Raw genomic sequence first — 461373 nt, forward strand, 5'->3', positions numbered from 1 at the left:
AGTGCTCGCACCTCCCCCCACCCCCGCTAAAAACACCCCTCCACCCCCGAGACGTCCTCACCGGCGGGTCATTCCCGGGGGGGCGGCCCCCCCCCGCCCCCCCCCCACTCCTCGGGCGCCGGCCACGGCAGGTCGTCGATCTCGACCTGTGCCTGCAATGCAGTCAGCTCCAGACACACCGAACCGCCTCGGACCGCGCGCACCACGAACGCGACCGCCAGCGCGACTCGCTCGTCGGGCTCATTGCCCAGCGCGGTCAGCCGTTGGGCGACAAGGACATCGGCGGCCTCGATGGCACCGGCGTCGTTGAAGATCTTCAGCAGCCCGGCGGCTTCGGCACTGCGGCGCCAATCCGCGGCGTCGGTCACATCGACGGTCATGCCGCCACCTGCCGACCATCGAGAAGATCCGAGACCGCCACCACCAGGGCCGCCGGCGGATGCCAGCTGAACACTCCGGCGGGATGACCGTCGGCCGTCGGGGTGTCCGGACCGCACATGCCCCGCACGAACAGATACAACACCCCGCCCAGATGCCGGTCCGGATCGTAGCCGGGCTGACGCCAGCGCAGGAACCGGTGCAGCACAACGCTGTACAGCAGCGCCTGCAGGGGATAGTCCGAATGCAGCATCGCCTCGGCCATCCTGGCCCGCCCGTAATCGGCGGCGGACAGCGGGCGGTCCCCGTCACCGAGCCAGTTGGTCTTGTAGTCGACCACCAGGTAGCGGTGCCCGGCCGTGGATTCTGTGCCATCCGGTACCCGCAACACCACGTCCACCGACCCGGACAGATAACCGCGCAGCGACTGGCCACCCAGCGCGCGACCGGTCAGCCGATCCGCATAGGACGCCAGCGGGTCGTCAGCCGGTAGGAGCGCACGCAGCAGCCGGCCGACGTCGGCCAGCCTGATCTCGGGTCGGCCGGTCGACAGATCACCACCGGCCAGCGGGAACTCGAAATCCATCTCGCACAGTCGGTCCCGCAGTGCGATCTGGCGCAGGGTGAGCCCGTCGGCCAGCGGGCCCAGCGGCGTGTCGTGCATCGGCACCAGCGCGGCCGCCAGCTCCGGCGCGGGAACGTCCACCGGCCACCACACGGCGTGCTGTTCGACCTGGGTCTGTAGTTCCGCGGCGAGGTCACCGGCCATTGGGTCGGCGGTCTCCAGTACCGCGTGCACCAGACTGCCGAACTTCGCTCCGGTCGGCAGATCCGCCATCGGCGACGGCAGGTCGGCACCGGCCGGCGGTGCGGTCACCGCGACGTCGGCAACCTCGTCGTCGAGCTGACCCACCTCGGGCTCACTGCCCACCCCGGTGTTTTCGGCGGCGCGGATCAGTCCCGAGTACGAGGTCCGTCGCCACGTCGTGTCGATGCTGCGGTGGAAGTGCCTGACGCCCAGGCCTTCTCGCGGGTCAGGGCCGGCCAGCTCGGCCGCAGGGGCGATGATCGACTCTTCGAGCACCGGCCCGCCGACGGTCTCCCATTCCCGCAGCAGCGCCATCGCGTCGGCGTCTTCGACCCGTTCGGGGTCGCAGCGATCGGGGACGACGTTCTGCCCCGGCCGGCGGCCGCGCAGCAGCCGCGACAGTCCGCCGTTGGGTTCATCCCACGACGGCGCCCACCACGCCACCACCTGCGATTGGGCCCGCGTCATCGCGACGTAGGTCAGTCGGGTTTCTTCACCGGCTGCTTCGCGCCGGCCCAGGGTCTGCGCGGTCACCAGCTCGGCGCTCTGGTCACCGCCGACATGCAGGCAACGCCGGTCCTCGACGTGAAAGCGGACCAGATCCTCGCTGCGCACATAGCGATTGAACGTAAAGGGCAGATAGACGATCGGGAACTGCAGCCCCTTGCTCACCCATACCGTCATGATCTGCACGGCCGCCGCGTCACTGTCCAGGCGGCGGCTGCGTTCCGGCGCGCCACTGCGTTCGTCGCGCTGGGTGCGCAACCAGTCGCGCAAGGCGGTGAGGCTGAACCGCTCCCGGTGCGTGACGTCGTGCAGAAGTTGGGTGACGTGGGCGAGGTCGGTCATGTTGCGCTCGCCACCCGCCCAGGACAACACCCGCCTGCCCATGCCCGCGAGCTGCGCGGCCTCGAATACCGCCGCCACACCGGCCTCGCGCGCGTGATCAGCCCACTGCCGCAACGTGTCCGCGACCTCGTCGGTCAGCTCGTCGCCACCGTCGGCAAGGTCCGCGGCGGTCTTGCCGAAGAACATCGTGGTGGCCGCGGCGCGCACCAGTCCGGGTCGGTGTAGCTGGTCGAAGGCTTCCAGCAGGCTCAGCCAGTCATCGGCGGCCTGCGACTTGAGCACATCGGTGTCACCGGTGTAGACGGCGGGGACGCCGGCTGCGACCAGCGCATCGAAACAGGCGCGAGCGTCTGCGTGGCTCTCGGTGATGACGGCCACGTGGTGAGCCTGCAGGTCCTCACCGTCGAAGGTGGCCTTACTCGCCAACAGTGCACCGATGTCGGCGGCCAGGTCGGCAGCGATGTGCGGACGCAGCGCGTCCATTCGGATGGTACGAGTCCCGCGCTGCCGGAACGCTTCTCGGCTGACCACTCGCAGCCGGAAGGGGTCGTTGTGCGGTGCGCCCGCCAGCCGGTGGCCGCGGTGATGGGCGTTGACGTCAAGGACCTTGATGTCAGGGTCGCCGAGTTCAGCGCCGCCGAGCACGACCTGCAGGCGGTCGACCAGCGCCGAATCGCTGCGCCAGTTGATGCCAAGGGTGTGCCGCTGCCCCGCGGTCTTGGCGGCATGCAGGTAGGTGAAGATGTCGCCGCCGCGGAATGCGTAGATCGCCTGCTTGGGATCGCCGATGAGGATCAGCGTCGAATTGCCGCTGAAGGCTCGTTCGATGACCTGCCATTGCACGGGGTCGGTGTCCTGGAATTCGTCGACCATCACCACCGACCACCGTTGGTGCATGCGGGTGGCGGCGGGTGAGTCGGGGATTTCCAGTGCATCGGCCAGCCGGCTGAGCAGATCGTCGTAGCTCAGGATTCCCCGCCGTCGTTTGCGCCGATCTAGTTCGGCGAGAACATCATTGGCAAAGCTGACCCGCACTGCCGGGAGCGATCCTGGCTTTGGATTCAGCGGTCGCAATTCGGTGCCCGGGTTGGCGACGACCTCGCGGGCCAGCTTGAGCGCGTCTGCTCGGCTGAGCGGCGGCCGCTCGCGTTCCTGCCCGAAATGACGCAGGTACAGATCATCGACGATCTCGGTGACCAGATCGTCCAGGCTGTCGGCCAGTGTGACGCTGCCATCAGTGTCACCCGCGACACCAAGGGATTTCAGCACCAGGTGGCAGAACTGGTGGGTGGTGGCGATCGTGGCCGCGTCGAAGCCGGCCAGCGCGTCGCGCAGCCGCCTGCGGCGTTCCTCGAGTTCGTCGGCGTCGCCGGCGATCAGAAGGCCCACGACGTCGTTGCCCGTGGCCAGGCTCGGGTCGTCGAACGCTCGCAACGCGCACTGCAACGCTTCGCGCACTCGCTCCCGAAGTTCTTGGGTGGCAGCCCGGCTGAACGTGATCAGCAGCATCTGGTCCAGGCTCGCCCGGCCCTCGGCGACATAGCGGGTCACCAACGCGGCGAGGGTGAACGTCTTGCCGGTCCCGGCACTGGCCTCCAGCACCGTCGTCGAGCGTTCGGCGGGAAGCGGTCCCAGTAGATCGAACTCGTGCATCAGGCGTTGTCCTCCGCCCGCAGCAGCGGCGCCCACAGGCGCACCGCGTAGGCGCCGAGCCGGGTCGTCTCGCCCTCGGCTTCCTCACCGGGGTGCACCGGCGTCAGCAGTGGATCGAGGTCGGGTTCGCGGCCCCAGACCCGTTCGATGGCCCGGTCGTCACGTTCGTAGCGCCACTTCGACCACGCCTCGTTTCTCGGATCCTGGCCACTGACACGCGCGACGGCCCAGGAATGAGATGTCTTGATGGGCAGTGGGATCGGTTCGCGGCGGCCGGCATCGTAGATCGCCACCAGGTCACGCAGCACGCCGACCGGGTCCTCCTGCGGTGCGCCCAGCACCCGTTCAGCCACCCCGGCCCGCCGGCGTTGCCGGCCGATGCACACCGCCGACCATCGCCCGGGAAATGCCGCGGCCAAGGCCAGCATCGGAATCCAGGCGCGCAGCAGATGCTGGGCGTCCAGCTTGGAGAACGTCACCTCCACCAGCCGCGTGCCGAACACTTCGGGGACGGTTCCGGTGAGGCGGCGGCCCCCGCCCAGGTCGACGTCGACGTCGTAGGCCTGCGGCGCGCCGGAGCGGTGGGCCAGCGCCGCCTTGGCCAGTTCGGTTGCCTGGTCCCGTAATTCGCCCGCGGTGCGCCAGCCCAGCCGGCCAGGCGGCAACGATCCCCTGCGCCACTCCGCTTGCCCGGCCCGGTCGGGATCCATTCCCGCGAGCATGTCGGTGAGCAACCGCTGACCGACCGTCCATTGCTCCAGATTGTCGATCTCGACCGGCATGGCGTCCTCGACGCCCTCGACCTCCCACGGCAGCGTCACGTCGAGCGCGGTGAAGAAACCCTTCACCGGGTTGGCGAAGAACTTCAGCAGGTCGGTCAGCGTCACATCGTCGGGGGCGGGTGCAGGCAGTGGCCCGGCGAGCAGGTCGGGCTGTTCGGGGCGCTGGCCGCCGGTGATCGACGCGGCGGCCAAGACACTCGAGTCGAAGGTGAACGGTTCGCCGGGCACGCCGAGCGCGCCCGGGGTGACGTTACGAACATCGAAGGGCTGCAGCGGGTGCCGTACCACGATGTCGCTGCGAACCGGCGCCTCGGTGGTCCGGTCGAGGGCGTCGAGCAGCTCGGCCAGCGGCACCGCGGGTGGGCGAGGATGCCCCGAATACTCGTTGGCGCCGGTGTAGGTGATGACCAACTTGTCGGTGGCCGCGCCGATCGCGTCGAGTAGCAGTTGGCGATCTTCCGAGCGGATGTCACGCTCGCCGGTCATCGGCTCGCGGGCCAGTGCGTCGTCGCCGTCGACCACCCCGATCCTTGGGAACACGGTGTCGTCCAACCCAACCAGGCACACCACCCGGTGCGGCACCGACCGCATGGGAACCATGGTGCACACGGTCAGGGTGCCGGTGCGGAAGTTGGCCCGCGTCGGCCGGCCGGACAGATGCCGGCCCAACAGCGCGGTGATGTCCGGCAACCGCATGCCGACATCGGCACGCGGTCCGGCCGTCGTGAGCACGTCGCCGAATTCGCGCTGCAGCTGGCTGGTCTGCCAGGCGTCGTCACCGGCGGTGAGGGTCAGCAGGTCGACACCATCGGCGAGCGCGCTGAGCCAGTCCACCAACGGCCGAACACCGCTGAGAGATTCGACCGTGCGCTGCAGCCGCGCCACGTATTCGGCGAGCCGGCCCGCCAGCTCGACGCTGTTGCTGCCGACGTCATCGAGGGGCAGCGTGACACCGAGCCAGTCTTTCGAGTCATCGGACATCGCGACCCCGGCCAGCACCCGGTCGATCCCGAAGCGCCAGGTGTTCTGAATGAACGGGATCCCGAACGGGGCGCGGTGTTCTTGATCGAACCCCCACCGGATGTTGGCCTGCTGCACCCAGCGGGTGATGGTCTCGAGATCGTCGTCGCTGAAGGCGAATCGAGCCCGCACGGGCTCGAGGTGTGCGAAGTCGAGCACCTCGGTCGCGGTGACCCTGCTACCGGCCAGCGTCAGCAGTTTGGCGGCAACCCCGAGTAGCGGATTGGTTTGGATCAGCGCACGGTCGGCGAGCCGCACCCGGAGCTGGTGGGCTGGATGGGCACCCGGTACGACATCGCCCAGCCCGAAGTCCGCGACGATCAATGGGGCGTAGGTCTCGATGTCGGGGCACATCACCAGGATGTCGCGGGGCTCCAGGGTGCGGTCCTCGGCCAGCAGACCGAGTAACACCTCGCGGAGCACGTCGACCTGGCGGGCGGGCCCGTGGCAACTGTGCACCTGCACCGAGCGGTCCGCGGGCAGGTGCGAACGCCCCTGTGGCCGGGCGGCATTAGCGGCGATATCGGACTGCAGCCAGCCCAGCAACGTCGTCGGTGGTTGGCCGCCACCGAGGTATTCGTCGGTGGCCGCTGAAGCCGGCAGGCTTCGTTGCAGTTCGCGAATGTCACGTCCGAGCGTGGCCAGCAGCGGGTGGGCGGCCCGCCGATGGCTGGTGTCCTCACGACGGACGATCGCGCCGTGCACGTCGCGCAGCTCGGTCCAGAGTGCGGCGCTGGGGTGTGGCAGCCACAGGTGCACGTCGTGGTGTTCGGCCAATGCGCCGATGAGTTCGATATCGGTGCTCGGCAATCGGGTGTGCCCGAACATCGATATCCTGGCCGGCAGCCCGGTACCCGATTCACGCAGTCGGGCAATGGTTTTGGCGTGTCGGAGATGCGGAGGGTCGACGCCCACCTTGTCGACCAGCGCGCGCCACAGGTACGGCTGCCAGCCCAGGTCGTCGTCCAGGCCGGCAGTCTCGCCGGCCAACCAGTCCGCCAGCAGTTGCGGGCGCTGCCGCGCGTACGACGCGAACAGCCCGGCCAGCCGGCGGGCGACCGAGTAGCGCCGACCTTGGCGCAGTTCCTTTTCCTCGTCATCCACGAAGTGACCGAGGTGGGTGGCCAGTGTGCGGCACCACGGCTCGTCGAGGCTGGCGTCGATGACCTCGAGGAGCGGCCACGCCATCGCATCGGCCGACCAGGGATCGTCCTCGCCGGTTCCGGCGATCTCACTGATCAGCGACGCCGGCGACCGAAACGACACCGCGGCGCAGACCCCGCCGCCTGCTGCCCCGCCGCCGAGAATGTGCGACAGCCGCTGGCTGAGCCAACGTTCGACCCCGCGGGCGGGCACCACGACGAGTTCCTCGGCGAACGGGTCGGCTTGCGGGTCGGCCAGGAGCGCGCCGAGACCGTCGGCGAGCAGATCCGTTCGCTCGGCGCGGTGCAGGTGCAAGGACATCGGCAATAACGGTAGCCGCGCCGACGGACATCCCTGGCGCGCGACCGTAACGCCACGGTGGAGAAACTGGCCGGATCGCGCCCTGACGTTACGGTCGGCGGCCGCCATGTCCAGCTCGTAGACGGCCCGGTCCGCTTTGTCTAGAGATTTGGCACAGCAAATGAATTTTTGCCGAGTGCTTCGACGAAATGCGTGACAACGCATGACTGGTCAGCAAAGCTGTGACAACGCTGGGAGGAAGGGCAGAGCAATGAATGCTTCGACGGTCAACCACGACGATGCCAACGACGGGACGAAGCGAGGGGCGCATCGCCGCCCACGCAGGCAACCCTATTCCTGGCTGGGCATCGGTGCGCTGAGCCTGGGTGTCGGCGCTGCTCTGGCGACCGGCTCGGGATTGGCCCATGCCGACACCCCGTCCGGCAGTTCGTCAACCGGCGGCCATACCGCCCGACAGACAACGAAGTCGGGCGTCGCCGCCGGCCCCTCGGCGCGAAAGCCATCCCCAAGCCCCACCCGTGCGCTAACTCCGACGGCCGCCATCAGGCCGGCGACTGGCAACAAATCATCCGGGACCACCAGTTCCATCCGGGCTGGAGCCGTCTCCCCGGTTAGCAACGACCCATCCGAAGCGACCACGCTTCCCGGCAGTCCGACCGCACCTGCCAAGACACCGGCTGCGGCATTCACGCCGGCAAGCGTGCTGCAGATCCCCGCGTCGCTTCCGTCGCCCGTGCAGGTATTGCGCGCGTTGGGATTCGTGCCGCGCGGCCCGTTGGCGCCGATGGGTAATCCCATCCAGGATCTGCTCTGGGGGTGGTACCGCCAGACGCAGTCGCTGCTGGGCATGCCTCAAACGACCGCGCGGACGACGGCGCTCGTGGCGGCGCCGACCAGTACCACGCCGACCGTCACGTACAGCGTGGCCAGTGACTGGGGCTCAGGTCATACCGGCAGCATGACGGTCACCGCCGGCCAAGCACTCAACGGCTGGACCGTCGAATTCGACTCCCCCGCACAAATCACCAACATCTGGAACGCCCAGATCACCAGCCATATCGGCACCCACTACGTCATCACCAACATGGCCTACAACGGCACCGTCGCCGCCGGCCAAAGCACCACCTTCGGCTACCAAGCCACCCCCGGCGCCCTAGCCGCCACCCCCACCAACCTCAAAGTCAACGGCGTCGCCGTCAGCACCCCACCCACCACACCAACCCTGTCAGTCGCCGACACCACCGTCGCCGAAGGCAACAGCGGCACCACCAACGCCACCTTCACCGTCACCCTGTCCAAACCCTCCACCACACCGGTCACCGTCAACTACTCCACGTCAAACGGAACAGCCACCGCAAGCGATTTCACCGCCACCACCGGCACCCTGACCTTCGCCGCGGGCGTCACCACCCAAACCATCACCGCCAAAGTCACCGGCGACACCACCGTCGAGCCGAACGAAACCTTCACCGTCAGCCTGGCCAGCCCTGCCGGGGCCACCCTCTCCCGCGCGACCGCCACCGCCACCATCACCAACGACGACGTCGTCACCGTTCCGAGTGTCTCGATCGCCGACACCTCAGTGGCCGAGGGCAATAGCGGCAGCAGTAACGCCACCTTCACCGTCACCCTGTCGCAGGCATCCACCACACCGGTCACGGTCAACTACTCGACCTCGAGCGGAACCGCTACCGCACCAGGCGATTTCACTGCCGCCACCGGTACCCTGACCTTCGCCGCGGGCGTGACGTCGCAAACCATCACCGTGAAGGTCACCGGCGACACCACCGTTGAGTCGAGCGAGACTTTCACCGTCAGCCTGGCCAGCCCTGCCGGGGCCACCATCTCCCGGACCACGGCCACCGCGACCATCACCAACGACGACGTCGCGACCCCCGTGCCAGGCAACAATTCGGTCACCTACGCGGTGGTCGATGATTGGGGTTCGGGTCATACCGCGAACATGACGGTGACCGCCGGCCAGGCGCTCAAGAGCTGGACCGTCGAATTCGACTCCGCCGCACAGATCACCGGCATCTGGAACGCTCAGATCGCCAGCCACGTCGGCACTCACTACGTGATCACCAACATGGCCTACAACGGCGCCGTCGCCGCCGGCCAAAGCATGACGTTCGGCTACCAAGCCACCCCGGGCGCCGCCGCGTCTACCCCCACCAATCTCAAAGTCAACGGTGTCGCCGTCAGCACCCCACCGACCACGCCGAGCCTCTCGATCGCCGATACCACTGTCGCCGAGGGTAATTCCGGCACCAGCAACGCCACCTTCACCGTCACCCTGTCCAAACCATCCACCACACCGGTCACCGTTAACTACTCGACATCGAGCGGAACGGCAACCGCAGGAAACGATTTCACTGCCACCACTGGCACGCTGACCTTCGCCGCCGGCGCCACCTCACAAACCATCACCGTCAAAGTCACCGGCGACACCGCGATAGAGCCCAACGAAACTTTCACCGTCGCGCTGGTCAGCCCCGCCGGGGCCACCATCACCCGCGCCACCGCCACCGCCACCATCACCAACGACGACGTCACGACGACGCCGGGGCTGAGCATCTCCGATGCGTCGGTGACAGAGCCCGGTGCGGGCGGCATGGCGCCCGGGTTCCTGCACACCTCGGGCAATCAGATCCTCGACTCGCAGGGCAAGCCGGTACAGATTTCGGGAGTCAACTGGTTCGGGGCGGAAGGCTCCAACGGTGTGCCGGACGGGCTGTGGACCCGAAGCTACAAAGACATGATCGACCAGATGTCGGCCCAGGGCTTCAACACAATTCGCCTTCCGTATTCCAGCGAGATGCTGCACACCACTTCGGCACCGTCGGGCATCAACTACAACCTGAACCCCGACCTGCAGGGCCTGTCGCGCCTGCAGGTGCTGGACCAGATCATCAATTACGCCGGGCAGGACGGGATGCGGGTGATCCTCGACCACCACCGCAGCACCGCCGGCGCGGGGACGAGCGAGAACGGTCTCTGGTACAACAGCCAATACACCGAGGACCAGTGGGTCTCCGACTGGCAGATGCTGGCCAACCGGTACAAGAACAACCCGACGGTGATCGGTCTCGATCTGCACAACGAGCCGTACAACGGAACCTGGGGTGGTGGCGGGGTGAACGACTGGGCCCGTGCGGCGGAGCGCGCCGGAAACGCTGTCCTGCAGTCGAATCCGAACCTACTGATCTTCGTCGAAGGTGTGGGCACCTACCAGGGGCAGAGCTACTGGTGGGGTGGCAATCTGATGGGCGTCAAGGACCGTCCGATCGTGCTCAATGTGCCCAACCACGTCGTCTACTCCCCGCATGACTATCCGAATTCCGTGTACAACCAAACATGGTTCCAGTCAGCCAATTTCGGCGCCAATCTGCCCAACGTCTTCCGTCAGGCCTGGGGCTACATCTACGAGGACGGCATCGCACCGATCTACGTCGGTGAGTTCGGCACCAAGCTTCAGGATCCCAAGGATGCCGTGTGGTTGGAGGCGCTCACGTCCTACCTGTCGGGCGATTTCGACAACAACGGCACCGTCGACATCCCCGCCGGCACCGAGGACATGAGCTGGACATTCTGGTCGTGGAACCCCAATTCCGGTGATACCGGCGGCATTCTGGCCGACGACTGGAGGACCATCAACCAGAACAAGATGGTCTACCTGACCCCGATCGAGTTCACCAGTGGCAGTGGCACATCGCTGGCCTCGTTCGTGGTGACGCTCGCGTCGGCGTCCACCCAAACGGTGACCGTGCAGTACGCCACGTCAAACGGCACCGCGACCGCGGGTCTTGACTACCTCAGCGTCTCGGGCACACTCAACTTTGCCCCGGGCGAAACCCAGAAGATCATCACCGTTCCGGTGAAAGCCGACTCCCTGGCGGAGGCCATCGAGAGCTTCACGCTCCTGCTGTCGAATCCGTCGGGCACGACGATCACGGACGGGTCGGGCGCCGGCACGATCATCAACCGCAGCGTCGCGTAAATGCGATTTCGGCGCGCAAACCGCCGCTGGGCGAACGAAAACGCGCCGAAATCGCTGAATCAGCCGACTAACCGGGCGATCGAGCGCAGCGGAATGTGCAGCCAGCTCGGCCGGAACCGCGCTTCATAGGCGGCCTCGTACACCGCCTTGTCCAGCTCGTACGCCGCGAGCACCGTGGCGCTATCGCGGGGGTCGGTGTCGGATTCGGCGGCATACCCGTCGCAGAACGACGCGCAGTTGCGATCCACCCACTCCTTGGCGCGAGCCGCCAACTGCCGGTCATCGGACTGGTCGATCAACTGTTGATAGGCCGCGTATTCGAACGAGCGCAGCATCCCGGCGATATCGCGCAGCGCCGAGTCCGGCTTGCGCCGCTCGTCGAGCGGCTGACCCGGCTCCCCTTCGAAGTCAATCAACAGCCAGCCTTCCGGGGTGCGCAGCGCCTGGCCGAGATGAAGGTCGCCGTGCACGCGCTGCACGGTGATCGGCTCGTCGTCCAGCTTGGCGTAGCGCTCCTCGATGGCGGGCAGATACTGCTCCAGATCAGGTACCGCCGCAGCGGCGCTCGCCAGCCGCTCACGCATCACGTCGACAGGTAGTACAGCTGTCGAGGTGCCCAACTCCTGGGCCAGGGTGGCATGCACCGACGCCACCGCTTCGCCCAATCGGTATGCCTCCCCGGCGAAGTCGCCGCCGACCTCATAGGCGTACAGGTCACCCTCGGCATACAGGTCGCGGGTGCTCGCGGTGGCCATCTTCCAGCCCTCCGCAGAGTTCGCGGCGTAGGCCGTCACCATGCCCAGCGGACAGGGCTCACCGTTGTCGCTCGCCTCGAACGACCCGAGAAGCCTTGCCACGTGTGGGTTTTCGGCTCGGCCGAGCACCCGGTTGAGTTCGATGTCCGGGTTGATCCCTGGCGAAACCCGACGGAACAGCTTGAAGATCGCCTGGTCATCGAACACCACGCTGGTGTTGCTCTGCTCGGCGCCCGACACCCGCGGCGCGGCATCCAGCGGCAGGATCACGCCGGGTTCCTTGCTGAAGGTGATGTGCCCGACCTTGTCCTCGGAGTCGATCAACGACAGCAGGAACTGCGCGGACGACGGATCGTAGAGACCGTCGTAGGCGGTGTGATCGTCGGCGGAGCCGATCGTGGCGATGGTGTCGTATTCCGATACGGGAGCCGAATCCCATTGGACCACAACCTGATACCGCTCGGCGGAGTCGTCGGTGTAGGTGACGTCGATCAGCATCAGGTCCAGCGCGGACCGTAACGACACCACCTCGGCGACCTGCGCCGAGGACAACGTCCGGCTGCGGCCGGCATACCATCGCTGGGTCGGCAGCCACTCCGTCCATGGCAAGTTCACCGGTGAGCTCATTGCTTCTCCTCCGACGGACTCAACCTGAACCAGTAGAACCCGTGCCCCGGCAGCGTCAGCAGATAGGGCAACTGGCCGATCCGCGGGAACGGCACATGCCCCGTCAGCTCCACCGGCGTGAACGAATTCCAATGCTGCAGATTCAACTCGATCGGCTGCGGGAAACGGGACAGATTGTTCACACACAGCACCGTGTCGCCGTCGTCGATCTCCCGAACATACGTCAGCACCGACGGGTTCGAGCCGCTCAACTCCCGGAAGGTTCCGGTGGCAAACGCGTCGTAGCGGCGCCGCACCGCCAGCATGGTGCGGGTCCAGTTCAGCAGCGACGTCGAACTGTCGCGCTGTGCTTCGACGTTCACCGACTGATAGCCATAGATCGGATCCTGGTTCGGCGGCAGGTACAGCCGACCCGGATTGGCGGTGGAGAATCCGGCGTTGCGGTCCGGGGTCCACTGCATCGGCGTGCGGACGCCATCGCGGTCACCCAGCCAGATGATGTCGCCCATCCCGATCTCGTCGCCGTAGTACAGCACCGGCGAGCCGGGCAGCGACAGCAACAGCGCGGTGAACAGCTGCATCTGGTTGCGGTCGTTCTCGAGCAGCGGGGCAAGGCGGCGGCGGATGCCCACGTTGGCCTTCATCCGCGGGTCCTTGGCGTACTCGGAGTACATGTAGTCGCGCTCTTCGTCGGTGACCATCTCGAGCGTCAGCTCGTCGTGGTTCCGCAAGAAGATGCCCCACTGCGCCATGTCGGGAATCGGCGGGGTGTTGGCCAGGATCTCCGAAATCGGGAACCGCGATTCGCGGCGCACCGCCATGAAGATGCGCGGCATCAGCGGGAAGTGGAACGCCATGTGGCATTCGTCGCCGCCGGTGCTGGCGTCGCCGAAGTAGTCGACAACGTCGGCCGGCCACTGGTTGGCCTCGGCCAGCAGGATGCGACCGGGGAACTCGTCGTCGATCACCTTGCGGCAGTGCTTGAGGAACGCGTGCGTCTCAGGCAGGTTCTCGCAGTTGGTGCCTTCGCGCTCGAACAGGTACGGCACCGCATCGAGGCGGAAGCCGTCGATGCCGAGGTCGAGCCAGAACCGCAGGACGTCGATCATCGCTTCCTGGACGGCCGGGTTGTCGTAGTTCAGGTCGGGCTGGTGGGAGAAGAACCGGTGCCAGTAGAACTGCTTGCGCACCGGGTCGAACGTCCAATTCGACTCCTCGGTGTCGACGAAGATGATCCGCGCATCGGTGTACTTCTGACTGGTGTCACTCCACACGTAGAAATCGCCGTACGGGCCGTCCGGGTTGCGGCGCGACTCCTGGAACCACTCGTGTTGATCCGACGTGTGGTTCATCACGAGGTCGGTGATGACCCGGATGCCACGCCGGTGCGCTTCGTCCAACAGGTCGACGAAATCGTCGACGGTGCCGAACTCGGGCAGCACCTTGTAGAAGTCGCGGATGTCGTAGCCGCCGTCGCGCAGCGGCGAGTCGTAGAACGGCGGCAGCCACAGGCAGTCGACACCGAGCCACTGCAGGTAGTCGAGCTGTTCGATCAGGCCACGCAGGTCGCCCGCGCCGTCGGAGTTCGAGTCGTAGAACGCCCGCACCAGCACCTCGTAGAACACCGCGCTCTTGAACCAGGTGCGATCGGCGGGCAGTGCTCGCGCCTGCCCGAAGTCTTCGGCGCTGGGGTGCTCGACGACGCCATCCTCGACGTGGCTGCCCTCGGCCGGATCGTTGATCAACTCCATCTAGGTCTCACTACCCCACACTGGCCGAGCCGAATCGTCCGCGACGTCGTTGTCGTCGTCCACCGTTGTAGTGGTCGCGCGCCCCGGCGGCAACCGGGCTTCGAAAATGCCTGGAGCAGAAAAGATTTACTCCTCCGGGCGAACGCGGACGACGACTTTGCCCTTGGCGGTGCGATTCTCCAGCGAGGCGACCGCCGCGCCCGCCTCCTCCAGCGGGTACACCTCGGGCTGCGGGGCCGCCAGCTTGCCGGAGATCAGCAGTTCGGCCAACCCGTCCCACTGTTCGGTGAGCGCGCCGGGGTGGCTCATCGTCCAGGCCCCCCAGCCGACGCCGACGACGTCGATGTTGTTCAGCAGCAGCCGGTTGACCTTGACAGTAGGGATCTCCCCGCCGGTGAAACCGACCACCAGCAACCGGCCGGCCGGGGCCAGCGAGCGCAGCGAGTCGGTGAACCGGTCGCCGCCGACCGGGTCCATCACGATGTCGACGCCCTTGCCGCCGGTCAGCTCGGCGACCGCGTCCTTGAATCCGTCGGCCAGCACGACGTCGGTGGCACCGGCCGCCCGCGCGATATCGGCCTTGTCCTCGGTGCTGACCACCGCGATCACCCGGCTGGCGCCCAGCGCCGGGGCGAGTCGCAGCGTCGAAGTGCCGATACCGCCCGCCGCGCCGTGCACCAGCACCGTCTCCCCGGCGGCCAGCCGGGCACGCACGGTCAGCGCGAAGTAGACGGTCAGGTCGTTGAACAGCAGCCCGGCGCCCGCCTCGAAGCTGACATTGTCGGGCAGCGGGAACACCCGCTCGGGCGTGAGCTCCACCGTCTCGGCCATCGCGCCGGTGATCATCGTCAGGCCGGCGACCCGGTCACCGGCCTTGACCGGAGCCCCCTCCGGCGCGGAGCGCACGACACCGGCGATCTCGGCGCCGAGGGTGAAGGGCAACTCCGGTTTGTACTGGTACAGGCCGCGGGTCAGCAGGGCGTCAGGGAAAGCCACGCCCGCGGCGTGGACGTCGACCAGGATCGCACCCTCACCGGACGGCTCGTCGACCTCGACCAGCTGCACCGACTCCGGACCGGCCAGCTCGGTCACCCTTATCGCCCGCATCGCACCTCTATCGCTCGTTCGGAAAATCGATGGCGAGCAGCTCGACCTGCAGTTCGCCGCGCGGCGTCGAGTAGGTGACGGTCTCGCCGGCCCGTCGCCCGAACAACGCTAAGCCCAGCGGACTGTCGGAGGTCAAGGTGGTGTCCTCTTCGCCGGCCGGCGTCTCCTCCAGGAAATTGACGATCCGCATCTGGATCGGATCGTCGCCGGGGAAGCGCAACGTCGCCGTCGTCCCGTTGGGCACCTGGCCCGGGGTGTCGGCATTCCCGCCGGCCAACAGCCAGCTCAGCCGGTTGATCTGCTCGTCGATGCCGGCCAGATCTTCGGAACGCTGCAGTGCGTCGGCGGCGTCCCCGCTGTCCCCGACGGTGTCCGCGTCGCCCTGCAGTTCGGCGCGAAGTTGATCACGACGACTGCGCAGCTCGGCCAGCTCCTCGTCGATCCGATCGCGTTCCTCACCGGTGAAATTCGTGTCCTGACCCATGTTCGCCAACGTACCTGCGCCCGATCTCCAACGAGTCAGAACTGGGAGCGAAGATCTCGCCTGTGACCTCGCTCTGACGTCTGTCTCGATTCCCCGTCGATCTAGGTGGGAAGCACCAGAACGGCGGTCTGGTCGATGGTGACGGCGACCCGAACACCGGGGGAGAGGTCAGCGGCGTGGTGGCTGGAGGCCTGCGAGATCAGCCGCGTCCCGTCGTCACACGTGCAGTGCACCAACGAGATCGGGCCGAGGAACGCTACCGAGACGACGGTGGCCAGTCCACCGGGGTCGGCGGTCACCCGCACCGACTCGGGCCGGACCAGCGCGACGCCACTACCCGTGGCGATCGAGCCGTCCCCGGCGGGCAGCGACGTTCCGAGCAGGTGCGCGTGGCCGTCGGCGACGGTGGCGTCGACTTTGTTGTTGAGGCCGACGAACTCGGCGACGAACGGGGTGGCCGGGTTGGCGTACACATCGGCGGGTGCGGAAATCTGTTCCAGCCGACCCCGATTCATCACACCGACCCGATCGGCGACGGCCAGCGCCTCCTCCTGGTCGTGCGTGACGAACAGCGTTGTCGTGCCGACTTCCAGTTGAACGCGCCGGATCTCGTCGCGCAGCTGTGCGCGCACCTTCGCGTCCAGGGCGCTCAACGGCTCGTCGAGTAGCAGCACGCGTGGCTGGATGGCCAGTGCACGGGCCAGTGCCACCCGCTGTTGCTGGCCGCCGGAGAGCTGACTGGCGTACTTCTGCTTGTGCTCCGACAGCCCGACCAGATCGAGCATGTCGGCGGCCAGCGTGGTCCGTTGAGCCTTGCTCTTGCCCCGCAGCTTGAGTCCGAATGCGACGTTGTCCAGGACGGTCAGGTGCGGGAAGAGGCTGTACGCCTGGAACACCATGCCCATATCGCGTTTGTTGGGGGCCACGTCGGTGATGTCGTTGCCGCCGACCGCGACCCGTCCCGACGTCGGCTCGTCCAACCCGGCCAGAATCCGCAGCGCGGTGGTCTTGCCGCAGCCGGACGGTCCGAGCAGGGCGACCATCTCACCGGGTTGCAGGTGCAGGGTCAGCCCATCGAGTGCGCGTACCGTCCCGGCACCCGCTCTTCCGCCGGCTCCGCCGGCACCCGCTCGTCCGCCGGCTCCGCCGTAAGTCCTTGTCACGTCGGTGAAATCGACGGCGACACCGGTCATGACTCGTTCCTCTGGGTACGCGATCGGCTGGTCACCAGCGAAAGGGTCAGCAGCAGAACGAAACCGAAGACCAGCGTCGCCAGCGATGCCGCCACCGACGTCGGCCCGTCACTCTTCCCGATCGCGACGATGACCACCTGCAGGTTCTGATATCCGCTCAACGAGGCGACGGTGTACTCGCCGAGCACCACCGCGATCGAGATGAACGCCGCCGACAAGATGCCCGACCAGATGTTGGGCACGACCACCCGCAGGATCGTCGTGGTCCAACCCGCCCCGAGGGAACGGGCCGCTTCGGCAAGGGTTTTCAGGTCGATCGAGGACAGCGCGCCGTCGATCGACCGGTAGGCGAACGGCAACACCAACACCACGTAAACGAACGTCAGGGTCAGCGCGGACTCGCCGAGGAAGTACACCACCCACAGGTAGACGTTGCGCAGCCCGACGACGATCACCAGAGCGGGAATGGTCAACGGCAACAGACAGAGGAACTCGATCAAGCGCCTGCCCCACGGCGCCCGCAGCCGGACCCAGATCATTGTTGGCACCAGGATCGCCAGCATCAGCACGACGGTGAACGCCGCGAGCAACAACGAGATGACGATCGCCTGGTACAGCATCTCGTTCTGTACCAGGTTCTTCCACGCCTGCAGCGTGCGTCCGCCGTGGATCAGGTCGCGGGTGCTGAAGTCGGCCATCGCATACAGCGGGAAGAGGAAGAACACTCCGAACGCGGTCAACGCCACGCCGCGTCCGAGACGACCGGTTCTCACTGCAGCCACCGCGACGTCCGGCGTACCAGCAGGTTGTAGGCGACCATCACCACGGCGACCACGACCACCATCTCCAGTGCCAGCGCATAGGCGAAACCGGACTGCCCGAGCACCACCTCGGAGGTCAGCGCGGTGCGGATCAGCAGCGGCACGATCGGGCTGCCCTGGCTGACCAGTGCCGCTGCGGTGGCGTAGGCGGCAAACGCGTTGGCGAACAACAGCAATGCCGAGCCGAGGAACGCCGGCATGAGCAACGGGAAGCCCACCTCGCGCCAATAGGCCCAGCGGGACGCGCCCAGGCTGACCGCGGCTTCGCGCCATTCCGTGCGCAGCCCTTCCAGCGCCGGGGTGAACACGATGACCATCAGCGGGATCTGAAAGTAGGTGTAGACCAGGATCAGGCCGCGCAGCGAGTACAGCCAGCCGTCGCCGGCCAGGTTGAACCCGAACCGCTCGGACACCCAGAGCGTCAGCACCCCGTTGAGACCGATCGTCGCCAGGAACGCGAATGCCAAAGCCACCCCGCCGAATTGGGCCAGCACGCTACACAGGGACAACACGACGCGGCGCAGCGGCGAGGTGGGTGCACTGGTGACGACCAGCCACGCCAGTACCGCCCCCAGTATCGCGCCGATCAAGGCCGTACTCGCCGACAGCAGAACGCTTTTACCCAGGGCGCTCAACGCGGTTTCGGAGAACAGTAACCCGATCCGCTGCAGCGAGAACACCCCGTCGAGATAGAACGCGGACACGATCACCGTCACCGTCGGGACGATCAGGAAGATGGTGACGAACACCCCAAAGGGCAAGAGGGGAAGGGCTTCCCGCACGCGTCGGCCCACGGCGGACACAAGGTCAGCCGATCGCCTTGGCCCAGTTGTCGGCCAGGTATTTGTTGGCGGTGTCGGTCTGCGCTTGGGTCAGGATGACGGGCTTTCCGCTGACCGGGGGCAGCTTCTCGTAGGCGGCGGCGTCGATGGTGCCGGACCTGACCATGTCATCCGCGCGCACCGGTCGCGCCCCGCCGGCCAGGTACAGGTTCTGTCCCTCGTCGCTGAACAGAAACTCCTGCCACAGCCGCGCCGCCGCCGGGTGCGGGGCATCCTTGTTGATCGCTTGGAAGTAGTAGCCGCCCAGCACCGCGTTCTGCGGTACGAACACCTTCCAGCTCGGCAGCTTCTTGGTTTGCGCGGCGTTGAGGTAGTCCCAGTCGATGACGACGGGAGTCTGACCGGACTCGATGGTCGCCGGCGTCGGGTCGACGGGAAGGAAGTTGCCCGCCTGCTTCAACTTGCCGAAGAACCCCACGCCGGGAGCGACGTCGTCGGCCGAGCCACCCTGCGACAGTGCCACCATCGCCACGCCGGAGAAGGCGGCGCCGGCCTGAGTGGGATCGCCGTTGAGAGCCACCTTGCCCTTGTACGCGGGATTCAGCAGGTCGTTGACGGTGCTCAAATCGGGGACCTTGGCCGAGTCGTAGCCGATCGACATGTAGCCGCCGTAGTCGTTGACCCAGGTTCCGCCGCCGTCCTTCATCCCCGCCGGGATGCTGTCGAAGGTCGCCACCTTGTACGGCGCGAACAGGCCGGTGTTCGCCAGTGCCACCGACTGCCCGAGGTCGAACACGTCGGGTGCGGTGCTGCGGCCCTTCTGCTGATTGGCGGCGTTGATCTCCTCCTGGCTGGAGGCGTCGGGCTGCCCGGAATTCACTTTGATGCCGTACTTGTCTTCGAACGCCTTGATGCTGGCGCCGTAGTTGGCCCAGTCCGGTGGCAGAGCGATGACGTTGAGTTCGCCCTCCTTCTTGGCCGCGGCGATCAGCCCGTCCATCCCGCCGAAATCGGCGGCCGACGTTGCTTGGCCGGCCGGCGCTCCGGAGCCCGTTTTCTCCTCGCCACCATTTTTGGCCGGCGGTGCGCAGGCGACGGCGGCGAGCAGGACAGCAGCCGCGACGGCGGAGACCACACGTACGTTCTTCATGACCGAACCTTCTTGTGCCAAGGAAGCGATGCGGTGGCGCCGCGGCGAGCACGGCGTTTCGCGGCGGTGAACGAGATCGCAGCGATGACCCGAGATTACCGAGCGGGGTACGGTGCCGGGGTGGTTACCCGCGATCATGGCGACCCGGGCGATGCGCCCTCGGTTCCGCCGCCGCTGACCGATATCGCCGATGCGACCCGCCCGTCGCCGGCCGAGGAGGCGCGCAGCATCGCCGCGTCGACCAACACCGCGACGCTGGCATCGCTGACCAGCACCGGCGATCCGTGGGCCTCCTTCGTCACCTACGGGCTGCTCGACGGCGCACCGGTCCTCTGCGTGTCCAACATGGCCGAACACGGCCGCAACCTACTCGGTGACCCGCGCGCCAGCCTGGCCATCGTCGCGCCCACCACCGAGTCCGATCCGCTCGCCAGCGGACGGATCACGCTGGCCGGTATCGCCGAACGCCCATCCGGCGACGAATTGCGCGCGGCGCGCGACGCTCACCTGGCGGCCGTCGCGGCGGCGAAGTACTACATCGACTACTCCGACTTCACGCTGTGGGTGCTGCGCGTGCAACGCGTGCGCTGGGTGGGCGGCTACGGGCGGATGGATTCGGCGACCGCAGCCGACTACGACGCCGCCTCGCCGGACCCGGTTCGCCCGAACGCCGCCGGTGCGCTGGCGCACCTCAACGCCGACCACGCCGGCTCCCTGGTGGAGATGGCACAGGCGCTCGGCGGCTACCCGGATGCGACTGTCGCGGTGTGCACCGGCATCGACCGCTACGGGCTCGACCTCCGCGTAGACACTCCCCGCGGTATGGGATACACCCGGGTCGGGTTCGGTGCACCGCTGTCGTCTGCCGACGAATTGCGAACGGCCTCAGTCGATCTGGTCGCGCGCGCCCGGCGCGGGTGAACTAAGCGCCGAGTTCGGCGATGGTCATATCGAGGACGTCGGCCTGCTCGACAAGCTCATGGTCCGACAGCGGCTCGCCGCCGACCCGCTCGATCAATTCGTCGCGGGTGATGACCTGTAGCGCGCCCCGGTACTCGTCGGTGTCCAACGCCGCGGGGTCGACGACATGGATACGGCCTTCGACGAGGATCAGTACCGTGTCGGCGTCGCTGGCGAGTAGTTGGCGAACGTTGTCGGCGGTGATCATTCTGGTGCCTCCTCTTCTGACGTCTGCATCCATCATGCGGGCAGGTTTCGGTTCACCGCCAGACCCAGGAACACCGCGATGGTGGCGACCAGTACCGCCAGGCGCAGCCAGCCGGTACCGGCCGGGGCACTCACGGTCTGATAGCCGACCTGCTGCAGCACCGAGTCGTAGCTTTTGTTGAGTTCGTCGATGTTGGTCGCCTTGTAACTCTGGCCCCCGGACAGTTGGGCGATCTGCTTCATCTGCCGGTCATCGGACGGCACCGGGATCGTGTCGTCTTTGAGGGTGACGACCCCGCCCTGGGTGCCGAAGGTGATCGTGGAGACCGGCACGCCCTGGTCCTTGGCGGCCCGGGCGGCGGTGAAGGCGCCGCGCGGATTGTCGGGGTTGGCCGGTTTGTTCTCGCCGCCGTCCGACAGCAACACGATCCGCGCCGGCGGTGGGGTCGCTTCACCGGCGCTGAGCACCGTCGACACGGTCTGGATGGACTCCAGCGCGGTGAAGATGGCCTCCCCGGTGGCGGTCGAGTTGTCCGGCTGGAGTTTGTCCAGTGCGGTGACGGTGGCGCCGTGATCCGGTGTTGGCGAAACCAGCAGGTTGACGTTGCCGCCGAAGGACACCAGCCCCAGATTCACCCCCGGGGTCAGTTGCTGCGCGAAGGTCTTCGCCGCGTCCTGGGCGGCCCGCAGCCGGGTCGGGGGAACGTCCTTGGCCTGCATGGACTGGGATACATCGATCACGAGCATCACGACGGCCCGGTTGCGGGGGATGCGCGCCTGGTGGGTCGGGCCGGCCAGCGAGAACACCAGAAACAGCAATGCGAGCATGGCCACTGCAATCGGCAAGTGCCGCAAGCGATGTGGCCGCTTCGGTGCGAGGCGGGCCATCGCCGCGGCATCGCCGAACTGGCTCAGGCGGCGGCGCCGTTGAATCTGGGCGGCGGCGTACAGCCCGATCAGCGCGACGGGAACCAGGGCCAGCAACAGCAGGCCTGGATGCGCCAACCCAGCCAGAGTCAATGACCCGATGCCGGGCAACGTCATCTAATCCACTCCTGTCGTCACTCCTGGCTGGTCATCAGGCCCAGCCTGTCCTCAGAATTCGTGGCTAACGTGTCCTTTGTACCGGCGGAAGTTGAGAGGTGGTCGCACCGGCTGTGAGTTCGCTGTCCCTTTCGGGCTTCGAGACCCCGTGGTTGTTCCTGTACCTGCTGATCATCGCCGTGGCCGTGCTGGTCTACGTGCTCATTCAGCGGGTGCGGTCCCGCCGCGTGTTGCGCTTCGCGAACATGGCGCTGTTGGAGCAGGTTGCCGCCGGTCGCAAGCCCCGGCGGTGGCGCCACCTGCCTGCGGCACTGCTGGTGGCGGCACTGGCCTTGCTGACCACCGCCATGGCCGGCCCGACCCACGACGTGCGCATTCCCCGTAACCGCGCGGTCGTCATGCTGGTGATCGATGTCTCGGAGTCGATGAGGGCCACCGACGTGGCACCCAGCCGCATCGAGGCCGCCCGCGACGCGGGCAAGCATTTCGCTGACCTGCTCACCCCCGGCATCAATCTGGGCCTGGTGAAGTTCTCCTCCGGGGCAACGCTGTTGGTCGCCCCCACCATCGATCGCGACCAGGTCAAGCAGGCGATCGACAAGCTGGTGCCCGAGCCGCGTACCGCCACCGGGGAAGGCATTTTCACGGCACTGCAAGCGATTGCCACCACCGGTGCGGTGATGGGCGGCGGTGACGGACCGCCGCCGGCCCGCATTGTGCTGGAGTCCGACGGCAAGGAGACGGTGCCACCCGACCTGGACTCTCCGCGTGGCGCCTTCACCGCCGCGCGTGCGGCCAAGGAACAGGGCGTGCCGATCTCGACGATCTCGTTCGGCACGCCGGACGGGGTGGTCGAAGTCGACGGCCAGCAGATCCCGGTGCCCACCGACGACGAGTCACTGGCCGCGATCGCCGATATCAGTGGCGGCCAAGCCTTCCGAGCGACGAGCCTCGGCGAATTGAATCGGGTGTATTCGACCCTGGACGAGCAGATCGGCTACCAGGTGGTGCGCGGCGATGCCAGCGGAGGCTGGGTGGCTCTCGGCGCGCTGGCGCTGGCGTTGTCCATCGGTGCGGGGATCGTGGTGAATCGCCGGCTCCCGGCCTGACGCGATTCCCAGCAGATTCCCAGTCGTTACCCAGTGGCGGATTGCGTGCTCGCCGAATCGACCAGGCGGGTCATCGTCGAGCGCCGGTGCACCACGGCGAGCCCGCCGTCTCCCGGAGCGTTCGCGATCCCCCGTGAGTGGTAGGCCTCACCCGCCGCACTGGTGGGTTCAAAGGTGAACTCGCGCAGCAATGTTCGTAGCGTGACGCGCATCTCCATGTTGGCGAACGCGGCCCCGATGCACCGGCGGATGCCGCCGCCGAACGGAATCCAGGTGTAGTTGTCCGGCGGGCTGCCGATGAATCGGTCCGGGTCGAAGATCGACGGGTTCTCGAACCGGTCGCGGTTGGCATGCGCTGAGGCGATGCTGACGATCACCACGTGTTTCTCCGGAATCACCCACTCGCCCAGCCTCATTCGCTGCAGCGTCAGCCGGGAGGTCCCGTCGATGACCGGCCGCATCCGCTGGACTTCCCAGATCGTCGCCTGCTGCAGTTCGGAGCCGCCGGCGTCGGCTTCCTCGGTCAGCCGGTCCAACAGCTGCGGGTGCCTGCGGACCCGTTCGACCAGCCAGGCCAGGGTGGTCGCCGTGGTCTCGTGACCGGCGGTCAGCAGGGTCAGCAACTCGTCGGCGACGTGACGGTCGGAGATCGCGGACCCGTCGTCGTAGCGCGCCCGCAGCATCAGCGAGAGCACATCGGCGCGCTCCTCGAATGCCGGGTCGTTGCGCGCGTCGGCGATCAGCGAGTCGACGATCTCGTCGTAGCGGCGGCGGTAGCGCCGCATGGCCCCGCCCGGGCTGCGCGGTCCGAAATCGCGGCGGAAGAACTTCGGCAGAATCGCCAGGCGGGAGCCGACCACCACCGCCTTGGGCAGCGCTTCGCGCAGTTCGTCGAACGCCGCACCCTCGGCACCGAACACCGTGCGCAGGATGGCGTTGAGGGTGATGTGCATCATCGACGGCAGCGTGTCGAACTCGACGCCCTCGGGCCAACCGGCGATCTCGCGCATCACCTCTTCCTCGACGATGGCTTCATACCCCTGCATGCGCTTGCCGTGAAACGGCGGGACCAGCAACTTGCGCCGCTCGCGGTGCTCGTCGCCGTCGAGGCTGAAGGTGGAGCCCGGGCCGAGCACCTCGCCCAGATTGGTCGCCCGGCCCACCAGGTCGCTGCCGGTGGTGAACAGGTCCTTGACCAAGGCCGGCTCGCTGATCAACACCGCCTTGCCGAAGATCGGCAGGTTCAGGGTGACCGCCGACCCGTAACGCCGGGTCAGACCGCCGACCGCCGTCCGCCGCGAGGTGAAGAACTGCAGGCCCTGGATCAACTTGGGCGTGCGCGGACCGGGTGGCAGTCGGACCGGATCGCTCGTCGCCTGCGCCATCGTCCTCATCCCCTCACTTCGGTACGTTGATGTACCGGCCACGGTACGCCGCTGTACCGACCGGCACAACGTGGGTTCGGCGGACCCGCCGCAGTACTCTTGGCCGTCGGGGCGCCATAACGACGCCCAGGAGGAGTGAGCACTGATGTCTGGCACCGACGAGCGGCAGACCCTTTCGGAGGCCGGCGCGGAGAAGGGCTGGCAGCGCCAGGAAAGCGATCGCGTCGATGTCTACCGCCGCGACCGCTACCGGGTCAGGGTGATCTGGCGGGGCTCCGACGCGATCAGCGGCGCGTCGCTGTTCGACCACGACATGTACGAGGGCTACACCCGCGATCTGGCCAAAGTCCGTACCTGGCTGAAGAAGTAACCGCGGGGCTCAACCGCTGCGAGGTGGCCCGAGCAGTGCGCTCGCGGCATCGACCGCCTCGTCGGTGATATCGCTCATCCGGCCACCGCTCTCGACGGTCACCGCCGTCAGTTCCCTCAAGCCACCGATCAGCATGAGCGCCCGCTGGCGGGACACCATCGGAATGCCTGCGACCCGCAATTCCTCGGTGTCGGACAGGGTCCGGACCATCGTGATGAACGACTCCGTCACCTCCCGCTGCAACTCGCGGGCGGCCATGCCGAGCGCGGGCACGTCGCGGATCCAGCTCAACATCACCGCCGGCTGTGACTCGGCATTGGCGACCCACGCCTCGACCGCCTGCCTGATCTGCGCCTCCCATGGCAGCGCCGGGTCCACGGCGGCCGAGATGGTGTCGACGGCACGGCGGTTGGTGTCGGCGAGCAGCGCGACCAGACACGCTTCCCGGTCGGTGAAGTACTCGTAGAACGTGCGCCGGGAGGTTCGCGCGCGGCGGACGATTTCGGCGACCGTGGTCGCGGAATAGCCGATGTCGGTGATCGAGGCGGCCAGGGCGTCGACGAGTCGCTGGCGCGGATTCGGCGGAAGAGGGTCCGAAAGCGGTGCCATGGCTGCCGTGGATGGTGCCGATTCCACCGACTTCACCGTATGTACACCCCGCCTTCCCCTTTGCCAGCCGATCGTACTGCCGTGCCTGGCACTAAAATCCAAGATCGTGTCGGACATCGGTTTCTCCCGGTACGTCGCGATCGGCGACAGCCAGACCGAGGGCCTGTGGGACGGCGATGACACCACCGGTGTGATCGGATTCGCCGACCGGCTTGCGGCCCTCCTTGACGTCCGCTGTCCCGGGTTGAGGTACGCCAACCTCGCCATTCGGGGTAAACGCGTGACCGACGTTCTCAATGACCAACTGCCGCAAGCGCTGGCGATGGAACCGGATCTGGTTACCGTCTGCGTCGGCATGAACGACGTGACCAGACCGGGCCGGACGTTCGCGATCGCGATGGCCGATCTCGATGATGTCTACCAACAGCTCGCCGATTCCGGGGCAACCGTGGTGACGACGCTGTTCCCCGACGTCGCCAGGATGCTGCCGGTGGGCCGGCTGATCGGTTCGCGAATCCAGCAGGTCAACGACGTCATCAGAGGTGCGGCCGATCGGCACGGCTTCGGATTGGTCGACCTCTACAACGCGGAATCGATGAACGAGCCGTCGATCTGGAGCCACGACCGCATGCACGCGTCGACCAGGGGGCACATTCTGTTCGCCGAGGCCGCCGCCGAAGCACTGAAACTTCCCGGCAGCAACCATGATTGGGCGCAACCCAGCGGCGAAGAGATCCAAGACAGCTTTTGGCAACGCCAGTATGCCCAAGCGCAGTGGACCCGCGGCCTCCTGATCCCGTGGGTGTGGCGCCACGCGCGCGGTCGATCGTCCGGAGATGGCCGAGATCCGAAATATGCTGAACTGCAGCGAGTTTCAGAGCGCGTGCGAATGGCCCACCAGAACGCCTGACCGACTGGCTGTGACCCACATCACGTAGGCCTATGGAACCGTGAGTTCATCACTGATACCGATTGGTCTGAAAACCCCGACGCCCCCGACCTGCGTGGGATAGTGGCAACACGAACGAATGGCGATCTGCAGTTGAATTGTCGGTGGGGGGAACCCGTGACGGGTAGGCGCGGACCTGATGAGTGAGCGCAACGGCGCGTCGCCCGGGTGGTTCCAGGCCCGGGCCCGGCATTGGCAGTACTCGCCACCGCTCAAGACCGCCTTCGTGGTGACGATTGTTCTGTTCACCGTCATCGTGGTGGTCGTACTCATGCAATTCCGCGGCGATTTCACGCCCAAGACCCAACTGACGCTGATCTCGCAGCGGTCCGGCCTGGTGATGGATCCCGGGTCGAAAGTCACCTACAACGGGGTGCAGGTCGGTCGGGTCACCGGCGTCGACCCGATCGAACGCGACGGCACCACCCAAGCCAAGCTGTCGCTGGACGTCGACCCGAAATACATCGCGCTGATCCCCGCCAACGCCATCGCGGAGGTTAAGGCCAGCACCGTCTTCGGCAACAAGTACGTGTCTTTCCGCAGTCCGCCGGATCCGACCAAGCAGCGCATTTCCAGCAAGGACGTCATCGACGTATCGCACGTCACGACCGAGTTCAATACGTTGTTCGAGACGTTGACGTCGATCTCGGAGAAGGTCGATCCCGTCAAGCTGAACATGACGCTGTCAGCGGCCGCCGAAGCGCTCAACGGTCTCGGCACCAAGTTCGGGCAGTCGATCGTCAACGGCAATGCCGTCCTCGATGACGTCAATCCGCAGATGCCGCAGATCCGCACCAACATTCAGCAGCTCTCGAAGCTGGCCGATGTCTACACCAAGGCCAGCCCCGACCTGTGGGACTTCCTCGACCACGCGGTCACCACCGCCCGCACGCTCAACGAGCAGCAGAAGGATCTCGATGCCGCGCTGCTGGCCGCCACCGGTTTCGGCAACACCGGCGCCGACATCTTCGAACGCGGCGGCCCGTACTTCGTGCGCGGCCAAGCCGACCTGATTCCCACCGCCAAACTGCTCGACACCTACAGCCCCGAAATCCTGTGCACCATCCGCAACTACGCGACCTCGACTGCGGCGGAGAGTGCGGGCGGCAACGGCTATTCGATCGATTTCCACATCGGCCTGACCGGCGCCCCGAACCCCTACGTGTATCCCGACAACCTGCCGCGGGTGAACGCCAAGGGTGGCCCCGGCGGCGCGCCCGGCTGCTGGCAGCCCGTCACCCACGACTTCTGGCCGGCGCCGTTCCTGGTGGCCGACTACGGCGCTTCCCTGGCGCCGTACAACCACTTCGAGCTCGGCCAGCCTCTGCTCACCGAGTACGTCTGGGGACGTCAGGTCGGCGAGAACACGATCAACCCCTGAGGTTCAGCACCCCGGCCAGTTCACGCAGCGCCGGGCGTGGATCCCAGGCCGGATCTCCGTCGCCGAGCACCTGCACCACCACGTGATCGGCACCCGCGTCGAGGTGGGCGGTCACTGTCGCCGCAGCCTGTTCCACGGAACCCTGCCCGACGATCCGGCCGGCCAACCGGTCCGAACCGCCGCGCACCAGATCTGATTCGTCGAAGCCTTGTCGCAGCCAGGAATTGCGATAGTTCGGCAGGCCCGAATAGACCTCGAGGTGCAGGTGCGCGCGGCGCATCTGCTCCTCGGCGCTCTCCCCGACGACGACGGCCTGCTCGGACACCACCCACTTGTCCGGCCCCAGGATCTCCCGGGTCGTGGCGGTCTGTTCGGGCAGCACCAGATACGGATGCGCCCCGTCGGCATGGGTGCCCGACAGCTCGATCATCTTGGGGCCAAGGGCGGCGAGCAGGCGGGTGGGCCGTCCCGAGCCCGGCTCGACGAACTCCGGTAAGCCGGCCATCCGGTCCAGGTAGCCGCGCATGGTGGCCAGCGGTTTCTCGTAGGTGCCGCCGAGCATGTGCTCCACCAGCGGCCCATGGCTGACACCGAGACCGAGGATGAACCGGCCCGGGTAGGTGGCGGTCAGGCTGCGGCCACCGCCTTCGGCGATCGTGGCCAACCGGGCGTGGATGTTCGCGATGCCCGTGCCCAGCACCAGCCGTTGCGTTCCGGCCAGGAACACCGCCGACTGGACCATGGCGTCCTTGAGGCCCACCTCCGGGATGAACAGCGAACCGTAGCCCAGCGCTTCGATTTCCTGGGCGACCTCGACGGCGGCGGGCATCGGCCAGCTCTCGCTGGCCCACCACACGCCGATGCGGGACGGGAAGTCGATGGTCGGGCGATCAGTCAAGGTCACTCCTGGAGTCAGCTGGTTGGGTTGCCGGCAGGGATTCGATGCGCAATGTGTCGCCCGTCAGCATGGCGATCGAGCTGCGGAGCTCTTCGGCGGGGGTGGGCGGCGGCAGCGGCTCGTGCGGGCCGACCCGGAACGAGTCGACCATCAGTGCGGCGAACCTGCGCCAGGCGTCGGGCGCGTGCAGGCGGGTGGCTTCCAGCACTCCGGTATTGGCCAGCAACATCACCACGATGTCGCCCACACCGATGTCCTGGCGCAGCATCCCGTCCTGCTGCGCGCGGGCGATGACCTGGCCGAGCTTGGCCACCGCTTCGGCGGCCCGCGTTTCGATCACCGAGCTCGCCGGAAACGCGGTGGTGAGCAGGGCCCGCAGCCCGGGGTCGGAGGCCTGCAGCGCGCATACGTCGTAGACGAGGTCGCGAAAGCCGTCCCAGGCCACCGGATTGTTCAGTGCCTTCTCGACCGCGTCCTCGTAGGACGTCATGTTGCGCTCGAACGCCGCGATCGCGAGGTCGGTGCGGGTGGGAAAGCGCCGATACAGGGTGGCCACCCCGACGCCCGCGCTGCGCGCCACATCCTCCAAGGGGACTGACAGGCCCTGTTCAGCAAACAGCCGAGCGGCCGCGGTCACGATTCGTTCCCGGTTGCGTTCAGCGTCGGCCCGCAGTGGCCTGGATCGCTCCACACCCCATTGTGCGTCTGGAATCACCAACTCAGAATACTCCCCGAAGTGGAGGGTTACCACCAGTTGCGGCTAGGGTTGTGCGTAAGAAGTGGTGGGATTCCTCCACTTAATGAAAGGAGTCGGACCGTGGCTATCACCACAGTTCAGCGGCCTACGCATGCGCGCCACGCGCAGCCGAAGATGGGCCTGCGCGGAAATCCGTGGTGGATTCTCGCCGCCGTCTCGGTGGGCGTCATCATGGTTGGGCTCGACGCATCCGTCGTCGCCATCGCCAATCCGCGTATCGCCACCGACCTCAACGCGTCACTGTCAGACCTGCAGTGGATCACCGATGCCTACCTGCTCAGCCTGGCGTCGCTGTTAATTTTTGGCGGCAAACTCGGCGACATGTTCGGCCGGCGCCTGGTCTTCCTGATCGGCGTGATCGGGTTCGCGGTGACCTCCGTGGGGATCGGCCTCATCGGATCCGTCGCCGGGGTGATCGCGATGCGCGCGCTGCAGGGTGTCTTCGGCGCGCTGCTGATGCCCAGCACGCTGGCGATCATTCGCAAGGCGTTCCCGCCGCACAAACTCAACACCGCCATCGGTATCTGGGGCGCCGCGACCGGGGTGTCGGTGGCCGCCGGGCCGGTCCTGGGTGGCGTCCTGGTCGAGCACCTCAACTGGGAATCGGTCTTCTACATCAACGTGCCGATCGCGGTCGTCGCGGTCGTCCTGGGTGCCGCCGCGATCGTCGAGAGCCGCAGCGACGAGCGAGCCCGGCTCGACGTGGCCGGCATCCTGACCCTGTCCGGCAGCCTGTTCCTGCTGGTGTACGGGCTGATCAAGGCCCCGGAGTGGGGCTGGCTGAACCCGCAGACGGTGGCCTTCCTGATCGGCGGCGTCGTCTTGATGGGCGCCTTCGTGATCGTCGAGCGCCACACCGGCGACCCGATGTTGCCGCTGCGCCTGTTCGCCAACTCGTCGCTGTCGATCGGCGCCACGGTGGTCACGATCAACTTCTTCGCGCTCTTCGGTGCCCTGTTCTTCATGACGCTGTACCTGCAGAACGTGCAGGGGTGGAGTCCGGTGGAAACCGGCGTCCGGACGCTGCCGCTCAGCGCGGCGATGATGGTCATGGCCCCGTTGTCCGGGGTCATCACCGAGCGATTCGGCCCGCGACCGGCGATGGTGACCGGCCTGCTCGGTGTCGCTGGCGGCCTGGCACTGCTCAGCCAGCTGCAGGCCGATTCCGGCTACGGCGCGATCTGGCCGGCCTTCGCACTGCTGGGCACCGGCGTCGGCCTGGTGCTGACCGCGAGCTCGGACGCCATCGTCGGCAACGCACCGGTCGACGACGCCGGGGTGGCCGGCGGTATCCAGAGCACCTCGGTGCAGCTGGGCGCCGTGCTGGGCACCACGATCCTGGGCTCGGTGCTGTCCAGCAAGGTCGGCTCGACACTCGTCGACAAGCTGGCCACCGCGGGCACCCCTGCGCCGATCGCCGAGAAGTTGGCTCCGGCAAAGGAATTGGTGTCCAAGGGGTTGGCTCCGTCGATCCCCGGCGCCCCGCCGCAGCTGACCGCCGCGATCACCAGCGGCAGCCACGAGGCATTCATGGCCGGCTTGCAGCTGTCGATGTGGGTTGGGGCCGCCGCCGCGGCGGTCGGCGCGGTGCTCGCGCTGTTCGTCCGGCGCGGCGAGAGCTAGGGCTCGATACATTCGGGAGAGATGAACTCCCAATTGATAACCCACCCCATTGCGGGCGGCCTCTTCCGCGGGCTGGCCGAGTTGGAGCGCACCGAACGCGGCTGGCTGCCGCACCGGTTGCCCCGCCGTGCTCGTGAGCAGTGTGCCGACCCCCAGCTGGCCGCCGTGGAGGCCCAGCCGTCCGGCGTGCGGTTGGCCTTCCGCACCCGCGCGACGGCGATCGAGCTCGATCTACTGCGAACGCGGACGGTGCTGGTGGGTGTGCCCGAACGTCCCGACGGGACGGTTGACCTGCTCATCGACGGCAGCCTCGCCGGTCAGGCGCCGACGAGCGGGGGCGACACCGTGCTGGCCGATCCCGCCTCGGGGCGCACCGACATCGAGCGCGGCCCCGTCGGGACCGTCCGGTTCGCGGGGTTGGCTGCGCGCGATAAGGACGTCGAGATCTGGTTGCCGCACTACGAGCGCACCGAGGTAGTCGCCCTGCGCACCGACGCACCGATCACCGAATCGCCGACGGGACGCCGCCGGGTCTGGCTGCACCACGGCAGCTCGATCAGCCAAGGTTCCAACGCGGCCAGCCCCAGCACTACCTGGCCCGCGGTGGCTGCCCGGCTGGGCGGAGTCGACCTGATCAACCTCGGGCTGGCCGGCAGCGCGATGCTCGACCCGTTCACCGCACGCGCGATGCGGGACACCCCCGCCGACGTCATCAGCGTCAAGATCGGCATCAACTTGGTCAATGCCGACGTCATGCGGCTGCGCGCCTTCGAGCCCGCGGTCCACGGATTCCTGGACACCATCCGTGACGGCCACGCGGGAGTTCCGTTGCTTGTCGTGGGACCGCTGTACTGCCCCATCCACGAACACACACCGGGTCCGGGTGCCTTCGATCCGGCCGCGCTCGCTGCGGGACAGGTCAGATTCCAGGCCACCGGCGACCCCGCCGAGACCAGTCGGGGCAAGTTGACGCTGTCCGTCATCCGCGAACGCCTCACAAAGCTCGTGCAGTCCCGCGCGACTGATGATCCGCACCTGGACTACCTCGACGGTCACGACCTCTACGGTCCGGACGACATCGCCGAACACCCACTGCCGGACAACCTTCACCCCAGCGCGGCCGCCCACGAAATGATCGGCGAGCGCTTCGCTCGCCGTACATTCTTCGCACCGTAATCGCCGTCCCGCTGGGTGACGTTCCGCCACAAGTCGACATTCGGAGCCATGGCAGACTAGAACGCGTTCTAGTCTTGGCACGCAGAGGAGCACCGATGAGCAGCGACGTCAGCTTCGACCTTTCGTCGGTGTTCCGTACCGTCACCGAGACCCTGCCCGATCGTGAGGTGCTGATCTGGCGGGACCATCGCTGGACGTATGCGCAGCTGGACGCCCGCATCGACGGTGTCGCGCACTACCTGACGGCCCAGGGGCTGGGCTGCCACACCGAGCGTGATCAGCTTGCCCCGCACGAGTCCGGCCAGGATCACCTCGGGCTGTACCTGCGCAACGGCAACCAGTACCTGGAGGCCATGATCGCCGGCTACCGGGCCCGCGTCGCGCCGTTCAACGTCAACTACCGCTACGTCGAGGAAGAGCTCCTCTACCTGCTCACCGACTCTCACGCCAAGGCCCTCGTCTACGGCGCCGAGTTCGCCCCGTACGTCGCCTCCATTCGGGACCGGCTGCCCGAACTGCGGGTGCTGATCCAGGTCGCCGACGCTAGCGGGAACGACCTGCTGCCGGGCGCGGTGGACTACGAGTCGATCGTCACCACGCCCGCGCCGGCCGATGGCATGCCCACCCCCACCGGCGATGACCTCTACGTTCTTTACACCGGCGGCACCACCGGCATGCCGAAGGGCGTGCTGTGGCGTCAGCACGACATCTTCATGTCCGCGATGGGCGGTCGGCCGTTCGGCTCCGACACGTCGCTGGCGACCTACGAGGACCTCGCCGAGCAGGCTCGCACCAACGCCGGATTCCGGTCGATCCTGATGATCCCGCCGCTGATGCACGGCGCAGCGCAGTGGGCCGCCTTCAACATGTTCAGCACCGGCGGCTGGATGGTGCTGCCCGACGATGTCGACCGCCTCAACGCTCCGGCGGTGATGCGACTGGCCGAACGTGAACGGGTACTGAGCATTCCGGTCGTCGGCGATGCCATCGCCCGGCCGCTGCTCGACGAGATCGAGACCGGTAAGTACGACCTGTCCGGCCTGCTGACGATCACCAACGGCGGCGCACCGCTGTCGCCGACGGTGCGTGAGCGGCTGCTGGCCACGTTGCCCAACCTGATGGTCCTCGACGCCGTCGGTGCTTCCGAGACCGGTATGCAGATGACCACCATGGCGGCCAAGGGCGTCGAGCAGAAGGCGGCGACCTTCACTCCCCAGCACGACACCGCCATCATCTCAACGGATTTCAGCCAGGTGCTCGAAGCCGGCGACGGCGAGGGCTGGCTGGCCAGGCGGGCCTACGTGCCGCTGGGCTACCTGGGCGACGCCGAGAAGTCAGCGCGCACCTTCCCCATCATCAACGGGGTCCGCTGGTCGGTACCCGGTGACAAGGCCCGCTTCCTGGCCGACGGCCAAATCGAACTGCTGGGCCGCGATTCGGTGACCATCAACTCCGGCGGCGAGAAGATCTTCGCCGAAGAGGTCGAGCGCGCGGTTGCCAGCCATCCGGCGGTGTACGACGTCGTCGTGGCCGGGCGTCCCTCCGAACGGTGGGGCAGCGAGGTGGTGGCCATTGTGCAGTTCGCCGAGGGCCACAGCGCGACCGATGACGAGCTCACTGACGCCTGCCGAGTCCACATCGCGCAGTACAAACTGCCGAAAGCCTTCATCCGGACCGAGAAGGTGCTCCGCTCACCCGCGGGCAAGGCCGACTACCGCTGGGCCAAGGAACTGGCCGTCGAAAGCCTTGGCGCGCAAGGCTAGACCTTCATATAGCCCTTGTCCGCAGGGATCTGGGCGGCGGTCAGCAGCGCCGAGGCGTCGCTGGCCAGGAACAGCACGACCTCACTGACCTGATTCGGCGCGATCAATGACTCGGTGGGCAGTGCACCCGGCGAGAAACTGTAAACGTAATGCGGGTGCTTCTCGAACATCCCGTACATCGACAGGTCGTTACCCAGCGGGGTGTCGACGCCGTAGGTGTGCACCGAGTTGACCCGGATCCCGAATTCGCCCAATTCCAGCGCCAGCGAATTAGCCAGTCCCACAACGCCGAACTTGCTGGCGCAGTAGTGACCGGCACCGGGCACGGATTTGATTCCGGCCGAAGAACTGATCGCGATGATCGATCCGCCGTTACCGGCCTCGATCATCGCAGGCACGGCAGCCTGCACGGTGTTGAAGAACCCGGTGAGGTTGACGTCGATGACCTCCTGCCACTGCTCGACAGGGATCTCCCAGGCCCGGCCCCAGCTCATCACCCCGGCATTGGCGACGACGACGTCGAGGCGGCCGAATTGTTCGATGGCGCGAGCGATTACCCGCTTCTGCCCGTCGTGGTCACGCACGTCGACCCGGTCGGCGCTGATCTTGACGCCCTCGTCCTCGACAAGCCGGACGGTCTCGGCGAGGTCCTCGGGTGTTGCCGGTTCGTATCCGATGTGGTTGCCCACCGGCCCGCAGGCGTCGATGGTGACGATGTCGGCACCGGCCTGCGCCAGTCGGACACAGTGTGCGCGGCCCTGACCCCTCGCCCCGCCCGTGACGTAAGCGACCTTGCCCTCCAGCGGGCGTGCGCCCGCGGCGCTCATGCGATGCTCGCGCTGGTAGCGGTGGCCGGCTGCACCAGTCGGGTCGAGTATATGTAGTCGTCGAGCGGCGAGGTGCGGCTGAATCGCCATGCGGCGAAGATGGTTTCGGGACGGTGGTACACGGTGTCTCCTTGCGAGTTGACGAAGTAGGTGTTCAGTCCTGGGTTGCAGTCTTTGAGGTAAAGCCGGATCGCCTTGCCCTGTCGCCGCAGCTTGTCGTTGCGCCGGGCGAACGCGACCGGGCTCACTTCGGCGACCTGCGCCCCGCGCCTTCGGGTTTCCGCGATGGTCCGCACCACATGGGTGGTCACTGTCTCCAAGTAGTCGAACCAGGCGAACCCCACGAAGCCGAGCGGGCCGACCAGTTCCCACCTGTTGGGCATTCCCGGGTACGCCGAGCCGGCGTAGCTCTGCAGGCCGTTGGCGCGGTACTGCAGCGCCAGGTCGGTGCCGTCACGGCCGAGGATCGTTCCGGGACGGTAGGTTTCGGGATCGGTCCACAGCTCGTAGCCGGTCGCCGCGACGATGAGGTCCACCGGGTGCTCGACGCCGTCCGTGGTCCGCACACCGGTCGCGGTGATCCGTTCGATCGGTGTGGTGATCAACCGGGTGTTGGGCCTGTTGAAGATCTGCAGGAACGAGCTGGAGATCACCGGGCGTTTGGCCACGATGCCATAGCGGGGCACCAGCTTGTCACGAGTGGCCTTGTCTTTCACCACCGCTCGCAGATAGCCGCGGTATAGGGTGCGGCAATAGCCGTCGTACAGCGGTATCGCTTTCATCAGAACGCTCACGGGGAGCCGTGAGAACACATGGCACAACGGGCCCACCATCGCCAGGTCCATCAGCCACCGCCCAGCCCAGTCGATGCCGGCGAGCACGCCGGGTAGCCGCAGGGCACGGCTGATCTTCGGCGTGATATCGAAGTCCACCTTGGGCAGCACCCAGGCGGGGGTCCGCTGATACACCTCGAGGTTGGCCGCAATCGGCGCCAGCGCCCCAGCGACTTGCACGCCGCTGGAACCGGTGCCGATGACAGCCACCCTCTTGCCGTGTACGTCGAATTCGTCGTCCCAATCATTAGGCCGCAGGACGCGTCCCCCGAAATCCTCGATGCCGTCGATGGGGACGTCGGGTTTGGCGTTGACGTACCCGCCGACCGCGCTGATCAAGAACCGTGCGGTGACGACGCGGCCGTCGGCGATGTGCAGCTGCCAGCAGCCGTGGGCGTCGTCCCACTCCTGGCGCACCACCTCGGAGCGGGTCTGCAGGTGTGGGTAGACCCCGACCCGGTCGGCGACGTCACGGATGTACTGGTGGATCTCCGGCCCTGGTGCGAACAGCCGCGACCAGCTCGCATCGCGGGCGAACGGGAATTGGTACCACAGCGACGGGATGTCCACCGCGAGGCCGGGATAGTGGTTGTCGCGCCAGGTCCCGCCCACGTCGTCGGCGCGCTCCAGGATGACGAAGTCGTCGATACCGTTCTGCTGCAGCAGGTGCGCGGCGGTGACGCCACCCGGCCCCGCACCGATGATCGCCACGTCATGCATCACGGCGCTCACCATACGTTCGAGGACTTGGTGGATGGTCAGGAATGCGACAACCTCTCAGATAGCTTCTGGAGCTATGCACATCAACCTCAGCGGAAAAACGGCATTGGTGACCGGCTCCACCCAGGGCATCGGCCTCGCGATCGCCAAGGGTCTGGCGAGCTCAGGAGCGCGGGTCGCGATCAACGGACGCTCCGAGGCATCGGTGGCGCGAGCGATCGACAACCTGACGTCAGCAGTCGAGGGTGCCGACCTTGTCGCGGTGCCCGCCGACGTCACCACCGACGACGGTGTGGCGGCGCTACAAACACAGCTTCCCGCCGTCGACATCCTGGTGAACAATCTCGGCATCTTCGAAGCCGTGCCCGCACTCGAGATCGACGATGCGGAATGGCGCAGGTTCTTCGAAGTGAACGTGTTGTCCGCGGCGCGACTGACACGCATTTACCTGCCGGGCATGATCGAACGGTCCTGGGGGCGAATCCTCAACATTGCCAGCGACTCTGCCGTGGTGACGCCCGTGGAGATGATCCACTACGGCATGTCCAAGACGGCGTTGCTCGCGGTGACCCGCGGATTCGCCAAGGCCGCCGCGGGTTCCGGGGTGACCATCAACTCGGTCATCGCCGGCCCGACTCACACCGAGGGCGTCGAAGAATTCGTCTACCAGCTCGTCGACAAATCGGTTCCGTGGGATGACGCGCAGCGGCAGTTCATGATCGAGCACCGCCCACAGTCGCTGCTGCAACGGCTCATCGAGCCCGAGGAGATCGCGAACATGGTGGTGTATCTGAGCTCTCCGCTGGCGTCGGCCACCACCGGGGGTGCGCTGCGCGTCGACGGCGGCTACGTCGACGCCATCCTGCCCTGATCAGGCAGGCCCGAACCGGGCCCCGCCGTCGGCGTGGTACCAGCCCGAGGCGGCCTGCGTTCCGCCATCGACATGCAGCGTCTGGCCAGTGATGTAGCGCGCCATGTCGGAGGCGAGAAAGACTGCGGCCGAAGCGATTTCATCGACATCGCCGAGACGACCCAGCGGGACAGCCTGGCTGAGCCCGGGGCGGATCCCGTCCGGAGACAGTGCGAGAAGGCCCTCGGTGACGGTGATATCGGGTGCGATCGCGTTGACCCTGATGTTGTGCGGCGCCAGCTCGAAGGCCGCGGTCCTGGTGTAGTTGATCACCCCGGCCTTCGCCGCAGAGTAGGCCGCATAGCCGGGTGCGGCGCGCACGCCCTCGATCGACGTCAGCGAGACGACACTGCCGCCGCGGCCGTCGGCGACCAGCTGCCGGGCGACCCGCTGCGTGCACAGCAGCACGTGGCGAAGGTTGGCCTTGTACAAGGCATCCCAGCCGTTCTCCGTTGTGTCCAGCAGCGGCGACGAGAACACGCCGCCGGCGTTGTTGACCAGGATGTCCACCGGCCCGAGTTCGTCGCGGGTCCGGTCCAGCGCGGCGTCGACCTGCCCCGCGTCACGAACATCGGTGACGATCCCCAGCACCCCCAGCTCGGCCGCGGTCACCGCGCAGGTGTCCGCGTCACGCTCCCAGATCGCGACCTTGGCCCCGAATTGCGCCAGCCCGTCGGCAATCCCGCGCCCGATGCCGGTGCCGCCTCCGGTCACGACCGCGACCCGGTCGGTCAGCAGAATGTCCGACGGCGCGATCGTCACCGCGCTAGCCCGTCCGCGTCGGGATCAGCACGTTGTCGGCGAAGTGGGCGATGCCGTCGAGGGCTTCCCGGGTCCGCCGCCACGGCATGACGATCATCCGGTCGATACCGGCGTCGGCGGCCCGCGCAATGTCCTCGGGCGAATCCGCCGGGGCCGATGTGGTGACCTCGGGCTTGCCGGTCCGGCCGTGTTCGTCCCACAGCGCCGACAGCTTCTGCACCGACCCGGGGATCTGATCCAGGGTGTGGTTCATCGGAATCCAGCCGGACCCGAAACGCACGACCCGCCGCATCGCGGGCAGGCCGTCACCGCCGACGTGGACCGGCGGGCCGCCCGGCTGGATGGGCTTGGGCTCGAACGCGACGGCATCGAAGTCGAAGAAGCGGCCGTGGTGCTCGATCGTCGGCTCGGTCCACAGCCTCCGGCACACGTCCAGCGCCTCGTCGACGCGCGCGCCGCGGGTGCTGAAGTCCAGCCCGGAGGCATCCCACTCCTCACGCAGCCAGCTCGCACCGACACCGAAGTCGAACCGGCCGTTCGAGACGATGTCCAGTGTGGCGGCGGCGCGCGCGCTGACGAACGGATGCCGCAGCCCGATGTTGTAGACGTAGGTGCCCATCCGGATCGTGCTGGTCTGCCCCGCCAGATACGACAGGTAGGCGATCGCGTCGTACATCGGTGTCTTCGAGGGGATCGGCGGATGGCTGTCGCCGTGATGCGGGCTGCCCGACATCTCGGCAGGCAGCACCAGGTGCTCGGGCAACCAGACCGACTCATAACCGAGCTCCTCGGCCCGCACGGTCAGATCACGCCATAAGCCGGGGTGGACGCCACCCAGCGGAATCCCGAACTTCACAGCGCGGATGTTACGCAGCCGGACTCCCCCACGGAAGTACTACTCTCAATTTCGGAGAGCGTGATTCTGCATCGCCGTCCCAGTAGCGTTTGGGCCATGACGGCGAGGTGGTGGAAGGTCCGCTACGCCACCGCACTCGTCTTGGCCCAGATTCTGGCGGCCGTCGAACTCACCGCGCTCGTGCTGCCACTGCGCCACGATCTGGTCGATTCGGTCGACACGCTCTTCCAGACCGACACCCTGATCGCCGCGGGCGCCCTGTCCGTCTTCGGCATCCTCGGCGTCATCGTCTACGCCGTCCTGGTCGTCGACCACAAACTGCGCTGGTTCACCGCCGGCGAGCCGCCCGACGACGAAGACCGGTTGTTCGTCGAGCACCTTCTGCGCAACCAGGCCGCCATGCTGGCCGCAATCTGGGGCATCAGCGCCATCGTGCTGCTCGTCATCAACCTCGACGGCGGGGCGCCTGCGGCCTGGCTGATCGGGATGACGATGCTGTTGGGTCTCACCACGTCGACCGGCGCGGCGCTGCTGTTCATCCAGCGCCCGATGCGCCCCATCATCGCCGCCGCGACCCGGCTCACCGGCCGCGACACCGCACCGGGGGTGCTGTCGCGGCTGCTGCTGATGTGGCTGATGAGCAGCGCGCTGCCGATCGTCGGGCTCGCCGTTGTGGTCATCATGCGATCCAACGGCTGGATCATTCAGAAGTCGGCATCGTTGGAGATCCCGGTGATCACGCTCGCGGTGATCTCGATTTTCGTCGGCCTGCGCGGGATGGCCATCGTCGCGCTGTCCATCTCCGATCCCGTGCACGACGTCGTGGCCGCGATGGCCGAGGTCGAGCGCGGCCAAATGACTACAAGGGTGGGCGTCTACGAACGCTCCGAGATCGGCCGGCTGCAAAGCGGTTTCAACCGGATGGTCGCCGGGTTGGCCGAACGTGACCGGCTGAAAGATCTGTTCGGCCGCCACGTCGGCACGGACGTCGCGCTGCGCGCGGTCCGCGATGCGGACACACTGACCGGCGAGGTGCGCGAGGCCGCCGTCCTGTTCGTCGATCTCGTCGGCTCGACCCAGCTGGCGCAGAGCCGCTCACCGGCCGAAGTGGCCGAGGTGCTCAACCACTTCTTCCAGATCGTCGTTGCCGCGGTCGACGAGCGCCATGGACTGATCAACAAGTTCCAGGGCGACGCGGTCCTGGCGGTCTTCGGTGCGCCGCTGTCCAGCACGCAGCCGGCCGCCGACGCGCTGGCGACGGCTCGCGCGTTGACCGCCGCACTACGCCGGCTCCCGGTGGTGGATTTCGGCATCGGGGTCTCAGCGGGGCCGGTGTTCGCCGGAAACATCGGGGCCGAACACCGCTACGAGTACACCGTGATCGGTGACGCGGTGAACGAGGCTGCGCGACTGGCCGATCGGGCCAAGGACTTCGATGCACGTGCGCTGTGCTCGGACGCGGCACTGCTGAAAGCCGATGCGGCCGAACGTGCGCACTGGACTGAGTGCGCCTCGGAGGTGCTGCGCGGCCGGCTCGAGCCCACTCGGATGTCGGCGCCGACCGCCTGAATTCCCCCTTGTGCGCCTGCCGCGATTGGGTGAATGGTGGATTCACAGCACAGGAGGTCTGTCATGGCTGACAAGACAAACTCTTCAGTGGCCGCCCGATCGGCTCCGGCCGCGGACAGTCCGGCCGCCGTCCGCAACGTCGTGCTCGTCGGCCCGTCCGGCGCAGGCAAGACCACCCTCGTCGAGGCGCTGCTGGTCGCCTCCGGTGTGTTGACGCGACCGGGCTCGATCGTCGACGGCACCACGGTGTGCGACTTCGACGACGCGGCCATCCGCCAACAACGCTCGGTCGGGCTCGCGCTGGCGCCCGTCACGCACGACGGCATCAAGGTCAACCTGATCGACACACCGGGCTACGCCGACTTCGTCGGCGAACTGCGCGCCGGCCTGCGGGCCGCCGAATGCGCGCTGTTCGTCATCGCCGCCAATGAGGGCATCGACGACGCCACCCGGACGCTGTGGCACGAATGCGACGACGTCGGCATGCCCCGGGCGGTGGCGATCACCAAGCTCGACCACGCGCGGGCCGACTACGGCACCGCACTTCGCGTCACCCAGGAAGCGTTCGGGGACAAGGTGTTACCGCTCTACCTGCCGACCGAGAAGGGTTTGGTGGGCCTGCTGTCGGGCAGCCAGTACGACTACCGCGACGGCACTCGCACCGTGCACCCGCCCGACGACAGGTACGCCGAGGCGATCGACCAGCATCGCGGCACTCTCATCGAAGGCATCATCGAGGAGTCCGAGGACGAATCCCTGATGGAGCGCTACCTCGGCGGCGAGGTGATCGACGAGGCCGTCCTGATCGACGATCTTGAGAAGGCCGTCGCCCGCGGCTCGTTCTTTCCGGTCATCCCGGTGTGCAGCGCCAGCGGGGTGGGCACCTACGAACTACTGGAGGTCGCCACCCGCGGCTTCCCGTCGCCGCCCGAACATGTACTGCCCGAGGTCTACAACCCGCATGGGGTGGCGCGAGCGGGGTTGTCCTGCGATCCGGACGGACCACTGCTGGCCGAGGTGGTCAAGACGACGTCGGACCCCTATGTCGGCAGGGTCAGCCTGGTCCGGGTGTTCTCCGGCACCATCAGGCCCGACACGACAGTTCATGTGTCGGGCCATTTTTCGGCCTTCGTCGAGGCGACCACCCACGCCGACCACGACGAGGACGAGCGCATCGGCACTCTGTCGTTCCCGCTGGGCAAGCAGCAACGACCGACCACCGCGGTGGTGGCCGGTGATATCTGCGCCATCGGCAGGCTGAGCCACGCGGAGACCGGAGATACGTTGTCCGACAAGGCTGATCCGCTGTTGCTCAAGCCGTGGACCATGCCTGAGCCGTTGCTTCCGGTGGCGATCGAGGCCCGCGCCAAGACCGACGACGACAAGCTGTCGGTCGGGTTGCAGCGGCTGGCCGCCGAGGACCCGACACTACGCATCGAGCAGAACCCGGAGACGCACCAGATCGTGCTGTGGTGCATGGGCGAGGCGCACTCGAGCGTCGTGCTCGACGCGCTGGCGAATCGCTACGGCGTCAACGTCGACACCATCGACGTGCGAATCCCGTTGCGCGAGACGTTCGCCGGCCCGGCCAAGGGACACGGCCGCCACGTCAAGCAGTCCGGCGGGCATGGCCAGTTCGCGGTGTGCGATATCGAGGTGAAGCCGCTGCCGCAGGGCGCGGGCTTCGAGTTCGTCGACAAGGTCGTCGGCGGCGCGGTGCCTCGGCAGTTCATCCCCAGCGTGGAAAAGGGGGTGCGCGCCCAGATGGCGAAGGGCGTGCATGCCGGCTATCCCGTCGTCGACATCCGGGTCACCCTCGTCGACGGCAAGGCGCACAGCGTCGACTCCTCCGATATGGCGTTCCAGATGGCCGGCGCACTCGCACTCCGGGAGGCCGCCGCCGAGATGCATCTGCTCGAGCCGGTCGACGCAGTCACCCTCGAGGTGCCCGACGAGCTCGTCGGCGCGGTGCTTGGCGACCTGTCCGGCCGCCGCGGCCGGGTGCTCGGCACCGAGCAGGCCCGCGAGAGCCACACCGTGATCCGGGCCGAGGTGCCGCAGGTGGAGCTCACCCGGTACGCCATCGATCTGCGCAGCCTGACCCACGGCACCGCGTCGTTCAGCCGATCTTTCGCCCGCTACGAGGCGATGCCGGAAGCTGCCGCCACGAAGGCGCAGGCCGGATAGTGGGCGCCCGCGCGGTAACGTCATTCTCATGACCGCACCGCGCTCGCTTCGGGAGTTGTTCGACCAGCTCGGCCTGCACACGATTGAGTCGGACGACGGCTCGTTCGTCATGGAGATGCCGGTGGACGAACGCACCACCAACAGTGCCGGCGGCCTGCAGGGCGGCCTGATCGCCACCATGGCGGACGTGGCGGCGGGGCAGCTCGCCTCCCGCGCAACGCCGTTCGGCTTCGGCATCGCCACCACCGACCTGTTCGTCCGCTACCTGCGGCCGATCAAGGTCGGCCCGGCCCGCGCGGTGGCCAAGATCCTGCGCACCGGCAAGCGCTCGGTGGTCGTTCAGGTGGACATCCACCGCGGCGAGGACAACGAACTCGCTGCCACCGCCACGATCAATTTCGCCGCGGTCTGAGTCTCGACTCTGCGCACAGCGCATCGATTCTGCGGTGACGGCGCTTTCTCGCCCCTAAACCCGCACTGTGCGCAGACTCGATGCCCACCCACCCTGGCGTTCGGCGATTATGTATGGTTGCATACATAGGCATGACGGGCCCTCGCGATCGAATGGTCGCTTCAGCCGCGCTGTTGATCCGTGAACGCGGAGCGCAGTCGACGGCGATCGCCGACGTACTGGCGCACAGTGGCGCACCGCGCGGCTCGGCCTATCACCACTTCCCCGGCGGTCGCACCCAGTTGCTCTGCGAGGCAGTCGATTACGTGTCTGACTTCGTCGCGGCACGAATGGCCAAGGCGGGCAATGGCATCGAGGCGCTCGACGGTCTGGTGCGGTTCTACCGCAAGAACCTGATCGAATCCGACTATCGCGCCGGCTGCCCGGTGCTGGCGGTCGCCGTCGAATCCGGCGAACCGGGCACGGACAACCCGGTACTCGACCGGGCCGCCGCGACCTTCGCCCGCTGGAATGACCTGATCGCCCAGCGCCTGATCGCCGACGGTGTCGCCGAGGCCCGCGCCGAGGAACTCGCGGTGACGATGACCGCCGGGCTGGAAGGCGCCATCGTGCTCGCCCGTGCGGCGCGTGACACCAAGCCACTCGACATCGTTCATCGGCAACTGCGCGATCTGCTCGAGGCCGAGTAGCCCCACGAGAGGAAGTCCTCATGTCCGCTGACTGGCAACCCACCGCCTGCATTCTGTGCGAATGCAACTGCGGCATCGTGGTGCAGACCGAGGGCCGCACGCTGGCCCGCATCCGCGGCGACAAGGACAACCCTGCCTCGCAGGGCTACACCTGCAACAAGGCGCTGCGCCTTGACCACTACCAGAACAACCGGGCCCGGCTGACCTCACCGATGCGCCGCAGGGCCGACGGCAGCTACGAGGAAATCGACTGGGACACCGCGATTACCGAGATCGCGGCGGGGTTCCGGCGGATCGCCGAGACCTACGGCGGCGAGAAGATCTTCTACTACGGCGGCGGCGGTCAGGGTAACCACCTCGGCGGCGCGTACAGCAGCTCCTTCCTCAAACTGCTCGGTTCGCGATATCGGTCCAACGCGCTGGCCCAGGAGAAGACCGGCGAGAACTGGGTCGACGTCCAGTTGTACGGCGGGCACACCAGGGGCGAGTTCGAGCACGCCGAGGTTTCGGTGTTCGTCGGCAAGAACCCCTGGATGTCGCAGAGTTTCCCGCGAGCCCGCACGGTGCTTAACGACATCGCCAAGGATCCGGCCCGCTCGATGGTGGTCGTCGACCCGGTCATCACCGACACCGCGAAGATGGCCGACTTCCACCTGCGGGTGAAGCCCGGCGCCGACGCCTGGTGCCTGGCCGCACTGGCCGCGGTGCTGGTGCAGGAAAACCTCTGCAACGAAGCGTTTCTCGCCGAGCACGTGCACGGCGCCGGCGAAGTCCGTGAGGTATTGCAGACGATTCCGATCGGCGACTACGCGCAGCGCAGCGGTGTCGACGAGGAGTTGTTGCGCGCGGCCGCCCGCCGCATCGCCGCTGCCGATTCGGTCGCGGTCTTCGAGGACCTCGGCGTGCAGCAGGCCCCGAACAGCACCCTGTGCTCCTATCTCAACAAGCTGCTGTGGATCCTGACCGGCAGCTTCGCCAAACGCGGTGGGCAGCATCTGCATTCGTCATTTGCACCGCTGTTCAGCCTCAGCGGCGTTGGCCGCTCCCCGGTGACGGGAGCACCGATCATCGCCGGCCTGGTGCCGTCCAACGTTGTGCCCCAAGAGATCTTGACCGACCACCCCGACCGATTCCGGGCCATGCTCGTCGAGAGCGCCAACCCGGCCCACTCCATCGCCGATTCCGGGAACTGCCGCGCGGCGTTCGAGTCCCTCGAGCTGCTGGTGGTCGTCGATGTGGCGATGACCGAGACCGCGCGGCTGGCCCACTACGTGCTGCCCGCGGCCACCCAGTTCGAGAAGCCAGAAGCCACGTTCTTCAATTTCGAGTTCCCCCGCAACGAGTTCCACCTGCGGCACCCGCTGTTCGAGCCGGTACCCGGCACGCTGGCCGAGCCCGAGATCTGGGCGCGGCTGGTGCGCGCGCTCGGGGTGGTCAGCGATGACGACCTGCGTCCGCTGCGCCAGGCCGCCAAGCAGGGGCGGGACGCCTACACGAGTGCGTTCTTCACCGAGCTAGCCGCCAATCCGGCGTTGGGCAAGGTACTGCCGTATGTGCTCTACGAAACGCTGGGCCCGACCCTGCCCGACGGGCTGGCCGGCGCGGCGGCGCTGTGGGGACTGGCCCAGAAGGCCGCCGTCGCCTATCCCGACGCGGTGCGGCGGGCCGGGCACGCCGACGGCAACGCGCTGTTCGACGCGATCCTGACCGGCAAGTCGGGCGTGACCTTCAGCGTGCACGAGTACGCCGACGACTGGGTCCTGATGGCCCACGCCGATCGCAAGATCAAGCTGGTGATTCCGGAGATGCTCGCCGACATTCGCGCGCTCGGCAGCGCCGGCCCCGAGCTGACCAGCGCCGAGTTCCCGATCGTGCTGTCCGCCGGGGAGCGCCGCGCGTTCACCGCCAACGACATCCTCCGGGATCCGTCGTGGCGCAAACGCGACGCCGATGGCGCGCTGCGGGTCAGTGTCGAAGACGCCGAAGCCCTCGGCCTGGTCGACGGCGCCCGCGCGCGGATCACCACCGCCGCGGGCAGCGCCGAGGCCGTCGTCGAGGTCAGCGAGACCATGCTGCCGGGGCATGCCGCCCTGCCCAATGGTTTCGGTCTCGACTTCGTCGACGCCGACGGGCAGACCCGGGTGCCCGGCGTCGCCCCGAACTCGCTGACCTCCACCGACTGGCGCGATCCCTATGCCGGCACGCCGTGGCACAAGCACGTCCCCGCCCGTATCGAGGCGGTGTCGACCAACCTCGTCGCAGCCGGGTAACTCAGCGATTTCGGCGCGCTTTCGTTCGCCCAGCGGCGGTTTGCGCGCCGAAATCGCGATGGGCGGCGCGCCACCGATTCAAATAAATTGATTGATTTACTGCGTCCGGTGTTGTTCACTGAGACCTGTGACTGCGGCTGATACGTCGGATGTGCCCGGGTTCCCGATGAGTCGCGCTGTGGGGTTGCCATTCGCGCCGCCGCCAGAGTCGTTGGGAGTCAACGAATCCGCACAGATGACCCGGGTGCGGATCTGGGATGGCAGCACGCCTTGGTTGATCACCGGGTACGAGGCGATCCGCGCGTTGTTCGCCGACGGCCGGGCCAGCGTCGACGACCGCAAGCCCGGCTATCCGCACTGGAATGAGGGCATGAAGTCGACGGTCGACCGGCGTCCGCGATCGGTGTTCACCTCGGACGCCGAGGAACACACCTTCTATCGCCGCATGCTGTCCAAGCCCTTCACGTTCCGCCGCGTCGAGGCCCTTCGGGCTGCGGTACAGACGATCACCGACGACCATCTCGACGCCATCCTGGCCGGCCCGCAACCCGCCGATCTGGTCACCGCTCTGGCACTGCCGGTGCCGTCACTGGTGATCAGCCGTCTGCTCGGGGTGCCATACGAGGATGCGGACTTCTTCCAGGAGCAGTCCAGCATGGGCATGGCCCGCGATGCCAGCGCCGAAGATGCCGCGAAAGGCGCTGGCGCGCTGGCGCGGTACCTCAAGGCCCTGATCGAGAAGAAGATGGACGACCCCGCCGAAGACCTCGTGTCCGACCTCGCCGAGCGGGTGAAGGACGAGGAAATCTCGCTGAAGGAAGCCGCCCAGCTGGCCACCGGGGTGTTGATCGCCGGGCACGAGACGACCGCCGGCCAGATTGCGGTCAGCATCGCGGCGCTGCTGGACAACCCCGACCAGTTGGCCCTGTTGCGCGACACCGAGGATCCCAAAGTCGTCGCCGTCGCCGTCGAGGAGTTGCTGCGGTACTGCAGCATCATCCAGACCGGGCAGCGCCGCATCGCGACCGAGGACATCGAGGTGGGCGGCGGCGTCATCCGCGCCGGCGAAGGCATCATCCTCGATGTCGCGCCGGCCAACTGGGACCCGCGCCAGTTCCCGAACCCTGACCGGCTGACGCTGAATCGCGAGGACGGACCCAATGTCGCGCTCGGCTACGGCCGGCATTCCTGCGTGGGCGGCCAGCTGGCCCGCATGGAGCTGCAGATCGTGCTGCCCACATTGTTCCGCCGCATTCCCACTCTGCAGCCGGTCGGGCCGGTCGACGAGTTGCCGTTCAAACACGACGCACTGTCCTACGGCATGCACGAGCTGCCGGTGACGTGGTGAACCGCCCTGACCTGACGCTGGCCGTGCCGGATATGTCCGGCAAACACGTCGTGGTCACCGGAGCCAACAGCGGTCTTGGCTTCGGGCTGGCGAAGCGGCTCGCGGCGGCGGGCGCCGATGTCGTGCTGGCCGTGCGCAGCAGCACCAAGGGCGAGGCCGCGGCCGCGCAGATCCGGCGGTCGAACCCGTCGGCCAAGCTGAGCGTCCAGCTGATCGACCTGGCGTCGCTGGCCAGCGTCGAAGCGTTCGCCGACCGGCTGACCAGCGAGGGCCGGCCGGTCGACGTGCTGATCAACAACGCCGGCGTGATGACCCCGCCGACCCGGCAGGAGACCAGTGATGGCTTCGAGTTGCAGTTCGGTGCAAACCATTTGGGTCACTTCGCGCTGACCGGACGGCTGTTGCCGCTGCTGCGCGGCGGCCGCGTGGTGACGGTCAGCAGCATCGCGGCAACGCAACGGAACATCCGGTTCGACGATGTCAACGCCGTCGGCGGGTACAAGGCGATGCGCGCCTACGGCGTCGCGAAGCTGGCCCAACTGATGTTCGCCTTCGAACTCGACCGGCGCAGCCGGGCCGGCCAGTGGGGTGTGACCTCCAACGCCGCGCATCCCGGCCTGAGCAAGACCAATCTGCTCAGCGGGGCGTCCTACGGGCTGGCGGAGCCGACGCTGACCAGTCGACTCACCCAGGCGACCTGGCGGCTGTTGCCGTTCATGTGGCTCGACGTGGACGAGGGGATCAAGCCCACGCTGTACGCCGCGGTGTCATCGGACGCTGCCGGGGCGACCTACTACGGACCCCGCGGCCTCTACGAAACCGCGGGCGGCGGCATCACATTCGCCAAACTGAACCAACTGGCCCTCGATGTGGACGAGTGTGGTCGGCTGTGGCAGCAGTCGGAGACCCTGGCCGGAGTCACCTTCCCGGCCGTCGAGCCAGCTTGTTGACATGATCCCCTCACGACAGGAGCGCAACCACGATGAACCATGACTACGAAGAGATGAAGAAGGAAGCCGAGCCCTTCATCAAATTCGAGAAGGACATCGAGAACCGGATCGCCTACATCACCTTCGACCGGCCCGACGAACTGAATTCGACCACCATGGGGATGCGGCAGAACTTCGCCGACATGATCCACAAATGCAACGTCGACGACGACGTCAAGGTCGTGGTGATCCGGGGCGAAGGCAACGACTTCGGCAGCGGCGGGGACCTGCCCGAGCAGCGTGAGATGTTGGAGAACCCGGGAGTTCCTCTGCTGCATGAGCTTTCGATCAACGACGACAGCGTGAAGTACCCGCCTGGCAATTCCTACCGCTACCTCCACACCCTGACCGACCACTACGCGAAGACCCGGGCCGGCAACCGTTCGCTGCAGGAATGCAAGAAGATCACCATCGTCGAGGCCAAGGGTTACTGCTACGGCTGGCACTTCTACCAGGCCGGTGACGCGGACCTGGTGATCTCCTCCGACGATGCGCTGTTCGGGCACCCGGCCTTCCGGTACGTCGGATGGGGCCCCCGGCTGTGGTGGTGGGCCGAAACCATGGGCCTGCGCAAATTCTCCGAAATGTTGTTCACCGGAAGGCCGTTCACCGCGAAGGAAATGTACGACTGCGGTTTCATCAACAGCGTCGTCCCACGTGAAGAGCTCGAGGCCGAGACCCTCAAGTATGCGATGGCCTGCTCGAAGACCCGTCCCACCGACACCGTCGTGGTGCAGAAGACATTCTTGGAGCTTTACAAGCAGCACAAGGGTGAGTACTTCGGCAGCCTGCTGACCGGTGTGGTCGAGGGCATGCTCCCGATGATGACCAACGACGTGGCGAACACCGTCGACCTGACCGCAGGCACATTCGAAAAGGGCCTCAACAACGTCGTCAAGGACAACGACCTCAACTTCCCGCCGGAGTGGCGACTGAGCCACTCCGGACGTAAGAAGCCCTGACCCCGCAGGCCGGCGTGCTGGTCGGGATCATCGGACCCGGCACCGCCGCCAAGGGCGAGCGCACCGCGGCCGAGCAGACCTGGTAGCCGCCGGTGCCGAATGCGATCACCGGCGACGACACCGCCGTCGAGTTGCCAACGCATCCCGCGGCATTGTCGGCCGCGGGTGCTCGCTTCCTGACAACGGCGTTCCACGCCTACGGAACCCTCTCCCCCGACAACACTGTCACCCGCATCACCGAATGTGCAGAGGTGGGCGGCGGCAGCACCGGCCGCAAGGCGCTGCTGTCCGTCGCCTACCACCGGCCCGAACCATCGCTGCCCACTGAACTTTTCGTCAAATTCTCGCGTGATTTCGACGATCCCCTGCGCGATGTCGGCCGCACCCAAATGCAGCCCGAGGTGCGCTTCGCCGAACTCGCCCGCCACCCCGGGTTCCCCATCACCGTGCCCGCCACCGTGTTCGCCGACTACCACGCCGGCACGGGCACCGGCATCCTGATCACCGAGCGGGTCCCGTTCGGCGTCAATGGCGTGGAGCCGCAGCACCACAAGTGCCTGGACTATGAGATGCCCGACGCGACAGGGCATTACCAAACCCTGGTGCGATCACTGGCCCTGTTGGCCGCTTGGCATCGCGGTGGAGCGGCCGACGTGACCGATCGGTTTCCGGTCGACCTGCAGGCCGCCACCGTCGGTGAGCGGCCGCCGCTGCGCCAAGACAAGCTGGCCCGCCAGCTGAGCCGACTCACCGAGTTCTGCACAACTCATGCCGGACTGCTACCGGCCAATGTTGTTGCGCCAGAATTTCTTTCCGACCTCACCGGCCAGATACCCCTCATCGTCGCCGGCGAGGAGGCAATGTGGCGCACCCTGGCCGCCAGCACCGACCACATCGCGCTGTGCCATTGGAACGCGAACGTGGACAATGCCTGGTTCTGGCGCGACGATCACGGCCGGCTGCAGTGCGGCCTGCTGGACTGGGGCTGTGTCAGCCAGCTGAATGTGGCCATGGCACTGTGGGGTGCACTGTCGGCGGCCGAGACATCGCTGTGGGATGAGCATTTCGACGATTTGGTCGGCCTGTTCGCGCACGAGTACCACGCGGCCGGTGGGCCGTCGATCGACCGCGGCGCGCTGACGGCTCAGGTGCTGCAGTATGCAGCGATCATGGGCGCGACGTGGCTGCTGGATGTTCCCGCCCTGATCCGTGCCCGCCTCGGCGAGCCGGCCCAGACCATGACCCGGTTCGACCCAGCGATCAAGGACGACGAGGCGATTCGCGCACCGCTGCAGATGCTGACCAACGTGCTCAATCTGTGGCAGACCCGCGACGTCGGCGCGCTACTGGCCGCCCTGCACTGAGGTCAGACGGTAATCGAGGAGTCCGCGTCGCGGCCTGGCCGAGTCGAGGCCGCGGTGTCGATCCGGGCCGGGGGCGCCTCCCACAGTCCCACGAGTGCGGTGATCAACTCCTCGGCGACCACCGACCAATTCGAACTCACCGACGGTCGCCCGACCGCCAGCTCGCCCTCGATCTCGGCGCAGGTGTGCATCAACAGATTCGATGCCATCATCCAGCGGCCGAGTCGCACCCGCTTCGGCCGCTCCGGGAGGCATCGGTTGATACCGCGGACCGTCTTCAGCATCAGTTCCGACGTCAGCGCGCCAGCGACCACGAGATCCCGGTACGCGGGGTCGGCCATCGCCTGAGCAGCGAAACGGGCATACGACGTAGGCGCACCGAGTGCCTCGAGATGCTCGGTGAAGGGATAGACCAGGACACCGATCCAGTCCCGCAACTCCTTGGTCTCGGAAATCTCGGCGAGCTTTCGCACCCGGATCTCGTCGATGGCGGTGCGATGCCGGGCCTCGATCGCGCGCAGCAGATCGGCACGGGAACCGAAGTGATAGCAGGCCGCAGCGTTGTTGCCCTGCCCGGCGGCCTCGCTGATCTGGCGATTCGAGACCCCATGCATCCCGTGCTCGGCGAAAAGCCCCTCGGCAGCCACCAACAGCGCGTCCCGCGTGACAGACGAACGGTCAGTGCGCTGGTCTTTGGCTGGGCTCACCGTTGCAAGTGAACACCACGGGCCAAAGTAAATCAAGGAATTTATTTAGATACTGGGCGCTCCAAGCAAAGGCGCCGAGTGAGCGCTCAGGACGAGATTTCCGCCAAAATCTCGGCGTAGCTTCACACTCGAGAGCGCTACACCTGAACCGGGATGTTGTTCCAGCCCCACTGGAAGCTGGAGGGCGGCCGGTGCGCATCCTCGCCGAGAATGCGATAGTCCGGCACGCGCCGTAGCCATTCCTGCAATAACACCGCGATCTCTAGCCGTGCCATGTGATAGCCCAGGCAGAAATGCTGACCGCGGCCGAAGGCCAGTGATCGCTGGATCGGCCGGTTCCAGATGAACGTCTCCGGCTCGGGAAACTCCCGCTCGTCGCGGTTGGCCGACGCCAGCAAGGTGATAATCCGCTGACCCGGCATAAAAGTGGTGTCGTGAATGGTGAAGGGCCGCCGCACCGTTCGGGCAAACCATTGCGCCGGGGCGCAGTAGCGGATGATCTCCTCGCGGGCCACCGGCACGGTGGCCTCGGGGTCGGCGCGTATCGCCGCCAGCTGCTCGGGGTTACGGCTGAGCTCCCACAAGCCGTGCGCGACGATCTTCGGCACCGTCTCGGTGCCACCGATGAACACCCCGAGCATCTGGACCGCCACTTCAGTGTCGGTCAACGCGGTGCCGTCGGGCAGCCGGTAGGCAAGCAGGTTCTCCACGATCGGCAATGGACCGTCGAAGCTGCCGGCCCTGACCTGCTGCACGATTGGGATCAGGTACTCCAGGTAGCCCGGCCTGGCGTTGGCCACCTCGACACCGCTGCCCGGTTGCGCCAGGCTGCCCGCGTTGACGGTGGCCAATACGTCGGCGGCCGAATCGGTTGGCAGGCCGACCAGTTCGCACACCACCGAGGCGGCGACGATACCGCCGTACTCCTGGGTGAGGTCGAACGTGCCGCGGGGCAGCAGTTCGTCGAGACGCTGGTTGGCCAGCTCGCGGATCCGGTCCTGCCACGCCGCGACGGACTTCGGCCGGAACTGGCCGGCCGTGCAGCGACGGACATCGTCATACAGGGGGGCATCGAAGTTGGCATGAAACGGCAAGGGGTGCAACGGTGGATCGGCTACCGGCCCACCGTTGCGCTGCGCCAGCACCGCGGCCGCGGGCAGGGTTCCCTCCGAGGCGACGAAGGTGCCGTCGTTGATCGCGAGCACCTCCCAGACATCACTGAACCGGGACAACGCGAAGGTATCGAGTTCTTCGACGTAGTACACCGGGTGATGGTCGCGAAGGGTCCGGTAAAAGGGTCGCGGATCGGCCATCACCGCCGCGTCGAACGGGCTGTACGAGAAGTCTTGCATCACAACCATTATCGGAGCGGAGACGGCGGCAGAGCCTGAAGGATGGAGTCTTCCCAGCCGTCGCGCAGGGCGGGGGCGACGCTCATCCACGTCACGATCTCGGCCGGCGGGCTGTCCTTCCAGGACGGATAGTGGTTGTCGAAGCAATCCCAGTCACCGTCGAGCGCCCAGTAGTGGATCACCTCGTTGAAGCGGAACGTCGTGATGAACGACCCGAGCCAGCGCTTGCCGGTGCTCTCCGACCACGGGACGTACAGACGCTCGAGCTCACGGATGTAGTCGTCCTGCCGGCCGGGTTTGGTCTGCATGATCTCCTGGATCACCAGTCCGGCACCAAACTTCGCGTCCTGCAGCTCGGCCAGCGTGCGGTTGCTGCGTCCGGCGTACATGATCCGGCCCTCCCCCGACGCGCCGACACTGGCGAGGTAATCCGACCAGGCGGCCGCCGCTTCACGCTGGTTGCCGCCCGGAGCCTGCTCCCGGCCGATACGGGCGTAATCGGCGAATGCGTCGATCTCCCAGATGATCGTCACCTGCGGCCAGTGGCCGTTGTAGGCAGTGGTCTCCCAGATGGAGAACAGCCGTGCCCCAAGCTGTTCCATCATCGGCTGGTAGACACTGGTGAACTGCTCGGTGAAGCGGTCGCTGCGCTCGGAGCCCAGCGCGATCGTCTCGTGCAGATACATCAGGGTGTGGCCGAAGAACTTCTTCACCGATCAGTCCTCAATCAAATTCAACGCCGCGGCGGGGCATTGGGTGACCGCTTTCTGCATCCGCTCCCGGTCCGATTCCGGACGCTGATCGCCGTGGATGCGAACGCTTCCGTCGTCGTCGACCTCGAACACGTCCTCGGCGATCGACTCACAGATGCCGTGTCCCGTGCACTTGCCGAGATCCACCTTGATACGCACGACCTGCCCCATACTCACCGGACGAACGCCGGGAGGTGCTTGATCCCGTGTACAAAACTGCTCAACAGGTAATCGGGCTCGCCCAGCTCGACGTCGACCCGGAACAGCAACTCCCGGAACAGATTCCGTAGGGTCGTCCGAGCGAGCTGGTTACCGAGGCAGAAGTGCGGTCCGCCGCCACCGAAGCCAAGGTGTGGGTTTGGCGAGCGCGCCACGTTGAACGCCTCCGGGCGATCGAAGGCGGCTTCGTCCCGGTTTGCCGAGCAATAGAACAACCCGACCTTGTCACCGGCCTTCAACGTCTGGCCGGCCAGTTCGGTGTCCTCGGTGACGAACCGGGCGAACTGCAACACCGGTGTGGCCCATCGGATGAACTCCTCGACCGCCGGGCCGATCCGGCCGTCGAAGTCTTCCATCAGCCAGGCCCGCTGGTCGGGGTTGGCCGCCAGCGCCAGCATCGCATGCGATGTCGTCTGCTTGGTGGTGTCGTTGCCGGCCGATGCGAGCAGCACCAGGAACGCGCCGATCTCCTCGTCCGTGAGCCGATGCCCGTCGACCTCGGCGTTGACGATGCTGGTCATCAGGTCGTCGCCAGGGTGGCGGCGGCGGAACTTGGCGAGCTCGATGCCGGTGCCGGCGAGCAGGAACATCTCGTTGACGGTCGCTACGGCCCGCTCTTCGATCGTGGAGTACTCGTCGTCGCTCATGCTGAACAGCTTCTCGGCGGCCTTGGCCACGGCCTCGCGCTCGGAGTTGGGCACGCCCAGCATCTCGGAGATCGTCATCATCGGCAGCCGCGCCGAGCAGGCGGAGACGAAGTCCACCTCACCGGCGCCGACCAGTTCGTCGACCACGGCGGCGGCGTTCTTGCGAACCTGTTCGTCGATCTGGGCGACATTGCGCGGGGTGAACGCCGAGCTGATCAGCCGGCGGTAGGTGGTGTGCTGCGGCGGATCCATCATCAGGAAGAACGTCGCGATTCGCTGGATGTCGGCGGGCATCGGGTCCAGCGCGATGCCCTGCGCCGAACTGAACAGCTCCGGATGCAGGCTGGCGTGGGCGATATCGGCCCGGCGGGTCAACGCCCAATAACCCGGCTCCTCCATCGGAAACATCGAGGGGAACGGCTCGTGCCAGGTGAGCCCGTCGGTGGCCCGCAGCGCGGCGAAAGTCTGCTCACGGACGTCGAAGGGCTGGCCCCAGAATCGCCGCGACGTGATGTCGTGATGGCTGTGCTCACGTTGGTCCCCAGACACGTGCCCAGCGTGACACTTTGCCCAGTATTTGTAAAGACAGTGTTTTCGGTCTCGGATGTGTCAACAGGCGTGACACATAGCCCGCGACCTGTAATCCTGTACACGTGAGCCCGGCGCCGGCAGGAACCACCGCGATACCCGACGAGGACGAGTCCTCCTCGCGGCGACGCATCCTCAACGCCACTGCCGAGGTGCTGGGCCGCAGCGGTCAGACCAAGCTCAGCTTGTCCGAGGTCGCCCTGCAGGCCGGTGTCTCCCGGCCCACGCTTTACCGGTGGTTCGCCTCCAAGACCGAGTTACTCGACGCGTTCGGCGTCTACGAGCGGGAGATGTTCGACACCGGCATCAGCCGCGCCACCGCCGGGCTGCGCGGTACCGACAAACTGGACGCCGCGCTGCAGTTCATCGTCGCCTACCAACAGACGTACTCCGGGGTGCGGCTCGTCGATGTCGAGCCCGAGGTGGTGGTCGCCCAGCTTGGGCGAATCCTGCCGGTCATGCGGGCACGGCTGCAGCGGCTGCTGAGCGGACCCAACGCTGGGCTCAAGGCGGCCACCGCAATTCGCATCGCGATCTCGCATTACGTGGTCCGCAGCGACGACGCCGACCAATTCCTGGCCCAGCTGCGCCACGCCGTCGGCATCAAGCAGTGACCGTTCCGCTGGACATCGGGATCTACGTCCCGCAGATGGGCTTCACCTTCGCCGAAGTGCTGCACCGCGCGCACCGCTGCGAGGAGCTCGGCATCGGGTCGTTGTGGCTCTACGACCACATGTACGGCCCCGGTGTCCCCGACATCGATTCGCTGGAAGCGTGGACGCTGGCCACCGCGCTGCTCAGCCGAACTGACCGGCTGCGCGTCGGACACATGGTGCTGTGCAACCAATTTCGTCACCCGGCCGTGCTGGCCAAGATGGCTACCACACTGGACCAGATTTCCGGCGGCCGGCTGGAGCTGGGTATCGGCAGCGGCTCGATCGAGGATGAACACCACCGGCTCGGGCTGGACTGGGGCTCGTTCGCGGAGCGGTCCGGGCGTCTGCGGGAAACGCTGGAGATCCTCACCCAGGCGTTCGCCGAGCAGCGGATCGATTTCACCGGAACGCATTACACGGTTCGCGACATGCCGATCAAACCCGGGCCGGCCCAGTCGCCCCGGCCGCCGATCGTGGTCGGCGGCTCCGGGGAGAAGTACACCCTGCCCTTGGTGGCCCGTTACGCCGACGTCTGGAATGTGCCCACCTACGCGCTGGGCGAGATGGAACACAAGCTGGCCGTGCTGCGTGCGCTGTGCGAGGACATCGGACGTGATCCGGCGACCATCGTGATGTCGGTGGAGGCCGTGCTGGCCATCGCCCCGGATGACGCCGCCCTGGCGGACGTCACGCGACTTGCCGAAAAGCGTTTTGGTGGACCAGGATTCGGGCTGCATGACGGTGGGCTGATCGGTACACCGCACGCCATCGTCGACCGGCTCGGTCAGCTGCGCGAGATGGGCTTTGGCCAGGTGGTGTTGTTCACCCACGACCGGGCATCGGATGCGACGCTTGAGCTGCTCGCCGGCGAGGTGCTCACGCAGGTCTGAGCCTGTCTCGCGCACAATGCTTTTCGAATATTCGACGGTTGACACCCCAGGTCGCGCACCCTAGCGTGACCGTCATGAGCCAGCCCCTGCAAGGACGCCGCGCGGTGGTCACCGGTGCGGCCAGCGGTCTTGGCGCCGCAGCGGTGCGCGCACTATCGGCCGCCGGCGCGCACGTCGTGGCTACCTATCATCGGACCGAGCCGAGCGATGAGGCACAGGCCACCTGGCTGCACTGCGATGCCAGGGACGCCAACTCGGTCGACGCGATGATCGACGCCGCGGTGGCGACGATGGGCGGGCTGGATGTCCTGGTCAACGCGGCAGGGCTCTGGCAGCAGGGCATTCCGGGCAGCATCACGGCCGACGATATCGACTTCCTGCTCGCCACGAACGTGAAGACGACGATCCTGACCAACCAGGCCGCGCACGCGGCGATGCGCAAGTCCGGTGGGCGCATCATCAATTTCGGTTCGGCCGAGGCGGTGATGGGCAGCCCGATCTCCGCGGTGTATGCCGCGACCAAGGGCGCGGTGCAGGCCTGGACCCGCTCGGCGGCCACGGCGTGGGCGTCCGACAATGTGACGGTCAATGCGCTGGCGCCCGCGATGCAGACCCGGGGCGCCGACCGGTTGCGCGACTTCCTCGGACCCGATGCGGCCCCGTTCATCGATCAGCAGATCAAGGCCAGCATCCCGCTGGGCGGGGCGCTCGGCGATCCCGACCGCGACCTCGGCCCGGTGCTGGTCTTCCTGGCCGGTGAGGGTTCACATTTCATCACCGGTCAGCTGCTCGCCGTCGACGGCGGGCTGATCATGCTCGGTGGCTAGTAGCGATTTCGGCGCGATTTCGTTCGCTCAGCGGCGGTTAACGCGCCGAAATCGCTCGGGACGGTAGAACGGGGCCGTCATCCAGCTTGTCGGTGACTCCCAGCTCAGCCAGGCCGAGCTGGGTGAGCAGCGAGATGCCGTGCGCGTTCAGTACGAACCGCTCGTCGTCGCTGGCTCCGCTGTCGTACAGCATCGATCCGATCAGGCAGATCACCGCCATCTTGAAGGCATTCAGCGCCCGGTACCACGGCCGATTGGCCGGGGTGATCCCGCTGGCCGCCTGGTAGTGCGCGAGGAACTCGTCGATGCTCGGCGCGGCGGGATGACTGGTGATCCCGACCGGCTGCATCCACAGCAGTTCCATCCAGCCGAGATCGGTCAGCGGGTCGCCCACGCCGGTCAGCTCCCAGTCGAACACCGCACTGACCTCGGCGCCCACGAAGGCGAAGTTGCCGGGCTTCGCGTCCCCGTGCACCAGAGTCACGCCTGCGTACTGCTCGGGCGTGCTCCCCCGCAACTCCGAGAGCAGCCGTTCCAGCGCGGGCAGCGGACCCTGCTGAACCCGGTGCATCTCGTCGGCCCAGTGCGCGATCTCCCGATCGAGGTGATCGCGCCCGTCGCCGAGCCAGTCAAGTCCGGCCGCCGTCAGGTCGACGCTGTGCACGGCGGCGAGCTGCTCGGCCATGCCTTCGCACATCCGCCGGATCGCGGCCTCGGTCACGTCGGGGCCGTCGGGTGCGTGCATCTCGTAGACGTCGCCAGGTACCCGCTGCATGACGAGGAACGGGCGCCCGAGCACCTCACCGGACTCTTCGAGCCACAACACCTTTGGGGCGCGGACCACGGTGTCGCGCAGTGCGGACAGAATGCTGAACTGCCGCGGCAGGTCGTACGGTTCCAGCAGCGCCGGCGGGCGAGGACGCAGCCGGAGCACCACGTCGGTGCGCTCCTGAGTCACGATCGTGAATGTCAGCATCTCGGCCGAGTGCCCGAAGTCGACCCGGTCGAGTCCTTCGATGCCGATGTCGTTGGCGTCGGGAATCTGCGTTCGCAGCCACGACGTGAGCCGCTCGGCGAGGTCGGGGATGGCGGTCGTCATCAGTTGTAGGAGACCTTGTGATCGGATTCGGCGGTCAGGCCCAGCTCGGGCCATACCCCGCCGATCAGGCTTTCCATGATTCCGTAGCCGATGGCGTCACCGTCGCGAACCCGGATCGGGGTGTCGCGGAATTGGCCTAGGACACGCAGATTCTCGTCGGACCAGCAGTCGGCGATGTATTCCCCGTCGAGGTGCAGCGGCCCCTTCCACGAGCCGTGCTTGTGGTCCTTCCACGGTCCGTATCCCCCGGTCTTGAGGAAGAAGCCCGACTCACCGAGCGCCTCGACCTCGATGATGCGCTCCTCGCCGGACTCCAGGAGCATGCGCAGTTCGCCGCCCTTGACGAACCGAGTCGTGTTGTCGTATTTGATGTTCGGCGTCACCCGCCGCACTCGCGCCTGGGTTCCGTCGGCGTCGTTGAGGTAGGCCGAGCTGTACTCCCACGGCCCTTCGACGATGAAAATGGCCGTCTCGTAATAGGTTCCGTCCGGGCGTTGGAAGAATGCCGGCGACCATTTCATCCCGCCACGCATGCCGGCCGGTGCCTTGGGCGCCGGGATCAGGTCGTCCGGTGGTGACCCGATCGCCTGCCGCACTCCCCATGAGTGATCCCGCATGCCGAACCACTCGTCGGGTCTGATGTCGTGGGTCACGCCATCGATGGTCACGGTGCCGGTGGCCCACCCACCCTGGTGGTAGCGGATGACGTCGACGTCGACGCGCCCGGTGTTCCGGTTGCGCACCAGGTTGCGCTCCTCGAAAAACGGTGGCGTCACGCCGGAGAGCACCACGTCGAAGGAGATCGGTTGCACGTCGTTGGGCTCGAGGCGGAAGCGCATCTGACGCAACGGCTCGACGATCTCGAGGTGAATCGGCCCGACGCTGAGAGCCTCAGGAGCCGAACGTAATTCGCGGCTGCCCCGGACCGTCCATTGCTCCCGACCGCGGGAGATGCCGGCAAAGCCGTCGATGATCCCGCGGTTCTGATACTTACCGAGCCCGAAGTCCAGTTGCAGCGAGCCGTCGGTGCGCGCGATCGACGCCCAGATCTTCTCGGTCCACGCCAGGTCGGCCTGCGACAGCGTGGCGAAGGTGTCCACGATCTGGTGATTGAGTCCTTCGTCGGCGCCCAACAGCGGGCCGATGTCCTTGATTGCCACTGATTTACCTTCCTTGCGCCGGGCCGTACGATCTGCCGGATGGGCACAATGAGTCGTCGTTGGGGCGGTGACCGGGCGCTGCTCGACGATGGTGAGGCACGGCAGCGCTTGCTCGAGTCGGCGAGCCGCTGCATCGTGCGCCGTGGCAACACCCAGATCCGGATGGCCGAGGTTGCTGAAGAGGCCGCCGTTGTCCGCTCCACGGTGTACCGCTACTTCGCGTCGCGCGACGATCTTCTGCTGGCACTGCTGCTGCTGCGGATCGACAACGCATTGGCTGACCATGTGGGAGGGCTGCGCCATCCCGAAGAAGCCGTGGCTTCGATTCAGGAACTGGTGCTGGCGCCCGTGCAATCAGTGATCGGCGATCCCCTGAACGAAGCGCTGATGTCCGGGGAGAGCACGGCACTGACGACCGCGCTCGAGATCGGCTCGGAGCAGATCGTGGATGTGATCCTGCGGCACTACGGTCCGCTGTTCGAGCGGTGGCAGGCCGACGGGCAACTGCACGACGACCTCGATCCGCGCGAGACCGCGCGCTGGCTGCACACGACGTCGTTGTTCCTGGTCGCCCCAGCCTGGCGGCACCGGTCGCCAGACGCCAAACGCCGATTCGTCGAGCAGTATCTGCTCCGCGCGCTCGTGCCACAGATCGGACAATAGTCGGCGATTGTCCGATTTGTGTCCGATGCGCTAACTTTCTCCCGATGAGCACAGACGCCCTGAACATCCCCGCCGGGGTCGACGACCTGACACCGTCCTGGTTCAGTCAGGCCCTGGGCGAATCGGTGACCGCGGTGGAGGTGCTCGATGCCCATTCGGGCACCACCGGCCGTGCCCGGGTGCGTGTGCAGAGCGCGGCGTTGCCGCAGACGCTGTTCGTCAAACTCCAGCCCTTCACTCCCGAGCAACGGACGTTCCTGCGCCAAGTCGGCCTGGGTATTGCCGAGGCACGCCTGTACGCCAACCTCGGAAGCGAACTGCCGGTGCGGATTCCGCGGGTCTGGCACTCCGCGTACGACGCGGCCGACGGCTCGTTCGTCATGGTGCTCGAGGACCTGGTCGCGTCCGGATGCCGGTTCCCCAGTCCGGGCGACGACGGCATCCTCGACGTCGCCCGCTCGGCGATGACCGAGCTGGCTCTTTTGCACGCAACGTATCGCGGTCGCGAAATCCCCTGGCTGGCAACACCGGAAGGCATGCGACGCAAGCCGGACGATCCCAAGACGGCGGCCCGGCGCACGCACTTCATCCGGCTGGCGCTCGACCAGTTCGGCGACGAGATGGGGCCGGCGTTCCGCCGGTTGGCGCAGCTGTACATCGAGCGCTCGGGCGACATCGTCGGGCTATTCGGCGAGGGTGAGCTGACGCTGATCCACGGCGACACCCACAGCGGCAACCTGTTCGTCGACGACGGCCACACCGGCTTCTACGACTGGGCTGTGGTCGGCCGCGGTCCTGGTATGCGTGATGTCGCGTACTTCCTGTGCAATTCGCTGCCGACCGAGGTCCGCCGAGCCGAACAGGACGACCTGCTCGCGCGCTACCGATCCGCGCTGGGGGTGTGCGGTGTTGTGCTCGATGAGCGCACCGCCGCCGACCAGTTCCGCTTGTTCTCGGTGTATTCCTGGATCGCCGCGGTGTCGACCGCGGCGATGGGCTCGCAGTGGCAGCCGATCGAGATCGGCCATGCGGCAATGGTTTTGACCACGACGGCGATTGAGGACCTCGGTGCGGTCGAATTGCTGGAAGACCGTCTTACCTAGCGCCGGGCGCTACGCGCGCTACCGGCCTTGCGGTCGCTGCTCGTGTTGGACGTGCCCGCCTTGGCCGCCGAGCTCGCTGACCGCTTGGCGCCCTGCGGCTTACGCCCGCCGGCGTCTGCTTGAGCAGTAGCGCGGTTCGCGGTCTTCGCCTTGGGCTGCACCTCTGCTGCGGACTTGTCCCCGCTTTCCGCCGTTGGCAACGGGCCGTCGATGTTGCGTGGCGTCACCTTGGCACCCCACGGGGTGAACAGTCCCGGTGGCGCGATCACTGCGCCTTTGCCGTCGAATCCCTCGCCCAGCAAGGGGCCGAGGTCGCCGTACCCACCGTTCAAGAGCCCGTCGATGACGTAGACGGGTGCCTTCAGCACCGCCGCGACAAAACCGGGGATATCCCAGGTGGTCATCGGGCGGAAAATCCCGGCATGCGCCTCCCCAGCCCCGGCGAACGCACTCAGCAGCGGTCCTACGACCCTGATGGCGGCGTACTGGGCGGCCTCGACGAGCTGCCCGATCTCGTCGGAGTACGCCGGGAACTGAGCGGTCAACACGTCGGCCAGCGCATGGGTGAACGGCCCGGACACGAACGGCACTACCGGCAGCAGGAGCAATTCGGCGACCCGCCCGTAGTTGCGCCCGGTCAGCCGCTCGTCGATCCAGTCGTCCTGCACCGTCTTCCACAGCTCGGGGACCTCGGTGCTCAGCGCGTGAGCGCTGGCCCGCAGGGTGTCCACCGCGGCCACGGCCAACGTCTCAACATAGTTGGCGGTGGGCAGGACGTCCGCGGTGACGATCCGCGGCGCGGCGAGCGCGATCTGGTTATCGATCAGGGCCGGCGCCGGCGCCCACCCGAGCACAGCGGCCCCGGCGAGTGCTACCCCAGCGTTGACGGATCGGCGGAATACGTTGTGCCCCATGGGTCGCTGACCGTACTCGAAGGCTGCCGAAAAGGGTGGCGTCCCATTCAGGCGAAGCTTGTGTTACCGCCGGGCGAAGTCCGGCGCGTGTTCGGGCCGCACGCCGACCCCGACGAGGTAGGCCGGGATCACCGACAGCCACGGCAGCCTCTGGATCAATGCCACCGCCGCCGCAGGCGGATTGCCCACTTCCCCGCGCAGGATCGGCGCTACCAGTTGGCGATGCAACACCCGCTGCACCGCCTGGGTGATCGCGGCCGGCGGGAGCCGGCGCCTGCGCACCGCCGCAAGTTCCCGGTCGGTGACGACGCCGCGGCGCAGCGGGTCTGCCAACAGCGTCGCCGCACCGACCGCATCCTGTACGGCCACGTTGATCCCCACCCCGCCGACCGGTGACATGGCGTGCGCGGCGTCGCCGATGCACAGCAGTCCGTCGGTGTGCCAACGCTTGAGCATGCTCATCTGCACATCGAGGAACTTCACGTCGTCCAGTGAGGTCAGGCTGTCGATATCGGCTTCCGGAATCAGTTCGGCGAGTTCGGCTTTGAGCACATCCAGGCCGCGCGCCCGCAACTGCCCGTCAATGCCCTTCGGGATCAGGTAGGCGATCTGGAAATAGCCCTCTCGCGGAATCATGATCAACAACCGGCCCGGCGCGATCCGCGGAATCAGGGTGTATTCCGCGCCGGCCTCCCGCGGTAGCCGGAACCACCACACGTCGAACGGGGCCGGATACTCCCGCCCGGTCAGACCCGCACTCCGCCGCACGATCGACCACCGGCCATCGCAGCCCACCGTCAGGTCGGCGCGCAACTCACCATCCCCGTCCGGCGAGGTGTAGGTGACGCCGGCCGTCCGCCCGCCGCTGCGCAGCAGCCCGGTCACCTCGTGGCACATCCGCAGGGTGTAGGTCGGTTCGGCCTGGCCGGCCTCGGCGAGCAGATTCAGCAGATCCCACTGCGGCACCATCGCGACGTACGGATGCGGTTGGCGCAGCCGGCGGAAGTCCACCATGGTCAGCGATTTGCCGTCGACGGTCAGTTCAGCGTGGTCGACCTTGCTTTGCGGCAGCGCGGCGAATCGCGCGCCAAGACCCAGCTCGTCGAGCAACCGCAGTGTCGTGGGATGCACTGTGTCACCGCGGAAGTCACGCAGGAAGTCGGCATGCTTTTCGAGCACCGTGACCTTGATGCCTGCCCTGGCCAACAGCAATCCGAGGACCATGCCGGCGGGGCCGCCGCCGACGATCGCAACCGTGGTGGTGTCGGTCATGGGCCAACCGTAGCTCGCCAGCGGGTGCTCAAACCTCGATTCGTGATCCGATCAGCACCGTCTGATCACCGGGCAGCCCGAAATAGCTCACCGAGTCCGCGGCCAGGAACGACGTCGCGATGAAGAGCCGCTTGCGCCAGGGCGCCATCGTCGGCTGGTCCCCCAGGACCGGCTCGATCTTGGACAGGAAGTACGACACGCGCGTGCAGTCGATCGGGCCGCCGATCAGCGCCGGGTCCACCATCCGCAACGCGGTGGGGACGTCCACCCGTTCCATGTAGCCGAATTGGGCCTTCACGTACCAGATCCCGTCGTCGGGGTCGCCGAGGTCGTCGACGGTGATGCGCTCGTCGTCGGGCACTCGGGGTACCGGCGGCACCACGATCGACAGGATGATGACCCGCTCATGTAGGACGTGGTTGTAGTCGACGTTGGCCCGCATCGACAGCGGTGCGGTCTCGTCCTCGCGGTTGAGGAACACCGCAGTGCCGGGGACCCGCGGATAGGGCGGCTTGTGGGTGTTGATCTCGTCGATGAACGGCTGCAGCGGACCCTCGGCCTTTTCCCGGGCTGCGGCGACGACCTTGCTGCCCCGCTGCCAGGTGATCAGCACGGTGAAGGTCACCAGCGCGATCAGCAGCGGCAACCACGCCCCATGGACGAGCTTGGTCAGGTTGGCGGCCAGGAACATCAGATCCACGGTCAGCAGGGCGCCACCCCCGACGATCACCATCCACAACGGCCACCGCCAGCGGGTGTGCGCGACATAGAGGAACAGCAGAGTGGTGATGGTGATGGTTCCGGTGACCGCCATCCCGTAGGCGTAACCCAGCGCCGCCGAGCTGCGGAAGGCGAACACCAGGATCAGCACCGCCACCATCAGCATGCCGTTGATCCAGGGAACGTAGATCTGGCCGATCGACGATGCCGAGGTGTGCGCGATCCGCAGCCGCGGCAGGTATCCCAGCTGGGCCGCCTGCGAGGCCACCGAGTACGCCCCGGTGATCACTGCCTGGGAGGCGATCACCGTGGCGGCGGTGGCCAGGATCGCCATCGGCAGCTCCCAGCCGCTGGGCACCAGCAGAAAGAACGGCGCATTGACCACGGTCTGGTCGCCCAGCAGCAGCGCGCCCTGACCGAGGTAGTTGAGGACCAATGCGGGCAGCACCAGGCCGAGCCAGCCCCAGGTGATCGCCTTGCGGCCGAAGTGCCCCATGTCGGCGTAGAGCGCTTCGGCACCGGTCACCGACAGGACGACGGCAGCGAGCGCGAAGAACGCGATGTGGAAGTGGCCGAAGATGAATTCGAGCGCGTACGTCGGGGACAGCGCCTTCAAAATCTGCGGGTGACCGGCGATCCCGCGCAGCCCGCACGCCGCGATCACGATGAACCACACGATCATCACCGGGCCGAAGTACCGGCCCACCGCGGCGGTGCCACGTTTTTGCACGGCGAACAGCCCGACGATGATGACGGCGGTGATCGGCACCACCCAGTCCGACAGCGACGGATCGACGAGCTTCAGGCCTTCAACGGCGGAGAGCACCGAGATTGCCGGTGTGATCATGCTGTCGCCGAAAAATAGTGCCGCACCGAGGATTCCGAGCGCGGACAGGGCGCTGATGACACGCGGACTGGACCGGCTTCCCAGCCTGCGCACCAAGGTGATGAGAGCCATGACGCCGCCCTCACCCTCGTTGTCGGCGCGCATCACCAGCGTCACGTAGGTCAGGGTGACGATGATCATCACCGACCAGAAGATCAGCGACACCACCCCGTAGACGTTGGCGGTGCTGATCGGCACGGGATGCGGATCGCCGGGGTTGAACAGTGTCTGAATGGTGTAGATCGGGCTGGTACCGATGTCGCCGAACACCACTCCGAGCGCACCGACGATCACCCCCGTGCGGGCCTTGTTCGCGACCGAATGCACCGGAACCGCAGCATCTGTGCTCACAGGTCAGTCCTCTTGATCGGTCCGCCCGGCGTCGATCCCCGGCGACGTGGTCGCCAATGGTAGCTGTCAGAACCCGGTGCCGACGTACGGTGGACGAGATGCGCATAGCCCTGTTCGCGACGTGTCTGGCCGACGCGATGTTCCCTGCGGCCGCTATCGCGACTGTCGAATTGCTCGAGCGGTTGGGGCATGAGGTGGTCTTCCCGAACGGGCAGACCTGCTGCGGCCAGATGCACATCAACACCGGCTATCTCGGGCAGGCCACCGCTCTGGTGCGCCACCACGTCGAGGTGTTCGAACGCGAGGATTGCGACGCGGTGGTGGCGCCGTCAGGTTCGTGTGTCGGCTCGGTTCGACACCAGCATGCGATGGTGGCCCGCCGCGCCGGTGACGATGCGCTGGCGCAGCGCGCCGAGACGCTCGCGGCACGCACCTACGAGCTGTCCGAACTGTTGGTTGACGTCCTCGGCGTGACCGACGTGGGCGCCTACTACCCGCACCGGGTCACCTATCACCCCACCTGCCATTCGCTGCGGCTGCTCCGCGTCGGCGACAAGCCCCTACAGCTCCTGCGCCAGGTGCGTGGGCTGACGTTGGTGGAGCTGGTCGAGGCGGAAACCTGCTGCGGGTTCGGCGGTACCTTCGCGATCAAGAACGCCGACACCTCGACGGCGATGTTGGCCGACAAGATGTCGGCGGTCATCGCGTCGAGCGCCGAAGTATGCACCGCCGGTGACAGTTCGTGCCTGATGCACATCGGCGGCGGACTGAGCCGCCTGCGTTCGGCGGTACGCACCGTGCATCTCGCCGAGATCCTCGCCGCGACCGAGGCGCGCTGATGGCCACGTTCCTCGGCGTACCCGGCACCGGCAATCTGCGTGGGACGCAACCGTTTCCGGAGGCGGCACGACGCGAGCTGGCCAACACCCAGATGCGTCGCAACGTCGGGCACGCCACCCACACCATCCGCACCAAACGCCTTGCGGCAGTGGCTGAATGCGCGGACTGGGAAGAGCTGCGTGCGGCGGGCAGTGCGCTCAAAGCCGACGTCATGGCCCGGCTGCCCGAGCTGCTCGAGGAACTGGAAGCCAATGTGGTGGCCCGCGGCGGGGTGGTGCACTGGGCCCGCGACGCTACCGAAGCCAACCAGATCGTGACCGGGTTGATCCGGGACGCCGGTGCCGACGAGGTCGTCAAGGTCAAGTCGATGGCGACGCAGGAGATCGGTCTCAACGAGCACCTGGAGGCCGAGGGCATCGCGGCGATCGAGACCGACCTGGCCGAACTGATCGTCCAACTCGGCCACGATAAACCCAGTCACATTCTGGTTCCGGCGATCCATCGCAACCGCGCCGAGATCCGCGAGATCTTCGCCAGGGAGATGCCGGATGCCGGTGAGTTGACCGACGAACCGCGGGTGCTCGCGATGGCGGCCCGAGCACACCTGCGGCGAAAGTTCCTCTCCGCCAAGGTCGCTGTCAGCGGGGCGAACTTCGGTGTCGCCGAGACCGGCACCCTGGCCGTCGTCGAATCCGAGGGCAACGGCCGGATGTGCCTGACCCTGCCGCAGACCCTGATCACGGTGATGGGCATCGAGAAGGTGGTGCCGCGGTTCACCGATCTCGAGGTGTTCATGCAGCTGCTGCCGCGCTCGTCGACCGCCGAACGGATGAACCCCTACACCTCGATGTGGACCGGCGTGCACCCCGGCGACGGCCCGCAAGAATTCCATCTGGTGCTGCTGGACAACGGCCGCACCGCCGTGCTCGGCGATCCGGTCGGCCGCGCCGCCCTGCACTGCATCCGCTGCAGCGCCTGCCTCAACGTCTGCCCGGTCTACGAACGCACCGGCGGGCACGCCTACGGCTCGGTCTATCCGGGCCCGATCGGTGCGATCCTGAGCCCGCAGCTGACCGGGACGCACGGGCACGACGACCCCAATGCCTCGCTGCCGTACGCCTCGTCACTGTGCGGCGCGTGCTTCGACGCCTGCCCGGTGCGGATCGACATCCCGGCGATCCTGGTGCACCTCCGTGCCGCCCAGGTCGACGGCCACCGGCTGCCGAGGTCCGGACAGGATCTGGCGATGCGGGCCGCCGCGTGGGCGATGGCGTCCCCGACGAGGTTCGCCGCCGCCGAGAAGCTGCTGGCCGCCGGGCGGCTGGTGGCCGGCGCCGACCACCGGATCACCGCACTGCCCTGGCCCGCATCCCGCTGGACCACCAGCCGCGACGTCCCCGCGCCGCCCGCGGAGACCTTTCGGCAATGGTGGGCGCGCACCCGCGGCGAGGCGTCCCGATGACTGAGACTCGCCGCATCGTCCTCGAGCGGATCCGCGGCGCGCTGGCCGCCGCCCCGCCCGAACCCGTGCAGGTGCCTCGCGACTACGAGCGACAACCCGCACACGGGCCCGGTGACCCCGACCGTTTCGCCGAAATGGTGGCCGAATACCGCGCGCAGGTGCTGCGTGTCGACGCCGCCGCGATCGCCGCCACCATCGCCGCACTGACGGGTCCCGACACCCCGGTGGCGATCCCGTCCGGGCTGCCCGCCGAGTGGGTTGAGGGAATCCACGCAGTCGTCGACGATCCCGAAAACCCTTTAGCGGTAACCGAACTCGACCGTGTCGGTGCGGTCGTCACCGGGTGTGCGCTGGGCATCGCGGCCACCGGAACGATCGTCCTCGACGCAGGGCCGACGCAGGGCCGGCGCGCGCTGACCCTGGTCCCCGACCACCACATCTGCGTGGTCTTCACCGACCAGATCGTCGACACCGTGCCCCAGGCGTTCGCCGCCCTCGACCCGCGCCACCCGCTGACGTTCATCTCCGGACCGAGTGCGACCAGTGACATCGAGCTCAGCCGTGTCGAGGGCGTGCACGGCCCGCGAACCCTCGACGTGCTCCTGGTCACCGGAGTGACATTGCAGATTCCGCTCGATTCAGGTGACCAGACCGCTTAGATTTCATGGTCGGACCACCTAAGAAGGGAGCCCGCCCATGCGGATGTTGGCGATAGGCGTTGCGCTCACGGCGGCGGCGGTGACGTTGGCCCCGCCGGCATCCGCGGAACTGTGGCCGGGCAACTACAACTTCATCATCCCGGACCGGCGCGACTTCCATACCTGGGTGTGGGCGGCCAACCCCTGCCCGCAGCAGATTGTGTTCTCGCCGACCTGCGTCCGCGTCTCGGCCAACCCTGCACCGATCGCCAAGGCCTACGCCTGGTACGGCATCGCGACGCTGGCTAACGGGCAGTACACGATGACCGTCGACGTCCCGGACGGAGTGCGCTGCGGCGACATCTATTACGGACCGACGATCCCCACCCACGACGTCTATACGTGGAATGCGACGACGTTGTCCGGGATATTGCAGTCGTCGTTCGACGCCGGTTGCGACGGCGCGCCGGGCGGCACGTTCACCTACCCGTTCTGGCTGACCCGGCTCTAGCCAGTGATGAGCGACCCGTACTGGTCGATCAACTCGGCTGTGCGCCAGTAGATCAGCGCGGCGAACACCACCAGTACGGCCGCGCATGCCCCGCCCTGCACCAGATTGCGGTGGCGTTCACGGGGTGTGTAGACGAAGAGCGCGGCGATCAGCGCCCCGGTGATCAGCCCGCCGACATGGCCCTGCCAGCTGATCGTCGGCACGGTGAACGTCAGCACCAGGTTGGCCACGATGATCGCGATCAACCACTTCATGTCCATATTGAGCCGCTTGGCGAGGACGAACGTGGCCCCGAACAAACCGAAGATCGCACCCGAGGCGCCCGCCGTTGCGGCGCCGATCGGGGCCAGCAGATAGACCAGAACCGACCCACCCAGCAAGCTGAGCCCGTAGAGCGTGCCGAACCGCAACCGGCCCAGCCAGGCCTCCAGCGGCGGGCCGATGACATACAGCGCCCACATGTTGAACAGCAGATGCAGCACGCCGTAGTGCATGAACCCCGAGGTGATCAACCGGTAGTGCTCGCCGCCGGCCACCCCGGGGGCCCACAGCACGAGTTCGCGCTCAAGGTTTTTCGAGGTCATCTGCAGCACGAACATCAGCACGTTGATCGCGATCAGCGCGTAGGTGACGAGCGGCTGCCCGGAGCGCCGGATGCCACCGGCGCCGGTGCGAATCGGGCGCACACTCTGCGCGGCCTGGGCCACGCAGTCGGGGCACTGGTGGCCGACGGCGGCGTCGCGCATGCACTCGGGGCAGACGGGTCGCTGACAGCGCGCGCACGACACGTAGGTCGGGCGGTCGGGATGGCGGTAGCAGGTCGGTGTGCCTGCCGGAGTTTGCGGTGTGTAGGGGATGCTCATGGTCTTGCCACCGAAGATACTGTGCCGCGCAAGCGGCACAGCACTCAGCGCACGCCGCGCAGTACTTTGCCCGGCCGGGCTCCGGTGTCCGCGCCGTTGCGGCGGGTCACGACACCGCTGACGACGGTGGCGTCGTAGCCGCTGGCGCCCTGGATCAGCCGCTTGCCGCCGGCCGGCAGGTCGTAGGCCATCAACGGCACGCCCAGCGACAGCGCATCCATGTCGATGACGTTGACGTCGGCCTTCTTGCCGGCTTTCAGCACTCCCCTGTCGGTGAGGCCGAACAGGGTGGCGGTGTCGAGGGTCTGCTTGCGCACCACGTATTCCAGCGGGAAGCGCGGGCCGCGGCTGCGGTCACGCGCCCAGTGGGTCAGCATGAACGTCGGATACGACGCGTCGCAGATCAGGCCGCAGTGCGCGCCGCCGTCGGACAGCCCGGACACCCCGGCGCGGTGCGACATCATCTCGTGGATGGCGTCGTGGTTGCCCTCGACGTAGTTGAAGAACGGCATCATCAGCATCGCTGTGCCGTTGGACTCCAGCATGAGGTCGTACATCGTGGCCAACGGGTCCTCGCCGCGAGACCGGGCGATCGCGCCGACGGTCTGATCCGGCGTCGGCTCGTAATCCGGGGGGTCGCCGATGGCGTAGATGCTGTCGGGGGCGTGCTGGATCATCGCGTACAGCGCGTCAAACAGCGGAAGCGGTTGCGGTGGCAGATCGGTGTCGGCCAGGATCGCGGCCCGCACCGCAGGATCGGCGAGACGCACACCCAACTCCTGCGGGCTCAGCTCGGCTTTCAACTTCCGGAACGTGGGCCGGTGAGTGAAGGCGTGATACCCGGCGAACCCGAACAACATGCCGAAGGGGCGGGCGGCGAACTGGGGGTGCACACGGATTCCGTCGTCGAGGGCTCGACCGGCGATGTCGAGCTGCTTTTTCCACAGGTCGGGCGCGGACTGTGTCTGCACCATCGCGAAGGACAGCGGCCGGTCGATCTCGGCCGCCAGCCGGACCATCCAGTCCAGCTCTCGCATCGGGCCGTCGAGGTTCTCGCCCGCGGTGCCGGCGGGGGCCACTTCGAAGACGGCCTGCCCGCCGCGGGCCATCGCCCGTCCGAGCGCGAACAGTTCGTCCTCGGCGGCGTACGTGCCGGGCACCGGTTCACCGTCGATGGCGCGGTGGGCTTCGGTCCGGGAGGTGGAAAAGCCCAGTGCGCCGCCCTCGATGGCCTCCTGGACGATGCGCGCCATCACGGCGATGTCGTCTTCGGTCGCCGCTTCGTTGCGGGCACCGCGGTCCCCCATCGCGTAGCCGCGGACGGCGCCGTGAGGGACCTGGGTCCCGAAATCGACTGCAAGCGACTGCTTTTCGACGACGTCGAGGTACTCCGGGAAGCTCTCCCAGCCCCACTTGATGCCTTCGGTCAATGCCGTGCCGGGGATGTCCTCGACACCCTCCATCAGCTCGATGAGCCACTGCTCGCGGCCGGGCCGCACCGGGGCGAAACCCACCCCGCAGTTGCCGCTGACCACGGTGGTGACGCCGTGCTGGCTGCTGGGTTCGAGCAGACCGTCCCAGCTGATCTGGCCGTCGTAGTGGGTGTGGATGTCGACGAAACCGGGCGTGACGAACTTGCCGGTGGCATCGATGCGCTCGGCGGTCTCGCCCTGCAAGCCGCTGTCGTCGCCGTCGCGCCGGCGGACTTCGACGACCCGGCCGTCCTTGATGCCGATATCGGCCCGGAAAGGCTTGTCGCCGGTGCCGTCTACGACAGTGCCACCAGTGATCGTCAGGTCGTACATCTATGCCTCCTCGACGGTGCGCCGACAGCCAGGGTAATCCTCGCCACCTGCGTTGGTAGACACAATTCCAAAACTGTCATTAATGTCGACCGATAGTTAACCTACGGAATCAATTGTTATTTGCGTAAATATTTGCCAAATCTGCATGATCGCGTCCCATTTCCGGGACACGTGAATCGCACCTGAAGTGCAGCTATTGGCATGAGAAACAATTTCTAGCTCCGCAACGAAATCCGTAGTACATTTCCCTCAGGTTGAGTTCACAGCCGCCCGGAGATGCCAATGCGCGAGGGCCAAAGAGCTCTCGCAGCGAAGTCTCGACACGAGCTTCCACCAGGCCAACCCGGCAGCATTGCGGAACACACACATATTTGGAGGCGTGATGTCTGTTGCCACCGCCGCGACACCCCTGGGTATTACCCGCCTGGGCCGTGACCGCGCTGATCACGGGTTATTCCGGGCTCGAGAGCTCAGCGCGACGACCGTTCTCGTCGCCGCAGTCGGCGAGATCGACGCGTCGAACTCCGGTGACCTGCTCAAGTACGTCGAGAAGCTTCTGCCGGACTACGACCAGCTGGTACTGGATCTGTCGCGACTCAGCTTCTTCGCAACCGACGGCTACGCGACCCTGCACAGCATCCATGCGCGCTGCTCAAAGCGCGGAATCGATTGGGTGCTGGTCCCCGGCCCGGAAGTCAGCCGGGTGCTGCACATCTGCGATCCCGACGAGCTTTTCAGCACCGCGGGCAATATCGTCTCGGCGGTCGCCGCACTGGCCCGCGGCCCGCACACCCACCTGCAGCTCGCTCCTGCCAAGTAGTCCCAGGGCCGCTTCCTACACTGGCCGGTGTCGGTCAGTTCAATCGGAAGCGGGCAGCCATGGCGACACACGGTCGCAATCTCAACGACGTTGTGACGCGGTTCTGGACCATCGCCGCGCCGCTCTACGACCACCCAAGCCTCCAGCAGTGGGTCTACCGGCCAGCCCAGGACGAGGTGATCGACGAGTTGCGTGCACACGGCGCCCGCAAGATCGCTGACATCGCTTGTGGCACAGGCATTCTCGCGGCCCGCATCGCAGAAGAGCTGGAGCCCGACGAGATCTACGGCGTCGACATGTCCGACGGCATGCTGCGCCAGGCCCGAGCCCGCTCACCCCAGGTGGACTGGCGCAAAGGCCCGGCCGAACAGCTGCCTTTCGACGACGGAGCACTGGATGCCGTGGTCTCGACATCGGCGTTCCACTTCTTCGACCAGCCGGCGGCGATGCGCGAATTCCACCGGGTGCTGCGACCGGGCGGCCTGGCGGCGGTCGCGACGATCAGCCCGCCCCAACTACCCCTGCTCGGGCGGCTGACCAGCTCGCGGTCCAGCGCCGCACACAATCCCTCGCCGCAGGAGATGCGCACCCTGTTCACCGATGCCGGGTTCACGATCAGCGACCAACGCCGAGTCGACCGGCCGCTGTGGACCAGAGGCGTGTGGGACCTGATCACCATCGGTGAGACCGCCTAACGTTTGCTGTGAAGCGATCGTCGTACTCTTGACCACCATGGCCATCGAGCTGCTCGCCCAAAGTGTCGAAATCGGTGTGGTCACCACCAACCTGGATCCGATGGTCGAGTTCTACGAGAACTTCCTCGGCCTGCCTTTCCAGCTCGACCTCGAGTTCCCCGGCGGCACGATGAAGCGCTACCTGATCGGGGACAACACCCTCAAACTGGTGACCTACGACGACCCGCCTCCCGAGGAGGTGTCGCCCGGCGGCGGGCGCGCTCAGACCGGCGTTCGTTACCTCTCCCTGGTGGTCAAAAACGTGTCCGAGGTCGCCGAGCAGGTGACCGCCGCCGGATACCAGATCGTCGAGCCGCTCACGCCGTTCACCGCTCTTCCCGGCATCGGCTGGCTGTTCGTCGCCGACCCCGACGGCAACTGGGTGGAACTCGCCGGACCGATGTAAATCTCGCGCGGCTATTCTTCCGACGTCAGCCGAACTCAGCGCGGAGGAGCACCATGGCCATCGATCTACTCGCCAAGAACATCGAAGTCGGTTTGGTCACCACCAATCTCGACGCCATGGTCGAGTTCTACGAGAACTTCCTTGGCCTGCCCTACACCGGCGACCTCGATTTCCCCGGCGGCACGATGAAGCGCTACGCACTCGGTGACAACGTGCTCAAGCTGATCACCCTCGACCAGCCGCCTGCCGCACCGGCGACACCGGGTGGTGGGCCGGCCGCCGCAGGCATCCGCTACTACACCGTGGTGGTGGCCAGCACGACGAAAGCCGCCGAGCAGGTGAAGGCCGCCGGATACGAGATCGCGCAGGAACTGGCCGAGTTCACCCCGGTCCCCGGCATGGGCTGGATGTTCGTCGCCGACCCCGACGGCAACTGGGTCGAGCTCGTCGGACCGCTCTGATCCCAGCGGGTCGTACCCTGGGATGGTGCCCGACCTGCATCCCGACCTCGCGGTCCTCGCTCCCCTACTGGGCACCTGGGCAGGGGCCGGCGCCGGTGAGTACCCGACCATCGACTCGTTCGGTTACCGCGAGGAGATCACGTTCGGACATGTCGGCAAGCCCTTCCTGACCTACTCGCAACGCACCCGCGCCACCGACGACGGGCGGCCCCTGCACGCCGAAACCGGCTATCTCCGGCTGCCTGCGCCCGGTCGGATCGAACTGGTCGTGGTGCACCCCACCGGCGTCACCGAGATCGACGAGGGCACGCTGGCCGTCACGGCCGGCGTCGTGACCATCGAGGTGGCCTCGACGACCATCGGTCTCACCGGATCCGCGAAAAGCGTTACCGCCCTGACCCGTTCGATCGACGTCATCAGTGACCAGCTGACCTACCGCCTGTCGATGGCCGCAGTCGGCTTGCCCCTCACCCACCATCTGGCCGCGACGCTGCGCAGGCAGCTCGGGTGAGCTACTCCCCCGCCCGCGAGGGACGGATCCGCGTTCCGACCGACCTCGATGCCGTCACCGCTGTCGGCGCCGAGGACCACAGCGAGTTCGCGGCGGCCACCGCCGACCGGATCTGGCAGTCGGTGCGGCACTGGTATGCCGCGGGCATGCACCCGGCCATCCAGTTGTGCCTGCGCCACAACGGAAAAGTCGTGCTCAACCGCGCGATCGGTCACGGCTGGGGCAACGGGCCCGCCGACCCGCCCGACGCCGAGAAAGTCCCGGTCACCGTCGCGACGCCGTTCTGCGTGTACTCCGCGGCAAAGGCGATCAGCACGACGGTGGTGCACATGCTCGTCGAGCAGGGCCACTTCTCACTCGATGACCGGGTCTGCGACTACCTGCCGAGCTACACCAGCCACGGCAAGCACCGCACGACCATCCGGCACGTGATCACCCACAGCGCCGGGGTGCCGTTCGCGACGGGTCCGCGCCCGAACCTCAAGCGGATGAACGAGAGCGACTACGCCCGCCAAATGCTGGGTGAGCTCAAACCCATCCACCGACCCGGGTTGATGCACATCTACCACGGTCTGACCTGGGGCCCGTTGGTCCGCGAGATCGTCTCGGCGGCCACCGGGCGCAGCATCCGCGACATCCTGGCCGACGAGATCCTGGATCCCTTGGGATTTCGCTGGACGAATTACGGTGTCGCCGAACAGGATGTCCCTCTGGTCGCCCCCAGTCACGTGACCGGCAAGCCACTGCCCGCCCCGCTGGCCGCCGCGTTCCGCACCGCCGTCGGGGGCACGCCACAGCAGATCATCCCGTTCTCCAACACTCCGCTTTTCCTTACCGGAGTCATCCCGTCGTCCAGCACCATCTCGACCGCCGACGAACTGTCCCGGTTTGCCGAAATACTGCGCCGCGGGGGTGAACTCGACGGGATACGGGTCATGCGGGAAGACACGCTACGGGCCGCGGTAGCACCCGCCCGGCGGTTGCGGCCGGACATCGCGACCGGGCTGGCACCGATCCGCTGGGGCACCGGTTACATGCTGGGGTCCACCAGGTTTGGGCCGTTCGGGCGCAACGCGCCTGCCGCGTTCGGCCACACGGGGCTGACCAACATCGCGGTGTGGGCGGATCCGGAGCGGCGGCTGTCGGCCGGTCTGATCAGCAGCGGTAAGCCCGGCAGCCACCGCGAAGCGGGTCGCTACACCGAGGTGCTCGACCGCATCAGCGCGGAGATTCCCCGCGCTTAAGTTGAATTGTGCCCATCCGGCACGGCTGGGTGAATTGTGCCCGCCCGGCGGGGCGGATAACGTACCGGCCATGGGTGACTCGCTGCTGCAGCAGCAACTCGACGAGGTGCGCGCCCTGCTTCAGCGGGCGCGAGAACTGTTCGGCACCAATCCTGTTGCGCCACCGGAGGCCATTGCCCCCGACGCCGATCGGTAGTCGGGTCAGGAATCCGCGGGCCGCAGCCGATGCTGCGCCAGCGCCTCGGTGGCGAGCTTGAGCTCGCGGTTGCCCGCAATGTCATCGGACGGCGTGTGGCCCGCGGCCACGATCTCGGCGCGTACCTGCATCAACGCCTTCAAGTAGGACACCTCAGCGGTCAGCATGATCGCGTCAGCCAAGGTCTGCGCGTCGACATCCATGGCCGGTTCGGCCAGTGTCACGCTGTGCAGGTAACCGCCCCGGCACGACCGGAACAGGACGTGCCCGCTCGGATGGACGGCGTCGAACTCCGGATCCGGTGCGGTCACGGACCGTCCTCCGTGATGCGGCCGAACTCCGCGGCCGCCGCGGTGTCCTGGTGCTCCCACACGTCGGCGGCGTGGCGCAGGTTGGTCGCGAGGTCGGCATGCGCGGCCGCCTGCTGCTCGTAGCAGGCCCGCCGCTGATCCAGCAGCTCGCGGCCGGCATCCCGCAGCTCCCCGAAGATCGGGCCGAGCGAGTCGAGGCTGGCCAGGATCTCCGCGTGCCGCGACGGCGCCGTGCTCAGCTGCTCGGCGGTGTCCTGATGACCGCGAGCCGCGCTGCGCAGTTCGTCGGGCACCACATGGATGCGCTCGGCCATGTCACTCTCCTATCGGCGGGCCGGCCGTTACCGCCGGTCGGGTTGGAGTCGGTGCTTGTTGAGTAGAGCGTGGTGTCGCGGTAGCGCTGCCCGGTTCCGGCGGATGCTCCCACCCTAGGAAGCTCGGCCCGCTGACGCTGGCAATGGGTTGGATCTGGTTGTTGAACACGGCCTTGCCGTTGCCCAGCGCCAGCGCATGTCGATCGGTCAGCATCCCGATATCGCCGGCGATGACGCGCACGGGGTCGATCGGATGCGGCACGGCCGTGCCGGGCGCCGGGATCGTGATGCCCTGCTGGTGAAAGGCCTCCGGGATCGGCGTGCCCGCGACGGCGGCGGTGATCGCGGCGGCCAGCTGGGGACTCGGCGCGGTGATGGATTCGCCGTTGGGCAGCTGCACGACGGTCGCGTCGCCCGAGGCCGGCGTGGTGGGCTCCTCCCCCGCCGCCTCGTCGTCCGCCTCCGCTGCCGGCTCTTCTTCGGCGTCATCGACGGGCTCGTCGAGCGACGGGTCGTCGAGCAGGCTGTCCTCGGTGGGTGACCGAGGCGACGTCAGGTTGTCGAGCGTCGGCGGCATCGGTGCCGGGCCCGCGACCGGGCTGCCACTTCCGCCACCGAACGCGGGGATACCGGCCATCGGCGGGATCATCGGCGCGGACATCGGTTGGCCGGCCGCCCCCGGGTCCGGTGGGAGCGCGGCGAAATCCTCGGGCAGCAGGGCGTCGTCGAGTGGATCGGTCCCGACGGCTGGGATATCGGCGGCCGGCGGCTGAGTCTCGGCGGTCGGCTTCGGGTTCGGTGCGGGTCCGTCGGGGGTGTCGGGCGTTGAACCCACGTAGAGCGATGCCAGCGCGGCGGCCAGCGACGCCTTGGAGGTGTCGTCGAGCCCCGCGGTTTCCACCACCGCCTTGATGTCGCGCACCTTGTCGATGAGATAACGCTGGAAGGCGCGGGCACCCGCCGGGGTGTCGAGATCGGTGCGGGTGGCGACCGCCGTCTCGATATCGTCCTGGAGGCCGTCGAGGGTCTGCCGGCCCACGGCATGGGTGGTGTGCGCGTTGAGTACCGCGGTGATGACCTGGAGGTCGAGCTGTGCGCTCACCGAATGCTGCTGTGCCAGTGAAGTTTCAGCGGTCCGGATGGCTTCCGCCGCGCGACCCTCCCCGATCACTGGGCTCTGCGCTGCGGGCAATGCCGGATCGAACGCTTGGCGGTGCTGGGCGCGAATCTTGGCCACCACGTTGTCGATTGCGTTCGGCGAGACGACGTTCACCGGGCTGGTGACCAGAGCGAGGTCGGTATCCGACAACCCCGTCAGCCACGCTCGGTTGTCGCCGGTGGCGGCGCCCACGCGCGCTATGGCGTCGAGCAAGTCTTGGTAGCTTGCCACCGGTGCCCTCTCATGCCGGCGACTGTATCCAGCCAATCGGCGTCAGACAATTCACCCCGTCACTGCGATGTGGACGACACCCGGTATCGGTCTAGAAGCTGCTGTAGCACAACCACTTTAGCTGCGGCATCGGCGCGCGCGCCGGTCAGGATATCGCTGATCTCGTGCTGCTTGGCGAGCAGGAACCGGGCGAACTCACGTCCTTCGGACGGCGCCGCCACGGCACGCTGCGCGACGGCGGCCTCGATCTCGGCGCTGACGGCATCGAGCTTGCGGATTGCTTCGGTTGCGGCGGCGTGGGCGCTGGCGAGGACCTCGGCCAATTCGGCGTCGGCCTCAGCGAGGTCGCGGTCGCGGGCGGCGAGCAGCGATCGGGCCGCCTCGACCCCCGATGCTCCGCCGTGCTCTGCCATGCGTCGACGGTACTCAGCGCGATTTCGCCGAACAACTCACCTACAGCGGGCGGCGGATCGCGACGTTGGCGCCCATCCTGCTGATCTGCACGTTGGCCCCGGCATGTGGGGCCTCCACGACCATCCCGTTGCCGATCGCCATCTGGACATGCCCGGCGTGCGGGAACACCAGATCACCGGGCCGGACCGCGGATCGGGCTACCGGTAGGCCGTCGTTGATCTGGTCGTACGTGGTGCGATCCAGGTGCAGGCCGGCCTGGGCATACGCCCATTGCACCAGGCCTGAGCAGTCGAAACGATCCGGTCCGGTCGCGCCCCATACGTAGGGACGGCCCAACCGCGACAGCGCGGCGCGTACGGCCAGCGCCGCACGCGAATTCGGCGCCGGCATCCGATGGCGACGGCGGTACCGCAGCGCCCGCATCAGCGCCAGACGGCGCCGGGCCCGCCGGCGGGCGGCAAGGACGTGGGCATGCTGAGCGCGCAACCGGGCGGCCCGGCGCCTCATCAGCTCGCGTTGGGCGACCGGATTGTCGGGAGTCGATCCGGCATCGGCGCGGGCGGCGTCGAGCACGGCGCGGGTCTGCTGGTGTGCCTCGCGCTGGTCGCGCTGCGCGCGGGCCAAGATCGCCGACAGCTCGGTATCGACGCGACGGGCCGCGGCGAGTTCCTCGCCGTGCCGATCGGCGGCCTGGCGGTACGCCGTGGGTAACCCGTCGGTCAGCATCGGCACCGGCCCGGAAGTTGGTCCCAGCAGCGGCATTTCACGCCCACCGGTGAACAGCCCATGTGCGCGGCTGAGGATGTCCAGCTCGGGGGCGGTCACGATTGCTCCCCGACGAATGCTCGTACTCGCGGTAGCGCGCCCGGCGGGATGGCACCGCGGTTGCGGATATCCCACAGTTGTTCGACCCCGACCCCGAGCAGCGTCGCGATCACCGACTCCGGCAGCTCCGAGCGTGCACATGCCTGGTCGAATCGGGCGCTGATGCTGCCCGGCATCCGGGCCAGCAGGCCCGTTCGGATCGTTTCCAGCGACTTGAGGTGGGTCATCAGACGGTCCGCTGATTCGGCGCCGGCGTTGACCGCGACGCGCCACGAGTTGGCGGCCAGCAGTTCCGCCTTCACGCATTGCTCGATCACAGACTGAATATACGTTTCGTATTCGTTTGATGTCTCCGCTGGCAGCCGGGCTATCAACGAGTTGAGCGAATCCAGGTGCGCCTCGGCGTGCGCTTCGAGGACATCGGCGTCGCTGTGGCGGCTGACGACGATACCGCCGGTGGCCCGCGGCTGCGTCGAATCGGACGGCGATGCGGCCAGAATTTGGGCGATTTCAGCGCTCGGATCGTCGGTGACAACCAGCCGCGCATAGGTCCCCGGCGGCAGGCCTAGCCCGTTTTCGATCTTCTGAACTGTGCCTTTGTGTGGTTTACGGACGCCCCGCTCGAGAAAGCTCAGGCCCATGATGCTGACTCCGGTGGCCGCGGCCAGATCGGCCAGTGACCAGTCCCGAGCCTCACGCAATGTCCGGATCGCCGCGCCTGCCGCCTCTCGGCTCACCGCCGGCCTCCAGCCATATACGGATCGTACACAGCATCATCGTTATATACGTTTTCTTCTACGTTCCTCTTGCGGTCGGTCGTCCTGACATATACGCTTTCGTCATTGAATCTCGCCTAGGAGGCTCCGATGAACAACCGCCCATGCTCGCTCGAGCCGGATCTTTGGTTCGGCTACGCCGACGACGACGCCAGTGACGGCGCGGCCAAGGCCCGCGTCTACGAGCAGTCCGCCACCCGCGCCAGGACGATCTGCCTGCGCCGGTGCCCGCTGGCCCAGCAGCGCGCCTGCGCGCGCGCCGCGGTGGAGGGCGGCGAAGAGTACGGGGTGTGGGCCGGGGTGAAGTTGCCCGGCGGTCAGTACCGCAAGCGGACCCAGCTGGCCCATGCCCACGACGTTCTACAGCGCATTGCCGACGGGCAGCTCAATCCGCGTGAATTGCCCGAGAGCGCCGAACTGCTGGTGCGCAGCGAGGCACTGCCGGCCCAGGTGGCAACCGTCATTCACCTTCCGCTGGGCCAGCCGCGCACCGCGGCGTGATCTAGCCCGCGCCAGCCTTCTATCCGGCCGAGCCGGATGTTACTGCGGCAGAACGCTTCTGCATGTTCTCGTCCACCTCGCGCTAGTGCCAACCACGCGCAAATCGCGTCATCGGGATACCGGGGTCGATCTCTCGAATCTCGGTCATGTGGCGCATCCTTTTCACTCTGGCTGAGGGGCACCCAAGCAGTCATTTAAGCACGAGTGCTTAAATGCGCCTAGCATTCCTTTAGACTGCTCGGCGTGGACCGCGGCGCTCGATCACGAGAAGTGTTGCTCGACGCCGCCGAACGGCTGATTGCCGAGCACGGCTTCGAGGTGCCGCTGCGCGAGATCGCCAAGTCCGCGGGGCAGCGCAACAACTCGGCGGTCAACTACTACTTCCGCACCCGCCAGGACCTCATCGATGCGGTGGTGGCCCGTCGGCTGGTGCCGATGGAACTCGAACGGCAAAGTCTGCTGGACTGCATGTCGGATGAGCAGATGGCCGATGCGCACGAGGTGCTGCGGATCCTGGTCGGGCCGTTCTTCCACAGTGAAGGAACCCACTACGCCCGGTTCCTCGAGGTGGTGCGGATCCGGCTGAACAGAGAGCCGCAAAGCCCGGCGGAGTCCGCCTGGCCACGCATCCTGGATGCGCTGGCGAGGCTCGTCCCGCTGAAGGAACGCAGCGCCAGGGAGAGCCGGGTCAGCGCCGTCGCCACCACGATGTTCGCCCTGCTGGCCGACCATGAGCGGCGGGTCGAATCCGGTGACGGTCCCTGGGGGCAGGACAGCATCGAAGAAATCGTCACGATGCTGGCCGCGATGCTGACCGCCGCGCGAGTGACCGCCGTGGCGACTCGCTGACTGCGGCAATTCCCGTCGGGGGAGTGGATATGCGGATAGAACTGTGTCCGTGCGGATTGTTGTGGTGGTGGCCCTGGCGGGTCTAATCACACTGGTGGTGGCGGTCCTGACCGACAACACGTTCGTCGCGTTTGGTGTGATCGCGCTGGCCGTCCTTGGCATTCTGTTGCTGCTGCGGGATTGGCGCGCTGACCGTCGACAGCCCACCGCACCTGTCGAGGGTGCCGAGGATGACGGACCCGAGCCGGAGACGGTCGCCATTGCGATCAGCCCGGAATTGTTCGCGCCGGATATCGCCACCGACGGTCACGGCCCATCGGCGGACGCCCGCGCGGATTAGCGGGGGAGTGGTCCGCGCGCGAGCGTAACGCCAGGGCTGATTTCAGCGCCCAATCCAACCCTGGCGTTACGTTCGCGGGGACGGCGGCGTCTTCTTAGCGAGTTGTCGGACCCCCGTCCTAGCGTGGGCACATGACGTACTGGATTAATACCGTCAGCGCCGACCACGTGCAGCGTGGTGTCGCCGGCGGCTTCACTCAGGCCAATCATGGCAAGCCGTACATGCTGCGCAAGATGGCCCGTGGCGACTGGATCATCTTCTACTCGCCGAAAACCGCACTCGAACAAGGGGAGTCGCTGCAGGCGTTCACCGCGATCGGGCGCGTCACCGACGACGAGCCGTACCAGGCCTCACCCGACCAGCCGTGGCGGCGCACCATGGAGTTCCTGCCATCTACGGCGACGCCCATCCGGCCCTTGCTTGACGAGCTGGAGTTCATCGTCGATCCGCAGCGCTGGGGCTACAAGTTCCGGTTCGGGGTATTTCGCATCGAAGAGCCCGACTTCGTGCTCATCCGCACGGCGATGACCCAGCCGCTCGCCGCCTGAGCCGCACCGCGCGGGAGTAGTCTCGCGGGGGTGGCGTCCGAGCCGGCGGGCAGCGAAGCGCGGTCATGAGCAATCTAGAGACCGCGCCGACGGAATTCGCTTGTGTGTCAACAGATGCCGCCGCCATCGAGGTGCTCTCGCCGCGGGAGGTCCCGCTGGGCGGCCCGCGCGCTCTTCCCGTCCGGCGGACGTTGCCGCAACACCAGCGCTCGCTGATCGGTGCCTGGTGCTTCGCTGACCATTACGGCCCGCACGACCTGCAGCAGTCCGCGGGCATGGATGTGCCGCCCCACCCGCACACCGGCCTGCAAACGGTCAGCTGGCTGTTCCGCGGGCAGATCGAGCATCGCGACAGCGCCGGCGTGCACCAGCTCGTCAACCCCGGCGAGCTCAACCTGATGACAGGCGGAGCCGGCATCTGCCACTCCGAAGTGTCGACACGAGAGGCCACCGTCCTGCACGGTGTGCAACTGTGGGTGGCGCTGCCGGACGCCGACCGCAACACCGCGCGCGATTTCGAACACTATGTGCCCGAGCCGGTTTCGCAATCCGGCGCTGAGATCCGGGTGTTTCTTGGCGAACTGGCCGGCCAGCGTTCACCGGTGCACACGTTCACGCCACTGCTGGGCGCCCAACTCGACCTGGCCGCCGGGCGCACCGTGGAACTCGACGTCGACCCCGGCTTCGAGCACGGCGTGCTGTTGGACCTCGGCCGGGTCGACGTCGCGGGGCGGACGCTGAACTCCGGTGAGTTGGCGTACCTGGGACCTGGGTGCTCCACCGTGCGCGTGCACAACACCGCCGGGATGGCGGCCCGGGTGGTGCTGCTCGGCGGGGCGCCGTTCACCGAGGAGCTGTTGATGTGGTGGAACTTCGTCGGGCGCAGCCACGACGAGATCGTCGCCTACCGCCAGCTGTGGCAAGACGGCGATGACCGGTTCGGTGCCGTGAGTGGGTACACCGGTTCAGTCCCGCGATTGCCCGCACCCGCACTACCCGTCACCCGGCTGCGGCCTCGCCGCCGACCCTGAAGGAGTTCCCATGACCACCGACAAGACCGGCGCACCTACCTCGGTCAGCGCAGGCGCCGACCGGTTCACGATCGCGGTTGACGGCCAGCAGGTCGGCCTCGTTGCCTTCGTCGACCACGACGGCCAGCGGATCTTCCTGCACACCGAGGTCAACGACGAGTTCGAGGGGCGTGGGCTGGCCAGCATCCTCGTGTCCGAAGCGCTGGCGGCCACCCGGGATGCCGGACTGCGGATCGTCGCGGTGTGCCAGATGGTCGCCGCTTACCTCGGCAAGCATCACGACTTCGACGACGTCGTCGATCCGGTCACCGCCGACACCAAGCGTTTCCTGCAGACGGTGCAAAGCGGATAGCTCGACTAACGGCCGCTATCGTGTGAGCTCGTGACACGTCCGGCATATCTCGTCTCCGACAGCGACGTGCTGGTACCCAGCGCGACATGCAAAGGGCCGTGGGGTCAGACGATCAGCGGGCACGTCGTCGGCGGGATCCTCGCCCGCTCGCTCGAGCAGGTGGGCAGCGGTCCCGGGCTGGTACCCGCCCGACTGACCGTCGACCTGTTGCGGCCCACCGCCATCGCACCGCTGGAGGTGCGCACGACCGTGCGACGCGAGGGCCGACGCATGCGGCTCGTCGATGCCGAACTCGTCCAGAACGATGTCGTCGTGTCCCGAGCCAGTGCGATGTTCCTGCGCCGCAGCGAGCACCCGGCCGGCGACATCTGGTCGTCGCCGGTCGCCATGCCGCCCCTGCCGCCGGATCCTGGGCCGTTGCCCGACGACTTGATGATGTTCGTCTGGGGTTACGGGGGAGACGGCGGATCCAGCGGCGCGGCGGCCTTCACCGAATGGGGTGACGCCACGGGCCCCAAATACGCCTGGATTCGGCAGGTCCGTCCGCTGGTCGAAGGCGAGGTCACCAGCCCGTTCGTCACAGTGGCCATGGCCGCGGATGCGGCGAGTGCGACATCCCATTGGGGCACAGACGGTTTGCGCTACATCAATGCCGACTACACGTTGACGCTGGCCCGCGAGCCGGTCGGCGACTACATCGGTCTGGCGGCCACCAGCCATACCAGTCAGGACGGCGTGGCCGCAGGAGCGGCAACGGTGTTCGACGCGCAAGGCCCGATCGGCAACGCGACCACCGTGGGCTTGGTCAACCCGGTGGAGTCGTTCCATCCCAGGGCGTAGAAAGGTCCGATGAGAAGGTTCGTCGACATCTCGGTCTCGCTGCAGGCCGGCATCGCCTCTGATCCACCGGGTCACCTGCCGGAGATCGACTACTACGACCACATACAGACCGCGTCCGAAGTGGTGTCGTTCTTCCCCGGCGCGACGGTGGACGACCTCCCGGACGGGGAGGGGTGGGCCATCGAGCGGGTGCGGATCACCACCCACAACGGAACCCACCTCGACGCGCCGTACCACTATGCGTCGACGATGGACGGCGGGCATCGCGCCATCACCATCGATGAGGTTCCGCTGGAGTGGTGCCTGCAACCCGCGGTCAAACTCGATTTCCGGCACTTCCCGGACGGCTACGTGGTGACCGCCGACGACGTCGAGGCCGAGCTCGGCCGCATCGGACACACCCTGTCACCGTTGGAGATCGTGCTGGTCAACACCAGTGCCGGCACGCGTTACGGGCAGCCCGACTACGTCGGGAAGGGCTGTGGCATGGGCCGCGACGCCACCCTCTACCTGCTCGAGCGGGGCGTTCGGCTCACCGGAACGGACGCCTGGAGCTGGGATGCGCCGTTCTCCTACACCGCCAAGCGGTACGCCGAGGACCACGATGCATCGATCATCTGGGAGGGCCACCGCGCCGGCCGGACCATCGGCTACTCACACATCGAGAAGCTGCACAATCTGGAGTCGTTGCCGGCCAACGGATTTGAGGTGTCCTGCTTCCCGGTAAAGGTGCACGCCGCGTCGGCGGGATGGACCCGCGCGGTGGCAATCTTCACCGACTGACCTCAGGGCCAGGGACCGCCCACCGGAGGGCCGCCGCCCCGCGGCGACTGGTTCTGCAGGATGCCCAGGCAGGTGCCCATCGATTTGCCAGGGATACAAGGGATTCCGCCGACGCTGGGCACGCCACCATTGGCTACGTAGCACTGGCCGGTGATGGGGTCCGACAGATGCCCGATCGGGCAGGCGCTGGCCGGGGCGGCGACAACGACGGGCGCGGCCACGAAGAGCGCACCGCACGCGGCGGCCAACAGCGCCCTGGAGATCCCCGCCCGCACAGCCATCCTGTGAGCCTACTGCGAGACCGATCCGCCTGCGACCACGATTGGCCTGCCGAATCTGGTCCGCACCCCAGGTGAGTAGAGCGCCCGCAGCGGTTCCCCCGCGGTGCGCACACCGCCGGCCGCGACCAGCTCGTCGTCGAGATGCAGGAGTGAAGCGGCCTGCAGCGGCCACGGGTCATGCTCGTTGGGCACCCACCAGGTACGCCCCGCCTTGCGGGTGTGGGCACCCCAGCGCGACGTCAGCCAGGTCTCCAACGCGGTCGGTTCAACCGTCTCGCCGAGTCGGACCGTGACGCGGCTGCGCAATCCGCGCTGTGGCCAGCGCCGAACACTGTCGTAGCTGATCACGCCCGGCGACCGGGTGACCTGCATGCGCGCCCAGGTGTAGGGCACCCCCAGCGTGAGGCGGATGGCCGGCACCACCGCCAGCCGCGCCGACTCCAGCGACCGGAACAGCACGCCGTGCCGGCCCGCGTCGTCGATGGAGTACAGCCGGACGTTGGTCTCGGCGAATGCGCCGAAGTACGGCAGGGCCGGTGCGGCACCCACCTTGGTGTAGCCCATCCGGAACGGCACCAGCCCGACATAGGTCACGCCGTCGAACACATCGGGGCGGGTGCCGGGCGGGTAGAGGGGAGCGACGTCATCGGGGCGTACCGGCCAGTGCACGAACGTCAGATCCCGCCAGCTCTGGTCGAACCAGACCGGGCCGCCCAGCGGTGGGGCGGCGACGGGGAAGCCGGCCAGATCATCGATCACAGGAATGATTATTGGCGTTGGCCGCGCAGGTAGGTCGCCCGGATCGGCAGATCGGGCAGTTCCAGCGCGCCGACGGCACGCGGATCGTAGTGCAGCCAAACGAAGTCGGCGCTGGCGCCCGGAGCGATTCGTCCCCAGTTATTTTCGGCGAATGCCTGGTAGGCGACGGCGTTGGTGTAGGCGGACAGGGCGCGCTCGATCGGCACGATCTCGTGCGGCGTCCAGCCGCCCTCGGGCTGACCTTCGGCGGTGCGGCGCGATGTCGCCACCGCGATACCGTCCAGCGGGGCGCCCGAGGACACCGGCCAGTCCGAGCCGAAGGCCAGCGCCGCACCGGAGCGGTTCAGTGTCTGCATCTGGTACTGGCGGTCGGAGCGTTCAGCGCCGAGACGGGGAGTGGTCAGCACGGTCATCAGTGCGTCCATCTGGGCCCATAACGGTTGCATGTTGGGGATGACGCCGAGCGCGGCGAACCGCCCGATGTCGGATTCATCCACCAATTGCGCATGGGCGATCACCGGCCTGCGATCGCGAATACCGTTGCAAGAAACGACATGTTCGATGGCGTCGAGCGCTTGCCGGACGGCCGCGTCACCGATGGCGTGGATGTGGATCTGCAGTCCGAGCTCGTCGACCCGGCGCGCCGCCTCGGCCAGCGAGTCGCCCTCCCAGTTGCGCATGCCGTGGCTGTGCAGCCCGGAACAATACGGGGCGAGCAGGGCACCAGTTTCGTTCTCGACGACCCCGTCGGCGAAGAACTTCACCGTCTGTGCGGTCAGCAGGGGCGAACCGACCTCCTCGACCAACCGCCGCGATTCCGCGAATTGTTCGATCTGCGTGTCGAAATGACGAGGATCGGCGTACAGCGCCAGGTTGAATCGCATCCGCAGCGCACCCCCGCGGGCGGCCGCGACATAGGTGGCGACATCTGCCGGTTCCACCCATGCGTCCTGCACCCACGTGACCCCGCGGGCCAGGTAGTAGTCCGCGGCCGTCCCGAGCGCGGCGATGCGCTGGCGCTCGTCGCGAGCTGGCATCACATTCATCACCAGATCGGTTGCGCCCCATTCCCGCAGCGTGCCGAGCACGGAGCCGTCGGGCCGGTGCGGGATCTCGCCGAGGACCGGGTCCGGGGTATCCGGGGTGATCCCGGCGCGCTCGATGGCCACGGTGTTGCACCACAGCGTGTGGTAGTCCCAGGCGCGCAGAACCACGGGCCGATCCGGCACCGCGGCATCCAGCCAGCGGGCGTCGAACAGGCCGCCAGGCGCCAGGCTGCCGTCGTAGGAAGCGCCGACGATCCACTCTTCGTCGGGATGCTCCTCGGCGTAAATCTTCACCGCAGAGACGATTTCGTCGACGGTGCCGCAGCCGCGGACCGGAGGCCCGACGGCTTCGAGCCCACCGTAGAGCGGATGGGCATGGCCGTCCCCGAAGGATGGCATCAGGAATCCGCCGTCGAGATCCACGTGCTCGGCGTCAGACCCGGCGGCCAGTTCTCGGGCTTGCGCACCAAACGCGCGCACCACCCCGTCGACGACCAGAACCGCGTCGGCGTCGCTGCCATCGCCGGTCCAGACGACACCACCGGTGAACAAAGTTGAACGCAGCGCGGTCATGCGGCTCCTAGAACGGATCTGTTTCGCTCCAGTGTGGACTGGCGCAGCCTTGTCCGCCCGTTATCCCCACGGCATATCGCTGGGGCATATCCCCGCGGCCTCAGATGAGGTAAATCACCAACACCGACGCGAACAGCACACCCAACCAGGCATCGGTCGCCAGCTTGAGCCAGCCCGGCGCAGTCCGAACCTCCATGAAGTTACGGATGATCAAGCGGGCCTTGATCAGTGCCAGCCCCAGCACCACGCAGGTCACCGCCACGCTGGCCGACGCGACGCCCCGGGAATGCGCCGGCGCCAGCCACCATGACCCGAGGGTGATAGCCACCAGGACGCCCCAGGTCCACGTGATCGTCCGCTCGTTGGTCACCCGTCACCTCATCACATAAAGGAGGGCGAAGATGATCACCCACAGCAGATCGACCATGTGCCAGTACGTTGCGCCGGACTCGACCATCCACGCGCGGCGCCGTCCTGGCGTACGGAGCTCACGCACGAGCACACCCAGCACAATGAGGCCGATCAGAACGTGGACCACGTGCACGCCGGTGATGACGTAGTAGAACGAGTAGAACATGTCTGAATTGGTCTGCCCGCCAGCAATTTCGCGGAGCCATTCGTAGCTCTTCAGCAGGACGAAGGCCACCCCGCTGACGGCCCCGCCCCACAGCAGCCGCACCGCGCGATCGGGATCTCCGCCACGGACGCACAGCACCGCCCGCGCCACGAACCAGGAACTGATCAACAGAATCACGGTGTTGACCACGCCGATGGTGATGTTGAGATGCTGTTGGGCGGCCAAGAACGCGGTGTGGTTCATCGACCGGTAAATCATGAACACGACGAAGTAGCCGCTGAAGATGACGAGGTCGCCGAGGACCATCACCCACATGTGCCCGTCACCGGGCAGATGCGTCTCGCGCTCTCGGCGCGAGGCCTGCTCAGAAACTGTCACACCAACTCCTAGTCGAGGGCCGGCTCGTCGGCGGACTCGGTCGCAGCCGCGGTGCGCAGCAACATGATCAGCGCTACCAGCCACACCGAGAACACCACGACGGCCCACCAGAAGGCGATCGAACCGTTCCACGCGAACGGACCCGAGGGGAAGACGAACATCTGGGTGGCGATCACTTCCGTGACGATCTGCCAGATCGACACGTAGGCAAACCATTTGGGGAAGATGTTGTTGCGGTCGTAGAGGATCGCGATCGCCAGCACCAGATAGGCGGCCGAGAAGCAGCCCAGAGAGCCGTTGTACGACAGCATTCCGACGTCGTAGAGCAGGCTGATCAGCTCGGGATCACGGTCGGGCCGGAACGCTGCGGTCAGAAAGCACACCGTCACCAACAGGAATCCGGGTAGCGCGCCGACGCTCATCCCGCCGAGGTACCCGTAGGCGAACACCGAGCCCACCGACATGCGCTTCATCTGATAGACCACCAGCCCGTTGGTCATCGCCGCGCCGCCGAGCAGGACCAAAAGGACCGTGAAACCGATCTGAATGGTGAGGTGGTGTTGATTGAAGAACGCCACCTTGTCCGCGGCGGTGATGTCCGGTCTCGGTGGTGGGGTGACCCGGGTCAACACACAGATGATGACGCCGAACACCGCGTACCACGCCGGGAAGAACCACGTCATCCACCAGACGTCCCGCTTGCCGCCGCCGGTGGTCGTCGGCGTAAACCGGCCTGGGGTAAGGACACTCACGCGGCCACCACGCCGTCATCGACAGCCTGCCGGTACACCGCCTTACGCAGCACGAAGAACATGACGATGACGAACGCCAGGTATGCGCCGTTGCGCACCCAGAACGACCACAACCCGTCCCACGCCAGTGGCCCGGTCTGGAAGATCGCCGCTCCCGCTGCGGGCACCATCGCCGCGGCGATCGCCAACGAGAAATGGCCGACCCACCTGGGGAAGACCGGATCGTTGCGGTCGTCGAGATACACCGCCAGGGCCAGCAGGACGAACTGTGAGACCACCATGCCAACCGGTGCGATGAACACGATCCAGGCCAGGTCGTTGAGCAGTTGGATGAGTGCTGGATCGCGCTCGGGCCGGAAGGCCGCCGCAAGGAAGAAGACGTTGGAGAGCGCAAAGATGGTGGCGCCGCTGACCACCGCCGTCAGGAAGCAGTAGGCGAAGACGTGGCTTTGGCCCTTCATGCGTTTCATCTGCACGACGATCACCATGAGCAGCGGCACGATCATGATGCCGCACAGATTGAAGACCACCTGGCTCAGGCGAATCCACGCGGTGTGGTCGGCATAGAACGTCGCCACCTGCTCCGGGTTCATCGTGGGCGACATCGGCGGCCAGAATCCCGGGAAGACCAGCGCGGCGGCCAGCAGCACGACGCCGACCGCAGGCCCGGTCCACAGGCTCACCCACTGCGCCTTGATGTTCCCGGCCTTCGGCAGGTCTTGCGCCTGCTCGAGGATCTGCATCGGTTGTCCTCCGAACTGAGTCGACTCAGATTTGCGCACACGGTAACATTTTCTGAGTGGAGTCAGTTTTATGTTGACCGACAAGCCGGCCCGCAAGGGTGTGCAGACCCGCGAACGGCTCCTCGGCGCGGCGACGGCGGAGTTCAAACGCGCGGGCATGGCCGCGGCAGACACCACGGCCATCGCCTCGGCCGCCGGCGTCGCGCACGGCACGTTCTTCTTTCACTTCCCGACCAAGGAACATGTCCTGATCGAGTTGGAGAACCGCGAGGAAGACCGGATGGCCACCGAGCTGACCCGCGCGTTCGGCAAGCCACACACCCTGCGCGACACACTCGCCGAATGTTTCCGCGTCCTGGAGAAACTCGAGCGCCGGCTCGGCAAACGATTGTTCAAAGACTTTCTGGCCCTGCACTTTTCCGCACGGCGACCACCGTCAGACGAATGGCGGCACCACCCGGTGATCGTCACCGTGGTCGAGGAACTCGGGCGCGCGCGCGATCGCGGTGAAATTCCCGCCGACGTCGATGTCGTGCACAATGGCGCGACGTTCCTCGTCGGCCTCTACGCGCTGCTGATGACCATTCCGGCGGAGCCGGAGTTTCGTCGGCCGTTCATCGACGAATACCTGACCACCTACATGTATGGGCTGTGTGCCCTGCGGCCCTCCTAGTCCCGGCTAGGCCTTGCCATTACGCTCCCGGTGCTTGCAACCCGGCCAACAGCAGGGTCGGCGCATGCCTTCCTCCAGTTCCTCCTGGGTGCGGCGGATGCGACGCTCTCGGGTCTTCTCCTGCTTGGCGTCGTCAACCCAGCAGATGAACTCGTTGCGGGCCAGGGGAGTGATGTCGCGCCACGCCGCCAGCGCGGTGTCGTTGCCGAGCAGTGCGGTGCGCAAGTCTGCGGGAAGCTCGTGAACTACCCCGCCTGGAACCGTTTGCGTGCTCATTTAGCCAGGTTAGCGAGTCTCGTGGTCCCTCAGACGGCACGGCGCCTCATTTTCGGTCCGCGCCGATGTTTCCCCTCGCTACGGATTTGCTCGGGCTACCGTAACCAGATGCGCGGAGGGGCACGGTGAACGACGAACGGCCGGCCGGGCAGGCCGGGGGGCCGCTCGTGCGATGGTGGCGCCTACCCGACCAATTCGAATGGCTCTCCGGATATCTGCGGGCCCGCGGATTGGCGTTGCCCACCAGGCTGCTGATGGCGTTCATCTCGGTGGCGATGATTCTCATGGGGGTCGCGACGCCGACGATGCGGAATGTTCCGCCGGTGTGGGCGTGGACGTTCGGCACCGCCGCGGTGCTCATCGGGACCGTCTACACCGCCTTGTGGCTGCGGGGCTGGCTGACCCGCGGCCAATCGCTGAGAATGGCCACCATCGGTGGCACCCTCATCGCGGTGGGCTGCGTCATGCAGACCTACCCGATGGTCGCCTTGATGGGCTGCACCGGCCTGGCGGTCATCGGCGGGTATGTCGCGTTTTTCCACAACTCGAAGGCGATTGCTTTCACCGTCGTGCTCGCAATCGCCGTCGGCACGCTGTGTGCGACACGGGTGGCACCGAACTCCGGCTGGACCGTCGCCATAGCGGGATTGTGGTTGGTCATCGAACTCAACGTCGCCGTTCCGCTGGCGATCCAAGCGGTCGTGCGCACCCTGGGCGCCGATGTCGTGCGGTCCGACCAGGATCCGCTCACCGGCGTTTTGAATCGGCGTGCTTTCCATGAACGCGCGACGACGCTGCTGACCTCGCCCGGCCAGGACTTGCACCTCGTCGTGGTGATGATCGACCTGGACAAATTCAAGAAACTCAACGACGCCTACGGTCATCTCGCGGGCGATCAGGCGCTGACCGCGGTGGGCTGGGTGCTGCGCGAGACCAGTTCCAGTTCGGCCATCATCGGGCGCTTCGGCGGCGAAGAGTTCATCGTCATCGACGCCGTGCCCGCCGAGGTCGCCGAGCGGATGCCGACACAACTGTGTGCCGCCATTGCGGCCTTGCCGCAGCCGGTCACCGCAAGCGTCGGGGCGGCCATCGTGCGCTGGGGTTGCGGTCCGGCGATAGAAGACCTCATCCGGTCGGCCGACGCCGCGATGTACGCGGCCAAACGAGCCGGGGGCAATCAAACCCGGATCTGCCGGCCCGCCAGAGTCGATCGCTGAGTCAGCACGAATGGCCTATCTTCAAGGCTGTGGCTGGTTCGAGTGAGCGGCGGCGGCTCTCCCTCCGGGCACTGATTTTTTGCACCGTCGGCGTCATCACTCTGGTCTTCGTCGCCACGATGGCAGCCTCGATCGTCGGACGGGTTTCCGTCGCACGCGACGTCCACACCCTCGGTGATCGCCTCATCCCGATCAGGTCCCAACTGTCTGAACTGAGCCGCGCCTACGTCGACCAGGAAACGGGACAGCGGGCCTATCTGCTGACCGGCAACGTGGTTGCGCTCGACCTGTTCGAAGTCGGCGCCGCCGCGGCCAATCGCCTGGGACCCGAGTTGCATCGAGAGCTTGCAGGCATGCCCAATGCCGATTCACTCCTCTCGCTCTTCGAGGAAGAAGTGGCGGCAGCGCAGACGTGGAAACGTCAAGCAGCCAACCCGCAGATCGTTGCGTTGCGTGCCGGGCCCATTCCGCGCGCCCAGCTCGATCAGATGGTTCTCGACGGAAAGAACCTGTTCGACAAGCTCCGCGAACGATTCCGCGCGCTCAATGCTCAGATCGACGCCCTCATCACCCAGCAGATCGAGCACATCCAATCGGTACTGAGGACCGCGAACAACAGCCAGTACGTCGCGGTCACGATCTTGGTGGCCGGCATCATCGGCTGCATCATCACCGTGCAGCGCATGCTCACTCAGCCGGTCTCCCGGCTGGTGCGCAGTGTCCGGGCAGTGGCAGACGGCGACTACGACCAGCCCATTGGCCGCGGCGGTCCCCGCGAGATCGCGGAGATTTCCGCGGCGGTGGACGATATGCGCAATCGGCTGAGAGAACTTGCCCGGTTCGACAGCGTCACCGGCCTGGTCAACCGAGCCGAGACAATGAGCCGCCTTGCTGCCGCGCTGGAAGATCCGCGATCGCCCGGGGTGCGATTGGGAGTTCTGTATTGCGATATCGACCATTTCAAACAGATCAACGACACCTGGGGCCACGCGGTCGGTGACGCCGTGTTGTCGACCATGGCCGCTCGGATGCGGGAATGCGTCCATCTCGAGGACACCGTGGGCCGGATCGGCGGTGACGAGATCCTGATCTTGTTGCAGAGCATCGGCAGCACCGAAGAGGCCGCCGAGGTCGGCGAGCGGATCCGTCGGATCGCCGCGGAGCCGATCCATCAATTCGGGTTGACGATCCACACGACGCTGAGCATCGGGGCCACCACGTCTTCGGTAGCCGGCGAGGCCGCCGCCACCGTCACGGCTCGAGCCGACGGGGCTATGTATCAAGCCAAGCAAGCCGGACGAAACACTGTCGTCGCTGTAGACGCGTAGCTTTCCCAACAAAAAACCCCGGCCAGAAGCCGGGGATTTTCTGCACTTGTGGGCGAAGGGGGACTTGAACCCCCACGTCCCGAAGGACACTGGCACCTGAAGCCAGCGCGTCTGCCATTCCGCCACTCGCCCAAAACAACCGAGGGAGCGTATCACGGTCGAGGGGGTGAACCTCAACTCGCGCCCGCGGCTCAGACCAGCCTAGCGACGGCCGTCACAGCCCCGCTGCCGAGCCCTTGACCTGGCGTAACGGGATTCTCAGAATTCTCATGGTGACGTGGCGCCGACCTGGGCCGATACCATCAAGGTGAACAAGCGTCGACGCGATACGCGGCGGACTCGAGGCAGGCGGTGAGATGAGTAACCAGAGAGGTCTGGTTCAACGCATCGAGCGCCGACTCGAGAACACCGTGGGCGACGCCTTTGCCCGAGTGTTCGGCGGATCCATCGCGCCTGCGGAGGTAGAAGCCGCGCTCCAGGGGGAAGCCTCCGCTGGTGTACAGACGCTGCCGGGCCAACGCTTTTTGGCCCCCAATGAATACGTCATTACGCTCAGTGCATCTGACTTCGAGAAAGTCAGCGCAGATCGTGATCTCACCACGGTCACTTTTGCCAGACACTTGGACGGATACATCCGAGATCAGGGGTGGCAAACGTATGGTGATGTGGTTGTCAGGTTCGAGCAGTCGCCGAGTCTGCACACCGGCCAATACCGTGCGCGCGGCGTCGTCAATCCGGACGTCGACCCCCACCCGTCCAAAGCCAGCACCGCCCCAGCACAATCGAACCAGGCGTACACCCCAGAACCAGGAGTACCAGCGATGAGCGAAAACCCCCCCTACCGCGGCGACCAGGGTCAGGGGCGGCCCGGCGACGACTATTACGACGAGCGCTACCCGCGTCCGGAAGAACCGCGGCCCGCCGCGCCCGAGCAGCGCGGCCCATATCCGCCTGACCAGGGTGGCTACGCACCACCCCCCGCCGAGCCGGGCTACAGCCAGCGGCAGGGTGGCTACCCCGAGCAGGGCGGCTACCCCGAGCAGGGTGGCTATCCCGAGCAGGGCGGCTACGGCCAACCCCCCAGTGGCCAGGGTGGTTACCCCGGCGGCCAGGGCTACGAGCAGCGTCCCCCGGCCGGTGGCGGCTACGGCCAACCTCCCGGTGGCCAGGGCGGTTACCCCGGCGACCAGGGCTATCGGCAGAGCCCGCCCCCCGGATACGGCGCACCGTCCTACGGCCCGCCGCAGGGCGGCGGCTATCCCTCGCAGGCCCCTCCGGCCGGACCGCCGGCCGGCGACTACGACTACGGCCGCGGCCCGGCTCGGCACGAGGACGCCGGCTACGGCCGGCCCGAGTCCCGGCCTGCCTACCCGGATCAGGGTGGCTATGAGCAGGGCGGTTACGGCCAACCTGCCGGCGGCTATGGCCGTCCGGAGTACGGCCAGCCCGAGTACGGCCGCTACGAGCAGGGCGGTTACCCCGAGCCCGCCGGCCGCGACTACGACTACGGTCAGCCGCCCGCCGGCGGCGGTTACGCCGGGTACGCCCAGCCGCCCGCCGGTGGCGACTACCCGTCCACCGGACATGCCATCACCCTGCAGCTCGATGACGGCAGCGGTCGCACCTACCAGCTCCGCGAAGGTGCCAACGTCATCGGCCGCGGCCAGGACGCCCAGTTCCGGCTGCCCGACACCGGCGTCTCCCGCCGGCATCTGGAAATCCGGTGGGACGGCCAGGTCGCGCTGCTTTCGGACCTGAATTCCACCAACGGAACCACGGTGAACAACGCGCCCGTGCAGGAGTGGCAGCTGGCCGACGGCGACGTCATCCGGCTCGGCCATTCCGAGATCATCGTCCGCGTCCACTGAGGTAGGCGGGCCGCGGTTTGGTCGATGCGGGAGTGGCTTCACCCGCGCACCCACCGGCGTCCAAGTATCGTGACGGTGCCGAAGTCGGCCCGGTGCCTGCTGGTATCGCGGGAACGGCAAGCGGGGCACGAGGACGGAGAGGACGCCGGATGCAGGGACTAGTACTGCAGCTGACGCGCGCCGGCTTCCTGCTGTTGCTGTGGCTGTTCATCTGGTCGGTGTTGCGCATTCTGCGCAATGACATCTATGCCCCCACCGGCGCGGTAATGGTCCGCCGGGGCCTGGCGCTGCGCGGCACGCTCTTGCCGTCTCGCCAGCAGCGCGGTGCCGCCCGCTACCTGGTGGTGACCGCGGGGACGCTGGCCGGCACCCGAATCACCCTGGGCAGCCAGCCGGTGCTGATCGGCCGCGCCGACGACTCCACGCTGGTACTCACCGACGACTACTCCTCCACCCGCCACGCCCGGCTATCGCAGCGCGGTGCCGACTGGTACGTGGAAGACCTAGGATCGACCAACGGCACATACCTCGACAGGGCGAAGGTGACGACGGCAGTACGCGTTCCGATTGGCACGCCGGTACATATCGGCAAAACGGTGATTGAGTTGCGCCCGTGACCCTTGTCCTTCGCTACGCCGCCCGCAGCGACCGCGGCCTGGTGCGCGGTAACAACGAAGACTCCGTGTATGCCGGCGCGCGGCTGCTGGCACTGGCCGACGGTATGGGCGGGCACGCCGCCGGCGAGGTGGCCTCCCAGCTGGTGATCGCCGCCCTGGCCCACCTCGACGATGACGAACCCGGCGGCGACCTGCTGAGCAAGCTCGACGACGCGGTGCACGAAGGCAATTCGGCCATCGCCGCGCACGTCGATCTGGAGCCCGAGCTCGAGGGCATGGGTACCACGTTGACCGCAATCCTGTTCGCGGGCAACAGACTTGGGCTCGTCCACATCGGCGATTCCCGCGGTTACCTGCTTCGCGACGGGGAACTGGCGCAGATCACCAAAGACGACACCTTTGTGCAGACCCTCGTCGACGAGGGGCGCATCACCGCCGAGGAGGCGCACAGCCACCCCCAGCGCTCGCTGATCATGCGCGCGCTGACCGGCCACGAGGTCGAGCCGACGCTGATCATGCGGGAAGCCAAAGAGGGCGACCGCTATCTGTTGTGTTCCGACGGTCTGTCCGACCCGGTCAGCCAGGAGACCATCCTGGAGGCGCTGCAGATCCCCGACGTCGCCGAAAGCGCCGACCGGCTGATCGAGCTGGCTCTGCGCGGCGGCGGCCCGGACAACGTCACCGTGGTGGTCGCCGATGTCGTCGACCACGATTACGGCGGCCAGACCCAGCCGATCCTGGCCGGAGCGGTCTCGGGCAACGACGACAACGTCGCGCCCCCGAACACCTCCGCCGGTCGCGCGTCCGCCATCACGGCGCGGCCGCCGGCTGCCAAGCGGGTCGTGGCCGAGCCCGAGCCGCCGGCCAAACCACGCTCGCGCAGGCGGATGATCATCGCCGTCGCGGTGATCCTGCTGCTGGCGCTGGCCGGGCTCGCGGTGGGCCGCCAGATCATCCGCAGTAACTATTACGTGAGCGCCCACGACGGCACGGTGGCGATCATGCGCGGTATCGAGGGTTCGATTCTGACCTTCCCGCTGCAGGAGCCCTACCTGTTGGGCTGCCTCAACGACCGCAACGAGCTGTCCCAGATCAGCTACGGCCAGCCCACCGGTTCGCTGGGCTGCCAGCTGATGCGGCTGCAGGACCTGCGTCCTTCCGAGCGCGCGCAGGTGACGGCCGGGCTGCCCGCAGGCAGCCTCGACGACGCGATCGGACAGCTGCGGGAGCTGGCACACAGTTCACTGCTGCCGCCGTGCGCCCCACCGCCAAGCAGTACCCCGACCACCACCCCAGCACCGACGCCCGCCCCGAGCGCACCTCCCGCGCCGGGGCCGTCGCCCACCTCGGCCCCTCCCGCACCGACGTCGGCGCCCGCACCCACGGCCGCACCGGCTCCCACACCGGCACTGAGCGCGACCCCGGTGCCGCCAGCATCACCGACCCCTGGCACCGCCCCGGCACCGACTGAAAGCGGCACCGCCACAACCGGTTCCGCTGTTCCCGCGCCGCCGACCAGTCCCGCGCCGACGGTGACGCAGCTGCCCGCAGCGCCGCAAAAACCGGGCACCGACTGCCGGGCGGCGGCATGAGCACCCAACCGCAGGCGCCCGTCACGCTGGCACCGGCGACGCCGACCCGCCGCAATGCCGAGCTGGCACTGCTGTGCTTCGCCACGCTGATCACCGTGGTGGCGCTGCTGATCGTGGAGGCCAACCAGGAGCAGGGCATCAGCTGGGATCTGGCCAGTTCGACGCTCGCCTTCCTCACCTTGTTCGTCTGCGCGCACCTGGCCATCCGGCGCTTCGCGCCCTACGCCGACCCGGTGCTGCTGCCGGTTGTGGCCCTGCTCAACGGCATTGGGCTGGTGATGATCCACCGTCTCGACCTGATCGGCGGCGCGCTGACATCGGAGCGGGGCCCCAGCGAGGAGCAGCAGATGCTGTGGACCCTCGTCGGCGTCGTCGGCTTCTCGCTGGTGGTGATCTTCCTCAAGGACCACCGCATCCTGGCCCGCTACGGCTACACCTTCGGGCTGCTCGGTCTTGTGCTGCTGGCGATTCCCGCTCTGCTGCCCGCGCACTTCTCCGAGACCAATGGCGCCAAGATCTGGATTCGCCTGCCGGGCTTCAGTATTCAGCCTGCCGAGTTCTCCAAGATTCTGTTGCTGATCTTCTTCGCGGCCGTGCTGGTGGCCAAGCGCGACGTGTTCACCAGCGCCGGCAAGCATTTCCTGGGCGCCGACGTGCCGCGGCCCCGTGATCTCGCCCCGCTGTTGGTGGCGTGGATCGTCTCCGTCGGGGTCATGGTCTTCGAAAAAGATCTCGGCACCTCGCTGCTGCTGTATGCCTCGTTCCTGGTGATGGTCTACATCGCGACCGAGCGGTTCAGCTGGGTGGTGATCGGCCTGACCCTGTTCGCCGCGGGCAGCGTGGTGGCCTACTACTTGTTCGGCCACGTTCGCGTCCGGGTGCAGACGTGGCTGGATCCGTTCGGCGATCCCGAGGGCTCCGGCTACCAAATGGTGCAGTCGCAGTTCAGCTTCGCCACCGGCGGCATTTTCGGCACCGGGCTGGGCAACGGCCAGCCGGGCACCGTGCCCGCCGCCTCGACCGACTTCATCGTCGCCGCGGTCGGCGAGGAGCTGGGCCTGGTCGGTCTGGCCGGGGTGCTGATGCTCTACACCATCGTGATCGTGCGCGGGCTGCGCACAGCGATCGCCGTGCGGGACAGCTTCGGCAAGCTGCTGGCCGCGGGACTGGCCTCGACCCTGGCGATCCAGCTGTTCATCGTGGTCGGCGGGGTTACCGGGCTGATCCCGCTGACCGGTCTGACCACGCCGTGGATGTCCTACGGCGGCTCGTCTCTGGTGGCGAACTATCTGCTGCTGGCGATCCTGGTCAAGATCTCGCATGCCGCCCGCCGGCCGCTCATGGCCAACCCGCAGGCGTCCATCGCGGCGTCCAGCACCGAGGTGATCGAGCGGGTATGAACACTTCACTGCGCCGCATATCGGTGATGATCATGGCGTTGATCGTGCTGCTGCTGCTCAACGCGACGGTCACCCAGGTGTTCAAAGCCGACGGCCTGCGTGCCGATCCGCGCAATCAGCGGGTGCTGCTCGACGAGTACTCCCGCCAGCGTGGCCAGATCACCGCGGGCGGGCAGCTGCTGGCCTATTCGGTGTCCACCAACGGCCACTATCGGTTCCTGCGGGTGTACCCGAATCCCTATGTGTACGCACCGATTACCGGTTTCTACTCGCTGCGCTACTCCAGCACCGGGCTGGAGCGCGCCGAAGACGGCATCCTCAACGGATCGGATCAGCGGCTGTTCGGACGGCGGCTGGCCGACTTCTTCACCGGCCGCGACCCGCGCGGCGGCAACGTCGACACCACGATCGTGCCGCGGATTCAGCAAGCCGCCTGGGAGGCCCTGCAACAGGGCTGCACCGGCGGCTGCCGCGGCTCTGTCGTTGCGCTGGAGCCGTCCACCGGCAAGGTCCTGGCGATGGTGTCCTCGCCGTCGTACGACCCCAATCAACTGGCCACCCACGACACCGAGGAGCAGGGCACGGCCTGGCAGCAGCTGCGCGACGACCCGGCCTCACCACTGACGAACCGGGCCATCTCCGAGACGTTCCCGCCGGGCTCGACGTTCAAGGTGATCACCACCGCAGCGGCGCTGCAGGCCGGTGTGACCGATACCGATCAGCTCACCAGCTCCCCGCAGATTCAGCTGCCGAACAGCACCGCCACCTTGGAGAACTACGGCGGCACGCCGTGCGGCAGCGGCCCGACGGCGTCGCTTCGGGAGGCTTTTACCCGATCCTGCAATACAGCTTTCGTCGAACTGGGTATCCGAGTGGGTGCCGACGCCCTGCGCAGCGCCGCGCAGGCGTTCGGGTTCGACAGCCCACCAGCGCCGATCCCGCTGGAGGTCGCTGAGTCGACCATCGGCCCGATGTCCGACGCCGCCGCGCTGGGTATGTCGAGCATGGGCCAGAAAGACGTGGCGGTGACACCCTTGCAGAACGCGTTGGTGGCGGCGACGATCGCCAATTCCGGTGTGCTGATGCAGCCGTACCTGGTGGACAGCCTCAAAGGACCGGACTTGTCCAACATCAGTACTGCGGCACCTCAGGAGCAGCGGCGCGCCGTTTCGCAGCAGGTCGCGGCTAAACTGACAGATTTGATGATCGGCGCCGAGCAGATGACCCAGCAGAAAGGGGCGATTCCCGGCGTGCAGATCGCATCGAAGACGGGCACCGCAGAGCACGGCACCGACCCGCGCAACACTCCGCCGCATGCTTGGTACATCGCGTTCGCGCCTGCCCAAAACCCCAAGGTGGCGGTGTCTGTGCTGATCGAGAACGGCGGTGACCGGCTCAACGCCACCGGCGGTGCGCTGGCCGCCCCGGTCGGACGGGCGACGATCGCCGCGGCACTGCAGGGGGCCTCGTGACGCCCCGCGTAGGAGTGACGCTGTCGGGCCGCTACCGCCTGCAGCGGCTGATCGCCACCGGAGGTATGGGCCAGGTGTGGGAGGCCGTCGACAGCCGGCTGGGACGCCGGGTCGCGGTCAAGGTGCTCAAGCAGGAGTTCTCCTCTGACCCCGAGTTCATCGAACGGTTCCGCGCCGAGGCACGCACCGTCGCGATGCTCAACCACCCGGGCATCGCCGCCGTGCACGACTACGGCGAGACCGATATGGACGGCGAGGGCCGCACCGCCTATCTGGTGATGGAGCTCATCAACGGTGAACCGCTGAACTCTGTGATCAAGCGGAGCGGCCGGTTGTCGCTCCGGCACGCGCTGGACATGCTGGAACAGACCGGCCGAGCACTGCAGGTGGCCCATTCCGCCGGCCTGGTGCACCGCGACGTCAAGCCCGGCAACATCCTCATCACGCCGACCGGCCAGGTGAAGCTCACCGACTTCGGTATCGCCAAAGCCGTCGACGCGACGCCGGTCACCCAGACCGGAATGGTGATGGGCACCGCCCAGTACATCGCGCCTGAGCAGGCCCTTGGTCACGACGCCACCGCCGCCAGTGACGTGTACGCACTGGGAGTTGTTGGCTACGAGGCGGTTTCGGGCAAGCGTCCGTTCACCGGCGACGGCGCGCTGACCGTCGCGATGAAGCACATCAAGGACACGCCCGCACCGCTGCCTGCCGACCTGCCGCCCAACGTGCGCGAACTGATCGAGATCACCCTGGTGAAGAACCCGGGCATGCGGTACCGCAATGGCGGACAGTTCGCCGACGCGGTGGCCTCGGTGCGAGCCGGCCGTCGCCCGCCGCGACCCAACTCGTCGCCGACGATCCGCGCGACGCCTGCCGCGATCCCCGGCAGCTCGCCCCGGATGCCGGCCGCCGCGCCCGCCACCGGGATGCGGCCCCGCGCCAACACCGGCAGCCACCGCCCGCCGCCACCGCGGCGCACGTTCTCCTCGGGTCAGCGAGCCCTGCTCTGGGCTGCCGGCGTGCTGGGCGCGCTGGCGATCATCAGCGCGATCCTCATCGTGCTCGCCGACCGTAAAGACAGCACGCCCGTGCAGCGGACCGAAACGGAAACGGTCCAACCGACACCCACGGGCCAGGTGGCCCCCAGCGGTTGGACGGAAGACCCGCTCACCGGTAAATCTGGAGGGCAGACCGGGCCAATCCGATTCACCGCGGCCAGTGTGGCTATTCCTGCGCTGACCGACCCCGATCGAAACGACGAGAAACGGCGATGACCACCCCACAGCACCTGTCCGACCGCTACGAGCTGGGAGAGATCCTCGGCTTCGGTGGCATGTCCGAGGTGCACATGGGCCGCGACACCCGGCTGCACCGGGACGTCGCGGTCAAGGTGCTGCGCGCCGACCTGGCCCGTGATCCCAGCTTTTACCTGCGGTTCCGCCGCGAGGCGCAGAACGCCGCCGCGCTGAACCACCCCGCGATCGTGGCGGTCTACGACACCGGCGAAGCCGACACCGGCAACGGCCCGTTGCCCTACATCGTGATGGAGTACGTCGACGGGGTCACCCTGCGCGACATCGTCCACAACGACGGCCCGATGCCGTACCGGCGGGCGATCGAGGTCATCGCCGACGCCTGCCAGGCACTGAACTTCAGCCACCAGCACGGCATCATCCACCGCGACGTCAAGCCTGCGAACATCATGATCTCCAAGACCGGCGCGGTGAAGGTGATGGACTTCGGCATCGCACGGGCGCTCGCCGACGCCAACAACGTCACGCAGACCGCCGCGGTGATCGGCACCGCGCAGTACCTCTCCCCTGAACAGGCACGCGGCGAGAAGGTCGACGCTCGCTCCGACGTCTACTCGTTGGGTTGCGTGCTCTACGAGATGCTGACCGGAGAGCCGCCGTTCGTCGGTGACTCGCCGGTGGCGGTGGCCTATCAGCATGTCCGCGAGGACCCGGTGCCACCGTCGACGAAGCATTCGGGTATCTCCCCGGAGCTGGACGCCGTCGTGCTGAAGGCGCTCGCCAAGAACCCCGACAACCGCTACCAGACGGCCGCCGATATGCGCACAGATCTGGTTCGCGTGCACAACGGGGAAGCCCCCGAAGCGCCCAAGGTGTTCAGCGCCGCCGAGCGGACCTCGATGCTCAACGCACCGGCTGTGCCGCCCTCGCGTCGCGATGACACCGACGAGATCCCGCGTACGGCCCGCTTCGTCGAGAACGACCGCGCCGGCGGGTCGATCGGCCGTTGGCTGATCGTCGTCGCGGTGCTGGCCATCCTGACGGTGGTGGTGACCATCGGAATCAACATGGTCAGCGGTAGCCCGCGCAATCTCCAGGTTCCCGACGTGCGCGGCCAGGGGCAGGCCGACGCGATCGCGGCACTGCAGAACAAGGGTTTCAAGATCCACACCAACCAGAAGCCTGATAACACCGTGGCGCCTGACAAGGTGATCGACACCGATCCGCCGGCCAACTCCATGGCCAGCGCCGGTGACGACATAGCGATCAACGTGTCGGTGGGCCCGAAGCAAGTGGAAGTGCCCGACTGCACTGCGCTGTCCGCCACCGACTGCACCCAGAAACTGAAAGACGCCGGGTTCAGCAAGTTCAAGCAGACCAACTCGGCCTCCAAGCCTGAGGACAAGGACCGGGTGCTGCAGACCGTCCCGCCAGCGAACCAGTTATCGGCGATCACCAACGAGATCACCATCGTCATCGGGTCCGGGCCGCAGAACGCCGAGGTTCCGGTGGTTGCCGGCCAGAACGTCGACGTGGCCGGACAGATCCTCACCGCGTCCGGTTTCCTGAAAACCGTGCAAGTGCCGACCGACAGCACCGAGCCGATCGGTCAGGTGGTCGGCACCGACCCACCGAACGGGTCAACGGTTCCTCAGGACACCGTGATCCAGATCAAGGTGTCCAAGGGCAATCAGTTCGTGATGCCGGACCTGCGGGGCATGTTCTGGACGGACGCCGAGCCGCGGCTGCGCGGGCTCGGCTGGACCGGCGGGCTGGACAAGGGCGGTGACGTCCAGAACAGCGGTCAGCGCTCCAATGCCGTCGTGTCCCAGAGTCCCGCGGCGGGCAGCGCCGTGAACTTCGGGGCGACGGTCACGATCAGCTTTGCGTCCTAGCTAGGGAAGGCTCGCCGCCGCCGTATCGATCCCCCGGGTCGCTGCGCTCCTGCCCACCGAGCGCGTGCTTCACGGTGTCGGCGACCTCCTGCTCGAGGCGATGCACCAGCGTCTCCTCGGGAGCCTTGCCGCAGTAGCCCAGCCAGTTGGCCAGCATCCGGTGCCCACCCTCGGTCAGGATCGACTCGGGGTGGAATTGCACACCGTGAATCGGCAGCTCGACGTGACGCACCGCCATGATGACCCCGCCCTTCGTGCGGGCGGTCACCTCCAGCTCGGCCGGCACCGTCTCGGGCAGGATCGTCAGCGAGTGGTAACGCGTCGCCGTGAAGGGGTTCGGAAGGCCTTGCAGCACACCGCTATTGGTGTGGTAGACCGTGCTGGTCTTGCCGTGCAGCAGCTCGGGCGCGCGGTCGACCGTGCCGCCGAATGCCACACCGATCGCCTGATGACCCAGGCACACACCCAGCAGCGGGGTGGCGGCCGCGGCGCAGGCGCGCACCAACGGGATCGAGGCGCCCGCCCGTTCCGGCGTGCCCGGTCCCGGGCTCAGCAGCACCCCGTCGAATTCGGCGGCGATGGCGGTCTCGTCGGTCAGCCGTGCGTCGTCGTTGCGCCAGACCTGCGCGTCCACACCCAATTGGCCCAAGTACTGGACCAGGTTGAACACGAAGCTGTCGTAATTGTCGACGACCAAGACTTTCACCAGGTCAGATTACCTGGGCAGATCCACTCAATATCCGACTGGACCGATCGGCTGGGCGTAGCGCATCCGCACCGGTCCGGTGTAGCCGGCGACGGTGATGTCGTCGTGGGTCTGCTCGCTGTAGCCCAGCCCGAACCGCACGACGTACTGCTTGTACAACGTGACCAGGGGAGCGGCGGCCAGGGCTGCCCGCATCGCGGTCGCGTCGCCGACCGCGGTGATGGAGTACGGCGGGCTGTAGGTGCGCCCGTTGAGCAGCAGGGTGTTGCCGACGCAGCGCGGTGCCGAGGTTTCGATGATGCGCTGGTCCTGCATCTGGATCGCCTCGGCGCCAGCGCTCCACAGCGCGTTCAGCACGGCCTGGATGTCCTGCTGATGGACCACCAGATCGTCGGGGGAGGCGTCGCGCGGGAAGCGCCCGTTGGCGTCGCGCTCGGCGTCGGACAGCGTGACCACCAGCCCCGCGCCGTGCACCGGATCCAGCCCGGCGTCACCGGCCAGTTCGTCGGCACGGGCCAGCATGGCGGCCAGCGCGGTACCGGCCGAGGCGCCGTGGGTGGAGTCGACCTGGGCGGCCAGCGCGTCGCGCTGGGTGTTGAGCCGGTCCACCGATTTCTGGGTGTCGTGGACCAGGTCGACCAGCCGTGGTGAGTCCGCGCGGCGGATCTCGCTACCACCGGAAACGCCGTGAGTGGCGGCCAGCAGTACGCCGGCGAGCAGACACACCACCGGGACGCCGAACCGCCACGGCGAGCGCGTGGCACCCGTCGTCGCTGGTGCCGGAGTTGTCGGGTCACGGCGCCGCTGCGTTAATCTCATAGTCGATCTGCGCACCATCGTCGCAGAAGATCCCGGCCCGAAGGTACCCATGCCCAAGTCCAAGGTTCGCAAGAAGAACGACTTCACGATCAACACGGTGAGCCGCACTCCGGTCAAGGTGAAGGCCGGGCCGTCGAGCGTGTGGTTCGTGGTGCTGTTCATCAGCCTCATGCTGATCGGGCTGGCCTGGCTGCTGGTGTTCCAGCTGGCCGCCTCCGGCCTGGATGTACCCGCCGCGCTGCAGTGGATGGCCAAGCTGGGTCCGTGGAACTACGCGATCGCCTTTGCGTTCATGATCACCGGGTTGTTGCTGACGATGCGGTGGCGCTGAGCGCGGCGAATACCTTAGAGGATTCGCGCTGTGCGTTCGCCGTTTTGGGGCTGGCAACCTTCTGGTCACCCAATCACACGCGTGTGATTCATCCCCATTGTTGATAGCGCCTGTGGATAACTCCATCACCCGCGGTAGACACCCCCGAGGACGCCGTGCAGCAAACTGAATGGGGCCCCAAAATCGGGGCCGTCGCAGGTCTTGGCATCGCGGGAATCCTGATGGCAATCGGTTGTGTGACCGTTGTCACAGACCCCCCGGGCCGCATCCTCACCGGCATTGCTGCGGCGGGGCTGCTGGCGTTCGCATTCGGATCATGGCGAGCCAGACCCCGGCTGGCTATCACGGGTGACGGGCTGGTCTACCGGGGGTGGTTTCGGTCGCAGACGTTGCGGCGTCCCGACGTCACGCTGATCCGGATCACCGAGTTCCGCCGGATCGGTCGCAAGACGCGGCTGTTGGAGATCGAAACGGCCGCTGACCGGCTGATCGTGCTCAGCCGGTGGGACCTGGGAGCCGATCCACTGAGTGTTTTGGACGCACTGACCGACGCAGGCTACGCGGGGGTCTAGTCACCGTTGATTGAGCACTGAGAGCGCAATTCGGGCGGAATCTTCGCTCTCAGTGCTATCTCAACGTCAGGAGATGGTGACCGACTCGATCACGACGGCTTCGTTGGGCCGGTCATTGCGATCGGTGGCTGTCGTGGCGATCGCGTCGACGACCTTCTGCGACTCGGGATCGACGACCTCACCGAAGATGGTGTGCCGACGATTCAGGTGCGGGGTCTTGCCGATGGTGATGAAAAACTGGGACCCGTTGGTGCCGGGGCCGGCGTTGGCCATCGCCAGCAGGTAGGGCTTGTCGAACTGCAGCTCGGGGTGGAATTCGTCGGCGAACTTGTAGCCCGGGCCGCCACGGCCGGTGCCCGTCGGGTCGCCGCCCTGGATCATGAAGCCGTCGATGACGCGGTGGAAAACCGCGCCGTCATAGAACGGGCCCGAGGTGCTTCCCGATGCGTTCTGCGTCGAGTACTCCTTGGTGCCCTGGGCCAGGCCGACAAAGTTGCCGACGGTCTTGGGGGCGTGATTACCGAACAGGGCGATCTTGATGTCGCCGCGGTTGGTGTGCAGGGTCGCGGTCGCGGTCGCAATGGAGCTAGTCACGGGATCTCAGTCTGCCACTAGCGTCGCGTGGCCCAACTCGCGGCCACCCCTCACGGCGCTGTGGCAGTGTTGACGCCACCACCAACCGCAAGTGTCGGGAGGGCCTCATGGGCCGCAGGACTGAACCCAAACTCACGTCGCGCGAGCGGCTTAACCGCGGACTGCACTACACCGCAGTAGGTCCGGTGGACATCACCCGCGGCGTGGTCGGCGTCAGCGTGCAAGGCGCCGAGTCGGCCGCGAACGCCATCAAGCGTCGCGCCCGCGAGGCCCGCACCGTTCAACACGAAGTTGCCAAGGAGGCCGCCAAAGAGGTCGACGCCGTCAAGCAGGTCGTGGCCGAACTGCCGCAACTCCTGCAGGAGGCCCGCAAGTCGCCGCATCGCCGCCGTCGGCGGCTGTTCGTCTTCGGCTTCTTAGGACTGGGGCTGGCCGGCGGCGCGGTGGCGTTCGCGATCTCGCGGCGGTCGGCTACACCTGAGCCGTCGGCGCTGCCGCCGAGCGTGGACGTCGCCCCGAAGATCTGAAGTGGCTACGGATTTGCCGCACCAGGGGTATTTCAGCAAAGGTCCGTGAGTGTGTGTTATGTCGCTGGACCGGCGTTTCATGAGGCCGAGGGGCCCGGTATGGGGCGACTACCGGCGAATATAGCGAAATTTCACGCCGATCCGCGTTTGCTGACTACTCAACTATCTCTGGGTTCAGCGATGATTCGGCTTCGCTGGAGCTCCCGTAAGGTGCATTATGCTCAGCATGGGTTGGGGGAGCCTGTCTCGCCAGAGAGTTAAGTGCGGGATTTGTCATCACGGGCAGACGATCTTCGTCGGCAGAGAGACCTTTACCTGTCGCCGGTGCAAGAAGACGTTGCCGCGACGCTTGGCGGTCCCGGTTGACCTTGATGTGCGCGTGCCGCCCAGTGGCCCTGCGCACCGGACCTCAGCCTGAACTGCGTCCGATCGTTACGTGGAGCCTAGGAGATTCGAACTCCTGACATCTGCCTTGCAAAGGCAGCGCTCTACCAACTGAGCTAAGGCCCCTTGTCGCCGCATGCGGCCGGCGACAGTGTCTTCAGTGTCTCAGTCGAGGGTGTGCCAGACTTCGCCGCGGCGGCTACGCATGATCGCCGCGCCCACGGCTACCACCGCCAACAGCAGTGCAATCCGCACGGGCGCCCTTCCCGTCGACCAGGACATCGTGGGCCTAGGAGGACTCGAACCTCCGACCTCTTCGTTATCAGCGAAGCGCTCTAACCACCTGAGCTATAGGCCCGTATTTGCATACGACCGAGCGCCGAGATTACCGCACCCGCAGGGCTGCACCCAAACCGCGAGAACCGCCGGGCGCTAGTCCCGGTCGGCCAGCGTGACCTCGATGCCGCCGACGATGTCGGTGCTGAGGTTGTAGACGAATGCCCCGACGGTCGCCATCGCCGTCAGCAGCACGATGTTCACCAGTCCGATCAGTGCGGCGCCGCCGAAGATCGTCCCGCTGGACACCAGCTCACCGCCGCCACCACTGGTGGCCGTCAGCAGATCACCCACGTTGCTGTTGAGCTTGCTCCACACGCCCATGCCGCCGAGCACCAGATAGAGGAACGCCACCGCGATCATCCACACGAAGAACAGCGCCACCGACAGCAGCAGCGACACCTTCAGCGCGCTCCATGGGTCGATGTGCCGAATCTGCATGCTGGCCCGCACCGGGCCACGAGATCGGCTGGCCGCCACCGCAACTCGGGACGCCGCACCGGACGGGCGGGCCGGCGGCTCGGGTGTTGGTTTGCGCTGCTGTGTCACCGGCTTGGGTGGCGTCGCTCCCGACAGGTCCGGCAGCTCGCTGCTGTAGGCCTCCGGCCGGGCGACCTCGGTGCGCTCGGCCTGCGGCTCGGGCCTGGGTTCAGGACGCGGCTCGGGGCGCGGTTCTGGCCGCGGGGCCGGCGGTGGGCCGCCCGGCGCGGACGTATCCGGGGCCGCCGAGCCGGTGATGAACCGGTTCACCCGGGCCTCGATGTTGGAGGGGGGTCCCGACGGCGGCGCCGGCGGACGGGGCGGTTGCCCCTCGCCTGCCGGTCGCTGCGGTGCACCGCCCTGCCGCGCCCGGGCTGCCCCGCGCTGCCAGGGCGGGACCTCGCCGGACCCGCCGTTGGCACCCGGTCCGGGTTGACCCGGCTCGTTCGGTGCACTCACCGCCACTCCTTACCTGTCCCGCCGCGCTACGTCTCGTCGGATGTCTGGTCGGATGTCTCGCCGGATGTCTCGTCCGATTCAACGTCCGGCTCGGCCACTTCGTCCGCGTCGTCCTGATCCTCGACATTGCGGGCAATGGCTAACAGTGTGTCGCCCTCACCCAGGTTCATCAAGCGAACACCCTTTGTCTGGCGTCCTGCCTTGCGGACCTGACGAGCAGCGGTGCGGATGACGCCGCCGCCCGAGGTGATGGCGTACAACTCGCTGTCTTCATCGACCACCAATGCGCCCACCAGACTGCCACGCCTGCGGTCGTATTGAATGGTCAGGATGCCTTTACCGCCGCGGCCCTGAGCGGTGTACTCGTCGATGGCCGTTCGCTTGGCGTAACCACCGGCCGTTGCAACCAGCAGGAATGTGCCTTCAACCACAACGTTGAGCGAAAGCAGGCGGTCGTCCTCGTTGAACCGCATGCCCTGCACACCCGAGGTGGCCCGGCCCATCGGCCGAAGCGCCTCGTCGGTGGCCGAGAACCTGATCGACTGCCCGTTGGCGCTCACCAGCAACAGATCGTCCTCCGCTGAGCACAACACCGCACCGACCAGTTCGTCGCCGTCGCGCAGGTTGATCGCGACGATGCCGCCCGAGCGGTTGGAGTCGAAATCGGTCAGCTTCGTTTTCTTCACCAGGCCGTTGCGGGTGGCCAGGACCAAGTAGGGCGCGTCCTCGTAGCTCTGGATCTGGATGACCTGAGCGATGCGCTCCTCGGGTTGGAACGCCAGCAGGTTGGCCACGTGCTGGCCGCGCGCGGTACGCAACGCCTCCGGCAGCTCGTAGGCCTTGGCCCGGTACACCCGGCCCTGCGTGGTGAAGAACAGGATCCAGTCGTGCGTCGAGCAGACGAAGAAGTGCCGCACGATGTCGTCCTGCTTGAGGCCCGCGCCCTGCACACCCTTGCCGCCGCGCTTCTGGCTGCGATAGAGGTCGGTCTTCGTCCGCTTGGCGTAGCCGGTTTCGGTGATGGTGACGACGACGTCCTCGCGGGCGATCAGGTCCTCATCGGAGACGTCACCGTCGGAGGCGATGATCCGGGTGCGCCGGTCGTCGCCGTACTTCTCGGCGAGTTCGGCGAGCTCATCGCGGACGATGGCACGCTGGCGTTCCGGCTTGGCCAGGATGTCTTCCAGATCGGCGATCTCGGCCTCGATCTTGGCGAGGTCGTCGACGATGCGCTGACGCTCCAGGGCGGCCAGGCGGCGCAGCTGCATGTCGAGGATGGCCTGGGCCTGGATCTCGTCGACGTCGAGCAGCTCGATCAGCCCGGCACGGGCTACGTCGACGTTCGCCGACGCCCGGATCAAGGCGATGACCTCGTCGAGGGCGTCGAGGGCCTTGACCAGACCGCGCAGGATGTGGGCGCGCTCGTTTGCCTTGCGCAGCCGGTAGGTGGTGCGCCGGATGATCACTTCGAGTTGGTGCTCGACGTAGTAGCGGATCATCTGGTCCAGGCGCAGCGTCCTGGGCACGCCATCGACGATCGACAGCATGTTGGCGCCGAAGCTGGTTTGCAGCTGGGTGTGCTTGTAGAGGTTGTTCAGCACCACCTTGGCCACCGCGTCGCGCTTGATCTCGACGACGATGCGCAGACCCACGCGGTCACTGGACTGGTCTTCGATATTGGAGATGCCGCCGAGCTTGGCGTCGCGGACCTGCTCGGCGATCGAGGTGATGAAGTTGTCGTGGTTGACCTGATAGGGCAACTCGGTGATCACGATCGACGTGCGGCCGCGCGCGTCCTCCTCGATCTCCACGACACCGCGCATCCGGACCGAGCCGCGGCCGGTGGTGTACGCGTCGTTGATGCCTTGGGATCCGACGATCAGACCGTAGGTGGGGAAATCGGGGCCCTTGACCCGCTCGCGGCACGCTTCGAGTGTCGCCTCTTCGTCGGCTTCGTGATTGTCCAGGCACCAGTAGACGGCTTCGGCCAGCTCGCGCAGGTTGTGCGGCGGGATGTTGGTGGCCATGCCGACGGCGATACCGCCCGAGCCGTTGGCCAGCAGGTTGGGGAACCGGCTGGGCAGAACCGTCGGCTCCTGCACGCGCCCGTCATAGTTCGGGATGAAATTGACTGTCTCCTCGTCGATTTCACGCAGCATCTCCATGGCCAACGGGGTGAGCCTGGCCTCGGTGTACCGCATCGCGGCCGCCGGATCATTGCCCGGCGAGCCGAAGTTGCCCTGCCCGTCGACCAGCGGGTAGCGCAGCGACCACGGCTGGGCCATCCGCACCAGGGTGTCGTAAATCGACGAATCACCGTGCGGGTGATAGTTACCCATCGTCTCGGCAACCGAACGCGCGGACTTCGCGTGGCCGCGGTCCGGCCTGAACCCGGAGTCGTACATCGCGTAGAGCACGCGCCGGTGCACCGGCTTGAGGCCGTCTCGTACCTCGGGCAATGCCCGCCCGACGATGACGCTCATGGCGTAGTCGATGTAGCTGCGCTGCATCTCCTGCTGGATGTCGACCGGTTCGATCCGGTCGCCCGCTTCTTCGCCAGGCGGCAGAGTGGTGTCAGTCATGTGAGTCCTCTTTTGTCCCTATGACGGGGTGTACTTCGCTAAACATCAAGGAAGCGAACGTCTCTGGCGTTTCGGGTGATGAAGCTGCGACGGGCCTCGACGTCTTCGCCCATCAGGATCGAGAACAGCTCGTCGGCCGCGGCGGCATCGTCCAGCGTGATCTGACGCAGCACCCGGACCGACGGGTCCATGGTGGTTTCCCACAGCTCCTTGGCGTCCATCTCACCAAGTCCCTTGTAGCGCTGGATGCCGTCGTCGACGTTGATCCTCTTGCCGGCCGCCTTACCCGCCTCGAGCAGACCGTCGCGCTCGCGGTCGGAGTAGGCGAACTCCGGCTCGGTGCGCTGCCACTTCAGCTTGTACAGCGGGGGCTGCGCCAAGAAGATGTGGCCGTTCTCCACCAGCGGCTTCATGAACCGGAACAACAGCGTCAGCAGCAGCGTCGAAATGTGTTGTCCGTCAACGTCGGCGTCGGCCATCAGCACGATCTTGTGATAGCGCAGCTTGGTGAGGTCGAACTCGTCGTGGATGCCGGTGCCCAGCGCGGTGATGATCGCCTGGACTTCGGTGTTCTTCAGCACGCGGTCGATGCGGGCCTTCTCGACGTTGATGATCTTGCCGCGCAGCGGCAGGATCGCCTGGAACATGGAGTCGCGGCCGCTCTTTGCCGAGCCCCCGGCCGAATCGCCCTCCACCACATACAGTTCCGACTTGCTGGGGTCGGTCGAGCGGCAGTCGGCGAGCTTGCCGGGCAGGCCGCCGATATCGGTGGCGCTCTTGCGCCGCACCAATTCACGCGCCTTGCGGGCGGCCATCCGCGCCTGCGCCGAGGACACCGCCTTGTTGACGACGGTCTTGGCCTCGGTCGGGTTGGCTTCGAACCAGTGGCTCAACTGTTCGTTGCAGATCTTCTGCACGAACGACTTCACCTCGGTGTTGCCGAGCTTGGTCTTGGTCTGCCCCTCGAACTGCGGCTGCTGGACCTTCACCGAGATCACCGCGGCCAGGCCCTCACGGATGTCGTCACCGGTGAGGTTCGCATCCTTTTCCTTGAGCAGCTTCTTGTCCTTGGCGTACTTGTTGACCACCGTGGTCAGCGCCGCACGGAAACCCTCTTCGTGCGTACCGCCCTCGTGGGTGTTGATCGTGTTGGCGAACGTGTGCACCGACTCGGAGTAACCGGCATTCCACTGCATCGCGATCTCGACCTGGTGACCCTCACCCTTGCCCTCGAAGTCGATGATGCTGGGCTGGATCGAATTCTTCGTGCGATTGATGTGCTTGACGAAATCGACAAGACCGCCGGGGTAATGGAACACCCGATGCTTGACCTTGTGCTGGCCACTGGCGGTTTCGGCGGCCTTTTCTTCCGCGGACTTCGGCGCTTCGGCCGTGTCGCTGACGATTTCGTCGACAACCTGGTCGGGAGTGACGCGCTCGTCGGTCAGGTCGATCGTCAGGCCCTTGTTGAGGAAGGCCATCTCTTGCAGGCGGCGAGCAATGGTTTCGAAGTCGTAGGTCGTCGTCTCGAAGATGTTGGGATCGGCCCAGAACCGGATGGTGGTGCCGGTCGCCTTGGTCTTCTCACCCTGGCGCAGAGTCCCCGGCACCGAATGGTCGTAGGTCTGGAACCATTCGGAACCATCAGTGCGGACGTCCGCCTCGAGGCGACTCGACAACGCGTTCACCACCGAGACACCCACGCCGTGCAGACCACCGGAAACCTGGTAGGCCCCCTCTTCGAACTTGCCGCCGGCGTGCAGCACCGTCATGACAACATCGATGGTGGGGATGCCGGTGGAGTGCATGGCGACCGGGATGCCGCGGCCGTTGTCGATGACTTCAACGCCGCCATCTTCGAGAATGCGGACGGTCACTGTGTCGGCGAAGCCCGCCATCGCCTCATCGACTGCGTTGTCGACGACTTCCCAAACGAGGTGGTGCAGCCCTCGTTCACCAGTGGAGCCGATATACATACCCGGGCGTTTACGGACCGCCTCCAGGCCTTCGAGGACCTTGATCGAGTCGGCACCGTACTGTTCTTTGGCAGCCACTAGCGGCACGCTCTCCTTGGGGTTCGCATGCGCACGATTCATGACCGCGCGCGGGTCTCGAGTAAGTCTACCGGTTGGTGCTCTTCGGACTGATTCTGCGGCGGCGTTTCTACACACCTAGTTGCGCCGTGCACGGAATTTCTCGGATCGGCATACGTCCTGACGCTCGACATGCTCGTCGGGAAGCGTCTCGTGGCTGTCAGCCGACTGTGGTAGCTGGTGCTCAGCCGTAGGTGTCGCGGGGCCCCCGCCCGGAGATGTGCAGCTTGCCTTTGCGCCATGACGGAGCCACCGGCCCGGTGATCTTCAACGCCGTCACCACCCCGTCGCCGACCGCGGCCGCGATCTTGGCCAGCAGTTGCGCCTGAACCATCCGCAGCTGGGTCGCCCAGGCCGTCGACTCGGCCGCCACACTCAGCACGCCATCCCGCAGCACCGTCGGCTCGGCGTGCTCGGCAATCTGTTCGCCGACCACCGTCGGCCACTGTGCGAACACCACACCCTCGGCGACCTTGGGTGTCCAGCCGCGCGACTTCGCGAGATCGTTGGCCACCGTTCCGAACGTCTGCGGGTCACGGCCATCCGGCCCCGGTCCCGACCAGCGGCGCCGGCCGTCCCGCTCGGCACCCCGGCGAGCGCCGGGGGAGCGGCGACCGCGGCCGACTTCCTTACCCTGGCTGCGCGCCGCGCCGCGGGCTTCCTCGAGCGTGCGGCGCACCAGATCCATCCCGGCCAGACCGGCCAGGTGCTCGGGTGGGCCCTTCACCTCTTCTGTCTCGTCGTCAGGTTCGGTCACGAGGTCACCTCCGACATTCGGCCGTCGTCATCGTCGCGCAGGGAAATCCCGATTCGGGTGGCGTCCCAGTCGGGTGGGATGTCTTCACCCACCGCGGCAGTGATCAGCACCTGCTCGGCATTAGCGGCAACACCAGCCAGCGCCCGCCGGCGGGCATTGTCCAATTCGGCGAACACATCGTCGAGGATCAGTACCGGTTCACTGCCCTCGGCGCTCAGCAGTTCATAGGAGGCAAGCCGCAAAGCCAGTGCCATGGACCAGGATTCACCGTGGCTGGCGAAACCCTTCGCCGGCTGATCGCCAAGGCGCAATTCCAAATCGTCACGGTGCGGCCCGACCAGGCACACACCGCGTTCCAGCTCGGCGCCGCGCCGCGCGGCCAAACCGGCCAGGAGAGCGGCTTCCAGGGACTCGACATCCTGGCCGGCGTCATCCAATTCGACGCTGCTGCGGTAGCAGATCGCGGCCGGCCGCGACGCCGGTGCCAGCAGCTGATATGCCTTTTCCACTTCGGGAGCCAGCAGATTGGTCAGCTCGATGCGGGCGGCCATCAACTCCGCGCCATGCGCGGCGAGGTGACCGTCCCATACATCGAGTGTCTCGAGTGCGCCGATGTCGCCCCGAAATCGCCCTCCCGCAGCGGATTTCAGCAATGCGGTGCGTTGCTTGAGCACTTTGTCGTAGTCCGCGCGGATCGCGGCCACCCGCGGTCGGCGTACCGAAGCAAGCTCATCGAGATACCGGCGACGCTCCCCGGGATCACCCCGTACCAGCGCAAGATCCTCCGGGGCAAACAACACGGCGCGCACCGCCCCGACAATCTCGCGGGTACTACGGACCGGAGAACGGTTCAGCCGCGCCTTGTTTGCCCGGCCCGCCGCGATTTCGATATCGATCGCAAGCTCACGGCCCTCGTTGACGACGATCGTCGAGACCACCGCGCGTTCGGCTCCCGCTCGGATCAGCGGCGCATCGGTGGCCACCCGGTGTGACCCGAGAGTCGCGCAATACCAAAGGGCCTCAACGAGATTCGTTTTGCCGAAGCCGTTTGGGCCGACGAAGACGGTCCGGCCTGGCGCCAACTCGAGCTCGACGTGTTGCCACGATCGAAAGTCGCGAAGCGCCAGGTGCCGGACGTACATCGGGCCTCGCTATCCCGACACCGAGACCCGCTTGACGGCGTGTCCACCAAACTGGTTGCGCAGCGCCGAGACGGCCTTCATCGTCGGCGAATCGTCTTGCCGGGAAGCGAACCTCGCGAACAGCGCGGCGGCGATCACCGGCATCGGCACCCGGTGGCGGATCGCCTCTTCGACGGTCCAGCGTCCCTCGCCGGAATCCTCGGTATAGCCCGAGATCGCATCGAAGGACGGATCCTCCTTGAGTGCTTTAGCCAGCAGCTGCTGCAGCCAGGACCGCACGACCGTGCCATTGGTCCAGGCCTGGATCACCGCCTGGGTGTTGGTGATCAGAGGTTCGGCGGCCAGTAGTTCGTAGCCTTCGGCGTAGGCCATCATCAACCCGTATTCGATGCCGTTGTGCACCATCTTGGCGTAGTGACCCGCACCGACCGGGCCGGCGTGGACGAAACCGTCGGCGACATCACCGGGCGGACGCAGGGTGTCGAAGATCGGCATCACCCGGGCGACGTCCTCGTCAGTGCCGCCGACCATCAGGCCGTAGCCTTCTGCCAAACCCCAGATTCCGCCGGAGACACCCGCGTCAACGAATGAAATTCCTTTTTTACCAAGGAGTTCCGCGTGCGGACCGTCCTCGGTGTACTTCGAGTTACCACCGTCGATGACGAGATCACCGGGGCTGAGCACTTCGGCCAGCTCACCGATGGTGTCATCGGTGATCGGACCCGAGGGCACCATGACCCAGACGACGCGGGGAGCGCTGAGCGCCGCGGCCAACCCGGCCAGGGTGGGGACGTCCGTCACCTCTGGTCTTGGGTCATACCCGATGACTTCGTGTCCGCCCTCGCGCAACCGCTGGCGCATGTTGAAGCCCATTTTTCCAAGACCGACCAAACCCAACTGCATGTGTGCCTCTCTAGGTCAGCGGTCCGGTTAACCGGGTAGCCGGACCGGCATCAACAGATATACGTAGTCGGTCTGAACAGCAGGGAACGGGCCGGTGCCTTCTACCAGTTCATCACCATTCGCCGGCCGCAGCACGGCGGGTCGGCTCGGCGTGGTGAAACCGAATGTCACCCGGCCGGAATGCAGCGAGCCGAGACCGTCGGTGAGATAGGTGGGATTGAACGCGATCGTCAGCGGCTCACCGGCGAACTCGACGGGCAGGTCCTCCTCAGCGCGGCCGACATCATCGGCGCCCGCCGACAGGCGCAGCACCCCATCCCCGAATTCCATCCGCACCTGCGCACCGCGATCGGCGACCAGCGCGACACGTTTGATCGCTTCGGTCAGCTCAGCCACGTCGATCGTCGCCACCGCGGTGTGCTCGGCGGGCAACAGCTGGCGGAACTTCGGGAACTCGGCATCGAGCAGGCGAGTGGTGCTGCGCTTCCCACCGCTACGAATTCCCAGCAGGCCTTCTTTTCCAACCGTGGCTCCGGCGCCGAGCGCCAGGTGCACCTCGGCACCGGATGTCCCAGCTTTCGCGGCCTCGGCCAGCGTCTTGGCCGGCACCAGCACCGCGGCTTCGAGGTTGGGCGACGACGTCGCCCAGGTCAGCTCACGCACTGCCAGCCGGAATCGGTCGGTGGCAGCCAAAACCACTGCCTCGCCGGAAATCTCCACCCGGATACCCGTCAGCATCGGCAGCGTGTCATCCCGCCCCGCTGCCACCGCGACCTGACCGATCGCTTCGGCGAACAGATCCGCCGAGATGACACCGGTCTCCTCGGGCAACTCCGGCAGCGCCGGATAGTCCTCGACCGCCATGGTGGGCAGCGAGAAACGGGCGCTACCGCAGGTCAGCGAGACCCGAGTGCCTTCGACGCTGACGTCCACCGGCTTGGCCGGCAACGCCCGAGTGATGTCGGACAACAACCGACCGGAGACCAAAACGCTTCCCGGAGAAGCGATTTCAGCCGGAACACGTACCTCGGCCGAGACTTCGTAGTCGAAGCCGGAGATGATCAAACCCTCATCAGAACCGGTGAGCAACACTCCGGCCAACACCGGCACCGTCGGGCGAGTCGGGAGATTACGGGCAACCCAGGCCACCGCATCGGCGAAGTCCTCCCGCACCAGGCGGAACTTCAAGTCGGAGCCAACCGTCGTTGTTGCCACGTGCACCTTGTCCCTTCATCACCCAATAACCCCCGACCAGCGTCCACCCCTGCCGAAGCAGCGGCGAGCGTGATCTGTGAGCGACAGCCGCAGAACGGCAGTCAGAAGAACAACCGTAGAGCGTCGGACGCCATCTTGAAAGCTAATCGATCGCGGTGACAAGAGCACCGCGAGGCCATGTCGGATGCCCTGTGAAGCGGCTAGTCCCCAAGCCTGTCTTCAAAGAGGAAATTGGAAGATAGATAACAGCAACAGTAATAGGGCCTGTGCAACCTGTGCATTGGACGGTCGATGCCCTGCTCGGGTGCGGTGAGGGCATGTGCATCAGTTGGGGATGACCGCGGGTGAATCACAGGGCGGCTGTGCACGGCTGGGGGTTGTGCCTTGTGATTCCGGTGGTTCACCGGAGTTGGCCGGTGTTGTCCACAGCCGTTTACACAAGCCAAAGATGTGACCACTGGTACGACAGTGGCTAAAGTTTTTTGCGCAGATGACAGAAAAAGTGGGATTTCAGCGCTTGGAACGCTGGCGAATCCGTGTGGTGAGTTCCTTGACATGATCGAAGACCTCACGCCGATGGGCCATTTCGCCGCGAATCTTCTTCTCGGCGTACATGACTGTGGTGTGGTCGCGGCCGAACGCTTGCCCGATCTTGGGCAGCGAGAGATCGGTCAGTTCACGGCACAGATACATGGCGATCTGCCGGGACTGAGCCAGCGCCCTGGTCTTGCCTGGGCCCCGTAATTCCTCGAGCGAGGTGTCGAAGTACTCGGCGGTCGCGGCCATGATGACCGAGGTGCTGATCTGCATCGTGCCGGCGTCGGCGATCAGATCGCGCAACACGATCTCGGCCAGTGCCTTGTCGATCGGGGTCTTGTTCAGCGACGCGAAGGCCGTAACGCGGATGAGGGCGCCCTCGAGCTCGCGGATGTTGCGCTCGATGCTGCTGGCGATGAGCTCCAGAACGTCGTCGGGAACATCGAGCCGATCCATCTGCGCCTTCTTACGCAGGATGGCGATGCGGGTCTCCAACTCCGGCGGCTGAACGTCGGTGATCAGGCCCCACTCGAACCTGGTCCGCAAGCGATCTTCGAGAGTGGCCAGCTGCTTGGGCGGCCGGTCAGACGAGATCACGATCTGCTTGTTCGCGTTGTGCAGCGTGTTGAAGGTATGGAAGAACTCTTCCTGGATACCTTCCTTGCCCTCGATGAACTGGATGTCGTCAACGAGCAGGACGTCGATGTCTCGGTAGCTGCGCTTGAACGCGACCTTGCGGTCATCGCGCAGTGAGTTGATGAAGTCGTTGGTGAACTCTTCGGTCGAGACGTACTTCACCCGCATGCCGGGGAACAGCCGTTGGGCGTAGTTGCCGGCGGCATGCAACAGGTGCGTCTTGCCCAGGCCGGACTCGCCCCAGATGAACAACGGGTTGTACGCCCGAGCCGGCGCTTCCGAGATCGCCAGCGCAGCGGCGTGCGCGAATCGGTTCGAGGATCCGATGACGAACGTGTCGAAGGTGTAGCGCCGGTTGAGGCTTGTGCCGGGCGTCTCCGCGGAGGTGTTGCTGCGCGGGCGCTCGATGAAATAACTGGGCCAGGTTTCGTGGGCGCTGGCCAACGCTTCGCGATCTTCGTCGACCTCGTCGAGTTCGAGGTCGACGGCGGGGACCTCCGGCGCGGCGGTGTCCTCGGTCTCTTCGAGACTGGGCGGGGCGATCCGCACGCCCAGTTCGACCCGTTGGCCGAGCCGGCGGCTGAGCGCGTCGACGATCTGGGTTCGCAGATGTCGTTCGATCTCGTTCTGGACGAAACTGCTCGGCACCGACAGCAACGCGAAGCCTTCGGCGATGGTGAGCGGCTGGACCAGCTTGAGCCAGGCGCGCTGTTGCGGAGTCAACGGTGCATCGCCGCCAGTGCCATTACTGACGCGTGAGTCCGCAGTTCCGTCGCCGTTGAGCTCGGCAACCACCGAGCTCCACACCGTGGCGAACGCTGAACCGGGATCTTCGGTCAACGAGAGATCCCCCTGGTCCGATCGGTAAATTTCATCCAGCACATAAAAATAAATGAGACGACGACAAATCTGTCCACATAGTTATCCACAGGTGTGGACAGGACAGTCGTCCTCGTCTCGCAGCATATCGGCGCAGGAACTCGGGCCGGCAGTTAATCCGAGCAATCGGTGTCGTACAGAACTTCCGCCGGCCTATGCCCCCGCTGGGTTGATTCGCGTGCCGCCTCATGCAGAAGCGGCTTTGGCAGAAGCTAACAGTTTTCGGGGCGAGTGCCAACCGTTCTGCAACATTCGGATCACGTTGGGATAACGACGAACCGGCTGACAGTGGCGGCTGTGACGGTAGTGCCCTGGTCGTCCTGGGCCCTGACGGAATCCTGCAGTGATGGACGGCACGACAAGGCGGTTTGACCAGGGGAAGTGAGGTCAGTACCCTCGAACAGTCGCCCATACGTTGGCGACACGGCTGCGACCGGGTTTCGGGACCGCGCCGGTTACGAGCGAGACCAGAGCTTACCAACGGCTGTCGCGTTCGTTCGGGTACACACGCAAGCGTGTAGCCGGACAGCGACTGCCATACGACGAGGAGATACAGCCGTGGCCAAGGGCAAGCGGACCTTCCAGCCGAACAACCGGCGCCGGGCGCGGGTTCATGGCTTCCGTCTGCGTATGCGCACCCGTGCCGGGCGCGCCATCGTGACGGGCCGGCGCCGCAAGGGTCGTCGTTCACTGACTGCCTGATCCACGAGATCACGCGGCGTGCTCCCGGCTCAGTTCCGGATGACACGGTCTGCGGAGTTCGGCGCCACCATCAAGCACGGGGTGCGAGCGGCGCAGCCGGACATCGTCGTGCACGCACGACGTGAGGCACAGACCGATGGTGGACCACGGATCGGTCTCGTGGTCGCCAAGTCTGTCGGCAATGCAGTGCAACGTCATCAGGTATCCCGCCGGCTCCGGCATGTAGCCAAAGCGGTGCTCGCAGACCTCACACCCGACGAGCGTGTGGTGATCCGGGCGCTGCCTACGAGCCGAGACGCGATCTCGGCTCGGCTCGAGCAGCAGCTGCGAACCGGCCTTCGTCGCACTCACGATCTGATGGAGAAGGCGCGGTGACCCACCTCCCGGTCCGGGCGCTGATCTTCCTCGTCGAGCTCTACCGCCACACCGTCTCGCCGCTGCGACTGCCGACGTGCCGGTTCACGCCGACGTGTAGTCAGTACGCCGTGGACGCGCTCACCGAGTACGGCTTGCTCCGGGGGAGCTGGCTGACCCTGATCCGGCTCGGGAAGTGCGGGCCGTGGCATCGGGGAGGATGGGATCCAATACCCGAGCGGTGCCCGCAGGCACCCGGGGCCGATGTCGAATTCGACAGCAGGAGCATGAATGTTTAATTGGTTCAGCCTCGACGTCATCTATTACCCGGTGTCGGGCATCATGTGGCTCTGGTACAAGCTGTTCGCCTCTTTCCTGGGCCCCACGAACTTCTTCGCCTGGGCGTTGTCGGTGATGTTCCTGGTGTTCAGCCTGCGCGCGCTGCTCTACAAGCCGTTCGTCCGCCAGATCCGCACCACCCGCCAGATGCAAGAGTTGCAGCCGCAGATCAAGGCGCTGCAGAAGAAGTACGGCAAGGACCGCCAGCGGATGGCGCTGGAGATGCAGAAGCTGCAGAAGGAGCACGGGTTCAACCCGATCCTGGGCTGCCTGCCGATGCTGGCTCAGATCCCGGTGTTCCTCGGGCTCTACCACGTACTGCGTTCGTTCAACCGGACCCAGCACGGGTTCGGTCAGCTGGGCCTGTCAGTCGACGAGAACCGCGCCACCGGCAATTACTTTTTCAGTGCGACCGACGTCGGCCACTTCCTCGATGCCAATCTGTTCGGCGCGCCCCTCAGTGCGAGCATGATCCAGACCTCGGGTCTGGAGGCGTTCAAGAACTTCGACTTCAGCCGTCCCGCGGTCATCGCGGTGGGCGTGCCCCTGATGCTGCTGGCCGGTATCGCCACCTACTTCAACAGCCGCGCCTCGGTCGCCCGCCAGAGCGTGGAGGCGGCGGCCAACCCGCAGACCGCGATGATGAACAAGCTCGCGCTGTACGTCTTCCCACTCGGCGTTGTGGTCGGCGGACCCTTCCTGCCGATCGCGATCATCATCTACTGGGTGTCCAACAACATCTGGACCTTCGGTCAGCAGCACTACGTGTTCGGCAAGATCGAAGAAGAAGAAGAGGCGAAGAAGGAAGAGGCGCTGGCTCGCCGTTCGGCGAACGCACCGGCGCCGGGCGTCAAGCCGACCAAGCCGAAGAAGAGCGCGGCGGCAGCCACCAACGGGTCGGCAGTCGAGTCGGCCGAGTCCACGGACAGCACCGAGTCCGCCGAAGACATTGCCGATGCGGTTGGCACCGAGACCGACTCCGGCGCGGAACAACCGACCGATGGCGGTGCGACCAATCACACTCCGCGCCCAGGGGCGCGGCCCAAGAAACGTAGGCGTTGACCGGAGATCGATCCGGCGAAAGAGGGAGAGACACATGGCGGAAGCCGATACCACTGACGTGACCGACACCGACACCGACACCGGTACCGACGTAGCGGTGGACCAAGACGTCGAACAAGGCCCGGAAAAGGGCGAGGAAAAGGGCGAGGACTTAGAAGATCGCCTCGTCGCCGAAGGCGAGATCGCGGGCGACTACTTGGAGGAGCTGCTCGACCTGCTGGACTTCGACGGGGACATCGACCTCGACGTCGAGGGCAACCGCGCAATCGTCAGCATCGACGGCGGCGAGGACCTGTCCAAGTTGGTCGGCCGCAAGGGCGAGATTCTCGATGCGCTGCAGGAGCTGACCCGCTTGGCCGTGCACCAGAAGACGGGGGAGCGCAGCCGGCTGATGCTGGACATCGCGAACTGGCGCCGCGGTCGCCGCGAAGAGCTGAGCGCTCTGGGCGACAAGGTGGCCCGCCGTGTCCTGGACACTGGCGAGCGTGAAGAGTTGGCACCGATGACGCCGTTCGAGCGCAAGATCGTGCACGACGCCGTCGCGGGTGTTGACGGTGTGCACAGCGAGAGCGAGGGCGTGGAGCCCTCGCGTCGCGTTGTCGTTCTGAAGGGCTGAAGTTACATCGATGTAGTTCGATGCCGGAGGCCGAGATGACCGGAGGATGTTTCACGTGAAACATGGCGTTGCGCCCCTACCTCCGACGGCCGCCGGTGTCGTCTTCGGAGACCGGGTGGACCTGGCTCACCGCTACGCAGATCTGCTGGCCGGCCCCGGGGTCGAGCGTGGCCTGATCGGTCCCAGAGAAGTTGAGCGATTGTGGGACCGCCACATCCTGAACAGCGCGGCGGTCGCCGAGCTCATCGAGCCGGGTGCCCGCATCCTCGACATCGGAAGCGGGGCCGGTCTGCCCGGTCTGCCGATTGCCCTCGCCCGTCCGGACATCCACGTCGCGCTGATCGAGCCGATGCTGCGCCGGACCGAGTTCCTCGAGGAAGCGGTCGCGGCGCTGGGCCTGTCGGTGGAGATCATCCATGGCCGGGCCGAAGAACCGGGCGTCCGCGCCCGAGCCGGGGGAGCGGATGTGGTGGTGTCGCGCGCGGTCGCGTCGCTCGACAAGCTCACCCGGTGGAGCCTCCCGTTGTTGCGCCCCGGCGGTCGGATGCTCGCGATGAAAGGCGAGCGGGCCGAGGAGGAAGTGGTCGAGGGACGTCGGGGGATGGCGTCATTAGGCGCAACCGACGTGAGGGTGATGAGATGTGGCGAGAGCTATTCGGATCCGCCCGTGACCGTGGTGATCGCGGTCCGGGGGGAGCGAGCGCGAGGCGGGAAACGGCCCACGCGAACCTCGGAGAGAAGAGGATCATGACTGTCCCACCCAACCCCGATCCAGCGGGGGCGGCGGGCGTCGATGTTTCACGTGAAACATGGAAGACGCCAAATGACTACGAGACCCCGATCGGTGCCGCGGCCGAACGCGCCATGAAGGTTCTGCACACGGTCGCCGGTCAGCTGCCTCGGCCCAATCGCCGCCGGGTTTTCACCGTCGCCAATCAAAAGGGCGGGGTGGGGAAGACGACGACCGCGGTCAACATGGCCGCCGCACTCGCGGTGCAGGGACTCAAAACCCTGGTGATCGATCTCGATCCGCAGGGCAACGCCAGCACCGCGTTGGGGATTGCCGACCGGCACTCGGGCACGCCGTCGTCGTACGAGGTGCTCCTCGGCGAGATCCCACTGCAGGCGGCCATTCGTCAGAGCCCGCACAGCCCACGGCTGTTCTGCGTGCCGGCAACGATCGACCTCGCCGGCGCCGAGATCGAACTCGTCAGCATGGTCGCCCGGGAGAATCGGCTGCGCACCGCGCTCGCTGCGCTCGACGAATCCGACTTCGACTACGTCTTCATCGACTGCCCGCCGTCACTCGGCCTGCTCACCATCAACGCGCTCGTCGCGGCACCTGAAGTGTTGATTCCGATCCAATGCGAGTACTACGCATTGGAGGGCGTCTCGCAGCTGATGAACAACATCGAGATGGTCCGGGCCCACCTCAATCCGGGACTGTTCGTGTCGACCGTTCTCCTCACCATGCACGACGGCCGGACCAAACTGGCCGACCAGGTCGCCTCCGAAGTGCGCCGCTACTTCGGCGACAAGGTCCTGGGAACCGTGATCCCACGCAGCGTCAAGGTCTCCGAGGCGCCCGGCTACAGCATGACGATCATCGATTACGACCCCGGTTCACGCGGTGCGTTGAGCTACCTGGACGCGAGTAAAGAACTCGCGCAACGGGCGACCCCGGCATAGTGGAGGCACAGTTATGACCCAGCCGTCAGCGAAGAAAAAGGGCGGTCTCGGCCGCGGCCTGGCCTCCCTCATCCCGACCGGTCCGGCCGATGGCGGCCCGCGGTTGGGTGACGCCGCGGCCGATGTGGTGATCGGCGGTGGCCTTCAAAATGTGGACAGCGTGGGGGCGGTCTATCGCGAGATCGATCCTTCGGCCATCGAGCCCAACCCGCGCCAGCCGCGCCAGGTCTTCGATGAGGAAGCCCTCGCCGAGTTGGTGCACTCGATCCGCGAGTTCGGACTCATGCAGCCGATTGTGGTGCGGTCGGTCGCGGACGCCACAACGGGAGCGCCGAGCCGCTACCAATTGGTGATGGGGGAGCGGCGCTGGCGCGCCGCCCAGAAGGCCGGAATGGCGACCATCCCGGCGATCGTGCGGGAGACCGCCGACGACAACCTATTGCGTGACGCACTGCTGGAGAACATCCACCGGGCTCAGCTCAACCCGTTGGAAGAGGCGGCGGCCTACCAACAGTTGCTCGAGGAGTTCGAAGTCACCCACGACGAACTGGCTACGCGGATCGGGCGGTCGCGTCCGGTCATCAGCAACATGATCCGGTTGCTCCGGTTGCCGATCCCCGTCCAGCGACGGGTGGCCGCCGGTGTGCTCTCGGCCGGGCACGCCCGGGCGCTGCTCTCCCTGGAAGCCGGCCCGGAGGCTCAGGAAGAACTGGCCGCGCGCATCGTCGCCGAAGGCTTGTCGGTGCGTGCCACCGAGGAGGCGGTCACCCTCGCCAATCGGTCGGACGCCAAGACGCCCGCGGCGCCGCGCCGCAAGCCGATCCAGATGCCCGGACTCCAAGATGTCGCCGAACGGCTGTCGAGCACCTTCGACACCCGGGTCACCGTGAGCCTCGGCAAGCGCAAGGGGAAGATCGTCGTCGAGTTCGGGTCGGTCGACGATTTGCAACGCATTGTGGAGATGATGAACCGCCCCGGAGCCTGAAAATCCAGGTATCACGACACCAGCCAGTTCCGTCACAGTGACACCAGCGTCGGCCAGCGTTCGCTGCCGAACCCCTGGATCGAGGAATCGCACAGTGCACCAACACTTTTCGCCCCCACTGGGCCGGCGATTCAGTTGCCCAGCCACCACTGGCACGTTCGGTGCCGGCTCTCCTATCCTGAAGGGGCCGTTGTGCACATTTGCACCGCTTGAAAGCCGGGGAGGCTAGTGTCCGTTCGCATCATGCCGCTGCGGCTCGAAGCGTTCGAGCAATTACCGAAGCATGCCCGTCGGTGTGTGTTCTGGGAACTCGATCCCGCGACGCTCGACGCCGGTGCCTATCTTCCCGACCCCGAGTTCGAGAAGGAAGCGTGGCTGTCGATGGTCATGCTCGAGTGGGGATCGTGCGGTCAGGTCGCCAGCACGACGCCCGCCGAAGGATCAGAGTCCGACGACGAGGAGCCGTGCCTCGGCTTCGTCCTTTACGCGCCCCCGCGTGCGGTGCCGCGCGCGGCGCGCTTCCCGACCGGACCGGTCAGCGCGGACGCAGTGTTGCTGACGTCGATGGGCATCGAGCCCGGGCAGACCGACGGGCTGACGCACTCCTTGATCAGTCAGGTAGTCAGCGAGCTCGTCCGCCGCGGTGTGCGGGCGCTGGAGGCGTTCGGTCGGACCGCCGACGCCACCGAACTTCTCGTCCCCGGCACCGCCGATCCCGAGCTGGCTCCGGCGATCGAAGCGCTGGGGGACTGCTCCTTCGACCAATGCATGATCGGTGCCGACTTCCTGCTCGACGCGGGATTCACCGTCGTCGCCCCGCATCGGTACTTCCCGCGGCTGCGGTTGGAGCTGAACAAGGGGCTCGGCTGGAAAGCCGAAGTCGAGGAAGCTCTGGAGCGTCTGCTGAAAAGTGCACAACTGCAGCAGCCGGTCGGAGCCGGCGCGGACGTTCGCGGCTAGCGAGTTAGAGCGCGGGCCGGGCCTGCTCGACCGACAGCTCGTGGGCCAGAAGTTCGGCGAATGTGAAGGTGCCGGTCGGCCGGTCGTTCTTGCCCAACAGGTACAGCCGCTTGACGGCGGCCAGGATGCCCTCGGCGACGGAGTCGCGGGCCTGGTTGGTCACCAGCATGGAGCGGTCCCACGGGTTGGAGATGTATCCGACGTCGACCTGGACGGTGGGCATCCTGGTGAGCCGCAGCAGATCCCAGGTCCGGCCGTGTGTCCGGCAGTCACGTAAGCCGGTACGCGCCACAACTTCTCGCTGAATGAAATCAGCCAGGTTGCGGCCGATCGTCGACACCGAGCCGTGCGAACTGCCGAAGTAGAACGAGGCGACGCCATTGGCCGACGGGCTGGGCTGCGTTTCACACCGCAGGCTGATCATCAGGTCGGCACCGACGGTGTTGGCGGTGGCGGCGCGCTCGGCGTCCAGCGGACTGCGGCTGGCCGGCCGGGACAGGAAGGTCTCCATGCCGATCGCTGTCATCCGGCCTTCCAGCCGACATGCCAAGTCCCACAGGATGTCTGCTTCACTGATCGGACCGTCCGGCCCGTTGGTGATCAGGCCGTGGTCGTTGCCCCCGCGGCCCGGATCGATGATGATCCGCTTACCCGACAGCCGGGGACCGGAGCGGCGGACCAGCTCTTCTTCGCGGATGGCGTGCAGCGAGCCGCCGGTGACGCGGGAACCCAGAAAGTACAAGGAGCGCAACGTTTCCGGGCCACAGATCCCGTCGGCGGCCATGCCGTACTCGCGCTGGTAGGACATCAGCGAGTTGTGCGTCTGCAACCCGAAGTAGCCGTCCACCAAAGCGGTGTAGAAACCGAGCTCCTGCAGCTTGGATTGCAGCGTGGCCACATCGTCGCCGTACATCGGGGCGCCGAACTGGTGGACCAGGGTGCGTGCGCCGAGCCGATACGAGGCTTCCTTGAGAGCGCGGTAGGTGGCCTCGCCGACAATCCCGTCGACCAGCAGACCGCGGCGCTGCTGAAACGCGCGCACCGCGTGGTCGAGGTCGTCGTCGAACATGTCGGCCACGACGTGCCGCCCGGTGGTGAGATCCTCGTCGGGGTTGTCCACCAGACCCAGCGCAGCCAACGACGCGCGGATTTCGACGACGGCGCCGCTGCGGTCACCGCGGCGCAAGACATCATCTCGACCGCTCCGGTCCCAGGAGGGATCCCCCCCGGCACCGTGGCGAAGACTCGACATACAGGGCCCTTCGGTCACCGTTGTCAGCGGGCTACTCAAGCCCTGACGATTGCACACAGGCTAGGAAGCATTGTCTCAGAACCCTGCCGCATTCCGGAAAACGGCAGGCGAAGCCGCCTATAACGGAATCGTCTCGGTCAGATCTAGACGAGGTCAGCGATCTCGCGCAGCAGGGCCGCTTTGCCCTTTGCGCCGACGATGCGCTTCACCGGCTGACCATCCTTGAACAGGATCATCGTCGGAATCGAGACGACCTGGAAGTCGCGAGCGGTCGCCGGGTTGGCGTCGACATCGAGCTTGGCCACCGTGAGTGAGCCGGCCTTCTCGGAGGCGATCTCCTCGAGGACCGGGGCAACCATGCGGCACGGGCCGCACCAGGTGGCCCAAAAGTCAACGAGGACAGGGGTATTGCTGGAAAGGACGTCCTGGCTGAAGGAGTCGTCGGAAACCGTTACGGTCGCGCCGCCGTCGCTCATTGATGTGCTCCAATCATTTCGGTGTGTGCAGTGTCGTCGGCATCGGCCAGCCATCTCTCGGCATCGATCGCAGCCGAACAGCCCATCCCCGCGGCGGTGATGGCCTGCCGATAGGTGTGGTCCACCAGGTCGCCGGCGGCGAACACGCCGTCCAGCGACGTTGCGGTGGTGCGGTCACCGACCAGCACGTAGCCCTCGGGATCGAGGTCCACGGCGCCGCGCACCAGCTCAGAGCGGGGATCGTGGCCGATCGCGACGAACACACCCGTCACCGGAAGGATCGACTCCTCGCCGGTCAGCACGTTGTGGACGCGCAGGCCGGACACCGTGGTGTCGCCTTCGACGGCGTCGACCGCGGTGTTGGTGAGGAAGGTGATCTTCTCGTTGTCGCGGGCCCGCTCGAGCATGATCTTGGACGCCCGGAACTCCTCGCGGCGATGCACCAGGGTGACGCTGCGCGCGAAGCGGGTCAGGAACGTGGCCTCTTCCATCGCCGAGTCGCCGCCGCCGATGACGGCGATGTCCTGCTCTTTGAAGAAGAAGCCGTCACAGGTCGCGCAGGCGCTGACGCCGCGGCCGAGCAGTTCTTGTTCGCCGGGTACGCCGAGGTAGCGGGCGGCGGCGCCCATCGCGAGGATGACCGAACGGGCGAGGTAAGTCTCGCCGTCGCCGGTCACCACCTTCTTGACGGGGCCGTCCAGTTCGACCGCCTCGACATCTTCCATCCGCAGGTCGGCGCCGAAGTGCAGGGCCTGCTCGCGCATTTCGTCCATCAACTCCGGACCGGTGATGCCCGAGCGGAAGCCAGGGAAGTTCTCCACCTCGGTGGTGGTCATCAGTGCACCGCCGAAGGAGGTGCCTTCGAAGACCAGGGGCTGCAGCTGTGCGCGCGCGGCGTAGATGGCCGCGGTGTAGCCGGCGGGGCCTGATCCGATGACGATGACGTCATGAACTTGGTTGGCGCTCATTCCAGCCTTTCTGCCCGGTCCCGGGCTGCAGGCGAAAAGCCTGCGCATCGGGTGCCATGTGGGCACCTGGTCAAACAACAGGGTAGGCCGCGCTGTTCCCCGCCGTGCACTATGGGCGGCGCACCGTGGTGTCGGCGATCAGTCCGGTGGCGACCGAGCTGCATGTCGCGGCGACCGTCACCCCGATGATCACGTCGGGTTGATCGCCGGGCAGCACCAGCACGATGGCCGGCCGGCCGTCGACCTGCACGGTCTCGGCGCCGAGCACCTGCACCGAACTGGGGTAACCCAGTGCGCTCAGGCACGCTGCCCGCCGCTTGGGGTCGGTCAGCGGACCGAAGTCGGGACTGCGGGCGATCAGCGCGTTCAGCTCACGACTGGATATCGGCATCGTGGGTGTGACGGTGATCAAGCTGGCGCTGGTGAGAGTGCTGGCAGTGGGGTCGGTGGACTTGAGTAGCGCCGCGGTCCCGAGGCCGACGGCGGCCAGCACGGCCACCACCCCGATACCGGCCGCGATCAGCCGCCCGGTCCGGACGGCGGGACGCCGGGCGTGTGCGGCCCCCTGGGTGGGCCCCGGAGTGACGGTATGCGTGGGCTCCACCTGACCCAGTGTGCCGGGTTAGCGGGGCGGGCAGGAGCGCAGTAGCCCGGTCAGCCGGGTCCGCCCTCGGGCGCAGCGGCTCTTCACTGTGCCCTCGGCGACACCGAGCAGCGCGGCGGCGTCGGCCACCGAATACCCGTGCATATCGACTGCGAGCACGGCCGCGCGTTGCTCGGCGGGCAGCCGCATCAGCGCGCGACGCACCACCAGCACGGTGTCCACCTGAGCGGTGCGATCTCCGATCGCCTCGTTGTCGGTCAGCGCGATCGTCGGCTGCGCGGCGGTGCGGCGCAGCCGGTCCAGGCAGGCGTTGATGACGATGCGGTGCAACCAGCTGCCAACGGCCGCGTCGTGCCGGAAGGCGGCGGCGCCACGGTGGGCGGCCAGCATGGCGTCCTGTATCGCGTCGGCGGCGTCTTCGGGGCTGCGGGTGGTCCGGCGGGCCAGCCGGTACAGCCGGCGGTGGTGGCGGTGAAAGAGTTCTTCGAATGCATAGCGGTCGCCGGCGACATGGGCGGCCAGCAGCTCGGCGTCGCTGCGAACGACGGGCGGGCCGAGAAAGCTGGGCATGGCCGGACAGTAGGAAAACGGGTGCGGCCGGGCACTTCACCCGGGTCCGGGCCTGTTAGCAAACCCGCGAGTCTAGGACGCTGCCTTGACGGTCAGCCCGGAGATCTCGGTCTTGTTCTTGCCGTCGGTGGTGCCCATCGTCGAGATCCACACCACCAGATACGTCGTCGGCGACTTCGCGTCGACCTGAATCGTGTTGGCGCCGGCCTGCAATGTGGTGGGCTGGGTCAGTGCGGTGGTGTCGTCGAGGCTGCCCGGGTTGGCCGAGGAAGCCGACCGGATCTGAACCTGGGTGCCGGTGCTGGGCACCGTCAGCGACACACCGCCGACGGTTGTCGACTGCGGCAGTTGCAACAGCAGACCGACGCCGTTCTTGAAGTTGGGGAACGGATTTGGATCGGTGTAGGTGTCGGTCGTCCAGCCGGTGCCGGGGCCGCCGGTCACGGCCAGGTCAGCCTTATCCGGGTTGTCGGCACCGCCGCCCGGTGAAAAGACCGTCACCTTAACGGGTTTGACCGTACTGCCGCTGGCTGACTCGCTCTGGCTCTGAGATGTCGACGGGTTCAGGCCGAGCTGATCACCCTTGAGGCCGCCACCGACGTCGCCGAAGACGCTGGACAGCACCGAGGCCAACACGATCAGCGCGATCACCAGGATGCCCGCGCCGACCCCCACCCCGATGAGCAGATTGCGCCTGCGGCGGGCCTGCGCCTCGGCCTCGGCTCCGACGGCAGGCTGCGGGGACGGCGGACCAGACGGTTCGACCGGCTCGATCAGATCGGTCCGGTCGGCCAGCGCGGTGGCTTGCTGCAACAGATTCAACAGTGTTGGCGCCGAACGGATCCCGCCACCGACCTGAACCGAGTGAGCCGCTGCCGCCGAGATCTGGAAGGGAATGGCGCCGTCGATCGCGCGGGGTTCCAGTGCCTCACCGGCGGGGTCGGTCTCGGCGGGCTGCAACCCGCTGGGCACGCCCGTCTCCGGCAGCGGCCAGCGATCGACCAGCAGGGCGTACAACGCCGCGCCGATCCCGCGGATGTCGTTCTCCGGGGTCGCTCCCGGCAGCGTCGCGGGAAACGCCAGTGCCACATCGCCTTCGATGCTGACCCGCACCCGACTGGGGTGATCGATCGACAGCGCGACGCCCGACCCGTGGGCGGTATCGGCCGCGGCGGCCAGCGCCTGGACGGCGCGCGCGCCGCCGATGGGGGAGGGGGAGGTGTCGGCCACTTCCTTCAGCGACCCGCCCCGGATCCACTCCGAGACAACCAGACCGCCGGCTCCGGTATTGGCGACGTCGAGCACCCGGGCGATGCCCGGTCGCTCGAGACGGCTGAGTTTGAGTGTGCGGGAAAGGATTTCCTGCACCTGTGCGTCGGTCATGGTCCGGTCGGGGTCGACGAACGTCAGCGCCACTTGCCGGTCCAGTGCGGTGTCCAGCGCCTGCCAGAACTGCAATCCCGGTGGGCCGCCGTGGAACACCAGCAGCCGGTAACGCCCGCCGGCGATGCTGGCGCCGGGGATGAGGTGGGTCTCGTCCTCGTCGGTGGCCGCGGTGGATTCCGTGGCCGGTTCGTGCGGGGGATCGAACGCCGGCACTGTGCCGACCTCAACCTCGTCGGGCACATCGGGCTGGAAATCGTCGGCGGCCTGACGCGGGATCTTCGTGGTCGCGTCGCCGGTGGAATCGGCGGGAAGCATGCCCGAGGGTTGGTCGTTCACCTCCGGTCCTTTCCCCGTAGCGTCCGCCGTTGTCTCGTACCGGAGTGGCCGGTGCCCGGTTCCGGACGAATTGCTGTGCTCAGGGTACGTGACCGGGGTCGGGACCTGCGGCCGGTCGAGTGCAGCCATCGGTGTGACGACCAGCGGCGGGGTCCGGGTGATGCGGCGTTTGATCGCGCCCCAGGCGGCGACGGCGTCGGGCACCCGCGCGGTCAGCATCACCGCGGCGACGATCGGGAGCATGATCAGGCCGAGCACCAGCAGCCGCAGCAGCGAACCGACGCCCCCGGCGTGCTCGGTCAGCGCATGCAAACCCAGCAGCCGGTCGATGACGTAGGCGACCAGTCCGGCCAGCAGTGATGCGGCGGTGGTGACCAGGATGGTTCGGACCACGTCGAGGCTCAGCAGCTTGCCGCGCGGCGGCTTCAGCGTCCGGGTCAGCAGCAGGTAACCCAGGATGGCGCCGGCCAGAAAGCCGATGCCGTTGGCCAGGCCCAGGTAGCCGGCGACGAGCTCGGAGTCCCCGGTCATGTGCGGTGCCAGCAGTGACGTCCCGATCTTGACGCTGGTGATCGCGATGATGATCAGGATCGGCGTCCACGGCTGTTCGCGGGCGTAGAACACCCGCAGCTGCAGCAGCACCAGCGCGTAAGGGATCAGGGTGAACGCCGACAGGCTGATCGCCATGCCGAGGTAGTTCGCGTCGACCTCGCCGAACTTGCCGTAGGCGAACAGTGCGCTGCCCATCGCCGGACCACCGACGGTCATGAACGCCACGATCGGGATCAGTGTCACCATCGTCAGCCGGGTCGCCAGCGACAGGTCGGCCAGCACGGCGCGGCCGTTGTCGGCGGCGGCATTGCGGCTCAGCCGCGGCATCACCACGGTCAGCACGGTGACGCCGATGATGCCGAACGGCAGCATCAGCACCAGCCAGGTGTAGTTGTAGATCGCCGGGCCCGACGCGGCCGCGGTGCTGGCGATCTGGTTGCCGACCACCAGGCCGATCTGACTGATCAGCACGTAGAGCACCATGGCGCCGGCCATGGTGCCGAACCGCTTGAGCCGATCATCGAGCCCCCACAGCGGGCGCAAGCTGATCCGCTCGGCGCGGATCGCGAGCAGCAGAACCGCGGTCTGAGCCACCACGCCCAGCGTCGTTCCGACACCGAGCACCAGCAGCTTGGCATTGCCCATCTGAACGGGATCGATCGAGAGCGGGCCCGGCACAATGAGATACAGGCCCAGGGTGGCGATCGCGACCACATTGTTGACCACCGGCGCCCACGCCGGTGGCCCGAACACGTTGCGGTTGTTCAGGATCGCCATGAACACTGACGACAGCCCGTAGAAGATCACTTGGGGCAGAAGCAGATACGCGAACGCCGTGGTCAGCGGCAGGTTGACCTTCGGGTCGTGGCCGAGCATCAGCCGCACCAGCAGCGGGCCCGCCGCCACCGACAGGATGGTGGCCACCAGCAGCAGCGTGGTGGCCAGGGTGACAAGCCGGCGCACGAAGGCCTCGCCGCCGTCGGCGTCGTCGCGTTCGGCGCGGGCCAGGACCGGGACGAAGATCGCGGTGAACGTCGCCTCCAGCACCAGCGCCGCGATCAGGTTCGGCAGCTGGTTGGCCACCGTGAACGCACTGGACAGCGCGGCGCCGAGGATGGCGGCCAGCAGCACGATCCGGATGAACCCGGTGATGCGGCTGATCAGGGTGGCCAGCGCCATGCCCCAGGAGCGGGACACCACCGCGGCGTCGGAGAGCTCGGCCCGGACCGCGCGGGTGCGGGGGCCGGGCCGCACGTAGGCGACCGGCCGTCCGGGCGGCGGCTTCATCGGCGGCCCTCGGCGCTGGACCGCCGTGGGCGGTCGAGGTCGGCGGGGTCGGGCTCGCCGCGGAAGCGGTGGTAGAGCCGGCGCCCGACGAGCAGCGCCAGCACCGTGCCACCGATCAGCGTGATCGCGAACAGCACCTTGCCGTAGGCGTTGGAGTGCACCGACAGGCGTACCGGCTCACCCAGCTGCAGTCCATCGGGGGTGCGCAGCGTGACGTCGACGGCGACCCGCTGGGTGAAGTGCACCTCGATGGGAACCCGCAGCGGCAGATAACCCGGCGGCACCTCTTGCTCGCCGAGGTCGGTGACGGTCATCCCCGGTGGGGCGTCGACCTGCAGGCGCACCCGGATCGGGACGGCCAGATCGTTGCGCACCGCCAGCGGCAGTGGGCTGTGCTCGGTGGCCAGCGTGTACGAGCCACCCGGATTGACGATCGTCACCGCACCGAACAGGTCGCCGATCGTGGTGCCGACCGCCGCCAGCCGTTGCCGGGCCAGATCGTTGCGCTCCTCGGGGGGCTCGGTCTGACTCAACGCGCGCAGCATGTCCTCGCGCAGCGGCGCGGTGTACTGCGGTCCGGTCAGCCCGGTGCGCGGGTCGGTGGTCAGCGCACCGGTCAGGCCCCACAGCCGGCTGACTTGACCGGCGATCGACGAGACGACGTCGTCGTCGAAGCGGCCCCGGCCGTCACCCGGAAGGTCGGCGCCGGGACTCGCGTCCGCGGCCGCCGCCGTCGACTGCTCGATCACCGCGTCCAGTGGGCGCGGGACGGCCAGCCCCGAGTGGATCGCGGCGGCCAGCGCGCTCAGCATCGACTGCGCATCGGTGGGTTGGGGGCTCCACTTCAACGGTGGCAGCAGGATCTGGGCCCGCGGTTCGGCCGTCGGCTGCAGCGTTCGCCACAGCATCGACGCGACGGCGTCCTGACGGCGGGCGACCGTGGAGTCGTGGTTGAGCGGCACGGTCAGTGACGAGTCCAGGTAGGTCGGCAGGTCGGGGTCGGTCCCGACGGCGGCCAGCGCGGCGCCGACGGCCGGATCGAATGGAGCCATCACGACCTGCGGCGACAGCCGGTGCGGTGTCACGTCCGCGATCATCGGCTCCCCGGTGGCGGAGTCCTGAGCGGTGCAGTCCGCGGCCGCGATCGCCACCGTCGGACCCTGACCGCTCAGCAGGTCGACCGCCGGCGGGGTCAGCGGACCGTCACCCAGGATCGTGGCGCCGCGAACGGACGTGACGCCCAGAATCTGGTCGATGATGTCGCTGGCGGCGCCGGTCGCCGCGGAGTCGAGCCCGGCGTCGCCGACCCGCTGCAGTGCGCCGAGATCGGCCTGCGCATACGGGGTGGAGGCGACGCACATCCGTTTCGCCAGCCCACGCAGCTTGTCCAGCCAGGCCACCGCGGTGGCCTGCCCGGTGCCGGGGTGGGCGGCCGCACCCAGCCCGTCGGGCGCGTCGGCGACCACGTAGCCGGCGGTCATCGCGTTGACGGTCACCAACAGGTCGGGGTCGACGGCCAGGCACACCGAGCGGGTGGTTTCGCCGCCCGGATCCACGGCCGGGCTGGTGGCGAACTCAATCGCCGACAGCAGCGTGTCCAACCGGCCGCCGGCGGCCAGCGACACCGCTAGGTCGTCGTTCATCAGCCGCACCGGTGTGGTGCCGCCCGGAACGCCGGGTGCCAGGCGGGGCTTGTCGGCCAGCGGCCACAGCATCGTCACCGCGACGGGCTTGGTGGTGTCGGGGGGTACGACGTCGGCGACGGTGTCGGCTGCGGGGGCGGCCCCTTCGGGCGGCACGCCTAGAACCGGCAGCAGGAACCGGGCGTCGTCGAGCCGGGCAGCGTCACCGTAATCGGGTGTGCCGTTGACGTTCACCAGCAGCGGGTACACCCCCGGCCGGTCGATGCCCAGTGTCGGCGCGTCGCGCGAGCGGATCGGATAACTGAAGGTGAAGCCGACGGCCTGGCCGCGCTGCATTTCAGCCGAGACTGTGGTGAATTCGCCGACGGGCTGGAATTGGTCGTTGGCGCCGTCGAGGTTGGTGCGCAGACCTGCCGATGAGGTCACCGCGCCGGCGTGTTCGAGGCGGGCGACGACATCGCGCACCGGCCGGTCGCCGACGTTGGTGACGGTGCCGGTGACGGTGACGGTCGGCTCGCTGGTGGTGGTGATCAGATCCGGCGTGACGCTGTCCACCCGAACTTGCAGGAACGGCGCCGATCCGGGTTCGCCGGCAGCGGCCGGCGCGGTCGTTGGCAATGCGAGCAAGGCAAGTACACCGAGGATCACCACGATCCGGGGCAGACTGCCGGCCCGCCTCGGCATGGTCACGTTCCCGGTCCGCAGCCGTTCGTCCGCGGGCCGGATTGACGCGGCCCGGCGTCGTCGGAGCGACGGTTGCGGGTGTGCGAATGCGTCTGGGGGCGCCGCCGCGGGGTGGTGCGAGGCAGCGGGGGCAGCGCGGCGACGCCGTCGGATTGCAGGAGCTGGATCAGTTCCCCGGCGACCTCGGCGAGCCGGCGCTCATCGGCGTAGGCCAGTCGCTTCGGCAGCTCCCCGACGGGCACCCAGGCCACCTCGGTGACTTCGACGTCTTCGTCGCACAGCTCTCCGCCGGAGAACTGCAGGAGGTAGTGGTGCACGGTCTTGTGGACGCGGCGGCCTTCGGTGACGAACCAGTAGTCGATGCTGCCGAGCGCGGCCAGGACCTGACCGCGGATACCGGTTTCCTCGGCGACCTCACGGATGGCGGTCTCTTCTGCGGTCTCGCCTTGTTCGATGTGCCCCTTGGGCAGTGACCACAGCATCCGTCCGCGCCGGTCGACCCGGCCGATCAGTGCGGCCACCTGACCTTCGGGCGGCCCGTCGATGCCGTCGATGACCAATCCGCCCGCGGAGGTCTCGTGAACGGTGCGCAGCCGGGCCGGGGCGCGACGCGCCGATCGGGGCCGGCCGGGTTTGCCCGGACGGGGCTGGCCGTTGCCGTTATTGGCGGCGGGGGAGGGGACTATGGCGTCGGAGGTTTCCGTGGTTGTGGTCTCCGCTGCGGTGGGATTCGCCGGACCTGCCGCGCGACGGCCACGGCGCCGACCCCGGCGCCGTCGTGGTTTGGCCTGTTCGCCGTCCGACACCCAAGCGATAGTAGCTGGCACACGATGCCGTCCCGACCGCACTCGCCGGTAGACCAGTAGGCTCACGCCACGTGTCCGAAGCCACCGATGACGTCGAGCTGCTCGCCCGGGCTCTCGTCGCGCTCAACCAGCAGGGTGAGCTACTGCGCGAAATCGGCGCGCGGTTCGCCGCGGCGGGCCACGAGCTCTACCTGGTCGGCGGCAGTGTCCGCGACGCTGTGCTGGGCCGGCTGACCACGGACCTCGATTTCACCACCGACGCCCGGCCGGAGATCGTGCAGCGCATCGTGCGCCCCTGGGCGGATGCGCTCTGGGACACCGGTATCGATTTCGGCACGATCGGCGTGGGCAAGGGCGACGAGCGGCTGGAGATCACCACCTTCCGCGCCGACAGCTATGACCAGGTGTCGCGCAACCCGCAGGTCAAATACGGCGACCGGCTCGAGGACGATCTGGTGCGGCGCGATTTCACCATCAACGCGATGGCAGTGCGCATCACCGCCGACGGTCCCGGCGACTTTATCGACCCGCTCGGTGGTCTCGCGGCCTTGCGGGAGCGCATCCTCGACACCCCGTCGGCACCCGAGGTGTCCTTCGGTGACGACCCGTTGCGGATGCTGCGCGCGGCGCGCTTCGTCTCGCAGCTGCAATTCGACGTGTCCGAGCGGGTGCGGCGTGCGATCTCGGAGATGGCCCCGCAGCTGGGGCGGATCACCGTAGAACGGGTGGCCGTCGAGCTGGACAAGCTGCTGCTGGGCGTCGACCCCGTCGCCGGCCTCGACCTGATGGTCCAGACCGGCTTGGGTGAGGTGGTGCTCCCCGAGATCGGTGGCATGCAGATGGCCATCGACGAACATCATCAGCACAAGGACGTCTACCAGCATTCGTTGACGGTCTTGCGCCAAGCGATGGAATTAGAAGGTCCCAGGGGGCAGGAGCGCAGCGACTCGGGGGATGAGGGTGGGCCCGATCTCGTCCTGCGGTGGGCGGCGCTGCTTCACGACATCGGCAAGCCGACCACCCGTCGCCACGAGGCCGACGGCGGGGTGAGTTTCCATCACCATGAGGTGGTCGGCGCGAAAATGGTCCGCAAGCGGATGCGGGCGCTGAAGTACTCCAAGCAGATGGTCGACGACGTCTCGCAGCTGGTGTATCTGCATCTGCGGTTCCACGGCTACGGCGACGGCAAGTGGACCGATTCGGCGGTGCGGCGCTATGTCGCCGACGCCGGGCCGCTACTGCCCAAGTTGCACAAGCTGGTTCGCGCCGACTGCACCACCCGCAACAAGCGTCGGGCGGCCCGTCTGCAGGCCAATTACGACCAACTCGAGACGCGGATCTCCGAGCTGGCCGCCCAGGAGGATCTGGCGCGGGTGCGCCCGGATCTGGACGGCAACGAGATCATGCGGCTGCTCGACATCCCGGCCGGCCCGCAGGTCGGACAGGCCTGGAACTTCCTCAAAGAGCTGCGCCTGGACCGCGGGCCGCTGCCCCACGACGAAGCAGTGGCCGAATTGCTGTCGTGGTGGAACGCGAAGGACGATCCCGCCGTCTGAGAAGGGTATGGACTACTGCCTGGGATCTGGCGACGGAACGGCGACGATGTTCAGTGGGCAGCCCGCCGTTGACATCGACGGTGATGGTGATCTCGACGGGGTGCGCCTCGATCTCGACGGTGACGGCGTCTTCGACGACGGGCTGGCAGATTTCGATGACGACGGCCTGGCCGACCACGCCGCACTCAACCTCGACGACGGGGTCGAAAGTCTCTATACCGACGACGGTTCCGGCACCTGGGCGCTGACACCGGCCGGGCCGGGCGGTCCGTTGCGCTGGTTCGGTCTCGACGGGGTCGCGCACACCTCAAGTGGCGCAGTCGATTTCGATGGTGACGGCCGGATCGACCGGCTGATGGACGTGGACCGCGACGGGTTGGCCGACCGCGCGCTGCGCGCCGGTCCCGACGGAGGTTTCGACGTCGGCTACCTCGACACCGACGGGGACGGCCACTGGGATCTCACGCTGGTCGACACCAACGGCGACGGTGCCTCCGACAACGCCAGCGCGATGTAATCGCTGTCTGCGGACACCACGCAGACGCCGCCCGACTCGAGCAGTTCGCGCGCGGCGCCCCACAGCAGCGGCTGGTGGTAGAGGAAACCCTGGCCCGTCCGTGCCCCGAGGTCCAGAAGGGTGTCGCGCTCGGCGATCGTTTCGATGCCCTCCACGACCAGATCCAGCGCCAGCGCGCTGGCCAGTGACACCACCGACTGCACGACGGCGCGCTGCTTGGCGTCGCCCTCATCGAGCGCCGCGGCGAAGGAGCGGTCGAGTTTGATCTGGTCGACTGGCAGGGTCCGCAGCTGGGTCAGGGACGAATAGCCGGTTCCGAAGTCGTCGAGGGAGACGCTCACCCCGGCCTCACGCAGCCGGGCCAGGGTGGGATGGGCCACCCGCAGGTCCACCAGGGCGTGCTCGGTGAGTTCGATGATCAGCGATTCCGGCGGTAGCCCGGCCACATCGAGCAGGTGCAGCACCTCTTCGGCGAACCCGGGCTCGCGGACCTGCCGAGGTGAGACGTTGACCGACATCGTCAGGTCGAGCGCCAAGCCGTCGGCTCGCCATCGGGCCAACGTGCGGATCGTCTCCCGCAGCACCCACCGACCGATCTCGACGATCATGCCGTTGTCTTCGGCCAGCGGAATGAACGCGCCGGGCGAGAGCACCGGCAGCCCGGGGCGGTGCCACTGCAGCAGCACCTCGAAGCCGATGACGGCCCCGGTGTCGAGCATGACGATCGGTTGGGCGCCCACGCGCAGCTCGTCGCGTTCCACCGCGTGCCGCAGCGCGGTGTCGAGGTCAAGGCGCTGGGCGACCTCGGCTTCGAGAAGGGAGTCGAAGACGTTGATGTGACTGCCGTCGGTGAGTTTGGCTCGGTACATGGCGACGTCGGCCTCGCGCATCAGCTCGGCACCCGACACCGTGGATTCGTCGGCGAAGGTAATCCCGATGCTGGCGTCGACGAACGCCTCCTTGCCGTCGATCGTGTACGGCGCACTCAGCGTGGCGCGAATCCGCTCGGCCAGCGCGATGGCCTGGGCCCGATCGGGCAGCTCCGTGCAGAGCACGACGAACTCGTCACCGCCCAGGCGGGCCACGGTGTCGGTGTCACGAGTCGTTCCCGACAGCCGCCGCGCCGCCTCGATGAGCAACTCGTCACCACCGGCGTGCCCGATCGAATCGTTGACCATCTTGAAGCGGTCCAGATCGCAGAACAGCAGCGCCAGTGGGGTACCGCGCCGGCGGGCCAGCAGCAGACTCTGCGACAGCCGGGCCAGCAGCAGGCTGCGGTTGGCCAGTCCGGTCAGCGCGTCATGGCTGGCCTGGTAGGACAGCCGCCGCGCGGAGGCGTCGCGTTCGAGGGCCAGCGTCACCAGATCCCGGCAGCGCACCAGCGCGGTGTGGGCCAGGTCGTCGAGGGCTTGCGCGTCGCCGAACACCTCGAGCATCCCGGCGGCGTCGGCGGTGTCATTGACCGCCCCGGTCCAGGCGGGCGTCGCCGACACGTCCGCGCCGATGGGGTAGACGACGGATCGCGGGCCCATCGCAATGCGCACGGCCGGTGCCCCGGAGACTTCGGCGGCCAGTTGCACGATCTGGCGCAGCACCGACGGCACCGGGTCGGCGGTGGCGATTCGCTCGAGGACGCGAGCCTGCCCGCGTTCCAGGGCCGAGACCCGATCAAGTCGGTCTTCGGTCTTGCGCAGCGCTTCCCGCTCGTCGTCGAAAGCCCTTCGGGCGGAACGGTACTGGCGCACAACGTTGGCGGCGACCCACCAGAGCAGCGCCGCGGCGAGCACGAGCGCGGCGATCAGCATGGTCAGCTGGATGACCCCGCCACGCAACAGACCCTGCTCGGTCAGGCGATCGACTCGGTGCAGTCCGGTCGGGCTGCCGGCGGCCAGCGCATGCGTCGCTTCGGACAGTACTTCGGTTTTGGGCAGGATCGTGCCGGCCCATTCGGCGCGCTCGCCGGCGGGCAGGACACCGGGCGGCGCCTCGGCGATCACACTGTCCAATGCGTCCAGCGCCCAGCGGTATTGGGGGGTAGCCGCCTCGGCGGCGGTCAGCCCGTTCGCAGCGATCACGCCAAGGCGCTGGGCGAGCAGCGCCCGGGCCACCTGAACGTCACGGCGCGGGACAACACCGAGAAGGTACTGCTGGGCTTGTTCGACGTAGGTGAGTGAGTCGCGCACGGTGAAGAACGTGTTGGTGCTGACCGCTTCATTGCGGGCGTCGAGGTGGGACAGCGCACGCTGCTGTGCCGAGGACTGAATGCCGACCACGACCAGTGCGATCAGCAGCAGCACGAGGACACCCGCGACGACCTGTTGGCCGCGGTTGAGGGTCAGTCGCGGGCCGGGCGGAGTAAGCCACTGGTCGCTGATCATGAGCCGGGGCCGCTGGGCGCTTTGACGGTGATCGACGCCAGGCTCCAGTTCCACGCGTCGAGCACCGACGACAGCGGGGTGCCGTCCGGGAACACGATCCGGATGGGTCCACCCTGGTTGTAGGGGATCGGCGCACCGTCTCGGTCGGTGGCGATCAGCGCCTGCGACTCGATCATCGGCTTGGCGGTGCTGATGTAGTGGTAGTCGTCGAGTCCGATGGTGTCGATGGTTGCGCTGTCAGGGATTCCGGCCTTGTCGAGGACCGCGGCCAGAGGCACGCCTGCGTAGGTTTCCCGTCGCTTCACGAAGGGCTCGTCGAGGGTGACGGTCCGGCTGCCCAGGGCGTTGAGCGCGTCGAGGGTCAGTGACAGCGTCGGCGCGCTACCGCCCTTGACGGTCAGGACGGGCTCGGCGGCAGCGGGAGGGTCGATCGTCGCGCCGCCATACGGGTTGGAGCTAGGCAGCGGCAGCGTCGCCGAGGCAGGCGGCGGTGGTTGACCGGAATCCGCGGGAGTGGGGGCGGACGCGCAGCCGGCCGGCCCCAGGAGGCTCACCGTCCCCGCCGCGACGGCGGCAAGGAGGCGGGAGCGCATGAAGGGCGATGATACTGCCCGCGGCAACCATTTACCGCGTTCGTCAAAATGCGCTCAACACGCCCAACGATACGCAAAGCGAACAGACAGCAAATAACAAAGTGAAACTAGGTATCGGCCTTGCAGTGCGTTATCTACCCTTACCCGGAGGTCCGGCGAAAGCTTGAGCGATCTCTAGCCACCTCGCGGCGTCGGCGCCGTCGGCCACGATGTCGAGCTCGGCGCGCGGACGGCGCTGGGTGACCAGACAGCAGAAATCCATCGCGGAGCCGGTGACTCGTTGGCCGGCATCCTCCGGACCCCACGTCCAGTGGGTCCCGTCGGGGGCGGTCAGATCGACGCGGAACGGCTCGGCGGGCGGGGTCAGCCCGTGCACGCTGAACGCGAAATCGCGAGTGCGCACACCCAGATGGGCGATCGATTTCAGCCTGGCTGACGGCGCGACGGTGGCGCCGACGGCGTCGGCCACGTCGAGGCCGTGCGCCCAGGTCTCCATCAATCGTGCGGTCGCCATCGACGCCGCACTCATCGGCGGCCCGAACCAGAGCAGCTTGCGCCCTTCGGTGACCCCGCGCAGCGCCGTGTGCAGCTCGGTTCGGGTCTGTCGCCACTGCGCCAGCAGCTGATCGGGCGGGGTGAGCGCCAATTCCTCGGCGGCTTTGTCGACAAAGCCCAGCGGATCGGCCGACGCCGCGGTCAGCAGTTCGCCGAACGCGGGTTCGTCGGTGATCGACGTGAGCGACGCTCGATCCGTCCACAGCAGATGGGCGATCTGATGGGCGAGCGTCCAGCCGGGTGCCGGGGTGGGCGCCGCCCAGCCGGCCGCGTCCAGCGGGGCGACCAGTGCGTCGAGGGCATCGCTTTCGTCGCGCAGGTCGTCGACGATCGGGTCTGCGGCAGTCACGAATCGAACCTATAGCGATTTCGGCGCGCTTTCGTTCGCTCAGCGGCGGTTTGCGCGCCGAAATCGCGGTGTTTAGGGGCGGCGGCCCACCGTCGCGTGCGCCGCCAAACCGACCAGATAGATCGCCGAGCCGGCAAGCGCCAGCGCAGACGAATGGCCGTCGACGGGGATCACTGATGCCGCCAGCGTGGTCGCGACAATGAAGGACACCCAGAACACCGAGTCCTGCACAGCGAAGACGTGCCCGCGCAGCGCGTCCTCAACGTCGATCTGCATTGCCGTATCGGCGCACAGCTTCACCATCTGGCCGGCCAACCCGAGCAGGAATCCACACGCGATCATCACGGCCAACTGCAGTGTGGCACCGGCCAGTTGGATGATCGCCGCGCACACCAGTGCTGCGTTGGCGGTGGCGTATCGGCCCCACCGTTTGATCGAGAGCGGGGTGAAGAAGTTGGCCAGGAAGGCGCCGCCGCCGGTGGCCGCGACGAACACGACGGCGGTGCCGAGACCGGCGACGGAGTGAGTGTCGGTGTGCCGCACGATGACCAGCACCAGCAGGGTGTTGATGCCGAACACCATGCGGTGGCTGGCCAGGCCGGCCAAGGTGGCCGCGACGGTCGGCGTGGTCAGCACCGTGCGGGCGCCGTACAGCCACCCGGTCGCCACCGCGTAGACCACCGACCCGTGGACGGCGCGCGCGGTGTCGTCGGGCCCCAACTGGTGTCGGGGAAAACGCAGTGACAACGCGAACGCGACCGCGACGGGAATGGCCACCAGCGCCATGGTCGTGGCGGCGCCGGTATCACCGGAACCGAAGAGCCACCGGGGCAGGAGCATGAAATTCGCGCCGAGGAAGGTGGCGGTGGCGCCCGTCGCAGTGGCGACGGAGTTCATCGTGACGACCTGCTCACGCGGGACGACGTGCGGCAGCGCCGCCGACAGCCCGGAGGTGACGAACCGGCTGAACCCGTTGACGATCAGTGCACCGCAGAGCACGGTCGTGTCGCCCGCCCGGACGGCGAGCAGCACCGCGACGCAGATCACCAGCACCAGCCGCGCGAGGTTCGCCGCGACCAGTACCGCGCGGCGATCCCAGCGGTCCAGCAGCGCGCCCGCGAAAGGGCCGACGAGCGAGTACGGCAGGAACAGCACAGCGAAGGCGCCGGCCACCGCCCACGGGCTGGCCGCCCGCTCGGGGTTGAACAGCAGTCCGCCGGCAAGGCCGGCCTGAAACAGGCCGTCGCCGAACTGGCTCGCGGTCCGAAGCTCCAGCAGCCGCCAGAAGTCGGGCAGGCTGCGCACCGACCGCCATAGCGAAGCGGATGCGCGGCTGTCGACCATCGCACCAACAGTACAAATATCCACACGTGCCCGTTACCGCAGCAACACCTCCGTGATGCCATGATGGTGGGGTGTCACAGCACGAGGACCCCGAAGACTTCGTGGCGCCTGCGGCCAACAGGGTGCGGCCCGGGACCCTGCTGCTGGCCAACACCGACCTGCTGGAGCCGACGTTTCGGCGCAGCGTGATCTACGTCGTCGAGCACAATGACGGCGGCACGCTGGGTGTGGTGCTCAACCGTCCCAGCGAGACCGCCGTCTACAACGTGTTGCCGCAGTGGGCGAAACTCGCCGCCAAGCCCAAGACCATGTTCATCGGCGGGCCGGTGAAACGGGACGCCGCGCTGTGCCTTGGCACGCTGCGCGTCGGTACCGATCCGCAGGGCATGCCCGGGCTGCGCCACGTGGCGGGCCGGATGGTGATGGTGGATCTCGACGCCGATCCCGACCTGATCGCCCCGGCCATCGAAGGGGTGCGGGTCTTCGCCGGCTACTCGGGCTGGACCATCGGCCAGTTGGAGGGCGAGATCGAGCGCGACGACTGGATTGTGTTGTCCGCGTTGCCTTCCGATGTACTGGTGGAGCAGCGGGTGGATCTGTGGTCGCGGGTGTTGCGGCGGCAGCCGCTGCCGCTGTCGTTGTTGGCCACCCACCCGATCGACGTCAACCGGAACTGATCTGCGCCGCGCCGCGGCCCAGCCGGCTGGCGATCACTGCGCAGACGAACAGCTGAATCTGGTGAAACAGCATCAGCGGCAACATGATCAGACCCACGGTGGCGGGCGGGAACAGCACCAGCGCCATCGGTAATCCAGAGGCCAGACTCTTCTTCGACCCGCAGAACAGCAGCACGATCGCGTCACCGCGATCGAGCCGGGCCAGCTTGCCGGTGATCCACGTGCACGCCAGCACGATGGCCAGCAACAGCGTGCTGACCGCCGCGACGGCCACCACCCGCCAGGGCTGCACACTGCTCCAGATGTGATCGACCATCCCCACTGAGAACGCGGCGTAGACGATCAACAGGATCGAGCCGCGGTCGACGACCTTGGTCAGCACCGCGTGCCGGGTTACCACCGGAGCCAGCCACGGCCGCAGCAGCTGGCCGACGACGAATGGCGCCAGCAGCTGCAACACGATGTCGAGCACCGCCGACCCGTCGACCCGTGGCGCCCCGCCGATCGGCATCAGCACCAGGACGAGAAGCGGGGTGAGCAGCACCCCGACGATGTTCGACAGCGAGGCACTGACGATTGCCGCAGGCACATGCCCGCGTGCCATCGAGGTGAAGGCGATCGAGGACTGCACCGTCGAGGGCACCAGGCAGAGGAACAGCAGACCGGCGTAGAGATCGTCGGTCAGCACCGACGGGACGAGCGCGCGGGCGGCCAGACCCAGCAGCGGGAACACGACGAACGTGGTCGCCAGCACCAGCAGGTGCAGTTTCCATTGCCGTACGCCGTGCCACGCCTGCTGCGGCGAGAGCCGCGCGCCGTACAGCAGGAACAGCAGGGCGATGACCACTTTGGTGGCCACCGAGAGCACGTCGGCCGCCGACCCGCGGGCGGGCAGCACGGTGGCCAGCGCGACCACGACGACGAGCAGCAGCAGGAACGTGTCGACGGAGAGCCGTGACAGCTGTGCCCGCATCAGGTCGTCGCGGGGCTCACTTGCAGGACAGCGTGCAGCTTGCGCAGCTGCCCGCGCAGCTGGCGGCGGCTTCGCGGCGCGCGGCGTACCGAGCGCCCTGCCAGGAGCCGGCGGCCACCGTTCCCACCGCGCCGAGCACGCAGACGATCACCACTGTCAGGGCCGTGTTCGCCGGCGCCGCCAGAGCGGCTGACCCGCCGGCGACCAGCATCACGGCGGCGGCCAGCTGCGTCGGCGCAACCGAGCGCAGTACCCGCGCGGTGACGTCGGCGGAGGCCGGCCGGGACAGCGTCCACAGGCCCGAGCCACCGATCAGGACGGCCATCAAGAGGCACACCACGCCGACGACGAACATGGGGCCACAATACGAGCCCGGGTTCAGTGTTGCGCGAGTGGATCCGCGGGAGCGGGGGGCGGGAACAGCGCCGCGAGGGGGTTCGCGGGGTCGGGCGGCGGGGGTGCGCCCGGCGCGGGCGGCGGAGGCGGCGGGGCGATCGGGGACGTGACCTTGAAGCCGTTCACGATGGCGTCGGTCGCGTCGGCGGTGGCGACCACCTGGTTGGCGGCGGTGGTCACGTACAGCGAGACCAGATAGCGGTCGGGTCCGGACTGGACGATGACGTGACGGCGCGAGGTGTTCAGCGTCATGTCGTTCTCGCGGTACGTGCCTTCGATGATCGACGACGGGAAGCCGTTGAAGTCGGCCATCGATGCGTCGGTCGCCTGCCAGGTCATCAGCTGCTGGCTGTCCAGGTAGCCGTGGGTGATGGCTTCCTTCGGGTCGAAGTTGCCCACCAGCTTGTAAACCTTCAGCTGGACGTTGGAGGTGTACAGCCCGTCACCGCCGAGGCGGTCGGCCAGCACGGTGAACGCGTCGGGCACATTCGGGTCGGGTACGACGCTCCAGCCGCGTGGCATGGGCAGCACCAGGTTGAGCCCGGTGAAGCCGGCCGCCTTCTGCGGCTCCATCTTCACGCCCTTGTCCTTGAAGTAGTCGGCGAGCGTGCCCGACGCAGCCGGGACCAGGGTTTCCGGCGCGGCGACCGGGACCGGCGCGGCGGCTTGCGGCAACACGGCCACCGGTGCGGCCTGCGGCACGGCGGCCACCTGTCCGGCGGCCGGGACGGCGTTGGCGGCGGCCACCTCGGGGGCGACGGTGACGGTCTGGGTGACGGTGACCGGGGCCGGCGGCATGGGAAGGATCGGATCAGCGGAGGCGCTGGCGCCGGTAAATCCGAGGACGGCGGCCGTACCTGCAGCCACACCACCAATTACCACCCGCCAGTTACGGGCAATCGTCATCATCGCAGCTGTCCTTCTCGACACATTCGGGCCAGGTGAGACCCTTGCCAGGGGCCGACTGTAACCACCTGCCGAGCCACGCGGATAGGGCTGGGACCGAGCTGGAACCAACCGTCGACCGCACTGCAATACAACCGATATCGCGTCGTTGCCTCGCCTGCGATGGGGGTCACAAACCGCTCCGGCGGGCCGCGGCGTCACAGTCCGCCGCAAAGGGGTGCAAAGCCTCGCGAGCGGCCCTTATACCCTGTGTGACGTGACCGAATCGCCGACCGCCGCAGTCTCGGACCCCGACGGCTCCGACAACGATGTGCCGCGGTACCGCTACACCGCCGAGCTGGCGGGGCGGATCGAGCGGGACTGGCAGGAGAACTGGCAATCGTGGGGCACGTTCAACGTGCCCAACCCGGTCGGCTCGCTGGCCCCCGCCGACGGTGCGGCCCTTCCCGACGACAAGATGTTCGTCCAGGACATGTTCCCCTACCCCTCGGGCGAGGGGCTGCATGTCGGACACCCGCTGGGCTACATCGCCACCGACGTCTACGCGCGCTACTTCCGGATGACCGGACGCAATGTGTTGCACGCGTTGGGCTTCGACGCCTTCGGCCTGCCTGCCGAGCAATACGCCATCCAAACCGGCACCCACCCTGCCATCCGCACCGAAGCCAACATCGTCAACTTCCGCCGTCAGCTGGGCCGGCTGGGGCTCGGGCACGATCAGCGCCGCAGCTTCTCGACCACCGACGTCGACTTCTACAAGTGGACGCAGTGGATCTTCCTGCAGATCTACAACGCCTGGTTCGACACCGATCAGAACAAGGCCCGGCCCATCGCTGAGCTGGTGGCCGAGTTCGACAGCGGCGCACGCAATCTCGACGACGGCCGGCAGTGGTCGACGTTGTCGGCGGGGGAGCGGGCCGACGTCATCGACGGCTACCGGCTGGTCTACCTGTCCGATTCGGTGGTGAACTGGTGCCCCGGGCTTGGCACCGTGCTGGCCAACGAGGAGGTCACCTCCGACGGCCGCAGCGAGCGGGGCAACTTTCCGGTGTTCCGGAAGCGGTTGCGGCAGTGGATGATGCGCATCACCGCCTACTCCGACCGGCTACTCGAGGACCTCGAGGTGCTGGACTGGCCGGAGAAGGTCAAGGCCATGCAGCGCAACTGGATCGGCCGCTCCACCGGCGCGTCGGTGCTGTTCGGTGCCGATGGCGCCGACATCGAGGTCTTCACCACCCGGCCGGACACTCTGTTCGGCGCAACCTACCTGGTGCTGGCCCCCGAGCACGAGCTGGTCGACACGTTGGCCGCCGCGCAGTGGCCCGATGGTGTGGATGCCCGGTGGACGTTCGGTGCGGCGACGCCGGCCGAGGCGGTGGCGGCCTATCGCGCGTCGGTCGCCGCGAAATCCGACCTGGAACGTCAGGAGAACAAGGTCAAGACCGGCGCGTTCATCGGCGCCTATGCGACCAATCCGGTGAACGGCCAACAGGTTCCGGTCTTCATCGCCGACTACGTCCTGGCCGGCTACGGCACCGGGGCGATCATGGCGGTGCCGAGTGGGGATCAGCGGGACTGGGAGTTCGCGACCGAGTTCGGGCTGCCGATCATCGAGGTGGTCACTGGTGGCGATGTCGCGGTGGCGGCCTACAACGGTGACGGAACGCTGGTGAACTCGGGCTACCTCGACGGCCTGAACGTGGCGGACGCCAAGAGGGCGATCACCGAGCGGCTGGAGACCGACGGTCGCGGCCGCGCCCGCGTCGAATACAAGCTTCGGGATTGGCTTTTCGCGCGGCAGCGGTACTGGGGTGAGCCGTTCCCGATCGTGTACGACGCGGACGGGCGAGCACATCCGTTGCCCGATGCGGCGCTGCCGGTGGAGCTGCCCGACATCGCCGACTACTCGCCTGTGTCGTTCGACCCCGACGATGCCGGCAGCGAGCCGTCGCCGCCGCTGAACAAGGCCACCGAATGGGTGCACGTCGAGCTGGACCTGGGCGACGGCCTGCAGCCCTACACCCGCGACACCAACGTGATGCCGCAGTGGGCCGGCAGCTCGTGGTACGAGCTGCGCTACACCGATCCGCACAACGCAGAAGAGTTCTGCGCCAAGGAGAACGAGGCCTACTGGATGGGTCCGCGCCCGGCCGAACACGGCCCGGCCGATCCCGGCGGGGTGGACCTGTACGTCGGTGGTGTGGAGCACGCGGTGTTGCACCTGCTGTATTGCCGCTTCTGGCACAAGGTTCTTCACGACCTGGGCTACGTCACGTCGCGGGAGCCGTACCGCCGCTTGATGAATCAGGGCTATATCCAGGCGTTCGCCTACACCGATTCCCGCGGCGCCTACGTCCCGGCCGCGGACGTCGTCGACCGCGACGGCAAGTTCTTCCTGCCCGGCCCCGACGGTGAGATAGAGGTCTTCCAGGAGTTCGGCAAGATCGGCAAGAGCCTGAAGAACTCGATCTCTCCCGACGAGATCTGCGATGGCTACGGCGCCGACACCCTTCGGGTCTACGAGATGTCGATGGGCCCGCTGGAGGCGTCGCGGCCGTGGGCGACCAAGGACGTCGTCGGCGCTTATCGGTTCCTGCAGCGGGTGTGGCGCCTGTTGGTCGACGAATCTACCGGCGAAGCAAGGGTTTCCGAGCATGAAGCGTTGGACGAGGACACTCTGCGGCTGCTGCACCGGACGATCGCGGGAGTGTCGGATGACTACGCGAGCCTGCGCAACAACACCGCTGCGGCCAAACTCATCGAGTACACCAACCACCTCACCAAGGAGGGCATCAGCGCTCGCGCTGCGCTGGAGCCGCTGGTGCTGATGGTGGCGCCGCTTTCGCCGCACCTGGCCGAGGAGCTTTGGCAACGGCTGGGCCACCCGAAGTCGTTGGCGCACGGCCCCTTCCCGCTCGCCGACCCGCAGTATCTGGTGACCGACACCGTCGAATACCCCGTGCAGGTCAACGGCAAGGTCCGCGGCCGCATCACCGTCGGGGCCGACGCCGACAAGGCCAGCCTCGAGGCGGCCGCGCTGGCCGACGAGAAGGTGCAGGCGTTCCTGGCCGGTGCCACCCCGAAGAAGGTCATCGTGGTGCCGGGCCGGCTGGTCAACCTCGTCGTCTAGCGATTTCGGCGCGCTTTCGTTCGCTCAGCGGCGGAAATCGCGCCGAAATCACCCGATCCGGCCGCGCTGCCGGACCACGACCTGATGGGTGTGTGCGTCGGGCGGCGTGGCGATCACGTCGGCAACGATCCGCGCCACGGTCTCGGCCTTGAGATAGTTCGCCGGGTCGTACTGCCCGCCCTCGTAGGCGACCAGATCCTCCTGCATCTCGGTGGCGACCCGGCCGGGGTGCACGCTGGTGACCCGCAGACTGGGCTCGTCGGCGCGCAATGAGTCGGCGAACGCCCGCTGCGCGAACTTGCTCGCCGAATACGCCGCCAGCCCGGGCGAGGCGTTGAGTCCTGCGCCGGAGTTGATGAAGACGACCTGCCCGCGGGCCGCTCGCAGCGCGGGGAGTAGCGCCAGCGTGAGGGCGACCGGACCGGTCACGTTCACCTCGAAGCAGGCCCGCCACTGCTCGGGTATCGACTCGTCGAACCGCCCCGGATGGGCAACGCCCGCGTTGTGGACCAGCACATCCAGCTCGACCAGCGGCTCGGCGGCGGCCTCGATGCCGTCTTGGTCGGTGAGGTCCAACGGCCAGGTGGTGGCCCCGAGACGGGCGGCGACGGCGTCGAGCCGGTCGGACGGCCGGCCCGCCAGTAGCAGCGTGTGGGTGGGCGCCAGCGCCTCGGCGATCGCCGAGCCGATACCGCCGCCGGCACCCGTAATCAACGCTGTTGGCATGCGCGTAACCCTACCGACCTGCGATTCCCAGGCGCGAGACGCAGAATGAACCCGTGGCAGACCCGAGTTTCGGCCCGACGCAGCTGGCGGCCCGCGCCGCCTACCTCCTGCGCGGTAACGACCTGGGCGTGATGACGTCCGCCGCTCCGCTGCTGTACCCGCACATGTGGAGCTGGGATGCCGCGTTCGTCGCCGTCGGCCTGGCCCCGCTGAGCGTCGAACGTGCCGTCGTCGAACTCGACACGCTGCTGTCGGCGCAGTGGACCAACGGGATGATCCCGCACATCGTGTTCGCCAACGGAGTCGACGGATACTTCCCCGGTCCGGCCCGCTGGGCCACCTCGGCGCTGGCGGCCCACGCCCCGCGCACCCGGCACACCTCGGGGATCACTCAGCCGCCGGTGCATGCGATCGCGGTGCAGCGCATCCTCGACCGAGCGCGCACCAGGGGCCGTTCGACAAGGGCTGTTGCCGAGGCGTTCCTGGACCGCCGGTGGGCGGATCTGGTGCGCTGGCATCGTTGGCTGGCCGAAGCTCGCGATCAGGACGAGCATGGCCGCATCACCCTGTACCACGGTTGGGAGTCCGGGATGGACAACTCCCCGCGGTGGGATTCCGCCTACGCCAACGTGATTCCCGGGCCCATCCCGGAGTATCAGCGCGAGGACAACCACATCGTCACCGACGCCAGCCAACGTCCGTCGGACACCGAGTACGACCGCTATCTGTGGTTGCTCGAGGAGATGAAGTCCGTTCGCTACGACGACGATCTGCTGCCCAAGGTGATGAGCTTCGCCGTTGAGGACGTCTTCGTTTCGGCGATCTTCTCGGTGGCGTGTGACGTGCTGGCCAACATCGGCGAGGACTACAAGCGGCCGAATGCCGATGTGCGCGACCTGTATTCGTGGGCCGAGCGGTTCCGCACCGGCGTTGTCGAGACGGCCGATGGAAGGACCGGAGCGGCAAGGGATTTCGACCTCAGAACCGGCAAGTGGATTGCGACGGAGACCGCCGCGCAATTCGCCCCGCTGTTGTGTGGCGGGCTGCCGCACGACCGTGAGCGGGCACTGCTGCGAATGCTGGAGGGCCCGCGGTTCTGCGGCCATCCGGATCTGAAGTACTCGGTGATCCCGTCGACGTCACCGGTTTCCAAGGACTTCCGGCCCCGCGAGTACTGGCGCGGCCCGGTCTGGCCGGTGCTGACGTGGCTCTTCTCGTGGGCGTTCGCCCGCCGGGGATGGTCGGAACGGTCTCTGTTGCTTCGCCAAGAAGGACTGCGACAGGCCAGCGACGGCACCTTCGCCGAATACTACGAACCGTTCACCGGCGAGCCGCTCGGCAGCATGCAACAGTCCTGGACCGCCGCCGCCGTCCTGGATTGGTTGGGCTAATTAAGTTTCGGCCCGCTCGGCCAGCCGCTCCAACGGCCGAAGCGCCTTGGCCAAGGTGTCGCGTTCCTCGTCGGTCAGCTTCGACAGCAGGGCCGCCAGACTCGCCCGCCGCACGGCCAGCGCCTCGCGGTGCTGCACCAGTCCCTGCGGGGTGACCTCGACCAGAACAGCACGCAGGTCAGAAGGATCCCGCGAGCGCTTGACCAGGCCAAGCTTCTCCAGACGACGGATCGCCACGGTGGTGGTCGGGGTGCGCACCCGCTCGTGCGCAGCCAGCTCGGTCATTCGGATCGGACCCTGGTCGAGCAGGGTCAGCAGGATCGACAGCTGGGCAAGCGTGAGGTCCGCGCCGGCGGTACTGGTTTTGTGGTCGGCGCGGCGCAAGACCGAAAACAGCTTGGAGAGGACCCGCTGCAGGTCACCAGACAGGTCGGTGACCTGCGACTCGGCCTCAATCATAGTTCGCTAGTCTAACCTGTGCGTGACCGTCAACCGCGAGTTATGCCGTTTTCGCACGCAATTACAGAACTTGGGACAGGAACCGCTGCAGCCGGTCGGTCTCGGCGGCGGTGAATATCTGGTCCGGTGGGCCGGATTCGACCACCTTGCCGTGGTCCATGAACACCACCGAATCCGCCGTCGAGCGGGCGAATCCCATCTCGTGGGTGACCACCACCATCGTCATCCCGTCCGATCCGAGTTCGGCGATCAGCGCCAGGATTCCCTTGACCAGCTCGGGATCCAGCGCCGAGGTGGCCTCGTCGAAGAACATCACCTGCGGGGCCATCGCCAATGCCCGGGCGATGGCGACCCGCTGCTGCTGCCCGCCGGACAAGGTGGCCGGCCGCACTTCGGCCTTGTGCCGCAACCCGACCCGCTCGAGCTGGGCCAGCGCCAGCTCCCGGGACTCGTCGGCGGACAACCGCTTGAGCTTGCGAGGCCCCAGGGCGACGTTGTCCACCACACTGCGATGCGGGAAGAGGTTGAACTGCTGGAACACCATGCCGATGCGCTGACGGAGCTTGTCGGGATCGTCGCGCAACACCGACTTGCCGTCGAGCAGGATGTCACCGCGATCGGGTTCGTAGAGCCGGTTCAGCGTGCGCAGCAGCGTCGACTTGCCCGACCCCGATGGACCGATGACTGCCGATGTGCTGCCGGCGGGTACCTCGAGGTCAACCCCGCGCAGCACCGAGTTCGCACCAAGCGTCAGGTGAATATCGTTGGCCGCCAACGACACCGGTTCAACTGCCGCGGCCATCACACCATCTCCTGGCTCGTGGTATTCGGATCGAGCGGGTCTTCGTCGGCCGCCGTCCGCCCGCGGCGCAGCCGGGTGTCGATGAAGTTCACCAGGTGGGTCAGCGGAATCGTCAGCAACAGATAGAACAGCCCGGCCGCCACCAACGGCGACAGGTTTCCGGTCTGGGCGTTGAGATCACGGCCCACCTGGAACAGCTCACGCTGGCTGGCCACCAGGCCCAGGAAGTACACCAGCGACGAGGCTTTCAGCAGCGAGATGAATTGATTCACCAACGCGGGCAGGACCCGTCGCACCCCCTGCGGCACGACCACCAACCGCATCGAGGAGGTGTAACTGAACCCGAGCGCGCGGGAGGCTTCCATCTGCCCGGCATCCACACTCTGGATGCCGGAGCGGAAGATCTCGCCGATGTAGGCGGCGGCCATCAGCCCGAGCGCGGCGATGCCCAGCGGGTAGGGGTCATTTCCGGTCAGCTGGCCGACAATCGGCCCGACACCCAGACCGATCAGCAGGATGATCACCACCTCCGGCAGCCCGCGGAAGATGTCGGTGTAGATCCGGGCCGGCCAGCGCAGCCACCGCGAGCGGGAGATCCCGGCCACGGCCAGCCCCATCCCGAGCACCAGCCCGATGACGGCGGCACTGACCGTCAGCAGCAGGGTGTTGGGCAGCCCGGTCGTCAGCAGATCGGGGATGGCTTTCTTGTACAGCTCCCAATCCAGGAAGGACTCGCGCAGCTGGGTAAGCACCGATTTCGGCGCCCGCGCGGTTTCGGCCGGCTTCTGCTGGGCGGCGGCGATCACGGCGAAGTCGGGCAGCTGCGGCACCGGCGCGGCCTTGGAACCCGGTTTCCAGCCCGGCGGCAACGCCCGCGGCACCCAGTCGGAGTACAGCTTCGACCAGGTGCCGTCGGCGATGACGGCATCCAGCCCGGCATTGAGCGCGTCGATGAGCGGCTTGTTCTCCTTTGCCACCGCGTAGGCGACGAAATTGTCCAAGCTGAACGTGTTTTCGACGATCTGTGCGGGATCACCCGGCTGCACGGTGCCCTGCGCCTGCTGGGACGGCGCCACCCACGCGTCGATCTGGCGGGTCTTCAGGCTGGCGTAGACCGTGTTGTAGTCGGGGAACTTCACCGGCTGCAAATGCAGCGTGTCGACGAGGTAGGCCTCCTGCACGGTGCCCTGCACCACCCCGATGCGTTGGCCGGGCCCGAGCTTGTCGAACCCGGTGATCGGCGAACCGGACGGGACGACCAGGGAGAAATAGCCGAAGTCGTAGCCGTTGGTGAAGCCGACGGTGCGCCGGCGCGCGTCGGTGGTGGTGATCGAGGACGACCCGACGTCGAACCGCCGGGCGGCCACCTGGGCGAGCAGGCCGGAGAACTCGGTGCCCACGAAGGTGACCTTCAGACCGAGCTTGTCGGCGATCGCGCGAAGGAGTTCGTTGTCGAACCCGGTGAACTGACCCTTGGAGTCGATGCAGATGCTCGGCGGCGCATCCGACAGCGTGCCGACGGTCAGCGTGCCGGGGGTGGTCAGTCCGAGCGCGTCGCGGTTGACCGCGGTGAGTGGCTCGGTGGTGGCGGTGGTGTATTTGTCCTCGGCGGGCCCCTTGGCCGCGGCCGCCAGGTTGGTGGGCAATGCGCTGGCCGACTCCACACCCGGGGGTGCGCACTGGTCGGCGCCCGCGGGCGCGGCGGCAACCAATCCGAAGATCATCAGCAGGACCGTCAGCATCGCCGCGAACCGACTCGAGTGAAAAGTCATCATTAGAAAGGTACTGCCGGCGGCACTCCGGGCACGGCTTGTGCTCAAACGGAATCCAAGTCGGCGAAGACCCCGCGGCGGCGCAGCTCGACGGTCAGCACGTCGGCCATCAGGTCGGTGCGGTCCAGGCAGGCTTGGCGCGCCGCGGCCGGGTCACGTCGGCTGATGGCGGCGAATTCGGTCTCGTACAGCGGCATCAGCTGCTCCGGGCTGTCGGGGTGGGTGGCCCAGAACTCTTGCGGCATGAAGCTGCGCGACGCGCTGACGGAGGCCTTCAGCCGCGGGCCGGCGTATTCGTCGACGAGGATGTCCCGGAACACGTTGGCGCCGTCGAGGTACTCCCGGGGACCGGGCGCGGCGCGCATGATCGCCATCGCCTGTTCGAGTGCGTCGAGCACCTTCTGCTGCGGGTTGGTCGCGGCTCGGGCGGACACCGCGCCGGTCAGCAGGCCGTGCACCTCGTGGTGTTCGCGCAGGATGTCGGCGTCGAAGCGATGGACGAACGCGCCGCGGTGATAGCGCGACTCCAGGATGCCGTCGTGTTCGAGTTGGACCAGGGCTTCTTGCACCGGGACCCGGCTCAAGCCGAGGGTTGCGGCGATCTCATTGCGGTCCACTCGATCGTCCGACCGCAGCCGGCCGGTGAGAAGCAGGTCGAGGACATGCGCGACGACCAAGTCCTTCTCTTTGATCCCATAGCGTTTGGGCATCGCTCTCTCCGCGCCGTGTCGGACACGTACTTGCGGGCAATCTTCCCGGTTTCCGGCGCGGATCTCGCTGAATCTCCGGTAACGAGACTGTGAGTCTCGTTACGCTCCGGTGATGACGACGACGGAACTGCCCGAGACGTACTACGCGGACACCCCGATGCGCAGCGGTCGCGTCGCGGCCGTGGAACATCTGCAACGGCCGGGGCCGGTTTACCGGGTCGGCGGCATGTGGATGATCACCAGTTATGAGGGCGTCCGCTACGCCCAGACGCATCCAGACCTGTTCTCGTCGGCGAAAGCCTTCGACGGGATCGTGAACATGATTCAGATGATCCCGATCGCGATCGATCCGCCCAAGCACGCCGACTACCGGCGGGTCCTCGACCCGATGTTCGGGCCCAGACGGATGGAGGCGATGGACGGTGATCTGCGTGCGCAGCTGCGGGGGCACATCGATGCGTTCGCCCCACTCGGGCGGTGCGACGTCGTCGCGGACCTGTCCTACAAGTTTCCCACCCAGGCGATCCTGACTCTGTTCGGGTTGCCGCTGGAACACCTCCCCAAATTCCTGGAATGGGTGACCGGCATCATCAAGGGTTCCGATATCGCGTCGTTGGGTCAGAACCAGCCCCAGCACGTGATCGATTGCGCGATGGCACTTTTCGGCTTCCTCGCCGAGCAGCTCGAGATCAAACGCACCCACCGCGGCGACGACATGCTCAGCAACATCCTGGCCCTCGATGGCGACGAAGCCTGGACCGACGCCGAGATCCTGGGCCTGTGCTTCCTGATCATCCTGGCCGGGCTCGACACCGTTACCGGGGCCATCGGGTTCTCCTTGCTCGCCCTGGCCAATGATCCGCGGCTGCGTCACCGGCTGATCGCCGACGCCTCTCTCATCCCGCCGTTCATCGAAGAGATGCTGCGCCTCGACGGCCCGGTGCCCGGGGTACCTCGCGTCACGACCGCCGACGTCGAGGTCGATGGCGTGCACATCCCGGCGAACTCGCACGTCATGCTGATGCTCTTCACCGCCAATCGTGAAGGCCCGCATGCCCACGGGATGGACCTGACCACCAAGCCCACCCACCTCGCCTTCGGCGGCGGCATTCACCGGTGCCTGGGCTCGCACCTGGCCCGCCGCGAGCTGCGGCTGACCATCGAGGAGTTCCACGCGCGCATCCCGGATTACCGGTTGGCCGGCGAGGCCACTGTGTTGTGGCCCGCCGGCACGTTCGGCCTGGAGTCGCTGCCGCTGGAATTCGACCCCTGCTAGCGGCTCTAGCTCAGCGGTTGTCGCGCCAGCGGATCAAGGTCTCGGCCGGGCCGAGGTTGTAGTCGGGCCCGTCGGTGCCGACGGTCAGCAGTGTCACGCCCAGGCCGGCCAGCGCTTCGGCACTGGCGATGATGGCGTCGGGGTCGCGGCCCTCCACTCCCGAGGACCGTTCGATGCTGGCCGCATCGCGGCCCACATCGGAGCAATGCCGATCCAGCACCTCGGCCTTGATCGGGTAGGTCTCGGCGTTGGTGAACCCATGCCAGATGTCGCCGTGCTCGGCGACCAGGCGCAGGGTCTTGCGCTCACCCTGACCGCCGATGAGGATCGGGATCTCCCGCGTCGGGGCCGGGTTCAGCTTGGCCAAGCGGGATTTGATGCGCGGCAGCGCACCGGCCAGATCGTCGAGCCGGCTACCGACGGTGCCGAAGTCGTAGCCGTACTCGTCGTAGTCCTTCTGCTTCCAGCCCGACCCGATGCCCAAGATCAGCCGGCCGCCCGAGATGTGGTCGACGGTGCGGGCCATGTCGGCGAGTAACTCCGGATTGCGGTAGGAGTTACACGAGACGAGGGCGCCGATCTCGACGCGGGAGGTCTGTTCGGCCCAGGCGCCCAGCATGGTCCAGCACTCGTAGTGAGCGCCCTCGGGATCACCGTAAAGCGGGAAGAAATGATCCCAGTTGAAGACGACGTCGACGCCGATGTCCTCACAGCGCCGGACGGCATCGCGGATCTGGTTGTAGTCAGTGGAATGCTGCGGCTGCAGTTGCACGCCGATGCGAATGGGAAAGGTCACGCTTCAACCGTACGTTCGGCTCCGCGCCGATATTCCCATTCCGTGCGAACGGCTCAGCCGCCCAGCACGTCGCGCAGGATCTGAACCAGCGCGCGGGGCTGGTCGCCCTGCACCGAGTGGCCGGAATCGGGCACCACGATCACCCGCTGGAAACCCGGTGCGGTGCGGGCGAATTCGTCGGCGTCCTCGTCGTTGACGAAGAACGAGTTGGCGCCGCGCACCAGCGTGATGGGCATCGCGATCGATGGGACGTCATCCCACAAGCCGGCGAACGACTCGGGCAGCCCGCCGCCTTCGCCCGCGCCTTTGCGGAACGAGTCGTAGCGCCACGTCCAGGTGCCGTCATCCAATTGTTTCGAGTTGTGAAAAACGCCGCGGCGCAGCGACTCTCGGCTTCGGGTGGGCGAGGCTGCGATGGTGACGTCCAACATGGCGGCGAAGCTCGGGAACGTGCGCTCACCTTGGACCAGTGCGACCGCGCCTAGCTGCGCCTTGGTCATCTGTTCGTGCCGTTCTGGCGCGGACGGGGTGACGTCGACCAGCACCAGTTTGCGGACCAGCTCGGGTGCGGCCGTCGCCAGCCGCAGCGCCGTCAGACCGCCCAGCGACATGCCGACCACCAGGTCGGCGTCGGGGGCCAGCTCGCGCACCACCGGCTCGATCACCTCGGCGTTGAGCTTGGGACCGTAGTCGCCGTCCTCGCGCCAGGCCGAGCGGCCGTGGCCGGGAAGGTCCACGGCCAGTGCGGGAGTGCCGAGACCGAGGATGACGGTGTCCCAGGTGTGGGCGTTTTGGCCGCCGCCGTGCAGGAAGACCACGCGGACGGGGTCGGTGCCCCAGCGCACGGCGCTGACGGTTCCGCGGTCGATGCGCTGTACTGGCGGCAGCGCACCGTTCGCCCCCGCCTGCGCGGCGTTCTCGGGCAGCAGCGCGAATTCATCGAGGCCGATCAGTTGGTCATCGGAGATCTCGGTCATGTGACGACTTTAGGACTCGCCGAGCGGGAGTATGAGGGCACGTCGGGTATCTCCGACGCGGGGCCGAGAGGGGTCTTCGGTGAAATCAGTCAAGCGGCGGGTGTTCCTGGCCGGCGGTGCTGGAGCGGTTGCCGCGGTGACGGCGCAGGCGGCAGTCGCGTGCTCATCGCCGACGCCGCCGCCGGGGCCGCCGCCCGACACGGGCACCGCCGGATTACCGGAGGCAGTCGCGAAACTGCGCGCCAAGTACCTGGCCGATTTCGAGCCCGACTACGTCGACAACGCGATTGTGCCGTTCCTGATGAACCGGGTCACCGAGGGAGGTCGGCCGGTATTGCCGATGATCGACGTCGCGCTGACCAAGGAGAACGCGCTACCTCAGGACTTGTGGGGTTTGTTGAGCAAGACCTGGCGCCCCAACCCGGAGGAAGGCGTGACGGTCTTTCTGCAGGGGCTGGAAAAACGGGGGCCCGACAACCGGCGCAAGCGGATCTACATGTCAGCCGTGACGCCAGATCTCTACCGGGCGGTGTACCAGCCGAAGGTTGTCGCGTTCTGGGACCAGTTGTTCTCGCCGGCGAACGCCAACAAGCCGTTGATGCGCGTCTATCTCGATACGTTCTGGGATCTCTACTGGGACCTGCACCTGGGCGTCAGAGGGGCCGACATCCCCCCGCAGGTGAAGGAAATCGGGACGAGTTTTATGGCGGTGCTGGCCTACCGCGACGTCACCGAGCCGATCGTCCACGACAACTACATGACGGTTCGCAAGAATCTCGACTTCCTGAAGTCCTGGATCGACGCCCGCCTCGGCGACATCACATCCGGCAAGACCCCTAACCCCAAAGCGACGTTCGCCTGGTACTGGCTCACCAACGGTGAAGAGAGCGAGTACTTCAACCACAAGGACGTCGTCTTCGAGTGCTTCCACAACTTTGTCGCGTTCAGCCAGTGGGGTAACAGCCTGTTCAACGTCATGACCAGGCTGGGCCGCGACGGCGGCGATCCGCAGGCGAAAGAGTGGTTCACCAAGACCATGGCCGGCGCCCATGACGTGGGTGTGCCGTTCCCGCCGCTGGAACTGCTCGTGATGGAGCTCTTCCGGGTGATCTCACCCAATGGCGGCAGTATTTCGGCGCTGACGGAAACCAGTGCCCCGCCGTTCGAGCGGTACAGCTACATGGTCAGCCCACACGCCGCCACCAGTCACGATCCGGTGCAGTGGGCCAATCCCGACGCGTTCGACCCGGACCGCTACACGAAGGCACCGACCAGTGCGCAAATCGACCAGGCCCGGATCAACCAGATGGGGCTGGCCAACTGCCCGTTCAACCCGGTCGAGTGGCCGGTCCGGGACGGACGCTCGGCAGCGTTGCGCAACAGCGGTTTCGGGACGGTGTTCGGGGTGGTCGACGGCCAGCCGATGCCGGTGTGCGACCACGCGGGTTTCGCGCCGTTCGGTTTCGGCTACCGGCGTTGCCCCGGTGAGCAACTGACGACAATGGCGTTCGAGGATCTGCTGCGGAAGGTGTCGACCGACCGGCTGGACTTCGTCAAAGTTCGCGCCGACGGCGCCGAACAGTTGCCGGTCGGCCCGTCAACGGTGATCGCCGACGACATGGGCTTCGTCCGCGGGGCTTGATGCCACTCCCGATATCGCCACCGCCCGCCCGCTGATTCCTCCCCCATTCGAATCAGCGGGTGTTGCGGTGGCGACATCGGGGGCTCACCGTCACTGCTCCCCCCACGGTGACGGCTCCGGCACGTAGCCACTGATGCCATGGTCCCCGCTTCCAGAGCACCTTTGCCGGACAACAACCACGCTAGGCAACGTGGCCCTCGCGCCGATACAGGGATTTCCCTGGACTTTGCTGGCGGGGGATCTAGTTCGGGCCGTCGGGCTCGGGTTTGGCCGCTAGTCGAGCGAAGAGCTGCGCACGGGAGCGGATCCCGAGCTTGCGGTAGACAGTGCTGAGGCGCATCTCGACGGTCTTGGTCGACAAGAACAGTTCGGCTGCGATCTCGCGGTTGGACAGCCCGGCCGCGGCGTGTTTGGCGACGCTTTGCTCGGCGGCGGTCAGGCTGGTTCCGGCCGACGAGGTGGACGACGAGCGCTTCAGCTGAGTCTCGGCGCGAACGGCCCACAACGGACTGCCCAGCTCTTCGAAGGTACGCAGGGCCGCGGTCAATGAGGTACTGGCGGCCACCCGGCGTCGGCGACGGTGTTGGATCTGCCCGAGGAGAAGTTGGGTTCTGGCCATTTCGAAGGGCATCGGCACCTTCATGTGGTGCTCGACGGCGAGCAGGGCGTGCTCTTCTGCCGCATCCAAATCGCCACGGGCGGCAAGGATCTGCGCTCGCCCGCGCGCGCCTGCGCCAAGCATCCAGGGCCGATCGAGCCGAGTCCCGTTGTCTTCCAACGCCATAACGAGTCGCTGCGCCTCGTCGATCTGCCCAGTGGCGGCCAGTGCCTCGATGGCGTCCGGCAGGTGGGAGCCCACCATGATCTCGGTGCCGTGCTCGGGATCGAAGGTGTCCAGCACCGGTCGCAACGTAGTCAATGCGGCTTCGTGATCACCGAGCGAGATTTCCACGAAGGCCAGAGCGGATGTCGGAGACAGCGTGTAAAACGCGAGGCCGCTGTCGTTCGCCGCGTCGATCGCGGCACGGACGAGGAGACGGGTGTCCTCGGTGCGGCCGGTGTGGGCGGCGACGGTGGCCTGACAGGTCAGGGCCGTGATGGCGGTCAGATGACCACCGATCTGGTCGGCGAGCCCCCGCATGTCGTCGGCCGTGCGCGCGGCGTCGTCGTAACGGCCCAGCCACACGTCGATCATGACGAGCTGTTCACTGGCCCAGACGACGTCGACGTCGCTACCGCGTTGGTCGCACCGGCGTTTGACGGCGATCATCTTGGTGCGAGCATCGTGCAGATCGCCGATCCACGCGCGGTGCAACGCTTCGATTGCGCTGGCTTGCAATGTCGCCGGTGCGCCCCCGGCAGGATCCTCGAGCTCCATCGCGGTGTGCAAGGTTGGCATGTCGGTGCCCAACCCGTAGATGAAACCCACCTGCGTGGTCAGCGTCAGCGCCTGACTGCGCAGGCCCCCGTCGCCGAGTGTCTCGGCGTCGGCCAGGGCGGCGCGGGCGTGGTCGAGCGACGTCTTCAGGTCTCCGGTCAATCCGACGGCCAGCGACAACAGCAGAAGTCCCTGCAGTCGCAACGCCGGGATGTCGCCGGCCTCGACAATCCCGGCGCTGAGCACGTCGATGGCACGGACCAATCCGTCGCGATAGCCGAAAACCGCTCCGCGCAGGAGCAACGCAACGGCGCGCAGAATGCCTGCCGGAAACGCGTCAGCGATCGATCCCAGTCGTTCGTCGGCGGTATCAAGGGCGCCGGCACGAAAATGGAACTCGGCCGCGCGCAGCCTTCGGACGGCTGTGTCACCACCCAAATTGATGGCGAGGTCGATGAGTTCGGCTGCGCCGCTGTGTGATCCGCGGGCGGCGGCGGTGTCCGCGGCCGCATCCAGCGCCTGCAGCGCCTCGTCGTCGGCGCCAACGGCGGCCAACGCCAGATGGCGGGCCCGAAGTTCGGGCTGATCGGTCACCGCCGCCAGGCGCCGGTGCATCGCGCGTCGCTGCGCGCCGCTGGCCTGGGTGTACACCCCGTGTGCGAGCAGTGGATGGACGAACCGCACCAGGTTGCCGTCGAAGGTGACGATGCCGCGGGCCTCGACATCTTCGAGCAGGTCGATCATCTGCTGGACGCTGATCTCGGTGACCAAGGCCAAATGCGCGGCCGTCGGGTCGATCGTGCAGGCGGCGGCCAGCAGCACGTGCGTGTGTTGGGCGTTGAGAGTGCCGAGGTGGTGGGCGACGACCGAGGTCAACGAACCCGGCATCGCCACGTCCCGGTGCGCGGACGGATCGTCGACGGTTCGGGCCAGTTCGAGCGCGAAAAACGGGTTGCCACCGGAAATCCGGTGGATCTGAGTGATCAGCGGCCGAGGCAGCGTGCGGTCCAGGCGTTCCCGGATCATGGCGTGCAGCGCGCCCAGACTCATCGGGGCCAACGACGCCCGGGCGACGACAAGGGGATGGGGTAGTTGCAGCCACGAGCTGTCCGCGCCGTCCGGGTCCCCAGTGCGCACGGTGCCCAGGACCCCGACCGGACCCTTGAGGCGGCGGATCGCGAAAGCGATAACGGTCTGGCTCGGGGCGTCGAGCCATTGCAGATCGTCGAGGGCGACCAATACCGGGGATGTCGATCCCAGATGCTCGAGCAGTGACAGCCATGCCGCCGCGACCACCCGCTGGTCGGTGGGCGGGCCGTCGTCGGCGCGCAGCAGCACCCGGTTCAGCGCCACCTGCTGAAGAGCGGGCAGCGTGGCGAAGTCCGCCGGCTCGACATCTGCCAGCAGGTCGGCCAGTGCCGCGAAGGCAAGCTTGGCCTCGGCGGCCGCACCCCGGGCGGAAAGCACCCGCACCCCGTGCGCCTCGGCGAGGCGGAGCGCGTCGGCCCACGCGGTGGTCTTGCCGATGCCGGCGACACCCTCGAAGACCAACCCGGCCGGACCGCTCACAAGCTGGGTGAGCAGTTGCCCCACCTGCCGCGACACGTTGTCACCGCGGCGGGTTGGTGCAGGCACGACGACAATGATCGCAGCTCAGCGGGGTTACCGGTGGCCGAGTTCGAGTTCCGGACGGACTTCAGGCCAGCGCTGGGCCGAATTGCTCCGGAACCCGGATGTGTTCGCGCACATCACCGGTGATGCGGTCCGGTGGCCAGTCGACCCGCCGACATGCTTCCAGCACCGCCTCGGCGGTGTCGGCGGCGAAGACGCCGTACACCACGTCATCCGCCGGCACCGAAACCGTGACCAGTAGCTGCACCGCAGATCCTTCGGCGCTGGCTGTCGCCGTTGCCGCGTCAAGCCGCGCGGCGACGTCCTCCGGCGTGGCAGTCGTCAACTCGCTTGCGTACCACTCCGCCAAAAAACGCAGGGGCGGCGGGGCGCAGACATCCACGTCCACGACGTTAATGCCGCAGACGGGCCCACCGAATCAGGGATTTCCCTGGACTTCGGGTGAATCCTGACGATTACTCGCCGGCGATGAACTCTTCGAGCTGCGTCCGCGCAATGTCGTCGGGCAGCTGCTTGGGCGGGCTCTTCATCAGGTAGGCCGAAGCCGGGATGATCGGGCCGCCGATACCGCGGTCCTTGGCGATCTTGGCCGCACGCACCGCGTCGATGATGATGCCGGCCGAGTTCGGCGAGTCCCACACCTCGAGCTTGTATTCCAGGTTCAGCGGCACATCGCCAAAGGCGCGGCCCTCGAGCCGCACGTAGGCCCACTTGCGGTCGTCGAGCCAGGCGACGTGGTCCGACGGTCCGATGTGGACGTTCTTGTCTTCGATCTTGTTGGCCAGCGAGCCGGTCAGGTTGGACGTGACGGCCTGGGTCTTGGAGACCTTCTTGGACTCCAGGCGCTCGCGCTCGAGCATGTTCTTGAAGTCCATGTTGCCGCCGACGTTCAGCTGATAGGTGCGGTCCAGCGTGACGCCGCGGTCTTCGAAGAGCTTGGCCATCACACGGTGGGTGATGGTCGCGCCGACCTGGCTCTTGATGTCGTCGCCGACGATCGGGACACCTGCGTCCTCGAACTTCTTGGCCCAGACCGGATCAGAGGCGATGAACACCGGCAGCGCGTTGACGAACGCGACCTTGGCGTCGATGGCGCACTGTGCGTAGAACTTGTCGGCCTCGTCGGAGCCCACCGGCAGGTAGGACACCAACACGTCGACCTTGTTGTCCTTGAGAATCTTGACGACGTCGACGGGCTGGTCGTCGGAGAGTTCGATGGTCTCGGCGTAGTACTTGCCGATGCCGTCCAGGGTCGGGCCGCGCTGCACGACGACGTCGGTCGGCGGCACGTCAGCGATCTTGATGGTGTTGTTCTCCGACGCGTAGATCGCCTCCGACAGGTCGAAGCCGACCTTCTTGGCGTCCACGTCGAACGCGGCGACGAACTTCACATCGCGCACGTGGTACGGACCGAGCTTCACGTGCATCAGGCCGGGGACGGTGGCATTCGGGTCGGCGTCCTTGTAGTACTCCACGCCCTGGACCAGTGAGGATGCGCAGTTACCGACGCCGATGATGGCGACCCGTACATCTGTCGATGCTCCGTTGTGCTCCGTCATGGGACGTTCTCCTAACTCGTACTTCTGCTGGCTGCTGTTCAGGTACTTCGGTGGCCGCGTTCAGGCCTGGTCTGGATGGCTCTGGGCCACCCGCTCAGCGGCGATCAGCTCGTTGAGCCACACGACTTCCCGCTCGCTGGACTCCAGACCCAGCTGATGCAGTTGTCGGGTATAGCGGTCGAGCGAATTGCTCGCTCGGGCGATGGCCTCCCGCAGACCTTCGCGGCGTTCTTCCACCTGGCGCCGGCGGCCTTCAAGGATCCGCATCCGTGCCTCGGCCGGTGTGCGATTGAAGAACGCCAGGTGCACACCGAAGCCGTCGTCGGTGTAGTTCTGCGGACCGGTGTCGGCCACCAGCTCGGCGAACCGCTGGCGTCCGGTATCGGTCAGCTGGTACACCCGGCGGGCGCGGCGCAACACCGTCGCTCCCGCGGGTGCGGTGTCCTCGACGATCAACCCGTCGGTCTGCATCCGGCGCAACGCCGGGTACAGCGAGCCATAGGAAAAAGCGCGGAACGCCCCCAACAAGCCCGTCAGTCGCTTGCGCAGTTCGTAGCCGTGCATGGGGGACTCGAGGAGAAGACCCAAGATGGCAAGCTCCAACATCGGGTCACCTCCTTTGCTAGGCCGTTACGACGCTTCGACACCTCTGGCGATAGTATCGGAGCGATATATTCGGCGCTACTTGGATGCGGTTCAGCGCCGAGCGTCATGCCAGGGTCACGCGAGGTGACTAGGGGTAGTTGATCCGCTTGATCGAACCGTCGGCGTTGAGCTCGATGTAGCCGCTGCCGAAGTCGCTCGAGACGTAGATCGAGATGGAGACCGTGCCGGGAGCGGTTGAGTCGCCGCTCGGCTCGACGATCAGATAGGTGTTCTTCACGTCGGAGGGCTTGATGTTCAGCGTCTCAGGCGCTCCGCGCAGCACGCCGACCACCACCTTGGCGTCGAACTTGGCCAGATCCACCACGACGGCGCCGTTGCCCTTCGAGCCTGTGCTGGGGTCGTCCCAGCCGCCGCGATAGAAGTAGTTGAGCGTGCGGCGGTCATCGGTGGGATCGGGCCGGTCCAGGGAGGCGTAGTCCGAGTAGATGACCAGCCGGTAGCCGTTGGTGTCGCCGAACTTCTTCTTCATCTGCTCGAGCAGTCCGGTCAGGCCGCCGAGCGACTGCAGCTGGCGTGGCGGCGTCAGCACGACGGGCGCCACACCGTCGGCCTTGGCGCCGGGGTCGGAGGTGAAGTTCAGCGGCGACGGGGTGTTGCCGTACAGCCCCCAACCGATCCCCACGCCCAGCAGGACCAGCACTGCGGCGACCGCGGCGCGGATGCCCCAACCGCCGCCGGTACCCCCGACTCGGGCCAGCCGCGGTTTGTTGAGCGTGGGCAGCTGCACCGGCGAATTGCCGGTCTGAAGATCGCCGACCAGCGACTTCAGATCACCGAGGGTGGCGGCGGTGGTGGCCGCCTTGACCCGCTGCTGGTGCTCGCTCATCGACAGCTGGCCTTCGGACAGCGCGGTGTCCAGGATCTGGCAGGTGTCGTTGCGGTCAGCGTCCTTCGCTCGCGTGCTGGCCGTCTGGGAAGTCGCCACGGCGTTGATCGTAAGAGTTCGGCAGGCAAGAGCGCAGACCAGGCGCGAATTCCGGGCCACTCGCGACCCGGTTGCACGCCGGTGCCCAGATCCCCGACGTACTCTGGTCAACGTGCGATTGCAGCGACAGGTGGTGGATTACGCCCTTCGGCGACGCTCCCTGCTGGCCGAGGTCTACTCCGGCCGCACCGGTGTGACCGAGGTCTGCGACGCCAATCCCTATCTGTTGCGCGCCGCCAAGTTTCACGGCAAGCCCAGCTCGGTGATGTGCCCGATCTGCCGCAAGGAGCCGCTCACGCTGGTGTCCTGGGTTTTCGGTGATCACCTGGGCGCGGTAAGCGGGTCGGCGCGCACCGCCGAGGAGCTGGTATTGCTGGCGACCCGGTTCGACGAGTTTTCGGTACACGTGGTGGAGGTATGCCGCACCTGCGAATGGAATCACTTGGTCAAGTCCTATGTGCTCGGAGCGCCACGTCCTACCAACGGGACGCGGGGACGCCGGAGCACCCAGACGGCGCGCTCCGGCGCGCGTACGGCCAGTGAATAGCGAAGGGCGTCGCGACGGGCCTGGCACTGACAACCGAATGGGATCAGGGTCCGATGATGCGTCCGGTAAACACGAGGCGCCGACCAACAAGTTCCCGGTAGCCGGCGCCAGCGATTCACCCGGTCCGGCCCGCACCGCGCCTCGCCGGCAGGTGCCGCCTGACGACCGGCTGACATCGATCATGGAGCCGATCCGCGACGACACGGTGCCGCTGCGCGACCCGATCGACGTCGTCAAGGCGGCCATGGACGGCACGCCCCCGCCGAAGTTCCCGCCGCCACCTCCACCGCCGAGGACCGGGGGACCGGGCGGCCCGCCACCGCCGAAGCCGCCGAGCTTCTCCCAGCAGGTCAACTGGAAGTGGGTGCGCCGCTCGATGTACATCGCGGTCGTGCTGGTGGTCGTGCTGCCGCTGATCACCTTCGGCATGGCCTACATGATCGTCAAGGTGCCCCAGCCAGGTGACCTGCGGACCAATCAGGTGTCGACGATCCTGGCGAGCGACGGCTCAGAGCTGGCGAAAATCGTTCCCCCCGAGGGCAACCGGGTCGACGTCAGCATCGACCAGATACCGGTTTCGATGCGTAACGCGGTGATGGCCGCCGAAGACCGCGACTTCTATACCAACCCGGGCTTTTCGTTCTCGGGCTTCGCCCGGGCGATCAAGAACAACCTCTTCGGCGGTGACCTGCAGGGCGGCTCGACGATCACCCAGCAGTACGTGAAGAACGCGCTCGTCGGCGACGCCCGGTCGGGTATCGGCGGCGTGGTGCGTAAGGCCAAGGAACTCGTCATCTCCACGAAGATGTCGGGCGAGTGGTCCAAAGACCAAGTGCTGCAGGCGTACCTGAACATCATCTATTTCGGCCGCGGCGCCTACGGCATCTCGGCCGCCGCGAAGGCGTACTTCGACAAGCCGGTGGAACAGCTGACGGTCGCCGAGGGCGCACTGCTGGCGGCACTGATCCAGCGGCCGTCGACGCTGGACCCGGCGATCGATCCCGACGGCGCGGCCAGGCGCTGGAACTGGGTGCTCGACGGCATGGTGTCCATGGGTGCGCTGTCCAAAGAGGAACGCGCTCAACAGGTCTTCCCGCCGACGGTGCCGCCGGAGCAGGCCCGCGCGGCCAATGTCACCACCGGACCTAATGGCCTCATCGAACGTCAGGTCAGCAAGGAACTGCTCGATCTGTTCAACATCGATGAGCAGACCCTGAACACCCAGGGCCTGCAGATCACCACGACGATCGACCCGCAGGCGCAGCAGGCCGCCGAGAACGCGGTGACGAAATATCTTGACGGCCAGATGCCGGATATGCGCTCGGCGGTCGCGTCTGTCGATCCGAAAACCGGTGGAGTGAAGGCCTATTACGGTGGCTCGGACGCCCAGGGCTTCGACTTCGCCCAGGCCGGGTTGCCGACGGGCTCGTCGTTCAAGGTGTTCGCGTTGGTGGCCGCGCTCGAACAAGGCATCGGGCTGGGCTACCAGGTGGACAGCTCGCCGGTGAACCTCAACGGCATCACGATCACCAACGTCGAAGGTGAAGGCTGTGGTGTCTGCAACATCGCCGAGGCGCTCAAGCGATCGCTGAACACGTCCTATTACCGGTTGATGCTCAAGCTCAAGAACGGTCCGAGTGACGTCGCCGACGCCGCGCACAGCGCAGGCATTGCCGAGAGCTTCCCTGGCGTGGATCACACGCTGTCCGAGGACGGCAAGGGCGGACCGCCCAACAACGGTGTCGTGCTGGGGCAGTACCAGACCCGGGTGCTCGACATGGCATCGGCGTACGCGACCCTGGCCGCCTCCGGCGTCTACCACAAGCCGCACTTCGTACAGAAGGTCGTCAACTCCCGCGGCGAGGTGCTTTTCGACGCCGGCACCTCGGACAACAGCGGTGAGCAGCGCATCCCGAAAGCGGTCGCCGACAACGTGACTGCGGCCATGCAGCCGATCGCGGGCTGGTCCAACGGGCACAACCTGGCCGGTGGGCGGGCGTCTGCGGCCAAGACCGGAACCAATCAGCTCGGCGACACCGACGCCAACCGCGACGCCTGGATGGTCGGCTACACGCCATCGCTGGCGACGGCGGTGTGGGTGGGCACCACCGACGGCACCCAGCCCTTGGTCACCAAGGGCGGTGGCCAGGTGTACGGCTCCGGCATACCGTCCGACATCTGGAAGTCGACGATGGATGGCGCGCTGAAGGGCACCGACAACGAGACGTTCCCCAAGCCGACCGAGATCGGCGGCTATGCCGGTGTCCCGGCCGCACCCCCGCCGCCGCCTCCGCCGCCGTCGATACAGGTGATCCAGCCCAGTATCGAAGTCGCACCGGGCATCACGATTCCGCTCGGCCCGCCGACGACCATCACCGTGCCCGCCGGCCCGCCCGCGCCGCCCGGCGTGCCGGGGGCTCCGGATGCGCCGCCGCCGGCCGTGCCGGGTGACCCAAACGCTCCGCTCCCGCCTCCGCCGCCGTGATCGACGGCGGTGTTGGTGAGGACCAACCGCAGGACTCTTTGGCCGACCGGCCGGCCGATGCGCCGGCCGGCGGTGTGTTAGTGGGTGCGGGCCGAGCCACGGTGTCACCACAACCGCTGGCCGCCGACCTGCGCAGTGTCAACGACCGTGACAAGCCAAGCCGCACCGATACTTTGGGCGCCGCGCTCTCGGAGGTGGTGGGCGGCCCGGTGGGCCGGCACGCACTGATCGGCCGGACTCGGGTGTTCACCCCGCTGCGGGTGATGTTCATGATGGCGCTGGTGGTGCTGGCACTGGGTTGGTCCACCAAGGCGCCGTGTTTGCAGACCGTCGGTACGGGGCCGCCCGATCAGCGAGTGGCGAACTGGCAGAACCAACGGGCCTACTTCGAGCTCTGCTATTCCGACACCGTGCCGCTCTACGGCGCGGAGTTGTTGAGCCAGGGGCGTTTTCCGTACAAGTCGAGCTGGATCGAGACGGATTCCAGCGGCCGGCCGCAGACCCGGTACGACGGCAAGCCCGCGGTCCGCTACATGGAGTATCCGGTGCTGACCGGGGTGTACCAGTACGTGTCGATGGCGTTGGCCAAGACCTACACCGCGGTCGCCAAGATGGCGTCGCTGCCGGTGATCGCCGAAGTGGTGATGTTCTTCAACTTCGCGGCGTTCGGTCTGGCGCTGGCATGGTTGGCGACGGTGTGGGCGTCGTCGTGGTTGGCGGGCCGACGCGTCTGGGACGCCGCGCTGGTGGCCGCATCGCCGGTGCTGGTGTTCCAGGTGTTCACCAACTTCGACGCGCTGGCAACGGCTTTAGCGATCGGCGGTCTGCTGGCGTGGGCACGGCGGCGGCCGGTGCTGGCCGGCGTCTTGATCGGGCTCGGGGTGGCCGCCAAGTTATATCCGGTGCTGCTGTTGCTGCCGCTGGTGGTGCTGGCGATCCGCAGCGACCGGGTGCCCGAGGCCGCGAAGACGGTGGTGGCCGCGGTCGGTGCCTGGTTCGTGGTCAATCTGCCGGTGATGGTGCTGTTTCCGCGCGGCTGGTCGGAGTTCTTTCGGCTCAACTCTCGGCGCGGTGACGACATGGACTCGCTGTACAACGTGGTGAAGTCGTTCACCGGTTGGGACGGCTTCGATGCGAATCTCGGGTTCTGGCAGCCGCCGGTGATCCTCAACGCCGTCATCGCGGTGGTGTTCCTGTTGTGTTGTGCGGCAATCGCCTACATCGGGCTGACCGCGCCGCAGCGGCCGCGGGTGGCGCAGCTGGCGTTCCTGACCGTGGCAGCGTTCCTGTTGGTCAACAAGGTGTGGAGTCCGCAGTTCTCGCTGTGGCTGGTGCCGCTGGCGGTGCTGGCGCTGCCGCACCGGCGAATCCTGTTGGCGTGGATGACCGTTGACATGCTGGTCTGGGTGCCGCGGATGTACTACCTGTACGGCGAGGGCAACAAGGGCCTGCCCGAGCAGTGGTTCACCGCGACCGTGTTGTTGCGCGACCTCGCGGTGGTCGGGCTGATGGTGTTGGTGGTACGCCAGATCTACCGGCCGGACCTGGATCTGGTGCGCTGGAACGGCCGGGTCGACGATCCGGCCGGGGGAGTGTTCGACCGTGCGGAAGACGCACTCCCGCAAGGGTTCCCACGCTGGCTGCGCCCACGGGCAACGGCCGCCGTTCCGCTCGAACAGCAAGAGGCACCGGATGCAAGTCGCGATAGCGCTGTTCCCGCGTAATACCGCACTGGACGCGATCGGCCCCTACGAGGTGCTGCAGCGGATCCCGTCGATCGATGTCGTCTTCGTCGGGCAGCAGCGCGGTGAGGTCCGCAGCGACAACGGCATGCTCGGGCTGACCTGTGACGCCACCTTCGACGAGGTCAGCCGACCCGACGTGCTGGTGTTCCCCGGCGGGATCGGCACCCGCACCCTGGTCGAGGACACCGGCGTCCTCGACTGGATTCGTGAGGTGCACCGGCACACCGTGTTCACCACGTCGGTGTGTACCGGCAGCCTGATGCTCGCCGCCGCGGGCCTGCTGACCGGACTGACGGCGGCCACGCATTGGCGCGCCACCGAGCTGCTCGAGTCGTTCGGTGCCATCTACACCCCGGACCGCGTCGTCGAGCACCTGCCGCAGCGCCTCATTACTGCAGCGGGCGTCTCGAGCGGTATCGACATGGGGTTGCGGCTGGTCGAGCTGCTGGTCGGTCCGGAGGCCGCCAAGGCCAGCCAGCTGATGATCGAGTACGACCCGCAGCCGCCGTTTGACGCCGGCGCGTTGGGCAAAGCCTCGGATGCGACGGTGCAGCTGGCGTTGGAGTACTACGGCCAGCGGAGCTGATTTCGCAGATCAGGGCCTATGCCTGTAACCTGGCCCAGTTGCCGACGCAGGCGACTCTCCTGCCGCGGATCGACCGCGGCCGTTAACGACCATAGGAGGTGATGAGGTTCCATGCGTCCATACGAAATCATGGTCATCCTTGACCCCACTCTCGACGAGCGCACCGTAGCTCCGTCTCTGGATACGTTCCTGAACGTTGTCCGCACTGACGGCGGCTCGGTCGACAAGGTCGACATCTGGGGTCGGCGCCGCCTGGCGTACGAGATCGCCAAGCACGCCGAGGGCATTTATGCCGTCGTCGATGTGAAGGCCGAACCGGCCACCGTGTCCGAGCTCGACCGTCAGCTCAACCTGAACGAGTCGGTGCTGCGGACCAAGGTGATGCGGACCGATAAGCACTAGTCACTGAGTGGATACCTCGCCGCGCGTCGGAGCTGTTACGTAGGCTCGCGGTGAATTCATCCGCCTATGCCAGGAGGACCTTGTGGCCGGTGACACGACCATTACCGTCGTCGGAAATCTGACCGCCGACCCCGAACTTCGGTTCACCCCGTCCGGTGCAGCTGTCGCCAATTTCACGGTGGCGTCTACACCGCGGATCTTTGACCGCCAAAGCTCGGAGTGGAAGGACGGCGAAGCGCTGTTCTTGCGCTGCAACATCTGGCGTGAGGCGGCCGAGAACGTGGCCGAAAGCCTCACCCGGGGTTCGCGGGTCATCGTGACCGGTCGGCTCAAGCAGCGGTCCTTCGAAACCCGTGAGGGTGAGAAGCGCACCGTCTACGAGGTCGAGGTCGACGAGATCGGCCCGTCGCTGAAGTACGCCACCGCCAAGGTCAACAAGGCCTCGCGCAGTGGTGGCGGAGGCGGCGGCTTCGGCGGCGGCAGTGGTGGCGGCGGCGGTGGCGGGGGTTCCCGTCCGGCGGCAGCGGCCAGCGATGCGCCCGCAGACGATCCGTGGGGCAGCGCCCCGGCGTCGGGCTCGTTCGCCGGTGGCGACGACGAACCGCCTTTCTGATCTAAAAACCTTTGCGCGCCACAAGCGCGCCATCTGAAGAACGAAAGAGATTGACCCATGGCCAAAACCAATAAGCGGCGTCCGGCACCGGAAAAGCCGGTCAAGACCCGCAAGTGCATTTTCTGCTCCAAGAAGGGGCAGGACATCGACTACAAGGACACCCAGTTGCTGCGCACCTACATCAGCGAGCGCGGCAAGATCCGCGCCCGCCGGGTGACTGGTAACTGCGTGCAGCACCAGCGCGACATCGCGATCGCCGTCAAGAACGCACGTGAGGTTGCTCTGCTTCCGTTCACGTCGGCGGCACGGTAGAGAACGGAAGTATCGAGATGAAGCTGATCCTGACCGCTGAGGTCGAACACCTCGGCACTGCCGGTGACACCGTTGAAGTAAAAGACGGGTACGGCCGCAACTACCTGCTGCCGCGCGGCCTGGCCATCGCGGCCTCCCGCGGTGCGCAGAAGCAGGCCGACGAGATCCGCCGGGCCCGCGAGACCAAGACCGTGCGCGACCGTGCGCACGCCGACGAGATCAAGGCTGCCATCGCAGCCCTGGGCCCGATCCAGCTACCGGTGAAGGCCGGCGCAGGGGACTCGGGCAAGCTCTTCGGTTCGGTGACCGCCAACGACATCGTCACGGCGATCAAGAAGGCCGGCGGTCCCAACTTGGACAAGCGCACCGTGCAGCTGCCCAAGGCTCATATCAAGGCGACTGGCACCCACACCGTTGCGGTGCATCTCCACCCTGAGGTGAACGTCGACCTGACCGTCGACGTCGTCGCACAAAGTTAGCCATACGCGTCAATTCCCCGAGTGGCGGCCCTTCGCGGTCGCTCTCGGGGAATTGCTGCATTTCTGGCGAACACATTTTGGCGGGGATTCCCAGCAAATCTAACCGGCCGTTAACCTTGTGCATAACCTCCGGCAACACAACACGCCCGAGATCGCAACCGAGGCCGACACGCCGGGGAACTTGCCATCCACAGCATGTACCAGGGACTACCCTGCTCTCATCTGGGCAGATGGCACAAAATTGGTTAGTAGTCCACAGGTTCTCCCCAACGACTCAACACTAGTTTCCCGAGCTATCCACAAGCCACTAACAGGTTCATCAACAGGCTTGGTTTGCGAGGGCTCCAGCAACGTCTAGCGTGAGCCGTCGGCGGTGCCGGTCATCACCGCCGCGACGAGTACTTGTCGGGGGTGTGGGGTAGACCTCCGATTGTGCATCGAACTGACGTTCGACCGGCTTTAGACGGAGGTGGGGATAACCCGATGGCGGTCGTTGACGATCTCGGACAGTCCGGAATGGGCAGTCCTCCTCCGTCCGAGGATTTCGGTCGCCAGCCCCCTCAGGATCTCGCTGCCGAGCAGTCGGTGTTGGGCGGCATGCTGCTGTCCAAAGACGCGATCGCCGACGTGCTGGAGCGGCTTCGCCCCGGCGACTTCTACCGCCCCGCCCATCAGAACGTCTATGACGCGATTCTGGACCTCTACGGGCGCGGTGAGCCCGCGGACGCGGTCACTGTGGCCGCCGAGCTGGATCGCCGTGGTCTGCTGCGCCGTGTTGGCGGTGCGCCTTATGTGCACACCCTGATCTCGACGGTGCCGACCGCGGCCAACGCCGGGTACTACGCGGGCATCGTGGCCGAGAAGGCGTTGTTGCGGAGGCTGGTGGAGGCCGGCACGCGGGTGGTGCAGTACGGCTACGCCGGTGCCGAGGGCGCCGATGTCAACGAGATCGTGGACCGTGCGCAGGCCGAGATTTACGACGTCACCGAGCGACGGACCGCCGAGGACTTCCTCCCACTGGAAGACCTGCTGCAGCCGACGATGGACGAGATCGACGCCATCGCCTCCAACGGCGGAATTTCCAAGGGTGTGCCGACGGGCTTCACCGAACTCGACGAGCTGACCAACGGGCTGCATCCCGGTCAGATGATCGTGGTGGCGGCCAGGCCCGGTATGGGCAAGGCCCTCGCGCTGGACACGCCCCTGCCGACGCCGACGGGCTGGACCACGATGGGCGAGGTCAAGGTCGGGGATTACCTGATCGATGCCGACGGACGGCCCACGCGGGTGGTGGCGGCAACCGACATCATGGTCGGCCGGCCCTGCTACGAGGTCGAATTCTCCGACGGCACAGTGCTGATCGCGGATGCCGAGCACCAGTGGCTGACGGACACCCGGGCGTCGCGGAAGTCGGCCGTCCGGACGACGCGCGAGATCGCCGAGACGCTGCGTCTGAACCACTTGGTGACCAACACCAACCCGCTACAGGCCGCGGATTGCGAGCTGCCCGTGCCGTCGTACACCCTTGGTGCGGGGCTGGGAGACGCGACCAGCACGGATCCCGAGATTGTCATGCGTGTCGAAGCCGAGGGGATCGAGGGTGCGGCTCTCAAGGCCACGCGCATTCCCGCTGGGCACCGCCGTGCGTCCGAAGCCCAGCGACGGGCGTTGCTCGCTGGACTCTTGGACACAGCCGGATCGGTGGGCAACGATGGGGCCGTCAGGTTTTCGACGACGAACCAGCAGCTCGCCGATGATGTCTTCGAGCTCATCGTCGGCCTTGGTTACGGTTGCCGGCGTGAAGACAGTTCCACACTGAGCTTCTGCACAGACGACGTCGTCTTCCAATTGCCACGGAAAGCGCTGCTGCACAAGGAACGACGAGCCGGCGGCACAGCACTCGTGTCATCGCGCTTCATCACCGACGTTCGGCCGATCGCCAGCGTTCCGGTTCGGTGCGTCGAGGTCGACAACGGCGACCACATGTACCTCGCGGGGAGGGCGATGGTCCCGACCCACAACTCGACGTTGGGACTGGACTTCCTGCGGTCGTGCTCGATCAAGAACCGGCTGCCGAGCATCGTGTTCTCACTGGAAATGAGCAAGTCCGAAATCGTGATGCGGCTGCTGTCGGCGGAGGCCAAGATCAAGCTGGCCGATATGCGGTCGGGCCGGATGACGGACGACGACTGGACGCGCCTGGCGCGCCGGATGAGCGAAATCAGTGAAGCGCCTTTGTATATCGATGATTCACCGAACCTGACGATGATGGAGATCCGCGCGAAGGCCCGCCGGCTGCACCAGAAGGCGGGTTTGCGACTGATCGTGCTCGACTACCTACAGCTGATGACGTCGGGCAAGAAGGTCGAGTCGCGCCAGCAGGAAGTCTCCGAATTCTCAAGGCAGATCAAGCTTTTGGCGAAGGAACTGGAAGTCCCGGTGGTGGCGATGAGCCAGCTGAACCGCGGACCTGAACAGCGTACTGACAAGAAACCGATGTTAGCTGATCTACGTGAGAGCGGTAGCATTGAGCAAGATGCCGACATGGTGATTTTGCTACATCGGCCCGATGCCTTCGAGACTGATGACCCGCGCGGTGGTGAAGCTGACCTGATTGTCGCGAAACATCGTGCAGGACCGACGCGTACGGTCACGGTCGCGCACCAGCTGCATCTTTCGCGGTTTACCAATATGGCAAGGTAACTGCGATTTGGCTGCGATGTCCACGAACTCGCTGGAACACTGGCTGCCCCACTATCGGGGCGCCGCCACGCGGGCTTATCCGCGGTATGTCTCCGACCGGCCTGCTGAAGGTCGCATGCTCGTGTCAGGTATTCACCACCGGGGGGGCCAATCGAGCGGTTGCCGACAGCTCTAAGGATCCCAACATCGAATCCCACGCCACCCTGTGGCGTACGCAATACGTCGATATCGGGCCGATCCATGGGATCAGGTTTGCGCCGGGGCACTCGAACTCCGAGATCACGTTCTACATCATCGAAGCAATCCGGCTCAGCCTTACTATGATTGTTCTCTTCTTGCGCGCCCTGTGGTGGGTTGCTGCCGACGTCACTAACACGTGCAACGTCACGCCCAACACTCGCACACTTCTCCTGGGGCTTCCCGCCCGAACCAAGCGAAACAAACTGTGCTCCTGCAACTCTGGACAAGTGACCCGCGAACGCACGCACCCAGAGCCCGAAGGGCTTTTCAACAAGTCACCGGGTACCCCTGGCATTCGTTGTTCGTGAAGCAACAGGACTTGCGGGGAAGCCGCCATTGCGCTGAAGAACTCTGCTGGTGGCGCTGGCAGACATAGTTGGGCTTTATAGGTGTGTGCATCATCTGTGATAGAGGCGGGTCGTCCAACAGTGGGTGATGACGTTGCAGCAGAGAGGAGTTCGCTGCAATGCCTGGCGTGGTGTCAAGTTCGTACTGGATCTAGGCGACCACCGTTGCCGGGTGAAGAAGGGTGCTGCCGTCCTAGTTCTCGCAACAGGAAACGCCTGTTCGACGACCTCGCAAGAGGATGCCTCCCTCACCGTCGGTCTCGACGATCGCAGGTTTCGTGGTGGCGTCATTGCCCTAACGTGCCGGACGTTCGCCGCTGTCGAAACGACATACACGGCATACAGGTCCCAATATTACGTTCGCAGCGACCGCATCAAATGCCTCCCGCCCATCTCCAATCGAGCCGCACAGTCAACCACCGCAGACGGCCGAGCAGAGCTCACTCAAAAGCCCACGCCGACAGCCCCCAAACCCGGGTGGCTGCGTGCCTAGGACGGCATCCGCCGCGTCGATCAGGAGACTAAGGAGTAACGCCGCCACTGACTAGTGTTGGACAGCTCCGGCGACCAGATTGCTTGGAGCCGCACAACCGACAGACGGCGTTGGCCGGCTCTCAGTACCGGCAGGAAACCGCCTCTCCACCACCACGGATAGGACCCGACTGCGTCCCGTCCCGCAGAATCGAGCCCAACCGAACTCCTCGGCTTTGCCGCCGCCAGCATCGGCGATATGGCGAACTGTGCGTAGCACTCGGAAACCCGGCATCACGAACACTAGGGTTGGCGGGTGTGGCAGAGTCCGAGATATCCGAGACCGCAGACCAACACGTGGCCCGGTTCCAGTTGCCGGGGACGTCTGCATTCCTAATCGGAACCTTCGATAAAGGGATAACAGTTCTAAGCCAGCAGGCGAGGGCACTCAACTTGGCATGGGCGCTTGTGGAGTCTGGAGCGTTGCCAGTTGACCGAGCGTCCAGTTCCTCGGAAGCCGAGGACCTTTCGCGCAAACGCGTCGCGGTGATCGGTGCAGGCTTTGCCGGGCTCTCCTTTGTTGCCGGACTCCTTAAAAAGCGGGTCAATGCAGACATCATGATCTTCGAGCGTCGCGACACAGTACTTCCACTGCAGCACGGCAGCGACTCGAGGTGGCTGCACCCGCACATCTACGACTGGCCGAGCCGGGGCAGCGAGGCCTATAGCGCTGCGTTGCCTGTACTTAACTGGACAGCCAGCAGAGCGTCAGATGTAGTAGTTCAGGTCTTAAAGGAGTGGGCGGATATTGCAGGAAGTGAGCAGCCAGCCCCTGAAGGCACAACTTCACCAGCGCCGACAGTCACCGTCTTTTGCAACACCCGCCATATTCAGGTGTCCAACGACGCCGACGCGTTTGCGATGACTGTGGAGTGGATTGGTGAACAGCGAGATAGCGCCGATCCGTCGATTCCTGCTACAGGAAGGCCTTTTGCGCTCGGCGCTTCCGAACCGTTCGACATAGTGGTTCTTGCGGTTGGATTTGGACTGGAATCGGGTGCTCGTATTGTCTACTGGCGCAACGAAACTCTGGCCCAGCCGCATTTGGGTCAAGCTCGAAGTACCTACATCGTGTCGGGCTCCGGCGATGGAGCGATGATCGACATGTTCAGACTCCGCATCTCGCACTTTCGTCAAGATCGAATTCTTGCGGAACTCTTTTCCCAGCAAGACGCGCTTCTAAGCCGCCTCCGCCGGATCCAGGACGCAGCGCCCGATGGTGCTGGTTTTGACGAACTGCGTGCAGTGTGGTCGGACGGTTCGTTGACCGCAGCTACCACCCAGGTTCAAGAACGGCTTCGAGAGCGCCTTCGGCAGGACACTGTAGTGCTCTTGCGGGTAAGAAACCCAAGCTTCGCGAATCTATTTGTGGATAAACGCGTTTCGTTTCAGAACAGGCTGCTCGCCTACCTGCTGTACAGATGTGGAGCATTCACCCCGGTCATAGCACCGAAGGATGCGGACTTGAGTCGGCTTGCTAAAGAACACGCGGTGCCCGACCACCGGATAATTATCCGCCACGGCACCGAGAAGAAGGCCGGAATCAAGGACGTATTAGCTGACTCGCTTCACGCCCTGGTTGATCGTTGCTTCGACGATCCGGCCAACTTCCATCAAGAGGATATCCCGGTGTGGCCGGGCGGTTACTTTGATATGCCAGGCCTGACAGAGTTCAAACCCGGTGGGCGTCGACGCACAACGAACGTTGTTAAAGGTCATTGGCGCAAAGAGTATTTGCCAAGCCCGACGGAAGCGATTGCAACCGCCTTCTGCTCTGCAGTCAACGGGCTTGTGGCCAGCACGACTGAATCATCGGCGCGACTTCGGGTAACCCTGCACCGCACGCTGTATTTCGGCGACGAGGTAGTTCTCCAGCAGTGCTGCGACTACCCAGGTTTAGTGGTCTCGCCCGAGAGTCGACGGGCCGGCCGAACGTTTCCGGTCCACAACGGCACCATCGGCGCAGCGTTTGTGCTTGACCGCGTGGTGCGCTCAAAGAAGGATGCGACGAAGGCAGCGCTCAGGGCGGATATGAAGGCGATGAGCTTAGACGAGGCTTCGCAGACCATGTCGAGCCGCGTTGCGTCTATTGCTGCGATACCGCTACTAGGGCGTGCGCACCCCCGGTTCGGGCCCGCGGGGAATGTCGTGGGGGTTGTCTATCTTGATAGTTACGACGAGAACGTTTTCGTTGACGACGAGATACTGGGCCAGGTGATTCGTATGTGCAGCAGCTTCCTAGCAGCGCTGCCCACAGTCGCGCAAACAACCTCGGGAAGGATCGCGAACACAGAGTTTTGGCGGCCATCAGACCCGGTTGACGACTCAGCGCACAGTATCGATCCGTCAACCTGGCAAGGCCTCGAATTGGCGACGATAGGCGTCCCTCGTACCGACCGGCTCACACACCTTAACTTTGACTTCTCTGATTTCATCCCGGTCGAGCGAGCATGACTGCCCGCACACATGAACTGAAGAGCTGGTCAGAGTTCTTTCGGCCAATCGTGTCGGGGGAGCGCGCGCACGAGTTGCGGCGCAATGACCGTGACTACCGTGTGGGTGACCGGTTGATACTTCGTGAATATGATCCCGAGGCGGGCACGTATTCAGGTGAGTACTGCGAGGTCGTCGTCACTTCGATTACGTCTCGTGATGTTCCCTGTGCAGTGTCTGACCAGGGGCTTAACCCCGATTTCTGCATACTGTCGGTGCGGGTAGTCCCGTCCCGCGCCGAAATCTGAGTGCTGTCAACGTGGCCAGGGTCAGGGCCAGGGCGGCACGCGTGGTGAAGAGATTTCGACACCCGATGATTCCGCTAGCCGCGGGACCTGGTAGCTCCCGTAGCGAACTCGAGACAAGGCGAAGCCCCCACCGCGATGGTCAAAGTTCGCTGTCCTCGGGACCATGGATCGCTGGTATGCCCTGCCGAAGCTGCCGGTTCTTCTCAGCGTCGAGCAATGCCTGTGAAAAGCCTGGCCTCGCATGAAGCCCGTCCAAGAACACGCGGACGGCAAGATCGACGGTGTCTTGTAACGACTTCGTTCCGGTGAAAAGCGAAGCCATGCCCAACTCGAACCGTACGCGATCCGTCACTCGGTACCCCGAAGGAGTACCAGGGTCCAGCTTGGGCTTTGGCCCGCGGCGGGACTCGCGTTGTGTCGTTCCTGACATCTACTTAACCTTTGGCCTACGGTGTAAACCTAGAAACAATGTTTCTGAGTTTAGCTGCTTGGAGGGGTCGATCTGGCGTGAATGACCAGTTGCTGTACCAAATCGGATCGGGTGGCGCGTCAACGAATCGTGCCGACGGCCTGCGGGACCGCGTCTTGTGAGCAACACTCTTCGGATGGCGTCGGACCCCAACCGTTGGCCTGCGCGGGATGTGCTTCGGAGGCTGCCCGACAACTTGCTGCGTTACTTGTCAGAGGGGTCTGACAACCTTGCTTTCGGGTACACGAACTGAATTACGGAACAACGAGTAGCTAGCGACTCAAGGCACGACTTGAGACGAAACCGTCAATCGAAAGGGCAACATGACTATCGCAAGTTTCTCGGTTCCTGAGAAGCAGGAATCTCCATTGATCGAGAAGTTGCGCCAGCGCCTGAGTGCAGTCGGCGTGGTTTCGTACTCAGTGGAACTGGCGGGGGCAGGCGAACCAACGCTTGATCTCGATGGAAATACGTTCGTGGGGGATGTGGAAATCGAAGATGGAGTCAACTCGTATGTCTCAGAGCATACGCGGTCAGTAAGAGCGTAACCGCCGGGCGATTTCGGACTCCCCAGAGCTCAGGTCTGCAAAATACAATATGCCTATAGTGCTGCTAGTGGGTACGCCGGGTAGTCTCCTTTCAGAGACAGGCGCGCGCATATCGACCGACGACAATTGCACTGTGATCGATATAGAGTCGGAAATGCTAGCCAATCTAAATGACCAAGATCGACGAGCGGTCAATACCCGAAAGAGTGGGTCAAACCGTTCCGATATGGCTGCTTTGACCAGGGCCTTTCCTCGAGCAAAGGTACTATCGCTCTGGAAGAGCGCCCTCGAGGCATCGGTCACCGCGATCGTTCCCGAGCATATTACCGTGCTTGTCTGTCATCTGACGCTTTATCGAAGCGACCGTAGCGAATTCTATTCAACTGCTGCGTTGATCGCTTCGGTACTGGGCGAGCACGGCCTTGAAGTCACCGAGGTCATTCAGTTGATCGATGATGTATTCGACATGTACGAACGTCTCAATGTTTCATCGGGCGCGCTTAATGCCGAGTCAGGAACACTTCGCTGGAGATCGTTCTCGCTAAAGGCCCTACCAGCGGCGCCGGCGCGGTCTAATGCCGAAAATCTATCCTTAGACAAGCAGACCGAGTTGGAAACATGCATACAGACCTTGACTTTGCTCTTGAACTGGCGGCACCAGGAGGCGCTGTCAGCAGAATCCTTAGCGCATGCTCTCGGTGCACGTTTCACCGTACTCGGCGTAAAGCACCCCTACGAGGTGCTTCGTTCTCTGGTGCAAGCTCCTGATAATGGCGGAAACCGGCCGAGAACCGTGTATGTATCGCACCCGATTAGTGCCTATCGACGTGACGTAAACCAAAAGCTTCTTAGCGGCGCCAATGATGGTGATCTTTGGGCCGACGGCGTACGCGAGTGCAACGAAATTCCTGCTCTTGTTGGCGAGGACGGGCAACTTGTAGGCATCATGCCGACTGCAATTGACGAGTTGCGCTTCTATCCCCTGCGGCGAGACGCGAAGTCTCTTGTCGATCGCTCGCCGTACCTGGGCCCTCGGTGGCCCTTGATGCAAAATGGAGTCGGCCTGATTGCTACGGGCAGCGGACAGGCACTATTCGACGATGACGTCGAGCACCGTACTGCGATCTTGGCCGAAGATAGCCCAATCGCGACGGAGGTATTTACAGGCGAACTGACCCGCTTTCTTGAGGGATTTATCTTTAATGAAATTCCTTATCGAGATCATCTAATCGTTGCGAACTCCGACGCATTACTGGTACATCGCCCTTTTGCCGACCGTGCCAGATTGTCATCGGGGGTGGAGCACGAAGTTCGACACTGGCGCGACAGGCAGAGGAATGGTGAAGAGTCGATACGCCTCGTGATTCTCCATTCGTCGCTAGAATTACGACAGCTCAGTCAGCGCTGGCTCGGGGCCGAATGGATCGGGGACGACAACGCCCGAACGAAGGCCAGGAACTCTGCGACGGATGGTATCGGTGCGTACGCAAAGCAGTATCTAGGCGATGACTACGAATTGGAATTGGCTCAGTCGTCGGCGGTACTTGAGGGAACTCCGCTAGATTTCGAGCATCTCGGCGGGCGATTAGAATTCAGCACGCATGAATCCGTATTAAGCCTACGGAAGGAAGCGGTCGTTGAAGGTTTTACGCGGTACTTACTCGAGCGTCTGGCGTTGCTTCCGGGCATGCTTGTCGGAGGTGTGTGCATCTTCCTCCTGCCGATAGGAGTATTGCCTAACAGTGCAACCTTTGCGCGGGTGCGTGAGTTTCTCGCAGCGGATGATGTCGAAGCAGAAGCCAGCGTTGAGGTACTAGGCAGCCCGCACCAATTGGTAGGGATATCACGAATTCTTGCCGCCCAGCCTGTGATGCACGAGTTCTTTGGTTTAGATGTAGATCAGATCGACGCCGCAACTCAGCGTCAACTAGGTAAACAGCAACTTTCGCTCGAAGAGCGTCTTGCGGGACGGATGCCGGCAGCTTGTGCTGGCGCGCTTACATTTTACGAGCGTTGCACCAAAGAAGAGGCAGACACGTAGGGCCCATGCCCTTTTCCCCGGCGGACCGCAGCAATCGTTGTGACCGGCGATCCGGTTGGTGCCGGAATGATCGTCGATGGCGCGCAGGCACTGCAGATGCTCGCAGAGGAAGCTGAGCGGAATCTTGAAATGAGCTGTGTAGTAGGCACTTTCGAACTAACACGACGAACCACTCAAACTTGAGCCTGAGCGCAAGCGAATTGTGACGCAGCCGATATCCGATGTACCCCATTACGGTCGCAAAGAGGTGTTCCTGTTGGGCCTGGCCCCCGGTCGCCAGTTGGAGGTGGGGGCGAACCAGCGGTCCATGACCAGCGACGGCTGGAATCCGTTGAGCAAGTAGTCGATTGGTGATCGCCGGAGAACTCATGATCGGCGCGGTCGAGGCGTTCGAGCGCCTCGGCTATGAACAGGGCCGCGCACTCCTCGAACAGGCGCCGACCCAGGGCATCGACACACTGGAGGATCCGCCACGCGAGCTCGTTGATCTCTTCGAGCATCTGGATCAGCTGCCCGCGCCCAATTCGATTGAAAACGTTGTACTTCACACTGCATGACCTCACGCACCTCGGTGGAAACATTAAGCCCCAGATCATTCCGATCCCGGCTGTAGGAATCGAAGCGGTTCGTGGGAGCGATGCCGGCGCAGATGCTGTGAGACAACCCGCAAAGGCCCCGTTCGCCCCTCTCCAGGAGTGCAGCCAAACGCGAGAACCCACGACATACCGCGGCAGTCGCGGGGCAGCACGCGTGTAGGTGCTGCCACTGGTTAAAAGGAGATCAACGCCGGTCTAATGGTGGGCCGTGACAGGATGCTTCAGCGTGACACGCCCCAACTTCCTGGTCATCGTGGCCGACGACCTCGGCTTCTCCGACATCGGCGCCTTCGGCGGCGAAATCAACACCCCCAACCTGGACCGCCTGGCCCACGCGGGTATCAGGCGGACCGATTTCCATTCGGCCCCGGCCTGCTCGCCGACGCGGGCGATGTTGCTGACCGGAACCGATCCCCATGTCGCCGGAATCGGCACCATGCTCGAGATGGCCGCCCCGGATTTCCGGGGCGCCCCCGGCTACGAGGGGTATCTGAACGACCGGGTCGTGGCGCTGCCGGAACTGCTGCGCGACGCCGGCTACCAGACCCTCATGGCAGGCAAGTGGCATCTAGGCGACACCATCGACAGATCTCCGTGGGCACGGGGATTCGACCGCTCCTTCGCCCTGTTGCCGGCCGGAGCCAGCCATTACGGCACCCGTGAGGGCGGCGGGTTCTCGGCCGTGCCGACGATATTCACCGAAGACGATCAGTTCGTCACGGTAGGGGAGGACTTCTACTCGTCGGATACCTATACCGACAAGCTGCTGCAGTACCTGCGCGAACGTCCCGAGGGCCCGGACGACCAGCCCTTCTTCGCCTACCTGCCCTTCCAGGCGCCCCACTGGCCGCTGCAGGCCCCGCGGGAAACCATCGCCGAATACCACGGCCGCTACGACGCCGGACCGGACGCACTGCGCGAGGAGCGGCTGGCTGCGCTCACACGACTGGGCCTGTGCCCACCCGACATCGAGCCGCACCCGGTGGTGGCCGACGGCGCCCCCGAATGGGCGGAGATGACCGACGAGGAACGCGCCGTGTCCGCCCGCACCATGGAGGTCTACGCCGCCATGGTGGACAGGATGGACTGGAACATCGGCCGGGTGGTCGACTACCTCGACAGCACCGGCGAGCTCGACAACACGGTCGTGATCTTTCTGTCGGACAACGGCGCGGAGGGAACGATCGTCGAAGCTATGCCGCTGCGCGGCGCCGGGATCGCCGCATTCGTCGCGAAACACTGTGACAACAGCCTGGATAACCTCGGCGGTCCCACCTCCTACACCTGGTACGGCCCGCGCTGGGCGCAGGCCGCCACCGCGCCGTCGCGGCTGCACAAAGCCTTCACCAGCGAGGGCGGTATCCGGGTCGTGGGCTTCGTCACCTGGCCGGGCTTTACCCGGCAGGGGGCGATCGGCACGGCATTCACGACCGCCATGGACATCGCCCCGACCGTGCTGGAGCTCGCCGGCGCCGAGCATCCCGGTACCGCGTACCGGGGTAGGGAGGTCGAGCCGATGCGCGGCCGATCGATGGTGCCCTACCTGTCCGGACAGACGGACATGGTGCACGATACCGACACCGGCACCGGGTGGGAGTTGTTCGGCCGCCGCGCTATTCGCCAGGGCGATTGGAAGGCGCTTCACCTGCCCGCGCCCTACGGCCCGGGCACCTGGCAGCTCTATGACCTCTCACGCGATCCCGGCGAGGTTGACGATCAGGCCGCCTCGCGACCCGACAAACTGGCCGACTTGCTGGAGTTGTGGGACCGCTACGTCGAGGAGAACGGGGTGATCATCGGGCCCGTGTCGCTCTTCGAGGTCGACGCGGAGGCGCTGTGACCCGCACGTGCGACACGTCGAGTTGAGGATTCCGCGCGGCGCCTAAACTCTTGTCATGCCAAGAAAACTCACTGATGAAGAAGTTGAGGCGTACCTGGATAGCCGCCCGGGCTGGGCGGTCCTGAGCACCATCGACAAGGATGGATTTCCGCACTCGGTACCCCTTGGATACTTTCGCCTCGGCCGCGACATCATCATGGGTGTGCGAGATGGGACTCGCAAAGTTGCCAACGTCGAAAGCAACTCGCATGTGAGTGTCTTGCTCGAAGACGGCTCTACCATGGCCGATATCCGGGGAGTGCTGCTCCAAGGTCGCGCCCGTATCGTTCGCGAATCAAGCGAAGCACTTGAGCTCTCGAGGGAAGGTGCTCGGGCGCGGGGCGTGCCCGAGGCCGACTGGCCCACCGAACCCAGACCGGGCGCCGCCTACATCCGCATGACTCCTGTGCGAACAGTGTCTTGGGATTACGCGCATCCGACCGCGGACGAGGCTTAGCGCCGGCCACGCCACCGTGGGAGGCATCGTGCTGCGACAGAGCCAGAGCGGGGGCGGTGTCCACGGCACCCTGGTCACCGCGAACTCCTATGCAACCGGAGTTCTGTCTTCATTGCACGAAGGTCGACCAGCCGTGGATGCTCGGCCGCCAGGCTGGCGGTCATCGCCATCTCAGCTTGGGCTAGCAGCATGTCTGCCGCGTCGAAGTCGCCCAGGCCTGCCATCAGCGCCGCCAGGTTGTGCTGTACGAGCGCTACGTCAGGGTGCGTCCCGCTGAGTGCGGACTGCAGGATTCGCAGGCCCCGTTCGTAGCAGTGGCGGGCCGCGGCAGCATCACGGGCTGCGGCGATGGTCACCGCGAGGTTGGCGCAGACCATTCCGACTTCGTAATGGTCTATGCCCAAGGTGTTTTCGAAGATGTGCAATGCCCGCCGATACACCGCTTCGGCGGCTTGTGGGTCGCCGGCATCGTGGAGCAGCGCTCCGATCGCATTCAGGTCACGGGCCACGTCGGGGTGATGTTCGCCGACCACGCCGATGCGCAGTTTAAGGCCGCGATGTGCGTAGGCGAGACCCTCGGCGAACTGCCCTCGCGAATGCGCGAGCCCACCGAGGTTATGCAGCAGCACGGCCAGCCCCTGCTCATCTGCGACAGGCTCGACGTCCAGCACAGCGCGTAGGCGCGCATAGTGGGCCGCGGCATCATCGAAGCGGCCGGTGTGCTTCGCGGTGACACCGCGCATGTCGTGGATCGACAGCACGCTGCTTTCGTCGGGTGCCAACACCCGGCCGGCGACGACCAGTGCATGGGCCAGTCGGGCCTCGGCCTGTTCGAAATCGCCTTGGGTAGAGGAGATTCGAGCTAGCGAGATCTCGATGTCCACCCACAACGCCATCAGCTCGGTGTCGTCTGTAGCGGCCAGGGGTGACGCCACCTTGCAGGCCCGTTCGGCTAGAGCTTGGGCTTCGGTGAAGTCTCCTGCGAGTTCCGCCGCGTCAACGCATGTCAATAGAAGATTGGCCAGATCAGGGGAATCCGGGCCGAACGCCACAGTTGCGGCGTCGACCGCGACTGCTGCCAGCCGACGGGCGTCATCCAGTCGCCCGGCATCCAGCGCGTCCAATGCCGCATTGTGCTGTGCTCGTGCCACCTGCGCCGGCCCGGATTCCACCATCGGGCTGGTCCGTCACACCCGGCCGCGCACTGCGGGGGCGAGGCTGTGTTTGGTCCAGATCACGTGCTTGGGTCGTGCTGCGATCAGGCTGTGGTTGACGCTGATGGCCCGCTTCGGCCGTGCCGTCGTCAGGCTGTGGTTGGGGTTGAGTGCGCGCTTGGGCCGTGCCGTCGTCAGGCTGTGGTTGGGCTGGAGCGCGCGCTGCGGCCGGGTGGTGAGGAGAGTGGTTGCGTTCATGGCCTGCTCCTGGATATGGCGGTGTTGTCGGCGAGGGCGTGAACCAGCATCCGCGGCAGCCTCAAATAGTTCTCAAATGACCGGGCCCTGGGCCGACTCACCGGCGATACCTGAAGGTCAAAGCAGGTGCGGCGCGTGCGGCGTGGGTATCTTGGGTGTCTGACTTAAAGGCAGGTCGTTGGGGCAATGGCGGGTGATCGATTTACGACGCAGCGCGATGAGGGCGACGTGCTGCCGATGCTGTTGGCTGCCGAGGGCTTTGACGAAGCCAGGCAAATCGGGCGCGGTGGGTTCGGGATTGTGTACCGGTGTGTGCAGGTCGAATTGAGTCGCGTTGTTGCCGTCAAAGTGCTGACCGCTGATCTGGAGGACAACCGCCCCAGGTTCATCCGCGAACAGCAGGCGATGGCCCGGCTGACGGGCCACCCCAATATCGTCCCGGTCCTGCAGGTCGGCGAGACTGCGCGAGGGCAGCCCTTTCTGGTGATGCCCTTTTACTTGCGAGGTTCCCTGCATGCGCGGATCGCTGAGGCTGGCGTCGTGGGCCTCGACGAGGTTCTGCACGCCGGGGTGAAGCTCGCCGGGGCACTGGATTCGGCGCACCGTCAGGGCATCGTGCACCGTGATGTCAAGCCGGCCAATATCTTGCTGACCGACTATGGCGAGCCCGCGCTCACCGACTTCGGTATCGCTCATCTGGCCGGTGGGTTCGAGACGGAGACGGGCGTGTTTACCGGGTCGCCGGCATACACCGCGCCGGAGGTGTTGTCTGGGCAGCCAGCGAGTGAGGCGTCCGACGTGTACGGGTTGGGTGCGACGTTGTTCACCGCGCTGACCGGGCATGCGGCGTTTGAGCGGCTCGATGGTGAGCAGGTGGTGGCGCAGTTTGTGCGCGTCACTGCGGGGCCGGTACCTGAGATCGACACGCACGACATGCCCGCGGACGTCGCGGCGGTGGTGGTGTCAGCGATGGCTCGTGATCCGCAGGCGCGGCCTACCGCTCGCGAGTTGGGTCAGCACCTTCAGCAGTTGCAGGCAGCCCGCAACTCAGTTGTTGATGAGATGGCGCTACATGGCGGCGGCGATAGTCATCGGGCCACTCGGCAACGGCAGGTTGAGCATTCGACCGAGGCCGCTGCGCGTGGGCCTGCCGGATCGGGCCGTCGGCGCGCACTCGGTTGGGCAGGTGTCGTGCTGCTGCTGATCGCGGCGGGCATCTTCGGGTTCGTGCACTGGCGCGGTGAGCCGGGCAGCGCTGACGGTGCGGAGCGGAACACCGCATCTTCGCCCGCGGGCGTGGTCCCCGAGATCGCGGCGATGTTGCCTGCAGGCATCAGCACGGCCGGCCGGTTGACCGTCGGCGTCGAAGTGCCCTTCGCGCCCTTTGAGTTCAGGAACTCCACCGGCGACATTGTCGGATTCGATGTCGACCTGATGAATGCGGTCGCACAGACACTCGGGCTGACAGCGGAATACCAAAACCTGGCCAATTTCGAGGACATCGTCCCCGCGGTCCAGCGAGGTGACCTCGAAGTAGGGGCAGCCGGGATCACGGATACCCGCGAACGTGAAAAAGAGGTCGATTTCGTCAACTATTTCCGGGCCGGCACCTTGTGGGTGCAGCGGCCAGGGCCGCCGATCGATCCCACCGCCGCGTGCGGACTCAAAGTCGGGGTCCAATCGGGCAGTCTCCAGGCGACCGACGAGGTTCCGGCGAAAAGCGATGCGTGCGTGGCAACGGGACTGAAGCCGATACAGACGGTGGTCTTCATGCTTCATAACGAACTCACCCAGGCGTTGCTCAACGGTGAACTCGATGCGATGTCGCTCGACTCTCCGGCGGCCGGGTTTGCGATCAAGCTCAGCACGGGCCGATTGGTGGCCGCTGGTGAGGTATTTGACGTTGCGCCGTACGGCTGGGCCGTTGCCAAGGGCTCAGGACTCTCGGAGCCGCTGCGACGGGCACTTGAGCATCTGATGGAGACCGGGGAGTACCGGAACATCGCCGCGAAATGGGGGATTGAGAGCGGCATGGTTGACAAGCCCACAATCAATGGGGCCACCGGGTAAAGGGATGGCGCAGAACGATATCCGGGCCGGCATACTCGGGGCGTGTGAGATGCGAGTCGGCGAGACAGCGGTGCAGCTCGGCTCGCATAAGCAGCGCGCAGTATTTGCGATGCTGGTGATCCACCGCAACCGTACGGTCGGGATCGACGAATTGATCAGCGCCGTCTGGGGGGATGCGCCGCACTCCGGAGCGCGGGCCGCGCTGCAGACGTACGTATCCAATCTGCGTGCTCTGATGGCAGGCAATGGGATTGACACCCGCGCCGTCTTGGCCAGGACACCACCGGGGTACCGATTGTCGGTTCCTGACGACGACTGTGATGTCGGTCGATTCGGAGTCGAACGGACCGATGGCATCGCTGCTCTCGTTGACGGCCGCTTCGGGCAGGCCAGCGAGCATCTGTCAGCCGCATTGTCGCAGTGGCGTGGGCCAGTGCTTGACGACCTGCGTGAGTTCACCTTCTTTGAAGCGTTCGCCACTGCGCTGTGCGAAGAGAAGCTGACGACGCAGATAGCCCGCGCCGAAGCTGAAATCGCTTGTGGCCGAAGCCACATGGTCATCAATGAACTCGAAACCTTGACTGCCGAACATCCCTACCGTGAGCCGCTGTGGCTGCAACTCATGAGGGCGTATTACCTAACTCAGCGCCAAGCCGAAGCGCTCGACGCCTATCACCGATTGAAAACTGCACTGGACGAAGATCTCGGCATCGATCCAGATCCTGTGGCGCAGGCCTTGCATGGACAAATGTTGCGTCAGGAACCACTCGATGCCGCCAAAGGTGCCCAGCTGCGCGCCGATGCCACCATCAAAGTCCTCGGGGAGTCGCTGGCCATCCTCACCGAACATCCAGACGGCCCGGTACTTCGTGGCGCTGACGGGACTGCGCTTCCGTTGCGCGCGTTCAGCACTCGAATTGGACGCAGCCCCGACAACAACATCGTGTTTGACGATGCGAAGATCAGCCGGCATCACGCGGCCATCATCGAGACCGGCAGCGGCTTCGTCATTGCCGACCTGAACTCCACCAATGGTGTGTACGTGTCGAACCGGCGTATCCATCCCAGTGCGACACTCTCAGGCGGAGACCTGATCCGCATCGGCGACCGTGAATTTACCTTCGAACTCAGTGTGCCGAATCTGTTGCACGATGATGACTGATCCCTGGCGCTGTGCGGAGTGCGCTGGGTTTCGTCTCGGCTGATGGCCGAAGGTGGGTAGCGATCACCGAGCCGCGGCCGTCCCACACCAGTGACCCCTCTTCGTCCAAGGGCAGACGCCAAACCGGAAACCGGCGTTCCCAAATAGCCACGTCCGCGATAACGTCGCTTCATGACGGTGACTGGTGAGCGTCCGGAGATCCTCCTCGAGGACGTCGACTTCAACCGGCGTGACCACCCCGACCGGCCGTTGCGGCCCATCCCGCCTGGTCGCGACCAGTTCGCCGACCAGTGGCGTTTTATGCGCGAATTCATCTTCGGCGAGTGGATCGACGTCGCCAAAGAGCTCGAACCCAGCGACCTCACCCGCATCCGTGACGATTATTTCTGGCAACGCGACGAACTCATGATCGGCGCGGTCGAGGCGTTCGAGCGGCTCGGCTACGAGCAGGGCCGCGCACTCTTCGAGCAGGCGTTGACCCAGGGCATCGAGACACTCGTGGATCCTCCACGCGAGCTCGTTGACCTCTTCGAGCATGTGGATCAGCTGCCTGCCCAATTCGATCTCGTCGCCGCCGAACGAGGCCGGATGCTGGCGATGTCGAGCACTGTTGCCGCCACAACGATCATCCGCGGGTGGGCGTTCTACGAGACCGCGATGACCGGGGATATCTCAGCAGCCACCGGCGCCACAGGCCGATTCGCCGACGACGGCCCACGCCGCTTCATCGAAACCGCCCGGGTATTCGCAGAATTCACGCTGCCCGACATCTTCGACCGCCATTCGGACGCATTCCAAGACGTGGTGCGGGTGCGGTTGATGCACGCACTGGCCAGTCGCGGGTTGCGGCGGAAGTGGGGTGACGACGTCTATCTCAAGTTCGGCGAACCGATTCCCGTGACGTCGTTGCTGGGGTTCGGCAGCGGCATGCTGCTCGGACGTCTCGTCGACCATGCCTTCGGGCGCAAGCTGACTCCGCAACAGCTCGAGGATCTCGCCGAATATTCGTCGTTCTCCGGGCGGCTGTGGGGAGCCCCGGAACCGCTGCACTCTCCAAACGGCATCGAGCTGATCAAATCGCTGAATTATGTTCTCGCCAGGGGTGGCAACCCATCCCCGTGGCGGGCCGAGCTCGTCGACGCCATCGCCGGTCCCGTACACCTGAGGACGCTGACGGAAGCGCTGCCCGCGCTTGCCAAGAAGGTGGCCGCCCGCTACGCCAACCAGATCACGGCCAGCATCGCGCTGACGCCGGCAGGCGTCGTGTTCGGATACAAGCAAATCGAGGCCATGGTCGCGGGGACGCTCTTTGAGCCCCTGGGCTACAACTTCGAACGCCGAGTGCGCATCTTCACGCACCTCACCAAAGTCAACGTCGGCATCGCCATGGTGGCCGACAGGCTGCCGTGGTCCAACCCCATCCGTGAGCGCAGGAAGAAGAGCGGCGCGGCTGCGCGCGAGCGGATCGCCGCGCTCAGCAAGATCGCCCGCGGTCGGCACATCCCGCTGACCTTCAGCCACCACGACCAGTCGACAAAGGGTGAGGGCTTCACCGGCTAGTCCGCCCGACGTCACGCCCGCCCTGTCCCACAGAACCGACGCAGCCAGGCCGCGACTACCATCGAGGTTCATGACGGAAGGACCACCCCCACCCGCGTCGGCGCAAGGCCAGGCCGGCGAGGTCCCCCCGCTCGATGTCGATGGCTCTGGAATTCTTCCCCCGGTTGAGGACCAGGTGCGCCGACGGTTTCGGCTGCTCGAACGGCTGGCGCCGTGGTTGGGATCGCGGTGGGCGGTCGAGTTGTGGTGCACTCCACCGATTCTCGAGTCGAGTCTGCGCATGCCACCGGGGGTGTCCCCAGGCAGCCCGGTAGAGGCGTATTGGGATGGGCATCGAGTCGCTGGTGAGGAATGGGGCGAGGGGCCGCCGGTATACCTCGTGCACGGTTGGGGCGGGCAGCGCCCGCATTTGGCCATGTTCGTCAAACCGCTGGTGGAGGCCGGGTATCGGGTCATTGCGTTCGACTTGCCCAGCCATAACGATTCCGAGCCAGGTGCGCTCGCTCCCGGGCGCACCACATCCGCAGAGTGTGCCGCCGCGATCGCGGCCATGATCGAGACCCATGGGCCCGCCCACGCGGTGGTCGCTCACTCACTCGGCGCGAACGCGACGGCATTGGCCGCAGCAGATGGCACACCGGTAGGACGCCTGGTCTTCTTCGCACCCATGGCCGATTTTCCGCTCTATCTAGACCTGTTCGCCGCACGCCACGGCTTCGGCCGACGTATCCGCGCGGGCCTGCACCGTCGTCTGGAAAAGCGAATCGCCATGCCGCTTCGTGAGACGAATATGACCGGCGTCGGTCGACGAGCCAACTACCCTCCGCTGCTTCTCATCCACGACCCCGACGACCCGGACAGCCCGTATGCCGCCAGTGCGCGACTGGCCGCGTCATGGCCGGGCGCCCAATTCCTGACCACAAAGGGGCTCGGCCGCCTGGCCCACTACCGGGTCCTGCGCCACCGCCCTGCCATTACCGCCGGGGTCGAGTTCATCGGCGAGCGAGCGGACGGCACGAGCCAAGATCAGTAGGCGGCCTCAGCCGGAAACGTCGACGCTGAGAGCGAAGTCGAAGTTCCCCACACCGTGTTGGGCGAGACCGATCATGACCAGGCCCGTTCCTTCCAGGTAGTGCGCCATGTTCAAGCCACCGACGTCCAGTGGGCGCAGCTTGAGACTTTCGACGAACTCGGCCACTGCCGCCTTGGCCCGCGCGTCGTCACCGGCGATGAGGACGTCCAGCGTCTGACTCTTGGCCAGGACAGCACCGAAGGTGGTGTTGAATGCCTTCACTACGCTGGCGCTGGCCGGGGCTGCTGCGGCGACTTGCTCTGCGCTCGAGGTGTCCTCGGGCGTGGCAAGCCCGTCGGCAGCGGCATTGACGGGGTTGCTGATATCGATGATGACCTTGCCCGCCAAGGCATTTCCGTACTGGGTGACGACCGGAACGACGTCGGCGTACTTCAGCGCCACGATGACGATGTCTCCGGCCGGGACGGCGCCGAACTCTCCCGTCGTGGCCCCGCCGAGAGCCGTGGCGAGGTCAGCGGCCCTGGACTTATCGCGGCCGATGATCTCGACGGTGTTGCCGCCGGCGACTGCCAGCGTGCCGATGGTGCCGGCCATGTTGCCGGTGCCGATGATGCTGATGCTACTCATGTGATTTCCTAACTTCTCTTTTGAACTAAACGGGTGAGCGTGCCGCCCGCAGGGCGCAGGGCACGGTCGCGGTTGTCACTGCTCGTTGGTGCGTAATTCCCAGGGCGGCATGCCGATTGCCTCCGCGAGGTTGCGTTGTAGCGCAACGCCAGCAGGCAGCGTGCGGTAGAAGATGCTCACCTCGGCGATCTTGGCGTCCTCGTCGAGCAGGACGAAGAAGATTCCGTTGACCGCGGCGTCTCCGACTTGCAGACGGAAGTGTGCGGCGTGGTGGGTCTCGCCGCTGAGGACCTCCATGTAGGTGTCGTCAGACGACAGTGTGTTGACTTTCTTGATGGTCTGCACGGCGGCGTCGCGGCCGGCGACTGGCTCATCGCCGAACGGTCCGTATAGCCGCACGTCCTCGGCGAGCAGCCCGGCGAGTGTGTCCTCGTCGACGCCGCCGTGGATGCAGTCGACGAAGGACTCCAAGGTGGCACGGTGCGGGGCGAACGTGGTCATGGCTACTCCTCGTAGTGTGGGTATTCGGTTGTCGTGCTGAGGTTTTAGCTGCCGGTGAAGTAGTGACCGTTGTCCACGTCGGCCATCAATGTGGGCTCAACGGGTTCCCAGCCGAGGGTCTGGCGGGTGATGACGCTGGTCGCCGGGAAGGTTCCGGTGACCAGATTCATGAACTGGCCGAAGTATCCCGGCAGCATCAGGACATCCATGGGGATGCTCGCGGCGGGCAGGCCCACACGGCTGCCGATGGCCTCGGCGATGTCGCGGAACGCGATGCCCTCATCGTGAACCGCGTGCCAATATCTGCCCGCCGGACCCTTCTCCAACGCCAGGCGGAAGAGGGAGGCGACATCGCGAATATGCACGGCGCACCAAAGATTCGTGCCGTCTCCGGGGTAGCCGGCGACGCCCTTCTCCTTGGCGAGTGCGATCAGCCCCGGCAGGAAGCCGGCGTTATCGGTCGTGCCGTGCGCAATGAGCGGGAGCCGCACGATTGAGGATCGCACCCCCTGCTCGGCGAGGCCGATCACAGCCTGTTCCACAACGTTACGAGCCCGCAGCGTGCCCTTGTCCTCTTCGCGGCTGGGTAGGGCTGGGTCTTCTTCGGTGGCCGGTCGGCCCAGGTTTCCCGGCGAGCCGATGCTGCCTGCTGCGACGAGTGGCTTTCCGGTTCCCGCAAGCGCCTCGCCGTAGGCGAGCATGATTGGGAGCTCGGCGGCGGCCACAGCGTCCATCCCGCCAATCGGAAGCAGGTCTTGCCTGTGCGCGACGTGGATGACGCCATCAGAGTCCGCGGCCGCCTCCTTGAGCCCGTCGAGGTCCTCGAGGTCGCCGCGTCGAACCGTCGCCCCGAGCGCGGACAGGGCCTCTGAGGATGCGTCCGATCGGGCCAGGCCGGTGACCACGTGCCCGGCGGCGAGGAGCTCGGGGATGATGTGCGAGCCGGCGTGACCGGTCCCGCCGGTGATGAAAACGCGCATGTTGCTCTCCTTTTGACGGTTGGCGCCGAGGAAGAATTGGCGTGCGTGACGGAGTGGGCGTGCTCCAGGGCCTGCGCCAGCACGTCCCGTCTAGACTCAGGCGAAAAGGTTGACTCCTCCACCATAGAGGATTTGGTAGATGTGTCAACCAAATGGCGAAGGGGCGGAGGCTGATGGAACCGAACTGGCTGAACGCGGGCGAAGCGCGTGCCTGGCAAACCTTCGTCGATGCGCACTATCGACTTGAGTTCCATCTGACCCGACGTCTGCAGGAAGCGGGCCTGTCCGGGGCCGACTACGAGGTGCTCGCGGTCCTCTCGGCTCTCGACGGGGACCGCATGTCCGCCCGCGAGCTGTGCAACGCACTGGGCTGGGAAAAGAGCCGTCTTTCCCACCAGGTCCGGCGCATGCAGAGCGACGGGCTGATCAGCCGGGAACCCAATCCTGGCGACGCTCGTAGCACCATGGTCTGTCTGCTGCCTGCCGGTCGCGCCGCCATCGAGAATGCGGCGCCTGGGCACGTGCAGGACGTCCGCCGGAACTTCGTCGACCTGTTCACCCCGGCTGAACTGGAAGCGCTCACCGCCCTCAACCAACGGGTCCTGGACCACCTGGCCAAGGACGGCGACGCCCCGCCGATGTGAACGAGCTCGCGGTGCGGCTCAGCCGGAAACGGTGACGCCGAGCGCGAAGTCGAAGTTCCCCACCCCGTGGCGGGCGAGGCCCATCATGATCAGCCCCGCTCCTTCCAGCCAGTGCGCCATGTGCAAGCCACCAACGTCCCGTGGGCGCAGATTGAGACTTGCGACAAACCCGCCCACGCTCGCCTTGGCCCGCGCGTCGTCACCGGCGATGAAGACGTCCAGCGGCCGGCCTTGGGCCAGGACAACACCGAAGACTGTGTTGAATGCCTTCACCACACTGGCGCCGGCCGGTGCCACCTTGGCGACTTCCTGCGCGACCGATGTGTCGTCGGGGATGGCCAGCCCGTCGGCCGCGGAGTTGAAGGGGTTGCTGATGTCGACGATGACTTTGCCCGCCAAGGCATTTCCGTACTCAGCGACGACCGCAACGACGTTGGCGTAGAGCACGGCCACGATGACGATGTCGCCGGCCGGGACAGCGCCGAACTCCGCCGTCGTGGCGCCGCCACCGAGGTCCTTGGCCAGCTCGGCGGCCTTGGTCTGATCGCGGCCGATGACCTCGACGGTGTTGCCGCCCGCTACCGCCAGTGTGCCGATGGTGCGCGCCATGTTCCCTGTACCGATGATGCTGATGTTGCTCATAAGATGTCCCGTTCAAGCTAGTAGTTGAAATGGTTTACGTCGCAGCTCAATCCAGCCCAAGGAGCTGTTGCATCCGCACACCGGACGGCAACGGACGCCACCAGATGGTCACCTCGGCGATCGTGCCGTCCGCGTCGAGGAGGAACCTGTCCATCCCGTCGACCACGGTGTCGTCGATCTGCAGCCGGAAGTACGCGGCATGGTGCGTCTTGCCGCTGAGCACTTCTTTGTAGGTGAGGTCGGTCGCGATCGCGCCGACCGCCCGGATGGCTTCCAGGACTGCCTTGCGGCCGGCGACTGGCCGGTCGCTGAGCGGTCCGTACAGCACCACGTCCTCGGCGAGGATTTCCGAAAGTGCGTCGTTGTCTGCGCCGCCATGCATGGCGTCGACGAACGACTCCACGGTGTCGCGGTGCGGGGCGAATGTGGTCATATCGCTGAAACACCGCCGTCGACAACCAATTCCATGCCGTTGACGTAACTCGAGTCGGCTGAGGCGAGGAACAGCGCGACGGACGCGATCTCCTCGGGGCTGCCCATCTTGCCCCGAGGGATCTGGGATTCGAACTGCGCCTTCATCGCCTCGTCGAACAACTCCTCCTGCTTGGCGGTGGCGACCTGGCCGGGCGTCAGCACGTTCACCCGAATCTTTCTGTCCTTCAACTCGTTCAACCACACCCGCGCGTAGGCGACCAGCACGGCCTTGCTTCCCGCGTACACACTCCACTCCGGATAGCCCTTGAGCGAAGCGTTCGACCCGGTCATGAAGATCGAGCCGCCATCGTTGAACAGTGGCAGCGCCTTTTGCACCGTGAACAGCGTGCCGCGCGCATTCAGCCCGAAGGCGGCATCGAACTGCTCCTCGGTGATCTCGCCGAGCCTGCTCTGCTCGCCGGTCCCGGAACTCGCCCACAACACGTCGATCGAGCCCTTTTCCCGCTTGACCACGTCATACAAACGGTCCAGATCGTCGAGGCTGGCCGAGTCGGCCTGCACGCCGGTCACATTCCGGCCGATCTGCGCGACGGCATCGTCCAGCGCATCCTGTCGTCGCCCCGAGATGAAGACGTGAGCGCCTTCGTCAACGAACAACTTGGCACCGGCCAACGCCAAACCACTTGTCGCGCCGGTGATCACCGCGACCTTGCCATCAAGTTTTCCCACGATAACTCCAATCATCGAATACTGCCGAACCTATGTACACCGATCGGCGTGCTTAACGTATCGAAGGACTACCCGGTATGCAAGCTATGTACACCGATCAGTACCAAACTGGGCTAAACTGCGTGCATGACGGAGCTGGAAAAGGGGCCGCAGGGCCTGCGCCGCGGCAGGGGCGCACGAGAGCGCATCCTCGGCGCGTCACGACAACTGTTCCGCGATCAGGGCATCAACAGCACCGGCCTGGACCAACTCTGCGCGGTGGCTCAGGTGTCCAAACGCACCTTCTACCAGCACTTCAGCAGCAAGGATGAGCTGATCGCCGAACACCTACGCCGATTCGATCCCGACGTCCTGCCCGAGGTGTTCGACCGCACCGATCTCACACCCCGAGAACGGCTCCTCGCCGCGTTCGACCTTCACGGGCCGCTGTGCCCGTTCATCGCGGCGGCCGTCGAGATCAATGACCCTGGCCACCCGGCCCGGGTGCACGCGGCCGACTACAAGAAGGCTTTCGCCGCGCGGCTCACCGAAACCGCGCGCGAGGCCGGCGCCGCCAACCCCGACCAGCTTGGTGAACAACTGGCGCTGCTCTTGGACGGCGCTTCGGCCCGCAACCGAGTTCTCAACACAGAAACGTTCGAAACCGCCGCCGCCATCGCAGCCGTTCTCATCGACAACGCCATCCCCGACCCGTCAGTCCCGAGTCACTAGCCGTTATTGCCGGCAGCGCCGATCCGCTCGACGGCGTATTGCGCTGCCTGAGTGGTCATTCCGTTGAATCCATAGGTGATGTGCGCAAAGCCCGGCTGGCCACCAGGCGTGCCGTCGCATATGGAGTCACCCGGTGCGCACAGCTCCAGGGTCTTCGGGGTATAGCTCGGTCCGATGGTCAGATCGGGTGCGCTGTACTGCGCCAAGAACTCGGGTGACGGCGTGCCGAACAATGTCACCGCGGCGACGTGGTTCGCCACGCTCGCCGGCAGCGGCTGCGGCGCGACTGCCGCAGGCACGCCTGCCGGGACCTGGTTGGCCGTCACGTAGCCGGCGACGATCGCGCCCTGGGAGTAACCGCCGAGCACGATCTTGGTACCGGGGCAGTTCGCGGCGGTGGACTGGACGTGCGACCCGGCGTCGCGGACGCCGTCGATGACGGTACGGGCGAACTCCTCCCGGTTGGCGAAATCGTCGCTGGCGGCATAGTTCACCGGGTAGACGTCGAGCGTCCGCGGCCCGAGCTGTTCACGCAAGGCATCGACGTACGACTGGCCGACGCCGCCGACGCCGGGTGCCTCGCCGGTGCCGCGCGCGAAGATGAGTGCCACATCGGGGCAAGCGTCGGCAAACGCGGGAGCGGCGGATATGGAGCAGAAAATCGCTCCGGCGGAGACGACGGCTGCGCTGAGAAGTCGTGGCAGATGACGTATTGGCATGAGGTTCCTCGCGTTTAGTGAGCGCGAGCCGATCGGTCGCACCGCAAAGTCGGCGTACCCCCGCGTGCGATGGTCCAACCCTGCTGCAACAACTTGGCTAGACGGTACCGCCCGACCCGCCGTCGCCGCCGGGCCCGCCGTGGCCACCGGCAGCGCCGGCGCCACCGGCCCGACCATTCCTAGCGTTACTCGAGCCACCGCTGGTGCCGTACGCACCCACGCCGCCAGCGCCGCCGGACTTGGTCCCGGTAGGTCCGCCGTATCCGCCGCCAAGGCCTCGACCTCCAGGTCCTCCTTGGCCGCCGATGCCGCCGGGTCCCGCGTGGCCGAGCAGTCCACCCGCTCCACCGGTACCACCTCTGCCACCGCTGCCCCCGGTGCCGCCTGTGCCGCCGGGACCGCCCGTCCCGCCGTTGGCGCCGGTCCCGGCCTGGCCGCCCTGACCGCCGAAGCCGCCGAAGCCGCCATTGCCACCGCCGCCGCCGTATGCGCCGGCGCCGCCATTGCCGCTGAGAAATCCGCCGCGACCACCGTTGCCCCCGGTGCCCCCGTTGCCTCCGGTGCCGCCCGGTCCACCGGCACCGCCCGTTCCGCCGGCAACCCCGCTGTCGCCAAACTTGCCGATGCCGCCGGTGCCACCCGCCCCGCCGGTGCCGCCGTGGCCGGCTCCTCCGCCGTCGCCGCCATTGCCGGTGAGCAAGCCGCCGTTGCCGCCGTTGCCGCCGTTTCCGCCGGGGCTGGCGTTGTCACCTGAACCGGCCGGTTGCGTGCTGGTTCCGTCAGTGCCGTCGTCCCCATAGGCGGCCAGGCCGCCATACCCACCCGAACCGCCGTTGCCGAACAAGCCCGCGCTGCCACCGTTTCCGCCATTGCCGGGAGTCGCTGCACCGGAACTGCTTCCGCCAGTGCCACCCGAACCGCCGTCGCCGCCGAACAGTCCGCCGTTACCGCCGCTGCCCCCGAGTTGGTTGGCCGCGCCATGGGCGCCGTTTCCGCCGCTGCCCCACAGGATGCCGCCGTTCTCGCCCGCTTCACCCGGAAGCGCACCGTCCGCGCCGTTGCCGATCCACAGCGTGCCGAAGGGGTCCCTGATCGCGAAGCCCGCCAGCGGGCTCGCCGAGGCGGAGATCACCTTCGCGCTGGGCTGAGAAGTGTCCGGCCCATTGCCATGTCGCCGTGAGCCAGCAAGCGTTGACGTTGGCAGTGGCACGGCGATCAGACCGGTGCGTCGCAGAGGCGCTGCGATATCGGTCTGTATCAGCGTGGCCCGAGGGCTGACGGGTGTGACCGTAGGGGACTGCTGCACAACAGATTGCTTGGCGATCGGCACAGCTCTTGGCGCACCGCCATAGGGTTCCGACGCTACGGTCAGCTCCAGCTTCGGTGCCGCGGGCAACGCCCCGGCGATCAGGTCGACGGGTGCGCCGGACAGCAGAATGGTCACCGCTGCGACGGCCAATCCGGTCGGGACGAGACGAACGCCCGCGCCCCACGGTGAGGCTGGTGCGCAAACGGTTTGTGCCGCTTCAGTCTTCATGCCCGTATTCCCTTCGACGCCATCACAGGGTGAACCCCCGTTGAGAAGTGTGCGTCGGCGCGTGGGCCCGACGGATCGGGAGAATTCCCTACATTTCGCGCGAAGTATCCCCGGCGCCATAGAACAGATATGGGGAGCATTCCCGATTTGTCGCGCCCGCTCTGCGGCGGACACTAACCACCGTGAGTGACTACCGCGCTCGGTCCGGTTGCAGCGAGTGAGCCGCAGCTTGGGTGCGGTTCTCGACGCCCAGTTTGGTCAGGATCGCCGCGACGTGGTGCCCGGCGGTCTTGGGACTGATGGACAGCTTGGTCGCGATCTCGGCGTCACTGTGTCCGGCCGCGATCAGTGTGAGCACCTCACGTTCCCGGCGAGTCAACCCATCGGGATCGGACAACGTGTCGGAGTTGCGACCGCGACTCCTGGTGCCGCGCAGTGCAGTCAGGCGCTGTTGGGCGCGCCGCGCCGCCGCCTTCGCTCCGAGGCGACGGAATGTCGCCAGCGCTGCCTCAACCGCGGTGGCATCACCACCGAGCTGCGCGATGGCCGCGTCGTAGGGGCAGGCGCGCCGTGTCCACTCTTCAGCGGCGGCCTGCCAGTCCCCGTTGATCTCGTGCCGGTAGGGCGTGATGGTGTGGGCCGTCGGAGGAGTATCGAGAGGCTGACCGGCCAGATGTGCCCAGCGCAGCAGGGGATCGACCAGCCAGGGATCCGCCCGGCCACTTGTGGCCGCGACCAGCCCGCTTTGGGCCTCGGCTCGAGCGGCGTCGTCATCACCGGCCAGCCAGGCAGCTTCGGCGCGCGCGGCCCACACGAAGCCGGCGCGGAAAAGGTCGTCGGCTCCCGCGGCCTCGAGAGCCTCGTCGAGCAGCGGCCCGACACGATGAGTACCGCGACGGGCCTGGATCAACGCGACCGTGGTGAGCGGCATCAGGTAAATGAGGGGAGCCAGCGTGGGGCGCGTGAGCACATCATCGGCGCTCGCGAGGGCGCGGTCCCAGTCGCCGCGGTTCAGCTCATTGAGGGCCCGGGAGCCCGTGAGCAGCGCTGCGAAAGTACCCACATCGTGCTCATGACAGAACTCAAGCGCCTCGGCGATGACGCGATCGGCCCGGTCCACATCGTGATGGAGCGCCGCCGTCCAGGAGATCAACCCACCGATGATTCCGACATGCTCGGCCAGCACCGTCGGCCCCATTGCGCCCCGCCACTCAGCCTCGAGCTCGTCCCAGCCGGTGTCGGTCTCCAATACGACGTGCAGCGCCGCGTAACAGCGGGCCCGCGCCACCACCTCGGTATCGCCGATCTCGGTGCCCACGGCAATGCACCGAGAGACGTAATCCGGGCACACGGGGTTGTAGCTGGACACGGACAGCGCGGTCATATTCGCCAGCGACCAGGCCAGTTGTGGGGACGGTCCGAGGTCTTCGAGCATGCGCAGAGACGCCAGGCCGGTCTCGACAGCCTCGGCGGTGCGCCCCATCGCCCACAACATGTGGGATAGCCACCGAAGGTCTTCACCCTCGCCGGCTCGGTCCCCCAACTCATGACGTTGTGCGACAGCGGCGCGGTAAGACTGCACGGACACCAAGCCGAGGCCGCTGAGGTAGCTGGCCAACGCATGTTGTTCGAGCCAAACGACTTTCTGCTCGGCAGGGGTGTCGACGGCGTGGCGCAACACCACCTCGTAGAGCTCAGTGGCCTGCCGGTTGGCGCGTAGTCCCGCGGCCCGCTCCGCGGCGGCTACGCCGTAGCGAATGACGGCCGCCTGGTCGCCGGCCTGGTCAGCGTGAAAGGTCATCGCCGGCAACGTGTTCGGATCCACGGGTGGCGTCGCAAGAGCAGCCAGCGCACGGGTGTGCAGAGCCTTGTGCTGATGGTCGGGGATTTGATCCAGTGTTGCGCGGCGGGCCAGCTCGTGGCGAAACCCGATCGCGTCCCAGTCGGTGACCAGCACCGCGGCGTCGAGGCACTCGGCCAACCCGACGCTCGCTGCGGGACACACACTCTCCAGCAGCGCGGGGTCGACGCGCGGTCCGCACACTGCGACCGCCTGCGCCGTTTCGCGCCCCGCTGCCGACAGCCGACTCATCCGGCCGCGGACCGCATCAGACACGCTGTGCGGCAAAGCATTTTGTCCCAAAACGTCGTCCCCGGCCGCCAACACCTCACTGGCGAAAAACGCGTTTCCGCCGGTGATCTGGTGCAACTCTTCAGCATTGACGCCGCTGCCGGCAGCCAGCACCGCCACGGCGTCGCGACTCAGCGGCTTTAATCCGTAGCGACTGACGGCAGCACAGGTCGCCACGTCGCCCAGCGTGATCGACAACGGATGTTCCCGGTCGAGTTCGTCATCGCGGAAGGTCACGATCAACAGCAGTGGCAGCGAGTCGATCCGGCGGGCCAGGAAGCGGATCAGATCGAGGGTGGCCCCGTCAGCCCAGTGCGCATCCTCGATAACCCACACCCAGCGGTGTCCGTCGCGCAACAGCGCCAGTAGGCGCCGATACAGAGCGCCGGTGTCGCCGGATTCGATCGCTGCGTCCAATGCGGCGGCCGCGGCTGGGCCCACTCCGACGAGCGCGTCCAGCAGTGGGCCCAAGGGTCGCGGCGCAGCCAACGGATCGCACCAGCCCCGCAGCACGCGTAGACCGCTGTCGAGCGTCGCGGTAAAGCGGGTAACGACCGCGGTCTTACCGACCCCGGCCTCGCCGCGCAGCAATACCACCCGGCCCACGCCCCGGTTCGCTGCCCGCGCCAGCCCACCCAGTTCGGTGAGCACCGCGTCGCGTTCCAGCAACCCCCCCACTAGATGCCCGCCTCGTTCCCGCCAGTGTGTACCGGTGCCGTCATGCTCGGCACGGCAAAATAGAAATGCACCCTATCTACCGCACAACACTGTAACTCCGTGGCTTCGGCTGCGCGCCTGATAGACAGCCTGCGATCGCGCTCAGCGCGGGTCGGTTGCGGCCAACCGACCGAGGACTCGAAGGAACGTTCGCCGCTCGTCGGCGGACAGGTCGCGCAGCCAGTGTTCCTCGCCGCGCTGGATCTCCTTCTGGACGGCGTTTTTGACGGCGCGGCCCGCGTCGGTGATCGCGAGTAGCCGCACGCGGCGGTCGTCGGGATCGGGCATGCGCTCGATCAGGCCGCGCTGTTGGAGTTCGTCGAGGTCGCGGATGATGCGGGTCTTATCGGCGCCGATGGCCGCCGCCAGCGCGGTCTGCGTGCGCATCGGAGACGCGTCGAGCGCTGACAGCACGACATAGCCCCACATCGACACGTCGTGGGCCGCGAGCACCGGCTCCTCCGCGGCGATCAACTCACGAAGCAGCGGCGCGACCATGGCCGCGAGATCGGGGCGCCGGGGTTTGTCCGCCACTGCGCCATCATAGGCATTGCGCTATCGTAGACACACGCATACCGTAAGCAGATGCCTACTAATGAACATCGCATTGCCGTGACCAAGTCGATCGAAGTCGTCGACACCGTCCGGCCCGCTGATCTCGACCGCCCGACACCCTGCGCCGGCTGGAATCTCGCTGATCTGCTCGCCCACATGACCGTCCAGCACCGCGGATTCGCCGCCGCAGCCCGGGGTCACGGTGCTGACGTCAACAACTGGCGGGTGGAGACGGTTGTCGATGCGGTCCGGGTGGACCCCGCCCGCGCCTATGCCGAAGCGGCCAATGACGTCCTCGAGGCATTCGGGGCCGACGGGGCCGACGACGCTCCGTTCGCACTGCCCGAATTCGGCGAGAACGCCGTGTTCCCCGGATCGATCGCGATGGGCTTCCACTTCGTCGACTACGTCGTCCATGGGTGGGACGTCGCGGCCACCCTCGGTGTCGACTACGAACTGCCCGCCGACGTCCTCGCGGCCGTCCTGCCGTTGGTGCTTGCGGTGCCCGACGGCGAAGTCCGTGACCTCGACGCAGTCCCGTTCGACGCGGCGATCGAACCCGTCGACGGCGCAAGCGATTTCGACCGCATCCTGCGTCATCTGGGCCGTAGCCCCGACTTCACCAACCGCGAAGCTTCCGGTACAGCGTCCCGATGATCGAGTGTCGCAGCGGCCACAACGCCACTGACTCGATGAGTTTGAATGCGCTCTCCGCGATGGACGGCGGCACGTGGTCGGGATCCATCAGGTCGTTCTCCGCGAAGGGACTGGCGTCCGCCGCCACCATGGTGGCCGTCAGTGCGCGCAGCGAACGGCCGGTACCCCGCAGCGCTTCAATGCTCGACAGGAACCCTCCGCTGCGCTCCATCTCATCGCGGAATTCCTCGACGGACACGCCAAGATGCTCGGATACCAGAGCGTCTCGTATCCGCAGGATTTCGCCCTCGACCGCGGAGCAGTCTTCCCGTCCGGGAAGCGCTTCGATGGCCACATCGCATTCGCTGTCAAAGCCCAGCGACCTGTTGTTGAAATTCGAGGAGCCGATACGAAGCAGCCGGCCATCGATCACCATGACCTTCGAGTGCACGTAGACCGACACGCCCTTGCCTGCGGCCGGCCAGTAGACGCCCAGGCGCCCATGGGAGTCCGCTGCCTTGAGTAACCGGAAGAGCAGTTCCCGGGCGCTGTCCATCGACTCTTGCTCCAAGCGGCTCTCGGAGCTGCGCGGCAGAATGATCACGACGTCGGGACCGTCCGGCTCGCGCAGGCGCTCGGCTATCGCCTCAGCGATACTGCGCGCCGCGAAGTACTGATTCTCGAGGTAGATGACGTCGCGTGCGGCGGCGATCGCCGCGAGATCGAGCGACTCGACCTCTCGGACTTCGTCGCGCTGTGGCAGCGCGGGAAGCGTGCGCGCCACCCCGACCTCGACGTTGCGCAGCCCCGGGTTGAGCCCATCGGGCCAGGCCGGCGGCGAATCATCGAGCGTGGGCAGTACGCGGCCGGTCGCCGCCTCCCACCGGTCCCGCGCCTGCTCGGCGAGCACGCCCGCGGCGGCACCGTCGACCGCGGCGACAACCTCGTGGCGTGGTCCATACGGGTCACCTGGTCCGCGCCTACGGGGATCCACCGGCCGATGCTCGGAGGTATCCCAACGCCCGAGCGTCAAGTCCAGGCCACCGCAGAATGCCACGGTGTCGTCGATGACCACGATCTTCTGATGGTGCACCGCACCGGTCGGGTGCGCGCCGTCGACAGCGAAATGCATACGTGCCGAGGTGAATTGGTTCAACAGACTCACGGGCGCCACCCCGAACCAGAACCCGTCGAAGGCGGGCAGCAGGCGAAGATTGGACTTCAACAGATACACGTTGAGGCCGCGCTGCCGCCACAGCAGCCAGTGCAGCAACAAGCCGAGTTGATTGGGCCCCTCCAGCGTCTGCTCGCCACGTTCGAAGGCGGTGCGGTAATCCAGGTCCCAGCCGATGACGACGATCCGGTGGCGAGCGCCCAACATGGCGGCCTTCACATGCCGCAGGTAGTCGGCGCCGTCGATGATGGCGGCGAAGCGATCTGCCTGTGCCGACTGCCAGCAGGTGTCTCCGGGCACCAGCAAGGCCTTCTCGCCTGCCGGCCCGTCAGTGTCCACGGATACGATCCTTCCCTATCCGAGGCGGGAAGCGCGAGGTCAGCGCTTCACGTGCACGGGGACCCGCGACCAGCCAACGACGTTGGCCATGTGCACGCGCGCACATCCGTCCCAGTCGACCTCATACCGAGGCATCAGCGTCAGCAGCTTCTCGAGCGCGATCCTGCTTTCCATCCGGGCTAGCGCCGCGCCCAGGCAGCTGTGGATCCCGTATCCGAAGCCGAGGTTTTGTGACTCCGTCCGGTCACGGTCGATGTCGAACGTGTCCGCGTTCGCCCAGGCATCGGGGTCGCGGTTTGCGGCCGCCAGCAACAGGAACACCGGCTTGTGCGCCGGGATCGTCACACCCCGGATGGTGACGTCTTTCATCGAGCGCCGAACGTCGTACTGGACGGGGTTGTCGTAGCGCAACAACTCCTCGATGGCAGCAGGGATCCGATCCGGGTCTGCCGCGAGCCGAGCCCACTGGTCTTGCTCGCGCCCGAACACGTGCACCGCGCTCGCCAGCAACTTGGTCACCGTCTCCGAACCGGCCCCGCCCAGTTGCAGTGCGAAACCGATGATTTCGGCGTCGGTCAGCTTGGTCTTCGCACCACCGGCGCGTTCGATATCGGCATCGATCAGCAGGGTGAACAGATCCTCGCGGGGGTGGGCACGATGATCCGCCAGACATTCGACCAGAACCGCCGCCTTCTGCAGGTTCGCCTGGCGCCCTTCTTCGCTCATCTCGACCTGACCGGGTTCGCGGTGCAGCGAGATGTCGGACCACAACCGGAATTTCTGCACGTATTCCTCGGGGACGCCGAGCATCGATGTGATCACTTCGGCGGGAGACGGCGCGGCCAAGCTCTCGACGACATCGAAATCGTCACCGTCGATTGCCGCGATGTACCCGTCGATGATCGCGGCGATCATCGACCGCTGCGTCTCGATCGCCCGGGGGGTGAACATCTTGTTCAGCACACTGCGCATATACCGGTGATCGGGTGGATCCATGAGCTGCAGAATGCTCGTACCTGCCGGCGGCCCACCGGCGCGCACCATTGCCAGATCAACCCCGAACGCCGACGAGAACGTGGCGTGGTCCTTGAACGCCGCGGCCACATCGCGATGTGTGCACAGCGCATAGAAGTCGTACTGCTCGCTGTAGTAGACCGGGGTGTCGTGGCGCATCCGGTCGTAAATCTCGTAGGGGTTGTCGAAGAACTCCTGCGAGAAAGGATCGAATACCAGCGCGGCCGTCGTCACCAGCTGACTGTAAACAGCGAAGCCGGCTAGCGGGCCTGACTTGCGGCACTCCTGTGCGCGTGGCCGGCGGAGCGCTGGCTGGGTGTGGACTTCTTCGCCGCGGGTTTGGCTTTGGCGGCCGGCTTTTCGGAACGAGCGGCGACCACGCTCGCCGGTGAGCGGGTCAACGAGTGGCCGACGGGCACGCGCCCCACCGCGGACGCCGTCGCCGTAACCGGCGAACCCACGATGGATGACCCGATGTCCACTACCGCGTCGAATCCTGTTTTCGCCGTAGCGATTACCGTCTTGATGACCTGGGACCCGAAGTTGAACACGGCAAGGGCCGGCGCGAACGCCAGTCCACGCACCGCTGACACCACCGCCTTGGCGATACCAGAACCCGAGGCGTCACCGAGCTGGGTGAGCAGCTTGCCGAGGCTGCCGAGCGCGTTGTCGAGCTGGAAGGTCAGTTCATCGGTGACGATCCCGCCGATGTCGAATCCCGCGTCGCCCATCGACTTGACCACGCCGAGTCCGTTGCCGATGAGCAGGCCGCCGGTGTCGATCGCCGCCGTAAGCAGCCCGGTGTAGCTCGACGGTGCCAGTGGAGCGTTGGCCGCCGTCGCCCCCGCGATGAGCACGGTGCGCAGCGATCCGGTCAGGGCCGTCGTCAGCAGTCCGCCGACCTGAGTGGTGGTCCCGGTGATGACGGCATTGATCCGCCCCAGATTGTGCGCGAGCATCGCGAACGCGTCGACGCAGAACGGTTTGAGGATCGCCAGCGATCCCAGCTGAGTGGGGTCGCTGGTGGCGTTCATCAACCGGGTGAAGAGCACATCCCACATCGTGACGATGTTGTCGACGACGCCGATGAGCCCCCGTCCCGGGCCGCCGGCTGCCGTGGCGAGTTGGGCGGTTCCGTCGAGCAACTCGGCTTGGACGTCATCGATGGCCGCGTTGATCTCGGCCGGGCTCACGACCAGCCGGATGTCCGCCGTGGCGACGCTGACCGGCTGGTGCGCCGTGATGGGTAACGGGGCAAAGGCGATCGCGCTGGCCGTAAGGAGTGAAACACCAAAGGTGAGGTAGGAGCGGGCTGAGATATCCACGAGCAGAGCCTTTCTGGTGATGTCACGCCGCGAGTTGGTTCACGACGCCGGAGAAAACATGGGGCAGGGTTCGGGCGGCGGGCACGATCCGGGAGCGGATCAACGGCACCGACCCGGCACACAGCAGACCCGCGGTGAGCAACCGGTAGCGCCGGGTCAACCCACGCCACTGCCTGTCGTAGTCAGACGTGCGTTGTGCGACCACACAATTCACCAAGAGTTCGGCGGCACCGAATGCCATGCCGACGCCCTCGCCGGTCAAGGCGTCGATGTAGCCGGCGGCGTCCCCGACGAGTAGCACCCGTCCGGCCGTTCGGCTGCGGGCCTTCTGTCGCAGCGGACCGGCGGCGCGGTCGGGGCCGCGGGCGAGACCAGTGATCCGGTCGATCAAGGCGGGAAATTCGCGAAGGTGGCGGTCAAATCCGCCGCGGGACGAACTCAGGATCGCGATGCCGACACAATCGTCGGCCACCGGCGTCACGTACGCCTCGCTGCAAGGGCCCCAATGCACTTCGACGCGATCGCTCCACGGCGCCGCCTGCACGTGGTGGCGGATTCCCCACCGCCGCGCTCCGCGGCAGGGCTGCGACAGTCCCAGTGCTCGACGGATCGGCGAGTGCAGACCGTCCGCGGCCGCCAGGTATCGGGCTTGCAGACCGGCCGCACGCACCGACGTAGCATCCTGGCTGATCGGTCCAATGTCGTCGTACACGAATTGCACCCCCGCGTCGCGGGCAGCGTCCAGTAGGGCGGCGTGCAACACCGTCCTTCGCACGCCCCGACCGGGGCCGGCCCGGAATGTCGCCTCGATCCGTTGGTCTCCGTCGACATAGGCGATGCCCCGCAGGGGCATCCCGGCCGGGGCCACTCCGAGACGCGCCAGATGCTCAACGGTGTGGGGCATCATGCCTTCACCGCACGCCTTGTCTAGGGTGCCGCGGCGGCGTTCGACAACGACCACGTCGAGCCCTGCCCGAGCGCCGTGGATCGCGGTGGCCAATCCTGCGGGGCCGCCACCGGCGACGAGAAGATCTATCACCGCAACCTCGCCAGTGCCGTGTTCTCGACGTCGAGCCGCGTCTTCAGCAGCGCCGCATTGAGCACCGTGAACACCGCAGCGGTAATCCACGCGCTGTGCACCAGTGGCAAAGCGAAGCCCTCGACGATCACCGCGACGTAATTCGGATGCGGGATCAATCGGTAGGGCCCGCCGGTGATCCGAGCCGCGCCGGGAACCACGATCACCCGGGTGTTCCACTGGCGTCCGAGCGTGGTGACGCACCACCACCGCAAGACCTGGGCCGCCACCACCAGCGCGAGCATGGAGAACCCCAGCGGCGGGAGGAACGGTCGGTGCAGCGCGATGGCCTCGACTAGGCACCCGGCGAGCAGACCGGTGTGCAGGATGACCATCACCGGGTAGTGTCGGGAACCGAACTCGGCGCCACCGCGTTCCGCACTCCAGCGTCGATTCCGTTCGGCGACAACCAGTTCCGCCAGTCGCTCGGCACCGATCGCGGCGACCAGCAGTACATACCAGATCATGATGGTCGCCGCTCAGCGCCAGCGCAGCAGCACGAGTTCGGAGCAGAACCCCGGGCCCATGGCCATCATCAGACCAGGCGCACCGGCCGGCGGCCGCTTGGCGATGGTGTCGCGCAGGACATGCAAAACCGACGCCGACGACAGGTTGCCCACTTCCGCCAATGACCGCCAGGTCAACTCCAAGGCGTCCTCGGGCAATCCGAGGGAGGCGGTGATGGCCTCGATCACCTTGGGGCCGCCGGGGTGGCTCACCCAGGTGTGAATGTCGTCGACCGCCAGATCGTGGCTGGCGAGGAAGCCGGTGACGTCATCGGCGAGGTAGCGTTCGACGACCTTGGGGACGTCGGGGGAGAGCACCAGCCGGAAGCCGCTGGCATCGATGTCCCATCCCATTGTGCGCAGCGAGTCGGGATAGAGATGGCTGCGTGAGTCGATGATCTCGGGACCCGTTCCCTTGGTGGCATATTCGTCACCGACGGCGACCACCGCGGCGGCTCCGTCACCGAACAGGCTGCTGCCCACCACCGTTGCCATCGAGGGTTCGGTCTTGGACACCAGGGAACACAGCTCGACGGCCAGCAGTACCGCGACACCGTCGCGATGGCCACGCAGGTAGTCGTTGAGTCGGGCGATACCGGCGGCGCCCGCCACGCAGCCCAGCCCGAACATCGGGACGCGCCGGACATCGGGCCGCAGGCCGACCCGGGCGGCGATGCGAGCATCGAGCGGCGGTACCGCGATACCGGTGACGGTGGTCGTCATGATCATGTCGACCTCGGACGGATCCACACCGGCGTCCTCGAGGGCGCCGCTCAACGCGGCAGCGCCGAGCTCGACGGCGTGGGCGATGAAAATATCGTTGGCTGTGCCGAAGTCGGTGATCCCGGCATACTCCTCCAACGGCAGGACCATATGACGGGTGTCCACCTTGGCGCTCTTGTGCAGTGCGCGAATGCTGTCCGCATACTGCTGATAGCCCGGCAACGTGAGCAGTGCCTCGGTGACTTCGGCTTGGGTGTAACGGTGCTCAGGCACCTCTCCGCGCACGGCGGCAACAACACTCATGACAATCTTCCTTTCTCGAGGACGCGGCGGGATGTCACGTCGTTCATTGGGGGATCGGGAACAGGGTTATCAGGAAAGGCGGGTTCGGGGATCTCGCCGCCGTCATGCAGTCCGACGCGGCGATGCAAGCGCGCCAGCGATTTCGGGGCCCACCAGTTCCATTCACCGAGCAGGTGCATGAAGGCAGGCATCAGCACCATGCGCACCAGCGTCGCGTCGGCCAGCACCGCCAGGGTCAAGCCGAGTCCGAACATCCGCATGAACGACACCTGCGCAGCGATCAATGCGGCGAACGAGATGGCCATCACGGCAGCGGCGGCGGTTACCACCCGGCCGGTGTGCGCGATCCCCAGTGCGACGCTCGCATCGTTGTCCTCCCGGCCGCGCGGAGACGCGAGCCAGAACTCGCGGATGCGGGAGACGAGGAACACCTCGTAGTCCATCGACAGGCCGAAGGCGATGCAGAACAACAACACTGGGACATTGGCCACCAGCGTTCCGGTCGACGTGGTTCCGAGTCCGCCCAGGTGTCCATCCTGGAAGATCCACACCATCGCGCCGAATGCCGCGGTCAGCGAGAGCAGGTTCAGGACAAGCGCTTTGATCGGGATTGCGACGCTGCCGGTCAACAGGAACAGCAGGACGAACATGATGGCGGCGATCACGCTGAGCACAACAGGCAACCGTGACGTGATCGCGTCGACGCTGTCGCTGTTGGTCTGCGCCGTGCCGGTCAGCAGCACGTCCCGACCACCGGGTGGAGGCACTGCGTGCAGTCGATCAAGCTGTGCCGCCCAGCGATCCGAGAACAGCGGCGCGGTGCTGTACACCGTCAGCAGGGCGTGGTTGTCGACGTCGACGGGCAAGGACACCGCGGAGACATCGGCGACACCGGACAACCGATCCCGGTAGGCCAGGATCTCGGCGGGCGTCAGACCCGAGGTGTCGGGCAGCACGACGGCGACGGCGGTCGCGGAATTGTCGACGAAGTCGTCGCGCAACCGGTCACCGACCTGGTGGGCGGACGAGCTCTGCGGTAACACCCGGTCGTCGGGAAAGCCCCATCGCACACCGGCGAACGGCGCGCCAAGCAGCAACAGCAGCACGACGACCGCCAGTCCGAACGGGATCGCTCGGCGCATGACCAGGCGTGCCCAGCGGTACAGGAACTGCTGCTGGACGGGCTTTTCGGCCCGCCTGCGGTGCTTGGTGATGCGGGGGCCGAGCAGCGCGATCGCGGCGGGTGTGACGAGCAGCGCCGCGAGGGCGGCGAACACCACGGTCGCGACGCCCGCGTAGGCGAACGACTTGAGGAAGTGCATCGGGAACAGCACCATCACCGCCATCGACAAGGCCACGATCGTCGACGAGAACAGCACGGTGCGCCCAGCGGCGGACATCATCGTGGCTAGGGCGGTCTCACGGTCGGCGCCGCCTTGGATTTCGTCGCGGTACCGGTTGACCATCAGAAGCGTGTAGTCGATCGCCAGCGCGAGGCCCAGTGCGGCAGTGAGATTCAGGGCGAATATCGACACGTCCGTGAACAGTGTGACGATCCGGAGCACCGCCAGCGCGCCGACGATGGCCAGCACCCCGACCGCGACGGGAACCGCGGCCGCCAGCAGTCCGCCGAAGACCCACACCAGCACCAGAAAGCTCAGCGGAATCGCCAACGATTCCATCCGAAACAGATCGTGCTGGGACTGCTCGGTGATTCCGGCGTTGACCATGGCACTGCCGCCGGCTTGTACGGTGACGCCGTCGCGATCGTGAACGATGTTGTCCGCCAGCGCCTTGGCGTAGCCCGGGGCATCCGTCTCAGTTCCAGAAATCCCGGCCACGATCAGCGCGGAGCGGCCGTCTTCGCTGACAAGGCCCGCGAGACCGGTCGGCGGCGCCGTCCACGCCGACGTCACCGTGGTGACATGTGGCGACCGGGTCAATGCGTCGACGATCTGTTCGCCGACCTGTCTGGCAGCCTCGCTGCGATACCCCGGCGCCGTCGAGACGACGATGACCATCTGCTGCGCGCTCTGATGGAAATCGTCGGCCAACATCGCCGTGGCTCGTGACGATTCCGAGGAGGGATCTTCCATGCCGCAGGCACACAGTGAATGAGCAACGGGCACAGCCAAAATCGCTGCTGCGACCGCCACCAGCATGGCCGTGACAAGGAATCGCCGCGGCGCGGCGAGGGCCAATGTGGCCACCCTGCGTAGGACGGAGCGGTCGGCCGGCTGAGTCATGATGCCCCCTGGTTGATGATGTCAACAGGTGATGACTTAGCACGCTATGCCCATGCGGGAGCTATGTCAACGGCTGGTGACATAGCGGGTATGCGAGGGCGCTCCGGTGGGTTGTCCCGGTGCGGATTACTCGGAGTAGGAGCCGACCAGGAGCTGACGAATCAGTGGTCGGGTCCAGTGGATCAACTCTTCCCGGCTGAGATTGACCACCGCCGGGTTGGCCAGCACGTACCGCGTGGTCGCCAAGCCGATGACGAGTGCACCCATCAGGCCGGCACGTTGTGCGGGGTGATCGGGGGCGACCGCCGCGAGCACGGGTCCTACCTGCGTGGCGAATACCTTGCGCAACGTGTCCGCCGCCGTCTCGCTGGTCATGGCCGCACGCAGCAGGGCGATGAACGTGGTGTCCTGCTCCCACACGGCGAAGAAGCGCGACAGCAGGGCGTCGGCGATCTCGTCATGGTGCAGCGTGGTCAGGTCGGGCAGGTTGATCGTGAATTCGGCCGCTTCGGCGAAGAGTTCCTGCTTGGTGCCGAAATAACGAATGATCAGCGCCGGATCGATGCCGACGTCTCCGGCGACCGCACGCAACGTGGTGCTCTGGTAGCCGTCAGATCCGAATCGGAGCCGAGCCGCATGCAGAATGTCGGCGCGCGTCTGCGCGGCGTTGCGCGATCGGCCCGTGCTCATCCGGTGAAGGATATGCCGTGGTGTCGGGCGCTGCCCCTGTTTGGCTGACCGGCCGGCCTATCTCACACTGAAGTGGCGACTTTCCGGGTCAGGTAATCGATCTGGATATGGATCGCGTACAACACCAGGGCGGGCAGCACGATGAACGGAATGTTCTCGCCGATGAACTTGAACCACAACCCGAACGCACCCTGCCCGATATCTCTGAAGCCGGCGCCGACCTCGGCGATGAAGTAGACCGCGGTACTGCTCATGAGAACGGCGATGCCGGCGAACGCCAGCCACAGCGAGCGAATCCGCTTCTCGATCGGGAGTGATTGTCGGACAAGCCGAGTCCACATGGTGATCAGCACGATGCCGGTGGTGACCCCGACGACCTCGAGGGCGAAGGTCCACGGATTTCCGCTGGCGTAGCGGGTATCGGCGAGGCCGTATTGCCACCAGAGCCACTTGATGCCGGGGTCGCTGGTCGGGGTCCACCAGCCCAGCGGGTGCCCGATGAGAAAGACCAGCTCGTAGCAGATCTGGCTGAACGCGGTGTAGGGCAGATAGAACAACGTGAGCTCGGCGGCCTTCTCCTCGCGCATGCGGTGCTCGCCCGGTGCATCCCAGAGAAGGACAAGGGGGATCAGAATCGCCGGAATGCCGAACAACAGGTTGGCGATGACATCTGAGGTGAAGTTCGGCTCGATGAGGCCGATGCCCACCCCGATGGTCATGCCGACGAACACCAGCCCAGTGAAGGCACCCGCGGCCAAGTACATCCGCACCCGATGAGGCGCCCATGGGCTGGCGAGATTCGGCTCGCGTGCAACAACATTGGTCATAGCGACACCTCTCCGATATTCGGTCGTGGCGTGATGCGCACGGGAATGTTCCCCTGGCGCGGCAAGCCGGTGATGCGGTCGTATTCGTGACTGGTCGGGATCAACCGGGCCACGCTGCTTCCGCGGTCGCGGACCTCGCCGTCTTCGGCAGGCAGGCCGCCGAAGGCATGGTGCGTGGCGACGACGTCGTGACGGAGACTGTCGTCTGCTTCGAGAACGCTGGGGATGCTGTCGTGCGGCGAGGTAACCGTCACCAGGTCACCGGATGTCAGCCCCAATGCCGCGATGCTGTCCGGATGCATGTAGGTGGGGTTGTAGGCCTTGCCGTGATTCAGCTCCGGCAGAGCGATACCCGAGGAGTTCATGAAGTTGTTGTGCCGCCGCGGCACCAGCCGGTACGGGAAGTTCGCATCAGCCCTGGCTGTCCGGTAGTCCTCGGCTAGATATTCGCCAAGCTCGGTGAGCATGTAGTCATTTCCCACGTCGAGCTTCGCCGTACAGTCCGGGTCTTTTTCGGCAACGATCGCTTCCACGTCGAAGATCGCACCGTGCGGATGACTTCGGACTTCGTCGAGCGGAATGCGCGAGGTCTCGCACATCTTTCCGAACAGCTCTTCGGTGGTGATCTCGGTGTCGCCGTTGAAATTACAGACGATGGGCGGCGACTCCATGAACCTGCCGCCGCCACCACCGAAGAAGTTGATGAACCACAATTCCAGGTCCATCCGCTTGGCGAGGCCGAGGAAGAACTGCCATTCCTCGATGAGGTCGGAACCAGTAGGTGGCTCGACGAGCCGTGGCACATACTGTGCGTAGGGAGCTGGTATCCCTGTCCCGCTGGTGTAGTACTTGATCAGCTCGCTGCCCATCGTCATCGCAGGCGTTTCCATCTGCATCCTCGGCGCGATGACGTAGTCAGCCAGCCGCGATGTCAGCGACATCTCAGTGTCAAGGGTGACGAGCAACTCGAGGCTTTCCAACGCCTGCAGGGTCTTTCGTTGATCGGGCCAGGCAGCCATGGGATTGCCACCGATGCAGATGAGGGCCTTCACCTGCCCGTCCCCGTCCATCAGAATCTCGTCTGCCAAGGCGGCAGTCGGCATACCGCACACCGCATCCGTCAGATCGCGCACCCGCAGCTGCTCGCCGTACCCCCAGCCTTCATAGGGCGGGTGCGCCTGGGCCTTGGCCGTGAATGCAGGCATGAGGGTGTTCGGCCGGAGCACCCGTTCCCCGGCGCGCTGCCACCTCCCGCAGATGGACGTCAGGCACAGACACAGATATTCGACGACGTTGCCGTGCATGGCCATGTTGGCCCCGGTCCCAGCGTTCACCATGCCGCCACGACTACCGTGCGATGCGAATAGCCGTGCGGCGTCGATCAATTGCTGCTCGTCAATGTCTGCCCGTTCGGCGACGTGGGCTGGCGTAAAGGCGGCTACCGCCTCGACCAGTGCGGGGAAGCCGTCGACGTGCTCCTCGATGAACTGCCGGTCACACAACCCCTCGGTAATGATGATTTTGATGATCCCGGCGAGGATCGCCGCGTCTTCGCCGGGGCGGGGTTGGATGTGAATGGCCGCCCGGGCGGCGGTCTGTGACCGGCGCGGGTCGATCACGATCAACTTCATCCCGCGGCTTATCGCCGCTTTCAGGTTTTGCGCGGGATTTTGGCCGGGAATGCCGATCGCCTTGGACACCAGCGGATTGGTGCCGATCAGCAGCCAGCTGTCCGCCTCGCCGAAGTCGACGTCGCCGCCGAGCCAGTGGCCGTGGGCGGCGAGTGCGATCTGCTTGCCCGGCTGATCGATGGTGTTGGCGGTGAAGAACATCGGAGATTCGATGGCTCTGATGAAGGCGTTGGCCATCAGCGCCGACGCGGGGTAAGGCAGGCCGTTCGTGCCGAGATAGAGGGCGACCGAGCGCGACCCGAACTGGTCGATCAGGCTCTGCAATACCGTTGCGATCTCGTCCATCGCCTGTTCGGATTCGATCGGCGCAAACCCGTCGTCGCCACGCTTCTGGCTATGGAGCAGCCGCTCGGGGTTGTTGTGAATCTCGGGTAGGGCACGGCCCTTGGCGCAGCTGTAGCCCTTGAACAAGGGGTTGTCGGGATCGCCGGTGACCTTGACGAGCCGGCCGTCGGTGACCGTCGCCAGCACCCCGCAGTGCGCCGAGCAGATACGGCAGATGCCGGGTTGGGTGGTCGTCGACATGGTCCTGGCTGTCCTCATCGCTGATACTGATGTAGCCGCTTTCGGGGAATTTATCCCGAGCGGGAAAATATCACGCTTTGATGGTGCTCGGAATGGAAAGGCGTGACGTGCAGGACGCAGCGGGAGAGACCGTGAAGCCCCGGCAGCGCGGGCGGCCGCGACAGATAACGCGCGAGCGGATCATGTCGGCAGCCCGCACCGTAGCTCCGGAGCAGCTCACGATGCAGGCCGTCGCCGACGTACTAGGCGTCGACCCCAAAGCCCTCAACTACCACGTGGGGGACCGCGAAACACTTCGTGAGCTGGTCGCCGTCGACGCGTTCACCGTGGAACTGAGCCGAATGGAGATACCGACCGGCGCTGACTGGCGCGACGTTTTGCGCCGTTATGCGGTCGCCCTGCGCGAAGCCCACGTCGCACTGGGCGTCCTGGCGACCTACTTCCGGCTGCCCGCCAGCAGCCTCGGCGCGCTCGAACCTGTCGAGCGTGTTCTTCAGGCATTGGTCGATGCGGGATTCTTCGTGGACGATGCGGGTCACATACTTCGGCTCGTGAGCGAGCTGGGCCACGCTGCGGGTCGTGAAGCGGTCTTTCTCTCCCAGAGTCGAGAGCACCCCTACGTCTCAGAAGTGGCGACGGCGTTGGATACCGCTGCCGCCGACCACTTTCCCGTGCTCCGACAGGTGGTGGCTGCCCGCGATGCCGACGCCGCCGACGAACAGCACCTGGACTTCAGCCTGAATGCCATCTTTGCCGGGCTGCGGCGGGATTTATCGTAATGATCTGCGGCGCAATAGTTCCGAGGCTACCCAGATAGCAAGTCCGCCGAGGGAGAGCGCGATGCCCAAGGATGCGACGCCGGTCCAGCCGGCATGCGCGTACACGATCCCCGACAGCGCTCAGGTAGCAGGGTCGGTCACCACTGCCGGAATTCAGCAGTCGCTCGGCGCCGCAATCGAGGCTCGTCGCGGTATGCAGATGTTGCTCCCAGGCTCCCGGATTTAGGCGGACCCAGACCGCCTAAAACAAGGCGTCGCCGACGTTTCCGATTCAAGGAATCGGCATCTGCCATCGCGATAAGATCGCCGATGGCTGAAGACGGCTCGGCTCCATTTATCGGCATGCCGGCAGATGGCTCGGCGAAGAAGTCGCGCGCAACACCGTGGATTTCCGCACTGGTGCCGCTCACCCTCGTGGTCCTGCTTCTCGCAGCGGGAGCCTTCGCGATCTCGCAAGCCGTGCGCCCGTGGCCAGGACGCGCAGCCGCGCCACCAACACAGCCCTACCTGGATTTCGGCATGTCTTTCGCCGATCGCCTCATGATGATGAGCCCGCAGACAGTTGACGTTGATTCGCGCCGAATAGTCGAGGTTTCCACTGAGCACTTTCACGATTCCTATTTGCAGTGGCGCGGTGATTTCCTCAAATCCGTCCTGCAGGACGGGACCCTTGTAGAGGGCCCGTTGATCGTTGCCGGATCAGCCACAGCTGCGGCATTGAAATCAATCGACGTCTCTAATGGAAAGGCTCAAGTCCTCGTCGCTGCCAAGGGAACGGTTACGGACCACGTTGGTGAAATGACCCCGCAGCACTGGCACCTACTGCTCACAGTCGAGCGAACAGATGGCACGTTGAAGACATCTCAAGTCGAGGTCGTGCGATGACGTTCCCACGAACGGGCTGGTGGGTTGCCAACATCTTTCTTGTAATCGCCACCGCCACCGCAGTTGCCGTGGGGCTTTGGCAGTTTGACCAGAAGAATCGAATCCCCCCGCCCGTCGACGAACAACTAGTCGTTCGGCAGGAACTCATCGCGGCGGCAAGCAGCAACATGGAGACGTTCCAGACCATCCGTGCCGAGACCGCCGAGCAAGACGTCGCTGCGGCGGCGGCGGTGACCACGGGACGGTTCGGGGCCGACTTCAGAGCTGGATCGGCCCAGCTCGCAGCCGATTACAAAATGGGGCACATCAGCGCCACTGCGGTGGTGCAGCAGGCGGGCGTGGTCAGCATCGATGGTGACACGGGCGTGGCGCTTGTTTTCGTCAGCCAAACCACGACGCTCGATGGGCAGCCATCGCCCTTGACTATCAATCAGGCGGTGGAGGTCGGACTGCGGAAAGTCAATGGAGTCTGGCTTATTGAACGGGCTGACGGGAAGTAGCTCAGCGCGCAGGCAGTCCCAGCACCCGCTGCGCGATGATGTTGCGCTGAATCTCTGACGTGCCACCGGCGATCGTTCCCGCGTACGTGGTGACGTACCGCGCGAACCAGCTCGCGCCGAAAAGCTCCGGGGCGTAGGCGTTGTACGGCGCAGTCAAACCCGGATCGCGCAGGCCGTCTTCGCCCGCGGCCTCCAGCGCATATCGCGCCGCATTCTGCTCGGCCTCCGAACCCAGCACCTTGAGCACCGAGACCGCCGGCACATCCCGCTCGCCCCGCGCCGCCTGACTCACCGCAGTCGACCCCAGCAATCGCAGCGCGTAGTAATCCATCACCATGGACCCGTACCGGTCGCGGCTGATCTCGCCAACCGGCTCGAAATCCTCCAGCATCTGTTCGAGCCGATTCGCGAACGCCATCCACATCATCGTCCGCTCATGCCCCAGGGAGCCGTTGGCCACCTTCCAGCCCCCGTGCAACGGCCCGACGAGGTTCTCCGACGGCACCTGCACGTCGGTGAAGAACACCTCGTTGAAATCCAGCACCGACCGGTCATGCACCGACGGGAACGGCCGGCACACCACACCGGGACTCGAGGTGGGAATCATCAGCGCACTGATTCCCTTGTGCCGGGGCGCATCCGGATCGGTCCGCACGAACGTCAGGATCACATCGGCATCGTGGGCGCCCGAGGTCCACACCTTCTGCCCGTTGACCACGAAATGGTCGCCGTCCAGCACCGCCTTGGTCGACAGGCCGGCCAGGTCCGACCCGGCGCCGGGCTCACTCATGCCCAGCGACGCCGTCATCTCGGCCCGCAGGATCGGCACCACCCACCGCTGCTTCTGCTCGTCGGTGCCGAACGACAGCAGCGACGCCGCGATGATCCCAACCCCCTGCGGGTTGAACACGTGATAGATCCGCCGGTGCGCCAACTCCTCGCGGTGCACGAACTGCTGCAGCACGCTCGCGTTGCGTCCACCGAACTCCGGGGGATTGCCCGGCAGCAACCAGCCGCGGTCGAACTGCAGCCGCTGCCAGCGCCGAGCCCATTCCGGCACATGCGATGTCGAGCGGGACCGCTCCGCCGCCTCGGCCTCCGCGGGCAGATGCTCCTCGAGGAACTCGATGAACTCCGCACGAAACGCCTCGACATCGGGGTCGAAGGTCAGCTGCACCGACCAAACATATCAAGTACTTAACATTCCTCGCCCGGTGCGCTATGACTGATGGGATGCTCGACGCAGAGAAGATCCTCATCACCGGCGCCACCGGCAAGATCGCGTTTCCGATCGCCCGCGCCCTCGCCCGCGACAACGAGGTCTGGGGCGCCGCCCGCCTGCGCGACGATAAAGACCGGGACCGTCTCACCGCCGCCAACATCACCCCCGTTGCCCTGGACATGAGCACCGGCGACTTCTCCGCTCTGCCCGACGATTTCACCTATGTTCTTCACGCCGCCGTCGACCCCGGCGCGGATAACTGGCCCGACGCGGTCGACACCAACGCCCAGAAATCGGGCGACCTGCTTTACCACTGCCGCAACGCCAAGGGGTTCGTGTTCTGTTCGACGGGTTCGATCTACGCCTACCAGGGTCAGCGCCCACTGACAGAAGCCGATCCGCCGGGCGTGCCGCTGCGCGCAAACTACAGCTTCTCCAAGATCGCTGCCGAGCAACTCTGCACCTGGATCGCTAAGCAGTACCGCATCCCGCTGACGATCATCCGTATCTGCTCCACGTACGGTCCCGAAGGCGGGGCTCCGGCTGACCGGCTCAATCTGATGTTGGGGGGCAAGCCGATTCGGCTGCATCCCGACAAACCCAACAACTACAATCCGATTTACGAAGACGACTACGTAGAGCTCGGCATCCGCGCCATGGAGGTGGCTGACACCCCGCCGATCGTCGTCAATTGGGCCGGCAGCGAGACTGTCAGCGTCGAGGACTACTGCGCCTACATGGGGGAGCTCGTCGGTGTCGAACCGATCTTCGACTACACCACCGAAGCCCACACCCCGCTGTGGCCCGACGTCACCCATATGCACCGAGTGCTCGGCAGGACGAAAGTTTCCTGGAAGGACGGATTTCGACGCATGATCGAGGCACGCCACCCCGACCTCCTACCAGCGCACCGGATGTAGGGATGCGAATGTCACTGCCCGGCAACCCCTCCGATGAGACACCCGGCGTCCTCAAAACCGGCAACGGCGATATCACCACGCTGTTCGTATCGATGGCCCGCCGCCACCCCGACGGCGCCGACGCCGACTACCTGCGTTGGCACACCCTCGACCACCGCCCCGAACAACACCGGCTCCACGAGGTGCGTGCCTCGCTGCGGCTGGTCTCCACGCCCGAATGCCGCAAGGCCCGCGCCGCCAGCCGAGGACCCTACGACGAGATCGACCACGTGATGACGTACTTCTTCAGTGCGCCAAGCGGACTCGACGGCTTCCTGGAACTCTCGCACGCACTCGGTGACGCCGGCCGAAAGATGCCGCTGTTGCCGCCGGTCGAACGTGGCGTCTACGACGTCGAGCAGCGCACCGCAGCGGCACGCGTCAAGGTGGGCGCCGGCATCCTGCCCTGGTGGCCGGTCACAGGTGTGTACCTCCTGCTCGAAAACGGCGAGGCGCCCACCGAGCACCTGGTCGATGTCGACGGCGTCGCCGGAGTCTGGACCGCAACTTCAGGAGATGTCGACCCGAAGTTGGCCAGCGCCAAGCCCGGTCAGCGCATCACCTACTGCTTCCTCGACGACGACCCGGTCGCGGTCGGCCACCGGCTGCAACCCGTGGTGCACCAGCGCAACACCGAACCGCTGCTGGCCGCCCCCTTTCATCCGATCGTGCCGCATGAATGGGACCGCTATGTGCCCTGAGAGGAACGCCCGATGCGCATCGGATTGATGGTCGGCTCGGATAAGGAACGCGACCGCAAGGATCGCCTCGAAGGCCTGCTCGACGACGGAAGAGCCACCGAGGCACATGGTTTCGCGTCCTTCTGGATTCCACAGGTACCCGGATATCTCGACGCCATGACCGCGGTCGCCCTGCTCGGCCAGGTGACCGAGCGCATCGAGATCGGCACCGCGGTGGTGCCGATCCAAACCCGGCACCCGCTGATCATGGCCCAACAGGCGCTCACCACCCAGGCGGCCTGCGGCGGGCGGTTCGCCCTTGGGCTCGGACCGTCCCACCACTGGATCATCACCGACCAGCTGGGGCTGTCCTACGACAAACCGGCGAAGCAGGTGCGTGACTACCTCGACGTCCTCGCTGCGGCAGTCCAGGGTCCGGGCACCGTCGACGTGGACAACGACACCTACCGGGTGCACAGTCCCGTCGACGTGACCGACGAACACCTACCCGTCCTGTTGGCCGCCCTTGGTCCCACGATGCTGAAGATTGCGGGGGAGCGTGCCGAAGGCACCATCCTGTGGATGGCCGACGAACGCGCCATCGGCGACTACGTCGTCCCGGCGCTGGCGGCCGCCGCAGGGACCAAGGTGTCCCGCGTCGTCGCAGGTGTCCCCATCGCGTTGTGCGCCAAAGACGAGATAGCCGAAGCGCGTACGTACGCCAGCGAGGTCCTCGGGCACGCCGATTTCTCGCCCAACTACGTGCGGCTGCTGGAGCACGGGGACGCCCAGGACGTCGGCGACACCATGGCCGCCGGCGACGAGGGCGCGATCGCAGCCCGCTTGCGCGGTTACCGCGAGGCCGGAGTCACCGATCTCGCCGCCCGGGTCGTGCCGTTGGGCCGCGACGCCCATGAGCGAAGCAAGAGTCGAGAGCGCACCCAGGCGTTCGTCGCCTCGTTGATCGATGAATTCGCCTCCGACGGCGGCTGAAACGGCAAAGTTGGGATTGGTAGCACCTGCGCCAGCGTCAACTCGACACATCGCCAATGCGGCGGTGTGTAGAGGAGTGATGATGATGCGAGTGTCCAGCGTCGGGGCGGCAGTCGTCGCGGCCGGTGCGATAGTCAGTGCCGGCCTCGCGCTCAATGCCGCGACCGCTCAGGCGGATCCATTCGCCGCCCAGCCCCACAGCTGGTGCCCCGGACAAGCACTGCCATTCCAGAACCTTCAGTGGGACATGGGTGCGTGCCATACCTGGTACATCGTGCCCTTCGGGCAGGGCAATGTGCGGATGGTCGACTTGCAGGGACAACCGCTCGACAGCTTTATTTCCGCGGACGGGCCTGCGCCGATCCTCACGCCGCCGCCTCCGCCGCCACCGGCGCCTCCCCATCCGTTCTGCAGCCCGCGTGGTGCCCTCATCATCATTCCGCCGATCTGCGACGAGATCGGTTACTGAACGCCTCTGACCGCGAAACCACAGCAGGTGCACTCAGGGAAGAGCCATACCCTTGTGCACATGGAATTCGGCATCTCGACCTTCGTCAATGACGACACCATCGACACCGTGACCCTCGCCCGCGCAATCGAAGAGCGGGGCCTGCACTCGCTGACGATCGCCGAGCACACCCACATTCCCGCCAGCAGGCAGTCTCCGTACCCCGGGGGTGGTGACCTGCCGTCGTATTACTACAGCACTCTGGACCCGTTCGTTACGCTCGCCGCCGCAGCTGCGGTCACCACCAGCATCGAGTTGATCACCGGGATCGCCCTGCTCATTCAGCGCGACCCGATCATCACGGCCAAGGAAGCGGCCAGCATCGACCTCATCTCCGGCGGCCGGTTCGCGTTGGGTGTCGGCGCAGGCTGGAACATCGAGGAGTTGCGCGATCACGGCACCGACCCCAAGACCCGCGGCGCGCTGATGGACGAGCGCATCGAAGCCATCAAGGTCCTGTGGACCGATGACCCTGCCGAATATCACGGCAAATTCGTCGACTTCGACCAGGCGTATCTGCGCCCGAAGCCGGTCCAGAAACCGCACCCGACGATCTACATCGGCGGCGATTCCGAGGCCACGGTCAGGCGGGTGATCCAGCATGAAGCCGGCTGGATCTCCAACCCTGCTCCGGCCGAGCACCTGGGCATGCGGATCGAGCAGATGCGTGCCGGAGCAACCCACGACATTCCGCTGACGACGTTCGGCACACCGATCGATCCGGAGTACTGGCGCGCCCTCGACGGACTGGGCTACCGCCTGGTGAATCTGGCACTGCCGACGAAAACGCGGGACGAATCGCTGCGACTGCTCGACGAGTACGCCGAGAAGGTTGCCCAGTACCGCGGCTAGGCCTCAGTAGCCCCGTTTCCCAGTGTTGTGGAGTACGGTCCCGTGTCGTACTGTCAACTAGGTTGATTAGCCGCCCTATAGAAGTTTCGTCGCCGTCAGCGCCTGTCGCCGCTCATGAAAGGGTCACGGATGCAGCGGGTTTCGATCGGACGCCGATTGGGCAAGCGCTGGATGCTGTTGGTCGCGGTGGTTGTCGTCGCGGTGGCCGGCTTCGCGGTGTATCGCCTGCATGGCATCTTCGGCTCCCAGGACGTCACATCCACGCCGAGCGGCGCCGGCAACGACATCGTTCCGTTCAACCCCAAGCGCGTGGTCATGGAGGTCTTCGGGCCGCCGGGCACGGTGGCGACGATCACCTATACCGACGTCAACGCCCAACCGCAGCGCGCCGACAACGTCACCCTGCCCTGGGCCTACGACACCACCACCACCCAGCCTGCGGTCTTCGTCAACATCTCCGCCCAGGGCGACAGTGACTCGATCGGCTGCCGGATCAAGATCGACGACGCCGTCAAAGACGAGCGAACCGTGAACACCCTGAACGCCTTCACGTACTGCCTGGACAAGTCCGGATGAGCCACCGGATCCCGGACTTCATCCGGCGGTTCTCGGTGGTCATCGCGCTGTTCTGGCTGGGCCTGGCCGTGGTCACGAACGTCTTCGTGCCGCAGCTGGAGACCGTCGCCGAAAAGCACAATGTGTCACTGAGCCCGCAGGATTCGCCGTCGCTGGTGGCCGCCAAACGGATCGGCAAGGTGTTCGGCGAGTTCGACTCCGACAGCTCAGCGATGATCGTCCTGGAAGGCGACCAGCCGCTCGGCGCCGACGCCCACCACTACTACGACGGCCTGATCAAGAAGCTCGAGCAGGACACCACACACGTCCAGCACATCCAGAACTTCTGGGGAGATCCGCTCACCGCGGCCGGCTCGCAGAGCGCCGACGGCAAGGCTGCGCTGGTGCAGCTGTACCTCGCCGGCAACCAGGGTGAGTCGCTGGCCAACGAGTCCGTCGACTCGGTGCGCGACATCGTCAACAACAGCCCGCCGCCGCCGGGCCTCCGCGCGTACGTCACCGGCGCCGCGCCCCTTGTCACCGATCAGTTCGAGGTCGGCCGCCACGGCACCCTGAAAACCACGCTGATCACCCTCGGGGTGATCGCGGTGATGCTGTTCTGGCTCTATCGCCGCCTCACCACGGTCTTCTTCGTCATCTTCACCGTGATGATCGAGCTGACCGCGTCCCGCGGATCGGTCGCCGTGCTCGCCAACGCCGGCATCATCGAGTTGTCGACGTACTCGACCAATCTGCTCACGCTCTTGGTGATCGCCGCCGGAACCGACTATGCGATATTCCTTCTCGGCCGTTTCCACGAGGCCCGGTACGCCGGGCAGGACCGGCTCTCGGCATACAACTCGATGTATCACGGCACCGCGCACATCATCCTGGGCTCGGGCCTGACGATCGCCGGCGCGGTGTTGTGTCTGATGTTCACCCGGCTGCCCTATTTCAACAGCCTGGGCGTGCCGGCCGGCATCGGTGTGATGATCGCCGTGATTGCGGCACTGACCCTGGCGCCGGCCCTGCTGGTCATCGGTCGCCACTTCGGCCTGTTCGAACCCGCCCGCCCGATGCGCACCCAGGGTTGGCGACGCATCGGCACCGCCATCGTGCGCTGGCCCGGCCCCATCCTCGTGGTGACGGTCGGCATCGCCCTCATCGGTCTGATCGCCCTGCCGAACTACAAGACCAGTTACGACGCCCGCGGATACATGCCGGCAGACGCGCCGGCGAACGTCGGCTACACCGCCGCCGAACGCCACTTCACGCAGGCCCGGCTCAATCCCGAACTGCTGATGATCGAAGCCGACCACGATCTGCGCAATTCCACCGACATGATCCTGCTCGAGCGGGTCGCCAAAGCGGTCTTCCACACCCCGGGCATCGCACAGGTGCAAGCGATCACCCGCCCGCTGGGCACGCCCCTGGACCACACGTCGATACCGTTCCAGGTCAGCGCCGGCAGCCTCGGGCAGATCAACAGCCTGCCGTTCCAGCAGGCCCGCAGCGCTGACTTGCTCAAGCAGGTGGACGTGATCAACAACTCGATCGACATCCTGCGCCAGCAGTACGCATTGCAGCAGCAGTCCGGGGAAGTCACCGACGAGCAGACCAAGGCCTTCCAGGACACCGTCACGACCGCGCAGGACCTGCGCAACAAGATCGCCAACTTCGATGACTTCTTCCGGCCGCTGCGCAGCTACTTCTATTGGGAGCCGCACTGTTACGACATCCCGGTCTGTGCGGCGGTGCGCTCGCTTTTCGATGCACTCGATGGCATTGACGCGCTGACCGACCAGCTCGGCAACGTCGCGGGCAGTATCGCGAAACTCGATGCGCTGCAACCGAAGCTGCTGGCGCTGATCCCGCCGCAGATCGATAGTCAGCAGACCAACCGCGACCTGACCCTGACTAACTACGCCACCAACTCGGGCATCAACGACCAGTCGCAGGCGGCACTGCAGAACTCGACTGCCCTGGGCCAGGCCTATGACGCCTCGAAAACCGACGACACGTTCTATCTCCCGCCGGAGGCGTTCACCAACCCCGAATTCCAGCGTGGCATGCGGCTGTTCATGTCACCGGATGGCAAGGCCGCCAGGATGATCATCACCCACGACGGCGATCCCGCTACACCCGAAGGCATTTCGCATATCGACTCGATCCGCAACGCCGCCCAGGAAGCGGTCAAAGGCACGCCGCTGGCGGGGTCCAAGATCTTCATCGCCGGCACCGCGGCCACCTACAAGGACATCCAGGACGGCGCCAAATACGACCTGATGATCGCCGGGATCGCGGCGCTGAGCCTGATCCTGCTCGTGATGATGTTCATCACCCGAAGCATCGTCGCCGCCTTCGTCATCGTGGGCACCGTGGCGCTGTCGTTGGGTGCGTCGTTCGGCCTGTCCGTGTTGATCTGGCAGGACATCTTTGGGATCCACCTGTTCTGGATCGTGTTGGCACTGGCCATCATCCTGCTGTTGGCGGTGGGGTCGGACTACAACCTGTTGTTGATCTCGCGGTTCAAGGAGGAGATCGACGCTGGGCTGAACACCGGCATCATCCGGTCGATGGCCGGCTCGGGTGCCGTGGTGACGGCGGCCGGCTTGGTGTTCGCCGCGACGATGGCGTCGTTCATCTTCGCCGACTTGCGGATCCTCGGTCAGATCGGCACGACGATCGCGCTCGGTCTGCTGTTCGACACGCTGATCGTCCGGTCGTTCATGACCCCGTCGGTCGCGGCCCTGCTCGGCCGTTGGTTCTGGTGGCCGCTGAAGGTGCGACCCCGCCCCGCCAGCCGGATGCTGCAGCCCTATGGGACACGGCAATCGGTCCGTCAGCTCCTGCTGTGGGACGACGACGACGCGATAGCCAAATCGCGGAAGTGACGAAAGTCAGGCGCTACCAACGGTAATGAGTTCATCGGTCGACTCGGGCTCCAGTACCGGAATGTCCTGCAGCTTGCGCTTCATCCCCGCGACCTTGCGTAGCTGAACCGCCATGTTCATCGAGGTCAGCATCGGGATGCCACCGATGAAGGTCCGAAACGACGGGTGACCGCCGTCGAGATGCAGCATGAACAGGCAGCCGACCACGTAGAAGAACCCCATGGTGAACAGCGCTGCGGGGATCCCGTAGGCCAACGGGGATCGCGCATCGGCGACCAGTTCGGAGGCGTAGTCGAATTCGTCTCGCGTCAACGGCTCACGCTTGCGGACCTTGGCCAGCACCGCCTTGTGGGCGCCCACCTGGTCACCCATCGGGTGGGAGGTCCGTCGCTCCAGTCGGGTGATGTACACGAAGACACAGCTGCCAAAGACGATCGCCATGACAGCGGCGAGGATGGTGAGGTCACCCCACGGGCCGAGATTCACGTGGTCGCTCCTTCGATCGGTGGGCGTTCTCCCCTAAAACGCTACCTGATCTAAGTATTCTTCCCGGACCTCACAGGAACCCGACAGGTTCTGCGATTTCGGCGCGCAAACCGCCGCTGAGCGAACGAAAGCGCGCCGAAATCGCTCAAGAAGTGCTCCGACGCTGGCGCTTCTCGTACACGGCGTGGTCCGCGTGGTCGAGCACGGTGTCGATCGAACGTCCATCGCCAGGGCGGTGGGCTGCGCAGCCGATCGTCAATCCGACTGCGACCTGGGTGCCGTCACCGAGCGTGACCGGTTTGCGGTCCAGATCCTCGGTGATCCGGTCGGCCAGCCGTGCCAACTCCGGCTCGTCGGCGGAATGGGTGATCACCAGGAATTCGTCGCCACCCCAGCGGGCGACCATGTCGTCGTCTCCGACAGCGTCGCGCAGGCGACAGGCCACCTCCACCAACAACCGGTCACCGGCGCGGTGGCCGTGCTGATCGTTGACGGCTTTGAATCGCTCGATGTCGCAGAACAACACCCCGTAACCCGCTTCACTGGCTTCAAGCCGTTCGAGACGGCCCCAGCCGGCCGATCGGTTGGCGATCGCGGTGAGTGGATCGGTGGCGGCTTGGCGAGCCAGATCGGCCTCCCGGATGCGGTCGGCGGTCACATCCACGATTTGAGATACGAAGTAGCGCGGCGAATCTCGTGGGGCATGCACGATCACCACGGTCAGGGCGCCCCATACAATGCGTCCGTCCGCGGCGATGTAGCGCTTGTCGATGCGGTACGAACGCCGGCGTCCCTCCAGACAATCGGTGAGCAGGGACACATCGGCGTCCAGATCGTCTGGGTGGGTGATCTCCTGAAAAGTGAGTTCCGCCAGCTCCCATTTGCTGTACCCGAGCATCGCGCGCAGGGCCCGATTGGTGCGCAGGAACGCGCCGTCCAAACCGACGACAGCCATACCGATCGGCGAATGGGCAAGTGCCAGTTCAAATCGCCGCTCGCCCAGGAGGTCGACTTCGGTGCGAAGCAGATCCGCTGGCGCAGCGGTAGCCTCGGCAGGCTCAAACCCATGACCGACGGGCCGTGGCCGACTGAGGTAAAAACCTTGCACCGCGGTGATGCCGACGGCGGCGACAGTGTCGAGCTCGCCTTGGCTCTCAACACCTTCGGCGATCACCGTCGCGCCCATCTGTCCGGCGAGCTCGGCGATAGCGTGCGCCAGCCGTCGCCGGGCGTCGTCAACGTCGATGTGTCGAGTGATGGACTGGTCGATCTTGACGAACTCGGGGCTCAACTCAAGTACATGCGAGAACGAGGAGAAGCCGGCGCCGACGTCATCGACCGCGATCCGGACGCCCCGTGACCGGCACGGCTCCAGTGCTTCCTCGAGCTCTCCGTAATCCAGCACAGCAGAATGTTCGGTGAGTTCCAGCACAATTCGCGACGGGTCGACGTCGGCGAGTATCTGGACCCACGGCGCCACCAACGCCGCTCCCGGTGAGATATTCACTGCCACGAACACCTCGTTGGGCAACCGCGGCACCATGGACATGACCCGGTCCAGAATGGCGGTCTCCAGTTCGATCCCCAGGCCGAGCAACGCCGCCTGTGCCAGAAAGGCATCGGGGCGGAAGGGGGCGTGGGGAAAGCGTGCCAGCGCCTCCACGCCCATCACCTTGCCGGACGTCACGTCGTGGACAGGTTGGAACACCACCTCGAAGTCGCGTTCGTACACCACCTTTCGGACTACTGCGCGCTGGGCGGCAGTGGCGTCCGGCCCCTTGTCCGGCGATTCGATCAGTGTCCCAATGAGTTCGGCGACTTGCTTGACGACTCGCAGGTCGATATCGGCGAGGTACGGCTTGGCCTCTCGGCTGACCGCGCACACCATCCCGATCGTCGCGCCGTTCGGGCTGAGCACCGGCACGCCGACGTAGGCGCCGAGATTCCATTCGCCGGTGACCGGCATTGCGGCGGTCGTCTGATTGGCCGCCGTGTCCGGGATGATCGCGGGCAGCCGTCCGTCGATAACGCGAACGCAGTACGAATCCGATAGCGAGGCGCGGTCACCCGCCGAAAGATTCACCGGTTCGGTGTCGCCGTCGAGCACCTCCATCGTTTGCATGCCATCGCTGAAGGAGGACAGCCACGCGGTGTCGAGGCCGAGGCGAGTCCGCAGCAGGCTCAAGAGGGTACGGACCAGTTCGACGGGGATCTCTGGCCCGTCGTCTGAGAGAGGCTCGCCGTCCCCCTCGAACCGCATAACCACTAGTAGACCCCACCGCCAGCCAATCTGCACTGGAATGCCAGGGTCGATAGGAGTGTTGCGCGGGTAGCAACTTTCGACGACGGGGAGGCAATGACTGATGGGGCGAGCGCACATCCAGCCGTCGACACCAGCGCGGGCCTTGTTGCCTGCGGTACTGGCGGTGCTGTTCGCAACCGGGTGGGCCGCCAACCACTTCACGGCGCTGCTACCGGTGCTGGCTCGGAGCGAAGGATTGGGCCGCACCGCACTTGACGGCGCGTTCGGTATCTACGCAGTCGGATTGCTGCCCGGTCTGCTGGGTGGCGGAACATTGTCCGATCGGTGGGGTCGCCGGCCGCTGCTGCTGACGGGTGCCGCCGTCGCGGGGGTGGGGAACCTCGCGCTGTTGTGCTGGCACGACGAGATGGGAATCTTCATCGGCCGGCTCATCGTCGGAGCGGGTGTCGGGGTGGCGATGAGCGCAGGCACCGCGTGGAGCGCCGATATCGGTGGCGGGTCGGGATCGGTGCTCGCCGGTGTGTCACTCAGCGCCGGATTTGGTTGTGGCCCGGTTGTTTCCGCGCTCCTCGCACAGTTTTCGGCGGCCCCGGTCGATGCGCCGTTCGCGGTCTCGGTCGGCTTATCGGTCGCTGCCGTACTGGCTGGCGTGGTGCTGGCCCGCCCATCTGGCGGTTCCGGCCGCGCCACGTCGGAGCGGGTGGTTCCCGCCGACGCCGGCAGCGGGCAGGGCGTGGTGGCGGCACTCGGCGCGGCGCTGCCGCTGGCGGTGTGGGTCTTCGCCAGCGCGACGGTGGCCATGGTGACGATGGTCGAGCGGATGCACTATCGCTTCAACGGGCCGCTGCTACCCGGGAGCGCCGCGGCGTTGACGCTGACGTCAGGTGTTCTCATTCAGATGGTTGCGCGGCGGCGGGGATGGGGCCCGCGCTCCGGTGCAGCGGGCGCGCTGGCCGCGGCAATCGGATATGGCACGGTCGCCGCTGCCGGGGCGACACCCCCACTTGCCGCCTTCGTGGCCGTCGCGCTCGTGCTGGGTGTCGCGTACGGCCTGTGCCTACGGCAAGGCCTGGTCGATGTGGAGACCCTGTCGCCGCCCCGGCTGCGCGGAACGCTGACCGGCATTTTCTGGGCCGTCACCTATCTGGGCTTCGGCCTGCCCGTGCTGCTGGTCACGATCGAGCCTGCCGTCGGTATCACCACGCCGATGATCGTGCTCAGCGTTGTAGCAGTCGTTGTCGCGGTGTTGCGCGCGTCATCGGCCAAACGCACTGCAGCACATACTGTTCGGGATGCGACGACCGTGTAGGTGTCAATCCTCTGAATAAAGGCCGGACTTCAGCTAATTTGACCCAGTGAGACTGCTCATTGGTTATCTGGCCACCCCCGGCGGCGCCGACGCTCTGGCGCTGGGTGTCCGTCTGGCCAGAACGTTCGACGCCGAACTGGACATCTGCGCGGTGCTTCCCGTTCCCATTCCGCTCAACATGGAGTACCAGGGTGAGCTCGGCGACCAAGCCGAACAGTGGCTCGACGAAGCGCTGGAGACCGTGCCCGAGGGCATCACCGCGCACACCCATGTGAGCTTCCACGAATCCTTCGCCGAGGGCATCAGCGCCGAAGCCGAGCGGTTGGCCGCGGCGGCGATCGTAGTCGGCGGGGCCGGTGGTGGCCTGGCCGGTGGATTCTCGCTGGGCTCGGTCGTCAACGAACTCTTGCACTCGGCGCCGGTCCCCGTCGTCGTTGCACCGCGCGGCATCCGGCACTCGGACGTCGAACGAATCCGCAGCGTCACCTGTGCGGTCGGGATGCGCCCGGGCGCCGAGCATCTCCTCGACATGGCGGTGCGCGTCAGCACCGCGGCGGGAACACCGTTGCGGCTGGTGTCCCTTGTCCCGCAGGACGAGTACGGGTCGCGCAATCAGGCCGGTCCGGAGACGATTCGGCAACAGGCGCTCGACCACGCCGCCGCAACCCTGGCGACCGCCAAGTCGTCGCTGGCCGAGGGATTTCCGGTCTCCGTGATGGTCGCCGACGGCGCCACGGTGGAGGCCGCGGTGGAGAAACTCGATTGGCGCGACGGGGATCTGATCATGGTTGGCTCCAGCCGACTGGCTCAGCCGAGGCGGCTGTTCCTCGGCTCGACGGCGGCGAAGATGCTCCGGGTCTTGCACGTCCCACTCGTGGTCGTTCCCCGTCAGGAAGGGTAAACCCATGTCTGCGAGCACATCCCCGCCCAAGTCGCACCTGTCGAGGTCCCTGGGTCTGTGGGCCATCGTCGGCCTGGGTCTGGGATATATGACCCCCATGACCGTCTTCGACACCTTCGGGATCGTCTCGGGGGAGACGAATGGTGTGGTGCCACTGGCCTACATCGTCGCCCTGGTCGCGATGGTGTTCACCGCGATCAGTTACGGCCGGATGACCCGCGTCTATCCGTCAGCCGGGTCGGCGTACACCTACGCGTCGGAGACGATCCATCCGAACTTCGGCTTCGTCATCGGATGGTCCTCGCTGCTGGACTATCTGCTCCTGCCGATGGTGAACGCCGTCATTGCGCGCATCTATTTCGAATCCTTCTTTCCTGGCGCGCCGTCGTGGATTTTCGTTGTCGTCTACGTCGGCGGCATCACCGCCCTGAATTACCTGAGCATGAAGGGCACGTCGCGTGTCAACGGCATCCTTGTGGTCTTCCAGGTGGTGCTCATCGGGGCGTTTTTGGTCCTGGCATCGGTGGCGCTGAGCAAGGGCGTCGGCCACGGCACGATCTTCACCCTCGACCCGCTCGTCCATGCGGGCGTCGAGATGCAGGCGGTGATCGCCGGCGCGACGGTTGTGTGCTTCTCGTTCATCGGCTTCGACGCGATCACGATGTACGCCGAGGAGGCCAAATCGCCGGATGTCGTGCCCAGAGCCATCGTGCTGGCGTTGTTCATCGGTGGCGCCATCTTCTTCGCTGCTGCCTGGTTCAGCCAGTCGGTGTTCCCGACCCTCGATGGCTTCGAGACCACCGACGACACGCTGCCCGAGATGGCACTGAAGGTCGGCGGCATGCTGTTCAAGGTTTTCTTCGTCTCGGCGGCCCTGGCCGCGGTCATCGCGTCGAGCCTCGCCTCACATGCCAGCGTGGCGCGGATGATCTATGTGATGGGCCGTAACGGCAAGGGGCGATTCGGCCGGTTCCTGTCGCACATCGACCCGCGGTTCCTCACTCCGACCCACGCCGTGATCATCGTGGGCATCGTGTCGCTGCTCGCGGTCAAGTTCACTCTCGAGTTCGCGTCGTCGATGATCAACTTCGGCGCGCTCATCGCCTTCACCGTGGTGAACCTGACCATCATCGTGTACTTCGCCTTCCGGTTGAAGCGGCGTCGCACACCGAAGGAGATCGTCACCAACATCGTGCTGCCGGCGATCGGGATGTTCCTTACCGGCGTGCTGTGGGTCAACCTGCATTTCGACGCGCTCCTGTACGGCGGGATCTGGCTGGCGATCGGGATCCTGGTGCTCGTCTACCTCACCAAGGGCTTCCGTGAGCAGCTGACGATGCGCATCGAAGAGGAGACACTCGCGGAGGAAGGCACGCCCGTCGTGCACGTCAAACACGGGCAGGAGTGACGTAGGTGCGGCCTTGGTCCGTGGGTTGCCGACTCACTGAACTTCTCCATCGGTGTCGTGCCAGGGGCTGACTGAGCGCACACTGGGGACGATTGTTTAGGGGAAGACGTGGGGGTGGGGAGCCGGTGCTTGTTCCGGACGTTGCGCGGGAGGGGTCATTGGTGCCTCTGCTGACGGATGGCGACATGGCGGCACCGATGGCAACCCAGCACCAACAGACGGTTCTGGTGGTCGACGACGACGCGCGTCTTCGTGACCTGCTGTGCACGGTGCTGACCCCGCTGGACCGCGAGATCCTCCAGGCCGGTTCCGGGGAAGAAGCGCTCACCGCGCTGCTGCAGGGCAAGGTGTCCGTGATCGTCATGGACATCAACATGCCGGGGATGGACGGGTTCGAGACTGCGCAGCTGATCCGAGGCGCGGGCGAGCACACGTCGACGCCGATCATCTTTCTCACCGGTCAGGCGGACGACAAGGACCTGCACCGAGGCTATGACCTGGGCGCGGTCGACTTCTTGCTCAAGCCGGTTTCCCGTCGGGTGCTGTACGCGAAAGTCAAGGCGCTGCTGGAGCTGGACCAGTCTTTTGCCCGCCTGCGCATCGAGGCGGCAAGCCTCCACGAACAACAGCTGCAGGTTGCGCGCTCCGCCGAGATCCGGCAACGGGAGGAGCTGGCCCTCACCCGTCGGCGGGAGAGGCTGGCCAACATCTTCGCCGAGGACAGCCTCGATCTGGCGTCCTTGGAGAAGACGATCGTCACTGAGCTGAGCCAGATGTTCGCGGCTGATTGCTTGCTCCGCCTGCCGGTTACCGACGACGGTTGGCACGATTCGTTCTCACACCCGGAGTCGGGTGGGATTCCGGAACTGCCGCAGACGTGGCTTGTCGGGCAGCTGGTCGACGGGGTCCAAGGGCTGAGGTCACGTGGGCAGGTCATGGTCGGCCAGTTGACGGCCCGAGGTCAGCACGTCGGCTTCCTCTGTGTCGGGCGAACCGATGGCAGGGCCTTCTCGGAGGTTGAATTCGCACTGTTCCGAGGTGTAGCAGTGACAGCTGCGCTGGCGATTTCCAATGCCGTGCTCTACCGGGTCCAGGCTGAATACGCCGCCGTCATGCAGGCCACTGCCGACGCGATCCTCGCTGTCGATGCCTCGGGTGCCATCCGCAGCTGCAACAAGGCCGCCACCGCGCTGTTCAGTGGCCATTCCGACACGTTGATCGGCCGCTCCATCGTGGAGCTTGCCGTCGACACCGACCGAGACCGGTTGCGCGAACACTTGGACGGCACTCTGGCGATGCACCAGGAAGTCTCGCTGGAGATGGCGTTTGCCGCCAACGCCCGCCGCCCCGTTGACGTCCTGATCACCTTGTCGCCGGCCGGCGACGCAGCCGATCGGCACGTCGCGGTCGTCGTCCACGACTTGACCGAGATCAAACAGGCCCAGCTGGTGATCAGCCACCTCGCCAGCCACGACCCCCTTACCGATCTGGCCAATCGGCGACAACTGAACGAGCGCCTCGCCGACCTTTCCCGCCAGAAGGATCGGGGGATCTTGACCGCCCTGCTGTACCTGGACATCAACAGGTTCAAGTCGGTCAATGACACCTATGGTCACGACACCGGGGACGAGCTGCTTGTCGAGGTGGCCGCGCGGCTTCGGTCGGCGGCGCGCAGCGACGACCTGGTCTGTCGCATCGGCGGCGACGAGTTCATCGTTCTGCTCGACGATGTGCCGTCGATGACCGCTGCGGTTTCGGCCGGTAACGAAATCCTGGAGGCGGTTCAGGAACAGCCCGTGCGCTGTAATAACGTGACCCTGACCCCGTCGCTGAGTATGGGTATTGCCGGACTTGGCGCGAGCGCGCACACGCCCGAGGAGCTGCTGTCGCAGGCCGATATGGCCATGTTCGAAGCGAAGAAGAATCGACTGGACGAATGCGTGCTCTACACCGATCTGATCGGGTCACGACATAAGGGGAAGATCGATCTACGAGCGGAGGTGCCCGGTGCGATCGCGCGATCGGAGTTCCGCGTGGCTTACCAGCCGATCGTAAATTCAGCCACTGGAGCGCTTTTCGGTCTTGAAGCACTGGTCCGTTGGCGGGTCGGTGGTGAGGAGATGCCCGCGGAGGAGATCATCACCTTGGCCGAGAGCGCCGGGCAGATCGGTCAGCTGAGCCGCTGGATATTGGCACGTAGCTTCGAAGACTACGCAGCGCTGGGTAGAAGCGACCTGAAACTGCATGTGAACCTCGCGCCGGATCACGTAGCCGAAGGCAGCTTTCTCGATGACCTGATCGGAGTTCAGCGCGCCAATCAGATACTTCCGGAAAGCATCTGTCTGGAACTGGCCGAGCTCACATTCTATGGTGATCCCGCCGCTGCGCGTCTGGCACTGCGCAGGGCTCGGAGCATCGGATTCAACTTGGCGATAGACGATTTCGGCATAGATCACGCGAGCATGACCAATTTGCTGCACATTCCCGTCGACTGGTTGAAGATCGATCGCACATTCGTCGCCCAGGTTCACGACGACCAGCGGGTGCAACGACTGGTGCGCAGCCAGATCGCCCTGGCCGCCTGCATGCAGGTCGATTTAATTGCCGAAGGTGTCGAAAATCAAGAACAGGCCGATTGGCTTCGGGAAGCGGGATGTGTTCTGCAGCAGGGCTTCTGGTATGCGCATCCGGTCGAGGCGGCAGACCTGGCCGCGAATGTAGCCAACTTTAGCGCACGCGAGAATGAGGATGGATGACCGGTACTGAGATGACGGGCACTGAGAAGGCCTCGAGGATGTCGCTTCGACAGCTGGTTTGGGCGTGCGTGGGCACCATCACTCTCGTCTTCGTCGCCTCTATGTCGATCTTTCTCGCCGCACGCTTTTCGGTGGCGGATTCCGTGCATGAACTCAGCGGGAGGGTGCTGCCTGCGCAGGACGACGTTTCGGCGTTGAGTCGGGCGTATGTGGACCAGGAGACTGGCTTGCGGGGTTTCATGCTCACCGGCAACCCATCATTTCTCGATCCTTACAACCAAGGCAGAGCCGAAGCCGATCGGCTGGTCGCCAACTTGCGTACGCATTTAGCCGGCGATGTCGAAGGAAACCAGCTACTGAGCGCGGTGGTCGCTGCCGCCGCGGACTGGGCCGCCCAAGCCGCCGAACCCGAGATCAGGGCCCGTCGCGCTGGTCCCGTCGCGCCGGCTCAGCTCGATTCGATGACGGGGATGGGCAAGGACCTGTTCGACGCGTTGCGGACGCAACTGTCGGCCCTGCAGGCCCGTGCCGGTCAGCTGATCGATGCCCAGCTGGCTCAGGTGAATTCCGCGCAGCTCATCGCAAATTGGGCCCAAGGCATAGCCTCCGCCCTGATGTTTGCTGTCGTGGGTGCCACTATTTGGCTGTCGCGGAGGCTGCTGACCCGGCCGGTCAACAGTGTGCAGAGTGACGTGACCGCGGTCGCCGCGGGCGCCTACGATAGACCGATTCGCAGCCTTGGACCGCGGGAGATCGCCGGGCTCGCCGCCGCGGCGGAAACCATGCGCAGCAATATGAACGTCGCAAACGCGAGCCTCGCCGACCAGGCCATCCTGAGCGAAAAAGCACGCCGTTCCAAGGAGATTCAGGCTCACCTGTTGACCGAGGTGCAGGGAGCCATCGACCCGGCGACGGCCTGCGCGACGATCGTCACGCGTACCGCCGAGGCCGTTGGCGCCCAACACGGGGCACTGTATCTACGGCAGTCCGACGACGACCGGTTCGCCCTGACCGCCTCGTATGCGTTCCACCGTCGCAAAGACATCCCCACTTCCTTCGGGCTCGGAGACGGTCTGGTCGGCCAATGCGCGCTGGAAGGCAACAGGATCGAGGTCACCGGTGCACCTGGTGATTACGTCGAGATCGTGTCCGGATTGGGCAAGACCGAGCCGGTGTCGCTGATTTTGATCCCCATCAAGTTCGAGTCAGAAGTACTCGGCGTCTTGGAACTCGCTGGGCTTCGGCTGTTCTCAGATGACGACATCGAGCTCCTGGAGAGCATCGCCCTCGGCGCCGGGGTGACCATCAGCGCCATCGAGGCGACGCAGAAGACGCGCGAGTTGCTGAAGCTATCGCAGGCGCAGACAGAGGAACTGCAGGCTCAGGAAGAAGAGCTGCGGACCGCCAACGAGCAGCTGATACAACGCGAAGATCAGTTGTCCTCACAGAACGCCGAGCTGGAGGAGACCACCGAGGAACTGCGCTCGCAGCAGGAAGAGCTGCGGGCCACTTCGGAGCGACTCGAGACGCAGGCCCAGACCCTCGAGGGCAAGAACTCCGAACTGCACCGTCTCAGTCAGACTCTCGAAACCAAGGCTGAGGAACTGGCGGTGTCGTCCCGGTACAAGTCGGAGTTCCTGGCGAACATGTCACACGAACTGCGTACCCCGCTGAACAGCATCTTGATCCTGGCCGGCCTCCTGTCTGAATCAGACGAACCGCTCAACGACAAGCAGCAGGAATTCGCGGAAACGATCCAACAATCCGGCAAGGATCTGCTGAATCTCATCGACGAGGTTCTCGATCTCGCCAAGGTCGAATCTGGATCGCTGCACCTCGAGCGGGAGGTGATCGAGGTGGGCGAGCTGGTCGATTTCCTGGAGCGGACGTTCCGCCCGATCGCGGAGCACAAGGGTGTGACGTATCGAGTTGTGGTGGGTGCGGACACGCCAGGGCAACTCACGAGTGATTACACGCGGGTGAAACAGATCGCGAAGAATCTGGTGGCCAACGCGATCAAGTTCACCGACAACGGATCGGTGACCGTGGAGCTGTCCGGAGCCGGCGACACGGAAGGCAAGCCGGGCAACGGGTTTGTGTCGCTGGCGGTCGTCGACACCGGCATCGGTGTCGACCCGAAGGATCACCATCTGATCTTCGAGTCGTTCCAGCAGGCCGCGCGAGGAACGACAAGGCGGTACGGGGGTACCGGTCTCGGGTTGGCGATCAGCCGAGAGCTGGCGCGCAATCTCGGCGGCGAGATCACGCTGCGCAGCGCGCTGGGACAAGGATCGACGTTCACCTGCTATCTGCCGGTCGATGCCATGCCGGCCGGCGACGCTGCGCAATCCGAAATCCCCGCCGCCGCACCGGCGGCCGTCCGGTCCAACGGCGCGCCCTCCGCGGAAGACCGGAGCGCTCTGGGGCGCTTTGAGGATGTGGATGTTTCCGCCGTCAGCTGGCCCGAGGGAACCAAACCCGTTCTGTTGGTGGTCGAGGACGACCCCACCTTTGCGGCGATGTTGGCCGAGCTTGCCAAGGAAGCCGGGTTCGATGCGGTCGTCACCGAAAGCGGCCGAATGGCCCTCGCGCTGGCGAAGAAACGCAAGCCCGCCGCCATCACCTTGGACATCGGCCTACCGGACATGGCCGGCTGGGTTGTTCTCGACGTCCTCAAGCATGACCTCGCCACGCGTCACATCCCGGTCAATCTCATCTCAGGCTCGAACGACGACGGACGCGGGCGCCGGATGGGTGCCATCCACACCCTGAGCAAGCCCGCCGATATCACCGCGCTGCGTTCGATGTTCACGGCCGTCGCCGATTTCCTGAAGCCGGGACCGCGGCACGTGCTGGTTGCCGAAGACGACGCCAGCCAGCGTCAGGTCGTCAAGCACATGATCGAGAGCGACGATATTGCGATCACGTGTGTCGGTACCGGTCAGCAGGTGTTGGCCGAGCTCGCGGGAACAACCTCCTACGACTGTCTGGTTCTCGATCTCGGGTTGCCCGATATCGACGGGATCGATCTCATCGAACAGATCAAGGTTCAGCTCCAGGAGAAGAGCCTCCCCGTGATCGTGCACACCGGACGAGAGTTGACCGCAGCGGAAACGCAGCGCCTCGAGGCCCTGGCGTCCGCGATCGTGTTGAAGAACGCCAAATCGCCCGAGCGACTGCTGGATGAGACCGCCCTGTTTCTTCATCGCGTCGCCAACGACATGCCCGATTCGGCGCGCGAAATCCTCTCCAACCCAAGGCGTATCGACGAATCCCTGGAGGGCAATACAGTTCTGCTCGTCGACGACGACGTCCGGAACGTATTCTCGCTCGGCAGCGCGTTGAAGCGGTACGGCATCAAGGTGATACCTGCCAGCAATGGGCAAGAAGGGCTCGACGCACTCGCCGCCCATCCTGAGATCGGGCTGGTGTTGATGGACATCATGATGCCCGTCATGGACGGCTACGAGGCGATGCGCCGGATCAGGGCCGAGGTCCGCTGGCGCAGCCTTCCCGTCGTCGCGCTCACCGCGAAAGCCATGAAGGGCGACCGCCAGAAGTGCTTGGACGCAGGCGCATCGGACTATGTCACCAAGCCTGTCGACATGGACCAACTCACATCGGTGCTCCGGGTGTGGCTGGCCAGCCGGCCACGGACAGAGCGGAAATCGTCAAGCAACAGTGAGTAATCCCGCGGAAATGCCAGACGCGAATCGATCCCAGGAACTCACTGCGATCGAGGCGGAAGCGTTCTTCTACACAGTGTTCGAGCATCTCGGCTACGACTTTCGCCATTACTCCGACGCTTCGCGAAACAGAAGGCTGACGGCTTTCGTCGGGAAGCATTCACTGGGCACCATCTCCGAAGCGCAAGGCCGGGTCCTTCGCGACCCGGCGTTGCTGTCGTCCTTTCTGGCGACGATGACGGTTAACGTCACCGAGATGTTCCGGGACCCGTTGGTGTTCGCGAAGATTCGAACAGAATTGCTGCCCAGACTGGCCACCTATCCGAGCATCCGGATCTGGATCGCGGGCTGTGCTACCGGCGAGGAAGCGTATTCCATGGCGATCCTGCTGGACGAGGCCGGCCTGCTGGATCGGACGACGATCTACGCCACCGATATCGACAGCGACTCGTTGCGGGCCGCCGCGTCGGCGATCTACCCGGCGGATGCGATGGTCGGCGCCACCCGTAACTACCAGGCCAGCGGCGGGGAAAGACCGTTCTCGGACTGGTACATCGCGAAATACGACCGCTGCATTCTCAGCCCGACGCTGCGATCACGACTGGAGTTCTTTTCGCATAACCTCGCCACCGACAGCGCATTTGGCGAGTTTCACCTGATCATGTGCCGAAACGTCTTTATCTATTTCGAGGAGACACTTCAACACAGAGTTGAGCGGGTCTTCTGGGACAGCCTGGCGCCGTTCGGCAATCTCGTCATCGGTCCACGCGAAGGCCTCACCGGTGACGGCACACGACTGTTCAAGCCACTGGACCGTCGGCTGGGCGTCTACGCCAAGAGCCAAAACCAGCATGCCCGGCCCTGATGTCATCGTCATCGGCGGCAGCGCCGGTGGAATAGGCGCGTTGCGGGGCATCTTCGAGACGCTCAACGACATCGGCAACAGGGTGGCCGTTGTGGTCTTGCACCGCGCGCCCCAATACGGCGGGCTCGCACTAGTGCTGCAGGGATTCACCGGGATTCCGATTCACGAACCGAGCACCAGTCCGTGGGCATGCCCGTCGGGTGCAGTGACGCTGGCCCCGGCCGGCTACCACTTGGTGGTGGGCAATGAGCGCCGCCGGTCGGGGCGGCCGCAGACTCCTATCGAGCAATACGACACCGGTCCCGGTGTGCGCGCGCACCTGACGTTGGATGCACCAGTTCTGTGCTCGCGACCCTCGCTTGACGTGCTGTTCGCAAGCGCAGCCACACTCGCCAATTCGGTGACGGCCGTTTTACTTTCGTGCGCCAGCGAGGACGGTGCCGAGGGCTGCGCGATTGTCAAAGCGGCCGGGGGACGCGTCGTGATTCAGGATCCAGCCACCTGCGATGCTGCGGTGGCGGTCAATGCGGCGATGCGCAGAGTGGATCCCGACCACGTCGCCGATCCGCAGGGGATCGGACGCTGGCTGTCAGCGGAACCGCACGCTCATCGTCGCTAGCCCGAAGATCTTGCGGCCATCGGACTTGGCCCCGACGAGCACGACACCCGAACGGGTTTCCGGGTCAAGCGATTTGATCTTGCCGCTGAACTCGATGTCCGCGCCGTCTTTGGCCGACACGATGGCAGGCTGGGACAGTCGCACCGCGAAGCGGGTAACTGCACCCGGGTCACCCGACCAGGTGGAGTGGAAACCGGCACCCAGACCCATGGTGAGCATTCCGTGGGCGATCACATCCGGCAGCCCGGCCAGCTTGGCGATGCCCTCGTCCCAGTGAATCGGGTTGGCGTCACCGGCGACGCCGGCGTAGTTCACCAAATCGCCTCGGGCCAGGCGGGTGTGGTGCACCGTCAGCTCGTCTCCGGCCTTCACATCGTCGAACGACGGCGTCCCCGGTGTGCGGGTCAACCCGCCCTCGGAGATCCGGATCTCTCCGGCTGGCCGCACCTCTTTCTCGTATGCGCCATCGGCGTCCGGAATGTCGAGGATGTTCATGTCGTGCATCATCGCCTTCTGCACGGCCGCCTTGACCCCGGCGTCGATGTCCTCAGCGGTCACGCCGACCACCGTGGTGTGCAGGGTGTGTACCCGCTCGCCGTCAGCGTCGGTGAAGGTGTTCGTGACGGTGATGAAGTCTCGGCCCGCGGTCCGGCGGACCGCGGTCAGCTCGACGTCGATGGTCAGTTCGTCACCGGCCACGATCGGGCGGTGCTGCTCGAAAACTTCTTCGGTCTGCAGATAGGTGTCGTAGCCGACGACGATCTCTTCGAACATGCGGCGATTGCATTGCATGCCGGGCGCGGAGGTGAACGTCAGCGGCGCGATCACGTCCGAGTAGCCCAGCTCCGCGGCGGCGGCGACGTCCCAGTGCGCGGGGTGGTAATCCTGCACCGCGCGGGCGTACTCGCGCAGCTTTTCGCGGCCGACGAGGTAGGTGCCGTCCATCTGGTAGTAATGGCCGACCCGCGCTTCAAGCGGCGACGTACTTGCTGGTGCGGTCATAAATTGCTCAACTTTTCTGTCGGCGGTTCGCTGACACCGACCAAAGCACACTAACGCGCGTACACCGGGGCGATACACGCCGATACGATTCGGCTGTCCAGCGGAAGCGAGCGTACGGCGGTTGGGGTGAGCCATGACCGGAGCGCCGACGGCCTGCCCCTATTGCGGGGCTGACCTCGACGGCACTGGAACCTGCGCGCGCTGCGGAGGCGTGACAACGCCCATCGCACTGACCGGATGGCGCCCGGACCCGTCCGCCCGCCACGAGGGACGGTATTACGTCGCGGGCCGGCCTACCCAGCGCGTGCGCAACGGAAGGGCCGAATCCAGCGACCCCACCGGTGGTCAGATGCTGCCCGCCTATGTCGAGGTGCCGGCCGCCCGGTCCGGCATTCGCATGACGTGGCTGGCGACCGGGGTGACGACCGCAGTGATCGTCATGGTCGCCGCCGTCATCGGTGTACTGCTGTGGGCCCGGCACCGACCGGCGCCGCCGCCGGAAATCGATTACGTGCAGGCACTCGAAACCGCCGGGCTGATGAACCAATTCAATTCGCAGGCCAATGCCGTGGCCCATGGGCATGACGTATGCGCGCAGCTGGAACATGGCGGGCCGCAACAGGGTCTGCTGGCCGACAAGATCGCGGTCGACGTGTTCTGTCCGCAATTCAACCAAGGTTTCCGCATTCTCGAATCAGCCAAAATCTCCGGGGTTTTCGTCCTCACCGACAGTCTGGGCATGGGTTCGATCGAAGCGGACGGTAAAACGTGCCACGGAACGAACGGGTACGCCGACGTCGGCCGCACAACTCCGGTGACCGTGAAGAACGGCAAGGGTGAGATCCTCACTTCGACATCGTTGGGCCCGGGGACCGGGGATAGCGCAACGTGCACGTTCTCCTTCACCTTCCCCATCACCGAGGGCCAGGACCGCTACGTCGTATCCGTGGGCCACCGAGGCGAATTCAGCTACAGCTTCGAACAACTCCGATCTCACGGACTCCAGATCCGGCTCGGCCGCTAATCCGGCGCGGGGCTGGCCTGGTAGTGGGCGATCCGCCAGCCGTCGCCGACGCGGGTGACGACGACACCGAGGCGCAGCTCGACAGGATCCCGATCCCGGAACGCGAATGTCGCAGCCAGGTAGCCCAGCGCTGCGTCGTCGGCGAGGCGACGGGATTCCAGGATCCGATACTCCACCGTCATGCCCGCAGGCTGGGAGTCGTAGTAGGCGAACACCCCGTGCGGTCCGACGCTGAACGGCCGTAGTCCCTGAAAGATGGCATCGGCGGTGAACACCGCGGCAACCGATTCTGGGTCGTGTGTGTCGATTCCGTGTTTCCACTGATCCAGCACGCCGCGCAGGATCACCGCGGAGTCCTCGGAATCGCTAGTGCCCGGCACTTTGCCCTCCGTCCACATGGAGGATCTCACCGGTGACGAATCCTGCCCGCTCCAGATACAACACCGCGCCGACCACATCGTCGACCTCACCGATCCGGCCCATGGGGTGCAGCTGCGCGAGCGCCTCATAGGTGGACGGGTCGTGCATCGGGGTGCCGATGACACCAAGGGCGACCGTGTTGAACCGGATGCCTCGGCCGGCGTACTCGATGGCCAGGGCTCTGATCGCGGCGTTGAGGCCGCCCTTCGTCAGCGACGCCAGCGCCGAAGGCACCTGGGAATTGGCCTGATCGACCAGGCTCGTGGAGATGTTGACGATGTGTCCGCCGGCATCCATCGCCACCACTGCGGCTCGAGTCATCTCGAAGAAGCCGCGCAGGTTCACTCCCGTGATCGCGTCGTAGTCGGCGTCGGTGTAGTCGGTGAACGGCTTGGAGATGAAGATGCCGGCGTTGTTCACCAGTGTGTCGACGCGACCGAAGCGCTGTAGCGCCGCGTCGATGACGCGCTGTCCGACGCCAGGATCGGCGATATCGCCGGCGACGGTGAGTACCAGTGGGTCATCACTCGCACCGATGGTGCGGGAGTTCGCGACGACCGCATAGCCCAGGTTGCGATAGCCCTGCACCAGGCCCGCGCCGATCCCCTGCGAGGCGCCGGTGATGACGGCTACCTGTGTCGGAGTGTCCATCTTGGAAATCCTTTCCTCGCTGTGTCCCTGGGTCAACATCCCTGGTGGTCCGGCGATGCCGGGCCAGGACGACCGATCATCTCCCTGCTGAGAGGCTGCGCCTATTAGGCTGCAGCGATGGAGTTGCGGCAACTGCGCTACTTCGTCGCGGTGGCCGAAGAGTTGAACTTCGGCCGCGCGGCCCAGCGTCTGCGGATTGCCGGGCCGTCACTGTCCCAACAGATCAAGGTCCTCGAGCGCGATCTCAAGGTAACGCTGTTCGATCGCGACCGGCGCTCAGTGGTGCTCACCGCTGCCGGTGCCGCGCTTCTGCCGGAGGCCAGGGCGCTGATCAGCCAGGCCGACGAATTACGCAGGCGCGCATCGAATTTCGGGGTGTCGCAACCGGTTCGCATCGGCTACGTGAACTGGTGTCCGACCGATTGGTCCGAGCGGGCCGCGGGAATCGCGGAGCTGCGGGTGGACACCTGGGTGATGCCGTCGCATGCTCAGGCCGCCCGCGTCGCCGATGGCAGCCTCGATCTGGCGATCTGCTGGGTCCAGAACACTGATCTGGAAGCGTTGTCACTCGAGGCGCGGCTGCTGGGCGTGGATCCGCTCTACGCGCTCGCTCTCGGCCCAGACGAATCCCCGGTGGAAGCCGCCGACACCGTGGCTCTTGTCGATGCCGATGCCAACAGTTGGTCGTCGTGGAATCGCTATGCCGAGCATTTCGCCGCCGCCACCGGCGCCCGCATCATGCACACCGACGACGGGGGCGTCACCGGCCCGACGTTCTTCGAGCACATCCGTGGCCTGCGACGTCCGGTCCTCAACAACCCCAGAGGCCAGAACGAACCGCTGCCCAAGGATCTGGTGCGGCGTGCGGTGGTCAACCCGTCACCGCTGTGGACGTGGTCGCTGGTGTGGCGCCGCGACGACGACAATCCCGTGGTCCACGCCCTGGTCGACGAATTCACCCGCGGTATCGGCGATTTCGGGGTGCGCGACCCGTCCGTCTGGCTGCCTCCCGACGATCCGCATCAGCCCGGCGACCACGGCTGCGGCTAATACCACCAGCGCGGCGACCACCAGTGCGGGCCGGAACCCGTCCCGCAGCAGCGGGCCCACCACCACCGGTCCCAGGATCTGACCGACCGAGTATCCCGCGGTCAACAATGCGACGGCCCGGGGATAGCGCAACAGCCGGGCAGCCGCCAGCGCGAGCGTGCTGATCCCGATGAAGGTGCCACCGAAGAGCACGGCACCGACCAGCGCGGCCGCGACCCCGCCGAATACACCGGCGGTCGCGATCCCAGCCGCCTGCGCGCACAGTGCATTCACCAGAAGCCACGAATGCGACCACCGAGCGCTGAGCACCGCCCACAGTGCCGCCGAGGGCACGGCGGCCAGACCTACCACCAGCCACGTCGCGCCGCCGAGCCAGTGCGGCGCGTCCTGCGTCACCGCCGCCACCAGGAATGTGCCGGCGATGATGTAGCCCACGCCCTCGAGGGTGTAGCTCACCGCGAGCAGCATGAAGGCTCGGTGTGGCGGTCTGATTCCCGCGTCGGCTGCGGCCGGTGGGGCGATCGGGGCCGGCTGCATCGTCCAGGCGAGGCCAGCCAGCACCGCGGCCAACGCCGCCGAGGCCCACCAGGCCAGCTGCCACTGCCCGCTGGCTAGCACCAGGACCGCTGACAGGGCGATGCCTGCGCCGATTCCGCCGAAGCCCCAGCCGGCCAGATGCGCTGGCCGCCCGTGCAGATGCTCCAGCAAGGTGTTGACGGCGATCACGAACACCAGCGCACTGGCGAATCCGGCCAGCGCGCGCAGGGCAGTCCACTCGAATGCATTGGTGGCCAACGGCATTCCCGCCAGACTGGCAACGAGGACGGCCAGAGATAACCGGCAGGCGACGACCGACCTGGCCAGGCGCGGCCAGAATGAACCGGCCAGCGCACCGGCCAGGTATCCGACGTAGTTGGCGGTGGCCAGGCTGGCGGCGGTGTGTGGTGCGAGGCCCGCCTGTGCCGTCATCAGCGGGAGGATCGGGGTGTACACGAACCGGCCGATGCCCATGGCCGCGGCCAGTGCCGCTGCGCTGCGCACGACATGCGTGTGGTGTTGCATTGGGCCATCGTGGAATCCACCCAGGGCGGTCGGCCACGACTAGCGGGCTCACAGCTGGGAGGAGTTGGCTCCGAGTATCAGGGCAAAGTTAGCTGGGTCTAGCGGGATTAACTCAGCCTCCTCTAGGGTTGTGGCCATCAGGACTTGGGAAAAGGGAGAACTTCGATGACAGAACAGATCACCGCATTGGTAACCGGTGCCAACCGTGGATTGGGACGGCAGCTGGCCGCCGAGCTGGTCTCGCGCGGCGCCAAGGTCTACGCCGCAGCCCGCCGGCCGGAGACCGTCGACCTGCCAGGCGTGGTGCCGATCCAACTGGATATCACCGACCCGGCATCGATAGCCGCCGCGGCAGCTATCGCCGGCGACGTGACTGTGCTGGTGAACAACGCGGGCGTCTCGACAGGGGCAGATCTGCTCACCGGGCCGATGGATGACATCCGCTCGGAGATGGAAACCCACTACTTCGGAACGTTGAACGTCATCCGGGAGTTCGTGCCGGTCATCGAGAAGAACGGCGGCGGGTCCATCCTCGACGTGTTGTCGGTGCTGTCGTGGTACCACGCGCCTGCGTTCGGTGCGTACTCGGCGGCCAAGGCCGCTGGCTGGGCGATGACCGATGCACTACGAACTGAGCTTGCGCCCAGGGGAATTCACGTCGCGGCCCTGCATGTCGGCTTCATGGACACCGATATGGCCAGCGATGTCCCCGACGACCAGAAGATCTCCCCGGCGGTGGTGGCGAAGCAGGCCGTCGACGGACTCCTCGGCGGCCAGGCGGAGATCCTTGCGGACGACCTGTCGCGTCAGGTGAAGTCGGGGCTGGCCACCGCGAACAGCTAGGCCACCGGAGGGTAGTCAGGCAGGCGAAGACCGTCCGCGGCGCCGGTGGTAAATCGGTTGCCAAGCACCTTTGTGGTGGCTTTGCCCGCAGGACTGGCGACGATCCGGGCGGCTGCGTGAAGAGCTCGGATGCCGGCGCCGGTACGTGGGTTGGCGCGCCTGAGCACACTGCGCCGGATGACCGGTGACGCGTCGACGACGTGTGCGCGCATGAACTGCTCGTAGCGTGCGAGGGCGGTGCCGGCGTCGCCGGTGCGAGATAGTTCGCCGGCCAGCACGTAAGCCCCGATCATGGCAAGGCTGGTCCCGCCCCCACCGAAGGTCCCCGGGCAGAAGGCGGCGTCGCCCAGCAGAGCGACACGCCCCTTGCTCCAGACCGGTGCGAGCACTGTGCCGACTGCCGAGAAGTACAGCGAACGGCGCTGGTCCAGGTCGGCAAGGATGCGCGGGGCCAAGCCACCGACATCGGCGAAGGTCTTTCGCAGGATGGCGACCTGGTCGTCCTGATCCAAGTCGTCGAGTCCGCGAACATCCGACATGAAGGTCAACATGGCGCGGGTGGTGCCGAGGTTGTCCGGCCGCACGTGGACCGAACGAGACTCGGGTACGTGCTGCCAACCCCACCATTGGTCATCGGTGCCGCGGCGGGGGAGCGTCGCGTAGGCGACGTACATTCCCAGATCTTCGGCGTCAGCGGTCGTGACATACCGCCGGGAACGCGAATTCAGTCCCTCGGCGATGACGACAAGGTCGGCCTCGATAGACGCGCCGTCCCGCAGGTCGACGGTGACGTTATCGCCGTGGTCGGTGAGATCGGCTATCTGGGAATCGAATCGATAGTCGGTGCGATCGCTGGTGCGCTCGATGAGGATACGGGCGAGCTCTCCGCGCAAGATTTCGAATTCGGCTGTCGGCCCGTCCATTTCCCCGGTGGCACTCACCGGGAACGAGGCGACCGGAGACCCGTCGTCGCGCAGGAATCGCATCCCGACTTCGCCGGTATTGGCCGCGCGGATGGCATCTTCGATCCCCATGCGGCGCGCGATCTCGCGGGCGGCGCCGCGCACGTCGATGTTCTGTCCCTCATCGCGACGCTGAGAGAAGCGCTCAATGACGGTGGTGCGCCATCCGCGTTCGGCTAGGTGGTGGGCCAATGTGGGGCCGGCGATCCCGGCTCCGGAGATGACAGCGTGGCGACTCATGTCCCTCCAACGTAGCCGGGAAGCGGTCTCAGTCGTCTCCTGCCGCGACCAGCGGCCGCAACCGCACGGCGGGGTTGTCCTCCTGGAAGCCCTGCAGGCGCCACTTGGTGGTGAACAACGCCAGCATGACGCCGTCGGTTCGGGTGAGGACTTCCATCGACACCTGCTTCTCGACGAACGCCGCGTCGTCGGGATCGACGGCGCGGGCCACGGTGTAGGGCAGCCCCTCCAACGAGATGGGCGCGTTGAATTCGGCGGCCATCCGGTGGCTGGTGACCTCGAATTGCAGCGGACCGACGGCGGCGAGCACGGGTGCCTGATCACCGCGCCGGTTCGAGCGCAGAACCTGCACCACGCCTTCCTGCTCCAGCTGCTCGATGCCTTTGCGGAATTGCTTGTGCTTACTCGGATCGGTGCCACGGGCGACGGAGAAATGCTCGGGGGAGAAGCTCGGTATCGGCGGGAACTGCACGGGAACATCCCGGAACAGGGTGTCCCCCGGACGGAGGACGTTCGCGTTGGCCAGGCCGATCACGTCGCCTGGCCAGGCGTCGTCCAGTGTCGAGCGCTGCTGCCCGAACACCGACTGCGCGTACTTGGTCACGAAGGGCTTGCCGGTGGCGGCGTGGGTGAGGACGTCGCCGCGCTCGAATGTCCCCGAGCACACCCGGGCGTAGGCGATGCGGTCGCGGTGGGCCGAGTCCATGCCCGCCTGAACCTTGAAGACGAAGGCGCTGAACGGCGCGTCGACCGGCCGCACATTGCCGTCGACATCGACCTGTCCGCTGGGCGCGGGTGCGAGCCGAACCAGGTTGTCCAGGAGCTGGTTCACCCCGAAGTTCAGTGCGGCCGAGGTGAACAGGACGGGGGTCGTCACGCCCTGCAGAAAGAGTTCCTGGTCATGATCGCCGTCGTCGGAGGAGAGCAGGTCACACTCTTCGACCGCGTTGTCCCAGTCGATACCCGCGGCGTCGTGGCCACGGTCCGGTGCGATGTGCTCCTCGGGTGCGGCGGTGGCACCGCCGGCCGTGCGGGTGAACCGAATGAAGTTGCCGGTGCGGCGATCGAGAACACCTTTGAAGTCGCCCGCGATACCGACCGGCCACGTGAGCGGGGTGGGTTTGAGCCCGATGCGCGCCTGGATCTCGTCGAGCAGCTCGAGCGCGTCGCGGCCGGGGCGGTCCCACTTGTTGATCACGGTGAGGATCGGGAGGCCGCGGTGCTTACACACCTGAAACAGCTTGAGGGTCTGCGGTTCCAGGCCCTTGGCGGCGTCGATCAGCATGACGGCGCAATCGACCGCGCTGAGAACCCGGTAGGTGTCTTCGGAGAAGTCGGCGTGGCCCGGGGTGTCGAGCAGGTTGATGACGCAGTCCTGCCCGTCCGGCGAGCGGTAAGGGAACTGCAGTGCCGTCGAGGTGATGGAGATGCCCCTGGCCTGCTCCATCTCCATCCAGTCCGACACCGTCTTGCGTCGTCCGGCTTTGCCGTGGATGGCGCCGGCTTGCGTGATCACCCTGGCGTGCAGGACCAGCGCCTCGGTCAGTGTCGACTTACCGGCGTCGGGATGGCTGATGACGGCGAAGGTCCGCCGACGACCGGCTTCGGCCGCAAGACGCAGTGCCGCGGCCGTCCCGGTTGGAGGGGTGCGGATATCCAGGTCGTGATCGCTCATTACGTCGTCGATCGTATTTGCCGACGAGGGAAAACCTCTAATCGTGCAGTGCTGCTCAGGCTGCGATCGTGGCTTCTGCGGCCGGAGTGAGGTGGGCGGTGATGGTCTGGTAGTTGTTTGCCGCCCAGGCGCTCATGAACACGTTCATCTTGACTGCCATCCCCTGGCCCTTGGTCAGGAACGCACTGTCGTTGACGTACACGATGTTGTTGACCGTGTCGATGCCCAAGACGGTGATGGCGTGATTGGCCGTGACCACCCCGCCCGGCGCGGCGCTGCCCCAGGCGATATCGGCGTTAACCGTCACGATGACCGATTCTCCCGAGGTCAGCGCCGCTTTCATGTGGTCGATGGCGGCCGTGCCCTGACCCTTGGAGAACTGGGTCGACGTCGCCGTAATGCCGTGATTCTCCAGCAGTGCTAGCGCGTCGGCGTACGCGACGTAGGTGTCCGCATCCCGGTCGTAGATCATCTTGCCGGGTGTCACGGTGCTCGGGGTGGTGGTCGCCTCGACGGTGATCTGCTCTGCGGTCGGCATGTTGTCGATGCCCCGAAGTTGCCCGATCACCATGGCCGTGGACATCAGGACGCACCTGTTGGTGTTGCCCTGGGGGACGAAGTAGACCTCTTTGGCGGCCGGATTGCCGATGAGTCCGGGCGTATCGTCCGGCGGGATGTCCGGCTGCTGCGGCTGCCGGTTGGGGCCGATGATGGCCTCAAGGTCGTAGCGCAGGGTGGTCAGGTTGTCCTGGATGCCCTCGATCTGGTGCTTGACGAGCAGCTCGATGTTGCGACGCAGGGTGTCGAGGTCTCGGCGCACGCCGTTCAGACCCGCCACGATGGCCTGCTGCACCTGGGCCGGGCTGGGAATCCGTTGGGCCGGCGCCTGTTTGGCCGGTGTCTGTTTGGCCGATGCCGTGGGCGTGACCGTGGTCTCGCTGGCCGCGGGAGTCACCGCAGTCAAAGTGCTTGCCGCGGGCGGGGTGCGCTTGACGGTGCGCAGTTGCACCACCGGTGCCGGCGAGTCGTTGGAGGAGCTGATCGTTCGGGCCGGTTTGGGCTTGGCTGATGTGCCGGTCGAGTTCGCTGCGGCCGGCCGGTGCGTGCGGCTTGAGGCCGAGGAACTGCTGGTCGACGTGTGTCCCGCGTCATCGGGTGCGGCCGCCGCCACTGCGGCGCCGGCGCCGGAGGCGATCAGCAAACCGGCACCGACCGCGAATCCGAATGTCGTGATTCGCCCAGCCCGCTTTATGGAAGTCACGCCAGGCCCCCGTCCGTATCGTCGCGAATGAGAGTTATCAACGCAGAGTGGCCGGTCATGCAGCGATGGCTTCATCGGTGGCTTGCGCTGTGGCAGGGGCCAATTCGGCGATGATGGCCGTGTAGCGACTGGCCTGCCAGGCATCCAGGAAGTCTTCGATCGACATCGTCAGGTTCTGTCCCGCAGGATTCGCACCGTCGTTGAGGTAGACAAGATTCTTGGTGACGTTGATTCCGAGCAGCACCGCCTGGTGCTCGGTGACCCATGGTTCCAGGCTGGTCGGGTTGCTGGAGATGACCTTGCCGCTGATGCTCACGATGACCGAGTTACCTTGCGACAACGCGGTTTCAACTGTGTTCAGCGCCCGCTGCTGCTGGCTCTTGGTGTAGTAGACGGTCCGCACTTTGAGGCCGTGGGTCTCCATCAGCTGGACCGCGTCGGAGGCCCACACCCAATCGTAGGTATCTGTGCCCAGGTACATCTTCCGATCGGGTTGGGCGACGCTGTCGGTGTTCATGGCTTCGTCGATGATGCTCTGCGCGGTCACGGTCTGGCCCTTGAGCGCGCTGATCACCATCGCCGCGGCCATCAGGCTCGCGGTCTGGGCACCTCCGGCCGCCCAGTACTGGGCGTTGGCCAGGTTGCCGTAGATGATCTGCTTGTTGGGGTTGAAGACGCGCTCCAGGTCGATGCGCAGCACCACCAGGTTGTCCTGGAAGCCGACGATCTGGTTTTGGACGAGCACCTGGATCTTCTCGCGCAGCTCGTCGAGACTGCGGCGTACAGTGCCAAGACCTGCGACGACGGCCTGCTGGAATTCGGCCGGAGTGGGAAGTGCGGCAGCCCGTTTCGGTGCTGTCAGTTTGGCCGGGACGGCGGCGACGTCGTCGGTCGCGGGGACTGCGGGTGCACTGGCCGCCGCCGGCGTGCGCTTGCCGGTGTGCAGCTGCACCACCGGCGCCGAGGTGTCGCCGGCGGTGCTGACGGTCCGGGCCGGCTTGGGTTTGGTCGCCGTTTTGGTCGCGGGTCGCGCCGATCGGGCCGACGGTGATGAACTGCTCGACGCCGACGAGTTGCTTGACGCGTGCCCGGAGTCATCGGGGGCGGCCGCGGCCACCGCGGCACCAGCGCCGGAGGCAATCAGCAAACCGGCGCCGACCGCGAATCCGAACGTCGTGATTCGCCCAGCTCGCTTGATGGATGTCACGCCGGCCCCCGCCCACATCACCGCGAATGAGAATTATCGTTGCTGACAATAGCTGCGCGTCGCGGATCTAGTCCAGCATTATGTCCGGTTGCCGGAAAGTGGCAGACCCTGACAGCAGTTAATAGTTCAGCGATCAATTATCACCGCGGCCTAGGCCGCCAGTGCGGTCAGCGAGCTTGCCGTGGCCACGGCGGTGATGGTGGTGTACGAGTCGGCCGCCCACGCGCTCGTGAACACGTTCATGGAGATGGCCATGCCCATGCCCTTGGTCTGTTCCCAGGCGCTGTCATTGACGTAGACGACGTTCTTGTTCGTATCGATTCCCAGCACGGTGACCAGATGATCACCCTTGTATGCCGTGTCGGGAGCTCCGCTGCCCCAGATGATGTCCGCGTTGACCGATACGGCGACCGCGTCACCCCGAGTCAGTGCCGCCTTGAGATTCGTCAAAGCGAGATCGCGTTGACCCCGGGTGTATTCGGTCGAGTTCGCGGTAACCCCATGCGTCTGCAGCAGCTGGAGCACATCGGTGGTGCTGACGAAGGTGTCCTTGACGCGGTCATAAATCGGCTTGCCGGGAGTCGAGTAACTCGGCGTGGTGGCCGCCTCGTTGACGATCTGTTCCCAGGTCGGCATCGTGTCGCGACCGTACAACTGGCCGATGAGCATCGCCGCCGTCGACAAGGCGCAGGTATTGGTCTGGCCTTGGTAGATGAAGTAGCCCTCCCTGCTGCGCGGCGTGCCGATTACTCCCGGTGTTTCATCCGCCGGGATATCGGGATTGGTCGGGCGACGGGCCGGCGCGATGATCGCGGCGAGGTCGTAGCGAAGAGTGGTCAGATTGTCGCGCAGGTCGTCGATTTGGTGCCGGATCAACAGCTCGATATTGCGGCGCAGGGTGTTGAGATCCTTTGCGATGTCCAGTGCCGCCTGCGGCGCCCGGGGTGGCGTCGGAATCCGTTGGGCCGAGGTCTGTTCGACCGAAGGAGCGGGAATCGAGGCGGGTTCCTCGCCTGCGGGGACGGACGTCGGCGCGGTCACCGCGGAGGCAGCAGACGTGCGCGTGCGGGTGTTCAGGTGCACCACCGATGCCGAGTGGTCGCTGGTGGCGCTGACCTTGCTCGTCGGCTTGGGTTTGGCCGGCTTGCTCGTCGCGGGTCGAGCCGATCGGGCCGATCGGGCCGACGACGATGTGCTGCTCGTTGCCGACGAGGTAGTGGTCGACGTGTGCCCCGACTCGTCGGGCGCGGCACTCGCGACCGCGGTTCCGGCACCGGCGGCGATCAGTAAGCCTGCGCCGACCGCGAACCCGAGAGTCGTGATTCGCCCGGCGCGCTTGATAGGTGTCCCCTTGATGGTTGTCATAGTGGCTCCGCCCGAATCACCGTGAACAAGAACAGCTGAGGCCGCCAGATTGGTGATCATGCGGCGATGGCTTCGGTCGCAGGCGACACAGTCTGCGTCGTGATTGGTGCCAACTCTGCGGTGGTGGTGCTGTAGAACGAGGTGCGCCAGGTGTCGATGAATTTGTCCAGCGGCATCGTCAGCTTCTGACCACCCGCAGGCAATGCACCGTCGTTCAGATAGACCACGTCGTTGGTGATGTCGATCGCGAGCAGCACCACCGGATGCTGTTCGATTGCCTGCGGCCCGGGATCGGCGACTGAGGTGGTCGGGCCTGTGATTGTCACGATGACGGACTTGCCTTGAGCCAACGCGGATTCAAGGGCGTTGAATGCTTGTCGTCCTTGATTGAGGTTGTAGTACGTCGTCGTCATCTTGATCCCGTGGTTTTCGGCCAGCTGGTACGCATCGGGCGCCCAAACATAGTCTGACGTGGTCGGACCGAGGTACATCTTGCGGTCTGGCCGAACCGTGCTGTTGGTGGCCATCGCCTCGGCCACCAAGGAAGCCGCGGTCACTGTCTCACCGGTGAACCGGTTGATCGCCATGGCCACGGCCATCAGGTAGGCGGTCTCGTCTCCCTGCGCCACCCAGTACTGGGAGTTGGCGGGATCGCCGTAGACAAGCGGCTTGTTGCTGAACACGCGCTGGAGATCGATGCGGAGATCCAGCAGGCTGTTACTGAAGCCGGTGATCTGGTTCTGCACGAGTGTTTCGATCTTCTCGCGGAGGTTGTCAAGGCTGCGACGTACGGTGCCGAGGCCATCGGCGATCGCCTGCTGGGCTTCGGCCGGAGTGGGAAGTGCGGGAGCGCGTTTCGGCGCCACCTGCTTGGCCACCACCACCGCCGCGGGGCCGGCGGCGATGTCGTCAGCCGCGGAGACTGCGGGTGCGCTGACAGCAGCCGGCGCGCGTTTGGCGGTGTGCAGCTGCACCACCGGCGCCGAGTGGTCGCTGCGGGCGCTCACCGTGCTGGCCGGCTTGGGCTTGGCTGTCGTGCCGGTCGAGGGGCGGGCCGATCGGGCCGACGATGATGCGCTCGACGCCGTGGAACTACTCGAGCCGTGTCCGGAATCGCCGGGGGCGGCAGTCGCCGCCGCGGCGCCGGCGCCGGAGGCGATAAGCAAACCGGCGCCGACGGCGAACCCGAAGGTCGTGATTCGCCCAGCCCGTTTGATGGAAGTCACGTTGGCCCCCGCCCACATCGCCGCGCATGAGAATTATCGGCGCTGACAATAGCGGCACATCGCGTAGCTAGTCCAGCTTTGTATCGGTTGCTACCCGCTGCGACTACCCGGGCCGCAGTTAACAATTCGTGACGCGCGCACGCCGAGCATGCGTCTACCAGAGATCGCCCACGCGCCAGTCGCAGATCAACGGTGATGATCCCGAGAGCCGCTGAGCACTGGTACCGGTGGTCGGCAAGACGAAGATCCGATCGTCCGGGTGGTAGGTGTCGATCACTCCGTCGGGGGTGTCGGCTTGAGTGTGTCCGGTCCACGGTTGCCAGCCCCGGGCAGCGTAGAACGGTGCCGCGCTCTCGACTGCGTTGAGAGCACCGAGCTGATGCTGCGCGCGGATGAGTGCTTCGGCGTGATCCATCACGAGCCGCCCCACGCCGCGGCCTTGTTGGTCGGCGCGAACAGCGACACTTTCGACGTACCCGGTAGCGAAGGCGTCAGTGCCGTAGCGCAGGGTGCGAGTCACCACCGAGGCGTGCGCAAGTAGGCCTTCGTTCTCGGTGATCAGCACGTGCACGCCGTCGACACCGTGGAGCCAGTCATGGGTACGGAAATTGGCTCCGAATGCCGCTCGGACCAACGCCTCAGCGGCATCCATGTCGCGTTGAAGCAGGTCGCCGCGCTCGGCGATCACGACATCCGTCACCGGGCCAGAATGCCACGCGCTGAGCGTCAGACCCTGGAGGCAGGCTGCGGTACGCGTTTCAGCGGCGTGCGAGGGGGCTTGCTGGGCACGGCCTTGATGGCCGTGCTGCGGGTCTGGCGCGCCAGACGGCGGTCAGCCCGCTGAATCCTGCGGTCTAGTACCCGCAGGTCACGGTCAGTGAGCGCGCGATTCCGGTGGACCAGAAGATCGAGCTGTTGCCAGCTCAGTCCGTCGAGGTCGCCGTCGGCGTCGTGGGTGGCAACGACGATCGCGCCGGGCAGCAGTGGCACCGATTTCGCCGTGAATTTCGTTGTTGCCAAGAATAATTCAGTAGCACGCTCATTCACCCGGCTCTGGCATCCCGGTCGTGACGGGCTGAACCAGAAGTCGAACTGCCGGTCGGTGCTGGTCAGGCAGTGCAGTTGGTGATCTTGGATCAGTAGATCGATATCGGCCTTGGTGTAGGCACGGGTCTCATAAACGGGGCCGTTGGTGCTGAAGTAAAGGACTGTATTCATAGTGGTATTCCATCCGCGTCTTTCTTCGCTGGTCAGGGAGGTGCAGATGCATCAGCACCTGTTACTAAAGTTACCCATGTTGCAACTGGGACAAACATCGGTATCGATGTGGAAACAATGTGTTTTGGCTGACAACGCCCTTTACAGCTTGGCGTCGTCTTCCCAAAGCAGCAGTTGGCGCACGGATTCGCGGGTGCCATAGGGGCGCAACATCGCGCTGGCCGGCCGTGGTCGCACGCGCAGTGGCCACCAGAACCAACGGCCCAGCAGCGCAGCGATCGACGGGGTCATGAACGACCGCACGATCAGCGTGTCGAACAGCAGACCCAGACCGATGGTCGTGCCGATCTGGCCGAGCACCAACAGGTCGCTGAAGATGAATGAGGCCATGGTGAAGGCGAATACCAGGCCGGCGGCGGTGACGACGCCACCGGTGCTGGCCATCGCGCGGATGATGCCGGTGTTGAGCCCGGCGCCGATCTCCTCCTTGAACCGGGATATCAGCAGCAAGTTGTAGTCCGATCCCACCGCCAGCAGCAGGATCACGGCCAGTGCCAATACGACCCAGTACAGCGGCATACCGAACAGGTACTGCCAGACCAGAACTGACAGTCCGAATGAGGCGCCAAGCGACAATGCCACCGTGCCCACGATGACCACCGCGGCGACGATGCTGCGGGTGATGAACATCATGATGAGCAGGATCAGGCTGAGCGCGGCGACCCCGGCGATCACCAGGTCGTACTTGGCCATGTCCGCGATGTCTTTATAGGTCGACGCCGTGCCGCCGATATAGATGCTCGAGCCGGCCAGCGGAGTCCCCTTGATCGCCTCCTGCGCCGAGTGCCGCATCGCATCGATATGCGAAAGCCCCTCGGGCGTAGCGGGATCCACGTCATGGGTGATGATCATCCTGGCGGCCTTGCCGTCGGGGGAGAGGAACAGCTTGAGCCCGCGCTGGAACTCGGGGTTACTGAAGGCTTCCGGCGGGACGTAAAACGAGTCGTCGGTCTTGGCGGCGTCAAACGCCTGACCGAGAGCCGTCGCGTTCTGCAGCGCGGCCGCGGACTGGTCGTAGAGGCCCGACTGGGTGGCGTAGTTCGTCATCGTCAGGTCGCGGTTGGCTTGCTGACTGTCGATGTTCTGCGGGATCAGGGCGAGCAGCTTCGGCTGCAGCGCATCCAGCTTGTCCAAACTCGCTGTGACATTGGCTAATTGGTCCGTCAGCGCGTCGATGCCGTCGAGAGCGTCAAAGACCGATCGCAGCGCGGCGCAGGCCGGAATATCGAAACAGTGTGGCTCCCAATAGAAATAATTACGGAGCGGTCGGAAGAAGTCGTCGAAGTTGGCGATCTTGTTGCGCAGGTCCTGGGCTACCTCGACGGTTTTGTGAAACGCCTCGACCTGCTCGTGCGTGGCCTCGGAACTCTGCTGCTGCAGGGCGTACTGCTGGCGCAGGATATTGATCGACGTGTCGATCTCGCTCACCTGCTTGACCAGGTCGGCGGCCCGGGCCTGCTGGAACGGCAGGTTGTTAATCTGTCCGAGGCTGCCCGCGCTGATCTGAAATGCCAGCGAGGTGTGGTCCAACGGCGTTCCCAGTGGGCGCGTGATGGATTGGACCATCGCGATGCCGGGCGTGTGGAAGACGGCCTTGGCGACTCGCTCCAACAGGATCATGTCGGTGGGATTCCGCAGATCGTGATTGGTCTCGATCATCAGCAGCTCGGGATTGAGCCGGGCCTTGGAGAAGTGCCGCTCGGCAGCCGTGTAGCCGACGTTGGAAGGGGCATCGCCGGGCATGTAGGCGCCGACGTCGTAACTGGTCTTGTAGCCGGGCAGGGCCAGCAGACCGATCAGTGCGATCGCCAGGGAGACAACGAGGATCGGACCGGGCCAGCGCACGATGGCCGTGCCGATGCGCCGCCAGCCGCGGGTCTTCGCACGGCGTTTGGGATCCATCAGCCCGAAGTGGCTGCCGATGGTCAGCACGGCGGGGGCCAAGGTCAGCGCGGCGATCAGCGCGATGAAAACCCCGATCGCGGCCGGGATGCCGAGGCTCTGAAAGTAGGGGTTCCGGGTGAAATTCAAGCAGAAGACCGCGCCGATGATCGTCAGGCCCGAACCCAGAATGACGTGTGAGGTGCCGCGGTAGGTGTCGTAGAACGCGGTCTGCCGGTCGACACCCGCCGACCGCTCTTCGTGATAGCGGCCGACGAGGAAGATCGCGTAGTCCGTGCCGGCGGCGACGACCAATAGCGTGAGGATGTTGGTCGAGTACGTCGAGAGTCCGATGAATCCGGAGTTGGCCAGCCACGCCACTATCCCTCGGGCCGCGGACATTTCGATGAGGACGGTGATCAGCATCAAGAGCATCGTGACCAGCGAGCGGTAGACGATCAGCAACATGAGTGCGATCACCCCGATGGTCAACAGGGTGACCTTCGTGGTGCCCTTGTCGCCCGTCTCGAATTGGTCGGCGACTTGCGGTGCCGCACCGGTGACGTACGCCTTGACGCCGGGCGGTGCCGGGGTGTGGTCGACGATGTCGCGGACGGCGTCGACGGAGGCCAATGACAGCGCTTCGCCTTGATTGCCGGATAGGAATACCTGAACGTAGGCGGCCTTGCCATCGGGGCTTTGCGCTCCCGCCGCTGTCAGCGGATCTCCCCAGAAATCCTGGACGTGCTGGACGTGCTTGTGGTCGGCCTCGATGCGCTGGATCAGGTTGTCGTAGTACAGATGAGCGTCGGCTCCGAGTGGCTGCTGGCCCTCCAGCACGATCATCGCCGCGCTGTCGGAATCGAACTCACCGAAGACCTTGCCGATCCGCTGGAACGCCTGCAGCGACGGCGCGTCGGGTGAGCTCAATGCCACGTTGTGGGCTTCACCGACGACTTCGAGCTGCGGAACGAGCGCATTGGACAGTGCCGCGATGACGAGCCAGACCAACAGGATCGGCGCGGCGAGCGTCCGGCACGCTCGCGCTGCCCGGTGCGTGAACGAGCGGTCGGTGACCTGCTGCTCGCTCATCCGGACTTGTCCAGGCAATAGGTGAAGGCGTTCAACGTGTTGACCGATCTTTCGTCTTTCACTACGTCGTCGATCTTGATACGGCAGCCGAGCGAATCACTGTCGCCCTGGGCGGCGACGTTGACGAAGACCGCCGGCTGGGTGGTGGTGGTGTCGTACGACCAGGGCAGCGACACCGCATCGGCACGCTGTGGTTGGGCGTTGACGTCGGTGTAGGTGATCGTCGCGACGGTGCCCGGCGGGCCGAAGACCTCCATGACCACGCGCTTGGGATTGAACGGGACGATGTCGTTGCCGGCGCCGCTTGGCGTGGACGTGACGTCCTCCGCACCGAAGATCGCGTGCAACCGGTACACGGCGAGCCCCGCCGCGGCCACCACTGCCACCGCGACCAACAACATCCAACCCCGCCGGGCCAGCGATCCGATCGGAAACCTGTGCACCCGTAGGCCTTTCGATAACCGACGACACGAACACTGGGCGGGGGAGCGATCGGTTCCCGGGCGGCCGGGATCGCTTGTTCTAGACGGTACGGTACGGTACTGGTCTCATTGGGGCAAGGGTTCCCTAGGTCAGCGGTCTGGTGAGGCTGGGGATGAGGACGTTGTCGACGAAGGCTTGCACGGTCGTCTGATTCGGCGGGTGGTTGGGCAGGATCGACCGGAAGATCAGGTAGCCGGGCAGCAGGTCCCAGAGTTCCTCGGTGATCGCGGCAGCCTGAATTTCACCCCGGTCGACGGCGTGCTGCAACACCAACGCGATCAACGCCTTGCGCTGGTCGAGGAACTGGTGCTGCATCGCGTCGCGCAGTGCCGGATCGCGGGACACCTCGACCATCACCGCACGCATGGTGGCGGAGTGTTGGGTGGCATGCGCGGTGATCACCTCGCCGAGACGCAGCAGATCGCCTCGCAGCGTCCCCGTGTCGGGGACCACCGCCACCTGGCGGCAGCCCTCGATGAAGGCGGCCAGAACCAGCTCACCCTTCGACGGCCAGCGCCGGTACACGGTCGCTTTGCTCGCTTTGGCTGTCGCCGCGACGGCGTCCACGGTCAGCCGCTCATACCCGTGCTGTTGCAACAGCTGCAGCGTCGCGGCCAGCAGTTCGGCCTCACGCGGCGACCACGGAGAAGACTCCGCTGGGGATTCGGCAATCCGGGTCACAGCGCCCACCATAGAGCGCAAGGGGCGGTACGGTCCAGGACAGTACCGACCCGGCATCCCTCAGGAGGACATCACTGTGGAGTTCCAGGGGAAGGCTGCCGGGTTTCAGGGAAAGATCGCCGAGGACATCCGGGACTCCGTGCCCGACTGGGGACCGTATCGCGGGGCGTCCGCACCCGAGGGCGCACCCAACGTCCTCTACCTGTTGTGGGACGACACCGGAATCGCGACGTGGGACTGCTTCGGCGGTCTGGTCGAGATGCCGAACATGCGGCGCATCGCCGACCGCGGCGTCCGGTTGACGCAATTCCACACCACCGCGTTGTGCTCGCCGACGCGGGCTGCCCTGCTCACGGGACGCAACGCCACCACGGTCGGGGTGTCCTCGGTGGTGAACATGACCGAAGGTTTCCCCGGACAGAACGGGCGCGTTCCGGCCGAGACCGCGTTGGTGTCCGAAGTGCTTGCCGAGCGCGGGTGGTCGACGTACGCGGTGGGCAAATGGCATCTCGCCCCACCGGAGGACTGCCATGCGGCCGGGTCGCGACGGTACTGGCCACTGAGCCGCGGCTTCGACCGCTATTACGGCTTTCTCGACGGCATGACCGACCAGTGGTACCCGAGCCTGGTCAGCGACAGCCGGCCGATCGATCCGCCGGCCACCCCGGAGCAGGGTTACCACCTGTCAAAAGACCTCGCCGACAACGCCATCGGGTTCCTGCGCGACCATCGGTCGTCGGCCCCGGATAAGCCGTGGTTCATGTACCTGTGCCCTGGTGCCGGCCACTCACCGCATCAGGTCGCCGCCGAATGGGCCGACAAGTACCGGGGCCGATTCGACATGGGCTACGAGCGCTATCGCGATATCGCCCTGGCCAACCAGAAGGCTCTCGGACTGTTGCCCGAGGACACCGAAGTGTCCCCGATGAATCCCTACGCCGAATGCACCAGTGTGGACGGGTCGCCCTGGCCCGAACACGACACCGTGACGCCGTGGGATTCGCTGTCCGACGACCAGAAGCGGGTGTCCTGCCGGATGGCCGAGGTGTTCGCCGGATTCCTCAGCTACACCGACGCGCAGATCGGCCGGGTCCTCGATTACCTGGAAGACACCGGACAACTGGACAACACGATCGTCGTCGCGATGTCCGACAACGGTGCCAGCGGTGAAGGCGGACAGTCGGGGACCCTCGATGAGTTCACTCCGATGCGTGGTGGGGTCGATTCGCCGCCCACCCTGGAGAGGTACGCCGAATTCGGCGGCCCCGGCACGAAGATGAACTACTCAAACGGCTGGGCGATGGCCTTCAATACGCCCTACAAGCTGTTCAAGCGTTATGCCTCCCACGAGGGTGGGATCGCCGATCCCTGCGTGCTGTCTTGGCCGAGCGGCTTGAGCTCGCGCGGCGAGGTGCGCGACCACTACGTCCACGTCAGCGATATCACGCCAACGGTCTACGACCTGCTCGGCATCGACGCACCCGAGCTCGTCAAGGGTATTGCCCAGGTGCCATTGGATGGAACGAGCTGTGCTGCCGCACTCCGTAATTCGGAATCACCCCCCGCCAAGCACACCCAGTTCTATTCGATGATGGGTACGCGCGGCATCTGGCATGACGGCTGGTTCGCCAACACCGTGCACCCGCCGACCGTGGCGTCGGGACTTCCGGGCTGGTCGAGGTTCGACCAGGATCGGTGGGAGCTATTCCGCATCGAGGACGATCGCAGTCAGATCCACGACCTGGCCGCCGACCATCCCGACAAGCTCGACGAGCTCAAGGCCTTGTGGCATACCGAGGCGCTGCGCTGCAACGGATATCCACTCAACGATCTGAGCGTGTCGGAACTTGTTGCCCGCGGGGTGGCCACTGCGACAGCGGCACCCCAGCGCGTCCGGTTCTACTCCGGCACACCCGCCGCCCACACCCCGCTGAGCGGGCTGATCCGTGGCCGCAGCTTCGCGCTTCGCGCGCCGGTGTCGATCGACAGCACTGATGCCCAAGGCGTGATCTTCTCGCAAGGCAGCCGGTCGGGCGGCCACGCACTCTACCTCGCCGGTGGCCGCGTGCACTACGTCGCCAACGTCGGTGGTGAGGAGCAGACCGTCACCTCAGATGTTCCGATTCCTCTGGGGCGGTGCGTGTTCGGCGTCTCCTTCACCCGGACGGGTCCAGGGCCGGGCCCACTCGAGGTGGTCGGTGACGTCGTCTTGACCGTGGACGACCGTGCGGTCGCCACCCTTGCCGGAATGCGGATGGCCGGCCTCGATCCCAAGCAGACCATCTCGGTTGGGCGCAGTGTCGCCTACTCGGTCTCGGCCGATTACGCCTCACCCAACCCGGTGCGCTCCTGTGTGGTCGACCACGTGACAATCGACTTCGCCGAGGCCGCTGAGCACCACCCCGATGCCGTCGCCGAATTGGGATATGCGCGGGACTGAGGCCGTTGGCTCACCGATAGGCACGCAGGTTGCGGTTACCATGAACCTGCTTTCAGCCGAGTCGATACCCGAGGTGCCCGTGAAATCGTTGAAGACACTGGCGAGCATCGGTGCGGTGTTGATGAGCGTGCCGCTGGCCGCCCCTGCCGCGGCGGAGCCCGCCGTCGCGACCATGCAGTGGATCGTCGTCGGGGTTCCGACCGCCAGCGCCACCACCGGCACGCTGACCGCCTTCCAGCGGGTGGGCCAGGACTGGAAGGTGGTGCTGGGCCCCACGCCGGCGAAGGTCGGTGAGCTCGGTGTCGGTGCTCCCGCCGATGGTGTCTACCGCACCCCGGCCGGAACCTTCGCGTTCGACCAGGCCTTCGGCCGCGAGTCCAACCCGGGCACCAAGATGCCGTATTTCCAGGCCACCAATCAGGACTGGTGGGACGAGGACGGTAAATCGCCGACGTACAACACCCATGTGCGCAGCTCGGGACAACCATCCGGGATCGCCGAGAACCTCTACGACTCCGGACCGGTCTACGACTACGCGGTGAACATCGCGTCCAATCCCCAACGCATTCCCGGCAAGGTCGCCGGGATCTTCCTGCACGTGACCAACGGCAGCCCCACCTGGGGGTGCGTCGCGATCGGACGCGAGGAGATGAAGTCGATCCTGAATTGGCTTGACCCCTCGGCGAACCCGCAGATCACGATCGGCGTCGGAGACCCGTCGTTGATCCCGGCCCAGTCGTGACACCGGCGGCGTCCCGGCGCGACGTATTCAAATACGCCGCCGCGGCGTTCGCCGGCATCGCCGCCACGGAAGTCCTCGGTGCCCCGAAGGCTTCCGCAGAGGGGTTGCGGCTCATCGATTTTGCGGTCCGACTCGTCTCACCGGAGCAGATCAAAGCCGCGGGCTTTGACGGCGCGTTGGTGTACGTGTCCGAACTGCGTCCCGGCGCGACATTCGATTTCAAGCCGGTCACCCGGGACTACACCGACGGGCTGATCGCGGCGGGTCTGCATGTCGTCAGCTGCTACCAGTTCGGCAAACCCGGCTGGCCAACGCCATCGGACTTCACCCGCGGCTTCGACGGCGGCGTGGCCGACGCGCAGACCGCACTGCGGCTGCACGGCGCGGCAGGGGGACCGGATTCCGCGCCGATCTTCTTCAGCGTCGACGAGGACATCGCCGCCGACGCATGGAAATCCACTGCAAGCCAATGGTTTCGCGGCATCAACTCAGTGCTGGGAGTCGAACGAACCGGAATGTACGGCGGTGCCCGCCAATGCAGCTGGGCCGTCGGCGACGGTGTCGTCGGGCACTCCACCACCCCGGGATATCGCTGGGTGTGGCAGACCAGGGCCTGGTCGGGTGGGGTGCGGGAGCCCGCCGCCGTGTTGTTTCAGCGCGAGGTCGTCACCGCGTCGGACCCGGGCCAGATCATCGACGGGGTCAGTGTCGACGTCGACGACGTCCTGGCCCCCGACTTCGGCCAGTGGGACCTGGCCCGCTGATCAACTGTCCTTGAAGACGAAGTTGTTCTCGAGCGGATTGCGCGGCACATCCAGCTCATTGCAGGCGAACTCGGGATCGGGGTAGCCGATCGAGACGCCACACAGGATGCGCATCTCCTCGCCGATGCCCAGGTGTTCACGCAGGACTTCGGGATAGCCGGCCACCGACACCTGCACGCAGCTGCCCAGCCCGCGTGCGGTGAGGGCGAGCAGGAAGGTCTGCAGGAACATGCCGACACCGATGGCGTCGACGGGGTCGAGATCGCGGTGCATGCACACGATGCCGGCCAGGGGAGCGCGGAAGAACTCCCAGTTACGCAGGACCGCAAGGCGTCTGGCTTCCGCGTCGTGGCGCGCGATTCCCATCGTCCCGTAGACCAGGGCGCCCAGTTCCCGGCGCCGATCGGCGAATGACTCCGGCAGTTCCGGCACATGTGGGGCGGCGATATCGGCTTGTTCGAGCAGGGCCTCGGCCAACCGGTCACGGGCCGGACCCGACGCGAAGACCACGTGCCAGGGCTGGATGTTGGAGTTGGACGGCGCGCGAATCGCCAGCTCCAGCGACTCCACCACCAACTCTTGCGGCACCGGCTTGTCGCGGAGAAACAACCGGATCGACCGACGATCGGTGATCGCCTTCTCGAGGTCGTGCATCGCATCCTGCCTTTGGTCAGTCGCGGACGATCAGGACAGTCTTGCCCGGACTGCGGTGTGGTCGCTGGCCGCTCTCGAATGCGGCGCGGCCATCCTGCAAGGGAAAAGTGCCTGCGATCGCGATGTGCATCGCGGCGGCGTCGACGAGTTCAGCGAGGTGGATCAGCTGCGGGCGGTCGGGGGTGACGATGAAGAACACGGCCTTGACGTCGAACGCCTCGGCCTTGCCGGGCGGTGGCGGTGCCGAGATAGTGACCAATCGCCCGCCGGGTCGCAGAATTTCGAAGGAGCGCTCCAGCGTCTGGCCGCCGACGGTGTCGATGACCACGTCGTATTCCGCGTCCGGACCGTCGAATTGTGCGGTGCGGGTGTCGATTACCGTCGTCGCCCCCAGTTCGGCCATCAGCTCGGCGACATCGCTACGGACGGTCGTGGTCACGTCGGCACCCAGCCGGGCGGCGAGCTGGATGGTCAGCGCGCCGACCCCGCCGGTACCGCCGTGGACCAGCACGCGCTCGCCGGGTTGGACGGCGGCGTGGTCGACCAGCGCTTGCCATGCGGTGAGGCCGGCGAGCGGCAGCGCGGCGGACTGCACGTGCGAGCACGTCGTGGGCCGGGCGGCCAGGCAGTCGACGGGCACGGCCACGTACTCGGCAGCGGCGCCGTCACGGTCGAACGGGATCAGCCCGTAGACCTCATCACCGACGGTGACATCGGTGACGTTCTGGCCGGTGCCCGTCACGACGCCGGACACCTCGTGCGACGGGATCGTCGGGGTGCGGTCGACGCCGGCACGAGTCCAGGTTTCGTCCCAGGTCAGCTCGTCGAACGTGATCGCCGCGGCGTGCACCTCGATGAGGACCTCGCCGGCAGCGGGCACCGGAACCGGTGCCCGCTCCACGACCAAGACCTCGGGTCCGCCGCGGCGGTGGGCCCGCAGCGCGGTCATGTCTGTCATAGTCGGAAGTCCTTCTGTGCAAGCCAATTCAGGTCGGGCCGACTAGATGGCGGCGGTGTCAAGCACGGCTACCCGGGTGACGTACAGCGACGTCAAGAGTGACCAGAAGTTCGGTTGAGTGTTGTCCGCCACGGTGGTGTCGTAGATCTTCGTGCCATCCGGGTTGAGCACCAGGTCGTAGGACTTCCAGCCATCGAGGGCTATCGCCGGGCCGAGGATCGCCGCGGTGACAGCGTCCAGTGCGATCAGCTGCCGCCGTTCGTCGGTGCTGTTGAGCAGGTAAACACGCCCGTCGCCAGGCCCGACGAGCACGTGGCCGATCCCTCCCGGCATATCGGCCGTACCGGTAACGACGCCTTCGCCGTTTATCACGACGAACTTGCTCGTGTTCGGATAATCGCCTGCGATGGTTGGCAGGTACACGCTGGAGCCATCAGCGCTAGCGACGAGCCTGCCGAACCCCGGCACACTCACCGGATCGCCGACCATGATGCCGTTGGATGTGTCGACGACGGTGACGAACGTAGGACCGGTGTAGGCGCCTGCTGCGACGAACAGGCGGTTGCCGCTCGGGTCGGGCACCAATGCGGTTGTCTCCCCGGTGGTGGCGCCGGGCAGAGCGAGGGTCCCGACGACGTCGCCGTTGCTCGTGTCGTAAACCGTCACCCGCGGAGACGAGTTCTCAGCGGTGATCACACTGACCCGAGATCCGTTGTCGCTGAACATCGGCGCGTAGACAGAGTAGATACTGGAGCCGTCGGCCGTTGCCGTCCACGCGACGCTGCCGTCGGTGAGATCGATATAGGTGATCGAGGTCGTCGTACCCAGTGTGACCGCCTGTGCGGCCCCGGTGCTGTCAGGGCTCATCACGACGCCCCCGGCCGCAGCACCCGTGAGAGTCACTCGACTGATGAGCGAGATGTCGGCGGCGTCGACTACCGCGATGTATACGGTTTGCGGCTTACCGTCCGCCAGGTTCGCGGTTTGAGTGGTCAGGCTCAACCGCGATCCGTCTGAGCTCAGGACGAGTCCGCCGACCACACCACCGCCGGACAGGATCAGCGGAGTGCCGGCGACGGTGCCGGTAGCGGTGTCGATCGCCGTGATGGTTTGGGTGAAGCCCACCGCCGAGGTGGCCTGGTAGAGGCGGCTGCCGTCGGGGCTGAGCACCGGGCCGCCGAAAGTCCATCCGGCGAACTTCACCGGTGTGCCGACGACGGTGGCGGTCGAGGTGTCAATAGTCGTTACGTAGGACGCGACGGCCGAGCCGCCACTCCACACCGTTGACGTCATGTACACGCGAGTGCCATCCGGACTGACGACGAGCGGTCCCGCGGGTTCGCCCTGGAAGTTAATCGGATGGCCGACAACGGCATTGGTCTTGGCGTCGATCACGGTGAGTGTCGAGTACGACGGCGAATGCCAGCCGAAAAAACCTGACGCGATGATCGGAACGGTGACTTGGTAGAGCTGCGTGCCGTCAGGGCTGAGCACCGTGCTCGGCGGGGCGTTGCTCAGGGCGAAGCCCGTCGGCACGCCGATCAGGCGTATCCCGGTGGTCTGGGGAAGAGTGATCGGCGGAATCAACTTTTCAAACACGTTGCGGAGCGGCGTGTTGTTCACCAACAGCACCGCTGCGCGCAGGATCGCCAGTTGTATCCCCCGGACCACCGCTACCGGATTGGGCGGCGGCGGCAGCGCCGTCGCGGCAGCGTGCACGCTGGCCGCCGGACTGGCGGCGATTGCCCGCCTGGACGGCAGGGGTGTCGACGAGCCCGTCGTGAGGCTGCTGAGCACCGAAAGACTCACGGGCGCAGAACTTTTAGCGGGCTTTGACACTGCAGCGGCCGAAGGCACGGCCCGCGCCCGCTGGACTGCTGGGGGACGCGCTTGCCGGACGTGCGCCGAGTCCGGGCGCTGGGTGTGTTGCGGTGACGAGCCGGTGGACGATGCAGTCCCGGTATCAGCGTCCGCGACGCCCGAACCCCCGGCGATCGCGACTCCGACACCGACAGCGCCTGCTGCCAGCCATGTGTACGGCTGCCGACGCGCCATTCATGTCTCCCCGGATTGTCGCCACTACTCGCGCGTCGAACGATAGCTCCCGAAGGGGCAGGAGACGGTCGATATGGCCGACGATCGACTGATCGCCGGCCATATCGGCCAACGTCAGAACCCCTTGCGCGCCAGCCAGTCCAGGGCGACATCGGCGACCTCACGCCAGCCGCTGTCGATGGTCAGCGAGTGACCCTTGCCCTCGAACTCGTGGAATTCGGTGTCCGAGCCACCCTTTTCGTACAGGCCGAACACCTCCTTGGTCACCTTGAGCGGAACGGTGTGGTCTTCGGTTCCCGACGTCAGCAGCAGCGGGCCCCGATCGACGAGGTGGGTGTCCACCTTGGCCGGCGAATCCTTGTGGAAGTTGGCGGTGGCGTCCTCGAACAGCGGACGGCCCGGGCCGGGAATCGTCCATTTGTCGTGCAGCTCGTCGGACTCCTGCTCGGTCAGGGTGTTGCCGAAGGCGTAGTGGAATTGCTTGTCGGTCAGGGACACGGTCCGGTGCTTGTTGGACGGGTTGCCGAGCACCGGGAACGCCGACCGCAGCTGCGCCCACGGCAGAGCCTTCACGCCCTTGATGGGCGCGGGGTCGATCGCGACGGCGGCGGCGATGTGGCCGGCAGCGAGGAGCTCCTGCGCGATGAGCCCGCCGAACGAATGCCCGACGACGACCGGCTTCACCTCGTGCTTGCCCCCCGCGTCGATGATCTCCGCGTAGTGGTTGACGATCTCGGTGATACCGATGTCGTTGAGGGCGTCGGCGTTGTCACGGGTGGCGGCGACAGTGTCGGAGTCTCCCGGCCAGCCCGGGGCCGAGACGGCGTAGCCGCGTTCGGCGAACAGCTCCAGCCACGGCTGCCAGGCGCTGGAGTGGATCCACAGGCCGTGGATGAAGATGACGGGATTGGGCTTGGTGCTCAAGTCGATCGGTTCCTTTCAGGGTTTTTCAGATCTACAGGGTGGTCACGTAGCCGCCGTCGATGCGGACGTCGGCGCCAATGATGTTGGCCGAATGCCCGCTGGCCAGGAACAGCGCGAGATCGGCGACTTCTTGGGCGGTGGTGAAGCGGCCGGTGGCCGAACCGGCGACCACGGAGTCCACCACCTGATCCGGGGTGGCTCCGCTGGCCGCGGCGAACTGCGCGGCGATGCCGCCCTCGGCCAGCCACAACGGGGTGGCGACCGGGCCGGGGCTGATCGTGTTGACCCGGATCCCATTGCGGCCGAATTCCTTCGACACACTCTTGGCGAAGTTGGCCAGCGCCGCCTTGGTGGCGCTGTAGTCGACGATGTTCCATTCCGGCAGCGTCGCGTTGACCGAACCGATGAACACGATCGAGCCGCCGCCACGAGCGAGGAGGTGCGGAACGGCCTCTCGGGTGGCCCGCACGGCGGACAGGAAATTCACCGACAACGAGGCCAGCCAGTCCTCGTCGGACACCGAAAGCAGCCCGTCGAAACGCGGCGTGACCGCTCCGGTGTTGTTGACCAGGATGTCGACGCCACCGCGTTGCGCTGCGGCGGCGACCAGAGCCTTCGGTCCCTCCGCGGTGGACAGGTCGGCGGCGATGAAGGTGGCCGAGCCGGCGGTCTCCAGTGCCTCTAGCTCGGGGCTGTTGTGTCGCGCACCAGCGATCACGTGAGCGCCCGCAGCAGCCAAAGTCTGGCTGATTGCCAGACCGATACCCTTGCTTGCGCCGGTGACGACGGCGATTTTGTCGGTGAGGTTGATATCCACGCTGATACTTTGCCTCACGATGCTGTGGCTTAGCGCTCCAATGTGAAGACCACGTCGTAGAGCCCGGGATGTGCCTGGCCGTAATCGGCATTGCGGTCCAAGAATCCCGCTGCGCGTAACCGTTCGATCACCCGCAGCGCCGCCTCGAGGCTGTCGCTTTGCGCGTAGTTCACCACGCGGGTGCCGTCCTGGCTGCGGTGCAGGCTGGCCGAGCGCCAGCCCGGCGTGGTGCTCGCGAATCGTGCTGCCTCTTCGAGTGATTCGATGAGCGGCTGCTGGCCACCCTCGGGCACGGTGAAGGTGTTGATCTGGGTGATGACTCCGGCGCCGGTTCGGATGAACGGCATGGTGACCTCCTGTTGGAGGCGCTGCGAAACCGGAGGTTCGACACGGCCCACCGCAATGCCCGCGCCAAGCCGCCGGCACGTCAGCGCCAGTTGCTTGCCGAGGGTCCGCTGGGCGGTACGGAGCTTCCTTGCGGAAGTGAGCGGGCTTACCGGGTGCCGCTCCTGGTCCTTTTCGACGCTTGCGAGACTACGCCCGCTCAGACGGTATGGCTCGGCGCGACGGACGGTGCGGCCGCAATGGCGTTGACGACGAACTCGGCGGCCTGATCGGTCATGCCGTTGCTCTTGTAGGCACTGTGCGCGGATCGGTCCAAGCCGCCGGGGAAGCACACCGGATCCCCGGAAGCGCACAGTTCGAGGGTCTTGGGCTCGTACAGCGCTCCGATGGTGATCGGCGGGGCACCGTGATCGGCCAGGCCGAGGACCCAGTCCGACGGTGTCCCGAACAACACCACCGCCGTGACGTGAGTCGCGACCGCAGGCGGCATCGGCCCGCTGATGCCCGTGGGTAGGACGAAGCCGGCCGGCACGGTCTCGGTAGTGGTGTAGCCGGCGACCGCCGCACCTTGCGAATAGCCGCCCAGCACAATCTTGGTGTCGGGGCAGCTGGCCGTCAGGGACTCGATCTCATTGCTGGCGTCGGCGACACCCTCGGCCGCTTGCTGGAAGTCCAGCGAGGCCGGGTAGCTGACCGGATAGACACCGATGGTGTCCTTGCCGTTCAGTCGGGCGGTCAGCGCGTCGACGAAGGCTTGGCCGGTGGCGCCGACTCCGGGCGCCTCGAAGGTGCCGCGGGCGAACACGACCTCGACATCGGGGCATGAATTATCCGCGGCGGCAACGGCTGTCGCCTGCGGTCCCATTAGTGCGGCGATCGAAATGCCTGCGGCGGCCAAGCTGTTGAGCTTCATGATCGTTCCTCCCGGGGCGGTGTCTTGCGCTGTTGCCCTAAGAGTCCCGCGAGCCGGTTGGCAGGCACATCGACGCTGGCCGCCAATCGGTGTACCGGCTAGCGGTAAGAGATCAGATGAACTGCTGGCCGCCGTCGATGTCGTAGGTGGCGCCGGTGAGCGCACCGTTGACCATCAGGTGCACCGCCAGCGAGGCGACATCCTCCGGGCCGACCACCCGCCCGATGGGAAGCGTGCTGCGTAGCTCGGCGCGGCGGTCGTCGAGCTGGTCGCCGAGCAGCGCGGCCGACAGCGGGGTGTCGACGAAGCCCGCCGCGATGAGGTTGACGCGGATCGGCGCAAGCTCGAGTGCCAGGGCCGCGGTGAACGGTGGCAGGGCCGCGGTGGCGGCTGGGACGATGCCCAGCCGGTGGTCGATGCGGCGACCGCCGGTTCCCCCCATCAGCACCAGTGAGCCACCCGGTCGCATCTTGGGTTTCGCGCTGCGTGCCACCTCGAGGCCAAGCACGACATGGGAGCTGAGCGCATCGCGGATATCGCTGGCAGACATCTCGAGCATCGGTCGATAGCTGGGCCCGCCAGCGGTGACCAGCACGTGGTCGACGGCGCCGGGTAATCCGTTGAAAAACGCGCGCAGCGCGTGGGAGTCGTTGGCGTCGAACGCCGCGCTCTGTCGGGCGCCGACATCGAGGGCGGCAGCTTGCAGGCGTTCCGGATTGCGTCCGGTCAGCACGACCTCGGCGCCGTGGGCGCGGGCCCGACGGGCGGTTTCGAGTCCGATGCCGGCGCTGCCACCGATCAGGACGACGGTCTGCCCGGCGAGTTCTTCGATCATCGTCCCTAAGTTACGTCGGTCACCGCCCCAGGTCAGTAGGACAGCAGGTTGTCCTTGAACAGGGCGTGGTCGTAGTGGGTGCGCACCAGGCCGCGGCGCTGCAACTCCGGCACCAGGCCGTCGACGACCTCGATGACGTACTTGCGGGTGAGCCGCATCCCCGGCGCGGTGATGAGGAAGCCGTCCCCACCCACTTCGGCCATCAATGCCTCGAGCTTGTCCGCGACCGTGCTGGGCGATCCAACCAGGGCGTCCTCGGTCGACAGATACGCCGCGGTCAGCTCTCGCAACGTCTTGCCGCTCCCGCGCTGAATGAACGCCTCCAGAGAGCCCTTCTCGCCGTTGGTCTCCAGATCATCCGGTAACGGCTTGTCGAAATCGAACTTGGTGAAATCGATCTCGACGATCGCGGCAAGGTGAGCCAGCGTCCGCTCGATGTAGTAGTCGTTGGTGACAATGCGATTGAGCTTCGCGCGGGCTTCCTCATCGGTGTCCGCGAGATGCGGAGTGATCAGGAACAGCACCTTGATCGAATCCGGATCGCGACCGTATTCGACTGCACGGCGGCGGATGTCGTCGCGGTAGTCAATCATCCCTTGCGGGTCGGCGGCCGTTCCGACGACGGTGTCGGCGTACTTGGCCGCGAAGTCCTTGCCCTGCGGCGAACCACCGGCCTGAGCGAGCACCGGGTGATACTGCGGCGACGGCACGGTGTTCAGCGGGCCGCGACTGCTGTAGTACTCACCCTTGAAGTCGATGGTGTGCACCTTGGTGTAGTCGGCGAAGGTGCCCGTCTCCCGATCGCGCACCACCGCGTCCGGCTCCCAGGAACTCCAGAGCTGGCGGACCAGGTCGACGTATTCGTGTGCGCGGGCGTAGCGCTCGTCGTGGCGGGGCAGCTGGTCGAGTCCGAAGTTCTGCGCCGAGCGGTCCTCGGCGGAGGTCACCATGTTCCAGCCGAGGCGCCCGCCGGTCAGGTGGTCCAGGGTGCTACACAGCCGCGCCAGCAGGAACGGCGGATAGAACGTCGAGGACAGCGTCACGACAAGGCCGAGATGCTTGGTGACGTTGCCCAACAACGGAACTAGCGGCGCAGGGTCATGCTTGGGGGAGTGCAGCGCGTGCTTGAGCTCACGCTCGAAGCTTCCGCCGTAGGTATCGGAGACCATCAGCTTGTCTTCGAGGAGAAGGTAATCGAACTTCGCGCGCTCGAGGTGCTGCACGAGTTCGATGTAGAAGTCTCCCGACCAGTCCGCACCGCCGGTGGAACCCCACTGCTCGTTCCATCCGTCGACGCAGAAGTTGGCAAACCAGCCCAGATGAAATTTGTTGGTACTCGTCACGTGATTCCGCCTACTCTCCGTCGAGCAGACCATATTCCTGAGCAGGGCGGTGCGCATCCGCTGCAGGCGCCGATGCCAGCGATTGCAGCTGCGCCTCGCTGCGCTCGATGGCTGCGCGCTCGGCGGTGAGGTCGAGCCCGCGGGTGACGATGAAGTAGCTTCCCGAGGACACCACCAATCCGGCCAGCCAGGAGATGTCGATGCCGCCGAGCCATGCGCCGAGGGGTCCGGTGAAGAACGGCAGCACCGCGAACGGCAGCATCGCTGCGAATCCGAGGAAGTAGGCCGCCAGCCCCCGCCAGGACCACCGGCCGTAAACCCCGTTCGGGCTGAACAATTCGGTGATCGCGTAGTGCCCGCGGCGGACGAAGAAGTAGTCGGTGAGGTTGACCGCTGTCCACGGCACCAGCAGGAACAGCATCAGCGACAATGCATTTGATGCGGCGTTGATCACGTTGTCGCCGAATCCAAGACCCACGACGAGGTAGATGACGATGGCGGCAACCGTCACGCCGATGCGAAGCCCGCGTGACGGCGTCACGCGCCGGACCAGGTCGACGCCGGTCAGGAACTGCAGGGTGACACTGTAGGCGGCGGTGGCGATGCAGACGATCAACGTCGCCGCCGAAGCCAGCGCCAGCACGGCCCCGAAACCGTGGAACACGGTATTACCAGCCTCGTTCAGCGCCACCAGGGCGTCGCTGGCGTTGTAGCGTGCCGACAGCCAAGCCCCGACCGAGATGAGCCAGAGTGCTGAAACACCGGCGCCCACATAGACACTCGCGACGAGCGATCGTGACGGTGTCTTCACCGGCAGATACCGGGTGTAATCCGATACGACCGGGGCCAGTGCGATGTTATAGGCCGCCGACACGGCGAAGACGGTGAAGAATGCCGACGCGACGAAGCCACTGTCCGTCGCGGGAGCGGCCGTGCCGCCTGCCTTGCCGATCAGAATGGCCACCGTGAACACCGAGACCAACGGCACGGTGATGTAGAAAACCCACCGGGATACCCGATGCAGATGGTCATGGCCGGCGACCGCGAACCCACCGCCGACGATATTGATGACCAGACCGATCACCACCGGTGACCAGCCGAAGATCTGGCTCAGGCCCTGCGCGGTCAAGATGGTGTAGACCACGCCGAACGCCAGGTAGCAGGTCAGTGACATGGCGACCACCACTACGACGCCGTAGAACCCGAATTGCGCACGGGATTGGATGATTTGGGGCAATCCCAGCCGCGGCCCCTGGGTCGCGTGGAACGCCATGAAGAAGGTCCCCACGATCAGGCCGAGTGCCGAACTCAGGATCGCCCATCCGATGCTCAGCCCCAGGGCGGGACCGGTGAAGCCCAGCGCGATCGTGAAGAAACTCCAGTTCGCGATGAAGAACAGCGGGCTGACCCGCCACGCGCCGCCGCCCCGCTCGGCCGGCGTAATCCAGTCGATGGACCGGGATTCGATGGCAGAGAAGCGTTGTGGCTCTGTGGGTATGGCCGCGGGGGGTATGGTCGCCGACCCAGTGGGTGGCGCGATCTCAGTTGACACGGAAGTCAATGATCACGCTGCCAACCCGGGTCGGCTAGTTATTGCGTCGAGCTGATTTTTTAACCCGATGGTCAGTGCGCGGCGACGTAGCCGGGTGGCACCGCACACCCACAGCTCTCACCACGGCTGAGACTGACCTCGAACAACTCTGGGGGACTGGTGCTTTCCGGGCGCAGGCCTAAGGCCAGGTCGAGAGCCGCTTCGGTCATCGATTCCAGTGGCTGCTGCACCGTGGTCAAGATGATCTGCCCGTAGGCATTTCGGTTGTCGCCGTCGAAGGCGACCACGGCGACGTCATCGGGCACCTTCAGCCCGGAATCGGCGAGGGCCCGCAGCACAGCTGCCGCCTGCCCGTAGGTACCCACGACCACACCGTCGGGCGCAGATGAACTGGCGAGGTGCTCCCGGACCATCCGATAAGCGCCCTTGAGCGTGAGGTCGGTGGGGATGTGCCGGGTGTCGGCACCCACGACTGACCGGTAGCCGGCGTAGCGCTGGTGCACGGTGTCGCGGTCACCGGAGGTGGTGTCCTGCTCGGTGAACCCGCCGACGAAGGCGATCGCCGTGCGGCCATGATCGATCAAATGCTGGACGGCCAGCCGCCCGGCCTGAACATGGTCAGCCGTCACGACTTTCGACCCGACGATGTCGCGGTTGGTGTGCACCCAGATCACCGGTATTCGCGCGAGGCGGCAGATTCGAGCGCACGCGTTGCCGTCGAGGATGCCGGTGACCAACAGGCTGTCGACACCGACATCGGCGAATCCGCGCACCAGCTCGGCCTCGGTGGCCACGTCGAAGCCGGTGTTGCCGGTGATGACGAGCTGGCGGCGGCCCCGGCCCTGGCGAGTGATAGACCCGGCCAGCGCGGCATAGAGCGGGAACGTCAGATCAGGGACGAGCAGACCGATTTGACCCCAGTGGGACTGCCTGCGCAGACCGCGCGCGTGTCGATCCGGCCGGTAGTCGAGATCGTCCATCGCCTCGGTCACCCGTGCCCGCAGCGCTTCCGACACCGGGCGCGATCCGGGATTGAGCACGTAGCTGACCACCGCTGTCGACGTGCCTGCGCGACGCGCGATATCGGCGATCGTCACACGCTTCGTCTCGTCCTGACCAGTGCGCACAAATCGTTTAGAGTAGGCGGCTCGCGAAGGAACGCAAATCGGTTAGATCATCGCGATCCGAACTATCTGCCTCGGGTGTCAGTGCTGGTAGGACTACTCGCCATGGCGTTTGTTCAGTTCAGTGGCGTGACGTATCACGATCCGGAGTCGGCCCATGCCAGCTACGTGCTCTACACCGGAGCCGACGGCGTCACCCGGCTGATCGACCTCAACGGCATCGTTCGCCATGAGTGGCCGCACGCGGGAGTTCCGGCCCGCATCATCGACCCCGCCCTCAACGGCGGGCGCATCGGCGACATCGGTGTGCAATTGAGCCAGGTTGACGATTCACCCGGTGGTATCTACGCCAACCGCACCGTCGGCCAGCTGTCCTGGGAGGGAGACACGCTGTGGGAATGGGGAACTGAGGCACCCGGCGGTGCCGCGCGACAGAACCACGACTGGCAACTTCTCGACAACGGCAACCGGCTGCTGCTGGTGGCGCTACCTCGCGTCGTCGAGAAACTCGGCCCACAGGTCGTGGGCGATCAAGGAATCTACGAGGTCGCACCGGACGGCAGCATCGTCTGGGAATGGAAGGCCGGCGACCATATCGACGAATTCGGGTTCAGCGTCGAGGGTTTGGACTACCTGCGTCGCAACGTCGCCCGCGAGCCCGACAACATCTGGGGCTACTTGGAAATCAACAGCGCCTCGACCCTCGGCCCCAACCGCTGGCATCGAGCAGACCCCGATACCGTCTTCCAGCCCGACAACATCCTGATCAGCTCCCGCAAGGCCAACATCATCGCCTTGATCGACCGGCGCACCGGAGCGATCGTCTGGCGCCTCGGGCCCTACTTCGACGAACCGGCCGGCGCGCAACACCAGCGCATCAACTCGCACTCGCTGCCGCGGCCGCTGGATCAGATCTCCGGGCAGCACAACCCGCACTTCATCGCCGACGGGCTGCCCGGCGCAGGCAATCTGCTCGTGTTCGACAATCAGGGCGGCGCCGGGTATCCGCCTGCAGCCCTGGGCATCTACGCGGGCTCACGGGTGTTGGAAATCGACCCGCAGACCCGCGAGATCGTGTGGCAGTACACCGCCGAGGATTCCGGCCGACCGGCCTGGACCTTCTTCAGCTCGTTCGTCAGCAACGCCCAGCGCCTGCCCAACGGCAACACCCTGATCACCGAGGGCATGCAGGGCCGCATCTTCCAGGTCACCCCGTCCGGGCAGGTGGTGTGGGAGTACCTCACGCCCTACGAGGACTATGCGGTCGCCGGCGAACCGGAGGTCAAGATCCCCACCGTCGACGGGGTCGATCGCCGAACGCTGACCAGGCTCATCTACCGCTCACAGGCCGTGCCGTTCGAGTGGGTGCCGACAGGCACCGGGCGGTCCCAGGACCCGGTGGACAGGCGCTCCCCGTGACTGCCGCCCTGACCGACGTTGTCCCGGCCCGGCGGCTGGTGCACACGTCGCTTGGCCGTGCGGGCGCGACGGCGCTCGGATTGGGCCTGGCCGTGGCGGTTTGGTCGATCGTCGCGGCCACCGATGTGTTCCCGCGGGCGCTGTTTCCCACCGTGGCCGCCATCGCCCGCGCGGGGTGGTCGTTGTGGGCGTCCGGTGACCTCAGTGCCGATATCCTGCACAGCCTGCAACGCGCGGTCGCCGGATTCGTGCTCGGCACGGTCCTCGGTTTCGGGCTGGCCGTCTTGACGTCGGTCACCAGTGCGGGCCGTCGGCTGTTGCAGCCCGTCCTGCGGCTGTTCGCGCCGATCCCCACCATCGGCCTGGTCCCGCTGGCGATCCTGTGGTTCGGCCTGGGTGAGAGCAGCAAGGTGTCCGTCATTGCGCTCGGTGTGTTCGTGCCGGTGTGGATCAGCAGCCACGCCGGCCTGTCCAGCACACCCGAAGATTTCCTCAAGGCCGCGCGATGCCTTGGCGCGAATCGGTGGTTGACGCTGTACCGCATCGTCATTCCGGAAGCCGTGCCCGACGTCGTTGCGGGCCTGCGGGTCGGTGCGGCGATGGCGTTCGTCGTCATCGTCGTCGCGGAGATGACCGGTACCACCAACGGTCTCGGATTCCGGATCTATCAGGCACAGTTGTTCTCTCAAGCCGACCAGTTGATCTTCTGCCTCGTGGTGCTGGGGGTGCTCGGCGCCGTCAGCGATCAGCTCATCGCCCGCCTCACGGCCCCGCTCATTGCCTGGTCGGTCGAAGAGCGATGACATGACTGTGCAAGCCCGTGACCTGACCGTCCAGTTCCCCGGCGGCGCAGCGCCGGCCTTGCGCGATGTCACCCTCGACATCGCCGCGGGCTCGTTCACCGTTCTGGTCGGGCCGTCGGGCAGCGGCAAGTCGACATTGTTGTATTGCCTGGCCGGTCTGCTCCAGCCCACCGAGGGTCAGGTGATCGACGACGAAGGGCCGGTCACCGGCCCACATCCCCGCCGCGGCATGGCATTTCAGCGCGACATCCTGTTCGCCTGGATGACCGTCGAATCCAATATCCGGTTCGCCCTGCGCGCCAACGGCGTTCCCGCCCGGCATCACCGGGCGCGCGTCCGCGAACTGCTGACCGCGGTGGGTCTTCCGCTGGACGTCGCCGGCCGCCGTCCCAGCCAACTCTCCGGCGGCCAGCGTCAGCGGGTCGGGCTGGCGCGCATGCTGGCCGGTGAGCCCGAGGTCATGCTCATGGACGAGCCGTTCGCCGCGCTCGATGCGCAGACCAGGCTGCGCATGCAAGACCTCGTCGTCGACCTGTGGTCACGGCTGCGCCGCACGGTCCTGTTCGTCACCCATGACGTCGACGAGGCGATCCGGTTGTCCGATCGCATCGTCGTGCTGGCCGACGGCGAAATCCGCAGTGCTATCAACAACCCGCTGCCACGCCCGCGGCCCGCGGACAGCCTCGCCGACCTCGCCGGTTACAGCGATCTGCGGCGTTGGCTGCATCACCAACTCGACACCCCCACCAAAGTCCCTACCAGCAAGGAGCATTGACAGTGACTTCCATCCGACGCACCACAGCCGTGGCAGCGCTCGCCGCACTCGCGATCACCTCGGCGGGGGCCACGGCCTGCTCGTCGAGCACGTCGTCGAGCCCACACCAGCTCACCGTCGCCTACGTCGTCGACCCGTCGTGGTCGCACGTGCCGGTGGCCCAGAAGGCGGGCTACTTCACGTCGCACGGCCTCGATGTCAAAGTGGTGAACTTTTCCACTGGGGTCGAAGCGCTGCAGGCACTCACCGCAGGCCAGGTCGACGTGGCCACGGCCGCGGCGGTTCCCACGTCGGCAGCGCTCACCAAATCACCGCAACTGCGGATCGTCGCGGATGGGTCCCGGTGGAACGGGTTTCGGCTGGTCGCCCGCAAGAGTGCCGGCATCACATCGCTGGCCGACCTGAACGGCAAGACCATCGGCACGCCACTGGGCACCAGCGGCGCGTTCTTCGCCTCCAGCGTGTTGCAACACACCGGCGCCGACGCCAAGTTGGTTCAGGTCGCCCCACCGGCCATCGTCACCGCGGCAACCCAAGGCAACGTCGACGCGGTCTCGATCTTCCAGCCCTACCAGACCCAGGTGATCCAGGCCCTCGGCAATGACGCTGCCGTGCTACAGGATCCCGATTCGTTCGTCGACTACTGCCTGTACCTGTCCACCGAAGAGACCACCAACGGCAAGGCGGCCGACCTGTCCGCGTTCTTCGCAGCGCTTGGTGAGGCAGGCAAGGACCTGACCGCCCAAAAGCCGGACGCGATCACCGCGGTGTCGGAGGCGACCAAACTCGACGCCGCGCTCGTCTCGGCTGTCCTCAAGGAGTACGACTTCACCCTGCAACTCAAGCCGGAGCTGGCCGATGAGCTCACCGCACTGGCGAATTGGGCGAAGTCGAACGGCAAACTGGACGCCAACGTGACGCTGCCCGACTACAAGTCATTCTTCATCGGGAAGTTCATCGGGAGCTAGCACGCTCGGCGTACACCTGCCTAGGTCAGCCAGCGGTCGACGAGGTTGGCCCAGCGCTGCGAGATGGCCTTGTCCATCTCGTCGCGCCGGCGGCGGGTGTTCACGTCCTCGGGCTCGATCTGACCGATCGTCAGGCGCGCCACCTCGTCGACCTGCTCACGTTCCAAACCGAAGGTGAGCAGGACGTCGAGATCGGTATCGGTGTCGAGTTCATCGGGCAGCGTGGAGCGAGCGAGCAGGACGGCGGGGTTCTCCTCGCCGGCCTCCAGCAGCATGGCAACGAGACTTGCCTTGGCGACCTTCACGAGGCGGAGCTACACCGGCCGGCGAACCGACAATTCAATGCCGTTGTCCCGCATGACCTTGCGGCACTGCTCGGGTGTGTAGTCGAAGTTCTGCAGGTCCTTGATGTAGGAGGCCGGTTCGGCGAGGCCCTCGACGTGCGGGTAGTCCGAACCCATGAGGAGGTGCTCGACGCCCAGCAGCTTCTGAAGGCTGGCCAGTTCGTCCTCGTAGAACGGGGACACCCAGACGTGGCGCTTGAAGGTCTCCCGCGGGTCTTCCTGGTAGATGAACGGGATCTGACCCCAGGACTTGGTCAGCTTCTCGAAGAGGTGGAACACCCAGGTCGAACCGCTCTCGATGCAGGCCATCCGCAGATTGGGGAAGCGCAGGAACAGACCATTGTGCAGATGATTGGCGAAGGTGTCCTGGATCGCGTCACCGCTGAACAAGCTCCGGAAGCCCAGTAGCGCCGCAAAGGACATCATGTAGTCCGACTCGCCCCACGCCGGCATGAACTTCGAGTAGTACGTCTCGCCCGAGTGATAGCACACGGTGACACCGGAATCGTTGGCGAGCTGCCAGAATTCGTCGAACATCGGGTCGCCGGGAGGGCGCATGCCGACCTCGGTGGAGATCGGCCCGGGAATCATGACGATGAACCGGGCGTCACGGCTTAGTGCCCACTCGAGTTCGCGTACCGCGGCGTCGGGCCGGCACAGCGTGATGTAGGGCGCGGTGAAAATCCGCTCCTGGTAAGCGAATCCCCAGTCGTCGTCCAGCCAGCGGTTGAACGCCTTGAACGTCGCCACCGTCGCGTCGAAATCGGGTAGCAGTGCCTGCTCCATCCCGACCCCGAGAGTCGGCAGCATGATGCACCCCTGCATGCCCTGCTCGTCCATGGCCGCCAGGCGTGCATCACGGTTCCGGTACTCCGGCCGGATTGGCTCCAGCTCACCGAAGAGCGAATTCAGGTCGGCGCCATGAGGATTGCGGCCGCGGAAGTACTCGTCGAGCGCGCCGGGCTTACCCACCGGGTCGAACGTCGGGTTCGGAATGAACCTGTTGACCCTGCCGCCGACGAGCAGGCGCTGCTTGCCGTCGAGTTCCGCCCACTGGATGGCCCGCTTCTTGAACTTCGGCTCGATGTAGCGGGTGAAGGCGTCTTCGGCCTCGTAGTAGTGGTTGTCGCAGTCGAAGAACTTGAACGGAACTGCAGTGGTCATCGCGCAGGGTCCTTTCCGGCTATTTCCGTGGCAGGCCGAGAATCATCGAGGCGATGATGGTCAGCTGAATCTCTGCCGTGCCGCCGCCGATGAGCTCGGACGGCATGTCGAAGTAGGGCTTGATCACCGCGGGATCCGAACCCTCCAGCATGGCAAGGCGTCCGGTGAGACCCAGTGTCGCGGTCGAGGCGCGTCGCAGCAGCAACACCATCGCGTACTTGGCGATGCTCGACGTCGGGCCGGGGCCCTGACCCTGCACCAGGCGCAGGGTCTCGCGCAGCACCATGGCCTTGATGGCGGTGGTGTGCGCTTCGATTCCGCCGAGTGCCTGCACGGTGGCGTCGTGATCGGGCCCGTCGACCTCGGCCATCCGGCGAAGCGCCGTGGATCTGTCGATGTTGACGTAGTTGCCGATTGCGGTGCGTTCGACGGCCATGGTCGCCACGGCCAGATCCCAACCATGTCCGGGCTCACCGACCAGCATGTCGTCGGGGACGAAGACGTCGGTGAGGAAGACTTCATTGAAATGGGCCTCGCCGCTGGCCTGCTTGATCGGGCTGATCTCGATGCCGGGTGAGGACATATCGACCAGGAAGTAGCTGATGCCACGGTGTTTCGGCGCTTCGGGGTCGGTGCGCGCCAGCAGGGCCCCGAACTGGGCGACATGTGCCGACGAGGTCCAGATTTTGTGACCGTTGACCAGCCAGCCGCCGTCGACTTTCTGGGCCCGAGTGACCAGCGAGGCCAGGTCCGAGCCGGCGCCCGGCTCGCTGAACAGCTGGCACCAGCGTTGGGTGTTGCGCATCATCGGCTCGGCGAATCGTGCGCGCTGCGCGTCGGTTCCGCTGTTGAGGATGGTCGGCAGGATCCACTCGGAGATGCCGAGTGAGGGCCGGACCATGCCGGGTCGCTTGTCGAACTCCTCGGTGATGATCACCTGCTGGACCGGGGAGGCATCCACCCCCCACGGCGCGGGCAGGTGCGGAGCGACCAGGCCCGCGGCAGCCAGCAGGTCGCGCTGAGAGCCGAAGGCCAGTCCGGGTGCCCGAACGTCGTCGGTCGGGGTCTCGTTCTGCAGCTTCGCTGCCTCGTCGAGCGTCGTCACCAGGCTCGCCCGGAACTCCGATTCCACATCGTCACCGAGATGGATGGCGGTGGAACGCTTCAGCGTCCGGGCCAATTCGCCGGCTTCCCGGCTCCAGCGCGTGACCGACCCGAGTGACGCGGCCAGGCTGGTGGCCCGCCGCCAGTACAGATGGGTGTCGTGCTCCCAGGTGTAGCCGATCGCGCCGAACATCAGTAGCGCATCGAGCATCAGGTCAGGACCGGCGCAGACGGCCATCAGTGCGGCCGATGCCGCGGCGAGCCGATGTTGCTCGATGCTTTCGTCGACGGCGCGCACCGCATCCCAGGCCGTCGCGGAGGCCAGCTCGGCGTTGACCAGAAGGACCGCGGCTTTGTGCTGCAGCGCCTGGAAGGACCCGACGGGCTTGCCGAACTGCTCGCGGGTGCGGATGTAGTTCACCGCGGTCTCGACGCCCTTGCGGACCGAGCCTGCCGACGCGCATGCCGTCAGTGCGGTGACAACGCAGCGTGCCCGCGTGGTGTCGATCCCGGTCACCACGGCATCCGCCGGATAGTCAGCCAGGGTGAGCACGCCGATATCAGTGCTCAGGTCGGTGCCCCGCTGCTGCTCGACAACCATGCCAGCACCCGCGGAACTGATGTCAAGCGCAAACCACAGATCTGCGCCGTCCTCATCGCGGGCGGGCAACAGGAGCCGTTGTGCGGCAACAAGACCCAGTGTGCTGCCGATCGAGCCGCTCAACCGCCATCCGGCGCCGTCGCGCACCGCCGTGACGGTGGCGTCCTCCGGCAACACGACCGCCGCCGGCGCCCCGGCGGCGAGGTCGGCAATCAGCGCCGCGGCCGAGCTGTCGGCCAGGCTGGCGACAGCACTGGCGGTCACGGTGCTCAGCAGCGGGCCGGGCAGCAGCGCCGCCGCGGCCGCTTCGATGACGCACGCCATGTCGGCGAGCGTGCCGCCCTGGCCACCGACCGCCTCGGGAAGGTGCACCGCGTGGAAGCCGTTGGCGGTGAGCTCCTCCCACCACGTGGGCAATTCACCGGCCGCGATCGAGTCAAGGGCGGCCCGGGTCTTGTCGATTGGGGCATGCCGGGCCGCGAACTGACTCATAGCTTCGGCCAGCTGCTCCTGCTCGATCGTGATTGCCAGCCTGGATGACAGCGTCATGGGGCCTTAACTCTCCAGTCCTAGAATCCGGGCCGCGTTGCCGTACAGGAACTTCGGCCACACCTCGTCTTTGAACGGCACCTTGGGCATATCGCTGAAGATGCGTTCCAGCGACAACCCCATCGGGAAGTAGCCGGCGTAGATGACCTTGTCCGCGCCGCGGGTGTTCGCGTAGTCGATGATCTCTTTCGGGTAGTACTTCGGCGCGAATGCCGATGTCGAGTAGTACAGGTTCGGCCACTTGAGCATCAGTTTGACGGCCAGGTCCTGCCAGGGTTCACAGCCGTGCCGGGTGACGAACACCAGGTCCGGGAAGTCGAACATGACGATGTCGATCCGCGAAACTTCCTGCGGTGCCATCGGAATGCGCGGTCCGGGGACGCCGGCGCAGCAGAAGATCGGGAGGCCGAGTTCGACGCAGGTGGCGTAGACCGGGTACATCTTCGGATCGTCGATGGGCACCTGCGGGAACGTGCCGGACGGGAAGCACGACACGGCGCGAATGCCGTAGGTCTCGTATTCGCGGCGGATATTGGTGACAGTGCCCATGACGTCGTTCGGGTCGGCGACATTGCCCGACGCGATGAAGCGGTCGGGGAACATCTTGAGCGCCAGCTCTGCCGCGGAGCCCTCGCTCACCCCGATCATCGACTTCTCGATGCCAAACCGGTCCATCTGCTGCAAGAGCAGCGACACGGGGTCGTCGGTGGGCAGGCCCTTGGGGACGTCCTTGAACATGTACTCGACCGGGAAATCGAAGTCCTCTTTGGACTCGCGGTCCTTGGTCTGTTTACGGATGAAGTCGTACTGAGCGGTTCCCTCGTGGGGAAATCCGATCATCGTGTCGATCACCGGCAGACCAACCGGTCCGGCCATCGGGTCCTCCCATCACAGCGCGACGGACACCGCCGCACACTCCATAGTGAAACACGGTTCTACTTGATGTCAAGATTGGGATGGTGTTCTACCTGGTGTAACCGACCTGTCGTGGGGCAAGATGTCGTAGCATCGCAGAAGGCTGTTCTTGAGGAGGTGGCACCATCAACGCATCAGTTCCCGACCTGGTGCCGCCCGCCGGACGCGTCTTCGCACTGTCGGACATGACCAGCGGTCAGCTGGCCCGCCGAGCCAAGATCATCGAAGAAGTGATCGGTTTGATCGCCGAGGTCGGCGCCGACGCGGTTCAGATGCGCGATGTGGCGCAACGCTCGGAGGTTGCGCTGGCCACCCTCTACCGCTACTTCAGTTCGAAGGAAAACCTGTTGGCCGCCGCCCTGGCGGATTGGCAGAAGCGGCTGACCCGACGAATCTTGGCCGGCGGCGGCCCGGCGGGCAGCGACCCGTTGCCCGGGATCTTGGACTATCTGCGACGTGCCCAGCGCGCGTTCAATCGCAGTCCGGAGATGACGACGCTGATGCTGCAGCTCACGACATCGACGGATCCCGAGGTGAAGTCGGCGATCGATCAGATGGAGCGCACCAACGTCGAGCTGTTCAACCGCCTGCTGGTCGGCGTTGCGCCCGAACTCATTCCGAAGGTCAGCTTCGGTCTCAACGCCGCGCTCAGCGCCGCGCTCGCCGGATTTCGCGCCCGACGCCTGACATTGGACGAATCGCTGGATCATGTGGAGTGGGTCGCCCGTGTGCTGCTGTCCGAGGCGCAGCGGTAGTTCCCCGGCTAGGCTCGGGCGATATGACTTTGTCAGCTCAGTTGTGGTCCGACAACGCCGATCTGGCATCCGAGGTACTGACGCATCCATTCGTGCGCGGCATCGCGGATGGCTCTCTGCCGAGGGAACGGTTTGCGACATACGTGGCACAGGACGCGTATTTCCTTGAATCCTTCGCTCGTGCTTACGCGTTGGCGCTGGCGCGCTGCCCAGATACATCGACGTTGCTTGCGCTGGCCGATCTGATCGCCGGAGTTCGGCAGGAGCTGGGACTACACGCGTCCTATGCCGCCTCGTGGGGCATCGATATGGCCGGCGTGCGGCCGCTGACTGCGACGTTGGCCTACACCGAATTCCTTCTCGCGACGGCGGCGACCCAAGAGGTGGGCGTCATCTACGCGGCGATGACACCCTGTATGCGGTTGTACGCATGGCTCGGCCGGTCGCTCGACCCTGACCGGGCCGGGGCCTACGCGCAGTGGGTGCGGACCTACGCCGACCCGGACTTCGAGAACGTCGCGGCCCTCCTGGAAAGCCTGCTCGACAAGCAAGCCGACGACACCCCGGCGGTACACACTGCATACCGCCGAGCCATGCGCCTCGAACTGGGGTTCTTCGAGGCAGCGCTAGTAGCCACCTAGAAGTCGGCGGGATCCGGTCGGACGATCGAACGCGGCGTCAGACCCAAACTCCGGACATGTGACGCAATTTCACGTAGCGGCGCGACCCAGACATCCGAGCAGGACACCACGTGTTCGACGAGCTCCTCGAGTGCGGCTGCGCGGGAGGGTCGACCGGACAGGAACGGATGGTTCGTCAGCACGAAGCAGCCGCCCACCGAGCGCAACCCCTCGAACTCCAGCCGCCAGATCTCCGCGGCCTTGCGGGGGCTTTCGATCAGGCCGCTGCCGGAAATCTCTGGCAGATAGCAGTATTGCTCCCAATCGTCGAGGGCCCACTGCACGGGGATCTCGACGAGTTGGCCAGCCGCGCCGGCGCGAAGTTCGTACGGATGATCGGCGTCCATCAGGCTGGTGTCGTACAGGAATCCTCGTTCGGCCAGCAGCGCGGGGGAGTGCCAGTTGAGCTCCCACATGGGGGCGCGGAAGCCGACCGGCTGTTCGCCGGTGAGGGCGGCCAGCGCCTCGCTGCCGCGGTCGAGAATGGCGGCTTCCTGTTCGGGAGTCTTGCCGGTGAGGACCTCGTGCAGATACCCGTGATGGGCGACCTCATGGCCGGCGTCCGCAATCGCGCGGACCACATCGGGATAACGCACCGCGGTGTACCCGGGTACGAAGAACGTCGACCGGACGTCGTGGCGGGCCAGCATCGTCAGCAGTCTCGGCACTCCGACCAGCGGACCGTATGCCTGATGCGACATCACCGACATCCGATCGCCGTGTGCCGCATCGATATTCAGGATCGCCGATTCGGCGTCGACATCGAAGGTGAAGCAGGCTGCCGCCCGCTTGCCGGAGGGCCAGTCCACGGGTTGCGCCGCCGTCACGCTCATACTCGGCATCGGGTGCTTCCTCCATTGATTTGAATGGTCTGTCCGATCAGGGCTCCAAGCCGCGGTGACGCGAGAAAGGCGACGGTGTCGGCGATTTCGTCCGGCCGGCCGACGCGCCCGACCGGGATGTCCAGGGCGTAGCGCCGGTGCATCTCGCTGAGGGCGACGCCGGCGTCGGTGGCGTCCACCTCGAGTTGTGGGGTGTCGATCACTCCCGGTGCGACGGCGTTGACGATGATGTTCTCGCGAGCCAGCTCACGGCCGAGTGTTTTGGTCAACGCGATCAGGCCTGCCTTCGACGCCGCGTACGCGGTTGCCCGGGGCCATCCGGTGACTCCCCATTCCGAGGCGATGATCACGATACGGCCGCCGCCGAGCCGTCGCATCCCGGGCAGCACCGATTGGATGGTGTGGAACGTCCCACTCAGGTTGGTGTCGACCACTTTCCACCAGTCGGCGTCGTCGTGGTCGACGAGGGCTGCCATCGACATGTAGGCGGCGTTGCAGACAAGCACGGAGATCGGACCGTGCCGTTCTTCGACTTCGGAGACGGCGGCGGTGATTGCCTGGGGATTCGATACGTCCGCCGGCACCGGGAATCCGCCGACCGCCCGCATGGCATCGGTCATCTCCTGGCTCTCCCCGGGGCCGTTGACACCCACGTAATACCCGTCGGCGGCCAGCCGTTCGGCGATCGCCCGGCCGATTCCCTGGGTGGCGCCGGTGACCAGTGCGATCTGGTGGGTGCCCATCAGATCACCGCTCCGCTATTGGGGGACAACACTTCTCCGGTGCAGTAGGCGGGGCCGTCGATCAGGAAGCGCACGGCGTAGGCGATCTCCGCTGGGGTGCACAGCCGGCCTGCGGGCAAGGTGGCCAGGTAAGCCGGGTCGCGCCAGGGAGAGTCCGCGGCGAGCAGCGGGGTGTCGGTGGGGCCGGGGGCCACCGAATTGACCCGCACGCCATGGGCGGCGACCTCGGCGGCAAGGCTGCGAACGAATCCGACGACGGCTCCTTTTGCGGCCGCATAGTGCGCATCACCATCCCCACCGCCGATCGCCAGTTCCGAGGAGATCGCCACGATTGCCCCGCTACGGCGCTCGATCATCTCGGGTAGCACCGCACGCACGGCATTGCGAAACCCGCCCAGATGGACTCGCAGCATGTTGGTCCACGCGGCGGTACTGATCTGCGACACCGGTGTCATCTCGTACTGACCCGCCGCGTTGACCAGCGCCTCGATCGGTCCGAGCTGGTCTCGAATGGCACTGACCGCAGCGTGCACTTGACCAGCGTCCGCAACGTCGACCGCTATCGACGCCGCGAGGCGAGGTGCCTGCCGCAGATCCAGGCCCGCGACAACCCAGCCGTTATCGGCGAGTTCAGTGCTGACGGCCGCGCCGATTCCGGAGGCGGCCCCTGTCACCAGCGCGACGCGAGACATGCGAGAACAGTACGGAAGGGCCGGACTCGGCGCTGGCTGTGAAAATGAAGGCGGGAAACAACTTCCCGCCACTTTCAACATATAGCGCACCAGGGGGCTTGCGGCAAGACCCCGGGTGTACCGCAAAATCGCTGCCCTACGCCAAAACTCACTGCACAGGGGGCATGCGCATGCGTCAATTTGAAGATCACGCCGTCGTGATCGCCGGGGGTGGCCCCACCGGGTTGATGTTGGCCGGAGAGCTGGCGCTGGCCGGGGTGGACGTCGCCGTCGTCGAGCGCCGACTGACTCAGGAGGTGACCGGCCAGCGGGCCGGCGGCCTGCACAGCCGGACCATCGAGGTACTCGATCAGCGGGGGATCGCCGACCGATTCCTGGCGGCGGGGCAGGCACTGCAGGTCGCCGGCTTCGCTCAAATCAGGCTGGATATCAGCGACTTTCCCACCCCGCATCCGTACGGCCTTGCCTTGTGGCAGAACGGCATCGAGCGACTGCTGGCCGACTGGGTGGGGGAGCTGGCAGTGCCGATCCTCCGCGGGCTCGAGGTGTCGGGATTCTCTCAGGACGACACGGGTGTCGACGTCGAGCTCTCCGACGGACGGTCGCTGCGGGCCCGGTATCTGGTTGGCTGCGACGGCGGGCGCAGCAGGGTGCGCAAGGCGGCGGGCATCGACTTCCCTGGCTGGGAGCCCACGGCGAGTTATCTGATCGCCCAGGTCGAAGTGCGCGACGAACCGCAGTTCGGCATCCACCGCGACGCCATCGGCATCCACGGCCTGGACCGGCAGAACGACGGCGAACCCGTTCGGGTCATGGTGACCGAACGGCAGATGGGACCGTCCACCGAACCCACGCTGGCCGAGCTGAGTGCAGGACTCATCGCGGTCTACGGAACCGACTTCGGAATACACAGTCCCACTTCGATTGCCAGGTTCACCGACGTGACGCGCCAGGCGGCGGCCTATCGCGCGGGACGGATCCTGTTGGCCGGCGACGCCGCCCACATCCACCACCCGGCGGGCGGGCAAGGTCTCAATACCGGTGTGCAGGACGCGGTGAATCTGGGCTGGAAACTGGCTCAGGTACTCAACGCAGGTGTGCCCGACACCCTGCTGGATACCTATCACGACGAACGACATCCGGTGGCGGCCCGTGTACTGCAGACCACGATGGCGCAGATCGCGCTGCTGCGTACCGATGACCGCACAACGGCGTTGCACGACAACGTCTCCGAACTGCTCAGCTTGGACGAGCCCCGCAAGCGGTTCGCCGCACGCATGTCCGGCTTGGACATCCACTACGACCTGGGCGATGGGCATCCGCTGCTCGGCAGACGCATGCCCGATCTCGAACTGCTCACGGCCGCCGGACGGGTGAGCGTTTTCACACTCCTGCATGACGCCAGGGCGTTGCTTGTTGACGTCGGCCAGCCCGGCGGCATCGATATCACCGGTTGGTCGGATCGAATTCGCTTGGTACAGGCCGACTACGACGGCAACTGGGAGCTTCCGGTCCTCGGGGCGGTGAGTGCCCCCACCGCGGTGTTGATCCGCCCTGACGGGCATGTGGCGTGGGTGGGCCAGGGTTCCGCGGACGGGCTCACCGACGCGCTCACCAGGTGGTTTGGGCCGGCCGCCGCGTCGGAGTAACAAGACGAGGCGTTGCCGACGATCTAATTGCTGACAAGCGTGGAGGGAAAGTCATTGTGATTGGGCGTGTGGGATCGGTCGTGCTCGCGGCAGGCATCGGGCTGGCCGGGTTGGCCACCGGGACCGCATCGGCGGCGCCGGGATGCGCCGATTTTCACTGGATCGGCGCGGCGGGGTCCGGTCAGCGTGAGGGCGCGGCCCTGACCGCCAACGGCGGCATGGGCTCGGTGGTGTACCAGTCCTACCAGCAGCTCAAAGCACAGCTCGCAGCCGACGACCACACCATTGACGCCGAGGCCGTGCAATACCCCGCGGCGCCGGTGCCGTTGGAAGGCGGAATCAGCGGCTGGCTGGGCTTCCTCGGCAGCGTCGGTGACGGCACCGATGCGACCGCCAAGCAATACAAGGCGTTCACCGACCGCTGCCCCGACAGCAAGGTGGTCCTGGCCGGCTACTCGCAGGGCGCCATGGTCGTCCACCGCAACCTGTACGAACTCGCCGACGACCCGCACCTGGCGGGCGCGCTGCTGATCGCCGACGGCGACCGGCTGCCCATCGACAACACGATCAAACTGGGGTCGACCGCGCTCACGCAGGGCCATGGTGAGGGCGTCGCCCAGGACCACTCATTCCTGGCGTCCACCAATACTTCGACGTTGCCGCCGGCGATCGGCGTGCGCACCATCAGCGTCTGCGATGTCGGCGATCCGGTGTGCGACTACGACCCCGACACCAGCAAGGTGACCGACGCGGCCATCGCCATCCACACCGCGTATGCGCCCGCCCTGAGTGGACCGCACGCGTGGGGTGCACCGCTGTACAGCGTGGTGCGCACCGCCGAGACTGCGCCGTCGCTGGAGCTGACCGCCCACACCGCCTGATCGGCGCCGGGATGAGGCCGGGATGAGTTTGTGAGCACCTAGCCGTTCTGGCCGTCAGGGAGCTGTTCAGCCCCCGCAAGCCAGAAAGGGCTCATCATGAAAATCGTCGTAATCGGTGGTACCGGCCTGGTGGGGTCGAAAGTGGTGCAGGCGCTGTCCAGCCGCGGTCACGACGCCGTCGCCGCTGCTCCCTCCACCGGGGTGAACACGATCACCGGCGAAGGACTGGCCGAGGTGCTCGCGGGTGCCTCTGTCGTCGTCGACGTCTCCAACTCCCCGGCCCTGGACGACTCGGCATTGGAGTTCTTCCGCACGGCCACCACCAATCTGTTGACCGCCGAGCAGAACGCCGGCGTCGTGCACCATGTCGCGCTGTCCGTGGTGGGCACCGCCGAGCTGGCGACCCAGAGCGGCTACTTCGCGGCCAAGCTCCTGCAGGAGAAACTGATCAGCGAAGGGCCCATTCCGTTTTCGATCGTGCATGCCACCCAGTTCTTCGAGTTCCTCAACACCCTGGCCGACTCCGCGACCGTGGACGGCACGGTGGTCATGCCGCCGGCGTACTTCCAGCCGATGGCCGCTGTCGATGTCGCCGAAGGCGTCGCGATCGCTGCGGTCGGTGAACCCGTGAACGGCATCGCCGAGATCGGCGGCCCGGACATGGTTTTGCTTCCCGACCTCATCCGGACCGCACTGGTCGCCCGCGGTGACAGCCGCACAGTCGTCGCTGATCCCGCCGCCCAGTATTGGGGCATCGACATCGGCGAGCGCACCCTGGTGCCCGGGACGGGCGCGACGCTTTTCGACACCCGGTTCGAGGATTGGCTTCTCGAAGCCGCCGCCAAGTCCTAGGGCCCGGCCGCGGTGTGGAACCGATCGCGATACGCCTTCGGGGACAACCCGAAATGGTTACCGAAGACCCGCCGCAGTGTTTCCGGACTGCCGAAGCCGGCCAGGCGTGCGGTCTCGGCGATGCTGTGTCCGGCGTCGAGTGCGGCGCGCGCTACATCGATGCGCACCGCCTCCACGTACTGGGCCGGGGTGGTGCCCAGTTCCGATTGGAAGAGCCGGGTGAGCTGACGGGTGCTCAGAGATGCATGGGCGGCAAGACGTTTCACGCTGAGGTCGCCGGCCGGATCGGCGGCGATGGCATCGGTCACCGGCCGCAGCGGAGAGCTCGGCGCCGGATCCGCCTCGACGAGCACCGAGAACTGGGATTGTCCGCCAGACCGTTTGAGGTACACCACCAGTGAGCGGGCCACTTCGCGGACCAGTTCACTGCCGTAATCCATCTCGACCAGTGCGAGCGCCAGATCGATGCCCGAGGACACCCCCGCCGAGGTGAAGACATTGCCGTCCCGGACGAAGATGGCATCGGGTTCGACGCGGACCTCCGGAAAGGCGCGGGCAAGCAGCCGCGCGTGCCGCCAGTGCGTCGTGGCCCGCCGCCCGTCGAGCAAGCCGGCCTTGGCGAGGATGAACGCCCCGGTGCACACCGAGGCGAGTCGTCGGGTCCGGTCGGGGACCGACTCGAGAGCGGCAACCAGATCCGGGTCGATCGGACGGCCCACCAGGACGTCTCCGCCGGCCACCACCACCGTATCCGCGGCTTCGATCGCCGAAATCGTCTGGGTCACCGCGAATTTGATACCGATCGAGGTGGTGACGTCGCAGCCGTCGGTCGACGCGATGGCCAGCTGGTAGTCGGCACCGAAACGGTTTGCCTCTGCGAAGACCTCCGCCGGGCCGGTCGCGTCGAGGAGCTTGACACCGTCGAAGACGACGATGACCACGAGGCGTGGACCGGACACCCAGCCATTGTGTCGCTTTCTGAGGGAAACGTGGCTGAACAGACACCGCACCGCGGCGGCTCGGCGGCGCACTCTGGCATTACCGACAACCAAGGAGCCTGCCATGACCGCCACGACCGACCACACCATCGCCGGGATCGAGATTCCCGATACCCCACTGGTCCGCGACGTCACCGAGTTCATCCGCGACGCCGAAGACGACCTGCTCTTCCACCACTCGCGTCGGGTTTTTCTGTTCGGGGCGTTGCAGGGTCGCCGGCGCGGGCTGCAGCCGGACCTGGAGCTGCTCTATGTCGGGGCGATGTTCCACGACCTCGGCCTCACCGAGGCGTACCGGAACTCCTCCACGCTGCGCTTCGAGGTCGACGGCGCGAACGCGGCCCGCGATTTCCTGCTGGAACGCGGGGTCGACGAGGCAGCCGCCCGAAAGGTGTGGTTGGGCATCGCGCTGCACACCACCCCGGGGGTGCCCGAGTTCCTGGAGCCCGAGACCGCACTGGTCACTGCGGGCGTCGAGACCGACGTGCTCGGCATCGGCCGTGCCGACCTCGACCCCGAGATGATCGCGAGGGTCGTCGCTGCCCATCCGCGTCCTGATTTCAAGAACCGCATCCTGCACGCCTTCGACGACGGGATGAAAAACCGCCCGGCCAGCACATTCGGCACCATGAACGCCGACGTCCTGCAGCATTTCGACAGCTCGTTCGTCCGCGAGGATTTCGTCGACCTCATCCTCGCCAACAGCTGGCCGGAGTAGCCGCGACCACGGGCAGGGGACTACGGACTACGGGTTTTCAAGGGTTCGCTTCCAGGGTGCGGCCGCGAGGCTGAGTTCATGACCGCCGAACGATTCGCCCAGGACGCACAACCCCTGTTCGACGCCCTGCTGCGCCGAGCCAGGGGACTGACCAAGACCACCGCGGACGCCGAGGACCTGGTGCAGGACACGCTGCTGCACGCCTTCGTGGGCTACCACACGTTCCGCGAGGGCACGGACTTCAAGGCCTGGCTGTTCCGGATTCTCTACAACCGCTGGGTGAGTACCTACCGGGCCAAGCAGCGCCGGCCTATGGAGGTGCCGGTCGACGACGTCACCGAGGGCGACCTGGCCGACAGTGCGGCCCGGTTGTCCACCGCGTCGCGCTCGGCTGAGGCAGAGGCGTTGAACCGGCTGCCCGACCACGAGATCAGGTCGGCGATGGCGACCCTGCCCGCGGACTTCCGCACCGCACTGTTCTACGCCGAGGTACAGGGCCACACCTTCGCCGAGACCGCCACGATCCTGAACGTGCCGCGCGGGACCGTCATGTCGCGGGTGTCCCGGGGTAGGCAGCGGCTGCGCACCGCTCTCGCCGAGTCCACCCACGCACCGGTTGCCCAAATCGCATGACCACCACCGTGATGGAACTGACCGGTCAGACCGCCGTGATCACCGGCGGCACCGCCGGCATCGGGCTGGCATGCGCCCGGCTGCTGGCCGGCGCCGGCGCCTCGGTGATCGTCACCGGCAGAGACCGTCACCGCGGCCAGATCGCACTCGACCGAATTCCGGGCAGCGCCCGGTTCATCGCGGTCGACCTTGCGGACGTCGCCTCGGTGGCGTCGCTGGTGGACCAGGCCGGCGATGTCGACATCCTGGTCAACAATGCCGCGAGCTTTCCCGGGGCGCTGATGGTCGAACAGGACATCACCAGCTTTGAGACGACGTTCGACACCAACGTGCGCGGCACGTACTTCCTGACCGCGGGGTTGGTCCCGGGAATGCTGGCCCGACGGCGGGGCAGCATCGTCAACGTCACGTCAATGGTTGCGTCCAAAGGCGTCGCCGGGGCGTCCACGTACGGCGCCTCGAAGGCTGCGGTGGAATCGCTGACCCGTTCGTGGGCTGCCGAGTTCGGCCCCTACGGGGTCCGCGTCAACAGCGTCGCACCCGGACCCACCAAAACCGAAGGCGTCCAAGCGCAATGGGGCGACACCAATGAGGAACTGGGCCGGGCTTTGCCGCTTGGCCGCACCGCAGACCCCGAGGAGATCGCCCACGCGGTGCTTTTTCTCGCTTCACCACGTTCCAGCTTCATCACCGGTTCGACCCTGCACGCCGATGGCGGCGGAACCGCCGTCTGATCCCGAGGAGAAAACATGTCGAAAACCTATGACGCCCAGTGGGAGAACGCCCTGACCGTCGTGCAAGACGTGCACCCGCCGTTCATTCCGGACGGTGCCGACGTGATGACCGTTGTCATCGAATACCCGCCGGGCAGCGCCGGCGCTCCGCCGCACCGCCATCCGAGCGGACCCGCGTTCGGCTACATGCTGGAAGGCGAGATGCTGTTTGAACTCGAGGGGCAGCCACCTCGTGTCATCCGCGCGGGCGAAGCGTTCTGGGAGCCCGGCGGCGACGTCATTCACTACTCGGACGCCAACAACCGAGACGACGTCAAAAGCCGGTTTGTCGTCACAATGGTGTGCGTCCCTGGGCGGCCGATGCTCGAACTGGTCGACGAGAACGAACTGGCCGCGCGCAGCCATCTGCGGGTGCCCGCTCAGCCAGCCACCGGAAGGGACTGAAATCCGATGTCACGCATCCTGCTCCAGACGACGATCACCGCACACTCCGACGACTGGGACGTCACCCGGTTCTCGCTGCTCGCCGACGAGCTGCGGGCCGCCGGGCACGACGTGGTCGCGCGTAACCGCGCGCGCCGGGGCGACGATCCGGTGCTCGGCCATCTCGACGACTGGGCCTTCGATCAGCTGTGGCTGATGGCAGTCGACACCGGCGACGGCCTGACCGACAACGAAGCCGAGGCAATCGTGAGGTTTCGACTGGGCGGTGGCGGTGTGCTCACCGCCCGCGACCACCAGGACCTCGGCTGCTGCCTGACGCGCCTCGGATCCTTGGGTCAGCTCAACGAGTTTGCCGACCCGGGCGTCGACCAGAGCCACCTCTGCGACGACCAGGACACCCCGACGATCTCGTGGCCCAACTACCACTCCGGCGCCAACGGCGACTACCAGCCGGTGTTGGCTGTTGACCCGGTGCACCCGCTGCTGCGGACCGCGCGCACGGCCAGCGGACGGATCGAATGGTTCCCGGCGCATCCGCATGAGGGCGCGGTGCTGGCGAACGGCCCGTACGCCACGGTCGTGGCTGAGGGCCGCAGCAGCGCGAGTGGCCGTCGCTTCAACCTCGCCGTCGCGCTCGACGGCGAGACGACACTCGACGGCGCTCCGATCGGGCGTGCGGTGGCAGAATCGACCTTCCATCACTTCGCCGACTACAACTGGGATTTGGACTGCGGTGCACCGTCATTCGTCAGTGAGCCGCCCGGCAGCCAGATCCGCGAGGACCCAGCCCGGCTGGCCGTCTTCAAGGACTACGTCCGCAATGTCGCGGATTGGTTGCATCCGACCGTCCGCAGTGGCACCGCGGATGAGCGTTTGGCCCACGCCTCGCTGTCGTAGTCTGACGGTCGTGAGCGACCATGAAGTCAAGATGATCATCCTGTCGACCGACGACCTGGATGAGTCGATCCGGTTCTACCGCGACACCCTGGGCATGGGACTCAAATTCAGCGACGGCACCCATTTCGCCGCGCTCGACGGCGGTCCCGTCACCCTCGCACTGGCGACGGAGGTCGATCACCCGATCCCCGGGCAGGTCGTCGTCGGGATCAAGACCGCCGATGTCGACGCGGCGGCCAAGGCCGTCGAGGCGGCCGGCGGCGGCATCGTCAAGGGCCCGTACGACGACGCGCACGAGCGTCGCGCCGTGGTCTATGACAGCAAGGGCAACGGCCTGGTCTTCTACAGCCCGCTCGCGTCCAAGTAACCCCGAACGGAGACGTCGCATGAGCGAACTTCAAGACCGCCAGGATATTTCGGATCTGCTGATCCGCTATGCCACCGGTATCGACCGGAGGGACTGGGACCTGTTCCGGACGGTCTTCACCCCCGACTGCCAGCTCGACTACGGCCAGATCGGGGTGTGGGACGGGGTCGAGGCGGTCACCGAGTTCATGGATGTCGCGCACGCCGCCGCCGGATATCTCATGCACCGCATCAGCAATATCGTGATCGATCTGCAGGGCGATACCGCCGTCACCCGCTGTTACGTCGACGCGTGGATCATGGCTGCCGACAACAACTCTGGAGTCAATGCCAGAGGCTTTTACGATGACGATATCGTGCGCACCGACGCCGGCTGGCGCATCGCCCGGCGCACGTTCACCACCGTGCAGGTGGTGTTCTGATGAGCGACGACTTCTCGGCCAAGTACGGGCCGTGGGCGCTTGTCGCAGGAGCGTCCGACGGCGTGGGCGCGGCCTTCGCCGACGCGTTGGCCGCCCGCGGCGTCAACGTCGTGCTGCTGGCCCGCAGGCAAGCGGTGCTCGACGAGGTCGCGACCGGCATCCGCGACCGCCACGGCGTCGAAACCAGAACGCTCGCTATCGATCTCGCTGCGTCGGGTGCGACGTCCGCGGTCGCCGAGGCAGTCGCGGACCTCGAGATCGGGTTCCTCGTCTATTGCGCCGGCGCGGATCCGGACTTCCGGCACTTCCTGTCCAACTCGATCGAGGCGGCCGAGGCGATGGTGCAACGCAATTGCGTGGTGCCCATGCAGCTCTGCCATCACTTCGCGGCGCCGATGGTCGAGCGGGGCAGGGGCGGGATCGTGGTGTTCGGTTCCGGCGCAGGCTTCGTCGGTGGCCCCAACATGGTGGCCTACGGGGCGTCCAAGGCCTTCGACATGGTGTTCGCCGAGGCGCTGTGGAGTGAACTGCACGACAAGGGCGTCGATGTGATCGGACTGATCCTCGGCAAGACCGACACGCCCGCGCTACGCAAGCTCGAGCACCAACGCGGCACGCTCGCTTCCGAAGACGACTCCCCGGCCGACGCGGTGCCGGTCAGCGACGTCATCGACGAAGCATTCGCCAACCTGACCAACGGGCCCACCGTGCTGGTCGGTGAACAGATGCGTGGCGTCGGGCAACTGCTGGGCTCGATGAACCGCAACGATGCGGCGCGGCTGATGGCCCAGTCCGTCGCTGCGGCAATGGGATCAGACTGAGTCGAACGTCGGCGCAGCTCAGGGCGCCGGATGTTTATCGATCGCGGATCTGGATAGCTATATCAGTACCAGGCACGTAGTTACCAACGATCGATGCACGATTGGAGCACGAAGCCATGAGGTTGACTCATTTTGCTGCCGGAGCCGCTATCGCTGGTGGATTGGCCGCCAGCGCACTGGGATTGAGCGCCGCGTCCGCGAGCGCCGACCCGGGGTGGACGCCGCCCGGGCCTGTTCAGCCGGCAGTGCCGCCAGCCGGCCCGGAGCCTGCAAGCGCACCAGCCTGGGCGCCGCCCAAGCCCGCTCAGCCGGCTTGGTCCAACGGCCAGGCACAGGTGTGGGACGCCGGGTGGAATCACTGGGGCGTCTGGGTGAACAACGTCTTCGTTCCCACCTTCTGATCTCCGCGTAACGCCGCGGGGTGCCATCCGACCGCCTGGATGGTGGCACCCCGCGGCGTTCGCATGCGCGCAGTGCCTATGGTCGAACGGTGACGATCACTTATGACGAGGCGCTGCGGGAGCAGATCCGCGGTCACCTGGCCGGCCACGCTCGCCGCGCGGTGACCGACCCGACCAAGCGGCATGCTGCCGTCGCCATCGTGCTCGTCGATTCCGAGACTGGCGAGGACCGGGTGGATCCCGCACCCGTCGATGACTGGATCGCTGGCCGCCCCATGGAGCCAGGCCTGGACGGGCGCATGGTCGGTGTCTCCGGCGGTGCGGCATTCCTGTTATGCCGCAGAGCGTCTCGGCTGAGCGCACATGCCGCGCAATGGGCGCTTCCCGGTGGCCGGCTGGATCCGGGGGAGACCGTCGTGGATGCGGCGCTGCGGGAACTCGACGAAGAGGTGGGCGTGCGGCTGCCCGAGTCGTCGGTGCTCGGATTGCTCGACGACTATCCGACCCGGTCGGGCTACATCATCACCCCGGTGGTGATCTGGGGCGGCGGACGGCTGGATCCGCGTCCCGCACCCGACGAGGTCGTCGCGGTCTATCGGGTGGGGTTACACCAGCTGCAGCGGCCGGACTCGCCGCGGTTCATCACGATCCCGGAGAGCCCTCGGCCCGTGGTCCAGATTCCGTTGGGCAACGACCTCATCCATGCGCCGACGGGTGCGGTGCTGCTGCAGCTGCGGTGGCTGTGCCTGGAGGGCCGCCACGACCCGGTCGACGAACTCGAGCAGCCGCTGTTCGCCTGGCAGTAGCTGGAGAAAGCAATACCGCGCGGCCCCAGAGGGACCGCGCGGTACGTGGACAACAGTGATCAGGCAGGCGGGTAAACGCCCATGCCCTTGGCCTTCTCGGTCTGCCAGAAGATGTCGGAGATCTTGTCGATGGTCGCGAGCAGCTTCTCGGCCACCGCGGCGTCGGTCGACTTCTTGACGTCGCCCGCACCGTGCACGCCGTCCCAGAACAGCTGGTGCAGCTCGGGGAACTGCTCGAAGTGCTCCTTGGCGAAGAAGTCGGCCCACAGCACCGTCAGGTGATGCTTGACTTCCTCGGCGCGCTGCTCCTTGATGATGATGGCGCGCGTGCGGAAGTGCTCGTCGTCGGAGTCGTTGTACTTCTGGATCGTCTTGAGGCACGACAGCGCCTCGATCTTGGCCTGGGCGGGGTCGTAGACGCCGCAATACAGGTCGCAATGGGCATGGGCAGGGGTGGCGTTGGCGAAAAGTCTCTGCAGCATTGCCTTAACTTACCCTTTCAACATGGCCGAAAACCATGGGCTGGGGTACTGGCCGCTGCGCCGGTTTCTGGTGGTCGAGGACTCCATGCACCCGACCCTCCGCCCAGGTGACGGGCTGTTGTCGGTTCGCGGCGGCAGACCCCGCTCGGGCCAGCTCCGCGTCTTTCCCGATCCCACGTTGTCGACCCGTTGGCTCGTCAAACGCGTCGGTGAGGTACAGGGCCGCGGCCGCAGCGCGATGTTCGAGGCGTGCTCGGACAATCCTCGGGCGCCCGGCGTCGTCGACTCGCGCGAATTCGGCTGGGTACCGGCGGTCGGCTCCTACCGAGTGGTGTGGACGGTTCGCGGCGGCTGACGGCCAGGTCATGGCCTGTCGGGTTTCGCCGCCGCGCTCCTGAGGTACTCCCACGGAGGTTCACCTCAGAGCCGCGACCACCAGGCCAAACGAAAGAGAGGCCGCATCATGGGCTTATCAGACAAGATCAGCAATAAGGTCGACGACGTCGCAGGCAAGGCCAAAGAAGGACTTGGCAAGGCCACCGACGACAAGAGCACCGAGAACGAAGGCAAGCTCGATCAGGCCAAGTCGAGCCTGAAAGACGCCGGCGAAAAGGTCAAAGACGCCTTCAAGAACTGATTCCGTGTTGGCGATGGTCGGCGTTCGCGCCGGCCATCGCTGGCTTTTCTGACAGTGAAGGCTCGGTATGCCACAGCGTGACCCCCCACCTGTTCCGGCGGACGCCACCAAGGCGACCGAGGACCAGCGTGTGGAACAGCAGCAGCTTGATCACCAAAATGACGACCCTGACGCGCCTGGGCACGATCTCGACAGACACGACATCGCCGACGAGACGTAACCCGTTGCACAGCAGTGACCGCCGACGGCACACTGCGGTGTGCCCATCGGACTGATCTGCGCGATCCCCCAAGAACTCGCCCACCTGCACACGCTGCTGCGCGACGCGGTTCCGGCGCAGGCAGCCCACACCGAATTCGTCACCGGGACGTTGGACGGCTACGACGTCGTGCTGGTGGGCTCCGGTATGGGGAAGGTGAACAGCGCGGTCGTCGCGACCGTGCTGGCCGACCGATTCGGTTGCGGCGCAATAGTTTTCTCGGGTGTTGCCGGCGGCCTTGACCCCGCACTCGCGGTCGGCGACGTGGTGATCGCCGACCGGGTGATCCAGCACGACGCGGGACTGGTCGAAGACGGCGGCCTGCAGACCTACCAGCCCGGGCACGTGCCGTTCATCAACCCGACCGACCGGCTCGGCTACCCGGTTGATGAGGACCTGCTCGCCGCGGCCGTCGACCGGCTCGCAGACTTCACGCTTCCCGCACTGTCCGGAGCAGCCGGCGGTGCCGACCAGCCTGCGGCCATCCGATTCGGCACCGTGTTGTCCGGCGACCAGTATCTGCACAGCGACCTGACCAGGGCGCGCCTGCACCGCGAATTCGGTGGCCTCGCGGTCGAGATGGAGGGTGGTGCCGTGGCTCAGGTAGCCGAATCGTTCGGGGTGCCCTGGCTGGTCATCCGCGCGCTGTCGGATCTGGCCGGGCACGATTCGCGATTCGACTTCCTCACGTTCGTGGACGAAGTGGCCGCATCGTCGGTGGCGATACTGCGCCGGCTGCTACCCGTGCTCAGTCCGTTCGCCCGGCGTCGACCAGCCGGATAACCGCCACGCCTTCCTCATCGGAGGCGTCGAGGTCCACCTCGACGTCGAATCCCCAGTCGTGGTCGCCGGCCGGGTCGTCGAGGATCTGCCGTACCCGCCAGATACCGGGCTGGCGGTCGATGATCAGAAGCGCTGGGCCACGGGCGTTGGCACCGATGCCCACGTCGTCGTGCTCGGCGAAGTACGCGTCGCTGACCTCCGCCCAGCGCTCACCCGTCCAGCCAGAGCCGCTGTCGAGTTCACCGAGGTCGTGCCAGCGGCGCCTGGCGAACAGCTCCACCCTGCGGAACAGCGCATTGCGGACCATCGCGGTGAACGCCCGCTCGTTGCCGGTCAACGGGCGGGGGCGGGTCGGCACCGAGACGGGGGCGTCATGCGGCTGGTCCGGGTTGGTGAGCTCCTCCCATTCGTCGAGCAGACTCGAATCAACCTGGCGGACAAGCTCTCCGAGCCACTCGACGAGGTCGGTGACCTCGTCGGTCCGTGCGGCAGCGGGCACGCCGGACCGCAGTGCCTTGAAGGCGTCGGACAGATAGCGCAGCACCGCTCCTTCGGAGCGGGTCAACCCGTACACGCTGACGAACTCCCGGAAGGTGAACGCGCGCTCCCACATCTCGCGCACGACCGCCTTTGGGGACAGCCTGGCGTCGGCGGCCCACGGGTTGCTCTCCAGGTACACCGCATAGGTGTGCTGCAGTAGTTCGTCGAGCGGTTTGGGGTAGGTGACGTCGTCGAGCAGCTCGATGCGTTCGTCGTACTCGATACCCTCGGCCTTCATCGCGGCGACGGCCTCGCCCCTGGCCTTGTTCAGCTGCGCCGCCAGGATTGCGCGGGGGTCCTCGAGGGTCGCTTCGATTACCGAAACAACTTCTAAGGCAAAGGTTGCAGAGTTTTCAGTCGCCTGGTCGAGCACGTCGACCGCCGCCAGGGCGAATGTCGACAACGGCTGGTTGAGGGCGAAGTCGGCGGGCAGGTCGACGGTCAAGCGGTAACGGCGACCGTCATCCTCTGGCTGGTCGAGCCGTTCGAGCACGCCGGCCTGCAGCAGCGAGCGGGCGATGCCGACCGCCTCGCGGATGTGCTGGAGCTGGCGCTTGCGTGGCTCGTGGTTCTCGGTAAGCAGCCTGCGCATCGCGAGAAACGGATCACCGGGACGGTCGACGACATCGAGAATCATCGCCGTCGACACCCGCATGTTGCTCGTCAGCGGCTCGGGCGTCGCGTCGATGAGCCGGGTCATCGTAGATTCACTCCACGGCACCATGCCCTCGGGTGCTTTGCGGCGTACCAACTTTCGGAGCTTCTTCTTGTCGTCGGCGGCCTTGGCGAACTGCTTGAGGTTCTCCACCTCGTGGTCGGGTGCCTGCACGACGACGGTTCCGGCGGTGTCGTAGCCCGCCCGGCCGGCACGACCGGCGATCTGGTGGAACTCGCGGGCCTGCAGCAGTCGGGTGCGGATGCCGTCGTACTTCGACAACGCCGAGAAGACGACAGTCCGGATCGGCACGTTGATCCCGACGCCAAGGGTGTCGGTGCCGCAGATCACCTTCAGCAGACCGGCCTGCGCCAGCTGTTCGACCAGGCGCCGGTACTTGGGCAGCATGCCCGCGTGGTGGACCCCGATGCCGTGCCGGACCAGTCGCGACAACGTGGAGCCGAACGTCGTGGTGAAACGGAAGCCACCGATCAGCTCGGCGATCGCTGCCTTCTCCTCCTTGGTGCTCACGTTGACGCTCATCAGCGCCTGCGCCCGTTCCAGCGCCGAGGCCTGGGTGAAGTGGACGACGTAGATCGGCGCCTGCTTGGTGTCGAGCAGATCGCCGATCGTCTCGTGCATCGGTGTGGTCGCGTAGCTGTAGAACAGCGGAACGGGACGTTCGGTATTGGCGACGAGTTCCGTCGGGCGGCCGGTGCGGCGGGTCAGGTCCTCACGCAGGAACGTGACGTCGCCGAGCGTGGCCGACATCAGGAGGAACTGGGCGTGCGGCAGCTCCAGGAGCGGCACCTGCCAGGCCCAGCCGCGGTCGGGGTCGCCGTAGAAGTGGAACTCGTCCATCACCACCAGGCCGATGTCAGCATCGGCCCCTTCGCGCAGCGCGATGTTGGCCAGGATCTCAGCGGTGCAGGCAATCACAGGAGCGCCGGCGTTGACCGCGGCGTCGCCGGTCAGCATGCCGACGTTGGCCGCGCCGAAGACGTCGCAAAGCGCAAAGAACTTTTCGCTGACGAGCGCCTTGATGGGGGCGGTGTAGTAACTCTGGCTTCCCGCCGCCAGCCCCGCATAGATCGCGCCGGTGGCCACCAGCGACTTACCTGAGCCGGTCGGCGTCGCCAGCACCACATTCGAGCCGCTGATCAATTCGATCAGCGCTTCCTCCTGCGCCGGGTACAGCGTGGTGCCGCAGTCCTGTGCCCATGCCGCGAACGAGGCGAACACCTCGTCAGGGTCGTCGCGTAGCGCGCGCAGGGCCGACAGATCGCTCGGACTCGTTGGCGTAGGTATGCCCGTCAGGTTACCGGCGTGTCAGCGGCGGATCCCCGCGCACAGCCGATCCCAGTTGCCCGACGCGATGCGGGCCCGGTCGTCGTCGCCGAGGTCGGCTTCCTCGAGGAACCGGCGGGCACCGGAGTCGGCGGCGAACTTATACGGATAGTCGGTGGCGAACATGATCCGTTCGGCACCGATGACCTCGGTGGCCCAGCGCAGGTAGCGCTCGCTGAACACGCCGCCCGGCGTGACGTACACGTTGGTGCGGAAATAGTCCGAAATGGGCCGGCTCAGCTTGGCTGCCGCCGACAGGTTGTCGATCCGGTCCAGGTAGAACAGCACCATCTCGCCCCAATGTCCAAGGATCACTTGCAGATTGGGAAAGCGGTCGAAGACACCCGCCAGGATCAGCCGCACGACCTGAACCCCGGTGTCGAAATGCCAGCCGAGACCGAATCGGGCGAAGGCGTCATCGACGGAGTCGGTGAATCCGCTGTAGTAGGCCGCGCGGACACTGGGCACCGGCTCCTGCGGGTGCAGATACAGCGGGGCATTCAGCGCCGAGGCGGCCTCGAAGATCGGCCAGAACCGCGACTCGTCCAGGCTGTGGTCGCCGGTACGCGGAAACACCATCGCCCCATTGAGCCCAAGCTCGGTGACCGCGCGTTCCAGCTCGCGGGCCGCGCGCGTCGGTGCCGAGGTCGCCAGTGCGGCGAAACCCTGGAACCGGTCGGGATTCTCCCGCACCGCGTTGGCGATGAGGTCGTTGGTGATGCCCTGCAGAAGCGCTGCGGTGGCGGGCGGCAGATCCTGCACGCCAGGCGTCGACAGCGACAACACCTGCACGTCGAGACCGGTTGCGTCCATCGCGGCCAGCCGGTGATCGTCGAGGTCAATGAGGCGTCGCTGCAGGTCCAGCGGCATTGCCGACTGCTGCGGCAGCTGTTTCAGCAGGTCCGTCGTGACGAAGTGTTCTTCTAGGCCGATCGTCTTCATACCGGCGTCCTCTCGGTATCGCGGTCCCCGTATTCGTATCTACGCCTGGTTTCTGGGAGCGCTCTCAGCGACGCCGCACCGGGCTACTGCGGATGGGTCGCCAGATATTCGCCGACCGGGATGGGCGCATCGGCGGCGTAGCCGATCGGCAGGACGACGTCACCGTCGACGGTCACGTAGTAGACGTCCCAGCGGTAGAAGCCCGCGAAGGAGGCGGGGTCGTTGGCCAGCACTGCCGCGTAGTCCTTGACGGCCGCCACGTACTGGTCGGCGTGGTTGTAGCGGTAGATCGCGTGATCGGGGTCGGTGCTGAACCCGTTGGCGGCCAGATAGCGGCCGGCCGCCATGATGCTGTCGCGAGGTGAGCGGATGTCCCCGCCGTCGCCATACCCGGCGAACGTCGACGGCAGGAACTGCATGGGACCGTCCGCGCCTGCGGTGCTCAGGCCGGAGATGCTGCCGAACCGGGTTTCGATGAGGTTGATCGCGGCCAGGTAGTTCCAGCCGACGCCGCTGGCCGCCTCGGCCGCGCGGTAGTAGCCGAGCAGCTCGTCAGCCGGGGCCGGCGCCACGATGTGCCAGGCCGGCAGGGTGTCGTGTGCGTGCGCCATGGAGGCCAGCTGCCGCCGTGCGTCGACATTGCGGTCGTAGGCCTCGCCCAGCGCCGCCGGGATCTTCGGGCGGATGATGCCGTCCCATTCGGGATGGCGCCCGATGGCGCGGTAGGCGACCTGCTGGCGGCGGGCGGAGGCCACCAGCGCGGCCTCGGGTGTCGACGGGTCGCGGATGGTCAACTCGTCGGCGACCAGGTCATCGGCCAACTGCGCCGGATCGGGTGCCAGCCGGGGTTGCGCACCCGCGGGCGTTGCGTCATCGGTCCCGGCGGTCGGCGAATCCAGCGCCGCCGCGGGCACCGACGATGCGGGGGAGTGCGCGGCGGGCGTGGCCGACGGAGGTGCTGGTGAGGGTGCGCATGCGGCGACGGCAAGCAGGACCGCGGCGGGTAGGAGGGTCCTGATTCGGGTGCGCACTGCTGCAGTCTGTCGTACTGCGACGACGAGGACAACGGATTCGGTCTGCGATGATGGGGTACATCATGCGGATGAATTTCAGCTTCGCCGCGGCCGGATTGGTGGGCGTGGCAGTGACAGCGGCGGTGGCACTAGGCGCTGCCGGACTCTCAGCCCCGGCACCGCGAATCACGTTGGCCGACAACACCGTCAGCGTCGATCCGCCGGCAGTTGCGGCCGGTGACGGATCGCTGGCCGACGGTCAGATCCTGACCCCGTTCGATGTGCAGAACCCCGCTGTCGGCCGCCTCGATCCGCAGCTGCTTGGCGCGATCCAGCAGGCCGCCACCGCGGCCTCGGCCGAGGGCATCACCATGACCATCACCTCCGGCTGGCGTTCGCCGGAATTCCAGCAGCGCCTGCTCGATACCGCCGTCGCCCAGTACGGCAGCTTGGCCGCCGCCCGGGAGTACGTGCAGACCCCCGAGGCGTCCAAGCATGTCATCGGCGAGGCGGTCGACGTCGGCGGTGTGGGCGCTGACCAGTGGCTGATCGCCAACGGCGCGCGGTTCGGGCTGTGCCGCATCTATGCCAACGAACTGTGGCATTTCGAGCTGGCCACCGATGCAGCGGGTAACTGCCCGCCGCTGCTGCCGAACGCCGCGGGCTGATTCGGCGGATCAGGTCCGGCCGATCAGGCCCGGCCGTTCGCCGCGCGTAGTTTGATCGGGACCATGAGAAGTCTGGACGAAATCCGCGGTGCGCTCGAGGCCTGTTACACGGCGATCGAAGGCCTCTGCGACGAGTTGAGTGACGCCAATTGGACGGCACAGTCGCTGTGCCCGGACTGGGACATGCGGTCGGTGGTCCAGCACGTCACCAGCATCGAAGCCGTCATGGCCGGGTGGCTGCCACAGGACGACGCCACGCCGCCCAAGTTCGACCAAGCCGCGGAGTTCCTGGCCGGGACCGACGATCCTGCGGTTCTTGTCGAGAAGGTGCGCGCGGTCTTCGACAGCAGGCGCCGCGATCTGAGCGCTCTGAGCGAAGCCGACCTCGACCGGCCGTCGTGGATGCCGACCGGGCGCGGCACCTATGGACGGTTCCTGGAGATCCGGATCTTCGATTTCTGGGTGCACGTCCGCGACATCACGATTCCACTGGGCCGCCTGACCGATGATGGCGGCGTCCCGGCAGAGATCGCGCTGGCCCAGGTGGAGGGCTCGATCGGATACATCGCAGGCAAGAAGGTGGGTGTCGCCGAGGGCAGCAGCATCGCCTTCAAGCTGGCCGGGCCGGTTGTGCGGGAGATCGACGTCGCTGTCAACGGGCGTGCCAAACAGGTTGACCACCTTGATAATCCGGATGCCACGCTCAGCACGGACTCCACGACGTTCATCATGCTCGCCTGCGGGCGCATCGACCCGCAGGCTCAGATCGACTCGGGTGCGGTCAGCTGGACCGGCGACGCCGAACTCGGTGAGCGGGCCGCCCGCAACCTGAGGTTCACGATGTGACCAGCCGGCCGGAGTCCGTCGACTTCCATTTCGACGTCATGTGCCCGTACGCCTACCAGACGTCGCGATGGATCCGCGAAGTGCGGGACCGGACCGGGCTGGTGGTGAACTGGCGGTTCTTCAGCCTCGAAGAGATCAACCGCCAGGAGGGCAAGAAGCACCCGTGGGAGCGGGACTGGTCCTACGGCTGGTCGATGATGCGGATCGGGGCGCTATTGCGGCGCCAGTCGATGGCGGACGTGGAGGCTTGGTACCAACGAGCGGGCCGGGCCCTGCACGTCGACGGGCACAAACCGCACGACCCGGCGGTGGCGCGGCACCTTCTCGACGAGCTCGGGTTCGACCCGGGTTTGGTCGACCAGGCGATCGCCGATCCCACCACCAGCGATGAGGTACTGGCCGACCACCGCAGGGTGGTGGCGGCCGACGGCTACGGCGTGCCGACGTTGTTCTTCCCCGACGGGCAATGCCTGTTCGGCCCGGTGCTCATCGACCCGCCGACGGGAGATGCCGCGGTGCGGTTGTGGGACGCCGTCGTGGCGTGGACGGAATTCCCGCATCTGTACGAGCTTCAGCGGCCCAAGACCTCAGCCGACGAACAGCTGATCACCGAGACGTTCCGGCCGTATCTCGAGGCGCGCGACTGGGTATCGATCAATCGCGGCGAGGTCATCAGCTTCGGGGACTAGCGTGGCTCGAATTCAGTTCTGCACGTTGGCTTTATCCCCAGTCTCGGGTTCATCCACAGGCCTCGTTGGCGAGCCTATTTGTGTCGGCGGCCCGGCGTAATGTTTCGAACATGAGTTCGATAGATGCGGCGCTGGATGCGCTCGACGCCGCGGTCGAATTGGTGGGGGCCGCTGATATCGAGGAATTACCGGCACCGGAACGCTTCGCGCCGATCGAACGCCTCGAAACCGCGGTACGGCGCCTGGTCGCCGTCTCGCACACCCAGATCACTCATCTCGAGCGTTACGAGGGCTGCCCGCCGATCCCGATCGTGCTGGCTGATGTGTTGCGGATCAGCCGGCCCGCGGCCAACCGTCGGGTCCGGGATGCTGAACAGTTGACGGCGCGCACCACGTTGACCGGCGACCCGTTGCCGGCCTTGCTCCCGAACACCGCCTCGGCGTGGGAGGCCGGGGACCTCGACGGTGAGCATGTGCGCGTGATCCAGAAGTTCTTCCGCGACCTGCCCGACCATGTCGGCCCGGTCGACGTCGACAAGGCCGAGAAGTCCCTGGCCGAGTATGCCCAGAACTTGCGGCCCGATCAGCTGGCGAAGGTGGCCGATCGCCTCGCGACTCACCTCAACCCCGACGGGAAATTCTCCGAGGAAGACCGGGCCCGCAAGCGTGGCTTCCTGTGGTGTGGGGGTCAACGCGCCGATGGCATGAGTGTGGGAAAGCTAACCGCTGCACCCGAACTGCGCGCGATGCTGGACGCCTGGCTGGCCAAATTCGCCGCACCACAGCCCGACGATCTACGCAGTCACGCCCAACGCCAACACGATGCACTCTCCGAGTTGGTGGGCGGCCGGCTGGGCGATCCGAAACTCGGCCAGCACAACGGGTTACCAGTCACGGTCATCGTCACCACCACCCTGCAAGACCTTCAAAGGGGTGCCGGCCACGCGGTCACCGCCGGCGGCACGCTGATCCCGATCTCGGACCTGATTCGCATGGCCACTCCGACGAACCCCTATCTGGCGGTCTTCGACGGGGTCACCGGAAAATCCTTGTGGCTGGGCAGATCCAAACGCTTGGCCTCAGCCGATCAACGCATCATGTTGCTCGCCAAATACCGTGGCTGCACCGCACCCGGCTGCACCGTCAACGGCTACAACAGCCAAGTCCACCACGCCACCAAAGACTGGAAACACGGCGGCACCACCGACATCGACCACCTCACCCTCGCCTGCAAATGCGACAACCTGCTGGTCGAAAACGACGACTGGACCACCCAACAACTCCCCAATGGCCAAACCCACTGGAGTCCACCGCCGGGCGTCCCACTGCGCGGCGGCACCAACGACTACCACCACCCCGAACGCTTCCTGCCCAAAGACGATGAAAAGGACTAGGTCCGGCTAGGTCCGGTCGTCGCGGTCGTCATTCGACGGGTCGGACAGAGCGAGCGTGAAGATCAGCGACATCAGCACGAGAATGATCGCCGCCGAGAACATGTCGAACCACGCAACCGGGACAACCCCCGATGTCGTTGCGTGCGGCGCAATTCCACCGCGAGGGTGAGCAGAAGCAGCGGCAGTACCTGGGCCAAGGTGGCCGCGGCTCTGCTATCCACCAACACGACAGTTACCGGGTGCGCCACGCGAGTGTCCTCTCGATCATGGGCAGTGTGCCATCGCGACACCGAGTCGCCCGGCATGATCAACGCATGCGTGTCAACCGGATCATCGCCGACCTTGTGGTCACCGACCTCGACGCGGCGAAAAGCTTCTACACCGACTACCTCGGGCTGGGCGAGGAAGAATTCAACCTGGGCTGGGTCGCCCGCTACACCTGCCGTGAGACCGGCGCGAACGTACAGCTGCTCACCAGCGACGCGACCGCGACCGAGGCGCCGGTCGTCTCGGTGATGACCGATGACGTCGACGCGGCCTACGCCGAAGCCCGTGAGCGTGGCTACGAGATCGTCCACCCGCTGACGACGGAGTCGTGGGGAGTGCGGCGGTTCTTCGTCCGCGATCCGGGTGGCAACGTGCTCAACGTTGTGGGACACCCGCACTGAGCGGCTAGCCCGTGGGTGTCGCGCCCAGGATCCGCTGCAGGTCGCCCTTCATGGCCTGCAGCTGCGCGCCCCAGTAGCCCCAGCTGTGGGTTCCGCTGGGCGGGAAGTTGAATACCGCGTTGTGCCCACCGGCGGCCAGATACTTGCGCTGGAATTCCTTGTTGGTGTTCAGCGTGATGTTCTCGAGGTACCCGGCGGAGAACAAACCGCCGGCGTTGACGTCGTCGCCGTAGTCGAGGTCGGACGGCGCACCCGTCCCGCAGTAGACCCATACCGCGGTGTTGTTGGCCACCAGCCTGGGAATGTTGACCATCGGGTCGTTTCGCTGCCAGGCCGGATCACTACTCGGGCCCCACATGTCCGTGGACCGGTATCCGCCGCCGTCCTTCATGGCCAGACCGATCAGCGTCGGCCACAGACCCAGCGACGGATTGAGGAACCCGGACAGCGAGCCGGCGAAGATGAATTGGGTGGGATGCCAGATCGCCAGCGTCAGGGCTGCGCTGCCCGACATCGAGAGTCCGACGACCGCATTGTTGATCGGGGTGATCGCTTTGTTGGTAGCCAGCCAGGTCGGGAGCTCCTGCGTCAGAAAGGTTTCCCACTTGTAGGTCACCGTCCCGTTGGACCCGGCCGCGGGTTGATACCAATCGCTGTAGAAGCTTGATTGGCCGCCGACGGGCATCACCAGCGACAGGCCGGATTGGTAGAACCACTCGAAGGCCGCGGTGTTGATGTCCCAGCCGCTCGCATCGTCGAGGGCGCGCAGGCCGTCCAACAGGTACACCGCGTGGGCGCCGCCGCCCTGGAATTGGACCCGGATGTTGCGGCCCATCGCCGGGGACGGCACGTCGAGTTGCTCGACCGGCAGGCCCTGCCGCGAGTAGCCCGCGGCCGGCGCCGTCTGTCCGGCCAGGCCCACCACTCCGGGCGCCAGCAGGACTGCCATCGTGACGACCGAGAACCGCTGCACCCAGCGGACCGCAGCGCGCACCGAAGTCATCACGTCAGCACGGTAGCAACGCAACGGGTCCCGGCCTGGCCTGGCACACCTGCCGTAATGGCTTCGTGATCAAAGGAATTCGGCCCGCCGAATCACGCGGCCCTGGCACGCACCCCCAGTACCGGCTGTCGGCTTTCCTGATCGCAGAAGTCCGCCGCCCACGGCCAGCGACCGCGGCCGTCTGCCCACACGAGTTGCAGCGCGCGAATGGGACCGTACAAGGCGACCGCGAAACCCATGTGCGCGTCGGGATGGTCGACCTCGACGACCTCCAGCATGGGACAGCCGCACAGGGTGAACTGTTGGCCCGCGGTGAGGTCCACGCCGCGAAGAATGTGTTCGGCCGACCCGTTGAGCACCCGAAGGGCCCGTTGCGGCGACACATTGGTGATCAGCAACTCGGGGACGTCGTAGTCGCTCAACCCGATCGTGTACGCGAACGGCATCCGCTCGGACTCGACGTATTGCACCGTCCAGCCTTTCCGCAAGATCTTTCCGCGCACTTCGTCGAGGTAGTCGGCGACGGTGCTGCCCGGGTGGTCGCATAACCAGCACATGACGGTGTCCCTTTCGGCGGTGGCTTCAGCGCTTACCGACACCATGCACCCAGGGTCTGACAAAAATCGAACACACGTGCGTCTCCTCAGCGGGGAACCCAGGCACCGCCGTGCAGCACGTCGGTCACCGCGAGATCGGCGTCGAGTGCGACCAGGTCGGCGCGCGCGCCGATGCTCAATTCCGGGGATGGAAGCCCAAGGGCGCGAGCCGGATTCACCGAGGATTGCCGGACCGCGACCAGCAGGGCCTCGTCGCGGGGCAATCCGCTGCGGGCGACCGCAAACCGGAACACCCGGTCCATCGTCGCGGTGCTGCCCGCGATCGTGGAGGTGCCGGCCAGGCTCGCGACTCCGTCGGCGACCTCGACCTCCATCCGCCCGATCTGATAGCGCCCGTCGCTGACCCCGGCGGCGGCCATCGCGTCGGTGATCAACGACAGCCGGTCGGGCCCCGCGTTACGGGTCACGTGCCGGTAGAGGGCAGGGTCGACGTGCACTCCGTCGGCGATCAACTCCACGGTCACCCGCGGGTCTTCCAGGAGTGCGATCACTGGGCCGGGCTCGCGGTGGTGGATCGCGCGCATCGCGTTGAACAGGTGAGTCCCCACCGTGGCGCCCGCGGCGATCGCCGCTCGGGTCTGCTCGTAGGTCGCCTCGGTATGCCCGACCGCAGCCACCGCGCCGGCGGCGACGATCCGTTCGATCGCCGCGACACCGCCGCGTCGCTCGGGTGCGAGGGTGACCATCCGGATGGTCCCGCCACCAGCTTGCAGCACGGTGTCGAGCTCACCGGGATCCGGATCTCGGAGCAGGACGGGATCGTGCGCCCCGCAGCGTTCGACGGCCAGCCACGGCCCCTCCAGATGGATGCCGGCGATCAGCCCGTCGCGCACGTGGTCGGCCAGCACCTCGACCTGATGCAGCAGATCGGCAGGCCCGGCCGAGACCAACGACGCGATCAGGGCGGTGGTGCCGTGCCTGCGATGCAGGTCCACCGCGGCCACCGTGTCAACGCGGGTCGCCACCGAGAAATCCGAACCCCCACCACCGTGCACATGGGTATCGACGAAACCGGGCACCACTGTGTCGAGCGTTCGGTCGGCGGACCCGGGCGGCGCACCCGTTCCGATGGCTCGCACCGTGGTGCCCGAAACCTCGATCCAGCCGGGTCGCAACAACTCTCGGCCGGTCAGCAGGGTTTGGGCGGTGAGTAACACTCAGATGCCCTGCCACTGAGGCTTGGACAGGTAGGTCTCGCGGTAGTAGTCGGCCAGCTGCAGCCGCCGCGCCGCGCTGCCGTCGAGCAGCACGGTGACGTGGCGGTGGTGCTGCAGGATGGTGGCCGGCCACATCGCGCTCACCGGTCCCTCGACGAGTTGGTGCACCGCCTCGGCTTTGGCGCGACCGGTGGCCACCAGGATCAGGTGACGGGCGGCCATGATGGTGCCCAGCCCCTGGGTGAGGCAGTGCGTGGGGACGCGGTCGACGTCGTTGTCGAAGAAGCGGGCATTGTCGATACGAGTCTGGCGCGTCAGCGTTTTGATCCTGGTGCGCGAGGCCAGCGACGAACCGGGCTCGTTGAAACCGATGTGGCCGTCGGTGCCGATGCCCAGGATCTGCAGGTCGATACCACCTGCTGCCTCGATGGCCTGCTCGTAGTCGGCGCAGGCCGCCGGGATATCGGTGGCCAGGCCGTCGGGACCGGCGACCGCGCCCGGGGCGAAGTCGACGCGCGAGACGAACACCGCATCAATCACGGTGCGGTAGCGCTCGGGATGATCGGCGGGCAGCCCGACGTACTCGTCGAGGGTGAAGCCGCGGGCCTGACGGAACGTGAGGCGCCCCGCTTCGTAGCGGTCCGCCAATTCGTCGTAGATCGCCAGCGGCGATGAGCCGGTGGCCAGCCCCAGCACCGCCGTCGGCTTGCGCGTCAGCAGCGCCTCGATCGCGTCGGCGGCGATGGTGCCGATCTGGCCCGCGTCCTCGCAGATGATGACTTCCATGACCGAAGCCTTATTTCGCGGCAGTGAAAAGTGCCGAACCAGAGGTGATTTCGGCACCCGTGGCAACTGCGTCACCAACGACCACGTTACCCGGTTCGCGCTCGTCCATGACCACCACCGGAACAATGGGATTCAGGCCCGCCGCCACCACCGCCGGAACGTCATAGGTGATCACCGTCTGGCCGGCGGTCACGGTGTCGCCCTCGGCGACGTGGGCCCGGAAGCCCGCACCCTTCAGCGTCACCGTGTCGAGCCCGAGATGAACCAGAACGCCGACGTTCTCGCTCGTCATGATGATGTACGCGTGCGGCATGAGTTTGAGGAGCCGCCCGCTGACCGGTGCCACCGCGTCGATCACCTCGTGCGGCGGATCGATCGCGGCGCCGTACCCCACCATGCCCTGGGAGAAAACGGGATCGGGCACATCGCCGAGGGCGACAGCGCGTCCGGATACCGGCGCATGGACGGGTGTGGTGCTCACGAATACTCCTTGCCTCTGTGGTCGTAGACAATAGAGAGTCGGCACATCCGGGCGTGGCGAAACCGCATCTCGCGTGCTTAGGTTTGTCTAGGCTTCGGCTGTGCTGCGACAAACGGAGGTCGTCCCGTCATGAGCGAAACCACCAAAGATTCAGGGGCACAGCAAAAGTCGGGACTGCGCATACCTGGCTTCGCACAGCTGCAGCGCCTCGGCAAGAGTTTGATGCTGCCGATCGCCGTCCTCCCGGCGGCGGGCATCCTGCTGCGGCTGGGCCAAGACGACCTGCTGGGCCGGATCAAGGCACCGGTGATCGGGCCGTTCTTCCAGGCGATGAGCGCCGCGGGCGGGGCGTTGTTCGACAACCTGCCGCTGTTGTTCGCCATCGGCGTGGCGATCGGCTTCGCCCGCAAGGCGGACGGTTCGACCGCGCTGTCAGCCGCGGTGGGATACCTGGTGATGCAGGCGGTGTTCAAGACGATGTCGCCGTTCGTGCTCGCCGGCCAGCTCAACAAGGCCGGTGAACAGGCGCAGATCGACTACAAGGTGTTCGGTGGGATCGTCGTCGGCCTGCTCACCGCGTGGCTCTTCGACCGCTACCACACGATCGTGTTGCCGTCCTATCTCGGTTTCTTCGGTGGCCGGCGGTTCGTGCCGATCGCGGTGTCGGTGGTGTCGCTGTTCCTGGCGTTCGCGCTTAGCTACTTCTATCCGGTCTTCGATGCCGGCCTGACCGGGCTCGGCAAGTTCATCACCGGCGCGGGCGCACTCGGCGCATTCGTCTACGGATTCGCCAACCGCATGCTGATACCGCTTGGTCTGCACCACATTCCGAATTCGTACATCTGGTTCCTCTACGGTGACTATCAGTCGCCGGGCGGCAAGGTCGTCACCGGCGACATTCCGCGCTTCACCGCGGGCGATCCGACCGGCGGCGCGTACACGGCGGGCTTCTACCCGATCCTGATGTTCGGCCTGCCCGCCGCGGCGCTGGCGATGATCCACGTCGCGAACAAGAAGCAGCGCAAGGTCGCGGTCGGGATCTTGGCCGCCGCCGCGCTGACCGCGTTCCTCACCGGTGTCACCGAACCGCTGGAGTTCGCCTTCATGTTCGTGGCGTTCCCGCTCTACGTCGTGCACGCCGTGCTGACCGGACTGTCGCTGGCCATCGCCTACCTACTCGATATCCATCTCGGGTTCTCGTTCTCGGCGGGCCTGATCGACCTTGTGCTCTACGGCAATGCGCCCGCGGCGAAGAACATCCCGCTGTTGATCGCCATGGGCCTGGTGTACTTCGTGGTCTATTACGTCCTGTTCCGGTTTGCCATCACGAAGTGGAACATGCGGACCCCTGGGCGCGAGCCCGACGCGGCGTTCGATGCCGAGGAGCGGGCCAACCTCGGCGAGGGCGCGGAATCGGCCACCGCGGTCGACGCGGGAGGCGCCGTCAAGACCGCTCCCGCCGCCGTCGACAGCAGCAGGGCCGAACAACTCATCGCGGCCTTCGGCGGCCGGGAGAACCTCCGCAACGTCGACGCCTGCATCACCCGCCTGCGGATGGAGGTGGTCGACACCGGCAAAGTGGACCAGGGCCGGCTTCGCCTACTGGGCGCCGCCGGGGTGATCGAAATCGGCAACAGTGTGCAGGCGGTGTTCGGGACCCAGGCCGAGGCGCTCAAGAACGAGATCACCGACGCCCTGTAGAAACTGGCAGCGTAGAACTGGCAGCGAGAACCTGGCAGCTTCGCATCCGGGGTGTCCAGATCGCGCCGAGGAAACGCATAGGCTTCGAAGCTTTATCGATCCGTGTTCCTACTGTGACTCAAGTGGCCCATTGTTACCGAAGTGACATTTGTGGCTCTTGCTCCTGAGCCTCACCCGCCAGAGCGAGGAACTCCATGACTGTTCGAACATTCGGCGCCCAGGTACTTGCCGTGACCGCCGGAGTGTTCGTCGCCGCCACGGTCTGGCCGGCTTCGGCACACGCCGACCCGGCCGACGCCAGCGGTGCTTTGAGCGCGGTCGGCATCGGGAACAACGGCCCGATCACCCAGTTGATCGAGCAAATCGGACAACAGATCTGCCCGCTGATCGTGAAGCCGGGTGGCGACCTGGTTTCCAACGCCACGACCGCGAGCGGCCATGGTGGCCTCGCCTCCCAGGTCACGGGCTTCGTCGCCGAGCAGGCCATCAAGTCGCAATGCCCCGCGGCCATGACTCAACTGGCCAACGGAAACTTCGGGCCGATCATGCAGCTGATGAGCACCGCCAACCAGGCATCGGGGACGCTCAACACGCTGAGCGGGACGGCGGCGCCTGCGATGCCTGCGCTCCCGTCCGTCCCATCGCTCACGTTGCCGACGGCCGGCGTGCTTAGCCCCTGACCAGGGCTGCGGTCCAGCTCATCACTGCTAACGGCGGTAGCCCCGGCGTCGATAACGTGGTTAGGTGGCAGTGACTCCTTAAGGCGGAAAGCACGTGACGGTGAAACGACGACGGATCTTTATCGCAGCAGCTGCGGCGACGTTGGCCTCAGGCTCGGTGGCGTTCGCCGCACCTGCATCCGCGGACTGCCCCAGCGGAACGGTGCAAACCCGATTTCCCGGGGTGTGTGTCGCCGGCCAGTCGGGCGGCCAGGTCCCCCAGTCGATCGGTCCGTCGGACGTGACGTCCAACTATCAGCCGAACCAGATCCCCACGATGAACGGGATCCCGTGCAACTGGTCGCATTCGGTCACCTGCTGGGGAATGGCGCAGAACGGCGGCTAGTTCAGGCGGCGCGTCCGGCGCGCAGCGCGTCGATCCCTTCATCGAGCGCGGCTTCGAGGTACGTCAGATCGCCGGTGGCGAGCATGATTCCGACGCCACCCTGAATCCCGGCGAGTAGCGCGGCAGCGGCCCGCTCGACGTTCACCGAACCGGCGATCTTTCCCTGCTCCTGCATCGATCGGATTCCGGTCGCGATGGCGCCGCGCCATTTAGCGATCAATTCGGCGGTGACGGCCTCGGCTCCTGGGGTGGTGCGGCCGATCTCGGACATCAGCACCGCGATCGGGCAGTTCTGACCCTGCCGTCGATAACGGTCGACCACCGCATCGCGCCACCGCTGCCAGGCCGCCCATGAGGTCAAAGTGCCGAGGTGTGGCTGCTGGTCGTCGAGCACCATCTGTGACTCGAATGCCGCGACGGCCAGCAGCAGCTGCTCCTTGCCGCCAGGAAAGTAATGGAAGAGTTGGCTTTTGGACGTGCCGGTCTGGTTCATGATGTCGTCGAGCGTGGTCAGCGCGACACCGCGGGCGCGGATCGTCGCGGCGGCTCCCTGAATGATCCGCTGCCGGGTGGCGCGGCCCTTCGGCGTCAAATTCTGGACTTGCAGGTCCATTTTTATTGGCGGAGCATGTGGACTCATGAGTCCAAAAGATACCCGGTTCGCCGGGCGCAGAGCACTTGTCACCGGATCCACAGGTGGCCTCGGGGTTGCCATTGCCGGGGCATTGGCGGCCGATGGCGCGTTCGTCGTGGTCAGCGGGCGGGACAAGGCCCGCGGCGACGCCGTCGTCGCCGGCATTCGTTCCGCAGGTGGGGAGGCGGCCTTCGTCGTTGCCGACCTGAGCGCGGGAATCGGTGCGGTCCGAGAGGTCGCGGACGCGGCCGCCGAGGCCGCGGGTGGCGGCATCGACATCCTGGTGAACAACGCCGCCACGCTGCTGATGCCGACGCCGACGGCGGACATCGCCGAACAGGAACTGCGGGATGCGTTCACCGTCAACGTGTTCGCACCGTTCCTGCTCACCGGTGTGCTGGGTCCACGAATGGCGGAGCAAGGTCACGGCGCCATCGTGAACATCGGTTCGATCACCGGACTGCGTGGCTCAAGCGGGTCGGCGATCTACAGCGCGACCAAAGCTGCGATCCATTCGTTCACGAAGTCGTGGGCCGACGAATACGGTCCCGCCGGCGTGCGGGTCAACGCCGTGGCGCCCGGCCCGATCGGCACCGAACGGCAGGCCGAGTTTGTCGACCACATCGCGCCGGTGCTGAGCCGCCTGCCGTCGCGGCGGATGAGCACCCCCGAGGAGGTGGCTGCCGCGGTGGCGTTCCTGGCCAGTGACGACGCCGCCAACATCCACGGCGCGATCCTCAGTGTCGACGGCGGCTGGGCCGCAACCTGATCCCGCGTCAGGACGACGGAATCTGGCTGGCCGCCTCCTCGAGCCGTTCCAGGGCGAGCTGCAGCGCATCGGTGAATTCGTGGATGTCGCCCGCGATTTCGGGCGTCGTCGACACGCCGAAATCCAGTGAGCCGCAATAGCTCAGGCAGGTGATGTTCAAGCCGACGTCGAGCATCAGCGGTCCGATGGGCACCAGCGATTCGACCCGCGCGCCGGCCAGGTAGAGCGGGAAGTCCGGCCCCGGCACGTTGGAGACCACCAGGTTGATGGGCACGACGCGGTCGCCGAGATGGGAGGCCGAGTAGGCCCGCACCGCCAGCCCGAGCAGTCCGGGTGGGGTCGTCTCGGTCAGCCCGACGAGCTGATGATCGGACAGCGTCTTGGCCATCTCCTTGGCGCCGCATGAGCTTTCGTAGATCGCCATGAGTCGTTCAACCGGGTCGGCGATATCGGTGGACAGGCGCACCGTCGTCGAGGTCATCTGGTTTCCCGCGGTGGACGCCTCGGTGTGGGTGGATACCGGAACCTGGGCGACCAGTGGCCGGTCCGGCAGCTCACCGCGGGCCTGCAGGTAGTCCCGTAAGGCACCTGAAATGATCGCCAGGACAACGTCATTGATCTTCACATCGAACGCGTTCTTGACGGCTTTGACCCTGTCGAGCGACAAACTGGTGGAGGCTATCCGACGCTGCATGCCGAGCTTGGCGTTGAATCTGGTCGACGGCGCGTCGAAGAAGTTCGGCGGCTTGTTCTCTACCGAACGGGCGGCCAACTGCTGAGTCACCGTCTGCTGGATCACCCGCGCCACCCGGTAGGGGGTCATCACGGCGATGTTGTACAGCGCACCCAGCGCCCGCCTCTCGATACCGGGCAGGCGCCCATGGGTGTCGGGATCCGCGACGGCGGGCGGCCGCGGTTCGGCGGTGACGTCGAGCAAGATTTCGCTGAGTCCCGCGCCCGACACGCCATCGATGACGCAGTGGTGAATCTTGGTCAGGTAGGCAACGCGTCCGCCTGGCAGACCCTCGATGAACCACATCTCCCACAGCGGGCGGTCACGGTCAAGCTGATACGACATCAACCGTCCGACCAGGGCGTCGAGTTCTCGCTGCCCGCCCGGCGCCGGAAGCGCAACGTGCCTGAGGTGATAGTCGATGTCCAACTCGGCGTCTTCAACGAGCCAAGGCCGGTCCAGACCGTGACGCGCACCGGCGACGCGCTGGCGCATGATCGGCAGCTCGGGCAGCCGGCCCAGCATCAGCTTGCGCACCGTCTCGAAGCTGAAGTCCGGCACACCGCTGGGGTCACAGATGCCCAGTGCACCGATGTGCATCGGGCTGGTCTGGGTGTCCGCCCACCAGAAGGCCGAATCTAGGCCGGAGAGGCGCCGCACGGTGTCAGTGCTCATTCCGGTCGGTGTTACCAGGATCACCATTCGGCAAACGGTCCGCAGGCTGGGCGTCCGGCATCCACACAGTATTGCGAACCGGGCCGGCAGCCGCAGCGCTGATACGCTGCCAACGGTCACCGGTGCCGAAATCCCGGTGTAGCGGGGTCCGGCCCGGCTGACGAGGTGGCGTCGAAGAAGTAAGCGAAGAGTCGGAAATGGGTGTCGTGCGAACCGGAGAAATCAGAGCTCTGACCGGTCTTCGCATCGTCGCCGCCATGTGGGTGGTGCTCTTCCACTTTCGCCCGCTGATCTGGGAAGCCTCCCCGCGCCTCAAGGACGACCTCGCGCCGCTGTTCGACGCCGGGGCGCAAGGCGTGGACCTGTTCTTCATCCTCAGCGGCTTCGTCCTGGCCTGGAACTACCTCGACCGGATGGGGTCGCACTGGTCCGGCCGGGCCACCCTGCACTTCCTATGGTTGCGGCTGTCCCGGGTATGGCCGGTGTACCTGGTGACCATGCACATCGCGGCCGCGTGGATCATCTTCACGCTGCACGTCGGCACCGTGCCGTCCCCGGACGTCGAGAAGCTCAACGCGATCAGCTACGCGCGCCAGCTCTTCATGGTGCAGCTGTGGTACGAACCGTTCTTCGACGGCACCAGCTGGGACGGGCCGGCCTGGTCGATCAGCGCGGAATGGCTGGCCTACCTGCTCTTCGGCGGGATCATCCTGGTGATCTTCCGGATGGCCCGGGTGACCCGGGCGCGCACTTTGCTGTTGCTGGCCTTCGCCGTCGCCCTGCCGCCGACTGTCCTGCTCTTGGCCAGCGGTCACCTCTACACCCCGTGGAGCTGGCTGCCGCGCATCGTGGCGCAGTTCCTGGCCGGCGCGCTGGCCTGCGCGGCGGTGCGCCGCCTGCACCTGGGCACACGCGCGCGGCGCATCGCCGGGTACGCCGCGATACTGCTGATCACCGCGATCGTCGGCATCCTCTACTACTACGACGCGAACCCTGTCGCCGGCATGGTCGACCCCGGCGGGATGGTCGCCCTGTTGTTCATGCCGCTGGTGGTCACGCTGTCGATCGGTACCGGCAGCCTGCCGGCGCTGCTGTCCACCCGGCTGCTGGTCTACGGCGGCAAGATCTCGTTCGGCCTCTACATGGTCCACGAGATCGTGCACACCTCGTGGAACTGGGCGGTGCAGGAATACCAGATCGACCTGCCCAAATCGGTGCAGAAAATCGTCATCGTCGGCCTCATCGCCGCCGCAGTCGCCTTTGCGATGCTGCTGTACCACTCGGTGGAGGAACCTGCCCGGCGCTGGATGCGCAGAATGGTCGATTTCCGCGACGTCAAGCACGATGTGCACACCGGCCCGCCAGCGGCGGAGGGTGGCCGGCTGGCCTCCATCGACCAGGCGCGCGATGCCCGTCCGCCGCAGTCCTCGGCCCGCGCCGGGTAGCACCCCGGACCCAGCCTTGCTGTGCGCCAACGCCTTCCGTGCCTGTAGTCTGCCTGGGTCGGGCGCGAAATTCAGTGAGGTGTCATTGACCCGCATGCAGGGACTTATGCGTGTCACCACGGCGGGTCTGTCAGCCGTCGTGGTGTCAGCCGCGATTCTCGGCTACTCACAGCCGTCTGCGGGCTACGCATTGGCCAGCCGCGGCACGGAGTTCAGCCGTATCGCGGTGATCGGTGACTCGTACACAACCGGTACCGACGAGGGTGGGCAGGGCCCGCAATCGTGGACCTCGCGAGCCTGGCTGCTGCTGGCCAGCCAGGGGGCCAGGATCAACGCCGACGTGGCCGCAGAAGGCGGCGCTGGCTATGGGATCCGCGGTAACCAGGGCAGCCTGTTCGAGGACCTCACCACCCGAGCCGTCGATCGCGACGACGCCCTGGTGGTGTTTTTCGGCTCCCGCAACGACCAGCCCGTCGACATGCACCAATATCCCGGGCTGGTCGGCGACACCTTCCAGATCGCCCGCCGGGCGGCGCCCAAGGCCAAGTTCCTGGTGATCGGACCGCCGTGGCCGACTGCTGACCCGCCGGGCGAAGTATTCGCCCTTCGGGACACCCTGCGCGTAGAGGCCAAGGCCGCGGGCGCGGTCTTCATCGACCCGCTCGCTGAGCATTGGTTCGTCGGACGCCCGGACCTGATCGGTCCCGACGGCGTCCATCCCACCGACGCGGGCCACGCCTATATGGCCGACAAGATCGCGCCGTTGATTCGCAGCCAGCTCGCCATCCCGTTATAGGTGGTCAGTTCAGGGCGCGATCCACGGCTGGCTGTCGCCGATGTTGTTGGAGTCGACCTGGTAGCACTGCTGTGGGGTGTTGAACCCGAACGCACCCCCGGTCTCGCAACGCTGAAAGAAGCCGCTGGGATCGATGGGTCCGTCGCAGCGCTGACCGCCACCCCATGGCGTCCACGTTCCCTGGCACCCCGCGCTGGCCGTGGGTGGGTTGATCAGGCCTATACCGATGACCGTGATCGCGCATGCCACCACTGAACCGAGTTTCGTCACTGTCCACCTCCTCGACCTCGAACCTCAAGTGAAGTTCGGATACCCAATACATCGGGGAGGCAGACAGCGTCGTTAGCGCATGTGCGGTTCAAGCAGGCTGGTCCACCCCTTGACCAGCTGATCCCATTCGCCCTGGCAGCCGTCGGCGCGACCCTCCGGCAGCTGACCGGAGCTGACGATGTCGGCGTTGGCGTCCGGGTTGGATCCGTAGATCCAGCACTCGAAGTTGTAGGCGCGAGCCTGGTCTGGGGTGTGGACGTCGGCGAACGCCTCTTGCTCGAGCGGGCCGCCCTCCTTGCTGAGCACGAAGTACTCGCGGGCGGTGTCCTTGGCGGCCTGGACGAAGTCCGGATCGACATGTCCGTCGTTATACGGCGCCAGCAGTTCGTAAGCGGCCAACTGATCGGCCACGTCTTCCTCGCGCCCGGTGACCGGAAGGTCGTAGATGTCGATCACCATGTGGCCGACCTCGTGGAAGAACGACCCGATCGCGATCCGCCGCGCGCTCTCCTCGGGCTTGGGGTCGGCGGCGAAGATCTTCAGGCTCTGGGCGACGTCTTCGTAGCAGAGCGTCAGCTTCTTGTCGCTGGGACTCCAGAAGTCGTTGGCTTCACCGCATTGCGCTCCGACGACCGGGATGTCGTTCGGCAGGACATACCAGTCGCTGACCGACTTGGCGATGGCGTCCAAAAAGTGGGTTTTCTCCATGAGATCTCGCCCGACGATGGCCTCCGGAGTGGTCGCCTCCTCGTAGGTGACGACCAGTTGACCGTCCTTGCCTCCGGGCGTGGGGTCTCCGGGCGTGGGGTCCCCGGTCTTCCCCTTCGGTGCGGGGTACCCGGCGGATTGCCTGGCCTCAGCCTCTCCAGCCGTGGGGGCGTCGACTGCCGGCGCCGCCGACCTCGTTGGCGCCTCGGCCTTCGCCGGAGCCGGGGCGTCGCTGCCGTGGTTGGCGCCGCATCCCATGGCGAGTAGACCGACGACCACCACCAATGCGCTCGAGCGTGCCATCGCGACCTCCTCTGTGACCCCCGCGAGCGCGGTCGCACCGACCGTGCAGCATCAGTATGGGATCGTTTTCGTGATGCGCAGACGCTTATGGCTACAGCGTCACCGGCTCACACCGCTCGTGGCGACGGCGGCGGTGGTCATGTTGGTGTTCGCCGCGGACCGGCCGACACCGCCGCTGCCGTACGACCTGATCGCAGGTCCGTTTGCCCGCCTACTCGCCCAGGCCGTCGACCTGGGCCCGGCCCGCACCGAACGCGTCCAGCTGACCGCCGAACTGCAAGCGCCCACCGAGCCGATCGCGCTGAGCAAGTGGGCCGGCTCGCACGGCCTGGCAGTGCGGTGGCGCGGCGGTGATCCGTGGGCGATCGTGGAGGGCGCGCCGCAGGCGATGGCCCGCGCGCTGGACGTCGCGGTGCACGACTACCGGCGCACCAGCGGGCGCGTGTTTTATGCCTCTCCGCAACAGCCGGCCGTCCCGCAGCAACTCAGCGGCGAAGTCGCCGAGATGGGGCGGATTCTCGGGTACACGCCGTCTCACGAAGGCACGCCGCCGAGCCTGCCGCTCGACGTCCCCGGCGGGGGGCTGGCGCCGACCGAGCTACTCACCGCCTACAACGCCAACTTGTTGACCGCTGCCGGATACACCGGGAAGGGGCAGACGGTCGTCGTCTTCGCCTTCGACGGCGTCGACCAACACGACCTCGACAAGTTCTCGGATTGGTTCACGCTGCCGAAGTTCAGCCTGGAGGTGATGGGCGGGATGCCGGCCGAACGCCACGGTGAAGCCACCATGGACGTCCAGTTGATCCATGCGATCGCGCCGTCCGCCCGGATCGTTCTGGTCAACGCCCGTCCCACCGCGGAAGGCGATGCGGCGTACGAGAAGCTCGGCAAGCTGATGGAGGACGTGGACGGCAGCTACCCGGGTGCGGTGTGGAGCTTCTCGATCGGTTTCGGCTGCGATCGCCTGCTCGCCCGAGCGGATCTGGCGCCGGTGCGCTCGGCCCTGGCCCGCGCGCACCGCAATGGGACGACGGCCTTCGTCGCCAGTGGCGACCTGGCCGGGCTGGAATGCAAAGGGGGACATGACTGGTCGGATCCGCCGAGCCCCGACGACGTCGGCGTCGACGTGTTGGCGTCGTTGCCGGAAGTGACCGGTGTCGGCGGAACCACGCTGTCCACCGACGCCGAGGGGGCCTGGCTGGCCGAACAAGGCTGGTACGACGTGCCTTTGACGCAGGGCAGCGGCGGCGGTGCGTCGGTGTTGTTCGCCCGCCCGGCGTGGCAGGAAGCCACCGAGCACGCCGGTCCGCGGGACAAGCGGCTGGTTCCCGACATCGCCGCGGTCGCCGATCCGTTCACCGGGGTCAAGTTCGTCTCCGACGGGCAGATCCAGGTCGGCGGCGGCACCTCGCAGGCGGCGCCGATCTGGGCCGGACTGGCGGCGATCATGAACCAGTTCGTGACTGCCCGCGGGTTGCCGCAGCTCGGGGATTTCAATTCGCTGCTCTACGAGATCGCCAACGAGGCCCAGGTGCCGGCCTTCCGCGACATCTACCTCGGCGCCAACGCCGTGACACCCGTCGTGCCCGGCTACGACATGATCACCGGGTTGGGAACGCCGAACGTCGACAACCTGATCAAGGCCATCCTCGTGCTGGAGTCGTTGCACCGATGACCGACACGGCAGCAGACTCCGACGACGACGGCTCGTTCGCGGGCTACGCGGTCCCGGCAGGCAGCTACCGGGCCCGCAACGACCGCGGCCCGGGGTACTTCGTGACCATCGGAATCTGGGTGGCTGTGATCGTCGCGGTGATGATGGCGTTGAGCGTTGTCGCGACCCGAATCACCCCGGCGCCAACCACATACCACTGCCCGCCGGACTGCGGTCGCCCCCCGAACGGCCTTCCGGTGGCGACCAATCCCCGCTTCTTCGCGGCCGATGGGTCCTTCTCGGTGTCCTACCCGGCGTCCGGCACCGCCTACGACGTCACCATGGAACCCAACGGTGTGCGGGCGGAGTTGAACGCCGGCGACGGCGGGACGCTGCGGTTGTTCAGCCAGCCGGCGCAGGGCCGCGATGCCCGCCGGGTGGCTGAGGACGTTCTCGGTCAGATGTTCCCCGACGCGGTGAAGTCCTACGAGCTGCCCAACGCGATCCTGGGCTACGAACCCGGCTACGGCGAAGTCGCCGACGACTGGCCGAAGGGCACCGCGACGGGCGCGCAGCGTCTGCGGATCATCGTCGTCGTCGCGGTGAAGAACGACCTGGCCCTCATCGCCGGCGCGATCGGGCCGTTCCACCAGTTCGGGCCTGAGGACGGACCGGGCCCGCCGTCGCCGGCGAACCTCGACATCGCCAAGGATATGGGCAAGTACGTCAACAGCTTCATGTGGCGCGGCGACCCGCCCCGCTGATGAAAGCGGTTAATCCTGAACGGCTTTGGCGACCGCGATGCAGGTGGTCAGCCAGCCTGGTTCGGTTTGCTCGCCATCCTGCACCGCCCACATGGCATTGATCACCATCCGCACCACCACCCAGGCCCGCGCCCGGTCCTCGTCGAATTCGGCCGCGTCGACCAGCGTGTAGAAGCGCCGGCGGATCCCCTCACGGACGTCGCCGGCCAGCTCGTCGAAGCGGTTCCACAACATCGGCGCGATCTCGTAGTGCGGGTCGCCGTTCACCGGTTTGGGGTCGATGACCAGCCAGGGCTGCCGGTGGCCGACGAGCACGTTCTCGTAGTGCAGATCGCAGTGGATGACCCGTGCGCTTGCCGCGGCATCCGCCGTCAGGTCGGCGCATTGGCTCAGCGCCTGTTCGACCAACCGGCGCGGGATCGGTGCGCTGCGCGGCAGTTCGGCGAGTTCGGTGGTCCAGCGGTCAAGGTAGGACGTGAGCGGCCGCAACTGCGGCAGGGCCGGGACGTGGATGTGCCGGTAGAGGCCGGCCACGACGCGGCAGGCGTCGATGTCGGTGAGACCGGTCAGGTCATTGTCGCCGAGGCGTTCCAGGAGCAGGGCGCGGCGGTGCGGATCAGCGCGCAGGAGGCGGACCGCGCCGTCGCCGCCCCAGCGTCGGAGCGCCAGGTTTTCGTGTTCGGATTCGTCGTCGGGAAATCCGAGCTTGAGCATTGCGGCCGCGCCGTCCGGTGTGCGGACCGGCAGCACCAGCGAGCAGTAACCGTGGGTGGTGGGTCCGTCGGGCCGAAGCTGCCACTCGGCGACGACGTCACGGGCCAGTCTGGGCAGCGACTCGATCCACGTCGCCCACCGCGGCCCGCGGCCGGCCATCGCCCGCACCCCGGCGGGGAGGTCGGTCACGTGTCGGGTTCGTCGGGGTGCTCGCTGGGTGGGGGTGGCTTGTTCAGCCAATCCTTCAGCCGAAATAGCTGGCTGGCCACGATTCCGAGGCCGACCAGCAGCAGTCCGACGACGATCCAAATGGTCATCGCCGTCGAGCCTACGCACTGCGGAAAGCTGAGGCGGTCGCCGCCGCCGCGCGTGGCATCCTGGCGGCGTTGCCGCCTATCCTTGCCCGAGTGTCCGAAATGTCCGTCGACCAGGTGCGCGCACTGCGTGCCCGCCTCGACGGACTGACCATTCGCGACGCGACCCGGCTGGGCCGCAGGCTGAAGTCGCTGCGCGGGGACGTCTCGGCGGCGACTCTGGCGCAGATCTCTGGGCAGTTCACCGCCGCCGAGGCGCTGATCGCCACCCGCACCGCCGCTGTCCCGGCGATCACCTACCCCGACCTACCGGTCAGCGAACGGCGCGGCGAGATCGCCAAGGCCATCTCCGAGAACCAGGTTGTAGTCATCGCCGGCGAAACCGGCTCGGGTAAGACCACCCAGCTGCCCAAGATCTGCCTGGAGCTCGGCCGCGGCGTCCGCGGGACCATCGGCCACACCCAGCCGCGCCGCCTGGCGGCTCGCACGGTGGCCCAGCGCATCGCCGACGAACTCGGTAGCCCGCTGGGCGAGACGATCGGCTACACGGTGCGCTTCACCGACCAGGCCAGCGATCGCACATTGGTGAAGCTGATGACCGACGGCATCCTGCTCGCCGAGATCCAGCGCGACCGGCGTCTGCTCCGCTACGACACGCTGATCCTCGATGAGGCACACGAGCGCAGCCTCAACATCGACTTCCTGCTGGGCTATTTGCGCGAATTGCTGCCCCGCCGGCCGGATCTCAAGGTCATTGTCACCTCCGCGACCATCGAACCGCAGCGGTTCGCCGCGCACTTCAACGGTGCCCCGATCGTCGAAGTGTCCGGGCGCACCTACCCGGTCGAAATTCGATATCGGCCGCTGGAAATGCCCGTGGTGAAAGATAATTCGGATGATCCCGACGACCCCGACCACGAGATCGTGCGCACCGAGATCCGCGATCAGACCGAGGCGATCGTCGATGCCGTCCGCGAGCTGGAGGCCGAGCCGCCCGGTGACGTATTGGTGTTCCTGTCCGGGGAGCGGGAAATCCGGGACACGGCCGAGGCGTTGCGCGATCTAAAGAACACCGAGGTGCTTCCGCTGTACGCGCGGCTGCCAACGGCCGAGCAGCAGAAGGTGTTCCAGCCAGCGCGTACGGGCCGGCGAATCATCTTGGCCACCAACGTGGCCGAGACGTCGCTGACCGTACCCGGTGTCCGCTACGTCGTCGATCCCGGTACCGCGCGCATCTCGCGCTACAGCCGGCGCACCAAGGTGCAGCGGCTTCCGATCGAACCCATCTCGCAGGCTTCCGCCGCACAGCGGGCCGGTCGCTCCGGGCGTACCGCACCCGGGGTGTGCATCCGGCTCTATTCCGAGCAGGATTTCGTGGCGCGTCCGCGGTACACCGATCCGGAGATCCTGCGCACCAACCTGGCCGCGGTGATCCTGCAGATGGCGGCACTGCAACTCGGCGAGATCGAAAGCTTCCCCTTCCTGGATCCGCCCGAGCAGCGCAGTATCCGGGATGGTGTTCAGCTGCTGCAGGAACTGGGCGCGTTCGACTCCGCAGGCGCGATCACCGACATCGGCCGCCGGCTCGCGCAGTTGCCGGTCGATCCCCGGTTGGCCCGGATGATCCTGCAGGCCGACACCGAGGGCTGCGTGCGTGAGGTGCTGGTGTTGGCCGCGGTGCTCTCAATTCCCGACCCCAGGGAGCGACCCGTGGACCGCGAGGAGGCGGCCCGGCAGAAGCACGCCCGGTTCGCCGACGAGCACTCGGACTTCGTGTCGTTTCTCAACCTGTGGCAATACCTTCGCGACGAGCGAAAAGCCCGATCCGGCAGTGCCTTCCGGCGAATGTGCCGCGAGGAGTTCCTGCACTACCTGCGGATCCGGGAATGGCAGGACCTGAACGGTCAACTGCGCAGCATCGCCCGTGACATCGGGATCCGGGAGTCCGACGATCCAGAACCGGCCGACCCGGCACGGGTCCATGCCGCCGTGGTCGCCGGATTGCTGTCGCATATCGGTCTGCGCGAAGGGGATTCACGGGAGTACACCGGAGCCCGCAACTCCAAGTTTGTGCTTGCCCCTGGATCGGTGCTGACCAAACGGCCGCCGCGCTGGATCGTGGTGGCCGATCTGGTGGAGACCAGCAGGCTGTATGGGCGCATCGCCGCTCGCGTCGAGCCCGAGGTGGTCGAGCGCGTGGCGGGACATCTGGTGCAGCGCACCTACAGTGAACCGCACTGGGATGCCAAGCGCGGCGCGGTGATGGCCTTCGAGCGGGTGACGCTCTACGGACTTGCGCTGGTGCCCCGGCGGCGGGTGGGGTACGCCACCGTCGACCCGGTGGTGTCGCGCGAACTGTTCATCCAGCACGCGCTGGTGCTGGGGGAGTGGCAGACACGTCACCACTTCTTCGCTGACAATGCGAGACTGCGGGCCGAGCTGGCCGACCTGGAGGAGCGGGCCCGCCGTCGCGACCTTCTCGTCGGCGAGGACCAGATATATGCGTTATACGACAACAGAATTCCGCAAGAGGTGGTCTCCACCCGGCACTTCGACGGGTGGTGGAAGAAGCAGCGGCACCAGACCCCGGAGCTGTTGACCTTCACTCGTGACGACCTGCTGCGCGTCGACGATGACACCGCCGAGCGGCCGGACAACTGGCGAGCCGGGGACTTGTCGCTGCCGCTGACCTATCGGTTCGAGCCCGGGGCGTCCGATGATGGGGTGACCGTGCACATCCCGGTGGGGGTGCTGGCTCGGCTGGGCGGCGACGAGTTCGGCTGGCAGGTACCGGCATTGCGCGAGGAATTGGTGACCGCGTTGATCCGGTCGCTACCAAAAGACCTGCGGCGCAACTTCGTTCCGGCTCCCGACACTGCGCGGTCGGTGCTCGCCGACATCCAGGCGGGCCACGAACCACTACTGGAAGCCCTGCAACGCGAATTACACCGGCGTACCGGCGTTCTGGTGCCGATCACCGCGTTCGACCTGGACAAGCTGCCACCCCACCTGCGGGTGACGTTCGCCGTCGAAGCGGCCGACGGTGCCGAGGTGGCCCGCGGTAAGGATCTCGAGGTGCTGCAGCGTGAGCTGGCGGGCTCGGCCCGACAGGCGGTGGCCGATGCGGTCGCCAGCGACCTGGAACGAACCGGGCTGCGCGCCTGGCCCGACGACCTCGATCGGCTGCCGGAGGCGGTCGAGCGCACCGTCGGTGGTCACCTCGTGCGGGGCTACCCGGCTCTGGTCGACGCCGGCGCGGGAGTTGACGTGCGGGTGTTCGCCACCGCGCCCGAACGCGACGCCGCGATGAAAGCCGGCATCCGGCGCCTGCTGCGGTTGGCGATGCCCTCACCGGTGAAATCGCTGGAGAAATCGCTGGATCCGCGCACGCGCCTGGTTTTGGGGGCCAACCCGGACGGGTCGCTGGCCGCGCTACTCGAAGACTGCGCCGATGCGGCCGTCGATCTCCTCGCGGCTCAGCCGGTCTGGACCAAAGCAGATTTCGCGGCGCTGCGGGACCGGGTGGCCGCGGCGCTGCCGTCGACCACGAAGGACATTGCGGCCCGCGTGCAAAAGGTGCTGGCCGCCCTGCAGGAGGTGCAGCTCGCGCTGCCGGACAAGCCGGCGGCCGCACAGGCCGACGCGGTCGCCGACATCCGCACGCAGCTGGGAGGTTTGGTCGCCAGTCACTTCGTCACGATGACTGGCGCCGCCCGGCTGGCCGACCTGACTCGCTACCTGACCGCGATCGCTCGCCGCCTCGACCGGCTGGCGCAGGCCCCGCAGGCCGATCGCGAACGGATGCAACGGGTGCACGCCGTCCACGACGCCTACAGCGAGTTGCTTGGCGCGCTGTCGCCCACCCGTGCCGCGGCGGCCGACGTCCGCGATATCGCATGGCAGATCGAAGAATTCCGGGTCAGCCTGTGGGCCCAGCAGTTGGGCACCCCCAGACCGGTCAGCGAACAGCGCATCTACCGCGCTATCGACGCCGTGCTGGCGTGACGGTGAACACATGCAAGAGGGGCACCCGAATCGGGTGCCCCTCTGTTGGATCCGTTGCGGATCAACGGTTATCCATGCACAGACGTGTCAACGTGCGGCGCTGTCGCCGTCGGGCCGATGTTGTTGACCCAGGTGTTGTGACCCAGGTCGGCCTGCGCGGGTGCGGCAAGGCCAAGAACGGCGGCGGTCATGGCGCCTGCGATGGCAGTGGTGATGGCGTACTTCGTCATGTCTATTCCCTCTTCCTCAACGGCCGGAGTCGATTTCCGCGCCGCTGACAGTGCCAACGTCACTGGGGGCCGCAGTAATTCCACTGGCAGCAGATGATCGTCGGTTGGCAGGAATTCGCCTGTGTCCACCGATTGGGGGACACCGGATTCCACCCGGCGATCCACCGGATGCCGGACAGACATCGCTGCCAAGATGCGAGATCGTTTACTCACTGGCGAAACGCGAAGGCCAAGACCACGTCAAAGACGACAAGAGGACACGAACTGTTATGACCACCATGACCTGGATGAAGCGATTCGCCGCCGGTAGCGCATTGGCCGCGGGCTCCGCACTGTTCGCCTTCGGTTCCGCCACCGACGCCCTCGCCGAGAGCGGCTCGTTCAACAACGGCCCCAACATCAACCAGCCGGGCCATCACCAGACTTTCCCCGGCCAGCACAATTTCCCGGTGCCGGGCTCGATCGCGCACCACCACCACCAGTGGAACCGCGCCGGCTGAACACCACCCAATAGACCCCCCAACCTCGGGCGGAGAAGCTTCATGCTTCTCCCCCCGACGGTTTTGTTCAGGCTCGTTTGTCAGGCGCGGCTCCTAGCATGGGGCGATGCCCACACCCGCGACGAAGCCCATCGACCTGGTCCTTGCTGGTGGCGGCGTGAAGGGCATCGGCCTGGCCGGTGCCGTGGTCAAGCTGATGGAGGTCGGCTACCGCGCCCACCGCATCGCCGGCTCGTCGGCAGGCTCGATCGTCGGCTCGATCGTGGCCGCGGCCGCCAAGAACGACCGATTGACCCCGGCCGACGTCCGGGACCTCGCGCTGAGCATCGACTATCGCAAGTTCCTCGACCCCGGCCCGGTCGAACGTGTCCCGCTGCTCGGGCCATCCTGGGCGATCCTGCAGGGCTCCGGGATGTACCAGGGTGACTACGCTCACAATTTCATCGCCGATCAGCTGCGCGACCTAGGCGTCACCACCTTCGGTGACCTCCGGCTCGACGACGACCAACTGCCCGAGGAACGTCGCTATCGGCTCGTGGTGACTGTCGCCGATGTCACAACTGGCCAGTTGGTGAGGCTGCCGTGGGACTATCGCCGGCTGTACGGGCTGGACCCCGACGAGCAGTTGGTCGCCGACGCGGTACGCGCCTCGATGTCGATTCCGTTCTTCTTCCGCCCGGTGAAGCTCACCAGTGCGACGGGCCGCGAGTCGACGCTCGTCGACGGCGGCCTGCTGTCGAACTATCCGATCGACTCGCTGGACCGCCCCGACGGCAAGAAGCCGCGCTGGCCGACCCTCGGGGTGACGCTGCTGCCCGACCTGCCCCAGAACAACGACAAGGTCATCCCCGCGCTGGCCCCGCTGCGGCACCTCGGCGGCCCCAGCCTCCTCGAGGACGTCATCACCACGATCCTGGTCGGCCGCGACCAGGCCTACCTGAACCTGCCGTGGGTGAGCTGCCGGACCATCCGGGTGGACTCGACGAAGGTCGGTGTGCTGGATTTCCACATCAACCAACGCGAGATCGACGCGCTCTACGCCGAGGGCCACGACGCCGCCACAGCGTTCCTGTCGACCTTCGACGAGCGCGAATGCCTCGAACGATTCCGCTGACCGTCCTAAGTGATTGCGGCGGCAGGGATCTGACGGCAGGAATCGAGGAGCGCGCCGAAGCCGTCGTCGTCGGCGTCATCGGCCGGAACGGGCAGGTTGATTCCGGTGCACAGTCCCGAATACCACTGCGTCAACACGGCGGGGATCTCGTCGTAGGTGCCCTGCGGCACCAACTCTCTCATCACCTCGTCGGTGAGAACGGTTGGCAGGGCGTCCCATTCGGATCGTTGGGCCATCGCGCTCAGTGCCGCGCCGACGTCGGCCAAACCGAAATCCTCCAGCTGTCGTCGGTAGGCCGGTGTGCTGTACAGGAAGGCCAGCTCGGAGCGTCGCTGTTCGCGCAACGCATCGACCGCGTCGGGGGTGGCGGCGGTCATGACGTGCGGGTTGGCGACGACGGCCAGCTGCCCGCGGCCGGCACGTGATGCGCCCTCGGCGAGCGCGGGCAGCGTGCGGGATTTCAGGACGACGGGATGGGAGTTGGTCGGATGGCAGACAAAGCCGTCCGCCAACTCCCCGGCCATGGCACACATCCGCGCGTTGACGGCGCCGGTCCAGATCTGCGGGGCGCTATGGTCGAGCGGACCGGGGTTGAAGTAGGGCTGTAACCGCTCGAATCGATAGTGCGGCCCAACGTAATCGAGCTTCGCGCCGGTCTGGAAGGACGCGAAGATCGCGCGTAGTGCCCGAATGTAGTCGGCGAGGCGGGCTACGGGTTCGGACCACTGAGCCGAGAACCGGCCGACGATGTTGCCACGCACCTGCGACGCGATGCCGAGCTGAAACCGGCCACCGGAGTACTTCGCGAGATCCCATGCCGCATAGGCGGTGATCATCGGGCTACGCGGAAAGGCCAACACCATGCTCGTGCGCACGGTCACCCGCTTGGTGTGCTGCAGGGCGAACGCCGCGACGGTGAAGGGGTCATGGATGGTTTCCGAGATGTGGATGACGTCGAAGCCGAGTCGCTCGGCGCGGGTTGCCCACGCACCGATTTCGCCGGGACCCATCGTGGCGGGCGCCGAGGTGACCAACTCCATCTGGCTCATCGCGGCTGAGCGTACCGACCGGCGTCCCCCGATCGGTGGACAACGGATTCATCCCGGCTAGGGGCTGGTCGCCCGACAGACATCAGGGTCCTCGTGCGCGATTCTTAGATCACCCGGCAAACCGGGGGAAGCACGAACAGAACGAGCACGATCATGACGATCACGACAACCACCAAGACCTCGACGGCAATCTGGTTCAAGCGCATCGCCGCAGGCGCAATCCTGGCCACCGGCTCCGCGCTGGTCGCACTGGGAGGCGCGAGCGACTGCTACGCCGACACCGGCGGACCTCACATGAGCCAACCGGCGCCGCACCCGGCGTTCCCGCACCAGCACAACCAGCCGGTCCCCGGCTCCTCGATCCATCACCACCACCAGTGGAATCACCATCGCGGCTGACGAGCCAGGTGTACCACGGAAACCGTTCGGGCGGAGAAGCTCTCAGCACTTCTCCGCCCGAACGTTTCGTTGTGCGTTGTGGTCAGACCGGAAGGCCGTCGGCCACCCGCGATCCGCCCTCGGCGCTCGCATTGTCGAGGATGAAATCCGCGATCCGCGACCGGTGCTGTTCGGCACTGCCCAGCAGTGCGGCATCGGTGGTGGCGCGCTTGAAGTACAAGTGCGCCTGGTGTTCCCAGGTGAAGCCGATACCGCCGTGCACCTGAATGGTGTCGGCAGCGATGTGGCTCAGCGCCGCCGATGAGGTGGCCTGGGCGATGCTGGCGGCAAGGGCCGGGTCGTCGGAACCATCGCTTAGTGCCCACACCGCGTGGTAGGCGGCGGAGCGGGCGTGTTCGAGGTCGACCAGCATGTCGGCGAGCTTGTGCTTGATCGCCTGGAATGAGCCGATCTGCCGGCCGAACTGCAACCGGGACTTGGCGTACTCGACGGCCAGATCCAGCAGATGCTGTGCGGCACCGACCTGTTCGACGGCCAGCAGCGCCGAGCCCACCTGCAGCGCGTGGGTGATCACCCGTTCGGCTTCCTCGGGGCCGGCCAGCAGCCGGGCCGGGGAGTCGGTGAAGGTGATCGTGGCCTGTGGGCGGGTCAGGTCCAGGGTCATCAGCGGTGTGCGCTGGGTGTCCTTGGCGTCCACCGCGTAGAGCCCGATACCGTCGGAACTGGTTGCCGCGACCAGGATTTCGTCGGCCGCCGCACCGTCGACGACGCGCTGGACGGTTCCGGAGACCGTGTCGCCATTGGCTGTTACGGTCACTGCGGCCGGATCGAACGCGCCGGCCGTGTCGGCGACGGCGAACGCCGCGGTACGGGTGCCCTCCACCAGCTGGGCCAGCAGCTCGTCGCGTGCCGGGCCGCCGGGGCTGGCCACCAACGCGGGAATCGCCAGATACACGGTGCCGAACAGCGGACCGCACGCCAGGGTGGCGCCGAACTGCTCCACCGCAACAGCCTGATCGACCAGCGAGCCACCGGCACCGCCGTCGGCCTCGGGCACCGAGAGCCCGAGCACGCCGAGCTCAGCGCCGAGCCGGTTCCACACCTTGGTGTCGAAGGGCACCTCGGCTTCCATCAGCCGGCGCACCGTCGACTCGTCGAAGTTGTCGGCGCAGAACTTGCGCACCGCGGCGCGCAGCTGCTGCTGCTCCTCGGTGAACCTGAACTCAGCGTTGTCATCCACGCGGGATCTCCTTCCACGGCATGCCGGCATCGGCACGCAGGTCACCGGGCAGGCCCAGCACCCGTTCGCCGAGGATGTTGCGCATCACCTCGGTGGTGCCGCCCTCGATGGTATTGGCGCGGCTGCGCAGGAAGCGCTGCTGGATCGGCCCGCGCCAGTCGCCGGCGTCACCGGCCTCGTCGGCCAATGCGTAGCTGTCGTACAGAATCCCTTCGGGCCCAAGCAGATCCATGCACCATTCATAGATGTGTTGGTTGAGCAAGGCACCGACCAGCTTGCCGACCGAGGCCTCCGGTCCGGGGCCGCCTGAGGTGGCCGAGGCGCGGGAGCGCTCCGAGGTCAGCCGCTGGGCTTCCGAGCGCAACCACAACTGCGCCAACCGGTCCCGCAGCACGGGGGTCTGCAGGTCGGGTCGTGAGGCCCACAGCGCCACGGCGTCCTTGATGGTCCCGCTACCGCGGCGGCTGCCGCTGGCACCCAGCGCGCTGCGTTCGTTCATCAGCGTGGTCATCGCCACGCCCCAGCCGTTGCCGACCGCGCCGAGCCGGTGGGTGTCGGGGATGCGGGCGTCGGTCATGTAGACCTCGTTGAACTCGGCCTGCCCGGTCATCTGGCGCAGCGGGCGGGTCTCCACGCCGGGGGCGTGCATGTCGAGCACGAAGTAGGTCAGGCCCTTGTGCTTGGCGATATCGGGGTCGGTACGCGCGAGCAGCAGACCCCAGCGGGCCCGGTGCGCCAGGCTGGTCCACACCTTCTGCCCGTTGAGCACCCACTCGTCGCCGTCGGGCACGGCGGTGGTGGCCAGACCGGCCAGATCAGACCCGGCGCCCGGCTCGGAGAACAGCTGGCACCAGATGTCTTCGGTGGTGGCCAGCGGCCGCAGCAACGCCTTCTTCAGGTCGTCGGACTGGGCGTGCTCACGCACCGTGGGGGCGGCCATGCCGTAGCCCATCGGGTTGAGGCCCAGCGGCACCGGGCCGCCGGCACCCTGCAAGATTCGATCAGCGACAGCCTGCACGCCACGCGACAGGCCGAGGCCACCGAGGCCCTCGGGAAAGTGCACCCAGGACAGGCCGGCGTCATAACAGGCGCCGAGAAATTCCGGAATCGGGACGTTCTTCGGGTCGTGGTCTGCCACGACCCGCCGGGCCAGGTCTTCGACCCGCTCGGCATCAGCGACGGTGCTCATTCCGACACGATAAGGAACCGCATGTCGGCAGTTGTTGGCAGGTGTCAAGTTTTGGTCTGGCGGGCGGCGTCGAGGCTGCGGTGAGAGTGTGGATCCGACCCGGAAACAGGCTCTGAGCGCAGACTCGATGGGATTCGGCGGCCGGGATTCGGGCAACTAGAACGTGTTACAGTTCGGCCGCGGCAGGAGGTTGCATGACAGTAACGCCGAACCGGTCAGGTTCCTTTTATCTGGTGACCGTGGCCTACGTCCTCGCGGTCGGGGTCGGTGCGGCCTGGCTGCTGTGGGGTCCCGCGACCGGCCGGTTGTGGCTAGATGCATTCATTGCCGACGTGCTGGCCACGCTCGTGGTGTTCGTCTTCTCCCGCGCGTATCGCAACTCCAGCTTCTATGACGCCTTCTGGAGCGTGATCCCGCCGCTTCTGCTGATCTTCTGGTGGGCCGCGGGCCCGCTGGGCCTCGACTCGCTGCGCTGCTGGCTGCTCACGATCGTCGTCATGTACTGGGCGGTGCGGCTGACCGGCAACTGGGCCTACAGCTTCCCCGGCCTGCACCACGAGGACTGGCGCTACCCGATCCTGCGCGAGAGCGCCGGCCGCTGGGAGTTCCTCGCCGACTTGTTCGGCATTCACCTAGTGCCCACCGTGCAGGTGTTCCTCGGGATGGTGCCGGTCTACGTCGCCGCCACTACTCCCGGCCCGGGACTGATCTGGCTGAGCTGGGTCGCATTCGCCGTGGGCATCGCGGCGGTGACCCTTGAACTGGTGGCCGACACCCAGATGCACCGCTTCGTGCGCGACAAGCAGCCCGGCGCGGTGATGGACCGCGGAGTGTGGTCCTGGTCGCGGCACCCGAACTACTTCGGCGAGATCAGCTTCTGGTTCGCCCTCGCGCTGTTCGGGGTGGCTGCGGCCCCGGCTTCGGCGTGGTGGCTGTTTATCGGGGTCATCGCGATGCTGGCGATGTTCTTGGGTGCCAGCATCCCGATGATGGAGAAGCGCAGCCTGGCGCGGCGCCCGCAGTATCAAGCCGTGATCGACCGAGTACCGATGCTCATTCCCCGCCCACCCCGAAAGGCCGTCGTATGAGCCAGAAGCCACGCATCGTGATCGCCGGGTTCGGTGACAGCGGGTTGCTCACCGCGATCAAGCTGGGCCGCCACGCCGACATCGTCGGCATCTCGGCGAAGCCCGCGCTGCTCAGCGGTCAGGAGCTGGGATTGCGGCTGGCCCGCCCGAAGGACTGGGCCCGCGACAACTGGGTCTCGTTCGACAAATACCGGGCGCTGGACCGGGTGCGCACCGTGCAGGCCACTCTCACCGGCCTGGATCTGGAACACCGCACTGTGCTCGGCACCGCGCCGGACGGGTCGCCGGTCACCGAAACCTATGACGTGCTGATCATTTCGACCGGGGTACGCAACGGGTTCTGGCGACAGCCCACCCTGCAGACCCCCGACGAGATCGCCGCCGACCTGACCGCCGTCCACGACCGGTTCGGTGCGGCAGGTTCGGTGATCATTGTCGGCGGAGGTGCCGCGGCAGTGAGCGCCGCCGCCAACATCGCCACCGCCTGGCCGGGCAAAAAGGTCGACCTCTACTTCCCTGGCGAGCGGGCCCTGACCGAGCATCATCCGCGAGCATGGGAAAAGTTGCAGGGCAAGCTGATTGGGCTCGGTGTCGGCCTGCATCCCGGGCATCGCGCGGTGCTGCCCGACGGTTTCGACGGTGACGAGATCACCGACGCGCCCGTGCAGTGGAGCACCGGGCAGCCGGCGGCTCCGGCCGACGCGGTGTTGTGGGCGATCGGGCGGGTCAAGCCCAACACCGAATGGCTGCCGCCCGAACTGCTCGACGAGCAGGGCTTCGTCAAGGTCACCCCGGAGCTGCAACTATGCGGCCACCACCATATGTTCGCCATCGGCGACGTGGCCGCGACCGATCCGCTGCGCGCGTCCGCGCGGGCCCGCGCCGACTCCTTGCTGGCCCACAACATCCGCGCCACCCTCGACGACCGCCCGCTCAAGCGGTACCGGGCGCCGAGGAGCCGCTGGGGCTCGATCGTCGGGATCCAGGCCGACGGGCTGGAAGTGTTCGCCCCCAACGGCAAGGCCTTCCGATTCCCGGCCTGGTCGGTCGACAGGTTGGTGATGCCGTTGTTCGTCCGCCGCGGCATGTACAAGGGCGTGCGGAAGAACCAGCCGCTGAGCTGAAAGGGCTGGTGCCGGCGGTTCCCGGCCGAACTGACAGCGACGCGATCGACGGTAGGCTCCCTCCGTGGCGATCTTCGGCCGGAACACGGCGCGGCAGCGTCTGAAGAGGGCGACGCAGCGCGCGCTCTCCGTGCCGACTCCTCACACCCCCACCGATTGCGCACCGTGGGTCATCGGCGGGTTGTGGCCGCCGGAGCTGGAGACGGTCACGCGAGAGACGGCGATCGTCGCCGAACATCTGAAAAACGATCTGCAGCGAATCGCCGACTCGGCCAACGAGCGGCTGCGCGGGTTGCGTCACGCTGATCTTCCCGACTTCGCCCGCCGCGCCGAGGAAGTCCGCATCATCGATGTCGCCAGGTCCTACGCGGTACAGCGTGTCGAGTCGACTATTCGGCAATTACGTTCTGGAGCAGTTGAATTCGACACGGACCCGGCGATTCCCAAAGCCGCACCGCCCGTCGCATCGTTACCTGAGCCTGGCGAGGCCGAGCCGGTGGTGGTCGAACCGATCGAGATCCAGCGGCCCGCTGTGACCGCCGATGCCGTCGAACCCGAACCTGAACCCGAACCGGCATCCGAACCGGGTGGCGAGCATCTCGAGTGGCTGCTGGAATTCGTGGCCCGCCAGGAACCCGGCCTGCGGTGGGCTATCGGGGAGCGCGCCGACGGGACGATTCTGCTGGTGACCGACCTCGCGCAGGGCTGGATCCCACCGGGCGTCGCGTTGCCCGCGGGGGTCGAGTTGCTTGCGCCGGCGCGGCGCGGCGGCCGCGTGAGCGAGCTCCTCGGCGATGTCGTGCGATCGGTGGCCTATCACCCCGGTGATTCGTTCGCCACGGGTCGCGGCGAGCCGACGGCGGCGTCGCCGACCGCGCGGGAGCTGCCCCGCGTCGACGATCTGGGTTGGAAGCTCGTGGAGGCCACCCACTGGCGCGACGGTTTACCGAGGCTGGTGCACACACTGGCCAAGGCAGGCGCGGCGCGCACGGGGGTGCTCGACGCCGAAGTGGACGTCCTGCGCGTGCATTCCGACACCGCGCGCTATCAGCTGACGGCCCAGTATCCCGACGTCGACTCAGCCCTGCTGAGCAACTGCTTATTACTGGCTGCGACCGAGGCGATCGCGCTCGGCGATGAGCTGTCGGCCAACTATCACTTCGCCTGGTTCGAGGCGTTCAATGCGCCGTTACCCACTCAGTGGGGCACCTAAACGTGACGTGTGAGACAGACAGAGGTTGCTGGGGCAAATTTCAGTCCCCGTAAAAAGAATCCCTGCAAAGTGAATTGACGCAGGTAGTGACGCTCGACATACTGGCTGAGTGGCGGGATCCGGCAGCGATCACGAGCTTAGCGACAGGGATCTCGTTGATGCGGTCTTACAGGAGCTGAGCGAAGCTGCCGAGCGTTGGGAGGCGCTCGTCGCGCAGGCCGAGACCATCACGTACAGCGTCGACCTGGGGGATATACACGCGGTGGCAAACTCCGACGGCAAACTTATCGAACTCACGTTGCATCCCGCGGTGGTGACCGACTACAGCCATGGTGAGCTCAGTGATCGGCTGAACCTGGCGTTCGCCGCACTGCGCGAGGAGGCTGAGACCGACAACCAGGCGCGCTACGGCGCCGGGCTGCGGTGACTCGTGCCGCTCAATCTGTCCAACCGGGACCAGAACTCCGGCCACCTCTTCTACAACCGGCGCCTGCGGGCGGCCATCACCCGCTTCTCGGTGCGGATGAAACACGACGACCGCAAACAGCAGGCCGCGGTCGCGCTGTCGGTCGTCTTCGTCGTGATCGGCTGCGGCTGGATGGCCCTGCTGCATTTCATGAAACCCGCTGGGCTGGTGGGCCAGTCGAACATCATCGGTAACCGCGACACGGGTGCGCTGTACGCGAAGATCGACGGCCGGCTGTACCCGGCGCTCAATCTGACGTCGGCGCGGCTGGCGACGGGCAGCGCGTCGGCGCCGACATGGGTCAACGCCGGCGAGATCGCCAAGTATCCGACCGGGCCGATGGTCGGGATTCCCGGTGTCCCGGATGATCTGACTGTCTCGGCGAACCCCGTCTCGGCCTGGTCGGTGTGCGACACCGCCCCGACCCGGGGCGGCGGACAGTTGCCGGTGGTGACGGCGATCGCCGGTCAACTCTCCGCCGCGGGCCGCGCCCAGTCGCTGCGCCCCACCCAGGCAATCCTGGCCACCCACGGCACCGGCACGTACCTGATCTGGAACGGGCAGCGGACGCAGATCGACCCGGCCGACCGCTCGGTCACTTTCAACCTGGGGCTCGATCCGGGTGCCACCCGGCCGATCGACATCTCCAACGCACTGTTTGACGCCATGCCGGCGACCGAACCCCTTGTGGTACCGGTCATCCCGGAAGCGGGCACACCGTCACGCCTGCTCGCGGGCTCGACTGTGGGCAGCGTCCTGGAGACGAAGGATTCCAACGGCACGGTCAGTGGTTTCTACGCGCTGCTGCCCAACGGCGTCCAGAAGATCACCGGCTTCGTCGCCGACCTGCTGCGTACCGCGGACAGCCAGGGTTCGACGACCCCGCAACTGATCTCGCCCGACAAGCTGGTCGACATTCCCGAGGTGACGGCGCTCAGCGTCGACTTCTATCCGACCGGCAAGCTGGATTTCGTTGACACCGATGCCAATCCGGTGACCTGTGTCGGTTGGCAGAAGCAGACCACGGACCGTCAGGCCGCGGTGACGTTCTTCACCGGGCGTGGGCTGCCGACGCCGGAGAGCATGGACTCGCACATCGTGCGGTTGGTCCGCGACAGCCGCGATCCGGACTCCGTCGAGGCCAACCAGACCCTGATGCTGCCGGGCTCAGCGAACTTCGTCGCATCCACCAGCGGGGCCATCACGTCGGACACCCGCGAAACCCTCTACTGGGTCTCGCCGCAAGGTGTCCGGTACGGCATCGAATGGGACCAGAACACACTGCAGGCACTGGGATTGGACCCGCGCCGCGCAGTCCAGGCGCCGTGGCCCATCTTGCGGACCTTCGCGGCAGGCCCGGCCATCAACCGCGCCACCGCGCTGTTGGCCCGCGACACCATCGATCCCGGCGGCGCGGTGGCCCCGGTAGCAGCGCCCGGCCAACAGAACGCGGGAGGTTAGCGGTGTCGAAAAAGGGATTCGTCCGCGCCCGACGTAAGCCGGCGCCGAGTGTTCCGCCGGCGCGGGTGGCGGTCGCACCGCCACTGGCACTGCCCGAGCGGGAGCCGCGCAACATCCTGCTGATGATCGCGCTGCCCGCGTTGCTCGTCGGCATCATCGGCACGCTCGTGGTGATGTACACCTCCGGTGTCCGCTCGCTGCAGTCCGGGTTCTTCCCGATGATCGGCCTGGTCGGGTTCGGCGCGTTGATGTTCAGCGGGCGGATGGGCCGCGGTCGTCGCATCAGCTGGGGCGAGCAGGAGAAGCAGCGGCGAATGTACTTGCGCCAGCTCGACGACGACCGCGACGAGGTACAGCGCGCCGCGCAGGAGCAGCGCCACAGCCAGCTGTTCGTTCACGGCGACCCGCAGGAACTCGACACCGTGATCGGTGGCCCGCGGATGTGGGAACGCCGGCCTGCCGATGCTGACTTCCTCGATGTGCGGCTGGGTATCGGCGTGCAGTCGGCCGCCGACTCCGCGGTGTCGCTGCAATGGCCGGAAGTTCCCGTCGGTGAGGAACTCGAACCGGTGACCGGTCGGGCGCTGCGGGATTTCATCCTGGAACAGAGCAAGATCCGCGGGATCGGCAAGGTGCTGAGCCTGCGTGCACGCCCCGGGTTCAGCTTCGTGGGCGACGATCCCGATGAGCTGCATTCCTTTATGCGGGCGGTGCTGTGCTCGCTGGCTGTCTATCACAGCCCCAACGACATCAAGCTCATGGTGGTCACCCGGCACCCCGAATTGTGGTCGTGGCTGGTGTGGTTGCCGCACAACCAGCACGACGAGATGTTCGATGCCTGCGGTCTGCGGCGGCTGGTTTTCACCTCGCCGACTGAACTCGAGGATGCGCTGGATTCCGAGTTGCACCGTAAGGGTCGGGGGCCGTGGACGCCGCCGAGTGGATCCAGCCCCACGACCATGCTATCGCCCATGGAGGCGGCCTCCGGCAGTGCGCTGGGTCCGCACTGGGTGATCGTCGACGACAACGTCGGCACTCCTGAGCAGTGGGAAGGCATTACCGGCCAGAAGGGAATGGCCGGAATCACGGTGCTGCGCTTAGCGTCTCGGCCAGGTACCGGGGTCGGCTTCGCCGACGAGGAGGAGCGCTTCGCGTTGCGTGAGGGCCGGCTTCGCCACCGCGGAGCCTTCTATGCCGTCGCCGACATGCTCGCAGAGAGCACGGCCGACCGCTATGCCCGCGCGCTGGCCCGGTGGTCGCCGATGTCCGCGGGCGAATTGTCCGAGACCGACAGCCAGGGCGGAGAGCTGTTGCGGGCGTTGGGAATCACCGATCCGCGCCGTCTCGATGTCGATCGGCTGTGGGCGGACAGTCGAGGCAGAGGCGATGCCAAATGGGCGGTGGTGCCGGTCGGGATCAAGCCCGGTGGAGAACTCCAGTACATCGTGCTGCGAGCCAAGGATTTTGGTGGCTTCGGCTTCCACTCGGTGGTGATCGGGACCTCGGGCTCGGGCAAGTCGGAGTACTTCCTGTCGCTGTGCAACGGGATCGCGCTGACCCACTCGCCGGAGACGTTCAACGTCATTTTCGTCGACATGAAGTTCGAGTCGGCCGCCCAGGACCTCGAGGGGTTGCCGCATGTGGCTGGCTCGCTGTCCAACCTCGGCAAGGACGACCGGCATCTTGCCGAGCGGATGCGCAAGGCCGTCGACGGTGAAATCGCCCGGCGATACCGGCTTTTCAAAGACGCCGGCGCTCGTGATGCCAACGAGTACGAAGAGATGCGGCTGGCCGGCCGCGATCTCGAGCCGGTGCCGATCCTGCTCGTCATCATCGACGAATACCTCGAGCTTTTCCATAATCACCCCGAGTGGATCGATCTGGTCATCCACATCGGCCAGGAGGGCCGTGGCTGTAACGTCTTCTTCACCCTCGGCGGCCAGCGGCTGGATCTGTCGTCGCTCAGTAAAGCCAAGAGCAACATCGCCTTTCGGGTCGCTCTGCGCGCGGAGACTGCCGAGGATTCCCGCGATGTCATCGGCAGTGACGCGGCGTTGCACCTGCCTTCCAAAGAAGCCGGCTACGGACTGCTGAAGGTCGGGCCGCGGGAACTCGAACAATTCCGGTGCTTCTATGTCTCCGCGCCTTTCGTGGTGCCGAAGAAGGTGGTGAACACCGACACGACGGTGGACGTCAGCTTCACTCAACCGCGACCGCTGACCTGGGAGTACCAGCCGCTGTCTGCGGAGGACAACGCCGCGCTGGCGGATGCCGACGCACCGGATGAACCCGACGAATTCCTCTACCACTCAGACGGTTTCAAGAAGAAGAAGCTGCTCGACGTCATCCGGGAGTCCTTGGTCTCGCACCCAGTCCGAGCGCCGCACCAAATTTGGCTGCCGCCACTGGAAGTCGGCGAGACCGCCGATGTTCTTGTGGAGCGCTGGCGGGGTAAGCCGTGGTGGGTTGACTACGGCCAGAACCCGGGGCTGGTCATCCCGGTCGGCATCGAAGACTTCCCCGAGGACCACGCCCAGCGCGTGCATGTCATTGATGCCGAGATGGACAACATCATGGTGGTCGCGACCGCGCAGCGCGGTAAGTCCACGACGCTGATGACACTGGTCACCTCGGCCTCGCTGATGTACCGGCCCGAGCGGGTGACGTTCTTCTGCCTGGGTGCCTCGCTCTATCCGGTCGAGGACCTGCCCCATGTGGCCGGCGTCGTCAGCCTCAGCGACACCGAGGGAGTGTCCCGCACTCTGGCCACGATCGAAGGCCTGATCCGGGCGCGGGAGGCGTCGTTCAAGCGCTATCAGATGGACATCGGGGAATTCCGCGAGCGCCGGTTCGGAGCGGCGGGCGGTGGCGGCACCGATCCCGACGACAAGTTCGGCGACATCTTCCTGCTCATCGATAATTTCGGCGACCTGTACGACAAAGACAACGGGATGGGCGATCGCGCCATCTCGATCGCCCGCCAGGGTCTGTCCTACGGCATACACGTCGCCACCAGCGCCAGCGGCTGGCTGGTCGGCCAGAAGCAGGCCCTACTGAATGTGTCCAACGCCCGGATCCAGCTGCGCCTGAGCAACCCGGACGAGACCCAGATGGGCACCGGCATGGAGCACCGCCGGGCCGCACGAAACACCCTGGACCGTCCCGGTTTCGGCGTGACGCGGCTGAGTCAGGAACTGTTGGTCGGCCTACCCGAGATCGTTGGACCCGATGGCGAGCGGATCGCCACCCGCCAGGTCGGCCAGGTGATCGCCGCTCAGACCGGCGCCGGCCGGGTCGAGACGCTGGCCCGGCTGCCCGAACATATCGCCCTGCGGGAGATCGTCGTGGCGTACCCGGGCACCGCCGACAGCCTGGACATCCCGTTCGCACTGGGGGAGAGCGCACTGCAACCGGTGGCACTGCCAAGCCGGCAGGCACCCAACCTGCTGGTGGTCGGCAGGCAGGGGTGCGGAAAGACCAGCAGCCTGGCCGCCTTCGGGCAGGCCATCGCCGCGCGGCTGTCGCCTGAAGAGGCGCAGATCACGATCGTCGACCCGAAGACCAGCCTGATCGGAAAGATTCAAGGGGCGCATGTGCGGGCATACGCATATACCCCCGACGATATCGACCAGGTGCTCGCCGAATTGGCCGAGATCATGCGGGACCGCTTACCGCCGTCCGGTTTGAGCCAGGAGGAGCTGATGACCCGCTCGTCGTGGACCGGTCCGCACCACTTCGTGCTCATCGACGACGAGCAGGAATTGCGGCCCAGTGGGGCCATCGGCAAGGCCGCCGCGACTGCGCCGTTGTGGCCGCTCATCGAGCGGAGCCGGGAGATCGGATTGCACGTCATCGCCACACGGCTACCGGGCAACTGGGCCGGCGTCTCGGCGATGAGTCCGTTCCTGCAGAAGCTCACCGGATCGCGGGCCCCGACGTTGTTCATGGACAACGACCCGCAGACCGTGAAGGTGTTCGGCCGCACCAGTGCTCAGCAACTCCCGCCGGGCCGCGGATTGCTGGTGACTACCGACGGCGCGATGGAGGGGGTATTGGTTGGTACACCCGATTGAGCGACTGTCTGTGGGTTAGCTGCAAACGCAAAAGACATAAGTGGCCTTAGGTCGCCAGCACACTCTAATATGGGGCAAGATCGCAGGTGATCCTGTGATTACCGGAGGGAGAGCAACATGGTTTTGAATGTCAACGCTGCATCGGTGTCAACCTCTGCGGCAACTGAGAACGGCATCAGCGCGGAAATGGGCGCGGCCACGTCGGCTGCCTCGGAAGCACTGATGGGTGTCCTGCCGATGGGCGCGGACCTGGACTCCGCCGAGTTCGCTGCGGCGCTCAACGCCGCCGGCGCCTCGTACGTGGGCACCGCCAGCGAGCACCTGGCCAACCGCGGCATGTTCGCCGGCTCGCAGGAGCTCGCGGCGGCCACCTATACCGCGACCGACATCCTCAATAACACGGCGCTCGGCCTGGGATAGCTCGATGCCTGATCCGGGATGGCCGGCGTTATCGCCTGAAACCAATTACCTTCGGCTGGTGGGGCCGGGGGCTGGTGGCACGGCGACCACGATGGCCAACGGGGCGGCCTGGCAGGTGCTGATGGGCAGCAATGAGGTGGCCTTCTCAATGTCGCAGCTGAACACCGCCGTGACGTCGCTGAACTTCGAAGGCGTCGGCGGGCTCAGCTCGATGACCACCGTCACCGGGCTCAACACCGCACTACAACTGCTGGCCGGTTGGGTTCAGGAAAAGCCGCCCATCGCCGCCAGCGCGGTGTCGGCCTACGAGACCGCGGTGTCGACGATGATCCCGGCGGAAGTCTCTGTCGCCAACCGCATGGAACAGGCCACCGACGTGGGCATCAACCCGTCGGTCCTCGGAGCGCTGACGCCGGCGATCGTGGCGCTGGACACCGAGTATTTCGGCGAGCACTGGCCGCACAACGCCGGCGCCGGAGCTTCCTACGGGGCCGCATTGGCCGCCCTGGTGGCGGCCCTGGCCATACCCCCGCCGTTCGCGCCGCTCGGCGCGTCACCGGCTGCACCCGCCGCGGCGGCGTCAGCTGTCGCGCAGGCGGCCGGAACCACGGGCATGCAAGCCGCTACCCAAGGAACCGGCCAGGTGACTCAGATGGCCGGCCAGACCGCAGCCGCGCCCGCTGCGGCCGGCAGCGAGATGAGCTCGATGATGCAGCCGATGCAGGCGGCGATGGGTGCCATGCAGCCGCTGATGGGCATGTTCCAGGCCCCCATGCAGGCCTTCCAGGGCCTGTCGAGCCTGCCGCAGTCGATGATGGGCTCGCTCGGCGGGATGATGAACGGAATGAAGGGTGCCGACGCGGCCATGCCGGCCGCCGACCTCGTCAAGGCCAGTGCACCCGCGGGCGGTGCCGGTATGGGCGGCGGAGGCATCGGTGGCGGTGGTGGAGGCGGCGGCGGTGTGCCCGGTGCGGGGCTGACCAGCTATACCCGCCCCACGAGCAGCTTTGCTCCGGAGAACTCGGGCCGGCCGACGTCGCTGAAGACCGGTCTGCTCAGCGCCGCCGAGGTGCGTCCGACCGCGGCACCGATGGGCGGCGGCGGTGCCATGCCCATGTCGCCCGCCAGTGCGGGGATGCTCGGCCAGGGGAAGGGCGAGAACAGCAAAGACGACGTGGCGCACGCGCGCATCGTCATGGAAACGGTTCCGCAGCGGGACCCGCGGCTCAGCTAACGGTTTGGTACTAGGGGGTGCGTCCGTCAACGTTTGCCAGAGGGTGAAGTGACAGCTGGTCTGCCTTCGCCCGATACTCGTCAACACAACCTCTGACCGAGATCACCACCAGCAAAAGGAAGAAGCACATGACATTAGTCGTCACACCGGAAGTGCTGCGCAGCACGCAGCAGGCCATCGAGTCCGCACTCGAGCACGCCGCGTCGATCGCCAACGGGTACCTCAGCAGCCATGAAGGCCTGGGCTCGGCGGTCTGGGGTGGGCAGGCTCAGCTCGCGTCGGTCAACACCGCCGCACAGATCAACCACGATCTTCAGCAGACCGTCACCGGCGGCACTCGGCTGGCCCACGGCCTGAGCCAGGCGGCTTCGTTGATGGAGCAGCATGAGGCCGACGCCGCCCACAGCCTGACCAGCTTCGCTGCCAACTCCTGATCCCCAGACCCTCACGGAAGGACTTCACCAATGTCGGACAACATCACTTACAACCATGGCGGCGTCGCCGATTTCGCCTCTGACGTCGGCTCGCGGTCGGCCCAGCTGATGGAGATCCACGACGATATCCTGCAGCGCACCAACGCAATCGCCGATTTCTTCCAGGGCGCGGCGGCGGGCTCGTTCCACGAGGCTCAGATGCAGATGCTGCAGGGCCTGCAAGGCCTCGTCGAGACGATGAACCAGCACGGCTCGACGATCAGCAGCGTGAACGACAGTGCCCATGCGACCGACCTCCAGATGGGCAACCTCTTCTAACCGGACTTCTCAGCCGGTGGGGGCGCACGTCGGTGCGCCCCTGCTGTCTGTCTTGGGGGAACCATGTTGACGACGACTCTGGACGGCCTGTGGGTATTGCAGGTGCTGTCCGGCATCGAAGTGGTGGCACCCGAGCTCGGTCTGCGGCCGCATCTGCCCAGCATCGAGACTCGCCAGATGGCCCTGACGCACCCCGTCGCCGACGAGCTGCGGGCCGCCGGGGTCATCACCGACGCGGGGACGGTTGATGAGGCCGTGCTGGAGTGGCTGACGGTGTTGTCCCGCCGGGACGTCGCCCTGCTGGTCTACGCGCAGACTCCGACGCACGAGATCGAACCGGAGCGGGTGCTGCTCGCCCGCTTCGCCCAGTGGTGGGTCGTGCTGGAACGCAACGGCATCCTGGTGCGCCTGTCGGGGGTCGGCACCGCGACCTCAGAAGAATCGGCTGGCATGCTGATCAACGCGCAGATCGTGCGGCTGTGCGGCGAGATGAAGGCCGCGGCGCTGCGGCCGGTCACCCTCGATGTGCCCGAACTGCTTGCCGCCGTTCATGATCAGGTGAGTCTTCGGTCCTATCTGCTCGACCGGAGGTTCGACGGCGATCAGGTCACGATGCTGACTCTGGCGGCCGACACCGAGCGCTCGGCGCAGGCCTCAGTGGTGGCGATCCAGTCCGGGATGCCGACCGGGCCTGCGCGCTCGCACATCGATCAGGGGGCGGTCACCATCATCGATACGCCGCAGGGCAGATTGGTGTCCGAACACGTCACCCGCGGTGGAAAATCGTGGATGATCGTGTCGCCGGGATCAGCCGCCAACATCGCCACCGCGGTGTTGAAGATGGTCCGCCGACTTCCTGCCGAAGACGAGTGGTTCTCACACAGAAAGGTTGTCTAGGTGACGAATCCCTGGAATGAGCCGGGGCGTTCCGCCGATCCCCGCGACCCCGCCGGCCGAGAAGCCTTTGGGGCCCACCACCGTCCGCAGCAGGACTCGGTGTCGGGCACGTTGCGGATCTCCGACATGGTGGCACCGCGCAAGATCCCACCCGGCTCGGGTTGGCGCAAGTTCATCTACAACATCTCGGGCAAGACCATCAACCTCGGTGAGTCCCCCGCCGAGCGGCACTATCGCGAACTGCGCGAACGGATCCGCAGGCATATTCGCAAGCAGTACGTGATCGGGTTCGTCTCCGGCAAGGGCGGCGTGGGCAAGACGACGATGACGGCGAGCGTCGGCGCGGTCTTCCGGGAATGCCGCCCGGAGAACGTGGTGGCGATCGACGCCGCACCCGGCTTCGGCACACTGGCCGGCCGCATCGACGAGGCGCCCCCGGGCGACTATTCCGCCGTGCTCAATGACACCGACGTGCAGGGTTATGCCGACATCCGAGAACACCTGGGCCAGAACCAGATCGGGCTCGACGTGCTGGCGGGAAACCGAGTCTCCGATCAACCCCGCCCACTGGTCCCGGCGATGTTCAGTGGGGTGCTGTCCCGGCTGCGCCGTACCCACAACGTGATCCTGGTGGACACCGCCGACGATCTGGAACATCCCGTCATGAAGGCGGTCTTCGACGCCTGTGACACCCTGGTGTTCGTGTCGGGTCTGACCGCCGACACCTCGCTGCCGGTCACCCGGTCGATCGATCTGTTGCGCTCGCTGGGCTACCACGAATTGGTGTCACGCAGCATGGTCATCCTCAACGACAGTCGCAACAGCCACGACTCGGATGCCCGGAAGTATCTGACCCAGCGGTTCAGCCAGTCCGGCGCAACCGTCGAATTCATGCCGTACGACCCACATCTGGCCAAGGGCGGCATCATCGACGCCCAGCACGAACTTCAGAAGAAGACGCGGCTGCGCCTGTTCGAGATCACCGCCGCGCTGGCCGACAAGTACACGCCGGACGCCGATAGGCCACGCTGATGGCCAAGGTTTCCTTCCCGGCTCGCTGCGCTGTCGCGGTGATCTGCGGCGAACACCTTGTCTCCCAGGTCTATCCGGCCTCCGTGCCGGTCGAGGTGTTCATCGACAACGTTGTCGAACTGCTCAACGAGGAGCTCAAAAGGCGCGGTGTTCCCGGCTTGGACCCCGGCATCGCCTATGAGCTGAACCGGGCCAACGGAACCAGGCTCGACGTCACGAAGACGCTGGACGAACTCGGCGTAGAAGACGGGTCCACGCTGGTGCTGGTGCCGGCGCAGGAGGGCGAGTCCTTTGAGCCGCAGTACGAATCGCTGTCGACGGGACTGGCGCGGGCCGGTAAGCGACTGTTCGCCCCGGTGACTGCCGACACCGCCGCGCACACCGCGATGGCTGTGCTGGCGATGATCGCGCTGTCTGTTCTGGGACTGGGTGTGCACACTCGCCTGCACACCGACTCCGTGATGCCGGCCGTGGTGACCGGTGCGGCCGGTCTACTTCTCGCCATTGGCGCCGGTTCGATCTGGCGGTGGTGGCCACAGCGCACCGATCTGCTCAGTGGCTTCGGTTTGCTCGCCGTACCACTGTTGGCGGTCGGATTCGCTGCAGCGGCTCCCGGTGACGTCGGAGCGGCGCACGTGTTCATCGCGACGTTGGCCGCCGCTGTGTTGACCGTCGGTGTGGTCACGATGACCGGCCGCCACCTGACGGTGGCCGCGACAGTGGTAACCCTGTGCGGCGCCGGCGGATTGGTCGCCTTAGCCCGGATGTGGGATTCCGTCCCGGCGCAACTGTTGGGCATGTGTTCGCTGATCGGACTTCTGCTGCTTCTGACACTCGCGCCCACGTTCGCCTTGTGGGCGGCGCGAATTCGGCCGCCACACTTCGGATCCATCACCGGCCGAGACCTGTTCCGCCGTAGCGATGGTCTGCCGGTCGACACCGTCACACCCGTTGACGACGAGACCGAGGACGAGCCGAACCCGGACACCACGCCGTCGGGCGCGATCATCACCGCAGCCGCTCAACGCGCCAACAGCGTGCTCACCGGCATCTGTGTGGCCACTGCGATCGCGTTGCCCGCGGCGGTGTGGGCGACACTGATGCCCGGCCGGGCCAAGAGCAACGCCGCGGCGGTATTGGCCGGGCTGTTCGTACTCATCTTCATCAGCCGTGGCCGTGCCTTCGCCGACAAGCGACAGGCCGTCGCGCTGGTGTGCGGCGCGGCCGCGGCGCTGAGCGTCGGCGTGATCCGCTACGTCCTGCACGAGCCTGCGGATTCGGGTGCCGCGCTGCTGTGGGGAACGCTCGCTCTGGCGATCTTCGCCGGCGCCGGTCTTGGTGCGGCGCTGCTGGTGCCGGTGACCCGCTTCACCCCGCTGGTGCGGATGGTCGCCGAATGGCTTGAGCTGGCGGCGATTGTGGCGGCCTTCCCCCTGGCCGCGTGGATCGGCGGCCTGTTCACCTGGGTCAGAATGCGATGACGGCGCCAGTGGGGCAGCGAATCGCTGCGACGGCGATGGTTGTTCTGCTGACCGGAATCATTGCCAATATTCCGGCAGCGCAAGCGATTCCACCACCCAGTGTGGACCCGTCGATGGTTCCGCCGGACGGTCCGCCGCATCCGGATCAGCCCATGCGGCAGAGCAACATCTGTGCGCGCACGATCACCGTGGCCGATCCGAATGTGGCTTTGCCGGCACCGAATCTGGCCATGCTCAATGTCGGCAAGGCCTGGCAGTACTCGACGGGGAACGGCGTACCGGTGGCGGTGATCGATACCGGGGTCAATCCGAATCCACGCCTTCCGGTGGTGCCCGGCGGGGATTACATCATGGGCGGCGACGGTCTGATGGACTGCGATTCCCACGGCACGATCGTCGCCTCGCTGATCGCGGCCGCCCCACACGGCGGACCGCCACCGGCGCCGATGCCGCCCACCCCGGCCTTCCCGCCGCCTGCCGGTCCGCCGCCGGCCATCGCCGCCCCGCCACCGCCGGGCTCGCCCCCTGCGCCGCTGGCCCCGCCCCCTCCGCCGGTGCCGGTGACGGTCACCCAGACCATGCCTGCGCCGCCCCCGCCACCACCGGCCGAACCGCCGCCGCCGCCGGATCAGCCGTCCAACGGCCCGGGCGACCCGGACCCGAACGGGCCTGACGATCCCGAGGTGCCACCACCCCCGCCGGGGGCACCTGACGGGGTCGCCGGGGTGGCGCCGAATGCCGTGGTGATCTCGATTCGCCAGTCCTCGCGGGCCTACGAACCGGAGAACCCGGGACCCGGTGACAACGAGGCACGCAAGAAGGCTGGCACCGTGGCGACGTTGGCCAGTGCGATCGTGCACGCCGCCAACATGGGCGCCAAGGTGATCAACATCAGTGTCACGTCCTGCGTCTCGGCCGCCGACCCGCTTGATCAGCGCGCGCTCGGTGCGGCGGTCTGGTACGCCGCGACGATCAAGGACGCGGTGATCGTCGCGGCCGCCGGCAACGAGGGGGAGGACGGCTGCGCGCAGAATCCGTCGTTCGACCCGCTGGACACCTCAGATCCCCGCGACTGGCATCAGGTCAAGACGGTCTCGTCGCCGTCGTGGTTCTCCGATTACGTGCTGTCGGTAGGTGCTGTCGACAACACCGGCGCGCCGATCAACAAGAGCCTGGCCGGACCGTGGGTTGCCGCGGCCGCACCCGGTGTCGGAGTCATGGGCCTGTCCCCGCAGACGGCGGGGCCGGTCAACGCCTACCCCCCGGTGCGTCCCGGTGAGAAGAACATGCCGTTCTGGGGCACCAGCTTCTCGGCGGCGTATGTGTCCGGGGTCGCGGCGCTGGTGCGGGCCAAGTACCCGGACCTCACTGCCAACCAGGTCATCCATCGCATCCTGCAGACCGCACATAATCCACCGCGCGGGGTGGACAACCAGGTGGGCTACGGCGTCGTCGATCCGGTTGCGGCACTGACCTTCAACGTGCCCCCCGGTGACCGGCTCGCCCCTGGCTCGTTGACCCGTGTGATGGCGCCTCCGGCACCTCCGGCACTGCCCGACCATCGGGCTCGCAACGTCGCCCTGATTTTCGCCGGTGCGGTCGTCGGCGCCGTGCTGCTGGCGAGCATCATCGCCCGCGCGAGGCGGGCGCGATGAAGCGCCACGGCGTCCAGCTGACGGTGATCCTTGCTGTCCTGGCATTCGGGCTGACCGGATGGATTGTCTACGGCTACATCGGCGCCAGTGTGGGCTTGGCGCTTGGGCTGATCCTGTTCGCGATTCCGTGGCGGCGCCAACCACTGTGGTCCTGGATCGGCCTCTATCTGGGTCGCAATCACCCGATCCCGCTGACCGAGCCGGTGACGGTGGCCAACGACCGATCCGGCGGCGGAGTGCGCTATCAGGACGGGGTGGCAATAGTCGCCGTTCAGTTGCTCGGGAGGGCGCGTATCCCAACGGTCTTCACGGGATCGACCGCCACCCGAACCCGTAACACCATCGACGTCAGCGAGCTCATACCGGCGATGCACCAGAGCCTCGGCCTGACCATCGAGTCGCTGTCTGTGGTGACGGCGGGCTCTCGGCGCCGCAGTACCGGCGACTATCCACGGGTCTACGACACCCTCATCGGCACCCCGCCGTACGCCGGCCAGCGGGAGACCTGGCTGGTGATCCGGTTGCGGGCGCTGGCCAACGCCGACGCCCTGCAGCGGCGCACCACGGTGGGCACGGCAGCGCTAGCTGCTGCCCAGCGGATCGCGGCGAGCCTACGTTGCACCGGAATTCGCGCGAAGGTTGCGACCGCAACCGACATGGTGGAACTGGAACGCCGGTTGGGGCGCGCCGCGCTGGAGTCGCACAATCAACGCTGGCGCACCGCACGCAGTGATGCAGGCTGGCTGACCACCTACGCCTACCGGCCGCGCGATATCAACGCCGAGATACTGGCTCAGGCCTGGTCGCTGCGGGCCGACGGGATCATCCAGAACGTCACGCTGTTTCCCGACGGAACCGCCAGCGCGACGATCACCGTGCGCAGCGCCCAACCCCCGACGGCCCCGCCCAGCGTCATGCTGAAGACCCTGCCGGGCGAGCAGGCCAGTGCTGTGGCCGCCAATCTCTGTGGGCCACGGCCGGAATTGCACGGCATCACCCGCGGGCGCGCTCCGGTCACACTGGTGTTGCCGATCGGACCTTCGGGTGTGCTGTTGGGCAAGGTGAACGCCGGCGACCGCATCCTGCTTCCGCTCGGGGATCCCGGCGAGTTCAGTCGTGTCCACATCGCGGCCGACGACGCCGTCGCTAAACGCATCATCATCCGCACCGCAGGGGCGGGCGATCGGATCACGGTGCACACCACGGATCTTCAGCGCTGGGAGAGCGTGCGCATGCCGCACATCGCGGTGTCGGATCTGCCGCGGCCGGCGTCGGGAACCACCGTCAGCGTGGTGGACGGGACGGTGGCTCCGGCCCCGCGGCCGAACACCGTGATCTCGGTCGGACGTCCCGGCGAGACGCAACGCGGGACGGCCGACGTCGTGATCACTCAGATCGGTCCGGCTACTGTCGAGGTGAATGCCGCCGGGCAGGTGTACATGGTGGAGGTAGAGCTGTTCCGCGCCGAGAACCGTTATGTGTCAAGCGAACCGACCAGCATGCGGTCCGAAGAACTGGAATTGGCGGACTAGGCGGTGACCAGTAGCACCGACACCGCAGCGGCCCGCAGGCAGTTCGACCAGGCGATGGCCGCGATGGACTCCGACCTGACCACCGCGCTTCGGCATTTCCGCGACGCCACCGGGATCGACCCGTCGATGGCCGATGCCTGGCTGGGCCGCATCGCCGCGGGCGATGACGCGCTGGACACCCTGCAGCAGCTGTATGCCTACGGGACGCGTCTGCACCGGGAGACCAATCGGCTCGGTGTGCGACTGTCGGCGCCGATGAAGGCCGGTCCGTATCTGTCGGTCAACGTCACCGAGTCATCGCATGCCGGAATGGCACTGGCCAGCGGCCTGATTGACGACGGGCAGTTCGAGAAAGCCCAAGCGGTGCTGGAAGATTCGGCACTGCTGGACACGTGGGAGAACCACCAGTGGCAGCAGTACGTGCGGGCCTACCTCATGTTCGCCACTCAGCGCTGGCCCGACGTGATTGCCGAGGCGGCGCGGGTGCTACCGCCGCAGGCGATCATCATGTCCGCGGTCACGGCGGCCACCAACGCGCTCGCCGCGCATGCTGCAGCACATCTGGGTCAGGCCCGGGTGGCACTGGACTGGGCCGACCGGGTGGAACTGCGGTCTGAGCGCGGCACCGAAGCTCGCAGACACAGCCTGCTGGACACCGCCGTCACTGCCATCGATCCGCTTGAATTCCCGCTCATTGCCGCCGATCTGGCCTACGTGCGGGGTATGGCGCACCGTCAACTCAACGAAGAGGACAAGGCGCAGATCTGGCTGTCCAAGGCCACCATCAACGGTGCGCTGATCGAGCCGGCCAAGCAGGCGCTGGCCGATCAACGGTTGCAGCTGGTCGTCACCGATGAGGACACGATCAACAGCCGGACCAACAAATGGGACGCCACCACCGAGCAGTCGGAGAACGAGCGAGCCGAAGAGGGCAACGCCGAGCGTCGCGTGGAGTTGCTCGCCGAAGGCCGTGCGCTGCTGAACAATCAGGTGGGACTGGCCGACGTGAAGCGGGCGGTCGCCGAGCTCGAAGACCAGATCGAGGTCCGCGCGCTGCGACTGGCGCACGGCTTGCCGGTGACCAACCAGACCAACCACATGCTGCTGGTCGGCCCGCCCGGTACCGGTAAGACGACGACGGCCGAAGCACTTGGCAAGATCTATGCGGGCCTGGGGATCGTCCGGCATCCGGAGATCGTCGAGGTCAAGCGGGCCGACTTCTGCGGGGAGCACATCGGTTCGTCGGGCCCGAAAACCAATGAGCTGATCAGTCGTTCGCTGGGCCGGATCCTCTTCATGGACGAGTTCTACTCACTGGTGGAGCGTCATCACGACGGGCGACCGGACATGATCGGCATGGAAGCGGTGAACCAGCTTCTGGTCGCACTGGAGGTGCACCGCTTCGACTTCTGCTTCATCGGGGCAGGCTACGAGAAGGAAGTCGACGAATTCCTCACCGTGAACCCGGGTTTGGCGGGGCGGTTCAACCGAAAGCTGCGGTTCGAGTCCTACAGCCCCGAGGAACTGGTCCAGATCGCGATCCGCTACGGCGAGCCGCGCGCCACGGTGATCGAGCCGGCCGCGCAGGAGGCCCTCAACGCGGCCTGTCGCAAGCTGCGGGCCTACCTCGCCCCGGACGGCAGCCACGGTGTCGACGTCATGCAGAACGGCCGGTTCGCCCGCAACGTCGTCGAGCGCGCCGAGCGGTTACGGGACTCCAGGGTGGCCGCCCAGAACCGCACCAGCCGCGGATCGGTGACGATCGAGGACCTCGAGACCCTGCGGAGCCAGGATCTTGTCGCGGCGGTGACGGTCGCCTGCGCGGAAAAGCATGTGCCCATCAGCCTCTGAGGTTGGCCGCCGCCGTGGCTAGGGCGCGCGCACTCTGATAGCGCTTGTCCGGATCCTTGGCCATCGCCTTGGCGACCACGTCATCCATCGCCGCAGGCAGCCATGGTGCGAATTGAGTGGGCCGCGGCGGATCACGGTGTAGGTGGCAGTTCACTACCTCGTCTTTGGACACGGCGTCGAAGAACGGCGGCTTGCCTGTCAGTAGCCGAAACAGCGAGCAACCCAAGGAATAGACATCGGCACGCCCGTCGATCGCCTTGCCCCGCAACATCTCCGGCGACGCGTAGGCCGCCGACACCAGCACCTCCCCGTTCTCGACGAACGGGGGCGTACCGAAGTCGGCCAGCAGGGCCCGGTCCTGTTCTGCCAGGAGGAAATTCGATGGCTTGACGTCGCCGTGCAGCACACCGCATGTATGCGCGTAGTCCAGTGCCTCGGCGACGCCGGCGATGATCTGCACCGCGTGATCCGAGGGCATCCGCCCCGCCCGCAGCTCGGTATCGGCGTCACCGCCGGGTACGTATTGCATTGCGATCCAGGGTTTTCCGGAATCCGTCTGGCCACGGTCAAGCACCGCAACGATATGGGGATGGACAAGGGCCGAGGTCGAAGGGTGGCCGGATTCGAAGACCTTCAGCGCGACATGGTCAATCCCGTTCCAGGCGAGGTAGACCGTGCTCGTGCCGCCGGTGCCGAGGACCGACTCGACAGTGAGGCCGCCGACCCTAGCGGGGTTGGGGTCCACGGTTGGGGGTGGTCGCAAAGAATTGGGAAATGACGGCTGCCACTTCGACGAAGGCCCGCCGGGTGGATCCCGACATCTCGCCGCTGTTGTTGATCACTCCGCCGGGGCGCAAACCGGGATCGAACGGCACCTCCACCACCGCCTGGCGCCGGGAGCGGAACTGGTCGGCCAGTACCCCGCGGGTGCGCTTGTCCGCATGGCCGTCGGAATCGTTGAGCACGATCACCGAACGCTGCATCAGCCCGGTCTTGCCATGGGCGGCAAGCCATTCCATCGTCTGTGCGGCCGCCGACGCGCCATCCGGCCATGGTGAGGACACCACGATCAGCGCATCCATGTCGCGCATTGCTTCCTGAGTAACCGGCGCGTCCATGGTCGAACCGCAGTCGACGATGGAGATCGTGAAATGCCGGTCCAGGCGCATGGTGGCCTCGCGGTAGATCGCCGGGTCCAGAATCCCTCGGCGGCTGCCGTTCTCGCCGGCCAGGACAAACAACCCCGACGAATTGCTGCCCATCCGGGTCAGAACCTCGGCGAAGGACTGCAGGTTCTTGTTCTTGGCCAGCTCCCAGTAGGAGCCGCCGGCCCGTGGGTCGATGCGGCTGCCGAGGCGGCCGAACGCGGTGTCGGCGTCGACGGCCACCACCCGATCCCCGCGTCGCAGCTCGGCCAGCACGGACCCGACGCTGGCGGCGACGGTCGTCTTACCGACACCGCCCTTGCCCAGCACCCCGATCTTGTAGTGGCCGCGCAGCGGGGCGGCCACCATGGCCTCCATCGCCGTCTGACGCTGCTCCTGACGCGACGGGCCGGGATTCACCAGCCCGAACGTCGCCGCATGGACACCGCGTCGCCAGCCGTGGGTCGGTTTGGGCTTGGCCGGGCGTGGCGGCGGGGGAGCCTGTAGCGGGGGATAGGGCCGCTGGACGGGCGGGGGCGGTGACGGCGGCAGCACGATGCGGGGGATCCGCTCGGTCGGGGGCCCGGAGCGGTCGCGCAGGTGATCGTCGCGGTCGGTCATCGTGTCCAGTATCGCTGCTCGCTCGAAATCGACGTTTTGGCGGGACTTACTCGCACTTCCGCGGCCAAATGTCGGGTTGGGCGAGGAGGCGGCGGCAACGGTCTCTAAGAATCCGACCAGAGTTTGCGCAAAGTCCCAGGCCGGGCTTTGGCCCAGGTCGCCGTCGCAGTGACAACTGCTGATGTGAGGAATCCCGCACCTGGAGCCGCACCGGCCTACGCCCTCAGCAAACAGCGCAAAATGGCCTCCGCGGGGCACCCCGTCCAAGCCGGGGTGTCGATACGGGCGATCACATCCCCAAAATGGGTCGGTGACAATGGATTCCGCAGCTAAGTCCCCTCGGCGGCCGACGCTTGGCGTCAGACGGGAGGGCAACCAAGTAAGCCTAGACTAAGTTGGCATGTCAGCGGGGGTTTGACATATCGTTTTACAACTTGTTGACACCACAGTGGAGCCCCGTTCAGAGACGCACGGAGGAATCCCTGGCGGGGCGCGGTGACGTCGACGAACCACCGCGCAACAGAAGCTTGTGAAGGGTCAGGTGCGAATGCCCAGGAGTGTCGGGCTGTACAACCCCGCCTATGAGCACGATTCGTGCGGCGTCGCCATGGTCGCGGATATCCACGGCCGTCGCAGCCGCGACATCGTCGACAAGGCCATCACGGCGCTGCTGAACATGGAGCACCGCGGCGCCCAGGGCGCAGAGCCGAACACCGGCGACGGTGCGGGCATCCTGCTGCAGGTTCCCGACGCCTTCCTGCGCGCCGTGGTCGACTTCGATTTGCCCGAGGAGGGCAGCTACGCCACCGGCATCGCCTTCCTGCCGCAGTCGTCGCGCGACGCCGCAACGGCATGCGAGTCCGTCGGCAAGATCATCGAGGCCGAAGGCCTGACGCTGCTCGGCTGGCGCGACGTGCCGACCGACGATTCGTCTCTCGGTGCGCTGGCCCGCGATGCGATGCCGACCTTCCGGCAGGTGTTCATCGGGGGTGCCTCCGGGATCGACCTAGAACGCCGTGCTTACGTGGTGCGCAAGCGTGCCGAGCACGAACTGGGCACCAAGGGCCCGGGCCAGGACGGTCCCGGACGCGAAACCGTGTACTTCCCAAGCCTTTCCGGTCAAACCTTCGCCTACAAGGGCATGCTGACCACCCCGCAGCTCAAGGCTTTCTACCTCGACCTGCAGGACGAGCGGCTTACCAGCGCGCTGGGCATCGTGCACTCGCGCTTCTCGACCAACACGTTCCCGTCCTGGCCGCTGGCGCACCCATTCCGCCGGGTCGCCCACAACGGCGAGATCAACACCGTCACCGGCAACGAGAACTGGATGCGGGCCCGCGAGGCGCTCATCAACAGCGACGTGTTCGGTTCGGTGCAGGACCTCGACAAAATTTTCCCGGTCTGTACGCCGGGCGCATCGGACACCGCGCGCTTCGACGAGGTTCTCGAGTTGCTCCACCTTGGCGGCCGCAGCCTCGCTCACGCGATGCTGATGATGATCCCCGAGGCGTGGGAACGCCACGAGTCGATGGATCCGGCGCGTCGCGCCTTCTACGCGTATCACTCGTCGCTCATGGAGCCGTGGGACGGCCCCGCCGCAGTGTGCTTCACCGATGGCACCGTGATCGGCGCCGTCCTCGACCGCAACGGCCTGCGTCCGTCCCGGATCTGGGTCACCGAGGACGGCCTCGTCGTCCTCGCGTCCGAGGCCGGCGTGCTGAACCTCGACCCGTCGACCGTAGTGCGCAAAATGCGCCTGCAACCCGGCCGAATGTTCCTGGTGGACACGGCGCAGGGCCGCATCGTCTCCGACGAGGAGATCAAGGCCGAGCTCGCCGCGGCCGAGCCGTACCAGGAGTGGCTCGACGCGGGGCAGTTCCACCTCGACGACCTGCCGCCGGGTGACTACGTCCGCATGCCGCACCACCGCGTGGTGCTGCGGCAGCAGGCTTTCGGCTTCACCTACGAGGAGCTCAACCTGCTGGTCGCGCCCATGGCGCGCACCGGAGCGGAGGCGCTCGGCTCGATGGGCACCGACACGCCGGTCGCCGTGCTGTCGGCGCGTCCGCGCATGTTGTTCGACTACTTCCAGCAGTTGTTCGCCCAGGTGACCAACCCGCCGCTGGACGCCATCCGCGAGGAGGTCGTCACCAGCCTGAAGGGGACCGTCGGCCCGGAGGGTGACCTGCTCAACCCCAACGCTGACTCGTGTCGCCAGATCATTCTGCCCAACCCGATCCTGCGCAACGCCGACTTGTCGAAGCTGATGTGCGTCGATCCCGACCACGAGATCCGCGGCCATAAGCATGGCCTGCGTGCCGCCGTCATCCGCTGCCTCTACCCGGTCGCCCGGGGGGGGCAGGGGCTCAAGGAGGCGCTCGACGACGTCCGCGCCAAGGTCTCGCAGGCCATCCGCAACGGCGCGCGCATCATCGTGCTGTCCGACCGCGAGTCCAACGAGTCGCTGGCTCCGATCCCGTCGCTGCTGAGCGTCTCTACGGTGCACCACCATCTGGTGCGCGACCGCACCCGTACGCACGTCGGCCTCGTCGTGGAGGCCGGCGACGCCCGCGAGGTGCACCACATGGCCGCCCTGGTCAGCTTCGGTGCCGCGGCCATCAATCCGTACATGGCGTTCGAGTCCATCGAGGACATGTGCGACCGCGGCGTGATCGCCGATATCAGCAGCGATAAGGCCAAGGCCAATTACGTCAAGGCCGCAGGCAAGGGCGTGCTGAAGGTGATGTCCAAGATGGGCATCTCGACGCTGGCTTCTTACACGGGCGCCCAGCTGTTCCAAGCGATCGGGATCAGCCAGCAGGTGCTCGACGACTACTTCACCGGCCTGTCGTGTCCGATCGGTGGCATCGACCTCGAGGACATCGCCGCCGACGTCGCCGCCCGTCACAACCTGGCTTACCTGGATCGCCCCGACGAGCGCGCGCACCGCGAGCTCGAAGTCGGTGGCGAATACCAGTGGCGCCGTGAAGGCGAATACCACCTGTTCAACCCGGACACGGTGTTCAAGTTGCAGCACGCCACGCGCACCGGCCAGTACTCGATCTTCAAGGAGTACACCAAGCTGGTCGACGACCAGAGCGAGCGGCTCGCCTCGCTGCGCGGATTACTCAAGTTCCGCACAGGTGATGATGCCGTCCGGCCGCCCATTTCCTTGGATGAGGTCGAGCCCGCCACTGAAATCGTGAAGCGATTCTCCACCGGCGCAATGAGTTACGGCTCAATTTCCGCTGAAGCACACGAGACGCTGGCAATCGCGATGAACCGCCTCGGTGGCCGGTCCAACTCGGGCGAGGGCGGCGAGGCCACCAGCCGCTTCGAGCACGACGCCAACGGTGACTGGCGCCGCAGCGCGATCAAGCAGGTGGCTTCCGGCCGCTTCGGAGTCACCAGCCACTACCTGACCAACTGCACCGACATCCAGATCAAGATGGCGCAAGGTGCGAAACCTGGTGAGGGCGGCCAGCTTCCGGGGAACAAGGTCTACCCGTGGGTAGCTGAAGTGCGGCACTCCACGCCTGGCGTCGGCCTGATCTCGCCGCCGCCGCACCACGACATCTATTCGATCGAGGATCTGGCCCAGCTGATCCACGATCTGAAGAACGCCAATCCGCAGGCCCGCGTGCATGTGAAGCTGGTGAGCGAGAACGGTGTCGGCACCGTCGCCGCCGGAGTGTCGAAGGCCCACGCCGACGTCGTGCTGATCTCCGGTCACGATGGCGGCACCGGTGCCACGCCTCTCACGTCGCAGAAGCACGCGGGCGCACCGTGGGAGCTCGGCCTGGCCGAGACCCAACAGACGTTGCTACTCAACGGACTTCGCGACCGCATCGTCGTGCAGGTCGACGGCCAGCTCAAAACCGGCCGCGACGTCGTCGTCGCCGCGCTGCTCGGCGGCGAGGAGTTCGGCTTCGCCACGGCACCGCTGGTGGTTGCGGGCTGCATCATGATGCGGGTGTGTCACCTCGACACCTGCCCGGTTGGCGTCGCCACCCAGAATCCGCTGCTGCGCGAGCGCTTCACCGGCAAGCCCGAGTTCGTCGAGAACTTCTTCCTCTTCATCGCTGAGGAGGTGCGGGAACTGATGGCGCAGTTGGGTTTCCGCACCGTCAACGAGATGGTGGGTCAGGTTGGTGCGCTTGACACCGCGCAGGCGGCGGAACACTGGAAGGCCCACAAGCTGGACCTCTCGCCGGTGCTGCACGAGCCCGACTCGGCGTTCATGAACCAAGACCTGTACTGCAGTTCGCGCCAGGACCACGGCCTCGACAAGGCGCTCGACCAGCAGCTGATCGCACAGAGTCGCGAGGCGATCGATTCCGGCACACCGGTGCGCTTCTCGACCACGATCGCCAACGTCAACCGCACCGTCGGCACCATGCTCGGCCATGAGCTCACTAAAGCGCATGGAGGACAAGGGCTTCCGGACGGCACCATCGACATCACGTTCAACGGGTCGGCGGGCAATAGCTTCGGCGCCTTCGTACCCAAGGGCATCACGCTGCGGGTGTGCGGAGATGCCAACGACTACGTCGGCAAGGGGCTGTCCGGCGGCCGAATCGTGGTGCGGCCGTCCGAGAACGCCCCGAGTGACTTCGTTGCCGAGGACAACATCATCGCGGGCAATGTGATCCTGTTCGGCGCGACCAGCGGGCAGGCGTTCCTGCGCGGTCAGGTCGGCGAGCGGTTCGCGGTGCGCAACTCGGGCGCCCACGCGGTGGTCGAAGGCGTCGGCGACCACGGCTGTGAGTACATGACCGGTGGGAAGGTGGCGATCCTCGGACCTACCGGCCGCAACTTCGCCGCGGGCATGTCCGGCGGCATCGCCTACGTCTACGACCAGCATGGCCATCTCGGCGACAACCTCAACACCGAGATGGTGGAGCTGGAGCGCCTGGACGCAGATGACATCGAGTGGCTGCGCGACATGCTCGTCGCTCACGTCGACGCCACTGATTCGGCCGTGGGACAACGTATTTTGTCGGACTGGGAGTCTCAACTGAAGCACTTCGTGAAGGTGATGCCACGCGATTATCGGTCGGTTCTGACCGCTATCGCCGAGGCCGAGCGCAACGGCGATGACGTCGATAGCGCGATCATGGCGGCGGCGGCGGCGGCCAATGGCTGATCCGCGCGGTTTCATCAAACACACCCACCGCGAGACACCGCAGCGCAGGCCGGTCCCGCTGCGGCTACGCGACTGGAACGAGGTCTACGAAGACTTCTCCCACGACGCGCTGCGGGACCAGGCTTCGCGCTGTATGGACTGCGGTATCCCGTTCTGCCACAACGGCTGCCCGCTGGGGAATCTGATTCCCGAGTGGAACGACCTGGTCTACCGGGACCGGTGGCGCGACTCGATTGAGCGGCTGCACGCGACGAACAACTTCCCCGAGTTCACCGGCAGGCTGTGCCCCGCGCCGTGTGAAGCGTCGTGCGTGCTGGGCATCAACCAGGATCCGGTGACGATCAAGCAGGTCGAGGTCGAGATCATCGACAATGCCTTCGCCGAGGGCTGGGTCGTGCCGATGATGCCGGACAAGTTGACCGGCAAGAAGGTCGCGGTCGTCGGGTCGGGTCCCGCGGGCTTGGCTGCCGCGCAGCAGCTGACCAGGGCCGGGCACCAGGTGACGGTCTTCGAGCGGGCCGACCGCATCGGCGGCCTACTCCGCTACGGCATCCCCGAGTTCAAGATGGAGAAGCGCCACATCGACCGCCGGCTCGAGCAGATGGAGGCCGAGGGCACGCAGTTCCGCACCGGGGTCAACGTCGGCGTCGACCTCACGGTTGCGCAGCTGCGGCTGAACTACGACGCCGTGGTGCTCAGCGGTGGTGCGACCGATTGGCGCGACCTGCCGGTTCCCGGTCGCGAGTTAGACGGCATCCACCAGGCCATGGAGTATCTGCCGTGGGCCAACAAGGTCCAGCAGGGTGATCCGGTGGTCGACGAGGACGGTCAGCCGCCGATCACCGCCAAGGATAAGAAGGTCGTCATCATCGGTGGCGGCGACACCGGCGCTGACTGCCTGGGCACCGCTCACCGGCAGGGTGCGGCCAGCATCCATCAGTTCGAGATCATGCCGCGGCCGCCAGAGACCCGCGCCGACTCGACGCCGTGGCCGACGTACCCGCTGATGTTCCGGGTGGCCTCCGCTCACGAAGAGGGTGGCGAGCGGGTGTTCGCGGTGAACACCGAGAAATTCGTTGGCGGCGAGGGCAAGGTCACCGGCCTGCGTGCCCACGAAGTGGAGATGAAGAACGGCAAGTTCGAGAGGGTGGAAGACACCGACTTCGAACTCGAGGCCGACCTGGTGCTGCTGGCGATGGGCTTCGTCGGGCCGGAACGGCCGGGGCTGCTCACCGACCTGGGCGTGGAAATCAACGACCGTGGCAACGTCACCCGCGACAACGACTTCGCCACCTCGGTGCCGGGTGTCTTCGTCGCCGGTGACATGGGCCGGGGCCAGTCACTGATTGTGTGGGCGATCGCCGAGGGCCGGGCCGCGGCCGCCGGCGTCGACCGCTACCTGATGGGGCAATCCGCGCTGCCGGCACCAATCAAGCCGACGGCCGCCCCGCAACGCTGAGCGACCCACGTCGCTCAGACCCCATTAGTCACTGCTGCCACATGCGAATCATCCGATTATTTACCGGCGCGCCTATTGCAGTTTGCGGTGTGATCTGTATCTAATTGCTGGAGTGGGTGCTGCGGTAAAGTCGCGACCCGATAAGACCGAGATTTGACCACAGGAGTGATCCTTGTGTACCTCAACCCGATATCTCGTACGCGGGTCCGGCGTATAGCCTGGTCCTTCTTCCGCCATCCCGTGAAGTGCCGCGAGTTCCCGGCCAAGCACGAACGCCTGGTCACTCCCGCAGATCTCATGCATTACGGGTTCTAGCAACGGATTTTGCCGGCCCCTGGCGCTGTCTGGGCTTTGCCCGCCGTTATCAAGCCGTTATCTAGAGCCCCGAATCGCGGATAGTCTCGGCGAGCGGTTCCAGCACCGCGGGATCGTGCGGCGTCGGTATGTAGACGATCGCCAGATCGAGCCCTTCGGCACCCAGCGCGGCGGCTTCGTCGACCACCTTCGCGTAGTCGCGGTCCTCGCCGAGCCGGACGTGCGCCGACAGCATGATCTCCGCCGGGTCCCGGCCGATGTCCGCGCAATGGGAAGCCAGCACGTCCCGCTTGTGGGCGAACTCCTCGGGAGTACCGCCGACGAAATTCCAGTGCTGGGCGTACTTGGCGGTGATGCGCAACGTGCGCTTTTCCCCACTGCCGCCGATGCAGATCGGCGGGTGCGGCCGCTGCGGGCCCTTGGGTTCGTTGCGCGCCGCCTTGAGCTGGTAGTACTTACCGTCAAAATCGGTGGTGTCCTGACTGAGCAGGCCGATGAGTACCTGACAGCCTTCTTCGAAGCGGTCGAATCGTTCCTTGATGCTGCCCAGCTCGATGCCGTAGGCCCCGGACTCTTCCTCGTTCCAGCCGGCGCCGATGCCTAGCTCCAGGCGTCCGCCCGAGATGATGTCGACGGCGGCCGCCATATTGGCCAGCACGGCTGGGTGCCGGTAGTGGATTCCGGTGACCAGGGTGCCCAGCCGCAGTCGGGTGGTCGCCTGCGCGAGCGCGGTCAGCGTGGACCAGCCCTCCAGGCACGGTCCTGCCGAGTCGGAGAAGATCGGATAGAAATGGTCGAACGTCCAGCCGGAGTGGTAGACGTCGATCCCGTCAGCGGTCTGCCAGACCGCCAGCATGTCGGCCCACGTGGTGTTTTGCGGTGAGGTTTTGAAAGCGAATCGCACTGTGCCGATCGTAGTCCGATCCGGCGACCGGAGCTTCTAGCCGACGTCGACCGGGCTCCGCGACGTCGACGGCAGCGGGCCGTAGTAAATCGCGTCGCTGGTGCGCTCGGGTTGCGGCCGCATGGTCTTGGCCAGCCCGTGTACGAGCAGCCACTGGAGAGCCCCGACGAGGAGCAGCGGCCACACCGCACCGGCCAGAACCACCGGACCGACAGTGATGTGTCGCGTCGGCGTCTCGCGGCCGCGTGACCAAGCCGCGAATGCGATGGCTGCTGCGCCGACGAGCGCGGCGACACAGAGGTACATGATGACCCACTGGATAGTCGACATGGGAGGTCAAATACCCAGGCCGGTCTACGGGTAAACGACCGGGATGACGTGCGAGCGCGCGTGGGCGATCGCGTCATCGAGGGAATCGATCAGGTGGTTTTCGTGGCGCAGGACATCGAGGATGCCCATGTTGGCCAACAGGGCCATGTGCTCGGGCTGGACACCCTTGATGATGACGGTAATGCCGCGCGACTCAAGATCTTCCGCGATCTCGGCGAGGGTGTGGGCACCGGTGGCGTCCAACATTCCCAACTGTGACATGCGGATGATGACGACCGACACGTCCGGGTAGGCGGTGATCGAACTCGAGAGCCTTTCGGCCGCTCCGAAGAACATCGCGCCGTCCAACCGCAGCAATGCAATCCGCTCGTCTCCGGGCTGATACGGGCCGGGCAGGTCCTCGCGGACCACGCTGCTGCGGTGCGCCACTGTGCGCAGCGCGAAAAACGCCGCGACGACGATGCCGATCTCTACCGCCTCGATCAGGTCGAAGCACACAGTGACGACGGCAGTCAGCACGAATGTCAACGCGTCCGAGCGGGTCGAGCAAACGACCTTGCGTATGGTGCTTGCCGAGATCATCCGAAACGAGGTGACCATGAGTACACCGGCCAAGGCGGACAACGGAATTGCCGCGACAGGTCCGGTGGCCAGATACACCACCGCGAGCAACAGCAGCGAGTGCACGATGGCCGCCACCCTGGTGTGGGCCCCGGCCCGCACATTGACCGCGGTGCGGGCGATTGCGCCGGTGGCCGGCATGCCGCCGAAGAGTCCAGACGCCATCGAGGCCAGGCCCTGCCCGACCAGCTCGCGGTCGGGATCGTAGGGACCGGTCGGCGACATGGTGGCCGCCACGCGCGCCGACAGCAGTGATTCGATCGCGGCCAGCGCGGCGATCGCCACCGCGGCGCTGATCAGTGTGCGCAGCGCGGCGGGGTCGGCATGCGGCATGACCGGCGCCGGCAGATGTGATGGCAAGTTCCCTATCGTGCCCACCGGAAGATGGAAGGCGACCACGATGACCGTGGCCGCGACCACCGCGGCCAAGGATTCGGGAATCCCGCGATGCAGCCGCGGCAGACCCACCATCAGCACGGTGATGAAGCCCACGACGCCCAGGGTGCGCCACGCCGACGACCAGTCGGCGTGGGAGATGACCGTCCAGGCCGCGGGCAGAGTGCGTTGCCCGGCTGGGCCTGTGACGCCGAATGCGGCCGGCACCTGCTGCAGGAAGATGATGACCGCAATGCCGAGGGTGAAGCCCTCGATCACGGGCCACGGAATGAATGTCACCGCGCGACCGAAGCCGATGACGCCGGCAGCCAACACGATCACCCCAGCCAATACCGTGACGAGCGCGATGCTGCCGATGCCATGCTGGGCGACGATCGGGGCAAGCACCACCGCCATCGCGCCGGTCGGTCCAGACACCTGGACGTGTGAACCGCCGAACACTGCGGCAACCAGACCGGCGACCACGGCCGTGATCAACCCCGCGGCCGCCCCGACGCCGGAGCTGATCCCGAACGCAAGCGCCAGCGGCAGGGCCACCACACCGACCGTGACCCCAGCGATGATGTCGCGTCGCCAGGATCGTGGGAGGTCGGCGTAGTCGCTGCGGCGTGGCAGCAGCCGGGAGATCTGGCCGGCTGCCCTCGCGATCACCGCGGATTTCCGACCGGCGGCAGTGCGTCAAAGGCCGCGAGCTGTTGGTGTCGCGCGCGCAGGGTGTCGGCCAGAAAGCTACGGGCGGTGACGAGCAGCTCCCGGATCGAGGGATGAGCGAGCTCGTAATAGACCGCATTGCCAGCACGTTCGGCCGAAACAACGTGGTGGCGTTTGAGGACCGCCAGGTGCTGGGAGAGGAGCGTGGGCTCGATATCGGTGGCGGCGAGGATCTCGCTGACGGCGGTGGGCTGGGAATTCGCCGTCAGAATCTCCAGGACGCGGATCCGGGCGGGGTGGGCGAGGGCCTTGAAGAGGTTCGACTTGATTTCGTAGAGCGGCCGCTCGGTGCCGCCGGGAAAGCTGGTGGGCACGGCGATCCTCGATTTGAGTACTTGATGGATTGAAGAAACTCTCAATAGGTTAGCCGGGGTGGCCGCGTAAAGCCAACTCGTGCGGCCGACCCGGGCACACTGGAGGCATGGACCCGGTGGCCGCGCTGCGCGAGATCGCGTACTACAAAGACCGGGCGCGCGAGGATTCCCGGCGGGTGATGGCCTACCGAAAGGCCGCCGATGTCGTCGAGGCCCTGGACGAACCGAGCCGCGAGCGGCACGGCCGCGCCAACAGCTGGCAGTCGCTGCCCGGTATCGGACCGAAGACCGCGAAGGTGATCGCGCAGGCCTGGGCCGGCCAGGAGCCCGATTCGCTGGTCGAATTGCGAAGCAGCGCAGCCGACCTCGGTGGCGGTGAGATTCGGGCCGCATTGCGCGGTGACCTGCACCTGCATTCGAACTGGTCGGACGGATCGGCCCCGATCCACGAGATGCTTTGCACCGCCGCCGCGTTGGGCCACGAGTACTGCGCGCTCACCGACCACTCACCGCGGCTGACCATCGCCAACGGGCTGTCCGCCGACCGGCTGCGCCAGCAGCTCGACGTCATCGACGAGCTGCGCGAGGAACTGGCGCCGTTTCGGATTCTCACCGGAATCGAGGTCGACATCCTCGACGACGGCGCCCTCGACCAGGAACCTGAACTGCTGGAACGGCTCGACATCGTGGTCGCCAGCGTGCACTCCAAACTGGCGATGGACGAACCGGCGATGACCCGGCGGATGGTGCGCGCGGTGTCCGACGCGCGGGTCAACGTCCTAGGCCACTGCACCGGCCGACTGGTGACGGGCAACCGCGGCACGCGGGCGGAATCGAAATTCGACGCCGAGAAGGTGTTCACCGCGTGCCGAGACAACAACACCGCCGTCGAGATCAACTCGCGCCCCGAGCGCCGTGACCCGCCGACCCGGCTGCTCAAGCTGGCGTTGGAGATCGGCTGCGACTTCTCGATCGACACCGACGCCCACGCGCCGGGCCAGCTGGACTTCCTCGGCTATGGTGCGCAGCGCGCGCTCGACAGCGGTGTTCCGATCGACCGGATCATCACCACCTGGCCCGTCGAGAAGCTGGTGAGCTGGGCAGCAAGTTAATTGCCCACCGGCGACAGGGCGCGATCCCGGCTCGGCCAGGGCTGCGGTACCGGGCGCGGTCGCACCCGTTGCGGCCACCAGAACCAGCGGCCGAGAAGTGCTGCCAGCGAAGGTGTTAGCAGCGAACGCACCACCAGCGTGTCGAACAGCAGGCCGAGGCCGATCGTCGTCCCCACCTGACCGATGACGATCATGTCGCTGATCGCCATCGAGATCATGGTGAAGGCGAACACCAGGCCTGCTGATGTCACCACCGATCCGGTGCCCGCCATCGAGCGGATGATGCCGGTCTTGAGCCCGGCGTGGTATTCCTCCTTCATCCGGGACACCAGCAGCAGGTTGTAATCCGCACCGACCGCGAGCAGCACGATGACAGACATCGGCAGCACCATCCAGTGCAGTGGGATGCCGATCAGGTGCTGCCACAACAACACCGAAAGACCAAAGGCACTACCAAGGCTCAGCACGACCGTGCCGACGATGACCGCCGCGGCAGCGATGGCACGGGTCAGCACCACCATGATCAGGAAGATCAGGATCAACGATGCGACCGCCGCGATGAGCAGGTCGTAGTCGGCGCCCAGCTGCATGTCCTTGTTCATCGCGGCGCTGCCGCCCACGTAGACCGTCGAACCCTCCAGTGGCGTGCCCTTGATGGCGTCGACGGCGGCGATGCGCAGCGGTTCGATATGCGACGTGCCCTGCTCGCTCAGTGGATCACCCTGGTGATTCACCGTGAACCGCACGGCGTGACCGTCGGGTGAGATGAACAGCTTCATCCCGCGCTGGAAGTCGGCCGTTCCGAACGCTTCCGGAGGCAGATAGAACGTGTCGTCGTTGTGCGCCGCGTCGAACGCCTTGCCCATCGCCGTGGCGTTCTCCTGCTGGGCCATGTTCTGATCCTGCTGAGCCTTCTGCGCCTGATACTGGTTGAGCATCATTTGCTTCTGGTTCTTCATCGTCTGAATCTGCGCCGGCAGCACCGCGGCCATCTGGGGCGTCAAGTCGGCCATATGCTCGATGTCGGGCACCAGGTCCTGAAAGTCGTCCGACATTTTGCCGATACCGTCGAGGCTGTCGAAAACCGACCGCAGCGCCCAGCACATCGGGATGTCGAAACAGTGCGGTTCCCAATAGAAGTAGTTGCGGAGCGGGCGGAACTGGTCATCAAAGTCGGCGAGGTGATCCCGAACGTCGGCGATGTCAACGGACGTGCCCTTCATCTTATCCGCCATCCGACGCGTCACGGCGGCCAATTCCAGCGTGATGCTGTACATCTGGCTCATCGAGTCGATGGACACCTGCATGTCATTGGCCTGTTTGAGCGTGTTCTCCAACACCGTCTGCTGATAGTCGTTGTTCAGCAGCTGGCCGGTACCGCTCTGGCTCATCGTGTAGGCGAGCGAGGCATGTTCGATCGGCTTACCGTCGGGCCGGGTAATCGTCGTCACCTGCGCGATGCCGCTCACCCGTGCCATGGCTTTGGCGATCTTGTCGATCACCAGGAAGTCCGCGGGATTGCGCAGATCGTGATCGGCCTCCACCAGCACCAACTCCGGGTTCATCTTGGCCTCGGAGAAGTGCCGGTCTGCGGCCGCCTGACCGACGTTGGCCGGGATGTCGGCGGGCAGGTAGATGCGATCGTTGTAGGTCGTGTGGTACCCGGGCAGCGCAAGCAGGCCCACGAGGCACAGCACGATGGCGAAGACCAACACGGCCCCGGGCCAGCGGACAGTCGCCGCACCGACTCGGCGCCAGCCGCGAGACTTGCTCTTGCCCTTCGGTTCCAGCACTTTGCCGAAGCGGGTGACGATCGAGATGACCGCGGGTCCCAACGTCAGCGCGGCGGCGACCACGACCGTCATGCCGACCGCCAGCGGAATGCCCATGGTCTGGAAGTACGGCAACCGGGTGAAGTGCAGGCAGAGTGTCGCACCGGCGATGGTCATCCCTGATGCCAGCACCACGTGCGCCGTGCCGTGGTACATGTCGTAGTACGCCGACTCGCGGTCCTTGCCGTTGCGCCGCGCCTCTTGATATCGACCGATCAAGAAGATCGCATAGTCGGTGGCCGCCGCGATGGCCAGTGTCACAACCATATTCGTCGCGAACGTGGTCAGCCCGAACACGTTGTGAAAGCCGAGGAAGGCGACGGCACCTGTTGAAGCGGACAGGCCGACGATCACCATGCCCAGCGTGATCAACGTCGTGACGAAAGATCGGTAGATGAGCAGCAACATGATGGTGATGACGCCGAACGTGAGCGCCTCGATCGTCTCCATGCTGGCATCGCCGACCGCGTTCTGATCCGTCGTCGTCGCCGATGGACCCGCCACATAGGCCTTGACCCCGGGCGGCGCGTGGGCATCGGCGACGAGATGTCGTACGGCTTCCACAGATTCGTTGGCTAAGGCCTCACCCTGGTCGCCGCTGATATACACCTGGACGTAAGAGGCCTTGCCGTCGATACTTTGGGCCCCGGCCGCCGTGAGCGTGTCACCCCAGAAGTCCTGGACATGCTGCACGTGCGTGGTGTCGGCGCGCAGGTCGCGAACAATTTCGTCGTAGAACGCGTGCGCGTCGGGACCCAAGGGCTTGTCACCCTCGAGCACGATCATCACTGAGCTGCTGGTCTTGTACTCGCCGAACACCTCACCCACACGTTTGATCGCGATGAGTGAGGGTGCGTCGTTGGGGCTCATCGACACCGCGCGCATCTTGCCCACCTCGGCGAGCTGAGGCACAGTGCCGGTCAGGATTCCGATCAGGGCGATCCACGCCAGCACGATCGGGATCGCGAAGATCCGGATGAATCGTGGCAGCGCGGGGCGTTTGACGGTCCGGGCCGGCGGGGCGGCGTCGCGCGGAGCGTCGTCGAGGAGCGTGCTCATGCGATGCCCTCGCAGGCTCGGGTCTCGCATGCCGGTTCAATTATTCGCTTGCAAGCGGCGCTCATGCCGCCTTCACCAAGCAGTACGTCGCGGCGTTCACTCCCTGGGCCGTCCTTTCGTCCTTGACTTCGTCGTCGACGAGGACGCGACAGCCGATCGATTGACCGTCCCCCTGCACCAACAGATTTGGCATGACCGACGGCACCGTCGTCTCGAGCCGCAGGGACCACGGCAGACTGACTTCACCCGTCCGCTGCGGCAAGCCATTGAGATCGGTGTAGTTGATGACTGCGCTGTCTGCCGAGCCGAAGACTTCGTAGACGACGACTTTCGGATTGAACTTGGCCGCGGTGTCCGAACCCACCGGTGTCACCACCGCGCCGTCGGAGCCGAATACCGACCGAAACTGGCTCACGCTCGCGACGCCGACCACGACGGCCACCACCATCAGAGCGGGCAGCCAGATGCGTTTAAGTACCGCAATCACATTCAGGCCTTTCCACGATGTGACGGCCGCAAGTCGGGCGACGGCGGGGTGACCTAGCTAGGCAATCTAAGGGGATAAGTGGATAGAGTCAATCCGGTTCTTGGTTTTCGTAAGGCAGGTCACTAAACTCGGCGGCGTGGTTGACAAACCGTGCCGCGGGCTGCGCAAGGACGCCGAGCGCAACCGGCAGCGGATCATCGAAGCCGCGCGTGAGCTATTCGCCGTGCGCGGTTTAGAAGCGACGCTCAACGACGTCGCCCACCACGCCAACGTCGGGGTGGGCACGGTGTACCGGCGGTTCGCCACCAAAGAGGAACTGCTCGACGCGATTTTCGAAGACGGTATCGACCAGGTCGTCTGCCTGGCGGAATCAGCTCTGCGGCAGGATAATTCGTGGGACGGTTTCGTCTGGTTCGTCGAGCAACTCTGCGAATTGACGGCACGGGACCGCGGTCTGCGGGAGATGGTCTACAGCTCGGCCTACGGCGGCCATGGCGTCGAGTGCGCGCGGTTGCGCCTCACGCCGCCGATCTCGAAACTCGTCGAACGGGCCCGTGACGACGGCTATCTGCGACCGGATGCCGAGCCCACCGACATGCCGATCCTGGGCATGCTCGCGGGCACCGTCAGCGAATGGGCCGGTCACGTCGACCCCGAACTGTGGCGGCGGTACGTAGCTCTGCTGCTCGACGGCATGCGCCACCACGAGGGGCGGCAGCCGCTGCCCGTCAAGGCGCTGTGCGACGACCGGATGGATGCGGCGATGCGCGGGTGGCACCCTGCCGGCTAATCCGGCAGCTGCGGCATTTCCCATCCGGGATCACGGCCTACCAGCACGCCCCGGATCAGCACCCCATTGCCGTAGCGGCGACGCACCTGATCGACCGCCGCATCCAGGTCCACCATGTCAGCGCGCCCGCCGGCCAATGGCAGCTCCAGCTGCTGAGCCCCGCCGGAGTCGATATTGGACACCGCGAACCCGATCAACGTGATGCCCCGCTCGGCGATCAGCGGCTCGGCAGCGGCGACCAGACCACGCGCGGCGGCCAGGATCGGTTCCGTCGACCCCGTGGCTCTGGCCATGGTGTGCGAGCGGGTGACGCGGGTGAAGTCGTCAAAACGTAAGCGCAACACCACGGTTCGGCCAGTTCGTTGTGCCGAGCGCATCCGGCGGGTGATCCTGTCGACGAGCCCGATCACCACGGCATCCAGCTCGGCGAGCGTCCTGCGCTGACGACCCAGCGCACGCTGGGCGCCCACCGAACGGCGGCGGTGCGCGGTGTTGACCCGGCGGCGGTCGATATTGCGCGACAGGCAATACAGCTGCCGCCCCATCGCCGGTCCGACCATCGAGCCGAGCATCGACTCGGACAGTTCGGCGACCTGGGCGACGGTTTCGATGCCGTGCGATCCCAGCTTGTCGGCCGTCTTGGGGCCCACGCCCCAGAGCCGGCGCACCGGCAGGGGATGCAGGAACGCCAGCTCCGCGTCCGGCCGCACCAGCAGCAGACCGTCCGGCTTGGCTTCCTGGCTGGCGACCTTGGCCAAGAACTTGGTGCGGGCGATGCCCACCGTGATGGGCAACCCCACCCGGTCTCGCACCTGTTCGCGCAGGCGCGCCCCGATCTCGATCGGATCACCCGACAACCGCTGCAGCCCGGCCACGTCGAGGAAGGCCTCGTCCACCGACAGCGGCTCGACCAGGGGTGTGGTGTCCCGGAAGACCTCGAAGACGTCGTCACTGGCTTGGCTGTACGCCGACATCCGCGGTGCGACGACCACCGCGGTGGGGCACAGCCGCCGGGCCTGGTGACCGCCCATCGCGGTGCGCACCCCGTAAGCCTTGGCCTCGTAACTGGCGGCCAGCACCACACCGCCGCCCACGATCACCGGACGACCGCGCAGCGTGGGGTCATCGCGCTGCTCGACCGACGCGTAGAACGAGTCGAGATCAGCGTGCAGGATGGTCGCCTGACCGCCGCCGGACACGAACATATGTTCGCATGCGGGTCCGACAGCTAGGCCGGGGGTGGCAGTGCGTCAGGCCCCGGCGGTGGCGGCTCCGGAGCGGGCGGCGGCGGTGGCGGCGGTGGCGGTTCGGGCGGCGGAGGTGGGGGTGGCGGCGGCGGTGGCCACATCGGCAGCGTGATCGGCGGCAGGCCGGGAATGTTGATCACGTTGACGTCCGGTGGTGGTGCGTCCAGCGGCGGGGGAGGCGGCGGCGGGACCGCATCCGGCGGCGGAGCGGGCGGGATCCCGTTGCTGGTGTTGATCGTGATGATCGATCCCGGAATGGTCTTGCCCGTCGGGGTGGTGCCGACCACCGCACCCCGCGACGAGAAGCTGTTGATCGGGGTTGGCAGGTCGGCGACCTGGAAACCGGCGTCCCGCAGTCGTTTCCGCGCAGCGTCGAAGCTCAGGCCGGTGATGCTGGGTACTGTGCTGCCCGGGCCGCCTTCGACGTAGCGCGGGCTGGTGGGCGGCAGTGCGATCGGGCCGAAGTCTCCTGCAACCGGCTTCATCGCCAGGAACCAGGTTCGCGCCGGCTCGTTGCCGCCGTACAGATTTCCGTAGCCGCACTTGCGCAGCGGGAATGAGCACAGCCCGCCGGGGTTGGTGGAATCGTCGAAAATGTAGTTCGCCGCGGCGTACTGGTTGGTGAAGCCCAGAAACCCTGACGAGCGGTGCGATTCGGTGGTGCCGGTCTTGCCCGACATCGGCAGGCTCCAGCCCACCGAGCCGGCCGAACCCGCCGCGGTGCCGCCGGTGACGTCTTTGGACAGCCCATTGGCGAGCGTGTTGGCCAGCCCGTCCGGCACAACCTGCTCGCAGGACTGGGTCTCGACGGACACTTCGCGGCCGTCGCGGTCGAAGATCTTGTCCACCGGACTGGGCGGGCACCAGATGCCACCTGATGCCAATGTGGCTGCCACATTGGATAATTCGAGTGCATTCAACTCGAACGGGCCGAGGGTGAACGAGCCGAGGTTCTGGCGTTTGATGAAATCGGCCAGGCTCTCGTTGCTGTCCGGGTCGTAGGCACGCGCGGTGCCCGGTTCGGCGTAGGACCGCAATCCCAACTTGACCGCCATGTCCACCGCGCGTTGCACGCCGACCTGCCCGATCAGCCGGGCGAATGCCGTGTTGGGCGACTGAGCCAGCGCATCCGTCACGCTCATCGGGCTGCGGTAGTTACCGGCGTTCTTCACACACCAGGTCTCCTTGGGGCAGCCCGGGGTGTTACTGCTGCCCAACCCTTTGCCCTGGAACTGTGCCGGAACCTCGAGCTGCGCATTGATCCCCATGCCCATGTCGAGGGCGGCCGCGGTGGTGAAGATCTTGAAGATCGACCCGGCACCGTCGCCGGCCAACGAGAAGGGCTGGGGCTGCACGGTTTGGCCGGCGTCGAGCTGCAGGCCGTAGTTGCGGTTGTCACCCATCGCGAGGACTTTGTGGCTGGTCTTGCCGGGCTGGATGACGCTCATCACGCTGGCGACCCCGTCCAGCGTCGGGCTGGCGACGGTGTCGATCGCCTTCTTCACGCTGTTCTGGACGTTCGGGTCCAAGGTGGTCCGGATCAGGTAGCCGTTGCGCGCCACATCATCCTTGGACAGCCCCGCGCGGGCCAGATATTGCAGCACGTAGTCGCAGAAGAAACCGCGGTCGCCGGCCGCGATGCAGCCCTGCGGCAGGCTGTTCGGTTGGGGCAGGATGCCCAGCGGTTCCTGACGGGCGGCGCGCAACGCGTCGGCGAACCTCGGCTCGTTGTCGATCAGCGTGTCCAGCACCAGATTGCGGCGAGCCAGCGCGGCTTCGTGGTTGGTGTAGGGGTTCAGTGCACTGGTCGACTGCACGATCCCGGCCAGCAGTGCGGCCTGCTGCCAGTTGAGGTCGGTGGCATTGACGCCGAAGTACGTTTTGGCGGCGTCCTGCACCCCGTAGGCGCCGTTGCCGAAGTAGACCAGGTTCAGGTACCGGGTGAGGATCTCGGGTTTCGAGAGCGCTCTGTCCAGTGCCAGCGCCATCCGGATCTCACGCAGCTTGCGCGCCGGTGTCGTCTCGATCGCCGCCCGCCGTTCGGCATCAGTCTGGGCGTTGACCAACAGGTTGTAGTTCTTGACGTACTGCTGCTCGATCGTCGACCCGCCACGGGTGTCGAGATCACCCCTGAGGTAACCGGCGAGACCGGTCAGGGTGCCCTGAACATCGACGCCGTTGTGATCGGCGAAGCGCTTGTCCTCGATCGATACGATCGCCAACTTCATGGTGTCGGCGATCCGATCGCTGGGCACCGGCCAACGGCGTTGCGCGTAGATCCAGGCGATCGGGTTTCCCGCGGCGTCGACCATCGTCGAGACCGTGGGCACCTCGCCGGTCATCAGGTCCGCGGAATCCTGCGCCGCTACATCGGAGGCATGGTTGACGACGATCCCCGCACCGCCGGCGAGCGGAAAGAGCATGGCCGCCACCAAGACACCGGCCAGCACGCAGCACAGCGCGAGCTTGGCAACGGTGGCCCCCGCAGAGGGCGTAGTGGGGTGTGGCTCCGGCACCCCGCAAGACTAGGGCCACCCGGACTGGACGCGAATCCAATATGCGAAGCCGGAATCAAACCGAGGCCGCGGAGGCCCCAGAGACCTTAGTCCCGCCGTAGATGCTGGCGATCCAGATGTGGGCAAGGGCTTCCAGGGCGGGGCCCTCCGGCAGCATCGGCTGCTGGCCGCGCTGGGCGGCGACCACCACGCGCTCGTTCATCAGGTTGAGCGCCGCCGCCAGGTCGCGCGCCGGGATGGTGTTGGGCGCCGCCCCCCGCTCCCGCTCCTTGGTGATCAGCCCGGCGGTGTAGTCGATCCAGCCGGTCATGAACGTCGTCCACATATCCCGCAGCTCGGCGTTGGCGGTCATGGCGTCGAGGCCGGCGAGCACAACCGCACGATGGGGACGCAGCGAGTCGAAGAAGGCGTAGATACCGTCGCGCCAGCCTTGCTGGGAGTCCTCGGTGTCGCTGTCGGTCGGTTGCTGTTGCCGGGCGCCGGGGGCGGTGATCGCACGGGCGAACAACCGCACGAGCACCGCGTCCTTGGAGGCGAAATAGAAGTAGAACGTCGGGCGGGACAGGCCTGCACCCTTGGCGAGGTCGTCCACCGAGATCTCGGTGAACGGCCGCTGCTCGAGCATGTCTTCCAGCGTCCGCAAGATGGCCGCCTCGCGATCGTCCCCCGAGGGACGGGTCGCTCGACGGCCGCGAATGCGGGTCGGACTGGCAGCTGGCACGGCCATTACTTTACAGGGTGTTGAATTTTTCAACAGACCGTTGACCTATTCAACACAGTGTTGATAGCGTGACCGGCATGACTGAACACGTCGATGTCGTGATCGTGGGCGCCGGTATCTCCGGGATCAGCGCTGCCTGGCATCTGCAGGACCGCTGCCCGTCGAAGAGCTACCTGATCCTGGAGCGCCGGGAGAATCTCGGCGGCACCTGGGACCTGTTCAAATACCCCGGCATCCGGTCGGACTCGGACATGTACACCCTCGGCTTCCGGTTCAAGCCATGGACGTCGGAGCAGTCGATCGTCGACGGCCCGTCGATCCTGCAGTACCTCAAGGACGCGGCCCACGAGAACGGCATCGACAAGCACATGCGCTTCGGCCACCAGGTGTTGGCTGCCAACTGGTCCGACGCCGAAAGCCACTGGGAGCTGACGGTCAACGCCGGCGGCGAAGAAATCCAGATCACCTGCTCGTTCCTGCTGGCCTGCAGCGGCTACTACAACTACGACGAGGGCTACAGCCCCGAATTCCCCGGCGCGCAGGACTTCGGCGGCACCCTCGTGCACCCGCAACACTGGCCAGAAGATTTGGACTACGCGGGCAAGAAGGTCGTCGTGATCGGTAGCGGTGCGACAGCCGTGACCCTGATCCCCGCGTTGATCGACAGCGGCTCAGGCAAGGTCACGATGCTGCAGCGGACCCCGACTTATATTGCGCCGCAACCCGATAAGGACAAGTTCGCGGGCCGCGTCAACCAATTGCTGCCGCCGAAGGCTGCTTACCCGATCGCGCGCTGGAAGGCCATCGGCCGCAGCACGCTGTACTACCAGCTCGCGCGCCGGTTCCCGAACTTTTTCCGCAAGCAATTGCGGACCCTGGCCGAGCGGCGCCTACCCGAGGGCTACGACTTCGACAAACACTTCAGCCCCTCGTACAAGCCGTGGGATCAGCGGGTGTGCGCAGCGCCCAACGGCGATCTGTTCCGCGCCATTCGCAAGGGCAAAGCGGATGTGGTCACCGACACCATCGTGCGGTTCGACGCGACGGGTATCGAGCTGACCTCCGGGGAGCATCTCGATGCCGACATCATCGTCACCGCGACCGGTCTCAACGTCCAATTCTTCGGTGGCGCAAAGGTTTTACGCAATGGTGCGCCTATCGACATGGCGGGGTCGCTGGCCTACAAGGGCATGATGCTCACCGGGCTGCCGAACGTCGTGTTCACCTTCGGCTACACCAACGCCTCGTGGACCCTCAAGGCCGACCTGACGTCAGAGTTCGTCGCCCGGCTGCTGAACTACATGGATGCCAACGGCTTCGACACCGTCGTGCCGCAGGATCCGGGCGACACGATAGAACGTCGACCGTTCGTCGATCTGGCGTCGGGCTATCTCCGGCGCTCACTGCACGAGCTGCCGAAGTCGGGGTCGGTGGCGCCGTGGCAGGTGCACCAGAACTACTTCCTGGACCTGCGCGCGATCCGTCAGGACAGGATCGACAACGACGCCTTGCACTTCACCAAAAACCGTGTGGTGAAACCGGTTAACGCCTGACGGCTCAGATAACCACGATGCCGTCGTCGTCGCTGTAGGCCAGCTCGCCGGGAGCGAAGCTGACGCCGCCGAAGCTGACGGTGATATCGCGTTCACCGGCACCGGTCTTGGTGCTCTTGCGGGGATTGGTTCCCAGCGCCTTGATGCCGATGTCGAGCGTGCGAAGCGTCGCCGCGTCTCGCACGGCGCCGTGCACGATGAGCCCCGCCCAGCCGTTGGAGCGGGCGAGTTCGGCGATGAGATCACCGACCAGCGCGGTGTGCACCGAGGCATCACCGTCGATCACCAGGACGCGGCCGTCGCCCGGCTCGGACAACACCGATTTCAACAGGGCGTTGTCCTGGAAGCAGCGGACCGTGCTGATCGGTCCGGAGAATTCGGCGCGGCCACCGAACTGACGGAACTGGACATCGCAGCTGCGCACCTCGGGTCCGATGTCGTCGACGAGGTCGGCAGTGGCGCGGAAAGTGACGGTCATGCTCACTCCGCGTGCCGGTGGCGCAGGCGGCGCACCAGCAGGGCGAGCAGCAGGGTCGCCGCAATGGCCACCGCGAACGGCAGCGGAGAGCGCCCGGGCGAGGGGGCGGGCACCGGCACCGGCGGCGACACCGGGTTGGCGGCCTGCTCCACCGATGACTTGGCGTTGGCTGCCGCGGCGCGGGCGCCCACAGCGAGCGTCGGCGAGCCATTGTCGGCGGCGAGCGTCGGCGAGCCATTGTCGGCGGCGAGCGTCGGCGAGCCATTGTCGGCGGCGAGCGTCGGCGAGCCATTGCTCTCGGCCTTCTTCGCCGGCGCAGTTGTGGGCGGAACCTTCTTGGCGGGAGCGGTGGCCCCCGCGGCCTTGGCCGGCGCCTTCTTGGCGGGCGCCTTCTTCACCGCCTTCTTCGCCGCCTTCTTGGCCGGCTGCTTTTTGGCAGCGGCCTTCTCTGGGGGCGGCGGCCCCGGCGGCGTGGCGGCCCGGCTCTCGTCGGGCTGATCCTGCGCATCGGCCATCTGGCTGCTCCTTTGCAATATCTAGTCGCGAACGCCAGCAGTGGCACCCATCATGCCAGGCGGGGGCCGGCTGTCCGGCCCTGCTCACCGGCGTGGGCCAGCGTCACGATCGGCGGAGCCGCGACCACATGACGCCACAGGCGATCACTGCCGCGGCGCCGAGAACGAAGGGCCAGACCGGGAGGGCCCGCTCGGAGGTGTGGGTCGACGCCGCCGCAGGCGGGCCGGGTGTACCACTGCCAGCCGCGGTCAAGGTGAACGACCAGGAGCCGGACACGACGTGGCCGTCGGCAGAGGTGACCCGGTAGTTCACGGTGTAGCTCCCGGCCGGGCCGAGCGGGCGCACGCGTGTGCTGACCACCGCGCCTTGTACCTGCGGGGTGCCATCGGACCAAAGGTTCCCGTCGGGTCCGACGACGGTCATCGCGGCGAAGTCGGTGTGCAGCGCTTCGTTGAAGGTGGCGCTGACTCGCGACGGTGGGCTGGCCAGCGATGCATCGGGCGCTGGGTCGGCGGCAATCCGCACGGCGTGAGCCGAGGCCACCGCCATTCCGGTCATCGCCATGCCGGCGATCAGCAGGGCGGTCGCGAGAACGCGCCGGATGGCCGTCAAGTCCGTCGGCGGGCCACCGCGACGCCGACGCCGATCGCGGCCACCAGCAGGGCACCGCCGGCCAGGGCGCGGGCGGTGTTATCCGCGCCGGCAGTGGGTTCGGCGTGCTCACCCGAAGTCGGCGCGGCACTGACCGACGGGGCTGTGGTGGGTGCGGGGGCCGCGGGCGCCGCGTGCCGCTCCTTGGGAGCAGGCGGAGCGGAAATCAGCGCCAGCACCGGCGCTGGGTAGTCGGGCTCGTCGCCGTTGGGCAGCGGCGGCTGGTTCCAGTGCACGACCGTCCCGTCGGCGTACGTCTGATCCACCGGGAACGTCGCGGAATCGTTGTCCGGCAACTTGATCGAGATCGCGAACAACTCGAACTGGCCCACCCCGATGCCCGCGTTCGGCGCCGCGGTGAAGGTGACGGATCGGTACGTGCCGGTGCCGGCGTCGCGGTCCAGGGCAGCGGTCCAGCCGGCCATCACATCGGTGCTGGCCGACGCGACGTCGGGCAGTGAGATTGTGACTTTCGTAGTGGGAGAGCCCTTTTCGGATTCATTCGGCACCTGGAAAGTGACCAGTGCGTAGTCGCCGCGCACCGGGTGGTCGGCATCGACGTGGACGTGCGCGTCGGCCGTCGCCGCAGTTAACCAAGAACCCAGGATCAGCGCGGCGGTGAGCGCGCCCGCCTTAGCGAGGCGCATCACAGCACGCCGAGGCGCGCCATCAGGTCGGCCTCGATACCGTCGAGCTGCTCGGCGATCGCAGCATGGGCGTCCCTGCGCCGTGGTCCTGGCATGTTCTCCGCGGCGGTGACGGCCGCGGACAACGCGGACAGTCGTTCGGTCAGCGCGGCGACGAACTGTTTGGTCTCACTATCTTTCGGCTTTTTCTCGGCCACCTGCCGCAGCGAGTTTTCGGCGCCGCCGATGCGCGCCGACAACTGCCCGCCGACCCCGGAGAACTGACCGAGCTGGCTCAGTGGCACGCCGAGACGATCGGCACGGCGTTCGTCGATTGCCCCCCGTGCCGCGATGGCGGCGCGGTAGACCACGGGCACGACCACAGGGGCCAGCAGCCGGGACACCGTCAGCGCGCGCCGGATCCGGGTGGGGGACAGAAGTTTGCCTTCGCGGGCTGCCTTCAGTTGCGCTTCGGCAACTTTGACCGCGGTTCGGTCGGCGTCGCGCGCGACCTTCAACTGGGCCCTGATCGCCTTGTTCTCGGAACGCTCGGCGGATTTGATGCGACGCACCTCGTTTTTGGCCGAATGCTTGGCATCGAGCTTGGCGCGGGCCTTGATCGCTCGAGCCTCCGCGCGGCGCGTCGCACGGCTTTTGCGCTTGGTGAACAGGCCCATACCTGATGCCTCCAGAGTAGGTCGTCGGCGATCGGCGAGGCGCGCTCGCGATCGGGTCAGCTAACCCTATCGCCCGGCCCAACGGGCCCTATCACGACCTGCGGATATGCCACAATGATCTGCAAACCATCCGACGCGGCGCCACCTGCGCCGCTAACTCGAGGAACGTCGTGAACCGCTCGCCAATGAGGGCCGCAGCGATTAGCTGGGTGATCGCGTGCGGTTTGCTCTGCGGCGGTACGGGCGTGCTCTGGGCGACACCGGCCGGCGCCGACCCCGGCACGGTTGGTAACAGCCACGACAGGCAAGGCGCCGGTGGTGGTTCCGATAGCAACGATGCGCGCCCCGGGGGCCATCGACCCGGCGGCCCAGGAAAGCCCCGCGGCGACGACGCCACGCCGGGTTCGGGTAGTCGCGGCCATTGGCATCCCGGCCATCACAACTGGCCACATTCCGACGGGTCGCATTCAGACTGGTCGCAGCACGGCTGGCCGCATCGCGGCAGGTGGCTGCGCCTGCTGCCCCCGGGGAAGGCGGAGGTTCCTCCGTTCTCGCTACCACCAGACCCGCAGATGCATCGGCCGCCACCGTCCGTCGGGATGCCTCAAGCGCCGAGCCTGACTGCCCCGGCGCCCGCTGCGGTCGGCGGCGGTGGCGGTGGCGGCGGAGGTGTCATTGACCTCCGGCCGCGGACGATTCCGCCGCCCGGAGAGCCGGGGCTGCCGGGGGAGCCTCCCGTCGCCAGCGCCGAGCACGGGACGGTCGGGCCCATCAGCCTGGAGCCGCCGCCCATCACGATGCCGCCGATGATCGGATTGCCGCCGCCGGCATTCCCGCCGCCGATGCGCCCGGGCGGCCCGAGTACCGAGCCGGGCCCGCGGACCGGTCCCGGTCGGGAATCCGCCACGACCCGCGAACGGCCGCCCGCCACGTCCGCCGGAGCCGGTACAGAAATGCCACCGTCGACTAGGGTTGGCTATCCCAGATACCTCCAAGAGGCCAAGATGGGCGAGGTTGCGGCGGTGGCCCTGCCGGGTTTCGCCGGAATCCTCGCCCTGACCGCACTCGGTGGGGTCGTCGGGTATCGCCAAGCAAGAGCCGGCCACGTCGTGCGGACTGCGGGGACCACCCGATTCATGCAGTGACGCGGACCGCGTGCGATCGCAGCCCAGTCGCCGACGGAGAAGGGGGATGAGGTGTCGGCCAGTCGCCGGGTTACCACGGCAGTCAACGACGTCTTGGATCTCGCGCCCCGCCACGGTGAAATCTCCCTGACCCGGTTGGTTGCCGCCGTCAGCGAGGACCGCGACCGTCTCATCGAAGTCACCATGGCCGACTTGCCGGCCGGGGTCTGCGGTCAGTGGCGTCAATACGCCGATCACGACGTCTTCCTGATTCAGCATGGGCTGCCGACCTGGGACCGCACCTTGGCCCATGAGCTGGGCCACCTCGTGCTCGGCCATTACGGCATCCCGGTCACCGAGGCCGCCCGCGATGTCGCGGAGCTGGCCAGCGACGACCTCATCGGTTACATGCTCAACCAGCGCACCGGATGTATGGGCCCGGGCGGTGAGGACGTCGAGCAGGAAGCCGAGGATTTCGCGGCGCTGCTCTTGTATCGGCTGGGCCGGTCGCCGTCGGACCGGTCCTCGATCGTGCAAGTTCGCCTCGGAGAGGCGTTTGGTTGATCGTCTGGGTGATCGCTGGTCTGCTGGGAATGGCGACCGGCCTGCGCATCGGGTGGGCGCTGGTCAACAAGCAGTCGGTGGTCAGCTCGGCGATGATCGTTGCCCTTGGCAGTCTGGCTCTGGTCGCCGCGTTGAACTGGCCACCGTTGACGCTGCTGATCGACAGCGCGCTGCACTGGTCGAATATCTCGATCGGCCTGAGTCAGGTGGCTTTGGTCTGGTGTGCGGCGGGCAGCTGCGTGATGATCACCAGCGTCGCGTCGACCCGCAGCCCCGCCGTCATCCGCCGGATCGCGGCGGCGCAGTACGCCATGGCCGGTGCGATCAGTGTCGCCACGTTGGTGCTGTTTTTCCTGTCGGGTCAGCAGCCCGAGACATCTCCCGAGGAGTACCTGCGGCGCAATCTCGGGTCGGCCAACACCTCGCTGCCCTGGCTGCTGCCGCTGCTGTACGTGATGCTCGCCTTCACGTTGGCGCTGTGGGCCGGAATGCGGCACTCCAACCGGACCCGCCGTGGCCGCGCGTTGTTCGTCTTCACCGTGGGCATCGCGCTGCTCGTGGCGGCCTGCGCGTTCTTCCTGATCCGGGCCGTCGGCACCTCGCATCTCGTGGGCGTGGGAACCGCGGCGACGCTGCTGGGCGCCGCAATGGCGATCGTCGCAGCGGGGTCGCTGTTGCCTGCCGTGGAGGACTGGTTCGGTGGACGACGTGAATTGCGTCTCATCGACCCTCTGCTGACCGAACTCGAGCGGCGGCAGCCGGATGTCGGGATCGGCGAACGACCGCGCGGCCCACTGGTTTTCCGGGTGGCTGAGCGATTGTCACTGATCTCCGACGCCCTGTACCTGGAAGCCACGATGGCCGCGCATCTGGCGGCCGCCACGCCGGACGGCGCGGGGGTCGAGGTGCTGGCGGATGTCGAGCGGCCGACGGTCAGACCCGACGCACAGGCGATGGCGATCGCCAAGTGGATCCATGCCGGACGGCGTACGCCGCGAGTGGCGCGCCCGGCAGGGCAGGGGCAGTTCCCAGGAATGCGCTGGCTTGGGCAGCCAGAGACCTGCTCGGATCGCGAATGGATCCTCGAGATCGCACGCCAGTACCGCACGTTGGACAGTGAAGCCGCGCGGCGCTGACCGGAATCTAACGTTGCCGAAACTCCTGTGACAGGAGCGACGGGCTAATCGTCGAGGTGTTCCCGACGACGCAGCTCATCCACCTTCGACACGATGTCCTGCTGGGCCTCTGGGGACAGCCCGACGGTCCGTGCGGCAATGCGCCGCACACCCTCGTCGCGCATGTTGGCCAGCCAGGTCAGCTCCTTGTCGAGCTTCTCGTAGTACTCGTCGTCGGTGAAGTACTGCGGCTTGATCCGGAAGAAGTTGGCAAGCGCCGTCATGGTGGTCGACGACGGGTTGGTCCGGTTGCCTGAGCGCAGCTGCGACAGGTACGGAGCGGACATCGTGATGCCTTCAGACTTCAGCGCGGCGATCACTTCCGCAGAGGTATGAGGACCCCGGCCGGGGGGATACACCGTGTCGAACAGGCGATTCAGTCGGGCCGAGAACGTCGTGCTCATCTTTGTTGACCTCCACATGCAGAAGAGCGGTCATTTCCGTTGGCTTATTTGCTGATCATCGTAGCGACACATCCGCTGACAACCAAGTGCAAACTACCGGATAATTGACGCACGCGGACATTTTCGGCGTACTGGCAAACATTCATGCGGGCATTTTCTCAGGTCGCTACCTGCTCAGCGCCCACGCTGAGGCAAAGAAACGCATGGTGGCAGGCCTCTTGGCGTAGCAGCTGACCGATAATCGCTCGCTCAAGAACCTGAGAGTACCCTGAGCAACCGAGGGTATCGAGTGCTGTTGCGGAAATCTACTTTGCTGTAAGTGCGGTTATGCCGACTCGCCACCCGCCGCCCCACCCTTCGACGCTGGTGCGGCGTCGGTGCGGAGCACGGCGGGTCGCAGGCGTGGCGGCAGTGCGCGAGTCGCAGCCGCGGCCAGCGCGACGAGGACCACCGAAATTCCGATGCCGACGATGGCGGGCGCCGTGGGGAATGCCCCGTCGATGAGCATCGACACCCCGAACACCAGGAACAGGGCGGCTGCGCCCAGCTGGATGAGCCGCTCGGGCAGGTGCTTGCCGGCCAGGGCTCCGACCAGGATGGCCAGCGCGTCGGCGGCGACCATGCCGATGGTCGACCCGATCCACACCCCGACCCAGTCGTTGTCGGCGGCCAGGGTGATCGTCGCGAGCATCGTCTTGTCGCCGAGCTCAGCTAGCAGGAAAGCTGACGTCACGGCGAAGAAGGCCGGCGCGGTGGTCCGCTGGGCCCGGGAGGCCTCGTCGTCGGACAGCTTGTCCCCACGCAGCGTCCACAGCCCGAACATAACGAAGGCAACACCGGCGAGGATGCCGAGCACATGGGTGGGCAGTGCGGCGCCGAGGTAGTGGCCGACAGCGACGGAAATCAGGTGCACGGCCGTCGTTGCGACGGTGATACCGCTCAGCACGACCCACCAGCGATGGCGCAGCGCGAACGTCATGGCCATCAGTTGTGACTTGTCGCCCAATTCGGCGACGAAGATGACGGCGAAACTCAGGAATAGCGCGGCGAGCACCCAGCACTCCTCATTCGGGTGGCTGTCGTCAGGGGCGGTACAGATGCCTCCGGCCGACAACCACTAACGGTTTTCACGGCCGAAGGTCTCGCCCACCGGCGCTTACGCCGGCCGAACAACCGGGCCCTGCGGTATGCGCGCCAGGCCAGTATGTCGATTGTCCGATTGGGGGCTACTCCCCTTCGCTGGGGCCAACAATACGGGCACTCGAACGGTGCGCGCAACTCTTACGAGTCGAAAACCCAACAGCAGCAATAAATTTGGGATACCACGCAAGAAAGTTCGGGCACCCTCAAAACCGGCTACGCGGCAAGGAGCATCGCCAGAATCGCAGTGTCGGGGTGGCTGATCGGGTCGACGCCGACCCGGCTCACCATGCTGGTGATGGTTCCGTCCGACTCGGCCTCGACCCACGCCGCACGGTGCTCTAAGCCCAGGTGAGGAATGCCCGGCAACAGAACGCAACCCGATGCTGCTCCAGAGCATTCCGGAAGCGACGGCATGGTCTCGGATGGTGGGTGAAGCATCAACAGCGCGGGTGGCTGCCTGTCAGCGAAATGCCCTGGCGGGACTGCAAACTCGCCCACCACCGGACCTTCGGCGAGGACCAGGCCGACGGTGCCCGGCTGCGGCATGTCGGGCAGCTCCTCCCGAACGCCGAAAATGGTTGTGGTGGAGAGCAATCCGGGCAGCGAGGCAACACGTACCGCGACCATCAGGAGTTGCGCCCACTCCTTCGTCGAGTTCGGCCAGCGGCCGGATACGACGAAGCCCTTCAGGGCACCGCGAGAATGAAAGGGGGCGATTTCGACCGCACGCCCGGAACCATTTTCCATCTCGCCTCCGCGACATTCGGTATGTCAGTGCGACACGACAGCGGGTCGGTTCAACTCAGGATGCGGCACGCAGCGCATGGCGGCAAGGCGACACGGGTGCGAACTAGGTGCGGATTCGGCGCGCGGCCGGCGAAGCCGGGGCCGGCTCAGAACAAGACGATGACGGCGAGGATGCCCAGCAGGACGAGGGCGATGACCCCGGCGCGCAGGGCGGCCAGCATGTACGAGCGGTTACAGGTCGCCGATGAGACGTGCCAGTGCGACGGCTGGGACGCAGACTGCGCCCGGACTGATTGAGATGCCATCACACCGTCCTGACCTGCATGTTCAACTACCGCCCCCAGTGAAGTTAGTCACACGCTCTTCTGTGAGCGCGATCATAACCCCTCCTGTACCCCGAGGAAAATCGTCTCAACCACGGCACCTGAACACCGGTTGAAAAAGTTGGCGGTTTGTTGATCGAGAAAGGGGGTATCCAAGATCACAGTTGGCTTGCGGGTCTCGGCGTGTCGCTCGGCGCGTCGCAGCGTCTCTTTGGACGGTTAGCGAGGCAACAGATTTCGCTCGCCCGTTACCAAGTTGTTGATCAGGGCGCTTCCGGGTTGTCGGGTTATCCACAGATACTGCCTGTCTCCGTGGCGAGATGGTGCGCTCAGTGCCCATTCACCACTGCGGAGGCCTGTGGATAAACCTGTGGAAACTGTGGATAGTCCAGTCATTGCTGCACGTCCCAGATCGCCGAAGATGCACTGCGTGCCACAATCCGCACCCATTGCGGCCCTGCCGCGGCACTCCGGACTCCAGTTGCGCTCGCTAGGCTGGTCCGCGTGATTCAGGTGTGCTCCCAGTGCGGGACACGGTGGAACGTGCGCGATCGCCAGCGCGGCTGGTGCCCGCGCTGCAATGGCGCCCTGATGGCACCGGTCAATCCGCCAGATCCGCGCTGGAGCCCAGGCGCCACGAGCCACCCGCCGGCCAGGCCACCGGGATCCCAGACCGGTGGACCGCGGCTGCCGCAGGGTTTCCGCTGGATCGCCGTTCGGCCAGGTCCGCCGCCCCCGCCGCGTCGTCGTCGTCGTCCGCTCGGGCCGACGCCGCGCTACGCCTACATCCCGCGGTGGGGCCTTGGCGACCATCTCGTGCCGTCGGCGCCGGGCGAGGACGAAGCCGTCAAGCAGGGGCCAGCGCCCGTCACCGTCCGCGCGGCGCTGCTCTCGGCGATCACCATCTTCGGCCTGGCAGCGGCGCTCCACATCGTTCGCTACGTGCTGCTGTTGATCAACCGGACGTCGCTGCTGTCGCCTCTGGTCGCCGGCGCGGCGCTGTGGCTCGGCGTGTTGGCCAGCTTGGCCGCGATCGTGGCAGTGATCCTGACCGCCGTCGTCACGACGTCGTGGTTGATCACCCGCCGCGCTGCGGTCTATCAACACCTCGGGCAGGACGACCCGCGACCGGCCTGGGCCCTCTGGGCCGGATGTCTGGTGCCGGTCGCCAACCTTGTCTGGGCACCGCTCTACGTCATCGAACTCGCCCACGCCGAACAGACGCAGGCCCGGCTGCGCGGACCGATCGCGGCCTGGTGGATCGCCTGGATCCTGTCGACGGCGGTATCGATCTTCGGGATCGCCACGAGTTTCACCAACAAACCGCAGGGGATCGCCGACAACACCGTGACGATGATCGTCGCCTACCTGCTGGGTGCGGGTGTGCTGGTGTTGTTGTGGCAGGTATTCGACGCCTTCGTGCGCAAGCCTGTCGAACGGCCGCTGCACCGGTGGGTGGTGGTGGGCCAGGACCAGCCCCCGGCGCAGCCTGCCGAGGCCGAATCGCCGCCAGCGCCCGAATCGCCGCCAGCGGTTGAGCCGGACCAACAGGAACCGGCAGCATAGGCGTATGCACTCGGCCGCCGAACCGCACGGCGGGCAGCCCTTCGTGGTTGCCCACCGTGGCGCTTCGGCCGAGCGGCCCGAGCACACGCTGGCTGCTTACGAGCTCGCGCTGGCTGAAGGCGCCGACGGAGTCGAGTGCGACGTCCGGCTGACCCGCGACGGCCATCTGGTGTGTGTGCACGACCGGAGGGTAGACCGCACGTCGACAGGTACGGGTCTGGTCAGCGAGATGACGCTGGCTGAACTCAAACGGCTGGATTGGGGGGCGTGGCACAGCAGCGCGCAATCCGACGATCCGCCGATCGGCACGGGTCTGCTCACCCTCGACGACTTGGTCCGCCTGGTGCTGGACTGGAACCGGCCGGTGAAGCTGTTCGTCGAGACCAAGCACCCCGTGCGCTACGGCGGGCTGGTGGAGAGCAAGGTGCTGGCCCTGCTGCATCGCTACGGCATCGCCGCGCCGGCCTCGGCGGATCTATCCCGTGCGGTGGTGATGTCGTTCTCGGCTGCGGCGGTGTGGCGGGTCCGCCGCGCGGCACCCCTGCTGCCGACCGTGCTGCTGGGCGAGACCTCGCGGTATCTGGGCGGCAGCGCCGCCACGACAGTCGGGGCGACGGCCGTTGGGCCGTCGATCGCGACGCTGCGGGAGCATCCCGAGCTCGTCGACCGGGCCGCTGCCCAGGGGCGCGCGATGTACTGCTGGACCGTCGACCACTACGAGGACATCGGCTACTGCCGCGATCTGGGGGTCGGCTGGATCGCCACCAACCATCCGGGACGCACCAAGGCCTGGCTCCAGAACCCGTTGGCCGTCCCCGGCGACTAGGGCTGCGCGTCGAGCACCTGCTGCGGGATCGCCGAATCGGTGCGCAGCGCTGAAAACAACTGATCGGCCGCATCGGAGTCCCACACCACCACCGAGCCGGAGTCGCTCCCGGTGAACTCGCCGATCGGCACCGTGATCGCGGTGGTCGAGCCGTGCAGCGCCCAGCCCAGCAGCGCCAGGTCCCAGACGTGGTCACCGTTGTCGACGGTCAGTGACCCGACGGCGGCGTGCGGCACCGAATACCAGCGCCACGGATTGAGCCACGCCCCGGGGCTGCTGGCCTTGTGCATCACCGCGGCCATGAACTCGCGCTGGTGGACCATCCGGTCCAGATCGGCGCGCGGGGTCGCCCGGGATCGCACATAGCCCAGGGCGTTGCGCCCGTCGAGGGTCTGGCAGCCGGCGGGCAGGTTGATCCCGGCCAGCGCGTCATCGATCGGATCGGCCGGGCACACCTGGATGCCGCCGAGGGCGTCGACCACCACCGAGAACCCGTCGAAACCCACCTCGGCGTAGTGGTCGAGACGCAGGCCCGTCGCCTGCTCTACGGTCTGGGCCATCAGCGGTGCGCCGCCCTCGGCGAAGGCGGCGTTGATCTTGTCCTTGCCGTGGCCGGGGATGTCCACGTAGGAGTCGCGGGGGATCGAGACCATCGTGGTGGGGGCGCTGGAGCCGAGCGCCGGGATGTGCACCACGAGGATCGTGTCGGTCCGGCCGTTACCCAAGTCGCCGCCGGTGGTCAGTTCGGCCTGCTGTTCCGGAGTCAGTCCGGCTCTGCTGTCGGAGCCGACGAGCAGCCAGGTGGTGCCTGCGCCCGCGGCGGGCCGCTCGGCATAGTCGAACACCGCAACCCGGTGCAGGCTGGTGTCGATCCAGACGGCGCCGCCGACGAGGCCGCCGGCCGCGAGCAATAGCACGACGACCAGGGTGACGAAAACCCTTCGGCCCCAACGCCTTTTGCGTTTCGGCTTCGGCGGTGCGGTCGCCGGGGGAGTGGGCGGTCGCGAAGCAGGCGGCCGCGAAGTGGGCGGCGGCGGAGGAGGTCGCCGCGGTGGCGGGGGTGGAGGCGCCTGCCGCGGTGGGGGCGGTGGCTGTCGGGGTGGCGGTGGCGTCGGAGCTCGGGGTGGTGGTGGCGGCGGACGGCGATCCGGGTCGCGCCGGATCACCTGGGACGGCTCATGCGGCGGCCGCTGAGAAGGTGGCGGCGCTTGACGCGGTATCCGCTCGGTCGGCGGATCCGGCGGCCAGTGCTCGCTCACCAGGTCAATTTACGTGTCTGGCTTACTTGAGCCAGCCAAGATGACCGGCGAGTGCGACGTACCCGACGAACGCGACCGTGTCGATGACGCCGTGCGCGATCACCAGCGGCCACAACCGGCCGGTGCGGCACCAGGCGTACCCGAAGACCACACCCATCACGAGATTGCCCAGCCCGGCCCCGAAGCCCTGATAGAGGTGGTACGCCCCGCGCAGCACGCTGGAGGCCAGGATCGCCCGGTTCTGACTCAGGCCCAGCTGTTTGAGCCGGGTGATCAGGTAGCCGACGACCACGACCTCTTCGGCGAAGCCGTTGGCGAACGCCGACAGGATCAGCACCGGGATGCGCCACCAGGTGTCGTGCAGCGCGGCGGGCTCCACGTCGGCCGTCATCCCGAGCCAACGGCCCGCCAGATACAGCAGCAGGCCTGGGATACCGATCAGCGCGGCCAGGCCGAGTCCACCCAGCACGTCGACGCGCCAGCGCAGCCGTCCCAGCCCGAGCCGGGTCGGCGTGATGCCGCTGCGCCACAACAGATACAGGCCGAGGGTGCCCCACGCCACCAGCTGGGCGATCGACGCCAGGTTCAGGCCGAGGTTGATCAGGTCGTAGCGGGACAGGTTGGGGTTCAACCGAACTCGGTGCCCGGCAAGCCCGGAGAGCACCGCATCGAATAGCTGCAGCATCGCGATGACAGCGCTGACGCCGAAGGTGACGGCGAGCATGACGGCGACTTCGATGCGAAGGCCACGCCGGTCGGTGGCGAGGAACTCGTCGCGGGTGGTGCTCACCCCGCCACGGTAATGGCCCTACATCCGCCGTGCGCGCAGCCCGTTGACGAACGGGCAACCCATCAGCAGTCGGATGGCCCGGCCCAGGCCGGGCACGTCCTGCACCGGCTCGCCGAACGGCAGGCGCACGTCATGGTCACCGTCGCTGCCCTCGACGCGCAGCCGGACGCCATAGCGGTCCAGCCCCAGCGGACGGACCCGGCCGCGCCGCAGCGGCGCGGGCAGCTTGCCGGCCAGCCGGGCGAGCACCTCGGGGTGATCGCTGTCCAGATGGCACAGCCAGGCCGACTCGAACTCGCAGAACGGGTCCGGCTGGGCGACCATCAGATCGTGCAGCCCGACGGTCTCGGCGCCGGCGGCGTCGGCGACCACCACGGATTCCACCTCAAGCAGGAGCAGGACCTGCCCCGATCCGATGTCCAGCAGTGCCGGGTTGGGGTGATCGGTGGCGATCATGTCGACCATCGTGCGCACCGCGTGTTCGGGCACGCCTTGCACTCGGCCGCGGATCCACACCAGCGACCGCACGGGTTCGCGCAATGGCAGCGGGGCGAAGTCGGTGAGTTCCAGGACTGCTGCGACGCCATCGGTACCGGCCGCGCGGGCACGGACGGCCAGCGCCGATTCGATCGGCAGGCTGACCGCGAAGGAGCCGCCGGGCAGCAGGTGGTGAATGGGTGTCGTGGCCGGGGCGACATCGTCGGCGACCAGCATCGCGCCGGCAGCACGCGCACAGGCGCTGCGGACGCGTTCGGCGGTGGACGGCGTAGTGAGCGTCGCTGAGGTCATCGCGCACCCTTCCAGTTAGTGAGGTAAGCCTAAGTTAACTATCGCCGCCGGGTCACGCAAGGCTTTCCCTTACGACCGACCCGATAGGGTTGGACCGTGGCCCGCATCGCCTACCTCGGTCCCGAGGGCACGTTCACCGAAGCGGCACTTCTCAAGATGTGCGCTGCCGGTGTGGTTCCGGGCGGCGATCCCGCGCAACCGCAGCCGACGGACAGCACCCCGGCGGCCCTGGCCGCCGTCCGGGACGGCACAGCCGATTTTGCGTGTGTACCGATCGAGAACTCCATCGAGGGCAGCGTGCTGCCCACCCTCGACAGCCTGGCCACGGGCGCGCCGCTGCAGATCTACGCCGAGCTGACGCTGAACGTCGCGTTCAGCATCGTCGTGCGCGACGGCAGCGACCGCGACTCGGTGCGCACTGTCGCGGCGTTTCCGATCGCCGCCGCGCAGGTGCGCCGGTGGCTGGCCGAGCATCTGCCGGAAGCCGGTCTGATTCCGGCCAATTCGAATGCCGCGGCCGCCAAGGAGGTGGCTGCCGGTCGCGCCGATGCCGGTGTGAGCACGGCGCTGGCCGCGCAGCGCTACGGCCTGTCCACCCTGGCCGACGGGGTTGTCGACGAACCCAATGCCAGGACGCGGTTCGTCCTCGTCGGTCGCCCTGGCGCACCGCCCGCCCGCACCGGCGCCGACCGCACCTCGGTGGTGCTGCGGATCGCCAACACGCCTGGTGCGCTGGTGTCGGCGATGACCGAATTCGGCATCCGCGACATCGACCTGACCCGGATCGAATCTCGGCCCACCCGAACCGAACTCGGTACCTACGTCTTCTTCCTGGACTGCGTCGGCCACATCGACGACAGCGCGGTCGCCGAGGCGCTCAAGGCCTTGCATCGGCGCTGTGCCGACGTTCGCTATCTCGGCTCGTGGCCGACGGAATCGGCGGCCGGTGCGACGCCGCCACAACTCGACGAGGCCGGCCGGTGGCTGGCCCGACTTCGTGAGGGCGATCCGACATGAGTGGACGGCTGATCCTTCTGCGCCACGGGCAATCCCACGGCAACGTCGAGCGCCGCCTCGACACCCGCCCGCCCGGGGCCGATCTCACCGACCTCGGCCGGGAACAGGCGCGCGATTTCGCCATGGCCCGCAGCCGTCCGCCCGGCCTGCTGGTGCATTCGGTCGCCCGGCGGGCCGCCCAGACCGCGGCCGAGATCGCCACTCAATTGCGGCTGTCCGCCGAGGAATTCGACGGTATCCACGAGGTGCAGGCGGGCGAACTGGAAAATCGCAACGACGACGACGCGGTCGCGGAGTTCAACGCGATCTACCAGCGGTGGCACCAGGGCGAGCTCGCGGTCCCCATGCCCGGCGGGGAAAGCGCCAGCGATGTTCTGGACCGCTACCTCCCGGTGATCACCGACCTGCGGCTGCGCTATCTGGACAACCACGCGTGGTCCGAGGACATCGTCGTGGTCAGCCACGGCGCGGCGATCCGGTTGGTCGCGGCCACGCTGGCCGGTGTGGAGAGCAGTTTCGTGCTCGACCACCATCTGGCCAACACCGAGGCGGTGGCCTTGTCGCCGATCACCGACGGCCGCTGGAGTTGCGTGCAGTGGGGAGCCCTCAGCCCACCGTTCTACCCCGAGCCCGACGTCCACCCGATTGAGGACGCGCTGGAATCCGTCGACCCCATGGGCTGACAGGAATTACCCAGCCAACCGGCCCATAGTTTGCTGAAAGCAGTCGCAGCCGACCGTGTCGCAATCTATTACCAAAGTATGAAAAACCAGTTCGGGAGTTTCACATCCGTCCTCGGTGCACTCCGCGCGATGCAGCGCGTGGCTTATCAGCGTTCCGTGGCAATGTCCCAGGCCAGCGGCGCATTCTCGACAGCTTCGTACCATGCTTCGTTCCTAACATCGAGGCCCGTCAAAACGTCGTTGCCACGCGGGGTCAGAGCCCGTTGTTTTCGCCCGTAGCAAAAGTTGCTATGCAATTGCTGGTGAGGTGAGATATCTTGAGTGTCCTCCGCCCTTCGGGGGTGGGCGGCTGGTGAACTGCCGGGCCAGCCAGCGACGCAATAACCAACCCGGCATGAAAAGTAAGGACAGATCATGATGTCAGGTCGTTTGACTCGGCAGATTGCGCTTTGTGCTGGCGGGCTCGCGATCGTCGGCATGGGCACACTGACCGCCTGCGGTAAGGACAAGGACAAGGCGCCGGAGAGCACCACGCCGACCACGACGACGAGCGCTCCCGCGCCGTCGCCCACGGAGAAGGCTGTGTCGCCTGGCGGCCCCAACTCCTTCACACCCACTGTCAAGGCTCCGCCGGCACCGACCGCGCTGCCCGGCAACGTCATCACCGGCGGCAACTGAGCCACTCGGTCCGCATCCCTCCGCAGTGACCTGCCGCCGACAGTGATCGGGGTACATCGCCTTCGCGCGCTGTCAGTGGTGGGACTGCTGGGGGTGCTGACCGCAGCCGCAGTACTGGTCGCTGATCTCCATCGGTCCTCGGCACCCGCCGAGTCCGGGGTGATCAGCGGCCCGTACGCGTCTCTGCTCGCCAGCTCGGTCGACCTCGGTCCGGCACACACCGACCATGTCCAGCTGACCGCTGCGCTGCGCGACGATTCACGCCCTGACCTTCTGATGGGATGGGCTGTCCGACAAAACCTTTCGGTGCGCTGGCGGCCGGGAGACAGCTGGGCGATCCTGGAAGGTGCACCCGCCGCGGTGTCTGGCGCCTTCGATGTCGACGTCCATGACTACCGGGGTAAGCGCGGCCAGGTGTTCTACGCCTCGCCCCAGCAGCCGTCCGTTCCGCAATCACTCAACGTGGAGGTGGCCGGGCTCGGCCGCATTCTCGGCTACACGCCGCACCGCGAGTCGAAGGTCTGGATGCTTCCGCTCGAGGTCCCTGACCAAGGTCTGAATCCCAGCGCGCTGCTGCGCACCTACAACGCGATGCCGTTGCACGACAAGGGCTATACCGGCAAGGGCACCACCGTCGTCGTATTCGCCTTCGACGGCTTCGACCAAGCCGACCTCGACACCTTCGCGACCAGTTTCAACCTCCCGAAATTCACCCCGGATGTCGTGGGCGGCATGCCGCCGGCCCGCCGCGGCGAGGCCACCATGGACCTCGAGGCGATCCACGGCATCGCGCCGGACGCCAAGAAGGTATTGGTCAACGCCCGCTCCACCGTCGAGGGTGACGGGTCGTACGAGAAGATCGCGAAACTGATGGAGGACACCGCGCGGAGCTATCCGGGTGCGGTGTGGAGTTTCTCCATCGGCTGGGGCTGCGACAAGCTCATCACCGCCGCCGACCTGGCGCCGGTGCGCGCGGCGCTGTCCGCCGCGCACCGCTCCGGCACGACCGCGTTCGACGCCAGCGGTGACCTGGCCGGCCTCGACTGCAAGGGCGGCGACGAGTGGTCGTCGCCGCCGAGCAACAACGACGTCGGGCTCGATGCGGTGGCGTCGATGCCGGAGATGACCGACGTCGGCGGCACGACAGTGTCGACCGACGCCAAGGGCGGTTGGCTGGCCGAACAGTCATGGTTCGACCCGCCGCTGTCCCAGGGCACCGGTGGCGGTGTGTCGGCGCTCTTCGATCGCCCGGACTGGCAACAGCATCTGAATGTCCCCAACGGTGGCGGCAAGCGGCTCACGCCGGACATCGCTGCCGTCGCCGACCCGTTCACCGGCGTGCAGATCGTGTTCAACCAGCAGGTGATCATCGGCGGCGGCACGTCGCTGGCGGCGCCCGTCTGGGCCGGGATGACCGCATTGATGAACCAGTACGTGGTCGACAAGGGCGGCTCGCTGATCGGCAATATCAATCCGATTCTGTACACCATCGCCGAGGGCACACCACTGCCGGCGTTTCGCGACGTCGTCCTCGGCGGCAACGCGGTGGACGATGCGGGCCCGGGCTACGACCTGGTCACCGGCCTTGGCACGCCCAATGTCGAAAACCTGGCGCAGAATATTCTGGTGACCCAGAAAGTGGTCGGATGACCCACCCGGACGACGACGACGAAGTGCCGACGATGGAGTGCGGCGTCTGCCAGATCGACGTTCCGGCCGGAGCGTTCTGCGGTTACTGCGGCGGTCACCTGGCCTCGGAGCCCACGCGGGGACCGCGCTGGCTGCGCTCATTGCGCGGTGACGTCTTCGGCGCGTCTCCCGGCGAGAGCGTGATGCGGCCCGCGATCGCCAGCTCCCTGTTCCCTCATCTGCCGCAGCGGTCGCGCACGCCATTTCGGGTGGGGCTCGCGCTCGTGCTCGTCGGGCTCGTGCTGTTCGCCGTCATCAAGATGCCGGCAGCGCTGATCACCGTCGCCGCGCTAGGGCTGCCGCTGCTGTTCGTGCTCTACCTCAGTGAGTCGTCCGTCTACCGCGATATGTCCGTCTGGGCGGTCGTGTTGGCCGGCACGCTGGGTGCGGCCCTCGGCGTCGGCTGGGTGCTGCTGACCGGCCAGATGGTCGCCCGCGCCTATGGTGTCCCGATGGCCGCCGGCCTGGCGATCCACCACCTCATGCGCGAGGGGGTGGCGATCCCCGCCGGGGGCATGATCCTGATGCTGGTGCCAACCGTCCTCGTCCGCCTGCTTCAGCCTAAGTCGCGAGAGTCGTTGGACGGCTTCGTTATTGGTGCGCTGGCGGCACTGATGTTCGCCGCCGGATCGACGTTGACCCGGTTGGCTCCGCAATTCGCCAGCGGGCTGCTGGTGCACAGCAGGCCGTTCCTGAGCCTGCTCGTCGAAGCCATCCTCTGCGGCGTGACGATCCCGCTGACCGCCGCCGCGGCCGGCGGCACCGTCGGCATTGCCCTGTGGTTCAAGGGGCAGCCCTCCAACCCGCATGAGCATCCCGGCCGGATTCGTGCCGCGCTGTGGGTCCTGGCGGTCGTGGTCGTGGTGATTCACACCTGCGCCGCGGTCACCGACATCATGGGAATGCCACAACTGCGGATGCTCATAGTCCACGTCGTCCTGACCCTGGTCGTCGTGGTGCTGCTGCGGATCGCCGTGCAGCTCGCGCTGATGCACGAAGCACCTGATCCGATCGAGCAGGACGAGCCGCTGCTCTGCATCCACTGTCATCACGTCGTGCCGGACATGGCGTTCTGCCCGGCCTGCGGCGTGGCGACGCGGGCGTCGTCACGTGCGTCGAGGAACGAGCGTCGCGAGGCCCGGCCGGTGCGTCAGGTCGCCACGGAGGGCTCGTGACCACACCCTCGGCTGCTCCCGAGTCGGAGCAGTTCCTTGGCTACGCGCTGCCGCCAGGCACCTATGTCGCCCCCGAGATTCGTCATGTCCGGTTCAGCCGCACCGTCGGATTGTGGGTCGCCGGCATCGTCGTCGTCGCCCTGACACTGGTCGGGGTGTCACTGATGGTGACCAAGAAGGCGCCGCGCTACATGTGCCCGCCGGAGTGCGGTGCCCCGCCGATGGGCACACCGGTCACGGGGCTGCCGCGCTTCACCGCGCCGGACGGGTCGTTCTCGGTGTCCTACCCGGTGCCCGGTTCGGCATACGAGGTCGAGACCAAGGGCAACGGGGTGACCGCGAAGTTCACTGGCGGGGATACCGGTGTCCTGCAGTTGTTCTCGGAGCCGGCCCGCGGTCGCGACGCGCAGACCATCGCCAGGGATCTGCTGAAGCAGAAGTTCCCCGACGCCAAGATCGCCTACGAGATCCCCAACGCGATGGTCGGCTACCAGCGCGGGTACGGGGAGGTGGCCGACTCGTGGCCGCAGGGCACCAGCAACAGCTACATCCGCATCCGCACGGTGCTGCTGGTTTCGGTCAAGAACGACCTGGCGCTGGTGGCCGGTGCGGTCGGCCCCTATCACGCGTTCGGCCCGGACTTCGGCCCCGGCCTGCCGTCGGGCGCCAACGTGCAGATCGCTCAGGATATGGGCAAGTATGTCAACAGTTTCATCTGGAACGGCGACCCAGCGCGCTGAGAGTGGTTTAGCCCCAACCTAATTCGTGCAATCGATCGTCGTCAATGCCGAAATGGTGTGCAATCTCGTGGATTACCGTGATCGCGACTTCCTCGACCACGTCGGCTTCGGTGTCGCACATGTCCAGCAGCGGCTCGCGGTAGATGGTGACTGTGTCCGGAAGTGATCCGGCGTAACTGGAATCGCGCTCGGTGAGCGCGACGCCCTCGTAGAGGCCCAGCAGATCAGGATCTTCTGGGTGGTGATCCTCGACGAGTATCACGACGTTGTCGATCGCCTTGGCGAGTCCGGGCGGAATCAGATCCAGTGCGTCGCCGACCAATTCCTCGAACCGTTGCCGGTCCATCTGTACGGGCACTAAGCCGGCGGAGGAACGGCGTCAGCTGGTCCGGGCGGCGGGCCCGCGGGCGGGGGTGCCGCGGGGAGCGGCGCGTCGGCGGGGGGAGGGCCATCCATCGGGGGTGCGTCGACGGGCGGTTGGCCTGGCTGCGCGGGCACGAACTGGCCGTTGAGGACGTTGCCGTCCTGCGGCGGCGCGCCCGCGGTGGTGCTGGGCGCCGCCGTCGTGGTGGGTGCCTGCGACTGTTGTGTCGCCTGTTGCGGCAGGTGCTGGGTCTCGCTCGACTGACTGGACTGACTGGACTGACTGCTGTCGCTGGTCGACGGCGAGTACTGCGTCGTCGGGGCAGACGGCAGCAACGGGATCGACGGCAGGCTCAGCCGCTCCTGCGGAATGTCCGGCGGCGGGGTCGGCGGCATCCCGTTGATCAGCAGCGCACCCTTGGCGGGGTTGATCAGCGTCGCCCACCCGCCGTTGCCCAGGGTGGCGCCGATGCTGCAGGCCACCTGGTGGCTGCCCGCGGTCCAGCTCGGCAGCGAGATCGTGCTGTAAATCAGCGTCAGGGTGGTGGAGCGCAGCTGCAGGGGTGCCAGGTACGCGTCGGTCATCCGCGTGCAGGCGTCCTTGATGAACCCGTCCTGGTCGGCCTCCGACGGAATCGCCCCGGAGAACTTCTCGGCCAGATTCACCGAGCCGGTGACCTCCATGGCGTGCGGCGCGCCGCAATCGACGGGCACGTCGGTGGGCTGGCTGGTGGGCGGGTCGATCCCGAGGCAGGTGCCGGCCGGCCAGACCTTGGACTGGTCAACCTCGGCCACCCGGCCCTTGACCCCGGTCTGCTGACCGTCGGGTCCGGGCAGCTGCAGCCCGCACAGCATGCGCCGCTCGCCGTCCTGCTTCCACGCCTTGTCGCCGGACCACAGCATGCTGATCGTGAACTTGCTGTTGGGATCGAACTTGTCGCCGAGGTAGCGCTCAACGGCGGGCTGGCACTGCTCGAGGCTGATCTGCTGGATGCGGGCGGCGGTCGGCGGCGCGGCGTCGGGTCCGTATTCGGTTCCTGGATATGTCCGCATGTCGACCGATTCGGCGACCTCGAAGCGGTGGTCGTTCTTGCAGTCCACGATGGTGGCCGAGTCGGGGTCTTTGCCCGGCCAGTTCAGGCAGCTGCCGGCCTTGGCGTTGGCGAATGCGGCGGTGCCCTTGGCGCCCGACAGCGGGTCGGAGCCCGCGTACCCGGCCAAGCGGTTGTTGAGCCCGATCGGCAGGGCGGTCACAACACCGGCGATCAGCAGGGCGCCGAGCGCGGTCAGCAGTAGTACCCGACGGGTCGAGGCGGCCTGGAAAGTGCCCAAAAAAGTGCGCCGCGGCGCGCCCGGTTCGGGCAGCTCTGGCGTCACGTCCCCGCGGTCGGATAACTGCAACATCGCCTCCATTGTGGCAGCCACGGCGAGGCGTGTGACAAGTGATGCAGTTGTACTGTTATGGGGTTGTGCTGTGCGATCGGTCGGAGGGGCCGACGCGGCGGCCGACGGCAATAGCTAGGGTTGCGGGCGTGATCGACCTGAAACTGCTGCGCGACGACCCCGATGCGGTACGGCGGTCCCAGCTCAGCCGTGGTGAGGACCCGGGCCTCGTCGACGCCCTGCTGCTCGCTGACACCGCGCGCCGGGCGGCGATATCGACCGCCGATTCACTGCGGGCCGAGCAGAAGGCCGCGAGTAAGAAGGTCGGTTCGGCGTCCCCGGACGAGCGGCCCGCGCTGCTCGAACAGGCTAAAGAACTTGCAGCTGCGGTCAAGTCGGCTGAATCTGAGCAGACCCAAGCCGAAGCGGCTTTCAGCGCCGCGCACATGGGCCTTCAGAACGTCATCATCTCCGGTGTTCCGGCCGGCGGCGAGGACGACTTCGTCGTGCTCGAGGTGGTGGGCGAGCCGCCGCAGATCGAGAACCCGAAGGACCACCTCGAGCTCGGTGAGGCGCTGCGGCTCATCGATATGGAACGCGGCGCGAAGGTGTCCGGTTCGCGGTTCTACTTCCTGACCGGCCGCGGCGCGCTGCTGCAGCTCGGCCTGCTGCAGCTGGCGGTGCGGTTGGCGACCGACAACGGCTTCACCTTGATGATCCCGCCGGTGTTGGTGCGCCCCGAGGTGATGGCCGGCACCGGCTTCCTCGGCGCCCACGCCGACGAGATCTACCACCTCGAGGAGGACGACCTGTATCTGGTCGGCACCTCGGAGGTGCCGCTGGCCGGCTATCACTCCGGCGAGATCCTCGACCTGTCCGATGGCCCGCTGCGCTACGCCGGGTGGTCGTCGTGCTTCCGGCGCGAGGCGGGCAGCTACGGCAAGGACACCCGCGGCATCATCCGGGTGCATCAGTTCGACAAGGTGGAGGCCTTCGTCTACTGCCGTCCCGAGGACGCCGAGGCCGAACACCAGCGGCTGCTGGGCTGGCAGCGCCAGATGCTCGAGCTCATCGACGTGCCCTACCGCGTGATCGATGTTGCTGCCGGGGATCTCGGGTCGTCGGCCGCACGCAAATTCGACTGCGAAGCCTGGGTGCCCACCCAGCAGGCCTACCGCGAGCTGACCTCGACGTCGAATTGCACGACGTTCCAAGCCCGCCGGCTGGCCACCCGCTACCGCGACGAGAACGGCAAGCCGCAGATCGCGGCGACGCTCAATGGCACGCTGGCCACCACCCGGTGGCTGGTCGCGATCCTGGAAAACCATCAACAGCCAGACGGCAGCGTGCGTGTTCCCGCCGCCCTGGTGCCTTACGTTGGGACGGAGGTCCTGCAACCGTGATCGAACTCGACCTCGACGAGGTCAAAAGCTGGTTCGGCTTCGGCGTCGCCGGAAACTTCGCCGGGCATCTCGAACAAGCCGGTGAGGCAGTCGATTTCGTCAACGTCGCCAGCGAGGGCGTCGCCCCCAAGGGCATCTTCCCGTGGTACGCGCCCGGCCACGACAGCTTCCTGGGGGAGTTCCCGCTATCGCACGATGCGCTGATGGTGCCCGAGACGACCGAGGCTGACGGCCCGCTCAACCTGCAGATCGAGCCCGAGGTCGGGTTGGCCTGTGACGTGGTGTGGGAGGGCGACAGGGTCGTCACGCTGCGGCCGTTCGCGCTCGGGGCGTTCAACGACTGCTCGATCCGCCGCCCCAACGCACCCAAGATCAGCCACAAGAAGAACTGGGGGCGAGCGTCCAAAGGTGTTGCGCACCAGTTCTTCGACATCAGCGATCTGACTCCGGACGGCCCGACCGCGACGTTGCGGCTGCTGTGCCATCTGCGGACCGCCGACGGTGCGCACCATGAGTACGGCGTGGACAGCCCGCTGTTGGGCTACTCGTATTACGGCGAGGTGCTGCTGGACTGGATCGTCGAGCGGCTGGCCAACCAAAAGGGTTCGCCCGAAACGCCTTTGGAGGATGTCGGCGCGCTGATGGTGGCCTCGGGTCGGCCGCAGCGGGTGCTCATCGGCATCGGCGCGACGCGCTACACCGAGCTGGGGGAGTCGACGTATCTGCAGCCGGGTGACGAGGCGATCGTGCGCGTCTACGACACTGAGAGCGACGCGGCATCCGAACTGCGCCAACTGGTCTGGTCGCCCTAGCCGTCAACCGCTAGATGTCGTGACTGCCCAGCCACGACTGGATCCGCTCGGCGACAAGGCGCCAGCCGGGCTCCAGCATCATGTTGTGGCCCATGCCGGCGAACATCTCGGCCGTGGTCCCGTAATCGCGGGCCGTTGTATGGACTTCGCGGGGCCTGACGCTTCGGTCCTCCTCGCCACCGAGCACCAGAAGGGGTGTGCTCACCCGGCCTGGCCTGAAACGAAAGCGTAAACCGCCGCCGTGTGACCCCTCCGCTTGCAGACGCTGTGCGCACTCCACGATCACGGATTCCGGTGTGGTGTCGCAGAAGAAGTGCTTGCGCGCAAGCAATGGAGTGTTGACCAGCTCGGCGGTGGTGCCGACGGTGTAGGCCCGAAGGGAGACCAGGGGACGAGCGCGCGTGATGCGGAACGCCACCGCGGCCCGGTGCGCCGCACGCGACGGCATCGAGGCCATCAAGACACCGGCCGGGGCGCGATGCTTCTCGAGGTACTTCTGCGTGACGAACCCGCCCATCGAATGCCCCACGACCACTGGGCTGGAGCCGAGTTGGGCCGCCGCGGCGGCGACGTCACCCACGTAGTCGGCGATGGTGCATGAGTTCAACGGCCCGGGGGCCGGGCTGCCGCCGTGGCCACGCAGACTCACCGCGGCGGCGAGGAAGCCCTGACCGGCGAAGAAGTCCAGAAAGTTGTCCGCCCAGCACCACGCGCCGTGCCAGCCGCCGTGCACAAAGAGCAGCGGCGTCGGATGGGCTGCAGTGCTGGCACCTTTGGTGACAACCTCGAGCATCCGCTGAGCTTAGGTGGCCTTGAGCAACTCATCGAGCGTTGTCAGAAACTCCCGCGGTTTCACCGGGGTGAATGCCGGACTCGGAGTGGTGCCGGGCACGTCGAGAGTGACCAGCGTCGACTTGACCGGCCGGTAGATGTCCAGCGGCATCCAGCGTCGCAGATCCGAACTGCCCCAGAGCCGGAAGCGTTGCATCCACAATCCCAGCGGCTCGGCTTTGTAGCCCTTGATGGCCTGTAGCGGGATCACCTTGGCGGTGCCCGACGGAAAGTGGTAGCGCCGCAACGTCAATGCGAAGCGGTCCAGTTGAACCAGACCGTCATCGTAGTGCTGCGGTGGGGCGCTCATTGCCGGGAGCTCCGCAATTCGTGGCCCTTGGTTGTCAGGCAGCGGCCGTTCTCCAGGTTCCACTGCCAGCCGTGCAGGTTGCACGTCAACGTCGAGCCTTCCACCACACCGAATTTCGACAGATCCGCCTTCAAGTGGGGGCAGCGACGCTGGACGGTCCAGCCGTTCAGCTCGACGTCGCTGGAGTCGTCGTGCGACTCGGCGAACCAGCCGTCGGCATAGGCGATCCGCTCGTCGGTCAGACACTTGAAGAAGGTGTACAGATACTCGTTGTACCCGCCGACCCGCCACGCCCGGAACCGGGTGGACAGGAAGATGGTGTTGACCCAGTCCGGCTCGTCGTCGCGCAGCACCGTGCGCACCAGCTGCGGCGCGATCTCGAAGCCGTAGCGGAATTTCTCGTCCGCAATCGGTTCGCGCACAGCACGTTTCGGAAAATCCACCACAATGGTCTCTGCGCCCAGCCGCAGCTCCACCGCATAGCCGATGCCATCGCAGATCTGATCGCTCTGCAGCATGATCGGCTCGAACTTCGCCCGCAATGGTTCCAGCAGAGACTCCCCGGCGGCCGGTGCCCACCGCGCCTTCTCGGCGGCCAGCACCGGCGCCATTCGCTCGGCGTAGTCGGCGATGTAGTCGGCCTTGCCGGTGGTGAAGATCGCCTCGACTTCGGCCGTCGGCAGCGGATGGGTCAGCGAATCGAGTTGTGTGCCAGTGAATTCGGCCACCGATCCAGGAATCATCAGCAGGCCGCCGTCATTGCCGTTGCGCCGCATCTGATCAAGGAAGACCATCTGGTCGGGGAAGATGTTGGCGGGGTCGCCGTGGTCGTCGTTGAGGTCGCGCAGCGCGGAATCCAGGAAGCAAGGCGGCCCGGCCGACGGGATCACCCACGTCGCGTCGATATCGGAGATGAACTGCCGGCAGCGGTCCATACCGCGCTGGCGCTTCTGCGTGCCGAACGACTCTTTGGCCCGTGCGGGCATGTCGTAGACCATCGGGTACCAGATCGCGCCCGAGTACTGCAGCATGTGCACGTCGATGTGGCCGAAGGCGTCGGCCAGCACGTCCGCCGCCAGCGGCCGTGAGTCGTTCATGTTGAACACCGTTGTGGTGCCATCGGACACGATCAGTCCGGAGTCCCCGATGGGCCCGTCGGCCGGAGCCCGCAGCGCGACGATCATCACGTCCAGCTCGCCCTTGGGCCCGCTGATTCGATGCTTGACGGAGTCGGCGGTCTCGTAGAAGCGGTGGAAGCCCACCTTCTCGAGTTCGCGTCTCAGGTCGGGCACCGGAAAGTCCGGCAGCAGCACGACGGCGTCCTTGTTGACGTACTCGGCGAGCAGCTTCGGGTCGAAATGATCCTTGTGCAGATGTGAGACGTAGAGATAGTCGCAGTCGCCGATAGCGGCCCAGTCCAGGCCACTGTTGTCGGGGAAGACGAACCATGACGCGAAATAAGCGGGGTTCAGCCACGGGTCGCACAGGATGCTTCCCGCCGCGGTGTCGATCCGAAAACCGGCGTGGCCGATGCTGGTGACCTGCACAAATCCCCTTTCCCGTGGTCGCTGCACCCGAAACGAGCTTAGCGGTCCGTGCACGGCCGGCATCCTGCGCGGGCTAGGCTAATCGCTGTGGAACCGGTATACGGGACTGTCATCCAGCTCGCCCGCCTGGCCTGGCGGGTACAGGGACTGAAGTTCACCGTGACTGGAGTCGAGAACCTGCCCGCCACCGGTGGGGCCGTCATCGCCATCAACCACACCAGCTACTTCGACTTCACCTTCGCCGGCCTGCCCGCGTATCGGCAGGGCCGCGGCCGCAAGGTGCGATTCATGGCCAAGCAAGAGGTCTTCGACGCGAAGGTCACCGGCCCCATCATGCGCAGCCTGCGACACATCCCGGTGGACCGGGACAGCGGTGCCGCCTCCTTCGACGCGGCCTGCCTGGCGCTGAAGGACGGGGAGCTGGTGGGGGTCTATCCGGAGGCGACGATCAGTCGCAGCTTCGAGCTCAAGGGTTTCAAGTCGGGCGCGGCACGGATGGCGATCGCCGCCGACGTGCCGATCGTCCCGCACATCGTGTGGGGCGCTCAGCGCATCTGGACAAAGGGCCATCCGCGCAATTTGTGGCGGCCTAAGGTGCCGATCACGATCGCGGTGGGCGAACCCATCGCGCCGACGTTGCCGGCCAATGAGCTCACCGCACTGCTGCACTCGAGAATGCAGCACATGCTTGAACGCGTGCAGGACACGTATGGCCACCCGGCCGGCGAGTTCTGGGTGCCGCACCGGCTGGGCGGCGGGGCGCCGACTCTGGCGGAAGCCTCCGATATGGAAGCAGCCGAAGCCGCGGAAAAGGCGGCCAAACGAGCGCAGCGCGGTGATCCGCCAGGGCCAGCGGGGTAGCAGTCATGGAACCCGTTTTCCGCACCCTGGAGATCGTCGCCTCGATGGCGGTCAGGGCAGCGGGAACCAAGATCACCTTCGAGGGCCTTGAGAACATTCCCGTGCGCGGTGGTGCCGTGATCGCGATCAATCACACCAGCTACGTCGACTTCCTGCCCGCGGCGCTGGGCATCCGCCGCCGCAGGCGCCGGGTCCGGTTCATGATCAAGGCGGAGATGCAGGACGTGCGGGTGGTGAATTTTCTGATCAAACACACGGGGACCATCCCGGTGAACCGGCGGGCCGGTGCCGATGCGTATGCCGAGGCGGTCCGCCAGCTGCGCGCCGGTGAGCTCGTCGGGGTCTACCCCGAGGCCACGATCAGCCGGGCCTTCGTCCTCAAGGACTTCAAGACTGGAGCTGCGCGGATGGCGCTGGAGGCGCAAGTGCAGATCGTTCCCTGCATCGTGTGGGGACCCCACCGAGTGTGGACGAAGGACCATCCAAAGCAGTTGCGCCGTAACAAAATTCCGTGCACTGTCCGGTTCGGCCGACCGCTGCTGCCGGTGGGTCCGGCCGCCGAGCTGGAAGCCACCCTCCGGGACCAGATGAGTACTGTCCTGCGTGAGGTGCAGCTGGCCTACCCTCATCCGCCCGGCGAGTATTGGGTGCCAGAGGTTCTCGGTGGCGGGGCCCCGAGCCTGGACGAGGCCAAGCGACTCGATGAGGCTGAACTGGCCGAACGTGCCCGCCGTACAAGGGAGCATCACTGATGCTGCCGGCGCTGATCGCCACCGATGTGGACGGCACCTTGCTCGACGACGACGAGCGCGTTACGGCGCGTACCCGCCAGGCCGTCCGCGCGGCGGTGGCCTCCGGTGTTCAGTTCGTGTTGGCGACGGGCCGCCCGCCGCGGTGGATCCCGCCCGTCGTCGAGGCGCTGGGTTTCGCCCCGATGGCGGTGTGCGCCAACGGTGCGGTGATCTACGACTCCGATCAGGACCGCATCATCTCCGCGCGCACCCTGGCCGTCGACGCGCTCGCTGAGCTCGCCGAAATCGCCACCCGGGTGATTCCGGGGGCGGGCCTGGCCGTCGAGCGGGTCGGCCGCAGCGCGCATGACTCGGCGACACCACAGTTCGTCAGCTCGCCCGGTTACGAGCACGCCTGGCTCAACCCGGACAACACCGAGGTCTCGATCGAAGATCTACTCAGCGCGCCCGCGGTGAAGCTGCTGATCCGCAAGGCGGGTGCGAGTAGTGCGGAGATGGCCGCCGAACTTGCCAAACACATTGGCATCCAAGGCGATATCACCTATTCCACGAACAACGGCCTGATCGAGATCAATCCCTGCGGGACCAGCAAGGCGACCGGCGTCGAAGAAGTCGCACGACCGCTGGGTATCACCGCCGAGGATGTGATCGCGTTCGGCGACATGCCCAACGATGTGCCGATGCTGCTCTGGGCCGGCCACGGCGTCGCGATGGGCAATGCTCACCCGGAAGCGATGGCGGCCGCCAACGAGGTGACCGCGCCCAATACCGACGACGGGTTGGCGCGCGTTCTCGAACGCTGGTGGCTTTAGCTTGCGGGTGCTTCGAGCACCGGGTTCGCGGCGCGGGTGAACCGCTCCAACTGAACCGGCGGCCCCTCGGCGGGCGGCGGCGGCATCACCAGGGTCAGCGCGTCGACCACCCGCAGGATGTTGTGGGTCTGCCGGTCGAAGTTGAGGGTGCCGTGCTGGAAGTTCTGCACGATCCATTCGGGTTCCTGGATCTCGCCACTGGTCGGCAGGCCCAGCGCGCCGCGCTCATAACCCAGCGATGCCCACGCCTCGTAGATCGCACCGGTCAGCGGCTGCGCCTCGGTGCTCGGCGACCAATAGATCGCGCCATGCTCGAACGTCACATACTTCGCGGCGCCGTCGGCGGAGGACTCGGGAGACGTCGGCTCCCCGAGAGGTCCGTCCTTGCCGCCCATGGCTTCCCACTTGCCGAAGATCGCACCGCCGCGCATTGATTCGACGAGGTCAGGCGGCCGGTTGAAACGAGCTGCGATGTCCCGAATCTGGCTGAGCGCGGCATAGCCGGCGTTGCCCGGGCACTCGGTGTTGCCGACGTCGCGGTGGGCGAAGATCGTCGGCAATGTCGGGGTCGCCCCGGCGGGGAAGAAGGTGTAGTCGCCGCCGGCCGAGCTCAGGGTCACGGTGCCCAGCGGGTTGACCCGGTCCAGGCCCATCCGCCAGCCGAGCAGCCTGCCGACCGTGCGGACCAGGATCTCGGTGGGCGGAACGTCTTCGAAGTCGCCGATCATCGACACGCCCCACACATCGCGGTTGAATCCGCCGGTGTGCGAACCGAGTACGTCTTTGGTGATGCCGCCGGCCCGGCCTTCGAAGACCTGACCGTACTTGTCAACCAGGGCGTTGTAGGCGATGTCGCACCAGCCCAGGGTGCGGGTGTGGTACGCGTAGATCGACCGGACGATAGCCGCGGAATCTTCCGGTGCGTAGTCGTTGCTGCCCGCGGTGTGGTGTACCACTGCTGCGCGAATTCCGTTGCCGTAGGCGGCATTACCGCAGCGCATATGGTCGTCGGCGCCCCACTGGGCGCGGCTGATGATGTTCGGCGGCTGGCCCGGTCCCAGCGCGGCCGTCGGCGGCTGCCACTGCGAGTCGACGGGCGCCTTCGGTGGGGTGATCAGCACGGCCGAGATGTTCTGGGCGAAGGGCTGTTCGGCTGTGGCGGGCACGTAGCCGAGTTCCTTGCCTGCGTCGAGACCGGTTTCGGGCGGCGCGCTGGTGATCGGTGCGTTGGCCGGACGGGTGACTGCGATCTGCACCGACGTTGTGGTGCCCACGAACACCGGGTCGGTGCCGCGCGGTCCGCCGTGCTGGGTGTCGTCGGCGTTGGACTCGAGGGTCTCCGCGTCGTACCACGGGCCCCAACTTCCGTCCGGTCGCTTGGCGCGCACCCGCGCCGATGTTCCGGTGAGGTCGGTACCGGTCAACGCCACCATCGAGAACGGCGCGGTCTGGCTGATTTCGCGGATCGTCTGACCGCCACCCAGTCCGGTCAGCGGCTGCTGGGACAGCACGGTGTCAGCGGCGCTGGGGCCGTCTTTGTGATCCGAACCGGGCACCCCGGTGACCGCCCACGGCAAGATGACGACGGTCGCCGCGATTGCGGTGAACACGATCGACGGCGCGGGTCGACGGGACAGCACAAGGCGATGTTACGTATGTGCTCTCTGATACCAGTGTTTCGACACGGGCCAGTGTGAAGAAAGTGATGCCTGAGACCTGCAACGGCACCGCAGGGGCCTCTCCGGGTTCACTGACCTAGCGGCCTGACCCACCCTGCGGTGCCGTTCCGAAGCAGGTCTTTGTTATCCCGCCGGAGGTGCCGCTGCCGCGGGGGCAGCAGCCGCCGCGGAGGCGCCTTGCATCGCTTGGGTAATCGACGGCATGACTACGCCTTTGAGCAGGTCGATCGCCTGTCCGACGCCAAGCTGGTTGGCGGCGCTGCTCAGGTCGCTGATGATCCCGCCGGACGCGGCCGGTGCGCTGGGCATGGCCAGCGAGGGATCGCCGAGGATCGGATAGGTCCCAGCGGCCGGCGTGCTGATCGGAATCTCACTCGGCAAGCCGAGGCCGGTCGCCGACGGGCTGGTCAACCCGGGGGTGGCCAACGACGGGGTGCCGACACCGAGCTGAGGGGTGGTCAGCGCGGGATTGGTCAGTCCGGGGTCGGTCAGCGAGGCCGACGCCGACGGCACAGTGACCCCCGGGGTGGTCAGGCCAGGCGTGGTCAGACCAGGTGTGGTCAGACCAGGTGTGGTCAGGCTGGGGGTGGTCAGACCGGGCGTGCTGACGCTCGGCGTGGTCAGGCCGGGGGTGGTCAGACCGGGCGTGGTCAGACCGGGAGTGGTCAGACCAGGCGTTGTGAGGCCCGGCGTGGTCAGGCTCGGGGTGGTGAGCCCGGGCGTGGTCAAGCTGGGCGTGGTCAGACCCGGTGCCGTCAGGCCCGGCGTGGTGAGGCCGGGCGCAGTCAGGCTCGGCGTCGTCAGCGTGGGGCCGGCCTGCGCAGGTTGGGCGCCGGCCGGGCTCAGGCCCGTCGGTAGGGGTGGCAGGTTGATCCCGAACTGCGACAGACCCTGTTGCAGCGCGGACATCAACTCGTTCGGCAGGTCGGTCACCACCGCGGCGCGGACGAACTCGCGCTGTTCGGGTGCCTTCTGCGGGGTAGTGGTCAGTTCGACCACGCCAATAGCGGCAATAGGACTTGCGACGGCCAATGCGGCGACTGCGCTCATGGCTGTCGAGAGCTTGCGTCGGCGGCTGTTAGGCACGGAAGTCTCCTCAATATCTAGACAACGTTCGTGTCTGAACTAAATTCGTAGGGCCCGGAATTCGGCCGTGCGCCGAATCTGAAGCCAACGTGATCGATGGTACGAGTGTGACTGCTGTGACTGAAGTGACGATGCTGAATCGTGAGCCAATTGCGACCTGCATTCGGTACGAGCCCACTTGATTTCCGGCTGCCACCCGGGCTTGCGATGCGGGTCACACCGACCTGGTCCGATAACCTAGGGCCCGATGACTGAGTCAGAATCCCGGGTCGCTTCGCTCCTGCCCGCCGGTCTAGAGTCCCGGGCCGATCCCAGCTCCTTCGACCTCTTCGTCGTTGGCTCCGGCTTCTTCGGACTGACCATTGCCGAGCGGGTGGCCAGCCAGCTCGGCAAGCGTGTGCTGGTCGTCGACCGCCGGCCGCACATCGGTGGCAACGCCTACTCCGAGCCCGAGCCGCAGACCGGCATCGAGATCCACAAGTACGGCGCGCATCTGTTCCACACCTCTAATACCAAGGTGTGGGACTACGTCCGGCAGTTCACCGACTTCACCGGATACCAGCACCGGGTGTTCGCGATGTACGGCGGGCAGGCCTACCAGTTCCCGATGGGACTGGGCTTGGTGGCGCAATTCTTCGGCAAGTACTTCACCCCCGACGAGGCACGCCAGCTGATCAAGGAGCAGGCCGCCGAGTTCGAGACCGACGCGGCTGCCAACCTCGAGGAGAAGGCGATCTCGTTGATCGGCCGCCCGCTCTACGAGGCGTTCGTCAAGGGCTACACCGCCAAGCAATGGCAGACCGACCCCGTCGACCTCCCGGCCGCCGTGATCAACCGCCTGCCGGTCCGCTACAACTTCGACAACCGCTACTTCAACGACACCTACGAGGGCCTCCCGGTCGAGGGCTACACGAAGTGGTTGGAGAACATGGCCGCCGACGACCGCATCGAGGTCCGGCTCGACACCGACTGGTTCGACGTCCGCGATGCCCTGCGGGCTCAGAGCCCCGACGCACCGGTCATCTACACCGGCCCGCTGGATCGCTACTTCGATTACGCGGAAGGGCGGCTGGGCTGGCGCACCCTGGACTTCGAGATGGAAGTGCTCCCGACCGGTGACTTTCAGGGCACCCCGGTGATGAACTACAACGACCTCGACGTGCCCTACACCCGCATCCACGAGTTCCGTCACTTCCATCCGGAACGTGACTACCCGACCGACAAGACGGTCATCATGCGGGAGTACTCGCGATTCGCCGCCGACGACGACGAGCCGTACTACCCGATCAACACCGAAGCCGACCGCGCGGTGCTCGCCGCCTACCGGACCCGCGCTCGGCAGGAGACCTCGTCGGAGAGAGTCCTCTTCGGCGGCAGGCTGGGCACGTACCAGTACCTGGACATGCACATGGCGATCGCCAGCGCGCTGAACATGTACGACAACATCCTGGCGCCACACCTGCGCGACGGTGCGCCGCTGGGCCAAGACGAAACCGAAAGCGGCACAGCATGAGCGAGATTCCGTCCGGACCGATCGCGGCCGGCGAAACCAAAGCAATCAGCCTGCTGGCCCGGGTGATCCTCCCGCGACCGGGCGAGCCCCTCGACGTCCGCAAGCTCTACATCGAAGAATCGGACACCAACGCGCGCCGGGCGCATGCGCCCACCCGCACCACGCTGGAGATCGGCGCGGAGTCCGAGGTGTCTTTCGCGACGTACTTCAACGCCTTCCCGGCCAGCTACTGGCGGCGCTGGTCCACGTTGGAGTCGGTGGTTCTGCGGGTCGAACTGACCGGGTCAGCGCGCGTCGACGTCTACCGGTCCAAGGCCACTGGGGCCCGAATCACCGTGGGCGGCACCGAGGTCAGCAGTCCGGACGCGACGACGCCGACCGCCGCGGAGTTCGAGATCGGGCTGCACCCCTTCGAAGACGGTGGCTGGATCTGGTTCGACATCACCACCGACACCAAGGTCACCGTGCACAGCGCGGGCTGGTACGCACCCGTGCCTGCGCCTGGCCGGGCCAGCGTCGCCGTGGGGATACCGACTTTCAACCGGCCCTCGGATTGTGTCAATGCGCTGGCGGCGCTGACCTCGGATCCGTTGGTGGACAACGTGATCACTGCGGTTATCGTCACCGACCAAGGCACCGACAAGTCCACCGCGCACCCCGACTTCCCGGCTGCCGCCGCCAAGCTCGGCGACCGCCTTTCGGTCCACCACCAACCCAACCTCGGTGGTTCCGGCGGCTACAGCCGGGTGATGTACGAGGCGCTGAAGAACACCGATTGCGAACAGATCCTGTTCATGGACGACGACATCCGCATCGAGCCGGACTCGGTGCTGCGGGCGTTGGCGCTCAACCGGTTTGCGAAGACGCCGACGCTGGTCGGCGGGCAGATGCTCAACCTCCAAGAGCCCTCACATCTGCACGTGATGGGCGAGATGGTCGACCAGGCAAACTTCATGTGGTCGGGCGCGGTCAACACCGAATACGACCACAACTTCGCCAAGTACCCGCTCAATGACGAAGAGGAGTACCGCAGCAAGCTCCTGCACCGCCGTGTCGACGTCGACTTCAACGGGTGGTGGATGTGCATGATTCCGCGGTCGGTAGCCGAGGAGCTCGGCCAGCCCGTGCCGCTCTTCATCAAGTGGGATGACGTCGAGTACGGGTTGCGGGCAGGGGAGCACGGCTATCCCACCGTCACGTTGCCCGGTGCGGCGATCTGGCACATGGCCTGGAGTGACAAGGATGACGCCATCGACTGGCAGGCGTACTTCCACCTGCGCAACCGGTTGGTGGTGGCCGCGATGCACTGGGACGGCAACGTCAAGGGCCTGATCGCCAGCCATATGAAGGCGACACTCAAACATCTTCTGTGCCTTGAGTATTCGACCGTTGCCATCCAGAACAAGGCGATGGACGATTTCCTCGCCGGACCGGAACACGTCTTCTCCATCCTGGAGGCGGCGCTGCCCGAGGTGCGGCAGATGCGGGCGCAGTACCCCGACGCCGTCGTGCTGCCCAGTGCGACTGCGCTGCCCACCCCGTCGGATAAGCGGTGGCGCAAGAAGGTGAACATCCCGACCAACCCGCTGTCGATCTCGTTGCGGCTCACCCGCGGGGTGGCCCACCAGCTCAAGCAGCACGATCCGGTGCACCACGAGCGCCCGCAGATCAACGTCGCGACGCAGGACGCCCGATGGTTCTCGCTGTGCCGTGTCGACGGTGTCACCGTGACCACTGCCGACGGCCGAGGTGTGGTCTACCGGCAGCGCGACCGCGCGAAGATGTTCGCGCTGCTGAGTGCTTCGACGCGTCGCCAGGTGCAGCTGGCCCGCAAGTTCAACCGGATGCGCAAGGTCTATCGCAAGGCATTGCCGGTGCTCGCCAGCAAGGAGAAGTGGGAAACGGTGCTGCTCGAGAACACTTCCACCCATGCCTGACGGCAGCGTCCCGGAACCGGTCGCGCCCCGCGCCAGCGGCGAACTCGCCGTCCTGGTCGCCGTCCAGTCGAGGCTGGGTACACCCGCGGTGATCGAGGTGGCCCGGTCGATGTCCCATTTCGGTGAGCACGCCCAGGGCTGGGTGGCGCTCTCGGCGCTTGGCGCGCTGGCCATGCCGAAGCGCCGGCGTGACTGGGTGCTCGTGGGCGTCGGCGCGGTGGCCGCCCATGCCGCCGCGATCGCGATCAAGTTGGTGGTCCGCCGTAAGCGGCCCAACCATCCGGCTGTCGCGGTCAACGTCGGCACGCCGAGCGCGCTGAGCTTTCCCTCCGCCCACGCCACCTCCTCGACCGCCGCGGCTATGCTGCTGAGCCGGGCCACCCGTTCACGGCTGCCGTTGGCAGTGGTGCCCGCGATGGCCCTGTCGAGGCTGGTGCTCGGCGTGCATTACCCGACGGACGTCATTGCCGGGGCGGCGGTCGGCGCCGTTGTCGCGAAGACGGCCGGCTGTTTTGCTTCACCGCAGAAGGAGAAGCGGAAGTGAGCGCCCATGAGTGAGGAAGCCAAGCAGGTCGCCGGACCACCGAGCAATCTGTTCACCGGAATCATCAAGGCCATCCGACCGCGCCAGTGGGTCAAGAACCTGCTTGTACTGCTTGCCCCGATCGCGGCGCTCGGCGGCAACGTGCAGTACGACTACCAGCAGGTCGCAATCAAGATCCTGATCGCGTTCGCGGCATTCTCGCTGGCGGCCTCGTGCATCTACCTGGTGAATGACTCGCGTGACGTCGAGGCCGACCGTCAGCATCCGACCAAACAATTCCGCCCGATTGCCGCGGGCGTAGTTCCCGCATCGCTGGCCTACACCCTGGCCGTCGTGCTGGGCATCAGTGCACTAGCACTCTCACTGCTGGCCTCGGTGAATCTGACCATCGTGATCAGCGTGTACATCGCGATGCAGCTCGCATACTGCTTCGGGCTCAAACATCAAGCGGTGTTGGACATTTGCATCGTGTCGTCGGCGTACCTGATCAGGGCCATTGCCGGCGGAGCAGCAGCGGGCATCCCGCTATCGCAGTGGTTCCTGCTGGTGATGACATTCGGTTCGCTGTTCATGGTGGCCGGAAAGCGTTATGCCGAACTGCAACTCGCCGAACGCACCGGCGCCAAGATCCGCAAGTCGCTCGAGAGCTACACGGCCTCCTACCTCCGGTTCGTCTGGACCGTGGCGGCCACCGCGATGGTGGTCTGTTACAGCCTGTGGGCCTTCGAGCGGGACGGCGCGAACGCGTCGTGGTACGCGGTCACGATCATTCCCATCACCATCGCGATCCTGCGGTACGCCGTCGATGTCGACGGCGGAATGGCCGGTGAACCTGAGGACATCGCGCTGAAGGATCGGGTGCTGCAGCTGCTGTTGCTGGCGTGGATCGGGACCATCGGTGCCGCGGTCATCCTCGGCTGAGACGCCGACCTCAGCGGCCGACGCCGGGCCACTGAAAATGCCTTGGGCACCGGCGTTCCCGCTGCGCTCGTGGGCCCGCGTCAGCTTGTGGCTGAGCGTCGTGGTTGTCGCCGCGTTGTGGTTCTGGGGGGCCTGGCAGCGACGCTGGATCGCCGACGACGGTTTGATCGTGTTGCGCACGGTGCGCAATCTGCTGGCCGGCAACGGGCCGGTGTTCAATGCCGGTGAGCGGGTGGAATCCAACACCTCCACGCTGTGGACCTTTCTGACCTATTTCGGCGGACTCGTCGGCGGACCGGTGCGGCTGGAATATGTCGCGCTGGCGCTGGCGCTAGGCTTGTCCGTCGCGGGTGTGGTGTTCGTAATGATCGGCACCGCAAGACTATTCGCGCCCGGGCTGCAGGGGCGGCGGGCGCTGTTGCTGCCTGCCGGCGCCCTGGTCTACATCGCGATCCCGCCCGCCCGTGACTTCGCCACCTCAGGCCTGGAGAACGGCCTGGTGCTCGCCTGGATAGGCCTGCTGTGGTGGATGATGGTGGCCTGGTCGCAAGCGCCCCGGCGCCAGGGCAGCGGCCCCGTCTTCACCGCGACGCTGGCGTTCGTCGCCGGCTTGAGTGTGCTGGTCCGTCCCGAGCTCGCCCTGGTCGGCGGGCTGGCGTTGGTGATGATGCTCGTCGCCGCCCGCGGCTGGCTCAGCCGGCTGCTCATCGTGGTCGCCGGTGGCTTGTTCCCGGTGGGCTACCAGGTTTTCCGGATGGGTTACTACGGGCTGCTTTTCCCGCAGACCGCGTTGGCCAAGGACGCCTCCGGTGACAAGTGGGCGCAGGGCCTGATCTACCTGGCCAACTTCAATGCGCCCTACGCACTGTGGCTGGCTGCGGTTTTGGTGATCGCGCTCGGCGGAGTCCTGCTGGCGGCACGCAACACCGGCAGCCGCGCGCAGCTGGCCGGCAAGTCCGGCCGACTGGCCAGCCGGATCCAAAGCCCCACCGCCGTGGTCATTTTCATGCTCGTGAGTGGTCTGGTGCAGGCCTTGTACTGGATCCGTCAAGGCGGCGATTTCATGCACGGCCGGGTTTTGCTGACGCCGGTGTTTTGCCTGCTGGCTCCGGTCTCGGTGATTCCCGTCGTGCTGCCCGACACCATCGCGGCAACCCGGGACCGGGGCGTGGTGCTGGCCGGCGCGACCGCCGCGTTGTGGCTGGGCGTGGTGGGCTGGTCGTTGTGGGCGGCGAACTCGCCGGGCATGGGTCCCGACGCCACCAGGGTCACGTATTCGGGCATCGTCGACGAGCGGCGGTTCTATTCTCAGGCAACGGGTCACGCGCATCCGCTGACCGCCGCCGACTACCTGGACTACCCGCGAATGCGTGCGGTCCTGACCGCGATCAACAACACTCCCGACGGTGCGCTGCTGCTGCCATCGGGGAATTACGACGTGTGGGATGTGGTGCCGGCCTACCCGCCCCCACCGCCGCCGCCCGGTGTCTCGATGGATGCGTGGCGCCGCCAAATAGCCCCGCACACAGTCTTTTTCACTAACCTGGGGATGCTCGGCATGAACGTCGGGCTGGATATCAGGGTGATTGACCAGATCGGCCTTGCCAATCCGATTGCGGCGCATACCGCGCGGCTGGACGACGGCCGCATCGGTCACGACAAGAACCTCTTCCCGGATTGGGCCGTTGCCGAGGGCCCTTGGCTCAAGGAGCATCCGTACGTCCCGCCGTACCTCGACGAGGGCTGGATCACCGAGGCCGGGGTGGCCCTGGGTTGCCCGGAGACCGACGCGATGTTGAATTCCATCCGGAAGCCGTTGGGGATTCGCCGGTTTGTGTCGAACGTTCTGCATGCGCTCGACTTCACCCGTTACCGCATCGATCGAGTGCCCGAGTACGAATTGCAACGTTGCGGACTGCCGGAGCCGCCGTTGAAGGGGACGCGGTACACCGGCTTGCCGGCGACCGGCCCGTAGCCTCGCCACGAACTGGCTGACAGTCGCGTCAGGTTTTGGCGTGTGGGGCCAAAGTGGGCCGAGTGCAAGCTGTTACGCGCAGCGAAAGAGCTTGGAGCTCAACTGAAATGTGGCCGATATCTCACTGACGTGGGGTTTAGGTCAGCAGGTTTCACGAATACATCTCCGACCCGGTAGTTTAGTTTGCCAGCCGGGCTCTCGCCGGTAACGCTGCGGTCAAGTCGCGGCGATACACAGTCAAGTGTGACAACGCTTGGCGAACCAATGTCAGTGTCGACAGCGGTTGCGCCATGCCGTGAATGAATGAGTTGAGCAACCGATGGTTCGTGCCGTGAGAGCCTCCCTCGTCACCGCCCTGCTGCTGGCCGCGCTGGCAGCAGTCATGGGCGTGCCGAGCGCGAGAGCGTTCTCGCGGGACGGCCTTCCGGTGGAGTACCTCGACGTGTATTCGCCGTCGATGAACCGAAACATCCGCGTGCAGTTCCAGGGCGGCGGAGCCGCCGGGCCGGCGACATCGGGCTCTAGCACCCACGCGGTCTACTTGCTCGACGGACTGCGCGCGCAGGACGACTACAGCGGCTGGGACATCAATACACCGGCGTTCGAGTGGTTCTTCGGCACGGGCGTCTCGGTGGTGATGCCCGTCGGCGGGCAGTCCAGCTTCTACAGCGACTGGTACACACCGTCGAGTTTCAACAAGCAGCCCTACACCTATAAGTGGGAGACCTTCCTGACCAGCGAGCTGCCGCAGTGGCTGGCCGCCAACAGGCAGGTCTCGGCGACCGGCAACGGCGTGGTCGGCCTGTCGATGTCCGGCGGCGCCGCGCTGATCCTGTCGGCCTACCATCCGCAGCAGTTCATCTACGCGGCCTCGCTGTCGGGCTTCCTCAATCCGTCAGCCCTCCTCATGCAGCAGGCGATCCGGGTAGCCATGCTCGACGCAGGCGGCTACAACGTCGACAACATGTGGGGCGCACCGTGGGACCCCGCGTGGAAGCGCAACGACCCGGTGCTGCAAGCCGCCACGATCGCCCACAACGGCACCCGGCTCTGGATCTACTGCGCACCCGGCGGCCAGAGCGATCTGGAGTCGATGGCATCGGCGAGCAACAAGGATTTCCAGGCCGCCTACACCGCGGCCGGAGGCACCAACGCGACGTTCGATTTCCCGCCGTCCGGCAACCCTTCGTGGCCGTATTGGGGAGCGCAGTTGGCGGCATTGAAACCCGACCTCATCGCCACAATCAGCCGGTGAGAGGGCGGTCACGACAACATCTCTGAAGAGGAACGATCACGTCACTTGTGGTTGACTACCAGGGCACGGCTGCGTTGATCGCATGCGGTGCCGCCCCCAAAAAAGGATGGAAATAAATGAAGTTCGCTGAGAAGTTGCGAGGCGTTTGGCTGCGCCGGCTGACAGTCGCTGCCGCGGCCGCCGCCGTGCTGCCCGGCCTGATCGGCGTCGTCGACGGCTCCGCAACGGCGGGAGCATTCTCCAAGCCGGGACTGCCGGTCGAGTACCTCGAAGTGCCGTCCGCAGGCATGGGACGCGACATCAAGATCCAATTCCAGAGCGGTGGCCCCAACTCTCCTGCGGTCTACCTGCTCGACGGTCTGCGGGCCCAGGACGACTTCAACGGCTGGGACATCAACACCCCGGCGTTCGAGTGGTACAACAACTCCGGCCTTTCGGTGATCATGCCCGTCGGTGGCCAGTCCAGCTTCTACTCCGATTGGTACTCGCCGGCCTGCGGCAAGGCCGGTTGCCAGACCTACAAGTGGGAGTCGTTCCTGACCCAGGAGCTGCCCGCGTATCTGGCCGCCAACAAGGCGGTCAGGCCGACCGGCAGTGCGGCCGTCGGTCTGTCGATGGCCGGTTCGGCCGCGCTGACCCTGGCGATCTACCACCCCGAGCAGTTCACCTACGCGGGCGCGCTGTCGGGCTTCCTCAACCTCTCCGAGGGCTGGTGGCCGATGCTGGTCAACATGTCGATGGGTGATGCCGGCGGCTTCAAGGCCAACGACATGTGGGGTAAGACCGAAGACCCGAACAGCGCCTGGAAGCGCAACGACCCGCTGGTCAACATCCAGCAGTTGATCGCCAACAACACCCGCATCTGGATCTACTGCGGCGACGGCAAGCCGTCGGATCTGGACGCCGGAACCAGCACAGGCAACTTGTTCAACGCGAAGTTCCTCGAAGGGTTCACGTTGCGGACCAACAAGACCTTCCGCGACACCTACCTGGCCAAGGGTGGCACCAACGGGGTGTTCAACTTCCCCGCCAACGGCACCCACCAGTGGAACTACTGGGGCCAGCAGCTGCAGCAGATGAAGCCCGACATCCAGCGCGTGCTCGGCGCAACGCCGACCGCCTGAGCTTCAGGAGTCGACTACACACCATCGGCGGCGACCTTCGGGTCGCCGCCGTTGGCGTATCCAAACCATCTGAGCCCAAACCGTCCGAGTAGGGGTTGTGATTCACTACCTTTGCAGGTGGTGCGGGGCTACACACGTGACTAGTCGACTTGAGGTGACCATGATGAGTCTGTCGGGCCTGTTTCGGGGAGTGTGCGCCACAATTCTGGCGCTCGGACTCATGAGCGCCACTGCGCCGGCCTCCCACGCCACTGACGTCGAATACCTGATGGTCCCGTCAGGGGCCATGGGCCGCGATATCCCGGTGGCCTTTCTGGCCGGCGGCCCGCATGCCGTGGTGCTCCTGGACGCGTTCAATGCAGGCGATCCCGTCAGCAACTGGGTGACCGCGGGCAACGCGATGAACACCCTGGCCGGCAAGGGCGTCTCGGTGGTCGCGCCGGCCAGCGGGGCGTTCACTCTCTACACGAACTGGGAGGCCGACGGCACCCGGCAGTGGGAGACCTTCCTGTCCGACGAGCTGCCCAACTGGCTGGCGGCCAACAAGGGCCTGGCTCCAGGCGGGCACGCGATCGTCGGCGCCGCCCAGGGCGGCACCGGAGCCCTGATGGAAGCGACGTTCCACCCGGACCGCTACCGCTACGCCGGCTCGATGTCGGGCTTCCTGACCCCGTCCAACACCTTCCTCAACGGCGCGATCACGGCAGGCATGAACGAGTTCGGCGGGGTGAACACCCAGGCCATGTGGGGCGCCGCTCAGCTCGGCCGGTGGAAGTGGCACGACCCTGACGTGCACGCCCAGCTACTGGTGGACAACAACACCCGGCTGTGGGTCTTCAGCCCCCAGACACTGACCTGCAGCGACGTGCCGGCGATGATCGGCTATTGCGATCAGGCTCAGGGCAGTAACCGCACCTTCTACGCGCACTACCGCTCCCTGGGTGGCCGCAACGGCCACTTCGACTTCCCTGCGGGCGGCAACCACGATTGGGGCAACTGGGCCGCTCAGCTGGCCGCCATGTCAGGCGACGTTTCGGCCGCTATCAAATAGGTCACCAATGCGGGCGAACTGTTAGCTTTCCGCAATCTCTCGGAGCTCTGGGCCACGTAGGGGCAGCCGGTAACGTGGAGGCGTGCAGCGCTCGCTCGTGATCATCCTCGTGGGCCCCACGGCCTGGCTGATGGCGGCGTGCAGTTCCGGCGAGGATTTGGTGACCACCGCCGCGCCACCGGCGACCTACGGCGTCGTTCACGGCCAGGGCGCGATCCCGGGCCCGGACGTCGACCTGCAGTCCACCAAGCTTGATGTCACACCGGCACAGCGTGGCTTCCTCGATGCACTCACCACCGCGGGTGTGCACCCGTCCAGCGAGCTGGAAGCATTGAGTATCGGCTCCCACGTCTGCCAGGCCCACGCGGCCGGTCAAAGCGATCAGGCAGTCTGGGACTACATCGCTCCCATGGTGCGCAGCGACGTCAGCGACTCGGGGCCGTCAGCGCCGCCGCACACCACCCCCGACCCGCGGGTGGCCCCAGAGTCGCAGGTGGCCAACGCCACCGCGGACTACATTCGGATCGCTACCCAGCGGCTCTGCTAACAGGAAGACAACGCCCCTTCCCATGGCTCGAACCTCCCGGACTAATGCCCGGCGTAGACGTCATCGCATCCTCGGCCTGGTCGCCGCTGGGGCGATGGCCGTCGTCGTCGCCCTCGTCGTCGCCATCATCGTCATCATCGTGCGCCGGCCGGAATCCGCGCCGACGGCCGTGCCGCCGACGGCCCTCCCGCCGACGAGTTCGCCGGGGCAGCACAAGCCGCGCCCGGAGTTCCAGGATGCGAGTTGCCCGGACGTCATGCTGATCGCCATCCCCGGTACCTGGGAGTCGTCGCCGACGGACGACCCGCTGAACCCGACCCAGTTCCCGCTGTCGCTGATCGGCAATGTCACCCGGCCGCTCGCCGGCCAGTTCGGCGGCGACCGGCTGGAGGTGTACACCGTTCCGTACACCGCGCAGTTCCACAATCCGCTGTCGCAGGACAAGCAGATGTCCTACAACGACAGCCGCGCCGAGGGCACCAGGGCGGCGGTCAAGGCGATGACCGACATGAACAACCGCTGCCCGCTGACCAGTTATGTGCTGGCCGGTTTCTCACAGGGCGCGATCATCGCCGGCGATATGGCCAGCGATATCGGAAACGGGCGTGGCCCGGTCGATGAGGATCTCGTCCTCGGTGTGATGTTGATCGCCGATGGCCGCCGCCAGGTGGGGGTCGGGCAGGACATCGGTCCCAACCCGCCCGGTCAGGGCGCCGAGATCACCCTGCACGAGTTTCCCGCGCTGTCCGAGATGGGCCTGACGATGACGGGGGAGCGCCCGGGTGGCTTCGGTGCGCTGAACAACCGCACCAACGAGATTTGTGGCGTCGGCGATCTGATCTGCGCGGCACCGCAGGAAGCGTTCAACATCACTAACCTGCCGACCACGCTCGACGTGCTGGCCGGTGGCGCCGGGCAGCCGGTGCACGCGTTGTACAACACGCCGCAGTTCTGGAACCTCGACGGCCAAACGTCCACGCAGTGGACACTGAATTGGGCGCACAACCTGATCGACAATGCGCCACACCCGAAACACGGATGACGTGGGAGCTGCGGTGGTCGACGATTTGGCCGCTGCCGCGACTACGCCTACATTAAGAAGAAAATAAGAGCTGCACGCGTAGTGGCCTCCTCGGCCGACGGGGCGGTCTAGGTCCCAAAGGGGACCCGGATCGCTATGTACGATCTGGGAGGTTTGGGCCGCTACGCAGGGCGACCGGTGGCGCGACGTCATGCGCTGCCGCCGCGGGCCCGACACAGATGTGTTCTGACAGGAGATTGGTATGCCGTTCCACAATCCGTTCATCAAGAACGGCCGGGTCACCTTCCCCGAAGGCGCCAGTGTGGTCAAGCACGTCGAGCGTTGGGCCAAGGTCCGCGGCGACAAGGTTGCCTACCGCTTCCTGGACTTCTCCGTCGAACGGGACGGTGTCGTGCGCGAACTGCGCTGGGCCGACTTCGGTGCCCGCAACCGGGCTCTGGCCGCGCGTCTGCAGCAGGTGACCGAGCCCGGTGATCGGGTGGCCATCCTGTGCCCGCAGAACCTCGAGTACCTGATCGCGTTCTTCGGCACGATGTACGCCGGCCGCATCGCCGTACCGTTGTTCGACCCGTCCGAACCGGGCCACGTCGGCCGGTTGCATGCCGTGCTGGACGACTGTGGCGCGTCAGCGATCCTGACCACCACCGCCGCCGCCGAGGGTGTTCGTAAGTTCTTCCGTAGCCGCCCGGCCAAGGAGCGGCCCCGCGTGATCGCCGTGGACGCGGTACCCGACGAGGTGGGCGCGACCTGGGTCCCCTGCGATACGGCCGACGAGAACACCATCGCCTACTTGCAGTACACCTCCGGCTCCACCCGGATCCCGACCGGTGTGCAGATCACCTACCTGAACCTGGCCACCAACGTGGTGCAGACGATCGAGGCGCTCGAGGGCGAAGAAGGCGACCGAGGAGTCTCCTGGCTGCCGTTCTTCCACGACATGGGCCTGGTCACCGTGCTGCTTCCGGCGATGATCGGCCACAGCTTCACCTTCATGACACCCGCCGCCTTCGTTCGTCGGCCCGGTCGCTGGATCCGCGAGCTGGCTTATCGGGAGGGCGACACCGGGGGCGCCATCTCGGTGGCCCCGAACTTCGCCTTCGACCACGCCGCGGCGCGCGGTGTGCCCAAGGACGACGAAGAGCCGCTGGATCTGTCCCATGTGAAGGCGATCCTCAACGGCAGCGAGCCGATTTCGGCCGCCACCGTGCAGCGGTTCAACGATGCGTTCAGCCCGTTCGGCTTCCAGCCCAAGGCCATCAAGCCGTCCTACGGCCTGGCTGAGGCGACCCTGTTCGTGTCGACCACACCGTCGTCGGAAGAGCCGAAGATCGTCTCGGTCGATCGCGACGAACTCAACACCGGTCGTTTCGTCGTGGTGCCCGACGACTCGCCCAAGGCCGTGGCACAGGCCTCGGCGGGCAAGGTCGGCGTCGCGGAGTGGGCAGTGATCGTCGACAACGAGGCCGCCTCTGAGCTGGCTGACGGGCAGATCGGCGAGATCTGGATCAGCGGCCAGAACATGGGCACCGGCTACTGGAACAAACCAGAAGAGACCGTCGCGACGTTCCACAACATCCTCAAGTCCCGGACCAGCCCTTCGCACGCCGACGGCGCGCCGGACGAGGCGACCTGGGTGAATACCGGCGATCTCGGCGCCTTCCACGACGGCGAGCTCTACATCACCGGCCGGGTGAAGGATCTGGTGATCATCGACGGCCGCAACCATTACCCGCAGGATCTGGAGTACTCCGCCCAGGAGTCCACCAAGGCCGTGCGGACCGGGTTCGTCGCCGCGTTCTCGGTGCCGGCCAACCAGCTGCCCGACGAGGTGTTCGAGAACGCCCACGCCGGGCTCAAGCGCGACGCCAACGACAGCTCCGAACAACTGGTCATCGTCGCCGAGCGCGCCGCAGGTTCACACAAGCTCGAGTTGGCGCCGGTCATCGACGATATCCGCGCGGCCATCGCGGTGCGTCACGGCGTCACGGTGCGCGATGTGCTGCTGACACCCGCCGGCGCGATCCCGCGTACCTCCAGCGGCAAGATCGGCCGTCGGGCCTGCCGCTCGGCCTATCTGGACGGCACCCTACGCAGCGGGAAGGTGGCCAATGCCTTCCCCGACGAATCGGAATGACGACCGAAGGAAGTTCTCGACCGATGAAGGGGTGGCCGCCCCTTCGCACGAGGTGAGGCCTCATGTCTGAATCACAAACGCCCGAAACGCCCGAAACGCCTGACACACCGGATATTCCGGATATTCCGGCGCCCCGCACCGACATGACGGTGCCGGAGATGCGCGAATGGCTGCGCAACTGGGTGGCCAACGCGACCGTGCAGAGCCCCGACGCGATCGACGAGTCCACTCCGATGGTCGAGCTGGGTCTGTCCTCCCGAGACGCGGTCGCGATGGCCAGCGATATCGAGGACCTCACCGGTGTCACGCTGACCGCCACGGTGGCCTTCCGCCACCCCACGATCGAGTCGCTGGCCACGGTGATCATCGAGGGCGAGCCCGAGGTGGAGTTCGACGGCGAGAGCGAGGACTGGTCACGCGCCGCCGGTGTCGAAGACATTGCGATCGTGGGCATTGCCACCCGATTCCCGGGCGATATGAACACCCCCGACGAGATGTGGGCGGCCCTGTTGGAGGGCCGTGACGTGATTTCGGATCTGCCCGAGGGCCGCTGGTCGGAGTTCCTCGCCGAACCACGGATCGCCGAATTGGTGGCCAAGGCCGCGACCCGCGGCGGCTACCTCAGTGACATCAAGGGCTTCGACGCCGAGTTCTTCGCACTGTCGAAGATGGAAGCCGACAACATGGATCCGCAGCAGCGGATGGCGCTCGAGCTCACCTGGGAGGCGCTGGAAAACGCCCGCATCCCGGCGTCCAGCCTGCGCGGCACCGATGTCGCCGTGTACATCGGCTCGACGAACAACGACTACCAGTTCCTGGCGGTGTCTGATCCGACGACCGCGCATCCGTACGCGATCACCGGCACGACGAGCTCGATCATCCCCAACCGGGTGTCCTATTTTTACGACTTCCGCGGCCCGTCGGTCTCCGTCGACACCGCGTGCTCAAGCTCGCTGGTCGCCGCCCACCAGGGTGTGCAGGCGCTGCGCTCCGGGCAGGCCGACATGGCCATGGTCGGCGGCGTCAACGCGATGATCACCCCATTGGTGACGATCGGCTTCGACCAGGTCGGCGGGGTGCTCGCGCCGGACGGCCGGATCAAGTCCTTTTCGGCTGACGCCAACGGATATTCGCGTTCCGAGGGTGGCGGCATGCTGGTGCTGAAGCGACTGTCCGACGCCCGCCGTGACGGCAACGAGATCCTCGCGGTCATCGCAGGCAGCGCCATCAACCACGACGGGCGCTCCAACGGCATGCTCGCGCCCAACCCCGACGCGCAGGAAGACGTGCTGCGCAAGGCCTACAAGAACGCCGGAATCAACCCGCGCACAGTCGATTACATCGAGGCGCACGGCACCGGCACCATCCTGGGTGATCCGATCGAGGCCGACGCGCTGGGCCGGGTCATCGGCCGTGGCCGCCCGGTGGACCAGCCAGCACTGCTTGGCGCGGTGAAATCCAATCTGGGACACCTGGAGTCGGCCGCCGGTGCGGCGAGCCTGGCCAAGGTGGCCTTGTCGCTGAGCCGCAACAAGGTGCCGCCGTCGATCAACTACGCCGGGCCCAACCCGTACATCGACTTCGACGGTATTCACCTGCGGGTGGCCGACAAGGTCACCGACTGGCCGCGCTACAGCGGGCATGCGATCGCCGGCGTGTCCGGGTTCGGCTTCGGTGGCGCAAACGCGCACCTGGTGCTGCGCGAGGTGTTGCCCGCGGATCTGGTTGAGCCGCAAGCGGAATCCGAATCAGTCGAGCAAGCTGGGAAGTCTCCGGACGCCGACGCCGTGTACGTCGGCGGGGTGCGGATGGACGAGTACGGCGAGTTCGTCAACGCCGACGCCGACGCCGACGCAGATGACGGCGACGACGAGTACGCGGCGGCAGACGCATACGCCGTTGACGGCGAGCCCGACCTGCCCGGCCTGACCGACGAGGCGCTGGAGCTCATCGAGGCTGCGCGCGCTGAATGGGAAGCAACCGAAGACAAGCCTATTCCGGTTGTTCCGCTTGCTGTTTCGGCCTTCCTGACATCGCGTAAGCGCACGGCGGCAGCCGAGCTGGCCGACTGGATCGACAGCCCGGAGGGTCGCGCGACGTCGCTGGAGGCCATCGGTCGCTCGCTGTCGCGGCGTAACCACGGCCGCTCGCGCGCCGTCGTGATGGCGCACGATCACGACGAGGCCGTCAAGGGCCTGCGCGCCATCGCCGAGAGCAAGCAGAGTCCTCTGGTGTACAGCGCCGACGGGCCGGTGACCAACGGACCGGTATGGGTGTTGGCCGGATTCGGTGCGCAGCACCGCAAGATGGGCAAGAGCCTGTACCTGCGCGACGACGTGTTCGCCGAGTGGATCAACAAGGTCGACGCGCTCATCCAGGACGAACGCGGCTATTCGGTCGTCGAGCTGATCCTCGACGATGCGATCGACTACACCGACGAAACCTGCGAATACCCCATCGAAGTGGTCCAGACGGTGATCTTCGCCCTCCAGATCGCGCTCGGTGAATTGCTCAAGCACCACGGCGCGAAACCCGGTGCGGTGGTGGGCCAGTCGCTGGGCGAGGCGGCCGCTGCCTACTTCTCCGGCGGCCTGTCGCTGGCCGATGCCACCCGCACCATCTGCGCCCGCGCGCACCTCATGGGTGAGGGCGAGGCCATGCTGTTCGGTGAGTACATCCGGCTGATGGCACTGGTGGAATACTCCGCCGACGAGATCAAGACCGTGTTCTCCGATTTCCCGGGTCTGGAGGTGTGCGTCTACGCCGCCCCGACGCAGACCGTCATCGGCGGTCCCCCGGATCAAGTGGACGCGATCATCGCCCGCGCCGAAGCCGAGGGCAAGTTCGCCCGCAAGCTGCAGACCAAGGGCGCCAGCCACACTCAGCAGATGGACCCGTTGTTGGGCGAGCTGGCCGCCGAGCTGCAGGGCATCGCGCCGCATCCGCTGCGCCTCGGGTACTTCTCGACGGTGCACGAGGGCAGCTACATCCGCCCGGGCGGCGACCCGATCCACGATGTCGACTACTGGAAGAAGGGGCTGCGACACAGCGTCTACTTCACCCACGGCATCCGCAACGCCGTCGACAGCGGCCACACCACGTTCCTGGAGCTGGCGCCGAACCCGGTGGCGCTCATGCAGGTTGGGCTGACCACGGCCGCTGCGGGGCTGCACGACGGGCAGCTGATCGCGACCCTGGCCCGCAAGCAGGACGAGGTCGAGTCGATGGTCGCGGCGATGGCCCAGCTCTACGTCTACGGCCACGACCTGGATCTCTGGACCCTGTTTTCACCGGGTGCCACCCCGGCCGACTATGCCCATATCCCGCCGACCCGGTTCCGGCGCAAGCCGCACTGGCTGGATGCGCAGTTCACTGGCGACAGCTCGGTGATGATGCCGGGTAACCACGTGGCCACGCCTGACGGCCGCCACGTCTGGGAGTATTCGCCCAAGGGCCAGACCGACCTGGCTGCATTGGTGAAATCCGCTGCGGTACAGGTGCTTCCGGGTGCCAAGCTCACCGCTTCCGAGCAGCGGGCCGTGCCCGGCGAGGGTGCCCGGCTGGTGACGACGCTGACCCGCCATCCCGGCGGTGCGTCGGTCCAGGTGCACGCGCGAATCGACGAGTCGTTCACTCTTGTCTACGACGCCATCGCCACTCGCGGGGGTGCGGCGTCGGCGCTGCCTGCCGCCGTGGCCACCGGCATCGCGGTCTCGACGCCCGCAGTGGAGAGCGTCGAAGCTGAGGACGATGCAGACATCCTGCAGGACAACCTGACTGCGGGCGCCGGCCTGGCCGCCGGCTTCGCCAAGTGGTCGCCGGAGAGCCCTGAGACGGTGCACGACCGGCTCGCGGCCATCGTCGGCGGGGCCATGGGCTACGAGCCCGAGGACCTGCCGTGGGAGGTGCCGCTGATCGAGCTCGGCCTGGATTCGCTGATGGCAGTGCGGATCAAGAACCGGGTCGAGTACGACTTCGACCTGCCGCCGATCCAGCTGACCGCGGTGCGCGACGCCAACCTCTATGCGGTCGAGACGTTGATCGAGTACGCGATCGAGCACCGCGATGAGGTCGGCGAACTGCACGAGCATCAGCAAGGGCAGAGCGCCGAGGCGAACGCGGCGGAGATGAACGCGCTGCTGTCGGCGAGCAAGACGGCCGTCACTGACGTACCAGAAGCGCCGGCCGCGCCGGTCGCCGAGGAGCTCGTGATCCCGCCGCCGCCAACCGATCCCGCGGGACCGGGGGCCGGGGCGAGCGAAGCGACGGGAAAGGCGAAGTCGACGGCGGCCGCAGCTGCTGCCAAGGTGCTCACCCAGGAGGCCGTCGCCGAGGCACTCGGTGCCGACGTGCCGCCGCGCGACGCCGCCGAACGCGTGACGTTCGCGACGTGGGCGATCGTCACCGGCAAGTCGCCGGGCGGCATCTTCAACGAGCTGCCCGCACTCGACGACGCGACCGCGACGAAGATGGCCGGCCGGCTGTCGGAGCGGGCCGAAGGCGTTATCAGCGTCGAGGACGTGAAGTCCGCCAAGACGATTGAGGAACTGGCCACCACCGTTCGCAGTGAGCTCGAGGAGGGTGTGGTCGACGGGTTCGTGCGCATCCTGCGCGCGCGATCCGACGACAGCACTCGCGTTCCGGTGTTCGTCTTCCACCCGGCCGGCGGGTCCACGGTGGTCTACGAGCCGCTGATGAAGCGGCTGCCTGCCGACACTCCGATCTACGGACTGGAGCGGGTCGAGGGCTCGATCGAGGAGCGTGCCGCGGAGTACGTGCCGAAGTTGATGGAAATCAACGGCACGGGTCCCTACATCCTCACCGGTTGGTCGCTGGGCGGGGCACTGGCCTACGCCTGTGCGGTCGGGCTCAAGCGCAACGGGTGTGACGTCCGCTTCGTCGGGCTGATCGACACCGTGCGTGCCGGCGAAGACGTGCCGCAGACCAAGGAGGAGATCCGCGCCCGCTGGGATCGGTACGCCCTGTTCGCCTCGCGCACGTTCAACGTCGAGATCCCCGAGATCCCTTACGAGCAACTCGAACAACTCGACGACGACGGTCAGGTCAGGTTCGTCCTGGATGCCGTCAAGGAGGCCGGGGTCGACATCCCTGGCGGCATCGTCGAGCACCAGCGCACGTCCTACCTGGACAACCGGGCGTTGGACACCGCGAACATCGAGCCGTACGACGGGCACGTGGCGCTGTACATGGCCGATCGTTATCACGACGACGCGATCATGTTCGAGCCGCGCTATGCCGTCCGCCAGCCCGACGGCGGGTGGGGTCGGTTCGTCGCCGACCTGGAGGTCGTGCCGATCGGGGGCGAACACATCCAAGCGATCGACGAGCCGTACATCGCCAAGGTCGGTGCTCATATGAGCGAGGCGATCAGCCGGATCCAGAGCGAAGCGATTAACAACACAGCCGAGGAGAACGAGGCCAAGTGACCGCCAGTACAACTGCCGAGAAACTCGCCGAACTTCGCGAAAAGCTGGAGCTGGCCAAGGAACCGGGCGGCGAGGCGGCCGTCGCCAAACGCGCGAAGAAGGGCAGCACGAGCGCGCGTGCGCGGATTCACGCCCTGGTCGACCCGGGCAGCTTCCTCGAGATCGGTGCCTTGGCCAAGACGCCTGGTGACCCCAACGCCTTGTTCGGCGATGGCGTCGTCACCGGGCACGGCACCATCAACGGGCGTCCGGTCGGCGTGTTCAGCCATGACCAGACCGTCTTCCAGGGTTCGGTCGGCGAGATGTTCGGCCGCAAGGTGGCCAAGCTGATGGAGTGGGTGGCCATGGTCGGCTGCCCGATCATCGGCATCAACGACTCTGCGGGGGCGCGCATTCAGGACACCGCCACCTCGCTGGCCTGGTACGCCGAACTGGCCCGGCGGCATGAAATGCTGCGCGGCCTGGTCCCCGAGATCTCGATCATCCTGGGCAAATGTGCCGGGGGCGCGGTGTATTCGCCGATCCAGACCGACCTACTGGTGGCGGTTCGCGACCAGGGCTACATGTTCATCACCGGCCCGGACGTCATCAAGGACGTCACCGGTGAGGACGTCACGTTCGACGAACTCGGCGGCGCCGATGTGCAGGCCCAGCGCGGCAACATCCACAAGGTGGTGGACACCGAGGCCGACGCCTTCCAGTACGTTCGCGATTACCTGGAGTTCCTGCCCGCCAACACTTTTGATGATCCGCCGGTCATCAACCCTGGCCTTGAGCCGGAGATCACCCCGCACGACCTGGAACTCGACAGCCTGGTTCCCGACGCCGACAACGTCGCCTATGACATGCACGAGATCCTGCTGCGGATCTTCGACGACGGCAACATCTTCGATATCGGTGAGCAGCGCGGCCCGGCGATGATCACCGCGTTCGCGCGCGTCGACGGGCATCCGGTCGGTGTGATCGCCAACCAGCCGATGTACCTGTCCGGTGCGGTCGACACCGAGGCCTCCGACAAGGCGGCCGGCTTCATCCGATTCTGCGACTCGTTCAATCTTCCGTTGGTGTTCGTCGTCGACACTCCTGGCGCCATGCCAGGGGTGGCGGAGGAGAAGAACGGCATCATCAAGCGTGGTGGCCGGTTCTTCAACGCCTTGGTGGAGGCCACCGTGCCGAAGGTGACCATCATCATCCGCAAGGCTTACGGCGGCGGATACGCGGTGATGGGCTGCAAGCAACTGACCGCGGACCTGAACTTCGCGTGGCCGACGGCCCGGATCGCCGTCATCGGCGCCGAGGGTGCGGCGCAGCTACTGGTGAAGCGGTTCCCCGATCCCACCGCGCCCGAAGTTCTGAAGATCCGCGCGGATTTCATCGAGGGCTACAACCTCAACCTCGCCACGCCGTGGACTGCGGCGGAGCGCGGTTACATCGACGGCGTGATCGAGCCTCATGAGACCAGGCTGTTGCTGCGCAAATCGTTGCGGCTCTTGCGCGGCAAGCAGGTCAGCCGGGTGCAGCGTAAGCACGGTCTGACCCCGATCTAGGCCCCGGTCGGACGATCCTCCGGCACTGTTTTGTCAAAGTTGACGAAACCTGGCTGGCCGGGGGCCTCGCCGAACTACCGTGGCCTGGTGACCACCGAGCACATCGTCCTGGCCCCCACCGGCCAGGATGGCCGCCACGTTTACACCTGCCCGCTGTGTGAGGCCATGTGCGGCTTGGAGATTCAGGTCTCTGAGGGCCGCGTCGCCGGTATCCGGGGCAACCCCGACGACGTCTGGAGCCGCGGGCACCTGTGTCCCAAGGGCGCGTCGCTGGGCGCCATCCACGAGGACCCCGACCGGGTCCGGGCCCCGATGATCAAGGTCGATGGGGAGTGGCAGGAGGTCAGCTGGGATGCGGCGTTCCGGCGCTGCACCGAACTGCTGGCACCGGTGATCGCCGAGCATGGCATCGGGGCGGTCACCTGCTACACCGGCAACCCACTGGCGCACTCGTTCTCCCTTGGCCGCTACACCGGCGTGCTGCTCGGCATGTCCGGCATCCCGGTCAGCTACTCGCCCGGCACCGTCGACCAGTGGCCCAAGAACCTTTCTTCGCACCTGATGTACGGCAACTGGTGGGGCTTCCCGGTGCCCGATATCGAGCGCACCCATCTGCTGGTGGTGATGGGTGCCAACCCGGCGGCTTCGCAGGGTTCGCTGCTGGCCGCCCCGGACGTGATGGGCATCATCGGGCGCATCGACACCGTGATCGTCATCGACCCGGTGCGCACCGCGACCGCCGCCAAGGCCGACGAGTGGCTGCCGATCACCCCGGGCACCGATGCGGCCCTACTGTTGGCCGTCGTCCATACATTGTTCGACGAGGACCTGGTCCGGTTGGGCCGGCTGGCTGAGCACATCGACGGCGTCGACACGTTGCGGGAGGCTGCCGCCGACTGGACGCCGGAGCGCGTCGCGTCGGTGACCGGCATCGGCGCCGACCGCATCAAACAACTTGCCCGTCAACTCGCGGGCACGGAAAGAGCCGTTGTCTACGGGCGAATCGGCTTGTGCAATCAGGAGTTCGGCAGTCTGGCCAGCTGGCTGGTCGACGTGGTCAACATCCTCACCGGCCACTTCGACAACGCCGGCGGTGCGATGTTTCCCCGTCCCGCGGCGTGGACGGTCACCGCCCAGCCACAGCCGGGGCTGGAGGGCGGGCTGCCCGAGTTCGGCCGCTGGCAGACTCGGGTGCGCGGCGCCAAGGAAGTGCTCGGCCAGGTGCCGGTGTCGTGTCTCGCGGAGGAGATCGAGATTCCGGGTGAAGGCCAGATCCGGGCGCTGATCACGGTGGCGGGCAATCCGGTGCTGTCCACGCCGCAGGGCCACCGCCTCGACGAGCTGCTGCCCGGACTCGACGCGATGATCGCAGTTGACCTGTGGCTCAACGAAACCACCCGGCATGCCGACGTCATCCTGCCCGGGCTCTCGCCGCTGGAGCAGCCGCACCACGACGACCTGATCCTGATGTTCGCGATCAGCAGCATCGCCAACTACTCGGCACCGGTGTTCACCCCCGACGACCCGGACCGGCCCGAGGAGTGGGAGATCCTGGTACGGCTCACCGGCCTGTGCGCGGGGACGCCGGCCGAGGACGTCGACGTCGCCGCCATCGACGACGGCTTCTTCGACTACCTGTGCTTCACCCAGGGACTCGACGGCGCGGAAATCAGAAGTCACTACAACTCCACCGGTCCGGCGGGAGGTCCGGAACGCATTCTGGATCTGACGCTGCGCACCGGGCCGTTCGGCGATCGCTACGGTGAGAACCCCGACGGGCTGAGCCTGGCGAAACTGAAAGAACACCCCAACGGACTGGACTTCGGGCCGATGATCGCCCAGGTCCCCGAGATCCTGAACACCACCGAGAAGAAGATCCGGCTGGCGCCGCAGTATCTGCTCGACGACGTTCCGCGCCTTGCCCGCCGCCTGGAACGGGAGCCCGACGAACTGGTGCTGGTCAGCAGGCGCCACCTGCGGTCGAACAACTCATGGCTGCACAATGTTTCGGCGCTGATGAAGGGTCGGGACCGGTGCACGCTGCTCATGCATCCGAAGGACGCCGCCAGTCGCGGGGTATCTGGGGGCGACACCGTCACCGTGCGGTCGTCGGCGGGACGCATCGAGGTGCCCGTCGAGGTGACCGAGGCCATCAAACCCGGTGTGGTGTCGATGCCGCACGGCTGGGGGCACGGCAAGCCCGGCACCCGGATGTCGGTGGCCAACGGCTCGCCCGGCGTCAACACCAACATCCTGTCGCCGCCGACGTTCCTCGACGAGCCGTCCGGCAACGGTGCCCTCAATGGCATACCGGTGACGGTCAACCTGACCAAAACCGGTTAGCCGCAACCTGATTCGACCCGCACCACCACTGCCGCGTGCGGTGCGACGGGCCCGGTCCGCAGGTCACCCGTTGTGGTGCTGTCGATGTGGGTCCACAGGTCCCGCACGCGATAGCAGGCGGCTTGGGGCAGGCCGACGGCTATCGCGGTAGTGGTGATCGAAGCCGGCTGCGAATCCGGGTTCACCAACGCGACGGCAACCGCGCCGCCGGCGAGTGGCTTGACCATGACCCGGCCGTCCTGGGGGAGCGGGTGGCCCGCCACGGCGAGCCCATCCTGGTCGACGGCGATGATGTCGCGGTTGGTGAGAATGTCGCGAGTCTCCTGCGACATCGAGCGAATATCGTTGCCGGCCAGCAATGGTGCAGCCATCATCGCCCACAGCGAGACATGGGTGCGTTGCTCGTCAACCGTCATGCTCGGCCCGACCTGACCCGCCAGGGTTTCGGACATCCCCGGGTGGCTGGTCACGAAGTCGGGCCAGGAGATGCCGGCGACCAGCATGTCGGGGTCGTTGAAATAGCCTGGCCGTTCGCGGGGCGCCAGCGGGGTGGCGGCATCGACTTGCTCTTTGATTCCGAACACCGGACCGGCGTTGCCGAACGTGCTGCGCCACAACGGAACCAGGTCGATGGTGGTGCGCGCCATGTCGGCGATCCCCGACCAGTCGTAGTCAGACCTGGCGTCGGGGCCGCCCGACACGTTGGCGTTGATGCTGTAAAAGATGGGTCTTCCCGTGGCGCGCAGTGCATCTCGCATGGCAGTGAAGGCGCTGACCTGGTGCGAGTGGTCGGTATCGGCGCTACACCAGTCATATTTCAGATAGTCGACGCCCCACCGTGCGAAAGTCGCCGCATCGGCCGACTCGTGGCCCTCGCTGGTGTCGCCCGGCCCAAGTCCGCAGAGTTGGTAGCTGGGGCTGGCGTAAAGGCCCAGCAGCATTCCGCGGTCGTGGGCATACTTCGCCACCGCGGCGATACCGCCGGGAAACCGCGCGGGATCAGCCTGCAGATTGCCGTCCGCGTCGCGACGGGGGGCCGACCAGCCGTTGTCGAGGTTGACGTAGCGGTAGCCGGCGTCGCGCATCCCGGAGGACACCAGAGCATCGATGGTCTGCTCGACGGTCTTTTCGCTCAGCGGGATTCCGGAGTTCCACGAGTTCCACCCCATCGGCGGTGTGCGGAACGACCCCACCTCGGGGGCCGGCGGCGAGCCGCATGCCGCGACCAGGACTAGGCAGCCGAGGATCGACGGTAGGCGGCGCATAGCGCAAGACTAGGAGCCACTGCACCAAAGTGTGCGTGCGCACGGGCGATCACTTGTTCGGCTTGGGTCACATCAGCAGCGACCAGCAACAACTGATCGCTGCTGTAGCCGTGGCCAATTCGCACCAGACTTGCGGCGTTCCGGTCCATGGCCACTACTCGATTGCCGGCCGCCAGCAGTGACCGAGCCAATGCGGATCCGCGGTCGGATCCTGCTTCGGAAACCAGAACGAAAGGACTGCTTTTGGGGGAGTTCCGTTGAATTGCCATGGCACCAAGTCAACGGTCCCGACGTAAGTGGACGCTATGCCGCGGCTGCGAAATCGCGGTGGACAGCTGACTGACACCATGTGTACAGCCTCGTGTCGCACCCTTGTCCCGTGCCGCCGAATGGGCCGACGCCGACACCTACGGTCCCGTCACCGATCTTCATGCCGCGGTTGCCGGACCCGGACTTCGGCAAGTTCGGCCATGGTGTGTCGCTCCTGGGCGGCTGGCTGCCGACGACGATCGAGATCGTGACGGTTGTGGCCGTCATCGTGGCGCTGGGGTGGCGATCCCGGCGGTGGCGGCTGCTGTGGGTGCCGGTAGCAGTGGTCGTCGGTGTCGCCGTTTCCTTCGCTGCCCGGGCCTGGATGGATTCCCAAGGCCTGGCCTCGAATCCGGCACCGCTTGAGCTGTGGATCTGGACCGCGGTCACCGCGGTGGCGATCGTGGTCGCGATTCTTGGCTGGACCAGCGCATCGTGGCGCCGCCGCGCGGTGTCGTTACTGGCGATCCCGCTGACACTGCTGAGCACGCTCGTCGTTCTCAATCAGTGGGTCGGCTACTACCCGTCCGTCCAACGCGCCTGGGGTGACCTGACATCGGGGCCGCTGCCCGACCAGATCAACGAGAGCGACCTGCCAGCGCTACGCAACACCCACCCCGTGACGGGCAAGGTGCTGGTCGTCGACACACCGGACACGGTCAGCGGGTTCAAGCATCGCAGCGAATACGTGTACCTGCCGCCGGCCTGGTTCGCCGGTTCCGCGCCGCCACAATTGCCTGCCGTCATGATGATCGGCGGCGAATTCGGCAACCCCTCGAACTGGATCCGCACCGGGAATGCGGTGGCCGCGATCGACGATTTCGCCCGGGCGCACGGCGGCAACGCCCCGGTATTCGTGTTCGCCGATTCCAGCGGCAGTTTCAACAATGACACCGAGTGTGTGAACGGCCTACGTGGAAACGCCGCCGACCACCTCACCAAAGAGGTTCGACCGTACGTTGTTTCGACGTTCGGGACCTCGACCGCCGCGTCGAATTGGGCGGTCGTCGGTTGGTCGGCCGGCGGGACCTGCGCGATGAATCTGGCGGTCATGCATCCGCAACTCTTCGCCGGTTTCGTGGACATCGGCGGCGACCGCGGCCCGAACTCGGGAGACAAGCAGCAGACCATCGACCGTCTCTACGCCGGCAATGCCGCCATGTGGGACGCCTTCGACACCCGTACCGTGATGAGCAGGCACGGGCCGTACATCGGCGTCGCGGGCCTGTTCAATGACTCGCAGGAACCACCAGACGACAAGACCAAAAACCTTCCGGATCACCCCCAGGAACGCCTGGCGCCGGTGGGTTTCGGCGGCCACGGAGACGAAGACCAATTCCGGGAGAAGGGCGCGCTCCCTGACTTGTGCGCGGCAGCGGTGGCGGTGCACATCAGCTGCACCCTGCGGGTGTACGTCGGCTATCACACCTGGCAGTTCGCCGCCCAGGCGTTCGTGGACTCGCTGCCCTGGATCACCCAGCGCCTGGGTTCATAGCTGACTCAAAAGATTTACCAAGCTTGGACCGGAGTCGGGCTGGAGTAATGGGTCCTATGACCGCAACACTTTCCCTGCCCAGCACCGTGAGCGCCGGTGCGGATTCGCCGGTGACCGGCCGCTTCGGGCTGTCCGGCACGGCCTGGCGGCGCATCGCGCTGGGCGCGCTGCTGGTGGCCACGGCCATCACCTACCTGTGGAACATCACGATCAACGGGATGGGCAACGGCTTCTATGCCGGTGCGGCGCAGGCCGGCTCGAAGAACTGGGAAGCGCTGCTGTTCGGGTCGGTCGATCCTGCCAACTTCATCACCGTGGACAAGCCGCCGGTGTCCCAATGGGTGATGGGTCTGTCCGGCCAGATCTTCGGGTTCAGCAGCGCCAGCATGTTGGTACCGCAAGCGCTGATGGCAGTCGGTGCGGTGGCCCTGCTCTACGGCGCGGTACGCCGGATCTCGGGGACAGCGGCGGCCCTGCTCGCCGGCGCGGCGTTCGCGCTGACTCCGGTCGTGGCGTTGATGTTCCGCTACAACAACCCCGACGCGGTCATGGTCCTGCTGATGATGTTCGGCGCCTACTGCACCGTCCGGGCGGTGGAGCGGGCCAGCCTCAAATGGATCATGTTGGCCGGTGCCGCTCTGGGTTTCGCCTTCCTCGCCAAGATGCTCGAGGGATTGATGGTCGCGCCAGCGATCGGCCTGGCCTACCTCGTCGTCGCGCCGACGTCGCTGCGCCGCAGGCTGGTTCATCTGTCGGCAGCCGTCGGCGCCTGCCTGTTGTCGGCAGGTTGGTTCGTCGCGCTGACGCTGATGTGGCCGGCCTCGTCCCGGCCGTATCTGGCCGGCTCGACCGACAACAACTTCATGAACCTGGTGATCGGTTACAACGGCCTGGCGCGGATTCTCGGGCGTAACCACGCCGGTGGCCCGGGTGCAGGCGGTCCCGTTCCTACCCACGCGCGGGTCGGCGTGTCCGCTACCGACGGCCTCAGCCAGCACGGCGGCTTCGGCGGCTTCGGCGGCTTCGGTGGTATGGGTCGGCAGAATCCCGGCCTCGCAAGGCTTTTCACCGGTGAGTTCGGCTTCGAGATGGGCTGGCTGCTGCCCGCGGCGTTGCTCGGACTGGTGTTCGTCCTGGTGGTGCGCGCTCGTGCGCCGCGAACCGACCTGATCCGGGGCGGGGCGGTGCTTTTCGGCGGCTGGTTGCTGGTCGACGGCCTCGTCTTGAGCTACATGAAGGGAATGGTCCACCCGTACTACTGCCTGTCGGTGGTGCCCGCGATGGTTGCGCTGGTCGCGATCGGAGGCCGCGAGATGTGGCGCAGCCGCGACCGCGTGTTCGGCCGAATCAGCTTGGCGGCAATGATTTTGATGACCGGCCTGTGGAGCTGGTGGCTGCTGGGACGCAACGGGGACTGGGCACCCGCGTTGCGCTGGGTGATTTTGGCAGTGGCCGTCGTCGCGACGGTCGTGCTGCTGGTGGCACTGAGTACCCACCGGCGCCGGCTGGCAGCGGCAGCACTGACCCTCGGCGTCCTCGCCGGCGCAACCGGCTCGGCCGCTTACACATTCGCCACGATCGGCCAGTCGCACGACGGCGGGATGGCCCAGGTCGGCCCGGCGCAGCCGGCGCGCAACGGCGCGTCGGGGCATGGCCGTCACGACCAGGATCAGGACAATGTGGAGCTGGACGGCCTGCTGGAAGCGACCAACACGAAATGGTCGGCAGCGGTGAACGGATCGTCGGCTGCGGCCGGTCTGGAGTTGGCGACCAACACCGCGGTGATGGCCATCGGCGGATTCGGTGGCAGTGACCCGGTTCCCTCACTGACTCAGTTCCAGGCTGACGTCGCCAATCACCAGATCGGCTACTACATCGCGCCCGGCAATCAGGGCGGGCCCGGCCGCGGTGGCCAGCACGCCGACATCACCGCGTGGGTGGCCGCCCACTTCACGCCCAAGACCGTCGGATCCGACACTGTGTACGACCTGACTCCGTAAGCTCAGCCCCCATGAGCGATATCGATGTCGACGCGATCCGCGCCGCCGGGGCGGCCATCGGCGAGGCCATCAGTGTCTTCATGCTGAACCCGGACACCTTTGAGAAGAGCCTGGCCGCGGGCTACCCCGACCCGTTCGCGGCGTATTTCGCGGGTCGCGGCGGGGTGCTCGGTGATGCCACCGGCACCACCGTCACTGCGGTGTTCGCCGTCTTCGAACCGAACCTCGCGCGGGCGTGCTGGGAAACGGGCGTCGCCGTGCACGACGCGTCGGAGAGCTGCCGCCTTTACTGGGATCAGCTCGCCAATTTCGCCCGGACCTACCTGAGCGGGACGCAGGGCCTGGACCGGATTGCCACGCTGGGCGAGAAGGTGATCGCGGAGGCGCCCGAACCCGGCCTGCCGCTGTACGCGGGCTGGCGAGCCATGCCGCTGGCCGACGACGCGTGCGCGCGGGCGCTGCAGGTGATGTTCGTGCTCAGGGAACTGCGGGCTGCGGTGCACTTCAATGCCCTCACGATCTCGGGGATGAGTCCCGTCGAGGCGCACATCCTCAACCACGGGACGGATTACGCCGCCTTCATGGGCTGGCAGCCGCCCTTCGTCGACGCGGCGGGCAAGCAAGACGTGTACGACGAGGTCGAAGAGCTCACCAACCGGCGGATGGCGCAGATCTTCGCATCCGCACTGACCGTTGCCGAGGCCGACGAACTGGCGAGGCTCAGCGTGGCCGCTCTGGCCTCGCTCAAGGCGAGCGCACCCGCGCCCGTCGGCGCCTAGTGTTTTGGGAACGACTTCCGCTGATCGGCGGCCCGCTGCGAGCGACGCGGGTGGAAGCCACCCGGGCCAGCGTCGCGGTGCTCACCAAGATCGCTGAGCTTGTTATCGAGCAGATCGACCTGACGGCACTGGTCCGCGACAGCGTCGACATCGACGCGATCGTGACCGATGTCGACATCGATGCGATCATCGCGCGTATCGATCTGATCGGGCTGGCAGACCAGATCATCGACGGAGTCGATCTGCCCGCGATCATCCGCGAGTCCACCGGAAGCATCACCGCCGAGGTGATCACGGATGTTCGCTCCCAAACCGCACAGGCCGACGACATGATCTCCGGCTTCGTCGACCGGATGCTCGGGCGGGAACCGGGCGCCCAGGAACCCCGGTGACCAATGCCGGCATCGTGTCCCGAGGCCTTGCCGCTGTCGTCGACATCCTGGTCGTCCTGGTCACGATGGGTGCTCTCTATGTGGGGTTGGCGCTGACGACGCTGATCGCCAATCCGGCCTCGTTCCGGTTCCCCGCGCCGAACCTGATCTTCTCGACCACGGTGACGCTGGCGGTGTCGGTGCTGTACCTGACCGGGTGCTGGACGGTGTCCGGCCGGACGGTGGGCACGGTCTTGTTGGGCGTTCGCGTGGTGGACCGGCATGCCAAACCCCTACGGATTGCTGTCGCGGCGCTGCGGGCGTTGGCCTGTGTGCTGTTCCCGGTGGGGCTGCTGTGGGTCGCCGTCGATCGGCAGCGCCGGTCGGCGCAGGACATCGTGCTGGGCAGCCGGGTGATTTACGACCGTCCCAGCCCTGGCGCTCCGGTTCGATAATCGGCACATCGACCTTTAAGATGCCCCAATGCCGTTAGCTGACGGCCAGGTTGTTGCTGGTTACACCATTCTGCGGACGCTGGGGGCCGGAGGCATGGGTGAGGTGTACCTCGCCGCGCACCCCCGGCTGCCACGGAACGACGCGCTGAAGGTGCTCGGATCCGCGGTCAGCTCCGACGAGGAGTACCGGCAGCGGTTCATCCTCGAGGCCGACATGGTCGCCACGCTGTCGAACCCGCACATCGTGACGATCTACGACCGCGGCGAGTTCGAGGACAAGCTCTGGATCGCGATGGAGTTCGTCGACGGCACCGACGCATCCCGTCTGCTGGCCGAGCGCTATCCGTACGGCATGCCACCCGATGAGGTCGTGCGCATCATTTCCGGGATTGCCGACGCGCTCGACTACGCGCACGGTCACGGTCTGCTGCACCGCGACGTCAAGCCGGCCAACATCTTGCTGGGGGTTCCCGGCTCGGGCGACAAGCGGGTCATGCTGGCCGACTTCGGCATCGCCCGCTGGATGGGCCAGACGAGTCAGCTGACCGGGACGAACATGACGGTCGGAACGGTCGCCTATGCCGCCCCCGAACAGCTCAAGGGTGAGAACGTCGGCGGGCAGGCCGACCAATACGCACTGGCCGCGACCGCCTACCACCTGCTGACCGGCATGCCGCCGTTCACCCACACCAATCCGGCGATCGTCATCAGTCAGTGCCTGAGTTCCGAGCCGCCCGCCATCGGTGCGAAGCGGCCCGAGTTAGCTTGCCTGAGCCCAGTTTTCGCCAAGGCGTTGGCCAAGGATGCCGGCAAGCGATACAAGCGCTGCGGCGACTTCGCCCGAGCGTTGGAGCGCGGCCTTGGCACCGCCGAACGGGAACACCACGCGAGCGACGTGACCAGCCAGGCTCTCGAGGTCAAGGCAGCGCGTCGGGCCCGGCACGCCAAACCGGAGGCAGCGCCGTCGCGCCGCCGGCTGCTGATCCCGGCGCTTGTGGGTGCCCTCGTCGTCCTCGCAGGCGCGGCCGCGGGGCTTTCGCTGTTGTTAGGCAACCGCGACGTGAACAACACCGCGACCACCCAGGCGCCGCGGACCGCGTCACCGCCACCCGCCGTGTCGGGCCGGATGGACCTGCCAGTCGTGGTGATCGGCGCGAACTGCGCTGTGATGGGCGCGGCGGCCGTCAGCGAGAAGGGTGCGCCTGCGTATTGCGCGCACGCCACCGCCGGGGCCGTGACCACCGTGTGGTCGCTGCAGCCGGAGAAGCTGCTGACCGGATCGGGCTAGAGCGCAATCGGCCGACGGGGGCGTCGGCCGATCGCGCCATCGGCGTGGTTACAGCGGGATCCACTGCCCCAGGAACCAGAAGCCCCAGCCGGGGCCGTTTCCGGCCGGCATCGGCTGCACCCATTGACCGTTCCAGTTGAACGGCTGGTGGTCCTGGCGTGCCTGGTCGACGTTGCGGTTGTGCCAGTCGTCCGGCCCGTTGTTCCAGTTGTTGTTCGGGCCGTTGTTGGGTCCATTGTTGGGGCCGTTGTGCCAGTCGTTGTTCTGTCCGTTGTTATGCCCATCGTTGTTGGGCCCGTTGTTCCACCCGTTGTTGGGTCCCTGGCACTGCTGGGGTCCGGGCCCACCGCAACCGGGATCGGCGCTTGCGGTGCCGATTCCCAGCCCGAACAGTCCGGCGGCGCCGATGCCGGCGGCTGCCGTCGAGGCGAGCACCATGCGTTTGAGGTTCATCGTCAATCTCCGTTTCGTTGCTCACATGCCTTTCGTTGATGACGCTATGGGGCACGGATTTGTGTCGGCTGTGATGTCGATGGGCGCGGCCTGAGGGAGTAGTAACGTATCGAAAACGATTCAGTCTCAACAAATTTGCCCGATTTACAGGTGCCATGGAGTTTATTGACAGCGGACTGTACGAACCTCCGCGGATGTGGCACATGGCATTTCGGCGCGTCAATAACTGATCATGTCCGATGTGAATACACGTAATGGCATGTTGCTGGCCTCGTTCTCGGCCGTGGTGGTGCTGGGCGCGGTGGCATGCGGGTCCAAAGGTGCGACGACGCCGGCGACCGTCACCGTGACCTCAACGCCGACGACCACCACAACGACCACCCCCGCGTCTCATCACCAGCAAAACTCCGGCTCAGGCGGCGGCCAGCCGCAGCAGACGGTCATCGAGACGCAGGCACCGCAGACCGTCGTGGCAACTCAGGACCCGCAGACGGTCACCAACACCGAAACGGCAACGCAGACTGAAACATCGGTGGCGACATCCATTGCCACCGCCACCCAGACGGTCACGGTGGCACCGAATCGTCAGAACGGGCCCAACGGTTTCGGCAACCGCAATGGCGGCTGACGCCAACCGCTAGGTGCGTTCCTTCGGCAGGGTCTCACCGCGGAAGAAGGCCGGGGCCTTGAGGTTCCACACGATCATCAGGACCACGCCGAATGCCAGGCTGAGTACACCGACGACGAACGCGGTGCCGATACCTAAGATGGAGCCTCCCGAACCGGTACTCGGGTCCGCCATCAAGTAGGCCTCGGTGACGCCTACCGGGATGAGGACCAGCGCACCGATGCCGGGCAGGATCACCTGTCCCATCGCGGTGCGCCACGACCGAAAAGCGGTGCGCCAGAAGTAGACCACCGAGGCGATCGCCACCACGGAGTAGTAGGTCATGATCGCGATCCCGACGCTGTAGACCGAATCCGCCACCACGCTGTCGCTGACCACATCGAGCGCGCAGTAGATCGCCAAGCTGGTCAGGCCGATCACCCAGGTCGCGAACTTCGGCGTCGAACTCACCTCGCTGACCGACGCGAAGCGATCGGGTATGGCCTTGTAGGTCGCCATCGAGAGCAGCCCGCGGGCCGTCGGCATGACGGTCGACATGGTCGCCGAGAACGCGGACAACCCGACGACCAGCGCCGCGATCATCGCGCCGCGCTCTCCGATCGACTGGGTGGCAAGCGTGGTGAAGACATCGTCGACGTTGGCTTCGTTCGTCAGGCTCGTCGGGCTGTTCGGGTCGATGCCCGCGAAAGCCAGAGCCGCCACGCTGAAGATCACGTAGGTGACAACGGTGATCAGGATCGCCGTCACCCCACTGCGGCCGGCTTGTGCCGATGTCCCTGAGGTCTCCTCGGACATGGCCAGTGAGGCGTCGAAGCCCCAGAAGATGAAGATGGCCACCAGGAATCCGCCGAGCAGGCCGCTGAAGTCGTGGATTGCGAACGGGTTGAACCACTCCCACGAGAACAACTGCGCATCCGGACTCTGCTGACCGCGGAAGACCGCGACGAGCATGATGATCGCGAACAGCAGAAGGCCGCCGTATTGGACGATCGTCAGGATCAGGGTGGTGCGCGACGACTCCTCCGCGCCGCGGGCGACCAGCCAGGTCGTCAGCAGGATGAAGATCGTGGCCACGATGATGTCGAACCACACCGGCGACTCGTCCATCCCGAGCCACACCGCGGTGGCATTGGTCAGGATGCCCGCGGCACCGACGCCGGCCAGGATGGAAGACAGCATCAGCGCGAAGCCGCCCATCCAGCCGATGTGCGGCGCGATCGCCTTGGAGCCCCAGGTGAATACGGTCCCGGCGTCCGGGGCGGCGTCGGTGAGGTGCTTGTAGGCCAACGCCACGAAGTACATCGGGATGACCGCGATGATGAAGACGATCGGCAGCTGATAGCCCGACTCTTCCGCGCCATGCCCGAGCGCACCCGTCAGCGAGTACGCCGGCGCGGTGGCCGCCAAACCGATCGCGACGGCACCGACCAGCGACACCGACCCCTTCTTGAGCCCCTTGGATCGCAGGCCATGCATCAACGGGTCGACGATTGCTGCGTCTTCAGCCATGCGCGGATTGTGCCATCCGGCCTGGCTGGACGGGCGATCTAGTGAGTATTGCAGACCAGCATCTGGTCAGTGCTGCCCGACTCTCTTCGAGACGGCATGACGGGCAGTGCCGGCGCCGGTTCGTGCCGAGTTTGAACTCTGTTGCGGCGCTGACGCTTTACCGGCCGAGGGCACTGACGTGATCTGCCGGCCGGGCCGGGAGGCCGCCTTGGCCGTGCGGTGTGGTGCGGTGGTTGCTTTTCTCCCGGCAACAGGCGAGGGGATCGGTGGGCGCGGAAGCAGCGAGAGTGCACCCAGGACGGCGCCGATGGGGGCGACCACGACTGCGCCGGCGATGGCGATCACAGTGATGAGCGGAGCGAGCGCCATTCCCACCACCGGAATCCGGTAGATCACGTTTTGCGCCAGCACTCCGGCGGCCACGAAGCCGAAGACGATGCCGGCTCCCGCGCCGGCGAAAACCCGACGGACCGCGTTCTCGAGGATTGCGCCGATGTCGACCGCGTTGGCCGACGCCGCCGCGCGAGTTGGTGGGGCGATATCGACGGGCGCCGGGAGTGCAGCGAGCTGAACGGCCACGGTGGAGATCCGGGGCGCCGTCAACGACGTGGGCGGACTGATTGGCATGCTCGTGGTCGCCGCCGCCACGATTGCGCCAGCGGCGATGAGCGCGGCCGCGGTCGACCTGGGCCGACCGGTATTGCTGTGTGCCATGGTTCCACGCTGACAGAAGTTGCTCAACGCGTCTTCAGTACCGCGCTACTGCATTAGGGCTTGATCCGGATGGGTCCCGGTTTCCACAAGCCGCTGCGGGTGGCTGTGCCCAGGTCGATCTGCGCGGGCTGGGCGTCGACGATCGTCTGGAACTGCCGTAGCGAGCCCCAGTCGCGGCCCCAGTCATGCGACAGATACGTCGACATCACGTGGGCGCGGAGCAAGAGATCGCTGATGCCGAGCAGGCCGCCGTTACGGCCGTCCTCCCAGGTGTCGGTGTCCTGCTTCTTGGCGGTGTAGTCCGGGGTGATCCGGAACTTCGGCACCTCGGTGACACCGTTGGCGTGCAGCATCGGCTGCTGGCACGGGAAGGCCAGCCCCACCGCCCAGTCCATCAAGACCGGCTGGGTGGAGCCGACGAACTCCTGCACCGACCGCAGCTCGGGAACCCGCGGCGGGGTCACCGCGAGCCAGTCGCCCGGGGTGAGGGACCGGTCGGCGGCCACGATCCGCACCGTGGTGGCGTCGGCGGGGATCTCGGAGCGGGCGAACCGCAGGTTGCGCCACGACGGTGCGGGGCCGAGGTCGTAAGGGGTCACCCGGCCGACCGGCACCGGGGCTCCGTTCGGTCCGGGCTTGCCGTACTCCAGTTCGACGGTCTGGCCGTCGGTGAAGCCGTTGAGCACGCTGCGGCCGGCGATGGTGCCGGCGGCGGTGACGACGACGAGCGGGTGGCCACTGTCGTTGGGCGGCAGCTGGTACCACGCCGAGTTCAGTGTGGCGTCCTGTTGCGGGCCGCCGACGTAACTGCCGGCCAGCGCGACCCGCGCCGGGTCGAGCCCGTACGGCAGCGGCACGGTCGACCCGTTGACGCCAGGGGTGTCGAGCTTGATCGGCTGGTCCCAGTCGTAATCGGTGCCCGGCTGTGGGTTAGTCATCCGAATGGCTTCGGCGACAATGTGTTCGGGTACGCCACTGGGTGTGAAACCGACCGGGTTGGTGCCGCCAAGCGGCCCCAGCGGGCCGTAATCCCCGGGCAGCGGGGTCAGGAAGCCGGCGTTGGCGTCCGGTTCGACCAGCACGTCGTCGGCCAGCCCGCAGCCGCCGGAGAACGAGCGCAGGTTGGCCCACGCGTTGGAGTAGGTCGGGTACTGACGCACCACACCCGCGGCCATCGAGCCGATGAACACCAGCACCATGAAGCCCGCGGCCAGCGGGATGGGCGCGGTGGTGACGGCCCGGGCGAATCGGCCCTCACCGTGGTCGCGGGTGTTGAAGTGCAGCCACACTGTGTAGATCGCCGACAGCGCGAACAGCGCGAAGAAGATTGTGCTGACCGTGATTCCGCCAATTCGCGGCATCGCGTTGTTGAACGGCACACCGTAGCTCGACACGTACCACCAACCGTTGGTGGTGGCGAAGCACAGGGCGAGGACGAACAGCACCGCGGTGACGACGGTCATCCGGTTGCGTGACCACCGCAGCACCTTCGGTGCGGCAAGCACCGTGGCCAGCGCCGCCATGGCCGCGCCGACCGCGGCGAACAACCCGAAGTGATGCACCCACTTGGTCGGGGTGAACATCAGGAAGAACACGGTTGCGAAGATGACGCCCATCAGCCGCCAGGCCGGTCCCCGGGCCACCCCGGGAATGCGCTTGCGGCGCAGGATGATGAACATCGAGACGAACAGCGACAGCGCAGTGATGAAGAACCCGAATCGCCGCGACAGCGACCCGTCAACGGTCGGCAGGATCAGGTAGTAGTAGCGCAGGTTCTCGGTGTACCAGGCCTGGCTGGGCCCGATGTCGGTGCGAATCCTGGTCGCTTCCAACACTGTTGCCAGGGTCTGGTCGGCGAAAACGACGGTCAGGATGATGGTGCCCGCGGCCAGCAGCGGAAGCACCAGCGGCCAGGTGCCCACGATAGCGCGGCGGCGCACCAGGATTCGCAGGATCGGACGGCCACCGGCGATCAGTGCGGCGACCGCGATCAGACCGGTCGGCTGGATGCCGAGCGTGAACGCGGCGCTGACGATGGCCAGCGCGGCCGGGGTCAGCCGGCCCGAGATGACCGCGCGCTCGATGAGCACGTAGGTAATCAGTGCGCCGGTGGCGATCTGTCCTTCGGGGCGCAGGCCGTTGTTGAACGGCATCCACGCAGCCATCAGCACCAGCCCCGCGGCCCACAGGGCGGGCCTGCTGGCGATCACCGCAGGCCCCAACCGGGGCAGCACTTCACGGGACAGCAGCAGCCAGCACACCAGCGCACAGATCAAGTCCGGCAAGCGCATCCAGATGCTGGCGTCGCTGACGTGGGTCATCAGCGCCAGCACGTTGTAGAACCAGCCGAACGGATCTTCGGGGCTGCCGAACCAGCGGAAGTAGTTCGACATGTAGCCGGCGTGATCGGCGACCCGCGCCATCTGCAGGATGTAGCCGTCGTCGGAGGAGTTGGCGCCGATCACGTGCCAGATTAGGAAGCCTGCGACCACGGTCACGTCGACCGCGGTGAAGGTGCGCCAGCGCTGCGGGATCCACGCATGCATGCGGTGTCCGTCGAGCCGATCCAGTCGCCACAGCGCCAGCAGTGCGATCACGGTGGCGGCCATCGCCAGCAGCATCGCGGCGAGCTTTAAAGCCGTTGGTGTGGTGGAGAACCGGGTGTCGACCGTCGCCGAGAAACTCAGCCCGGGTGGTGCCGGGCCGGTCAGGTCGGTGAACACCCCGACGATCGCAGGCCGCAGGTTGGGATCGGCGAAGCCGCTGCGCATCTCCTTGCCGGTGGCCGTATCGGTCAGTCCGACGAAGGTGGCGAACGTGCCATCACTGTTGGAGGTGATCTCGATGCGTGAGCAGCCGTCGATGCGGGCCCGCGGGACGCTGGCGACCACGACATTGCGGTCGGTGATGTCGACGCGTTGGGTGCTCACGTTGACGAACAGCGAATTCAGCGCTGCCTCTTTGCCTTTCTGCGGTGCCAGCCCCAGCACCAGGCCGCCCGCCGGCGGCATGGACCGGATCACCTCGCACGGCACCGTCGCCGTCAGCGACACCGGCGCCTGGGAGATCAACGGGGACGTGACGTTGCTCAGCTGACCGGCCTGCGGCCAGTTCAGCGTCGCGGTGGTCTGCTCCACCGGCAGCAGCGGGGTCAGTACCGAGAGAATGAAACCCACCAGCCCGGCGATCATCGCCACCCAGCGGGTGACCTTCACGTCGCGGGCCGAGTCGCGGGCATTGGCGGCGAGAGTCTGTGTCATGGCAGTGCCCTGATGGGTCCGCTACGGCTCCAGCCGAATACCGTCTTGGCGCCCTGCTCGACGACGGCGTTGGGAGCCTGCCCGGACGGGACCAGTCGGATGTAGCGCTCGAGAGCGCCCCAGTCGCGGTACCAGTCGCCACTCAGGTACGTCGGGACCGTCGCGGTGGTGAGCAGGCCCTGGATGAACAGGAAAGGCCCACCGGCGCGGGCGGATAGCCACATGTTGCTCGACACGACCACCTGCTTGAGGTTGGGCAGGATCCGGTACTCCGGGAGTTCGGCGACGCCGAGGTGTTCGGAGAACGGCCGCTGGCACGGGAAGTTCGCCGCGGTGGCGATGTCCATCATCACCGGGGTCTGCGAGCCGAGGAATTGCTGGGCGGTCTGCAGCACCGGTACCCGCGGCGGGGTGAAGCCGAACCACTGGTCGGTGCTCAGGTTCGGGTCGTCGGCGACGATGCGCGCGACGTTGGCCTCCGGCGGCGCCCACGCCATCGGGAATCGCAGATTGCGCCAAGCTTTTTGGGCGATCACGTCGATGGGTTGCACCGAGTTGAGGGCTTGGAAGCTGCCGTCGGGGCGCTGCACACCCCATTGCAGTTTGAGGGACTGGCCGTAGTTGAACTGGCCCTCTTCGTCGTAAAACCAGATCGCGCCGGCGGCCGCGACGGTGACCAGCGGGCGGTCCGGGGTGCGCGGTGGCAGCTGGTACCACGCCGAAGTCGCCTTGGCCGCAACGGTGTTCTCGTTGTAACTGCCCATCACCGGTGTGGTCTTGGGGTCCAGTCCGAACGGAAGGAATACTCGCGAGCCGTTGACGCCGACCGGGCCGTAGCCGCCACCGGTGCCGGCCGCAAACGCGATACCCGCGTTGGGCTTGTTGGGTGAGCCGTCGGAGTTGACGGTGCCCGGGTTGGCCACGAACGGCTCGGCCGGTTCGAGAGTGTCGCTGATCCCGTTGGGGGTGAAGCCAACGGGATTGTCGCCGCCGAGCGGGCCGTACTGGCCCCACTTCTGTCCCGGAACCGGTTGCAGCACACCGGCATTGGGGTCCGGTTCGACCAGGACGGCGTCGGCCATGGCACAGCTTGCGGAGGACAGGCCCGACTTCAGCGCGGACAGGTTGGCCGACGCGGTGGTGTAGACCGGGTAGCGCTGCGCGAAGGCCTTGGTCATCGAGCCCACCTCGAGCAGCACCATGATGAGCGCGACCACCAGGAGTGGGGTCGAGGCCAGTGCCCGGTTACGCCCGGTGTTCTTGACCTCGGTGTGGCCGGTGTAGTCCATCCGGAAGTGCAGCCATCCGGCGATCAGGCCGGTGAGGATTGCCAGCGCAAGGAACATCGTCGTCACCGGCTGGTGGGCGATGACCGGCTGACGGTCGAACCACGGCACGCCGTAGCTGCCGACGTAGAACCAGCCATTGGTGCCTGATGTCGCCCACGCCAGGGCGAAGAGCAGTGCGGTGACGTACAGCGCCAGGTTGCGTCGGTTGTGCAGCCCGACCCGGGCGAAGGTGAATGCGGTGACCGCGCCCAGCGCCCCTGCCAGCCCGGCGAACGCACCGAATTGGACGGCCCACTTGGTGGGGGTGAAGGTCAGCAGCAGCAGGCCGATCGCGGTGCTGCCGATCAACCGCCACACCGGTCCTCCTGCGACACCGGGCACGTGGCCGCGGCGCAGCAGCACGGTCAGCATGCCGAACAGGCACAGCATCATCACCAGGACGGCGAAGCGGCGGGTCAGCGAGCTCTCCACATTGTCTTCGACAGTGAGGAAGTAGTACCGCAGGAAGTCCTGGTACCAGGCGATGGTCGGCCCGACAACGTATTTGATGCGGGCGGATTCGGCGACGGCGGCCAGGGTCTGGTCGCGGAAGACGACGACGAAGATGACCGACAGCGAGGCGGCCAGCGCAGCCAGCGGCGCCAGCAGGCCGTCGTTCGGACGGCGGGCCTTGATCACCCGGGCGACGGCGCGGGATCCCACCAGCAGCGGGGCGAGGGCGATCAAGCCCTGCGGGGCGAGCGTCACGCTGAACACCGCCACGACGATGGCGACGGCGGCTGGAACCAGCCGCCGGGTGGCGATCGCGTTCTCCACCAGAATCCACGTCGCGAGTGCGCCGAACGCGATCAGCGGTTCGGGCCGCAGCCCGTTGTTGAACGGCAACCAGGCGGCCAGGAATACCGCGGCGGCGGTCCAGACGGTGACCCTGTTGAGCGACAAGCGCCTGCCCAGTCGCGGCAGCACACAGCGGCTCAGGATCAGCCAGGTGCCGATGCCGGCCACGGTGGCGGGCAGCCGCATCCACACTCCGGCGGTGCTGATCGCCGCGAGGTGGGCAAGCACCGACTGGTACCAGTCGAACGGTGCCTCGGTGGCGCCGAAGAAGCGGAAGTAGTTGGCGGTGTAGCCGGCCGATCCGGACACCCGCGCGATGGTGAGGTTGTACCCGTCGTCGGAGGAGATCGCGCCGATGACATGCCAGAGCAGCAGCCCGCCGATCACCCCGATGTCGGCCAGCCAGGTGGACACCCCGACCCGCAGGAAACGCCGCCATGCTCCCGGCACCCGCCGGCCAGAGGCACGGTCCAGCACACCCAGCGCGATCACCGATGCGATGACGCAGGCGATGCCCAGCACCATCACCGCGATCTTGAGCGGGCTCGGGTGGGTGATGAACCGGGTGTCGATGTCGACCCGCGCCGACAAGCCCGGCTGTGGGGCCACCTTCAGGTCCGTGAAGATCCCGTCGATCGCCGGCTTCTTCTCGGGGGCCAGCGTGCCGGTGGCACCGGGAATGCCGACGAAATCGGCCCCAACGCCGCCAGGACCGGCCCAGATGTGCAGCTCGCTGCAGCCGCCGGCGGCGATCGCCGGACGCGGCGCGACCGCGGCGACGGTGTCACGGAACGCGACGACGACGGTCGTGGCGCTGGCGCGCACGAACAGCCCGTTGCGGCTGGCGTCGATGCCGGCCGGCGGGATCGTCGAGAAGACCAGACCGCCGTCGGCGGGCAGCTTCGCGATGACCTGGCACGGGATCGTCACGTCGAGCGACTGCGGGGCGCCGGACACCAGCGGTGCGGTGATATCGCCGACCATGCCGTCCGAGCCGGCTGCCTGCGGCCACTGGATCGTGGCCGTGGTTTGCGTGACCGGCAGCAACGGCGCCACACCGCAGAGCAGCACACCGAGGATTCCTGCGACGACGGCGACGAGCCGGGCGATCCGGGGTGAGTCGGCTCTGTCGGTCGGCACGAGGCTCGATGTTAGGCGACGAACTTGAGTGGGTTCGGCAGGCCTGCGGGCGGCACAGCGATTCGAGACGGGATCGCTACGTCGCCCGCAACGGAGCTGGGCTCCACAACCCGCTGCGGGTGGCGGTACCCAGGTCCAGACGGGCCGGCTGCGCGTCGGGATAGAACGGGTTCAGTCGCTGCAGCGCACCCCAGTCCCGGAACCAGTCGTTGCGCAGGTAGCTCGGCACGGAGGTTGCGCGGTACAGCAACTCGCTGATGCCGAGCGGTCCGCCGCCGATGTTGTCCATCACCGGCGAGTTCGCCTCGGCGCCGAATCGGTCCGGCATGATCCGCCACTTCGGCGGCTCGATGACGCCGTATTGATGGCCGAACGGTCGCTGGCAGGGGAAGGCCAGTCCGACAAGCCAATCCAGCAGGACCGGATCCTGCGAGCCGACGACGTCCTGCAGGGTGCGCAGCTTCGGGATGCGCGGGGGAGTCAGCGCGATCCAGTGCTGGGGCGACAGGTCGTCATCTCCTGCGACCAGCCGGATCATGGTGGCCTCGCGCGGGATCGCGGCCAGCGGGGCACGTAGGTTGCGCCACGCCGGTGCCGCACCGACGTCGCCGAAGTTCACTGAGCCGCCCGGTTTCCCGTCTGCGGCCTGCTGGTCGGTGGCCCACTGCACCTGGACCTCGTCCTGATCGAAGCGGCCGGCGGCCGCCACCACCAGCAGCGGGGAGGAAGCCCATTCGGCGGGCAACCGGTACCACGCTGAGCGCAGCACCGCGGGCTGCTGCACGCCGGAGCGCCAGCTGCCCATCACCGGAGTGCGGGCGGGGTCGAGGCCGTAGGGCAGCCGGGCGCGCGAACCGTTGACCCCGCCGACCGCGTCGGTACCGCCCTCGGTTCCGGCCTCGCTGCTGGTGACCACACCGTCGGTGTCGGCGAAGTTGCCGCCACCGGGTGGTTCCATGACCGGGTCGGCCGAGACGTCGGCAGGGATACCGCCGGCGGTGAACCCTTCGGCCGTCGTCGCACCGAGCGCGTCGCCGACCGCCACGCCGGGGATCGGGGTGAGCACGCCGGCGTTGGGATCTTCTTCGACCAGCACGTCATCGGCCAGCCCGCAGGTCTTGCCGGCGACCGCCTGCAGGTTAGAGCGGCCGACCGACCACGCCGGCCACTGTTCGGTCATCCCCAGCGTCAGCGATCCCACCTCGAAGACCACGAGTAGCCAGGCCATGATCGCCAGTGGCGAGCCGACGAGGCTCGACCACCACCGCGTGCGTCCGGTGCTGCCAGCCCCGGTCTGGTTGTCGCGGCCGGAGAAGTGGAACCAGGCCGCCACCAGCAACGTGAGGACAGTCAGCCCGAGCAATATCGTCGTGAAGCCGAAGTGCCACTCCGGGAACTGGTTTGACCATGGCACACCGAAGTTGGACACGTACCACCAGCCGTTGACGCTGGCGAACGACAGACCGGTGATGAACAACACGGCCGCGGCGAACAGCGCCCGGTTTCTTCGGGATCGCAACACATGGGCGGTGACGGCGACGGCGGCCAGCGCACCCAGCGAACCGGCCAGCCCCGCGAACACGCCGAAGTGATGCGTCCATTTGGTCGGGGTGAACATCATCGCGATGAACGAGATGATCGTGATCCCGATGATGCGCATGCTGGGGCCTGCCGCGGTCCCGGGGATGTGGCCTCGGCGCAGGATCATCGCCACCACCAGGCCCAGCGCGAGCAGCAGGGCCAGCACCGCGAACCGGCGGCTGATCGAGCCGTCCGGGCTGGCCATGAACAACCGCTCGTAGCGGATGTGTTCGTCGAACCAGCTGAGGCTGGGCCCGACCGCCGACTTCAGCATGTTGGCCTGCACCTCGCCGACCAGCGTCTGGTCCCGGAAGATCAGGATGATCGTCACGGTCCCCGCGGCCAGGATCGGGGCCAGCAGCGGCAGCAGGCCGAACCGGCGGGATCGGCGGTGCAGGATCGTGCGCAGTGGGCCGATCGCCACCAGCAGCGCGCCGATCGACGCGATGCCGGTCGGGCCGGAGAACAGCGTCAGTGCGCCGACGATGCAGGCGAACGCGACCGGCAGCAGGCGGCTGGTGGCCACGCCCCGTTCGACCGAGCACCAGGTGAGCAGGATGCCGAGGGCGATGATCGGTTCGGGCCGCAGGCCGTTGTCCAGGGGCAGCCAGAACACCAGGAACATGCCGGCAGCGGTCCAGATGGCGGCGCGGCTGGTCTTGACGGCGTGGCCCAGTCGGGGGATCACCTCACGGCTGATCAGCCACCAGCACACCAGTGCCATGGCCAGCGTCGGCAAGCGCATCCAGACGCTGGTCGTGGAGACGTGTGCCCACAGCGCGAGCAGGTCGTAGTACCAGCCGAACGGCGCCTCGGGCGTGCCGAACCAGCGGTAGTAGTTGGCCATGTAGCCGGCGTGTTCGGACACCCGGGCCATGGTGAGGATGTAGCCGTCGTCGGAGGTGTTGGCGCCGACGAAGTGCCACCACACCAGGACGGCGAACACCACCCCGTCCAGGGCGCTCAGTGACCACCAGCGTGACGGCAGGAAGCGCCGCTGGCGCACCCCGTCGGCGCCGTCCAGGAGGTGCAGGGCGATCAGCGCGATGAGTGTCATCGCGACGCCGAGCACCATCGCGGCCATCTTCAGTGCCGTCGGTGCGCTGCTGTAGCGGGTATCGATGGTGGCCGACACGTTCAGCCCGGGCGGCGCCGGGCCGGTCAGGTCGGTGAAGACGCCGACGATCTGGGGCCGGAAGTCGTAGCCGCTGCGCTCGCCCTTCAGCGGGGAGCCGGGATGGTCCCCGTCGGGACCCTGGGTGAGGCCGACGAACTCGGCACTCACCCGGTCGGCGTGGGCGGTGAACGTCAGCTTCTGGCACGCCGGGCTGAGCACCTGTTTCAGCGGCGCGACGAGGACAGGGGTGTTGCGGACCACGACGACGAGGTCGTCGTTGGCGCGCTGGATGAGCAGACCGCGGTCGACGGCCTTGGGGGCCTGCTTGGGGACGGTCGATAGCAACACGGTTCTGGTGGGACTGTTCAGGCCCGCGGCCGCGCTGCAGGGGATGTCGATGGTCAAGTCGGTGGCGACGTAGCTGATCAGGGGCGCGGTGACGCTGTTGAGCACGCCGTTTTGCGGCCAGTTGAGTTCGGCAGTGGTCTGCTTGACCGGCAGCAGCGGCGTCAGGATTGCCAGCGCGGCGCCCAGCAGCCCGGCGACGACGGCGACAAGACGGGCGGTCCGGTACTTGACCTGCTGGTCATCTTGGGCCCGCGTCTGTTCCACGGAGCTAGATGCTAATTGGCCTGCCGGGTGGTCCATCGCTATGGATTCCGGATGGCCAGTACGAACGGCCCGATCGTCTTGACCGTGAAGTGCGGTTCGCTGAACAGCTTGCCGTCGAAGTCGACGGTGTAGCGGCGCACGTTGGGCTGGTTGGGGTAGACGTCCTGGGCCAATCGCAGCGTGTAGGTGTCATTGGCGCCGCGGCGCATGAGGAAGACGGTCGGTGGCGGCCATGGCAGCGTGTCCAGCGCATGGACCAGCTGGTCGGCGTTCTTCAGGTCGGCCCAGGACTCGATGGCCGCGGCCCGCTTGTCGAACTCGGCGAGCGGGTTGGCGTAGTGCGAGGTCAGCCCCTGGAATCCGTAGTAGGGGTAGTACGACAGGAAGCTGTAGTCGGCGGTCAGCACGACGGTGTTCTCGCGGGGCCGGCCGGTGGCCTTCTGGATGGCGGTGTCGACTTCTTCGTAGTACTTCTCGGCGCCGGGCGGCCGGCGATCGCCGCGCTGGCCGTAGCCGTCGGTGTCGGTGTAGGCGACGGTCAGATCGGGCCGCAGGACGTCGGGGATGTCCTGGCTGAAGCCGATGGCGCCGATGAGCCCGATGGCCGCGCCGACGGGGATGACCTTGCGGTTGGTCCGCGCCGCGATCGCGAGAGTCACCTCGATGAAGCCGAACACCCCGGCCGCCGACAACAACACGGTCAGCGTCGGCTGCAGCCGGAAGGACAGCAGGGTGGTGCCGAGCAAGGTGGTCAGCATCGACAGCGCCGACCAGGCGTAGACCGTCAGCACGCCGATCCCGAGCGCGGCCGCCCGCACTGAACTGCGCGCCCGCCACACGAGCCACAACGTCCCGAGCATGCACAGCGCACCGAGCAGCGAGAACTGCAGCATCGGGAAGGTCAGCACCGCGCCGTCAGCGGGCAGGTAGTGCTGGGCACTGCCGGTGTCGCTCATCGGGCGGCGGATCGCCTGCAGTACGAACGGCAGCCAGGTGATGGCTCCGATGGCGACGGTGATGACGCCGATGACCACGAGCCTCAGCAGTGGTTCGATGCTGCGTCGCGCGATCGCCACGACGATGCCCATCACCCCCACGGTGAAGGCGGCGTAGCCGAACAGCAGCGTGTAGAAGGTGGCGGAGACGCCGAGGAACAGCCCGACGCCGGCGATGGCGGCCCAGCCGCCCCGCCTGGTCTTGCCCCTGAGTCCCGACCACGCCAGCACGAACACCGGTGGAATGAGGACGGTGATGATCGCCGCGTAGGGCTCGGGCGCGCTGTAGGCCAGGGTGACCGCGGTGGTCGCGACGGTGACGATCAGCGCGTATTCGAACCGGATGAGTGCCGACCACAGCGCCATCGCCAAAACCACGGCGATCGTGATCGAGACGATGGCCCACGGCTTGAACATCTCCCAGCCCGGCGTGCCGGTCAGGGCGGCGGCCCGGCCGCCGAGCCAGAACCACCCGGCCGGGTAGAACGGCGGCAGACCGGTGTAGGTCATGTCGTGCAGAGCCGGGCTTTCGGTGAGCCGGGTGAGGTATTCGGTGCGGAACTGTTGATCGACCGAGATGCCGAAGAGGTAGAGGCGGCTCGCGCCCAGCGGCATGCCGAGGGTGACCACGGTGAACGCCGACAAAAACACCGCGGCGGCGATGCGCGCCACCCAGTGGCGCCCCTTTCGCCACACGAATCCCGTCCCCAGCAAGAGCACCAGGCAGCCGACCTGGCCGACGGTGGTCAGCGCGTGCAGCTGGTTCGACGACGGGAACGCCGGCCACTGGACCCGGGATATCGCGATCAGCGCGATGGCCGAAACAACCACGGCCACAGCAACTGCCGCAATCATCTGGCCCGCGGTGGCCAGCGCGCTCCTCATCGGTTGTTAAATCGGCAGCTTGCGGAAGATCGGCCGCGGGATGTGTCGCAGCACCGACATCAGTACGCGCACCTGCCCGGGCGCCCATACGAGATCTTTACCCTTGGCCGCGGACGTCACGGCCAGTTCGGCGACGTCTTCGGCGTTCACGGTGAAGGGGGCTTCCTTGGCGCCGGTGGCCTTCCAATGGTCCAAGGTGGTGGTGGTGCGCACCTGGCCCGGCCGGATGACCAGAACGTGAACCCCGAACTCGCGCAATGCCTCTCCGAGCCCCAGATAGAAGCCGTCCAGGCCGGCTTTGGTGGAGCCGTAGACGAAGTTGTTGCGGCGCACTCGCTCGCCGGCCACCGATGACATGGCGATGATCTGCCCGAAGCCTTGCGCGCGCATCTTCTCGCCGATCAGCACGCCCACCGAGACGGCGGCGGTGTAGTTGATCTGGGCGCTCAGTACCGCCTTGGCCTGGTTCTGCCACAGCTCTTCGGCGTCACCGAGGATGCCGAACGCGACGATCGCCACGTCCACATCGCGGTTGGCCCAAGCGGATTCGATGACGGCGGGATGGCTTGCGGTGTCGAGGGCGTCGAAATCGAGGTAGTCGACCGACTTGGCGCCGGCTGCCTCCAGCTGGGCGATGGCGGCGTCGCGCTTCGGTGCGTTCGGCAGATCCGCAAGGACGACCCGGGCCTTGGCGTTGCGCAGGTAGCGCGCGACGATGGCCAGGCCGATTTCGGAGGTTCCGCCCAGCAGCAGGATGGTTTGTGGATTGCCAGTGGCGTCGATCATGTCTGTGGGGAGTGCCTTTCTACAGCAGTTCGAGTCGGCGGGCCATGTCGGAGGCGAACACGCCGTTGGGATCGGCCTTGCGGCGCACCGCAATCCATTCATCGATCCGCGGATACATTCTGTGGAACTTCTCGGCGTTCACCCGAGAGTCCTTGGCGGTGTACACACGACCGCCGAATTTCATGACGCGGTCGTCGAGCTCGTTGAGGAACCCGTTGACGCCGGCGTTGTTGGGGAAGTCCATGGCCACATTCCAGCCCGCCATCGGGAAGCTCAGCGGGGCAGGATTTCCCGGGCCGAACAACTTGAACACGTTCAGCGCGGAGTAGTGGCCCTGAGTCTGGATCCACCGGATGATGTCTTTGAACTCGTCCAGCGCGTTGGGCGGTACGAGAAATTGGTGTTGCGCGAAACCGGCTGGGCCATAGGCATATTGCCATCCGGTCGTGATGTCCAGCATGTGGTAGAACTGCGTCAAGTTGACGATCTTGTTCTGGTAGTCGCCGCTCATGCGATAGAACGCCTCGCCGACAAGGTTGAGTGACAGCTTGTTCATCACGCTGACCGGGAAGAGGTTCGGTACGGCGGGCAGCTTGGGCGCACTGAACTGCAGCGGGTTCTTCGCCAGCTTCGGCGGGAGTTGGTCCAGCCTGGCCAGACTGCCCCGGCTGACCGCCGCGCGGCCCAGCTTCGGCGGCGGGTTGATCAGATCGAACCAGGCGCTGGAGTAGGTGTAGTTGTCCTCGCTGCCGTCCTGGTGGACCGCGACGGTCTCGTCCAGGTCGGCGGTGGCGATACCGTCGGCGATGAAATACGCGGTCTCCGTGCGGGTCATGGCGATGCGGGCCCGGATCACGATGCCGGTCAAGCCGTTTCCGCCGACC

The 461373-nt window shown here is 66.4% G+C and carries 416 protein-coding genes, 3 tRNA genes and 2 pseudogenes (1 of these 421 only partly in view); 215 read left to right on the forward strand and 206 right to left on the reverse strand.

Annotated features, from left to right (window positions below; all coding sequences use genetic code 11):
• Positions 1 to 77 precede the first annotated feature (77 nt).
• From SLQ31_RS00005 to recC, 3 genes and pseudogenes are all read right to left on the reverse strand, one after another.
• A pseudogene (locus tag SLQ31_RS00005) lies at positions 78 to 380 on the reverse strand (exodeoxyribonuclease V subunit alpha); the annotation flags it as partial.
• On the reverse strand, positions 377 to 3688 hold the full coding sequence (gene recB / locus SLQ31_RS00010) for an exodeoxyribonuclease V subunit beta (protein ID WP_319428518.1): 3312 nt from the start codon (positions 3686 to 3688) through the stop codon (positions 377 to 379). The pseudogene SLQ31_RS00005 and the gene recB, both read right to left, overlap by 4 nt.
• The gene (gene recC / locus SLQ31_RS00015; protein WP_319428520.1) at positions 3688 to 6954 is read right to left on the reverse strand and encodes an exodeoxyribonuclease V subunit gamma; all 3267 of its coding nucleotides are present in this window, start codon (positions 6952 to 6954) and stop codon (positions 3688 to 3690) included. The genes recB and recC overlap by 1 nt, the downstream gene beginning before the upstream one ends.
• 250 nt (positions 6955 to 7204) lie before the next feature.
• On the opposite strand from recC, the gene SLQ31_RS00020 reads away from it, so the two are divergent.
• A complete protein-coding gene (locus tag SLQ31_RS00020; RefSeq protein WP_319428522.1) occupies positions 7205 to 10954 on the forward strand; it encodes a Calx-beta domain-containing protein in 3750 nt (1249 codons plus the stop codon).
• Positions 10955 to 11013: 59 nt separating this feature from the next.
• Here SLQ31_RS00020 and SLQ31_RS00025 read toward each other — a convergent pair whose 3' ends face one another.
• The 8 genes from SLQ31_RS00025 to SLQ31_RS00060 all read right to left on the reverse strand — a co-directional run bounded on the left by SLQ31_RS00025 (position 11014) and on the right by SLQ31_RS00060 (position 19624).
• Positions 11014 to 12336, reverse strand: coding sequence for a maltokinase N-terminal cap-like domain-containing protein (locus SLQ31_RS00025; protein ID WP_319428524.1), 1323 nt, complete (start codon positions 12334 to 12336; stop codon positions 11014 to 11016).
• Positions 12333 to 14087 (reverse strand): maltose alpha-D-glucosyltransferase, encoded by a 1755-nt coding sequence (treS, locus tag SLQ31_RS00030; protein WP_319428526.1) that lies wholly within the window; start codon positions 14085 to 14087, stop codon positions 12333 to 12335. The genes SLQ31_RS00025 and treS overlap by 4 nt, the downstream gene beginning before the upstream one ends.
• A 126-nt stretch (positions 14088 to 14213) precedes the next feature.
• A complete protein-coding gene (locus tag SLQ31_RS00035) occupies positions 14214 to 15194 on the reverse strand; it encodes an NADPH:quinone oxidoreductase family protein (protein WP_319428528.1) in 981 nt (326 codons plus the stop codon).
• Between the two features lie 7 nt (positions 15195 to 15201).
• On the reverse strand, positions 15202 to 15678 hold the full coding sequence (locus SLQ31_RS00040; RefSeq protein WP_319428530.1) for a GreA/GreB family elongation factor: 477 nt from the start codon (positions 15676 to 15678) through the stop codon (positions 15202 to 15204).
• A gap of 101 nt (positions 15679 to 15779) precedes the next feature.
• Complete coding sequence (locus SLQ31_RS00045; protein WP_319428532.1) at positions 15780 to 16871, reverse strand: ABC transporter ATP-binding protein; 1092 nt, start codon at positions 16869 to 16871, stop codon at positions 15780 to 15782.
• Positions 16868 to 17569: an ABC transporter permease gene (locus tag SLQ31_RS00050; protein WP_319432714.1), complete on the reverse strand. Its 702-nt coding sequence runs from the start codon at positions 17567 to 17569 to the stop codon at positions 16868 to 16870. The genes SLQ31_RS00045 and SLQ31_RS00050 overlap by 4 nt, the downstream gene beginning before the upstream one ends.
• 71 nt (positions 17570 to 17640) lie before the next feature.
• Entirely contained in the window at positions 17641 to 18495 is an 855-nt protein-coding gene (locus SLQ31_RS00055; protein WP_319428534.1) for an ABC transporter permease, read from the reverse strand.
• Positions 18496 to 18499: 4 nt separating this feature from the next.
• Positions 18500 to 19624, reverse strand: coding sequence for an ABC transporter substrate-binding protein (locus SLQ31_RS00060; protein WP_319428536.1), 1125 nt, complete (start codon positions 19622 to 19624; stop codon positions 18500 to 18502).
• A 120-nt stretch (positions 19625 to 19744) separates the two neighbouring features.
• Here SLQ31_RS00060 and SLQ31_RS00065 point away from each other — a divergent pair, with 120 nt between their 5' ends.
• The gene (locus tag SLQ31_RS00065) at positions 19745 to 20545 is read left to right on the forward strand and encodes a HugZ family protein (RefSeq protein ID WP_319428538.1); all 801 of its coding nucleotides are present in this window, start codon (positions 19745 to 19747) and stop codon (positions 20543 to 20545) included.
• A 1-nt stretch (position 20546) separates the two neighbouring features.
• Here SLQ31_RS00065 and SLQ31_RS00070 read toward each other — a convergent pair whose 3' ends face one another.
• Together SLQ31_RS00070 and SLQ31_RS00075 are read right to left on the reverse strand one after the other, a co-directional pair.
• Entirely contained in the window at positions 20547 to 20792 is a 246-nt protein-coding gene (locus SLQ31_RS00070) for a hypothetical protein (RefSeq protein ID WP_319428540.1), read from the reverse strand.
• Between the two features lie 32 nt (positions 20793 to 20824).
• A complete protein-coding gene (locus SLQ31_RS00075) occupies positions 20825 to 21835 on the reverse strand; it encodes a VWA domain-containing protein (RefSeq protein WP_319428542.1) in 1011 nt (336 codons plus the stop codon).
• A gap of 98 nt (positions 21836 to 21933) precedes the next feature.
• Here SLQ31_RS00075 and SLQ31_RS00080 point away from each other — a divergent pair, with 98 nt between their 5' ends.
• Positions 21934 to 22944, forward strand: a complete 1011-nt coding sequence (locus tag SLQ31_RS00080) for a VWA domain-containing protein (RefSeq protein WP_319428544.1) — start codon at positions 21934 to 21936, stop codon at positions 22942 to 22944.
• Between the two features lie 26 nt (positions 22945 to 22970).
• Here SLQ31_RS00080 and SLQ31_RS00085 read toward each other — a convergent pair whose 3' ends face one another.
• Complete coding sequence (locus SLQ31_RS00085) at positions 22971 to 24329, reverse strand: cytochrome P450 (protein WP_319428546.1); 1359 nt, start codon at positions 24327 to 24329, stop codon at positions 22971 to 22973.
• Between the two features lie 145 nt (positions 24330 to 24474).
• Between SLQ31_RS00085 and SLQ31_RS00090 the strand changes: the two genes are divergently transcribed.
• Positions 24475 to 24699: a hypothetical protein gene (locus SLQ31_RS00090; protein ID WP_319428548.1), complete on the forward strand. Its 225-nt coding sequence runs from the start codon at positions 24475 to 24477 to the stop codon at positions 24697 to 24699.
• 9 nt (positions 24700 to 24708) lie between these two features.
• On the opposite strand, the gene SLQ31_RS00095 is transcribed toward SLQ31_RS00090, so the two are convergent.
• On the reverse strand, positions 24709 to 25308 hold the full coding sequence (locus tag SLQ31_RS00095) for a TetR/AcrR family transcriptional regulator (protein ID WP_319432716.1): 600 nt from the start codon (positions 25306 to 25308) through the stop codon (positions 24709 to 24711).
• Between the two features lie 70 nt (positions 25309 to 25378).
• On the opposite strand from SLQ31_RS00095, the gene SLQ31_RS00100 reads away from it, so the two are divergent.
• Entirely contained in the window at positions 25379 to 26218 is an 840-nt protein-coding gene (locus SLQ31_RS00100; protein ID WP_413641841.1) for an SGNH/GDSL hydrolase family protein, read from the forward strand.
• A 178-nt stretch (positions 26219 to 26396) separates the two neighbouring features.
• The gene (locus SLQ31_RS00105) at positions 26397 to 27638 is read left to right on the forward strand and encodes an MCE family protein (protein ID WP_319428552.1); all 1242 of its coding nucleotides are present in this window, start codon (positions 26397 to 26399) and stop codon (positions 27636 to 27638) included.
• Here the strand turns inward: SLQ31_RS00105 and SLQ31_RS00110 are convergent.
• Both SLQ31_RS00110 and SLQ31_RS00115 read right to left on the reverse strand, forming a co-directional pair.
• Complete coding sequence (locus SLQ31_RS00110) at positions 27628 to 28536, reverse strand: LLM class F420-dependent oxidoreductase (RefSeq protein WP_413641485.1); 909 nt, start codon at positions 28534 to 28536, stop codon at positions 27628 to 27630. The genes SLQ31_RS00105 and SLQ31_RS00110 overlap by 11 nt on opposite strands.
• Positions 28529 to 29251 carry a helix-turn-helix domain-containing protein gene (locus SLQ31_RS00115; protein WP_319428556.1) on the reverse strand — a complete coding sequence of 241 codons (723 nt, stop codon included), beginning with the start codon at positions 29249 to 29251 and terminating at the stop codon, positions 28529 to 28531. The genes SLQ31_RS00110 and SLQ31_RS00115 overlap by 8 nt, the downstream gene beginning before the upstream one ends.
• Positions 29252 to 29353: 102 nt before the next feature.
• Here SLQ31_RS00115 and SLQ31_RS00120 point away from each other — a divergent pair, with 102 nt between their 5' ends.
• The 3 genes from SLQ31_RS00120 to SLQ31_RS00130 all read left to right on the forward strand — a co-directional run bounded on the left by SLQ31_RS00120 (position 29354) and on the right by SLQ31_RS00130 (position 33855).
• Positions 29354 to 30916 (forward strand): MFS transporter, encoded by a 1563-nt coding sequence (locus SLQ31_RS00120; protein WP_319428557.1) that lies wholly within the window; start codon positions 29354 to 29356, stop codon positions 30914 to 30916.
• Between the two features lie 21 nt (positions 30917 to 30937).
• The gene (locus SLQ31_RS00125) at positions 30938 to 32092 is read left to right on the forward strand and encodes a GDSL-type esterase/lipase family protein (protein ID WP_319428559.1); all 1155 of its coding nucleotides are present in this window, start codon (positions 30938 to 30940) and stop codon (positions 32090 to 32092) included.
• 95 nt (positions 32093 to 32187) lie between these two features.
• Positions 32188 to 33855: an acyl-CoA synthetase gene (locus tag SLQ31_RS00130; RefSeq protein WP_319428561.1), complete on the forward strand. Its 1668-nt coding sequence runs from the start codon at positions 32188 to 32190 to the stop codon at positions 33853 to 33855.
• Here SLQ31_RS00130 and SLQ31_RS00135 read toward each other — a convergent pair.
• Positions 33852 to 34682, reverse strand: a complete 831-nt coding sequence (locus tag SLQ31_RS00135; protein WP_319428563.1) for a mycofactocin-coupled SDR family oxidoreductase — start codon at positions 34680 to 34682, stop codon at positions 33852 to 33854. The two genes, SLQ31_RS00130 and SLQ31_RS00135, sit on opposite strands and share 4 nt — an antisense overlap.
• Positions 34679 to 36247: a flavin-containing monooxygenase gene (locus tag SLQ31_RS00140; RefSeq protein WP_413641487.1), complete on the reverse strand. Its 1569-nt coding sequence runs from the start codon at positions 36245 to 36247 to the stop codon at positions 34679 to 34681. The genes SLQ31_RS00135 and SLQ31_RS00140 overlap by 4 nt, the downstream gene beginning before the upstream one ends.
• A 64-nt stretch (positions 36248 to 36311) precedes the next feature.
• Between SLQ31_RS00140 and SLQ31_RS00145 the strand changes: the two genes are divergently transcribed.
• Positions 36312 to 37106, forward strand: a complete 795-nt coding sequence (locus tag SLQ31_RS00145; RefSeq protein ID WP_319428565.1) for an SDR family oxidoreductase — start codon at positions 36312 to 36314, stop codon at positions 37104 to 37106.
• Here the strand turns inward: SLQ31_RS00145 and SLQ31_RS00150 are convergent, their stop codons facing one another.
• Both SLQ31_RS00150 and SLQ31_RS00155 read right to left on the reverse strand, forming a co-directional pair.
• Positions 37107 to 37907 (reverse strand): glucose 1-dehydrogenase, encoded by an 801-nt coding sequence (locus tag SLQ31_RS00150; protein ID WP_319428567.1) that lies wholly within the window; start codon positions 37905 to 37907, stop codon positions 37107 to 37109.
• Between the two features lie 4 nt (positions 37908 to 37911).
• Complete coding sequence (locus SLQ31_RS00155; protein ID WP_319428569.1) at positions 37912 to 38763, reverse strand: TIGR03619 family F420-dependent LLM class oxidoreductase; 852 nt, start codon at positions 38761 to 38763, stop codon at positions 37912 to 37914.
• A gap of 96 nt (positions 38764 to 38859) precedes the next feature.
• Here SLQ31_RS00155 and SLQ31_RS00160 point away from each other — a divergent pair, with 96 nt between their 5' ends.
• From SLQ31_RS00160 to SLQ31_RS00200, 9 genes are all read left to right on the forward strand, one after another.
• Positions 38860 to 40332, forward strand: a complete 1473-nt coding sequence (locus tag SLQ31_RS00160) for an adenylate/guanylate cyclase domain-containing protein (RefSeq protein WP_319428571.1) — start codon at positions 38860 to 38862, stop codon at positions 40330 to 40332.
• 63 nt (positions 40333 to 40395) lie between these two features.
• Positions 40396 to 42519, forward strand: coding sequence for an elongation factor G-like protein EF-G2 (locus SLQ31_RS00165; protein WP_319428573.1), 2124 nt, complete (start codon positions 40396 to 40398; stop codon positions 42517 to 42519).
• Between the two features lie 28 nt (positions 42520 to 42547).
• On the forward strand, positions 42548 to 42931 hold the full coding sequence (locus SLQ31_RS00170) for a PaaI family thioesterase (protein ID WP_319428575.1): 384 nt from the start codon (positions 42548 to 42550) through the stop codon (positions 42929 to 42931).
• Between the two features lie 131 nt (positions 42932 to 43062).
• Positions 43063 to 43620: a TetR/AcrR family transcriptional regulator gene (locus tag SLQ31_RS00175; RefSeq protein ID WP_319428577.1), complete on the forward strand. Its 558-nt coding sequence runs from the start codon at positions 43063 to 43065 to the stop codon at positions 43618 to 43620.
• A 20-nt stretch (positions 43621 to 43640) separates the two neighbouring features.
• A complete protein-coding gene (locus SLQ31_RS00180) occupies positions 43641 to 45890 on the forward strand; it encodes a molybdopterin-dependent oxidoreductase (RefSeq protein ID WP_319428579.1) in 2250 nt (749 codons plus the stop codon).
• Between the two features lie 166 nt (positions 45891 to 46056).
• The gene (locus SLQ31_RS00185; protein ID WP_319432720.1) at positions 46057 to 47238 is read left to right on the forward strand and encodes a cytochrome P450; all 1182 of its coding nucleotides are present in this window, start codon (positions 46057 to 46059) and stop codon (positions 47236 to 47238) included.
• Complete coding sequence (locus SLQ31_RS00190) at positions 47235 to 48188, forward strand: SDR family oxidoreductase (protein ID WP_319428581.1); 954 nt, start codon at positions 47235 to 47237, stop codon at positions 48186 to 48188. The genes SLQ31_RS00185 and SLQ31_RS00190 overlap by 4 nt, the downstream gene beginning before the upstream one ends.
• Positions 48189 to 48220: 32 nt before the next feature.
• Entirely contained in the window at positions 48221 to 49189 is a 969-nt protein-coding gene (locus SLQ31_RS00195; RefSeq protein ID WP_319428583.1) for an enoyl-CoA hydratase/isomerase family protein, read from the forward strand.
• A gap of 104 nt (positions 49190 to 49293) precedes the next feature.
• On the forward strand, positions 49294 to 50553 hold the full coding sequence (locus SLQ31_RS00200) for a hypothetical protein (RefSeq protein WP_413641843.1): 1260 nt from the start codon (positions 49294 to 49296) through the stop codon (positions 50551 to 50553).
• Between the two features lie 2 nt (positions 50554 to 50555).
• Here the strand turns inward: SLQ31_RS00200 and SLQ31_RS00205 are convergent, their stop codons facing one another.
• The 5 genes from SLQ31_RS00205 to SLQ31_RS00225 all read right to left on the reverse strand — a co-directional run bounded on the left by SLQ31_RS00205 (position 50556) and on the right by SLQ31_RS00225 (position 54779).
• Positions 50556 to 51260 carry a TetR/AcrR family transcriptional regulator gene (locus tag SLQ31_RS00205; RefSeq protein WP_319428587.1) on the reverse strand — a complete coding sequence of 235 codons (705 nt, stop codon included), beginning with the start codon at positions 51258 to 51260 and terminating at the stop codon, positions 50556 to 50558.
• 137 nt (positions 51261 to 51397) lie between these two features.
• A complete protein-coding gene (locus SLQ31_RS00210; RefSeq protein ID WP_319428589.1) occupies positions 51398 to 52621 on the reverse strand; it encodes a cytochrome P450 in 1224 nt (407 codons plus the stop codon).
• Positions 52621 to 53325: an NIPSNAP family protein gene (locus SLQ31_RS00215; protein WP_319428591.1), complete on the reverse strand. Its 705-nt coding sequence runs from the start codon at positions 53323 to 53325 to the stop codon at positions 52621 to 52623. The genes SLQ31_RS00210 and SLQ31_RS00215 overlap by 1 nt, the downstream gene beginning before the upstream one ends.
• Before the next feature lie 3 nt (positions 53326 to 53328).
• Entirely contained in the window at positions 53329 to 53523 is a 195-nt protein-coding gene (locus SLQ31_RS00220) for a ferredoxin (RefSeq protein ID WP_319428593.1), read from the reverse strand.
• A gap of 14 nt (positions 53524 to 53537) precedes the next feature.
• Positions 53538 to 54779 carry a cytochrome P450 gene (locus SLQ31_RS00225; protein ID WP_319428595.1) on the reverse strand — a complete coding sequence of 414 codons (1242 nt, stop codon included), beginning with the start codon at positions 54777 to 54779 and terminating at the stop codon, positions 53538 to 53540.
• Between the two features lie 104 nt (positions 54780 to 54883).
• Between SLQ31_RS00225 and SLQ31_RS00230 the strand changes: the two genes are divergently transcribed.
• The 3 genes from SLQ31_RS00230 to SLQ31_RS00240 all read left to right on the forward strand — a co-directional run bounded on the left by SLQ31_RS00230 (position 54884) and on the right by SLQ31_RS00240 (position 57191).
• Positions 54884 to 55432 carry a TetR/AcrR family transcriptional regulator gene (locus SLQ31_RS00230; RefSeq protein ID WP_319428597.1) on the forward strand — a complete coding sequence of 183 codons (549 nt, stop codon included), beginning with the start codon at positions 54884 to 54886 and terminating at the stop codon, positions 55430 to 55432.
• 35 nt (positions 55433 to 55467) lie between these two features.
• The gene (locus tag SLQ31_RS00235) at positions 55468 to 56364 is read left to right on the forward strand and encodes an LLM class flavin-dependent oxidoreductase (protein ID WP_413641844.1); all 897 of its coding nucleotides are present in this window, start codon (positions 55468 to 55470) and stop codon (positions 56362 to 56364) included.
• 74 nt (positions 56365 to 56438) lie between these two features.
• Positions 56439 to 57191: an SDR family oxidoreductase gene (locus SLQ31_RS00240; RefSeq protein WP_319428601.1), complete on the forward strand. Its 753-nt coding sequence runs from the start codon at positions 56439 to 56441 to the stop codon at positions 57189 to 57191.
• A 37-nt stretch (positions 57192 to 57228) separates the two neighbouring features.
• Here SLQ31_RS00240 and SLQ31_RS00245 read toward each other — a convergent pair whose 3' ends face one another.
• On the reverse strand, positions 57229 to 58290 hold the full coding sequence (locus SLQ31_RS00245; RefSeq protein WP_319428603.1) for a phosphotransferase family protein: 1062 nt from the start codon (positions 58288 to 58290) through the stop codon (positions 57229 to 57231).
• Complete coding sequence (locus SLQ31_RS00250; RefSeq protein ID WP_319428604.1) at positions 58290 to 59450, reverse strand: hypothetical protein; 1161 nt, start codon at positions 59448 to 59450, stop codon at positions 58290 to 58292. Before SLQ31_RS00250 ends, SLQ31_RS00245 begins: the two co-directional genes overlap by 1 nt.
• Before the next feature lie 39 nt (positions 59451 to 59489).
• Between SLQ31_RS00250 and SLQ31_RS00255 the strand changes: the two genes are divergently transcribed.
• Positions 59490 to 60113 (forward strand): TetR/AcrR family transcriptional regulator, encoded by a 624-nt coding sequence (locus SLQ31_RS00255; RefSeq protein WP_319428605.1) that lies wholly within the window; start codon positions 59490 to 59492, stop codon positions 60111 to 60113.
• Between the two features lie 44 nt (positions 60114 to 60157).
• The gene (locus SLQ31_RS00260) at positions 60158 to 61216 is read left to right on the forward strand and encodes a phosphotransferase (RefSeq protein WP_319428606.1); all 1059 of its coding nucleotides are present in this window, start codon (positions 60158 to 60160) and stop codon (positions 61214 to 61216) included.
• On the opposite strand, the gene SLQ31_RS00265 is transcribed toward SLQ31_RS00260, so the two are convergent.
• The 3 genes from SLQ31_RS00265 to SLQ31_RS00275 form a co-directional block, all read right to left on the reverse strand.
• A complete protein-coding gene (locus SLQ31_RS00265) occupies positions 61213 to 62130 on the reverse strand; it encodes a hypothetical protein (RefSeq protein WP_319428607.1) in 918 nt (305 codons plus the stop codon). The two genes, SLQ31_RS00260 and SLQ31_RS00265, sit on opposite strands and share 4 nt — an antisense overlap.
• Before the next feature lie 63 nt (positions 62131 to 62193).
• Positions 62194 to 63402 carry an FAD-dependent oxidoreductase gene (locus tag SLQ31_RS00270; RefSeq protein WP_319428608.1) on the reverse strand — a complete coding sequence of 403 codons (1209 nt, stop codon included), beginning with the start codon at positions 63400 to 63402 and terminating at the stop codon, positions 62194 to 62196.
• A 28-nt stretch (positions 63403 to 63430) separates the two neighbouring features.
• Positions 63431 to 65359, reverse strand: coding sequence for a potassium transporter Kup (locus tag SLQ31_RS00275; RefSeq protein WP_319428609.1), 1929 nt, complete (start codon positions 65357 to 65359; stop codon positions 63431 to 63433).
• Between the two features lie 98 nt (positions 65360 to 65457).
• Between SLQ31_RS00275 and SLQ31_RS00280 the strand changes: the two genes are divergently transcribed.
• Genes SLQ31_RS00280 through SLQ31_RS00295 form a run of 4 tightly spaced genes read left to right on the forward strand, consistent with a single transcriptional unit; the run spans position 65458 to position 68810 of the window.
• On the forward strand, positions 65458 to 66198 hold the full coding sequence (locus SLQ31_RS00280; protein ID WP_319428610.1) for a (Fe-S)-binding protein: 741 nt from the start codon (positions 65458 to 65460) through the stop codon (positions 66196 to 66198).
• Complete coding sequence (locus SLQ31_RS00285) at positions 66198 to 67661, forward strand: lactate utilization protein B (protein WP_319428611.1); 1464 nt, start codon at positions 66198 to 66200, stop codon at positions 67659 to 67661. The genes SLQ31_RS00280 and SLQ31_RS00285 overlap by 1 nt, the downstream gene beginning before the upstream one ends.
• Complete coding sequence (locus SLQ31_RS00290) at positions 67658 to 68320, forward strand: LutC/YkgG family protein (RefSeq protein ID WP_319428612.1); 663 nt, start codon at positions 67658 to 67660, stop codon at positions 68318 to 68320. Before SLQ31_RS00285 ends, SLQ31_RS00290 begins: the two co-directional genes overlap by 4 nt.
• 37 nt (positions 68321 to 68357) lie before the next feature.
• Positions 68358 to 68810: a hypothetical protein gene (locus tag SLQ31_RS00295; protein WP_319428613.1), complete on the forward strand. Its 453-nt coding sequence runs from the start codon at positions 68358 to 68360 to the stop codon at positions 68808 to 68810.
• Here SLQ31_RS00295 and SLQ31_RS00300 read toward each other — a convergent pair.
• Together SLQ31_RS00300 and SLQ31_RS00305 are read right to left on the reverse strand one after the other, a co-directional pair.
• Positions 68807 to 69673, reverse strand: a complete 867-nt coding sequence (locus tag SLQ31_RS00300) for a rhomboid family intramembrane serine protease (protein WP_319428614.1) — start codon at positions 69671 to 69673, stop codon at positions 68807 to 68809. The genes SLQ31_RS00295 and SLQ31_RS00300 overlap by 4 nt on opposite strands.
• Before the next feature lie 44 nt (positions 69674 to 69717).
• A complete protein-coding gene (locus SLQ31_RS00305; protein ID WP_319428615.1) occupies positions 69718 to 71478 on the reverse strand; it encodes an N-acyl-D-amino-acid deacylase family protein in 1761 nt (586 codons plus the stop codon).
• Positions 71479 to 71860: 382 nt separating this feature from the next.
• Here SLQ31_RS00305 and SLQ31_RS00310 point away from each other — a divergent pair, with 382 nt between their 5' ends.
• From SLQ31_RS00310 to SLQ31_RS00340, 7 genes are all read left to right on the forward strand, one after another.
• Positions 71861 to 72298: an STAS domain-containing protein gene (locus SLQ31_RS00310; RefSeq protein ID WP_319428616.1), complete on the forward strand. Its 438-nt coding sequence runs from the start codon at positions 71861 to 71863 to the stop codon at positions 72296 to 72298.
• Positions 72299 to 72357: 59 nt separating this feature from the next.
• Entirely contained in the window at positions 72358 to 72993 is a 636-nt protein-coding gene (locus tag SLQ31_RS00315; protein WP_319428617.1) for a class I SAM-dependent methyltransferase, read from the forward strand.
• 37 nt (positions 72994 to 73030) lie between these two features.
• Complete coding sequence (locus SLQ31_RS00320; RefSeq protein ID WP_319428618.1) at positions 73031 to 73438, forward strand: VOC family protein; 408 nt, start codon at positions 73031 to 73033, stop codon at positions 73436 to 73438.
• A gap of 53 nt (positions 73439 to 73491) precedes the next feature.
• A complete protein-coding gene (locus SLQ31_RS00325; RefSeq protein ID WP_319428619.1) occupies positions 73492 to 73899 on the forward strand; it encodes a VOC family protein in 408 nt (135 codons plus the stop codon).
• A 22-nt stretch (positions 73900 to 73921) separates the two neighbouring features.
• Positions 73922 to 74410: a peroxynitrite isomerase gene (locus tag SLQ31_RS00330; RefSeq protein ID WP_413641488.1), complete on the forward strand. Its 489-nt coding sequence runs from the start codon at positions 73922 to 73924 to the stop codon at positions 74408 to 74410.
• Positions 74407 to 75654, forward strand: coding sequence for a lipase LipE (gene lipE / locus SLQ31_RS00335; protein WP_319428621.1), 1248 nt, complete (start codon positions 74407 to 74409; stop codon positions 75652 to 75654). Before SLQ31_RS00330 ends, lipE begins: the two co-directional genes overlap by 4 nt.
• 70 nt (positions 75655 to 75724) lie before the next feature.
• Positions 75725 to 75850, forward strand: coding sequence for a hypothetical protein (locus SLQ31_RS00340; RefSeq protein ID WP_319428622.1), 126 nt, complete (start codon positions 75725 to 75727; stop codon positions 75848 to 75850).
• 5 nt (positions 75851 to 75855) lie between these two features.
• Here the strand turns inward: SLQ31_RS00340 and SLQ31_RS00345 are convergent, their stop codons facing one another.
• From SLQ31_RS00345 to SLQ31_RS00370, 6 genes are read right to left on the reverse strand one after another with little or no spacing between them, the layout of a single operon-like run.
• Positions 75856 to 76161 carry a DUF2694 family protein gene (locus SLQ31_RS00345; protein WP_319428623.1) on the reverse strand — a complete coding sequence of 102 codons (306 nt, stop codon included), beginning with the start codon at positions 76159 to 76161 and terminating at the stop codon, positions 75856 to 75858.
• The gene (locus SLQ31_RS00350) at positions 76158 to 76475 is read right to left on the reverse strand and encodes an ESX-1 secretion-associated protein (RefSeq protein ID WP_319428625.1); all 318 of its coding nucleotides are present in this window, start codon (positions 76473 to 76475) and stop codon (positions 76158 to 76160) included. Before SLQ31_RS00350 ends, SLQ31_RS00345 begins: the two co-directional genes overlap by 4 nt.
• 1 nt (position 76476) lies before the next feature.
• Positions 76477 to 77865 carry a DUF4226 domain-containing protein gene (locus SLQ31_RS00355; protein ID WP_319428627.1) on the reverse strand — a complete coding sequence of 463 codons (1389 nt, stop codon included), beginning with the start codon at positions 77863 to 77865 and terminating at the stop codon, positions 76477 to 76479.
• Between the two features lie 59 nt (positions 77866 to 77924).
• Entirely contained in the window at positions 77925 to 78278 is a 354-nt protein-coding gene (locus tag SLQ31_RS00360) for a DUF4226 domain-containing protein (RefSeq protein WP_319428629.1), read from the reverse strand.
• 40 nt (positions 78279 to 78318) lie between these two features.
• Positions 78319 to 79104, reverse strand: a complete 786-nt coding sequence (locus SLQ31_RS00365) for an NlpC/P60 family protein (RefSeq protein WP_319428631.1) — start codon at positions 79102 to 79104, stop codon at positions 78319 to 78321.
• The gene (locus SLQ31_RS00370; protein WP_319428633.1) at positions 79101 to 79841 is read right to left on the reverse strand and encodes a helix-turn-helix transcriptional regulator; all 741 of its coding nucleotides are present in this window, start codon (positions 79839 to 79841) and stop codon (positions 79101 to 79103) included. Before SLQ31_RS00370 ends, SLQ31_RS00365 begins: the two co-directional genes overlap by 4 nt.
• 129 nt (positions 79842 to 79970) lie before the next feature.
• Here SLQ31_RS00370 and SLQ31_RS00375 point away from each other — a divergent pair, with 129 nt between their 5' ends.
• The 8 genes from SLQ31_RS00375 to SLQ31_RS00410 all read left to right on the forward strand — a co-directional run bounded on the left by SLQ31_RS00375 (position 79971) and on the right by SLQ31_RS00410 (position 85124).
• Positions 79971 to 80381, forward strand: a complete 411-nt coding sequence (locus SLQ31_RS00375; RefSeq protein ID WP_319428635.1) for a WhiB family transcriptional regulator — start codon at positions 79971 to 79973, stop codon at positions 80379 to 80381.
• Between the two features lie 243 nt (positions 80382 to 80624).
• A complete protein-coding gene (locus SLQ31_RS00380; RefSeq protein ID WP_319428637.1) occupies positions 80625 to 81230 on the forward strand; it encodes a helix-turn-helix domain-containing protein in 606 nt (201 codons plus the stop codon).
• 43 nt (positions 81231 to 81273) lie between these two features.
• Positions 81274 to 81570, forward strand: a complete 297-nt coding sequence (locus SLQ31_RS00385; RefSeq protein ID WP_319428639.1) for a hypothetical protein — start codon at positions 81274 to 81276, stop codon at positions 81568 to 81570.
• A 131-nt stretch (positions 81571 to 81701) separates the two neighbouring features.
• Positions 81702 to 82118 (forward strand): EVE domain-containing protein, encoded by a 417-nt coding sequence (locus tag SLQ31_RS00390; protein ID WP_319428641.1) that lies wholly within the window; start codon positions 81702 to 81704, stop codon positions 82116 to 82118.
• A gap of 65 nt (positions 82119 to 82183) precedes the next feature.
• Positions 82184 to 83149, forward strand: a complete 966-nt coding sequence (locus SLQ31_RS00395) for a pirin family protein (protein ID WP_319428643.1) — start codon at positions 82184 to 82186, stop codon at positions 83147 to 83149.
• A 10-nt stretch (positions 83150 to 83159) separates the two neighbouring features.
• A complete protein-coding gene (locus tag SLQ31_RS00400; RefSeq protein ID WP_319428645.1) occupies positions 83160 to 83501 on the forward strand; it encodes a GNAT family N-acetyltransferase in 342 nt (113 codons plus the stop codon).
• 30 nt (positions 83502 to 83531) lie between these two features.
• On the forward strand, positions 83532 to 84341 hold the full coding sequence (locus SLQ31_RS00405; RefSeq protein ID WP_319428647.1) for an acyl-CoA thioesterase domain-containing protein: 810 nt from the start codon (positions 83532 to 83534) through the stop codon (positions 84339 to 84341).
• Between the two features lie 9 nt (positions 84342 to 84350).
• Positions 84351 to 85124, forward strand: coding sequence for a cyclase family protein (locus SLQ31_RS00410; protein ID WP_319428649.1), 774 nt, complete (start codon positions 84351 to 84353; stop codon positions 85122 to 85124).
• Between the two features lie 2 nt (positions 85125 to 85126).
• On the opposite strand, the gene SLQ31_RS00415 is transcribed toward SLQ31_RS00410, so the two are convergent.
• The 7 genes from SLQ31_RS00415 to SLQ31_RS00445 form a co-directional block, all read right to left on the reverse strand.
• Positions 85127 to 85405, reverse strand: a complete 279-nt coding sequence (locus SLQ31_RS00415) for a hypothetical protein (RefSeq protein ID WP_319428650.1) — start codon at positions 85403 to 85405, stop codon at positions 85127 to 85129.
• A gap of 9 nt (positions 85406 to 85414) precedes the next feature.
• Positions 85415 to 86164: a YqjF family protein gene (locus SLQ31_RS00420; RefSeq protein WP_319428651.1), complete on the reverse strand. Its 750-nt coding sequence runs from the start codon at positions 86162 to 86164 to the stop codon at positions 85415 to 85417.
• 8 nt (positions 86165 to 86172) lie between these two features.
• Positions 86173 to 87783, reverse strand: a complete 1611-nt coding sequence (locus SLQ31_RS00425; protein WP_319428653.1) for an amidohydrolase — start codon at positions 87781 to 87783, stop codon at positions 86173 to 86175.
• A gap of 100 nt (positions 87784 to 87883) precedes the next feature.
• Complete coding sequence (locus tag SLQ31_RS00430) at positions 87884 to 88153, reverse strand: cytochrome C oxidase subunit IV family protein (RefSeq protein ID WP_319428656.1); 270 nt, start codon at positions 88151 to 88153, stop codon at positions 87884 to 87886.
• A 3-nt stretch (positions 88154 to 88156) separates the two neighbouring features.
• The gene (locus SLQ31_RS00435; protein WP_319428658.1) at positions 88157 to 88738 is read right to left on the reverse strand and encodes a cytochrome c oxidase subunit 3; all 582 of its coding nucleotides are present in this window, start codon (positions 88736 to 88738) and stop codon (positions 88157 to 88159) included.
• Positions 88739 to 88746: 8 nt separating this feature from the next.
• Positions 88747 to 89490, reverse strand: a complete 744-nt coding sequence (locus tag SLQ31_RS00440) for a hypothetical protein (RefSeq protein WP_319428660.1) — start codon at positions 89488 to 89490, stop codon at positions 88747 to 88749.
• On the reverse strand, positions 89487 to 90233 hold the full coding sequence (locus SLQ31_RS00445) for a hypothetical protein (protein WP_319428662.1): 747 nt from the start codon (positions 90231 to 90233) through the stop codon (positions 89487 to 89489). The genes SLQ31_RS00440 and SLQ31_RS00445 overlap by 4 nt, the downstream gene beginning before the upstream one ends.
• Before the next feature lie 70 nt (positions 90234 to 90303).
• On the opposite strand from SLQ31_RS00445, the gene SLQ31_RS00450 reads away from it, so the two are divergent.
• Positions 90304 to 90906: a TetR/AcrR family transcriptional regulator gene (locus tag SLQ31_RS00450; RefSeq protein WP_319428664.1), complete on the forward strand. Its 603-nt coding sequence runs from the start codon at positions 90304 to 90306 to the stop codon at positions 90904 to 90906.
• A gap of 6 nt (positions 90907 to 90912) precedes the next feature.
• On the opposite strand, the gene SLQ31_RS00455 is transcribed toward SLQ31_RS00450, so the two are convergent.
• A complete protein-coding gene (locus tag SLQ31_RS00455) occupies positions 90913 to 91182 on the reverse strand; it encodes a YdeI/OmpD-associated family protein (protein ID WP_319428666.1) in 270 nt (89 codons plus the stop codon).
• 125 nt (positions 91183 to 91307) lie between these two features.
• Between SLQ31_RS00455 and SLQ31_RS00460 the strand changes: the two genes are divergently transcribed.
• Positions 91308 to 92399: a GGDEF domain-containing protein gene (locus SLQ31_RS00460; protein ID WP_319428667.1), complete on the forward strand. Its 1092-nt coding sequence runs from the start codon at positions 91308 to 91310 to the stop codon at positions 92397 to 92399.
• A gap of 29 nt (positions 92400 to 92428) precedes the next feature.
• Positions 92429 to 93727: a diguanylate cyclase domain-containing protein gene (locus tag SLQ31_RS00465; protein WP_319428669.1), complete on the forward strand. Its 1299-nt coding sequence runs from the start codon at positions 92429 to 92431 to the stop codon at positions 93725 to 93727.
• Between the two features lie 49 nt (positions 93728 to 93776).
• Here SLQ31_RS00465 and SLQ31_RS00470 read toward each other — a convergent pair.
• Positions 93777 to 93859, reverse strand: a tRNA-Leu gene (locus SLQ31_RS00470).
• Between the two features lie 224 nt (positions 93860 to 94083).
• Between SLQ31_RS00470 and SLQ31_RS00475 the strand changes: the two genes are divergently transcribed.
• From SLQ31_RS00475 to pknB, 7 genes are all read left to right on the forward strand, one after another.
• The gene (locus tag SLQ31_RS00475) at positions 94084 to 95595 is read left to right on the forward strand and encodes an FhaA domain-containing protein (protein WP_319428670.1); all 1512 of its coding nucleotides are present in this window, start codon (positions 94084 to 94086) and stop codon (positions 95593 to 95595) included.
• A gap of 149 nt (positions 95596 to 95744) precedes the next feature.
• Positions 95745 to 96212 (forward strand): FHA domain-containing protein FhaB, encoded by a 468-nt coding sequence (locus tag SLQ31_RS00480; protein WP_319428672.1) that lies wholly within the window; start codon positions 95745 to 95747, stop codon positions 96210 to 96212.
• Positions 96209 to 97804, forward strand: coding sequence for a PP2C family protein-serine/threonine phosphatase (locus tag SLQ31_RS00485; RefSeq protein WP_319428674.1), 1596 nt, complete (start codon positions 96209 to 96211; stop codon positions 97802 to 97804). The genes SLQ31_RS00480 and SLQ31_RS00485 overlap by 4 nt, the downstream gene beginning before the upstream one ends.
• A complete protein-coding gene (locus tag SLQ31_RS00490) occupies positions 97801 to 99204 on the forward strand; it encodes an FtsW/RodA/SpoVE family cell cycle protein (RefSeq protein ID WP_319428676.1) in 1404 nt (467 codons plus the stop codon). The genes SLQ31_RS00485 and SLQ31_RS00490 overlap by 4 nt, the downstream gene beginning before the upstream one ends.
• Positions 99201 to 100676, forward strand: coding sequence for a D,D-transpeptidase PbpA (pbpA, locus tag SLQ31_RS00495; protein WP_319428678.1), 1476 nt, complete (start codon positions 99201 to 99203; stop codon positions 100674 to 100676). Before SLQ31_RS00490 ends, pbpA begins: the two co-directional genes overlap by 4 nt.
• Positions 100673 to 101953, forward strand: a complete 1281-nt coding sequence (locus SLQ31_RS00500) for a serine/threonine-protein kinase (protein WP_319428679.1) — start codon at positions 100673 to 100675, stop codon at positions 101951 to 101953. Before pbpA ends, SLQ31_RS00500 begins: the two co-directional genes overlap by 4 nt.
• Positions 101950 to 103827: a Stk1 family PASTA domain-containing Ser/Thr kinase gene (gene pknB, locus SLQ31_RS00505; protein ID WP_319428681.1), complete on the forward strand. Its 1878-nt coding sequence runs from the start codon at positions 101950 to 101952 to the stop codon at positions 103825 to 103827. Before SLQ31_RS00500 ends, pknB begins: the two co-directional genes overlap by 4 nt.
• On the opposite strand, the gene SLQ31_RS00510 is transcribed toward pknB, so the two are convergent.
• Both SLQ31_RS00510 and SLQ31_RS00515 read right to left on the reverse strand, forming a co-directional pair.
• Positions 103811 to 104533 carry an aminodeoxychorismate/anthranilate synthase component II gene (locus tag SLQ31_RS00510; protein ID WP_319428683.1) on the reverse strand — a complete coding sequence of 241 codons (723 nt, stop codon included), beginning with the start codon at positions 104531 to 104533 and terminating at the stop codon, positions 103811 to 103813. The two genes, pknB and SLQ31_RS00510, sit on opposite strands and share 17 nt — an antisense overlap.
• Before the next feature lie 27 nt (positions 104534 to 104560).
• Positions 104561 to 105352, reverse strand: a complete 792-nt coding sequence (locus SLQ31_RS00515) for a DUF881 domain-containing protein (protein WP_319428684.1) — start codon at positions 105350 to 105352, stop codon at positions 104561 to 104563.
• A 49-nt stretch (positions 105353 to 105401) separates the two neighbouring features.
• On the opposite strand from SLQ31_RS00515, the gene crgA reads away from it, so the two are divergent.
• The gene (crgA, locus tag SLQ31_RS00520; RefSeq protein WP_319428685.1) at positions 105402 to 105683 is read left to right on the forward strand and encodes a cell division protein CrgA; all 282 of its coding nucleotides are present in this window, start codon (positions 105402 to 105404) and stop codon (positions 105681 to 105683) included.
• A 155-nt stretch (positions 105684 to 105838) separates the two neighbouring features.
• Positions 105839 to 106255: a PH domain-containing protein gene (locus SLQ31_RS00525; protein WP_319428687.1), complete on the forward strand. Its 417-nt coding sequence runs from the start codon at positions 105839 to 105841 to the stop codon at positions 106253 to 106255.
• Positions 106256 to 106321: 66 nt separating this feature from the next.
• On the opposite strand, the gene SLQ31_RS00530 is transcribed toward SLQ31_RS00525, so the two are convergent.
• Positions 106322 to 106849: a peptidylprolyl isomerase gene (locus tag SLQ31_RS00530; protein WP_319428689.1), complete on the reverse strand. Its 528-nt coding sequence runs from the start codon at positions 106847 to 106849 to the stop codon at positions 106322 to 106324.
• A gap of 107 nt (positions 106850 to 106956) precedes the next feature.
• Between SLQ31_RS00530 and cwsA the strand changes: the two genes are divergently transcribed.
• On the forward strand, positions 106957 to 107376 hold the full coding sequence (cwsA, locus tag SLQ31_RS00535) for a cell wall synthesis protein CwsA (RefSeq protein ID WP_319428690.1): 420 nt from the start codon (positions 106957 to 106959) through the stop codon (positions 107374 to 107376).
• 437 nt (positions 107377 to 107813) lie between these two features.
• Here cwsA and SLQ31_RS00540 read toward each other — a convergent pair.
• The 10 genes from SLQ31_RS00540 to dnaA all read right to left on the reverse strand — a co-directional run bounded on the left by SLQ31_RS00540 (position 107814) and on the right by dnaA (position 119740).
• Positions 107814 to 107886 (reverse strand) — tRNA-Ala (locus tag SLQ31_RS00540).
• Positions 107887 to 108044: 158 nt separating this feature from the next.
• Positions 108045 to 108118 (reverse strand) — tRNA-Ile (locus SLQ31_RS00545).
• Between the two features lie 74 nt (positions 108119 to 108192).
• Entirely contained in the window at positions 108193 to 109035 is an 843-nt protein-coding gene (locus tag SLQ31_RS00550) for a DUF3566 domain-containing protein (protein WP_319428692.1), read from the reverse strand.
• A 26-nt stretch (positions 109036 to 109061) separates the two neighbouring features.
• The gene (gyrA, locus tag SLQ31_RS00555; protein WP_319428694.1) at positions 109062 to 111617 is read right to left on the reverse strand and encodes a DNA gyrase subunit A; all 2556 of its coding nucleotides are present in this window, start codon (positions 111615 to 111617) and stop codon (positions 109062 to 109064) included.
• Positions 111618 to 111655: 38 nt separating this feature from the next.
• Positions 111656 to 113671 (reverse strand): DNA topoisomerase (ATP-hydrolyzing) subunit B, encoded by a 2016-nt coding sequence (gene gyrB / locus SLQ31_RS00560; protein WP_319428696.1) that lies wholly within the window; start codon positions 113669 to 113671, stop codon positions 111656 to 111658.
• Positions 113672 to 113894: 223 nt separating this feature from the next.
• Positions 113895 to 114467: a DUF721 family protein gene (locus tag SLQ31_RS00565; protein ID WP_319428698.1), complete on the reverse strand. Its 573-nt coding sequence runs from the start codon at positions 114465 to 114467 to the stop codon at positions 113895 to 113897.
• On the reverse strand, positions 114464 to 115609 hold the full coding sequence (gene recF / locus SLQ31_RS00570; protein ID WP_319428700.1) for a DNA replication/repair protein RecF: 1146 nt from the start codon (positions 115607 to 115609) through the stop codon (positions 114464 to 114466). Before recF ends, SLQ31_RS00565 begins: the two co-directional genes overlap by 4 nt.
• Before the next feature lie 9 nt (positions 115610 to 115618).
• A complete protein-coding gene (gene gnd / locus SLQ31_RS00575; protein ID WP_319428703.1) occupies positions 115619 to 116512 on the reverse strand; it encodes a phosphogluconate dehydrogenase (NAD(+)-dependent, decarboxylating) in 894 nt (297 codons plus the stop codon).
• A gap of 27 nt (positions 116513 to 116539) precedes the next feature.
• Positions 116540 to 117733 (reverse strand): DNA polymerase III subunit beta, encoded by a 1194-nt coding sequence (gene dnaN / locus SLQ31_RS00580; protein WP_319428705.1) that lies wholly within the window; start codon positions 117731 to 117733, stop codon positions 116540 to 116542.
• 504 nt (positions 117734 to 118237) lie between these two features.
• Positions 118238 to 119740, reverse strand: coding sequence for a chromosomal replication initiator protein DnaA (gene dnaA, locus SLQ31_RS00585; protein WP_319428707.1), 1503 nt, complete (start codon positions 119738 to 119740; stop codon positions 118238 to 118240).
• Between the two features lie 597 nt (positions 119741 to 120337).
• Here dnaA and rpmH point away from each other — a divergent pair.
• The 9 genes from rpmH to SLQ31_RS00630 all read left to right on the forward strand — a co-directional run bounded on the left by rpmH (position 120338) and on the right by SLQ31_RS00630 (position 126486).
• On the forward strand, positions 120338 to 120481 hold the full coding sequence (rpmH, locus tag SLQ31_RS00590; protein WP_005142265.1) for a 50S ribosomal protein L34: 144 nt from the start codon (positions 120338 to 120340) through the stop codon (positions 120479 to 120481).
• An 18-nt stretch (positions 120482 to 120499) separates the two neighbouring features.
• The gene (gene rnpA / locus SLQ31_RS00595) at positions 120500 to 120856 is read left to right on the forward strand and encodes a ribonuclease P protein component (RefSeq protein ID WP_319428717.1); all 357 of its coding nucleotides are present in this window, start codon (positions 120500 to 120502) and stop codon (positions 120854 to 120856) included.
• Complete coding sequence (yidD, locus tag SLQ31_RS00600; protein ID WP_319428719.1) at positions 120853 to 121134, forward strand: membrane protein insertion efficiency factor YidD; 282 nt, start codon at positions 120853 to 120855, stop codon at positions 121132 to 121134. Before rnpA ends, yidD begins: the two co-directional genes overlap by 4 nt.
• Positions 121127 to 122236 (forward strand): membrane protein insertase YidC, encoded by a 1110-nt coding sequence (gene yidC / locus SLQ31_RS00605; RefSeq protein ID WP_319428721.1) that lies wholly within the window; start codon positions 121127 to 121129, stop codon positions 122234 to 122236. Before yidD ends, yidC begins: the two co-directional genes overlap by 8 nt.
• A gap of 34 nt (positions 122237 to 122270) precedes the next feature.
• Complete coding sequence (locus SLQ31_RS00610) at positions 122271 to 122852, forward strand: protein jag (RefSeq protein WP_319428723.1); 582 nt, start codon at positions 122271 to 122273, stop codon at positions 122850 to 122852.
• Positions 122853 to 122898: 46 nt separating this feature from the next.
• Positions 122899 to 123603, forward strand: coding sequence for a 16S rRNA (guanine(527)-N(7))-methyltransferase RsmG (gene rsmG, locus SLQ31_RS00615; RefSeq protein WP_319428724.1), 705 nt, complete (start codon positions 122899 to 122901; stop codon positions 123601 to 123603).
• The gene (locus SLQ31_RS00620; protein WP_319428727.1) at positions 123600 to 124541 is read left to right on the forward strand and encodes a ParA family protein; all 942 of its coding nucleotides are present in this window, start codon (positions 123600 to 123602) and stop codon (positions 124539 to 124541) included. Before rsmG ends, SLQ31_RS00620 begins: the two co-directional genes overlap by 4 nt.
• 13 nt (positions 124542 to 124554) lie before the next feature.
• Positions 124555 to 125526: a ParB/RepB/Spo0J family partition protein gene (locus tag SLQ31_RS00625; RefSeq protein WP_319428728.1), complete on the forward strand. Its 972-nt coding sequence runs from the start codon at positions 124555 to 124557 to the stop codon at positions 125524 to 125526.
• A 228-nt stretch (positions 125527 to 125754) separates the two neighbouring features.
• Positions 125755 to 126486, forward strand: a complete 732-nt coding sequence (locus SLQ31_RS00630) for an acetyltransferase (RefSeq protein ID WP_319428730.1) — start codon at positions 125755 to 125757, stop codon at positions 126484 to 126486.
• A 4-nt stretch (positions 126487 to 126490) separates the two neighbouring features.
• Here the strand turns inward: SLQ31_RS00630 and SLQ31_RS00635 are convergent, their stop codons facing one another.
• From SLQ31_RS00635 to SLQ31_RS00670, 8 genes are all read right to left on the reverse strand, one after another.
• Entirely contained in the window at positions 126491 to 127738 is a 1248-nt protein-coding gene (locus SLQ31_RS00635) for an N-acetylmuramoyl-L-alanine amidase (RefSeq protein WP_319428732.1), read from the reverse strand.
• A 143-nt stretch (positions 127739 to 127881) separates the two neighbouring features.
• Positions 127882 to 128214 (reverse strand): thioredoxin, encoded by a 333-nt coding sequence (gene trxA / locus SLQ31_RS00640; RefSeq protein WP_319428734.1) that lies wholly within the window; start codon positions 128212 to 128214, stop codon positions 127882 to 127884.
• Entirely contained in the window at positions 128211 to 129182 is a 972-nt protein-coding gene (gene trxB, locus SLQ31_RS00645; protein ID WP_319428736.1) for a thioredoxin-disulfide reductase, read from the reverse strand. The genes trxA and trxB overlap by 4 nt, the downstream gene beginning before the upstream one ends.
• 109 nt (positions 129183 to 129291) lie before the next feature.
• Positions 129292 to 129786 carry a hypothetical protein gene (locus SLQ31_RS00650; RefSeq protein ID WP_319428739.1) on the reverse strand — a complete coding sequence of 165 codons (495 nt, stop codon included), beginning with the start codon at positions 129784 to 129786 and terminating at the stop codon, positions 129292 to 129294.
• Positions 129787 to 129804: 18 nt separating this feature from the next.
• The gene (sigM, locus tag SLQ31_RS00655) at positions 129805 to 130356 is read right to left on the reverse strand and encodes an RNA polymerase sigma factor SigM (protein WP_319428741.1); all 552 of its coding nucleotides are present in this window, start codon (positions 130354 to 130356) and stop codon (positions 129805 to 129807) included.
• Positions 130357 to 130428: 72 nt separating this feature from the next.
• Positions 130429 to 133917, reverse strand: a complete 3489-nt coding sequence (gene murJ, locus SLQ31_RS00660; RefSeq protein ID WP_319428743.1) for a murein biosynthesis integral membrane protein MurJ — start codon at positions 133915 to 133917, stop codon at positions 130429 to 130431.
• Positions 133914 to 136244, reverse strand: coding sequence for a DUF6049 family protein (locus SLQ31_RS00665; protein ID WP_319428745.1), 2331 nt, complete (start codon positions 136242 to 136244; stop codon positions 133914 to 133916). The genes murJ and SLQ31_RS00665 overlap by 4 nt, the downstream gene beginning before the upstream one ends.
• A gap of 2 nt (positions 136245 to 136246) precedes the next feature.
• Complete coding sequence (locus tag SLQ31_RS00670) at positions 136247 to 137050, reverse strand: NUDIX hydrolase (protein WP_319428747.1); 804 nt, start codon at positions 137048 to 137050, stop codon at positions 136247 to 136249.
• A gap of 71 nt (positions 137051 to 137121) precedes the next feature.
• Between SLQ31_RS00670 and SLQ31_RS00675 the strand changes: the two genes are divergently transcribed.
• Both SLQ31_RS00675 and SLQ31_RS00680 read left to right on the forward strand, forming a co-directional pair.
• Complete coding sequence (locus SLQ31_RS00675; RefSeq protein ID WP_319428749.1) at positions 137122 to 138606, forward strand: CCA tRNA nucleotidyltransferase; 1485 nt, start codon at positions 137122 to 137124, stop codon at positions 138604 to 138606.
• Positions 138607 to 138613: 7 nt separating this feature from the next.
• On the forward strand, positions 138614 to 139123 hold the full coding sequence (locus SLQ31_RS00680; protein ID WP_319428751.1) for a pullulanase: 510 nt from the start codon (positions 138614 to 138616) through the stop codon (positions 139121 to 139123).
• Here SLQ31_RS00680 and SLQ31_RS00685 read toward each other — a convergent pair.
• From SLQ31_RS00685 to SLQ31_RS00700, 4 genes are all read right to left on the reverse strand, one after another.
• Positions 139033 to 141501, reverse strand: coding sequence for a putative bifunctional diguanylate cyclase/phosphodiesterase (locus SLQ31_RS00685; RefSeq protein ID WP_319428753.1), 2469 nt, complete (start codon positions 141499 to 141501; stop codon positions 139033 to 139035). The two genes, SLQ31_RS00680 and SLQ31_RS00685, sit on opposite strands and share 91 nt — an antisense overlap.
• Complete coding sequence (locus SLQ31_RS00690) at positions 141498 to 142094, reverse strand: molybdopterin-dependent oxidoreductase (protein WP_319428755.1); 597 nt, start codon at positions 142092 to 142094, stop codon at positions 141498 to 141500. Before SLQ31_RS00690 ends, SLQ31_RS00685 begins: the two co-directional genes overlap by 4 nt.
• Before the next feature lie 130 nt (positions 142095 to 142224).
• Positions 142225 to 142998 (reverse strand): TIGR03084 family metal-binding protein, encoded by a 774-nt coding sequence (locus SLQ31_RS00695; protein ID WP_319428757.1) that lies wholly within the window; start codon positions 142996 to 142998, stop codon positions 142225 to 142227.
• Positions 142999 to 143070: 72 nt separating this feature from the next.
• Entirely contained in the window at positions 143071 to 144342 is a 1272-nt protein-coding gene (locus SLQ31_RS00700) for an MFS transporter (protein ID WP_319428759.1), read from the reverse strand.
• 71 nt (positions 144343 to 144413) lie between these two features.
• On the opposite strand from SLQ31_RS00700, the gene SLQ31_RS00705 reads away from it, so the two are divergent.
• On the forward strand, positions 144414 to 145019 hold the full coding sequence (locus SLQ31_RS00705) for a YqgE/AlgH family protein (RefSeq protein ID WP_319428761.1): 606 nt from the start codon (positions 144414 to 144416) through the stop codon (positions 145017 to 145019).
• Here the strand turns inward: SLQ31_RS00705 and SLQ31_RS00710 are convergent.
• The 3 genes from SLQ31_RS00710 to SLQ31_RS00720 are packed head-to-tail and all read right to left on the reverse strand — an operon-like array spanning position 145006 to position 147297.
• Positions 145006 to 145992 carry a bile acid:sodium symporter family protein gene (locus SLQ31_RS00710; protein ID WP_319428763.1) on the reverse strand — a complete coding sequence of 329 codons (987 nt, stop codon included), beginning with the start codon at positions 145990 to 145992 and terminating at the stop codon, positions 145006 to 145008. The genes SLQ31_RS00705 and SLQ31_RS00710 overlap by 14 nt on opposite strands.
• A 16-nt stretch (positions 145993 to 146008) precedes the next feature.
• The gene (locus SLQ31_RS00715; RefSeq protein ID WP_319428765.1) at positions 146009 to 146347 is read right to left on the reverse strand and encodes a hypothetical protein; all 339 of its coding nucleotides are present in this window, start codon (positions 146345 to 146347) and stop codon (positions 146009 to 146011) included.
• A 23-nt stretch (positions 146348 to 146370) separates the two neighbouring features.
• The gene (locus SLQ31_RS00720; RefSeq protein ID WP_319428767.1) at positions 146371 to 147297 is read right to left on the reverse strand and encodes an LpqN/LpqT family lipoprotein; all 927 of its coding nucleotides are present in this window, start codon (positions 147295 to 147297) and stop codon (positions 146371 to 146373) included.
• Between the two features lie 253 nt (positions 147298 to 147550).
• Here SLQ31_RS00720 and leuS point away from each other — a divergent pair, with 253 nt between their 5' ends.
• Positions 147551 to 150424 carry a leucine--tRNA ligase gene (gene leuS, locus SLQ31_RS00725; protein ID WP_319428769.1) on the forward strand — a complete coding sequence of 958 codons (2874 nt, stop codon included), beginning with the start codon at positions 147551 to 147553 and terminating at the stop codon, positions 150422 to 150424.
• Between the two features lie 48 nt (positions 150425 to 150472).
• Here leuS and SLQ31_RS00730 read toward each other — a convergent pair whose 3' ends face one another.
• Positions 150473 to 151150 carry an SDR family oxidoreductase gene (locus tag SLQ31_RS00730; RefSeq protein ID WP_319428771.1) on the reverse strand — a complete coding sequence of 226 codons (678 nt, stop codon included), beginning with the start codon at positions 151148 to 151150 and terminating at the stop codon, positions 150473 to 150475.
• Between the two features lie 53 nt (positions 151151 to 151203).
• Between SLQ31_RS00730 and ggh the strand changes: the two genes are divergently transcribed.
• Complete coding sequence (ggh, locus tag SLQ31_RS00735) at positions 151204 to 152541, forward strand: glucosylglycerate hydrolase (RefSeq protein WP_319428773.1); 1338 nt, start codon at positions 151204 to 151206, stop codon at positions 152539 to 152541.
• Here the strand turns inward: ggh and SLQ31_RS00740 are convergent, their stop codons facing one another.
• The 4 genes from SLQ31_RS00740 to SLQ31_RS00755 all read right to left on the reverse strand — a co-directional run bounded on the left by SLQ31_RS00740 (position 152542) and on the right by SLQ31_RS00755 (position 156284).
• Positions 152542 to 153000, reverse strand: a complete 459-nt coding sequence (locus SLQ31_RS00740; RefSeq protein ID WP_319428774.1) for a MarR family transcriptional regulator — start codon at positions 152998 to 153000, stop codon at positions 152542 to 152544.
• Positions 153001 to 153061: 61 nt separating this feature from the next.
• The gene (locus SLQ31_RS00745) at positions 153062 to 153802 is read right to left on the reverse strand and encodes an amino acid ABC transporter ATP-binding protein (protein ID WP_319428775.1); all 741 of its coding nucleotides are present in this window, start codon (positions 153800 to 153802) and stop codon (positions 153062 to 153064) included.
• Positions 153802 to 155574 carry an ABC transporter substrate-binding protein/permease gene (locus tag SLQ31_RS00750; RefSeq protein WP_319428776.1) on the reverse strand — a complete coding sequence of 591 codons (1773 nt, stop codon included), beginning with the start codon at positions 155572 to 155574 and terminating at the stop codon, positions 153802 to 153804. The genes SLQ31_RS00745 and SLQ31_RS00750 overlap by 1 nt, the downstream gene beginning before the upstream one ends.
• A gap of 44 nt (positions 155575 to 155618) precedes the next feature.
• Positions 155619 to 156284, reverse strand: coding sequence for a GntR family transcriptional regulator (locus tag SLQ31_RS00755; protein WP_319428777.1), 666 nt, complete (start codon positions 156282 to 156284; stop codon positions 155619 to 155621).
• A gap of 112 nt (positions 156285 to 156396) precedes the next feature.
• On the opposite strand from SLQ31_RS00755, the gene SLQ31_RS00760 reads away from it, so the two are divergent.
• The gene (locus SLQ31_RS00760; protein ID WP_319428779.1) at positions 156397 to 157560 is read left to right on the forward strand and encodes a cytochrome P450; all 1164 of its coding nucleotides are present in this window, start codon (positions 156397 to 156399) and stop codon (positions 157558 to 157560) included.
• A gap of 10 nt (positions 157561 to 157570) precedes the next feature.
• Here the strand turns inward: SLQ31_RS00760 and SLQ31_RS00765 are convergent, their stop codons facing one another.
• Together SLQ31_RS00765 and SLQ31_RS00770 are read right to left on the reverse strand one after the other, a co-directional pair.
• A complete protein-coding gene (locus SLQ31_RS00765) occupies positions 157571 to 158356 on the reverse strand; it encodes an LLM class F420-dependent oxidoreductase (RefSeq protein ID WP_319428781.1) in 786 nt (261 codons plus the stop codon).
• A 53-nt stretch (positions 158357 to 158409) separates the two neighbouring features.
• Entirely contained in the window at positions 158410 to 159333 is a 924-nt protein-coding gene (locus SLQ31_RS00770) for an alpha/beta hydrolase (protein WP_319428783.1), read from the reverse strand.
• A gap of 79 nt (positions 159334 to 159412) precedes the next feature.
• On the opposite strand from SLQ31_RS00770, the gene SLQ31_RS00775 reads away from it, so the two are divergent.
• Entirely contained in the window at positions 159413 to 160975 is a 1563-nt protein-coding gene (locus SLQ31_RS00775; protein WP_319428785.1) for a hypothetical protein, read from the forward strand.
• A gap of 241 nt (positions 160976 to 161216) precedes the next feature.
• Here SLQ31_RS00775 and SLQ31_RS00780 read toward each other — a convergent pair whose 3' ends face one another.
• The 5 genes from SLQ31_RS00780 to SLQ31_RS00800 form a co-directional block, all read right to left on the reverse strand.
• Complete coding sequence (locus tag SLQ31_RS00780) at positions 161217 to 163988, reverse strand: LuxR C-terminal-related transcriptional regulator (RefSeq protein WP_319428787.1); 2772 nt, start codon at positions 163986 to 163988, stop codon at positions 161217 to 161219.
• A 61-nt stretch (positions 163989 to 164049) separates the two neighbouring features.
• Positions 164050 to 164310, reverse strand: a complete 261-nt coding sequence (locus tag SLQ31_RS00785; RefSeq protein ID WP_319428789.1) for a hypothetical protein — start codon at positions 164308 to 164310, stop codon at positions 164050 to 164052.
• Between the two features lie 130 nt (positions 164311 to 164440).
• Positions 164441 to 165544: an inositol-3-phosphate synthase gene (locus SLQ31_RS00790; protein ID WP_319428791.1), complete on the reverse strand. Its 1104-nt coding sequence runs from the start codon at positions 165542 to 165544 to the stop codon at positions 164441 to 164443.
• A 60-nt stretch (positions 165545 to 165604) separates the two neighbouring features.
• Positions 165605 to 166150 (reverse strand): PadR family transcriptional regulator, encoded by a 546-nt coding sequence (locus tag SLQ31_RS00795; RefSeq protein WP_319428793.1) that lies wholly within the window; start codon positions 166148 to 166150, stop codon positions 165605 to 165607.
• Between the two features lie 127 nt (positions 166151 to 166277).
• Positions 166278 to 167135 carry a DUF1707 domain-containing protein gene (locus SLQ31_RS00800; protein ID WP_319428795.1) on the reverse strand — a complete coding sequence of 286 codons (858 nt, stop codon included), beginning with the start codon at positions 167133 to 167135 and terminating at the stop codon, positions 166278 to 166280.
• 112 nt (positions 167136 to 167247) lie between these two features.
• Between SLQ31_RS00800 and SLQ31_RS00805 the strand changes: the two genes are divergently transcribed.
• The 15 genes from SLQ31_RS00805 to SLQ31_RS00870 all read left to right on the forward strand — a co-directional run bounded on the left by SLQ31_RS00805 (position 167248) and on the right by SLQ31_RS00870 (position 186856).
• Positions 167248 to 167682, forward strand: a complete 435-nt coding sequence (locus tag SLQ31_RS00805; protein ID WP_319428797.1) for a DUF5318 family protein — start codon at positions 167248 to 167250, stop codon at positions 167680 to 167682.
• Positions 167683 to 167863: 181 nt separating this feature from the next.
• The gene (locus SLQ31_RS00810) at positions 167864 to 170167 is read left to right on the forward strand and encodes a transglycosylase domain-containing protein (protein ID WP_319432722.1); all 2304 of its coding nucleotides are present in this window, start codon (positions 167864 to 167866) and stop codon (positions 170165 to 170167) included.
• Positions 170168 to 170241: 74 nt separating this feature from the next.
• Positions 170242 to 171891, forward strand: coding sequence for a glycosyltransferase family 87 protein (locus tag SLQ31_RS00815; protein WP_319432724.1), 1650 nt, complete (start codon positions 170242 to 170244; stop codon positions 171889 to 171891).
• Positions 171860 to 172498 (forward strand): DJ-1/PfpI family protein, encoded by a 639-nt coding sequence (locus tag SLQ31_RS00820; protein ID WP_319428799.1) that lies wholly within the window; start codon positions 171860 to 171862, stop codon positions 172496 to 172498. The genes SLQ31_RS00815 and SLQ31_RS00820 overlap by 32 nt, the downstream gene beginning before the upstream one ends.
• Before the next feature lie 111 nt (positions 172499 to 172609).
• Positions 172610 to 172900, forward strand: a complete 291-nt coding sequence (rpsF, locus tag SLQ31_RS00825) for a 30S ribosomal protein S6 (protein ID WP_005142199.1) — start codon at positions 172610 to 172612, stop codon at positions 172898 to 172900.
• A gap of 82 nt (positions 172901 to 172982) precedes the next feature.
• On the forward strand, positions 172983 to 173513 hold the full coding sequence (locus tag SLQ31_RS00830; RefSeq protein ID WP_319428804.1) for a single-stranded DNA-binding protein: 531 nt from the start codon (positions 172983 to 172985) through the stop codon (positions 173511 to 173513).
• 57 nt (positions 173514 to 173570) lie between these two features.
• The gene (gene rpsR / locus SLQ31_RS00835; protein WP_319428806.1) at positions 173571 to 173825 is read left to right on the forward strand and encodes a 30S ribosomal protein S18; all 255 of its coding nucleotides are present in this window, start codon (positions 173571 to 173573) and stop codon (positions 173823 to 173825) included.
• A 17-nt stretch (positions 173826 to 173842) separates the two neighbouring features.
• Positions 173843 to 174304 (forward strand): 50S ribosomal protein L9, encoded by a 462-nt coding sequence (gene rplI, locus SLQ31_RS00840; protein ID WP_319428808.1) that lies wholly within the window; start codon positions 173843 to 173845, stop codon positions 174302 to 174304.
• 483 nt (positions 174305 to 174787) lie between these two features.
• Complete coding sequence (gene dnaB, locus SLQ31_RS00845; RefSeq protein WP_319428810.1) at positions 174788 to 177007, forward strand: replicative DNA helicase; 2220 nt, start codon at positions 174788 to 174790, stop codon at positions 177005 to 177007.
• Positions 177008 to 178383: 1376 nt separating this feature from the next.
• Positions 178384 to 180579 carry a hypothetical protein gene (locus SLQ31_RS00850; protein ID WP_319428812.1) on the forward strand — a complete coding sequence of 732 codons (2196 nt, stop codon included), beginning with the start codon at positions 178384 to 178386 and terminating at the stop codon, positions 180577 to 180579.
• Complete coding sequence (locus SLQ31_RS29445) at positions 180576 to 180866, forward strand: DUF3850 domain-containing protein (RefSeq protein ID WP_413641489.1); 291 nt, start codon at positions 180576 to 180578, stop codon at positions 180864 to 180866. The genes SLQ31_RS00850 and SLQ31_RS29445 overlap by 4 nt, the downstream gene beginning before the upstream one ends.
• Positions 180867 to 182016: 1150 nt before the next feature.
• Positions 182017 to 183924 (forward strand): hypothetical protein, encoded by a 1908-nt coding sequence (locus SLQ31_RS00855; RefSeq protein WP_319428814.1) that lies wholly within the window; start codon positions 182017 to 182019, stop codon positions 183922 to 183924.
• A 350-nt stretch (positions 183925 to 184274) separates the two neighbouring features.
• Positions 184275 to 184481, forward strand: a complete 207-nt coding sequence (locus SLQ31_RS00860) for a hypothetical protein (RefSeq protein ID WP_413641490.1) — start codon at positions 184275 to 184277, stop codon at positions 184479 to 184481.
• A gap of 265 nt (positions 184482 to 184746) precedes the next feature.
• Positions 184747 to 186360, forward strand: coding sequence for an arylsulfatase (locus SLQ31_RS00865; RefSeq protein ID WP_319428815.1), 1614 nt, complete (start codon positions 184747 to 184749; stop codon positions 186358 to 186360).
• A 55-nt stretch (positions 186361 to 186415) separates the two neighbouring features.
• On the forward strand, positions 186416 to 186856 hold the full coding sequence (locus SLQ31_RS00870; RefSeq protein ID WP_319428817.1) for a pyridoxamine 5'-phosphate oxidase family protein: 441 nt from the start codon (positions 186416 to 186418) through the stop codon (positions 186854 to 186856).
• 74 nt (positions 186857 to 186930) lie between these two features.
• Here SLQ31_RS00870 and SLQ31_RS00875 read toward each other — a convergent pair whose 3' ends face one another.
• Both SLQ31_RS00875 and SLQ31_RS00880 read right to left on the reverse strand, forming a co-directional pair.
• Positions 186931 to 188031 (reverse strand): tetratricopeptide repeat protein, encoded by a 1101-nt coding sequence (locus SLQ31_RS00875; protein WP_319428819.1) that lies wholly within the window; start codon positions 188029 to 188031, stop codon positions 186931 to 186933.
• Between the two features lie 12 nt (positions 188032 to 188043).
• The gene (locus tag SLQ31_RS00880; RefSeq protein WP_319428821.1) at positions 188044 to 188268 is read right to left on the reverse strand and encodes a hypothetical protein; all 225 of its coding nucleotides are present in this window, start codon (positions 188266 to 188268) and stop codon (positions 188044 to 188046) included.
• Positions 188269 to 188454: 186 nt separating this feature from the next.
• Between SLQ31_RS00880 and SLQ31_RS00885 the strand changes: the two genes are divergently transcribed.
• The 4 genes from SLQ31_RS00885 (at position 188455) to SLQ31_RS00900 (ending at position 194093) form a co-directional block, all read left to right on the forward strand.
• Positions 188455 to 190338, forward strand: coding sequence for a bifunctional serine/threonine-protein kinase/transporter substrate-binding domain-containing protein (locus tag SLQ31_RS00885; RefSeq protein ID WP_413641491.1), 1884 nt, complete (start codon positions 188455 to 188457; stop codon positions 190336 to 190338).
• 4 nt (positions 190339 to 190342) lie between these two features.
• Positions 190343 to 191500: a BTAD domain-containing putative transcriptional regulator gene (locus SLQ31_RS00890; protein ID WP_319428823.1), complete on the forward strand. Its 1158-nt coding sequence runs from the start codon at positions 190343 to 190345 to the stop codon at positions 191498 to 191500.
• 171 nt (positions 191501 to 191671) lie between these two features.
• The gene (locus SLQ31_RS00895; protein WP_319428825.1) at positions 191672 to 193060 is read left to right on the forward strand and encodes an oxygenase MpaB family protein; all 1389 of its coding nucleotides are present in this window, start codon (positions 191672 to 191674) and stop codon (positions 193058 to 193060) included.
• A 70-nt stretch (positions 193061 to 193130) separates the two neighbouring features.
• Positions 193131 to 194093, forward strand: coding sequence for an alpha/beta fold hydrolase (locus tag SLQ31_RS00900; RefSeq protein ID WP_319428827.1), 963 nt, complete (start codon positions 193131 to 193133; stop codon positions 194091 to 194093).
• A gap of 6 nt (positions 194094 to 194099) precedes the next feature.
• On the opposite strand, the gene SLQ31_RS00905 is transcribed toward SLQ31_RS00900, so the two are convergent.
• The 3 genes from SLQ31_RS00905 to SLQ31_RS00915 all read right to left on the reverse strand — a co-directional run bounded on the left by SLQ31_RS00905 (position 194100) and on the right by SLQ31_RS00915 (position 196201).
• Positions 194100 to 194720 (reverse strand): NADPH-dependent F420 reductase, encoded by a 621-nt coding sequence (locus SLQ31_RS00905; protein WP_319428829.1) that lies wholly within the window; start codon positions 194718 to 194720, stop codon positions 194100 to 194102.
• A 75-nt stretch (positions 194721 to 194795) separates the two neighbouring features.
• Positions 194796 to 195221: a hypothetical protein gene (locus SLQ31_RS00910; RefSeq protein ID WP_319428831.1), complete on the reverse strand. Its 426-nt coding sequence runs from the start codon at positions 195219 to 195221 to the stop codon at positions 194796 to 194798.
• A 44-nt stretch (positions 195222 to 195265) separates the two neighbouring features.
• A complete protein-coding gene (locus SLQ31_RS00915) occupies positions 195266 to 196201 on the reverse strand; it encodes an SDR family oxidoreductase (protein ID WP_319428833.1) in 936 nt (311 codons plus the stop codon).
• A 173-nt stretch (positions 196202 to 196374) separates the two neighbouring features.
• Between SLQ31_RS00915 and SLQ31_RS00920 the strand changes: the two genes are divergently transcribed.
• Positions 196375 to 196845 (forward strand): MarR family winged helix-turn-helix transcriptional regulator, encoded by a 471-nt coding sequence (locus tag SLQ31_RS00920; protein WP_319428835.1) that lies wholly within the window; start codon positions 196375 to 196377, stop codon positions 196843 to 196845.
• Positions 196846 to 196863: 18 nt separating this feature from the next.
• Here the strand turns inward: SLQ31_RS00920 and SLQ31_RS00925 are convergent, their stop codons facing one another.
• From SLQ31_RS00925 to SLQ31_RS00935, 3 genes are read right to left on the reverse strand one after another with little or no spacing between them, the layout of a single operon-like run.
• Positions 196864 to 197487, reverse strand: coding sequence for an NADPH-dependent F420 reductase (locus tag SLQ31_RS00925; protein WP_319428837.1), 624 nt, complete (start codon positions 197485 to 197487; stop codon positions 196864 to 196866).
• 46 nt (positions 197488 to 197533) lie between these two features.
• Positions 197534 to 197920 (reverse strand): nuclear transport factor 2 family protein, encoded by a 387-nt coding sequence (locus SLQ31_RS00930; RefSeq protein WP_319428839.1) that lies wholly within the window; start codon positions 197918 to 197920, stop codon positions 197534 to 197536.
• A complete protein-coding gene (locus SLQ31_RS00935) occupies positions 197917 to 198651 on the reverse strand; it encodes an SDR family NAD(P)-dependent oxidoreductase (protein ID WP_319428841.1) in 735 nt (244 codons plus the stop codon). Before SLQ31_RS00935 ends, SLQ31_RS00930 begins: the two co-directional genes overlap by 4 nt.
• 126 nt (positions 198652 to 198777) lie before the next feature.
• Here SLQ31_RS00935 and SLQ31_RS00940 point away from each other — a divergent pair, with 126 nt between their 5' ends.
• The gene (locus SLQ31_RS00940) at positions 198778 to 199362 is read left to right on the forward strand and encodes a TetR/AcrR family transcriptional regulator (protein WP_319428843.1); all 585 of its coding nucleotides are present in this window, start codon (positions 198778 to 198780) and stop codon (positions 199360 to 199362) included.
• Here the strand turns inward: SLQ31_RS00940 and SLQ31_RS00945 are convergent.
• From SLQ31_RS00945 to SLQ31_RS00960, 4 genes are all read right to left on the reverse strand, one after another.
• Entirely contained in the window at positions 199359 to 200081 is a 723-nt protein-coding gene (locus SLQ31_RS00945; protein WP_319428845.1) for a cutinase family protein, read from the reverse strand. The two genes, SLQ31_RS00940 and SLQ31_RS00945, sit on opposite strands and share 4 nt — an antisense overlap.
• A 97-nt stretch (positions 200082 to 200178) precedes the next feature.
• Positions 200179 to 201618, reverse strand: a complete 1440-nt coding sequence (locus tag SLQ31_RS00950; protein ID WP_319428846.1) for a PE family protein — start codon at positions 201616 to 201618, stop codon at positions 200179 to 200181.
• A gap of 190 nt (positions 201619 to 201808) precedes the next feature.
• Entirely contained in the window at positions 201809 to 204427 is a 2619-nt protein-coding gene (locus tag SLQ31_RS00955) for an ATP-binding protein (RefSeq protein WP_319428848.1), read from the reverse strand.
• A gap of 141 nt (positions 204428 to 204568) precedes the next feature.
• Complete coding sequence (locus tag SLQ31_RS00960; RefSeq protein WP_413641846.1) at positions 204569 to 204964, reverse strand: MarR family winged helix-turn-helix transcriptional regulator; 396 nt, start codon at positions 204962 to 204964, stop codon at positions 204569 to 204571.
• A gap of 87 nt (positions 204965 to 205051) precedes the next feature.
• Between SLQ31_RS00960 and SLQ31_RS00965 the strand changes: the two genes are divergently transcribed.
• Positions 205052 to 205678: a TIGR03086 family metal-binding protein gene (locus SLQ31_RS00965; RefSeq protein ID WP_319428852.1), complete on the forward strand. Its 627-nt coding sequence runs from the start codon at positions 205052 to 205054 to the stop codon at positions 205676 to 205678.
• Here SLQ31_RS00965 and SLQ31_RS00970 read toward each other — a convergent pair.
• The 10 genes from SLQ31_RS00970 to SLQ31_RS01015 all read right to left on the reverse strand — a co-directional run bounded on the left by SLQ31_RS00970 (position 205641) and on the right by SLQ31_RS01015 (position 218098).
• Positions 205641 to 207170, reverse strand: coding sequence for a phospholipase D-like domain-containing protein (locus tag SLQ31_RS00970; RefSeq protein ID WP_319428854.1), 1530 nt, complete (start codon positions 207168 to 207170; stop codon positions 205641 to 205643). The two genes, SLQ31_RS00965 and SLQ31_RS00970, sit on opposite strands and share 38 nt — an antisense overlap.
• A 39-nt stretch (positions 207171 to 207209) precedes the next feature.
• Entirely contained in the window at positions 207210 to 208418 is a 1209-nt protein-coding gene (locus tag SLQ31_RS00975; protein WP_319428855.1) for a cytochrome P450, read from the reverse strand.
• 26 nt (positions 208419 to 208444) lie between these two features.
• Positions 208445 to 209509, reverse strand: a complete 1065-nt coding sequence (locus tag SLQ31_RS00980; protein ID WP_319428856.1) for a hypothetical protein — start codon at positions 209507 to 209509, stop codon at positions 208445 to 208447.
• Positions 209510 to 209531: 22 nt separating this feature from the next.
• Positions 209532 to 210548 (reverse strand): NAD(P)/FAD-dependent oxidoreductase, encoded by a 1017-nt coding sequence (locus SLQ31_RS00985; RefSeq protein ID WP_319428857.1) that lies wholly within the window; start codon positions 210546 to 210548, stop codon positions 209532 to 209534.
• Positions 210545 to 211054, reverse strand: coding sequence for an isoprenylcysteine carboxyl methyltransferase family protein (locus tag SLQ31_RS00990; RefSeq protein ID WP_319428858.1), 510 nt, complete (start codon positions 211052 to 211054; stop codon positions 210545 to 210547). The genes SLQ31_RS00985 and SLQ31_RS00990 overlap by 4 nt, the downstream gene beginning before the upstream one ends.
• Positions 211055 to 211066: 12 nt before the next feature.
• A complete protein-coding gene (locus SLQ31_RS00995) occupies positions 211067 to 212119 on the reverse strand; it encodes a type III polyketide synthase (protein WP_319428859.1) in 1053 nt (350 codons plus the stop codon).
• A complete protein-coding gene (locus SLQ31_RS01000) occupies positions 212116 to 214365 on the reverse strand; it encodes an MMPL family transporter (RefSeq protein WP_319428860.1) in 2250 nt (749 codons plus the stop codon). Before SLQ31_RS01000 ends, SLQ31_RS00995 begins: the two co-directional genes overlap by 4 nt.
• A gap of 126 nt (positions 214366 to 214491) precedes the next feature.
• Positions 214492 to 215055: a TetR/AcrR family transcriptional regulator gene (locus SLQ31_RS01005; RefSeq protein WP_319428861.1), complete on the reverse strand. Its 564-nt coding sequence runs from the start codon at positions 215053 to 215055 to the stop codon at positions 214492 to 214494.
• A gap of 62 nt (positions 215056 to 215117) precedes the next feature.
• Positions 215118 to 215882, reverse strand: a complete 765-nt coding sequence (locus SLQ31_RS01010; RefSeq protein WP_319428862.1) for an emopamil-binding protein — start codon at positions 215880 to 215882, stop codon at positions 215118 to 215120.
• Positions 215879 to 218098, reverse strand: coding sequence for a molybdopterin-dependent oxidoreductase (locus SLQ31_RS01015; protein ID WP_319428864.1), 2220 nt, complete (start codon positions 218096 to 218098; stop codon positions 215879 to 215881). The genes SLQ31_RS01010 and SLQ31_RS01015 overlap by 4 nt, the downstream gene beginning before the upstream one ends.
• Before the next feature lie 92 nt (positions 218099 to 218190).
• Between SLQ31_RS01015 and SLQ31_RS01020 the strand changes: the two genes are divergently transcribed.
• The 4 genes from SLQ31_RS01020 (at position 218191) to SLQ31_RS01035 (ending at position 220262) form a co-directional block, all read left to right on the forward strand.
• Positions 218191 to 218877: a TetR/AcrR family transcriptional regulator gene (locus SLQ31_RS01020; protein ID WP_319428865.1), complete on the forward strand. Its 687-nt coding sequence runs from the start codon at positions 218191 to 218193 to the stop codon at positions 218875 to 218877.
• A 61-nt stretch (positions 218878 to 218938) separates the two neighbouring features.
• The gene (locus SLQ31_RS01025) at positions 218939 to 219103 is read left to right on the forward strand and encodes a hypothetical protein (protein ID WP_319428866.1); all 165 of its coding nucleotides are present in this window, start codon (positions 218939 to 218941) and stop codon (positions 219101 to 219103) included.
• 83 nt (positions 219104 to 219186) lie between these two features.
• The gene (locus SLQ31_RS01030; protein WP_319428867.1) at positions 219187 to 219762 is read left to right on the forward strand and encodes a hypothetical protein; all 576 of its coding nucleotides are present in this window, start codon (positions 219187 to 219189) and stop codon (positions 219760 to 219762) included.
• Positions 219759 to 220262: a hypothetical protein gene (locus tag SLQ31_RS01035; RefSeq protein ID WP_319428869.1), complete on the forward strand. Its 504-nt coding sequence runs from the start codon at positions 219759 to 219761 to the stop codon at positions 220260 to 220262. The genes SLQ31_RS01030 and SLQ31_RS01035 overlap by 4 nt, the downstream gene beginning before the upstream one ends.
• Position 220263: 1 nt before the next feature.
• Here the strand turns inward: SLQ31_RS01035 and SLQ31_RS01040 are convergent, their stop codons facing one another.
• The gene (locus SLQ31_RS01040; RefSeq protein ID WP_319428871.1) at positions 220264 to 221439 is read right to left on the reverse strand and encodes an acyl-CoA dehydrogenase family protein; all 1176 of its coding nucleotides are present in this window, start codon (positions 221437 to 221439) and stop codon (positions 220264 to 220266) included.
• Positions 221440 to 221495: 56 nt separating this feature from the next.
• Between SLQ31_RS01040 and SLQ31_RS01045 the strand changes: the two genes are divergently transcribed.
• From SLQ31_RS01045 to SLQ31_RS01075, 7 genes are all read left to right on the forward strand, one after another.
• Positions 221496 to 222404 (forward strand): NAD(P)-dependent oxidoreductase, encoded by a 909-nt coding sequence (locus SLQ31_RS01045; protein ID WP_319428873.1) that lies wholly within the window; start codon positions 221496 to 221498, stop codon positions 222402 to 222404.
• 8 nt (positions 222405 to 222412) lie between these two features.
• Positions 222413 to 223144, forward strand: coding sequence for a hypothetical protein (locus SLQ31_RS01050; protein WP_319432728.1), 732 nt, complete (start codon positions 222413 to 222415; stop codon positions 223142 to 223144).
• Positions 223145 to 223156: 12 nt separating this feature from the next.
• Positions 223157 to 224116 (forward strand): TIGR03564 family F420-dependent LLM class oxidoreductase, encoded by a 960-nt coding sequence (locus SLQ31_RS01055; protein ID WP_319428875.1) that lies wholly within the window; start codon positions 223157 to 223159, stop codon positions 224114 to 224116.
• A gap of 85 nt (positions 224117 to 224201) precedes the next feature.
• Complete coding sequence (locus SLQ31_RS01060) at positions 224202 to 224585, forward strand: hypothetical protein (RefSeq protein ID WP_319428877.1); 384 nt, start codon at positions 224202 to 224204, stop codon at positions 224583 to 224585.
• A 60-nt stretch (positions 224586 to 224645) separates the two neighbouring features.
• A complete protein-coding gene (locus SLQ31_RS01065) occupies positions 224646 to 225476 on the forward strand; it encodes an LLM class F420-dependent oxidoreductase (protein WP_319428879.1) in 831 nt (276 codons plus the stop codon).
• A gap of 129 nt (positions 225477 to 225605) precedes the next feature.
• Positions 225606 to 226052 carry an MmpS family transport accessory protein gene (locus SLQ31_RS01070; RefSeq protein ID WP_319428881.1) on the forward strand — a complete coding sequence of 149 codons (447 nt, stop codon included), beginning with the start codon at positions 225606 to 225608 and terminating at the stop codon, positions 226050 to 226052.
• Positions 226049 to 228925, forward strand: coding sequence for an MMPL family transporter (locus SLQ31_RS01075; protein WP_319428883.1), 2877 nt, complete (start codon positions 226049 to 226051; stop codon positions 228923 to 228925). The genes SLQ31_RS01070 and SLQ31_RS01075 overlap by 4 nt, the downstream gene beginning before the upstream one ends.
• A gap of 6 nt (positions 228926 to 228931) precedes the next feature.
• On the opposite strand, the gene SLQ31_RS01080 is transcribed toward SLQ31_RS01075, so the two are convergent.
• Together SLQ31_RS01080 and SLQ31_RS01085 are read right to left on the reverse strand one after the other, a co-directional pair.
• Positions 228932 to 229411 (reverse strand): hypothetical protein, encoded by a 480-nt coding sequence (locus tag SLQ31_RS01080; RefSeq protein WP_319428885.1) that lies wholly within the window; start codon positions 229409 to 229411, stop codon positions 228932 to 228934.
• A gap of 145 nt (positions 229412 to 229556) precedes the next feature.
• On the reverse strand, positions 229557 to 231671 hold the full coding sequence (locus SLQ31_RS01085; RefSeq protein ID WP_319428887.1) for an EAL domain-containing protein: 2115 nt from the start codon (positions 231669 to 231671) through the stop codon (positions 229557 to 229559).
• A 103-nt stretch (positions 231672 to 231774) separates the two neighbouring features.
• Between SLQ31_RS01085 and SLQ31_RS01090 the strand changes: the two genes are divergently transcribed.
• The 7 genes from SLQ31_RS01090 (at position 231775) to SLQ31_RS01120 (ending at position 243218) form a co-directional block, all read left to right on the forward strand.
• Positions 231775 to 232983, forward strand: coding sequence for an MFS transporter (locus SLQ31_RS01090; RefSeq protein WP_319428889.1), 1209 nt, complete (start codon positions 231775 to 231777; stop codon positions 232981 to 232983).
• Between the two features lie 46 nt (positions 232984 to 233029).
• Positions 233030 to 233884 carry a universal stress protein gene (locus tag SLQ31_RS01095; protein WP_319428891.1) on the forward strand — a complete coding sequence of 285 codons (855 nt, stop codon included), beginning with the start codon at positions 233030 to 233032 and terminating at the stop codon, positions 233882 to 233884.
• A gap of 4 nt (positions 233885 to 233888) precedes the next feature.
• The gene (locus SLQ31_RS01100; RefSeq protein WP_319428893.1) at positions 233889 to 235292 is read left to right on the forward strand and encodes an APC family permease; all 1404 of its coding nucleotides are present in this window, start codon (positions 233889 to 233891) and stop codon (positions 235290 to 235292) included.
• Positions 235293 to 235453: 161 nt separating this feature from the next.
• Complete coding sequence (locus SLQ31_RS01105) at positions 235454 to 238048, forward strand: EAL domain-containing protein (protein ID WP_319428895.1); 2595 nt, start codon at positions 235454 to 235456, stop codon at positions 238046 to 238048.
• Complete coding sequence (locus SLQ31_RS01110; protein WP_319428897.1) at positions 238045 to 241737, forward strand: response regulator; 3693 nt, start codon at positions 238045 to 238047, stop codon at positions 241735 to 241737. The genes SLQ31_RS01105 and SLQ31_RS01110 overlap by 4 nt, the downstream gene beginning before the upstream one ends.
• Before the next feature lie 10 nt (positions 241738 to 241747).
• Positions 241748 to 242599, forward strand: coding sequence for a protein-glutamate O-methyltransferase CheR (locus SLQ31_RS01115; protein WP_319428899.1), 852 nt, complete (start codon positions 241748 to 241750; stop codon positions 242597 to 242599).
• Positions 242586 to 243218 (forward strand): chemotaxis protein CheB, encoded by a 633-nt coding sequence (locus tag SLQ31_RS01120; protein ID WP_319428901.1) that lies wholly within the window; start codon positions 242586 to 242588, stop codon positions 243216 to 243218. Before SLQ31_RS01115 ends, SLQ31_RS01120 begins: the two co-directional genes overlap by 14 nt.
• Here SLQ31_RS01120 and SLQ31_RS01125 read toward each other — a convergent pair.
• Positions 243189 to 244220 carry a fused (3R)-hydroxyacyl-ACP dehydratase subunits HadA/HadB gene (locus tag SLQ31_RS01125; protein ID WP_319428903.1) on the reverse strand — a complete coding sequence of 344 codons (1032 nt, stop codon included), beginning with the start codon at positions 244218 to 244220 and terminating at the stop codon, positions 243189 to 243191. The two genes, SLQ31_RS01120 and SLQ31_RS01125, sit on opposite strands and share 30 nt — an antisense overlap.
• Before the next feature lie 133 nt (positions 244221 to 244353).
• On the opposite strand from SLQ31_RS01125, the gene SLQ31_RS01130 reads away from it, so the two are divergent.
• On the forward strand, positions 244354 to 245244 hold the full coding sequence (locus tag SLQ31_RS01130) for a DUF732 domain-containing protein (protein ID WP_413641492.1): 891 nt from the start codon (positions 244354 to 244356) through the stop codon (positions 245242 to 245244).
• On the opposite strand, the gene SLQ31_RS01135 is transcribed toward SLQ31_RS01130, so the two are convergent.
• Both SLQ31_RS01135 and SLQ31_RS01140 read right to left on the reverse strand, forming a co-directional pair.
• Entirely contained in the window at positions 245241 to 245624 is a 384-nt protein-coding gene (locus SLQ31_RS01135) for an SgcJ/EcaC family oxidoreductase (RefSeq protein ID WP_319428906.1), read from the reverse strand. The two genes, SLQ31_RS01130 and SLQ31_RS01135, sit on opposite strands and share 4 nt — an antisense overlap.
• Positions 245611 to 246315, reverse strand: coding sequence for an SDR family oxidoreductase (locus SLQ31_RS01140; protein ID WP_319428908.1), 705 nt, complete (start codon positions 246313 to 246315; stop codon positions 245611 to 245613). The genes SLQ31_RS01135 and SLQ31_RS01140 overlap by 14 nt, the downstream gene beginning before the upstream one ends.
• Before the next feature lie 117 nt (positions 246316 to 246432).
• Between SLQ31_RS01140 and SLQ31_RS01145 the strand changes: the two genes are divergently transcribed.
• The gene (locus SLQ31_RS01145) at positions 246433 to 247365 is read left to right on the forward strand and encodes a LysR family transcriptional regulator (protein WP_319428910.1); all 933 of its coding nucleotides are present in this window, start codon (positions 246433 to 246435) and stop codon (positions 247363 to 247365) included.
• Between the two features lie 42 nt (positions 247366 to 247407).
• Here SLQ31_RS01145 and SLQ31_RS01150 read toward each other — a convergent pair.
• Positions 247408 to 248427, reverse strand: a pseudogene (locus SLQ31_RS01150) (YbfB/YjiJ family MFS transporter); the annotation flags it as partial.
• A 165-nt stretch (positions 248428 to 248592) separates the two neighbouring features.
• On the opposite strand from SLQ31_RS01150, the gene SLQ31_RS01155 reads away from it, so the two are divergent.
• A complete protein-coding gene (locus SLQ31_RS01155; RefSeq protein WP_319428911.1) occupies positions 248593 to 249270 on the forward strand; it encodes an SDR family oxidoreductase in 678 nt (225 codons plus the stop codon).
• Here SLQ31_RS01155 and SLQ31_RS01160 read toward each other — a convergent pair.
• The 11 genes from SLQ31_RS01160 to SLQ31_RS01210 form a co-directional block, all read right to left on the reverse strand.
• Positions 249267 to 250472, reverse strand: coding sequence for an FAD-dependent monooxygenase (locus SLQ31_RS01160; RefSeq protein ID WP_319428912.1), 1206 nt, complete (start codon positions 250470 to 250472; stop codon positions 249267 to 249269). The genes SLQ31_RS01155 and SLQ31_RS01160 overlap by 4 nt on opposite strands.
• A gap of 28 nt (positions 250473 to 250500) precedes the next feature.
• Positions 250501 to 252147, reverse strand: a complete 1647-nt coding sequence (locus SLQ31_RS01165; protein WP_319428914.1) for a peptide chain release factor 3 — start codon at positions 252145 to 252147, stop codon at positions 250501 to 250503.
• A 55-nt stretch (positions 252148 to 252202) separates the two neighbouring features.
• On the reverse strand, positions 252203 to 253408 hold the full coding sequence (locus SLQ31_RS01170) for a C39 family peptidase (RefSeq protein ID WP_319428916.1): 1206 nt from the start codon (positions 253406 to 253408) through the stop codon (positions 252203 to 252205).
• 55 nt (positions 253409 to 253463) lie between these two features.
• Positions 253464 to 254615 carry a C39 family peptidase gene (locus SLQ31_RS01175; RefSeq protein WP_319428918.1) on the reverse strand — a complete coding sequence of 384 codons (1152 nt, stop codon included), beginning with the start codon at positions 254613 to 254615 and terminating at the stop codon, positions 253464 to 253466.
• A 150-nt stretch (positions 254616 to 254765) separates the two neighbouring features.
• Entirely contained in the window at positions 254766 to 255980 is a 1215-nt protein-coding gene (locus SLQ31_RS01180) for a C39 family peptidase (protein WP_319428920.1), read from the reverse strand.
• 56 nt (positions 255981 to 256036) lie between these two features.
• The gene (locus tag SLQ31_RS01185; RefSeq protein WP_319428922.1) at positions 256037 to 257206 is read right to left on the reverse strand and encodes a C39 family peptidase; all 1170 of its coding nucleotides are present in this window, start codon (positions 257204 to 257206) and stop codon (positions 256037 to 256039) included.
• A gap of 154 nt (positions 257207 to 257360) precedes the next feature.
• A complete protein-coding gene (locus tag SLQ31_RS01190) occupies positions 257361 to 257906 on the reverse strand; it encodes a GNAT family N-acetyltransferase (RefSeq protein WP_319428924.1) in 546 nt (181 codons plus the stop codon).
• A gap of 26 nt (positions 257907 to 257932) precedes the next feature.
• Complete coding sequence (locus SLQ31_RS01195; protein WP_319428926.1) at positions 257933 to 258424, reverse strand: hypothetical protein; 492 nt, start codon at positions 258422 to 258424, stop codon at positions 257933 to 257935.
• A 141-nt stretch (positions 258425 to 258565) separates the two neighbouring features.
• Positions 258566 to 261457 carry an MMPL family transporter gene (locus SLQ31_RS01200; protein ID WP_319428927.1) on the reverse strand — a complete coding sequence of 964 codons (2892 nt, stop codon included), beginning with the start codon at positions 261455 to 261457 and terminating at the stop codon, positions 258566 to 258568.
• Positions 261454 to 261858, reverse strand: coding sequence for an MmpS family transport accessory protein (locus SLQ31_RS01205; protein ID WP_319432730.1), 405 nt, complete (start codon positions 261856 to 261858; stop codon positions 261454 to 261456). Before SLQ31_RS01205 ends, SLQ31_RS01200 begins: the two co-directional genes overlap by 4 nt.
• A gap of 166 nt (positions 261859 to 262024) precedes the next feature.
• Complete coding sequence (locus SLQ31_RS01210) at positions 262025 to 262633, reverse strand: TetR-like C-terminal domain-containing protein (RefSeq protein WP_319428929.1); 609 nt, start codon at positions 262631 to 262633, stop codon at positions 262025 to 262027.
• Positions 262634 to 262697: 64 nt separating this feature from the next.
• Between SLQ31_RS01210 and SLQ31_RS01215 the strand changes: the two genes are divergently transcribed.
• From SLQ31_RS01215 to SLQ31_RS01225, 3 genes are read left to right on the forward strand one after another with little or no spacing between them, the layout of a single operon-like run.
• The gene (locus tag SLQ31_RS01215) at positions 262698 to 265061 is read left to right on the forward strand and encodes a sulfatase-like hydrolase/transferase (RefSeq protein WP_319428930.1); all 2364 of its coding nucleotides are present in this window, start codon (positions 262698 to 262700) and stop codon (positions 265059 to 265061) included.
• A gap of 40 nt (positions 265062 to 265101) precedes the next feature.
• A complete protein-coding gene (locus tag SLQ31_RS01220; protein WP_319428932.1) occupies positions 265102 to 265803 on the forward strand; it encodes a L,D-transpeptidase family protein in 702 nt (233 codons plus the stop codon).
• Positions 265800 to 266567, forward strand: coding sequence for a DUF1906 domain-containing protein (locus tag SLQ31_RS01225; protein ID WP_413641493.1), 768 nt, complete (start codon positions 265800 to 265802; stop codon positions 266565 to 266567). Before SLQ31_RS01220 ends, SLQ31_RS01225 begins: the two co-directional genes overlap by 4 nt.
• Here the strand turns inward: SLQ31_RS01225 and SLQ31_RS01230 are convergent, their stop codons facing one another.
• The 11 genes from SLQ31_RS01230 to SLQ31_RS01280 all read right to left on the reverse strand — a co-directional run bounded on the left by SLQ31_RS01230 (position 266568) and on the right by SLQ31_RS01280 (position 278090).
• The gene (locus SLQ31_RS01230) at positions 266568 to 267221 is read right to left on the reverse strand and encodes a nitroreductase (protein ID WP_319428933.1); all 654 of its coding nucleotides are present in this window, start codon (positions 267219 to 267221) and stop codon (positions 266568 to 266570) included.
• A gap of 16 nt (positions 267222 to 267237) precedes the next feature.
• The gene (locus SLQ31_RS01235) at positions 267238 to 268170 is read right to left on the reverse strand and encodes an NADP-dependent oxidoreductase (protein WP_319432734.1); all 933 of its coding nucleotides are present in this window, start codon (positions 268168 to 268170) and stop codon (positions 267238 to 267240) included.
• Positions 268171 to 268221: 51 nt separating this feature from the next.
• Entirely contained in the window at positions 268222 to 269988 is a 1767-nt protein-coding gene (locus SLQ31_RS01240; RefSeq protein ID WP_319428934.1) for a hypothetical protein, read from the reverse strand.
• Positions 269989 to 270348: 360 nt separating this feature from the next.
• Positions 270349 to 271158 (reverse strand): alpha/beta hydrolase, encoded by an 810-nt coding sequence (locus tag SLQ31_RS01245; protein ID WP_319428935.1) that lies wholly within the window; start codon positions 271156 to 271158, stop codon positions 270349 to 270351.
• Between the two features lie 31 nt (positions 271159 to 271189).
• The gene (locus SLQ31_RS01250) at positions 271190 to 271975 is read right to left on the reverse strand and encodes an SDR family NAD(P)-dependent oxidoreductase (protein WP_319428936.1); all 786 of its coding nucleotides are present in this window, start codon (positions 271973 to 271975) and stop codon (positions 271190 to 271192) included.
• Between the two features lie 29 nt (positions 271976 to 272004).
• Positions 272005 to 272322: an antibiotic biosynthesis monooxygenase family protein gene (locus SLQ31_RS01255; RefSeq protein ID WP_319428937.1), complete on the reverse strand. Its 318-nt coding sequence runs from the start codon at positions 272320 to 272322 to the stop codon at positions 272005 to 272007.
• Between the two features lie 197 nt (positions 272323 to 272519).
• A complete protein-coding gene (locus SLQ31_RS01260) occupies positions 272520 to 273233 on the reverse strand; it encodes a cutinase family protein (protein ID WP_319428939.1) in 714 nt (237 codons plus the stop codon).
• A 112-nt stretch (positions 273234 to 273345) separates the two neighbouring features.
• Positions 273346 to 274068: an SDR family oxidoreductase gene (locus SLQ31_RS01265; RefSeq protein WP_319428941.1), complete on the reverse strand. Its 723-nt coding sequence runs from the start codon at positions 274066 to 274068 to the stop codon at positions 273346 to 273348.
• A 32-nt stretch (positions 274069 to 274100) separates the two neighbouring features.
• Complete coding sequence (locus SLQ31_RS01270; RefSeq protein ID WP_319428943.1) at positions 274101 to 275411, reverse strand: NtaA/DmoA family FMN-dependent monooxygenase; 1311 nt, start codon at positions 275409 to 275411, stop codon at positions 274101 to 274103.
• 10 nt (positions 275412 to 275421) lie between these two features.
• Positions 275422 to 276963: a purine-cytosine permease family protein gene (locus tag SLQ31_RS01275; RefSeq protein ID WP_319428945.1), complete on the reverse strand. Its 1542-nt coding sequence runs from the start codon at positions 276961 to 276963 to the stop codon at positions 275422 to 275424.
• Between the two features lie 71 nt (positions 276964 to 277034).
• Positions 277035 to 278090 carry a LacI family DNA-binding transcriptional regulator gene (locus SLQ31_RS01280; protein ID WP_319428947.1) on the reverse strand — a complete coding sequence of 352 codons (1056 nt, stop codon included), beginning with the start codon at positions 278088 to 278090 and terminating at the stop codon, positions 277035 to 277037.
• A gap of 102 nt (positions 278091 to 278192) precedes the next feature.
• On the opposite strand from SLQ31_RS01280, the gene SLQ31_RS01285 reads away from it, so the two are divergent.
• The 4 genes from SLQ31_RS01285 to SLQ31_RS01300 are packed head-to-tail and all read left to right on the forward strand — an operon-like array spanning position 278193 to position 282052.
• Positions 278193 to 279506, forward strand: a complete 1314-nt coding sequence (locus SLQ31_RS01285; protein WP_319428949.1) for an aryl-sulfate sulfotransferase — start codon at positions 278193 to 278195, stop codon at positions 279504 to 279506.
• Positions 279503 to 280309 carry an ABC transporter permease gene (locus SLQ31_RS01290; protein WP_319428951.1) on the forward strand — a complete coding sequence of 269 codons (807 nt, stop codon included), beginning with the start codon at positions 279503 to 279505 and terminating at the stop codon, positions 280307 to 280309. Before SLQ31_RS01285 ends, SLQ31_RS01290 begins: the two co-directional genes overlap by 4 nt.
• 1 nt (position 280310) lies before the next feature.
• Positions 280311 to 281084: an ABC transporter ATP-binding protein gene (locus SLQ31_RS01295; protein WP_319428953.1), complete on the forward strand. Its 774-nt coding sequence runs from the start codon at positions 280311 to 280313 to the stop codon at positions 281082 to 281084.
• Between the two features lie 2 nt (positions 281085 to 281086).
• Positions 281087 to 282052: an ABC transporter substrate-binding protein gene (locus SLQ31_RS01300; RefSeq protein ID WP_319428955.1), complete on the forward strand. Its 966-nt coding sequence runs from the start codon at positions 281087 to 281089 to the stop codon at positions 282050 to 282052.
• A 20-nt stretch (positions 282053 to 282072) separates the two neighbouring features.
• On the opposite strand, the gene SLQ31_RS01305 is transcribed toward SLQ31_RS01300, so the two are convergent.
• Genes SLQ31_RS01305 through SLQ31_RS01320 form a run of 4 tightly spaced genes read right to left on the reverse strand, consistent with a single transcriptional unit; the run spans position 282073 to position 286690 of the window.
• Complete coding sequence (locus SLQ31_RS01305; RefSeq protein ID WP_319428957.1) at positions 282073 to 282357, reverse strand: hypothetical protein; 285 nt, start codon at positions 282355 to 282357, stop codon at positions 282073 to 282075.
• Positions 282358 to 282366: 9 nt separating this feature from the next.
• Positions 282367 to 283560, reverse strand: a complete 1194-nt coding sequence (locus SLQ31_RS01310; RefSeq protein WP_319428959.1) for an amidohydrolase family protein — start codon at positions 283558 to 283560, stop codon at positions 282367 to 282369.
• A 19-nt stretch (positions 283561 to 283579) separates the two neighbouring features.
• A complete protein-coding gene (locus SLQ31_RS01315) occupies positions 283580 to 285814 on the reverse strand; it encodes an acyl-CoA dehydrogenase (protein WP_319428961.1) in 2235 nt (744 codons plus the stop codon).
• A gap of 6 nt (positions 285815 to 285820) precedes the next feature.
• A complete protein-coding gene (locus SLQ31_RS01320; RefSeq protein ID WP_319428963.1) occupies positions 285821 to 286690 on the reverse strand; it encodes an amidohydrolase family protein in 870 nt (289 codons plus the stop codon).
• A 224-nt stretch (positions 286691 to 286914) separates the two neighbouring features.
• On the opposite strand from SLQ31_RS01320, the gene SLQ31_RS01325 reads away from it, so the two are divergent.
• Positions 286915 to 287484: a TetR family transcriptional regulator gene (locus SLQ31_RS01325; protein WP_319428965.1), complete on the forward strand. Its 570-nt coding sequence runs from the start codon at positions 286915 to 286917 to the stop codon at positions 287482 to 287484.
• A gap of 23 nt (positions 287485 to 287507) precedes the next feature.
• The gene (locus SLQ31_RS01330) at positions 287508 to 288125 is read left to right on the forward strand and encodes a TenA family protein (protein ID WP_319428967.1); all 618 of its coding nucleotides are present in this window, start codon (positions 287508 to 287510) and stop codon (positions 288123 to 288125) included.
• On the opposite strand, the gene SLQ31_RS01335 is transcribed toward SLQ31_RS01330, so the two are convergent.
• From SLQ31_RS01335 to SLQ31_RS01345, 3 genes are read right to left on the reverse strand one after another with little or no spacing between them, the layout of a single operon-like run.
• Positions 288122 to 288997, reverse strand: coding sequence for a polysaccharide deacetylase (locus SLQ31_RS01335; protein ID WP_319432735.1), 876 nt, complete (start codon positions 288995 to 288997; stop codon positions 288122 to 288124). The genes SLQ31_RS01330 and SLQ31_RS01335 overlap by 4 nt on opposite strands.
• Positions 288994 to 289749, reverse strand: coding sequence for an SDR family NAD(P)-dependent oxidoreductase (locus SLQ31_RS01340; RefSeq protein WP_319428969.1), 756 nt, complete (start codon positions 289747 to 289749; stop codon positions 288994 to 288996). The genes SLQ31_RS01335 and SLQ31_RS01340 overlap by 4 nt, the downstream gene beginning before the upstream one ends.
• Positions 289749 to 290441, reverse strand: a complete 693-nt coding sequence (locus SLQ31_RS01345; protein WP_319428972.1) for an SDR family NAD(P)-dependent oxidoreductase — start codon at positions 290439 to 290441, stop codon at positions 289749 to 289751. Before SLQ31_RS01345 ends, SLQ31_RS01340 begins: the two co-directional genes overlap by 1 nt.
• 170 nt (positions 290442 to 290611) lie before the next feature.
• Here SLQ31_RS01345 and SLQ31_RS01350 point away from each other — a divergent pair, with 170 nt between their 5' ends.
• The 3 genes from SLQ31_RS01350 (at position 290612) to SLQ31_RS01360 (ending at position 293823) form a co-directional block, all read left to right on the forward strand.
• Positions 290612 to 292090: an FAD-dependent monooxygenase gene (locus tag SLQ31_RS01350; protein WP_319428974.1), complete on the forward strand. Its 1479-nt coding sequence runs from the start codon at positions 290612 to 290614 to the stop codon at positions 292088 to 292090.
• A gap of 68 nt (positions 292091 to 292158) precedes the next feature.
• Positions 292159 to 292971, forward strand: coding sequence for a cutinase family protein (locus SLQ31_RS01355; RefSeq protein ID WP_319428976.1), 813 nt, complete (start codon positions 292159 to 292161; stop codon positions 292969 to 292971).
• A 96-nt stretch (positions 292972 to 293067) separates the two neighbouring features.
• Positions 293068 to 293823, forward strand: coding sequence for an SDR family oxidoreductase (locus SLQ31_RS01360; protein WP_319428978.1), 756 nt, complete (start codon positions 293068 to 293070; stop codon positions 293821 to 293823).
• Here SLQ31_RS01360 and SLQ31_RS01365 read toward each other — a convergent pair.
• Positions 293820 to 294782 carry a GlxA family transcriptional regulator gene (locus SLQ31_RS01365; protein ID WP_319428980.1) on the reverse strand — a complete coding sequence of 321 codons (963 nt, stop codon included), beginning with the start codon at positions 294780 to 294782 and terminating at the stop codon, positions 293820 to 293822. The genes SLQ31_RS01360 and SLQ31_RS01365 overlap by 4 nt on opposite strands.
• A 103-nt stretch (positions 294783 to 294885) precedes the next feature.
• Here SLQ31_RS01365 and SLQ31_RS01370 point away from each other — a divergent pair, with 103 nt between their 5' ends.
• The 10 genes from SLQ31_RS01370 (at position 294886) to SLQ31_RS01415 (ending at position 301063) form a co-directional block, all read left to right on the forward strand.
• Positions 294886 to 295539, forward strand: a complete 654-nt coding sequence (locus SLQ31_RS01370) for an HD domain-containing protein (protein WP_319428982.1) — start codon at positions 294886 to 294888, stop codon at positions 295537 to 295539.
• 78 nt (positions 295540 to 295617) lie between these two features.
• The gene (locus tag SLQ31_RS01375; protein ID WP_319428984.1) at positions 295618 to 296172 is read left to right on the forward strand and encodes a sigma-70 family RNA polymerase sigma factor; all 555 of its coding nucleotides are present in this window, start codon (positions 295618 to 295620) and stop codon (positions 296170 to 296172) included.
• 11 nt (positions 296173 to 296183) lie between these two features.
• Positions 296184 to 296906 (forward strand): SDR family oxidoreductase, encoded by a 723-nt coding sequence (locus tag SLQ31_RS01380; protein WP_319432737.1) that lies wholly within the window; start codon positions 296184 to 296186, stop codon positions 296904 to 296906.
• A 15-nt stretch (positions 296907 to 296921) separates the two neighbouring features.
• Positions 296922 to 297350 carry a cupin domain-containing protein gene (locus SLQ31_RS01385; protein WP_319428986.1) on the forward strand — a complete coding sequence of 143 codons (429 nt, stop codon included), beginning with the start codon at positions 296922 to 296924 and terminating at the stop codon, positions 297348 to 297350.
• A 6-nt stretch (positions 297351 to 297356) separates the two neighbouring features.
• Complete coding sequence (locus SLQ31_RS01390) at positions 297357 to 298247, forward strand: hypothetical protein (protein ID WP_319428988.1); 891 nt, start codon at positions 297357 to 297359, stop codon at positions 298245 to 298247.
• A gap of 10 nt (positions 298248 to 298257) precedes the next feature.
• Positions 298258 to 298614 carry a VOC family protein gene (locus SLQ31_RS01395; protein ID WP_319428990.1) on the forward strand — a complete coding sequence of 119 codons (357 nt, stop codon included), beginning with the start codon at positions 298258 to 298260 and terminating at the stop codon, positions 298612 to 298614.
• Positions 298615 to 298633: 19 nt separating this feature from the next.
• Entirely contained in the window at positions 298634 to 299035 is a 402-nt protein-coding gene (locus tag SLQ31_RS01400) for a nuclear transport factor 2 family protein (RefSeq protein ID WP_319428992.1), read from the forward strand.
• The gene (locus SLQ31_RS01405) at positions 299035 to 299856 is read left to right on the forward strand and encodes an SDR family NAD(P)-dependent oxidoreductase (RefSeq protein WP_319428994.1); all 822 of its coding nucleotides are present in this window, start codon (positions 299035 to 299037) and stop codon (positions 299854 to 299856) included. Before SLQ31_RS01400 ends, SLQ31_RS01405 begins: the two co-directional genes overlap by 1 nt.
• Before the next feature lie 116 nt (positions 299857 to 299972).
• Positions 299973 to 300257, forward strand: coding sequence for a hypothetical protein (locus SLQ31_RS01410; RefSeq protein ID WP_319428996.1), 285 nt, complete (start codon positions 299973 to 299975; stop codon positions 300255 to 300257).
• A gap of 89 nt (positions 300258 to 300346) precedes the next feature.
• On the forward strand, positions 300347 to 301063 hold the full coding sequence (locus SLQ31_RS01415) for a CoA pyrophosphatase (protein WP_319428998.1): 717 nt from the start codon (positions 300347 to 300349) through the stop codon (positions 301061 to 301063).
• 59 nt (positions 301064 to 301122) lie between these two features.
• On the opposite strand, the gene sodN is transcribed toward SLQ31_RS01415, so the two are convergent.
• Entirely contained in the window at positions 301123 to 301545 is a 423-nt protein-coding gene (gene sodN, locus SLQ31_RS01420) for a superoxide dismutase, Ni (protein WP_163747663.1), read from the reverse strand.
• An 85-nt stretch (positions 301546 to 301630) separates the two neighbouring features.
• Between sodN and SLQ31_RS01425 the strand changes: the two genes are divergently transcribed.
• The 3 genes from SLQ31_RS01425 to SLQ31_RS01435 all read left to right on the forward strand — a co-directional run bounded on the left by SLQ31_RS01425 (position 301631) and on the right by SLQ31_RS01435 (position 303224).
• On the forward strand, positions 301631 to 301900 hold the full coding sequence (locus SLQ31_RS01425) for a S26 family signal peptidase (RefSeq protein WP_319432739.1): 270 nt from the start codon (positions 301631 to 301633) through the stop codon (positions 301898 to 301900).
• A gap of 108 nt (positions 301901 to 302008) precedes the next feature.
• Positions 302009 to 302182, forward strand: a complete 174-nt coding sequence (locus SLQ31_RS01430; protein ID WP_174400464.1) for a CsbD family protein — start codon at positions 302009 to 302011, stop codon at positions 302180 to 302182.
• A gap of 259 nt (positions 302183 to 302441) precedes the next feature.
• Positions 302442 to 303224 (forward strand): 5'-methylthioadenosine/adenosylhomocysteine nucleosidase, encoded by a 783-nt coding sequence (locus SLQ31_RS01435; RefSeq protein WP_319429004.1) that lies wholly within the window; start codon positions 302442 to 302444, stop codon positions 303222 to 303224.
• On the opposite strand, the gene SLQ31_RS01440 is transcribed toward SLQ31_RS01435, so the two are convergent.
• The 3 genes from SLQ31_RS01440 to SLQ31_RS01450 all read right to left on the reverse strand — a co-directional run bounded on the left by SLQ31_RS01440 (position 303190) and on the right by SLQ31_RS01450 (position 307739).
• Positions 303190 to 305736, reverse strand: a complete 2547-nt coding sequence (locus tag SLQ31_RS01440) for a DEAD/DEAH box helicase (protein ID WP_413641850.1) — start codon at positions 305734 to 305736, stop codon at positions 303190 to 303192. The two genes, SLQ31_RS01435 and SLQ31_RS01440, sit on opposite strands and share 35 nt — an antisense overlap.
• Positions 305737 to 305748: 12 nt before the next feature.
• Positions 305749 to 306708, reverse strand: a complete 960-nt coding sequence (locus SLQ31_RS01445; RefSeq protein ID WP_319429006.1) for an amidohydrolase family protein — start codon at positions 306706 to 306708, stop codon at positions 305749 to 305751.
• Between the two features lie 83 nt (positions 306709 to 306791).
• Positions 306792 to 307739, reverse strand: coding sequence for a lytic transglycosylase domain-containing protein (locus tag SLQ31_RS01450; protein ID WP_319429008.1), 948 nt, complete (start codon positions 307737 to 307739; stop codon positions 306792 to 306794).
• A gap of 65 nt (positions 307740 to 307804) precedes the next feature.
• Here SLQ31_RS01450 and SLQ31_RS01455 point away from each other — a divergent pair, with 65 nt between their 5' ends.
• The 5 genes from SLQ31_RS01455 (at position 307805) to SLQ31_RS01475 (ending at position 311986) form a co-directional block, all read left to right on the forward strand.
• The gene (locus SLQ31_RS01455; RefSeq protein ID WP_319429011.1) at positions 307805 to 308389 is read left to right on the forward strand and encodes a M15 family metallopeptidase; all 585 of its coding nucleotides are present in this window, start codon (positions 307805 to 307807) and stop codon (positions 308387 to 308389) included.
• 63 nt (positions 308390 to 308452) lie between these two features.
• Complete coding sequence (locus SLQ31_RS01460; RefSeq protein WP_319429013.1) at positions 308453 to 309235, forward strand: maleylpyruvate isomerase family mycothiol-dependent enzyme; 783 nt, start codon at positions 308453 to 308455, stop codon at positions 309233 to 309235.
• A complete protein-coding gene (locus SLQ31_RS01465) occupies positions 309232 to 309924 on the forward strand; it encodes a DsbA family protein (protein ID WP_319429015.1) in 693 nt (230 codons plus the stop codon). The genes SLQ31_RS01460 and SLQ31_RS01465 overlap by 4 nt, the downstream gene beginning before the upstream one ends.
• A 110-nt stretch (positions 309925 to 310034) precedes the next feature.
• Positions 310035 to 311318: an HNH endonuclease signature motif containing protein gene (locus SLQ31_RS01470; RefSeq protein WP_319429017.1), complete on the forward strand. Its 1284-nt coding sequence runs from the start codon at positions 310035 to 310037 to the stop codon at positions 311316 to 311318.
• Between the two features lie 314 nt (positions 311319 to 311632).
• Positions 311633 to 311986, forward strand: coding sequence for a VOC family protein (locus SLQ31_RS01475; protein WP_319429019.1), 354 nt, complete (start codon positions 311633 to 311635; stop codon positions 311984 to 311986).
• 4 nt (positions 311987 to 311990) lie between these two features.
• On the opposite strand, the gene SLQ31_RS01480 is transcribed toward SLQ31_RS01475, so the two are convergent.
• The 5 genes from SLQ31_RS01480 to SLQ31_RS01500 form a co-directional block, all read right to left on the reverse strand.
• Positions 311991 to 312935, reverse strand: a complete 945-nt coding sequence (locus SLQ31_RS01480; RefSeq protein ID WP_319432743.1) for an alpha/beta hydrolase family protein — start codon at positions 312933 to 312935, stop codon at positions 311991 to 311993.
• A 146-nt stretch (positions 312936 to 313081) separates the two neighbouring features.
• A complete protein-coding gene (locus SLQ31_RS01485; RefSeq protein ID WP_319429021.1) occupies positions 313082 to 313591 on the reverse strand; it encodes a DUF4262 domain-containing protein in 510 nt (169 codons plus the stop codon).
• Between the two features lie 41 nt (positions 313592 to 313632).
• Positions 313633 to 314763 (reverse strand): N-acetylglucosamine-6-phosphate deacetylase, encoded by a 1131-nt coding sequence (nagA, locus tag SLQ31_RS01490; RefSeq protein WP_319429023.1) that lies wholly within the window; start codon positions 314761 to 314763, stop codon positions 313633 to 313635.
• Positions 314764 to 315549, reverse strand: a complete 786-nt coding sequence (gene nagB, locus SLQ31_RS01495; protein ID WP_319429024.1) for a glucosamine-6-phosphate deaminase — start codon at positions 315547 to 315549, stop codon at positions 314764 to 314766.
• A gap of 10 nt (positions 315550 to 315559) precedes the next feature.
• Positions 315560 to 316030 carry a PTS glucose transporter subunit IIA gene (locus SLQ31_RS01500; protein ID WP_319429025.1) on the reverse strand — a complete coding sequence of 157 codons (471 nt, stop codon included), beginning with the start codon at positions 316028 to 316030 and terminating at the stop codon, positions 315560 to 315562.
• A gap of 129 nt (positions 316031 to 316159) precedes the next feature.
• Here SLQ31_RS01500 and SLQ31_RS01505 point away from each other — a divergent pair, with 129 nt between their 5' ends.
• The 3 genes from SLQ31_RS01505 (at position 316160) to SLQ31_RS01515 (ending at position 318796) form a co-directional block, all read left to right on the forward strand.
• On the forward strand, positions 316160 to 317731 hold the full coding sequence (locus SLQ31_RS01505; protein WP_319429027.1) for a PTS transporter subunit EIIC: 1572 nt from the start codon (positions 316160 to 316162) through the stop codon (positions 317729 to 317731).
• 194 nt (positions 317732 to 317925) lie between these two features.
• Positions 317926 to 318411: a hypothetical protein gene (locus SLQ31_RS01510; RefSeq protein WP_319429029.1), complete on the forward strand. Its 486-nt coding sequence runs from the start codon at positions 317926 to 317928 to the stop codon at positions 318409 to 318411.
• Positions 318412 to 318511: 100 nt separating this feature from the next.
• Positions 318512 to 318796, forward strand: coding sequence for a hypothetical protein (locus SLQ31_RS01515; protein WP_319429031.1), 285 nt, complete (start codon positions 318512 to 318514; stop codon positions 318794 to 318796).
• Position 318797: 1 nt separating this feature from the next.
• Here SLQ31_RS01515 and SLQ31_RS01520 read toward each other — a convergent pair whose 3' ends face one another.
• Positions 318798 to 319409, reverse strand: a complete 612-nt coding sequence (locus SLQ31_RS01520; protein WP_319432745.1) for a TetR/AcrR family transcriptional regulator — start codon at positions 319407 to 319409, stop codon at positions 318798 to 318800.
• 25 nt (positions 319410 to 319434) lie between these two features.
• Between SLQ31_RS01520 and SLQ31_RS01525 the strand changes: the two genes are divergently transcribed.
• Positions 319435 to 320199, forward strand: coding sequence for an SDR family NAD(P)-dependent oxidoreductase (locus SLQ31_RS01525; protein ID WP_319429033.1), 765 nt, complete (start codon positions 319435 to 319437; stop codon positions 320197 to 320199).
• A gap of 7 nt (positions 320200 to 320206) precedes the next feature.
• Here SLQ31_RS01525 and SLQ31_RS01530 read toward each other — a convergent pair whose 3' ends face one another.
• Positions 320207 to 321592, reverse strand: a complete 1386-nt coding sequence (locus SLQ31_RS01530; protein WP_319432747.1) for a wax ester/triacylglycerol synthase family O-acyltransferase — start codon at positions 321590 to 321592, stop codon at positions 320207 to 320209.
• Positions 321593 to 321804: 212 nt separating this feature from the next.
• Here SLQ31_RS01530 and SLQ31_RS01535 point away from each other — a divergent pair, with 212 nt between their 5' ends.
• Both SLQ31_RS01535 and SLQ31_RS01540 read left to right on the forward strand, forming a co-directional pair.
• Entirely contained in the window at positions 321805 to 323052 is a 1248-nt protein-coding gene (locus SLQ31_RS01535; RefSeq protein ID WP_319429035.1) for an acyltransferase, read from the forward strand.
• Positions 323053 to 323158: 106 nt separating this feature from the next.
• Positions 323159 to 323848 carry an Rv0518 family GDSL lipase gene (locus SLQ31_RS01540; RefSeq protein ID WP_319429037.1) on the forward strand — a complete coding sequence of 230 codons (690 nt, stop codon included), beginning with the start codon at positions 323159 to 323161 and terminating at the stop codon, positions 323846 to 323848.
• Between the two features lie 9 nt (positions 323849 to 323857).
• Here SLQ31_RS01540 and SLQ31_RS01545 read toward each other — a convergent pair whose 3' ends face one another.
• Together SLQ31_RS01545 and SLQ31_RS01550 are read right to left on the reverse strand one after the other, a co-directional pair.
• Complete coding sequence (locus SLQ31_RS01545; RefSeq protein ID WP_319429039.1) at positions 323858 to 324118, reverse strand: hypothetical protein; 261 nt, start codon at positions 324116 to 324118, stop codon at positions 323858 to 323860.
• Between the two features lie 72 nt (positions 324119 to 324190).
• Entirely contained in the window at positions 324191 to 325129 is a 939-nt protein-coding gene (locus SLQ31_RS01550) for a DUF4344 domain-containing metallopeptidase (RefSeq protein WP_319429041.1), read from the reverse strand.
• Between the two features lie 73 nt (positions 325130 to 325202).
• Here SLQ31_RS01550 and SLQ31_RS01555 point away from each other — a divergent pair, with 73 nt between their 5' ends.
• Positions 325203 to 326807: a S53 family peptidase gene (locus SLQ31_RS01555; protein WP_319429043.1), complete on the forward strand. Its 1605-nt coding sequence runs from the start codon at positions 325203 to 325205 to the stop codon at positions 326805 to 326807.
• Positions 326804 to 327550 carry a hypothetical protein gene (locus SLQ31_RS01560; protein ID WP_319429045.1) on the forward strand — a complete coding sequence of 249 codons (747 nt, stop codon included), beginning with the start codon at positions 326804 to 326806 and terminating at the stop codon, positions 327548 to 327550. The genes SLQ31_RS01555 and SLQ31_RS01560 overlap by 4 nt, the downstream gene beginning before the upstream one ends.
• A gap of 9 nt (positions 327551 to 327559) precedes the next feature.
• On the opposite strand, the gene SLQ31_RS01565 is transcribed toward SLQ31_RS01560, so the two are convergent.
• Both SLQ31_RS01565 and SLQ31_RS01570 read right to left on the reverse strand, forming a co-directional pair.
• Entirely contained in the window at positions 327560 to 328453 is an 894-nt protein-coding gene (locus SLQ31_RS01565) for an aminoglycoside phosphotransferase family protein (RefSeq protein WP_319429047.1), read from the reverse strand.
• Entirely contained in the window at positions 328450 to 328581 is a 132-nt protein-coding gene (locus SLQ31_RS01570) for a hypothetical protein (RefSeq protein ID WP_281357907.1), read from the reverse strand. The genes SLQ31_RS01565 and SLQ31_RS01570 overlap by 4 nt, the downstream gene beginning before the upstream one ends.
• A gap of 99 nt (positions 328582 to 328680) precedes the next feature.
• Here SLQ31_RS01570 and hrpA point away from each other — a divergent pair, with 99 nt between their 5' ends.
• On the forward strand, positions 328681 to 332583 hold the full coding sequence (hrpA, locus tag SLQ31_RS01575; RefSeq protein ID WP_319432749.1) for an ATP-dependent RNA helicase HrpA: 3903 nt from the start codon (positions 328681 to 328683) through the stop codon (positions 332581 to 332583).
• A 68-nt stretch (positions 332584 to 332651) separates the two neighbouring features.
• Here the strand turns inward: hrpA and SLQ31_RS01580 are convergent, their stop codons facing one another.
• Positions 332652 to 332996: a hypothetical protein gene (locus SLQ31_RS01580; protein WP_319433082.1), complete on the reverse strand. Its 345-nt coding sequence runs from the start codon at positions 332994 to 332996 to the stop codon at positions 332652 to 332654.
• Between the two features lie 86 nt (positions 332997 to 333082).
• Here SLQ31_RS01580 and SLQ31_RS01585 point away from each other — a divergent pair, with 86 nt between their 5' ends.
• Complete coding sequence (locus SLQ31_RS01585) at positions 333083 to 333313, forward strand: hypothetical protein (RefSeq protein ID WP_319429051.1); 231 nt, start codon at positions 333083 to 333085, stop codon at positions 333311 to 333313.
• Positions 333314 to 333419: 106 nt separating this feature from the next.
• A complete protein-coding gene (locus SLQ31_RS01590) occupies positions 333420 to 334427 on the forward strand; it encodes a patatin-like phospholipase family protein (protein ID WP_319429053.1) in 1008 nt (335 codons plus the stop codon).
• Between the two features lie 5 nt (positions 334428 to 334432).
• Here the strand turns inward: SLQ31_RS01590 and SLQ31_RS01595 are convergent, their stop codons facing one another.
• Positions 334433 to 335467, reverse strand: coding sequence for a TIGR03617 family F420-dependent LLM class oxidoreductase (locus SLQ31_RS01595; RefSeq protein WP_319432750.1), 1035 nt, complete (start codon positions 335465 to 335467; stop codon positions 334433 to 334435).
• Positions 335468 to 335629: 162 nt separating this feature from the next.
• Here SLQ31_RS01595 and SLQ31_RS01600 point away from each other — a divergent pair, with 162 nt between their 5' ends.
• Complete coding sequence (locus tag SLQ31_RS01600; RefSeq protein ID WP_319429056.1) at positions 335630 to 335875, forward strand: hypothetical protein; 246 nt, start codon at positions 335630 to 335632, stop codon at positions 335873 to 335875.
• An 82-nt stretch (positions 335876 to 335957) separates the two neighbouring features.
• Here the strand turns inward: SLQ31_RS01600 and SLQ31_RS01605 are convergent, their stop codons facing one another.
• Together SLQ31_RS01605 and SLQ31_RS01610 are read right to left on the reverse strand one after the other, a co-directional pair.
• Entirely contained in the window at positions 335958 to 337145 is a 1188-nt protein-coding gene (locus SLQ31_RS01605) for an acyl-CoA dehydrogenase family protein (RefSeq protein ID WP_319429057.1), read from the reverse strand.
• Entirely contained in the window at positions 337108 to 338304 is a 1197-nt protein-coding gene (locus SLQ31_RS01610) for an acyl-CoA dehydrogenase family protein (protein ID WP_319429060.1), read from the reverse strand. The genes SLQ31_RS01605 and SLQ31_RS01610 overlap by 38 nt, the downstream gene beginning before the upstream one ends.
• A gap of 194 nt (positions 338305 to 338498) precedes the next feature.
• Between SLQ31_RS01610 and SLQ31_RS01615 the strand changes: the two genes are divergently transcribed.
• From SLQ31_RS01615 to eccA, 16 genes are all read left to right on the forward strand, one after another.
• Positions 338499 to 339392 carry a DUF1295 domain-containing protein gene (locus SLQ31_RS01615; protein WP_319429062.1) on the forward strand — a complete coding sequence of 298 codons (894 nt, stop codon included), beginning with the start codon at positions 338499 to 338501 and terminating at the stop codon, positions 339390 to 339392.
• Positions 339389 to 340516, forward strand: a complete 1128-nt coding sequence (locus SLQ31_RS01620; protein ID WP_319429064.1) for an FAD-dependent oxidoreductase — start codon at positions 339389 to 339391, stop codon at positions 340514 to 340516. The genes SLQ31_RS01615 and SLQ31_RS01620 overlap by 4 nt, the downstream gene beginning before the upstream one ends.
• 64 nt (positions 340517 to 340580) lie before the next feature.
• Positions 340581 to 341729, forward strand: coding sequence for a DUF5631 domain-containing protein (locus SLQ31_RS01625; protein ID WP_319429066.1), 1149 nt, complete (start codon positions 340581 to 340583; stop codon positions 341727 to 341729).
• Positions 341730 to 341838: 109 nt separating this feature from the next.
• Positions 341839 to 342156, forward strand: coding sequence for a DUF2710 family protein (locus tag SLQ31_RS01630; RefSeq protein ID WP_319429068.1), 318 nt, complete (start codon positions 341839 to 341841; stop codon positions 342154 to 342156).
• Between the two features lie 3 nt (positions 342157 to 342159).
• Positions 342160 to 343656, forward strand: a complete 1497-nt coding sequence (gene eccB, locus SLQ31_RS01635; RefSeq protein WP_319429070.1) for a type VII secretion protein EccB — start codon at positions 342160 to 342162, stop codon at positions 343654 to 343656.
• Between the two features lie 2 nt (positions 343657 to 343658).
• The gene (gene eccCa, locus SLQ31_RS01640; protein WP_319429072.1) at positions 343659 to 347729 is read left to right on the forward strand and encodes a type VII secretion protein EccCa; all 4071 of its coding nucleotides are present in this window, start codon (positions 343659 to 343661) and stop codon (positions 347727 to 347729) included.
• 117 nt (positions 347730 to 347846) lie between these two features.
• Positions 347847 to 348149 carry a PE domain-containing protein gene (locus tag SLQ31_RS01645; protein WP_319429074.1) on the forward strand — a complete coding sequence of 101 codons (303 nt, stop codon included), beginning with the start codon at positions 347847 to 347849 and terminating at the stop codon, positions 348147 to 348149.
• Between the two features lie 4 nt (positions 348150 to 348153).
• Positions 348154 to 349383 carry a PPE domain-containing protein gene (locus tag SLQ31_RS01650; protein WP_319429077.1) on the forward strand — a complete coding sequence of 410 codons (1230 nt, stop codon included), beginning with the start codon at positions 348154 to 348156 and terminating at the stop codon, positions 349381 to 349383.
• Between the two features lie 128 nt (positions 349384 to 349511).
• Positions 349512 to 349817, forward strand: a complete 306-nt coding sequence (locus SLQ31_RS01655; RefSeq protein ID WP_319429079.1) for a WXG100 family type VII secretion target — start codon at positions 349512 to 349514, stop codon at positions 349815 to 349817.
• 30 nt (positions 349818 to 349847) lie between these two features.
• Positions 349848 to 350135, forward strand: coding sequence for a WXG100 family type VII secretion target (locus tag SLQ31_RS01660; protein WP_319429081.1), 288 nt, complete (start codon positions 349848 to 349850; stop codon positions 350133 to 350135).
• Positions 350136 to 350198: 63 nt separating this feature from the next.
• Complete coding sequence (locus tag SLQ31_RS01665; RefSeq protein WP_319429083.1) at positions 350199 to 351032, forward strand: ESX secretion-associated protein EspG; 834 nt, start codon at positions 350199 to 350201, stop codon at positions 351030 to 351032.
• Positions 351033 to 352064, forward strand: coding sequence for a MinD/ParA family protein (locus SLQ31_RS01670; protein WP_319429084.1), 1032 nt, complete (start codon positions 351033 to 351035; stop codon positions 352062 to 352064).
• The gene (gene eccD, locus SLQ31_RS01675) at positions 352064 to 353545 is read left to right on the forward strand and encodes a type VII secretion integral membrane protein EccD (RefSeq protein ID WP_319429085.1); all 1482 of its coding nucleotides are present in this window, start codon (positions 352064 to 352066) and stop codon (positions 353543 to 353545) included. Before SLQ31_RS01670 ends, eccD begins: the two co-directional genes overlap by 1 nt.
• Positions 353542 to 355200, forward strand: a complete 1659-nt coding sequence (gene mycP / locus SLQ31_RS01680) for a type VII secretion-associated serine protease mycosin (protein WP_319429086.1) — start codon at positions 353542 to 353544, stop codon at positions 355198 to 355200. Before eccD ends, mycP begins: the two co-directional genes overlap by 4 nt.
• Positions 355197 to 356732, forward strand: a complete 1536-nt coding sequence (gene eccE / locus SLQ31_RS01685; RefSeq protein WP_319429088.1) for a type VII secretion protein EccE — start codon at positions 355197 to 355199, stop codon at positions 356730 to 356732. The genes mycP and eccE overlap by 4 nt, the downstream gene beginning before the upstream one ends.
• A gap of 3 nt (positions 356733 to 356735) precedes the next feature.
• Complete coding sequence (gene eccA, locus SLQ31_RS01690; RefSeq protein WP_413641494.1) at positions 356736 to 358583, forward strand: type VII secretion AAA-ATPase EccA; 1848 nt, start codon at positions 356736 to 356738, stop codon at positions 358581 to 358583.
• Here the strand turns inward: eccA and SLQ31_RS01695 are convergent.
• On the reverse strand, positions 358573 to 359328 hold the full coding sequence (locus tag SLQ31_RS01695; protein ID WP_319429089.1) for a serine/threonine-protein kinase: 756 nt from the start codon (positions 359326 to 359328) through the stop codon (positions 358573 to 358575). The two genes, eccA and SLQ31_RS01695, sit on opposite strands and share 11 nt — an antisense overlap.
• Complete coding sequence (locus tag SLQ31_RS01700) at positions 359309 to 360349, reverse strand: MinD/ParA family protein (protein WP_319429091.1); 1041 nt, start codon at positions 360347 to 360349, stop codon at positions 359309 to 359311. The genes SLQ31_RS01695 and SLQ31_RS01700 overlap by 20 nt, the downstream gene beginning before the upstream one ends.
• 547 nt (positions 360350 to 360896) lie before the next feature.
• Here SLQ31_RS01700 and gltB point away from each other — a divergent pair.
• Both gltB and SLQ31_RS01710 read left to right on the forward strand, forming a co-directional pair.
• Complete coding sequence (gltB, locus tag SLQ31_RS01705) at positions 360897 to 365495, forward strand: glutamate synthase large subunit (RefSeq protein ID WP_319429093.1); 4599 nt, start codon at positions 360897 to 360899, stop codon at positions 365493 to 365495.
• A complete protein-coding gene (locus tag SLQ31_RS01710; protein ID WP_319429095.1) occupies positions 365488 to 366954 on the forward strand; it encodes a glutamate synthase subunit beta in 1467 nt (488 codons plus the stop codon). Before gltB ends, SLQ31_RS01710 begins: the two co-directional genes overlap by 8 nt.
• A gap of 376 nt (positions 366955 to 367330) precedes the next feature.
• On the opposite strand, the gene SLQ31_RS01715 is transcribed toward SLQ31_RS01710, so the two are convergent.
• The 4 genes from SLQ31_RS01715 to SLQ31_RS01730 are packed head-to-tail and all read right to left on the reverse strand — an operon-like array spanning position 367331 to position 370545.
• Positions 367331 to 368173 carry an LLM class F420-dependent oxidoreductase gene (locus tag SLQ31_RS01715; protein WP_319429097.1) on the reverse strand — a complete coding sequence of 281 codons (843 nt, stop codon included), beginning with the start codon at positions 368171 to 368173 and terminating at the stop codon, positions 367331 to 367333.
• Positions 368174 to 368209: 36 nt separating this feature from the next.
• Positions 368210 to 368503 (reverse strand): hypothetical protein, encoded by a 294-nt coding sequence (locus SLQ31_RS01720; protein ID WP_319429099.1) that lies wholly within the window; start codon positions 368501 to 368503, stop codon positions 368210 to 368212.
• A gap of 24 nt (positions 368504 to 368527) precedes the next feature.
• Positions 368528 to 370171, reverse strand: coding sequence for a SulP family inorganic anion transporter (locus SLQ31_RS01725; RefSeq protein WP_319429100.1), 1644 nt, complete (start codon positions 370169 to 370171; stop codon positions 368528 to 368530).
• Positions 370168 to 370545, reverse strand: coding sequence for a metalloregulator ArsR/SmtB family transcription factor (locus SLQ31_RS01730; RefSeq protein WP_319429102.1), 378 nt, complete (start codon positions 370543 to 370545; stop codon positions 370168 to 370170). The genes SLQ31_RS01725 and SLQ31_RS01730 overlap by 4 nt, the downstream gene beginning before the upstream one ends.
• A 107-nt stretch (positions 370546 to 370652) precedes the next feature.
• On the opposite strand from SLQ31_RS01730, the gene SLQ31_RS01735 reads away from it, so the two are divergent.
• Complete coding sequence (locus SLQ31_RS01735; protein ID WP_319429104.1) at positions 370653 to 371657, forward strand: PHP domain-containing protein; 1005 nt, start codon at positions 370653 to 370655, stop codon at positions 371655 to 371657.
• On the opposite strand, the gene SLQ31_RS01740 is transcribed toward SLQ31_RS01735, so the two are convergent.
• Together SLQ31_RS01740 and SLQ31_RS01745 are read right to left on the reverse strand one after the other, a co-directional pair.
• The gene (locus SLQ31_RS01740; RefSeq protein ID WP_319429106.1) at positions 371654 to 374548 is read right to left on the reverse strand and encodes an MMPL family transporter; all 2895 of its coding nucleotides are present in this window, start codon (positions 374546 to 374548) and stop codon (positions 371654 to 371656) included. The two genes, SLQ31_RS01735 and SLQ31_RS01740, sit on opposite strands and share 4 nt — an antisense overlap.
• 61 nt (positions 374549 to 374609) lie before the next feature.
• On the reverse strand, positions 374610 to 375035 hold the full coding sequence (locus SLQ31_RS01745) for an MmpS family transport accessory protein (RefSeq protein ID WP_319429108.1): 426 nt from the start codon (positions 375033 to 375035) through the stop codon (positions 374610 to 374612).
• A 136-nt stretch (positions 375036 to 375171) separates the two neighbouring features.
• Here SLQ31_RS01745 and SLQ31_RS01750 point away from each other — a divergent pair, with 136 nt between their 5' ends.
• Positions 375172 to 375825 (forward strand): TetR/AcrR family transcriptional regulator, encoded by a 654-nt coding sequence (locus SLQ31_RS01750; protein ID WP_319429110.1) that lies wholly within the window; start codon positions 375172 to 375174, stop codon positions 375823 to 375825.
• Here the strand turns inward: SLQ31_RS01750 and dinB are convergent.
• Genes dinB through SLQ31_RS01765 form a run of 3 tightly spaced genes read right to left on the reverse strand, consistent with a single transcriptional unit; the run spans position 375822 to position 380315 of the window.
• Positions 375822 to 377030, reverse strand: coding sequence for a DNA polymerase IV (gene dinB / locus SLQ31_RS01755; protein WP_319429112.1), 1209 nt, complete (start codon positions 377028 to 377030; stop codon positions 375822 to 375824). The two genes, SLQ31_RS01750 and dinB, sit on opposite strands and share 4 nt — an antisense overlap.
• Before the next feature lie 23 nt (positions 377031 to 377053).
• On the reverse strand, positions 377054 to 379588 hold the full coding sequence (ponA2, locus tag SLQ31_RS01760; RefSeq protein WP_319429114.1) for a transglycosylase/D,D-transpeptidase PonA2: 2535 nt from the start codon (positions 379586 to 379588) through the stop codon (positions 377054 to 377056).
• Between the two features lie 55 nt (positions 379589 to 379643).
• Entirely contained in the window at positions 379644 to 380315 is a 672-nt protein-coding gene (locus tag SLQ31_RS01765; protein ID WP_319429116.1) for a TetR/AcrR family transcriptional regulator, read from the reverse strand.
• A gap of 71 nt (positions 380316 to 380386) precedes the next feature.
• On the opposite strand from SLQ31_RS01765, the gene SLQ31_RS01770 reads away from it, so the two are divergent.
• Positions 380387 to 381862: an NAD(P)/FAD-dependent oxidoreductase gene (locus SLQ31_RS01770; RefSeq protein ID WP_319429118.1), complete on the forward strand. Its 1476-nt coding sequence runs from the start codon at positions 380387 to 380389 to the stop codon at positions 381860 to 381862.
• A 4-nt stretch (positions 381863 to 381866) separates the two neighbouring features.
• On the opposite strand, the gene rraA is transcribed toward SLQ31_RS01770, so the two are convergent.
• The 5 genes from rraA to SLQ31_RS01795 form a co-directional block, all read right to left on the reverse strand.
• Entirely contained in the window at positions 381867 to 382340 is a 474-nt protein-coding gene (gene rraA, locus SLQ31_RS01775; protein ID WP_319429120.1) for a ribonuclease E activity regulator RraA, read from the reverse strand.
• Between the two features lie 2 nt (positions 382341 to 382342).
• Positions 382343 to 382855, reverse strand: coding sequence for a nucleoid-structuring protein H-NS (locus SLQ31_RS01780; protein WP_319429122.1), 513 nt, complete (start codon positions 382853 to 382855; stop codon positions 382343 to 382345).
• Between the two features lie 103 nt (positions 382856 to 382958).
• Positions 382959 to 383420: a copper resistance protein CopC gene (locus tag SLQ31_RS01785; RefSeq protein WP_413641853.1), complete on the reverse strand. Its 462-nt coding sequence runs from the start codon at positions 383418 to 383420 to the stop codon at positions 382959 to 382961.
• A 44-nt stretch (positions 383421 to 383464) separates the two neighbouring features.
• Complete coding sequence (locus SLQ31_RS01790) at positions 383465 to 384154, reverse strand: YcnI family protein (protein ID WP_319429124.1); 690 nt, start codon at positions 384152 to 384154, stop codon at positions 383465 to 383467.
• Positions 384154 to 384810, reverse strand: coding sequence for a DUF6474 family protein (locus tag SLQ31_RS01795; RefSeq protein WP_319429126.1), 657 nt, complete (start codon positions 384808 to 384810; stop codon positions 384154 to 384156). Before SLQ31_RS01795 ends, SLQ31_RS01790 begins: the two co-directional genes overlap by 1 nt.
• A gap of 599 nt (positions 384811 to 385409) precedes the next feature.
• Between SLQ31_RS01795 and SLQ31_RS01800 the strand changes: the two genes are divergently transcribed.
• Genes SLQ31_RS01800 through SLQ31_RS01810 form a run of 3 tightly spaced genes read left to right on the forward strand, consistent with a single transcriptional unit; the run spans position 385410 to position 387634 of the window.
• Positions 385410 to 385955 carry a hypothetical protein gene (locus SLQ31_RS01800; protein WP_319429128.1) on the forward strand — a complete coding sequence of 182 codons (546 nt, stop codon included), beginning with the start codon at positions 385410 to 385412 and terminating at the stop codon, positions 385953 to 385955.
• Positions 385956 to 386006: 51 nt separating this feature from the next.
• On the forward strand, positions 386007 to 386498 hold the full coding sequence (locus SLQ31_RS01805; protein WP_108052732.1) for an ImmA/IrrE family metallo-endopeptidase: 492 nt from the start codon (positions 386007 to 386009) through the stop codon (positions 386496 to 386498).
• Entirely contained in the window at positions 386495 to 387634 is a 1140-nt protein-coding gene (locus tag SLQ31_RS01810) for a hypothetical protein (protein WP_319429132.1), read from the forward strand. Before SLQ31_RS01805 ends, SLQ31_RS01810 begins: the two co-directional genes overlap by 4 nt.
• A 44-nt stretch (positions 387635 to 387678) precedes the next feature.
• Here the strand turns inward: SLQ31_RS01810 and SLQ31_RS01815 are convergent, their stop codons facing one another.
• The 4 genes from SLQ31_RS01815 to SLQ31_RS01830 form a co-directional block, all read right to left on the reverse strand.
• Entirely contained in the window at positions 387679 to 388077 is a 399-nt protein-coding gene (locus tag SLQ31_RS01815) for a transcriptional regulator (RefSeq protein WP_108052862.1), read from the reverse strand.
• A 325-nt stretch (positions 388078 to 388402) separates the two neighbouring features.
• Positions 388403 to 389131: a TMEM165/GDT1 family protein gene (locus SLQ31_RS01820; protein WP_319429135.1), complete on the reverse strand. Its 729-nt coding sequence runs from the start codon at positions 389129 to 389131 to the stop codon at positions 388403 to 388405.
• Between the two features lie 302 nt (positions 389132 to 389433).
• Positions 389434 to 389967, reverse strand: coding sequence for a peptidase (locus SLQ31_RS01825; protein ID WP_319429137.1), 534 nt, complete (start codon positions 389965 to 389967; stop codon positions 389434 to 389436).
• A 146-nt stretch (positions 389968 to 390113) separates the two neighbouring features.
• A complete protein-coding gene (locus tag SLQ31_RS01830; RefSeq protein ID WP_319429138.1) occupies positions 390114 to 390272 on the reverse strand; it encodes a hypothetical protein in 159 nt (52 codons plus the stop codon).
• Between the two features lie 522 nt (positions 390273 to 390794).
• Here SLQ31_RS01830 and SLQ31_RS01835 point away from each other — a divergent pair.
• Positions 390795 to 391856: a DUF4328 domain-containing protein gene (locus SLQ31_RS01835; protein WP_319429140.1), complete on the forward strand. Its 1062-nt coding sequence runs from the start codon at positions 390795 to 390797 to the stop codon at positions 391854 to 391856.
• A 4-nt stretch (positions 391857 to 391860) separates the two neighbouring features.
• On the forward strand, positions 391861 to 392682 hold the full coding sequence (locus SLQ31_RS01840) for a glycerophosphodiester phosphodiesterase (protein WP_319429142.1): 822 nt from the start codon (positions 391861 to 391863) through the stop codon (positions 392680 to 392682).
• Here SLQ31_RS01840 and SLQ31_RS01845 read toward each other — a convergent pair.
• The 3 genes from SLQ31_RS01845 to SLQ31_RS01855 form a co-directional block, all read right to left on the reverse strand.
• Complete coding sequence (locus SLQ31_RS01845) at positions 392679 to 393902, reverse strand: LCP family protein (protein ID WP_413641854.1); 1224 nt, start codon at positions 393900 to 393902, stop codon at positions 392679 to 392681. The genes SLQ31_RS01840 and SLQ31_RS01845 overlap by 4 nt on opposite strands.
• A 61-nt stretch (positions 393903 to 393963) precedes the next feature.
• Entirely contained in the window at positions 393964 to 394665 is a 702-nt protein-coding gene (locus SLQ31_RS01850) for a CPBP family intramembrane glutamic endopeptidase (RefSeq protein WP_319432758.1), read from the reverse strand.
• An 84-nt stretch (positions 394666 to 394749) separates the two neighbouring features.
• A complete protein-coding gene (locus SLQ31_RS01855; RefSeq protein ID WP_319429144.1) occupies positions 394750 to 395520 on the reverse strand; it encodes a DUF2470 domain-containing protein in 771 nt (256 codons plus the stop codon).
• A gap of 96 nt (positions 395521 to 395616) precedes the next feature.
• Here SLQ31_RS01855 and pheA point away from each other — a divergent pair, with 96 nt between their 5' ends.
• The 6 genes from pheA (at position 395617) to SLQ31_RS01890 (ending at position 401502) form a co-directional block, all read left to right on the forward strand.
• A complete protein-coding gene (gene pheA, locus SLQ31_RS01860) occupies positions 395617 to 396537 on the forward strand; it encodes a prephenate dehydratase (protein ID WP_319429146.1) in 921 nt (306 codons plus the stop codon).
• On the forward strand, positions 396534 to 397220 hold the full coding sequence (locus tag SLQ31_RS01865) for a histidine phosphatase family protein (RefSeq protein WP_319429148.1): 687 nt from the start codon (positions 396534 to 396536) through the stop codon (positions 397218 to 397220). Before pheA ends, SLQ31_RS01865 begins: the two co-directional genes overlap by 4 nt.
• A gap of 477 nt (positions 397221 to 397697) precedes the next feature.
• A complete protein-coding gene (locus tag SLQ31_RS01875) occupies positions 397698 to 397898 on the forward strand; it encodes a hypothetical protein (RefSeq protein ID WP_413641495.1) in 201 nt (66 codons plus the stop codon).
• A 78-nt stretch (positions 397899 to 397976) separates the two neighbouring features.
• Positions 397977 to 399548, forward strand: a complete 1572-nt coding sequence (locus tag SLQ31_RS01880; protein ID WP_413641496.1) for a S8 family serine peptidase — start codon at positions 397977 to 397979, stop codon at positions 399546 to 399548.
• A complete protein-coding gene (locus SLQ31_RS01885; protein ID WP_319429154.1) occupies positions 399545 to 400762 on the forward strand; it encodes a zinc ribbon domain-containing protein in 1218 nt (405 codons plus the stop codon). Before SLQ31_RS01880 ends, SLQ31_RS01885 begins: the two co-directional genes overlap by 4 nt.
• The gene (locus SLQ31_RS01890) at positions 400759 to 401502 is read left to right on the forward strand and encodes a hypothetical protein (RefSeq protein WP_319429156.1); all 744 of its coding nucleotides are present in this window, start codon (positions 400759 to 400761) and stop codon (positions 401500 to 401502) included. Before SLQ31_RS01885 ends, SLQ31_RS01890 begins: the two co-directional genes overlap by 4 nt.
• A 7-nt stretch (positions 401503 to 401509) precedes the next feature.
• Here SLQ31_RS01890 and SLQ31_RS01895 read toward each other — a convergent pair whose 3' ends face one another.
• Both SLQ31_RS01895 and SLQ31_RS01900 read right to left on the reverse strand, forming a co-directional pair.
• Complete coding sequence (locus SLQ31_RS01895) at positions 401510 to 401860, reverse strand: metallopeptidase family protein (RefSeq protein ID WP_319429158.1); 351 nt, start codon at positions 401858 to 401860, stop codon at positions 401510 to 401512.
• Positions 401860 to 403278, reverse strand: coding sequence for a septum formation family protein (locus tag SLQ31_RS01900; RefSeq protein WP_319432762.1), 1419 nt, complete (start codon positions 403276 to 403278; stop codon positions 401860 to 401862). The genes SLQ31_RS01895 and SLQ31_RS01900 overlap by 1 nt, the downstream gene beginning before the upstream one ends.
• A 119-nt stretch (positions 403279 to 403397) precedes the next feature.
• Between SLQ31_RS01900 and serS the strand changes: the two genes are divergently transcribed.
• A complete protein-coding gene (serS, locus tag SLQ31_RS01905; protein ID WP_319429159.1) occupies positions 403398 to 404651 on the forward strand; it encodes a serine--tRNA ligase in 1254 nt (417 codons plus the stop codon).
• Complete coding sequence (locus SLQ31_RS01910) at positions 404648 to 405463, forward strand: DUF5718 family protein (protein ID WP_319429162.1); 816 nt, start codon at positions 404648 to 404650, stop codon at positions 405461 to 405463. Before serS ends, SLQ31_RS01910 begins: the two co-directional genes overlap by 4 nt.
• A gap of 10 nt (positions 405464 to 405473) precedes the next feature.
• Here SLQ31_RS01910 and SLQ31_RS01915 read toward each other — a convergent pair whose 3' ends face one another.
• The 3 genes from SLQ31_RS01915 to SLQ31_RS01925 are packed head-to-tail and all read right to left on the reverse strand — an operon-like array spanning position 405474 to position 408151.
• Positions 405474 to 406256 carry an alpha/beta hydrolase gene (locus tag SLQ31_RS01915; protein ID WP_319429164.1) on the reverse strand — a complete coding sequence of 261 codons (783 nt, stop codon included), beginning with the start codon at positions 406254 to 406256 and terminating at the stop codon, positions 405474 to 405476.
• Between the two features lie 9 nt (positions 406257 to 406265).
• The gene (locus SLQ31_RS01920; protein ID WP_319429166.1) at positions 406266 to 406604 is read right to left on the reverse strand and encodes a hypothetical protein; all 339 of its coding nucleotides are present in this window, start codon (positions 406602 to 406604) and stop codon (positions 406266 to 406268) included.
• Complete coding sequence (locus SLQ31_RS01925) at positions 406601 to 408151, reverse strand: MBL fold metallo-hydrolase (RefSeq protein WP_319429168.1); 1551 nt, start codon at positions 408149 to 408151, stop codon at positions 406601 to 406603. The genes SLQ31_RS01920 and SLQ31_RS01925 overlap by 4 nt, the downstream gene beginning before the upstream one ends.
• Before the next feature lie 87 nt (positions 408152 to 408238).
• Here SLQ31_RS01925 and SLQ31_RS01930 point away from each other — a divergent pair, with 87 nt between their 5' ends.
• Genes SLQ31_RS01930 through SLQ31_RS01940 form a run of 3 tightly spaced genes read left to right on the forward strand, consistent with a single transcriptional unit; the run spans position 408239 to position 410576 of the window.
• A complete protein-coding gene (locus SLQ31_RS01930; RefSeq protein WP_319429170.1) occupies positions 408239 to 409012 on the forward strand; it encodes a 1-acyl-sn-glycerol-3-phosphate acyltransferase in 774 nt (257 codons plus the stop codon).
• 5 nt (positions 409013 to 409017) lie between these two features.
• Positions 409018 to 409764, forward strand: coding sequence for a lysophospholipid acyltransferase family protein (locus SLQ31_RS01935; protein ID WP_319429172.1), 747 nt, complete (start codon positions 409018 to 409020; stop codon positions 409762 to 409764).
• A complete protein-coding gene (locus SLQ31_RS01940) occupies positions 409764 to 410576 on the forward strand; it encodes an HAD family hydrolase (RefSeq protein ID WP_319429174.1) in 813 nt (270 codons plus the stop codon). Before SLQ31_RS01935 ends, SLQ31_RS01940 begins: the two co-directional genes overlap by 1 nt.
• Here SLQ31_RS01940 and SLQ31_RS01945 read toward each other — a convergent pair.
• Both SLQ31_RS01945 and SLQ31_RS01950 read right to left on the reverse strand, forming a co-directional pair.
• The gene (locus SLQ31_RS01945) at positions 410573 to 412216 is read right to left on the reverse strand and encodes an N-acetylmuramoyl-L-alanine amidase (protein ID WP_319429176.1); all 1644 of its coding nucleotides are present in this window, start codon (positions 412214 to 412216) and stop codon (positions 410573 to 410575) included. The genes SLQ31_RS01940 and SLQ31_RS01945 overlap by 4 nt on opposite strands.
• Before the next feature lie 162 nt (positions 412217 to 412378).
• Positions 412379 to 413341, reverse strand: a complete 963-nt coding sequence (locus tag SLQ31_RS01950) for a hypothetical protein (protein WP_319429178.1) — start codon at positions 413339 to 413341, stop codon at positions 412379 to 412381.
• A gap of 247 nt (positions 413342 to 413588) precedes the next feature.
• Here SLQ31_RS01950 and glf point away from each other — a divergent pair, with 247 nt between their 5' ends.
• From glf to SLQ31_RS02020, 14 genes are all read left to right on the forward strand, one after another.
• Complete coding sequence (gene glf / locus SLQ31_RS01955) at positions 413589 to 414854, forward strand: UDP-galactopyranose mutase (RefSeq protein WP_319429180.1); 1266 nt, start codon at positions 413589 to 413591, stop codon at positions 414852 to 414854.
• Complete coding sequence (locus SLQ31_RS01960; RefSeq protein WP_319429182.1) at positions 414851 to 416791, forward strand: glycosyltransferase; 1941 nt, start codon at positions 414851 to 414853, stop codon at positions 416789 to 416791. The genes glf and SLQ31_RS01960 overlap by 4 nt, the downstream gene beginning before the upstream one ends.
• A complete protein-coding gene (locus SLQ31_RS01965) occupies positions 416784 to 417335 on the forward strand; it encodes a phosphatase PAP2 family protein (RefSeq protein WP_319429184.1) in 552 nt (183 codons plus the stop codon). Before SLQ31_RS01960 ends, SLQ31_RS01965 begins: the two co-directional genes overlap by 8 nt.
• Before the next feature lie 6 nt (positions 417336 to 417341).
• Positions 417342 to 418256 carry a decaprenyl-phosphate phosphoribosyltransferase gene (locus tag SLQ31_RS01970; protein ID WP_319429185.1) on the forward strand — a complete coding sequence of 305 codons (915 nt, stop codon included), beginning with the start codon at positions 417342 to 417344 and terminating at the stop codon, positions 418254 to 418256.
• A gap of 37 nt (positions 418257 to 418293) precedes the next feature.
• Positions 418294 to 420231 carry a flagellar motor control protein ZomB gene (gene zomB / locus SLQ31_RS01975; protein ID WP_319432765.1) on the forward strand — a complete coding sequence of 646 codons (1938 nt, stop codon included), beginning with the start codon at positions 418294 to 418296 and terminating at the stop codon, positions 420229 to 420231.
• Positions 420232 to 420550: 319 nt separating this feature from the next.
• On the forward strand, positions 420551 to 421486 hold the full coding sequence (locus tag SLQ31_RS01980) for an alpha/beta hydrolase family protein (RefSeq protein ID WP_319429186.1): 936 nt from the start codon (positions 420551 to 420553) through the stop codon (positions 421484 to 421486).
• A gap of 116 nt (positions 421487 to 421602) precedes the next feature.
• Positions 421603 to 422610 carry an alpha/beta hydrolase family protein gene (locus SLQ31_RS01985; protein WP_319429188.1) on the forward strand — a complete coding sequence of 336 codons (1008 nt, stop codon included), beginning with the start codon at positions 421603 to 421605 and terminating at the stop codon, positions 422608 to 422610.
• A gap of 160 nt (positions 422611 to 422770) precedes the next feature.
• Positions 422771 to 423661: an alpha/beta hydrolase family protein gene (locus SLQ31_RS01990; protein WP_319432767.1), complete on the forward strand. Its 891-nt coding sequence runs from the start codon at positions 422771 to 422773 to the stop codon at positions 423659 to 423661.
• Between the two features lie 82 nt (positions 423662 to 423743).
• The gene (locus tag SLQ31_RS01995) at positions 423744 to 424208 is read left to right on the forward strand and encodes a DUF732 domain-containing protein (protein WP_319429190.1); all 465 of its coding nucleotides are present in this window, start codon (positions 423744 to 423746) and stop codon (positions 424206 to 424208) included.
• A gap of 22 nt (positions 424209 to 424230) precedes the next feature.
• Positions 424231 to 425250 (forward strand): cutinase family protein, encoded by a 1020-nt coding sequence (locus SLQ31_RS02000; protein WP_319429192.1) that lies wholly within the window; start codon positions 424231 to 424233, stop codon positions 425248 to 425250.
• Positions 425251 to 425491: 241 nt separating this feature from the next.
• The gene (gene fadD32 / locus SLQ31_RS02005) at positions 425492 to 427384 is read left to right on the forward strand and encodes a long-chain-fatty-acid--AMP ligase FadD32 (protein WP_319429194.1); all 1893 of its coding nucleotides are present in this window, start codon (positions 425492 to 425494) and stop codon (positions 427382 to 427384) included.
• Positions 427385 to 427446: 62 nt separating this feature from the next.
• Positions 427447 to 432831, forward strand: coding sequence for a polyketide synthase Pks13 (gene pks13 / locus SLQ31_RS02010; RefSeq protein ID WP_319429196.1), 5385 nt, complete (start codon positions 427447 to 427449; stop codon positions 432829 to 432831).
• On the forward strand, positions 432828 to 434378 hold the full coding sequence (locus SLQ31_RS02015; RefSeq protein ID WP_319429198.1) for an acyl-CoA carboxylase subunit beta: 1551 nt from the start codon (positions 432828 to 432830) through the stop codon (positions 434376 to 434378). Before pks13 ends, SLQ31_RS02015 begins: the two co-directional genes overlap by 4 nt.
• Before the next feature lie 87 nt (positions 434379 to 434465).
• Positions 434466 to 436721, forward strand: coding sequence for a molybdopterin-dependent oxidoreductase (locus SLQ31_RS02020; RefSeq protein ID WP_319429200.1), 2256 nt, complete (start codon positions 434466 to 434468; stop codon positions 436719 to 436721).
• Here the strand turns inward: SLQ31_RS02020 and SLQ31_RS02025 are convergent.
• Entirely contained in the window at positions 436718 to 437986 is a 1269-nt protein-coding gene (locus SLQ31_RS02025; protein ID WP_319429202.1) for a glycoside hydrolase family 27 protein, read from the reverse strand. The genes SLQ31_RS02020 and SLQ31_RS02025 overlap by 4 nt on opposite strands.
• A 379-nt stretch (positions 437987 to 438365) precedes the next feature.
• Here SLQ31_RS02025 and SLQ31_RS02030 point away from each other — a divergent pair, with 379 nt between their 5' ends.
• From SLQ31_RS02030 to SLQ31_RS02055, 6 genes are read left to right on the forward strand one after another with little or no spacing between them, the layout of a single operon-like run.
• The gene (locus SLQ31_RS02030; protein WP_319429204.1) at positions 438366 to 439790 is read left to right on the forward strand and encodes an alpha/beta hydrolase; all 1425 of its coding nucleotides are present in this window, start codon (positions 438366 to 438368) and stop codon (positions 439788 to 439790) included.
• Between the two features lie 56 nt (positions 439791 to 439846).
• Positions 439847 to 441790: a glycosyltransferase family 39 protein gene (locus SLQ31_RS02035; RefSeq protein ID WP_319429206.1), complete on the forward strand. Its 1944-nt coding sequence runs from the start codon at positions 439847 to 439849 to the stop codon at positions 441788 to 441790.
• Positions 441791 to 441801: 11 nt separating this feature from the next.
• Positions 441802 to 442569: an SCO6745 family protein gene (locus SLQ31_RS02040; protein WP_319429207.1), complete on the forward strand. Its 768-nt coding sequence runs from the start codon at positions 441802 to 441804 to the stop codon at positions 442567 to 442569.
• A gap of 50 nt (positions 442570 to 442619) precedes the next feature.
• On the forward strand, positions 442620 to 442961 hold the full coding sequence (locus tag SLQ31_RS02045; protein ID WP_319429209.1) for a hypothetical protein: 342 nt from the start codon (positions 442620 to 442622) through the stop codon (positions 442959 to 442961).
• Positions 442958 to 443395, forward strand: a complete 438-nt coding sequence (locus SLQ31_RS02050) for an RDD family protein (protein WP_319429211.1) — start codon at positions 442958 to 442960, stop codon at positions 443393 to 443395. The genes SLQ31_RS02045 and SLQ31_RS02050 overlap by 4 nt, the downstream gene beginning before the upstream one ends.
• A gap of 28 nt (positions 443396 to 443423) precedes the next feature.
• Positions 443424 to 444683 carry a serine/threonine-protein kinase gene (locus SLQ31_RS02055; protein WP_319429213.1) on the forward strand — a complete coding sequence of 420 codons (1260 nt, stop codon included), beginning with the start codon at positions 443424 to 443426 and terminating at the stop codon, positions 444681 to 444683.
• A gap of 48 nt (positions 444684 to 444731) precedes the next feature.
• On the opposite strand, the gene SLQ31_RS02060 is transcribed toward SLQ31_RS02055, so the two are convergent.
• A complete protein-coding gene (locus SLQ31_RS02060) occupies positions 444732 to 445136 on the reverse strand; it encodes a hypothetical protein (RefSeq protein ID WP_319429215.1) in 405 nt (134 codons plus the stop codon).
• A gap of 241 nt (positions 445137 to 445377) precedes the next feature.
• Between SLQ31_RS02060 and SLQ31_RS02065 the strand changes: the two genes are divergently transcribed.
• On the forward strand, positions 445378 to 445764 hold the full coding sequence (locus tag SLQ31_RS02065; protein ID WP_319429216.1) for a hypothetical protein: 387 nt from the start codon (positions 445378 to 445380) through the stop codon (positions 445762 to 445764).
• A gap of 9 nt (positions 445765 to 445773) precedes the next feature.
• Here the strand turns inward: SLQ31_RS02065 and SLQ31_RS02070 are convergent, their stop codons facing one another.
• The 8 genes from SLQ31_RS02070 to SLQ31_RS02105 all read right to left on the reverse strand — a co-directional run.
• Positions 445774 to 447273 carry an APC family permease gene (locus tag SLQ31_RS02070; protein WP_319429218.1) on the reverse strand — a complete coding sequence of 500 codons (1500 nt, stop codon included), beginning with the start codon at positions 447271 to 447273 and terminating at the stop codon, positions 445774 to 445776.
• Positions 447274 to 447339: 66 nt separating this feature from the next.
• Positions 447340 to 447987 carry a hypothetical protein gene (locus SLQ31_RS02075; protein WP_319429220.1) on the reverse strand — a complete coding sequence of 216 codons (648 nt, stop codon included), beginning with the start codon at positions 447985 to 447987 and terminating at the stop codon, positions 447340 to 447342.
• Between the two features lie 53 nt (positions 447988 to 448040).
• Positions 448041 to 451247, reverse strand: coding sequence for an arabinosyltransferase domain-containing protein (locus SLQ31_RS02080; protein WP_319429222.1), 3207 nt, complete (start codon positions 451245 to 451247; stop codon positions 448041 to 448043).
• Positions 451244 to 454513, reverse strand: a complete 3270-nt coding sequence (locus tag SLQ31_RS02085) for an arabinosyltransferase domain-containing protein (protein WP_319429224.1) — start codon at positions 454511 to 454513, stop codon at positions 451244 to 451246. Before SLQ31_RS02085 ends, SLQ31_RS02080 begins: the two co-directional genes overlap by 4 nt.
• Positions 454514 to 454589: 76 nt before the next feature.
• A complete protein-coding gene (locus SLQ31_RS02090) occupies positions 454590 to 457859 on the reverse strand; it encodes an arabinosyltransferase domain-containing protein (protein ID WP_413641497.1) in 3270 nt (1089 codons plus the stop codon).
• 2 nt (positions 457860 to 457861) lie between these two features.
• On the reverse strand, positions 457862 to 459703 hold the full coding sequence (locus SLQ31_RS02095; protein ID WP_319429229.1) for a galactan 5-O-arabinofuranosyltransferase: 1842 nt from the start codon (positions 459701 to 459703) through the stop codon (positions 457862 to 457864).
• A 6-nt stretch (positions 459704 to 459709) separates the two neighbouring features.
• A complete protein-coding gene (locus SLQ31_RS02100; RefSeq protein ID WP_319429231.1) occupies positions 459710 to 460489 on the reverse strand; it encodes a decaprenylphospho-beta-D-erythro-pentofuranosid-2-ulose 2-reductase in 780 nt (259 codons plus the stop codon).
• Between the two features lie 19 nt (positions 460490 to 460508).
• Positions 460509 to 461373 carry the 3' portion of an FAD-binding oxidoreductase gene (locus SLQ31_RS02105; protein WP_319429233.1) on the reverse strand. The gene runs 536 nt beyond the window's last position, so 865 of the gene's 1401 nt are visible here — the last part of the coding sequence; its start codon lies beyond the right edge, outside the window — the gene reads right to left on this strand; it ends in the stop codon at positions 460509 to 460511.

Source organism: Mycobacterium sp. RTGN5, from assembly GCF_033804465.1.
In the GTDB taxonomy this organism is placed as follows: domain Bacteria; phylum Actinomycetota; class Actinomycetes; order Mycobacteriales; family Mycobacteriaceae; genus Mycobacterium.

Bases quoted from the DNA above. Each gene is read 5' to 3' on its own strand.
- SLQ31_RS00750 (WP_319428776.1), bottom strand. From the start codon at position 155,574: ATGACTTTTCACTCGAGTCGGTTCGCGGCGATGCTGACGGTCCTGCTG.
- SLQ31_RS00375 (WP_319428635.1), top strand. From the start codon at position 79,971: ATGAACAACCGCCCATGCTCGCTCGAGCCGGATCTTTGGTTCGGCTAC.
- SLQ31_RS00710 (WP_319428763.1), bottom strand. From the start codon at position 145,992: ATGCGGGCACAGCTGTCACGGCTCTCCGTCGACACGTTCCTGCTGCTG.
- SLQ31_RS00965 (WP_319428852.1), top strand. From the start codon at position 205,052: ATGCCTACTAATGAACATCGCATTGCCGTGACCAAGTCGATCGAAGTC.
- SLQ31_RS01020 (WP_319428865.1), top strand. From the start codon at position 218,191: ATGGAAAGGCGTGACGTGCAGGACGCAGCGGGAGAGACCGTGAAGCCC.
- SLQ31_RS01825 (WP_319429137.1), bottom strand. From the start codon at position 389,967: ATGGAAAATGGTTCCGGGCGTGCGGTCGAAATCGCCCCCTTTCATTCT.
- SLQ31_RS00890 (WP_319428823.1), top strand. From the start codon at position 190,343: ATGGCGCAGAACGATATCCGGGCCGGCATACTCGGGGCGTGTGAGATG.
- SLQ31_RS00915 (WP_319428833.1), bottom strand. From the start codon at position 196,201: ATGCGCGTTTTCATCACCGGCGGGACCGGTCACGCCGGCTCGCACATC.
- SLQ31_RS01560 (WP_319429045.1), top strand. From the start codon at position 326,804: ATGACCGACACGGCAGCAGACTCCGACGACGACGGCTCGTTCGCGGGC.
- SLQ31_RS01795 (WP_319429126.1), bottom strand. From the start codon at position 384,810: ATGGGCCTGTTCACCAAGCGCAAAAGCCGTGCGACGCGCCGCGCGGAG.
- SLQ31_RS01065 (WP_319428879.1), top strand. From the start codon at position 224,646: ATGGAATTCGGCATCTCGACCTTCGTCAATGACGACACCATCGACACC.
- pks13 (WP_319429196.1), top strand. From the start codon at position 427,447: ATGTCTGAATCACAAACGCCCGAAACGCCCGAAACGCCTGACACACCG.
- SLQ31_RS01010 (WP_319428862.1), bottom strand. From the start codon at position 215,882: ATGACCAATGTTGTTGCACGCGAGCCGAATCTCGCCAGCCCATGGGCG.
- SLQ31_RS00315 (WP_319428617.1), top strand. From the start codon at position 72,358: ATGGCGACACACGGTCGCAATCTCAACGACGTTGTGACGCGGTTCTGG.
- SLQ31_RS01595 (WP_319432750.1), bottom strand. From the start codon at position 335,467: ATGGAGTTGGTCACCTCGGCGCCCGCCACGATGGGTCCCGGCGAAATC.
- zomB (WP_319432765.1), top strand. From the start codon at position 418,294: ATGCCTTGGGCACCGGCGTTCCCGCTGCGCTCGTGGGCCCGCGTCAGC.
- SLQ31_RS01585 (WP_319429051.1), top strand. From the start codon at position 333,083: ATGACCACCATGACCTGGATGAAGCGATTCGCCGCCGGTAGCGCATTG.
- SLQ31_RS00360 (WP_319428629.1), bottom strand. From the start codon at position 78,278: ATGGCAGAGCACGGCGGAGCATCGGGGGTCGAGGCGGCCCGATCGCTG.
- SLQ31_RS01445 (WP_319429006.1), bottom strand. From the start codon at position 306,708: ATGAAGACGATCGGCCTAGAAGAACACTTCGTCACGACGGACCTGCTG.
- SLQ31_RS02075 (WP_319429220.1), bottom strand. From the start codon at position 447,987: ATGGCACACAGCAATACCGGTCGGCCCAGGTCGACCGCGGCCGCGCTC.
- SLQ31_RS00035 (WP_319428528.1), bottom strand. From the start codon at position 15,194: ATGCGGGCGATAAGGGTGACCGAGCTGGCCGGTCCGGAGTCGGTGCAG.
- SLQ31_RS00680 (WP_319428751.1), top strand. From the start codon at position 138,614: ATGGACTACTGCCTGGGATCTGGCGACGGAACGGCGACGATGTTCAGT.
- SLQ31_RS01735 (WP_319429104.1), top strand. From the start codon at position 370,653: ATGGACCCGGTGGCCGCGCTGCGCGAGATCGCGTACTACAAAGACCGG.
- SLQ31_RS01990 (WP_319432767.1), top strand. From the start codon at position 422,771: ATGATGAGTCTGTCGGGCCTGTTTCGGGGAGTGTGCGCCACAATTCTG.
- SLQ31_RS00415 (WP_319428650.1), bottom strand. From the start codon at position 85,405: ATGGCTGTGCGGGCGGGGATCTCCAGGGCGCTGTTGGCCGCCGCGTGC.
- SLQ31_RS00930 (WP_319428839.1), bottom strand. From the start codon at position 197,920: ATGACCACATTCGCCCCGCACCGCGACACCGTGGAGTCGTTCGTCGAC.
- SLQ31_RS01850 (WP_319432758.1), bottom strand. From the start codon at position 394,665: ATGCTCGCCGTCACCTTCGGCGTCAGCGCTGTCATCGCGATGCTGCAG.
- SLQ31_RS00790 (WP_319428791.1), bottom strand. From the start codon at position 165,544: ATGACGGAGCACAACGGAGCATCGACAGATGTACGGGTCGCCATCATC.
- recC (WP_319428520.1), bottom strand. From the start codon at position 6,954: ATGTCCTTGCACCTGCACCGCGCCGAGCGAACGGATCTGCTCGCCGAC.
- fadD32 (WP_319429194.1), top strand. From the start codon at position 425,492: ATGCCGTTCCACAATCCGTTCATCAAGAACGGCCGGGTCACCTTCCCC.
- SLQ31_RS00400 (WP_319428645.1), top strand. From the start codon at position 83,160: ATGACCACCGACAAGACCGGCGCACCTACCTCGGTCAGCGCAGGCGCC.
- SLQ31_RS00755 (WP_319428777.1), bottom strand. From the start codon at position 156,284: ATGCCCAAACGCTATGGGATCAAAGAGAAGGACTTGGTCGTCGCGCAT.
- SLQ31_RS00410 (WP_319428649.1), top strand. From the start codon at position 84,351: ATGAGAAGGTTCGTCGACATCTCGGTCTCGCTGCAGGCCGGCATCGCC.
- SLQ31_RS01400 (WP_319428992.1), top strand. From the start codon at position 298,634: ATGAGCGAACTTCAAGACCGCCAGGATATTTCGGATCTGCTGATCCGC.
- SLQ31_RS01030 (WP_319428867.1), top strand. From the start codon at position 219,187: ATGGCTGAAGACGGCTCGGCTCCATTTATCGGCATGCCGGCAGATGGC.
- SLQ31_RS00810 (WP_319432722.1), top strand. From the start codon at position 167,864: ATGGAGCCGATCCGCGACGACACGGTGCCGCTGCGCGACCCGATCGAC.
- SLQ31_RS01015 (WP_319428864.1), bottom strand. From the start codon at position 218,098: ATGTCGACGACCACCCAACCCGGCATCTGCCGTATCTGCTCGGCGCAC.
- murJ (WP_319428743.1), bottom strand. From the start codon at position 133,917: ATGAAGCCGCCGCCCGGACGGCCGGTCGCCTACGTGCGGCCCGGCCCC.
- SLQ31_RS01550 (WP_319429041.1), bottom strand. From the start codon at position 325,129: ATGGCACGCTCGAGCGCATTGGTGGTGGTCGTCGGTCTACTCGCCATG.
- SLQ31_RS00390 (WP_319428641.1), top strand. From the start codon at position 81,702: ATGACGTACTGGATTAATACCGTCAGCGCCGACCACGTGCAGCGTGGT.
- SLQ31_RS01790 (WP_319429124.1), bottom strand. From the start codon at position 384,154: ATGCGCCTCGCTAAGGCGGGCGCGCTCACCGCCGCGCTGATCCTGGGT.
- SLQ31_RS01555 (WP_319429043.1), top strand. From the start codon at position 325,203: ATGCGCAGACGCTTATGGCTACAGCGTCACCGGCTCACACCGCTCGTG.
- SLQ31_RS01570 (WP_281357907.1), bottom strand. From the start codon at position 328,581: ATGACCATTTGGATCGTCGTCGGACTGCTGCTGGTCGGCCTCGGAATC.
- SLQ31_RS01485 (WP_319429021.1), bottom strand. From the start codon at position 313,591: ATGGTGTCGGTAAGCGCTGAAGCCACCGCCGAAAGGGACACCGTCATG.
- SLQ31_RS01325 (WP_319428965.1), top strand. From the start codon at position 286,915: ATGACCAGCGGTCAGCTGGCCCGCCGAGCCAAGATCATCGAAGAAGTG.
- SLQ31_RS00880 (WP_319428821.1), bottom strand. From the start codon at position 188,268: ATGAACGCAACCACTCTCCTCACCACCCGGCCGCAGCGCGCGCTCCAG.
- SLQ31_RS01645 (WP_319429074.1), top strand. From the start codon at position 347,847: ATGGTTTTGAATGTCAACGCTGCATCGGTGTCAACCTCTGCGGCAACT.
- SLQ31_RS01900 (WP_319432762.1), bottom strand. From the start codon at position 403,278: ATGGAGGCGATGTTGCAGTTATCCGACCGCGGGGACGTGACGCCAGAG.
- SLQ31_RS01520 (WP_319432745.1), bottom strand. From the start codon at position 319,409: ATGGACCTGCAAGTCCAGAATTTGACGCCGAAGGGCCGCGCCACCCGG.
- SLQ31_RS01155 (WP_319428911.1), top strand. From the start codon at position 248,593: ATGACAGAACAGATCACCGCATTGGTAACCGGTGCCAACCGTGGATTG.
- SLQ31_RS01460 (WP_319429013.1), top strand. From the start codon at position 308,453: ATGAGAAGTCTGGACGAAATCCGCGGTGCGCTCGAGGCCTGTTACACG.
- SLQ31_RS00770 (WP_319428783.1), bottom strand. From the start codon at position 159,333: ATGACCGAGATCTCCGATGACCAACTGATCGGCCTCGATGAATTCGCG.
- SLQ31_RS01340 (WP_319428969.1), bottom strand. From the start codon at position 289,749: ATGGGCACCCACCAGATCGCACTGGTCACCGGCGCCACCCAGGGAATC.
- SLQ31_RS00050 (WP_319432714.1), bottom strand. From the start codon at position 17,569: ATGGCCGACTTCAGCACCCGCGACCTGATCCACGGCGGACGCACGCTG.
- SLQ31_RS00445 (WP_319428662.1), bottom strand. From the start codon at position 90,233: ATGCAGATCCTCGAGCAGGCGCAAGACCTGCCGAAGGCCGGGAACATC.
- SLQ31_RS00260 (WP_319428606.1), top strand. From the start codon at position 60,158: ATGAGCACAGACGCCCTGAACATCCCCGCCGGGGTCGACGACCTGACA.
- SLQ31_RS01350 (WP_319428974.1), top strand. From the start codon at position 290,612: ATGCGTCAATTTGAAGATCACGCCGTCGTGATCGCCGGGGGTGGCCCC.
- SLQ31_RS00700 (WP_319428759.1), bottom strand. From the start codon at position 144,342: ATGGTCGACAGCCGCGCATCCGCTTCGCTATGGCGGTCGGTGCGCAGC.
- SLQ31_RS01430 (WP_174400464.1), top strand. From the start codon at position 302,009: ATGGGCTTATCAGACAAGATCAGCAATAAGGTCGACGACGTCGCAGGC.
- SLQ31_RS01005 (WP_319428861.1), bottom strand. From the start codon at position 215,055: ATGAGCACGGGCCGATCGCGCAACGCCGCGCAGACGCGCGCCGACATT.
- SLQ31_RS02040 (WP_319429207.1), top strand. From the start codon at position 441,802: ATGAGCGATATCGATGTCGACGCGATCCGCGCCGCCGGGGCGGCCATC.
- SLQ31_RS01405 (WP_319428994.1), top strand. From the start codon at position 299,035: ATGAGCGACGACTTCTCGGCCAAGTACGGGCCGTGGGCGCTTGTCGCA.
- SLQ31_RS01525 (WP_319429033.1), top strand. From the start codon at position 319,435: ATGAGTCCAAAAGATACCCGGTTCGCCGGGCGCAGAGCACTTGTCACC.
- rraA (WP_319429120.1), bottom strand. From the start codon at position 382,340: ATGACCGTCACTTTCCGCGCCACTGCCGACCTCGTCGACGACATCGGA.
- SLQ31_RS01070 (WP_319428881.1), top strand. From the start codon at position 225,606: ATGCAGCGGGTTTCGATCGGACGCCGATTGGGCAAGCGCTGGATGCTG.
- SLQ31_RS01255 (WP_319428937.1), bottom strand. From the start codon at position 272,322: ATGCCGTTCATCCGAACCGGCGCCGGAGTCATCACCCAGATCAACACC.
- SLQ31_RS01740 (WP_319429106.1), bottom strand. From the start codon at position 374,548: ATGAGCACGCTCCTCGACGACGCTCCGCGCGACGCCGCCCCGCCGGCC.
- SLQ31_RS00940 (WP_319428843.1), top strand. From the start codon at position 198,778: ATGACGGAGCTGGAAAAGGGGCCGCAGGGCCTGCGCCGCGGCAGGGGC.
- SLQ31_RS00125 (WP_319428559.1), top strand. From the start codon at position 30,938: ATGAACTCCCAATTGATAACCCACCCCATTGCGGGCGGCCTCTTCCGC.
- SLQ31_RS01085 (WP_319428887.1), bottom strand. From the start codon at position 231,671: ATGCGGTTCGAGGGGGACGGCGAGCCTCTCTCAGACGACGGGCCAGAG.
- SLQ31_RS00280 (WP_319428610.1), top strand. From the start codon at position 65,458: ATGCGCATAGCCCTGTTCGCGACGTGTCTGGCCGACGCGATGTTCCCT.
- SLQ31_RS00925 (WP_319428837.1), bottom strand. From the start codon at position 197,487: ATGAGCAACATCAGCATCATCGGTACAGGGAACATGGCGCGCACCATC.
- SLQ31_RS01650 (WP_319429077.1), top strand. From the start codon at position 348,154: ATGCCTGATCCGGGATGGCCGGCGTTATCGCCTGAAACCAATTACCTT.
- sigM (WP_319428741.1), bottom strand. From the start codon at position 130,356: ATGCCCAGCTTTCTCGGCCCGCCCGTCGTTCGCAGCGACGCCGAGCTG.
- hrpA (WP_319432749.1), top strand. From the start codon at position 328,681: ATGTCCGTCGACCAGGTGCGCGCACTGCGTGCCCGCCTCGACGGACTG.
- SLQ31_RS00450 (WP_319428664.1), top strand. From the start codon at position 90,304: ATGTTGACCGACAAGCCGGCCCGCAAGGGTGTGCAGACCCGCGAACGG.
- SLQ31_RS01180 (WP_319428920.1), bottom strand. From the start codon at position 255,980: ATGACAACCATCAAGGGGACACCTATCAAGCGCGCCGGGCGAATCACG.
- SLQ31_RS00020 (WP_319428522.1), top strand. From the start codon at position 7,205: ATGAATGCTTCGACGGTCAACCACGACGATGCCAACGACGGGACGAAG.
- SLQ31_RS00075 (WP_319428542.1), bottom strand. From the start codon at position 21,835: ATGACGTTGCCCGGCATCGGGTCATTGACTCTGGCTGGGTTGGCGCAT.
- SLQ31_RS00950 (WP_319428846.1), bottom strand. From the start codon at position 201,618: ATGAAGACTGAAGCGGCACAAACCGTTTGCGCACCAGCCTCACCGTGG.
- SLQ31_RS00340 (WP_319428622.1), top strand. From the start codon at position 75,725: ATGGGTGACTCGCTGCTGCAGCAGCAACTCGACGAGGTGCGCGCCCTG.
- SLQ31_RS02055 (WP_319429213.1), top strand. From the start codon at position 443,424: ATGCCGTTAGCTGACGGCCAGGTTGTTGCTGGTTACACCATTCTGCGG.
- SLQ31_RS00475 (WP_319428670.1), top strand. From the start codon at position 94,084: ATGAGTAACCAGAGAGGTCTGGTTCAACGCATCGAGCGCCGACTCGAG.
- SLQ31_RS00135 (WP_319428563.1), bottom strand. From the start codon at position 34,682: ATGAGCGCCGCGGGCGCACGCCCGCTGGAGGGCAAGGTCGCTTACGTC.
- SLQ31_RS01000 (WP_319428860.1), bottom strand. From the start codon at position 214,365: ATGACTCAGCCGGCCGACCGCTCCGTCCTACGCAGGGTGGCCACATTG.
- SLQ31_RS01855 (WP_319429144.1), bottom strand. From the start codon at position 395,520: ATGACCTCAGCGACGCTCACTACGCCGTCCACCGCCGAACGCGTCCGC.
- SLQ31_RS01425 (WP_319432739.1), top strand. From the start codon at position 301,631: ATGCACCCGACCCTCCGCCCAGGTGACGGGCTGTTGTCGGTTCGCGGC.
- SLQ31_RS01700 (WP_319429091.1), bottom strand. From the start codon at position 360,349: ATGACCGACCGCGACGATCACCTGCGCGACCGCTCCGGGCCCCCGACC.
- dinB (WP_319429112.1), bottom strand. From the start codon at position 377,030: ATGTTCGTGTCCGGCGGCGGTCAGGCGACCATCCTGCACGCTGATCTC.
- SLQ31_RS00300 (WP_319428614.1), bottom strand. From the start codon at position 69,673: ATGAGCATCCCCTACACACCGCAAACTCCGGCAGGCACACCGACCTGC.
- SLQ31_RS01410 (WP_319428996.1), top strand. From the start codon at position 299,973: ATGAGGTTGACTCATTTTGCTGCCGGAGCCGCTATCGCTGGTGGATTG.
- SLQ31_RS01960 (WP_319429182.1), top strand. From the start codon at position 414,851: ATGAGCGAGATTCCGTCCGGACCGATCGCGGCCGGCGAAACCAAAGCA.
- SLQ31_RS00025 (WP_319428524.1), bottom strand. From the start codon at position 12,336: ATGAGCTCACCGGTGAACTTGCCATGGACGGAGTGGCTGCCGACCCAG.
- SLQ31_RS00905 (WP_319428829.1), bottom strand. From the start codon at position 194,720: ATGAGTAGCATCAGCATCATCGGCACCGGCAACATGGCCGGCACCATC.
- SLQ31_RS01475 (WP_319429019.1), top strand. From the start codon at position 311,633: ATGCGTGTCAACCGGATCATCGCCGACCTTGTGGTCACCGACCTCGAC.
- SLQ31_RS00305 (WP_319428615.1), bottom strand. From the start codon at position 71,478: ATGTACGACCTGACGATCACTGGTGGCACTGTCGTAGACGGCACCGGC.
- SLQ31_RS00130 (WP_319428561.1), top strand. From the start codon at position 32,188: ATGAGCAGCGACGTCAGCTTCGACCTTTCGTCGGTGTTCCGTACCGTC.
- SLQ31_RS01610 (WP_319429060.1), bottom strand. From the start codon at position 338,304: ATGAGCACCGTCGCTGATGCCGAGCGGGTCGAAGACCTGGCCCGGCGG.
- SLQ31_RS01590 (WP_319429053.1), top strand. From the start codon at position 333,420: ATGCCCACACCCGCGACGAAGCCCATCGACCTGGTCCTTGCTGGTGGC.
- SLQ31_RS01360 (WP_319428978.1), top strand. From the start codon at position 293,068: ATGAAAATCGTCGTAATCGGTGGTACCGGCCTGGTGGGGTCGAAAGTG.
- SLQ31_RS01710 (WP_319429095.1), top strand. From the start codon at position 365,488: ATGGCTGATCCGCGCGGTTTCATCAAACACACCCACCGCGAGACACCG.
- SLQ31_RS02080 (WP_319429222.1), bottom strand. From the start codon at position 451,247: ATGACACAGACTCTCGCCGCCAATGCCCGCGACTCGGCCCGCGACGTG.
- SLQ31_RS01505 (WP_319429027.1), top strand. From the start codon at position 316,160: ATGAGCGAAACCACCAAAGATTCAGGGGCACAGCAAAAGTCGGGACTG.
- SLQ31_RS01045 (WP_319428873.1), top strand. From the start codon at position 221,496: ATGCTCGACGCAGAGAAGATCCTCATCACCGGCGCCACCGGCAAGATC.
- SLQ31_RS01480 (WP_319432743.1), bottom strand. From the start codon at position 312,935: ATGGCAGTCCTGCTGGCGCCCGGAGTGGTGGGCCTGGCCGGACAGACG.
- SLQ31_RS00690 (WP_319428755.1), bottom strand. From the start codon at position 142,094: ATGCGCTCCCGCCTCCTTGCCGCCGTCGCGGCGGGGACGGTGAGCCTC.
- SLQ31_RS00480 (WP_319428672.1), top strand. From the start codon at position 95,745: ATGCAGGGACTAGTACTGCAGCTGACGCGCGCCGGCTTCCTGCTGTTG.
- recB (WP_319428518.1), bottom strand. From the start codon at position 3,688: ATGCACGAGTTCGATCTACTGGGACCGCTTCCCGCCGAACGCTCGACG.
- eccD (WP_319429085.1), top strand. From the start codon at position 352,064: ATGGCCAAGGTTTCCTTCCCGGCTCGCTGCGCTGTCGCGGTGATCTGC.
- SLQ31_RS00085 (WP_319428546.1), bottom strand. From the start codon at position 24,329: ATGGCGCAGGCGACGAGCGATCCGGTCCGACTGCCACCCGGTCCGCGC.
- SLQ31_RS01025 (WP_319428866.1), top strand. From the start codon at position 218,939: ATGCCCAAGGATGCGACGCCGGTCCAGCCGGCATGCGCGTACACGATC.
- SLQ31_RS00875 (WP_319428819.1), bottom strand. From the start codon at position 188,031: ATGGTGGAATCCGGGCCGGCGCAGGTGGCACGAGCACAGCACAATGCG.
- SLQ31_RS00620 (WP_319428727.1), top strand. From the start codon at position 123,600: ATGACTGTCCCACCCAACCCCGATCCAGCGGGGGCGGCGGGCGTCGAT.
- SLQ31_RS01510 (WP_319429029.1), top strand. From the start codon at position 317,926: ATGACTGTTCGAACATTCGGCGCCCAGGTACTTGCCGTGACCGCCGGA.
- SLQ31_RS01265 (WP_319428941.1), bottom strand. From the start codon at position 274,068: ATGATCGAAGAACTCGCCGGGCAGACCGTCGTCCTGATCGGTGGCAGC.
- SLQ31_RS01780 (WP_319429122.1), bottom strand. From the start codon at position 382,855: ATGGCCGATGCGCAGGATCAGCCCGACGAGAGCCGGGCCGCCACGCCG.
- SLQ31_RS00665 (WP_319428745.1), bottom strand. From the start codon at position 136,244: ATGCCGAGGCGGGCCGGCAGTCTGCCCCGGATCGTGGTGATCCTCGGT.
- SLQ31_RS01210 (WP_319428929.1), bottom strand. From the start codon at position 262,633: ATGGTGGGCGCTGTGACCCGGATTGCCGAATCCCCAGCGGAGTCTTCT.
- SLQ31_RS00105 (WP_319428552.1), top strand. From the start codon at position 26,397: ATGAGTGAGCGCAACGGCGCGTCGCCCGGGTGGTTCCAGGCCCGGGCC.
- SLQ31_RS00960 (WP_413641846.1), bottom strand. From the start codon at position 204,964: ATGGTCGCGCCGCTGCTTCGTGAGTTGATCGCCGCGGAGGAGCCGGTG.
- SLQ31_RS00395 (WP_319428643.1), top strand. From the start codon at position 82,184: ATGAGCAATCTAGAGACCGCGCCGACGGAATTCGCTTGTGTGTCAACA.
- SLQ31_RS00165 (WP_319428573.1), top strand. From the start codon at position 40,396: ATGGCTGACAAGACAAACTCTTCAGTGGCCGCCCGATCGGCTCCGGCC.
- SLQ31_RS01090 (WP_319428889.1), top strand. From the start codon at position 231,775: ATGGGGCGAGCGCACATCCAGCCGTCGACACCAGCGCGGGCCTTGTTG.
- SLQ31_RS01915 (WP_319429164.1), bottom strand. From the start codon at position 406,256: ATGCTCGAGGTTGTCACCAAAGGTGCCAGCACTGCAGCCCATCCGACG.
- SLQ31_RS01660 (WP_319429081.1), top strand. From the start codon at position 349,848: ATGTCGGACAACATCACTTACAACCATGGCGGCGTCGCCGATTTCGCC.
- SLQ31_RS01970 (WP_319429185.1), top strand. From the start codon at position 417,342: ATGAGTGAGGAAGCCAAGCAGGTCGCCGGACCACCGAGCAATCTGTTC.
- SLQ31_RS00820 (WP_319428799.1), top strand. From the start codon at position 171,860: ATGCAAGTCGCGATAGCGCTGTTCCCGCGTAATACCGCACTGGACGCG.
- SLQ31_RS01140 (WP_319428908.1), bottom strand. From the start codon at position 246,315: ATGGACACTCCGACACAGGTAGCCGTCATCACCGGCGCCTCGCAGGGG.
- SLQ31_RS01380 (WP_319432737.1), top strand. From the start codon at position 296,184: ATGGAACTGACCGGTCAGACCGCCGTGATCACCGGCGGCACCGCCGGC.
- SLQ31_RS01145 (WP_319428910.1), top strand. From the start codon at position 246,433: ATGGAGTTGCGGCAACTGCGCTACTTCGTCGCGGTGGCCGAAGAGTTG.
- SLQ31_RS29445 (WP_413641489.1), top strand. From the start codon at position 180,576: ATGACTGCCCGCACACATGAACTGAAGAGCTGGTCAGAGTTCTTTCGG.
- SLQ31_RS00180 (WP_319428579.1), top strand. From the start codon at position 43,641: ATGTCCGCTGACTGGCAACCCACCGCCTGCATTCTGTGCGAATGCAAC.
- SLQ31_RS00245 (WP_319428603.1), bottom strand. From the start codon at position 58,290: ATGACGACCGCCATCCCCGACCTCGCCGAGCGGCTCACGTCGTGGCTG.
- SLQ31_RS01470 (WP_319429017.1), top strand. From the start codon at position 310,035: ATGAGTTCGATAGATGCGGCGCTGGATGCGCTCGACGCCGCGGTCGAA.
- SLQ31_RS02060 (WP_319429215.1), bottom strand. From the start codon at position 445,136: ATGAACCTCAAACGCATGGTGCTCGCCTCGACGGCAGCCGCCGGCATC.
- eccE (WP_319429088.1), top strand. From the start codon at position 355,197: ATGAAGCGCCACGGCGTCCAGCTGACGGTGATCCTTGCTGTCCTGGCA.
- SLQ31_RS00095 (WP_319432716.1), bottom strand. From the start codon at position 25,308: ATGGCACCGCTTTCGGACCCTCTTCCGCCGAATCCGCGCCAGCGACTC.
- SLQ31_RS00635 (WP_319428732.1), bottom strand. From the start codon at position 127,738: ATGTCGAGTCTTCGCCACGGTGCCGGGGGGGATCCCTCCTGGGACCGG.
- rsmG (WP_319428724.1), top strand. From the start codon at position 122,899: ATGTTTCACGTGAAACATGGCGTTGCGCCCCTACCTCCGACGGCCGCC.
- SLQ31_RS00720 (WP_319428767.1), bottom strand. From the start codon at position 147,297: ATGATGACGATTGCCCGTAACTGGCGGGTGGTAATTGGTGGTGTGGCT.
- rplI (WP_319428808.1), top strand. From the start codon at position 173,843: ATGAAGCTGATCCTGACCGCTGAGGTCGAACACCTCGGCACTGCCGGT.
- glf (WP_319429180.1), top strand. From the start codon at position 413,589: ATGACTGAGTCAGAATCCCGGGTCGCTTCGCTCCTGCCCGCCGGTCTA.
- SLQ31_RS01345 (WP_319428972.1), bottom strand. From the start codon at position 290,441: ATGTCTCGCGTCGCGCTGGTGACAGGGGCCGCCTCCGGAATCGGCGCG.
- SLQ31_RS01295 (WP_319428953.1), top strand. From the start codon at position 280,311: ATGACTGTGCAAGCCCGTGACCTGACCGTCCAGTTCCCCGGCGGCGCA.
- SLQ31_RS01385 (WP_319428986.1), top strand. From the start codon at position 296,922: ATGTCGAAAACCTATGACGCCCAGTGGGAGAACGCCCTGACCGTCGTG.
- SLQ31_RS00490 (WP_319428676.1), top strand. From the start codon at position 97,801: ATGAGCACCCAACCGCAGGCGCCCGTCACGCTGGCACCGGCGACGCCG.
- sodN (WP_163747663.1), bottom strand. From the start codon at position 301,545: ATGCTGCAGAGACTTTTCGCCAACGCCACCCCTGCCCATGCCCATTGC.
- SLQ31_RS01940 (WP_319429174.1), top strand. From the start codon at position 409,764: ATGCTGCCGGCGCTGATCGCCACCGATGTGGACGGCACCTTGCTCGAC.
- SLQ31_RS00175 (WP_319428577.1), top strand. From the start codon at position 43,063: ATGACGGGCCCTCGCGATCGAATGGTCGCTTCAGCCGCGCTGTTGATC.
- SLQ31_RS00090 (WP_319428548.1), top strand. From the start codon at position 24,475: ATGTCTGGCACCGACGAGCGGCAGACCCTTTCGGAGGCCGGCGCGGAG.
- SLQ31_RS00325 (WP_319428619.1), top strand. From the start codon at position 73,492: ATGGCCATCGATCTACTCGCCAAGAACATCGAAGTCGGTTTGGTCACC.
- dnaB (WP_319428810.1), top strand. From the start codon at position 174,788: ATGGCGGTCGTTGACGATCTCGGACAGTCCGGAATGGGCAGTCCTCCT.
- SLQ31_RS01875 (WP_413641495.1), top strand. From the start codon at position 397,698: ATGGGCACACTGACCGCCTGCGGTAAGGACAAGGACAAGGCGCCGGAG.
- SLQ31_RS00290 (WP_319428612.1), top strand. From the start codon at position 67,658: ATGACTGAGACTCGCCGCATCGTCCTCGAGCGGATCCGCGGCGCGCTG.
- SLQ31_RS00870 (WP_319428817.1), top strand. From the start codon at position 186,416: ATGCCAAGAAAACTCACTGATGAAGAAGTTGAGGCGTACCTGGATAGC.
- SLQ31_RS01195 (WP_319428926.1), bottom strand. From the start codon at position 258,424: ATGAATACAGTCCTTTACTTCAGCACCAACGGCCCCGTTTATGAGACC.
- SLQ31_RS01615 (WP_319429062.1), top strand. From the start codon at position 338,499: ATGACAGTAACGCCGAACCGGTCAGGTTCCTTTTATCTGGTGACCGTG.
- SLQ31_RS01235 (WP_319432734.1), bottom strand. From the start codon at position 268,170: ATGACCGCGCTGCGGGCCCACCGCCGCGGCGGACCCGAGGTCTTGGTC.
- SLQ31_RS00515 (WP_319428684.1), bottom strand. From the start codon at position 105,352: ATGAGATTAACGCAGCGGCGCCGTGACCCGACAACTCCGGCACCAGCG.
- SLQ31_RS01830 (WP_319429138.1), bottom strand. From the start codon at position 390,272: ATGGCATCTCAATCAGTCCGGGCGCAGTCTGCGTCCCAGCCGTCGCAC.
- trxB (WP_319428736.1), bottom strand. From the start codon at position 129,182: ATGAGCGCCAACCAAGTTCATGACGTCATCGTCATCGGATCAGGCCCC.
- rpsF (WP_005142199.1), top strand. From the start codon at position 172,610: ATGCGTCCATACGAAATCATGGTCATCCTTGACCCCACTCTCGACGAG.
- SLQ31_RS00895 (WP_319428825.1), top strand. From the start codon at position 191,672: ATGACGGTGACTGGTGAGCGTCCGGAGATCCTCCTCGAGGACGTCGAC.
- SLQ31_RS01655 (WP_319429079.1), top strand. From the start codon at position 349,512: ATGACATTAGTCGTCACACCGGAAGTGCTGCGCAGCACGCAGCAGGCC.
- SLQ31_RS00910 (WP_319428831.1), bottom strand. From the start codon at position 195,221: ATGACCACGTTCGCCCCGCACCGTGCCACCTTGGAGTCCTTCGTCGAC.
- SLQ31_RS01200 (WP_319428927.1), bottom strand. From the start codon at position 261,457: ATGAGCGAGCAGCAGGTCACCGACCGCTCGTTCACGCACCGGGCAGCG.
- SLQ31_RS01865 (WP_319429148.1), top strand. From the start codon at position 396,534: ATGAGTGGACGGCTGATCCTTCTGCGCCACGGGCAATCCCACGGCAAC.
- SLQ31_RS00185 (WP_319432720.1), top strand. From the start codon at position 46,057: ATGAGTCGCGCTGTGGGGTTGCCATTCGCGCCGCCGCCAGAGTCGTTG.
- SLQ31_RS01920 (WP_319429166.1), bottom strand. From the start codon at position 406,604: ATGAGCGCCCCACCGCAGCACTACGATGACGGTCTGGTTCAACTGGAC.
- SLQ31_RS00170 (WP_319428575.1), top strand. From the start codon at position 42,548: ATGACCGCACCGCGCTCGCTTCGGGAGTTGTTCGACCAGCTCGGCCTG.
- SLQ31_RS02100 (WP_319429231.1), bottom strand. From the start codon at position 460,489: ATGATCGACGCCACTGGCAATCCACAAACCATCCTGCTGCTGGGCGGA.
- SLQ31_RS00610 (WP_319428723.1), top strand. From the start codon at position 122,271: ATGGCGGAAGCCGATACCACTGACGTGACCGACACCGACACCGACACC.
- SLQ31_RS01160 (WP_319428912.1), bottom strand. From the start codon at position 250,472: ATGAGTCGCCACGCTGTCATCTCCGGAGCCGGGATCGCCGGCCCCACA.
- SLQ31_RS02095 (WP_319429229.1), bottom strand. From the start codon at position 459,703: ATGAGGAGCGCGCTGGCCACCGCGGGCCAGATGATTGCGGCAGTTGCT.
- SLQ31_RS01620 (WP_319429064.1), top strand. From the start codon at position 339,389: ATGAGCCAGAAGCCACGCATCGTGATCGCCGGGTTCGGTGACAGCGGG.
- SLQ31_RS01230 (WP_319428933.1), bottom strand. From the start codon at position 267,221: ATGCACGACCTCGAGAAGGCGATCACCGATCGTCGGTCGATCCGGTTG.
- SLQ31_RS01455 (WP_319429011.1), top strand. From the start codon at position 307,805: ATGCGGATGAATTTCAGCTTCGCCGCGGCCGGATTGGTGGGCGTGGCA.
- SLQ31_RS00265 (WP_319428607.1), bottom strand. From the start codon at position 62,130: ATGGGGCACAACGTATTCCGCCGATCCGTCAACGCTGGGGTAGCACTC.
- SLQ31_RS00920 (WP_319428835.1), top strand. From the start codon at position 196,375: ATGGAACCGAACTGGCTGAACGCGGGCGAAGCGCGTGCCTGGCAAACC.
- yidC (WP_319428721.1), top strand. From the start codon at position 121,127: ATGTTTAATTGGTTCAGCCTCGACGTCATCTATTACCCGGTGTCGGGC.
- SLQ31_RS01720 (WP_319429099.1), bottom strand. From the start codon at position 368,503: ATGTCGACTATCCAGTGGGTCATCATGTACCTCTGTGTCGCCGCGCTC.
- SLQ31_RS00685 (WP_319428753.1), bottom strand. From the start codon at position 141,501: ATGATCAGCGACCAGTGGCTTACTCCGCCCGGCCCGCGACTGACCCTC.
- SLQ31_RS01580 (WP_319433082.1), bottom strand. From the start codon at position 332,996: ATGTCTGTCCGGCATCCGGTGGATCGCCGGGTGGAATCCGGTGTCCCC.
- SLQ31_RS02035 (WP_319429206.1), top strand. From the start codon at position 439,847: ATGACCGCAACACTTTCCCTGCCCAGCACCGTGAGCGCCGGTGCGGAT.
- SLQ31_RS00990 (WP_319428858.1), bottom strand. From the start codon at position 211,054: ATGATCTGGTATGTACTGCTGGTCGCCGCGATCGGTGCCGAGCGACTG.
- SLQ31_RS01600 (WP_319429056.1), top strand. From the start codon at position 335,630: ATGACGATCACGACAACCACCAAGACCTCGACGGCAATCTGGTTCAAG.
- SLQ31_RS01320 (WP_319428963.1), bottom strand. From the start codon at position 286,690: ATGGCCGGACCGGTTGGTCTGCCGGTGATCGACACGATGATCGGATTT.
- SLQ31_RS01050 (WP_319432728.1), top strand. From the start codon at position 222,413: ATGTCACTGCCCGGCAACCCCTCCGATGAGACACCCGGCGTCCTCAAA.
- SLQ31_RS00455 (WP_319428666.1), bottom strand. From the start codon at position 91,182: ATGAGCACGCAAACGGTTCCAGGCGGGGTAGTTCACGAGCTTCCCGCA.
- SLQ31_RS00715 (WP_319428765.1), bottom strand. From the start codon at position 146,347: ATGTTCGTCGTCGGCGTGGTGTGCCTCTTGATGGCCGTCCTGATCGGT.
- SLQ31_RS00040 (WP_319428530.1), bottom strand. From the start codon at position 15,678: ATGGGTCAGGACACGAATTTCACCGGTGAGGAACGCGATCGGATCGAC.
- SLQ31_RS02090 (WP_413641497.1), bottom strand. From the start codon at position 457,859: ATGGACCACCCGGCAGGCCAATTAGCATCTAGCTCCGTGGAACAGACG.
- SLQ31_RS01605 (WP_319429057.1), bottom strand. From the start codon at position 337,145: ATGCCGGCATGCCGTGGAAGGAGATCCCGCGTGGATGACAACGCTGAG.
- SLQ31_RS01315 (WP_319428961.1), bottom strand. From the start codon at position 285,814: ATGACGCTGTCATCCAGGCTGGCAATCACGATCGAGCAGGAGCAGCTG.
- SLQ31_RS01390 (WP_319428988.1), top strand. From the start codon at position 297,357: ATGTCACGCATCCTGCTCCAGACGACGATCACCGCACACTCCGACGAC.
- cwsA (WP_319428690.1), top strand. From the start codon at position 106,957: ATGGGCCGCAGGACTGAACCCAAACTCACGTCGCGCGAGCGGCTTAAC.
- SLQ31_RS00070 (WP_319428540.1), bottom strand. From the start codon at position 20,792: ATGATCACCGCCGACAACGTTCGCCAACTACTCGCCAGCGACGCCGAC.
- pbpA (WP_319428678.1), top strand. From the start codon at position 99,201: ATGAACACTTCACTGCGCCGCATATCGGTGATGATCATGGCGTTGATC.
- SLQ31_RS00730 (WP_319428771.1), bottom strand. From the start codon at position 151,150: ATGCCAACAGCGTTGATTACGGGTGCCGGCGGCGGTATCGGCTCGGCG.
- SLQ31_RS01985 (WP_319429188.1), top strand. From the start codon at position 421,603: ATGAAGTTCGCTGAGAAGTTGCGAGGCGTTTGGCTGCGCCGGCTGACA.
- SLQ31_RS00060 (WP_319428536.1), bottom strand. From the start codon at position 19,624: ATGAAGAACGTACGTGTGGTCTCCGCCGTCGCGGCTGCTGTCCTGCTC.
- SLQ31_RS01375 (WP_319428984.1), top strand. From the start codon at position 295,618: ATGACCGCCGAACGATTCGCCCAGGACGCACAACCCCTGTTCGACGCC.
- SLQ31_RS00350 (WP_319428625.1), bottom strand. From the start codon at position 76,475: ATGGCCGAGCGCATCCATGTGGTGCCCGACGAACTGCGCAGCGCGGCT.
- SLQ31_RS00145 (WP_319428565.1), top strand. From the start codon at position 36,312: ATGCACATCAACCTCAGCGGAAAAACGGCATTGGTGACCGGCTCCACC.
- SLQ31_RS02025 (WP_319429202.1), bottom strand. From the start codon at position 437,986: ATGCGCCGCCTACCGTCGATCCTCGGCTGCCTAGTCCTGGTCGCGGCA.
- SLQ31_RS01120 (WP_319428901.1), top strand. From the start codon at position 242,586: ATGCCCGGCCCTGATGTCATCGTCATCGGCGGCAGCGCCGGTGGAATA.
- crgA (WP_319428685.1), top strand. From the start codon at position 105,402: ATGCCCAAGTCCAAGGTTCGCAAGAAGAACGACTTCACGATCAACACG.
- SLQ31_RS01770 (WP_319429118.1), top strand. From the start codon at position 380,387: ATGACTGAACACGTCGATGTCGTGATCGTGGGCGCCGGTATCTCCGGG.
- gltB (WP_319429093.1), top strand. From the start codon at position 360,897: ATGCCCAGGAGTGTCGGGCTGTACAACCCCGCCTATGAGCACGATTCG.
- rpsR (WP_319428806.1), top strand. From the start codon at position 173,571: ATGGCCAAAACCAATAAGCGGCGTCCGGCACCGGAAAAGCCGGTCAAG.
- SLQ31_RS00045 (WP_319428532.1), bottom strand. From the start codon at position 16,871: ATGACCGGTGTCGCCGTCGATTTCACCGACGTGACAAGGACTTACGGC.
- SLQ31_RS00330 (WP_413641488.1), top strand. From the start codon at position 73,922: ATGGTGCCCGACCTGCATCCCGACCTCGCGGTCCTCGCTCCCCTACTG.
- SLQ31_RS00760 (WP_319428779.1), top strand. From the start codon at position 156,397: ATGACGACGACGGAACTGCCCGAGACGTACTACGCGGACACCCCGATG.
- SLQ31_RS01310 (WP_319428959.1), bottom strand. From the start codon at position 283,560: ATGACCACTGCAGTTCCGTTCAAGTTCTTCGACTGCGACAACCACTAC.
- SLQ31_RS00310 (WP_319428616.1), top strand. From the start codon at position 71,861: ATGTCTGTTGCCACCGCCGCGACACCCCTGGGTATTACCCGCCTGGGC.
- SLQ31_RS00295 (WP_319428613.1), top strand. From the start codon at position 68,358: ATGCGGATGTTGGCGATAGGCGTTGCGCTCACGGCGGCGGCGGTGACG.
- SLQ31_RS02000 (WP_319429192.1), top strand. From the start codon at position 424,231: ATGGCTCGAACCTCCCGGACTAATGCCCGGCGTAGACGTCATCGCATC.
- SLQ31_RS01075 (WP_319428883.1), top strand. From the start codon at position 226,049: ATGAGCCACCGGATCCCGGACTTCATCCGGCGGTTCTCGGTGGTCATC.
- pknB (WP_319428681.1), top strand. From the start codon at position 101,950: ATGACCACCCCACAGCACCTGTCCGACCGCTACGAGCTGGGAGAGATC.
- SLQ31_RS01130 (WP_413641492.1), top strand. From the start codon at position 244,354: ATGACCGGAGCGCCGACGGCCTGCCCCTATTGCGGGGCTGACCTCGAC.
- trxA (WP_319428734.1), bottom strand. From the start codon at position 128,214: ATGAGCGACGGCGGCGCGACCGTAACGGTTTCCGACGACTCCTTCAGC.
- SLQ31_RS00625 (WP_319428728.1), top strand. From the start codon at position 124,555: ATGACCCAGCCGTCAGCGAAGAAAAAGGGCGGTCTCGGCCGCGGCCTG.
- SLQ31_RS01980 (WP_319429186.1), top strand. From the start codon at position 420,551: ATGGTTCGTGCCGTGAGAGCCTCCCTCGTCACCGCCCTGCTGCTGGCC.
- SLQ31_RS00795 (WP_319428793.1), bottom strand. From the start codon at position 166,150: ATGTTGGAGCTTGCCATCTTGGGTCTTCTCCTCGAGTCCCCCATGCAC.
- SLQ31_RS00425 (WP_319428653.1), bottom strand. From the start codon at position 87,783: ATGACCGCGCTGCGTTCAACTTTGTTCACCGGTGGTGTCGTCTGGACC.
- SLQ31_RS00235 (WP_413641844.1), top strand. From the start codon at position 55,468: ATGGGCTTCACCTTCGCCGAAGTGCTGCACCGCGCGCACCGCTGCGAG.
- SLQ31_RS01965 (WP_319429184.1), top strand. From the start codon at position 416,784: ATGCCTGACGGCAGCGTCCCGGAACCGGTCGCGCCCCGCGCCAGCGGC.
- SLQ31_RS00285 (WP_319428611.1), top strand. From the start codon at position 66,198: ATGGCCACGTTCCTCGGCGTACCCGGCACCGGCAATCTGCGTGGGACG.
- gnd (WP_319428703.1), bottom strand. From the start codon at position 116,512: ATGCAGTTGGGTTTGGTCGGTCTTGGAAAAATGGGCTTCAACATGCGC.
- SLQ31_RS00900 (WP_319428827.1), top strand. From the start codon at position 193,131: ATGACGGAAGGACCACCCCCACCCGCGTCGGCGCAAGGCCAGGCCGGC.
- nagB (WP_319429024.1), bottom strand. From the start codon at position 315,549: ATGGAAGTCATCATCTGCGAGGACGCGGGCCAGATCGGCACCATCGCC.
- gyrA (WP_319428694.1), bottom strand. From the start codon at position 111,617: ATGACTGACACCACTCTGCCGCCTGGCGAAGAAGCGGGCGACCGGATC.
- mycP (WP_319429086.1), top strand. From the start codon at position 353,542: ATGACGGCGCCAGTGGGGCAGCGAATCGCTGCGACGGCGATGGTTGTT.
- SLQ31_RS01220 (WP_319428932.1), top strand. From the start codon at position 265,102: ATGAACCTGCTTTCAGCCGAGTCGATACCCGAGGTGCCCGTGAAATCG.
- recF (WP_319428700.1), bottom strand. From the start codon at position 115,609: ATGTACGTCCGGCACCTGGCGCTTCGCGACTTTCGATCGTGGCAACAC.
- SLQ31_RS01815 (WP_108052862.1), bottom strand. From the start codon at position 388,077: ATGAGCACGACGTTCTCGGCCCGACTGAATCGCCTGTTCGACACGGTG.
- SLQ31_RS01785 (WP_413641853.1), bottom strand. From the start codon at position 383,420: ATGGCGATGACCGGAATGGCGGTGGCCTCGGCTCACGCCGTGCGGATT.
- SLQ31_RS01540 (WP_319429037.1), top strand. From the start codon at position 323,159: ATGCGTGTCACCACGGCGGGTCTGTCAGCCGTCGTGGTGTCAGCCGCG.
- SLQ31_RS01285 (WP_319428949.1), top strand. From the start codon at position 278,193: ATGGCGTTTGTTCAGTTCAGTGGCGTGACGTATCACGATCCGGAGTCG.
- SLQ31_RS00740 (WP_319428774.1), bottom strand. From the start codon at position 153,000: ATGATTGAGGCCGAGTCGCAGGTCACCGACCTGTCTGGTGACCTGCAG.
- SLQ31_RS01330 (WP_319428967.1), top strand. From the start codon at position 287,508: ATGACTTTGTCAGCTCAGTTGTGGTCCGACAACGCCGATCTGGCATCC.
- treS (WP_319428526.1), bottom strand. From the start codon at position 14,087: ATGGAGTTGATCAACGATCCGGCCGAGGGCAGCCACGTCGAGGATGGC.
- SLQ31_RS01335 (WP_319432735.1), bottom strand. From the start codon at position 288,997: ATGAGCGTGACGGCGGCGCAACCCGTGGACTGGCCCTCCGGCAAGCGG.
- SLQ31_RS01110 (WP_319428897.1), top strand. From the start codon at position 238,045: ATGACCGGTACTGAGATGACGGGCACTGAGAAGGCCTCGAGGATGTCG.
- SLQ31_RS00195 (WP_319428583.1), top strand. From the start codon at position 48,221: ATGAACCATGACTACGAAGAGATGAAGAAGGAAGCCGAGCCCTTCATC.
- SLQ31_RS01765 (WP_319429116.1), bottom strand. From the start codon at position 380,315: ATGGCCGTGCCAGCTGCCAGTCCGACCCGCATTCGCGGCCGTCGAGCG.
- SLQ31_RS00255 (WP_319428605.1), top strand. From the start codon at position 59,490: ATGGGCACAATGAGTCGTCGTTGGGGCGGTGACCGGGCGCTGCTCGAC.
- SLQ31_RS01055 (WP_319428875.1), top strand. From the start codon at position 223,157: ATGCGCATCGGATTGATGGTCGGCTCGGATAAGGAACGCGACCGCAAG.
- SLQ31_RS01885 (WP_319429154.1), top strand. From the start codon at position 399,545: ATGACCCACCCGGACGACGACGACGAAGTGCCGACGATGGAGTGCGGC.
- SLQ31_RS00320 (WP_319428618.1), top strand. From the start codon at position 73,031: ATGGCCATCGAGCTGCTCGCCCAAAGTGTCGAAATCGGTGTGGTCACC.
- SLQ31_RS00885 (WP_413641491.1), top strand. From the start codon at position 188,455: ATGGCGGGTGATCGATTTACGACGCAGCGCGATGAGGGCGACGTGCTG.
- SLQ31_RS00240 (WP_319428601.1), top strand. From the start codon at position 56,439: ATGAGCCAGCCCCTGCAAGGACGCCGCGCGGTGGTCACCGGTGCGGCC.
- SLQ31_RS01100 (WP_319428893.1), top strand. From the start codon at position 233,889: ATGTCTGCGAGCACATCCCCGCCCAAGTCGCACCTGTCGAGGTCCCTG.
- SLQ31_RS00160 (WP_319428571.1), top strand. From the start codon at position 38,860: ATGACGGCGAGGTGGTGGAAGGTCCGCTACGCCACCGCACTCGTCTTG.
- SLQ31_RS02070 (WP_319429218.1), bottom strand. From the start codon at position 447,273: ATGGCTGAAGACGCAGCAATCGTCGACCCGTTGATGCATGGCCTGCGA.
- SLQ31_RS01535 (WP_319429035.1), top strand. From the start codon at position 321,805: ATGGGTGTCGTGCGAACCGGAGAAATCAGAGCTCTGACCGGTCTTCGC.
- SLQ31_RS01165 (WP_319428914.1), bottom strand. From the start codon at position 252,147: ATGAGCGATCACGACCTGGATATCCGCACCCCTCCAACCGGGACGGCC.
- SLQ31_RS01115 (WP_319428899.1), top strand. From the start codon at position 241,748: ATGCCAGACGCGAATCGATCCCAGGAACTCACTGCGATCGAGGCGGAA.
- SLQ31_RS01125 (WP_319428903.1), bottom strand. From the start codon at position 244,220: ATGACCGCACCAGCAAGTACGTCGCCGCTTGAAGCGCGGGTCGGCCAT.
- SLQ31_RS00945 (WP_319428845.1), bottom strand. From the start codon at position 200,081: ATGCCAATACGTCATCTGCCACGACTTCTCAGCGCAGCCGTCGTCTCC.
- SLQ31_RS00995 (WP_319428859.1), bottom strand. From the start codon at position 212,119: ATGAGTGTTGTTGCCGCCGTGCGCGGAGAGGTGCCTGAGCACCGTTAC.
- SLQ31_RS01260 (WP_319428939.1), bottom strand. From the start codon at position 273,233: ATGAAGCTCAACAGCTTGGCCGCCGCAGGCATTTCGATCGCCGCACTA.
- SLQ31_RS00270 (WP_319428608.1), bottom strand. From the start codon at position 63,402: ATGACCGACACCACCACGGTTGCGATCGTCGGCGGCGGCCCCGCCGGC.
- SLQ31_RS01665 (WP_319429083.1), top strand. From the start codon at position 350,199: ATGTTGACGACGACTCTGGACGGCCTGTGGGTATTGCAGGTGCTGTCC.
- SLQ31_RS00210 (WP_319428589.1), bottom strand. From the start codon at position 52,621: ATGGTTGTGATGCAAGACTTCTCGTACAGCCCGTTCGACGCGGCGGTG.
- SLQ31_RS01935 (WP_319429172.1), top strand. From the start codon at position 409,018: ATGGAACCCGTTTTCCGCACCCTGGAGATCGTCGCCTCGATGGCGGTC.
- SLQ31_RS01035 (WP_319428869.1), top strand. From the start codon at position 219,759: ATGACGTTCCCACGAACGGGCTGGTGGGTTGCCAACATCTTTCTTGTA.
- SLQ31_RS01060 (WP_319428877.1), top strand. From the start codon at position 224,202: ATGCGAGTGTCCAGCGTCGGGGCGGCAGTCGTCGCGGCCGGTGCGATA.
- SLQ31_RS01840 (WP_319429142.1), top strand. From the start codon at position 391,861: ATGCACTCGGCCGCCGAACCGCACGGCGGGCAGCCCTTCGTGGTTGCC.
- SLQ31_RS01205 (WP_319432730.1), bottom strand. From the start codon at position 261,858: ATGTTGTTGGTCGCGGTGGCAGTGGTGGCCGCGGCGGGGCTCGCCGTG.
- SLQ31_RS00745 (WP_319428775.1), bottom strand. From the start codon at position 153,802: ATGGCCGCGGCAGTTGAACCGGTGTCGTTGGCGGCCAACGATATTCAC.
- SLQ31_RS01800 (WP_319429128.1), top strand. From the start codon at position 385,410: ATGCCTCAAGCGCCGAGCCTGACTGCCCCGGCGCCCGCTGCGGTCGGC.
- SLQ31_RS01370 (WP_319428982.1), top strand. From the start codon at position 294,886: ATGACCGCCACGACCGACCACACCATCGCCGGGATCGAGATTCCCGAT.